This is a genomic window from Gordonia sputi NBRC 100414, assembly GCF_000248055.1.
Taxonomy (GTDB): domain Bacteria; phylum Actinomycetota; class Actinomycetes; order Mycobacteriales; family Mycobacteriaceae; genus Gordonia; species Gordonia sputi.
Genome location: NZ_BAFC01000022.1, coordinates 1 through 323,321, shown reverse-complemented (window position 1 = coordinate 323,321; position 323,321 = coordinate 1). Strand labels below are relative to the sequence as shown.

266 protein-coding genes, 1 tRNA gene, 6 pseudogenes and 2 riboswitches are annotated in these 323,321 nt (G+C 65.7%); of the genes and pseudogenes, 104 read left to right on the top strand and 169 right to left on the bottom strand.

Annotation, left to right across the window (positions count from 1 at the left end; translation table 11 throughout):
• Positions 1 to 212 (top strand): annotated as a pseudogene (locus GOSPT_RS23790) (hypothetical protein); the annotation flags it as partial.
• Positions 213 to 312: 100 nt separating this feature from the next.
• Here the strand turns inward: GOSPT_RS23790 and GOSPT_RS03800 are convergent.
• Both GOSPT_RS03800 and GOSPT_RS03795 read right to left on the bottom strand, forming a co-directional pair.
• Entirely contained in the window at positions 313 to 975 is a 663-nt protein-coding gene (locus GOSPT_RS03800) for a response regulator (RefSeq protein ID WP_005203110.1), read from the bottom strand.
• Positions 972 to 2,129 carry a sensor histidine kinase gene (locus GOSPT_RS03795; RefSeq protein WP_005203108.1) on the bottom strand — a complete coding sequence of 386 codons (1,158 nt, stop codon included), beginning with the start codon at positions 2,127 to 2,129 and terminating at the stop codon, positions 972 to 974. Before GOSPT_RS03795 ends, GOSPT_RS03800 begins: the two co-directional genes overlap by 4 nt.
• A gap of 92 nt (positions 2,130 to 2,221) precedes the next feature.
• Here GOSPT_RS03795 and GOSPT_RS03790 point away from each other — a divergent pair, with 92 nt between their 5' ends.
• Positions 2,222 to 3,106, top strand: coding sequence for a sterol desaturase family protein (locus GOSPT_RS03790; RefSeq protein ID WP_039854532.1), 885 nt, complete (start codon positions 2,222 to 2,224; stop codon positions 3,104 to 3,106).
• A gap of 125 nt (positions 3,107 to 3,231) precedes the next feature.
• Complete coding sequence (locus tag GOSPT_RS03785; RefSeq protein WP_168431270.1) at positions 3,232 to 3,585, top strand: phosphorylase family protein; 354 nt, start codon at positions 3,232 to 3,234, stop codon at positions 3,583 to 3,585.
• Between the two features lie 154 nt (positions 3,586 to 3,739).
• Here GOSPT_RS03785 and GOSPT_RS03780 read toward each other — a convergent pair whose 3' ends face one another.
• Positions 3,740 to 4,660, bottom strand: coding sequence for an AraC family transcriptional regulator (locus GOSPT_RS03780; RefSeq protein ID WP_231894746.1), 921 nt, complete (start codon positions 4,658 to 4,660; stop codon positions 3,740 to 3,742).
• An 82-nt stretch (positions 4,661 to 4,742) separates the two neighbouring features.
• Between GOSPT_RS03780 and GOSPT_RS03775 the strand changes: the two genes are divergently transcribed.
• On the top strand, positions 4,743 to 5,183 hold the full coding sequence (locus GOSPT_RS03775) for an anthrone oxygenase family protein (RefSeq protein ID WP_231894747.1): 441 nt from the start codon (positions 4,743 to 4,745) through the stop codon (positions 5,181 to 5,183).
• Positions 5,184 to 5,307: 124 nt separating this feature from the next.
• Here GOSPT_RS03775 and GOSPT_RS03770 read toward each other — a convergent pair whose 3' ends face one another.
• From GOSPT_RS03770 to mhpA, 4 genes and pseudogenes are all read right to left on the bottom strand, one after another.
• Positions 5,308 to 6,237, bottom strand: a complete 930-nt coding sequence (locus GOSPT_RS03770; protein ID WP_005203101.1) for an amidohydrolase family protein — start codon at positions 6,235 to 6,237, stop codon at positions 5,308 to 5,310.
• A 28-nt stretch (positions 6,238 to 6,265) separates the two neighbouring features.
• A complete protein-coding gene (locus GOSPT_RS03765) occupies positions 6,266 to 7,303 on the bottom strand; it encodes a VOC family protein (RefSeq protein ID WP_245548684.1) in 1,038 nt (345 codons plus the stop codon).
• Positions 7,300 to 8,166 carry an alpha/beta fold hydrolase gene (locus GOSPT_RS03760; protein WP_005203097.1) on the bottom strand — a complete coding sequence of 289 codons (867 nt, stop codon included), beginning with the start codon at positions 8,164 to 8,166 and terminating at the stop codon, positions 7,300 to 7,302. The genes GOSPT_RS03765 and GOSPT_RS03760 overlap by 4 nt, the downstream gene beginning before the upstream one ends.
• Positions 8,167 to 8,176: 10 nt before the next feature.
• Positions 8,177 to 9,739: pseudogene (mhpA, locus tag GOSPT_RS03755) on the bottom strand (bifunctional 3-(3-hydroxy-phenyl)propionate/3-hydroxycinnamic acid hydroxylase MhpA).
• 163 nt (positions 9,740 to 9,902) lie between these two features.
• Between mhpA and GOSPT_RS03750 the strand changes: the two are divergent.
• From GOSPT_RS03750 to GOSPT_RS03730, 5 genes are all read left to right on the top strand, one after another.
• Positions 9,903 to 10,532 carry a TetR/AcrR family transcriptional regulator gene (locus tag GOSPT_RS03750; protein WP_005203092.1) on the top strand — a complete coding sequence of 210 codons (630 nt, stop codon included), beginning with the start codon at positions 9,903 to 9,905 and terminating at the stop codon, positions 10,530 to 10,532.
• Positions 10,529 to 11,323: a 2-keto-4-pentenoate hydratase gene (locus GOSPT_RS03745; RefSeq protein ID WP_005203090.1), complete on the top strand. Its 795-nt coding sequence runs from the start codon at positions 10,529 to 10,531 to the stop codon at positions 11,321 to 11,323. Before GOSPT_RS03750 ends, GOSPT_RS03745 begins: the two co-directional genes overlap by 4 nt.
• A gap of 11 nt (positions 11,324 to 11,334) precedes the next feature.
• Positions 11,335 to 12,291, top strand: coding sequence for an acetaldehyde dehydrogenase (acetylating) (locus GOSPT_RS03740; protein ID WP_005203088.1), 957 nt, complete (start codon positions 11,335 to 11,337; stop codon positions 12,289 to 12,291).
• Entirely contained in the window at positions 12,288 to 13,328 is a 1,041-nt protein-coding gene (gene dmpG / locus GOSPT_RS03735) for a 4-hydroxy-2-oxovalerate aldolase (RefSeq protein ID WP_005203086.1), read from the top strand. The genes GOSPT_RS03740 and dmpG overlap by 4 nt, the downstream gene beginning before the upstream one ends.
• 86 nt (positions 13,329 to 13,414) lie before the next feature.
• The gene (locus tag GOSPT_RS03730) at positions 13,415 to 14,494 is read left to right on the top strand and encodes an amidohydrolase family protein (protein WP_141630795.1); all 1,080 of its coding nucleotides are present in this window, start codon (positions 13,415 to 13,417) and stop codon (positions 14,492 to 14,494) included.
• A gap of 124 nt (positions 14,495 to 14,618) precedes the next feature.
• On the opposite strand, the gene GOSPT_RS03725 is transcribed toward GOSPT_RS03730, so the two are convergent.
• Both GOSPT_RS03725 and GOSPT_RS03720 read right to left on the bottom strand, forming a co-directional pair.
• Complete coding sequence (locus GOSPT_RS03725; RefSeq protein ID WP_005203081.1) at positions 14,619 to 15,011, bottom strand: TIGR03618 family F420-dependent PPOX class oxidoreductase; 393 nt, start codon at positions 15,009 to 15,011, stop codon at positions 14,619 to 14,621.
• Positions 15,012 to 15,080: 69 nt separating this feature from the next.
• Positions 15,081 to 16,796 carry an acyl-CoA dehydrogenase family protein gene (locus GOSPT_RS03720; RefSeq protein ID WP_005203079.1) on the bottom strand — a complete coding sequence of 572 codons (1,716 nt, stop codon included), beginning with the start codon at positions 16,794 to 16,796 and terminating at the stop codon, positions 15,081 to 15,083.
• 187 nt (positions 16,797 to 16,983) lie between these two features.
• Here GOSPT_RS03720 and GOSPT_RS22770 point away from each other — a divergent pair, with 187 nt between their 5' ends.
• Entirely contained in the window at positions 16,984 to 17,514 is a 531-nt protein-coding gene (locus GOSPT_RS22770) for an LppP/LprE family lipoprotein (protein ID WP_005203077.1), read from the top strand.
• A gap of 54 nt (positions 17,515 to 17,568) precedes the next feature.
• Positions 17,569 to 18,111: a GNAT family N-acetyltransferase gene (locus tag GOSPT_RS03710; protein ID WP_141630789.1), complete on the top strand. Its 543-nt coding sequence runs from the start codon at positions 17,569 to 17,571 to the stop codon at positions 18,109 to 18,111.
• A gap of 4 nt (positions 18,112 to 18,115) precedes the next feature.
• On the opposite strand, the gene GOSPT_RS03705 is transcribed toward GOSPT_RS03710, so the two are convergent.
• Entirely contained in the window at positions 18,116 to 19,360 is a 1,245-nt protein-coding gene (locus GOSPT_RS03705) for an acyl-CoA dehydrogenase family protein (protein ID WP_005203073.1), read from the bottom strand.
• Between the two features lie 130 nt (positions 19,361 to 19,490).
• Between GOSPT_RS03705 and GOSPT_RS03700 the strand changes: the two genes are divergently transcribed.
• Positions 19,491 to 19,856, top strand: a complete 366-nt coding sequence (locus tag GOSPT_RS03700; RefSeq protein WP_005203071.1) for a TraR/DksA family transcriptional regulator — start codon at positions 19,491 to 19,493, stop codon at positions 19,854 to 19,856.
• Positions 19,857 to 19,971: 115 nt separating this feature from the next.
• The gene (locus GOSPT_RS03695) at positions 19,972 to 20,250 is read left to right on the top strand and encodes a hypothetical protein (protein WP_005203070.1); all 279 of its coding nucleotides are present in this window, start codon (positions 19,972 to 19,974) and stop codon (positions 20,248 to 20,250) included.
• Positions 20,251 to 20,349: 99 nt separating this feature from the next.
• Here GOSPT_RS03695 and GOSPT_RS23785 read toward each other — a convergent pair whose 3' ends face one another.
• Positions 20,350 to 20,607, bottom strand: a complete 258-nt coding sequence (locus GOSPT_RS23785; RefSeq protein ID WP_005203068.1) for a hypothetical protein — start codon at positions 20,605 to 20,607, stop codon at positions 20,350 to 20,352.
• A gap of 27 nt (positions 20,608 to 20,634) precedes the next feature.
• Here GOSPT_RS23785 and GOSPT_RS03690 point away from each other — a divergent pair, with 27 nt between their 5' ends.
• A complete protein-coding gene (locus GOSPT_RS03690; RefSeq protein ID WP_005203065.1) occupies positions 20,635 to 22,194 on the top strand; it encodes a serine hydrolase in 1,560 nt (519 codons plus the stop codon).
• Between the two features lie 27 nt (positions 22,195 to 22,221).
• Here the strand turns inward: GOSPT_RS03690 and GOSPT_RS03685 are convergent, their stop codons facing one another.
• From GOSPT_RS03685 to GOSPT_RS23005, 7 genes and pseudogenes are all read right to left on the bottom strand, one after another.
• Positions 22,222 to 23,310, bottom strand: a complete 1,089-nt coding sequence (locus GOSPT_RS03685; RefSeq protein WP_005203063.1) for a hypothetical protein — start codon at positions 23,308 to 23,310, stop codon at positions 22,222 to 22,224.
• Positions 23,311 to 23,413: 103 nt separating this feature from the next.
• Positions 23,414 to 24,058, bottom strand: a complete 645-nt coding sequence (locus tag GOSPT_RS03680; RefSeq protein ID WP_005203061.1) for a dihydrofolate reductase family protein — start codon at positions 24,056 to 24,058, stop codon at positions 23,414 to 23,416.
• Positions 24,059 to 24,160: 102 nt separating this feature from the next.
• The gene (locus GOSPT_RS03675) at positions 24,161 to 24,625 is read right to left on the bottom strand and encodes an SRPBCC family protein (protein ID WP_005203059.1); all 465 of its coding nucleotides are present in this window, start codon (positions 24,623 to 24,625) and stop codon (positions 24,161 to 24,163) included.
• Positions 24,626 to 24,742: 117 nt separating this feature from the next.
• On the bottom strand, positions 24,743 to 26,107 hold the full coding sequence (gene gdhA, locus GOSPT_RS03670) for an NADP-specific glutamate dehydrogenase (RefSeq protein ID WP_210734581.1): 1,365 nt from the start codon (positions 26,105 to 26,107) through the stop codon (positions 24,743 to 24,745).
• Between the two features lie 101 nt (positions 26,108 to 26,208).
• Positions 26,209 to 26,637: a type II toxin-antitoxin system Rv0910 family toxin gene (locus GOSPT_RS03665; protein ID WP_005203056.1), complete on the bottom strand. Its 429-nt coding sequence runs from the start codon at positions 26,635 to 26,637 to the stop codon at positions 26,209 to 26,211.
• Positions 26,638 to 26,692: 55 nt separating this feature from the next.
• Positions 26,693 to 27,577, bottom strand: coding sequence for an enoyl-CoA hydratase-related protein (locus GOSPT_RS03660; RefSeq protein WP_005203054.1), 885 nt, complete (start codon positions 27,575 to 27,577; stop codon positions 26,693 to 26,695).
• Positions 27,578 to 27,643: 66 nt separating this feature from the next.
• A pseudogene (locus GOSPT_RS23005) lies at positions 27,644 to 27,954 on the bottom strand (oleate hydratase); the annotation flags it as partial.
• A gap of 593 nt (positions 27,955 to 28,547) precedes the next feature.
• Between GOSPT_RS23005 and GOSPT_RS03650 the strand changes: the two are divergent.
• The 8 genes from GOSPT_RS03650 to GOSPT_RS03615 all read left to right on the top strand — a co-directional run bounded on the left by GOSPT_RS03650 (position 28,548) and on the right by GOSPT_RS03615 (position 36,553).
• On the top strand, positions 28,548 to 29,180 hold the full coding sequence (locus GOSPT_RS03650; protein ID WP_039854526.1) for an LGFP repeat-containing protein: 633 nt from the start codon (positions 28,548 to 28,550) through the stop codon (positions 29,178 to 29,180).
• A gap of 227 nt (positions 29,181 to 29,407) precedes the next feature.
• Complete coding sequence (locus GOSPT_RS03645; RefSeq protein WP_039854524.1) at positions 29,408 to 30,424, top strand: YihY/virulence factor BrkB family protein; 1,017 nt, start codon at positions 29,408 to 29,410, stop codon at positions 30,422 to 30,424.
• Between the two features lie 121 nt (positions 30,425 to 30,545).
• Positions 30,546 to 31,079, top strand: a complete 534-nt coding sequence (locus GOSPT_RS03640; protein ID WP_005203047.1) for a methylated-DNA--[protein]-cysteine S-methyltransferase — start codon at positions 30,546 to 30,548, stop codon at positions 31,077 to 31,079.
• Positions 31,080 to 31,137: 58 nt separating this feature from the next.
• Positions 31,138 to 31,635: an RNA polymerase sigma factor gene (locus GOSPT_RS03635; protein ID WP_141630788.1), complete on the top strand. Its 498-nt coding sequence runs from the start codon at positions 31,138 to 31,140 to the stop codon at positions 31,633 to 31,635.
• Complete coding sequence (locus tag GOSPT_RS03630; protein ID WP_005203043.1) at positions 31,632 to 32,237, top strand: methylated-DNA--[protein]-cysteine S-methyltransferase; 606 nt, start codon at positions 31,632 to 31,634, stop codon at positions 32,235 to 32,237. The genes GOSPT_RS03635 and GOSPT_RS03630 overlap by 4 nt, the downstream gene beginning before the upstream one ends.
• 101 nt (positions 32,238 to 32,338) lie before the next feature.
• Positions 32,339 to 33,115, top strand: coding sequence for a glycosyltransferase family 2 protein (locus tag GOSPT_RS23000; RefSeq protein ID WP_085941910.1), 777 nt, complete (start codon positions 32,339 to 32,341; stop codon positions 33,113 to 33,115).
• The gene (locus GOSPT_RS03620; protein WP_005203039.1) at positions 33,112 to 34,083 is read left to right on the top strand and encodes an acyl-CoA dehydrogenase family protein; all 972 of its coding nucleotides are present in this window, start codon (positions 33,112 to 33,114) and stop codon (positions 34,081 to 34,083) included. Before GOSPT_RS23000 ends, GOSPT_RS03620 begins: the two co-directional genes overlap by 4 nt.
• Positions 34,084 to 34,186: 103 nt before the next feature.
• Complete coding sequence (locus tag GOSPT_RS03615; RefSeq protein WP_005203037.1) at positions 34,187 to 36,553, top strand: lysylphosphatidylglycerol synthase transmembrane domain-containing protein; 2,367 nt, start codon at positions 34,187 to 34,189, stop codon at positions 36,551 to 36,553.
• 13 nt (positions 36,554 to 36,566) lie between these two features.
• Here the strand turns inward: GOSPT_RS03615 and GOSPT_RS03610 are convergent, their stop codons facing one another.
• Positions 36,567 to 37,982 (bottom strand): APC family permease, encoded by a 1,416-nt coding sequence (locus tag GOSPT_RS03610; protein ID WP_005203035.1) that lies wholly within the window; start codon positions 37,980 to 37,982, stop codon positions 36,567 to 36,569.
• 119 nt (positions 37,983 to 38,101) lie between these two features.
• Here GOSPT_RS03610 and GOSPT_RS03605 point away from each other — a divergent pair, with 119 nt between their 5' ends.
• From GOSPT_RS03605 to GOSPT_RS03595, 3 genes are all read left to right on the top strand, one after another.
• Positions 38,102 to 38,746: a TetR/AcrR family transcriptional regulator gene (locus GOSPT_RS03605; protein WP_005203033.1), complete on the top strand. Its 645-nt coding sequence runs from the start codon at positions 38,102 to 38,104 to the stop codon at positions 38,744 to 38,746.
• Complete coding sequence (locus GOSPT_RS03600) at positions 38,743 to 39,867, top strand: DmpA family aminopeptidase (RefSeq protein WP_005203031.1); 1,125 nt, start codon at positions 38,743 to 38,745, stop codon at positions 39,865 to 39,867. Before GOSPT_RS03605 ends, GOSPT_RS03600 begins: the two co-directional genes overlap by 4 nt.
• 99 nt (positions 39,868 to 39,966) lie before the next feature.
• Entirely contained in the window at positions 39,967 to 40,818 is an 852-nt protein-coding gene (locus tag GOSPT_RS03595) for a 3-hydroxybutyryl-CoA dehydrogenase (RefSeq protein ID WP_005203029.1), read from the top strand.
• Between the two features lie 78 nt (positions 40,819 to 40,896).
• On the opposite strand, the gene GOSPT_RS03590 is transcribed toward GOSPT_RS03595, so the two are convergent.
• From GOSPT_RS03590 to GOSPT_RS03580, 3 genes are all read right to left on the bottom strand, one after another.
• Positions 40,897 to 44,214, bottom strand: coding sequence for an ATP-binding protein (locus GOSPT_RS03590; protein ID WP_039854616.1), 3,318 nt, complete (start codon positions 44,212 to 44,214; stop codon positions 40,897 to 40,899).
• Between the two features lie 137 nt (positions 44,215 to 44,351).
• Positions 44,352 to 45,191 carry a DUF4194 domain-containing protein gene (locus GOSPT_RS03585; RefSeq protein ID WP_005203025.1) on the bottom strand — a complete coding sequence of 280 codons (840 nt, stop codon included), beginning with the start codon at positions 45,189 to 45,191 and terminating at the stop codon, positions 44,352 to 44,354.
• Positions 45,191 to 46,741 carry a DUF3375 domain-containing protein gene (locus GOSPT_RS03580; protein ID WP_005203024.1) on the bottom strand — a complete coding sequence of 517 codons (1,551 nt, stop codon included), beginning with the start codon at positions 46,739 to 46,741 and terminating at the stop codon, positions 45,191 to 45,193. The genes GOSPT_RS03585 and GOSPT_RS03580 overlap by 1 nt, the downstream gene beginning before the upstream one ends.
• A gap of 258 nt (positions 46,742 to 46,999) precedes the next feature.
• On the opposite strand from GOSPT_RS03580, the gene GOSPT_RS03575 reads away from it, so the two are divergent.
• The 4 genes from GOSPT_RS03575 (at position 47,000) to GOSPT_RS03560 (ending at position 52,046) form a co-directional block, all read left to right on the top strand.
• Entirely contained in the window at positions 47,000 to 49,237 is a 2,238-nt protein-coding gene (locus GOSPT_RS03575) for an NADP-dependent isocitrate dehydrogenase (RefSeq protein ID WP_005203021.1), read from the top strand.
• Positions 49,238 to 49,418: 181 nt separating this feature from the next.
• Positions 49,419 to 49,772 carry a VOC family protein gene (locus GOSPT_RS03570; RefSeq protein WP_005203020.1) on the top strand — a complete coding sequence of 118 codons (354 nt, stop codon included), beginning with the start codon at positions 49,419 to 49,421 and terminating at the stop codon, positions 49,770 to 49,772.
• 126 nt (positions 49,773 to 49,898) lie between these two features.
• Complete coding sequence (gene phoA, locus GOSPT_RS03565) at positions 49,899 to 51,401, top strand: alkaline phosphatase (RefSeq protein WP_005203019.1); 1,503 nt, start codon at positions 49,899 to 49,901, stop codon at positions 51,399 to 51,401.
• Between the two features lie 111 nt (positions 51,402 to 51,512).
• The gene (locus GOSPT_RS03560) at positions 51,513 to 52,046 is read left to right on the top strand and encodes an FKBP-type peptidyl-prolyl cis-trans isomerase (RefSeq protein ID WP_039854613.1); all 534 of its coding nucleotides are present in this window, start codon (positions 51,513 to 51,515) and stop codon (positions 52,044 to 52,046) included.
• Here GOSPT_RS03560 and GOSPT_RS03555 read toward each other — a convergent pair whose 3' ends face one another.
• Positions 52,047 to 52,790 carry a hypothetical protein gene (locus GOSPT_RS03555; RefSeq protein ID WP_005203016.1) on the bottom strand — a complete coding sequence of 248 codons (744 nt, stop codon included), beginning with the start codon at positions 52,788 to 52,790 and terminating at the stop codon, positions 52,047 to 52,049.
• Between the two features lie 170 nt (positions 52,791 to 52,960).
• Here GOSPT_RS03555 and GOSPT_RS03550 point away from each other — a divergent pair, with 170 nt between their 5' ends.
• The 3 genes from GOSPT_RS03550 to GOSPT_RS03540 are packed head-to-tail and all read left to right on the top strand — an operon-like array spanning position 52,961 to position 58,636.
• The gene (locus tag GOSPT_RS03550; RefSeq protein WP_005203013.1) at positions 52,961 to 54,844 is read left to right on the top strand and encodes a peroxidase family protein; all 1,884 of its coding nucleotides are present in this window, start codon (positions 52,961 to 52,963) and stop codon (positions 54,842 to 54,844) included.
• A gap of 21 nt (positions 54,845 to 54,865) precedes the next feature.
• Complete coding sequence (locus GOSPT_RS03545; RefSeq protein ID WP_005203011.1) at positions 54,866 to 55,972, top strand: catalase family protein; 1,107 nt, start codon at positions 54,866 to 54,868, stop codon at positions 55,970 to 55,972.
• Positions 55,973 to 56,032: 60 nt separating this feature from the next.
• Positions 56,033 to 58,636 carry a LuxR C-terminal-related transcriptional regulator gene (locus GOSPT_RS03540; protein WP_005203009.1) on the top strand — a complete coding sequence of 868 codons (2,604 nt, stop codon included), beginning with the start codon at positions 56,033 to 56,035 and terminating at the stop codon, positions 58,634 to 58,636.
• A 30-nt stretch (positions 58,637 to 58,666) separates the two neighbouring features.
• Here the strand turns inward: GOSPT_RS03540 and GOSPT_RS03535 are convergent, their stop codons facing one another.
• Positions 58,667 to 61,036 (bottom strand): ATP-binding cassette domain-containing protein, encoded by a 2,370-nt coding sequence (locus GOSPT_RS03535; RefSeq protein WP_005203007.1) that lies wholly within the window; start codon positions 61,034 to 61,036, stop codon positions 58,667 to 58,669.
• Entirely contained in the window at positions 61,033 to 61,668 is a 636-nt protein-coding gene (locus tag GOSPT_RS03530; protein ID WP_005203006.1) for a TetR/AcrR family transcriptional regulator, read from the bottom strand. The genes GOSPT_RS03535 and GOSPT_RS03530 overlap by 4 nt, the downstream gene beginning before the upstream one ends.
• Before the next feature lie 86 nt (positions 61,669 to 61,754).
• Here GOSPT_RS03530 and GOSPT_RS03525 point away from each other — a divergent pair, with 86 nt between their 5' ends.
• The 4 genes from GOSPT_RS03525 to GOSPT_RS03510 all read left to right on the top strand — a co-directional run bounded on the left by GOSPT_RS03525 (position 61,755) and on the right by GOSPT_RS03510 (position 66,300).
• Positions 61,755 to 62,828: an ABC transporter permease gene (locus GOSPT_RS03525; protein WP_005203004.1), complete on the top strand. Its 1,074-nt coding sequence runs from the start codon at positions 61,755 to 61,757 to the stop codon at positions 62,826 to 62,828.
• A gap of 73 nt (positions 62,829 to 62,901) precedes the next feature.
• Complete coding sequence (locus GOSPT_RS03520) at positions 62,902 to 64,176, top strand: esterase/lipase family protein (RefSeq protein WP_039854520.1); 1,275 nt, start codon at positions 62,902 to 62,904, stop codon at positions 64,174 to 64,176.
• Positions 64,177 to 64,189: 13 nt separating this feature from the next.
• Positions 64,190 to 65,107, top strand: a complete 918-nt coding sequence (locus tag GOSPT_RS03515) for a DUF1295 domain-containing protein (protein WP_039854518.1) — start codon at positions 64,190 to 64,192, stop codon at positions 65,105 to 65,107.
• Positions 65,104 to 66,300: an FAD-dependent oxidoreductase gene (locus tag GOSPT_RS03510; RefSeq protein ID WP_005202999.1), complete on the top strand. Its 1,197-nt coding sequence runs from the start codon at positions 65,104 to 65,106 to the stop codon at positions 66,298 to 66,300. Before GOSPT_RS03515 ends, GOSPT_RS03510 begins: the two co-directional genes overlap by 4 nt.
• Position 66,301: 1 nt before the next feature.
• Here the strand turns inward: GOSPT_RS03510 and GOSPT_RS03505 are convergent, their stop codons facing one another.
• The 4 genes from GOSPT_RS03505 to GOSPT_RS03490 are packed head-to-tail and all read right to left on the bottom strand — an operon-like array spanning position 66,302 to position 67,970.
• Entirely contained in the window at positions 66,302 to 66,685 is a 384-nt protein-coding gene (locus tag GOSPT_RS03505; RefSeq protein WP_005202996.1) for a hypothetical protein, read from the bottom strand.
• Positions 66,682 to 67,389 (bottom strand): VOC family protein, encoded by a 708-nt coding sequence (locus GOSPT_RS03500; RefSeq protein WP_005202992.1) that lies wholly within the window; start codon positions 67,387 to 67,389, stop codon positions 66,682 to 66,684. Before GOSPT_RS03500 ends, GOSPT_RS03505 begins: the two co-directional genes overlap by 4 nt.
• Positions 67,386 to 67,694: a hypothetical protein gene (locus GOSPT_RS03495; protein WP_005202990.1), complete on the bottom strand. Its 309-nt coding sequence runs from the start codon at positions 67,692 to 67,694 to the stop codon at positions 67,386 to 67,388. The genes GOSPT_RS03500 and GOSPT_RS03495 overlap by 4 nt, the downstream gene beginning before the upstream one ends.
• 54 nt (positions 67,695 to 67,748) lie before the next feature.
• A complete protein-coding gene (locus tag GOSPT_RS03490; protein ID WP_005202988.1) occupies positions 67,749 to 67,970 on the bottom strand; it encodes a DUF3263 domain-containing protein in 222 nt (73 codons plus the stop codon).
• A 267-nt stretch (positions 67,971 to 68,237) separates the two neighbouring features.
• On the opposite strand from GOSPT_RS03490, the gene GOSPT_RS03485 reads away from it, so the two are divergent.
• Entirely contained in the window at positions 68,238 to 68,873 is a 636-nt protein-coding gene (locus tag GOSPT_RS03485) for a hypothetical protein (protein ID WP_141630787.1), read from the top strand.
• On the opposite strand, the gene GOSPT_RS03480 is transcribed toward GOSPT_RS03485, so the two are convergent.
• A complete protein-coding gene (locus tag GOSPT_RS03480; RefSeq protein WP_005202985.1) occupies positions 68,874 to 69,959 on the bottom strand; it encodes a DUF475 domain-containing protein in 1,086 nt (361 codons plus the stop codon). It lies immediately after the preceding gene.
• Complete coding sequence (locus GOSPT_RS03475; RefSeq protein ID WP_197494493.1) at positions 69,956 to 70,315, bottom strand: hypothetical protein; 360 nt, start codon at positions 70,313 to 70,315, stop codon at positions 69,956 to 69,958. The genes GOSPT_RS03480 and GOSPT_RS03475 overlap by 4 nt, the downstream gene beginning before the upstream one ends.
• A 143-nt stretch (positions 70,316 to 70,458) precedes the next feature.
• Between GOSPT_RS03475 and GOSPT_RS03470 the strand changes: the two genes are divergently transcribed.
• On the top strand, positions 70,459 to 70,803 hold the full coding sequence (locus GOSPT_RS03470) for an RNA polymerase-binding protein RbpA (RefSeq protein WP_005173696.1): 345 nt from the start codon (positions 70,459 to 70,461) through the stop codon (positions 70,801 to 70,803).
• Between the two features lie 100 nt (positions 70,804 to 70,903).
• Here the strand turns inward: GOSPT_RS03470 and GOSPT_RS03465 are convergent, their stop codons facing one another.
• The 5 genes from GOSPT_RS03465 to GOSPT_RS03445 all read right to left on the bottom strand — a co-directional run bounded on the left by GOSPT_RS03465 (position 70,904) and on the right by GOSPT_RS03445 (position 76,285).
• Entirely contained in the window at positions 70,904 to 71,710 is an 807-nt protein-coding gene (locus GOSPT_RS03465) for a polyprenol monophosphomannose synthase (protein ID WP_005202981.1), read from the bottom strand.
• Entirely contained in the window at positions 71,694 to 73,391 is a 1,698-nt protein-coding gene (gene lnt / locus GOSPT_RS03460; RefSeq protein ID WP_051993729.1) for an apolipoprotein N-acyltransferase, read from the bottom strand. Before lnt ends, GOSPT_RS03465 begins: the two co-directional genes overlap by 17 nt.
• 87 nt (positions 73,392 to 73,478) lie before the next feature.
• Positions 73,479 to 75,104 carry an amidohydrolase gene (locus tag GOSPT_RS03455; protein WP_005202977.1) on the bottom strand — a complete coding sequence of 542 codons (1,626 nt, stop codon included), beginning with the start codon at positions 75,102 to 75,104 and terminating at the stop codon, positions 73,479 to 73,481.
• 36 nt (positions 75,105 to 75,140) lie between these two features.
• Positions 75,141 to 75,641: an FxsA family protein gene (locus GOSPT_RS03450; RefSeq protein WP_005202976.1), complete on the bottom strand. Its 501-nt coding sequence runs from the start codon at positions 75,639 to 75,641 to the stop codon at positions 75,141 to 75,143.
• A gap of 152 nt (positions 75,642 to 75,793) precedes the next feature.
• Positions 75,794 to 76,285 (bottom strand): MarR family winged helix-turn-helix transcriptional regulator, encoded by a 492-nt coding sequence (locus GOSPT_RS03445; protein WP_005202975.1) that lies wholly within the window; start codon positions 76,283 to 76,285, stop codon positions 75,794 to 75,796.
• A gap of 66 nt (positions 76,286 to 76,351) precedes the next feature.
• Between GOSPT_RS03445 and GOSPT_RS03440 the strand changes: the two genes are divergently transcribed.
• Positions 76,352 to 77,218, top strand: a complete 867-nt coding sequence (locus GOSPT_RS03440; RefSeq protein WP_005202974.1) for an alpha/beta fold hydrolase — start codon at positions 76,352 to 76,354, stop codon at positions 77,216 to 77,218.
• A gap of 25 nt (positions 77,219 to 77,243) precedes the next feature.
• Here the strand turns inward: GOSPT_RS03440 and cobN are convergent, their stop codons facing one another.
• The gene (gene cobN / locus GOSPT_RS03435) at positions 77,244 to 80,873 is read right to left on the bottom strand and encodes a cobaltochelatase subunit CobN (protein ID WP_005202972.1); all 3,630 of its coding nucleotides are present in this window, start codon (positions 80,871 to 80,873) and stop codon (positions 77,244 to 77,246) included.
• A gap of 12 nt (positions 80,874 to 80,885) precedes the next feature.
• A riboswitch (cobalamin riboswitch) is annotated at positions 80,886 to 81,004 on the bottom strand.
• 100 nt (positions 81,005 to 81,104) lie between these two features.
• On the opposite strand from cobN, the gene cobG reads away from it, so the two are divergent.
• From cobG to GOSPT_RS03420, 3 genes are read left to right on the top strand one after another with little or no spacing between them, the layout of a single operon-like run.
• Positions 81,105 to 82,316 carry a precorrin-3B synthase gene (gene cobG / locus GOSPT_RS03430; RefSeq protein WP_005202971.1) on the top strand — a complete coding sequence of 404 codons (1,212 nt, stop codon included), beginning with the start codon at positions 81,105 to 81,107 and terminating at the stop codon, positions 82,314 to 82,316.
• 41 nt (positions 82,317 to 82,357) lie between these two features.
• Entirely contained in the window at positions 82,358 to 82,981 is a 624-nt protein-coding gene (locus tag GOSPT_RS03425; protein ID WP_005202969.1) for a precorrin-8X methylmutase, read from the top strand.
• A 4-nt stretch (positions 82,982 to 82,985) separates the two neighbouring features.
• Positions 82,986 to 84,518 carry a precorrin-2 C(20)-methyltransferase gene (locus GOSPT_RS03420; protein ID WP_005202967.1) on the top strand — a complete coding sequence of 511 codons (1,533 nt, stop codon included), beginning with the start codon at positions 82,986 to 82,988 and terminating at the stop codon, positions 84,516 to 84,518.
• Positions 84,519 to 84,571: 53 nt separating this feature from the next.
• Here GOSPT_RS03420 and GOSPT_RS03415 read toward each other — a convergent pair whose 3' ends face one another.
• Genes GOSPT_RS03415 through dprE2 form a run of 4 tightly spaced genes read right to left on the bottom strand, consistent with a single transcriptional unit; the run spans position 84,572 to position 88,105 of the window.
• On the bottom strand, positions 84,572 to 85,327 hold the full coding sequence (locus GOSPT_RS03415; RefSeq protein ID WP_005202966.1) for a cobalt-precorrin-6A reductase: 756 nt from the start codon (positions 85,325 to 85,327) through the stop codon (positions 84,572 to 84,574).
• Positions 85,324 to 86,112: a precorrin-4 C(11)-methyltransferase gene (gene cobM / locus GOSPT_RS03410; protein WP_005202965.1), complete on the bottom strand. Its 789-nt coding sequence runs from the start codon at positions 86,110 to 86,112 to the stop codon at positions 85,324 to 85,326. Before cobM ends, GOSPT_RS03415 begins: the two co-directional genes overlap by 4 nt.
• On the bottom strand, positions 86,109 to 87,332 hold the full coding sequence (locus GOSPT_RS03405) for a bifunctional cobalt-precorrin-7 (C(5))-methyltransferase/cobalt-precorrin-6B (C(15))-methyltransferase (protein ID WP_005202963.1): 1,224 nt from the start codon (positions 87,330 to 87,332) through the stop codon (positions 86,109 to 86,111). The genes cobM and GOSPT_RS03405 overlap by 4 nt, the downstream gene beginning before the upstream one ends.
• Positions 87,329 to 88,105 carry a decaprenylphospho-beta-D-erythro-pentofuranosid-2-ulose 2-reductase gene (gene dprE2, locus GOSPT_RS03400; protein ID WP_005202961.1) on the bottom strand — a complete coding sequence of 259 codons (777 nt, stop codon included), beginning with the start codon at positions 88,103 to 88,105 and terminating at the stop codon, positions 87,329 to 87,331. The genes GOSPT_RS03405 and dprE2 overlap by 4 nt, the downstream gene beginning before the upstream one ends.
• A 69-nt stretch (positions 88,106 to 88,174) precedes the next feature.
• Between dprE2 and GOSPT_RS03395 the strand changes: the two genes are divergently transcribed.
• Positions 88,175 to 88,576, top strand: coding sequence for a pyridoxamine 5'-phosphate oxidase family protein (locus tag GOSPT_RS03395; protein WP_039854508.1), 402 nt, complete (start codon positions 88,175 to 88,177; stop codon positions 88,574 to 88,576).
• Between the two features lie 27 nt (positions 88,577 to 88,603).
• On the opposite strand, the gene GOSPT_RS03390 is transcribed toward GOSPT_RS03395, so the two are convergent.
• On the bottom strand, positions 88,604 to 89,764 hold the full coding sequence (locus GOSPT_RS03390; RefSeq protein WP_005202957.1) for a M24 family metallopeptidase: 1,161 nt from the start codon (positions 89,762 to 89,764) through the stop codon (positions 88,604 to 88,606).
• Between the two features lie 13 nt (positions 89,765 to 89,777).
• Here GOSPT_RS03390 and GOSPT_RS03385 point away from each other — a divergent pair, with 13 nt between their 5' ends.
• On the top strand, positions 89,778 to 90,743 hold the full coding sequence (locus tag GOSPT_RS03385) for a 5'-3' exonuclease (RefSeq protein ID WP_005202956.1): 966 nt from the start codon (positions 89,778 to 89,780) through the stop codon (positions 90,741 to 90,743).
• Here the strand turns inward: GOSPT_RS03385 and GOSPT_RS03380 are convergent, their stop codons facing one another.
• The 11 genes from GOSPT_RS03380 to dop form a co-directional block, all read right to left on the bottom strand.
• Complete coding sequence (locus GOSPT_RS03380) at positions 90,744 to 91,634, bottom strand: DUF4333 domain-containing protein (RefSeq protein WP_005202953.1); 891 nt, start codon at positions 91,632 to 91,634, stop codon at positions 90,744 to 90,746.
• A gap of 200 nt (positions 91,635 to 91,834) precedes the next feature.
• Positions 91,835 to 94,639, bottom strand: coding sequence for a DEAD/DEAH box helicase (locus tag GOSPT_RS03375; RefSeq protein ID WP_005202950.1), 2,805 nt, complete (start codon positions 94,637 to 94,639; stop codon positions 91,835 to 91,837).
• Between the two features lie 21 nt (positions 94,640 to 94,660).
• On the bottom strand, positions 94,661 to 95,644 hold the full coding sequence (tatC, locus tag GOSPT_RS03370) for a twin-arginine translocase subunit TatC (RefSeq protein WP_005202947.1): 984 nt from the start codon (positions 95,642 to 95,644) through the stop codon (positions 94,661 to 94,663).
• Between the two features lie 20 nt (positions 95,645 to 95,664).
• Positions 95,665 to 95,937 carry a Sec-independent protein translocase subunit TatA gene (gene tatA / locus GOSPT_RS03365; protein WP_005202946.1) on the bottom strand — a complete coding sequence of 91 codons (273 nt, stop codon included), beginning with the start codon at positions 95,935 to 95,937 and terminating at the stop codon, positions 95,665 to 95,667.
• 44 nt (positions 95,938 to 95,981) lie between these two features.
• Positions 95,982 to 96,944 carry a helix-turn-helix transcriptional regulator gene (locus GOSPT_RS03360; protein WP_005202943.1) on the bottom strand — a complete coding sequence of 321 codons (963 nt, stop codon included), beginning with the start codon at positions 96,942 to 96,944 and terminating at the stop codon, positions 95,982 to 95,984.
• Positions 96,944 to 97,930 (bottom strand): helix-turn-helix transcriptional regulator, encoded by a 987-nt coding sequence (locus GOSPT_RS03355; protein ID WP_005202942.1) that lies wholly within the window; start codon positions 97,928 to 97,930, stop codon positions 96,944 to 96,946. Before GOSPT_RS03355 ends, GOSPT_RS03360 begins: the two co-directional genes overlap by 1 nt.
• A 16-nt stretch (positions 97,931 to 97,946) precedes the next feature.
• Positions 97,947 to 99,305 (bottom strand): Pup--protein ligase, encoded by a 1,359-nt coding sequence (pafA, locus tag GOSPT_RS03350; protein WP_049697377.1) that lies wholly within the window; start codon positions 99,303 to 99,305, stop codon positions 97,947 to 97,949.
• Between the two features lie 44 nt (positions 99,306 to 99,349).
• Complete coding sequence (gene prcA, locus GOSPT_RS03345; RefSeq protein ID WP_005202938.1) at positions 99,350 to 100,150, bottom strand: proteasome subunit alpha; 801 nt, start codon at positions 100,148 to 100,150, stop codon at positions 99,350 to 99,352.
• Complete coding sequence (gene prcB / locus GOSPT_RS03340) at positions 100,147 to 101,028, bottom strand: proteasome subunit beta (RefSeq protein ID WP_005202936.1); 882 nt, start codon at positions 101,026 to 101,028, stop codon at positions 100,147 to 100,149. The genes prcA and prcB overlap by 4 nt, the downstream gene beginning before the upstream one ends.
• Positions 101,025 to 101,216, bottom strand: coding sequence for a ubiquitin-like protein Pup (locus tag GOSPT_RS03335; protein ID WP_005202935.1), 192 nt, complete (start codon positions 101,214 to 101,216; stop codon positions 101,025 to 101,027). Before GOSPT_RS03335 ends, prcB begins: the two co-directional genes overlap by 4 nt.
• Before the next feature lie 209 nt (positions 101,217 to 101,425).
• Positions 101,426 to 102,925, bottom strand: coding sequence for a depupylase/deamidase Dop (gene dop, locus GOSPT_RS03330; RefSeq protein ID WP_005202933.1), 1,500 nt, complete (start codon positions 102,923 to 102,925; stop codon positions 101,426 to 101,428).
• A 91-nt stretch (positions 102,926 to 103,016) separates the two neighbouring features.
• Here dop and glgP point away from each other — a divergent pair, with 91 nt between their 5' ends.
• On the top strand, positions 103,017 to 105,590 hold the full coding sequence (gene glgP, locus GOSPT_RS03325; protein ID WP_005202931.1) for an alpha-glucan family phosphorylase: 2,574 nt from the start codon (positions 103,017 to 103,019) through the stop codon (positions 105,588 to 105,590).
• Between the two features lie 84 nt (positions 105,591 to 105,674).
• On the opposite strand, the gene arc is transcribed toward glgP, so the two are convergent.
• Entirely contained in the window at positions 105,675 to 107,471 is a 1,797-nt protein-coding gene (gene arc, locus GOSPT_RS03320) for a proteasome ATPase (RefSeq protein WP_005202930.1), read from the bottom strand.
• A gap of 189 nt (positions 107,472 to 107,660) precedes the next feature.
• On the bottom strand, positions 107,661 to 108,491 hold the full coding sequence (locus GOSPT_RS03315) for a tRNA (adenine-N1)-methyltransferase (protein ID WP_005202929.1): 831 nt from the start codon (positions 108,489 to 108,491) through the stop codon (positions 107,661 to 107,663).
• Between the two features lie 119 nt (positions 108,492 to 108,610).
• Between GOSPT_RS03315 and GOSPT_RS03310 the strand changes: the two genes are divergently transcribed.
• On the top strand, positions 108,611 to 109,558 hold the full coding sequence (locus GOSPT_RS03310; RefSeq protein WP_005202928.1) for a RecB family exonuclease: 948 nt from the start codon (positions 108,611 to 108,613) through the stop codon (positions 109,556 to 109,558).
• Between the two features lie 40 nt (positions 109,559 to 109,598).
• On the opposite strand, the gene GOSPT_RS03305 is transcribed toward GOSPT_RS03310, so the two are convergent.
• A complete protein-coding gene (locus GOSPT_RS03305; RefSeq protein ID WP_231894549.1) occupies positions 109,599 to 111,143 on the bottom strand; it encodes an alpha/beta hydrolase family protein in 1,545 nt (514 codons plus the stop codon).
• A 289-nt stretch (positions 111,144 to 111,432) separates the two neighbouring features.
• On the opposite strand from GOSPT_RS03305, the gene GOSPT_RS03300 reads away from it, so the two are divergent.
• Positions 111,433 to 112,275: a thioesterase family protein gene (locus GOSPT_RS03300; RefSeq protein WP_005202926.1), complete on the top strand. Its 843-nt coding sequence runs from the start codon at positions 111,433 to 111,435 to the stop codon at positions 112,273 to 112,275.
• Between the two features lie 27 nt (positions 112,276 to 112,302).
• Here the strand turns inward: GOSPT_RS03300 and hisG are convergent, their stop codons facing one another.
• The 4 genes from hisG to GOSPT_RS03280 form a co-directional block, all read right to left on the bottom strand.
• Complete coding sequence (hisG, locus tag GOSPT_RS03295; protein ID WP_005202925.1) at positions 112,303 to 113,148, bottom strand: ATP phosphoribosyltransferase; 846 nt, start codon at positions 113,146 to 113,148, stop codon at positions 112,303 to 112,305.
• 74 nt (positions 113,149 to 113,222) lie between these two features.
• Positions 113,223 to 113,504, bottom strand: a complete 282-nt coding sequence (locus tag GOSPT_RS03290) for a phosphoribosyl-ATP diphosphatase (RefSeq protein WP_005202923.1) — start codon at positions 113,502 to 113,504, stop codon at positions 113,223 to 113,225.
• A gap of 38 nt (positions 113,505 to 113,542) precedes the next feature.
• Positions 113,543 to 114,217, bottom strand: coding sequence for an HAD family hydrolase (locus GOSPT_RS03285; protein WP_005202922.1), 675 nt, complete (start codon positions 114,215 to 114,217; stop codon positions 113,543 to 113,545).
• Positions 114,218 to 114,268: 51 nt separating this feature from the next.
• A complete protein-coding gene (locus tag GOSPT_RS03280; protein ID WP_005202921.1) occupies positions 114,269 to 115,903 on the bottom strand; it encodes a putative hexosyltransferase in 1,635 nt (544 codons plus the stop codon).
• Positions 115,904 to 116,083: 180 nt separating this feature from the next.
• Between GOSPT_RS03280 and GOSPT_RS03275 the strand changes: the two genes are divergently transcribed.
• Complete coding sequence (locus GOSPT_RS03275) at positions 116,084 to 117,022, top strand: manganese-dependent inorganic pyrophosphatase (RefSeq protein ID WP_005202920.1); 939 nt, start codon at positions 116,084 to 116,086, stop codon at positions 117,020 to 117,022.
• 9 nt (positions 117,023 to 117,031) lie between these two features.
• On the opposite strand, the gene metH is transcribed toward GOSPT_RS03275, so the two are convergent.
• Positions 117,032 to 120,616: a methionine synthase gene (gene metH, locus GOSPT_RS03270; protein WP_005202919.1), complete on the bottom strand. Its 3,585-nt coding sequence runs from the start codon at positions 120,614 to 120,616 to the stop codon at positions 117,032 to 117,034.
• 51 nt (positions 120,617 to 120,667) lie between these two features.
• On the opposite strand from metH, the gene GOSPT_RS03265 reads away from it, so the two are divergent.
• Positions 120,668 to 121,546: a PAC2 family protein gene (locus tag GOSPT_RS03265; RefSeq protein ID WP_005202918.1), complete on the top strand. Its 879-nt coding sequence runs from the start codon at positions 120,668 to 120,670 to the stop codon at positions 121,544 to 121,546.
• Positions 121,547 to 121,588: 42 nt separating this feature from the next.
• Here GOSPT_RS03265 and GOSPT_RS03260 read toward each other — a convergent pair whose 3' ends face one another.
• The 6 genes from GOSPT_RS03260 to GOSPT_RS03235 all read right to left on the bottom strand — a co-directional run bounded on the left by GOSPT_RS03260 (position 121,589) and on the right by GOSPT_RS03235 (position 126,537).
• The gene (locus GOSPT_RS03260; protein WP_005202917.1) at positions 121,589 to 121,897 is read right to left on the bottom strand and encodes a hypothetical protein; all 309 of its coding nucleotides are present in this window, start codon (positions 121,895 to 121,897) and stop codon (positions 121,589 to 121,591) included.
• Positions 121,898 to 121,945: 48 nt separating this feature from the next.
• Complete coding sequence (mshC, locus tag GOSPT_RS03255; RefSeq protein WP_005202916.1) at positions 121,946 to 123,199, bottom strand: cysteine--1-D-myo-inosityl 2-amino-2-deoxy-alpha-D-glucopyranoside ligase; 1,254 nt, start codon at positions 123,197 to 123,199, stop codon at positions 121,946 to 121,948.
• 66 nt (positions 123,200 to 123,265) lie between these two features.
• The gene (locus GOSPT_RS03250; protein WP_005202914.1) at positions 123,266 to 124,129 is read right to left on the bottom strand and encodes an SCO1664 family protein; all 864 of its coding nucleotides are present in this window, start codon (positions 124,127 to 124,129) and stop codon (positions 123,266 to 123,268) included.
• A 5-nt stretch (positions 124,130 to 124,134) separates the two neighbouring features.
• Positions 124,135 to 124,833 (bottom strand): DUF3090 domain-containing protein, encoded by a 699-nt coding sequence (locus tag GOSPT_RS03245; RefSeq protein ID WP_005202912.1) that lies wholly within the window; start codon positions 124,831 to 124,833, stop codon positions 124,135 to 124,137.
• A gap of 25 nt (positions 124,834 to 124,858) precedes the next feature.
• Positions 124,859 to 125,638, bottom strand: a complete 780-nt coding sequence (locus GOSPT_RS03240; RefSeq protein WP_005202910.1) for an MSMEG_4193 family putative phosphomutase — start codon at positions 125,636 to 125,638, stop codon at positions 124,859 to 124,861.
• 56 nt (positions 125,639 to 125,694) lie between these two features.
• Complete coding sequence (locus tag GOSPT_RS03235) at positions 125,695 to 126,537, bottom strand: undecaprenyl-diphosphate phosphatase (protein ID WP_005202909.1); 843 nt, start codon at positions 126,535 to 126,537, stop codon at positions 125,695 to 125,697.
• 116 nt (positions 126,538 to 126,653) lie between these two features.
• Here GOSPT_RS03235 and GOSPT_RS03230 point away from each other — a divergent pair, with 116 nt between their 5' ends.
• The 3 genes from GOSPT_RS03230 to GOSPT_RS03220 are packed head-to-tail and all read left to right on the top strand — an operon-like array spanning position 126,654 to position 129,174.
• A complete protein-coding gene (locus GOSPT_RS03230) occupies positions 126,654 to 127,772 on the top strand; it encodes a YncE family protein (protein WP_005202908.1) in 1,119 nt (372 codons plus the stop codon).
• A complete protein-coding gene (locus GOSPT_RS03225; RefSeq protein WP_005202907.1) occupies positions 127,772 to 128,077 on the top strand; it encodes a DUF5703 family protein in 306 nt (101 codons plus the stop codon). Before GOSPT_RS03230 ends, GOSPT_RS03225 begins: the two co-directional genes overlap by 1 nt.
• Entirely contained in the window at positions 128,071 to 129,174 is a 1,104-nt protein-coding gene (locus tag GOSPT_RS03220) for a quinone-dependent dihydroorotate dehydrogenase (RefSeq protein WP_005202904.1), read from the top strand. The genes GOSPT_RS03225 and GOSPT_RS03220 overlap by 7 nt, the downstream gene beginning before the upstream one ends.
• An 8-nt stretch (positions 129,175 to 129,182) precedes the next feature.
• Here the strand turns inward: GOSPT_RS03220 and GOSPT_RS03215 are convergent, their stop codons facing one another.
• On the bottom strand, positions 129,183 to 129,728 hold the full coding sequence (locus GOSPT_RS03215; protein WP_005202903.1) for a YbhB/YbcL family Raf kinase inhibitor-like protein: 546 nt from the start codon (positions 129,726 to 129,728) through the stop codon (positions 129,183 to 129,185).
• Between the two features lie 204 nt (positions 129,729 to 129,932).
• Between GOSPT_RS03215 and GOSPT_RS03210 the strand changes: the two genes are divergently transcribed.
• Together GOSPT_RS03210 and GOSPT_RS03205 are read left to right on the top strand one after the other, a co-directional pair.
• Complete coding sequence (locus tag GOSPT_RS03210; RefSeq protein WP_005202900.1) at positions 129,933 to 131,219, top strand: alanine racemase; 1,287 nt, start codon at positions 129,933 to 129,935, stop codon at positions 131,217 to 131,219.
• On the top strand, positions 131,216 to 132,526 hold the full coding sequence (locus tag GOSPT_RS03205; RefSeq protein WP_005202898.1) for a D-arabinono-1,4-lactone oxidase: 1,311 nt from the start codon (positions 131,216 to 131,218) through the stop codon (positions 132,524 to 132,526). Before GOSPT_RS03210 ends, GOSPT_RS03205 begins: the two co-directional genes overlap by 4 nt.
• Before the next feature lie 43 nt (positions 132,527 to 132,569).
• Here the strand turns inward: GOSPT_RS03205 and GOSPT_RS03200 are convergent, their stop codons facing one another.
• Complete coding sequence (locus tag GOSPT_RS03200; protein ID WP_005202897.1) at positions 132,570 to 133,928, bottom strand: M20/M25/M40 family metallo-hydrolase; 1,359 nt, start codon at positions 133,926 to 133,928, stop codon at positions 132,570 to 132,572.
• A gap of 98 nt (positions 133,929 to 134,026) precedes the next feature.
• Between GOSPT_RS03200 and GOSPT_RS03195 the strand changes: the two genes are divergently transcribed.
• Positions 134,027 to 134,112 (top strand) — tRNA-Leu (locus GOSPT_RS03195).
• A 307-nt stretch (positions 134,113 to 134,419) separates the two neighbouring features.
• A complete protein-coding gene (locus GOSPT_RS24715) occupies positions 134,420 to 134,638 on the top strand; it encodes a GlgC family sugar phosphate nucleotidyltransferase (RefSeq protein WP_064903620.1) in 219 nt (72 codons plus the stop codon).
• On the opposite strand, the gene GOSPT_RS03185 is transcribed toward GOSPT_RS24715, so the two are convergent.
• Both GOSPT_RS03185 and GOSPT_RS03180 read right to left on the bottom strand, forming a co-directional pair.
• Complete coding sequence (locus tag GOSPT_RS03185; RefSeq protein ID WP_005202895.1) at positions 134,632 to 135,183, bottom strand: SRPBCC family protein; 552 nt, start codon at positions 135,181 to 135,183, stop codon at positions 134,632 to 134,634. The two genes, GOSPT_RS24715 and GOSPT_RS03185, sit on opposite strands and share 7 nt — an antisense overlap.
• Positions 135,180 to 135,614 (bottom strand): ArsR/SmtB family transcription factor, encoded by a 435-nt coding sequence (locus GOSPT_RS03180; protein WP_005202886.1) that lies wholly within the window; start codon positions 135,612 to 135,614, stop codon positions 135,180 to 135,182. The genes GOSPT_RS03185 and GOSPT_RS03180 overlap by 4 nt, the downstream gene beginning before the upstream one ends.
• Before the next feature lie 312 nt (positions 135,615 to 135,926).
• On the opposite strand from GOSPT_RS03180, the gene GOSPT_RS03175 reads away from it, so the two are divergent.
• Positions 135,927 to 138,053 (top strand): HNH endonuclease signature motif containing protein, encoded by a 2,127-nt coding sequence (locus GOSPT_RS03175; protein WP_005202884.1) that lies wholly within the window; start codon positions 135,927 to 135,929, stop codon positions 138,051 to 138,053.
• Here GOSPT_RS03175 and GOSPT_RS03170 read toward each other — a convergent pair.
• On the bottom strand, positions 138,042 to 138,983 hold the full coding sequence (locus GOSPT_RS03170) for a mechanosensitive ion channel family protein (RefSeq protein ID WP_005202882.1): 942 nt from the start codon (positions 138,981 to 138,983) through the stop codon (positions 138,042 to 138,044). The genes GOSPT_RS03175 and GOSPT_RS03170 overlap by 12 nt on opposite strands.
• A gap of 45 nt (positions 138,984 to 139,028) precedes the next feature.
• Between GOSPT_RS03170 and GOSPT_RS03165 the strand changes: the two genes are divergently transcribed.
• Both GOSPT_RS03165 and GOSPT_RS03160 read left to right on the top strand, forming a co-directional pair.
• The gene (locus tag GOSPT_RS03165) at positions 139,029 to 140,063 is read left to right on the top strand and encodes a nucleoside hydrolase (protein ID WP_005202881.1); all 1,035 of its coding nucleotides are present in this window, start codon (positions 139,029 to 139,031) and stop codon (positions 140,061 to 140,063) included.
• Between the two features lie 10 nt (positions 140,064 to 140,073).
• Positions 140,074 to 141,024, top strand: a complete 951-nt coding sequence (locus GOSPT_RS03160; RefSeq protein ID WP_005202880.1) for an LLM class F420-dependent oxidoreductase — start codon at positions 140,074 to 140,076, stop codon at positions 141,022 to 141,024.
• A 68-nt stretch (positions 141,025 to 141,092) separates the two neighbouring features.
• Here the strand turns inward: GOSPT_RS03160 and GOSPT_RS03155 are convergent, their stop codons facing one another.
• Both GOSPT_RS03155 and GOSPT_RS03150 read right to left on the bottom strand, forming a co-directional pair.
• The gene (locus GOSPT_RS03155; protein WP_005202879.1) at positions 141,093 to 141,971 is read right to left on the bottom strand and encodes a siderophore-interacting protein; all 879 of its coding nucleotides are present in this window, start codon (positions 141,969 to 141,971) and stop codon (positions 141,093 to 141,095) included.
• An 11-nt stretch (positions 141,972 to 141,982) separates the two neighbouring features.
• Complete coding sequence (locus GOSPT_RS03150) at positions 141,983 to 143,317, bottom strand: lysine N(6)-hydroxylase/L-ornithine N(5)-oxygenase family protein (protein WP_005202878.1); 1,335 nt, start codon at positions 143,315 to 143,317, stop codon at positions 141,983 to 141,985.
• A gap of 176 nt (positions 143,318 to 143,493) precedes the next feature.
• Here GOSPT_RS03150 and GOSPT_RS03145 point away from each other — a divergent pair, with 176 nt between their 5' ends.
• Positions 143,494 to 144,738: an isochorismate synthase gene (locus tag GOSPT_RS03145; RefSeq protein ID WP_005202877.1), complete on the top strand. Its 1,245-nt coding sequence runs from the start codon at positions 143,494 to 143,496 to the stop codon at positions 144,736 to 144,738.
• On the opposite strand, the gene GOSPT_RS24495 is transcribed toward GOSPT_RS03145, so the two are convergent.
• From GOSPT_RS24495 to GOSPT_RS03130, 4 genes and pseudogenes are all read right to left on the bottom strand, one after another.
• Positions 144,697 to 145,197 (bottom strand): cation:proton antiporter, encoded by a 501-nt coding sequence (locus tag GOSPT_RS24495; RefSeq protein ID WP_005202876.1) that lies wholly within the window; start codon positions 145,195 to 145,197, stop codon positions 144,697 to 144,699. The two genes, GOSPT_RS03145 and GOSPT_RS24495, sit on opposite strands and share 42 nt — an antisense overlap.
• An 88-nt stretch (positions 145,198 to 145,285) precedes the next feature.
• Positions 145,286 to 145,885 (bottom strand): annotated as a pseudogene (locus GOSPT_RS24490) (cation:proton antiporter); the annotation flags it as partial.
• 94 nt (positions 145,886 to 145,979) lie between these two features.
• Positions 145,980 to 147,509 carry a tryptophan 7-halogenase gene (locus GOSPT_RS03135; RefSeq protein WP_005202874.1) on the bottom strand — a complete coding sequence of 510 codons (1,530 nt, stop codon included), beginning with the start codon at positions 147,507 to 147,509 and terminating at the stop codon, positions 145,980 to 145,982.
• Positions 147,506 to 147,781 (bottom strand): phosphopantetheine-binding protein, encoded by a 276-nt coding sequence (locus GOSPT_RS03130; protein ID WP_005202871.1) that lies wholly within the window; start codon positions 147,779 to 147,781, stop codon positions 147,506 to 147,508. The genes GOSPT_RS03135 and GOSPT_RS03130 overlap by 4 nt, the downstream gene beginning before the upstream one ends.
• Before the next feature lie 195 nt (positions 147,782 to 147,976).
• On the opposite strand from GOSPT_RS03130, the gene GOSPT_RS03125 reads away from it, so the two are divergent.
• The 4 genes from GOSPT_RS03125 to entS are packed head-to-tail and all read left to right on the top strand — an operon-like array spanning position 147,977 to position 173,728.
• The gene (locus GOSPT_RS03125; RefSeq protein WP_005202869.1) at positions 147,977 to 151,255 is read left to right on the top strand and encodes a non-ribosomal peptide synthetase; all 3,279 of its coding nucleotides are present in this window, start codon (positions 147,977 to 147,979) and stop codon (positions 151,253 to 151,255) included.
• A complete protein-coding gene (locus tag GOSPT_RS03120; RefSeq protein WP_005202867.1) occupies positions 151,252 to 158,868 on the top strand; it encodes a non-ribosomal peptide synthetase in 7,617 nt (2,538 codons plus the stop codon). Before GOSPT_RS03125 ends, GOSPT_RS03120 begins: the two co-directional genes overlap by 4 nt.
• Positions 158,865 to 172,418 carry a non-ribosomal peptide synthetase gene (locus GOSPT_RS03115; protein WP_005202866.1) on the top strand — a complete coding sequence of 4,518 codons (13,554 nt, stop codon included), beginning with the start codon at positions 158,865 to 158,867 and terminating at the stop codon, positions 172,416 to 172,418. Before GOSPT_RS03120 ends, GOSPT_RS03115 begins: the two co-directional genes overlap by 4 nt.
• A complete protein-coding gene (entS, locus tag GOSPT_RS03110) occupies positions 172,415 to 173,728 on the top strand; it encodes an enterobactin transporter EntS (protein WP_005202865.1) in 1,314 nt (437 codons plus the stop codon). Before GOSPT_RS03115 ends, entS begins: the two co-directional genes overlap by 4 nt.
• Positions 173,729 to 173,759: 31 nt before the next feature.
• Here entS and GOSPT_RS03105 read toward each other — a convergent pair whose 3' ends face one another.
• Positions 173,760 to 175,337 carry a (2,3-dihydroxybenzoyl)adenylate synthase gene (locus GOSPT_RS03105; protein WP_005202864.1) on the bottom strand — a complete coding sequence of 526 codons (1,578 nt, stop codon included), beginning with the start codon at positions 175,335 to 175,337 and terminating at the stop codon, positions 173,760 to 173,762.
• Between the two features lie 23 nt (positions 175,338 to 175,360).
• Here GOSPT_RS03105 and GOSPT_RS03100 point away from each other — a divergent pair, with 23 nt between their 5' ends.
• The 3 genes from GOSPT_RS03100 to GOSPT_RS03090 are packed head-to-tail and all read left to right on the top strand — an operon-like array spanning position 175,361 to position 177,832.
• Positions 175,361 to 176,041: an isochorismatase family protein gene (locus tag GOSPT_RS03100; RefSeq protein WP_005202863.1), complete on the top strand. Its 681-nt coding sequence runs from the start codon at positions 175,361 to 175,363 to the stop codon at positions 176,039 to 176,041.
• Complete coding sequence (locus GOSPT_RS03095) at positions 176,034 to 176,807, top strand: 2,3-dihydro-2,3-dihydroxybenzoate dehydrogenase (protein WP_005202862.1); 774 nt, start codon at positions 176,034 to 176,036, stop codon at positions 176,805 to 176,807. Before GOSPT_RS03100 ends, GOSPT_RS03095 begins: the two co-directional genes overlap by 8 nt.
• A gap of 53 nt (positions 176,808 to 176,860) precedes the next feature.
• On the top strand, positions 176,861 to 177,832 hold the full coding sequence (locus tag GOSPT_RS03090) for an iron-siderophore ABC transporter substrate-binding protein (RefSeq protein WP_039854583.1): 972 nt from the start codon (positions 176,861 to 176,863) through the stop codon (positions 177,830 to 177,832).
• A gap of 101 nt (positions 177,833 to 177,933) precedes the next feature.
• On the opposite strand, the gene GOSPT_RS03085 is transcribed toward GOSPT_RS03090, so the two are convergent.
• From GOSPT_RS03085 to GOSPT_RS03070, 4 genes are all read right to left on the bottom strand, one after another.
• Positions 177,934 to 179,127: a lipase family protein gene (locus GOSPT_RS03085; RefSeq protein WP_005202856.1), complete on the bottom strand. Its 1,194-nt coding sequence runs from the start codon at positions 179,125 to 179,127 to the stop codon at positions 177,934 to 177,936.
• A gap of 93 nt (positions 179,128 to 179,220) precedes the next feature.
• A complete protein-coding gene (gene meaB / locus GOSPT_RS03080; RefSeq protein ID WP_005202855.1) occupies positions 179,221 to 180,213 on the bottom strand; it encodes a methylmalonyl Co-A mutase-associated GTPase MeaB in 993 nt (330 codons plus the stop codon).
• Positions 180,213 to 182,507: a methylmalonyl-CoA mutase gene (gene scpA, locus GOSPT_RS03075; RefSeq protein ID WP_005202853.1), complete on the bottom strand. Its 2,295-nt coding sequence runs from the start codon at positions 182,505 to 182,507 to the stop codon at positions 180,213 to 180,215. Before scpA ends, meaB begins: the two co-directional genes overlap by 1 nt.
• A complete protein-coding gene (locus tag GOSPT_RS03070; protein WP_005202851.1) occupies positions 182,504 to 184,450 on the bottom strand; it encodes a methylmalonyl-CoA mutase family protein in 1,947 nt (648 codons plus the stop codon). The genes scpA and GOSPT_RS03070 overlap by 4 nt, the downstream gene beginning before the upstream one ends.
• Positions 184,451 to 184,576: 126 nt before the next feature.
• On the opposite strand from GOSPT_RS03070, the gene GOSPT_RS03065 reads away from it, so the two are divergent.
• Positions 184,577 to 185,287, top strand: coding sequence for a TVP38/TMEM64 family protein (locus GOSPT_RS03065; protein ID WP_005202850.1), 711 nt, complete (start codon positions 184,577 to 184,579; stop codon positions 185,285 to 185,287).
• Between the two features lie 3 nt (positions 185,288 to 185,290).
• Here GOSPT_RS03065 and GOSPT_RS03060 read toward each other — a convergent pair whose 3' ends face one another.
• From GOSPT_RS03060 to GOSPT_RS03050, 3 genes are all read right to left on the bottom strand, one after another.
• A complete protein-coding gene (locus tag GOSPT_RS03060; protein ID WP_005202847.1) occupies positions 185,291 to 186,511 on the bottom strand; it encodes an SPFH domain-containing protein in 1,221 nt (406 codons plus the stop codon).
• Positions 186,512 to 186,516: 5 nt separating this feature from the next.
• Positions 186,517 to 186,945: an NfeD family protein gene (locus GOSPT_RS03055; protein ID WP_005202845.1), complete on the bottom strand. Its 429-nt coding sequence runs from the start codon at positions 186,943 to 186,945 to the stop codon at positions 186,517 to 186,519.
• Positions 186,946 to 187,006: 61 nt separating this feature from the next.
• Positions 187,007 to 187,837 (bottom strand): DUF3097 domain-containing protein, encoded by an 831-nt coding sequence (locus GOSPT_RS03050; RefSeq protein WP_039854499.1) that lies wholly within the window; start codon positions 187,835 to 187,837, stop codon positions 187,007 to 187,009.
• A gap of 142 nt (positions 187,838 to 187,979) precedes the next feature.
• Here GOSPT_RS03050 and GOSPT_RS03045 point away from each other — a divergent pair, with 142 nt between their 5' ends.
• Complete coding sequence (locus GOSPT_RS03045; protein ID WP_039854497.1) at positions 187,980 to 188,780, top strand: Rv1486c family protein; 801 nt, start codon at positions 187,980 to 187,982, stop codon at positions 188,778 to 188,780.
• A gap of 33 nt (positions 188,781 to 188,813) precedes the next feature.
• Here the strand turns inward: GOSPT_RS03045 and GOSPT_RS03040 are convergent, their stop codons facing one another.
• The 8 genes from GOSPT_RS03040 to GOSPT_RS03005 all read right to left on the bottom strand — a co-directional run bounded on the left by GOSPT_RS03040 (position 188,814) and on the right by GOSPT_RS03005 (position 197,520).
• The gene (locus GOSPT_RS03040; RefSeq protein ID WP_005202838.1) at positions 188,814 to 189,962 is read right to left on the bottom strand and encodes a ferrochelatase; all 1,149 of its coding nucleotides are present in this window, start codon (positions 189,960 to 189,962) and stop codon (positions 188,814 to 188,816) included.
• The gene (gene inhA / locus GOSPT_RS03035; protein WP_005202835.1) at positions 189,959 to 190,795 is read right to left on the bottom strand and encodes an NADH-dependent enoyl-ACP reductase InhA; all 837 of its coding nucleotides are present in this window, start codon (positions 190,793 to 190,795) and stop codon (positions 189,959 to 189,961) included. Before inhA ends, GOSPT_RS03040 begins: the two co-directional genes overlap by 4 nt.
• An 80-nt stretch (positions 190,796 to 190,875) precedes the next feature.
• The gene (gene fabG1 / locus GOSPT_RS03030; protein WP_005202834.1) at positions 190,876 to 191,613 is read right to left on the bottom strand and encodes a 3-oxoacyl-ACP reductase FabG1; all 738 of its coding nucleotides are present in this window, start codon (positions 191,611 to 191,613) and stop codon (positions 190,876 to 190,878) included.
• A gap of 70 nt (positions 191,614 to 191,683) precedes the next feature.
• Positions 191,684 to 192,661 (bottom strand): VWA domain-containing protein, encoded by a 978-nt coding sequence (locus GOSPT_RS03025; RefSeq protein WP_005202832.1) that lies wholly within the window; start codon positions 192,659 to 192,661, stop codon positions 191,684 to 191,686.
• An 8-nt stretch (positions 192,662 to 192,669) separates the two neighbouring features.
• A complete protein-coding gene (locus tag GOSPT_RS03020; protein WP_005202831.1) occupies positions 192,670 to 193,608 on the bottom strand; it encodes a DUF58 domain-containing protein in 939 nt (312 codons plus the stop codon).
• Positions 193,598 to 194,839, bottom strand: coding sequence for an AAA family ATPase (locus GOSPT_RS03015; RefSeq protein WP_005202829.1), 1,242 nt, complete (start codon positions 194,837 to 194,839; stop codon positions 193,598 to 193,600). Before GOSPT_RS03015 ends, GOSPT_RS03020 begins: the two co-directional genes overlap by 11 nt.
• Before the next feature lie 165 nt (positions 194,840 to 195,004).
• Entirely contained in the window at positions 195,005 to 196,561 is a 1,557-nt protein-coding gene (locus GOSPT_RS03010) for an NlpC/P60 family protein (RefSeq protein ID WP_039854581.1), read from the bottom strand.
• A gap of 374 nt (positions 196,562 to 196,935) precedes the next feature.
• Positions 196,936 to 197,520: an Rv1476 family membrane protein gene (locus tag GOSPT_RS03005; RefSeq protein ID WP_005202823.1), complete on the bottom strand. Its 585-nt coding sequence runs from the start codon at positions 197,518 to 197,520 to the stop codon at positions 196,936 to 196,938.
• 498 nt (positions 197,521 to 198,018) lie between these two features.
• On the opposite strand from GOSPT_RS03005, the gene GOSPT_RS03000 reads away from it, so the two are divergent.
• The 7 genes from GOSPT_RS03000 to GOSPT_RS02960 all read left to right on the top strand — a co-directional run bounded on the left by GOSPT_RS03000 (position 198,019) and on the right by GOSPT_RS02960 (position 206,088).
• Entirely contained in the window at positions 198,019 to 200,853 is a 2,835-nt protein-coding gene (locus GOSPT_RS03000; protein ID WP_005202821.1) for an aconitate hydratase, read from the top strand.
• Between the two features lie 13 nt (positions 200,854 to 200,866).
• Positions 200,867 to 201,445: a TetR/AcrR family transcriptional regulator gene (locus GOSPT_RS02995; protein WP_005202820.1), complete on the top strand. Its 579-nt coding sequence runs from the start codon at positions 200,867 to 200,869 to the stop codon at positions 201,443 to 201,445.
• 120 nt (positions 201,446 to 201,565) lie between these two features.
• Positions 201,566 to 203,110 carry an acyl-CoA synthetase gene (locus tag GOSPT_RS02990; RefSeq protein WP_005202818.1) on the top strand — a complete coding sequence of 515 codons (1,545 nt, stop codon included), beginning with the start codon at positions 201,566 to 201,568 and terminating at the stop codon, positions 203,108 to 203,110.
• 430 nt (positions 203,111 to 203,540) lie between these two features.
• Complete coding sequence (locus GOSPT_RS02980) at positions 203,541 to 203,876, top strand: hypothetical protein (RefSeq protein ID WP_039854492.1); 336 nt, start codon at positions 203,541 to 203,543, stop codon at positions 203,874 to 203,876.
• Positions 203,877 to 204,008: 132 nt separating this feature from the next.
• The gene (locus tag GOSPT_RS24215) at positions 204,009 to 204,959 is read left to right on the top strand and encodes an MSCRAMM family protein (protein ID WP_245548681.1); all 951 of its coding nucleotides are present in this window, start codon (positions 204,009 to 204,011) and stop codon (positions 204,957 to 204,959) included.
• Positions 204,956 to 205,552 carry a class F sortase gene (locus GOSPT_RS02965; protein WP_005202809.1) on the top strand — a complete coding sequence of 199 codons (597 nt, stop codon included), beginning with the start codon at positions 204,956 to 204,958 and terminating at the stop codon, positions 205,550 to 205,552. Before GOSPT_RS24215 ends, GOSPT_RS02965 begins: the two co-directional genes overlap by 4 nt.
• Complete coding sequence (locus tag GOSPT_RS02960) at positions 205,534 to 206,088, top strand: MSCRAMM family protein (protein ID WP_245548680.1); 555 nt, start codon at positions 205,534 to 205,536, stop codon at positions 206,086 to 206,088. The genes GOSPT_RS02965 and GOSPT_RS02960 overlap by 19 nt, the downstream gene beginning before the upstream one ends.
• 17 nt (positions 206,089 to 206,105) lie before the next feature.
• Here the strand turns inward: GOSPT_RS02960 and GOSPT_RS02955 are convergent, their stop codons facing one another.
• A complete protein-coding gene (locus tag GOSPT_RS02955) occupies positions 206,106 to 207,866 on the bottom strand; it encodes a CocE/NonD family hydrolase (protein WP_005202806.1) in 1,761 nt (586 codons plus the stop codon).
• A 239-nt stretch (positions 207,867 to 208,105) separates the two neighbouring features.
• Complete coding sequence (locus tag GOSPT_RS02950; protein ID WP_005202799.1) at positions 208,106 to 209,734, bottom strand: ABC-F family ATP-binding cassette domain-containing protein; 1,629 nt, start codon at positions 209,732 to 209,734, stop codon at positions 208,106 to 208,108.
• A gap of 116 nt (positions 209,735 to 209,850) precedes the next feature.
• On the opposite strand from GOSPT_RS02950, the gene GOSPT_RS02945 reads away from it, so the two are divergent.
• Positions 209,851 to 210,627: an SDR family oxidoreductase gene (locus GOSPT_RS02945; protein ID WP_039854571.1), complete on the top strand. Its 777-nt coding sequence runs from the start codon at positions 209,851 to 209,853 to the stop codon at positions 210,625 to 210,627.
• Entirely contained in the window at positions 210,624 to 211,760 is a 1,137-nt protein-coding gene (locus GOSPT_RS02940; protein ID WP_141630785.1) for a lycopene cyclase family protein, read from the top strand. The genes GOSPT_RS02945 and GOSPT_RS02940 overlap by 4 nt, the downstream gene beginning before the upstream one ends.
• Before the next feature lie 4 nt (positions 211,761 to 211,764).
• Here GOSPT_RS02940 and GOSPT_RS02935 read toward each other — a convergent pair whose 3' ends face one another.
• The gene (locus tag GOSPT_RS02935) at positions 211,765 to 212,367 is read right to left on the bottom strand and encodes a TetR/AcrR family transcriptional regulator (RefSeq protein ID WP_005202793.1); all 603 of its coding nucleotides are present in this window, start codon (positions 212,365 to 212,367) and stop codon (positions 211,765 to 211,767) included.
• 93 nt (positions 212,368 to 212,460) lie between these two features.
• Here GOSPT_RS02935 and GOSPT_RS02930 point away from each other — a divergent pair, with 93 nt between their 5' ends.
• Both GOSPT_RS02930 and GOSPT_RS02925 read left to right on the top strand, forming a co-directional pair.
• Entirely contained in the window at positions 212,461 to 213,612 is a 1,152-nt protein-coding gene (locus GOSPT_RS02930; RefSeq protein WP_005202792.1) for an FAD-dependent monooxygenase, read from the top strand.
• 2 nt (positions 213,613 to 213,614) lie between these two features.
• Entirely contained in the window at positions 213,615 to 214,091 is a 477-nt protein-coding gene (locus GOSPT_RS02925) for a VOC family protein (RefSeq protein ID WP_039854566.1), read from the top strand.
• Here GOSPT_RS02925 and GOSPT_RS02920 read toward each other — a convergent pair.
• The 8 genes from GOSPT_RS02920 to GOSPT_RS02880 all read right to left on the bottom strand — a co-directional run bounded on the left by GOSPT_RS02920 (position 214,072) and on the right by GOSPT_RS02880 (position 221,109).
• Positions 214,072 to 214,440 (bottom strand): DnaJ family domain-containing protein, encoded by a 369-nt coding sequence (locus GOSPT_RS02920; protein ID WP_005202788.1) that lies wholly within the window; start codon positions 214,438 to 214,440, stop codon positions 214,072 to 214,074. The two genes, GOSPT_RS02925 and GOSPT_RS02920, sit on opposite strands and share 20 nt — an antisense overlap.
• Positions 214,441 to 214,558: 118 nt before the next feature.
• A complete protein-coding gene (locus tag GOSPT_RS02915; RefSeq protein WP_005202786.1) occupies positions 214,559 to 214,984 on the bottom strand; it encodes a metal-sulfur cluster assembly factor in 426 nt (141 codons plus the stop codon).
• Positions 214,981 to 215,451, bottom strand: coding sequence for a Fe-S cluster assembly sulfur transfer protein SufU (gene sufU / locus GOSPT_RS02910; protein ID WP_005202785.1), 471 nt, complete (start codon positions 215,449 to 215,451; stop codon positions 214,981 to 214,983). Before sufU ends, GOSPT_RS02915 begins: the two co-directional genes overlap by 4 nt.
• A gap of 1 nt (position 215,452) precedes the next feature.
• Positions 215,453 to 216,736 carry a cysteine desulfurase gene (locus tag GOSPT_RS02905; protein ID WP_005202783.1) on the bottom strand — a complete coding sequence of 428 codons (1,284 nt, stop codon included), beginning with the start codon at positions 216,734 to 216,736 and terminating at the stop codon, positions 215,453 to 215,455.
• Positions 216,737 to 216,739: 3 nt separating this feature from the next.
• Positions 216,740 to 217,513, bottom strand: coding sequence for a Fe-S cluster assembly ATPase SufC (sufC, locus tag GOSPT_RS02900; protein ID WP_005202779.1), 774 nt, complete (start codon positions 217,511 to 217,513; stop codon positions 216,740 to 216,742).
• 205 nt (positions 217,514 to 217,718) lie between these two features.
• Positions 217,719 to 218,906 (bottom strand): Fe-S cluster assembly protein SufD, encoded by a 1,188-nt coding sequence (gene sufD, locus GOSPT_RS02890; RefSeq protein WP_005202777.1) that lies wholly within the window; start codon positions 218,904 to 218,906, stop codon positions 217,719 to 217,721.
• Entirely contained in the window at positions 218,906 to 220,339 is a 1,434-nt protein-coding gene (gene sufB, locus GOSPT_RS02885) for a Fe-S cluster assembly protein SufB (RefSeq protein ID WP_005202775.1), read from the bottom strand. The genes sufD and sufB overlap by 1 nt, the downstream gene beginning before the upstream one ends.
• Positions 220,336 to 221,109 carry a helix-turn-helix transcriptional regulator gene (locus GOSPT_RS02880; RefSeq protein ID WP_051993727.1) on the bottom strand — a complete coding sequence of 258 codons (774 nt, stop codon included), beginning with the start codon at positions 221,107 to 221,109 and terminating at the stop codon, positions 220,336 to 220,338. Before GOSPT_RS02880 ends, sufB begins: the two co-directional genes overlap by 4 nt.
• Positions 221,110 to 221,226: 117 nt before the next feature.
• On the opposite strand from GOSPT_RS02880, the gene mptB reads away from it, so the two are divergent.
• The 4 genes from mptB to GOSPT_RS02860 all read left to right on the top strand — a co-directional run bounded on the left by mptB (position 221,227) and on the right by GOSPT_RS02860 (position 225,953).
• Positions 221,227 to 223,002 carry a polyprenol phosphomannose-dependent alpha 1,6 mannosyltransferase MptB gene (gene mptB / locus GOSPT_RS02875; RefSeq protein ID WP_005202772.1) on the top strand — a complete coding sequence of 592 codons (1,776 nt, stop codon included), beginning with the start codon at positions 221,227 to 221,229 and terminating at the stop codon, positions 223,000 to 223,002.
• A 118-nt stretch (positions 223,003 to 223,120) separates the two neighbouring features.
• Entirely contained in the window at positions 223,121 to 224,092 is a 972-nt protein-coding gene (locus tag GOSPT_RS02870) for an ABC transporter ATP-binding protein (RefSeq protein ID WP_005202764.1), read from the top strand.
• Positions 224,089 to 224,895, top strand: a complete 807-nt coding sequence (locus GOSPT_RS02865; protein WP_005202763.1) for an ABC transporter permease — start codon at positions 224,089 to 224,091, stop codon at positions 224,893 to 224,895. Before GOSPT_RS02870 ends, GOSPT_RS02865 begins: the two co-directional genes overlap by 4 nt.
• Positions 224,892 to 225,953: a COX15/CtaA family protein gene (locus tag GOSPT_RS02860; RefSeq protein WP_005202761.1), complete on the top strand. Its 1,062-nt coding sequence runs from the start codon at positions 224,892 to 224,894 to the stop codon at positions 225,951 to 225,953. Before GOSPT_RS02865 ends, GOSPT_RS02860 begins: the two co-directional genes overlap by 4 nt.
• A 19-nt stretch (positions 225,954 to 225,972) precedes the next feature.
• Here the strand turns inward: GOSPT_RS02860 and GOSPT_RS02855 are convergent, their stop codons facing one another.
• Positions 225,973 to 226,365 carry a hypothetical protein gene (locus GOSPT_RS02855; protein ID WP_005202760.1) on the bottom strand — a complete coding sequence of 131 codons (393 nt, stop codon included), beginning with the start codon at positions 226,363 to 226,365 and terminating at the stop codon, positions 225,973 to 225,975.
• An 80-nt stretch (positions 226,366 to 226,445) separates the two neighbouring features.
• On the opposite strand from GOSPT_RS02855, the gene GOSPT_RS02850 reads away from it, so the two are divergent.
• Complete coding sequence (locus GOSPT_RS02850; protein WP_005202757.1) at positions 226,446 to 226,964, top strand: phosphoribosyltransferase; 519 nt, start codon at positions 226,446 to 226,448, stop codon at positions 226,962 to 226,964.
• Positions 226,965 to 227,018: 54 nt separating this feature from the next.
• Positions 227,019 to 227,981: a quinone oxidoreductase family protein gene (locus GOSPT_RS02845; protein ID WP_005202755.1), complete on the top strand. Its 963-nt coding sequence runs from the start codon at positions 227,019 to 227,021 to the stop codon at positions 227,979 to 227,981.
• A gap of 27 nt (positions 227,982 to 228,008) precedes the next feature.
• On the opposite strand, the gene GOSPT_RS02840 is transcribed toward GOSPT_RS02845, so the two are convergent.
• Positions 228,009 to 229,004: a heme o synthase gene (locus tag GOSPT_RS02840; RefSeq protein ID WP_039854561.1), complete on the bottom strand. Its 996-nt coding sequence runs from the start codon at positions 229,002 to 229,004 to the stop codon at positions 228,009 to 228,011.
• Positions 229,005 to 229,333: 329 nt separating this feature from the next.
• Here GOSPT_RS02840 and tkt point away from each other — a divergent pair, with 329 nt between their 5' ends.
• The 5 genes from tkt (at position 229,334) to pgl (ending at position 235,900) form a co-directional block, all read left to right on the top strand.
• Complete coding sequence (gene tkt / locus GOSPT_RS02835; RefSeq protein ID WP_039854560.1) at positions 229,334 to 231,412, top strand: transketolase; 2,079 nt, start codon at positions 229,334 to 229,336, stop codon at positions 231,410 to 231,412.
• Between the two features lie 97 nt (positions 231,413 to 231,509).
• Complete coding sequence (gene tal, locus GOSPT_RS02830; RefSeq protein WP_005202750.1) at positions 231,510 to 232,631, top strand: transaldolase; 1,122 nt, start codon at positions 231,510 to 231,512, stop codon at positions 232,629 to 232,631.
• Between the two features lie 5 nt (positions 232,632 to 232,636).
• Positions 232,637 to 234,172, top strand: coding sequence for a glucose-6-phosphate dehydrogenase (gene zwf, locus GOSPT_RS02825; RefSeq protein WP_005202749.1), 1,536 nt, complete (start codon positions 232,637 to 232,639; stop codon positions 234,170 to 234,172).
• A gap of 61 nt (positions 234,173 to 234,233) precedes the next feature.
• Entirely contained in the window at positions 234,234 to 235,151 is a 918-nt protein-coding gene (locus GOSPT_RS02820) for a glucose-6-phosphate dehydrogenase assembly protein OpcA (RefSeq protein ID WP_005202747.1), read from the top strand.
• Positions 235,148 to 235,900, top strand: a complete 753-nt coding sequence (gene pgl / locus GOSPT_RS02815) for a 6-phosphogluconolactonase (RefSeq protein ID WP_005202746.1) — start codon at positions 235,148 to 235,150, stop codon at positions 235,898 to 235,900. Before GOSPT_RS02820 ends, pgl begins: the two co-directional genes overlap by 4 nt.
• A 33-nt stretch (positions 235,901 to 235,933) precedes the next feature.
• Here pgl and ppc read toward each other — a convergent pair whose 3' ends face one another.
• The 13 genes from ppc to GOSPT_RS02750 all read right to left on the bottom strand — a co-directional run bounded on the left by ppc (position 235,934) and on the right by GOSPT_RS02750 (position 250,567).
• Positions 235,934 to 238,768 (bottom strand): phosphoenolpyruvate carboxylase, encoded by a 2,835-nt coding sequence (gene ppc, locus GOSPT_RS02810; RefSeq protein WP_005202743.1) that lies wholly within the window; start codon positions 238,766 to 238,768, stop codon positions 235,934 to 235,936.
• 172 nt (positions 238,769 to 238,940) lie between these two features.
• Positions 238,941 to 239,174 (bottom strand): preprotein translocase subunit SecG, encoded by a 234-nt coding sequence (secG, locus tag GOSPT_RS02805; protein ID WP_005202741.1) that lies wholly within the window; start codon positions 239,172 to 239,174, stop codon positions 238,941 to 238,943.
• A gap of 149 nt (positions 239,175 to 239,323) precedes the next feature.
• Positions 239,324 to 240,112 (bottom strand): triose-phosphate isomerase, encoded by a 789-nt coding sequence (gene tpiA / locus GOSPT_RS02800; RefSeq protein WP_005202739.1) that lies wholly within the window; start codon positions 240,110 to 240,112, stop codon positions 239,324 to 239,326.
• Complete coding sequence (locus tag GOSPT_RS02795) at positions 240,112 to 241,323, bottom strand: phosphoglycerate kinase (protein ID WP_005202736.1); 1,212 nt, start codon at positions 241,321 to 241,323, stop codon at positions 240,112 to 240,114. Before GOSPT_RS02795 ends, tpiA begins: the two co-directional genes overlap by 1 nt.
• The gene (gene gap / locus GOSPT_RS02790; RefSeq protein ID WP_005202735.1) at positions 241,323 to 242,345 is read right to left on the bottom strand and encodes a type I glyceraldehyde-3-phosphate dehydrogenase; all 1,023 of its coding nucleotides are present in this window, start codon (positions 242,343 to 242,345) and stop codon (positions 241,323 to 241,325) included. The genes GOSPT_RS02795 and gap overlap by 1 nt, the downstream gene beginning before the upstream one ends.
• A 140-nt stretch (positions 242,346 to 242,485) precedes the next feature.
• The gene (gene whiA / locus GOSPT_RS02785) at positions 242,486 to 243,463 is read right to left on the bottom strand and encodes a DNA-binding protein WhiA (protein WP_039854557.1); all 978 of its coding nucleotides are present in this window, start codon (positions 243,461 to 243,463) and stop codon (positions 242,486 to 242,488) included.
• Positions 243,464 to 243,571: 108 nt separating this feature from the next.
• Entirely contained in the window at positions 243,572 to 244,582 is a 1,011-nt protein-coding gene (locus tag GOSPT_RS02780; protein ID WP_005202731.1) for a gluconeogenesis factor YvcK family protein, read from the bottom strand.
• Positions 244,579 to 245,481 (bottom strand): RNase adapter RapZ, encoded by a 903-nt coding sequence (gene rapZ / locus GOSPT_RS02775; protein WP_005202730.1) that lies wholly within the window; start codon positions 245,479 to 245,481, stop codon positions 244,579 to 244,581. Before rapZ ends, GOSPT_RS02780 begins: the two co-directional genes overlap by 4 nt.
• Positions 245,474 to 247,522: an excinuclease ABC subunit UvrC gene (gene uvrC / locus GOSPT_RS02770; RefSeq protein WP_005202729.1), complete on the bottom strand. Its 2,049-nt coding sequence runs from the start codon at positions 247,520 to 247,522 to the stop codon at positions 245,474 to 245,476. Before uvrC ends, rapZ begins: the two co-directional genes overlap by 8 nt.
• Before the next feature lie 48 nt (positions 247,523 to 247,570).
• Positions 247,571 to 248,056: a PH domain-containing protein gene (locus GOSPT_RS02765; protein ID WP_085941911.1), complete on the bottom strand. Its 486-nt coding sequence runs from the start codon at positions 248,054 to 248,056 to the stop codon at positions 247,571 to 247,573.
• 17 nt (positions 248,057 to 248,073) lie between these two features.
• Positions 248,074 to 248,562, bottom strand: coding sequence for a 6,7-dimethyl-8-ribityllumazine synthase (gene ribH, locus GOSPT_RS02760; RefSeq protein WP_005202726.1), 489 nt, complete (start codon positions 248,560 to 248,562; stop codon positions 248,074 to 248,076).
• Positions 248,559 to 249,911: a bifunctional 3,4-dihydroxy-2-butanone-4-phosphate synthase/GTP cyclohydrolase II gene (locus GOSPT_RS02755; protein ID WP_039854555.1), complete on the bottom strand. Its 1,353-nt coding sequence runs from the start codon at positions 249,909 to 249,911 to the stop codon at positions 248,559 to 248,561. Before GOSPT_RS02755 ends, ribH begins: the two co-directional genes overlap by 4 nt.
• A 5-nt stretch (positions 249,912 to 249,916) precedes the next feature.
• Positions 249,917 to 250,567, bottom strand: coding sequence for a riboflavin synthase (locus GOSPT_RS02750; RefSeq protein WP_005202721.1), 651 nt, complete (start codon positions 250,565 to 250,567; stop codon positions 249,917 to 249,919).
• 120 nt (positions 250,568 to 250,687) lie between these two features.
• Positions 250,688 to 250,845: riboswitch (FMN riboswitch) on the bottom strand.
• Positions 250,846 to 251,030: 185 nt separating this feature from the next.
• Here GOSPT_RS02750 and GOSPT_RS02745 point away from each other — a divergent pair.
• The gene (locus tag GOSPT_RS02745) at positions 251,031 to 251,288 is read left to right on the top strand and encodes a lipopolysaccharide assembly protein LapA domain-containing protein (RefSeq protein ID WP_005202719.1); all 258 of its coding nucleotides are present in this window, start codon (positions 251,031 to 251,033) and stop codon (positions 251,286 to 251,288) included.
• A gap of 3 nt (positions 251,289 to 251,291) precedes the next feature.
• Here GOSPT_RS02745 and ribD read toward each other — a convergent pair whose 3' ends face one another.
• The 12 genes and pseudogenes from ribD to mihF all read right to left on the bottom strand — a co-directional run bounded on the left by ribD (position 251,292) and on the right by mihF (position 263,381).
• Complete coding sequence (ribD, locus tag GOSPT_RS02740) at positions 251,292 to 252,275, bottom strand: bifunctional diaminohydroxyphosphoribosylaminopyrimidine deaminase/5-amino-6-(5-phosphoribosylamino)uracil reductase RibD (protein WP_005202717.1); 984 nt, start codon at positions 252,273 to 252,275, stop codon at positions 251,292 to 251,294.
• 19 nt (positions 252,276 to 252,294) lie between these two features.
• On the bottom strand, positions 252,295 to 252,993 hold the full coding sequence (rpe, locus tag GOSPT_RS02735; RefSeq protein WP_005202716.1) for a ribulose-phosphate 3-epimerase: 699 nt from the start codon (positions 252,991 to 252,993) through the stop codon (positions 252,295 to 252,297).
• 10 nt (positions 252,994 to 253,003) lie between these two features.
• A complete protein-coding gene (locus tag GOSPT_RS02730; protein WP_005202714.1) occupies positions 253,004 to 253,570 on the bottom strand; it encodes a GtrA family protein in 567 nt (188 codons plus the stop codon).
• Between the two features lie 232 nt (positions 253,571 to 253,802).
• Positions 253,803 to 255,062 (bottom strand): annotated as a pseudogene (locus GOSPT_RS02725) (HNH endonuclease).
• A gap of 161 nt (positions 255,063 to 255,223) precedes the next feature.
• Positions 255,224 to 256,597, bottom strand: a complete 1,374-nt coding sequence (locus GOSPT_RS02720; protein ID WP_005202704.1) for an RsmB/NOP family class I SAM-dependent RNA methyltransferase — start codon at positions 256,595 to 256,597, stop codon at positions 255,224 to 255,226.
• Complete coding sequence (fmt, locus tag GOSPT_RS02715) at positions 256,594 to 257,538, bottom strand: methionyl-tRNA formyltransferase (protein ID WP_005202703.1); 945 nt, start codon at positions 257,536 to 257,538, stop codon at positions 256,594 to 256,596. The genes GOSPT_RS02720 and fmt overlap by 4 nt, the downstream gene beginning before the upstream one ends.
• Positions 257,539 to 257,577: 39 nt before the next feature.
• Positions 257,578 to 259,509 (bottom strand): primosomal protein N', encoded by a 1,932-nt coding sequence (locus tag GOSPT_RS02710; RefSeq protein ID WP_005202701.1) that lies wholly within the window; start codon positions 259,507 to 259,509, stop codon positions 257,578 to 257,580.
• A gap of 64 nt (positions 259,510 to 259,573) precedes the next feature.
• Complete coding sequence (gene metK, locus GOSPT_RS02705) at positions 259,574 to 260,785, bottom strand: methionine adenosyltransferase (protein ID WP_005202699.1); 1,212 nt, start codon at positions 260,783 to 260,785, stop codon at positions 259,574 to 259,576.
• Positions 260,786 to 260,914: 129 nt separating this feature from the next.
• On the bottom strand, positions 260,915 to 262,159 hold the full coding sequence (gene coaBC, locus GOSPT_RS02700) for a bifunctional phosphopantothenoylcysteine decarboxylase/phosphopantothenate--cysteine ligase CoaBC (RefSeq protein ID WP_005202697.1): 1,245 nt from the start codon (positions 262,157 to 262,159) through the stop codon (positions 260,915 to 260,917).
• Positions 262,160 to 262,171: 12 nt separating this feature from the next.
• Complete coding sequence (rpoZ, locus tag GOSPT_RS02695; RefSeq protein ID WP_005202695.1) at positions 262,172 to 262,471, bottom strand: DNA-directed RNA polymerase subunit omega; 300 nt, start codon at positions 262,469 to 262,471, stop codon at positions 262,172 to 262,174.
• Positions 262,468 to 263,070 carry a guanylate kinase gene (gmk, locus tag GOSPT_RS02690; protein WP_174273019.1) on the bottom strand — a complete coding sequence of 201 codons (603 nt, stop codon included), beginning with the start codon at positions 263,068 to 263,070 and terminating at the stop codon, positions 262,468 to 262,470. Before gmk ends, rpoZ begins: the two co-directional genes overlap by 4 nt.
• Positions 263,067 to 263,381: an integration host factor, actinobacterial type gene (mihF, locus tag GOSPT_RS02685; protein WP_005202692.1), complete on the bottom strand. Its 315-nt coding sequence runs from the start codon at positions 263,379 to 263,381 to the stop codon at positions 263,067 to 263,069. Before mihF ends, gmk begins: the two co-directional genes overlap by 4 nt.
• A gap of 613 nt (positions 263,382 to 263,994) precedes the next feature.
• Between mihF and GOSPT_RS02680 the strand changes: the two genes are divergently transcribed.
• Positions 263,995 to 264,549 (top strand): hypothetical protein, encoded by a 555-nt coding sequence (locus GOSPT_RS02680; RefSeq protein ID WP_005202691.1) that lies wholly within the window; start codon positions 263,995 to 263,997, stop codon positions 264,547 to 264,549.
• A gap of 80 nt (positions 264,550 to 264,629) precedes the next feature.
• Here the strand turns inward: GOSPT_RS02680 and pyrF are convergent, their stop codons facing one another.
• The 11 genes from pyrF to GOSPT_RS02625 form a co-directional block, all read right to left on the bottom strand.
• Complete coding sequence (pyrF, locus tag GOSPT_RS02675; RefSeq protein WP_005202690.1) at positions 264,630 to 265,472, bottom strand: orotidine-5'-phosphate decarboxylase; 843 nt, start codon at positions 265,470 to 265,472, stop codon at positions 264,630 to 264,632.
• On the bottom strand, positions 265,472 to 268,807 hold the full coding sequence (carB, locus tag GOSPT_RS02670; protein ID WP_005202689.1) for a carbamoyl-phosphate synthase large subunit: 3,336 nt from the start codon (positions 268,805 to 268,807) through the stop codon (positions 265,472 to 265,474). Before carB ends, pyrF begins: the two co-directional genes overlap by 1 nt.
• Positions 268,807 to 269,976 carry a glutamine-hydrolyzing carbamoyl-phosphate synthase small subunit gene (gene carA, locus GOSPT_RS02665; RefSeq protein WP_005202688.1) on the bottom strand — a complete coding sequence of 390 codons (1,170 nt, stop codon included), beginning with the start codon at positions 269,974 to 269,976 and terminating at the stop codon, positions 268,807 to 268,809. Before carA ends, carB begins: the two co-directional genes overlap by 1 nt.
• Positions 269,973 to 270,494: a PH-like domain-containing protein gene (locus GOSPT_RS02660; protein WP_039854484.1), complete on the bottom strand. Its 522-nt coding sequence runs from the start codon at positions 270,492 to 270,494 to the stop codon at positions 269,973 to 269,975. Before GOSPT_RS02660 ends, carA begins: the two co-directional genes overlap by 4 nt.
• Entirely contained in the window at positions 270,491 to 271,858 is a 1,368-nt protein-coding gene (locus GOSPT_RS02655) for a dihydroorotase (RefSeq protein WP_039854483.1), read from the bottom strand. The genes GOSPT_RS02660 and GOSPT_RS02655 overlap by 4 nt, the downstream gene beginning before the upstream one ends.
• Positions 271,855 to 272,826, bottom strand: coding sequence for an aspartate carbamoyltransferase catalytic subunit (locus GOSPT_RS02650; RefSeq protein ID WP_005202679.1), 972 nt, complete (start codon positions 272,824 to 272,826; stop codon positions 271,855 to 271,857). The genes GOSPT_RS02655 and GOSPT_RS02650 overlap by 4 nt, the downstream gene beginning before the upstream one ends.
• Entirely contained in the window at positions 272,826 to 273,398 is a 573-nt protein-coding gene (gene pyrR, locus GOSPT_RS02645) for a bifunctional pyr operon transcriptional regulator/uracil phosphoribosyltransferase PyrR (protein WP_005202678.1), read from the bottom strand. Before pyrR ends, GOSPT_RS02650 begins: the two co-directional genes overlap by 1 nt.
• An 89-nt stretch (positions 273,399 to 273,487) precedes the next feature.
• Entirely contained in the window at positions 273,488 to 273,952 is a 465-nt protein-coding gene (nusB, locus tag GOSPT_RS02640; RefSeq protein WP_005202675.1) for a transcription antitermination factor NusB, read from the bottom strand.
• Between the two features lie 30 nt (positions 273,953 to 273,982).
• Positions 273,983 to 274,546 (bottom strand): elongation factor P, encoded by a 564-nt coding sequence (efp, locus tag GOSPT_RS02635; protein WP_005173212.1) that lies wholly within the window; start codon positions 274,544 to 274,546, stop codon positions 273,983 to 273,985.
• A gap of 66 nt (positions 274,547 to 274,612) precedes the next feature.
• Entirely contained in the window at positions 274,613 to 275,728 is a 1,116-nt protein-coding gene (locus GOSPT_RS02630; RefSeq protein ID WP_039854482.1) for a M24 family metallopeptidase, read from the bottom strand.
• A gap of 30 nt (positions 275,729 to 275,758) precedes the next feature.
• Positions 275,759 to 277,531, bottom strand: a complete 1,773-nt coding sequence (locus tag GOSPT_RS02625; protein WP_005202672.1) for a bifunctional sugar phosphate isomerase/epimerase/4-hydroxyphenylpyruvate dioxygenase family protein — start codon at positions 277,529 to 277,531, stop codon at positions 275,759 to 275,761.
• Between the two features lie 77 nt (positions 277,532 to 277,608).
• Between GOSPT_RS02625 and GOSPT_RS02620 the strand changes: the two genes are divergently transcribed.
• The 4 genes from GOSPT_RS02620 (at position 277,609) to GOSPT_RS02605 (ending at position 281,293) form a co-directional block, all read left to right on the top strand.
• Positions 277,609 to 278,253 (top strand): TetR/AcrR family transcriptional regulator, encoded by a 645-nt coding sequence (locus GOSPT_RS02620; RefSeq protein ID WP_005202670.1) that lies wholly within the window; start codon positions 277,609 to 277,611, stop codon positions 278,251 to 278,253.
• 142 nt (positions 278,254 to 278,395) lie between these two features.
• On the top strand, positions 278,396 to 279,268 hold the full coding sequence (locus GOSPT_RS02615) for a shikimate dehydrogenase (RefSeq protein WP_005202669.1): 873 nt from the start codon (positions 278,396 to 278,398) through the stop codon (positions 279,266 to 279,268).
• A 44-nt stretch (positions 279,269 to 279,312) separates the two neighbouring features.
• Positions 279,313 to 280,665 carry an MFS transporter gene (locus tag GOSPT_RS02610; RefSeq protein ID WP_005202668.1) on the top strand — a complete coding sequence of 451 codons (1,353 nt, stop codon included), beginning with the start codon at positions 279,313 to 279,315 and terminating at the stop codon, positions 280,663 to 280,665.
• A gap of 85 nt (positions 280,666 to 280,750) precedes the next feature.
• Entirely contained in the window at positions 280,751 to 281,293 is a 543-nt protein-coding gene (locus tag GOSPT_RS02605) for a B-4DMT family transporter (protein WP_005202667.1), read from the top strand.
• Between the two features lie 11 nt (positions 281,294 to 281,304).
• Here GOSPT_RS02605 and aroB read toward each other — a convergent pair whose 3' ends face one another.
• From aroB to alaS, 8 genes are all read right to left on the bottom strand, one after another.
• Positions 281,305 to 282,411 (bottom strand): 3-dehydroquinate synthase, encoded by a 1,107-nt coding sequence (gene aroB / locus GOSPT_RS02600; RefSeq protein ID WP_005202666.1) that lies wholly within the window; start codon positions 282,409 to 282,411, stop codon positions 281,305 to 281,307.
• Positions 282,408 to 282,971, bottom strand: a complete 564-nt coding sequence (locus GOSPT_RS02595; protein WP_373278526.1) for a shikimate kinase — start codon at positions 282,969 to 282,971, stop codon at positions 282,408 to 282,410. Before GOSPT_RS02595 ends, aroB begins: the two co-directional genes overlap by 4 nt.
• Positions 282,965 to 284,173 carry a chorismate synthase gene (gene aroC / locus GOSPT_RS02590; protein WP_005202664.1) on the bottom strand — a complete coding sequence of 403 codons (1,209 nt, stop codon included), beginning with the start codon at positions 284,171 to 284,173 and terminating at the stop codon, positions 282,965 to 282,967. The genes GOSPT_RS02595 and aroC overlap by 7 nt, the downstream gene beginning before the upstream one ends.
• A gap of 49 nt (positions 284,174 to 284,222) precedes the next feature.
• On the bottom strand, positions 284,223 to 284,606 hold the full coding sequence (locus GOSPT_RS02585) for a prepilin peptidase (RefSeq protein ID WP_005202663.1): 384 nt from the start codon (positions 284,604 to 284,606) through the stop codon (positions 284,223 to 284,225).
• A gap of 108 nt (positions 284,607 to 284,714) precedes the next feature.
• Positions 284,715 to 285,572, bottom strand: a complete 858-nt coding sequence (locus GOSPT_RS02580) for a shikimate dehydrogenase (protein ID WP_005202657.1) — start codon at positions 285,570 to 285,572, stop codon at positions 284,715 to 284,717.
• A gap of 4 nt (positions 285,573 to 285,576) precedes the next feature.
• Positions 285,577 to 287,058, bottom strand: coding sequence for an endolytic transglycosylase MltG (mltG, locus tag GOSPT_RS02575; RefSeq protein WP_005202655.1), 1,482 nt, complete (start codon positions 287,056 to 287,058; stop codon positions 285,577 to 285,579).
• Between the two features lie 433 nt (positions 287,059 to 287,491).
• Positions 287,492 to 287,920, bottom strand: coding sequence for a Holliday junction resolvase RuvX (ruvX, locus tag GOSPT_RS02570; protein ID WP_005202653.1), 429 nt, complete (start codon positions 287,918 to 287,920; stop codon positions 287,492 to 287,494).
• Positions 287,917 to 290,589, bottom strand: coding sequence for an alanine--tRNA ligase (gene alaS / locus GOSPT_RS02565; protein ID WP_005202652.1), 2,673 nt, complete (start codon positions 290,587 to 290,589; stop codon positions 287,917 to 287,919). Before alaS ends, ruvX begins: the two co-directional genes overlap by 4 nt.
• A 389-nt stretch (positions 290,590 to 290,978) precedes the next feature.
• Here alaS and GOSPT_RS24645 point away from each other — a divergent pair.
• From GOSPT_RS24645 to GOSPT_RS02555, 3 genes and pseudogenes are all read left to right on the top strand, one after another.
• Positions 290,979 to 291,035: pseudogene (locus GOSPT_RS24645) on the top strand (hypothetical protein); the annotation flags it as partial.
• 9 nt (positions 291,036 to 291,044) lie between these two features.
• On the top strand, positions 291,045 to 291,683 hold the full coding sequence (locus tag GOSPT_RS02560) for an MmyB family transcriptional regulator (RefSeq protein WP_005202651.1): 639 nt from the start codon (positions 291,045 to 291,047) through the stop codon (positions 291,681 to 291,683).
• A gap of 72 nt (positions 291,684 to 291,755) precedes the next feature.
• On the top strand, positions 291,756 to 292,949 hold the full coding sequence (locus GOSPT_RS02555) for an MFS transporter (RefSeq protein WP_005202650.1): 1,194 nt from the start codon (positions 291,756 to 291,758) through the stop codon (positions 292,947 to 292,949).
• Positions 292,950 to 292,955: 6 nt separating this feature from the next.
• Here the strand turns inward: GOSPT_RS02555 and GOSPT_RS02550 are convergent, their stop codons facing one another.
• The 6 genes from GOSPT_RS02550 to aspS form a co-directional block, all read right to left on the bottom strand.
• Entirely contained in the window at positions 292,956 to 294,374 is a 1,419-nt protein-coding gene (locus tag GOSPT_RS02550; RefSeq protein ID WP_039854540.1) for a replication-associated recombination protein A, read from the bottom strand.
• 5 nt (positions 294,375 to 294,379) lie between these two features.
• Positions 294,380 to 295,519, bottom strand: coding sequence for a protein kinase family protein (locus GOSPT_RS02545; protein ID WP_005202643.1), 1,140 nt, complete (start codon positions 295,517 to 295,519; stop codon positions 294,380 to 294,382).
• 207 nt (positions 295,520 to 295,726) lie between these two features.
• Positions 295,727 to 296,650: a transglutaminase family protein gene (locus GOSPT_RS02540; protein ID WP_005202642.1), complete on the bottom strand. Its 924-nt coding sequence runs from the start codon at positions 296,648 to 296,650 to the stop codon at positions 295,727 to 295,729.
• Positions 296,647 to 299,388 (bottom strand): circularly permuted type 2 ATP-grasp protein, encoded by a 2,742-nt coding sequence (locus GOSPT_RS02535; RefSeq protein ID WP_039854477.1) that lies wholly within the window; start codon positions 299,386 to 299,388, stop codon positions 296,647 to 296,649. Before GOSPT_RS02535 ends, GOSPT_RS02540 begins: the two co-directional genes overlap by 4 nt.
• Entirely contained in the window at positions 299,385 to 302,867 is a 3,483-nt protein-coding gene (locus tag GOSPT_RS02530; RefSeq protein WP_005202639.1) for a transglutaminase family protein, read from the bottom strand. The genes GOSPT_RS02535 and GOSPT_RS02530 overlap by 4 nt, the downstream gene beginning before the upstream one ends.
• 139 nt (positions 302,868 to 303,006) lie before the next feature.
• Complete coding sequence (aspS, locus tag GOSPT_RS02525) at positions 303,007 to 304,839, bottom strand: aspartate--tRNA ligase (RefSeq protein ID WP_005202638.1); 1,833 nt, start codon at positions 304,837 to 304,839, stop codon at positions 303,007 to 303,009.
• A 184-nt stretch (positions 304,840 to 305,023) separates the two neighbouring features.
• Here aspS and ypfJ point away from each other — a divergent pair, with 184 nt between their 5' ends.
• Both ypfJ and GOSPT_RS02515 read left to right on the top strand, forming a co-directional pair.
• A complete protein-coding gene (ypfJ, locus tag GOSPT_RS02520) occupies positions 305,024 to 305,902 on the top strand; it encodes a KPN_02809 family neutral zinc metallopeptidase (RefSeq protein WP_039854537.1) in 879 nt (292 codons plus the stop codon).
• The gene (locus GOSPT_RS02515) at positions 305,892 to 307,547 is read left to right on the top strand and encodes a DUF885 domain-containing protein (protein WP_005202634.1); all 1,656 of its coding nucleotides are present in this window, start codon (positions 305,892 to 305,894) and stop codon (positions 307,545 to 307,547) included. Before ypfJ ends, GOSPT_RS02515 begins: the two co-directional genes overlap by 11 nt.
• A gap of 5 nt (positions 307,548 to 307,552) precedes the next feature.
• Here the strand turns inward: GOSPT_RS02515 and nicT are convergent, their stop codons facing one another.
• The 3 genes from nicT to GOSPT_RS02500 form a co-directional block, all read right to left on the bottom strand.
• Complete coding sequence (gene nicT / locus GOSPT_RS02510) at positions 307,553 to 308,698, bottom strand: Nickel transporter NicT (protein ID WP_039854476.1); 1,146 nt, start codon at positions 308,696 to 308,698, stop codon at positions 307,553 to 307,555.
• A gap of 170 nt (positions 308,699 to 308,868) precedes the next feature.
• Entirely contained in the window at positions 308,869 to 310,134 is a 1,266-nt protein-coding gene (hisS, locus tag GOSPT_RS02505; protein WP_005202630.1) for a histidine--tRNA ligase, read from the bottom strand.
• Positions 310,131 to 310,850: an MBL fold metallo-hydrolase gene (locus GOSPT_RS02500; RefSeq protein WP_005202628.1), complete on the bottom strand. Its 720-nt coding sequence runs from the start codon at positions 310,848 to 310,850 to the stop codon at positions 310,131 to 310,133. Before GOSPT_RS02500 ends, hisS begins: the two co-directional genes overlap by 4 nt.
• A 216-nt stretch (positions 310,851 to 311,066) precedes the next feature.
• On the opposite strand from GOSPT_RS02500, the gene GOSPT_RS02495 reads away from it, so the two are divergent.
• Positions 311,067 to 312,011, top strand: a complete 945-nt coding sequence (locus GOSPT_RS02495; protein WP_005202626.1) for a peptidylprolyl isomerase — start codon at positions 311,067 to 311,069, stop codon at positions 312,009 to 312,011.
• A gap of 40 nt (positions 312,012 to 312,051) precedes the next feature.
• Here the strand turns inward: GOSPT_RS02495 and GOSPT_RS02490 are convergent, their stop codons facing one another.
• The 9 genes from GOSPT_RS02490 to ruvC form a co-directional block, all read right to left on the bottom strand.
• Positions 312,052 to 314,460: a RelA/SpoT family protein gene (locus GOSPT_RS02490; RefSeq protein ID WP_005202624.1), complete on the bottom strand. Its 2,409-nt coding sequence runs from the start codon at positions 314,458 to 314,460 to the stop codon at positions 312,052 to 312,054.
• 163 nt (positions 314,461 to 314,623) lie between these two features.
• The gene (locus GOSPT_RS02485) at positions 314,624 to 315,217 is read right to left on the bottom strand and encodes an adenine phosphoribosyltransferase (protein ID WP_039854534.1); all 594 of its coding nucleotides are present in this window, start codon (positions 315,215 to 315,217) and stop codon (positions 314,624 to 314,626) included.
• A 4-nt stretch (positions 315,218 to 315,221) separates the two neighbouring features.
• The gene (locus GOSPT_RS02480; protein ID WP_141630784.1) at positions 315,222 to 316,901 is read right to left on the bottom strand and encodes an ABC transporter substrate-binding protein; all 1,680 of its coding nucleotides are present in this window, start codon (positions 316,899 to 316,901) and stop codon (positions 315,222 to 315,224) included.
• Between the two features lie 7 nt (positions 316,902 to 316,908).
• Positions 316,909 to 318,105: a protein translocase subunit SecF gene (gene secF, locus GOSPT_RS02475; RefSeq protein WP_005202617.1), complete on the bottom strand. Its 1,197-nt coding sequence runs from the start codon at positions 318,103 to 318,105 to the stop codon at positions 316,909 to 316,911.
• Positions 318,102 to 319,823, bottom strand: a complete 1,722-nt coding sequence (secD, locus tag GOSPT_RS02470; protein ID WP_005202616.1) for a protein translocase subunit SecD — start codon at positions 319,821 to 319,823, stop codon at positions 318,102 to 318,104. Before secD ends, secF begins: the two co-directional genes overlap by 4 nt.
• A gap of 157 nt (positions 319,824 to 319,980) precedes the next feature.
• Positions 319,981 to 320,436 carry a preprotein translocase subunit YajC gene (yajC, locus tag GOSPT_RS02465; RefSeq protein ID WP_005202615.1) on the bottom strand — a complete coding sequence of 152 codons (456 nt, stop codon included), beginning with the start codon at positions 320,434 to 320,436 and terminating at the stop codon, positions 319,981 to 319,983.
• Positions 320,437 to 320,545: 109 nt separating this feature from the next.
• Positions 320,546 to 321,628, bottom strand: a complete 1,083-nt coding sequence (ruvB, locus tag GOSPT_RS02460) for a Holliday junction branch migration DNA helicase RuvB (RefSeq protein ID WP_005202614.1) — start codon at positions 321,626 to 321,628, stop codon at positions 320,546 to 320,548.
• A complete protein-coding gene (gene ruvA, locus GOSPT_RS02455) occupies positions 321,628 to 322,221 on the bottom strand; it encodes a Holliday junction branch migration protein RuvA (protein ID WP_005202613.1) in 594 nt (197 codons plus the stop codon). The genes ruvB and ruvA overlap by 1 nt, the downstream gene beginning before the upstream one ends.
• Positions 322,218 to 322,859 (bottom strand): crossover junction endodeoxyribonuclease RuvC, encoded by a 642-nt coding sequence (ruvC, locus tag GOSPT_RS02450; RefSeq protein ID WP_005202612.1) that lies wholly within the window; start codon positions 322,857 to 322,859, stop codon positions 322,218 to 322,220. Before ruvC ends, ruvA begins: the two co-directional genes overlap by 4 nt.
• A gap of 93 nt (positions 322,860 to 322,952) precedes the next feature.
• On the opposite strand from ruvC, the gene GOSPT_RS02445 reads away from it, so the two are divergent.
• On the top strand, positions 322,953 to 323,321 hold a 369-nt coding region (locus tag GOSPT_RS02445; RefSeq protein ID WP_005202611.1), incomplete at its 3' end, for a nucleoside/nucleotide kinase family protein.

Here is a 323,321-nt window from a genome sequence, read left to right as displayed (position 1 = left end):
CCCGCTCCCGCGTCGAGTTCCGTGACTTCTTCAAAGCACACTATGGACCGATCATCGCCGTCTACCGCTTTATCGCCGACGACGCGACGCGCACCGCCGAGCTCGACACGGCTGTATCAGCCCTGGCCGACGAGTACCTCATCGACGGCCGGATGGAGTGGAAGTACTTGCTGGCGGTAGGTCGGCGCGCCGCTCCGCTTGCGCTTTCGTAGTCGTCGATGGTGTGCGATGCGCGAATCCACCTCATCTGTCACTCGTCACCTTCGGCGCCGCTGAAGGTGAACCGCGACAGATGAGGTGCAGTCGTCGGCGTCAGGGACGCGTCACGGCAGACAGTCGGTGCCGGTGCACGTACACCACGGCCTGAATGCGGTCGCGCACGCCAAGTTTGGCCAGGATGTGGGATACGTGAGTCTTGACCGTCTGCTCCCCCAGGTACAGTTCGGCGGCGATCTCAGCGTTGCTGTGTGCCTCGGCCATGAGGAGCAGTACCTCGAATTCGCGTGCCGTCAGCGTCGCCACCTCCGGGGGCACCGGCACCTCGGTCAGAGTGTCGGCGACGCGGGCTGCCAAACGGCGCGTCATGGCGGGATCGATCACCGAATCACCGCGCGCCACAATGCGAATCGCGCCGACGATCTCTTCCGGAGGCGACGACTTGAGTAGAAAGCCTGAGGCCCCGGCACGCAGCGCGGTGGCGAGCACCTTCTCACTGTCGTAGGTCGTGAGCATCAGGATCTTGGCGTCGGTGGCGGCGATGATCGGCTCGATGGCGGCGACACCGTCGAGCCTGGGCATTCGCACATCGAGTACCACCACGGCTGGTTGGACCCGCTGAGCCGCCTCGATCGCGGCGCGGCCGTCGTCTGCTTCGGCAACGCACGAAGTATCAGGGCCGGCGTCGATGACGGCCTTGAGTCCCGCGCGGAACACGGCGTGGTCGTCGGCGACGAGAACGGTGATGGGTTCGGTCATCGTGTACTCACCGGGATCTCGACAAGGGTGCGCCATTGCCCCAATTCGTCGGCGCCGCATTCGACGCGGCCGTCGAACAACTCTGCGCGACGCCGCATACCGTCGAGTCCGCGGTGCAGCGAGTCGCCTGTGTAGACCTCGGCCGCAATGGGATTCGACTCGTCGATGACGATTCGCGATCGATCTCGGCGAACCTTGAGGCAGGCCGATCCGTCGCCGTGACGCAATGCATTGGTCAGCAATTCCTGGACGATTCGATACACGATGACGTCGAGCGATTTCGGCAACGTGACCAGTCCGCGCGGAAGGTTGATGTCCACACAGAGTCCGGCCCGACCGACAGACTCGACCAGCTCGGGGATGTTGGCGAGGCCGGGTTGCACCTCGCCCGCGTCGTCGCGACCGTGCAGGATGTCGAGTTGCAGACGAAGGTCTTTCATGGCCGCCTGGCTCGATGTCTCGACCGCCCGCAGTGATCGCTCCGACGCCTCGATGTTCGATCCGAGGGTCATTCGGGCCGCGCCTGCGTGGATGCCTATCGCACTGACGTGGTGGGAGATGACATCGTGCAGATCACGGGCGATGGCCTCGCGCTCGTCGGCGAGAGCTTTGGCCAGCGCTGCGTGGTCACTCTTCCGCTGCATCTCCAGTTTGGTGACGTAGGCGCCTCCGGCGGCGGTGTACCGGCCAACGAGCCACGGGATCAACGCATTCGAGACCGCGATGGCGGGAATCATCCACCACACATCGGCTGAGCCGTTGAGATATGCCGCCGTCGCGACTCCTGCCATCAGCACTGGCAACACGGTCGCCGAAGCCCGGGCGGGCAGCCATGCGCCGGCTCGGTAACCGGCGACCAGCACGCCGACGTTGCCGATACCGGCCGCGAGTGCGTAGTGGCTCAGCAGTAGGCACGCGAGGATACGTGTGATCACCTGAATGTAGGCAACCACGGCTGTGGTGCTGGGGCGTAGGGCAAGACAGAGGTCGGCGGCGACCAGCGTGATCGTCATCGTGAGCGCCGCAATCGGGGCGGCAGAGAAGATCCCCGAGGAAATGAAGAGCATCGCGTCGATCACGGCGGCGAACAGTGCCACCAGGAGTGACTGACGTTCGAGCGACTTTCGAACGGCGACGAGTCCTGGCTCCGGCATGTGTGAAGGCTAGTCGACTCCCCCGTGAGAGGGAGGGAAAATCAGTTCTTCGCGGGATGTTTGTGCAGGTCACCGTCAATAGAGTTCTGCACATGAACGCAACCAGTACTTTGCTCCTCGCGGCTGTACCTGCATTTATCTTGCTCTCGATCGTCGAATACGTTGACCACAGACGAGACCGCGACGCCACACATACGTTCTCCAAACGTTCTGTGCGCGACTACGTCGGAAACTGGGCCACGTACCTGATCAACACGGCCGCCAAGGCGCTTACTCAGTACATCCTGCCGTTCTCGACGATCGTCGTCGCCTCAGCGCTCACGCCGCTGCACTTGTCGGCCAAGCACTGGTGGGTGTGGGTGGCATGCCTGGTCGTCACCGACTTCTGCTACTACTGGGCGCACCGCGGCGACCACCGCATCCGGCTCCTCTGGGCCGCACACAGCGTGCACCACTCCAGCAACTACTTCAATCTGTCCACAAACCTGCGGCTGCCCTGGTTTCACCCTGTGTCCTACACACTGCGCAGCCTCGCCTGGCTCCCCGCGGCCCTACTGGGATTCCCGGTCTGGATGATTCTCCTACTCAACACAGCCGGTCTGCTCTTCCAGATCCCGTTCCATACCCAACGTATCGACAAGCTATGGGCGCCTTGGGAGTTCATTTTCAACAGCCCGTCCCACCACCGCGTTCACCATGGATCGAACCAGCCTTACATCGACAAGAACTATGGCGGTGTGTTCATCATCTGGGATCGCATTTTCGGTTCGTATGCCGAGGAGACCGAGCCGGTGCGGTACGGACTTCTCCACGACGTGGAGACCCAGAATCCCATCAAGTACAACTACGTCGAGACAGTGAACATGCTTCGCGACACAGCGCGCGCTCAGACGTGGCGCGGCCGCCTCGGCTACCTCTTCGGGCCTCCCGGATACGCCGAGAAGAACAAGTCCGACGACGAACTCATCACAGCCTGAAGTTCACGACGCCACGCCGCCTCCCCACACGGGGAGGCGGCGCCGCGCGTTGCCCCATACCGCGTATGGGGGGCTATCGAAATGTCATGGTGCTGCGCAGTCCGACGATGGTCGACGATGTAGACGTGACTGCACGTCGAACAATCCCGGCCACGATCGCGACGCACGCTGCGGAGATCCGGGGCAAGCCGATCGTCGCAGCGATGACAGGAGTCGGCATCGTCAATGCCACCCACGCCGCCAACGCATCGTTTGCAGACCTCACCTGCTCGCGGCACGGCCTTCGGATCGCCCGGATCGTCTTCTCCGGCACGGCAGGTGGTTTACCGCCGGCGGGCATCGGCGATGTCGCGGTTCCGGCAACGTGCAGGCCTCGCTCGTTGATTCGACGCCATTCCTGGCTGGGCGTTTCGCCGCCGTGCGGTAGGTCGCGGCGGCGCTGGGCCAACCGCCGTTACGCCGACCCTCGCGTGCGATGAGCGAACCCGCACCTCATCTGTCGCTCGGCACCTTCGGCAGTGCAGAAGGTAGATCGTCACAGATGAGGTGCGGTCTCGATGAGTGCCGGCTCTCGACCCACGACGACGTCGACCCGCGCGTTCGACGCGGCGCACCGCCGGCTGCGCCGCGCACTCATCGACGCTCGCGGCGGTAGTGCGAAGGGCTCGTCCCGTGCATCGTCTTGAACGCGTTGCTGAACGAGAACGCTGATCCGTAGCCGATCCGCCGGGCAATCGTCTCGAGGCCGTCGTCGGATGCGACGAGTGCGTCGGCAGCCAGGGTCATTCGCCAGCGCGTGAGATATCTCGCGGGCGTCTCCCCCACGCTGTCACGAAACTTGGCGGCCAAGCCGGACCTGGAAACGTGCAGCGCTGCGGCGAGTGCTGTTACCGTCCAAGGCTTCTCGGGTGAGTCGTGGATCAGGTCGAGCGCGCCGGCAACCGTCGGATCGAGTGTGCCGGACAGCCACCCGGGCCCCGCCAAGGGTCCGGCGGCGCGAATGGTGGAGGCCACCACAACGTCGAGCAGGCGGTCGATGACGAAGCTGTGTCCCGGTTTCGCGTCGGCGAGTTCCTGACGCAACAGAGCGAGTGTCGTTTCGTCGACGCCGCCGCGCGGAAGCACTGTGAAGTCGGGCAACTGCTCGGTGAGATGTCGCCCGACCTGGGATGCCGACGCATAGGTTCCGACGAGGAGCTGGTCGGCTCCGTCGCTGTGATTGCCCCACGTCAGCAGACCTCGGTGTACCGCAGACTGCATCGACTCGTGGAGCGCAATGCACTTGCCGCCCTCCACGATTCGAACGGTCGGGGCGCGGTCAGGCTCGTCGGCCACCACGTAGCGCGGCCCGTGCGCGACCAATGCGACCTGCCCCGCCGTCAGAAGCACTTCCTCTTCCGATCCCACGAGCCACGCCGATCCGCGGTCGACGGCGATCACGGTGAGTGGGGCGCCGTCGTCGATGTCGACCGACCACGGTGCGCTCATGGACAGTCGGAGTGAGAACAAGCCCTGTGCCCGAAGCCCGGACAGCATCCTGAACAGAGGGTCCACAACCTCAGATTAGACGTTTGCGTATGAATATCGGGCCTTTTCGGCATGGATAACGCCAAAGCGTCGACAGATGCTTGTAGTCATGACAATGAAATTGCTGATCGGGTCGGCCGTGCTCTGCAGCGCAGTGCTCGGAGGTTTCTATTTCGCCTACGCCACGGTGATGGCGGCCTTGAGCGGAGTCGACGGCGCTGACGCGATGCGCAGGATGAACTCCGCTGTGGAGCGTCCACCCTTCCTCGCGGTCTTCTTCCTCGCGCCTGTGCTGGCCGTGGCCGTCGTGGTCGGGATCGTTGCATTCGGTCCTCGCGACGTTCGCGGACTTGCCGGGGTGATCGGTGCGGTGCTCGTCGTCGTAGCGTTCGTGACGACGGTGGCGATCAACGTGCCTCTCAACCAACGGCTTGCCGCTGGAACGGTGGACTGGGCCACGTTCGTCAGTACCTGGGGGACGTGGAACGCGGTGCGCACCTGGCTTTCAGTGGTCGGCGCACTCGGGATGGGCGTGGCCGCGTTTCGCTGAGAATCGGACGTGGTGGGTTCCAGCCGCCGAGTCTGAATATGCGCGACGAACGCTCGCACCTCATCTGTCGCAATTCACCTTCGGCACCGCCGAAGGTGAATCGACACAGATGAGGTGCGCCCAGCTATGGCTGCCGGAACATCTGCGCCGCGTTGGACCATTCGATCGCGTCACGCTGCGCGGCGTCGAGGTCTGGGTAGTTCTCCAGGTTCGCGGTGAAGTAGGCGCCGGCGACCGTGGGCGCGAAGGGCCAGTCCGAGCCGTAGGTAATGTGTCCGCGCTGCGCGAACGCCAGCAGACTGGGCAACGATGCGTTGCTGGCGGTGAGTGCAAGGTCGAAATAGAAGCTGCGGAAGTCGTCGAGAATGTCAACAATGCTGCGGCCCGTGCTACCGGCTATTGCGATCGCCATGCGGTGCGCGGCGTAGGGTACGAATCCGCCTCCGTGGCTCAGGAGAAGGCGAATATTGGGGTACCGCTGCCGAATGTTGTTGCTGACGAGCAGATATGCGGCGCGCGTTGTGTCCAGGAGAAAGTCCGTTGCGAACGGTGGAATTCCCGCTACTGCCGGACTAGGGAGTTCAGCCGGATGAATGAACGCGACCGATCCGCGTGCATTGAGTTCTTCCCAGAGCGGCTCGAGTCCGTCCTCGCCCAGGTACCTTCCCGCCGAGTTGGCAAGTAAGACAACGCCGTCGGCGTTCAGATCGTCGAGCGCTCGGATCGCTTCGGTCGCGGCCAGTGTCGGGTGTGGTGTCGGCAGCGTCGCGAAGAACCCAAACCGGCTCGACGCACCACCGGCGAGTTCTGCGCAGTAGTCGTTGATCTGCGCCGCGAGACGGGCGGCGGCGCGTGGTTCGTCGAGGAAGGTTGTTCCCGGCGTCGACACCGAAAGAATGGCGGTGCTGACCGCCAACGCATCCATTGCTTCGAGCGATAGCTCGGGGGTCCAGGCGGGTAGGTCGCGTCCTCCGGCCGCGTCGATCCCCGCGGCTTGGAGCGCCGCTCGATAGAACGGAGGGATGACGTGGTGGTGGGTGTCTATGCGCGGCATGGTGATGGGTTCTCCGTAGTTCTTTCGGTCAGTTATCCGGAATCCCTACGCCTGCAAGCGCAGTGACGGGATCTTCGTCGTGCCGGAGCGAGAGCGCGCCGCGGCGGAACTGGTCGAGTTTCTCGATGATCGTCTGACCTTCTGGTGTGTGCCCCCAGATGCTGATCCCCTTGTGGGTAGTCGGTTCCCACGTCTTCTCGTCGACGGTGATCGGGTTCCAGCCGACCTCCCATTCGAAACCGGATGGGCTCTGTGCGTAGAACGAGAGCTCTTTGTCGTTGGTGTGCTGGCCGACGGAGAGCGCCATGTCGAAGCCGAGTTGCTTGACCCGCTGATATGCCTGGGTCATGTCGTCGAGGGATGCGACCTCGATGTTGAGGTGCTGAACGCGAGTCCTGATCGGATTGATCGGCAGGGCACGGACATTGGCGATGGCGATCGAGTGATGACGCTCGTTCACCCGCAGGAATCGGATCTTGAGCTTGGCGCCGCTGATCGTCTCGTCGATGTAGTCGGTGAGCCGGGCGTCGAAGACGGTGTTGTAGTAGCCGCGCATCTGCTGCGGTTTGGTAGACGTGATCGCCACGTGCCCCATTCCTGATGTGCCGGTGACGAATCCGTGTTGGTTGGTCATCGCCAGTGGTGCATCGGTCACTCGGGCACGGGTGAAGATCTCCTGGGCCAGACGGTTGGGACCGGGAAAGCGGATCAGGCGTTCCACTCCGCGGACTGCGGCATCTTCTTCGGTGCCGGCCACAGTCGGCACACCTCGGCCGGTGACCCGACCAACGATCTGGTCGAATGCCTCATGCTTGTCGAGTTCCCATCCGAGGGCGACGACGTCTTCGGCGGGGCCGCGCACGATGATGAACCGTGCTTGGTGATCGTCGAGACGGAACCGAATCACGTCTGGCGACAACTCATCGAGGTGCATTCCGATGGCGTCTTTCCCGAATCGTCGCCACTCACTGAACTTTTGGCTTTCGATGACGATGTAGCCGAGGTGTACGTTCCCGAACACCGACGGTGCGACGGTCGTCGAGGCGCTCAACATCGGGCCGCTCATGCGTAGGTGCCGTCGAGGAAGTCGGTCACAACCTTGTTGAACAGGTCGGCTCGTTCCCACTGAACCCAATGGCCGGTTCGCGCCGGCATCAGCAGGTCGGCGTTGGGCATGGCGTCGACGAGCATCTGTCCCCCGGCCGGCCGGTTGACCTTGTCGTTCTGGCCCCAGATGACCAACGTGCGGTTCGGGAGTGTCTGGAGGCGCGAGTCGCGGGTGAAGTCCATGCGCCACAGGGTTTTCAGCGCGCCGAGACCCGAGGGACGTCGCAGCGGCGGATGTGCGACGACGTCGGGGTCGATCGAGGCCCGATAGCGCTCCTCGATTGCGCTCTCCGGTACCGCTTCGGCGTCGTAGACGAGGTAAGTGCGGATGAAGGTTTCGAGCTTGTCGCGGCTGGGCCCGGAGCCCGTGTAGTAGCCGAGTAGTGCATTAAGTCCCTTGGTGGGCGCCCCGCGCGTGGTGCCGATCCCGCCCGGTCCCATGAGCACCAGCCGGTCGACGCGGTGCGGGGTGTCCAAGGCCAGCCGCAGCGCGCAGGCGCCGCCGTAGGAGTTGCCCACCAGGTGGGCGGTGTCGAGTCCGAGGTGATCGAGTAGGGCGCGGATCGCCTCGGCAAGCGCGCCGAACGGGTCGGTTTGCTCGAGGTTCTTGCTGCTACGACCGTAGCCGGGCAGGTCGGGCACGATCACACGGAATCGGCTGGCCAGGGCGTCGACGTTGCGCGCGTAGTTCGACATACCGGAGGCACCTGGTCCGCCTCCGTGTAGCAGAACGACTGGGTCGCCGGTACCGATCTCGGTGTAGAAGATCTCGGTATCGCCATTGACTGTGACGGTGTGGGATGCGTTGTGAGGGGCCAACATCAGGCTTCCTTCATCGTGAGGTGGCGGTCGCCGCACGCAATCCTGCGGGGGGCGTTGGGAGGGTGTGTCCGGAGTCGGCAGCGCAGTAGACGAAGCCGTCGGGGCGCAGTGCAACGGCCGAAGCATGGTGCGTGCTGAACCACGTCCGCAGTGTGCCGTCGGCGTCGACGATGGCGTCGGGGGCCGGCCGTGCACCAGCCGGCAGTACTCTCAGCACTTCGACGCCGCGCGAGTGCCACGCGGTGTGGTCGCGTTCGTCGAGACCGAGCACGACCCAGCGACCGTCGAGCACGTCGTCGAGGTGAATTCGCGTTCCGTGCTCGTCAAGCACCCACGGCTGAGGGATCTGCCATCCCCGGGCGGGGTGGGTCTGCTCGCTGAAGAGCCCGTCGGAATAGTGGGCATTGGGGATCCATTTGTTGTCCACCATCCAGCGCGTGTAGATGGAGAACCTGGATGCGAACCGAAAGACGTTGTTGCGCAGGCTTGCCGCCCATGGGCGACGTTCGGTGATCACCTTGCCGGCGAATACGGCATGATCGGTTGTCTCGCGCACGTGGGGCTCACGTTCGACCTGATAGCTGTCGAGTGCTGACTCCGGAAGACTTCCGTCGACAACTGCGGCGAGTTTCCAGCACAGGTTGGCAGCGTCGCGTACGCCCGACGCCATCCCCTGTCCGATCCATGGCGGCATCGCGTGCGCGGCGTCGCCTGCCAGGAATACCCGGCCCACACGCCAACGGTCGGCTACCCGGACATGGTGGCTGTAGACGACTGCGCGGAGGATCTCGACGTTCTCCTCGGTGATGCCCTGACTCTTCAGGATGTCCCAAATAGCTTGGTGTGTAGCGAGATACTTCTCGTCTTCGCCGTCGCGGACCGGGAACTCCCACCTGTGATGCCCGAGCGGCGTCGGACAGTCAACGGTGGGACGCGCCGGGTCGCAATGAAAACGTAAGCGCGAGCTACCTTCCCAGTCGCGGAGCACCTTTGTGTCGATGACAACCCATCGCTCGGTGTAGGTCGTGCCCTGGTAGCCGATGCCCAGTTGTCCCCGGGTCGCCGACGACCCTCCATCCGCGGCAATCACATACGACGCGCGAATCCGAACGAAGCTGTCGTCGGCCAGGTCGGCGGCCAGGATCTCGACGTCGTCGGCACCGCTGAGCACCTTGAGGCTTTCGTGCCTCGTCAGCACTGTGACATTGGCAAACCGTTCCACTCCGGCGCGCAGCGTCGTGTCGACGGCAGGTTGGTAGATGAACTGCTGCGGTGGGTGACCAGCGCCTCGTGATGCCGGCTGCACCTCCGAAAACGGCTTGCCCTCGGCGTCGACAAATGCGACGACGCCGCCGGGCAGCATGTCGCGCTGCAGGGTGTCGGCCAGGCCCACCTGCTGTTAGATACGCATGACCTCCTCGTCTGTTGAAATTGCGCGGGCGCGACCGTAGACGTCCGGATCACGTTCGAGCACAACCACATTCAGTCCTTGTTGACCGAGGAGGTTGGCCGCGGTGACCCCGGTGGGGCCATAGCCGATGATCGCCACGTCGTAGTGCGGAATGTCGGACACGGAAGTCTCCTAGAGCCTGACCTCGCCACCAGGGCGAGATGCCACATAAGCGAGCTGTAGTGATCACTACGCTAAGACCTTGACCACGGGCCGTCAAGGACTTACTGTAATGACCACTACGGCAATTGCGGCCACTCCCCGACCAATCGAGAAGGGTGATCCGATGGCAGAGACATCGCGGCGACGTCGAGCGAATGGCGAGACGTCGAGAGCCAAAATCCTCGACGCGGCAACAGAAATCGCCAGTGAGCGTGGCTACGAGGGAACGAGTATCAACCTCGTGAGCAAGCGGTGCGGGTTGCCTGCGAGTTCGATCTATTGGCATTTCACCGACAAGGACGACCTCATCGCGGCAGTCACCGAGCGAAGCTTCGGTCGATGGCTGTCGGCGTGGAGCATGCCCGACGACGGGACGGCTCGTGACCGGGTCGCGGAGATGACCATGCAGGTGGCCAAGGCGCTGCTGGAGTCACCCGACTTCCTGCGGCTCGGACTGATGCTCGCGTTGGAACGCCGACCAGTTGAGCCGCGCGCCCGCGAGATGTATCTGCAGGTGCGAGCTGAGGCTCAGGTCCGAATTCGCGAAGCAGCCAAGGAACTGTCTCCGGATCTCGACGAGGCCGCTGTCGATCAACTCGCCACCTACGCCATGGCGGGCGCCGACGGTCTGTTCATCGCCAAGGAGATCGGCGGTGACTCGGTCGATCTACCAGCGCTGTTCGAACTCCACGGACGCATGTTGATCGATGCCGCACTCCGACTCACCGAATCACCACGAGACGAGGACTCATGATCTCTCCCCTGCCACCGGCCGACCTTGACGACTGGGCTGACAGGTTGCACACCGCACTGCTCGACAGCGCACCGATTGCCCCGCTGAGCGAGAGCATTCCCGACTTCGAAGTGGCCGGCGCCTATGCGATTCAGCAGCGCAATCTCACGCGACTGCTCGACGACGGGGCTCGGCTGGTCGGCCGCAAGATCGGTCTGACGTCAGCGCCCATGCAACAGTTGCTCGGCGTCGACGAGCCCGATTACGGATTCATTCTCGACACCATGGTGTATCCCGACGGAGGCGCCATTCCAGTGTCGTCGCTCTGTGCGCCGCGCGTCGAGCCGGAGATCGCGTTCCGGCTCAGCCGTCCGCTGCAGGGACCAGGTATCAGCGTCGCCGATGTCCTTGATGCGACCGACGCAGTTGGTGCTGCCCTGGAGATCGTCGACAGCCGGATCGCTGACTGGCGAATCACTCTGTGCGACACCGTCGCCGACAACGCCAGCTCTGCCGCGGTGGTCCTCGGTCCGTGGGTGCCGATCAACGACGCACCCGACCTCGACGACATTTCTGCGTCCCTGTACGTCAACGATGAGCAGGTCGACACCGGAGTTGCCACCGCGGTTCTGGGTCACCCTGCCGAGGCGGTGGCGTGGTTGGTGAACGCCCTGGCCGCGTTCGACATCGGGCTGCGGGCCGGCGAGTTCGTCATGTCCGGATCGATCACCTCAGCCGTGTTCGTTCACTCCGGCGATACTGCGGCAGCGGATCTGTCCGGTCTTGGCCGCGTATCCATCGACTTCACCTGAGGGAGCCATCGATGACCACGACTCATCGCTACCCGGTTGCCATCATCGGCTCGGGAAATATCGGCACCGATCTCATGATCAAGATCCTCCGAAGCGACGGCCCACTCGAGGTGGTTGCAATGGTGGGGATCGATCCGAGCTCCGACGGCTTGGCGCGTGCCACACGACTCGGCGTCGCCACCACCGCCGAGGGCGTCGACGGACTGCTCGCCATGGACGAATTCGCCGATGTGCGACTGGTTTTCGACGCGACGTCTGCCGGGGCGCACCGCGCCAATTGGTCCACACTCAAGCCCACCGGGGTCCGGGTGCTCGACCTCACGCCTGCGTCGATCGGTCCGTTCTGTGTGCCCGTTGTCAACCTTGACGAGCATCTGGATGCGCCGAATCTGAACATGGTGACCTGTGGCGGTCAGGCGACCGTGCCGATCGCCGCTGCTGTCGGCGCAGTTGCTCCGGTCTCGTATGCCGAGATCATCTCGTCGATCTCGTCCAAATCAGCAGGGCCCGGAACGCGTGCGAACATCGATGAGTTCACCGAGACGACCGCCGCCGCGTTGCGTGACGTCGGGGGTGCGCAGCGCGCTAAGGCAGTGATGATCCTCAACCCGGCCGACCCGCCAATCCTTATGCGCAACACCGTGTATTGCCTTGTCGACGGCGACACCGAGCATACGGCGATCGAGGCGTCGATCACCGACATGGTCGAGCGCGTCAATGCCTATGTTCCCGGCTATCGGCTCAAGCAACGTGTGCAGTTCGAGACGTTCACCGCGGAGAATCCGCTCTACATCCCCGAGACCGGCAAGTTCAGCGGCACGCGGGTGACCACAATGCTCGAGGTGACGGGCGCAGCCCACTACTTGCCCGCCTACGCAGGCAATCTCGACATCATGACCTCGGCTGCGAAAGCCACCGCCGAACGCATTGCAGTTCATGCCGCGCAGACAACAGGAGCCACACGGTGAGCAAGGTGTATGTCAGCGACATCACGCTGCGAGACGGCATGCACGCGATCCGGCACCAGTACACAACCGATCAGGCGGTCACCATCGCCACGGCACTCGATGCGGCCGGTGTGGATTCGATTGAGGTGGCGCACGGCGACGGCCTTGCCGGCTCCAGTTGCATCTACGGCTTTGGTGCCCACACCGACCTGGAATGGATCGAAGCCGTTGCAGGCGTGGTGAAACGAGCGACTGTGGCTACTCTGCTCCTACCCGGGATCGGAACTGTGCAGAACCTCAAGGACGCTCATGGCGCCGGTGCGCGCACGGTGAGGGTCGCGACGCACTGCACCGAGGCAGACATCTCCGCCCAGCACATCGCCGCTGCCCGTGAACTCGACATGGACACCGTCGGCTTTCTGATGATGAGCCACATGGCCAGTCCGCAGGAGTTGGCGCGGCAAGCCGTGCTGATGGAGTCCTACGGCGCCACCTGTGTCTACGTCGTCGATTCCGGAGGCGCGATGACCATGCGTGACGTCGCCGAGCGCTGCGACGCGATGCGTGGAGTTCTGCACGGCGACACCGAGATCGGCATCCATGCACACCACAACCTCTCACTGGGCGTGGCCAACTCGCTCGTGGCTGTCGAGCATGGCGCGAATCGTGTCGACGCGTCGCTGGCGGGTATGGGCGCAGGCGCGGGCAACGCTCCGTTGGAGGTGTTCGTGGCGGCCGCGTCGAGAGCCGGAATCGAACACGGCTGTGACCTCAATGCGCTCGAAGACGCCGCCGACGACATCGTCCGCCCGTTGCAGGACCGGCCCGTGCGCGTCGATCGCGAAACGCTGACTCTCGGATACGCCGGTGTGTACTCGAGCTTTCTGCGTCACGCCGAGAGCATTGCCGAGCGCTACGACGTCGATGCCCGCAGCCTGCTGGTGGAAGCAGGCCGACGGGGCATGGTCGGCGGGCAAGAAGACATGCTCGTCGACATCGCGTTGGACTTGGTCGCCGGAAGCCGTTCTCAGACAGCCGTTCTCACCCATGACGCCTAAGCGTCCACACTCATTTCCCGAGAGGCCCACAACCGATGACTGCTGATATCAACCCGTCCTCGCCCAGCACTGGCGAGTCCTTCGGCATGAGCCGTCGGTCGCTGTTGATCGGTGCAGGCGCGGCGGCCGCAGGAGTCGCCGTCGCAACGAGCGCTGTGCCGGCGACCGCTTCGGCCGCACCGTCCGGAAGGTACCGGATCGATCTTCACGCCCATTTCCTGCCGCCTGAGTACCGTGCCGCACTGCTCGAACACGGCCATATCACCATTGGCGGATATCCCACCCCACAGTGGTCACCGGAAGCAGCGATCGACTTCATGGACCGCTGGGGGATCCAATCCCAGGCACTCTCGGTGTCTGACCCGGGTGTGTCGTTCCTGCGCGGCAAAGAGGCCCGCGATCTTGCCCGCTATTGCAATACGTACGCCGCCAGGCTCTTTCGCACACACCGCACCCGCTTCGGCGCATTCGCGGTACTGCCCATGCCCGACGTCGCGGCCTCGATCGCCGAACTCGAGTACGCACTCGACACTCTCCACCTCGACGGCGTCGTGTTGCTGTCTGCGTACGACGGCATCTACCTCGGCGATCCCCGTTTCGAGCCGCTCATTGAGGCACTCAACCGCCGCGAGGCGTTCGTCTTCGTCCATCCCGCCGCTATCCCCGACGACGCCAAACCCTCACTGCCACTGCCGGATTTCCTCGAAGAGTTCACGTTTGATACCACTCGAGCGGCGACCCTGATGCTCGCGGGCGGAACCCTGCGCCGCTACCCCGGTATCCGGTTTCAACTCGCCCACGCCGGCGGGACGCTGCCCTTCCTGTCCTGGCGCATCGGCGTGGTTGCGGAAACGCCTGTCGGCAACCATTGGCCCGTTGGTGCGCCTCGTCCCTCTGCCCTCGATGTGCAACAACTGATCCGCACCTTCTACTTCGACACCGCCCTCAGCGCGTCGGAAGCTGCGATGCGATCTGTGCTGGAGGTCGCGCCGCGCTCGCATATCGTCTTCGGCTCCGACTGGCCGTTCAGCCAGATGGTGTTCGTCGAGGGCTCAGGCGATCCCGCTCCCGGATTGAGCAAGGTCTTCACCACAGATGAGCGCTACGAGGTCGAACGCATCAACCCGCTGCAGCAACTCCCCCGGCTGCGGGCTTCCGTGAGCTGACGAACTCGGTTCTGCCGCAACATCGACGGACATATCGATTTTGCCCGCACCTCATCTGTCGCGATTTACCTTCTGTACTGCCGAAGGTAGCTGTGCACAGATGAGGTGCGGGGCCGGGCAGCCGTCACGGCACCCGCGATATCCGGTCGGCCTCGATCGTGACGATGATGCGGGTCTGCTCCTGCCCGCCGTACCAGGCGTACGGCCTGCCGGTGTACTTCTGCGCCAACTCGTTGATCGAGTCGACGCCTCCGTCGGTGGTCATCTCGACTACCCGACCGCGAATTTGAGTGAACAGCGCTGGATTCGCGGGATCAGAGACCGCGACCGCGACTCGCGGATCCCTTTCGAAATTGCGGGCCTTCTGCATGCCCGCGACGACGTTGATCACCACGTGCTTGCCATCGGTGTCGACCCAGGTCTGGGTCAACTGTGGTGATCCGTCCGGCATCACGGTTGCGACGTAGCAGAGTGCGGGCGTGCGCAGTAGTTCGACGACGTCATCAGGTAAGTCCATGTGGAGCTCCCTCGAGGTGGTTGACGCGGCTGGGCGTCGCGCACCGCCGACTGTACTGATCGCCGGCTGTCAGGCAGGCATCACGTAAGCGCCGTCGAGCTCCTTCACCTGCTGCCAGACCCTGTCGAAGGAGTCGGCATCGGCGACGGGTCGTCGGACGGCGTCGAGCGCCCACGACTGCTGTTCGGGTGTGGCCGTCGGCTTGCCGTACAGCGACACGGCGTAGCCGGAGAAGTCGCGGATCTGGAAGTCGAAGATCCGGTTGAGCAGATCGGCGTCGAGTCCGATGATCGCGGCTTGCTCGAGGATCAACTGTCCGTAGACGACCAGCGAGAACAGGTGTCCGATGGTGAGGACGAAGTCGAGGTCCTTTTGCTGCTCAGCGCTGGGCGCAGCGGTCTGCAAGAGATTCTGCAGTGCCTGCGCTTGTTCGTAGAACACCGCGACGTTCGGCACATCGGTACGCGCCGCGTACGGCGCGGTCCAATCGCCGAAGCGCACCTTGCCCGCACCGCCGACAGGCCCCTGCGCGAAGAAGAATGCGTCGTCGGTGGCGTCGAGTCGCGTCTCGATCTCTGGGTACTCGACCGGTCCGAACAGGTAGTTGGGCATGAACTTGAGGATCTGCCCGACGTTGACGTGCACGGTGCCCTCGAGCCGCGGCAGCCAACCGATGAAGCGGTTGGCCTGGTGGAAGTACGTATTCTTCTCGTAGCCCTTGGCGGCGATCGCGTCGAGTAGCAGGGTCATCACGGTTTCGCCCTCGGAGGTCACCTTCGACTTCGTCACCGGGTTGAACAGTAGGTAGCGGCGGTCGTCGAGGCTCGCCGAACGGAAGTAGTCGACGGCGCGGTCGCTGAACAGCTTCATTGCCGACAGTCGCGCGAACGCGTCGACAAAATTGCCTTGGACGTGCGAGAAGTCGGTGACCGGGTTGCCGTAGAGGATCCGGTTGTTGGCGTGGTCGATCGCCTCGTACAGCGAATGCGTACACATCCCGACCGAACCGTGACACAGGTTGAACTTTCCGACGTTGACCGTGTTCAACGCGGCGGCGAAGGCTTCGGGGCCGGTGTGCAGGATGTCGTCGGCGCTGACCGGATAGTTGTCGAGCTCGAAGGTCGACACGAACATCTGTCCGTGCACGACGTTGTCGATGAGACGGTAGTTCTCGTGTCTGCTGTCGACGGCGAAGAACACGTAGCCGTCGGGTCCCTCGATGTCGGCGCGGCGGCCGAATACCGACACCATGCCCGCGACGTTGCCGTTGCCGATGTAGTACTTGGTGCCCGACGCGGTGAATCCGCCCGCACCGTCGTCGGTCAGCACCATGTCGGTGCTGTACACGTCTGCGCCATGGGTTCGTTCCGACAACCCGAAGGCCATCACCTCGCCATCGAGAAGCTGCTGTGCCGCTTTGGTTTTGGCGACCTCGTTGCTCGACATCCAGATCGGCCCGAGACCCAGAATGGTGACCTGCTCGGCGTACCAGTACGACAGACCGTAGAAGCCGAAGATCTCGCTGAGCGCGGCATTGCGCGCGGCGTCCCAGCGTCGGTTCTCGTCGCCGTCGGCATATGCGGCGGGCGTGAGGAACGTCGCGAACAGCTTTTCCTTCTTCTCGAACTCGAGGAAGTCGCTGACCCACTCGGCGTTCAGATCGGCCTGCAGCAGGCGTTCCTTGCCGTAGGACTCGAAAAAGTCGATCGTCGCGCGCAGCAACCTGCGGGTTTCGGCGTCGAACTGCGAGTAGTCGTTGGTGGCAGGGTTCAGCAGCAGACTCATGGGGCCAAGCGTAGCCAGTCGGGCAATGCGCCCAGAGATCGACCATCCACCGTCAATGGGTCTGGTCCACTCGGTAACGATCGCGCGTCTGCCCTGCATCGAAAGGTACGGCGGCTAACGCGCCACGACGTCGAGCCGAAAGTCCCCACAGGGCCGGGAAACGTCCACTCGAACCTTGGAGTCATCAATGTCTCGTCGTCGCACACGTGTACTGAGTTTCCTCGCCGCATCCGCATTCCTGACGTCGCTGGCGGCAGCGCCCGCAGCAGCTGCCCCGCCGGGCGCCCAGGCTGCCGGTACCTCCGTTGGCGGAGCATGCCTGTCGGTCGCTTCGTCGGAAGTGCAGCGCGGACTCCGCCAGATAGGTCCGCCACTCGGCCGAAACGATCTGCACTGGGTGCTGCGCGCCAAGTCGAACGACCGCACCCCGTGGTGCCCGCCACTGATGTGGGCCGCGTTCGACACGTCGGGCGGCACGGGTTCGTCGCCCGTGGCCGTGCTGCTGTTCCGACCCGGAAAGTACCTCGGCTCCGCCGGGAAGCCCACCGGCTTCGTGTCGGTGACGGGTTCGACGCCGATCAGCGTCACGATTACCTACAAGTGGCTGAATCCGGGTGACGCGAACGCCAACCCGACGGGCGGTCCCGTCTCGTCAACCTATGTGGGACTGTGGGATTCGTTCTTCCGCTTCGGTGAGCTCCGGCCTCCCGGAAAGTGAGTTCGACGCCGCGCTCGTCGAGCATCGCCGCGCACGTTGGCTATGCTGCCGACCATGCACACCGAGATCGTCGACGCGGCGCGCCTAACCGGAGATCCGCAGGCGCGCCAGCGGTTTGCCCGCGAAGCGCACCAGATCTTGTTCGGCTTGGTCCGCGACGGCGCTGCGCTCGGATGGGTTGATCCGCCGGCAGAAGCCGAGGTGGCCGAGCTGATCGACGAGATCCTCAGCCATGTCGCAGTCGGCGACGCGTCGCTACGGGCTGCGTACGTCGACGATGTGCTTGTGGGCCTTGGCTACTGGAGTCGCTATGCCCGGCCGACGCATCGGCCGCACGCCGACATCGAGAAGATCGCCGTCAGCCCGAGTGCTCAGGGCATGGGGATCGGTCGCGCGCTGACGGCCGCCCTGATCAACGATGCCAGGGCAGCCGGCGTCGAAGTACTCACCTTGGATGCGCGCGGCGACAACATCACGGCGTTGTCCCTGTACGAATCCCTGGGTTTCACCGAGTACGGACGCCTACCGAGATTCGTCGCGTTCGGGGAACGCCGCTACGACAAGGTCTTCCTGATGATCGATCTGCGCTCGACGTGAGGCACTATGCCTTCGCGTCTCCGGCGCCCGCAGCGGTATCGGTGCGCACACCGGCACTCCAGGCATACGGTAGATCGGCTCCGTTGAGCAGGTAGTCGCCGATCGACCGCAGCTTCTGGTTGATCGGGTTGTGCACGGCAAGGGTACGTGCGTTGCGCCAATGCCTGTCCAGCGCAAGCTCTTCCGCCACGATCGACGCCCCGCCGACCTCGAAGAGTTCGTTCGTCGCCGCGAGTACCTGGGCCGCGATCGCGGCCTGCGCCTGTCCTGCGGCAAGCTCGACCCGCGTGATCGCCTCGGCGTCCTCGGGGTCGTTCGCGAGCAGTTCGTCGAGGAGATCCGCGACGGCAAGGACGCTCGATCGTGCCGAAAACGCGGTGGCCGAGAGGCGTCCGACGATCTCCTGAACCAGCGGGTCGTCACGCTGACGATCGGCGACGGAATGGGTGAATGTGCGCTCGCGCTTGGACACCCATTCGATCAGGTCGTCGGTCGCGCGTTGCGCGATACCCGCGAGGCCGGCCAACTGGAACAGTTGAAGGTAGGCGGTGGCATACGTGGGGCCGGCTGCTCCGTATCCGGGACCGAGGATCTCGTCGTCGTGGACGACGACATCGGTGAAAATGGTTGTGCCACTTGCGGTCAGACGCTGGCCGAAGCCGCGCCAGTCGTCGATACGCTTGACGCCCTCCCGTGTTGCCGGAACGAGGACGCTGACCCGTTCACCGTCGCGATCAGCGGCCACGAGGATGTGGTCGGCATACAACGAGCCTGTGCTGTAGAACTTCTCGCCGTTCAACCGCCACTCGTCGCCCGTTCGGGTCAGTACGGTGCGGTAGCCGTCGATGGCGCCCGCGCCTGGTTCGGTGATCGCGTTGCCCACCAGGATGCCGTCGGCGATGGCGGAAATCAGTCGGTCGTTACGTGCGATGAGCTGGTCTTCGACAAACGAGAAGTGGACGCGCAGCGCCTGTGTGATGTTGGAATCTGCTGCGGCGAGCGCGATCAATTCGGTGAACAGGTCGCGCACCGACGCGCCGGAGCCACCGAGTTCGACGGGCAGCCGCTGTGCGCCGAAACGACGCTCCCACAGCAGCGCGACCTCGGGGTGCGCAAGAGTGCGCGACCGCTCGCGCTCGACCGCACCCGCGGCGATGGTCGCGTACACGTCGTCGAACGTGGCGGGGTCGAAACTGGTGGGACGGTCGTCGACCTGTGCAGGACGATCCGGCGTCAAAGAAGTGGTCATGGGAAGTCAAGCTGTCATGTTCGTGCGTCGGTGGCACCCGTTGTGCTCACGGGGATGTTTACTCGGCGAGGATGTTGGTGCCCGTTCGCGCCTCGGACGTGGCAGATCCCCGACGTAGAATCTTGCTGACATGACCTCGCAGAACCAGTCCATCGATACGCTCGTGGCAGAGCGCAATCGAACGGTGGAATTGATCGAGTCACTGTCTGCACGGCTGGCCGCGGTGCTCGAGGCGACCTCCGACGAGGCGTCCGACGACGAGCACGACCCAGAGGGATCGACGCTCGCCGTCGAGCGCGGACACCTCGTCGCTCAACTCCAGCGTTCGCGCGACCGGCTGGTCGAGATCGATTCCGCAGTCGAGCGGGTCGAGCGTGGCTCGTACGGACGATGTGAGACGTGCGGCGAGCAGATCGATCCCGAACGGCTCGACGTCTTGCCCGCCGCACGCCAGTGCATCGACTGCGCCAGAAAGGGTTCGACGCGCCGGTGGTGATGCGCCGTTCACACAAGAGCACCGCGACGCTCGTTCAAGCAACCGACGCAACACTTTTCAAGGCCCCACCAACCTGCAAGAGTTGAGCCCCAGACCAGACGAGGGGGCAGATCTCATGGCACGCACTCCCAAGCGCTCGATCTTCTCCGACAAGGCACAACCTGCCTTGAATCCCGTGGAGGTCGATCGCGGTCGTCGAGCCGCACGAGCCGCCGTCAACACTGCACGAGGATCGTTGTGGCTCACCAAGAAGCGGCTCTACCGGCGGTACCGCGACAACGCAGGCGACCGCTTCCTCGACTGGCCGCGCTGGGAAGCCGCGTATCTCGCTGAGTACGGATCTTCGACGCCAGGGGTCGGCAACAAAGCCACCGATTACAGCGGCTACGCCTGACACGTCGTGGGCCAACCCGGCCTCCGACCGCAAGGTTCCAGACGTCTCCCGTTTTCAGTCAATCTCGGAGGTGCCTGACTGTAAAAGGCCAGGTCGGCTTTACGAAGACGGTTCAGAAATGACTGAAAACGGGAAGCCGAGCAGGCCTGGTGCGACCAACCGGGCGGTATCGCGGCTGATGAGGGAGTAATCTCCTCCGAAATGCAGGCTAGTGAACTGCATCACACCTGTGGAGGTGCGGCGATGACCGGTCCCGCTGAACGCGTTCTGCTGCGTCGACACCATCAAAGCCAACTCCATCAAAGTCGACTCCATCAAAGTCAAGACCGTCAAAGCCAACACCATGAGAAACCCCATCGTCGACGGCGCGTCCTGGGTGCGGTCGTGCTGGCGGTGGCTCTGCCGCTGGCCGCATGCTCGACCACCACGTCGAGCAGTAAGCCGTCGGAGTCATCTCAGCCGGCCGATCCCAATGCGGCCGTGGCCAATCCCCTGCCCGACAACGCGGTGGGCAACGCCGTGGGCAGGCTCGACGGTTTGGTATCGGACCTGATGTCGCGCACCAAGATTCCAGGTCTGGCTGTAGCAGTGGTGCAGGGCGGTGAAGTCAAGTACGCCAAGGGTTTCGGAGTCACCGACGTATCCACTCGCGCAAAGGTGAACGCAGACACGGTGTTCCAGCTGGCGTCGGTATCCAAATCGGTGGGTTCGACCGTGATCGCGAAGCTCGTCACCGACAAGGTCGTCGGTTGGGACACGCCGGTCGCGACGAACTATCCAGGTTTCGCGCTGTCCAATCCGTACGTCACCTCCAACGTCACGATCGCCGATATGTACGCCCACCGCTCCGGACTACCCGAGCATGCCGGCGACAAGATAGAAGATCTCGGGTACAACCGGGAGCAAGTGATCAGCCGACTGTCAGCGATGCCACTTTCCCCATTCCGGATCACCTACGACTACACTAACTTCGGCCTCACCGCAGCCGCGACGTCGGCAGCCAACAAAGCAGGCGCCGACTGGGCAACCCTCTCGCAGAACGAGATCTACGGCCCGCTGGGCATGTCGCGCACCAGTTCTCGCTACTCCGACTTCGCGGGCCGCGACAATCGCGCGGTCGGGCACATCAAGTCCAACGGGCAGTGGGTCGTGTCGCCGTATCCGCGGCAACCTGACGCGCAGTCGCCCGCGGGCGGGGTGTCGTCGTCGGTCAACGACATGGCGCACTGGATGTCGATGGTGCTCGCAGGCGGCACGACCAGTTCCGGGCAGCGAATCGTCGACGCCGACGCGCTGACGCCAGCGCTGACTCCACAGATCGTGTCGTCTCCCGCAGCGGCTCCCGACGATCGTGCCGGCTTCTACGGGTACGGCTTCAACTCATCGGTCACCGAGGCGGGGCGTACGCAGTTCAGTCACTCGGGTGCGTTCGCGAGCGGTGCGGGTACCACCTTCCTGATGATCCCCTCGGCCGACCTCGGCATCGTGGCGTTGACCAACGCCGCGCCCATCGGTGCCGCGGAGACGCTCACCGGCAAGTTTGCCGACATCGTGCAGTTCGGCGAGGTGAAGCACGACTGGGCAACGCTCTACGGCAACGCATTTGCCGACATGAGTAAGCCTGTGGGATCGTTGGTGGGGCAATCCCCGCCCGCCAATCCGACACCAGCGCAGCCGCTTTCGACATACGTTGGCGTCTACCAGAACCCGGTGTACGGGCAGGCCGAGGTTCGCGACAACGGTGGCAAGCTGATGCTCGACATGGGCCCCGGCGGCGTTACGAAGCGCGAACTGCGTCACTGGGACGGCAACACCTACACGTTCACGCTGCAGAACGAGAACGCCGAACCCGGGTCGATCTCCAAGGTCACCTTCGACGGCCCCGGCATGTCCATCGAGTACTACGACGACGCGTCCAACAACGGGGTGTTTGTGCGGTCGTGAGGGGCGACGTCGCGCATGCCGTCGGTCCTATTTCGCCAACACCGTCGCCGCGATCTTTGGCTGCCAGTTGTTGGTGAGCAGCGCACCGAAGTTGTCTTCCCGATTATTCGACGACGTTCCCTGGTCCCGAACCGAGTAGATGAACGCGGGGCCGCAATAGCCCGACTGTCCGGCCGCCCGCAGAACGTCGACGATCTGCGTCGCCTGCTCCTGCTGGGTCACCATGTCGGTTGCCCCGAATCCCAGTGAGCCAAGACCCAGGTTGCTGGAACCCGATGTCCCCGCAGCCGGTCGGGTCGGAGCACCCATTTCGGTAAGCCAGATCTTCTTGCCGGAGTCGCCATTCGACGTCATCACCGATCGGATCTGCTGAGTCTCGCTCCAGCCGTTGGGCGTTGAGTTTATGCCCTTCGGAAACACGTACGGGTGCATGGCAGTCGCATCGAAGTAGTTCTTGGCACCCGCGGCGTACATCTTGGTGACAAAGTCGACGGCGCCGGCGCCAGGGCTCATGCCCGCGGCAACGACAGTCGACGACGGCTGTACCTCTTTGATCGCGGTATACGACGCCTTCAGCAACGCCGTGTACTCGGTGGGATTCGCCGGATACAACCCCCAGAAGGCCGGCAGGTTCGGCTCGTTCCAGATCTCGTGACGCGTCACGTCGGGGTAGCGCTTGATGAAAGCCTTCAGGAACGGGGCAATGCTCGCGGGGTTTGACGGGGGTGCGTACATCCCCGCCAACGCACCCCCGCGTCGTGCCCATGCCGGAGTCGACAACACCAACGAGAGCACCTTCAGCTTGTGAGCACGTGCCGCTGAGATCACCCGGTCCGTCACCGCCCAGTTGTACGTGCCCTTCGTGCTCTCGATCGCCGACCAGTTGACGAGTACGCGCAACCACTGGCCGTTCGTCTTCGATACAGCGTCGAGTTCCCTGTTTAGATCCGCCGCACTCATGGTCAATTGCGGGGCGCCCTGGGCGAAGCCGTAGCCGGCGGCGGGCGCGATCACATCGGCACGGGCTGCCGAAGACCCGACCAGAATCGACCCGACGAACAGGGCGATCGTCGCGACGACGACCAACGAACGCGTTGCTGCACACTTCACTCGCATAGTCCGTACCTCGCAGGTCATCGACGCTGATCGAATGAGTCTAGCCAGCGAGAAGCAGATCGGGTCTTGCTTACGATTCCTTGTCCCTAATTTGTCCTGGTCCCTATTTGCGGTTCCAGAACTGATGGATCAGCCCGGTCGACGTCGGGACAGACTCGATATCGAAGCGTGTGTGAATCCCGCCGAGTCCTGACCACAGCGATACTCCCCCGCCGAGCACGATGGGGTTGATGGAGAGGTGCATGAAGTCGACGAGGTCGTCGCGGAGGAACTGATTCACCGTCGATGGTCCCCCGCCGATACGCACGTCTCCACCCTCCGCCAGGTCGAGGGCGAGTTCGAGCGCTTTCGCGGGCGAGGCGTCGACGAAATGGAAGACGGTTCCATTGTCGAACGTGATGGGTTCGCGCTCGTGGTGGGTCAACACGATCACCGGAGTCTGAAACGGGGGTTCGTCTTCCCACCACCCGCGCCATCCGTCGTCGGGCCACTCGCCCTGCTGTGGCCCGAACTTGCCGCGGCCCATGATCTCCACTCCGACACCCTGACCCCACACGCTGGAGAAGACGCGGTCGGCACTGATCGGCGCGTCCGCATTCTGGACGCCGGCGATCACGCGTCCGTCGAAGTTGCCGAACAGTTCGCCGGCGCCGCCGATCGGTTCGTCCAGCGTGATGTGATCGCCTGCGGCGTAGCCGTCGAGCGAGACGTTCATCAGGTCGACCCGTACCTGCGCCTTGCGTGCCATCGTCAGACTCCTTGTCCTCGTCGTCAGCGACTGCTGATCGCAGTCACCCTACGACTGACCATGCGCGAGCGCGGAACTCATCGGTGATGGCGCCGCCGGTTCTCAGCCGCTGACCGCCGCGGCCAAACGTCCCAGTGTGTCCTCGAGCTGTTCCTCGGTGACCAGCGGAAAGCTGACCTTCTTGAGGAGATCCTTGTCGGTGACCTTCGACCAGTCGTAGGTGTGACGCACGAGCGTCTTATCCGGGCCCTGGGCTTCGAGCTCCCACACCCACTCCCACCCGGGAGGCTCGGTGCCGGCAGGTGCGGTCTGCCACGCCAGGAGTTTGTCCTTGGCGTAGCCGGTGACATGGTTGTCGGTCTTGTACTCCCCGCCCATGTGCGCACCCTCCATGTTCATGGTGAATACGTCGCCGACCTCCTGAATCCGATCGGCATGGTCGACGCTGCGGACGAATCCCGAACCGTCGAGTTCCGGATGGCGCCGAGGATTGCTGAGCACGTCGAAGACCTGGTCGGCCGGTGCATCGATGACTCGTTCTACGGTGACACTCGTGTGTTCGCTCATACCTCCACCGTGCCGAAGGCACCGACGCTTGGCAACCATGCCGGCGAATCAGCAACGGTGGCGAACGGTCAGCTGGGGCTCACCGATCAACCGGGCGTGCGGCAATGGCGCGGCGCGTCAGATCACCCCGAGCGCCAGCATCGCGTCGGCGACGTGGGTGAACCCCGCGATGTTTGCGCCGAGCACGTAGTCGCCGGGCGCCCCGTATTCGTCGGCTGTCCGCAGGCAGTTCTCGTGGATGCCGCGCATGATCTGGGCCAGTCGTAGTTCGGTGTGCTCGAAGCTCCACGAGTCGCGAGAAGCGTTCTGCTGCATCTCGAGTGCGCTTGTCGCGACACCGCCGGCGTTGGCGGCCTTACCGGGAGCGAACAGGACACCCGACGACGAGAAGGCCTTGATCGCCTCCGGGGTGGACGGCATGTTGGCGCCTTCGGCGACGATGGTGCAGCCATGGGCGATGAGGTTCGCGGCGTCGTCGGCGTTCAGTTCGTTCTGCGTGGCGCAGGGAATCGCGATGTCTGTCGGCACATCCCAGATCGAGCCCGAGGACACGAAATATGCTGGTGCACCACGCTTCTCGGCGTAGTCGGAGACACGCCCGCGTTGAACGCCCTTGATCTGTTTGAGGAGCTCGAGGTCGATCCCGTCCTCATCGACGACGTAGCCACCGGAATCCGAGCAGGCCACAACCCGGCCGCCGAGCTGGTGGACCTTGTCGATCGCATACAGTGCGACGTTGCCGGAGCCGGAGACGACGACGCGCTTGCCGTCGAGGTCTTGTCCCCTGGCGTTGAGCATCTCGCGCACGAAGAAGACGACGCCATAGCCGGTGGCCTCGGTCCGCACCTGCGAGCCGCCCCACGACAATCCTTTGCCGGTGAGTACGCCGGACTCGTAGCGGTTGGTGATGCGCTTGTATTGCCCGAAGAGGTAGCCGATTTCCCGACCACCGACGCCGATATCACCCGCCGGGACGTCGGTGTGCTCGCCGATATGGCGGTACAGCTCGGTCATGAATGATTGGCAGAACCGCATGATCTCGCCGTCGGATCGACCCTTGGGATCGAAATCCGAGCCGCCCTTGCCCCCGCCGATGGGGAGGCCGGTGAGCGCGTTCTTGAAGATCTGCTCGAACCCGAGGAACTTGATCACTCCGAGGTAGACGCTCGGGTGGAACCGCAGGCCACCCTTGTACGGTCCGAGCGCGGAGTTGAACTCGACGCGGAAACCCCGATTGATCCGAACTGCTCCGGCGTCGTCGACCCACGGAACCCGGAAGATGATCTGACGTTCTGGCTCGCAGAGCCGCTCGATGATCCCGGAGTCGGCGTAGTGCGGGTGTTTGACGAGAACGGCGCCGAGGCTGTCGAACACCTCCCGTACCGCCTGATGGAACTCGACTTCGCCCGGATTGCGGGCCACCACCTCGTCGTAGAGATCCTGCACCTTCTCGTCGAAGAACGACACCTCACACACCTCCATACGCTCGCCGAAACGGCCGGTCAGGCCGCCGGACACCGTCTTGGAGCCTATCGCCCGATAGAAAAACCGCTCATGTCGGGCATCGCGGACGCCTTCTCCGGTCAGCGGAGCGCCGCGAGATTCTCGATGGAGCGTCGAACGTCTGAGGTGATGACCTTGGCGACGAGGCGGCCGATGGGTCCGCTCAGCAGGCCGCCGTCGAGAGTGGCGTTGAGGTGGAATCGAGAACCGTTCGTCGTCTTCGTCACCGTCATTCGAAGACCGATCCGAACCCCGCCGATGCCGTGGCCCGAGAGCGAAATCGTTTCTGGCTCAGAGTATTCGGTCACCGTCCAGTGGATGACGTTGCGAAATCCCTTGACTTTGATCAGCGACGAGACGTGGGTCCCGACGGTGATCTGGTCTGGCAGGTCACTGCGCCAACCGCCGAAGATCGTCATCCATTCGGGGAACCGCGACAGGTCGGACGCCAGATTCCACGCCTGTTCGGGTGAGAGATTCGATTCGACACTCACGTCGACGTCGGCCATGGGTACCTTCCGTTCGAGGATGTGGGACTCGCTGGTGGGTGGGTTGCGCCGACGATCAGAAAATCTCGGGCAGATCGCTCGACACCTTGTCGGTGAACACCGCTCGACGCTTCTCCAGGAACGCGGTCACGCCCTCGGCGACGTCGGTCATGGAACCCCTGACAAAGATGGCCTTCGAATCTGCCTCGTGTGCGTCGCGAGGGCTCGGCGCACCGGCCATTCGCCAGATCAACTGACGCGTGAGAGCAACCGACACGGGGGCACTGTCGGCGGTCATGTCGCGTGCCACGGCGATCGCGGTGTCGACAACCTGATCCTTGGGGACAACCTGCTGGACCAGGCCGGCGTCCAATGCCTCTGTGGCACCGACCATCTGGCCGCCATACGTCCATCGGAGCGCTATCGGGATGCCCACGAGGCGTGGCAGGAACCACGACGAGCACGCCTCGGGCACCAAGCCGCGACGGGTGAACACGAAGCCGAACTTGGCGTCGTCGGAGGCGATGCGGGCGTCGGCGGGCAGCGTCATCGTCACCCCGACACCGGCTGCGGGGCCGTTGATCGCCGCCACCACGGGCTTCAAAGAATCGAAGATCCGGAGCGACGTCTGCCCGCCGGAGTCGGGTGGAACGACCCCCGGGGTGGTCTCGCCGTGGACGAACGTGTCAGCACCGGACTCCAGGTCGGCGCCTGCGCAGAACGCCCGGCCGTTTCCGGTGATCACGACGGCGCGCACGGAATCGTCCGCGTCGGTGACCTCGAGTGCAGCCTTGATCTCTTCGCCCATCTCATGTGTGAAGGCGTTGAGCCGGTCCGGCCGATTGAGGCGCAGGATCACGATTTCGTCATCGCGATCGATCTGCACGGCTGTGGACGGACCAGCGGGGTGAGATGGACCAGCAGGTTCAGACGGACCAGCGGAGTCCTTCGACGACGGCATTCCGTCAATCTACGCGGATGGTCGCAGATTCAGACAAGCCGACGCCGCGACCTGGAGGGTCGCGGCGTCGGCGTGCTCGTCCTCGGGTGCCGTCAGTCCAGTTGCCGGGTTCGAGCTGGGATTGGTCTTGTGCAGCCAGTACATTTCGTCGAGCACCGACGCGTTGTCGATGGCGAGTGACGGGATCGATTTGAAGAGATCCCACAGGGCCGCGAAATGCGCCTCCATCTCGCGTCCACCGCGGCATCACGAATCAGGAACGCCGCGCCAGCCAGGCACGCGAGTCCGGAACCGACGAAGTAGGCACTCTTGCCGTCAACATCTGCCGGCTAATCCGGCCGTCCGAATGCCTCGAAATTTCCATTACTTCGGTACACGTGCGTCTCGCCTTTTGTCGTCGCACATCGTGCGCCCGCGTCAGGATCGAACTCGAACAACGTCGACGCTAGTTGGCTAAGTGCGGATCCTGTTCCGGATCGAGATGAGGTGTTGTCTTTCCGGACAGTGTGATCTGGCATTCTCTCCACTCGGCGCGGACTGGTACGCCACGGTTCGGCGGCAGCCCACCAAAAATCGTGAGCCGCGTCTGCGCGACCCCGACAGACAAGAAGCCGCCGACCGAGGCGGTCGACGGCTTCTGAAATGGACGGAATCGGTCATGCGCCTCTCGGCGAAAAATCCGCTCTAAGCGGTGAAGGGTGGGACCCGGGGCAATGAATCCGACGCCGTCGATGGTTCCAACTGTCGATGGACCCAACGTATTCCGCCGCCCCATAGCGGGTTTCTTGGACGTGGAACTCACGATTGGGACACGATCCTTGTCCGCTACGTCGGCTTCGCCAGACTGATGTTGCAACACTGCACCAGTCGGCGAGTTCTCGTCGAGTCTGGTCGTCGGATGTGGTTACGGTCCTGAACGCGGTCTTGACGACCGTGTACTACTTCAGTGTCTCGAACCGAAAGGGAACCAATGAAGCAGACAACTCGCCGCATCGCCGGTGTCGTTGCGGCGGCATCGGCAGTCACCCTCATCGCTGCCGGTTGCAGCGATGACAATGACTCCAGCTCGTCGGCATCGGCATCGGCGTCGGCATCGGCAAGCGAGTCCGGCATGGCGGGGATGTCGGGGATGTCAGGCTCGGCGGCTGCTGGTGCCTCTGTGGAGCTCAAAGCGGCTGACGGAAGCACGGTCACGCTGACCGGACCGATCGCGGCGAAGTATCAGGCGGCGACCGAGCAGCAGAAGACCGATCTCGGCGCACCGAGCACCGGTGCCGAGGCATCGGGCACGGGCTCGAACGGTGTTGTGTTCCAGCAGTTCGCCGGCGGCGTGATCACTGCGAAGAATGGCGAAGAGGCCACCCCGGCGTACATCACGTGGGGCAAGATTCGCGACGCGTGGAACGTCAAGCGCGATGCCGAGGGCAACCCGTCGGCGGAGGGCAAGGGCGGATCGCAGGGTCCGCTCGGCGCAGCAACGAGCGACGAGACCACCGAAGGTGACGTCAAGACGTCGACCTTCGAGCACGGCAAGATCACGTGGAACTCGTCGACCAACACCGTCGAGGTCACGGTGAATGGCAAGGTCGTACCGACGCAGTAACCGCGCCAGATCTGAGTTCGCGCTCAACGGCGGCTCTTACCCGCACATGCTGCAGGTGAGAGCCGCTTGTTGTTTCTACTTCTCTGGCGTCGGTTGCGCGTCTGCTCGGCGAGCCGTGCTGCCCGATCAGGATGCCTCCGAATAGGATTTGTCGAAGCGGTGGCCGTGGCAAGCGCACAACGTCGCCATTCTCAAGGCAAGGGAGGCGAGAGTTGTCATCTGGGCGATTGTCACTTGCCGAGCGAATCGACAACTTTCAGCACCGCCATCCATCAACCGGATACCCACTGGCTGTGCTCTACAAATTCTTCGACGACCAGGGCGGTTATCTCGCCGCACTGATCGCCTACTACGGGTTCGTCTCGTTGTTTCCGCTGCTTCTGGTTTTCACATCGATCCTGGGAATCGTGCTGCGCGACAACCCTCAACTCGAGCAACAAATCCTCGATTCCGCGTTATCGCAGATCCCGGTCATCGGCTCGCAGCTGCGTGAAACGGGCACGATCAGCGGTAGTGGTGTGACGGTGGCAATCGGCGTCATCGGCGCGATCTACGGCGGACTCGGAGTGGCCGTGGCTATTCAGAACGCCATGAACATCATCTGGAATGTACCGAGAAACGAGCGACCGAATCCGATCCAGGCACGCCTCAAAGGGGCAGTGCTGTTGCTGACAATCGGAGGATCGATCATCGGTCTGACCGTGTTGAACGGATTCGTCGCCGCGGTAGACCTCGGTACGGTGGGCAAGCCTCTGGCGATTCTCGCATCGGTGATCTTGTACACGACCGTATTCACCATCGCGTTCGTCATCGGAACCGCACGCTCGGTGAGCGTCCGCGACGTATTACCCGGAGCGATCGCCGCAGCGCTGTGCTGGCAGGCGCTTCAAACCTTCGGCAGCGTCTACGTGCAACGCGTGATCGTGAGGTCGAGTGCGACCAACGGCGTGTTCGCGGTGGTGTTGGGGCTCTTGGCTTTTCTGTACATCGCGGCGGTGCTCGTCATCTTCTGCGTCGAAAGCAATGCTGTCCGCGTCGACAAGCTCTACCCGCGTTCGGTATTGACGCCATTCACGGACAACGTCGTCCTCACTCCTGGCGACGAGGCCGCGTATACCGCGCAGGCACAGGCACAACGGAGCAAGGGATTCGAGGAAATCGAGGTCTCGTTCGACAATCCGGCCACCGCGGATGCCGACCCCGAGCGCACTGCTCCGAGTGGGCAACCAGACATCGAACGATGACGATTCAGCGGGCAGCCATTGCCGGTCGACGGGTCGATGTCCACACAGATCTCACGTTTGGAGGGCACTGTGCGACTGCGTGGCGATGAGCAATGTGGACGAGACAGGAAGCGTGAAGATGATGAATGGACACACGGAGGGCGCGGGGAGCACAGCGAGATGCGGCGCGGTCGTGACCCCGCTGGGTGCTGTGACAATCGTCGCGACAGGCGAAGCGATCACCGGGATCTACTTCTCCGATCAGCGACATCGTCCCAAGGACGCGGCGTTGGGTGACCACGTCGACGACGATGCGTTGGTCGACGCCGCGGCATCGCAACTTGTCGAGTACCTCGCGGGTGACCGAACCGACTTCGACCTACCGGTCCACACTCACGGCGACGCGTTCCACCAGGCGGTGTGGAATGCGTTGCGCGGCATTCCGTTTGGCACGACCACGACCTACGGTCAGGTGGCAGCGGAGATCGGGATGCCGCAGCAGGCGCAGCGCGTCGGGCAGGCTGTAGGGCGCAATCCTGTTGGCATAGTGATCCCGTGTCATCGGGTGATCGGGGCCGACGGCTCACTGACCGGTTACGCAGGTGGGCTGCAGCGCAAGCGGTGGCTTCTCGAACTCGAGGAGCCGAAGGAGATCCGAGCATCGAGGTTGTTCTGACTGCTACGAACGGCGATCTCACGTTCTCCGGTTCCGCGGCGTTTACCGTGTGATGGACATGAAAGAGCCTTTCGAGCGTGCTGTGTCGACGCACGGTGCAACGGTACTGAGAGTCTGCCGGGCCGCCCTTGGTAGCGGACCCGACGCCGATGACGCCTGGTCGGAGACCTTTCTGGCGGCGCTGCGCGCCTGGCCGGACCTCGCTGAGGATGTGAACGTCGAGGCGTGGTTGGTGCGAGTTGCCCAACGCAAGGCCATCGACATCATCCGGGGACGACAGCGTCGTCCGACCCCCACCGAAAACATCCCGGAGGCGGCAGACCTGCATTCTGCGGCCCCCGATCGTGCGGGAGTGTGGGACGCGGTGGCCCTACTCCCCGACCGTCAACGCCTCGCCATTGCCTACCACTACATCGGTGGTTTGCCCCACACCGAGACCGCTGAATTGCTCGGCAGTACCCCAGACGCTGTCCGGCGAGCTGCCGCCGACGGCATGAAAGCGCTACGACGCACCTACATAGATGCCGACGATCAACGAGGACACGAAAACCCATGAGTGACAATACAACTGAACTGGGAATCCAGTTCGCGGTCTCCGAGGACGATCTCACCGCCCTGCACGCGCGGCTGGAAATCGGTGCAGTGCAACAAGGACTTCTCGACGTCGGCTACCGAACCGTCGATACGCCCATCGGCACACTGTTGCTGGCGGCGACAGAGGCGGGACTCGTGCGCGTCGCCTTCGAGAACGAGGGATTCGACGCGGTCCTCGACGACCTGGCGACCAGGATCGGATCACGAATTCTTCGAGCGCCGGCAATGCTCGACGACGCGGCCGCCCAACTCCACGAGTACTTCGACGGACGCCGACACGAGTTCGGACTGGCTCTCGATCATCGTTTGTCCTCGGGTTTCCGCGAGCAGGTGCAGCGATACCTGCCGCAGATCGGGTACGGGCAGACCACGACGTACAAGCAACTCGCTCAGCGGGTCGGCAATCCCGCCGCGATTCGAGCTGTCGGAACGGCCTGTGCCACCAACCCGCTGCCCGTGGTGGTTCCCTGTCATCGGGTGTTGCGCACCGACGGGACGCTCGGCGGCTACCTCGGCGGGTTGGAGGTCAAGTCGGCCCTGCTCGCGCTCGAAAGTGCCGCGTGACCTCGCCGATCATGATTGTTCGCGCGCGTACGGGCTAGAGTTGGGTAACCACGCCTTCAGCCAATGGGCATCGCCATCATCCGACCCGTCCTGGGGGCCACGTGCGTGCATTTACTACCCCTGCCTCATCTACTGCCGCTGTCTCACCGACTGCAGTCAACCGGATTGCCGTCGTTGTGCCGGCGCACAATGAGGAAGATCTCGTCGCCGATTGTGTGACGAGCGTTCTCGTCGCGGCGCGCAACACCCCGCACGAGGTAGCTGTGACGGTCGTCCTCGACGATTGCACGGACGCGACCGCGCGTCGGATACCGCTTGGCGTGCAGGTGATCTCGTGTTCCTTCGGCTCCGTGGGGGCTGCACGACGCGAAGGCTTCGCGCGACACGGCACCGGGCGTGCCGTCGATGACGCTGCGACCTGGTTTGCCAGCACCGACGCCGATAGCCGGGTCCCGCCACACTGGTTCCAGCAGCAACTTCACTTCGCCGACCACGGTGCCGACTGTTACCTCGGCACCGTGACGCCCGACGGATGGACGGGGTGGACGCGAGACGTCGAGCGTCGCTACACCGAGTCGTATCGAAATAGGGAGGGCCACAGTCACATTCATGGCGCGAACCTCGGAATGCGCGCCGCCACCTATCACGCGGTGGGCGGGTTTGCGCCGATACCCCACGGCGAAGATGTCGAATTGGTGCATCGTGTCCGAGCTTTCGGTGCGCGGGTCGTCGCGTCGCACCATGCGCCGGTGATCACATCCACCCGTGCACAAGGTCGGGCAGAGCACGGATTCGCCGCGCACCTACGATCGCTGGATTCCGCCTCATGTCCCGCTCCATCATGTCCCGCCACCGCTCAGACGGGAGGCTACGCATGATCGACGACGCCTCGTCGCGAGCTCGCGATCTCCTTGACGACGGCCTTGCCGTCCCGCTTCCCGGCGCGGGCGAGACACGGACGCGATGGGGAACCCTTCGGGAGCTCTGTCACGTCGACATCGCCGTCGGAAGACTGGTGGAGGCGCACTTCGACGCCGATGCCATCCTCCACGAGCTGACCGGCCGTGGCACCGAACCCGGTGAGTTCTGGGGCGTGTGGGCCGCGGAGCCTCCCGTGCCGCGCGTGACCGCTGAGCTTCGGCGCGGAGGCACGTGGCTTCTCACCGGAGCAAAGCCGTGGTGTTCGGGAGTCTTGTCGTGTGACCACGCACTGATCACCGCGGACGTTCTCAACGGCGGTGGTGAGCGTCGAATGTTCGCCGTCGAACTCGGCGCGGAAGGTGTGCGCCGAGAGCCTGCCGACTGGACCAACTCGGGCATGAATCGCACCGAGACCGGAACGGTCGTCCTCGACGGCGTCGTCGGTCGACCGGTCGGTGAGCCTGGTGCCTACCTTGATCGCGCCGGGTTCTGGCACGGAGGAATCGGTGTGGCGGCCTGTTGGGTCGGCGGTACGCAGAAAGTTGCCGACGTGCTGTACGCCAAGGCGTCGTCGGCGCACAGTGGGCTGTCGGACATCCTCTTGATGCACCTCGGCGCCGTCGAAGCCGAGATCGCGACGGCAATCGCACTCCTCGACGCGGCTGCACGCGAGCTCGATGCCTGCCCGTCAGACATCGAGGCGGCCAGACGACGCGCTTTCAGCGTTCGCTGGTCGGTCGAACAACGGGCAAGCGCCGTGATCGACCGGGTTGGGCGCGCGCTCGGACCCGGCCCGCTGGTCCACGACGCCGAGCACGCTCAAGCCGTCGCCGACCTTCAGGTCTACGTAAGGCAATCACACGCCGACTCCGATCTCGTGAGCCTCGGCGCGCTGGTGGTCGAGAGAGCGCGAGCGGCTCGGTAACCCGTCGCCTCCCGGGTTGTGAGCGCATGTCCCGATATGTTGGGGTCTGACTACGCCCGGCACACCGTCGGCGCGCCGAAACGTGGGAAGACACGAGCAGCCGATGGATGTCGACGGACGCGAGATCACCGTCTCCGGTGACCTGCTGCAGCCGCTGACGCGGCGTACGTCGGACATACTTCGTCTCACCACCTCGGCGATCGTGCTCATTGTCGTCATCGTGAGTTCACTGATCACCCGGGGCGACTGGGTGGCACTGGAGAAGTCGATCTCCGACATCGTGGGAGTGTTGACGCCCACCCAGGCCGGGTTGGTCTATCTCGCGTACGGCATCGCGATTCTGGCACTCCCGTTCATGATCCTCGTCGGCCTGCTCGCCGCTCGACAATGGCGACTGCTCTGGGCGTACGCGACGGCAGCCGCGATCAGCTTTCTCGCGCTGTCGGTCAGCGAGAACGGTATCGCCGCCCCGACATGGCATTTCGATCGCAACGAACGGCTCGATTCGCTGCTGTCGCAATTCCTCGACGATCCGCGCTGGATCGCGATGCTTGCCGCAGTCCTGACGGTGTCGGGACCGTGGCTTCCCGCCCGCTGGCGACGCTGGTGGTGGATCCTGCTCCTGGCCTTCGTCCCCATCCACCTCGTGGTGAGCGCCGTCGTACCCGCGCGCGCCGTCCTGGGGCTCGCGACCGGCTGGTTCGTCGGCTCACTGGTTGTGTGGGTCGCGGGCACGCCCGCGCTGGTCGTGCCGCTCGAAGATGCGGTTCGGATGCTGGAACAACGGGGTGTGCGCGTGACCGCGCTCCGCGTGGTCCGGCCGGCCAGTCGCGGACCGCTCGAACTCGTCGCCCACGCCGACGACGACATCATCGTCGACATGTACGGACCCAATCAGCGCAGCGCAGGTCTGCTGCGCGAGTTCTGGCGCAAGATCCGCCTGCGCTCGGAAGAAACAGCACCGCTGCAGCTCTCCGCGCATCGAATGGTCGAGCACCGCGGACTCATGACATCCGTCGTCGACGACCTCGGTCTGTCGAACAGTCGTGTTGTCGCCGTTGCGCCCCTTGATCGGGATTGGATGATGTACGCCTGTACACCGCCCCGCGGTACGCCCCTCCATTCGTGCAGCGACGACGTCGCGGTGGCCGACATCTGGGCCGCATTACACACGCTGCACGCGGAGCGGATAGCCCACGGAGACCTTCGGGCGGCGCAGATCACCATCACCGATGGCCGCATCGTGTTCGGCGGTTTTCACTTCGCGGAGTTCGGTGCCACCGACGTCCAGCTCCAGTCCGACATTGCTCAATTGCTCGCCACCACAACCGACCTCTACGGTCCGGAGCCCGCCGTCACCTCGGCGATCAATGCGTTCGGAGCCGACGCGGTTCTGACCGCGTCACGACGGTTGAGCTCGTCGGCGTTGCCGAGGCGGATACGCGACCAGCTGAGCGACGCCAAGAAGGTGATGTCGTCGGCGCGCGATGAAATCCGTTCGCAGACAGGCGCAGACGAGATCCGCGCCGAGACCATCACGAGGTTCAGTCGCTCCCAGATCATCCAGTTGGTCCTGCTGGTGGCGCTGGTCTACGTGGCCTACCCGTTCATCAGCACGGTGCCGACCTTCTTCAGTGAATTGCGCACCCTCGACTGGGTGTGGGCATCGGCCGGTCTGGCGGCGTCGATGCTCACCTACGTCGGCGCGGCGGCCGCCCTATGGGCCTGCGCCGACGGTCTCACGAGTATGTGGAAGCTCACCGTCATGCAGTTCGCCAACACATTCGCCGCGACGACAACTCCGGCCGGCGTCGGCGGACTCGCGCTCAGCACGCGGTTTCTGCAGAAGGCCGGTCTCGGGGGTGTTCGGGCGACGACGGCTGTCGCACTGCAGCAGAGCGTGCAGGTGATCGTGCACGTGGTGCTGTTGTTGTTCTTCACTGCGATCGCAGGGACCTCGGCCGACCTGTCGCATTTCGTTCCCTCGGCGACGGTGCTCTACCTCGTCGCGGGAATCGTGCTCGGTGCGATCGGTCTGTTCTTGTTCATTCCGACGCTTCGCCACTGGCTCGGTGCCTCGTTGCGTCCACGACTGATCGAGGTATTCGTCGACCTGCGCGCGGTGGCGCGTGAACCCAAACGGCTCGGCATCATCACACTGGGTTGTGGCGCAACGACTCTCGGCGGTGCACTCGCGCTCTGGGCAAGCGTGCACGCGTTCGGCGGGCATGTCTCGTTCATCACCGTGACCGTGGTCACGATGGTCGGCGGGACGTTGGCCTCCGCCGCCCCGACGCCCGGCGGTGTCGGGGCCGTCGAGGCGGCACTGATCGGTGGCCTGGCGGCGTTTGGTGTTCCTTCGGCAGTGGCTGTCCCCGGTGTGCTGCTCTACCGCGTACTGACCTGTTGGCTTCCGGTGTTCATCGGGTGGCCGGTGATGCATTGGCTCACCCGGAAGAACATGATCTGAATCTGCACGCCACTCACACGTCCTCGTGTATCGGGTCGGGCAGAGTCCACCGATCGGCACGACGCGGGTAGAGATAGGCGATGTAGTACAGGGCACCCACGACCAGCGTGCCGACCGCGATCGCCAATTGGACCCATGTCTCCGGTGTGATGAGCTGATAGCAGACGTAGAGGCACACCGCGATCACGACGAGCGGGGCCAGAGGCCACAAGCGCATTCGGTAGCCACGGCTTGTCGGTGCTCCCCTGCGTCGCAGACGTAGCGCCGCACACGCGACCATCAGGTAGAGCACCACCGTCGTTGCTCCGGTTGCATTGACGAGCCAGTCGAGTGGCAGGAACGCGGCGGCGACGGCCGCCACCAAGCCAACCAGCACAGTGGCGGCAACGGGTGTGTGCAGGCGAGGATGCACGCGGCTGAGCACGTCGTCGACCGGCTTCGGCCACGATCGATCGCGGGCCGATGCGAATACCAGTCGCGCGATCTGCAGAATGATCGCGATGACCGCATTGATGATCGCGATCGCAATGCCGACGCTGATGACAACGTTGAGCGTCGGCCCTCCGCGTGCGATGAGAAAGTAGTTCATCGGTGACTCGGCCGAGAGAAGATCTTTCATCGATGGTGCCCCGACTACCACTGCCATCAGGGGAATGATCTCAACGGCGACGGTAACGGCGAGACAGACCATGATCACCCGCCCAATCATCTTGCCGGCGTTCTTCGTTTCCTCGACGTAGTACACGGCCGCTCCGTATCCGTTGTAGGCGAACAGCGCCACCGGTACGAGCGCGACAAGGGCCGAGAATCCAACAGGGGTCAGTGAGCCGTCGACGATGGCTTGTGCGTGGACGAACTCCCCCGGACCGCGCGACACATGCGCAAACCCCAGTATCGCCAGCACAGTCACGGCAGCTATCTCGATCACGAGAAAGAGTCCGGTGACCCAAGCATTGGTCCGGATGTTCAACGTGGCGACGACCGTCGTGACGACGATGACCCCCACCCCAATCCACTTGCCGGACAGCCCGGACCACGCAACCCCGAGGTATTCACCTGTACCCAACGCGATCACCGCGATGATGAAGATACCGCTGACGAGTGTGAGCAAGAACAATGCGAATCCCGCTGGACGACCCAGAAGTCTTGCCGCCCAGGTGTATTCACCACCCGTTACCGGATAGGTCGCTGCCAGCTCCGCGTAACACATGCCCACGAAGATGGCAGCTACCGCGGCGATGGCCATTGTCAGGACCGAAGCGCCGCCTGCCGCCAAGAGGATGGCCGGAACGATGATGAACACGCTCGACGCCGGAGTGACCGACGACAGGGTGATAAAGATGTTCTCCCGCATCGTGAGGCTCCGGGAGAGTTGCTGTTCGTATGCGACGCCTGCTGCCGGCGCGATGCGCGGGTTGATGTCGGTCATGCGCGCTCCTTCAAGTGACCGGGAAATTTCTTGACTGGTCAATCAAAGAATTATGTGTTTATGCTGTCAATGCGTAGAAAGGCGCGTAATCAGAAGTTAACTGGTGAAACAGGAGGGTCATGGCTCGGCGCAAAGACCAGGCCGCGGCGAGGGATGCGATAGTTACAGCGACGCTCGTCGCGATACGTGATCGCGGTCTGGCGGCCCTCCGTATCGCCGACATCGCGGCCATCGCCGATGTGTCGACAGGAACCATTCACTACTACTTCACCGATTTCGAGACGCTGCTGAAAGAAGTGCACAGGCTCGCAAGCGACAGGTTCTATGCGGCGCGCCTTCACGAGGTCTCGTCACTCGCAGATGCTCGCGACCGGCTGCGAGTGATGATCTCCGCGGGCCTTCCGCGATCAGGGGACGACGCATTGGTATCTGCTCTCTATCAACTCGATTCGCATCTCGGGTTGCGCGATGACCACGCGATCTTGGTCACCGCGCTCTTCGACAAACAGGTCGCCCTGTACATGGGAATTCTGGATGTCGGTGTTGCCCAAGGGCACTTCACGCTGACCGAGCCGTCAGTCGACATCGCGGCGAACCTGGTGACACTCGAGGACGGATACGGCTTGCACATAATCACCGCAAATGCGTCACTCTCCTATTCCCGTGCAGTGCAATTGATCTCGTCGTACGCGCGTACCGCAACGGGTTGTCCCGACATTGTCGGAGCGGACTGTGCCCCGATGAACCGAAACGAGACGTCATGAGTCGGCCACGCATTCGCGATCTCGGGGTCACGCTTCCCGGTACACCCGGACCGAAGAACGCGATCACCGACGTTGCAGGCGTCGAGGTCGGCTACACCACGCTCATCGAAGGGGCAGGCCCGCTCGAGGTCGGCCGCGGGCCGGTGCGCACAGGAGTGACGGCACTTCTCCCGCGTGGCAGAAACGGTGTGGGTAGGCCATGTTCGGCAGGCTTCTACTCGCTGAACGGAAACGGCGAGATGACGGGTGCCCACTGGATTAACGAGGTCGGAGAACTCTCACTGCCGATCACGATCTCCAATACGCACGCCGTTGGAACGTGCCATGCCGCAGTGATCGAGTGGATCAACGACTTAGATCCTGTGCTGGGCAGACAATGGCTGCTGCCGGTGTGCGCAGAGACATGGGACGGCTACCTCAACGACATCAATGGCGGCCATGTCACGGCGAACGCCGTGCGTGGTGCACTTGATTCCGCTTCGGCAGCGGCGCCAGCCGAAGGCAACGTGGGTGGCGGTACCGGGATGAACTGTTACGGCTTCAAGGGGGGTAGCGGCACAGCGTCACGCGCCGTCGAGATCGGGACGCACGAGTTCACCGTTGGGGCTTTCGTCCAGGCGAACTTCGGCTCGCGCAGCGAACTGACCATTGCGGGAATACCGGTGGGAACTCGGGTCGACGTCCCCAACCCGATGGAGACGGAGCCGTGGTTGGAGCACGACCTCTCTGTTCCGGGCGGTGCCGGGTCGGTCATCGTCATCGTGGCTACGGATGCTCCGACAACATCCGCACAGTGCACGGCTATGGCGCGAAGAGTCCCGATGGGACTAGCCAGAACCGGTACGACCGGATCACTGTTCTCCGGTGATCTGTTCCTCGCCTTCTCGACGGCAGATGATCGCTCCTCCACGACGGGATTTCCGCTATCGGACAGCGACGTCCTCCTCACCACCCAGACTGTGATGCCGTGGAATCGGATGGACGCGCTCTACGCGGCGACGGTGTATGCGGTCGAGGAAGCCGTGCTCAACGCGCTCGCGGGCGCCGAAGACATGACCGGACGAGATGGGCATCACTCCTATGCGCTGCCGCACAGTGCGATCACCGCGCTCACAGCCTGATCGGGTTGGTGGACCCCCGCCGCGACCTCGGGTTCATTTCGTGTGGCCCTTGCGCAGTAGGCTGACCTGCGACCACGTTTCACAATCTGGAGGAGCTCCATGACACAGCTCGGAGTAGTCGGCGGCGGCACGATGGGTGCCGGTATCGCCGAGATCGCGATCCGCGCGGGTGACGACGTCCTCGTTCTCGAGCGCGACCAGGCTGCGGCTGACGCGGCCCGCGCACGCATCGAGAAGTCGATCAACCGTGCGGTCTCGAAGTCGAAGATCAGCGCCGACGATGCCGAGCAGGCGTTGGCCCGTCTGACGCTGACCACCTCGGTGTCCGACTTCGCCGACCGCGAACTCGTCATCGAGGCCCTGCCCGAGATCGAGGCACTCAAGGTGGGTTTCTTCGCCGAACTCGACAAGATCACCGCTCCGACCGCGATCCTCGCCACCAACACGTCTTCGATCCCGATCATCCGTATCGCCAAGGACGTCGCAGACCCGAGTCGCGTTGTCGGTGTGCACTTCTTCAATCCGGTGCCGGTCATGCCGCTCGTGGAGATCATCTCCAGCTTGGCGACCTCGCCAGAGGCAGTGGCGACCGTCACCGAGTACGCGCGAGATCACCTCGGTAAGAAGACGATTCAGGCAGGCGACCGCGGCGGCTTCGTCGTGAACGCCTTGCTCATCCCCTACCTGGTCGACGCCATCCGCATGTACGAGAGCGGCTACGCCACCAAGGAAGACATCGACACCGGGATGGTGAACGGCTGCGGACACCCGATGGGCCCGTTGACGCTCAGCGACACCGTCGGACTCGACGTCGTTCTCGACGTCGCCGAATCGCTGTACGACGAGTTCCGCCAGCCCCACTACGCGCCGCCGCCCCTGTTGCGGCGCATGGTCGAGGCGGGCTACCTCGGCAAGAAGTCGGGCAAGGGTTTCTACGACTACTCGTCCTGACGCGACGCTCTGATCAACGAGGGCCTCGGCTGGTTGCTACCAGCCGAGGCCCTCGTTGGTCAGTGGTGGTCGGTGCGCTCAGACGGGCAGACGGCTCGTGCTCGTTCGACGTAGATCCGAGAACGTCTGGATCGACGTCGAGATCGCGGTGGCGATGGGACGGCTGTTGACGTCCTCGGTCTTCGACACCATGACGACGTTGTCGATGTAGGGCTGGATCGTGCTGGTGTTCTGCACCGTTGCGACGATGATCAACTGGAAGCCGAACTTGCGGAACGCCGCGAGTGCCTGCTGCGCGAACTGCGGGTCGGACTTCGAGAACGCCTCGTCGAGCATCAACTGCGCGAAGATGGGACGGTTTCCCTTGCCGTGCGGACTCGCCAGGTTGAAGCTCAGCGCGCCTGCCAGACAGAACGCCATCAACTTCTCTTGCTCACCACCCGAGTTGTCGCCCGCGTTGCTGTACGTGCGGATGGTCTCGCCGGTCTCGGCGTCGCGTTCCTCGCAGTAGAAGTCGAACCGGTTACGCACGTCGAGTGCGTCTCGCGTCCACTGACGGTCTTCGGGCGTTGCACCGGCGAGTCGTTCACGCAGAAGCAGTATGTCGGCATACTGCTCGAGGATGGCCTCCTCGTCGCCGAATCCGACGGCTGCGGTTCGCGACGAGATCTGCCGCGCCTTGTCGGTCAGTTCGGCGACTGCCGCGAGAGTCTTGCGACCGGGGCAGAGCCGTAGGCGGGTTCCGCGGTTGAAGGCCACCGAGCCGAGCCCGGAGTTGACCCGCTCGATCTGCTCGACGATCCGTCGCTCCTCGGCCTCGGCCGCCATGTGCAGACTCAGGATCGCGCCCGGCGCCTGCTCGGTGATGAGTCGTCGCATTCGCTCGTAGGCGGCAGGCAGCTCGCGCTCGTCGATGCGGCGGCACAGCGCGACATAGTCGTGGACGCGCTCGTCGAAATCGTCGCTGTCGTTCGGGATCGCGTCCGGGAACTCCTTGTCGTAGGCGTCGAGGACGCGACCCAATTCGTCGCGCGAACGTCGAGTGTCGGCGCGCGTCCGATCACGCTCGCGCCCAACGGCTTTGAGTAGATCCTGGCGGAACGGATCCGGTGCGAGCACGTCGAGCACCGCCGCGGACTCCTCGCGGAAGCGATCGAGCGTCGCCTCCGCGTGGGCAGAGACGGGTTCGATCTTCAACCTGTCGACCAGGTCGAGTAGTTGAGTACGACGCTTGTCGTGGGTGGCGATCTTGTCCCGCACGAGTGCGGCCTGCGAAATGGCGGCGCGGACCTGCTCCCAGATGTCCTCGGCCTTGCGTTGCAGCGCCTCGGTGTCGGGATTCTCCTCCATGAGGAGCTCGTACTGTTCGGTGAGCGCGTCGACGCGGTCGTCAGCGGTATCGAGGTCGATCTCGTTCCACGCGGCGAACTGTTCGCAGACCCGTCGGTAGGCGTCGCGTCGCTGCTCCTTGGCTGTGCGCTCTCGGTCGAGTTCGGCACTGCGAGCTCGCGCCTGCTCGTACAGCTCGTTCTCGGACTCGAGTTCTTCCTGCAGCGCAGCGATTTTCGCGCTCACGTTTCCGACGAAGATGTACTGGGACGGACGCAACTGCTGACGGTCGTCCTTGATGGCGAGCTTCGCCGAGTCCTTGCGAAGGCCACGGTCGGTCACGGCCTTGGTGTGTTCGACGAAATCCGCGGTGGAATCGACGCACACGTAATTGCCGAGTTTGGCAAGGATCGTGAGGGCCTCGTTGGTGCACGGGTGGTCGGGTTCGGCCGCCCGGAGCGTCGCCCCGAGCGTGCCCGGCTCCACCATCGGCGCGGGACGCGTCTCTGCGTGGTGGAGCTGAATCCGCCCGCGCATGTCGTGCTCGTTGACGAACTTGAGGGCAGCCGCAAAATGATTGTCCGGCACCAGGAGTCGCAGCCCGGCGTTACGCAGGACCTTCTCGACTGCCAGCCGCCACCTCTCGGCAGAGGGTTCGAGCTCGACGAGTTCGGCGACATACCGCAGTTCGGACTCGTCGAGTTGGAGTGCATTGGCGATGATTCGACGCATCTCGTGTTCGGCGCGAGGCAGCGCGGAGCCGGCGTGGCGCACGCGCTCGAGTTCGTCACGGGCAGCGTCGCGTTGGGAGCGCGCAGCGACCTCGGTGGCGAGGGTCTCGGCGAAATGTGGCTTGCCCGCCTCGAGTTGACCGTCGAGTCGGGTGGCCTCCTCCATCAGGTGCTCGCGTAACTCCCAGAACGCCTCACCGTCTTCCGGAATGTCGAATCCGAGCGCGGAGATCTTGTGTTCATAGGTGGCGCGACGGATCGACGCCTCGTTGCTCGCCTTCTGCGCCGTCGAGAGTTGTTCCTGCAGCGGCGCGAGATCGCCTGTCGACGTTGCGATCCGACCGAGAAGGTGGCTGTGATCCCGGCGGAGTTGATCGTGCTGCGAGTTGAGCGCGGCGAGGTCGGAATCGAGGCGGGCGATTTGATCGTCGAGGTCGGCGATCTCGGGTTCGGCATTGTGCAGCCGCAGGTTGGTGACGTACGAGCGGACGACCTCGGGCTCGATGGTGTCGAGAACCGTGAAGGTCGCCGACTCCGCCGCATAGCGCTCCTGCATCGCCTCGACGTTGTCGAGGATGGTGCGCTTGCGCCGGGATACGTCGAGGAGTTCACGCGCCTCGACCAGTGGATCGATCTGCTCGAGTGCGTCGGAGATGCCTGCGATGCTCGTGGGTTCGTCGAGCATGAACTCGCGTACGAACTGTGCGAGTCCGCCAACGCTCTTGAGCGACTTGGCCTTTCCGAGCAACTGCTGTGCGGCATCCGAGCCGCGGATACCGATCAACGAGTACAGGGTCGACAGATACTTGCCCTCTCCCGGACCGCCCTGCCAGCCGCGGTCGCGGAACCGGGCGGCGCTGTAGCCATTCGCGGCCCACTCGTTGCAGGCGTCGACGATGTCGACGTCACCGTCGTGGATGAAGTACGCGCTATGGGCATCGGTGAGTTTGCCTGCGCCAAGCCACTTCAGCACCAGTCCGGTGATGGCTGTGCCCGACGTCGAGGTGTAGGTGACGGCGATCGCCGCCCAGGCTGGGCCGCTTCCGCGGAGATACATGATCTCGCGGTGTGCTCCCGTTGCGTCGCGACGCTCGCCCCACGCACCACGCACGTACTTGCCGACGGTGCGTCGACCGCCGGACGAACCGGCCGCGGTGGTATCGCCAGAAGCATTGAAGTTGCGACGGTGATCCGGCAGGAAGGCCAGCGAAATCGCGTCCAGCAGTGACGATTTACCACTGCCCGACGAGCCCGTGATGAGTGCGCCGCCCGGGCTGAACCCGATGGAGTGGTAGCCGTCGAAGACTCCCCAGTTGATGAGCTGCAACCGGGACAGGTAGTACTGCTCGTCCCCCTCGCCGCGATCGGGCGTGCTCCGCTGATCGAGCGTGTCCCGCTGATCGAGCCTGTCCCGCTGATCGAGCCTGTCCCGCTGATCGAGCCTGTCCCGCTGATCGAGCCTGTCGAGATCACTCACCACTCGTCTCCTTCGTCGTCGGAGTATTCGTCGGTGGAATCCGACTGGTCGGCGGGCGTCGAGTTGCCTTCTGCGCCCGCCGAATCGGCGTCGACGGCGAGATCGTCACCGGTGTCGCCCGCGCCGATGAACTGCTCGAACTGATGCTGTAGGTCGGTGATCACCGAGGCGGTCATCACCGCCGTGATCACCGGGCTGACGGTGAACGTGTCGGGATCGTCGCGGTGTCTGCGTAAGAAGTCGAGCTCTTCGAGCTTGTCTATCGCGCGCTCGATCCGCTTGTCGAACAACGCGAGGTCGCGGTCGATCGTGTTGGTCACGCCCGCGAACATCTCGTGGATCTCCTCACGGGTGATGATCGCTGTCTCCTCGCGCGACGAACGCAGGAACTTGGCGAGGTGCAGGGCGAGGATAGCGTCGTAGGTCTGGATGGTCTCGCGCTTGAGAATCTTTCTGCCCCAACGTGACTCGTATCCGGCCTGCTCGACGAATGCCACCTGGAGCTCGTCGACAAGGCGCAGTCGGAGGTCGAGCTCCGACAGGCGGCTGCGCAGCACATCCTCATACTCGGTGACCCACGCCCACAATTGTGGGTTGCGGTCACCACTGACATGCCTGCGCGTGAGGAGATTCTGCAACGCCCAGCATGCGCGATCGGGCATCGCAGAGACATCACCGTCGAATCGGGGCGCGCCTGGTCCGTCGATCCTCCCGTGTGTCGCCGCGGTCGGCAGATCGTCGTATCCGGCGAACTCGTCGACGGGCGTGCCGGTGGAGACAGCGGCGTCCGTAGATGCCTCGGGAGTGTTCGGATCGGTGGTGTCGGTGCTGGTCATCAGGCGTCGGCTTCCGTGCTGAGAATCGAATCGGTATCGCTGTACTGGGACGGGATGGGCTCGCTGAACATCAGCGTCGGCACTTCGATCGCGCGGTCCTCGCCCTCCAGCGACCGGAACCGCACAAACGACGACCCCTCCCCAGGCTCGCGCTGCATTTCCCGAGGCTGGCGCTGTGCTTCCCGAGGCTGGCGCTGCGCTTCCCGAGGCTGGCGCAGGGCCCACGACCACAACACGATGACATGCGCGAGGTACGGCTCGTCGAGCGCGGCGATCGCGTCGCTCAACGACAGCGGTCCCGCGGTCAGCTTGTCGTTCACCACGTCGGCGAGTTCCACCGTGTCGACCTGCCCCGCGAGAGATGCGAATGATGCCAGGTTGGTGCGTCCGTCGGCGGGTCGTGCCTGCTCCGGCGGTGCCGGATTGCGGATTTCGAACGCGAGCCGACCGATGGATGTCACCTGCGGCGTTGCGACCGGCAGCTCGTAGCCGAGACGACGATCGGCGAGTGAATCCTTGAGCAACTCGTTGGCGGTGGCCAGTGCGTCGTTGAGCTGTCGGGCAACGCCACGGCTCTGCTCGAGAGTTCCTGATGCGACGAACCGTCGGATTCGACGGGCACAACGCTGCCTGATTCGCCCGACCTCGGCCATCTGCTCACTGACCAACGGGAAGAAGTTCTCCATCACTGCGCGCAGTCCGGTGTCGATACTCGGCAGCCTGTCGACGACGAGCTCGATGTCGGAGATGAGGCGGGCGCGCTGCACCGGATCCTGGATCATCTGGGTGAAGGCGTGATAGGACGCGCTTTGGGATGACTCGAGGAGGGACTCGTAGTCGTCGAACATCTGTCGCTGTCGATCGCGGTAGGCGAGGTCGGAGTCGTGCGGGTCGTCGAGCAGTGCTGTGGTGATGCGATCGAGCATCGCGCCGTACTGGCCGATGTCGGTGATGATCTGCTCCATCTGGTAGGCGATCGCCCGAGCCTCGTCCTCAGCTCCCCGCAGGTCGAATGGTCGACGGCGTCCCTCGTTGAGTTCGACGAGTTCGGCGTCGAGTTCGTCGATCTGGCTCTCGATGTCTTCGCGAATTCGTTCCGGATCGTCGGTCACCTGAGTCGCGACCCGGTGCAGACCGGCGGCCACGCCCATGATGGACCCGCCGGTGGCGACGCTGTCCTCGCGCCGCAACCGACGCATGTATGCGATCACCGAGCGCGCCTCGGTGCTCAGGAAGCACACGTTGGGCGCCGACGGCGATGCTGCGTCGGTGACGCGGTGCAGCCACCCCTGCTTGGCCCACGACTTGATGAGATCGAGGCCGGTGGGCTGGTCGGAGGTGCCGAGTGCGGCGATGTCGCGGTCGAGGCGAATCGCTAGCTCTGACTCGGAGTGGCGAATTCCGAAATCGAGATGACGCTCCATCAGCGTGACGTACATCGCGGAGTTCGAGGCCGCGAACAGTCGGACAGCTGCGGACCGCTGGATCGAGCGGTTCGCCTCGAACGTGTCGGTCAGCGTCAGAGCCCCATCCACGGCAGAGTTCACCATCGTCACCTCACGGTTGCACCTCGTTCACGGACCGCGGTCGAGTCTGCCATGGCCGGTCGGCCCTACCGCGAGCGCACCTCAGTGGCAGAGAACACGCTGTTAGCGAGACGCGACCCAGTTCATTTCGCGAGCACGTGCGGCACGGGTTTGGCTGACGGAATAGGGTTGACGCTGGACGCGCACACCCGCGCGTGGCCAGCGGTTGCGACACACGACCCAATTGTGTCGGGCGACCGCACTCGAGAGCGAAGGCAGGTTATGAGCGACAAGCAACCGACCATCATCTACACCCTGACCGACGAGGCGCCGATGCTGGCGACCTACGCCTTTCTGCCCGTTATCCGGGCGTTCGCCGACTCCGCCGACATCAACGTCGAGACTTCCGACATCTCCGTTGCGTCGCGCATCCTGTCCGAATTCCCCGACTATCTGACTGACGAGCAGAAGGTCGGCGACCACCTCGGCGAACTGGGACGTCTCACCCAGGACCCGGACACCAACATCATCAAACTTCCCAACATCAGCGCCTCGGTCCCGCAGTTGCTTGCTGCGATCAAGGAACTGCAGGCCAAGGGATACGCCATTCCCGACTATCCGGGCAATCCGAAGACCGACGAAGAGAAGGAGATCCGCGACCGGTATACGAAGTGCCTCGGTAGTGCTGTCAATCCTGTACTGCGAGAAGGTAATTCGGATCGTCGCGCGCCCAAGGCGGTTAAGGAGTATGCCCGCAAGCATCCACATTCGATGGGCGAATGGTCGATGGCGTCGCGTACCCACGTCGCTCACATGCGTGAAGGCGACTTCTACCACGGCGAGAAGTCGATGACGGTCGAGGGCGACCGCACGGTGAAAATGGAACTGGTCACCGCCGACGGCGAGTCCATTGTCCTCAAGCCCGAGGTCAAGCTTCTCGACGGCGACGTCGTCGACAGCATGTACATGAGCAAGAAGGCGCTGATCGAGTTCTACGAAAAGGAGATGGAGGACGCCTACAAAACGGGCGTCATGTTCTCGCTTCACGTCAAGGCGACGATGATGCGGGTCAGCCACCCGATCGTGTTCGGTCACGCGGTGCGCACCTTCTACAAGGAGGCGTTCGCCAAGCATGGCGACCTCTTCGACGAACTCGGCGTGAACGTCAACAACGGGCTGTCGGATCTGTACGCCAAGATCGAATCGCTGCCGGCGTCGAAGAAAGAAGAGATCATCGACGACCTGCACAAGTGCCACGAGCACCGGCCGGAGCTCGCCATGGTCGACTCCGCTCGGGGCATCTCCAACTTCCACTCTCCCAGCGATGTGATCGTCGATGCGTCGATGCCCGCGATGATCCGCGCCGGCGGCAAGATGTATGGCGCCGATGGTCGGCCCAAGGACACCAAGGCGGTCAACCCGGAGTCGACGTTCTCGCGGATCTATCAGGAGATGGTCAACTTCTGTAAGACCAATGGGCAGTTCGATCCGACGACGATGGGCACAGTGCCCAACGTCGGACTGATGGCCCAGAAGGCCGAGGAGTACGGCTCGCACGACAAGACCTTCGAGATCCCGGCCGACGGTGTCGCGAACTTCGTCGACCTCGACACCGGGGAGATCCTGCTGTCGCAGAACGTCGAGGAGGGCGATATCTGGCGCATGTGCATCGTGCGCGACGCGCCGATTCGCGACTGGGTGAAGCTGGCCGTGACGCGTGCGCGTGAGTCGGGCATGCCGGTGGTCTTCTGGCTCGACCCCTACCGCCCCCACGAGAACGAGCTGATCACCAAGGTCAACACCTACCTGAAGGATCACGACACCGAGGGCCTCGACATCCAGATCATGTCGCAGGTGCGTGCCATCCGCTACACGATGGAACGCCTGATCCGCGGCCTCGACACGATCTCGGCCACCGGCAACATCCTGCGCGATTACCTGACCGACTTGTTCCCGATCCTCGAGCTCGGCACCAGCGCCAAGATGCTGTCGATCGTCCCGCTGATGGCCGGCGGCGGTCTGTACGAGACAGGCGCGGGCGGTTCTGCCCCGAAGCACGTCAAGCAGCTCCTCGAGGAGAACCATCTCCGGTGGGATTCACTTGGTGAGTTCCTGGCGCTTGCGGTCAGCCTCGAGGATCTGGGCAAGAAGAACGACAACCCGAAGGCCAAGGTGCTCGCCAAGACACTCGACGCCGCGACGGGACGACTGCTCGAGAACAACAAGGGTCCATCGCGCAACACGGGCGAACTCGACAACCGTGGCAGCCAGTTCTATCTCGCGATGTACTGGGCGCAAGAGCTGGCCAAACAGACCGATGACGAGGAATTGGCCAAGCATTTTGAGCCGCTGGCGAAGACGCTTGCCGAAAACGAGGATGCGATCGTGGCCGAGCTGAACAAGGCGCAGGGCGAAGCCGTCGACATCGGCGGCTACTACGCCCCGGATTCGGACAAGTTGGCTGAGGTCATGCGTCCGAGCGCGACGTTCAACGAGGCGCTCGACTCCGTTCGCGGCTGACGCGCGGTACGACGACGACACTGGCTCCCGATCTGACACAGATCGGGAGCCTTTCGTAGGTGCGGGCTTCTGCGTGTGTGCGGACCGAAAGTCCCGTTCGTCGGGCTGTCGGGTGCACTAGCGTGAATTCCGGGGTTGGGGTTCACGCTGAGCAAGCTCGATTCGGCCAAAGGAGGCCCACGTGAGTGACCACGAAGTCCGCATGATCGTTCTGTCGACGGATGATCTCGACGATTCCATCAAGTTCTACAGCGAGACCTTGGGCATGGCGCTCAAGTTCCGTGACGGAGCGCATTTCGCCGCTCTCGACGGCGGGTCGTTGACGCTCGCGCTCGCCACAGACGTCGACCATCCGATACCGGGCAAGGTGGTGGTCGGCATCAAGACCGATGACGTCGACGGTGACGCGAAAGCTGTCGAGGAAAGCGGTGGCGCCATCATCAAGGGCCCCTACGACGACGCGCACGAGCGTCGAGCAGTCGTTTACGACAACAAGGGCAACGGACTGGTCTTCTACAGCCCGCTCAAGCGCTGAGGTCGCGCGGCCACCCGAGTCGTGGTCGGGTGGCCGCACCAGCGTCGACCCCACGACAACTTTTGTTCACATATCGCAACGACCATGTCCGAGTTCAGTGAAACGACGGATATGGGGAGAATGCGGATGCGACGACATCGGTACATGGCGGTCACGGCTCTGGCGTGCGCGACGACGGTGATGGCGGCGTGCGGCGGTGACGGAAGCAACGATGCGGCCGGACCACTGTTGAATCCCGTTGCCAAGGGCAAGCTTTCGGAACATGGCGGGGCGACGAGGGCCGGCGACGACCGCAGTTCGCTCATCGCCGACTCCATCCGAAACTCCGGGGCCAAGAACGTCATCCTGCTGATCGGTGACGGCATGGGAGATTCCGAGATCACCGTTGCTCGCGACTACGCGCAGGGCGCGGGCGGCGCCTTCAGTGGGATCGACGCCTTGCCGCTGACGGGTCAGTACACGCACTACTCGCTCGACAAGGACGGAAAGCCCACCTACGTCACCGATTCGGCGGCGAGCGGTTCGGCGTGGTCGACCGGCACGAAGACGTACAACGGGGCGATCTCCGTCGACATCGAGGGCCGCTCCCAGCAGACGCTGCTCGAACTCGCCAAGAAGGCAGGCAAGGCGACCGGTGATGTCACCACCGCTGAGATCCAGGACGCCACACCCGCGGTGCAGGTCGCGCACGTCACCAATCGCAAATGCTATGGGCCCGAGGAGACATCCGAGAAGTGTCCGACCGACGCCTTGGAAAAGGGTGGCAAGGGGTCGATCACCGAGCAGTTGCTGGGAACGCGAGCCGACGTCGTGCTCGGTGGTGGCGCCAAGTCATTCCAGCAAACCGCCACCGCAGGCGAATACCAGGGCAAGACGCTCGAGGTCCAGGCGAAAGAGCGGGGCTACCGTATGGTGCGCAGCGCCGACGAACTCAACGGGGTGACGATGGCCAACCAGGACTCCCCCGTCCTCGGACTCTTCGCCGACGGCAACATGCCTGTCCGCTGGAACGGACCTGTCGCGACCAAGGGCGGTTACCTCGAACCAGCCGCGACGTGCACCGACAACCCCGAACGTGGCGCATCCACGCCGAAGCTCGCCGACATGACGAAGAAGTCCATCGACCTCCTCAAGGGCAACGACAAGGGCTTCTTCCTGCAGGTGGAAGGCGCGTCGATCGACAAGCAGGATCACGCCGCAAACCCGTGCGGTCAGATCGGCGAGACCGTCGACCTCGACGAAGCGACGAAGGTGGCGCTCGACTACGCCAAGGACAACCGCGACACGCTGGTGATCGTGACCGCCGATCACGCGCACAGCAGCCAGATCGTCGAGTCGATGACTGCCGAGGACGTACAGAAGGCCGCCGACGACGCGAAGCTGCCCCTGCAGGTGGAGAAGGACGCCATCTACCCCGGACTGACCCGCGTGTTGACCGGCAAGGACGGCCAGCCGCTCACGGTGTCGTACGGAACGTCGGACAATCTGGACGCGATGGATCAGGGCCACACCGGTACGCAGGTGCGGATCGCCGCATACGGCCCCAGCGCGGCGAATGTCGTCGGCTTGACCGATCAGACGGACCTGTTCTTCACCATCTCCCGCGCACTGGGACTCCAGGGTTCGTGACGTCGGCGATGTGGTTCGATGCGGTTCGCGGTCTGGGGTAAGCCGTTCGGTAGCGTGACGCCCGTGAACATCCGCCGTGTCGTACTTCCCGTAGCCGTTGCCTCGCTGACGATCGGACTTGCCGCGTGCGGCTCCGATTCCGGATCCGACGCTGCCGCGTCGTCATCGACTTCCGCGACGTCGCCCTCCTGCCCGTCTGCGGCACCGGCCGCGGATGCCAAGCCGGACTGGACCCTTCGTGGCACGACGGGAAGTGTCGACGTCGTCGCCTCGACCTCGACGACGGCACCGGCAGTCACGGTGACCACTCCGTTCGCGGTCGAGCAGACGCAGGTTCACACCCTGCGGGAGGGCAGCGGCGAGGTTGTCCCCGACACGGCGACCGTCAGCGTCTGTTACGTCGGCGTCGATGGCCGTGACGGTAAGACCTTCGACAGCAGCTACTCGGGGGGTACTCCCGTTCAGTTCTCGCTCGACAGGGTCGTGGTCGGTTTCAAGAAGGCCATCGCGGGTCAGAAGGTGGGTTCGTCGGTTGCGGTCGCGATGAACCCTGAGGACGGATACCCGAATGGCAATCCTGCCGCGGGCATCAACAAGGGTGACAGTCTGGTCTTCGAGCTGACGATCGTCTCCGTCGACGGGTAATCACGGGGTCGCCCCTGCGAGCACACGAAGCGCCAGAACGGTTTTGCTCGTCAGCGGGCTGGTCTGACACCCGGCGTCGTGGAGGCTGTCGCGGAGATCGCTCGCGACCGCCGAGGCCCGCGCCGCGAGGTCGTGCGACGACTCGCCGGGGCGGACACCGATGCACGTGGAGACCCCAACCACGTCGATGTCATCGGACAGCCACCTCGCCACCCGAACCTGTCGGACGTCGCGCACCGACGTATCCCAGACCTGCGACGTGATCGGCCCACGCAGTACGAGGTGGTCGATCGGCGGCCCCGACGACGCGCACGCGACCAGAAAGCGTCGTTGCGCCGTGTCGAGGAGGTGGGTGGGATCGGCGCCGTTCTCGATCGCCTCGGACATGCTCCCGGACGGATGACGGGTACGTGCCGACGCCCTGAGCCTTCGATCGCCACCACACCACTGATCTGAAATGCGATATTCGAACTGGTCACGGTCGAACGAGTTGGCCCAATCACCGGTCAGCCACTCGCTTCGCTCGGGATGCATGGTGACCGTGAGGTCGTCGAAGGCACCCGTGCGCAACCTGATCGCCACTCTGTTGTCGTAGAGGGGTGTCGGGGTGTCGATCGATGCATGACGTGCCTCCGCGAACCAGAATCGACTGTGCCGCGCGTCGCCCACGCGGCACCCCAGCGCCGACACCGCGTCGTCGAGTTCCGTCTCGATGTTGAGCGTGATGCCGATCGGGACGATCACGAATCACCTGCCATTCTCCCGTAGTGCACGACATCGTTGATCGTGCCGATTGACCCTGCGTCGGACATGCGTGAACCGACTGGGTTTCCAGCCTTCGCGACATGGATGGCGGTCGCACGAGTACCGGGGTACTCGAATCAGCGTTCTCCCGATGAGGTAGTCCGGTACGCATGCACCCGAACGCCGCCGTCGGGGATACTGATCGCGTCACATCGGTCAGGGCGGGCGACACGGGTACGGAAGAGGAATCGGTGGTCGATCAGAGAAGTACCGTTGAGCGGGTCCTCGCAGTGACCGCGGAGCAGCTCGACCGGGTGGTCGGCTGGTCGCGACTACCGAAACCGCTGGGGCTGGCGGTGCTGGTCGGCATCCGCAGCCAGCTCCGGGCGCTCAACCTCGTCGACACCGATCCCGATCCTGCCCCGCCGCTCGACCCACCGTTACCGGCGTCGGACCATCGCAAGCGCACGATCGACGGGCGCTTCGACAACCTCGCGCACCCCGACATGGGGTCCGTCGGCACTCGATTCGGGCGTAACGTGCCACTCGACGCGACTTGGCCCGAGCTCGGGGACAGATTTCGTGAGCCGAGTCCGCGCGTCGTCAGCGAGAAGCTGCTCGCGCGCACCGAGTTTCAGCCCGCTGAGACGCTCAACCTGCTCGCCGCCGCGTGGATCCAGTTTCAGGTGCATGACTGGGTGAGTCATCTCACTCCTCCCGATCCCGAGCCGTGGCTCATCGAGCTCGACGCCGACGACCAATGGCCGCACTCCCGGCCGATGCAGGTTCCACGAACGCCGACACTCGACGGCCCGGCCGACGCCCCGCCGACGTACGCCAACCGTGACACGCACTGGTGGGACGCGTCGCAGATCTACGGCGACACCGAGGAGTACGCGGCCGCGATCCGCGACCGAGATGCCGACGGCAATCTGCTCGCCACCATCGAACTCGCTGATGACGGACTCCCCACGTTGGCAGCGGAACAACTGCTGGACAAGAACGGACCCAAGGCGAATTCGTGGCTGGGACTCGCGCTGATGCAGTCGTTGTTCCTGCGGGAACACAACGCGATATGTCGACGACTCACGGTCGCACACCCTGAATTCACAGCTGATCAAGAGCGGCTGTACAACGTTGCGCGACTGGTCAACTCGGCACTGATGGCAAAGATCCACACTGTCGACTGGACACCTGCGATCATCGCGCACCCCACAACCGTGACCGGCATGCACGCGAACTGGTTCGGATTACTGGGTGAGAAGTTCACCTCGAAGTTCGGGCGGCTTGTCGACAGCGAGATACTCTTCGGGATTCCAGGCGGCGGAACTCATCTCGACGGGGTGCCGTTCTCGTTGACCGAAGAATTCGTGGCGGTGTATCGCATGCATCCCCTGCTACCCGACCACCTCGATGTACGGAGCCTGGCCACGGGCCAGACCAGGCATACTCACCCGCTCGGAGATCTTCTGGCCGACAAGGTGCACCAGCGAATGGCGGAATGGTCGATGGACGATTTGCTGTACTCGTTCGGAAGGGCATTTCCGGGAGCTCTGACGCTCCACAATTTCCCGGAAGCTCTCCGTGATCTCCCGCGGCCGGACGCTGAGTCGATTGACCTCGCCACTATCGATGTCCTCCGAAGCCGAGAGCGTGGCGTGCCACGCTACAACGAATTCCGGCGACATTTCCGACTCCCGCCCGCCAAGAGCTTCGCAGATTTGACGAACAACGCCGAGTGGGCGAAGCAACTCGAGCAGATGTACCGCGACATCGATGACGTTGATCTCATGATCGGTCTCTACGCAGAACGCAAACCCCGAGGCTTCGGATTCTCCGACACCGCGTTTCGGGTGTTCATCTTGATGGCATCACGCAGGATCGCCGCTGATCGATTCCTGACGACGGACTTCACCGCCGACGTTTACACCGAAGCGGGCATGGCGTGGATCCGCGACAACACGATGCGCACAGTGTTGCTCCGCCACTTCCCCACGCTCACCCCGGTGCTCGCACATGCCACCAACCCTTTCGCACCCTGGCCCGCACCCTGATGCGCCGAGAGGACCGTGACGATGAGTCGTGAGTACGTGTTGTGGGAGCCGGAGATGGAGGACACCCCGCCTGGTGAGGCGGAGGTGGTGGCGAAGATGGTGCAGATCCTGCACACGAACAACGAGCACGCGTACGCCAAATACAAGCGCGGCATCCGAGACGCCCACGCCAAGAGTCACGCTGTCCTACGCGGTGAACTCGAGGTGCACGCCGACCTGCCGGAAGAACTCGCCCAGGGGCTGTTCGCGGAACCACGGACCTACCCGATCATCGCCCGCTTATCGAGCACGTCGGGAGCCATACGTACCGATCAGATGCGAGGCGTGCGCGGCCTGGGGATCAAGGTCGTCGGCGTCGATCCGACCGCCGAACGTGCCCTGCCCGACGACACCGCGGTCACCCAGGACTTCATCATGGTGACCCATCGGGAGTTCCTGTTCGCGGACGCGAAGGAGTATCTCCTCAAGGGCATGCCGACGGCGGTGCTGCTCGCCCGTGTTTCCGATCCCGTTCTCGGGTTCGGCGAACGCTTGTTGGCCGCAGTCGACGCCAGGATTCTGACAAAGATCGGGCGCCCGCTTCCGGACACCCTGAGAGTTTTCATCAGGGAGAACACGCACATTCTCGGGGACACCTTCTATACGTCAGCGCCGCTGCGCTACGGCAAATATGTCGCGAAGATGCTGTACGCGCCGTCGTCGGCGGAGGTTCGTGCGCTCGCCGGTCAACCGACACCCGACTATCGCGGAGTAAATGCGCTGCAAGACATGACCGTCGATTTCTTCGAGTCGCATCCGGCCGAATATGAACTGCGGGTGCAACTGTGCACGAATGTCGACCGGATGCCGATCGACGATGCGACAAAGGCGTGGTCGGAGGAGGAGTCACCGCACCGGACAGTTGCCACGATCAGATTCCCGACGCAGAATCCCTACACACCGGAGCGACGCGCATACGGCGACGACGTCCTGTCGTTCAATTCCTGGCGTGGCCTGAAGGTACATACCCCGCTCGGATCGATTAACCGCCTCAAGCGCAACGTGTACGATGCGTCGAGTCGATTCCGGCATCAAAAGAACAATGCGCCGATGTGTGAGCCGACGAGCGTGGACGAACTCCCCGAGTGAGTTTCCTTGCTCGAACCTTCACGACTCAATTTCTGGCAATTCGCCCTATACTGCTCAACCATGGAAGGGCGCTGGCAACTCCTCGGCCGGCCCGCCGAGCAACAGTTCATCCGCTCCGCGCTCTTGCGACCAAGCGATCGCTGTGGAGTGGTACTTGTCGGGCCCGCGGGCGTCGGCAAAACCACGCTCGCCCGGATGGTCACCGATTCTCTCGGTAGGCCTGTCCGATGGGCTGCATGTACCGAGTCGTCGCGCGCCATACCGCTCGGAGCCTTCGCGCCGTGGGTAGCTCCTACCGCGTCGCGCGATCCGATAGCGGCGTTGGTCTCCGCGCGCGAGACCCTCGTCGCCGAGCCCGGAACGGTCATCGGAATAGACGACGCCCATATGCTTGATCAGCTTTCGGCGACGCTGCTGCATCAGATCGCGATTGATCGCAGTGCGCGAATCATCGCCACAGTCCGCACGGGCGAACCTGTGCCCGATGCGGTGACCTCGTTGTGGAAGGACGGCTACCTCCACCGACTCGAACTGCAGAACCTCACGAAAGAACAGTGCGCTGAACTGGTCGAACGTGTTCTCGGCGGATCGTTGGAGGGGTTGAGCGCCGACGTCATCTGGGATTCGTCCGGCGGAAATCCACTGTTCCTACGAAACATGATCGAGGGGGCCGTCGAATCGGGTGCGTTGTCGGAGGTGTCGGGCGTCTGGCAATTGCGGGGCCCGACGGCGGTTCCGTCCGGCCTGGTGTCATTGCTCGACGACCGTCTCGACCGTGCCGGTCCGCACGTTGTCGATGCGCTCAAGGTGTTGTCGCTGTACGAGCCGATCGACATCGATCTCCTGATCGGGCTGATCGGCGAGGAACCGGTCGACGACGCCGAGACACTGGGTTTCATCACGACAACTCGCGACGGCGACACGACCAACGTCCGATTCACCCACCCGCTCTACGGAGACGTGGTTCGCCGACGCATCAGCAGCGTCGCGGCCCGACGGCTACGCGCCGAACTCGTCGACGCATTGCGCGACCACGCAACCGACACCGCCGCCGAGCGTATCCGCCTCGCACAGTTGAGCGTCGACGCGCACCGTGACGTCGACGTCGCGCTGCTCATCGCAGCGGCGAAGGATGCGATCTTCCTGGCCAATCTCCCGCTCGGTGAGCGGCTCGCCCGCGTCGCCTTCGAGCACGACGGCAGTCTGACCGCGGGAGAGCTGCTCTCCCGCGCGATCATGTGGCAGGGGCGAGTCGTCGAGGCCGACGCTGTATTCACCGAGTTCGAGCCCGAGTCGTTCAATGAGTTCGAGCTCGTGGTGTGGGCGGTATCGCGCATGAGCCTGATCTTCTGGATGCTCGGCGACGTCGATGAGAGTTATCGCATGCTCGAACTGCTCAACGAGAAGGTCGAGCATCCGTCGCTACGACTCGTCGTCGACGCGGTTGCCGCGGCGATGGCCGTTCACGAGAACCGGCTCGACGAGGGAATCGCGCTCGCCGAGCACGTTCTCGAGAGTCCGAACGCACCGTCGCAGGCCATCGATTTCGCGGCCTTCGGTGCCGGGCTGGCCATGTCGATTGCCGGGCGCGGACGCGACTACGCCCCCTACGCAGAGCGCACCCGTGCGAAGAAAAAGGCGACGGACGGGATGATCAGCGTCATGGTGCGCTACTGCGACGTCCTGGCGCTCACGATGGTCGGCGACCTCAAGGAGGCGCGAAACCGCGCCACCGAGTACACGCAGTTCTCCTCCTCGGGTCAGTTCCTCGGGTGGGCGATCGCCAAGATCGCGGCAGGTGTTGCGGCGACGTACAGCGGTTCGTTTCGTGAGGCGATCAGCGAGTTCGAACAGGCACTGGCCGCTCTGAACGCCAAGCAGCCACTCCCGTGGCGTTTGCCCGGCCGGTTGATTCTGGTACGGGCGTACGCGGCGCTCAACGACGTCGACGAAGCCGAACGGGTGCTACGAGACGCAGATGAGCACCGCGGTCCGCACCTGGCGATCCACGACTCGCAGCGGGTGCTCGCGCAAGCCTGGATCTGCGCTGTACAGGGCGCCGAACGCGCGGCAATCGATCACGCGCATCGCGCGGCCGCAATCGCTCACGACTCCGGGCAACTCGCACTCGAGGCCGAGTCCCTGCATCACGCGACCCGCTTCGGCGACAAGACCACGGCTCCGCGTCTCGCCGAGCTCGCAGGACTCATCCAAGGCGAGCTCGGTCACGTCTACGCACGCCACGCAGCGGCCTACGCAGCGGGCGATCCGGACGAATTGGCAGCGGCATCACATGATTTCGAGGATGCGGGAGTGCTGCTGTCGGCCGCCGACGCTGCGGCGCAGGCGGCACAGTTGTACGACCGTGCCGGCCGGCGTGGAGACGCCACCGCCTGCTCTGCGAGAGTTCTCGCGCTGTCGAAGGCGTGCGATGGCGCGACGACTCCCGCCATCAGGGCGACAGCACGACCGCTGCCGATCACGGCCAGGGAGCGGGAGATCGCGGTTCTCATCGGTCGCGGCCTGACCAACCGCGAGATCGCCGAACGCCTGACCGTCTCGGTACGGACTGTCGAGGGTCACATCTATCGCGCCTGCATCAAACTCGACGTCGCCGACCGCGACTCGCTGGCCGGAGTCGTCAACGACGCCCCGGGTGGATGAGACACCGTAGCGCCGGGTGAGTCGGGCGGTTCAGTTCTTCACGTAGTCGGCGAGATGCTGGGCGGTCAGCGTCGAACGTGCTGAGACGAGATCGGCCGGCGTGCCCTCGAATACCACCCGCCCGCCGTCGTGACCGGCGCCCGGACCGAGGTCGACGATCCAATCGGCATGAGCCATCACCGCCTGGTGATGCTCGATCACGATTACCGATCTACCACCGTCGACGAGGCTGTCGAGGAGCCCCAGCAGTTGCTCGACGTCGGCAAGATGCAGACCCGACGTCGGCTCGTCGAGGACGAAGATCCCGCCCTTGTCCCCGAGGTGTGTCGCGAGTTTCAGCCGTTGTCTCTCCCCGCCGGAGAGCGTGGTGAGCGGTTGTCCTATCGTGAGGTAGCCGAGTCCGACGTCGGCGAGCCGTTCCAGGATCTTCTGTGCCGCAGCCACTTTCGATTCACCTGCGGAGAAGAATTCGAGCGCCGCATCGACCGACATGTGGAGGACCTCGGAGATGTCGCGACCGCCGAACGTGTAGTCGAGTACCCCGGGCTGGAATCGTTTACCCTCGCACACCTCGCACGTGACGGCGACTCCCGCCATGATCGCGAGATCGGTGTAGATGACACCCGCTCCCTTGCAGTTCGGACACGCACCCTCCGAATTGGCGCTGAACAGAGCAGGTTTCACTCCGTTTGCCTTCGCGAACGCCTTCCGGATCGGCTCGAGGAGGCCCGTGTACGTCGCCGGGCTGCTACGCCGCGAACCCTTGATGGCGGATTGGTCGACGGTGATCACGTCGTCTCGGCCCGATAGCGATCCGTCGACAAGAGAGCTCTTCCCGGAGCCGGCGACGCCCGTGACCACACACAGGACCCCGAGCGGGAAGTCGACGTCGACGTCCTTCAGGTTGTGCGAACGCGCGCCGCGAATCTCCAACGCTCCATTGGGCTCCCGCACCTGCGGTTTGAGGGTGGCGCGGTCGTCGAGGTGGCGTCCGGTCAACGTGTCGCTTGCGCGCAGGTCGTCGACACCGCCTTCGAAGACGACGTTGCCCCCACCGGTCCCCGCGCGTGGTCCGAGGTCGACGATGTGGTCGGCGATGGCAATGACCTCGGGTTTGTGTTCGACGACCAGCACCGTATTGCCCTTGTCCCGCAGTTGCAGGAGAAGCCGATTCATACGGTCGATGTCGTGTGGATGCAGCCCGACCGTCGGCTCGTCGAAGACGTAGGTGATGTCGGTCAGCGCCGACCCGAGATGGCGAATCATCTTGGTACGCTGCGCCTCTCCACCCGACAGCGTCCCGGACGGGCGGTCGAGCGAGAGATATCCGAGACCGATGTCGACGAACGAATCGAGCGTGGCGCGCAGGGATTCGAGCAGCGGTGCGAGTGTCGGCTCGTCGAGCGAGCCGACCCAGTCGGCGAGATCGGTGATCTGCATCGCGCACGCATCGGCGATGCTGACACCGCCGATCGTCGAACTTCGTGCCTTCTCCGACAGTCGCGTCCCCTGGCAGTCCGGACAGATCGAGAAGGTGATCGCCCTGTCGACGAATGCCCGTATGTGGGGTTGCAGCGCGTCTTTGTCCTTGGCCAGGAACGACTTTCCGATCTTGGTGATGAGGCCCTCGTAGGTGACGTTGATGCCGTCGATCTTGATGCGTGTCGGTTCCTTGTACAGCAGGGCGTCGAGTTGGCGGGCAGTGAACTTGTCGATCGGTGTGTCCGGATCGAAGAAGCCGCAGCCGCGGAAGATGCGCCCGTACCACCCATCCATGCTGTAGCCGGGGATCGTGATCGCGCCTTCGTTGATGGACTTGGAGGCGTAATAGAGCGCAGTCAGGTCGAAATCCGAGATCGATCCCCTGCCCTCACATCGAGGGCACATTCCGCCGACGACCTCGAAAGTCCGCTGCTCCTTGACTTTTCGGCCCGCCTTCTCTGTCGTGACGGAGCCCCCGCCACTGACAGAAGCGACGTTGAACGAGAACGCCTGCGCCGAACCGATGTGTGGAGTCCCGAGTCGGCTGAAGAGGATGCGGAGCATCGCGTTCGCGTCCGTCGCCGTTCCGACAGTCGAGCGCGGGTCGGTACCGAGACGCTCCTGGTCGACGATGATTGCGGTCGTCAGTCCGTCGAGGACGTCGACATCCGGCCGATTCAACGAAGGCATGAATCCCTGAACGAATGCGCTGTAGGTCTCGTTGATCAATCTTTGCGACTCGGCGGCCACCGTGCCGAAGACGAGTGAACTCTTGCCGGAACCGGACACGCCGGTGAAGACGGTGAGGCGTCGCTTGGGAAGGACGACGGTCACGTCGTTGAGATTGTTGACCCGTGCGCCGACGACACGTATCTCGTCGTGACGATCGGCGGCGGCCGGCGGTGCTGACGAACTCATGTGTGGGTCATCCCTCTCGACGAAGTCATGTGGCGGTCGATCTCGGGAGTATCGGACTCGGGAGTATTTGTCCAGGTCGTCCAGAGCGGGATCACGCACACCGAGATGATCTGGTCGATGGTGTCCTCGGACATGTTGCCGGTGATGAAGACCTCGTGCCGGGCGAGATCGAAAGGGAGAGACGCGGCGCGAGGCGGAAGCGCGTGCGGACCGAGTTCGCCCCGTCGGCGAGCGCGCTCGAGCACGGGAGCCATGACCTCGTCGACATGCGTGGTGATGAGTCCGATGACAGAACCCGTGGAACCCTCGGGCAGATCCGCGAGCAGCGAGCGGATCGTCCGGGGACCCACCTCGGCCAACCGCACCCGCATGCGGGCAAGGACCATCCGGAGGTCGTCGGCGAGCGATCCGGTGTCCGGGACGGTCAGAACCTCGCGGGCGACGTCCACCATCGCTGCCATGACCATCTCGACCTTGGTGTCCCAGCGTCGGTACAGGACGGTCTTGCTCGTTCCGGCGGCAGCCGCGACCCCCTCATAGGTGAGGCCGGCGTATCCGCGTTCGGTGATCTCGGCACGGACGGCCTCGAAGATGTCTGCTTCGAGTTCTGTGCCACGGCGACGTCTGGTCACATAATCTCCTTCCGATACGTTGCGTATCTTATCGGATCGTCCTACTCTGCTAAGAAACGAACCGTATCTAATTCGAGGGAGGTGCCATGAGTGCCGATGAAACCACCACGACGTCCGGTGCGACGAGTGCGACCGACATCCCCGTGACCGATACCCCTGCAAAGAAGGGTCCACCGGCGCCCGTCAAAGTGATTGCGGTCGTGCTCGGAACCGCAGTCCTGTTGTCGGTGATGGTCACGATGTTCGCGCTTCCCGCTGCGCGGTCGGCGCCTCATCACGTTCCGATCGGGGTCGTCGGGTCTGAGCAGGTGGTCAGTCAGGTCGATCGCCTCACCGGTGACTCGTTCGACGTCACGGCATACTCCGACGAGGTGGCTGCGCGCGACGCGATCGAGACGCGCGCAATTTACGGCGCGCTGGTCGTCAAGCCCGGCGCGGACCTCACTGTGCTCGTCGCCTCTGCGGCGAGTCCAACGGTGGCAACGATGATCGAAACGATGGGACAAGGTGTCGCCGACGCCACTCGCGCACAAACTCAGGTCGTCGATGTGCGTAGTTTCCCGGCGAAGGACCCGCGCGGTGCCGGATTGGCGGCAGGCGCTCTTCCCCTGGCTCTCGGGGGCTGGATCAGTGCGATGGTGATCATGCTCGTGATCAGTTCGGCGGGTGGTCGGATTATCGCGGCGCTGGGTGTGTCGGTCGTCGGCGGCTTCGCGCTGATCGCGATTCTGCAGTTCCTTGTCGGGACGTTCGACGGAAACTACTGGCTGACGTCGCTGGCGGCGATGCTCGGAATCGCGGCCACGTGCTTCGCGGTGCTCGGCCTTCGTGAAGCGCTCGGGGGTCCGGGTCTGGTCGTCGCGGCCATTGCACTGATACTCCTCGGCAACCCGCTGTCCGGACTCTCGAGCGCCCCTGAACTACTGCCCACCCCGTGGGGCGCGATCGGCCAGCTCCTGCCGCCGGGCGCAACGGGATCGCTCCTGCGGGATGTCGTATTCTTCAACGGCAACGCCATTGCACATCCGCTCATCGTGCTCGGGTGCTGGCTTCTCGGTGGTCTGGTGCTCTACGGCCTTGGCCTGAGGCGTGAGCGCCGCACGCACGTCTCTGACGTCGATGTCGTCGAGTTCGGCTACCGCGAGACCGTCGACGCGTGAGCTGCCTGTGTGCTCGGCTGGCGGTTGCTTCGAGGGCTCCCGCAAGTGAGTGAACAGTTGTACTCTGTGGGTTGTGACCACAGCCGAGAAAGTCGCCCCCACCGAACTGGCGGCGCTGGCGCAATTGGGGTGCAGTGAACTGGCGGGAGCTATCCGCGGTGTCGCGAAAGTGCATCGTGCGGTAACCGATCGTGTGTTTGCGGTGACCGATCGACTCGGCGGATCGTCGAGTCGATCGGCACATCTGGTCCACGACGCAATAGCCGACACGACCTACGAGTCGTTGTCCGCAATGTTGGAAGCCATCGCCGAGGTGGGTGCCACACTCCCGGAACCACGCCACTCGCCATCGGAGGGTTCACGGGGCGCGCTGGTGCTCGCCATTCTCGACGGGCTGATCGGCGACTCGCTCGCCGACCAGCGCTCGCCGCTCGCGCAGCCGATGTCGATCCGTGTCGACGGTATGCCGGTGGCGGTCGAGGCCGAAGCGCTCCGCGCGGCTTTTCCGGAGGCTACCGGGCACATCGTCGTCTTTCTGCACGGCCTCATGGAGTCCGAGCACGCGTGGCGCAGAGGTAACCGCCCGACGTATGGCGAGCGGCTCGCTACCGATATCGGCGCGACCGAGGTGCGGCTGCGATTCAACACCGGGCGCCACATCAGCGACAACGGGCGCGAACTCGCCGCACTACTCAATGACCTGACGCTCCAATGGCCGGTGCCTGTGTCGCGACTGACCCTGATCGGACATTCGATGGGCGGGTTGATCATCCGAAGCGCCTGCCACAGCGCCGCCACCCAGGACGCGTACTGGTGCGGATTGGTCACGGAGACAGTGAGTTTGGGGACGCCACATTTCGGGGCTCCGCTGGCTCGGACTGTGCACTTTGCGGCCGGAGCGCTCAGGTCGGTTTCGGTGACCGCCCCGTTCGGCAACCTGCTCGGACGACGCAGCGCAGGAGTGCGCGACCTTTTTCACGGAAGTCTTGTCGACGACGACTGGAGTGGGAGGGATCCGGATGCCTTCCGGCAGCATCCCGCCACCGCGGTACCGCTGCTGCCACAGGCGCGACATTTGTTCGTCACCGCATCGTTGACGCGCGATCCCAACCATCCCCTGGGCAGGTTCATCGGCGACGGATTGGTGCTGACGCCCAGCGGTCGCGGCGAAAGTCGCGCTCGCAGCGTCGGATTCACTACCGAGCACGGACTGCATCTGGGTGGGGCGAGCCATTTCACCCTCCTCAACGACGACGACGTCTACCGCTGGCTGCTCGAGCACCTGCGACCCCGACGCGCGCTGCCGCCCGGTCGCAGCCAAAACGCCGCGAAGTGGGGCGTCGCCTGACACCATCCCTCTTATGGGGAGACGAGCGTCGTTGGTGGTGATCACCGCCGCGTACGTCGTTGCCCTGGCGGTGGCGTTGCTGTGGTTGACATGGGGACCCAGTGTCGGGCAACTGTGGGCGGACACGCTCATTGCCGATGTACTCGCCACGCTCGTCATCTTCGTGGTGAGCCGGGCGGTCGGTAATTCGAGTTGCTACGACGCCTACTGGAGTGTCGTCCCGGTATTTCTGGCCCTGTACTGGTGGTTCGCGGGCGACGCCATACATGGTGGCTCCCAAGCGAAGTGGCGTTGCGCACTCCTCGGCATCGTTCTCGTGGTCTGGGCCGTGCGGCTGACGGCGAACTGGGTCAGGTCGTTTCCCGGGCTGGTCCACGAGGATTGGCGTTACGAGCTGGTGCGGGGACGTGCCGGGAAGTTCTCCTTCCTCGCCGACCTCTTCGCCATTCACCTCATCCCCACGTTGCAGGTGTTTCTCGCGATGATCCCGGCGTACGTCGCGCTCACCAGGGCCGACGCCGGGCTGATGTGGTTGAGCGTTGTCGCGTTCGTCGTCGGTCTCGCGGCGATCGCACTCGAGTCGATCGCCGACCGACAGTTGAGACTGTTCCGGCGGTCGAGCGAGCCCGGTCAGACCGTCGACATCGGTCTCTGGGCGTGGTCGCGGCACCCGAACTACTTTGGCGAGTTCATGTTCTGGGTGTCGATCCTGCTGTTCGGCATTGCCGCTGCGCCCGCGGACGCGTGGTGGCTGTGGGTGGGTGCGGGCGCGATGCTCGCCATGTTCCTCGGGGCGAGCATTCCGATGATGGAAGAGCGCAGTCTTGAACGACGTCCGTCCTACGCCGACGTCATCGATCGTGTGCCAAAATTTCTGCCGCTTCCCCGGCTCAGTTCCCGGACCGCCGACGGTGCGGGGCGACCCGGGTGAGTGCAGCAGTGCCGCTCGCCCACAACCGGGGGACGCGGAGTGTCGTCGTCGCAGGTATGGGCGATTCCGGCGTGCTCACCGCGATGCACCTCGCCCGCCGCAGCAGCGTCGTCGGAGTCTCGATGCGGCCCGCGCTGGTGAGCGGCCAGGAAGTCGGGCTGCGGATCGCCTACCCGGAGCGGTGGGCTCGCGACTATCGCGTCGAGTTCGGTCGGATGCGTCGACTCGATCCGGTGGACATCCGTCATGGTGAGATCATCGACCTCGATCACGATCGTCGAACGCTGCGCCTGCGCACGCCGTCGGGAACGGTTGAGGCAATCACCTACGACGCGCTCGTCATCGCGACGGGCGTCGCCAACGGATTCTGGCGCCAGCCAGTCCTCGAAGACGGCGACGACGTCGACATCGGTCTACACGGCGTGCACGAGCGCTTGGCGCACTCTCAGACCATAGCGATAGTCGGTGGGGGTGCCGCGGCATGCAGTTCTGCCGCCCAACTGCGTCGACGCTGGCCTCAGAAGGAGGTCGCTCTCTACCATCCCGGTGAGCTACCCCTCCCCCGACACCACGACCGCACGCGCCACAAGGTGGCCAGACGACTGGAGTCCCTGGGTGTCGACAGACACGGTGGACATAGGGCGGTCCTGCCAACCGACGCCGATCTCGGAGAGATCGGCACCGGCTCGATCACCTGCCTCACCGGACAAGCGGCGGTCGACGCGGATGCGATCGTGTGGGCCGTCGGCCGAGTGTCACCGAATACAGCCTGGCTGCCCTCGGACATGCTGACCGACCGAGGATTCGTCCGCGTCGACGCCGACCTCGGAGTGCCCGGGTACCGGGGAGTGTTCGCCGTCGGGGATGTCGCCGACACGGATCCCCTGCGTGGCTCGGCTCGCAACCGCGCCGACCGTCTGGTGGCGCGCAACGTTCTCGCTCATCTCGACGGCTGCGAGACTCGCCGATATCACCCGGCCGAGCACCGGTGGGGATCAGTGTTCGGGCCAAGCGACAATGGATTGGACGTCTTCTCCCCCAACGGAATTCGCTTCCGATTTCCGCGATGGACCGTCGACACGCTGTTACAGCCGCTCATCGTGAGGCGCGGCATCTACGGTGGCGTGCGGCGGAGCGGAAGCGTGCGGCGGAGCGGGAGCGCGCTGAGAAACAACGATGTGCGGCGGAGCTGACTCAGTGCGAATCGTTGTGGTCGAGGGAGACCTTGACCCGCACCGATCCGTTGCTGTCCTTTGACGCGACGGCGTGCCCGGTTCGGCGCTCGCCGTCGAGGGTCAGCGTGATCGGTGCGCCGTCGCCGGTGAAGTTGCGCCACCAGGTCTTTTTGTCGGGCATGGCGACGCCGATCGTGACCGAGTCGCCGGATCGGACGTAGTTCACCGGAAAGGTCACGTGCTTGCCCGTCTTGCGGCCCGTGTACGACACCTCGGTGAACGCACGACCGAGCACACCATTGAGTAGAGGAATCTGCAGGAGTGGGAGGACGACCGTCCTGTTGACCACGCCGGCCACCCGTTGAAACCGGTTTGGCCCGTCTGGTCGGCTCGTCTGGCTCACGACGACTCCTTAGCTGCGACTGATCGAGTGGGTTCGATGATCAAGGTGCGCGTGGCGAGAGCCGGAGACCGCACCGTCGCGACCCGCGTATTGGGTTTGCGTCCCGTGCGAACCTGCGACACGGTGAAACCCGCGCAGGTGAGTCGGGCTTGCGTTGCTTCGATATCGGTTGTCGCCCAGGCGATCCCCCACAGCGAGAGGGGCGGGGATGTCCTCGGAACGCCATCGGGCGTGACGAGAACTTCGACGATCAGGTCGTCCGCGCGAAAGAACAACTGCCGAAGGCCATCGGCGACGGGTCTGTCGAGACGGAAGTCGAGGCCGAGACTCGAGCCGAACAATGCCACCGCGTGGTCGCGGCCCGCAGCCTGGAACACGATGTGGTCAATGCCCTCGATGTCGCATGCGTTCGGTGCGGCCTCGGCTCCGGAAGCGCGGTGCTCGGTCACCCCGACCGGAAGGCCATCGACTTGGACAGCGGTGGCGTCGTTGCGGGTGGCCAGACCGCGTCGCTCCAGCAGCGTCTGCCACGACGACACGTCTGCGACGTCGAACAGTACGCGGTGCCCGAGGTGTCTGCGGTCGAGTCGCAGGGTGGCGTTCGACGTGGCGTACTCGGCTGCGCTGTCGTTGCGAGCCAGAAGGCGCCGGTATGCGTCGGTGGTTGCGGTGAGATCGTCTACCGCCAGTTCGACGAGGGTCACGACCGTTTCCGCTTACGCCGTGTGTCCGGAATGTCCACTGCTCTGCTTGTGAGATGCCAAGAGCCGCAGATGCATTCGTAGGACCGCAGCACCGGGGCCGTGCGTCCGGCCGCACGGATGCGGCTCACCGCGGCGTCGACCTCATGGACGTCACGGTAGGCGTCCTTCTCCGGTGTCGGACAGGCGGGCGTCCTCGATGTCCGAGAAGACTGAGTGGGCGACGAACGCTTACGGCTGGGCTGCTGGGTGCCCGCCTCGATACGCCGGTAGAACTCGTCGAGTTCGTCGTCGGCGAACGGCGGCACCACAACTCCTTTCGTCGGACGTGACCCCACGAATGCGTAAGCGGGCCGTCGACCTCAGCGAGCCATCCAGATTCTGCTGCGGACGACCTCGCGCATCCGAGCGAGTTGACCCTTCGAAAGGGTAGCCGGTGGTTCGGCATTCAGCAGGTGCTGGACCTGCGTGAAGAAGTCACGGTCGGACAGCCCGAACTGCGAGCTGATCTCGCGCGACGAACCCCCACCGAGTGCGTACCAATTCTGCTCGAAGTCGAGCATCTGACGCTGCGTCGGATCCATAAAACTACCACTCTTGTGCTGTGACCTGTGTCGATCATTGGATGTGAAGGATGCGGAACGGCTTCGGTGAAATACCGTTGTCCCTGATCTGGAAAGCGAGCCCACCGCTGTCAACGTCCTTTCTACACTCGGCCCGCCGCCATGGACACCCATTTCGCCATCCGGCGCAAAAACGCTGGGCCACCGCAAGGTAACGAGTTGTAATCGGACGCGCCAGAGGGTCGAGACCCCCTCGGATCCGAGTGTCGTCGCCCTATGCTGAGAACCATGGCTGAGCACTCGGCAAACAAAGCTTCTGTCTCGTCGACGCCCGAACCGGGGCGCGACACAGACGTGACCGTCAGTTCGACGTCGGCGCAGACTCAGCCGACATTCTCCGACCGTCTCGCCAAGGGGGCGCGCAAGTTCCTCTTCGTCGCGATCGCCATAGCCATCGCGGTGGTCATCTACTTCATACTCGCGGCGTTCCTGCCGCGCTGGTGGGCTGAGCAGATCGGCAGCAACGTCGACGGATCGATGGGGCGCGGAATCGGCAGCGGGCTGTCGATCGGGTTCGTCTGCACGTTCATCCCGATATCGATGCTCGTGCTTGCGGTCTCGTTGCGGGGCCGGATGAAGAACCTCCTCTCGATCCTGTGCGTGGTGATCGGCGTCGTGGTCGCGATCCCCAATCTGCTGACACTGAGCATCCATCTCGGCAACAACAACGCGGCCGAAGTGGGCAAACAGATCCTCAATGTCCGGGCGCCGGGATTCCGCGCGGCCAGTGCGTGGGGTGTCGTCATCGCCGTGGTCGTGGCCATCCTGCTCACCATTTTCGTCGTGATGTACCAACGCCGAGGAAAGAAGCTGCGCGCGGCAAATGGCGACGACGTCTCACAAGGCGGCAAGAAGAAGAAGTGATCAGCGACGTGCGGCAAGTGCACGGCGTTGGTCGCGGCGGTTCGCGACGACGCTGCTGAACAATGCGGCGCCGATGAACACGACGCCGATGAGTCCGGTCACGACGTCGTTGATGTGGAACTCGATGCTCAGCAGCAGGATCACGGCCAGAGCGCCGATAGCCCAGTGGGCGCCGTGCTCGAGATAGCGATACGAGGCCAGCGTTCCGGTACGGACCAGGTAGATCGTGATCGACCGCACGAATAGCGCGCCGATGAATCCGAGTCCCAAGGCGATGATGATCGGATCCGCGGTGATCGCGAACGCGCCGATGACACCGTCGAACGAGAACGATGCGTCGAGGACCTCGAGGTAGAGAAAGAGGAAGAATCCCGCCTTGCCCGTCGCTTTCGCCGCGCCGGACGGACCACTGTCGCGCAGGTCGGGATCGGATTGGAAGAGTGCGCTCAACCCGTCGACCATCAGATACGTGACCATGCCGAGGATTCCGGCGATGAGGACGGTGGAGCGGATCTCGTCGGGCGCGAGGAACTCGGCGACCAGCACAAGGGTCACACTGGCGAGGACGACCGGAAGCGCGCTGAGTCGTCCGATCTTCGACAGCGGACGCTCGAGCCACGTCAACCACGTCAGATCGCGATTGCTCAGGATGAAGTTGAGGAAGAGCATGAACAGGAACATTCCGCCGAACGCGGCGATCTGTGGATGTGCGTCGGTGAGGATCGTCTCGTAACTCGGACTTCCGTCGGCGAACTGCTCGGCGCCATCGGGTGGTGGGTTCATCGCGAGTCGGAACGCCTCGACAGGATTGAGGCCCGCGGTCACCCAGACGATCAAGAGTGGGAAGAGCAGGCGCATCCCGAAGACGGCGATGATCATGCCGACGGTGAGAAACATGCGCTGCCAGAACGCACTCATCCGTTCCAACACGGTCGCGTTGATGACTGCGTTGTCGAAGGACAAGGAAATCTCGAGAACACCGAGTATCGCGGCGAGTGCCACCGCCTCCCACCCGCCGTAGACGAACGCGACGACGAGCGCGAGGACCGTGACGACTATCGACAGCCCGAAGATGCGACCTATCAACGCAGTCGCTCGGCGTCCTTGGCCAGGGTCACGACTTCTTCCGCCAACTCGGCGACGGTACTCGTGTCAGCGTTCTCGTCCACCGCCGTCGCGAGGTCCTCCGCAGCGCAGCGCAGCGCGAAGAGTCGATCACCGAAGTCGCTCACCTCGGCCTGAGTCAGAATCACGGCGTCGGAGGGAATAGAAGTGCCCTCGGTGAGCGCTCTTTGTTCGTAGGCGCGTTGACGGCACGACCGCTTGCAGTACTTGCGCCGACGTCCATGCTCCGAGTCGACCATCGACTGGCCGCACCAGGCACAGGCGTACGGGCGACGCCGTGATCGGGTGGTACCGCTCGTCGTGTGCTCCACGCTCATGACCGTACCCAAGTCTGGTCGTCGAGGTTCAGGTGGCGGCACGCGGCCGGGAGTCACCGGTGGTGCGGATGTGGCGCCGTCGGCGCGTAGAATAGGAGTGTTGAGCGTTCGACAACGCTCGAGAAACGAGAGGACACCGCCAAATGGCAGATCGAGTACTTCGGGGCAGCCGCCTCGGCGCGGTGAGCTATGAGACCGATCGTGATCACGATCTCGCTCCGCGACGAATCGTCCAGTACCGGACCGACAACGGAGAGATCTTCGACGTCCCCTTCGCCGACGACGCCGAGGTTCCGTCGAAGTGGCCGTGCAAGAACGGCATGGAGGGCACGATCCTCGAGGGTGCAGAGCCCGAGGAGAAGAAGGTCAAGCCCCCGCGCACGCACTGGGACATGCTGCTCGAGCGCCGCAGCGAAGAGGAGCTCGAAGTGCTGCTCAATGAGCGGCTCGACCTTCTCAAGCAGCGTCGTCGCGGAGTCACCAACTGACGTTCGCGTCCTGAACCAGACATCAGCCGGGTGGAGTCACATGACTCCACCCGGCTGATGTGTTTCGTGCTTCAGTTGTCGCTGTGCACCGTTGGGGCCATCAGCCTCGCTTGTGCAGCCCGATCTTGTGCAGGCGGTTCTCGATGCCCCAGCGTGCGACGCTGGTGAATGCCTCGGCCATAACACCACCGCTCATCTTCGACGAACCGACTTCGCGCTCGGTGAAGGTGATCGGAACCTCACGAACGTCGTATCCGGCCTGGATCGTGCGCCACGCCAGGTCGATCTGGAAGCAGTAGCCCGCCGACTCGACCGTATCGAGGTCGATGGTCTCGAGCACTTTGCGGCGGTACGCGCGATAGCCGGCGGTGATGTCGTGCACGTTGGCGCCGAGCGCCAGGCGCGCATACGTGTTGGCACCTCGTGAGAGGACTTCGCGATACTTGGGCCAGTTCACGAGTTTGCCGCCGGGAACGTAGCGCGACCCGATCGCGAGGTCGGCGCCCTCGTTCACCGCGTCGAACAAGCGATACAGCTGCTCAGGTGCGTGGCTGCCGTCGGCATCCATTTCGACGATGACCGCGTAATCGCGGTGCAGGCCCCATGCGAAACCTGCGAGATAAGCCTTGCCGAGGCCGTCCTTCTCCACGCGGTGCATCACATGGATACGGCCGCTGTCGTCGCCGGCGGCGAGTTCGTCTGCGACATCGCCGGTGCCGTCGGGACTCGAATCATCGACGACCAGTACGTGGACGCCAGGCATGGCTGCCTGGACCCTCGACACGATTCGGGGAAGGTTCTCGCGCTCGTTGTACGTGGGGATGACGACCAGTGCGCGTGAGCCGTCGGATGCGACGATTCCGCCCTCGTCTTGGCTGGTCGCACCTTCGCTACCCGTTGTCACCACGCTCCTCCGACTCCCTTACATCACCCTGTGCTGCCGGTGTGCCACCGACGCCGACCTTGCGAGGCCCGAGAGTGAACCTATAACGACGCGACAGCACGACCAAAAGCCCACCCACCGTCACCACGACGATGATCCACTGTGGCCACGCCCCGAGAACGGTCGCGACGGTCTTGGCCGAGTGCAACGGTAAGCGATCTGAGAGCACCGCCGGGGTGAACACGCCCGACTCGTGTGAGATGGATCCGTCGGGTTCGATGATCGCGCTCACGCCGCTGGTCGCTGCGACGACGACCGCCCTGCCGTGTTCGACGGCGCGGAACTGCGACATCGCGAGTTGCTGGTAGGTCATGTCCGTCCTGCCGAAGGTGGCGTTGTTGGTCGGGACGTAGAGAATGCGCGCGCCATCGTCGACGGCGGCCCGAGCCGACCTGTCGAATGCGATCTCCCAGCAGGTGGAGACACCGACCTCTACGTTCCCGGAGCGCCCGGGCACGGTGATCGCCGACGGGCCGGTGCCCGGACGGAAGTTGCCCGCCATGGACGCGTACGACGAGAACATGCTGAAGAACGATCGCCAGGGCAGATACTCACCGAACGGCTGAACGATGTGCTTGTCGTAGCGCGCAACGGGACCTTTTGCGCCGTCCCACACCAGGACGGAGTTCGTGGGCCGACCGTCGGAGTTCATCACGAGAGTCCCGACGAGAATCGGCGCACCAACGGAGATGGATGCGTCGGTGATCTCCTGTGCCGCGTCGGCGTTGGTGAGTGGCGAGATGTCAGACGCATTCTCGGGCCACGCGACGAAATCGGGCTGTTCGGCGGTTCCGGCGCGCACCGCGTCGGCAAGCCGCATGGTCTCCCGAACGTGATTGTCGAGGACAGCTCTGCGCTGAGCGTTGAAGTCGAGGCCGAGTCGGGGCACGTTCCCCTGCACCGCTGCCACCTGAACCGACGACGACGCGACGTTGCGGTCGAGGGTGTCGGGTGTCAGGGCTATCGCGGCGATCGGCCCGACAAGGGCAAGCACCACCGCCAACGCCGCGGCTCGTGCGACCGATCCGCTGCCGTTGACGACTCGGGTGACGAGAACGACGACAAGCCAGGCGATCGATGCGCCGAGTAATGCGACGGCGGCCGAGACTCCCGGCGCCCCGAGGATCGACGCGAGCGGGAGCAGCGGACCGTCGACCTGACTGAACGCGGCTCTCCCCCAAGGAAATCCGCCAAACGGAACAGACGAACGCAGAGCTTCGACGCTGACCCACGACAGCGCAAACCACAACGGTGGACACGGGAGTCTCATGGTCCACACTGCGCACACACCGAAGAGTGCCGAGAACACCGCAAGCACGACGGACAAGGCGATCCACGGAAGAGGGCCGACGTACACCCCGATCCACGGCAGCAGCGGGATGTAGAACGCCAGCCCATAGATGAATCCGACGAGTGCACCGACGCGGGCGCGGATGGGTCCGGAGAGCGCGAGGAAAAGAAGGCCCATCGAGATGACGGCCATGAACCACCAGTTGCGTGGCGGGAACGCCGACCACATTGCCACGCCCGCCACGATGGCCAGGGCCGCACGCACGAGAAATGTGGTCCAGCGGCCACCGGCCAGCCTCGACCATCGTCGATTCGAGTGCTCGGGCAAGTCTGCCCGGGTGTCGGATGAATCCATGGGAGTCGCCGAGTCGTGGCGGCGCGTCGCCGTGTCGGCTACCGCCGTGTTGTCTACTGGGTTGTCGGCTACTGGGTCGCTCACTGGTCAGTGACCCTCGGCGCGGTAGATGTCACGACCTCGGTGCACAGTCCGCACACACCGTGGCAGCGGGCTGCCCGGCGAGACGTCGGGAAGTGCGGGCACACGGGACCGAGGGTCCAGCGACCAGCGCTGAACGCTCTCGTGCGATCCGGCAACGACGAGTTCGTCGACCTCCCAGACCGCGTAGCTCGCCGGTGCGCCGACCGCCAATGTGCCGGTGAGTCCGTCATTGGTTCCTCCCGCGCGCCAGCCTCCTCGCGTCGAGGCTGCGAACGCACCGCGAGCCGAGATCGCGTTCCGTTGCTGATGGTGGTGGACGGCCGCACGTATCGTCGCCCACGGATCCATCGCGGTGACGGGTGAATCCGACGAAAATGCCAGTGCCACGCCAGCTTTGGCGAGCGTGGCGAAATCGTTCATGCGGGAGGCACGTTCGTCGCCGAGGCGCTGCGCGTAGAGGCCGCCCGGCGCACCCCACCCTGCGTCGAACTGCGGTTGCATGCTCGCGACGACACCACACGCGGCCAAGGTCTGAGCCTGGGCGGCGTCGACCATCTCCGCATGCTCGACGCGATGAGCGCGCGACGCGAGCGCAGGCGTGCCGAACTCGGCAGCTAGTGCGTCGAGCGCATCAACCACTGTCGCTGTCGCCGCATCGCCGATCACGTGAAAGCCGGCTTGCAGCCCGGCCTCTGTGCATGCGCGTAGGTGGTCGAGAACCGTGTCCGGCGAGAGGTAGTCGATACCGGTGACGTCGGGGGCGTCGTGGTAGGGCTCGAGGAGCCATGCCGTCCGTGAGCCGATCGCACCGTCGATGAAGAGATCGCCGCCGAGCGCGTCGGCGCCGGTGATCGCAACGAGTTCGCGCGCGTGGTCGGCGTTCTCGGCCGCCTGCCCCCAGTAGCGTCGGACCTCGACGGGATGATCGAGTCCGCCGATGGCGAGAAAGTCGTCGAGACCGCTGATATCCGGCCCGCCGTTCTCGTGGATGGCCACGATCCCCATCGATGCGACCGCGTCGAGTGCGCGCAGTTGTGCGCGGGTGCGCGACGCGGGGCTCCCCAACGATCGTGCGGCTCCTCGCACGAGGTGGTGCGCCTCGGCGATCAGCGGCTCGTCGGGATGATAGCCCTGTGCGTCCTCCAAGCCGACGACCAAGCGGCGCAGCGCCGTCGAGGCCACGGCGGAGTGTTCGTCGACTCGAGCCAGATAGACCGGGCGGTTGCCGACGATCGCGTCGAGGTCGGCAGTTGTCGGGAACCGGCCGTCGAAGGCCTCGGCGCCCGACCATGTCGAGCTGTCCCAGCCGCGGCCCCAGATCAGGTCGCCCTCGCCGACGGTCGACACCGCGTCCGCGATCATGCGAAGACAATCGGTGCGCGACACGGCATCGTTGAGAGTGAGCCCGGTGAGCGCGAGTCCGGTCGACGTCAGATGCACATGTGAGTCGACGAATGCGGGTGCGACGAAAAGCCCTTCCAGATCGGTCACGGAAGCATCGGGGTGCAGGGCCTTCCCCACGTCGTCGGTACCCACCCAGGTCACTACGCCGTCGGTGACCGCAAGGGCAGTCGCGTCAGGAATAGCGGAGGAATAGACGGTCCCACCAAGGAGCAGTTCGGTTGCCACGATTGTTCAGTGTGCCCCTGTGGGGACCCTGGTGTGTCAGTGGCCCCGCGGGAGCTGCGGCTGCTCGGCCGATGTCGAGGAGTTCGGTGTCGAGTAGGTCGGATCGTCGACGACGGTGCCGTCGATGACCGTTCCTCGCCTGACCCCGGCTTGGCCGTATGCGCCTGCCCGGTCCATTGCCGACATCATCGTGCGCGCGCCGACTGCAGCCAGCACCGGACGCAGGGCACGTCGTGTCGGCGGAAGGAGTGCGACGGTTCCGACAACCGTGGACACCAGGCCCGGGGCGATCAGCAGGATCGACGAGGCGCCGACCACGGCGGTGTCGGCGAGCGGGGCTCGTGCGTCGACTTCGTTGCGTGAGGCGCGGCGGAGTTCACCGAACACCTTGCGACCCTGCCAACGGAGGATGACGAATCCGACGAAGGAAGCCAGCAATGTGATCAAAACCGCCCAGGCGAAGCCGAGTGTCATGACCATGGCCACGAACACGGCGATCTCGATCACCAGGTAGACGAGGAAGTACGGGAAGCGCATGGGTGTGCCCTTCTGGTCCGATGCAGGTGGGTTTCGACACCCGACGCCGCCCCGGATATATGCCATTCACTCCGTCCAACGAACGAGCACCCGATTTTGCTCCCGCGCCGGGGCCACGTAACCGCTTGCGTTCAGCGCCCAACCCGGATCGGCTACGTAGTGCCCAGTTCGTCGTCCGTGCTCCGGTCAGACGCACTGCGCATTGCTTCGAGGAACCGTCCGATGACGTCGAGTTCGTGGGAGTCGAACTCGCTGAGTGCTGTCAGCGCGTCGTCGATGAGTGTCCCGAAGAACTCTCGACCCGTGTCACGTGCGCGCTGGGTAACGGAGAGCAGAACTTTGCGTCTATCCCCGGGGTCGCCGGTGCGCTCGACGAGGCCGGCTCGTTCGAGTCGGTCGAGCAACGACGTGATGGTTGCCGAGTTCACTCCCCCGAGCTTCCTTCCCAGCCAGGCGGGGGTCGCAGGCACTGCGTCGCGTTCGGCGTCGAGGAGCGCAATAAGCGCGCGCAGATCGGTTGGATGAAGATCCACCGTTCTCGCGAACCGCGCTCCTCGAATGTCCAGCTCGGTCATCAGTGTGCGCAACTGGCGGATCAGCAGATAGCGCGGTCCGCTCTCATCCGCGCGCTCACGGGAAGTCACGGTTCTCGACCTTAGCCCCGGCTTGATATAGCTTGATGAGCAAGTAACTAGATCATCGAGGTAAATATGAGCGAGACCGCTACCTTCCTGGCCTCTCCCACAGGCCGACGGTTTTCCGAGGCCTACGACGCGCTGGTGAATCGTTGGCCGCCGGGCACCCGGCGGTTCGATCTCGCGTCGCCTTACGGCAACACGCACGTCGTCGCCTCGGGACCTGACTCAGGTCGACCACTCGTTCTGCTTTCGGGTTCAGGGGCAACGCTGACGGAGTGGTACTCGGTGATCGGACAACTCAGTCGGCGACACCGTGTCTACGCAGTCGACATTCCAGGCCAGGTCGGTGCGTCAATACCTTCGAGCACGCCGATCTCGTCGGTCCCCGACCTCCTGGATTGGCTTGCCGTCACGGTGGCGACGCTCGGTGTCGACGAACCGACGTTGATCGGCCACTCGTATGGGGCGATGATCGCTCTCGCATTCGCCGGTGGTGGGTTCCCGACGGACGGGCTGATCCTGGTTGAACCCAACTCGGTCTTCGGTGGCATGCGCCCCGAGTACCTCGCCCATGCATTGCCTATTCTCCTGTCTCCCAACGAGAACCGTGAACGCAGGTTTCTCGAATGGGAAACCGGATCTAGACCGCTCGACGAGCAGTGGTCAGATGTCGCCGCACTCGGCGCGACGATGCCGACGACGAAGCTCGTCATACCTCGGCGTCTGCGGTCCGTGCGACCGGAGGTCAGGCGCCGCACTGTGATCCTCGCCGAGCAGAGTCGGGTGCACGATGTCGCTCGAATCGCTGAGAACGTCCACTCCACGTGGCCGGGTACGCAGGTCGAGATCGTTGCCGATGCAACACACCACAGCCTGCCGATGTACCCGGACGTCTTCGGCGACGTGCTCGAGGCGGCGCTCGACGAATCCGGGTGCTAGCACAGGTCCCGGGGCCGGCCGGCGGCTATTCCGACCGGCCCTCGATCTCGCCCTCGGCCTGCAGGTACACGGCCCGCAACTGGTCGAGCATGTCGGCGGGCGGCGCCTCCCACATGTCGCGGTCGACGGCTTCGAGGAGACGCTCAGCGATACCGTGCAGTGCCCACGGATTCGACTGATTCATGAACTCCTGATTGCGCTCGTCGAGCACGTAGGACTCGGTGAGCTTCTCGTACATCCAGTCGGCGACGACGCCGGTCGTGGCGTCGTACCCGAACAGGTAGTCGACGGTGGCCGCCATCTCGAAGGCGCCCTTGTATCCGTGCCGCTGCATCGCGGAGATCCACCGGGGATTGACGACCCGTGCACGGAAAACCCGACTGGTCTCCTCCGAAAGCGTGCGCGTTCGGACGGCGTCGGGTCGCGTCGAGTCGCCGATGTATGCCTCCGGGGATGTGCCGGTCAGTGCTCGGACCGTCGCCACCATTCCGCCGTGGTACTGGAAGTAGTCGTCGGAGTCGGCGATGTCGTGCTCACGGGTGTCGGTGTTCTTCGCGGCTACCTTGATCCTGCGATAGGCCGAACGCATGTCGTCGACTGCGGCGACGCCGTCGAGTTCGCGGCCGTACGCGTAGCCGCCCCACTCGGTGTAGACGCGTGCGAGGTCCTCGTCGCTGCGCCAGTCACGAGAATCGATGAGTTGCAACAGCCCCGCCCCGTAGGTTCCGGGTTTGGAGCCGAAGATCCTGGTCGTCGCGCGGCGTTGATCGCCGTGCTCGGCGAGTGCCGCGCGGGCGTGCGCCGCGACGAAGTTCTGGTCATCCGGTTCATCGGCCGACGCCGCGAGTGCGACGGCGTCGTCGAGCATGGTCACGACGTGCGGGAACGCGTCACGGAAGAATCCGGAGATCCTGACGGTGACGTCGATGCGCGGGCGACCGAGCTCGTCGAGTTCGATCAGTTCGAGATCGCGGACCCGCCGCGACGCCTCGTCCCAGATCGGCATGACGCCGAGCAGTGCGAGGATCTCGGCGACGTCGTCGCCCGAGGTACGCATCGCGCTGGTGCCCCACGCCGAAAGCCCCACGGAGGCAGGGTATTCACCGTGGTCGGTGAGGTACCGCTCCAGCAGGCTGTCGGCCATCGCCCGGCCCGTTTCCCATGCGAGACGCGAAGGAACAGCCTTGGGGTCGACGGAGTAGAAGTTGCGGCCCGTCGGTAACACGTTGATCAGTCCGCGCAGCGGCGAACCGCTCGGGCCTGCGGGAATGAAGCCGCCGTCGAGTGCGTGCAGAATGCGCGGAATCTCCCCTGCGGTCTGCCGCAGCCGCGGAACCACTTCGGTTGCCGCGAAACGCAATACGTCGCCGACAGCGGCGGGGTGGCCTGCCGCCGCATCCTCGACGGCCGAGGTCGACCACTCCCCTTTCGCGCACGCTGCCACGAGGTCGCGGGCGGTGGCTTCGACGGTGTCGACGTCGTTACGTACGGAGTCTGCGCCCTCGTCGAGTCCGAGCGCTTCACGCAAACCGGGCAAAGCCTCTGTGCCGCCCCACAATTGGCGTGCGCGCAGCATCGCGAGAACGAGATCGACCTCGGCGTCGTCGACCGGGGGTTCGCCGAGGACATGCAGTCCGTCGCGGATCTGAACATCCTTGATCTCGCACAGCCAGCCGTCGACGTGCAACAGCATGTCGTCGAAGACCTCTTCGTCGGGCCGCTCGGTGAGGCCGAGGTCGTGATCCATCTTCGCGGCGGTGAGCAGCGTCCAGATCTGCTGGCGAATCGCGGGGAGTTTCGCGGGATCGAGAGTCGAGATGTTCGCGTGCTCGTCGAGGAGTTGTTCGAGTCGTGCGATGTCGCCGTAGGATTCGGCCCGCGCCATGGGCGGGATCAGGTGGTCGACGAGCACCGCGTGCGCTCGACGCTTGGCCTGGGTGCCCTCGCCCGGGTCGTTGACCAGGAACGGATAGATCAGCGGGACGTCGCCGAGCGCGGCATCGGTGCCGCACTGTGCCGACATTCCCAGCGTCTTGCCCGGCAGCCACTCGAGGTTGCCGTGTTTGCCGATGTGCACGATCGCGTCGGCGCCGAAGCCCGGGATGTCCTGTGCAGCACCGGCTCTACCGGCGAGCCAGCGATAGGAGGCGAGGTAGTGATGCGAGGGCGGAAGGTCGGGGTCGTGATAGATCGCGACAGGATTCTCACCGAACCCGCGCGGCGGCTGCACCATGATCGCCACATTGCCGAATGTCAGTGCTGCGACGACGATCTCGCCGTCGGAGCTCTGCGATCGGTCGACGAAGAGGTCGCCCGGCGCAGGCCCCCAGTGCTGTTCGACGCCGTGCCGCAGTTCCTCCGGCAGCGTCGCGAACCACCTCTCGTAGTCGGTGGCGCTGACGCGAATCGGGTTGGCAGCCAAGGCCTCCTCGGTCAGCCAGTCGGAGTCCTGGCCGCCACGGTCGATGACCGCGTGGATCAGTGCGTCCGAATCATCCTCAGCCAGACCGGGAATCGCGTCCGGCCCCGATTCCGGGCCGATGTCGTAGCCTGCCGCGCGCAACGCATCCAGCAGACGTAGGAGGCTGCGGGGTGTGTCGAGGCCGACAGCGTTACCGATGCGCGCGTGCTTGGTGGGATACGCCGACAACATCAGTGCAATACGACGATCCGCGGGTGCGATATGCCGTAACCGGGCGTGCGACACCGCGATTCCCGCAACCCGGGCACATCGCTCGGTGTCGGGTTGGTACCAGGGCAGACCGTTCTCGTCGAACTCCTTGAAGGAGAACGGCACGGTGATGATGCGGCCGTCGAATTCCGGAACAGCCACCTGAGTCGCGACGTCGAGCGGCGAGAGCCCGTCGTCGTTGGCCTCCCAGTCGGCTCGTGGCCCGGTGAGGCACAGTCCCTGCAGGATGGGGATGTCGAGCGCGGCGAGGCGCTCGATGTTCCACGCCTCGTCGTCGCCTCCGGCCGACGCTGTGGCAGGTGTCGCGCCACCGGCGGCGAGGACGGTGACCACCAGCGCATCCGCGGTCGCCAGCAACTCGATGAGGTCGTCGGGCGCGGTACGCAACGAGGCGCAGAAGATCGGGATCGGCCGCGCGCCCCGCTCCTCGATCGCCGCGCATAGTGCTTCGATGTACCGCGTGTTCCCTGCGAGGTGCTGTGCTCGGTAATAGAGGACACCGATCACCGGCGCGGTGTCGGGAACAGCTCTGGTCGGCTGCCGCTCGAGAACTCCCCAGCCGGGAGTCTGTTCGGGAGGTTCGAACCCGTACCCGGACAGCAACACCGTGTCGGACAGGAAGTTGTGGAGGTTGGTGATGTTGGGCACCCCGCCGAAGGCGAGGTAGTTGTGGGCGTCTGCGGCCACCCCGGCGGGCACCGTCGACAGCGCCATCAGGTCGGGATCGGGTTGCTGCTCGCCGGAGAGGACGACTACCGGTTTCCCGACGGCGAGGACGGCGTCGAGCCCCTCCTCCCAGGCGCGGCGGCCACCGAGGATGCGAACGACCGTGAGGTCGGCGTCGGCGACCATGCCGGGAACGTCGTCGAGCAGGATTCGTGACGGGTTCGCGACGCGATACTCCGCGTCGCTGGCGTCAGCGGTGATGAGATCGGTGTCCGATGTGGACAGCAGCAGGATCATCGCAACTCCTCGGACTCCGACTCGCGCGGAGACATGTGGAACACAGGTCCGAGGTCGCAGGTCTGGCTTCGCAGGAGCCCGCTGCTCTCGCGTCACAGTGGCGCGACCGCGCCGGAATCGCACCGGCTTCCGCGCACCTCGTGCGGCTCAGCCTAGTGGAGAGCGTTCCGTGACGGTCGGACACGTCCCGCGCAGGTTCGCACCCGTCCGCCGACGCCTACGCTGGATACCGTGCGTGACCCCGCCTCCCCTTCGTCACACGGCCAGTCCCGTGAGCCCACCGGTGAGTCGTCGACGGGGCGAACAGCGTCGGACCGATGCCCCGGAGTCTTCACCCCGCACCCGTCCACCGACGGCGCACTGGCGCGTGTTCGTCTGCTCGGTGGATCGATCACGCCCGAGCAACTCGCGGTGCTCGCGCATGTCGCCGCACAGTACGGCGACGGTTTCGTCGATCTGACGGGGCGCGCCAACGTGCAGATACGCGGCATCGCCGATGTCGACGCCGTCGCCGACGCGCTCGTCGATGCCGGACTGGTGCCGAGCACCACGCACGAGAAGGTACGCAACATCGAGGTCAGTCCCTTCACCGGGCGCGTCGGCGGCCTTGCCGATCTACGTCCCCTGGCGCACGAACTCGACGACGCACTCCGCTCCGATCACAGCCTCGCGGCGCTATCCGGCCGGTTCCTCTTCGGCCTCGACGACGGACACACCGACATCGCGGGTGGCGGCACCGACGTGTGCGCCGTCGCGCGCAGCCGTACCGACGGATCGGTCGGTTTCGACATCGTCGTCGACGGCGAGATCGCAGGCTCGGTCGCCGACGACTCTGCCGTGACACAGGCGCTGCTGGGTGTTGCGCACGATTTCCTCGAGGTGGCGGGCAGTGCGTGGCGGATCGCGGATCTACCCGAGTCCGCGCGTGGCGACCTGATGGCGGTGACCCGGGACCGACTCGACCCGCCGCTCGAGCCAGGAGCTCTCGCACCGACGGCCGGCGATCCGCGAGTGGGGTGGTTCGACCAGGATGACGGCCGCGTGCTGCTCGGCGCAGTCGTCGAACTCGGGCGCCTGCCCGCGCGTCTCGCCGAATTCATCGCAGCCGTCGAAGCGCCGGTGGTGTTCACGCCAGACCGCGAAATCCTCGTCTGCGATCTCGGCGAGGGTGTTGCCGAGACCGTGGTGCGCGTCCTCGCTCCGATGGGACTCATCTTCGACGCCGCGTCACCGTGGGCACAGGTCAGCAGTTGTGCCGGCGCACCCGGCTGCTCGCGCGGGCTTGCCGAGGTCCGCGCCGACGTGAGTGAACGAGTCGAATCGGGGCCGCCCGTCACCGAGCGTGAACACTGGGTGGGCTGCGACCGTGGATGTGGGTCGCCGCGCGAACCGCACCTGCGGGTCGAGGCAACCAGCGCAGGATATCGACGCACACACGAGTGAGGATCAGGTCCTCTCGACCACCCCGATAGGGTTGAACAACTATGCCCGAATACCTACGCGACGCCGCCGAGATCTACCGGCAGTCTTTTGCCACCATCCGAGCCGAAGCTGATCTGTCCGGATTCGCCCCGGATGTCTCCGGGGTCGTCGTACGCATGATCCACGCGTGCGGCGAAACGGATCTGACGACGAACGTCGTCGCGACAGACGGCGTCGTATCCGCGGCACGGTCGGCTCTCGAGGCAGGTGCGCCGATCCTGTGCGACTCGACGATGGTCGCCAGCGGGGTGACGCGCAAGCGGTTGCCCGCCGACAACGAGGTGCTGTGCTACCTCGCGGAACCCGGCTTGCCTGCGCTCGCCGAGCAGTTGTCGACCACACGGACCGCCGCGGCCGTCGAGTATTGGCGTGACCGACTCGACGGCGCGGTCGTCGCGATCGGCAACGCACCGACCGCGTTGTTCGCGCTCCTCGACATCATCGATGCCGGCGCACCACGTCCGGCAGCGATAGTCGGTGCGCCCGTGGGATTCATCGGGGCCGCGGAATCCTGTGCGGCACTGGCGAACCGCGACGATCTCGAGTTCATCACCGTCACCGGACGTCGGGGTGGATCGGCGATCGTCGCCGCGGCGATCAACGCGCTGGCGAGTGCACAGGAATGACGTCATGAGCACATCACCCGACGCGGGGAACACATCGCGCAAGGCGGGCACCGGAAAACTCTGGGGCGTCGGACTCGGTCCCGGTGACAGCGAGTTGGTCACGGTCAAGGCCGCACGTGTCATCGCTGCGGCCGATGTCATCGCGTATCACAGTGCGCGCCACGGAAACAGCATCGCCCGAGGTGTCGCCGAGCCGTATCTGCGTGGCGATCAGATCGAAGAGCGGCTGATGTATCCGATCACGGTCGAGACCACCGATCACCCGGGCGGCTACCGTGGCGCCTTGAATGACTTCTACACCGACAGTGCCGAAACTCTCGCGGCGCATCTGCGGGCAGGACGGGATGTCTGTCTGCTGGCCGAGGGCGATCCGCTCTTCTTCAGTTCGTACATGCACATGCACAAGCGCCTCGCCGACGACTTCGACGCCGAGATCGTGCCCGGGGTGACGTCGGTGAGCGGGGCCTCCGCCGCGCTGGGCATCCCGCTCGTCGAAGGTGAGGAGACGCTGACCGTTGTGCCGGGAACACTCCCGGTCGACGAGCTGACCGCGGAGTTCGCCGGCGCCGACGCCTTCGCGGTGCTCAAGCTGGGTCGGACCTTCTCGACGGTGCGCACAGCCCTCGAACGCGTCGGACGGCTCGACGAGGCGTGGTACGTGGAACGGGCGTCAACCCCGGCACAACGTGTCCTGCCCGTCAGCGAGGTCGATCCGTCGGACGTCCCGTACTTCTCGATGGTCGTCGTGCCGGGCCGACGCAACAATCCGCGTTTCGATCCGACGGAGCTCGGGACCGGCGAAGTCGTGGTGGTCGGCCTCGGGCCGGGGGCCGCGTCGCAGACAACGCCGCAGGTGCGCGCCGAATTGTCTTCTGCCACTGACCTTGTCGGCTATCGAACCTATCTCGCGCGCGTCACGCCTCGGCCAGGGCAGCGGGTGCATGCCAGCGACAACCGTGTCGAGGCAGAGCGCGCAGAATTCGCGCTCGACCTCGCCTCCCGGGGTGCCCGCGTGGCCGTCGTGTCCTCCGGTGACCCGGGTGTGTTCGCCATGGCGGCTGCCGTCGCCGAGGTCGCGGCGCAATCGCGCTGGGCGGACGTACCCGTCCGCGTGGTACCGGGGGTGACGGCGGCAACCGCGGTCGCCGCGGTTGCCGGTGCCCCGCTGGGGCACGACTTCGCGGTCATCTCACTGTCGGACAGACTCAAGCCGTGGGAGCTGATCGAGGCGAGGATTCGGCATGCGGTTCAGGCCGATCTGGTGATCGCCGTCTACAACCCCGGCTCACAGAGCAGGACGTGGCAGGTGCCGCGCCTGCATGATCTGTTGCGCGAGATGGTCCCCGACGACCGTGTGCTCATCGTCGGGCGCGATGTCGGCGGACCGGAAGAGGCTCTGTCGGTGACGACTGTCGGCGCGTTCGATCCGTCGATCGTCGACATGCGCACGATGCTCATCATCGGATCGTCGGCGACGACGATTGCCGAGCGCAGCGGCGGTCGTCTGGTCTTCACACCGCGCCATCACAGCGTCTGATTGTCTCAGCGTCTGATTGTCACAGCGCCTGACTATCTCAGCGCCTCATTGACTCAGCGCTGACCGGCGAGCAGATCACACACGAGTCCGACGGCGACTTCTGCGTCCTCGACGGCGCGCGTCGCGGGTTCGCTCGGACGGTCGACCATCACGACCTCGATACCGAGAGTCCTTGCGGCGTCGAGCTTTGCGCGAGTCATGTCGCCGCCACTGTTCTTCGTGACGAGCACGTCGATGCCGTGCTCACGCATCAGGGCCGTTTCGTCGGATAGACGATACGGGCCACGCGACCGGATCACCGTGTGGTGCATCGGCATAGCGGTCTGCGGTGGGTCGACGACCCGGATGAGAAACCACGCTGACGTGTTCTCGGCGAAGGCGTCGACGTCCTGCCTTCCTGTGGTCAGGAATACGCGGGCTTGTCGACCGTCGAGATGCCTTGCGGCGCTGTGTATGTCCGGAACCCGAACCCAGGTATCTCCGTCACCCGGCGACCACGATGCGCGGCATAGCCGGACGAGAGGTAGTGCGAGGTCGTGGGTTGCCGCAGCGGCGTTGGCACTGATGCCACTCGCGAAGGGGTGTGTCGCATCCACGACGACGCGAATGGCGTTGTCGCGCAGCCATGTCCGTAGACCGGCCGCTCCCCCGAAACCTCCGATGCGTACGGCGCCGACGGGCAGTCGCGGCTCGGCAACCCGGCCGGCAAGTGAACTGATCACGGGAATGTTCTCGGCGACGAGTCCGGCGGCCAGCGCGCGAGCTTCGCCGGTGCCCCCGAGCACCAGCACAACCGGTGTATCGGTCATGTCGTCGATGAATTGTCGTCGTGGGCGCCGCTGCGAAGTTTTGTCATCCGTGCCTGCGAGTAGAGATAACTGTCTGTGGGGGTCGAGGTTCCCGGGTCGAGCACCTTGCCCACGAAGATGACTGCGGTGCGTCGGATCCCGTGGTCGTCGAGCTGCTGCGGCAGGTCCGACAGCGGGCACCTGATCACCACCTGATCGCTGCGGGACGCGAAGGCGACTGTAGCCGTAGGGCATTGCGGCCCGTAGTGTTCGGCGAGTGCTTCGACGATCTGTGGCGCGCGGTGCGCAGCGAGGTGCAACGCGAGGGTGACACCCGACTGCGCCAGGCGCGCGAGTTCTTCACCTGGCGGCATGTCCGTCGACAGCGTCGACACGCGGGTGATGAGAAGACTCTGGCCGACGCCGGGCACGGTGAGTTCGGTATCGAGGGCCGCCGCTGCCGCGGCGAAGGCCGGTACCCCCGGCACGATTTCGGTATCGATACCCAGGCGTCTGAGCTCACGGTGTTGCTCGGTGAACGCCGAGTACAGCGAGATGTCGCCGGAATGCAGGCGTGCGACGTCGCCACCGGACGCGTGTGCCTCGACGATGTGCCCGATGATCTCGTCGAGCGGCGTCCGAGCGGTGTCGATCAGGGTGGCGTCGGCCGGACACAGGTCGAGAAGTTCCTGCGGGACAAGCGATCCGGCATAGAGACAGGTGGTGCATTCACCCAGGATGCGGGCGCCACGCAGGGTGATGAGGTCGGGTGCGCCCGGACCCGCACCGATGAAATAGACGGTCACGACTCATCGTCCGTCCGTGTGACCACCCACTGCACGATCGGGAGTGCGGGGCGCCATGTGGTCATGGAACCGAGCGGTTCGACGGTTTCGATGGAGAATCGTCGAAGAGTTCCACCGACGCGGCGGTGCCAGTCGACGAGCAGTGACTGGGTTTCGACCGTGACAGCGTTCGCGACGAGGCGCCCACCCGGGAGCAGCGCGTGCCACGAAGCGGTCAGGACCTCGTCGTCGAGTCCTCCCCCGATGAAGATCGCATCCGGATCCGGTGCGCGGCGCAGTGATTCGGGCGCGGCGCCCAGCAGGGTCAGCGCGCCCGCCACACCGTGACGGACGGCGTTGCGTCCGAGTCGCGCGGCACGAACCTGGTCGCGTTCGAATGCGATGGCGGTCCCGTCGGAGTCTGCGCGCAACCACTCGATCGCCACGCTCCCCGACCCGGATCCGATATCCCACAGGATAGCTCGCCCACCCGGTGCGAGGGCCGCGACGGTCAGCGCTCGTACCGCCGACTTGGTGAGTTGGCCATCATGCTCGTAGGCGTCGTCGGGTAGCCCCGGTAGTCGGGTCGTGCTGGGTCCGACACAATCGATGGCGACGATGTTGAGCGCATCGTGGGGTTGAGGTCGGTACGAGCGCGCAACGGACTCGACGGTCCGTTCTTGTGGACCACCGAGTTGTTCGAGAATCGTCATCGTCGACCAGCCGAACCCGTTGCGCACCAGCACCTCGGCGATCGCGGCGGGTGTCTGCGATCCCCTGCTGAGCACGAGGATCCGACGGCCGTCGGTCAACGCGGGCACCACGACGTCGGCGTCGTCGCGCAGCGTGCTGATCACCTGTGTGCGGGACAGGTCCCACCCGAGTTCGGCGCAGGCGAGACTCGCCGATGACACGGTGGGGAGCACTCGAACCCGGTTGCGCCCCACGGCATTGACGATCGTGGACCCGACACCGTGGAACATCGGATCGCCGCTGGCCAGTACGTGCACCGGGGAGTGAGAAGTGGCGGACAGCACCTGCTGTAGGTGCTCGGACATCGGCGAATGCCATGCCACCGTCGTCGCGTCGAGGTCGGGAAGGAGTTCGAGTTGGCGTGTCGACCCGTATACGACTGTGGCGCTGCGTAATTCGTCGCGTGCACGATCGGTCAGTCCTGCCCACCCGTCGGCGCCGATCCCGACGACGACGAACTCCGATGTGTCCGTCGCCGCGGCCGTCATCGGGGCAACCTGCGCCAGATCGCGCGCGGTACGAACTGCATCGCGAATCCGACGAAGCGCAGTGGTCCGGGAATCCACACCTCCCAACGACCGCGGTGGTACGCCCGTGCCACCGCGTCGGCCACCTGTTCGGCGTCGACCGACATGGGCGCGGGCTTGGTGCCCGAAGCCATGAGTTCTGCTGTCATGTTGCCGACCACGAAACCCGGTCGGGCGAGCAGTAACCGGACGCCCGATCCATGGAGTGCGTCCGACAACCCACTGGCGAAGCCGTCGAGTCCCGCTTTCGCCGACCCGTACACGTAGTTGCCGCGACGTACCCGCACACCGGCGATCGACGAGAAGACGATCATGGTGCCCGACCCCTGCCGCCGCAGTGCGTTGGCCAGCGGCGTCAGCACACTGATCTGGCCGACGTAGTCGGTCTGGGCGATCTGTAGCGCGTGCGCGACGTCGGTTTCGGCGCGATGCTGATCGCCGAGAATGCCGAACGCGATGATCGCCGCGCTGATCGGTCCGTGATCGGCTGTGATCGTCTCGATGAGCGACGAGTGCGTCTGCGTGGCATCGGCGTCGAACTCGACGGCGATGACGTTGTCGGCGCCCGCCGCGCGCATCGCGGCGATCTCCTCGTCGAGGTCGTCGGACCGGCGCGCGGCAAGGACGACGCTGCGGCCTGCGACGAGCCTCTTCGCGAGGGCGATCCCGATCTCGCTGCGTCCACCGAAGAGGACAACGGTTCCCTGGTCGTCGTGTGAGTTGCTACGCGCCATGACAGGCAGTATTCCACCGGCCGACAGGCAGCCGACAGCGGCGCCACCGCGGTGGCTATCGTTGGCGCCATGCCGCGTACTCCGGAGAACCTCGGTTCCGCTGCGCTCGACTTCTTGGGCGAGCGACACCTTGCGTCACTCGCGACGCTCCGACCCGACGGCACACCACACGTCGTTGCCGTCGGATTCACGTACGACCCCGACAGCGGATTGGCTCGGGTGATCACTCGTGAGGGCAGCCAGAAGGTGCGCAACGCCGAGCGCGGCGGCTATGCCGCGGTGACCAACGTCGACGGTCCGCGGTGGCTGACGCTGGAGGGCCCCGCGACCGTTCATCGCGATCGCGACCGCGTTGCGGAGGCCGAACGGCGCTACGCCCAGCGATATCGCGAGCCGAAACCGAATCCCGAGCGCGTCGTCATCGAGATCGACGTGCAGCGTGTGCTCGGTTCGCACTCGCTGCTCGATTGATCGTCACCCCTCCCGTGGGGCGTGGGTCTACAACACCACCAACTCGTGCGGGCGCACATTGACCGGTTCGCATCCGTCGTCGGTCACGATGACGATGTCTTCGATCCGCGCGCCCCACTGCCCCGGGAAGTACACGCCCGGTTCGATCGAGAACGCCATCCCGGCCTCGAGGACGAGATCGTTGCCACTGACGATGTAGGGCTCCTCATGAACAGAGAGGCCGATGCCGTGGCCGGTTCGGTGGATGAAGTTCTCGCCGAATCCTGCGTCGACGAGTACCTCGCGCGCTGCGGCGTCGACCTTTTCGGCGGTCACTCCCGGACGTACGGCGGCAACCGCGGTCCGCTGAGCGAGCTCGAGCGCGGCATACGCACGTGCCCTGTCGTCGTTCGGCTGGGCGAAGCAGTATGTCCGCGTGGAATCGGAGTTGTAGCCCGGTTCGACAGGTCCCCCGATGTCGATCACGACGATGTCGTCGGGTTGAATCACTCGCTCTGACTGCTCGTGGTGCGGGTCGGCGCCGTTCGGTCCCGACCCGACGATGATGAATTCCGGCGCGGTGTGCCCCTCGGCCACGATCGCCTCGCCGATGTCGGCGGCGACGTCGGCTTCCGTGCGTCCCGGACGCAGCCACTCACCCATGCGTGCGTGTACCCGGTCGATCGCGGCGCCTGCGCGTCGAAGGGCCTCGACCTCGTTGTCGTCCTTGATCATTCGCATCTGGCGAAGTACCGGCGTCGCGAGGACGGGGGTGGCTCCCAGACGATCTGCGATCGGCACCAGATGCAGCGCAGGCATCGACTCGGAGACCGCAACCGCAGCGGGAGTCGGCAATCCGGCAACCGCCAGCGCGTGTGCGTCATCGCCGTCGACCCAGTCGACGACGTCGATGTCGAGTTCGCTGACCGCGGAGTCGCGCACGGAGGCGAGCTCGAGTCGAGCAATCACCAGCCGAGGGGTGCCGGCGGCGGGGATCACCAGGGCCGTCAGACGCTCGAAGGTGTCGGCCCGCGAACCGGTGAGATAGCGCAGGTCGGGGCCGGGAGAAACGATGAGGGCGTCGAGTCCGGCTTTGCCGGTCAGCACGGCGGCCCGTGCAAGGCGACGGCGGTACACCTCGGCGTCGAAACGCTCTTCTGCAGTGGCGGTCACGAGTCGAAGCCTACGCGGATGGCAGAGTTGAGACATGCCAGGATCCGTGATGTTGCTCGACGGCGCAAGCCTGTGGTTCCGCTCGTTTCACGCACTGCCCGAGAAGCTCACCGCGGCCGACGGACGGCCCGTGAACGCGGTCCGTGGATTCGTCGACACGATCGCCTCTCTGGTGTCCCAACACCATCCGACGCGTCTCGTCGTCTGCCTCGACCTCGATTGGCGGCCCGCGTTCCGCACGGATTTGTTGCCGTCCTACAAGGCCCACCGGGTGGCGCAAGAGGCACCGCATTCCGGCGATGCAGGTCGAGAAGAACCCGACATCGAGGAGGTTCCCGACACCCTCACGCCGCAGGTCGACATGATCCTCGACGTGCTGGCCGCCGCGGGACTCACGACATCGGGAGCGGTCGGGTGCGAAGCCGACGACGTCATCGGCACACTCGCAGCGACCGAGGCCGACGACGACGTGATCGTGGTCAGCGGCGACCGCGATCTGCTCCAGGTCGTGGCCGACGACCCGGTGCCGGTGCGCGTGCTCTACGTCGGACGCGGGCTGGCGAAAGCCGAGCTGATGGGGCCTGCAGAGGTTTCCGACCGATACGGGGTGCCCGTCGAGCGCGCGGGTACCGCCTACGCGGAGATGTCGATGCTGCGCGGCGACCCGTCGGATGGTCTGCCCGGCGTCGCGGGGATCGGCGACAAGACCGCCGCGAAACTGATCACCACCTACGGCGACCTCGACGCACTCGAGGCTGCCGCCGACGACCCCTCGTCGACGCTCACCCCGCGCGTGCGGTCAGCACTGCGTGACTCCGCGGACTACCTCCGTGCCGCGCGCACCGTGGTCACTGTCCGCACCGACGCACCGACGGTGGAGAGCATCGATGACGATCACCTGCCGTCGGCGCCCGCCGACCCCGAGCGACTCGCCGACCTCATCGACGAACTGCGTATCGGTACGTCGGTGGGAAGGCTCGCCGATGCGCTCGGGTGGGAGTTGGTCTCGCGCTGATCAGCTCGTGGGACGCGACACCGCGTACTTGCCGTCGTCGTCGAGAATTGTGACCTTGACCTGCTGTTTCTGGCCTCCAACGGTGACAGAGCAGCTGAACGAATTGCCCTTCTTCACGCTCTGACCCGACGGGCACGAGACGTTCGAGACATCGGTCGCCTGGTAGTCCTTGGTCAGCACCTGCTTCACGCCGTCCTGAACCGCATTCTGATCGAGCGACTTCGGTGCCCACCCCGGCCAGGCGAACGCGGTGATGAGCAGGATCGCGGCAATGACGACCACCGCTCCGATACCGCCGAAGAGGGCCACGCGCTTGTTCTTCGACGACCCCGACGCGACCGACATCGCCGAGAACTGGTCACCCTGCTGGCCGGGCTGACCGAACTGACCCGGCTGGGTTGCCGTCTCACCCGCGGCTCCTGCCTGCCCGTACTGCCCCGGCTGGCCGTACTGACCGGGCTGACTGGTCTGACCGGGCTGTCCGTACTGGGGCGGCTGACCGTACTGGCCCGGCTGCTGTGGCTGGCCGTACTGAGGAGGTTGCCCGTACTGGGGCTGGCCTGCCTGGCCGTACTGGGGCGGCTGTCCGTACTGGCCCGGCTGCTGTGGCTGGCCATACTGGGGAGGTTGCCCGTACTGGGGCTGGCCTGCCTGGCCGTACTGGGGCGGCTGACCGTACTGGCCCGGCTGCTGTGGCTGGCCATACTGGGGCGGCTGCCCATACTGACCCGGCTGCTGAGGTTGGCCATACTGGGGAGGTTGCCCATACTGGGGCGGCTGTCCGTACTCGGGCGGTTGCTGGGAGTTCTGCCCCTGCTGGCTGTCCTCGCGCGGCTGATCACCGGTCGAGGACTGGTCACCGGCGTTGTTGGGATCGTACGGATGGCTCATGCGTCTCTCTCTCGATCGGCCCGGCAGTGGCGCACCGGTGTGCAATGTCGAACGGTCACGGTATCGCGGCGTGACGCACTCTCCCCTGCCGTCGTCGCCGACCGATATGCGAAGTGAAGGTTACCCCAGCGAACTGGGGTCGTCGGTCAAGCGGTACACGACTCCCGATCACGTCAACCCGGCCGCGTACGCCCACTACGTCAACCGAGTTCGGCAGCGACAACACCGCGTCTGATCGCTCCGACCGCCGCGCGCGCCGAACGGGCGAGCGGAGCTTCGTCGCCGACGCCGAGTCGGACCTGTTCGAGCAGGTCGACGACCTGCCGGTTCCAGCGAACGAAGTCGCCGGGCGAGAGCAGGGTGCCGCGTTCGCCCGCAGCGGCCAACGACTCGGTCAGTGATCGACCCGACGCCCAGAGCGACACCGCGACAGAGAAACCCGTGTCCGGCTCGCGTGTCGGCGACACCCCGTGACGGCGCTCGACGTCGGTGACCTGACACCAGATGTCGAGGGTCGCGGCGATCGCGGTCCGCAGCTCGACGTTTCCGGGCATCGCGTCGGCGCCTGCATGACTGTCACGACGCGACTCGAACACCATCGCGGCGATCACCGCAGCAAGTTGCGGCGGTCCGAGCCTGTCCCAGATTCCGGCGCGAATGCACTCGGTCACGAGGAGATCGCTCTCGCTGTAGATGCGACTGAGGAGCTGACCGGTGGGTGTCACCACCACCTCGCCACGCTCCTTCTCGACGTACCCGAGTTCGGTGAGCACGCCGACGATCCTGTCGAAGGTCACGCCGAGTGTCGATGTGCGCTCGCTGATCGAGCGTTCCGCCGACACGATGTCCCGCACGAGCCGGTTTCGTTGCTCGGCCAGTCGGAACAGGTCGTCGCCGTTGTCGAGCTGATGAGCGGGGTGGGCGCGCAGTTGATGGCGCATCCGTGCCAGCTCTGTATCGTCTGCCGCCAGCGCCCGCTTCTTCTGACGGCCCCGCGGCATTTCTATCCCGGTCGACCGCAGTGCCGATGCCAGGTCGCGTCGACCGCGTCCTGTCCTGCGGTCGGGGTTCTTGGGTAGCCGCATATGACCGAGAACCTCGGGCGGATTCACGAAATCCCGTGTACCCACGCGGCCACACCAGGCGTCCTCGCTGAGAACGAGCGGCTTGGGATCTGCAGGCTGACTCGCGGCCTCGAGCACCACGGCGAGTCCGCGGTGGCGCCCCGATGACACACCGATGACATGTCCGCGTTTGAGTCCGGCGAGGTCGGCGACCGTCGACTCCTGCGTCGCCACCCGGCTGCGGAACTTGAGATCACGCTCCCGTCTGCGAATCTCCTCGCGCAGGGTCACGTAACCGAGGAAGCCTCGATACGAGTCGGATCCGTCGGCCGGATCGTCGTCGTCGAGTGCGGTGATGGTGCCGGGTTCGATGCCGCGTTTGTCGGCGGCTCCCGCGAGCTCGACGTCGAGTTTGCGCAGTCGGCGGTACATGTCGTCGACCTTGCGGGATTGTCCGACGACGGAGCGGTCGGCCTGGAACTGCGCGAACGACCTGTTCAGCAGCTCACGTGATCCCGCGAGTCCTCGACGGCCGATCAGGTTGACCGCCATGTTGTACTCGGGCGCGAAGGAGCTGCGCAGCGGGAACGTACGCGCCCCCGCCAGGCCCGCAACTTGTTCGGGAACCAGCTCGGGCGTCCACACGACAACGGCGTGGCCCTCGACGTCGATGCCCCTACGACCGGCGCGTCCGGTGAGCTGGGTGAACTCGCCGGGTGTCAGATCGACGTGTGACTCTCCGTTGAACTTCACCAGGCGTTCGAGAACCACCGAGCGAGCAGGCATGTTGATACCGAGCGCAAGGGTTTCGGTGGCGAACACCATCCGCACGAGCCCTCGGACGAACAGTTCCTCCACCGTGTGACGGAACGTCGGGAGGAGGCCCGCGTGATGAGCCGCGAACCCACGCTGCAATCCCGCACGCCACTCGTCGACGCCGAGTACGTCGGCATCTCCTGGGGCGATCTCGGTGAGATGGCGGTCGATGACTTCGTCGACGGCACTCGACTCCTCGGGCGTCAGCAACGACAGTCCCGATCGCAGACATTGGGCCAAGGCGGCGTCGCACCCCACGCGCGAGAAGATGAAGCCGATTGCGGGCAGCAGGCCCTCGCGATCGAGGCGAGCAACGAGTTGCGGACGCGAGAGGGCGCCCGGTCCCCTGCCGCGCGTCGACCGCGGTCGTCCACGACCGGAACGTCGATCGTGCCCACGACCGCTGTCGCGCTCGTCGGCCAATAGCATCCGGTGTCGGATGTAGCGTTTGAGTTCGGGGTTGACCTGGGGTTTGCCACCGTCGCGGTGAGAATCGAACAGGTCGAACAGGCGCGAACCGACGAGCATGTGCTGCTGGAGAGGCACCGGTCGATGTTCGTCGACGATGACGGTGACCTCGCCCCGTACGGTCTGAATCCAGTCGCCGAACTCTTCGGCATTACTGACCGTCGCCGACAAGCTCACCACCCGCACCGACGGATCGAGTCCGAGAATGACCTCCTCCCAGACCGCGCCGCGAAAACGATCGGCGAGGAAGTGAACCTCATCCATCACCACATGCGAGAGCCCCTGTAGTGCAGGTGAATTCGCATAGATCATGTTGCGGACGACCTCGGTGGTCATCACCACCACCGGGGCGTCGGAGTTGATCGAGCTGTCGCCGGTGAGGAGCCCCACATTCTGTCTGCCGTGAACAGCGACGAGATCGGCGTACTTCTGGTTGCTCAGCGCCTTGATCGGGGTCGTGTAGAAGCACTTTGTCCCGGCAGCCAACGCCAGATGCACCGCGAACTCACCGACGATCGTCTTTCCTGCACCGGTCGGCGCACACACCAGCACTCCCTGGCCGTCCTCGAGTGCGCGGCAGGCCAGACGTTGGAACTCGTCGAGCTCGAAGGAGAGGCTCGCCGCGAAGCGGTCGAATTCCGCGTGGTCAGTTGACATCGGTCTCAGCGGACATCGGGGTCAGAGAACATCGTCGAAGGTCGAGGCGTCGCGCACGGAGGCGCGGCCCTGCGGGGCCATTCCCGACGACACCGACGTGGGCGCTCCGACCGTCGACGGTCGCGGACGCGGCGATACATCGGGCAGAGGGCTCGCCTGGTCGTCTGGGATCGACGCCCAGTCGGGTGTGTTCCGATCGCGGCGCCGGTCGTTGAAGCGCGAGAACTGAATGGCCACCTCGAGCAGCACGGTCAGGGCGAGCGCAAGGGCGAGCATGGTGAACGGATCCTGGCCAGGGGTCACGATGGCCGCGAACACGAACAGGGCGAAGATCAATCCGCGACGCCAGGCCTTGAGCCGCGGATAATGCAGTACACCCACAGTGTTCAACGCGACGATCAGCAGAGGCAGCTCGAAGCTCACGCCGAAGATGATGAGCAGGTGGATCATGAACCCGAAGTACTGATCGCCCGCCAGCGCGGTCACCTGCACGTTGTTGCCGACGGTCAGCAGGAAGTGGAAGGCCTTTGCAACGACGAGGTAAGCCAGCACAGCGCCGGCCACGAAGAGCACCGCGGCTGCCGTCACGAACGAGATCGCGTACTTGCGTTCCTTCTCCAGCAGACCGGGAGTGACGAACTGCCAGATCTGGTAGAGCCACACCGGGCACGCGAGCACGACGCCCGCGGTCAGTGCGACCTTGAGGCGCAGCATGAACTGATCGAATGGCCCTGTCGCCAGGAGGCGGCAGGAGTCGTCCGCGGTCAGGGTCGCGCGGGATGACGCGGGTAGCGAACAGTAGGGCTCACGGAGCAGATCGCCGAGCGTCGGGAGTCCGAATATCCCGTAGGAGTACCAGACGAAGCCGAGGATCGTCGTGACGACGATCGCGGCCATCGAGATGAGCAGACGGGTACGCAGCTCGAACAGATGCTCCACCAACGGCATCGTGCCGTCGGGGTTGAGTTTGCGCTTGCGGTACCTCGGGTCGAATGGAATCCGCACTCAGGTGTCCCAGTGCGCGGCTACGCCGACTTCTTGGTCTGATCCGGGGTGGATTGCGCAGTGGTGCTCGCGTCGGAGGACGGGAGTTCACGCTGCGGTGTGGCTTCGTCGGGGGATGCTGTGGTCTTGGGAGGGGTCGAATCGCCCTCGCGCTGCATCTCCTGGACCTCGCTCTTGAAGATCCGCAGCGACTGACCGAGGCCACGCGCCGCGTCGGGAAGCTTCTTTGAGCCGAACAGCAGTAGCACGACCACCAGCACGATCAGCCAGTGCCACCACGACATTGCACCCATCAGGATTACCTTCCGCTTGTCTTCACACGATCCTACCGCGACACTCAGCGATAGCGCGCTCGCGCTGCGCGTGCGGCATTGGTCACAGCGTCGTCGATATCTCGATCGTCGACGACCCGCACGGTGCCGCCGAACCCCAGGAGGAATCGCGTCAACCACTCCGGTGAGCCGTACGCGAGTCGACCCCTGATCGGCGCATCGCTCTCCTTGGCGACGACCACGTCGTCGAGCGGATCGATCCGGTAGTAGTCGAGAACCCAGGCCTGCTCGGGATCGATCTCGATCTCGACCGAGCGGTGGTCGGGGTCGTCGCCGAGAAGCACGGACTGCTGCGTGCCCGCCACGGATGCGGGCGGAGTCGACGGCTCGTCGCGTAGCTGTGCGGCCTCGATCCGGTCGAACCGGAACAGGCGCACGCCCTCGCTGCCTCGGCACCAGGCTTCGAGGTAGGTGTTGGAGTTCAGTCCCTGCAGGCGTATCGGATCGACGACCCGCTGACTGACCGAATCGCGCGTCGCCGAATAGTACGTGAGGTCGAGTGCGCGGCCTTCGGTCACCGCACGCCGCACGGTCGCGTAGGTCGGGTTCTTCTCGTCGTCGTCGACCGACACCGTCGCGACCGCCGGAAGTGATTTTCCGACGGCTTGTTCGATCTTGGCGATGGCTCGCCGCGCGGCCTGCTGGTCGAGAACACCTGCCATATCGACCAGTGCTTGCAGGGCCACCAGCAGCACGCTGGCCTCGGCGCCGGTCAACCTCAGCGGGCGGTCCATGCCCGCCGTGAACCCGACATCGACATAGCCTTCGGAGAACTCGAGCTCGATGAGGTCGTCCGGGTAATAACCCGGCAGTCCGCAGACGAAGAGCTGCTCCAGATCTTTGCGGAGTTGTGCAGGTGTGACCCCGAGGTCACTCGCGGCCTTCTCCATGGAGATGCCGCCGCGCGTCGAAAAGTAAGGGACGAGCGCGAGAAGTCGGCTCAAGCGCCGCGATTGTGCGGTCGACATCAGGCGTTCACCCCGCCGATCCGGTCGAGACCCGCGACCACGAGGTCACGTAGTTCGGCCGGTTCTCGAACCACCGCGTCGGGGCCGACGGCCAGGATCATGCGGGCCAGCGTGCTCAGTGACCTGATCTCGATGACGAGATCGTCACCGTCCTCACCGTCGAAGACAGCAGGTGTGCTCGACGTCGCCAGACGTCGAAGCCCTGCCGCCCGGCCGCTCGCCACCCAGACACGTGCCGCGCGACCATCCGAACCGGTCGCGGAATCGACTGCGTCGGCGACGATCTGCTGCAGGTCGGTGTGCTCCGGACGGTGTACGACCCCGGCCGACCCGGTGGCGGTGACATCAGAAAGCCTGCTCAGCCGGAAGGTCCGTGTTGCCTCGCGACCACGGTCGTGGCCGACGACGTACCACCGACCCCGATGAGTCACCACGCCCCACGGTTCGAGCGTCCTCGTCTCTCCCGACGACGTCGCGCCCGCGCGGTAGGTGAACGTGATGGCCTGGCCACCGTCGATCGCTGCCAGCGTTGGCGCGAGAGACTGCTCACCACCGAGGGAACGCTGCGATACCGCCGCAACACCGATCTCGTCGTCGGCACGGACGTCGATTCCCGCTGCCTGGAGTTTGAGGACGGCGGTCTGCGAGATGGTCGAGACGTCGGAGTTGTCCCAGAGCGCTGCGGCCATCGCGATGGCCGCAGCCTCCTGCTCATCGAGCGTGATGTCGGGCAGTGAGTACGAGTCTGGATCGATGCGATATCCTTCGATCCCGCTCTCCGGCGAAGGACCGGTGACCAGCGGCACCCCGAGATCGCGCAGATCGTTCTTGTCACGCTCGAACATCCGATTGAACGCCTCGTCGGAACGCTCCTGGTCGTGGTAGCCGGACACGTTGCGGTGGATGTACTCAGCGGTGACGTATTGCTTGGTCGAGAGCAGACAGATCACCAGGTTGATCTGACGCTCGACTTTCGACGTAACCACGCCATGCAGCTTACGGCTACATGGATGCGATCAAGCGATCGACGCGCTCGTCGACGCTGCGGAACGGGTCCTTGCACAACACCGTGCGCTGAGCTTGGTCGTTGAGCTTCAGGTGGACCCAGTCGACAGTGAAATCGCGACCGGCCTTCTGCGCCGCGGAGATGAAATCACCGCGCAACTTGGCCCTCGTCGTCTGGGGCGGCTCGTTGACAGCGGTCTTGATCGCCTCGTCCGTCGTCGCGCGCGTGACCAAACCCTTGCGCGAGAGGAGGTCGAAGACACCTCGTCCGCGTTTGATGTCGTGATAGGCGAGGTCGAGTTGCGCGATCTTCGGATCCGACAACTCCATCGAGTACTTGTCCTGATAGCGCTGGAACAGCTTGCGCTTGATGACCCAGTCGATCTCGGTGTCGACCTTCGAGAAGTCGTCGGCCTCGACGGCGTCGAGCATCCGTCCCCACAGATCGACCACCATGTCCATCTCCGGATCCGGCGCGCGATTGACCAGATGCTCGACGGCACGTGCGTGGTACTCGCGCTGGATCTCCAGTGCTGTGGCCTGCCGTCCACCCGCGAGGCGGACCGGGCGCGTGCCCGTCGTGTCGTGGCTGACCTCACGAATCGCGCGGATCGGGTTGTCGAGAGCGAAGTCGCGGAAAGCGACCCCTGCCTCGATCATCTCCAGCACGAGTGCCGCGGAGCCGACCTTGAGCAGAGTGGTCATCTCCGACATGTTGGAGTCGCCGACGATGACGTGGAGTCTGCGGTATTTCTCGGCGTCGGCGTGGGGCTCGTCGCGCGTATTGATGATCGGACGCGACCGCGTCGTCGCCGACGACACGCCCTCCCAGATGTGCTCGGCACGCTGCGAGAGACAGAAGGTGGCGGCCTTTGGCGTTGCGAGCACCTTGCCCGCACCACAGATCAGCTGGCGGGTGACGAGAAACGGTAGCAGGACGTCGGAGATCCGGGAGAACTCCCCCGCTCGGACGACGAGATAGTTCTCGTGGCATCCGTACGAGTTGCCCGCCGAGTCGGTGTTGTTCTTGAACAGGTAAATATCGCCGCCGATACCTTCATCGGCGAGTCGCTGTTCGGCGTCGACCAGGAGATCCTCGAGTACCAGCTCACCGGCGCGATCGTGGTTGATCAGCTGGATGAGGCTGTCGCACTCGGCCGTCGCGTACTCGGGGTGCGACCCCACATCGAGGTAGAGTCGCGCGCCGTTCTGCAGGAACACATTCGATGAGCGCCCCCACGACACGACCCGTCGGAAGAGGTACCGCGCGACCTCGTCTGGACTCAGTCGGCGATGGCCGTGGAAGGTGCAGGTGACACCGAATTCCGTCTCGATGCCCATGATTCGACGTTGCACTCTTCAACCCTACCCGCGGAATCCGGCGTCGACCGGTTGCACGATCAGGACGCGCCCGAATCGCTCGGGGCGTCGCCCGCCGCATCGCCGCTGCCGTCGGACGGTGTCGATTCGCTCGACTCTGCGGCAGGTGCGGGCAGCAGATCGGCCACCGCCGTAGCGGTCAGTCGTCGGAACGCGCGCCTGGGGCGATTGCGGTCGAGGATCGCGACCTCGAGATCGCCAGGGCTCAGTTCGCGTGGCGCAGTTGGGGTTCCGTTCGACGCCTCAGTCGGAGTCGAGAGCGCGTCCACCGCGATCTTCAGGGCATCTGCCAGTTGCAGATCGGGCTCGTAGCTGTCCTTCAGCGCCGCCGAAATAGCTTCGGTGGCGCCGCCCATGACGATGAACCGCGTCTCGTCGGCGATCGAGCCGTCGTAGCTGATGCGGAACAACTGCGAGCGCTTGGGCTTTCCGAAACGGGCGACCTCGGCCACGCACAACTCGACTTCGTACGGCTTGGGCTGCTCGGTGAACACAGAACCCAACGCGTTTGCGTACGTGTTGGCCAACGAGAGCGCCGACACGTCGGCCCGATCGTACGAATAGCCACGCATGTCTGCGAGCTGGATACCTGCTTTGCGCAGACTTTCAAACTCGTTGTATTTGCCGACTGCGGCGAAGCCGATCCGATCGTAGATCTCACTCGTCTTGCGCAGGGTGTTCGACGGATTCTCCGCGACGAAGAGCACGCCGTCGGCGTAGGTCAGGATGACCACGCTGCGCCCACGGGCGATTCCCTTGCGCGCGAGATCCGAGCGATCGCGCATGATCTGCTCGGCACTTGCGTAATACGGGAAGGTCATCGCGGCGCCTCCTCATGCTCTGCAGCTCTGCGCTCGATGATCGCCCGGGCTGCCGCCTCGATGTCGGCGGGTGGAACCTCTTGCGCGCCTTCGGCACTCACGACGACGGCGGTCGGGAAGATCTTGCGGACGATGTCGGGACCACCTGTCGCCGAATCGTCGTCGGCCGCGTCGTACAGCGATTCGACGGCGATTGCGAGCGCCGAGCCGGCGTCGAGATCGTGACGGTAGAGCTTCTTCAACGACGACTTCGCGAACACCGAACCGGAGCCGATGGCCTGGTAGCCGCCGAACTCCTCGTGGCGGTCGCCGGCGACGTCGAACGAGAAGATACGACCCCGCTCGGTCGGGCTGTCGTGGTCGATGTCGTAGCCGACGAGGAGCGGGATTGCGGCCAGCCCCTGCATAGCAGCACCGAGGTTGCCGCGCACCATCGAGGCAAGCCTGCTGACCTTGCCGTCGAGGGTCAGCGGAACACCCTCGATCTTCTCGTAGTGCTCGAGCTCGACGGTGAACAGTCGGACCATCTCGATGGCGATACCGGCCGTGCCCGCGATGCCCGCCGCCGAGTATTCGTCGGTGACGTAGACCTTCTGCACGTCGCGAGTCGCGATGATGTTGCCCATCGTGGCGCGTCGATCACCCGCGAGCACCACACCGCCGGGGAAACTCACGGCAACGATCGTGGTGCCGTGCGGGATCTCGGAGGTGTCGGTGGTCGAGGTGAAGGTGCCCATGCGTTCAGCTCTCGCCTGTGGCAACTGGTCGGGTGCGTTGACCCGCAGATAGTCGGTGAACGACGAGATGTCGGCGCCGAATGTGGGGTGGGAACTTCTGGTGGGACCGGACGGGGACAGTGAACCGAACGTCTCGCTCACTGGCCGCCCTTCTGCACGTACGCGCGCACGAAGTCTTCAGCGTTCTCTTCGAGCACGTCATCGATCTCGTCGAGGAGGTCATCGGTGTCCTCGGCGAGCTTCTCACGCCGTTCCTGCCCCGCACTGCCGTCGGAGCCGAGTTCGCCGTCGTCTCCACCGCCGCCGCGAGTGGTCTGTTCCTGCGCCATGTGCACTCCCTCGTTTCTGCCGAGGCTCCGCCTCGACGATGCCTGCACCCGTGGTCACCGCTCTTCGTCGTCGGCGACGAGGAGAGCTTCACCCCGCTCGTCGCTTCCTGCTGCATCGCGGTGCGGCGCAGACACTTCCAGCTCGTGAATCCACACTACCTGTGACGTGTGCGAAAGGGCGGTTGAAACCAAGACGCGTCGAGAACCGATCAGGTGGTGAGTTGATCGACCAGCTCGGATGCCGAGTGCACGGAGTCGAGGAGTTTGCCGACGTGTGCCCTGCTTCCGCGCAGCGGTTCCAGCGTCGGAATCCGCACCAGCGAATCGCCGCCGAGGTCGAAGATCACCGAGTCCCAGCTCGCTGCGGCGACGTCGGCGCCGAACCGGCGCAGGCATTCGCCACGGAAGTATGCGCGAGTGTTCTCCGGGGGTTCGGTGATCGCGCGCGTCACATCGGCTTCGTCGACGAGTCGCTTCATCGAGCCGCGCGCCACCAGACGGTTATAGAGGCCCTTGTCGAGTCGGACGTCGGAGTACTGGAGGTCGATCAACTGCAGTCGCGGGGCCGACCAGCCGAGTCCCTCGCGCTGCCGGAACCCTTCCAGAATGCGGAGCTTTGCTGGCCAGTCGAGGATGTCGGCGCATTCCATCGGGTCGCGCTCGAGCCGGTCGAGCACATCGGCCCAGGTGCTCAGCACGTCCATCGCTCGCGCGTCGTCGGAGTTCTCCCGCTCGTGGAACTTCGTGCATCGCTCGAGGTACTCGCGCTGGAGTGCGAGGGCGGTGAGTTCGCGGCCGTCGGTCAACGCCACCGTCGCCTGCAGCGTCGGATCATGGCTGATCGTGTGTACCGCCGAGACCGGGCGCGCGAGTTCGATGTCCGAGAAGTCGACGCCTGCCTCGATGAGGTCGAGCACCAGCGACGTCGTGCCGACTTTGAGGTATGTCGCGGTCTCGGCGAGATTGGCGTCGCCGATGATCACGTGGAGTCTGCGGTAGCGCTCGGGATCGGCGTGCGGTTCGTCGCGGGTGTTGATGATCCCGCGCTTGAGCGTGGTCTCGAGTCCGACTTCGACCTCGATGTAGTCCGAGCGCTGGGAGAGCTGGTAGCCGGCTTCATCGCCGGATTGCCCGATGCCGACGCGACCCGCGCCGGTGATGACCTGACGCGAGGCGAAGAAGGTCGTGAGGCCTCCGATGACCGCGGTGAATGGCGTGTCGCGACTCATCAGGTAGTTCTCGTGGGTGCCGTACGACGCACCCTTTCCGTCGATGTTGTTCTTGTACAACTGCAGACGCGGCGCGCCGGGCACACTCGCGACGTGGCGGGCCGCCGCCTCCATGACCCGCTCGCCCGCCTTGTCCCAGATCACCGCATCGAGAGGATCGGTGACCTCGGGGGCCGAGTACTCGGGATGCGCGTGGTCGACGTAGAGACGCGCCCCGTTGGTGAGGATCATGTTCGCGGCGCCGATCTCGTCGGCGTCGATGATGGGTGCTGGTCCGGTACCTCGCCCCAGATCGAATCCGCGGGCATCGCGCAGCGGTGATTCGACCTCGTAGTCCCAGCGCGTGCGCTTGGCGCGCGGCACCCCCGCTGCTGCCGCGTACGCGAGCACCGCCTGTGTCGACGTCATGATCGGATTCGCGGTCGGGTCGCCTGGCGCGGAGATCCCGTACTCGACCTCGGTGCCGATGATTCGCTGCATGGTATTGAGACTAGATGTCGGTCGGATGAAAGGTCGGACCCACCACCTCGCATCGGTCGCACCGGCGACGCTCGTGTGGGAAGTTCTACACGTGAAAGCATTCCGCCGGTTCACCGTTCGGGTTCCGTTGCCCGCTCCCCTGTCCGATCTCGCCGTTCTCGCTCACAATCTCCGCTGGGTCTGGCATGCACCGACCCAGGATTTGTTTGCCACCGTCGACCCCGTCAGGTGGGAAGCGACCGGTGATCCGCTGCGGTTGCTCGCGGAGGTGTCGCCCGAGAGACTCACCGAGTTGTCCTCCGACACCGAGTTCCTCACGCGACTCACCGCGCTGCGTGCTGACCTCGACGAGTACTGCACATCGCCCCAGTGGTACGGCGATCGCGCGGCGTCGGGAGACCCCATGCCCGACGGAATCGCCTACTTCTCGATGGAATTCGGCATCTCCGAAGTGCTCCCGATCTACTCCGGCGGTCTCGGCATCCTCGCGGGCGACCACCTCAAGGCGGCGTCGGATCTCGGTCTTCCGCTGATCGGCGTCGGGCTCTTCTATCGGTGCGGCTACTTCCGGCAGAGTCTTTCGCACGACGGGTGGCAGATCGAGCGGTACCCGGTGAACGATCCGGGTGCGCTACCGCTGGCGTTGCTGACCGACGCCGCGGAGAAGCCCGTGATCATCGAGATCTCGATGCCCGGCGGACGCACGCTGCACGCACAGGTGTGGGTGGCCACCGTCGGTCGAATCCCGTTGCTGCTCCTCGATTCCGACATCGCTGCCAACGACGACGAGCTGCGCGGCATCACCGACCGGCTCTACGGCGGCGATCAGGATCACCGCATCAAGCAGGAGATCCTGCTCGGCATCGGTGGGGTGCGTGCACTGCGTGAGTACGTCCGCATCGCGGAACGCGCACAGCCCACCGTCTTTCACATGAACGAGGGCCATGCAGGCTTCCTCGGCGTCGAGCGGGTTCGCGAGCTCGTCGACTCCGCTGGACTCGACTTCGATTCGGCGGAGTCGGTCGTTCGCGCGTCGACGATCTTCACGACGCACACACCTGTCCCCGCCGGAATCGACCGCTTCCCCGACGATCTCGTGCGCTTCTACCTCGATCCGGGACCCGACGGAACGTCGCATCTGTTGCCGGGGCTGTCGGCGAGCACGGTTCTCGAACTCGGCGACGAATCCAATCCGGGCGTGTTCAACATGGCGCACATGGGTTTTCGCCTCGGTCAGCGATCCAATGGGGTGTCGCAACTGCACGGCGCGGTCAGTCGCGAGATGTTCTCCGACCTGTGGCCCGGGTTCGACGCCGACGAGGTGCCGATCGGTGCGGTCACCAACGGCGTGCACGGACCGACGTGGGTTGCGCGCAAATGGCAGGACGTCAGCGGGGGCAACGAAGACGCGGCGCCCGCGGTCTACGAGGCCCTGCCCGCCGCAGACCTCTGGGCGATCCGCTCGGAGTTGCGCGCGGGACTCGTCGACGAGGTCCGACGTCGCGCCTATGCGAGTGGCCGCGACCGCGACTTCACCGACGCCGAACTCGGTTGGACCGCAGATCTTTTCGACCCCAATTCGTTGACCATCGGCTTCGCGCGACGGGCGGCCACCTACAAGCGACTGACGCTGATGCTGCGTGACCCCGACCGGATGCGCCGGATCCTCACCGATCCGGAACGGCCGGTGCAGCTCGTCGTCGCGGGTAAGGCACATCCGGCCGACGACGGCGGCAAGGCGCTCATCCAGCAGATCGTGAAGTTCACCGAGGATCCCGAACTGCGCGACCGCATTGTTTTCCTCCCCGATTACGACATCTCGATGGCGCGACACATCTACGCGGGCTGCGACGTGTGGCTCAACAATCCGGTACGTCCCATGGAGGCTTGCGGAACGTCGGGGATGAAGTCGGCGCTCAACGGCGGGCTCAACCTGTCGATCCTCGACGGGTGGTGGGACGAGATGGCCGACGGCGAGAACGGTTGGGCGATTCCGTCGGCCGAAGGCGTGAACGATGAGAATCGTCGCGACGACCTCGAGGCCGAGGCCTTGTACTCGCTGCTCGAGGAGACCGTCGTGCCGCTGTACTACGCACGCGAGAACGGCGTGCCGACGCGCTGGGTGGAGATGGTCCGCCACACTCTCGCGGTGCTCGGTCCCAAGGTGCTCGCGTCGCGCATGGTCCGCGACTACACCCTCGAACTCTATGTGCCCGCGGGGATTTCGTACCAGCAGGCCTGCGCCGACGGGTACGCCTTGGCCACGTCGCTCGCCTCGTACCGTTCGACGCTCGCGTCGTCGTGGAAGTCGGTGGCGATCGCCGGGATCGACGAGTCGACGACGCCCGACGACGAGCTCGACCTGACGGCGCACGTCTCGCTCGGCGAACTCGCGCCCGACGAGGTGACCGTGCAGGCCGTGCTCGGTCGGGTGACCGACGACGGCGACATCTACGACGCGGTGCACTCGCCGATGGAACCGGTTCCCGGGACAGATGCCTCCGGCCGAACGCGCTTCCGCGCGGCGGTCGCACCGTATCGATCGGGGGTGCTCGGCTACACCGCGCGTGTGCTGCCGCGGCATCCGCTGCTCACCGACGACGCCGAACTGGGGTTGGTGCGCTACCCGGCGTCGGCGGGTGAACCGCCCGCGATGCCGTCGTAAGCCCGAAACGCAACGGGGATAAACACAACTGCGGCCGACCCAGAACGGGTCGGCCGCAGTTGTCTGTACCGAAGGTTGTCAGTTCTACAAGTACTGACCGGTGTTGGTCTCGGTATCGATCGCACGGCTTGCGCCGGAGCTCTTGCCGGTGACCAGCGTGCGGATGTAGACGATCCGCTCGCCCTTCTTGCCCGAGATACGCGCCCAGTCGTCGGGGTTGGTGGTGTTCGGCAAATCCTCGTTCTCGGCGAACTCGTCGAGGATCGAATCGAACAGGTGCTGCACCCGCAAACCGGGGGCGCCGGTCTCCAACTGCGACTTGATCGCGTACTTCTTCGCACGGTCGACGACGTTCTGGATCATCGCTCCGGAGTTGAAGTCCTTGAAGTACATGATCTCCTTGTCGCCGTTGGCGTAGGTGACCTCCAAGAACCTGTTCTCGTCACTCTCGGCGTACATCCGCTCGACGACCTTCTCGATCATCGTGTTGATGCATGCGGTGCGATCGCCGCCGAACTCGTTGAGATCGTCGGCGTGTACCGGTAGTTCCTCGACGAGGTACTTCGAGAAGATGTCGATCGCCGACTCTGCGTCGGGTCGTTCGATCTTGATCTTCACGTCGAGACGTCCTGGCCGCAGGATTGCCGGGTCGATCATGTCCTCGCGGTTGGACGCACCGATCACGATGACGTTCTCGAGGCCCTCCACACCGTCGATCTCGCTGAGCAGCTGTGGCACGACAGTGGTTTCGACGTCGGACGAAACGCCCGACCCGCGCGTACGGAAGATCGAGTCCATCTCGTCGAAGAAGACGATGACGGGCGTGCCCTCCGACGCCTTCTCACGTGCACGCTGGAAGATCAATCGGATGTGGCGCTCGGTCTCGCCGACGAACTTGTTGAGCAGCTCGGGACCCTTGATGTTCAGGAAGTACGACTTCGCTTCCTTGGCATCGTCGCCGCGCGCAGTCGCGATCTTCTTGGCAAGGGAGTTGGCGACGGCCTTGGCGATGAGCGTCTTACCGCAACCGGGAGGCCCGTAGAGCAGCACGCCCTTGGGCGGACGCAATGCGTAATCGCGGAACAGATCCTTGTGCAGGAACGGCAGTTCGACGGCGTCGCGGATCTGCTCGATCTGCCTGCCGAGACCACCGATGTCCTCGTACCCGACGTCGGGCACCTCTTCGAGGACGAGATCCTCGACCTCGGCCTTGGGGACTCGCTCGAACGCGAAGCCCGCCTTGGTGTCGATCAGCAGCGAATCGCCGGGGCGCAGCTTGCGACGCTTACCGTCCTCACCGTCGACATCGCCGAGCAGTGGTTCGGCGAGCCACACGACCCGCTCCTCGTCGGCATGGCCGACGACCAGTGCGCGTTGACCGTCGCCGAGAACCTCGCGCAACGTGCTGATCTCACCAACCGAATCGAACTCGCACGCCTCGACAATGGTCAGCGCCTCGTTGAGACGCAGCGTCTGACCCTTGCTCAACGAGTCGAGATCGATGTTGGGCGAGCAGGTCAGCCGCATCTTGCGGCCTGACGTGAAGACATCGACGGTCTGGTCGGGGTAGATCTCGAGGAGTACGCCGTATCCACTCGGTGGCTGTCCGAGGCGGTCGACCTCCTCGCGGAGGGCAACGAGTTGCTGTCGCGCTTCTTTGAGGGTCTCGAGGAGCTTGGCATTGCGTGTCGTCAGGTTGTCGACCCGCTCCTGGAGGTCCGAAGCGTCTGCTTGACGTCCGAAGGACGGACGGCCGGCCTCTGCGCGCAACGGGGGCGTGTAAGCAGGAGTGAATTGTTCCTCGGCGGAATTGCTCGAATGGCTCGCGGTCTCGTCTGCCACATTCTCACCGGAGGCTTCATGGCGATCAGATTCGGTCATTGCTGACTCCTCTCCCCGGCAACGACCCCAGTGGGTTGCGCCGTAACACCACGCTACCGGGAGGCAGCAAATATCGCCGCGCACCGCGCGATACGCGGTGTTGACGGCGTGTTAAATGTGAGTCTTCGCAACGTATTCGCGGTGTTTCTCCGACGGAACCGCGCTTTGTTCATACCTGCTGCGCTGTGCTCATCCCTTTGTCGGCCGACGCTGCGGGCGCAGCGTCGTGACGCCGTCGGCCAGGCGTCGCGCGGTGATGAGAAAGGCCGTGTGTCCTTGCATTTTGTGCTCGGGGCGCACCGCGAGACCCACAGCGCTCCAGTCACGGACGAGCGATTCCCACGCGTGCGGCTCGGTCCAGCACTCTTGTTCGCGAAGCGCTTCGACGACCCGCGAGAGTTGCGTGACCGTTGCCACATACACGGTCAAAACCCCGCCTGGTTTCAATACCGTTCGAACGACATCAAGGGTTTCCCACGGCGCGAGCATGTCGAGGATGACGCGATCGAATCGTTCGTCGGTATCGATCTCGACGAGGTCGGCGACGGTCAGCGACCAGTTGGCGGGCGTCCCGCCGAAGAACGTCTCGACATTGCGACGGGCGTAGTCGGCGTGATCCTCGCGGATCTCGTACGACACGACTTCGCCCTCTGACCCGACGGCCCGCAGCAGCGAGCAGGTCAGGGCGCCGGAGCCGGCGCCCGCCTCGAGAACCCGTGCACCCGGGAAGATGTCGCCCTCACTGACGATCTGGGCGGAATCCTTGGGATAGATCACCTGCGCACCGCGCGGCATCGACAGGACGAAGTCGACGAGCAGTGGTCGTAGAGCGAGGTACTCGGTGCCGCTGGTGGCGGAGACGATGCTGCCCTCGGGCGACCCGATCAGATCGTCGTGCGAGATGGCGCCACGGTGGGTGTGGAATTGTTTGCCCTCTTCGAGATTGACCGTGAACTTGCGACCCTTGGCGTCGGTGAGTTGGACCCTGTCGCCCACGACGAACACGCCACTCGACGCCATGTGTGTTTCCTCTCGAGACTGATGTGACGCATGTGACCGATGAGAAACATCGGAGGTCAGGGTGCGCATGTCGGGCGGCAGCAATGTCACTGCCGCGACCTACCCTGCCAAATGTGAGCATGACTGCGTACCCCGGGTCCTCCGCCGACACCATCGCCCAGAAGGACGGCGCGGCCGAACACCCTGCGACCTCGCCGGCCCAGGCCCCCGCAGGATCGTCGGCGCCGAGTACCGAAGCGAGCGGGCAGGGACATGGGCGGGGACTCGTCGGCCGGCCGCTTGCCCTGTCACCGTCGAGGGCCGCCGATTTCAAACAGTGCCCCTTGCTCTACCGCTATCGCGCCATCGACCGGTTTCCGGAAACGCCGACGCAGGCGCAGACGCGCGGCACGGTCGTCCACGCGGCGCTGGAGAATCTGTTCGATCTGCCCGCCGAGCTCCGTACCCGCGAGTCTGCCGAATTCCTCGTCGAGGGCGCGTGGGCGGCGATGTGCGAAGCCGACCCGTCGCTGGGGGCGATCCTCGACGGCGACGACGACAAGTTCGTCGAGAAGGCGATCAAGCTGATCGGCAACTACTACCGCCTCGAGAATCCCACAGCGTTCACGCCAGAGTCCGTCGAAGAACATGTGGAGATCGAAAGCGACGACGTCCTGATGCGTGGATTCATCGACAGAATCGACGTCGCGCCGACCGGCGAGATCCGGATCGTCGACTACAAGACGGGCCGCGCGCCCGGTGAAGGGTATGAGGCCAAAGCGCTCTTCCAGATGAAGTTCTATGCGCTGGCGATCCTGCGGATCCGGGGTGTGGTGCCCCATCGGCTCCAACTCATGTATCTCTCCGACGGCCAGGTGCTCAGCTACACGCCCGACCGCGACGAGCTCGAACGGTTCGGTCGTACCCTCTCGGCCATCTGGCAGGCGATTCGCGAAGCAGTTGCCTCCGGTGACTTCCGGCCTCGCCGGTCAGCCCTGTGTCGGATGTGTGAACACAAGTCTCGGTGTCCTGAGTTCGGTGGCGAGATACCGGAGTACCCCGGTCCCCCGCCCGGATTTGTCGCCTGATCGCGCGACCTGTCAGGCCATTTCGTCCGAATCCTGTTGCCTAAGCGGCATTTTCGGCCGCATGCCGACCGGGTCCGGTCAACGCATGCTTGCCGCCTTCCGGCGACCCGCCTCCCGACACCCCTTCACGGGGCGCGTCGGGCTGTGAATCGGCCGCGTGCCGGGGCCCGCCTGACTGGGGTCCGCCTGACTGGGGTCCGTCTGACTGCATCTGCGGCACCGTCGGTGACTGCGACCCTGCCGATGAGTGCTGCTCGGGTGGGCTCGCGCCTTCGGCCGGCTTGGTCAGCGGCAACGGGTTGGTGGTGTTCGAATCGAGAGCGGGTGCCGACGCTGCGGGCGGCGGCGTGGTAACCCGCTCGGGCGCGCGGTGGCGGCCCTTCGTTGGCGGCTGGGTATCGGCGAGATGTCGGTCGCCTACGGCTTCGTCGGTGTTCGTCGACAACGCGGCGGGAGCAGGCGTTGGGGTGTTCTCGACGGCGGCACGCGACGCCGAACCCGGCTCGTCCGTCGGTGCCGTGCGTGCGGCGGTCGGGTCGACGACGTCGACGGCCGCGTTCTGCACTCCCGGCGCCTGGAGCGGGTAGAAGGCGTTGTTCACGTTGTCCCAGCGGGCCACGTCATCGTCGTCGAACGGGATGCCGAGGCGTGTGTTGATCAGTACCGCAAGCGCTGTCAGCGGATGGTGTTTCGGTGTGTAGACGAGGTAGGTCGTGTTGCCGTCCGCACTGTGCAGAACTGTCGGCTCCTGGCTGTAGTCGATGAGGTTGCCGTAGTTCTGTTCGCCGAGTCCGGTGTGGACCGTGAGGAAACCGGCAGCGTCGACGAGGAGTGAACTCACCGGTCGATTCCAGACCCATTGGAAGTTGGCGACGGGATCACCCACCACGATCACCGACGTGACCGGTAGATCGCCTGTCGCCTGCGGGTCGCGCGCCCCGTTGGACTCGGCACCCACCAGCTCCATCAGCCCGGCCACTGCCGGGTGGTCGGCAGCCCATGCTTTCAGCCCCCAAGGGCTGCGCGGATCCGAGATGAGCAGGACGTAGGACTTGTCGACGTCGATCGCCGTACCGTCTGCGTTGTTGGCGACGGCCTGTTCGGCCGCGTTGCCGAGGGCTTCGGCGCCCTGCGAAAAGCCGGTATAGACGACGGTCGGGTTCTCGCCCTGTTGCGTCGCGAAGGCGTGCATGGCCTTGAGGTTCTGCGCGACGGCGATGTCGCGCGACTCGTCGTAGGACGGCGCGAAGATCGGCAGTGAAGCTCCCGATCGTCCGCTGATGATGGGGCCGATCGCCTCGGGGTAGTCGATGATGTACGTCGGTCGATCCCCGGCACGGAAGTCCCTGATCCGTGGATACAGAGTTCCGTCGTCGGTACCCGGGGTGACGACGATCAGAACATCGCCATTGTGCGCTCCGATCGCCGTACTCAACCAGTCCGGACCTGTGCCGTCGTCGGGGTCGGCCGGGCGGAACACGCCATCGGCTGCGAGGCCGTTGACGGTGTCCTGAGTTGCCGCAACGGAAGGTACGCCCGCGTGCGCGGTTGTCGACGAGAGGGCGAGGGGAACAACGGTTCCCACACAGAGCGCGCAACCGACGGCAGCACCGCCGAACGATTTCCGGAGTCGGTACACAGGCAACCTCGTGAGTCGGTGCCGCCGTGCAGTTGGCAGCAGGGGACGTCCGTGACCGAATATTGCGATCTCAATAGTCGACATAACTGTCGCGAACAGACCTGAGTCTGGTCGTTTGACCAGATCGACGCCGTGCACACGTCGAGAATTAGTCTGAACGCAGTAATGAAAGCGTCTGATCGGATGACACTGACCTGGTCGGGTACGTGGGGTTCACGTCATTTAGGGTCGGGTCGTGGAGAGTTGCTACTACGAGCGCGTCGACGACATTCCGAACTCCGACGACGATGCTGACGATTTCGAGTACTTCTCGCCGACGGCCGCCACCCTGAGTGTGTGGGCCTCAGACATCCAGCACGGAGGACCCCCTGCGGGGCTGTTGATGCGCAGTCTTCTGCGCTGTGCGCCGGATCCCACACAGGAGTTCACGCGGGTGACCACCGAGATCCTCGGGCCTATCGGTCTGGGGCTCAACCGGGTGCGGGCCAGGGTGGTTCGTCCCGGACAGCAGATCGCGCTCATCGAAGCCGATCTGGAGGTCAGGCAACCCGACGGTAGGTACCGACTGGCAGCGCAAAGTGTCGGGTGGCGCATGCGCACAACGGATTCGACCACGATCACACGCGCACCGCGCGAACCGCTGCCGTCCCCGGAGACGCTGCCCGTGGTTCGCGGTGTCACCGGTGACGGTGACCTGGGCGTCGACTGGGGCACCGTCGGGTTCATCGGCACGACCGACACCGCAGCGACGCCGGGATTGCACGGCCAGACACCCGCGGTATGGATCAAGCCGTCGATTGACCTGGTAGAAGGCGAGACCATGTCGAATCTGGAGTCCGTCTTCACCGTTCTCGACGTGGCGAACGGGCTCGGCACGACGCTGCGACCGGACGAGTGGACGTGGATGAACACGGACACCACGGTTCACCTCGTCGGCCAGCCGACGACACCCTGGTTGGGCATCGACGCCGACATGGCCGCAGGCAGGCACGGCTACGGCGCCACGTTCGCCGATCTCTACGACGTCGACGGGTTCTTGGGCCGCTCCGCCCAAACCGTTCTGCTCGGTCCGCGCTGACCGTCCCGCGAGCCGGTTCGACCAACGTCAGAAGCGGCAGGAACGGATGTCCGACGCGAGGATCGCGCGCGCACCCAGCTCCGAGAGCTCGTCCATCAGGTTCTGGTGATCGCGACGCGGCACCATTGCGCGCACGGCCGCCCACTCGGGGTCGGCCATCGGAGCGACCGTCGGCGACTCGAGGCCGGGAGTGATGGCGGTCGCCTGCTCCAACAGCGATCGAGGGCAGTCGTAGTCGATCATCACGTACTGCTGTCCGAACACGACGCCCTGCACTCGTTTGATGAACTGCGTTGCGCGCTTGTCGGGGTCGACGCCAGCACGGCTGATCAGGACCCCTTCGGAGTCGCAGAGCGATTCGCCGAACGCCGCCAGGCCGTGCTGGCGCAGGGTCCGTCCGGAGCCGACGACGTCGGCGATCGCGTCGGCGACCCCGAGCTGGATCGAGATCTCGACCGCGCCGTCGAGGCGGATGATCTCGGCAGTCATCCCCCGCGACGCGAGGTCGTCGCGCACCAGGTTCGGATACGACGTCGCGATGCGCTTACCGCCCAGATCGTCGACGCTCCACTTCTGACCTGCGGGAGCTGCATAGCGGAAGGTCGAGGACCCGAAGCCCATCGCGAGCTCCTCGTCGACCTGAGCACCCGAGTCACGAGCGAGATCACGCCCGGTGATGCCGAGATCGAGCGTGCCCGCGCCGACGTAGATGGCGACGTCTTTGGGTCGCAGGAAGAAGAACTCGACGTCGTTGTTGATGTCGAGGACGGTGAGATCCTTCGAGTCGGATCGTTTGCGGTAGCCCGCCTCGGCCAGCACAGCGGCTGCCGACTCGGAGAGGGCACCTTTGTTGGGGACTGCAACGCGCAGCATGGTCACTCCAGGGGATGTCGATGAATCGTCTGTGGTCTGTAGGTCGGGCGGGCCGGGACCGAATCGGTCGCGGCCTACAGATGGCGGTAGACGTCCTCGAGTGAGAGGCCCCGTTTGATCATCATCACCTGCAGCCAGTAGAGAAGCTGGGAGATCTCCTCGCCGAGCGACTCGTCGGATTCGTATTCGGCGGCCAACCACACCTCGCCGGCCTCTTCGATGATCTTCTTACCCAGTGTGTGCACGCCGGAGTCGAGTGCGGCGGCGGTGCCACTACCTGCAGGACGCGTCGCCGCCTTGTCGGTCAGCTCCGCGAACAACTCATCGAAGGTCTTCACGGGTGTCGATTGTCCCATGCGCGCACATCGGATCGACTCACGGGATCGCCGAACGACTAGTCGTGCCGTGCGAGGTCGATGATCGTCAGTCCGTCGAGGCTGCGCCGAAAGCGGCGTCGCGGACCCGCCGGGACGTCGGCGGCCGACGGCACGACGATCGTCGTGCAGCCGGCGGAGACCGCCGACTGCGTTCCGGTAGGCGAATCCTCAACGGCGACACACTGACTGGCTTCGACGCCGAGCAGGGTCGCCGCCCGCAAATAGGGATCGGGCGCCGGTTTCCCGTATTCCACTTCATCGCCGCACACGGTGACCGCGAAGAAGTGCGGGCCGATCGTGCCGAGTGCCTGATCGGTCAGCTCGCGCACCGTATTGGTCACCAGCGCCATGGGGATACCCGCGTCGAAGATTGTCGTCAGCGCCTCGAATGCGCCTGGTCGCCACGGCAGATCGACGGAGAACAGCTGAGCAACCCGATCGAGCAGCCACCGCTCGTCGGCGGCGTAGTCACGCTCGTCGACCGGCACGCCGGAAGCGTCGAAGACCTTGGTCAGGGCGTCGCTCATGGAGTTGCCGAGTGTCGACTCACGAAGCTCCGGCGTCATCACGTAGCCGTGACGTTCGGAGAGTTCGGCGACTGCGATGTCCCACAGTTTCTCGGAGTCGAGCAGCGTGCCGTCCATATCCCAGAGGACCGCGGCCGGACGGGCTAATTCTGTCGAGGTCGTCACCCGAGCATCATCGCCGATACGGACAACGCGCAGCGAATCCGGTGATTCGGCTCACGTGGCGGCGTCGTCCTGCGCGGGCCGCGGGGCCGGGCGCCTGACGGTGTCGACGACGCTGATCACCAGTCCCAGCGCCGCCGCGGCCATCAGGGAGGCGTAGACGGTCAGCGTGATATCGCCCCGGCCCGATGTGTAGCCACCGCTTCCGCCATGTCCATCCGGTCGACCCGGCCCGTGTTGTCCGCCGCGGCCACCCTGTCCACCCGGTCCGCCGGGACCAGCTTGTTGGCCGGTAGGTGGCTGCCCCGCCGGTTGTTCGGACGACTGTCCCCCGGGTTGTCCGGAGGGCTGTCCGGCGCCACCGCTGTTGCCGTGGAACTGCCTTGTCATGCCGTGGCCCTGATCGCCGGACAGTGACGAGTGGTAGACGCCGATCGCCGACGCCTGGATCAGGACCGGCACCGCGATGAACCACAGCGGGAGGTAGAACGCGGCGATCACGCTGAGGATCTCGACGGCGTAGAAGTATCGGTCGTGCATCGCGGGCAAGAGGAACGGTACGGTGGCAGCACTTGCCGTTGCCACGACGAGTATCGAGGCAGGTGTGACGGCCGGCTTCTTCCACAGCGACCAGGCCAGGAACACCACGATCACCAGCGCGGCCAGCCCGATACCGAGATGTGCCAACCAGGTGGCGTCCCCCGAGATCGGAATGAGCTGATACAGGGTCGCCGCGCCGAGCGTGAGCTGCTTGTACGAGTCGGTCTGGTTCAGATACACCGAGAGTGCCGTCGACCACGACGCGCCTGCCAACACCGCGGGAATGTCGAGCAGCACGTAGACGGCGGGTATCGCCAGCAGGGCATACCAGGGGATGCGACGGCGAACGAACAACCACAACACCACCGGCAACACGAAGATCGCCTGCAGTTTGAAGCTGATCGCCAGGCCGAAGAACACACACGCGATCACGGAGTTCGACACGTACGGATTCCACGCACGCACATCCCACATACGCACATTCCACGCAGACCGATTCCAGACGTGCGCCTGTCGCCCAGAATCGCCTTCACAAGTATCGCTGCCTTGAGCGCGCAGCAGGAAGTAGATCCCGGCGACAACACACGCGGTGTAGATGGCGTCGGCCTGACCCCACCAGGCGCTGTTCATGATCACCGACGGCAGGAGGAACACGACGCCAAAGGCCAACGCGCGCAACCAGAATCGATCTGTGCGAATTGCGACGATCCGGTACGCCAAGCTCGCCAGCGCCACGTCGAAGATGATCGACAGCGCCTTGATGCCGATCAGTGACGGCACGTGCAGCACGGTGAGGAGCCAGATCAGATAGAGGTAGGGGTAGTTGTAGTCGGCGAACTGCTCACGGAACGCGCTGAATCCCTGCTGGTCGAGGGTGTCGTACCAGCGGCTCAAGAAGTTCTGGTAGTCCATCGTCTGACGATCGAGGAAGTACCACCGCACGCCAAGCCCTACCGCCAGCACGACGCCGAGGATGCACCAGCGCAGCCACCGGGGCACAGCGTCGTGCCGGGCCGGGTGGTGCGGGATCGGGGCGGGCTGCGCGGTTCCGGAGACGAGGATGCTCGAGTTTTCGGGCAGGTCTGCGGGAGTGAGAGTCGACGACACGGTGTCCACTGTGATCGGCGAGCCTGGGAAGTGGATGGACATAAGCTGTCCGGTTCTTCCCAGGTTCATCCACCCGGCGGGCTTCACCCCGCTTGATTCACCGCGTTTGATCCACCGCGTTTGATCCACCCCGGGCCGACTCGTCCATGGCCAGATCGCCCCGCGCACAATCGTCGTAGTGTCGAGGGAGCACGGACATAGTCGAGCAGTCTCGGAGGATCCATGTCGAAGGTCTTCGTCTTCGGTCACCGCAACCCGGACACCGATGCCATCGCGTCGGCGCTCGCGATGGCTCACCTCGAGCGCACGCTCGACCCCTCACTCGACGTCGAAGCCGTCGCCCTGGGCGAACCCTGCGTCGAAACCCGTTATGCGCTTGATCATTTCGATGTCGACGCGCCTCGTGTCATCGAGCACGCGCGACCGGAGGCCGACGGGGTGATTCTCGTCGACCACAACGAACGTCAGCAGAGCGTCGCCGATATCGCCGACGTGACCGTTCACAAGGTGGTCGATCATCATCGGATCGCCAACTTCGAGACCGCTGCACCACTGTGGTTTCGCGCTGAGCCCGTCGGCTGCACCTGCACCATCCTTCACCGGATGTTCGGCGAGAACGACCTCACCCCACCGGCAGACCTCGCGGGGATGATGGTGTCGGCAATCATCTCCGACACGCTGCTGTTGCACTCGCCGACCGCCACCGACCTGGACCGAACAGCTGCACAGGCACTTGCCGAGCGCGCCGGCATCGACCTCGACCACTACGGCACCGACCTGCTCCGCGCGGGCTCCGACGTCGGCGACGCATCTGCGGCCGAACTCATCGACCGTGACGCCAAGAGCTACACCATGGGATCGACGACGGTCCGCGTTGCACAGATCAACACCGTCGACGTCGACAGTCTGCTCGCACGCCGCGACGAGTTCCTCGCCGCGATGAACGCCGAAGCGCGACAACAGGGGTACGACCTGTTCGTGCTACTGCTCACCGACGTGCTGAAGGTCGACTCCGACCTCCTCGTCGTCGGGTCACCCGTCGAGGCCGTCGAAAAGGCGCTCGGCGTGACCGTCCGCGACGGCCACGCCAAGGCGCCCGGGATCGTCTCCAGGAAGAAGCAGATCGTCCCGCAGTTGACCGAGGTACTGCGCGCCACGTGACGCGCATGCTCAGACGTTGAAGTACTTGGCCTCCGGGTGGTGCAGAACGAAGGCGTCCGTCGACTGCTCGGGATGAAGCTGCAACTCCTCCGAGAGCTCGACGCCGATGCGCTCTGGTTCGAGGAGCTTCATCATCGTGACGCGGTCCTCGAGGTTCGGGCACGCGCCATAGCCGAAGGAGAAACGCGCACCGCGGTACTCGAGGTCGAAGAAGCCCTGGGCAGCGTCGGGATCCTCAGAGCCGAATGACTTGTCCCCCACCGTCAGTTCGCTGCGCACCCGCTGGTGCCAGTACTCGGCCAACGCCTCCGTCAACTGCACTCCGATGCCGTGGACCTCGAGGTAGTCGCGGTACGCGTCGTCGGCGAAGAGCTTGTTGGCGAAGTCGGCGATGGGCTGACCCATCGTGACGAGTTGGAACGGCAGCACGTCGACCTGTCCGGTGGCTACGGCGTCGTCGCGCGAGCGGATGAAGTCGGCGATGCACAGGAACTTCGGCCGCTGCTGGCGTGGGAACGAGAAGCTGTACCGCACAGGGGCATCCGGGCGAGGCTCGGTCAACACATGCACGGTGTCGCCCTCGCTGACCGCAGGGAAGTACCCGTACACAACGGACGCGTGCTGCAGGATGCCCTCGGTCGACAACCGGTCGATCCAGTAGCGAAGCCGCGGACGACCCTCGGTTTCGACCAACTCTTCGTACGACGGCCCGTCGCCGCCGCGCGCTCCCCGCAGCCCCCACTGACCCAGGAAGAGGGCGCGCTCGTCGAGTAGTTGGCGGTACTCGGCAACGGGTACGCCCTTGATGATCCGAGTCCCCCAGAACGGCGGTGTCGGAACGTCGTTGTCGGCGGCCACATCCGAGCGTGCAGGCACCTCGATCGGAGTCTCCGCGGCCTTGCGCTTGGCGGCGATGCGCTTCGATCGTTCGTGGCGTGCCTTGCGCTCGGCAGCCTTCTGGGCGGCAGCGATAGAGTCGGCGCTCTCCGGCACCGATCCCCCGCCACGTTTGAGCGCCATGATGTCGTCCATCAGTCGCAGACCCTCGAAGGCGTCGCGCGCGTAATGCACGTCGCCCTCGTAGGCTTCCGAGAGGTCGTTCTCGACGTACGACCGCGTGAGCGCCGCTCCGCCGAGCAGGACGGGATAGTTGTCCGCCAACCCTCGGGCGTTGATCTCCTCGAGGTTCTCCTTCATGACGACCGTCGACTTCACCAGCAGCCCCGACATGCCGATCACGTCGGCGCGCTTGTCCTCGGCCACCTCGAGGATCGTCGAGATCGGTTGCTTGATACCGATGTTCACGACCTCGTAGCCGTTGTTGCTCAGGATGATGTCGACGAGGTTCTTGCCGATGTCGTGGACGTCGCCCTTCACAGTGGCAAGGACGATGCGTCCCTTGCCGTCCTCGCCGGTCGCCTCCATATGCGGTTCGAGATGTGCCACAGCGGTTTTCATGACCTCGGCCGACTGCAACACGAATGGCAGCTGCATCTGGCCGGAGCCGAAGAGCTCGCCGACGGTCTTCATGCCGGACAGGAGTGTCTCGTTGATGATCTCCAGCGGCGGCTTCTGCGTCATGGCCTCGTCGAGGTCGGCCTCGAGCCCGTTGCGCTCGCCGTCGACGATGCGACGCTCGAGTCGCTCGAACAGCGGAAGCCGATTCAGTTCTGCCGCACGGGTTTCGCGGGCCGACGCCGCCGAGACGCCCTCGAACAGCTCCATGAGCTTTTGCAGCGGATCGTATCCGTCACGTCGACGGTCGTAGATCAGGTCGAGCGCCACGTCGCGCTGCTCGTCGGGGATGCGAGCCATCGGCAGGATCTTCGACGCGTGGACGATCGCGGTGTCGAGACCCGCCTGCACGCATTCGTGGAGGAACACCGAGTTGAGCACCTGGCGCGCAGCGGGATTCAGGCCGAACGAGATGTTGGAAATACCCAGGGTGAAGTGCACCTCGGGATGAGCCTCGTGTAACCGCCGGATGGCCTCGATGGTCTCGATGCCGTCCTTGCGGACCTCCTCCTGACCCGTCGAGATCGGGAACGTCAGGGTGTCGAGGATGATGTCCTCTTCGGCGAGGCCCCAGTTCCCGGTGATATCGGCGATGAGCCGCTCTGCCACACGGACTTTCCAGTCAGCGGTACGCGCCTGGCCTTCCTCGTCGATCGTCAGCGCCACCACAGCGGCACCGTGTTCGACGGCGAGCCGCATGATGCGTGCGAATCGCGAATCGGGTCCGTCGCCGTCCTCATAGTTGACGGAGTTGACCGCACACCGACCGCCGAGCGCCTCGAGTCCTGCGCGGATCACCTCGGGCTCGGTGGAGTCGAGCATGATCGGCAGCGTCGACGACGTCGCGAAACGGCCGGCGAGCGCAGTCATGTCCGCAGCTCCGTCGCGGCCGACATAGTCGACGTTGAGGTCGAGCATGTGCGCACCGTCGCGGGTCTGGTCCTTGGCGATGTCGAGGCACTTCTGGTAGTCCTCGGCGAGCATCGCCTCGCGGAATGCCTTGGAGCCGTTGGAGTTGGTGCGCTCGCCGATCACCAAGAAGCTGGCGTCCTGGTCGAAGGGGACCGCGGTGTACAGCGACGACGTCTCCGACTCGTGCTGCGGATTCCGCTGCGCCTTGGTCACGTCGGCGACCGCCGCCGCGACCTCACGGATGTGGTCGGGCGTCGTGCCGCAACAGCCACCGACGAAGGACAGGCCGAATTCACCGACGAACGTCGCCAGTGAGGACGCGAGCTCGTCGGGCTGCAACGGGTATACGGCGCCGTTGGGCCCGAGCTCGGGAAGACCGGCGTTGGGCATGACCGAGACCGGGATGGTGGCGTGCCGCGACAGGTAGCGCAGATGCTCACTCATCTCGGCGGGCCCGGTGGCGCAGTTGAGTCCGATCATGTCGACGCCGAGCGGCTCGATGGCGGTCAGCGCCGCCCCGATCTCGGAACCGAGCAACATGGTGCCCGTGGTCTCGACCGTGACGTGGGAGATGATCGGGATCCGACGCCCGAGCTGGGCCATCGCCCGCTTGGCAGCAAGAACGGCAGCCTTCACCTGCAGCAGATCCTGCGAGGTCTCCACGAGGATCGCGTCGGCGCCTCCGTCGAGCATGCCTGCGACGCATTCGAAGTAGGCGTCGCGGATGGCCTCGAACGTGGTGTGGCCGAGGCTGGGCAGCTTGGTGCCGGGGCCGATGGACCCGAGGACGTAACGTCCGGTGCCATCACTCGACGGCCCCATCTCGTCGGCGACACCACGGGCGATGGAGGTGCCCTTGAAGGACAGTTCGCGGATGCGGTCGGCGATGTCGTAGTCGCCGAGGTTCGAGAGGTTGCAGCCGAATGTGTTCGTCTCCACGGCATCGGCGCCGGCCTCGAAGTAGGCGCGGTGGATGTCGGCGAGTACGTCGGGGCGGGTGTCATTGAGGATCTCGTTGCAACCCTCGAGGTTGTTGAAATCGTCGAGCGTCAGATCCGCAGCCTGCAACATGGTGCCCATCGCCCCATCGCCGATCAATACTCGACGCGACATGTCCGTCAGGAACGTCGTGTCGAGGTCGGTTGCGGTACGGGAGGGGTTGGACATGGTTCTCAGCGTAGTTCGCTCTCTTTTGTGATCAGGTCGTAGGCTGGTTCAGTGAACGCAGAGCAGTTGTCGAATCTTCCCCGGTTGCGCCGGCCGATCCTGCTGGCTGCCTTCGAGGGCTGGAACGACGCCGGAGACGCGGCCAGTAGCGCCGTCGAGCATCTCGCGCTGACCTGGGACGCGCAGCCCCTCGTCGACATCGACGCCGACGACTATTACGACTTCCAGGTCAATCGGCCCACGGTGAAGCAAATCGACGGAGTCACCCGCCGAATCGACTGGCCGACGACGTCGATCTCCTACTGCAGCCCCGAGGGAGCCGACCGTGACATCGTACTGGTGCGCGGAATCGAACCCAACATGCGCTGGCGTGCGTTCTGCGCCGAGATCGTCGACCTCGCGCATGAGTTGGGCGTCGAGACGACAGTGATGCTCGGCGCGCTACTCGCCGACACCCCTCACACCCGTCCGGTGCCCGTGACCGGGAGCGCCTACAGCAGTGAAGCGGCCGAGCGCTACAACCTCGCAGAGAATCGCTACGAGGGCCCGACCGGCATCACCGGCGTGCTGCAGGATCTGTTCGTGCAGGCAGGGCTGCCCGCGGTGTCGTTCTGGGCCGCGGTCCCGCATTACGTGTCGACGCCGCCCAACCCCAAGGCGACGGTCGCGCTGCTCAACAGGGTCGAGGAGGTCCTCGACATCGAGGTACCGCTCGGCACGCTGCCCGAGCAGGCCGAGGAATGGGAGCAGGCGGTCACCGAGATGACCGAGGACGACGAGGAGATCGCCGACTACGTCCGAGGCCTCGAAGAGCGTGGCGACGCCGAACTCGACACCGACGAGGCGATGGCGAAGATCGACGGCGACGCGTTGGCGGCGGAATTCGAGCGCTATCTCAAGCGGCGTCGACCCGGTCCGTTCGGAAGCTGAGCCGCACCGACCGCTCGCCGTGTCAGCTACTGATGTCGGGGTTCAGTCGATGCGTTCGATGGAGACGACCGGCGTCGTGATGCGCCAGGTCCGTACGTCCGGGTCGTCGGCGGCGCGAACCCAGAACTGCGCTGATTCGCCCACGCGGCATGACTTCACACCGAGAAGCGGGATGTCTTCGGAGTCGCGTCGCAGTCTGCTGACCGCCCATTCCTCGCTGTCGGTGCCACCCACCCCCGGAGCCCGCAGCAGAGTCATGTCGTTGAAGTCAAGCAGATACGTCGAGGTCCGTGTGATCACGGTGTACACGCCGGATTCGGTGTTGGGTCGGATCTCCTGAACGCGGGCCACCCGGAGAACTCTACTAAGCTGCGCCGCCTGCGTACGAATCGAGTCGGATCATCGTGTCGCGTGGCTCAATTCGACGCCGAGCAGTGCTTCGACGGCCGAAGCGAGATCGCCGGGAGCCGTCGTCGACTGTCCGATTCCCTGCTCGACGTCCCGGCACCACCCATCGATTGCCGCGAGGGCCTTGGGTGTGTCGAGGTCGTCGGCGAGATGCTCCCGCACGCGGGCGATGACGGGTGCGGCGTCGGGGCCGGTCGTCGCCGACGTGGCGGCCCGCCAGCGCTCGAGACGTGCGCGACCTTCGTCGAGAACGGCGTCACTCCACATGCGGTCGGCACGGTAGTGCTCGGCGAGCAGCGCCAGCCTGATGGCCGCGGGATCCTCACCCGCGCGGCGCAGCACCGACACGAAGACCAGGTTTCCGCGGCTCTTCGACATCTTCTCGCCGTCGAGTCCGACCATGCCGGTGTGGACGTAGTGGCGGGCAAAGCGACGGGCACCCGTGTACGCCTCGCCATGCGCTGCGGAGAACTCGTGATGGGGAAAGATCAGGTCGTTTCCGCCGCCCTGGATGTCGAATTCGACGCCGAGCCGGTTCAGCGCGATCGCCGAACATTCGACGTGCCAACCGGGACGTCCCGGTCCGAACGGCGACTCCCACGACGGTTCGTCGGGGCGGCGGGCGCGCCACAGGATGGGATCGAGGCGGTCACGCTTGCCCTGACGGTCGGGGTCGCCGCCCCGCTCGGCGAAGAAGCGTTCCATCGTCGCCCGGTCATACCCGGATTCGTAGCCGAACTGCTCGGTGGCGTCCGCGCGGTAGTAGACGTCGGGATATTCGGGATCGTCGACGACGTACGCCGCGCCAGACGCGAGGAGTTTGCCCACCATCTCGATGACCTCGTCGACCGACTCCATCGCACCGATGTAGTCGCGCGGCGGCAGGACGCGCAGCGCCGTCATGTCGTCGCGGAAGAGCTGGATCTGCTCGGAGCCGAGCGCACGCCAGTCGACACCGTCGCGTGCGGCACGCTCGAACAGCGGATCGTCGACGTCGGTGATGTTCTGCACGTAGTGCACCTCGTGCCCCTGGTCGCGCAGCACCCGGTTGACGATGTCGAAGGTGAGATACGTTGCCGCGTGGCCGAGATGCGTTGCGTCGTAGGGCGTGATGCCACAGACGTACATGGTCGCGGTCGCGCCGGGCGAGACGGGGCGCACGGAGCGGCTCGACGTGTCGTACAGGCGGAGCGCGGGTCCGGATCCACCGACAGTGGGCACAGCCGGTTCAGGCCACGATTGCATATCCCCCACTGTATTGGCCGCTGCAGAGCGGAACTGAACAGGGCTGTCAGAACGAGCAGGGACGCCTCAGAAGGGCGGCCAGGGAATGGGGCGGTGAGGCGGCGGCATGGGAAGCCTGCCGGATTCGGCGAGGATGATGGCGCGCAGGGTGAGTGCGTCGATCTCGTCGTCGGTGATGTGTGGGACCAGTGCCGCGCGGAGCTGCGAGTCGTCGGACTCCAGGGCCTCGGCGAGCGTCGCGATATCGGCGATCAGGTGGCCGGGGATCTGATCGCCCGCCCAGCCCCACAGCACTGTGCGCAGCTTGTCTTCGGCGTGTAGGCAGATGCCGTGGTCGACGCCGTAGACGTTGCCGTCGAGACCTTCGAGTACGTGTCCGCCCTTACGGTCTGCGTTGTTGAGGATGACGTCGAGCACCGCCATCCGCAGTAGGCGCGGATCGTCGGCGTGGACGAGAACGACCTGCTCTCCGAGTGGATCGAGCGCCCGCAGGATCGGCCGATAGTTGTCGGGGACCGTGCCAGGTGGGCACAGGTCCACGAGGTCGATGCGGGCCGCCGGGAGGTCGCCGGAGTCGGGATCGGGGGTGTCGATCCAGCGCTGGACCATTCCGGGGCCGAGCGGACCGTCGCGCATCACCGTCGTCGGGATCGTGTGCCAGCCGAGTGCCTCGGAGATCAGGTACGACCCGACCTCGCGCCCGGCAAGCGTGCCGTCGGGGAAGTCCCACAGCGGCACTTCTCCACGAATCGGTTTGTATACGCACCGAACGCTGCCGCCTGTTGACGGTGTTGCCTCGCAGACGAGGGTCGCGTTGCTCGCCGTCGGGATTCGGCCGACGATGACCAGTTCTCCCTCACGGAGCGAATCATCGGAGGTGATGGAGCCCGTGCCGGGCTCGGGCTCGTCGGCGGCCTCCCCCGGCTGCATCGGTGTCAATCCCGCCCCGGGCCCTCGGCGTCGGGTCCATCCCCTGAGTCGTCGCCCTCGTCGTCGGTGTCGTAGAGACCCGAGTCGTCGCCGAGTGACAGGTCGCGGAACACCTCAGGGTCGACGAATTCGATCGATTTGCTCAGCTCTGCGTCGCGTTTAAAGCCGTTCGTGCGGACACAGAGGTGGCCGGCAGGATCGAGGGGCTCGGCACACAGCGGGCATGGCGGCCGACCGGCGGAGATGACCCGCGATGATCGCGCGGCGAACTCGCGGGCGGCCTGCGTGGTGAGGAACACGCGGACGGCGTCGGGACCCTCGTCGGTGTCGTCGAGTACGACGCTCTCGTCGAACTCACCCTCGGTGATGGCGAGCAACTCGACGACGACGGCTTCCGACTCGGCATCCCAGCCGAGGCCCATGGTGCCGACCCGGAACTCGGCGTCGACCGGCATCACCAGGGGGCTGAGATCTCCGACGCGGTCGGACGGCGGTGGAATCGGGGTGCCGAACCTGCGATGGATCTCGTCGAGCAGAGCGCCGATCCGATCAGCGAGGATCTGAACCTGCTGCTTTTCGAGCATCACACTGATGATGCGCGCCTCGTGGACAGCCTGGAGGTAGAACGTCCGGTCGCCCGGTTGTCCGACGGTACCGGCGACAAACCGGTCCGGGCTGCGGAAGACATGGATCGCTCGAGACATCACACCTCCTTTTCTCGTGTGTTCATTATCCGCGCCCGGCGGGAGCCTGTGCAGAAGTTGCCGGTCGCGGAGTGTTGTCGGTACCGGTCTCGCCACCGATGGTCGCGTCGTCCTCGGCTGTGGCGATGTGGGAGGGGGCGTCGTGACTCTTCTTCGGCGGGGGCGACGGTATCGAGATCACGGCGGTGTTGTTGACGGTCTGCACGTACGGGCGCGTCGCGCCGTAGCGCACGATGCTGATCGACGCCGGTTCGATGACTATCCGCTGGAACGTATCGAGGTGGGCGCCCATCGCGTCGGAGATCACCGATTTGATCACGTCCCCGTGCGAGCACGCGATCCAGACGCCGGAGCCGTCCTCACCACCGAGTTCGCGATCGAGCCTTCGGATCGCGGCAACGGCACGGGCCTGTACCTGAGAGAGTCCCTCCCCCTCGGGGAAGACGGCAGCGGACGGGTGTTGCTGCACCACCTTCCACAGGGGCTCGGCGAGAAGGTCTTTGATCGGTCGGTTGGTCCAAGTGCCGTAGTCGACCTCGGCGAGATCGTCGACGACCACCTCGGGAACCTGACGACCGGTCTGCTCGGCAATGGCTGCGAGCAACGGGGCAACGGTCTCACCACAGCGTTGCAGCGGTGAGCGAGCCACCGCCGTGATCTGCTCGACGCACGGGCCGAGTCGATTCACCAGTTCCGCTGCCTGCGAGCGTCCCTTGTCGTCGAGGGCGACACCCGGCGTGCGGCCGGCGAGTACGCCCGAGGTATTGGCAACCGACCGGCCATGGCGAACCAGGATCACGGTCATCCCTCAACCATAGGCACTTGCGCCGGCCGCGGCACAGACAGCCGTCGCGGCGCGGTTCAGGTCGCGCTGATGACCCCTGCGGAGAGCATCCCGATCACGACGAGGCCGAGGGCGACGCGGTAGACGCCGAACCAGTTCAGCGAGTGACCGCTGACGAAGCGCAACAGCCAGGCGATGGAGATGTAGCCGACGACGAACGAGATCAGCGTGGCCACCGCGAGTTGTGCGCCGGTGGCCTCCATACCGTCGCCGGAGGGGTGGAAGGCGTCGGGAAGACTGAACAGTCCGGATGCGAGCACCGCGGGAATCGCAAGCAGGAACGAGAAGCGGAACGCGGCCTCGCGCTCGAGTCCGAGGAACAGACCGGCGCTGGCCGTCGCACCCGACCGTGACACGCCAGGGACAAGGGCGAGGCATTGCGCGAGACCCATGACCAGGCCGTCGCGCAGGGTGAGCTGCTCGATCGACCGGGACTGCGTTGCGACACGTTCGGCGAGCCAGAACACTCCCGAGAACACGATCAGGACGATCGCGGTGATCCAGAGGTTGCGTGCTGCGGTGCGGATCTCGTCCTTCAGCAGGAAGCCGATGATGCCGATCGGGATGGTCGCGAAGATCACGTACCAGCCGATCCGGTAGTCGAGGTTGCGTTCGTGTTCGTTGAACAGTCCGCGGAACCAGGCGGTGATGATCCGCCCGATGTCGCGGGCGAAGAACACGAGCACCGCGGCCTCGGTGCCGAGTTGGATCACAGCGGTGAACGACGCACCGGCGTCGCCGCCGAACATCAGTTCCGAAGCGATACGCAGGTGGGCCGACGATGAGATGGGCAGAAACTCGGTGAGGCCCTGGATGATTCCCAGCACGATCGCCTGGGCCCAGGTCATGGTCTCGGTCACGGGCGACGATGCTACCGGTCGCATGCGGCGCACGAGCGGTGCACCGGATGTGATCCGGCGAACGGCGACGCCGACCTGTCGACGGGCGTTCGATGTGCGTCGCGCAAGATGGTCACATGCGCTCACCCAGGCTTGTCGACACCCCTGCCACTGCCCGCCGACGTTCGGCGTGGGTCTGCGGTGTCGCAGCGATCGTGGCCGCGACGATGGTGCTGGCCGGGTGTGGATCGTCGAACGACAGCGGAGACAAGAAGGAGACCGTGGCGCCCGCGACCGCGAGTGCCGCGCCTTCCGGACCCGCCGCCACACCCGCGGGAACGGTGGTACCCACCCCGCCGGGCAGCACGGTGCTCGCTCATTCGGGCAACGCGCTCGGCGTTCTCGGCCGCGACGGAACGTCGGTGCTGCGATTGTCGACCGAGGCGATCACCACTGCGCCGACCACCACCGCGGTACCCCGCCTCACACGACTGATCGGGGTCGGTGACGCCGCATTCGTGGGCGCCGGCCCGGAAATCCTGGTGCGCATCGGCGCCGACGGTGCCGTGACGTCGGCACGAACCTCAGTCTCGGAGCCCACCGCGCTGGCTCGCACGGCGTCAGGACAGATCCTCGTCGGCACGGCCAACGGTCACCTCGTCGTCTTCGACGCCGCGCTGAAGCAGATCCGCGATATCGGCGGGTTCGTCGGCGTGGATCAGATCACGGTCTCCCCCGCCGGTGCCGACCTGCCCGACGAGCAGGTCGTCGTGCTCGACAAAGCGCAGTCGTCTGTCACACCGGTCAACATCTCCACCGGCGAGTTCGGTGCGGCGCTACGCGCAGGCAACGGCGCCACCGAGGCGACGGTCGACCACTACGGGCGAATCCTCGTAAGCAACACACGCGACGACGAGATCATCGGATTCTTCGGATCACCGCTGGTGATGCGGTTCCGCTATCCCGTGCCGAACGGGCCCTACGCCGTAGACTACGACGACACCCGCAATCTCCTATGGGTGTCGACGACGGCGAACAACGAGGTGGTGGCGTATGACCTTGCCGGTGGTGAACCCGTCGAGAAGCATCGCTTCGCCGCGGTTGCCCAGCCCGACGCACTCACCGTCGACGACGCGTCCGGCACCGTCTACGTCTTGTCCGCCCGCGACGGCGGCGTGCAGGTCGTCACTCCGCCGTACGGCCAAGGGGCGCCCGTGAGCAGTTCGACTGCCGCGCCGAGCGAGGCGGGACGCTGATGTCAACACCTGGTCAGCACCGGCTCCCCCAGCATCACCGCACCAGCGCACGAATCGGTGCGCGCTATCCCCGCGGATGGGAAGTGACGTCCGAGGACTACGAGACGATGTTGATCAAGCTCCCGCCGGACATCACCAGGGTGACCGCGTCGATGCGTCTGTCCCTCGAAGCCGAGTTCGGCGGCTGGGAACTGTCGCGGGTCCGGCTGTATACCGATGGCACCCGAAAAGTGTTGCTACGACGCAAAAAACCGCCACGGGGCAGGGGTGGCGAGCAGTTCGGCGGAAGCGCCGAGGCATGCTGACCCGCGTCAACCGGGTCCTGTACCCGGTCGCGCTGAAGGCGATGTTCCTCCTCGCGCCCGAGCGCATTCACTCGATCATCATGGCGTCGATCCGCACCACCAGCAGGCTGGGCATCGCGCGGACCCTCCTCGCGCGACTGTTCACCGTTCCCGACCCGGTGCTCCGCCAAGAGGTCTTCGGTGTCACCTTCCCGGCACCCCTGGGTCTGGCAGCAGGTTTCGACAAGTCAGCGGCAGCGGCCGACGCCTGGGGGCTTCTCGGCTTCGGGTACGCCGAGGTCGGCACAGTCACCGGCCAGGCCCAGCCGGGCAACCCGCCACCGCGGCTGTTCCGTTTGCCCGCCGACCGCGCGCTCATCAACCGCATGGGATTCAACAATCCCGGCGCACCGGCGGCCGCTGACAATCTGACGGCGGCCCGCGGGCGCGGGATCCCTGTTCCGATCGGCGCGAACATCGGCAAGACCAAGGTCGTGCCGCTCGACGGCGCCGTGGACGACTATCGGGTCTCGGCGCGCCTGCTGGGTCCGCATGCCGATTTCGTGGTGGTCAACGTGAGCTCACCGAACACTCCCGGTCTCCGCGATCTCCAGGCCGTTGACTCACTGCGGCCGATTCTTACCGCGGTACTCGACGAGGTGTCGGTACCGGTCCTCGTGAAAATCGCTCCCGACCTCGCCGACGCCGACGTCGACGCGGTGGCCGATCTGGCCGTCGAACTCGGTCTGGCGGGCATCGTCGCCACCAATACGACGATCTCGCGCGACGGACTCACCACTCCGGCAGACGAGGTCGAGGCAATGGGACCGGGCGGACTCTCGGGAGCACCGCTCGCCGACCGCTCGCTGGAAGTTTTGCGCCGCTTGTACTCTCGCGTCGGCGGCAAGCTCGCCTTGATCAGCGTCGGCGGTATCGAGACACCTGAGCAGGCCTGGGAGCGCATCTGCGCGGGCGCCGATCTGTTGCAGACCTACACCGGCTTCATCTATGGAGGGCCGATGAGCTTGCGCGAGATCCACGAGGGACTCGCAGCCCGCGTGCGCGCCGCCGGATGGAACAACATCTCCGAGGCGGTCGGCAGCGCGACACGCGGCTGATCGTCGACTCAGACGTTCTCGGCGGGCTGCTCGTAGGTACCGATGATCCGCGCGCGTCCGATCGCATGCGAGAACAGGTTGAATCCGAGGTAGGCGGGCGTCGCGTTCTCGGGTAGTTCGAGCGACTCGACGTCGACGGCGTGCACGACGATCATGTACCGGTGCGGTCCGTGTCCGGGCGGTGGCGCAGCGCCGACGAACCGCTTGAGCGAGGCATCGTTGGCCAGCGTGACCGCCCCGGCCGGAAGATCACTGCCGTTCTCGTCGCCTGCATCCTCGGCGAGACTCGTCACCGATGCAGGGATGTCGGCGACCGCCCAGTGCCAGAAGCCTGCGGCGGTCGGGGCGTCGGGGTCGTAGACCGTGACAGCGAAACTCTTTGTCTCCGAGGGAAATCCAGACCACGAGAGCTGCGGCGAGGCGTCGGCGCCGCCCGCTCCCATGATCCCGCTGACCTGCGGAGTTGCCAGCGGTGCGCCGTCGGCCACGCTCTCCGACGTCAGCGTGAACGTCGGCAGGTTCGGCAGGTCTGCGTAGGGGTCGTACGAGGTCATCGAACACCTTTCTCTCGCGAGTACGGCCGGTGTGGCCGAGCGTGCGTGGACTCGTTCGCGAGTCTAATCCGCAGCGCGCGGAGCCCGAGATGCACTTTCACGTCCCGCCATCGAAAGTTGTGTAGTAACTTTCAGTTGACCACTTGGTCAACTTTGGGAGCCGGGTACTCCGCCCTTCCCACGACACGTCCGGGAGCAGCACATATGGGCCGTCTCGAGGCCGCGACAACCCGATCGGGCACAGTCGCATCGTCACAGCCGTGGTCGACCGACCCCGACGCGTACTACGCGGGAATTGACGCGGCGGTGCGCGATGCGGGACTCGACGCGCCGACGCTCGCACTCGATCTCACCGCGCTCGAACACAACATCGCCGACCTGACCGCCCGGGCGGGCGGTGTGCCGATTCGGTTGGCCAGCAAGTCGCTTCGTGTGCGATCGATCATCGACGACGTCGTCGCGCGCGATGGATTTGCGGGAGTCCTCGCCTTCGACGTCGCTGAAGCGCAGTGGTTGGCCACCGAGTCGAACATCGAAGATGTGCTCCTCGGGTATCCGTCGGTTCGACGGGCCGCTCTCGCCGATCTACTCGCCGACGAGGTCGCACTCACGCGCGTCACGCTGCTCGTCGACGACGTCGCGCAGCTCGACGTCGTCGACTCCGTCGTCTCACCAGAGCACCGTTCGGTGGTTCGGGTGGCCATCGACCTCGACGCCTCGTTGCGGCTGTTCTCCGGTCGCGTCCATCTCGGTGTCCGACGCTCCCCTGTGCACGATGCAGACGCGGCCCTGACGCTGGCCCGCGCGATCGTCGCACGTCCCGGGTTCGCGCTCGTCGGCGTGATGTCGTACGAGGCTCAGGTCGCGGGAGTCGCCGACGACGTCGACGGCAAACCACTGATGAACCGGGCAACTCGTGCCATGCAGCGCGTGTCCATGCTCGAATTACGACGCCGAAGAGGCGCGATCATCTCCTCGCTGCGCGAACTCGCCGACATCGAGATCGTCAACGCGGGCGGAACCGGCTCGCTCGAAGAGACCGCGCGCGACGGTTCCGTCACCGACATCGCTGCGGGCAGTGGACTTTTCGGCGGCCATCTGTTCGATGGGTACCGACGCTTTCAGCCCGCTCCAGCGTTGATGTTCGGTCTCGACGTGACGCGCAGACCCGCGCCAAAGATCATCACGTGCGCGGGTGGCGGATGGATCGCGTCCGGCCCACCCGCGCCCGACAGACTCCCGCGTCCGGTGTGGCCCGCAGGTTTGTCCTACATCGGCACCGAGGCCGCGGGCGAGGTGCAGACGCCGCTGACCGGCGACGCGGCGTCGAACCTGGTGCCGGGTGATCGAGTGTGGTTCCGCCACACCAAGTCCGGCGAGGTGTGCGAGCGCGCCAGGACAGTCGCTCTGATCGGACGTGACCAGACCGGACAGGCACGAGTCGACGATCTCGTTCCGACCTACCGAGGGGAAGAAAAGTGCTACCTGTGACAACGCAGACGCGCACGCAGTGGCGCAATTGGAGTGGAAACCAGTCGGCCACAACGGCAGTCGCGACACCCGACAGCGTCGCCGCCGTCGCGGAGCTCGTCGCGACAGCAGCGGCCGACGGGACACGCATCAAGCCGATCGGCTCCGGGCACAGCTTCACCGCCATCGGCGTGCCAGAGGGCATTCAGCTCGACATGTCCGCGCTCCGCGGGGTGGTCGGCGTCGACGGGAAACGGGTGACGTTGCGTGCGGGCACCCGCCTGCACGAGATCCCTGCTCTGCTCGCCCCTTACGGGCTCGGAATGCGCAATCTCGGTGACATCGACCGCCAGACGATCACCGGGGCCACGTCGACGGGTACACACGGAACCGGTCTGAACTTCGGTGGGATCTCGACGCAGATCGTCGACGCGAAGATCGTCACCGGTACCGGTGAGGTCGTCACTCTCACGTCCGACGACGACGAATTGCGCGCTGTCGCCTTGGGATTGGGTGCACTTGGCGTCATCGTCGAGCTGACCATCGAATGTGTCGACGCGTTCAGTCTCCGCGCCCACGACGAGCCTCTCGACCTCGACGATGCGGTCGGAGGCTTTCTCGACCGCGTCGAATCCTTCGACCACCACGAGTTCTACTGGTTCCCGCACACTCGTCGCGCGTTGGCCAAAACCAATACAAGGCTTCCCGCGGATGCCACGCCAAGCGGACCGGGCGCGGTCCGCAGGTATATCGACGACGACCTGATCAGCAACAAGATCTACGGCGTGGTCTGCGAACTCGGACGACGGGCGCCCGCAGTTGTTCCGACGCTGAATCGGGTTGCCAGTCATGCACTTTCGGAGCGCACGTACGTCGCGCCGTCGGCTGAGGTCTTTGCGTCGATCCGCGACGTTCGCTTCCGTGAAATGGAGTACGCGGTCGAACTGCCCGCCGTCGCGGAGGTACTCAACGACATCGAGAAGCTCATCGCGCGCAAGGGATACCGCATCAGTTTCCCGGTGGAGGTGCGCGCGGCCGCCGCGGACAATCTGATGCTCTCGACAGCCTCGGGACGTACCACCGGTTACATCGCGGTCCACCGCTACCACCGTGACGATCCCGCGGACATCTCGGCGTTCTTCGCCGACGTCGAGGAGATCATGGTTGCCCACCACGGCAGGCCACACTGGGGCAAGCTACACACTCGCGACGCGGAGTACTTCCGCGACGTGTACCCGCAATTCGACGACTTCCTCGCGGTTCGGGACAAGTACGACCCCTCGCGCGTCTTCAGCAACGACTACTTGCGGCGAGTGCTAGGAGACTGATCGCGTTGACGCGTCGCAGCTGAACCGTAGGTCGGGGGACCGCTCAGCTGTGACGCAGGAAGTGCTCGAACACTTGCGTGCCGAACAGGACCGAGTCCACCGGGACTCGTTCGTCGACGCCGTGGAAGAGCGCGGCGAAGTCGAGTTCGGGCGGCAGGCGCAGCGGCGCGAAGCCGAAGCACCTGATTCCGAGCTTGGCGAACGCCTTGGCGTCGGTGCCGCCCGACATCATGTACGGGACGGTTCGGCCGTCCTCGTCGTAGGCGAGGATCGCGTCGTTCATCGCGTCGACGAGGTTGCCGTCGAATGTCGTCTCGTAGGAGTCGAGGTGGGTGATCCATTCGCGTCGGACGTTGGGGCCGATCAACTCGTCGATCTCAGCCTCAAACGCCTTCTGGCGTCCGGGAAGAACACGGCAGTCGACGACGGCCTCGGCCTTCTGCGGGATCACGTTGGCCTTGTAGCCGGCCTTGAGCATGGTCGGGTTGGCGGTGTCACGGAGTGTGGCACCGAGGATCCGGGCGAGGCTGCCCAACTTGAACAGGGCGGTCTCGAGATCAGGTGTGTCGGGACCGAGATCCCAACCGGTCTCCTCGGACACCGCCTGCAGGAACTCGGCCACCGAATCGCTGATCACGAGGGGGAATTCGTGATTTCCGATACGCGCGACTGCGGAGGCGATCTCCGTGACAGCGTTGTCGGAGTGCAGGAACGACCCGTGGCCCGCAGTGGCTTCGGCGGTGAGCCGCATCCACGAGAGCCCCTTCTCGGCCGTCTCCACCAGATAGAGACGACGCTGCGTGCCGTCCGGGCGGTCGACGGTCAGTGAGTAGCCGCCGACCTCACCAACTGCCTCAGTGATGCCTTCGAACAGATCCGGCCGATGCTCCACCAGCCAGTGAGAACCCCACGTCCCGCCGGCCTCTTCGTCGGCGAGAAAGGCGAAGACCAGTTCGCGTGGCGGCACGGTGCCGTCACGCTTGAACTGTCGGGCAAGTGCCAGTGCCATCCCCGCCATGTCCTTCATGTCGACGGCGCCGCGGCCCCAGATGTAGCCGTCGGACACCGACCCCGAAAACGGGTGGACACTCCAGTCGGCGGGCTCTGCGGGCACGACGTCGAGATGCGCGTGCACCAGGAGCGCACCACGGTCGGAATCAGGCGGACCGGCGAGCCGCGCGAACACGTTGCCGCGTCCCGGGCGGCCAGACTCGACGTACTGAGTGGTGTACCCCACCTCTTCGAGCATCCCCGCCACCCACTTGGCGCAGTCCTCCTCGCCCTTCGTCGTCTCGGGCTCTCCCGTATTGGAGGTGTCGAAGCGGATCAGTTTGCTGACGATATCGACCACTTCGTCGACGGCTTTGATGGTCCCGGCGGTGGTCTCAGGCTCCGAAGTCACCCCTCACTCCTACGGGATTTGGGATACGGGGGCAACCTCGGTTAGTGTTATCCGGCCCGGTGCGGAACGGAGAAATCCGCGAGACACCGAAGCATCGAGTCCGAGTGGCGGAATGGCAGACGCGCTAGCTTGAGGTGCTAGTGCCCTATTAACGGGCGTGGGGGTTCAAGTCCCCCCTCGGACACCGCGAGAATCCCGGAGAGCATTGCTCTCCGGGATTTTTTCGTTGGGCGGCTGGGCGGCCCGATCGGAAACCTGTGGATCGTGTCGGGCCGATAGCGAGTTCTGATCCTCAAGTCATCCCCCGGCCGGACGGCGACAGCATCTTCACGGCCGGACCAGTGCGCCACGTCGGCAGCCTCCCTGTCAGCGCCGTCGTGCACTCCTGTGGCGTAGGCACAACGGCCGCCGGACTCCGCGCAGGCGTTCCCACAGCCCCGTCGCCAGGGCCGCACTTAGAGGGCGCCAGCCCCGTGTGGGCCAGTCGGCTCATGAGTGGTGCGCGGGTGGCGGGCACGGTGCGGCGCAGCGTCTTGGGCCCGGGTGTCATCATCGAGCGGGGTGCCGAAGTTCTCGATTCGATCGTGTTCTCCGACACCATTGTTCGCGCCAACGCTCGGGTCGGCATCGGCGAGAGACTCGCGCCCGCTTCCCGCCGCACCGCCGGTCATTACTCAACCGGCGGGCGTCGACACCGCCGACGTCAGTAGCCGGAGTCCGGTGACCGGTTCGCGCTCGCGTTCACCCGGTCCCGCACCGTGAGGTAGTACTCCCGTTGCGCCGGGTAGTAGTCATCGAAGTCGAGGTCGGCCGGGTCCGTTCCGGTCACTACCGCCGAGAGACGATCGAGGTAGTACTCCCACCCCGGGCCGGTGCTTTCGATCACCTCCGGATCGTGGACGATCTGACTGAGCCTCAGCGTCGTGATGCCACTGTTCTCGTCCAGCTCAAGGATCAGATCCCACGTACCGGCATCGTCGGTCGTGTGCACCTGAAGGACATGTGGCGGCTCGCAGCGTCGAATGTCGTAGCGCACCGGGGTCATGTTCTCCTCCCCCTCGGCGTTCATCGTGAAGGCGACGTGACCCTCGTCGGGGTCGCCGTCGAAGAAACCTATCCAGCGGGCGAGCCGATCGGACTCGGTCACGGCGGCCCACACGTCGTCGACGGCGGCGCGGTAGGTACGGGTGAACTCGACCACGTCGCCGTCTCGGCGGACGCGGTGCCGGCCGCTGGGTATGGGTGCATTCGTCATCCTGGCTCCTGTATCTGGTGGGATGTGACGTCGGGTTCGGCAGCGTGTCGGCTGGACCTGTCTGGGCTTGCGGCCCTGCGTCTTTCGCGTCGGGTTCGGTACACCTCGGTGTTCAGGGCGTCGAGTGCCGACTCCGCGATCGGCACGCGGGAAGCGTCCGCGGCGTCCCCGGATCCGAGGTCGGACAACAACTTCCGCACCTCGAGCAGTGGTGTCGGGTCGAGTCGGTAGTGACGTTCCCGGCCCGTCGTGGCGGCCTCGACCAGGCCGGCCTCGGCGAGCACCCGCAAGTGTCGACTCACCGCGGGCCGCGAGATCGGGTGACGGGCGGCGAGCAACCGTTGGATGTCGACGACTCGTTGCGGGCCGTCGACCAGGATCCGCAGGATCCCGCGACGCACCGGGTCGGCGATTGCGACGAAGACGGACACTCATAAATGGTAACTGACTAATTACCAATTATCAGGGTGTCTTTGCGGAAGGGGCAGCGAGCGGCGACTGCCATGTTTTGGCAACCATCGCCACGGAGAACCTTGCCGCCGTCGCGTTTTCGGCGATCACGAGCATCCTTGACACCTCGAGTGTTCAACGCCGCAATGCTGGACCGAAAATGGGTGGTCGGGACTCGGCGAAACGCGTGTCCACGAGGTCGAAAAATTGTTCGAGAATTCCTCGACGTTGTCCGTATTGTCGGGTAGTATAGAACACATATTCGATACGACGTGGGGCGGGGGTGGCGGCACGTGAACAGCAAACGCAACAGCAGCGACGGCGGAAGCGGTGGCGTGCCTTCGGCTTTGGGGTCGTCTGTATTGGCCTCTGCGGCGGTGGGGTCTGCGGATGCGGTGGTGGCGGAGAAACTGTCACGGCTTGCTGCGGTGTTGGATGAGTTGGCGACGGTGGATGTGTCGTTGGTGTCCGATGACGTGCTGGTGGAAGCCACCGTCGAGGCCGAACGCCTGGCGTTGCGGACGGCGGGCGCGGTCACGGATCGCTTGGTCGTGGAGGCCTCTGACCGGGATCTGCCCCACTCGTTGGGTTTCCGCGATATTCGGAATTTCATGGGACAACGTCTGCATATTGGCGATCCGGCAGCCCGATATCAGGTGATCGCGGCGACCGGCTCATTCACCACAATCTGCGGCGACCGCCTGCCACCCGCATGTCCGACGTTGGCCGGCTACGTCGTGGAAGGACGCGTCGCCGGAGCACACGTCCGCGCGGTACTGGAAGTGCTCGAAGCGATCCCCGGTGAGGTGTCGGCCGAGACCAAAGCGGCCGCCGAAGCACAGATGGCCGGGTATGCGGTCCAGTTCACGCCCGCCGAAATCACTAATTTGGGTTCACGATTGTTGGCGCATCTGGATCCGGATGGGACGCTGACCAACCCGAAAGACCGCAAACGTCGACGCCGCTTGTGGGTGAACCGGCAAAACGCACAACTCATGTCGCGGTTGACTGCTGATTTGGATCCGATCGCCCGTGCCCGGCTGGATGCGGTGTTGGACTCGTGGGCCAAACCCGGCATGAACAACCCCGACGACCCCGACTCACCTGTCGGTCCGATCACCACCGCGAACGCCGAACAGGTCGCGGCGGCGGCGCTGCGTGATCAACGCTCACCCGCCCAACGCAATCACGACGCGTTCTCCGCCCTACTCGGCCAGGTGTTGGAATCCGGCATGTTGGGTAATACGCATCGGGGTTTGCCGATCCAGGTGATCGTCACCACCAGCCTGCACGAGTTGGAAGCACAAGCAGGGATCGCACAGACCACCTCCGGAACACTCCTGCCGATCGGCGATGTGATCGAGATGGCCGCCTCCGCCGGTGCCAGTCAGTATTTGGCGGTGTTCGGTGAGCACACCAGCATCCCGCTGTATTTGGGTCGGTCGAAGCGGATCGCCACGCTGGGGCAACGACTCGCCTCCTTCGCCTCACCCGGCGGCAAAATGTGTTCCGCACCCGGCTGCAACCAACCCGCGAGCAGAGTCCAGATGCATCACGCCGCGAAAGACTGGGCCGACGGCGGCTTGACCGACATCGACCAGTCGGTGCCGGCGTGTGATGTGCACAATCGGCGGGTCGGGCCGAAACCCGGCCAATTCACCACCCGCATGATCACCGAAGGCCCTGATACCGGACGCGTTGCGTGGCGACTCAACGCCAAACCCGGCATGCCGGAGAATCCCGAACGCATCAACCGCATCGCCGACGTCAAAGCCGACTTCCACGACTACCTCACCGCCGAACACATCAGCAACGAAGCCGCAGCCGCAGCACGCGCGGCCGCTGCCGGGATCGGGACCGCAAGGACACAGCCGATACCGAGACCGTCGCCGACACAGCCGACACTGAGATCTGCGCGCGGGGCTCGGGTACAGCCGACGCGAAGATCGTGGCGGATGCGGTGGGTGCCTGGATGGTGTCGCCGCCCTCGATGGCAGACCCGCCCAGCGGGCGCGTCGAGCTCGCACTCGTGGGCGCGATGCCCTCCGGCGATACACCGCGCCTCAGCAGGCGGGTCGACATCCAATGGAACCTCACTGATCCACCCGACCCCGACCCGTCCACAGACCCGGACGCACCAACAGGCCCGGCCCCACCAGCTAGCCCCTGGTGGCTCGACGACGTCGACCCACCAGGAGGAGTCGACCCACCGCTGGCCGACGCCGCCTGACCAACGGTCACCCGACCACCGCGCCAACCCGGCCGACACGCTAGCCCAACTAGCCGGGCGAGCCGTCGAATCAGGTTGTGCCGCAACCCGTCCACACCCCGCCACCACACCCCGGTGGCGGGGCAGACGTGGTCGCTCGATCGGTCGCCCAGCCTCGAGTGCCAAGCCCCTGCTGCCGCTAGTTCGGTGACGCGGTGAGCAATTGGCCCCGCGGATACGGCAATTCGATTCCATGCTCGTCGTAGGCCCGCAGGATCTCGCGGCGCAGTGTCCGCTGAACTTTCCACTGCGAGTTGGGCTTTGTGGTGACCGTCATTCGCAGGATCAGTTGATCGGCAGAGAGTTCCTGCACGCCGAGCATGTCGGGTTCGCCGGTCACATGCTCGGAGAGCGCATCCGACTCCACTGCGGCGTGCGCAGCGGTGAGTGCCACTTCCTGTGCCCTGTCGACATCCGCGGTGAGCGCGACAGGCAGTTCGACGCGGGCAACCGCATACTCCTGGCTCATGTTGCCGACGCGCGCAATCTCCCCGTTGCGCACAAACCAGAGCGTGCCGTCGACGTCGCGCACCGTGGTGATCCGAAGACCGACCGATTCGACCTCCCCCACGGCCTCGCCGAGATCGACAACGTCACCGACCCCGTACTGATCCTCGAGCAGCATGAAAATCCCCGTCACGAAGTCGCGCACGAGATTCTGAGCGCCGAATCCAATGGCGAGGCCGATCACACCTGCGGAGGCGATGAACGGCGCGATATTCACACCCAGAACGGACAGTATCGCCAGCGCCGCCCAGGTGAGAAGCACGATCGACACAACCGACTTCAACACCGAACCGATGGTGCGGGCCCGTTGCGAGCGTCGCTGGTTGATCACTGCCCTGCTGGCTCCAGAAGGTGCGCGGTCACGCAGGTGGCGCAGCAGCAGCGGCGTCGAACCCTTCCCTCCGCGTTCGGCCCTCTCCCCTGGTGGACGCCGTGTGACGCGGTCGATGAGCCGGTTACATACGAACCGCACCACCAGCGCAACGATCACGTACCCCACGATCCTGATCGGGTTCTCGATCAGCCATTCCCGATTTGTCTCCGTCCATTCGAAAGCCGTTGTGTACGTTGCCATGAACCCGACCGTACGTATCCGTCGTGAATCCATCAGAATTGTGTCGTGACCCAGCGACTGTTCTTCGACTGCGACACCGGTATCGACGATTCGGTCGCACTGCTGTACCTACTTGCCCGCACCGATGTCGACATCGTGGGGATCGCGAGTACCGCGGGCAACGTCCCGGTCGACGTGGTCGCCGCCAACAACCTGGCCTGGTTGTCGCTGTGCGAGCGAGGCGAGATTCCGGTACATCGCGGACCCGACGGTCCGCTCGTCGCACCACTGATGACCACCGAGGACACACACGGACCGCTGGGCGTCGGATACGCAGAGTTGCCCACATCCGATCTCGTCGTCGCCGACACGGACGCAGCAGACGCCTGGCTCGACGCCGCTCAGGCACACGACGGAGAATTGGTCGGGCTGGTCACCGGACCACTCACGTCGCTTGCCACCGCGATACGACGCGACCCGAGCCTGCCACGACGACTGCGTCGGCTGGTCATCATGGGTGGCGCGTTTCATGTCCACGGCAACACCACGCCTGTCGCCGAGTGGAACATCGCCGTCGACCCGGAGGCCGCCGCCGAGGTCTTCGCCGCGTTCGGCGTCGACGGTGCGCCCGCCCCGATCGTCTGTCCTCTCGATCTCACCGAGACCGTCGCACTTCTCCCCGATCATCTGGTTCGCCTCGCGGCCGCGGCAGGCAGCAGTCCCGTCGAGTATCTCGATCCGACAGACGAAGCCGGCATCCGATCGGTTGCCGACAATGCGGTCGTGCGTCACCTCGTCGACGCGATGCGTTTCTACCTGGAGTTCCACGAAGCCCACGACGAGGGCTACCTCGCTCATCTGCACGATCCGTTCGCCGCTATGGTCGCGCTCGACCCCGCGATCGCCGACACTGTGCCCGCCCAGGTCGGTGTCGAGCTCACCGGAGCCCTGACCCGCGGGATGACCGTTGCCGACGAGCGCGGCATGTGGGGCGGAACCCCGAATGCGCGAATCGCAACAGCAACCGACGTCGATGCCGTGTTCGATCACCTCATCGAGACGATCGCCTCGCTCGCCCGCCAGGTCGGTGGTTCGGCGTAGCGTCGACGAGGTGACGACACTCGGCTACCAGATCCCGAACTTCACCTACCCCGACACTGCACCCGACCAGCTCTTCCCCACCATCGTCGCGCAGGCCCTCGAAGCGGAGAACTCAGGCTTCGACACCGTCCTCGTGATGGACCACTTCTACCAACTGCCCATCCTCGGCGCCCCGGACGAGCCGATGATCGAGTGCTACACACTGCTCTCGGCACTCGCCCAGCACACCTCGCGGGTGCGTCTGTCCTCGCTGGTCACCGGCAACACCTACCGGAACCCGACGCTGCTGGCGAAAAGCGTCACCGCGGTCGACGTCGTATCGGGTGGTCGTGCTCAACTCGGGATCGGAGCCGGGTGGTTCGAGTTCGAGCATCAGTCGCTGGGCTTCGAATTCGGTACCTTCACCGATCGATTCGAGAAGCTCGAAGAAGCACTGCAGATCATCCTGCCGATGTTGCGCGGCGAGCGGCCCTCACTCGACGGCAAGTGGTATCAGGTCGAAGAGGCAATCAATTCCCCTGCGCCACTTGGCCGTATCCCGGTGATGATCGGTGGCGGTGGCGAGAAGAAGACGTTGCGGATGGTCGCTCAGTACGCCGACGAGTCCAACCTCATCGCCGCGCCGGAGGATCTCCCGAGAAAGCTCGACGTTCTTGCCGCTCACTGCGAACGGCTTGGTCGCGATCGGTCGGAGATCACGGTGACCGCGCAGACCTCGGCCTGCATTGCGCCCACAGAGGAGCAGGCCACCGCTGAATTCGAGGCGTATCTCGCACGCAATCCGGCGGCAGAGGTACGTCGAGCATCGACAATCGTCGGTAGTCCCGAACAGGTTGCAGAGCGCTACTCGACACTCCTGGAGAGCGGAATCGACGGCGTGACGGTCAACTCTCCCGCCAACGGACACGTCCCCGGCCGCGTGACACTCCTCGGCCAGACCCTGGCGCCCCTCATCGGTTGATCGGAGGGTCCGGACGAACCCCTCTCGCCCGAGCGGGGTTTACTCCCGTGCCTCGTACCCCGCTGCAGCTACTCCGACGCCTCGTCGTCCTCGACGTGGTGGTCGAGGTTGACGGTTCCGGTGCGCCAGTATCCGTCGACCTTGACGCAGTCCTTGGGCCGACCGAGCTCGCGGCGCAGATGACGTCGAATCGGCTTGAGCGACAACGCTTCACCCGCGAACCAGCTGTAGAAGTTGCCTTCGGGGAGGTCCAATTCCTCCACCGCGCGCAGGAGGTTCGTGCCCCTGCCCGACTGATCTGCGCCACGATGGACGAAGCGCACCCGGGCGTTCGGCCGTTGCGGAAGGTCGATCTCCGTCTCGGATCCGGTGACCTCGGCGAAGGCGATGACCGGCTTGTCGTCGGGTAGTTCTTCCAACCAGCGTGCGAGAGCAGGTAGCGCCGTGTCGTCGGCACCGAGCAGGTACCAGTCGTAGCCGGTCGGGTAAATGTGGGAGCCGCGCGGACCCAGCATTCCGAGTCGATCGCCCGCAACCGCGGTTCCCGCCCATTTTCCGGCGACACCGTGATCGTGCAGCACGAAATCGATGTCGAGTACGCCGCTCTCACGGTCGAAGGCCCGAATGGTGTAGTCACGGTAGATCGGGAACTTACCCTCGGTGGGCAGTCGCATACCCTCGGCGCCGACGCCCGGCATGACTATCTCGCCGCTCTCCGGATCCGGGAAGAACAGTTTGATGTGGTCGTCGGGTGCCATGTGCACCACGATGAAGCTCTCGGGTGCGCTGATGGAGAACCGCACTCGACGCATGTCCGGACTCGAGTCGATGGTTTCGACCACCTCGACCGTACGTGGCAGCAGGTCGTACATGGTCAACTTGATCTCGGTCGGATGGGGACTCAAATCCTGCCCCTGCGCGGCGTCGATGCCGGTCACGTTGCTCACCTCTCGAAAACTCAAGCGCCAGAAGCGCTATGGCCAACGGGTACGGCCGTCGGGAGCGGTTGGTTCGATCCGCGACCCACGACGGCGTCGAGGATCTCCCCCGATCGGATGGCCACATTCGACAGTAGCGTCGACGTGAGCCCGTGTGTGTGTTCTGAGTTGCCCTGTACGAAGATCTGCCCGGTGATCTCCGGGGAGGTCTGCAGCCGGTACGCGCGGTCGAGTACGGGTCGGCCGTGTTGATCGGCCGCACAGTGCGCAGCCAGATCGCCGAGCATGTCCGCGACAGGCGTCGGCTCGAATCCGGTCGCGAACACGACGGCGTCGCAGTCGAGGTCGATGACCTCACCCGTCGTGCGGTGCGCGATGCGCAGCCGTGCGACGTCGTCGGTCTCGTCGAGGTCAGTGACCTCGGTCGCGCCGTGTACAAAGAGGCGGCGATTGCCCGATACGCGCTCGGTGTACTCGCGTCCGTACAGGTCCTGGATCAGGACCGGATCGACCGCCGAGTAGTTCGTGCTGCGGTGGTACTGGAGCAGACGGTCGCGCCACGCCGGCTCAGCCGTGAAGTACTCGTCGACGGCCTCGGCGTCGAAGATGCGATTGGCATAGGGACTGTCGTCGGCCGGCGTGTAGCCGTACTTGGAGAAAACGGCGTGCACTTCGGCGCCGGTCGTTTCGTGCAGAAAGGCAGCAACCTCCGCGGCACTCTGACCCGCGCCGATCACGGCGAACCTGCGGTGCGTCAGGGGCGGGAGCTTGGCCAGGTTGGGAAGCACGTGATGGTTGTGAAATACCCGCGGGCCTGCGACGACACCTGCGGGCAGCTTCGCCCGCAACCCTCCGCCGAGGACCAGGTTTCGCGCCCGCACGCTCTCGCCCGACGTCGAGGCGATGTCGAACGCGCCGTCGGCGAACGTGACCGAGCTGATCTCCGAGCCGTAGTCGACCGGTACCGACACGCGTTCCGCCGCCCACCGGAGGTAGTCGTGGAATTCGACGCGCAGTGGGAAGAAATCCTGACGATTGATGAAGTGGCCCAGACGATCGTGCTCGTTGAGGTAGCTCAGAAACGAGTACGAACTCGACGTATTACGTTGCGTCACCAAATCTTTGAGAAACGACACCTGCATCGTCGCTCCGGGCAGGAGCATGCCGGGATGCCACCCGAACTGGGACTTCCTCTCGAAGAACCGGGCCTGGATGCCACCATCGCGTGCCGTGCCGTTGTCGTTGCGTACCGCGCACTTGTCGTTGTACTCCTCGACCGCGATGGCCAAAGCCAGGTTCGACGGTCCGAATCCGATGCCAGCGATATCGAGTTCGGAGTTCCGCTCACTACACACGCGCCACTCCCTAGATCGTCGTGATTTCCGTGGGCCAATGCCGCACGCAATGCTAGGTGAGTCTAACCTAATCATCAGCTTGCGTTCATGTACCCCCCGCGACGCGAAACCTCGCACACATCAGCAGGCATCAGCACACACCGAGTCCGCATCGAACGAGGAGGACGACCGGCACCATGACACTTTCGACCTCGCCAGGGCCCGTGGACGGTTCCGACGCGCATTCGGCGCTCATCGACGAATCAACCGCCGCCGCAGACCATTTCGAGGTCTACGGACTCGACTATCACTGTTCTGCCAGCGGTGCTGTGGCTTCGTTCGACGATCCCTCGCGCGCAGCCGAGTCACTCGCACGGGGCGAGCACTCAGCGATCGTCGGTGCTCTCGCATTCAACACAGACGCACCGAGCGCGCTGACCGCCCCCGCACACATCCGCTTCGACGTGCCGCCGAACTCCTGGCCCGCACCAAGGCCAGCCACGGCAGCGGGCCCGATCACTGAAGCCCGCGTGGTCGCGGCGGAACCGCTCCGCGAAGAACACCGTGCCAGGGTCGCAGCAGCGGTCACAGTGCTCGCCGACTCGACCACTCCGCTGGCCAAGGTGGTGCTCGCACGAAAGCTGTTGTTGCACACCACGCCAAGGTTGACACCGGAGGTGTTCCTGGCCGCCCTCGCCGCACAGAACCCGCATTCGGGACTCTTCCGCACAGAGCTCACTCCCGCGGGAGACGCCTACCGAGGCCGACATCTCGTGGGCGCGAGTCCCGAGGTACTCGTACGACGACGCGGACGTCAGGTGAGCGCTCACCCGCTCGCCGGTTCCACGCCACGGCATCACGACCCCAGCGTCGACGCCGAGCGCGCCGCGACGCTGAACTCATCGGCGAAGGATCTCGACGAGCACCGTTTCGTTATCGATGCTCTGCGCAGCGCGCTCGCACCGCTGTGCACCCGACTCGACGTACCCGATGCGCCAAGCATCGTGGGCACGTCGTCGATGTGGCACCTGGGGACGCCGATCGTCGGCGAGCTCGCCGACCCGTCGACAACGGCTCTCGACCTCGCGATCGCCGTGCATCCCACACCTGCGGTGTGCGGAACTCCCACCGGCGCAGCCAGGGAGTACATCCTCGCGACGGAGGGCGACCGCGGTTTCTACGGCGGCGCAGTCGGCTGGTGCGTCGGAAGTCTCTCTCCTGACGACCGCCCGGGAGTACTGCGCGGGCCCGACGGCCTGACCCCCGGGGACGGCGAGTGGCTCGTGGCTATCCGATGCGGCGAAATCGACTCGCGCACAGGAGCTCTGGCGACCTGGGCGGGTGGCGGGATCGTTGCCGACTCCGATCCCGACGCGGAAGTGGCGGAGACCACGGCCAAGCTACGTACCGTGCTGCGCGCTCTCGGCACCGACGAGGTCTGACCTGCCGGCGTCCGGGCGGCATCGTCGTGCTGCGGCCGCGACCATCGGTCCGGCCATCACCGACGTGACCACCGCCATGACGACGACGATCATGTAGGTCTCCTCGCTGAAGATTCCGAGACTCAATCCTGTTGTTGCGATGATGATCTCGACGACCCCGCGAGCGTTGAGTCCGCTTCCGACCGCCATCGACTCCCACCGGGACAATCGCGCGAGGCGAGCCCCGAGGTAGCCGCCAAGCAGCTTGGCGACGACGGCGACGGCGATCACGCCGACCGCCACTCCGGCTACACCCGGAGAAGCGAGAGCCCTCAGGTCGACGTGTAGGCCGGCCGAGGCGAGGAACACCGGCGCAAGCACAGCCGTGGTGACCAAGCGGAGCGGCGCCACGACGCGCTCGGGACGTCGACCACAGGCGATCCCGGCGAGCAGTGCGCCGAGAACAGCCTCGAGATGCATCGCGTCGGTCGCCGCGGCCGGCGACCATCGTGATCACCATCACCGCTGCCGACTGCGCATCGTGGCCACCGGATTCCAAGCGGGTCAGCAGACGTCCGATCACCGGTCGCGCGACAAGCGCCACGGCAATCGAACCGATCATCGCCACCAGCGTCAACGGCAGGTGCCAGCCGCGCAACCCCACGGTGACCATGGCTGACACCGCCGCGAGCGCCACCCAGGCGGCAAGGTCGGTGAGAGTGCCCGCCGACAGGATGAGCCGACCGAGCCTCGTCCGCAGCAGGTCCAGATCTCCGAGGATCCGGGCGATCACGGGAATCGCACTGACCGACATCGCGACACCGAGCAGAACCGCGAATTCTGTTGTGCTCGTGCCGTCACCCGTGTTCGTACCGTCGCCGAGATATCGGGCAGGCAGCACCAGTCCGAGTCCGATGCCTGCGACGAGCGGAATCACGAAGGAGACACCGCTGATGACGCCGATCTTGCGCGCGTTCCCGCGCAGGAACGGACCGTCGAGTTCCGTCGCTGCGAGTCCGACGAGCAACACCACGGCGAGCGTGCCGACCGCGGATATCGCCGTGGTCGGCGTGCCGTCTGCGTTGACGACCACTCCCGTGACGTGCGGTGCCATCATGCCGAGGACCGACGGACCGAGCAGCACGCCCGCGACCAATTCGCCTGCCATCGAGGGGAATCCGAGTCGACGCGCGATCGCTCCGCACACGAGTGCCGTTCCGAGAAGCAGCGCCAACGCTGTCAGCATGGCGGGCGTTGGCCGATCAGACGGTAGCCGGGGCGGGTTCGGCCCAGCTCAGGCCGTCGGCCGATGGAACAAGCCCACCGTCGAGTAGTGGCGGTTCGGTCCCGTCGGTACCGACTGCCCCGCGTGCCTGGAACGCGTTCATCTCCTCCATGACGTCACGCACGACCTGCGTACCGAAGAGATGCCCCATCCGCTGGCCGGAGTCGGTGTCCATGCCGCCGGTTCGCTCGGCAGCCTCGGTGAGAGCTGCCGTCGATGCCGAGAACCGCTCGATGATCTGTTCCGGGTCGGTGAGGGCCTGTTCGCCGGAGTAGGCGCCCGCGACCAGCGACACGAATGCGGTCATGTCGTTGCGGTCGAAATTGGTGACCTTGCGCGCCTTCCAGAAGTACGAGTCCTCGGACTGTTCCATGTCATAGAAGGCCGACAAGAACTCATAGAAGACCGCGTACTCGCGACGGTACCGACCCTCGAACTCGGTGAACGCCCGCTCCTCGGTCATCGCACCTGCCAGCACACTGTTGATCGACCGCGCCGCCAGCACACCCGAGTAGGTCGCGAGATGAACTCCGGTGGAGAACACCGGATCGATGAAGCACGCGGCATCGCCGACGAGCACCATGCCGTTGCCCCAGAAGCGGGTATTGGCATACGAATAGTCCTTGCGGATTCGGATCTCACCGTAGGTGCCCTCGGTGACGCGTGTGGCGTCGGACAGCATGTCCTTCACGATTTCGCAGCGATCGACGTAGTGCAGCAGCGTCTCTTCCTGCGCGTTGAGCACGTGCTCGGCCTTGTCGCGCGAGATCACGGCTCCGACGCTGGTCAGCGTGTCCGACAGCGGGATGTACCACATCCATCCCTCGTCGAACGCTGCGCACAGGATGTTGCCGCTGTCCGGCGCGGGGAAGCGCTTGCCGTTCTCGAAGTATCCGAACACCGCGACGTTCTGGAAGAAGTCGGAGTAAATCCGTTCTCCACCTGCATGTTTCGACAATCGCGTCGTGTTACCCGACGCATCGACGACGAACTTCGCGTCGATCCGGTGCTCGACCCGCTCGGCGTCGACGTACCGGACACCCGTGACGCGGCCGGTCTCGTCGGTGATGGTCCCGTTGACCCTGCTGCGCTGCCGCACGTCGACTCCCTGCTCCGCGGCGTTCTCGAGCAGAATCTGGTCGAATTTCATGCGCTCGACCTGGTACGCGTATGACCCCTCACCCGCGAACTCCGGCGAGATGGCAAACAGGAAGTTCCACGGCACCGGATTCTTGCCCCAGCGGAAGCTGCCGCCACGTTTGTGCATGAATCCCGCGTTCTTGATCTTCTCGTCGACGCCGAGTAGTCGGCATACGCCGTGAATCGTTGAGGGAAGCAGTGATTCGCCGATCTGGTACCGGGGAAACGACTCCTTCTCCAACTGCACCACGCGGTGGCCGCTGCGAGCCAGCAGTGTCGCGACCGTCGACCCTCCCGGTCCGCCGCCGACCACGACGACGTCGGCTGTCTCACTGATCAGTCGCCCGCTACGGGTGGCGTCGCTCATCGGAGCCCTCCCTCGTTGGCGCCGGAAACGCTCTCCGCGGTGAGCTCACGAACCCAGGAGCCGACGACCGGATCGGCGGCCATACTCACCAGATCAGCCCTGTGGGCACCTGCGGCACGCCAACGCTCGATCAGTGACATCAGCCGAACCGAGTCCAGACCGACGTCGAGAACGTTTGTGTCATCGGTGATTTCGCTCTCGTCCACACCCAGGATGCCGGCAATGTCGGCGATGATCCGTTCTCGGGTGAGTACCGTATTCGTTGTGGCCATGCCGTCCTCTCTGATGACGTGCAGTGAATCGCGAGCATCGAGGCTCGTTCTCTGGTAAGCATAGGCTTACCAAATATAGAGAAGAGGCCCGCCCCTACGCTTCCCTAAGGCTAGGGTAAGCTAACTGTTCATGGTTGGCTGCTGTCGTCGATTGCCTGAGATCGCCGCATTACGGACTGCCCGGGTGGGGTGTTGATGCGCGCCACGTCGGCGCAGCAGGGATTGTGGTTCGCTCATCGAGTCGCGCCGAACCCCGATGTGTTCACCATTGGTCAGCTCGTCGACTTCGACGCTCAGCCCGAACCTGGTCGCCTCTCCGCCGCTGTCCGCCAAGCGGTCGCTGAAGCCGACGGATTGCACTCGATCTTCTCCGAACAGGGCGGGGTGTTCTCCGAACAGGACGGCGACGTGACTGTCGAGCTCGGCGCACCGATCGAGGTCGCCGATCGTGATCTCGGCGACGACGCCGACGCAATCGATGAATATGCGCAAGCCGCGGTCCAGCTGGCGATAGACCCCGCATCCGGCCCGTGCGCAGTCGTCGAGATCTTGCATGCGGGCGGACGCACGGCACTACTCCTTGTCGCACATCACATCGTGATCGATGCCTACGGCCTCGGTCTGCTCGTTCGACGCATCGGCCGCCTCTACGCGGATCCGGATGATCGCCGACGCCTCGGGAGCGTCGTCGACCTTCCGCCGGAACCCGATGCCGGTGCGAGCGCAGAATTCTGGAGCCGCGAGCTCACGGGGATCAGTGGTCCCCTGACCTTGGGCGACGCGCCGCGTAGCCATCGAATCGCAGCCGCTGTGCACACGACTCGTGCCGTAGTCGGCGGTGCGGGCGGGGCCGCGATGTCTCCGGATCGTCTCGTCGCCGCAGTTGCGGCCTTCTGCGCGCGCGTGACCGGCAGCGACGACGTCTTGATCGGCTTCCCGATGATGAACCGATTCGGCTCTCCCACAGCCAATGTCGTGTGCACGACGGTCAACGTCGTCCCGCTGCGCGTTGCGGTCGCACCTGCGGTGACGGCCGACGAGCTCGCCGCCGACGCCGCCGCGGGGATTCGCCGGATCGCTCCCCATGCGCGTTATCGCGGCGAGGACATCCTCCGCGACGCACGACGCCGCGCTGTCGACGGTGTCGTGGGACCGACGGTGAACGTCAAGCCGTTCGGCTCCACCGTCACCTTCGATTCCGGGACCCAGGGCTCCGCAGAAGCCGACTCAGCCGACTCAATTACCGCAACGGTCCGCTCGCTGCGTCGTGGTCCGGTCGTCGATCTCTCGATCACCGCACTCGACCTCGGATCGACGGAGTCCGACCGCTCCGACCTGGAACTCACACTCGACGCCGACGCCGCCATCTACAGCCGAGCACACGCCGCTCGGATCGCCGAGTCGCTTGCGGCGTTCGTCGGCGAATTCCTGCGTGAGCCAACACGTCCCGTCGGCGCCATGCGGATCGTCGACCACGTATCCGATGTGCGTGAAGCCGATGTGCCAGAACCCGGTGCGCCGGCAACCGACCGGGCACGCGTCGACGTTCTCCGGTCCGGCACGACAGCACCGATCGACCCGACCCCGCTCGATGCCCGCATCGCGACCGCCGAACCCGATGCGATCGCGGTGCGATTCGGCGACGACGCCATTGATTTCCGCGAACTCAATCGTCGCGCAGACGAACTCGTCGCACGGCTGGGGCCGGTTGCTCCCGACTCGGTCATCGCGATCGCACTCCCCCGTGGCATCGACCTCATCGTCGCGTTGGTCGCTGTGATGCGTAGTGGCGCAGCCTTTCTCCCGCTCGATCCGGGATTTCCCGCCGACCGCAGAGAAGCCAGCATCGCCGACGCCGCACCTGTCGCCGTCATCGAACCCGCCATCACCGAACTCGCCGTCGTGGCATCCGGAAACCGCGATGTTCAGATCCGGCGCCTATCCGATCCGCGCCAGCTGCCGGTCACGACCATGTCGGACGACCCTGTTGGCAACTCTGACGACCCAACCGGCGACGCCGCCGCCTACCTGATCTACACGTCGGGTTCGACAGGCACACCGAAGGGTGTGGTGATCCCGAACCGTGCCCTGCGGAACTTCACCGATCACATGGTCAGTGGACTAGGCCTGGGGCCGAGCAGGTCTCTGCTGGCGGTGACGACGATCTCGTTCGACATCGCACTCTTGGAGACACTCGTGCCGCTGTCGGCGGGAGCATGTGTGGTTCTTGCCGACAACGACGACATCCACGATCCGGCGCGACTCGCGGCGCTCATCTCGCGACACCGGCCGGACGTCGTCCAGGCCACGCCGTCGTTGTGGTCGGCATTTCTCGGTGCGGGATGGGGGTCCGCACTGGCGGATGTCGACGTCCTCGTCGGCGGCGAGCAGTTGCCGTCCGACGTCGCTCGCGGTCTCGTCGCTTCCGCGCGGTCGGTGCGCAACATGTACGGACCGACCGAGACGACGATCTGGTCGACGACGGCTGAGGTCGACGACGACACCGACGTCACCATCGGCACACCGATCGCCAATACCGTTGTCCGCGTGCTGGATTCGACGTTGCACCCGGTGCCCGTCGGACGCGTCGGCGAGCTCTATCTCAGCGGCGACGGACTCGCTCGCGGATACCGCGGTCTGCCCGGCATGACCGCCGCCCGATTCGTCGCCGACCCGTTCACCGACGGCGCGCGCATGTATCGCACCGGAGATCTGGCGCGCATCCGCCAGGACGGACGGCTCGACTGCCTGGGCCGCACCGACCACCAGGTCAAGGTTCGCGGGTTCCGTGTCGAACTCGGCGATATCGAGACCGCCCTCTCCGCGCTCCCCGCCGTCGCAGGCGCGGTGGTGACCTCCGTGGACGGGCGACTCGTCGGCTACGTCACCACGCACTCCGACAGCAGCTCGGCTGACAACACAGACTCTGCTGACAACACAGCGCTGGCACAGTCGTGGCGGAGCGAGATAGCCAAGGTCCTCCCCGACTACATGGTGCCGTCAGCACTCATCGTGCTCGATGAGTTTCCCCTCACGCCCAACGGCAAGATCGATCGACGAGCACTTCCCGCCCCCGACTATGCCGCGCAGGCCGCGCGATCGCGGCCGCCGTCGGGTCCTGTCGAGACCGCGCTCGCCGACGTATTCGCCTCGGTGCTCGGACTTCCCGCGGTCGGTGCGGAGGACAACTTCTTTACGCTCGGCGGCGACAGCATCGTCGCCGTGCGAGTGGTCAGCGCCGCGGCATCGGCCGGCTGGGAGGTCACACCACTGGAAATCTTCGACCACCCCACCGTCGAGGGCCTGGCCGCGGTCGCGCGCAGCCTCACCAACGCAGAACGCGGCCACCAGCGATTATCGACAGACCCGCAATTCCCGACAGACCAACAGTTCTCTGCAGACCGGGCGGGCGCCACTACCGCGGGGATTGACGACGACGAACTCAACGAACTGATGGAGGGTGACCTGCTGTGAGCGCAGCGCTCGAAGACGTCCTACCCCTCACCGGTCTGCAGGAAGCGATCGTCTACCGATCGACGGCACCCCGTGGCGCCGATGACGTCGATCCGTATCTGATCCTCGCCGACCTCGATCTCACGACCGTCCTCCCGCAGGAGGTCGACGTCGACCGCCTTCGTGAGGCAATCGCCACTGTCACCTCTCGACACGCGACGCTGCGGACCTCGTACACACGTCGACGGACCGGCGAACCCGTCGCGCGCGTGCACACCGCGGTCGAGGTGCAGCTGCCCGTCGTCGACATCGCCACGCTCGACGACGGACTCGACACACTGCGATCAGATGCCCGAACGACCGGCATCGCACTGAGTTCTCCTCCGCCACTGCGCTTTACACTCGTGACCGAGTCCGGCCGCCCTCGCTGGCTGTTCGTCGTGGCACACCACGTGGCCTTGGACGGGTGGTCGCTGCACCTGATGTTCAGCGAGATCGTGCGCGCGTACCGTGGCGACGCGCTCGCGCCGGTACGCCCGATCAGCGACTACGCACGCTGGATTGCCTCACGGGGTCGCGATGTCGGTCCGTGGGTCGAGGTCCTCGCGGATGTCGAGGCGTCGACGATCATCGACATCGTCGAGCCGACCACGCCAAGCGTGCCGTTACGCGCACACCTGAGCGTCGACGTATCGGCCGCGTTGCGTGACGTGGCGACGCAGTCGTCGGCGACGCTCAACACCGTCATCCAACTGGCGTGGGCGCTTGTCCTCGCTGACCGAAACGACAGCGACGACGTCGTGTTCGCAACGGTTGTCTCGGGACGGGATCCCTCGGTGCCCGGCGTCGACGAGATGGTCGGCATGCTCATCAACACGATCCCGGTTCGGGTGCGCATCGATCCGACCGAGACCGTCGGCAGCGCGCTGACACGACTGCAGCGCGAGCAACTCGCCCTACTCGGCAGCCACCACGTGCCGCCGGCCGACATCATCTCGGCAGTCGACCTCGGCGGCCCGATCTCGTCGCTCGTCGTGTTCGAGAGCTTCCCTCGCGGAGATGTGCGCCCCCACATCGAGGACGACAACGACTTCACCGCAACGCTTCTCGTCGAGGACGACCCCTCGATCGGGCTGGTACTCGAACGCCGTGGAGCCGACCCGCATCTGCTCGACGAGGTTGTCGCCTGGCTGACTATGCTCGCGCACTCGCGTGAGGAACTCCTGGGTCGCCTCACGGTGAACCCGCCCGCCACGACGCCGCCCGCCACAACCACGCCGTCAGAATCGCTCCCCTCAGAATCGCTGCCATATGTTCCCGTGGCCCAGCAGATCTCGGATGCCGCGCAGCGTCGTGCACGACGAACCGCACTCGTCTCGGGTGACCGACGCGTCGGCTACCGCGAGCTGGATGTGCTCGCGGCGCGAACCGCTCACGTACTGAGCGCCCGCGGTATCGAACCCGAATCCGTTGTCGCAGTGGCATTACCGCGTGGCATCGACATGGTCGTCGCGATCCTTGCCGTTGCCCGTCTCGGTGCGGTCGTCGCACCGATCGACCCGACCTACCCTCCGGCTCGTATTCGATTCATGCTCGACGACGCCGCTCCCGCACTCGTGCTCGACGAGCAGACCTTCGCCGAGATACGCGCCGACGCCGTCGATTCGCCCGAACGAGCCCCGCACACGCCGCATCCCGAGTCCGCCGCGTATCTGATCTACACGTCAGGATCGACCGGAACGCCGAAAGGCGTGGTGGGTACCGCTGCGGCGCTGGCGAATCGCATCGCGTGGGCCGCGCAGCGGTGGGACGGATCCGTCGTGCTCGCCAAGAGCGCCATCGCGTTCATCGACGGCATCACGGAGATCCTCGGCGCACTGGCGGCAGGCGCAACGGTCGCCATCGCGGACGACGCGTCCGCGCGCGACCCGATGGCACTCGTCGAGCTGGTCGACCGTCACGCCGTCGACCAGGTCACGGCCGTGCCGTCGTTGGCGAGAGCAATCGTCGACCTGGCCCCCGACAGCCCAGCCTCTGAAAAACCAGCGCGACCCGAACCGACCGCGTCGATACGCCGCTGGATCGTCTCCGGTGAGCCGCTTCCCGACACCACTGCTGCTCGACTCGCCTGCGCTGCAGAAGAAGTCGTGAACTCGTACGGGTCGTCGGAGGTCGCGGGAGACGTCAGGACCGCGACGATCCGCTTCGACTCGAGCGACATCTCCAGCACCCCTGGCGACACCGCCCCCACAGATGTCACTGCCGGGGTCGGCACGATCACCGTCGGCACGCAGGTTCCGGGCGCAGGTGTCGTCCTACTCGACCGCCACCTGCATCCGGTGTCAGTCGGACGTCCCGGCGAGGTGTACATCACCGGCGTCCAACTCGCACGGGGCTACCACCGCCATTCCGACTGGACGGCAACGCGATTCGTCGCCAACCCGGCAGGGTCCGGCGACCGGATGTATCGCACCGGCGATCGTGGGCTGATCACTCCGGACGGCAGCCTGCAACTGCTCGGTCGAGCCGACTCACAGGTCAAGATCCGCGGCACCCGCGTCGAACTCGGCGAGGTGGAACAGGCCGTCCTCGCACTCGACGGCGTCGACGACACCGTGGCGGTGGCCGGCCAGGATCATGACGGACACACTCGCCTCGACGTCTACGTTGCCGGAGCTCAGGCCCCCGACGCCGTCCCGGCCGAACTCGTCGCTGCGTTGCCCGCAGCGATGATCCCGGCCACGTGGACACGACTCAACTCGCTGCCCCGCACACCGGGTGGAAAGACCGACCGCAGGGCGCTTCCCGCTCCGACCTCGCCGCGCACAGCCTCTCGACGTGAGCCGAGCACCGACCTCGAGCGGCTCGTTGTCGACACCGTCGCCGACGTCCTCGGCCTCGACGCCGCGGACACCGCACGGCCGAGCGTCGACGATAACTTCTTCGACCTCGGTGGCCACTCTTTGTCGGCGACACGTGTGCTGACCAGGCTGCGCGTGGCAACCGGACGCGTGGTCGGCGTTGCCGAGGTCTTCGCCCACCCGCGACTCGCCGACCTCGCGGCCCTGTTCGCGGACGACAGCGCCGAAATCACGACTACCGGCGTCACTGACAATGCGGCAGCGGTGCCAACGCAACGCCCCGAACGCATTCCGCTCTCGCCGGCACAGCGCCGACTTGCCTTCCAGAGCGGGATCGGCGACGCCGCGTACACGATTCCGTTCGCCGTCCGTTTCGATGGACCAATCGATGCGGCGCAACTGCAACGCGCTCTCGACGGCATCGTGGAACGCCACGAGACGCTGCGCACTCGGATCGTCGACGACGCTCAGGTCGTCGACCGGATCGACGGCGCGAGGGTGCTGATCGACGACCATCACATCGAACCCGAGGATCTCGACGGGACGATCGACAGTCTCATCGGGCGCCCCTTCGAGTTGTCGGCGGATCTGCCCCTGCGCGCCGATCTCCTACGCATCTCCGACGCTTCGGCGGTGCTACTCCTCACGGTGCATCACATCGCCGCGGACGAATGGTCGGCAGCAACACTTTTCGACGAGCTCGCCGCCGGGTACAACGGCACGCCGGTTGCCGCGCCGCAGCTCCAGTACGCCGATCACACCCTTGCCGAGATCGAGCGACTGGGCACCGTCGACGATCCCCGATCACTTGTGCGCCGCCAGCTCGACTACTGGCGAGACCAACTAGCCGACGCACCAGCCGAACTCGACCTGCCCTACGACCGTCCGCGGCCGACCGACCCGGATCCCGTTGGCGGCCAAGTCGAGATCGTCATCGACGCCGACGTTCTCGGCGGGCTCCGCTCGGCCGTCCGGGCACTCGACGCGACCGTATTCATGGCAGCGCATGCCGCGGTGGCACTCGCGCTCAACGCGTCCGGAGCAGGCAACGACATCGTGGTCGGTACCCCGGTGGCCGGCCGGTCGTCGGCGTCCGTGGAGTCGCTGATCGGCATGTTCGTCAACACGCTGCCGCTGCGCACCGACCTCTCCGGTGATCCGACACTCCTCGAGGTACTGCTCCGCGTCAGGGAGACCGACGTCGCGGCCCTCGCCGCGCAGGATGTGCCGTTCGACGAGATCGTCACGGCACTCGCACCCGAACGGGCACTGAGCCGACACCCGGTGTTCCAGACGATGGTCCAGTACCGCGACCCGATCGTCGCCCCCGAATTCACCGGCGTGCGTGCAGAACCCGTCTTCCCGCACTCCCGCACCGCCAAGTTCGACCTGACCTTCGAGTTCGTCGAGCTTGCTCGCTCCGCGGGCATCCGACTGCGCGTCGAGTACGCCGCGGCGCTCTTCGACGAACCGACTGTCACTGATCTGGCAGAACGCGTGAGTTCCATCCTGCGTGCGCTCGTCGACGCCCCGAGCAGTCACGTCGCACAGTTGCGTCTGGACCGATCCACTGACCTTCCGGCGCTGCCCGCACCCGACGTCGCACCTCCTTGGCGATCCCTTGTCGACTTCTTCGCCGCCACCGCCCGCACCTTTGCCGACCGTCCCGCCGTATCCGACGGAACGCGCACACTCACCTACCGCGAACTGGACGCGCACAGTGCGTCGATCGCCGCACGCCTGCAGCGCGACGGCGTACGACGCGGCCACTCGGTTGCGCTGATCCTGGAGCGCTCGACGGACCTCGTCGCAGCGATCATCGGAGTACTGCGCTGCGGAGCCGCCTACGTTCCGATCGACCCCGCGTATCCGGCTGAGCGCATAGCGTCGACGATCGCCGACGCCGCCCCGACGGTCATCGTCGACACCGGCTACCTCGAGCGAGCAGATGACTCCCTCACTGACACAACGGCTTTCGATCCGGAACTCGCCCCGGCCGACCCGGCCTATGTGATCTTCACCTCCGGGTCGACCGGAAAGCCCAAGGGTGTCACCGTGACGCACGGCAACGTCGTCGCGCTGATCGACGCCACGACGGAACTGTTCGATGTCGACGAGAACGACGTGTGGACGCTCTTCCACTCCTACGCATTCGACTTCTCGGTGTGGGAACTGTGGGGTCCGCTCTCGACCGGCGCCCACCTCGTCGTGCCCGATCACGCCACCACGCGCTCACCCGCCGACTTCGCCGCCCTCATCGGCGAGCGGGGCGTGACCGTACTCAACCAGACGCCGTCGGCGTTCTTCGCCCTCGATGCCGCGGACCTCGCAGACACCGAACATCGTGAGACTTCTGGGGCCGTATCGGCGCTGGAGTCGCTTCGCTACGTGATCTTCGGTGGCGAGGCGCTCGCCCTGCCGCGCCTACGATCATTCGCCCGGCGGTATCCGCGGACCACGTTGGTCAATATGTACGGCATCACCGAGATCACTGTCCACGCAACGTATCTGGTGCTCGATCAGCAGATCATCGATGCAACGACGGGCAGTGATGTGGGTGCGTTGCTACCAGGTTTCACCGGCCACCTGCTCGACGGATACCTGCGCCGGGTACCCGTTGGCGCCGTGGGCGAGTTGTACCTCGCAGGCCCCCAGGTCGCAGCCTGCTACCTGCAGCGTCCGGCGTTGCATGCGACGCGTTTCGTCGCCGACCCCTCGGGCACCGGTCAGGTGCTCTATCGCACGGGCGATCTGTTCCGTCAGACCAGACAGGGCGCGTTGATCTATGTCGGTCGCGCGGACACGCAGGTCAAGATCCGTGGTTTCCGTATCGAACTCGGGGAGATCCGGGCCGCACTCGCAGCTCTGCCCGGTGTGCGCGACGCCGCCGTCCTGACCCGGCCCGGACCGAGCGGTGCCGACCGAATCCTGGCCTACGCCGTCGGGGACAACGTCACTCCTGAATCCCTGCACGCTGAATCGCTCCACGCAGCGCTGCGCGACGCACTCCCCGAGCACGAGGTCCCGTCGGCCGTGCTGATCGTCGACTCGATCCCGTTGACCGTCAACGGAAAGACCGATGCCGCAGCACTTCCGGAGCCGGAGGTCGGCACCGCGGAGGGTCGTACACCGACGACCGAGATCGAGTCCGCGCTCGCCGACATCTTCGCCGACACCCTCGGACTCGCCGACCCGCCGAGCGTCGACGACGACTTCTTCGCTCTCGGCGGCGACAGCATCGTCTCGACGACCCTGGTCAATCGTGCACGGCGACGTGGTATCCGATTCACGCCGAGGGATGTCTTCACCCACCGCACCGTCGCCGGACTGGGCTCGGTCGCCGAGTGGATCGACGACACCATTCCTGCCGCTCCGTCGAACAGCGACGACGCATCGGCCACCCGGCCGACACCCATTCCGCTCCTGCCGATCGTCCAACGACTCCGTGAGATCGGTGGCACGATCGACCGGTTCAATCAGTCGCTCGTCGTCGACACCCCGGCGCAACTCGACGCCGATACTCTCCGCGCGATGGTCTGTGCACTGCTCGATTCCCATGAGGCGCTGCGGAGTTCGTTGCAGACCGTCGCAGGTGTGCTCTGGACCATGCAGAGTGCGCCCCCCGGATCGGTCGACGTCGACGACATCCTTCGGATCGTCACGCTCGACAGATCGATCTTCGACGACCCGGACGCGCTCGCCGCAGCGGTGTCGGCCGAATCCGCCGGGGCTGCAGGCAGATTGTCGCCCGCCACGGGACTGATGATCGCCGCGACCTGGTTGACGACCGACTCGCCCGACGATCCGATCGCGGGACGACTGATACTCGTCATTCACCACCTCGCCGTCGACGGCGTCTCCCGGCGCATCCTGCTCGAGGATCTCCGAACCCTCTGGGAGACGGCAGCCACCGGTGTTGAGCTGCAACCGATTCCGACACCAACACCCCTACATACGTTCGCCGCCGCGGTGACCGAGCGAGCCGCCGATCCGGCACTGCTCGACGAGGCTACCCATTGGGCGCAGGTGCTGGCACCGGGCGGCGAACTGGTGCCCGGTCGGCTCCCCACGTCGGGCACCGTTTCCGACCAACGGCGCCACGTCGTCACGTTGTCTCCGGAAACCTCGGCGTCGCTCGTCTCCGATCTACCCACCCGCCGCGGTGTGGGGATCACGTCGCTGCTCCTCGGGGCGTTGCGTGTCGCCGCAACACGCGCTCTCGACACCGGGGACCTCATCGTCGACACCGAGCGTCATGGTCGCGATGCACATGAGTTCGGTATCGACGCGGATCTGTCACACACGGTGGGTTGGTTCACGACCGTCGCACCGATCCGGTTATCCGCCACCGACGACATCGGCGACGCGATCGCCGACGCTGAGAACTTGTGGACGGCAATGCCCTCTGCCGGAGCAGGATTCGGCATGTTGCGCTACCTCAACCCGCAGTTGTCGGCCGCACTCGCCACCATGTCGCGTCCGTCGGTGCTGCTCAACTACCTCGGGCGATTCACCGTCGGCGGCGGGTCGCCATGGCAACCCTCGGCGGAATCGACAGCGCTCGCAGCAGATCCAGACCCCGGACTCGGCGTCGCGTACCCACTCGAGATCGACATCGTCTGTCGTGACGAATCGTCGGGTCCCGTCGTCGCCGCAACGTTCAGCTACCTACCAGACCACCTCGACGACGCCGCTGTGCGTGAGCTCGCCGATGCACTATGTGCGGCGCTCGATTCGCTTGCGGCGCCTGCAGAATCCGGAGTCAATCAGTGACCTCGACACGCCCCGACGGCAACGCCCCGACAGACGCAGATGCTCCTGTCCGCACACACGGCGACTCGCACGACGTCACACTGCCTGTCCTCGCGGGCCAACGCGACATCTACCTGTCGATGCAGGCATCCGGCGACCCTGCCCTCTACGTCACCGGGCTCTACGTGGAGGTCGACGCACGGACCGACGTCGAACGACTCAGAGCATCTGTCCTCGCGGTTCTCGAGAAGGCCGAAGCGATGCGCGCCGTGTTCGTCGAAGAGGGCGGCGACGTGGGGCAGCGAATCCTGCCTACTGCCGACTTCGACGTCGACGTCCGCGAGATGCCTCTCTCCGATGCGCGCGAGTGGATGGCTTCGCACCTCGCGCAGCCGATGGATGTCAGGCACGGACCACTCACCGAATGCACGATCCTGCGCACCGCCAGTACCGTGACCGACCAGGGAACCGCGCAGCCCGACCCGACACTGGTGTTTCTGAAGGTCCACCACCTCGTCTGCGACGGCATGGGGCTCGGCTTCTTCACCCAGGCGGTCCAGGAACAGTACGACGCAACGGAAGCATCTGGCGCCGCGGAACCTTCTGGGGCCTCGGATGCTTTTGGGGCTTCGGAAGGCTTTGGGGCATCCGACAACGCCCGGCCGTCACGACCCAGGGATTGGCGACTACTCCCTGTGGTCGACGCCGAGCGCGAATACCGTGAAGGCGCCGACTTCGCCGCCGATGCCGACTACTGGTTGGCGCGGATGGGCGACCGACCGCAGCCGGTGCGACTCCTCGACGACGATGTGGTGCCCGGCCGCGGAATCATCGCGTCGCGCTTCGACATTCCCCTCGAGGTCCTCGACCCGTTGCGCGCGCTGGCGCGTGATGCCGGGGTCCGACCGACCGTCCTGCTCATCGCCGCGGTCGCGGCGTTTGCCCACGTGCGTACGGGCCGCACCGACCTGGTACTCGCGCTGCCCGTGACCGGGCGCCTTGACCGCAGGGCGCGCACAACACCGTCGATGGTGACGAGCGTGCTGCCCCTGCGCGTCGACGCGGATCCGCGCGACAACCTCGCCGACCTCGCCGCTCGTACCGAACGCGCGGTTTTCGCGCTCCTCGCCCACAGTCGTTTCCGCGGTGAGGATCTCGGCCGTGCTCTCGCAGCGCAGGCCAGGAACTCGGGTACTCCGGCATCATCCGACGGCCCGTACCGCATGTTCGGTCTCGGCGTGAACGTCATGGCGAACACGTCGCGGCAGACCATTGGTGGCCAACCACTCTCGCTCCACGCCCTCGCGTCCGGGCCGGTGTCTGATGTCGAGATCCAGATCCAGGTGAGGCGTCGCGACAGGCCCGCCGAAGTCGTCGTGCGCACTGTCGCCGACGCGGCTGAGCAGGCGCACGGTGTCGGCGAGGATTTCGCCGCCTTCCTGCGGGCACTCGCCGCCGCCCCCTCCGAACGCCTCCGCGCGTTCACCCCCGACGGGCAACTCGACGATGCGATTCGATCGGTCCACACCGAAACGCACGGAGCTGCGGGCGCAGTATCGCTCACGCCTGCGTTGGCGCGACTTCGCGAACGCCAGATCGACCCGGACACATTGCCGCCCCGCATTGTTCGCGCCTGGGCGTCGTCGACCGTGACTCCGGACGCCGTCCGCGAGATCGCCTCTGCACTTGTTGCGACTCATCCTGCGCTGCGTACCACGGTGAATCGGCCCGCGCCGATCCTGTGGACGCTGACGACCGCATCCGCGCAGGACAGCACCATTCCCGTCTCGATTGCCGACAGCGCGCCGGCCGAACCGCTCGAGCGCGGCTTGACCTTTGTGCCTGCTACCGGCGAGGTGATCGCCGCGTTCGACGCAGCACTCATCGATCCCACGTCCGCGGAGATCCTCCGTACCGATCTCCAGACCGCCCTCGACGACGCCGCGGCGAGTCGGCACATCGAGGTCGACGCCCCGGACACCGAACTCAGCACTGTGGCAACGGGATTGGCGGGACGAGCGGCCGATGTCGGGGCCCTGGCGCATTATCTCGAAACGCTCGCACCGGGAGCGACGCTACCGCGCGTCGACGGCGCGACCAGCACACCGCGGGTCGATCACACGACACACACGTCTCGGGTCGACGTGGACGATCCCAACGTTGAACGTCCCACCCAGCACGGTCTCGTCGCGGCGCTGGCAGGCGCTGTCGCAGACGTCTTCGGTGCCGCCGCGCCGAAGGAGCTCCTGATCGACCTGGCTGTCGACTTGCGAGCTGTCGACTTGCGAGCCGTCGACGGTACACACGTCGGCGCACGCACTGTCGGCCCGCTGCAGGCACTCGAGCCGCTTCGCGTCGACCTGACGAATCCCTCACTCCCCGATGGCCCGAACCCGATTCTCGGCAGCGGACCGGGTCTCGACGTGCTGCGCTACCTCTCACCACAGGTGGGCGCGGCGTTGGCCGGTGCCACTGCTGCCGGGCAGATCGTCGAACCCGACGTGCTGGTCGGCGACCACGGACTGCCGACCGCGCACCCCGTCTCAATCAGGCTGTTGCGCAACGACTCTCCCGACCACACCGGCTGGTCGGTCATCGTCGACGTCGATGCGGAAGTCATCCCACATGCCGACGCCCTGGCGCACGCGATCACCGACCGGGTGATCGCAGACGCCGATCGACGTCTGGTGGCGCTCGACGACGCGACCGTCGAACGACTCACCCGCGAACACGGAACCATCGACGACATCTGGCCGCTGACACCCCTGCAGGAGGGTTTGTTCTTCCAGTCACAGGTCGACGCGTCCGACGACATCTACACCGCACAGTTCTGGCTCGACCTCGGCCACCGAATCGACGTCGAGGCGCTGCGGCGCGCCGCACGTGCGCTACTCGACGAGAATCCCGAATTGCGGGCCGCGTTCGTCGAGGTCGACGGCTCCCCAGTCCAGATCATCCGCAACGCGGTCGATCCCATCATCGCGGAGGTCGACCTCACGGCGGCGTCGGCCGACGTCGTCGACTTCGAGCTCGACGCGGTTCTCGACGCCGACCGCGTCCGCGAGATCCCGATCGGCACCGCACCACTCTGGCGTATCACGCTGATCCACCTGCCGAATGAGCACGACCGCATCGTCGTCAATCGTCGATTCCTGCTGTGGGACGGCTGGTCTGGCGGGCTCGTGGTGTCCCGGTTGCTCGCCCATCTCGAGGGCACCCCGGCCACGACTCCCGAAGCGTCGCTGCGCGACTACCTCGCCTGGATCGCTGACACGTCCGACGCCGACGCACTCGCGGCATGGCAGGCGCATCTCGACGGCTATACCGAGCCTGCGCTCGTCGCGCCGCGGGCGGTGGGGTCGACGCCTCGCGCGCCGCGTCGGATCGAGGTCGATCTCGGTGTCGCAGCGTCGGAGTCACTCCGCGCCGACGCGAGAAGTGCTGGCGTCACACTCAACACCGTTATCTCGGCAGCGTTGTCCCTCACGCTGTCTCGCGTCCTCGGAGTCACCGACGTCGCGTTCGGCTCGACCGTCGCGGGCCGCCCGACCGAGGTGCCCGGCCTCGACACCGTGATCGGACTGTTCCTGAACACCGTCCCCGTCCGAACGGTGTTGCATCCGCAGGAATCGGTGCGAGACTTCCTGCGCCGCAGTCAGGATGCCCGGGTGGCGCTAATGGCCTACGACCACATCGGGTTGGCGCGATTGCAGCAGGAGACCGGGCATCCGGTGCTGTTCGACGTCCTCTACGTGTTGCAGAACTTCCGCACCGAAGAAGAGGAGCGCGAGCAGTCGGCGCTGCACGATGTCATCGGCGAGGGCAGTCTCGACCACACCCACTACCCGTTGGCGCTCGTCGTGACGCCCGGCGCTTCGATTCGCTTTCGACTCGAGTATCGCGACGATCTGATCGACCATCGGTACGCCGACGGATTCGTGACACGATTCCGCCGCGCACTGGAGTCGATCGGTCGCGACCTCGACACCGCGGTTGCCGCCCTCGACCTCTCACTCGACTCGGACGTTGCGCTCGTCGGCCCACTCCATCGACTACCCGACACCACGGTGTCGGGATTGCTCGCCGAGCGCGCTGCGATGATCCCCGACGCCGACGCACTCAGCTACGGCGACTCGCGTCTCACCTATGCACAGCTCGACGGCGAGGTCGACCGTGTCGCGCAGGTTCTCGCAGAGCACGGCGTCGGAGCAGAAACGGTTGTTGCACTGGCGATCCCGCGATCCATCGAGACCGTGGTCGCGCTCTTCGCGATCCTGCGGGCCGGCGGAGCGTATCTACCCCTCGAACTCGATCACCCCGACGGCAGACTCCACGGCATCATCGACGACGCCGCGCCGTTGCTGATCATGACCCACAGCTCGGTGGCGCACCGATTCGACACGGTGGGCCTGCCGACGCTCACGGCCGACGACCTGCCGAACCCCACAACGCCGGAATGGGTTGCCCCCCACGTCAACCCGGATCAACCCGCCTATGTGATCTACACGTCGGGTTCGACGGGTAAACCCAAGGGTGTCATCACGCCCTACCGCGGCCTGACCAACATGCAGCTCAACCACCGCGAGAAGGTCTTCGAACCCGCCATCGCGCTCGCTCATGAGGCCGGCGTCAGCGGGAGACTCCGCATCGCGCATACGGTCTCATTCGCGTTCGACATGTCGTGGGAAGAACTGCTGTGGCTCATCGAGGGCCACGAGGTCCACGTCGCCGACGAGCAACTCCGTGCCGATTCGACAGCGCTCGTCGCCTACTGCGCGACCCACCGCATCGACGTCATCAACGTGACGCCCACGTATGCCGCACAGTTGTTCGCCGACGGCCTTCTCGCAGGCGACCACGTGCCCGCGCTCGTCCTGCTCGGTGGCGAGGCCGTCTCCGAACCCGTGTGGACCGCGCTTCGTCGACACCCGCACACCCTCGGCTACAACCTCTACGGCCCGACCGAGTACACGATCAACACCCTCGGGGTGGGCACCGACGAGACACCGACATCGTCGGTCGGTACCCCGATCTGGAACACCACCGCGCACCTCCTCGACCCGTGGCTGCGGCCGGTGCCCGCCGGGGTGCCGGGCGAGTTGTACATCAGCGGCGCGGGACTGGCACGCGGATACCTCGGACGGCCCGATCTGACGGCCGAGCGGTTCGTCGCGGATCCCTTCTCCGACGGAGGCCGTCTGTATCGCACCGGTGACGCGATGAAGATACGTCCCGACGGCAATCTCGACTTCCTCGGACGCACCGACGATCAGGTGAAGGTCCGCGGCTATCGGGTCGAGCTCGCCGAGATCGATGCCGCGGTGACCGCGCTGCCACAGATCGCGTCGTCGGCAGTCGTCGCGACCGCCGATCCGGCAGCACCCGACGTCAAACGTCTGGTGGCGTACGTGATTCCCACCGACGCGGGCTCGGAGCTCGACTACGCGCAACTGCGACGCGAGTTGAGCGCGAACCTCCCCGACTACATGGTCCCCACCCTGTTCGCCACGGTCACCGAGTTCCCGATGACCGTCAACGGCAAGCTCGACGTGAAGGCGCTGCCCGTCCCCGAGGTCGGCGGTACGCGACGCGCACCACGCACCGAGCTCGAACGTCGGCTGTGCGAGGTCTTCGCCGAGGTCCTCGGCCTCCCGGACACCGATGAGGGATGCGCGGTCGGTATCGACGACGACTTCTTCGCGCTTGGCGGTCATTCGATGGCAGCGATGCGCCTCGTCTCCACGCTGCGCGCCGAACTCGGCGCCGAATTGGCGATCCGAGATCTCTTCGATGCCAGGACTCCCGCCGACATCGCCGCGCGCACCGAACTGACCGGATCGACCACCGACATCACGACCGGCGTTCGGCCGGACCGCATCCCGCTCTCGCCCGCCCAGGAAAGACTCTGGGTGCTCTACGAGATGGATCCCGACGACATCTCGTATCACTACGGCCACGTCGTGCGCGTGCACGAACCCCTTGACACCGACGCGCTGTCGGCGGCGATGAGAGATGTACTGGCACGCCACGAGAGCCTGCGCACCGTCTTCGAGACCACCGCGGACGGCGAGGTGCACCAACGTGTTCTCGATCCCGCAGAGGTACCCGATGTGGTCGAGGTGCGCACCGCCGGCGCCGATGTCACCGAGGCCACACGCGAGTTCCTCACGCGCGCTTTCGATTTGCGTTCGGCGCCACCGATCCGCGTACAGGTGGCGCAGGTCGACGCACCCGACGAGTCGTCGACCGTTGCGGTCCTGACCATCGCGATGCACCACATCGCCACCGATGAATGGTCGGATCGACCACTGCTCACCGACCTCACCACTGCCTACGCCGCACGGGCGACCGGTGCGGTACCCGAGTTCTCACCACTGCCCGTCCAGTACGCCGATTACGCACTGTGGCAACGTGATCGGATCAGCGAGCGAGGGCAGCAACAGCTCGATTTCTGGACCGACACACTCGCCGACCTCCCCGAGGAGCTCGCACTCCCCCGCGACCGCCCACGACGTCCCGGTGCGCCAGGCTCCGCGGCAACGGAGTCGACCATCGTCGACTCCGACACGCGTTCGTCACTCGCGCGCATCGCCGCCGACCACGGAGCCAGCATGTTCATGGTCGCCCAGGCGGCCGTGGCCACACTGCTGTACCGGGTGGGCGCCGGGGCCGACATCCCGCTCGGATCGCCGGTGTCCGGCCGCAACGATCCCGCGCTCGACGACCTCGTCGGATTCTTCGTCGACACCCAGGTGCTGCGCACCGACGTCGGCGGCCACCCACGTTTCGACGAACTCATCGACCGTGTCCGCGCAGTGGATCTCGCAGCATTCGACAATCAGGACATCCCCTTCCAGCAGATCGTCGAACACCTTGCACCGCAGCGCGTTCCCGGACGCAATCCGTTGTTCTGTGTCAGCGTCGGATACCTGCCGTTCGGCGCGATGCCCGATCGCTTCCTCGGTGTCCCGGCGACGTTCGATCACCTGACGTCCGTGTCGGCCAAGTTCGATCTCGCGTTCACCGTCGTCGACAACACCGAGACCGGCGAACTGACGCTCGCACTCGAGTACGCGACCGCGATGTTCGACGCCGCAACCGCTCGGGACCTACTCGCACGCCTTGCCCGCATCCTGCGCGCCGTCAGTGCGACGCCCGAGATCGTCGTCGATCAGATCGAACTTCTCAGCGCTGACGATGACGCGTCCGTCCGCGACGCCGAGCGCGGCGCGCTGGCGCTCGTCGATCACGCCGACACGGTGACAGATGTCATCGACGACGCCACCCGTCGGCATTCGTCGCGAATAGCGTTGTCCGACACCGATGGCGGATCGGTCGACTACGCCCAGCTCGCAGCGGCAACCAGAGGCTTGGCTGCCCGACTCGTCGACCTCGGCGTGCGACCCGGCGACGTGGTTGCTGTCCTCGTGCCACGAGGCATGGCGCAACTGGCGGCCCTACAGGGTGTGCTGCGCGCGGGTGCGGCATACCTTCCGATCGACACCGACACACCTGCCGATCGAGTAGCGACCATCCTCGACGACGCGCGCCCCGCCGCCGTCATCGTCGGAAGCGGCAGCTCGGCACCGATCGGCAACAGTGCGCGAAACAACCACAGTGTCCCGACGATCAGCGTCGACGGTCGGCTCTTCGAAGAGGACTCAGAGGCATCGATCACCAACTCTGAGCTGCCTCACGTACGCGCCGACGACGCCGCATATGTCGTCTACACGTCGGGTTCGTCGGGCAGGCCGAAGGGCGTGGTAGTCACCCACCGCAGTGTGGTGAACCTACTGCGGTGGCGCGTGCAGACGATGCCCGGCGGCGGTATCGGACACGCCGACACCGTTCTCGCCAAGACGCCTGTCGGTTTCGACGGTGCCGTGTGGGAGTTGTTGCTGCCCTTCATCGTCGGCGCGCGTGTTCTGGTCGCAGAGCAGGGCGCTCAGCGCGACCCCCGCAGACTCGCCAACATCATCGGCGCCCACGGCGTCACGACGACGGTCTTCGTTCCGTCGCTGCTCGAGCTGTTCGTCCCCCACCTACCGGGCCTCGACTCACTGCGTCACATGATCGTTGGCGGCGAGGCGCTACGCACCGAACTCGTCGACGAGGTACTCGCCGCGGCGCCGTCGCTGGCACTGATCAACGCCTATGGTCCGACCGAGACCACCGTCGTCGTCACCGATCACACCGCGGTTCCACACGCGACCACCCGCACAGCACCCATCGGACGTCCGATCGCGGGCACCGATCTCCTCGTCCTCGATACGTCGCTGCGGCGTGTTCCCGACGGCGCGGTGGGTGAACTGTACGTGCGCGGAACACCGCTCGCGCGTGGGTATCTCGGCCGCCCAGCCCGCACCGCGGGTTCCTTCGTCGCCGATCCAACCGGTGATCTGCCGGGCGCGCGGGTGTATCGGACGGGCGATCTGGTCCGACGTCGGGCGGGCGTCCTCGAATACCTCGGCCGCATCGACAGCCAGGTGAAGGTACGCGGCAACCGCGTCGAACTCGGAGAGATCGAAGCGGCGCTGCGTTCGCTCCCTCAGGTCGCCGACGCCGCGGTCGCCGTCGACTCTGACCGGGTCGTCGGCTGGATTGTGCCCGCGGGTGATTCATCGGCCGCTGTCTCGGAGAATGGCTCGTCCGTTGTCGAGTCCGTGACACGTCAACTCTCGACGGTGTTGCCGGACTACATGATTCCGTCACCCCTGGTGGTGCTCGACGCGTTTCCGCTGAATCAAACCGGCAAGCTCGACCGCCGTGCGCTGCCGACACCGACCGTCGACGGTTCGCAGGGCACCAGTCCGCGGACGTCGCTGGAATCCGATCTCGCCGAGATCTTCTCGGCGGTGCTCGGCACCGAGGTTGCCGATATCCACGCGAGCTTCTTCAGCCTGGGCGGCCATTCGCTCGCCGCCATCAAGCTGGTCAACCTGATTCGCGGCTCACTCGGGTACGACATCGGGGTCCGGACAGTGTTCGACGAGCCGAGCATCGCTCAACTGGCCGAGTGGCTCGTCGCCAACGGCGAGTCCACCTCGGCGCAATCGCATGCGGACACAACGAGTTTGCGTCGTCGTGCCGACGCCGAGCCGGTGCTCTCCTTCGGTCAGGCCCAGATGCTGACACTCGCGGGAGTGTCGGGACCCACCAGCACCTACAACGTGCCGCTGCTGTGGCGTCCGGGCGGACCCGAGGGGACAACTCCCATCGACCCCGACGTGCTGCGCGCAGCAGTCCGTGACGTCGTCGACCGTCACGAGATCCTCCGAACGCGGTACCCGGACGACCGCCCCGACGTCGTCGTCGCACCGGAGATTCCGGTCCGTGTGGTCTCCGACATCGCCGAGCTGCACGCAGACGCGGCACACGCCTTCGACCTCGCCACCGAGATACCGATTCGCGTGGCTACAACGTCCGAGTTCGCGGTGGTCACGATTCACCACATCGCCACCGACGAATGGTCGGCAGCACCGCTGCGTGCCGACCTCGATACCGCGTATCATGCACGCGCACAACAGATTGCACCCGAATGGGACGATCTCGCTCTGCAGTACTCCGACTTCGCCGCATGGCAGCGGGATCTGCTCGCCGACGACCGGGGACGACGCGAGCTGGACTTCTGGCGCCGCGCCCTCGACGGTTCGCCAGAGGAACTGTCACTTCCCTACGACCGGGCCCGACCTCCGCGTCCGTCGGGTCGTGGTGACGGAGTCCTGGTCGGCGTTCGCCCGGACACCGTCGTGGCGCTCAAGGAACTCGCCGCATCGACCGGAACGTCGATGTTCATGGTGTTCCAGGCGGCCGTGGCGGTCCTGCTGTCGCGACTGGGTGCAGGCACTGACATCCCGCTCGGATCGCCGGTCACCGTGCGCGACGACGCACGCCTCGACCAACTCGTCGGCTTCTTCCTGAACACCCTCCTGCTGCGCACCGATGTGTCGGGAGACCCGACGGTGGCCGAGCTCCTCTCCCGGGTCCGCGCAGACGATCTGTCGGCGTTCGAGAACAAGGACGTCCCGTTCGAGCAGGTCGTCGAAGCGGTGGCGCAGTCACGCTCGTCGGCGCTCAACCCGCTGTTCCAGACGATGGTGGTCTACGTCGACGGGCGACTGACCGAGTCACCAACCGACGGAAACACGGGAACCGACAAGGGTGAAGGCACCGCGCCGCCGCTGCCGACGACAGCGAAGTTCGATCTGTCGTTCGACTTCACCGAGGACGCCACCGGCGTGACGCCGCGGGTGGGTGGAGTGATCGAGTACAGCACCGACCTGTTCGACCGGGTCACCGTCGAATCGATGGCTCAGCGGCTCGTGATGATCCTGGAATTCATGGCGGCACAACAGGATCGCCCCCTGCGCGACCTCGACATCCGGATCACGACGGAACTGCGTGACCTCCATCGTCCTGCCGCTCCAGCGTCGACCTTCCCCGAATTATTCGACGCCGCGGTGGCTCGAGATCGATCTGCACCTGCGCTTCGAGGCCATGACGGCACTCGTACGTTCGGCGAACTCGATCTGCGCGTGAAGACTATCGCGGCCAGGCTCGCGGCCGAGGGCATCGGTCCCGAGGACGTGGTCGTGGTCTCGCTGCCACGCGGTGTGGTCGCACTCGAAGCGATCTTCGGCGTACTCGTCGCGGGTGCCGCCTACCTCCCCATCGAGCCGGGCACACCATCCGAGCGAGTTGCCGCGATGACCCGCGTCGCGGCGCCGCGGCGCGTGATCGACGACCTCGACGACCCCATTCTCGCTGCAGCACAGGCCGATTCGGTGCCTGTGCTGAGGCGAGCCGCAACAGTGCTACCCGACCACCCCGCCTACGTGATCTTCACCTCCGGGTCCACGGGCACACCCAAGGGTGTCGTGGTGCCCCATCGCGGTCTTGCGAACCTCTTTGCGAGTCATCGGCGCATGCTCCATGAGCCCGCACGTCGCCGTGCCGGGCGTGACCGACTGCGCGTGGGCCACGCATGGTCGCTGGCCTTCGACGCCTCGTGGCAACCACAGCTGTGGCTGCTCGACGGCCACGAGGTGAGCATCGTCGACGCCGATACCCAGCACGACGCGCAGGCGCTAGCCGGACAGTTGCGTGCCGAAAACTGGGACTTCCTCGAGCTGACACCATCACACCTGCGTCAACTCGACGGTGCCGAAGAATCCATGTGCGCCATCGGTTTCGGTGGCGAAGCGGTTCCGGACGCACAGTGGCAGCGCTATCGCGAACTCACCGGCACCGACGCCTACAACCTGTACGGACCCACCGAGGCGACGGTCGACGCTCTCGTCGCACGCGCGGCCGACGCCGAGCATCCGGTGGTCGGCCGACCCGTCGACGGAGCGCGAGCCTACGTCCTCGACCCCGCACTCATGCCGGTTCCCGACGGCGTCGACGGTGAGTTGTACCTCGCCGGAGCAGGATTGGCACGCGGCTATCTCGGTCGCGGTGACCTGACTGCCGAACGCTTTGTCGCCGATCCGTTCGCTGCCGACGGGTCGCGGATGTATCGCACGGGCGACACGGTTCGCTGGACGCGCGACGGCCAACTCGACTTCCGCGGCCGTGCCGACGATCAGGTGAAGATCCGCGGCTTCCGCGTCGAGCTCGGTGATGTCGAGTCGGCGCTGACGTCGATGCCGGGTGTGGCGACGGCGCTCGTCGTCGCGCGAGCAGGCAGGCTCGTCGGCTATGTCGTGACCGATCGTTCACCGGAGGAGAACTGGGCAGGCGAGCAGCAGGCTCCGGTGGAGCCCCCGGTGGAGCCTGCAGCCCTGCGTGCTGCCGTACGCGCGATGCTGCCCGACTACATGGTTCCCGCGACGGTTGTCGTCCTCGACGCGCTGCCCACCCTGCCGAACGGCAAGATCAATCGCCGCGCGCTGCCGGAGCCGACTTTCGAGCACGAGGTGCGTGCCCCGGAGACAGACGTGCAGCGGCGAGTGTGTCACGCCGTGGCCGACGTGCTCGAACTGCCGGCCGACCAGGTGGGACTCGACGACGACTTCGCCGAGCTCGGTGGCGACAGCATTGTGGCGATGCAACTCGTCGCCCGGTTGCGCGCCGAGGGCTTCACACTCAGTCCGCGTGACGTGATGGTCAACCGCACCATCGTCGGACTCGCAGAGACACTTCAACGCGCAGCGACCACACCGGAACTCCCCCGGGTGGCCGCTGGCGTTGTGCCTGCGACACCGATCGTCGGCTGGCTCGACGAACTCACGAGCGGCAACGCCGAGCACATCGGCGGCTTCCACCAGTCGGCGCTGCTCACTGTTCCCGCGGGTCTCGACGTCGACGCACTCACGCGGGCGCTGGGCGTTCTCGTGTCGCGCCACCACATGTTGCGTGCACGGCTCGTCGACACCGCGTCGCCGTGGCACTTCGAGATCCCCGAGATCCGCGAGGACACAACCGAATCCGGCGTCGTGCCCGAGGTGCTCGTCGTCGACGGTCGTGACGGCACTGACTGCACTGGCGGCGACCTGACCGCGCTCGCGCATACTGTCCGGACTCGACTGGATCCCGTGGCAGGACGCATGATCGCGGCCGCGTGGAGCGATCGGGGCAGCGAGCCGGGCCGCCTGCTGGTAGCCATCCACCACCTCGTCGTCGACGGTGTGTCGTGGCGCGTGCTCGTCCCGGAACTGATTGCCGCGTACACGCAGCTGACCGAAGGGGTTGCACCGGAAGACATCTCGCTCGCGCAGGTATCGACCGACTTCGGTGCATGGGCGCGCGAGTTGGCGGTATTGGACCGCAGCGGTGAGGCCGACCTCTGGCGTCAGATCGCCACCGATGTCGATCCGCTGGCCGTCTTCTCACGTCCCCTCGACCCGGCTCGCGACCGTCAGGGCACCGTGCTCCGACATCGCGTCGAGGTCGACACCGACGTCGCGCGGGAGATCCTCGGTCCGGTCGGGGCGCGGCTGGGTGTCGGCGTCGACGAGGTGCTGTTGGGCGCATTCGGTGCGGCGATCAGCACCCCGACGCTCGTCGACTCCGAGGGACACGGCCGCGTCGAACATCTGGTTCCCGGTGCCGATCTCACCGGCACCGTCGGCTGGTTCACTGCCGTCCATCCGATCCGGGTCGGCGGTACCGACGACGCGGCGACACAGGCGAGGAGCCTCGCGGCGCAACGGGCGACGATCCCGGATGGTGGCGTGGGGTACGGTCTGCTCCGGTACGGTTCTGCGGGCGAAGACGGAAGCACCGCTCGGGCGGTCACCGACCTGCCGAGTGCGGCCATCGAGTTCAATTATGTTGGCCGATATCGCGATTTCGCGTTCGACGGGTGGTCGATGGCGCCCGAGTCGGTCGACATCGGACCCGACGACGAGATGTCCGCAGGCTACGGACTCATCGTCGACGTCGCGACGGTCGACGGTCCTGACGGGCCACGACTGTCGGCAACGTGGAGCTATCAGCCGGGAATGATCGACGCGCACGCCATTGCGCGTCTGGCAGAACGATGGCTGGCTGCCCTCGCTGAGTTGGCGAAAATTGACACTGCAGAACTGGCGAGCGTGCATACCGGCGAGACGGAAGGTGGTCGATGAGCGGCAAGGTAACTGGGGTCCTGATCGATATCAGTCCCCTGCGCGAGAGCGCGGCCTTCCGCCGCATCTTCTGCGCCCGACTCATCTCGATCATCGGCATCGGACTCCTCATGGTGTCGGCGCCGATCCAGATGTACGACCTCACCGGGTCGTCGGCACAGGTCGGCGCGGCGACAGCCGTCACGGGCATCACGACGTTCGTCGGCATGCTGGTTGGTGGCGTTCTCGCCGACCGGTTCGATCGCAAGAAGCTCATTCTTCTCGGACGCACGGGCGCGGCACTGAGCTTCGCAGGCCTCGCGCTGAACGCCTTCGGTGTATTCGGCACGACGTCGGTGGTGGCTCTCTACGTTCTTGCGGGCGTCGACGGGCTGATCGGTTCGCTCTCGACGTCGGCGCTGATGGCTGCGGTGCCGACGCTGATCCCACGAGACAAGCTCGTGGCCGTCGGCGCACTCAGTTCACTGACCGTGCGGGTGGGGACCGCGATCTCGCCTGCCATCGCCGGATTGATCATCGCGGCTGCCGGCGTCGAGTGGGCCTACACCATCGCCGCGATCCTGGCGACGCTCACCGTACTGATCCTGCTGGGTCTCCCGTCGATGCCACCGACCGCGGCAACCCTTGGCGCAGAGTCGGAGTCGGCCTCCGGAGGAGCTCAGGTCAACGCCGCGGACGCGGCACACAGCGAGTCGCCGCAATCACTCCTCGAATTCCTCACCTCGCAACGCGTCGTGCTCGGCGTGATGATCGTCGGCGTCCTGGCGATGTTGGGCGCTGGCCTCGTCGCACTCCTTCCCGCGCTTGTGGCGCAGCGGTTCGGTGGCGACGCCAGGGCCACCGGTCTGCTGTATGCGGCCGTCGCGTGCGGTGCGATGCTCGGTGCCCTCACCAGTGGCTGGTTGGCAGGCGTGCGGCGTCCGGGCGTCGTGATGCTCGGCGCACTCGCCGGCGCGTCGCTCGTCCAGGTCCTCTTCGGATTCGCACCGGTGGCTTGGCTGGCGATTGTCCTGCTGTGCATCGTCGGATATCTCGAGGCGACGCAGGAGGTGCTGCGGTACTCCCTCATCCAGCACGACACTCCCGGTCCGCTGTTGGGACGGGTGAACGGCATCTGGATGGCCCAAGAGGTCGGCGGCGTGACGATCGGTGCGCTCGTCGCAGGCGTCTTCGGCACGATCTGGACCGCATCGGATGCCATCGTCTACTACGGACTGGCGCTGCTCGTCCTGTCGATCATCGCGGCCTTCGCGCTGCGGGCGGTCGTCGCGGTGCGTAACGATCACCCGGTGGAGAGCACGCTGTCCTGAGCGGCCTGAGCGGCCTGCGCGGTCAGAAGGTTCAGCCCGCGAGGATCTCGCGAAGCTTCTTGCGGCTCACCTTGCCGACGCCGGTCTCGGGGAACTCGTCGATGATCTTGACGACGTCGGGGAGCTTCCACTCGGCGAGGCCGTTCTCGCGGACAAAGCGTCGGATACCAGCGAGATTCGGCGGATTGTCGGCGTCGTCGGGGATCAGATAGGCGCAGGTGCGCTCACCGAGATAGGGGTCGGCTACCGCCACCACGATGGCGTCGCGCACCGCAGGGTGTGTCAGCAACTGTTCTTCGAGTTGCTCGGCAGACACCTTCTCGCCACCGCGATTGACACGATCGCCGCCACGACCCCGCACCACGACGTTGCCGTCCGCCGTCAGCTCGACGACGTCGCCCGTGCGGTACCAGCCGTCGGACGCGAATGACGACGCACTCGCGTTCTGCCAATACGAACGTATCGTGTACGGCCCCTGCGTCTCCAGAAAGCCCGGCCCGGAACCGACGTCGACGCCGTCCTCGTCGACGAGTCTGATCTGGTCGTCGGCCGACATCGGACGGCCCTGCGTCGTGGTGATCACGTCGATCGGGTCGTCGAGTCGCGTGTAGCAGACCAGGCCCTCAGCCATGCCGAACACCTGCTGCAAGCGCACGCCGAGTGCCGGGCCGATGCGGCGTGCGAGTTCGTCCGGGCAGCGCGCACCTCCTACCTGGATGACGTCGAGAGACGAGAGGTCGAAAGATGTTCCGGCCTCGGCGGTTTCGGTCCACAGCCGCGCAAGGGGCGGCACGAGGCCGGTCATCGTCACGCCCTCGCGCGCCACCATCTCCCATGCGACGGACGGCGCGGGCGACGCGGTGAGGGCGATCGTCCCGCCGGCACACATCGCGCCGAGAATGCCTGGCGAACTCATCGGGAAGTTGTGTGCGACGGGCAGCGTCGCGAGATAGACCGTGTCGGCGGTGACTCCGCAGAGTTCGTTACTGCGACGCACGCTGTAGAGGTAGTCGTCATGTGTGCGCGGAATGAGCTTGGGGATGCCCGTACTTCCACCCGAGAGCTGTAGGAAGGCGAGCTCGGCGGGGTTCGCGCGGTCGTGCTCGATTGGTTCCGTAGACAAGGCGTCGAGGTCGTCGGCGTCGATCCACCGGGTGATCGAATCAACCTGTGCCGCAATGGTGTCGGCGAGTCCGCGATAGTCGAACCCCGAGTCCTCGCGTGGCGAGATGATTGTGGTGACGCCGGCAGCGCGCGCGATACCCACGAGTTCGCCCGCTCGATGAGCGGGAAGGGTGAAAACCGGAATCGCACGGAGTCGGAACAGCGCAAAAACGGCTTCGACGTAGCAGACCCGGTTCGGGATCTGGACCAACACTCGGTCATCGGGTGCGATACCGAGTTCGACCATGCCCGCCGCGACCCGGCCGACGCGATCGTCCAGCTCCGCGTAACTGAGCCTTCGGTGGATGTCGACGACAGCGGTATGGTCGGCGGACGCCGGGTCGGCGGCACGAGAGCGCAGGACGTCGTCGAACGTCTCCCCCACCCACAGTCCGTCGGCTCGATATTTCGCTTCCAGTTCCGGGGGCCATGGAGACACGAGCATAAAGGTGAGGCTACCCTAATGGCGTGGCTATCCCGACGATCACCCCGTACCAGATTCCCGACGGACCGTTCCCGCAGCGCGTCGACTGGAAGTTGGAACCCTCGCGCGCCGCACTGCTGATCCACGACATGCAGAACTACTTCATCGACGCCTACGCCACGCAGGCCGAACCGATGGCTACCGCGCTCCCGAACATGGTCGCCATCCGCGCGGCCGCCACCGCCGCGGGCATACCGGTCGTCTACACGGCCCAGCCCGGCGACCAGCATCCCTCACGTCGAGGAATCCTCGCCGATTTCTGGGGCCGTGGACTAGATTCCGGCCGCGACGAGAACATCATCCCCGCACTGGCGCCGCGCAGCGGCGACATCACCGTCACCAAGTGGCGGTACTCCGGATTCCAGCGCACCGATCTGAGACACCTGCTGGCACGCCACGGGCGTGATCAGCTCATCGTGATCGGCGTGTATGCCCACATGGGCTGCATGATCAGCGCCACGGAGGCGTTCATGATGGACGTCGAACCGTTCTTCGTTGCCGACGCCGTCGCCGACTTCACCCGTGACGAACACACGATGGCGTGCGAGTACGTCGGCAAGCGTGCGGGCCGGGTCCTCACCACCGACGACGTTGTCGAGGCGCTGCGGAAAGGCGCAACGTCAGAATCGGACACCCCCGCGCGCGGGGCGCGCAGCCATGCCTGATCCTGACCTGCCTGATCCTGACCTGCCTGAGCCCGCCTTCCCTGAACCCGTCCTACCTGAACCCGGCTCGCTCGCGGGAACGCGTGCGGTGGTCACCGGTGCCGCGGGGGGTATCGGGGCAGCCGTCGCCGCGTTGCTACGCGCGCATGGGGCATCGGTTGACGCGTGGGATCTGATGCACGACACCGGTATTCGTAGTGTCGACGTCACCGATCGGCAGGCGGTCGGCGATGCATGGAAGGCGGCGACGCAGGCGGGCCCCGTCGACATCGTCGTCTCGGCCGCGGGCGTGATGGCCGACGACTGGGATACCTGCATGGCCGTGAACGCGGGCGGGGTGCGCAATCTGCTCGACGTCTCACTCGACGACCTCACCGCGCGACGAAGCGGATCCGTCGTGGTCGTCTCGAGCAACGCCGGAGCCACACCGCGATCGGGACTGGCGGCATACGCCGCATCGAAAGCCGCCGCGACGTCGTACGCACGCAGCCTCGGACTCCGGGTCGCGCCATACGGTGTCCGCGTCAACATCGTCTCCCCCGGTTCCACCGACACGCCGATGCTGCGGGGCATGTGGACCGACGACGCTGATCGAGACCGGGTACTGGCCGGAGATCCGGACGCGTATCGACTCGGAATACCGTTGGGACGCATAGCAAGTCCCGAAGATGTCGCCTCGACAGTGGTGTTCCTCGCGTCGAGCGCCGCACGCCACATCACCATGCACGACCTTCGTGTCGACGGAGGTGCGACGTTGGACATGTGATGTGCGATGTACCGTCCGAAACTGACATAACCGACACCGACGATTGGATTGAAGTGAAGAAAACGCGCGCGACGCGGGCACTCGCGGTTCTGCTGACAGCAGGACTCATCGGTTTCCTGGCCGCTTGCTCGTCCTCAGAAGACGACGCATCGTCGTCGTCCTCGGAATCGTTCGCCCCCGTGACGATCGACCACGAGTACGGCAGCACCAAGATCGACAAGAAGCCGACCAAGGTCGTCAGCTTGCTCACCGACTGGACCGACACCCTTGCGGCGCTGAATATCCCGATCACCGCTGAGTTCGTTCCGCAGGGCACCCCGAGCTTCGAGTGGACTCCGAAGCACGACTCCGAGGTGGTGCAGGTCGCAGACATCTCGCAGGTCAGCGTCGGCGAGATTGCCAAGTACCAGCCGGATCTGATCCTGGCGGGCTACGTCGGCGACAAGAGTCGCTACGACAAGCTGTCCGAGATCGCACCGACCATTCCCGTCCTGACCAAGGGTGCGACGGTCGACACCTGGGAGAAGATCACCACCACCACCGGGCAGATCTTCGGCAAGCAGCAGCAGGCATCCGAACTCGTCGACTCGACGAACAAGAAGATCGCTGACTTCAAGGCAAAGTACCCTGCGGCCGTTGGCAAGACGTTCACCTTCGCACAGGTTGGCCCGACCGGTCAGGTCGGCGCTATCAACACCACCGACGACGCCGCCGCAGGGCTGATCGCCCAGCTCGGATTCACCCTGAACCCGAAGGTCGCCGCCGAGCACAAGGAGGGTTCGACGCGCTCACTGATCTCTGCCGAGCGAATCGACCTGCTCGACTCGGATCTACTCGTGGTCTACACGCCGGGCGGCGACCCTGCTGTCGCAGAACGCGTTCCGGGTTGGTCGTCGCTCCCCGCGGTCAAGAAGGGCACCGTGGTGTTCCTCGACGACAAGACGCAGCCCGCCTTCAGCGTGCCCAGCGCACCGTCGGTCGGATTCGTGATCAACACTCTCGACCCCGTGGCTGCCAAGTTCTGAGTCAGCCAAGTTCTCACGGCGCCAGTTCCAGGGAGAACACCCCATAACGACTGCGTCCCGCTCACCGAGCAATCGGTGAGCGGGACGCAGTTCTTGTGGTATCAGGCCGTCGGCCAGCGTTGCTTTTCAGACCAGGCCAGCGCGTTGGTCTCGGCGTAGACGCCGACGCCGTGGCCCGCCTGGTAGGTGCGAAGATCGACATCGACGCCGTTGGCCTTCGCGCGATCGACCCACTGCGTCGTCAGTGGCGCGAACGCCACCGGATCGAGTGCGCCCTGCTGGAGCAGAATCGGTGCGGGGTAACCCTTTTCGGGCACGTAGGTCACCGAACGCAAAGCCGGGATCAGCGGCCCCTCGTTGAATGGCTTCGCAACGAGTTGCCCGACGGTCATGCCCTTTGTCGCGCGACCCTGATTCGGGTAGCACAGCGTCTGGGCATCCTTCACAACCTTGCGCCCCCGCGGGGTCAGGTACGAATCGACGTCCACATCGGGACGCGCGACCTTGAGTCCTGCGAGCACATACGAGAAGTAGGTGACGTAGTCAGGCACCTCGACCGGGGGAACGCCCGGTCGGATCGCCGAGAAGTAGTCGGCGATGTCGACGGGCGGTGAGGTCGCGGCGACACCGACATTGGTCAGCTCGGGCGCGTACGACGGCGTGAGGTGACCGGCCCACAGCGCAGCGTGTCCACCCTGCGAACCGCCCGTGGACACAAAGCCCTTCGACGTCTGCGCGCCGGCGAACTGTGGGGTCACCACACGCGCCGCGCGAACGGAATCGAGGATGTTCTTCCCGGCGACGTCGCCGTCGAGGTAGGCGTGCACGCCGGGGCCGCCGATACCTGCGTACTCGGTCGCCGCGATGACGTAGCCCTTCTTGAGCCACGGACCAAGCCAGGAGTCGTAGCGCCCCTGATGCCCCATGCGATCGGTGACGGTGCAGTCGTCGCCGAGCCCCGCGGTGCCATGACCGTAAGCCAGTACGCGATAGCCATCCTTCGGTGCGGCGACGGCGGGAATCATGATCGTGGCACGCACGGGCACGAGCGTGCCGTCACTCTGCGGCGAAAGGTAGGTAACGGCAACGACTTTGCCCGCTCCCGCCACTTTCGCGTCGGGCCTGTCCGTGATGTCTTCAGCGCTGAGTACGGTGCCTGCCTTGGCGGGCGCTGCCGCGGCGGGAGTCGCGGTGAGTGTGGGCACCAACCCGATCACCACCGCCAGGAGTATCGATACCACCGACCCAAGCATCACGGCGAAACGACGCCGCGGGATCCTGGCCAGAGAACGCATGAGACCGCCTTCCTTACAGACACGGCGCCCGACATTAGGCGACCCTAAGCAACCTAGCAGGCCATCGGGGTCTCACGGTCGGTGCCCCGTCGGTCACCGACGATCGAAGGAGGCGAGGATTTCCTGGGCAGCCAGGGCAGGCGTCAGGTCGCCGGAGCCGACACGCGCTTCGACGTCGCCGCGGATCCCGGCGACCTCGGGGCTGGCGGCCAGACGGCTGAGCAACTCGTCGCGCACCATCGTCCATGTCCAGTCGATCTGCTGGCGGCTGCGCCTGGCGTCGAACTCGCCTGCGTCGACCAGCACGGAATGATGGCGCTCGACGGCCCGCCAGAAGTCGTCGACGCCGGTGTTCTCGAGCGCGCTCATCGTCAGGACGGGCGGCACCCACAGCGCGTCGTGTGGATAGATCAGCTTCAGCGCATTCTTCAGTTCGCGCGCAGCACCTTTGGCCTCGGTGAGATGCGAGCCGTCTGCCTTGTTCACGACGATGACGTCGGCAAGCTCGAGCACACCCTTTTTGATGCCCTGCAGTGAATCGCCGGTCCGCGCGAGGGTGAGGAACGTGAACGTGTCGACCATGTTGGCGACGGTCACCTCCGACTGACCGACGCCAACCGTTTCGACGAGCACCACGTCGAACCCGGCGGCCTCGACGAGCACGATGCTCTCGCGGGTTGCCTTCGCGACGCCACCGAGCGTGCCCGACGTCGGAGACGGCCGGATGTAGGCGTCGGGATGCACGGCCAGGGTGCCCATGCGTGTCTTGTCGCCGAGTATCGAACCACCCGTGCGCGTCGACGACGGGTCGACAGCCAGCACCGCCACGCGGTGACCCTGCTCGATCAGATGCATCCCGAGCGCTTCGATCGTCGTCGACTTGCCGACGCCGGGCACGCCGGTGATCCCCACGCGAAACGACTTTCCGGCATGCGGGGTGAGCGCCAACAGCAACTCCTGAGCCGCCGCACGGTGATCCGGTCGCGTCGACTCGACCAGGGTGATCGCCCTCGCGAGATCGGCGCGGCGATCACCGAGCACACCGTCGGTCAGCGCCTGAACATCAACCCGACGTTGCACACCCATTAACCGGCAGCCACCTCTGGCAACTCGATCTCGAGACTGTCTGCGAGCTTGGAGATCAACTCGACGGCGGAATCGGCGATCACGCTGCCGGGCGGGAAGATCGCCGCGGCGCCTGCCTCGTAGAGCTCGTCGAAATCACCCGGTGGGATGACGCCGCCGACGACGATCATGATGTCCTCGCGGCCGACGTCAGCCAGCGCCTGACGCAGTGCCGGTACCAGCGTGAGGTGACCGGCTGCCAACGATGACACCCCGACGACGTGGACGTCGTTGTCGGCCGCCTGCGCGGCGACCTCCTCCGGCGTGGCGAACAGTGGGCCGACGTCGACGTCGAATCCGAGGTCGGCGAATGCGGTCGCGATCACCTTCTGGCCGCGATCGTGGCCGTCCTGACCCATTTTCGCCACGAGCACGCGGGGTCGTCGACCCTCCGCCTCCGCGAAACGTCGAACGATGTCGGTCGCCGCGTCGATGTTGCTCACGTCGCCTGCCTCATGCCGGTACACCCCGCTGATGGTCTTGATCTGCGCCTGGTGGCGACCATAGACCTTTTCCAGCGCGGCCGAGATCTCGCCGACTGTCGCCTGATGACGTGCCGCCTCGATCGCAAGCGCCATCAGGTTGTTGTCCAGGCCACCCGAGGTGTCGGTCGACGCGGCGGCGCGGGTGAGATCGGCCAGTGCCGCATCGACGGCCGCCTGATCACGTTGTGCCCGAAGCCTTTCGAGCTTCTCGAGTTGTTCGGCCCGCACCTTGGAGTTCTCGACCTTGAGAACCTCGATCTCTTCGTCGTCGTCGACTCGGTACTTGTTCACGCCGATGAGTGGTTGCTGGCCCGAGTCGATGCGCGCCTGGGTGCGGGCGGCAGCCTCCTCGATGCGGAGTTTCGGCAAACCCTCGTTGATGGCCTGCGTCATGCCGCCGGTCTCCTCGACCTCCGCAATGTGGCGACGAGCCTTCTCGGCGAGTTGCGCGGTGAGCCACTCGACGTAGTTCGACCCCGCCCACGGATCGATGGGACGCGTGGTGCCCGACTCCTGTTGGAGCAGTAGCTGCGTGTTGCGGGCGATTCTTGCCGAGAAGTCGGTCGGCAGAGCGATGGCCTCATCGAGCGCGTTGGTGTGCAGCGACTGCGTGTGCCCCTGCGTCGCAGCCATTGCCTCGACGCAGGTGCGTGCCACGTTGTTGAAGACGTCCTGCGCCGTCAGTGACCATCCGGACGTCTGCGAATGTGTGCGCAGCGACAGCGATTTCGGGTTCTTCGGGCTGAACTGTGCGACCAGTTCACTCCACAGCAGCCGTGCGGCACGGAGCTTGGCGACCTCCATGAAGAAGTTCATGCCGATACCCCAGAAGAAGGAAAGTCGGGGGGCGAACTTGTCGATGTCGAGGCCCGCCTCAATACCGGCGCGGATGTACTCGACGCCGTCGGCGAGCGTGTAGGCCAGCTCGAGATCGGCGGTCGCTCCGGCCTCCTGGATGTGATAGCCGGAGATCGATATCGAGTTGAACTTCGGCATCTTCGCGCTGGTGTAGGCAAAGATGTCGGAGATGATCCGCATGGAGGGCTTGGGCGGATAGATGTAGGTGTTGCGGACCATGAACTCTTTGAGTATGTCGTTCTGGATGGTCCCGGCCAGCTTCTCGGGCGGCACGCCCTGCTCTTCGGCGGCAACGACATACAACGCCAGGATGGGCAACACGGCGCCGTTCATCGTCATCGACACCGAGACGGCGCCCAGGTCGATACCGTCGAAGAGCTGACGCATGTCGAGGATCGAGTCGATCGCGACGCCCGCCATACCGACGTCACCTGCGACGCGCGGATGGTCGGAGTCGTAGCCGCGGTGGGTTGCGAGATCGAAGGCGACCGACAGGCCCTTCTGCCCGGCCGCCAGATTGCGTCGGTAGAAGGCGTTCGACTCCGCAGCCGTCGAGAAGCCCGCGTACTGACGAATTGTCCACGGCTGGTTCACATACATCGTCGGGTATGGACCGCGGATGAAGGGGGCGGCGCCGGGGATCGAGTCGAGCGGATAGGGGTGCTCGGCGTCGCGGGTGACGGCGTCACGGTCGGCGCGCGTGTAGATGGGCTTGACGTCGATCTGCTCGGGTGTGCTCCAGACGACCTGCTCGGTCGAATAGCCGTTCGCCGAGGCGAGCGCATCGATCGCGTCGGCGGCATCCGACGATGCTGCGGTGGCGGCGAAATCGCCTGCGCCGTCGAGGTCGACGTCGGCGAAACTCCCGATCGTTCCCGTCTGCTGTGTGCCCGCCTGGTGCGTATCAGTCATGCCGAGGCTCCCGAGGTATCCGCCCCGACCGGGGTCGATGTGGTCAGCGTGTCAAAAAGATCCTGCAGGGTGGCGACCGCGTCGATGCCGACACGCAGCGAGCCGTCGGGCTTCGCCTGACCGTCGGATTCCGTTGCAGGCCATTCTCTTTCGGGTCCGGCGAGGAGCACGGTGCCGAGTCCGGCCGCACGTGCCGCCGCCAGCGCGGCGGGCCCGTCGTCGGCGTATCGCTGTTTAGTTCCGCAGATGACCGCAATCGGGGTGTCGGCCGCGGTTGCGAGGTCGGCGATGTCGTCGGCGGTCACCGGTCCGGGGTTGATGACCGCGATTCCGCCTGCGGCAAGGAGATTCGCCACGAAAGTGGTACGTCCGTTGTGTTCTGCGACGCTCCCGAGCGGCAGCAGCAGTACCGTCGGGCGTCGTCCGGTATCGGCGAGGACGGCGTCGGATCGATCGCGCAATGCCTCGAATGCGCGCCCGACCCGTGCGAGCCGCGGACCTCCGGTAGCGAGGCCGGTCGTGTCGGCAGTGTCCTGGCCGAGCGGCTTCTCGTCGAGGTTGGGGAATTCACTGACCCCGGTGACCGGCTTACGACGATGCGCCACCTCGACGTCGCGTCGAGCCAGCGATTCGCCGATACGGTCGGCGACCCACCCCGACGAGAGCGCGGCCCGGTAGCCACCGGCGGCCTCGATGTCGGTGAAGACCGCCCACGCGTTGGATGCGAGGTCGTCGGTGAGGCTTTCGACAAACCACGAACCGCCTGCGGGGTCGAGGACGCGGCCGACGTTGGATTCCTCGAGGAGTAGCAGCTGGGTGTTGCGGGCGATGCGTCGGGTGAACGTCGGCCCCGACGTGCGCTTCGACGCCGGCAGCGCGGCATCGTAGGGCAGGACGCTCACCTGGTCGGCTCCGCCGACACCCGCACCGAAAGCAGCAACCGTGCTGCGCAGCATGTTCACCCAGGGGTCTCGCTGCGAGTACATCGAGAGCGCGGTGACCGCGTGGGTGAGCGCACCACCGACCTCCGGCGCGTCGAGGACACCGGCGACACGCGCCCAGATCTTGCGCAGCGCACGCAGTTTCGCGATGGATGCGAACTGGTCATCGTCGACCGACACACCGAACGACACCTGGGTCAACGCCTGCGCCGGAGACAACCCGGCGTCGGTGAGATCACGCAGATGTGTGAGGGCCGCGCCCACGACGAGCGCGATCTCGAGCCCGTTGTCGGCACCGGCGGTCGCGAAGTCGGCACCGTCGACGCGGAACGTCCGTAGGGCGGGATCGGGATTCGCGACGGCTAGCGCAGTCGCCTCTGCGGCGTCGACGGTCGGTCGGCCGCTGAATGCCGCCGTCAGCGGCGAGAGTCCCAGCGAATGGGTCGTGCCAACTGTGGGCGCAATGGTCACAGGTGGCTCGGGCGCACCTGCACGGATCGCGGCGAACGCCTCTGCCGCAGCGATCCCGTTTTCCCCGACGTCGAGTGTCACCGGCGCGAGATCGAGGTAGACGCCGTCGAGCACCGTGGCGAGGTCGTCAGCCGACACTGCCCCACCGACCGCGATCCACAGGCCGCTGGTGCCGTTGTTCATGGCCTCGAGGATCTCGGTGTTGACCGCCGCCGCGCCGACGGCCGGATCGTCGCCGAACCGCTCGGTGACTCGCCACCCGGCCGTCACGTCGCGCGCGGGATCCGCACCACGAACGTAGGGAAACGCCCCAGGCAGGCCGGGCTCGGGGGTTTCGTCCTTGCGGGTGTAGAGCGGCCGAACCGTGAGGCCATCGGCCGTCGAGGTCGACAGCAGGGCTTCTGGAGCATCGGGAAGGTCGGCGACGTCAACCCGCCGCGACTTGGCTAGTACTGCAGCCGCCGACTCCGACCACCGTTGGTAGGCCTCGTCGAGTGCTGCAAGGTCTGACTGCACAGGCTGATCATTCATGTGGTCTGGCTAACCTCCGTGATGCTCCTGTTGGGCGCGTAACCGAACCTTAGCCGATCGTTCGCTCGGTCGAGTAAGTGCTCCACGGAAGCAGTTCGCACATGAGATGACGAGTAGAGTTACCCGGTGCCTTCCGAGACCGCGACCCCGACGCCTCCACGTCAGGTCGGGGACCGTGTGGCACGCAGACGGGTCATCCGAAACGCGGTCATCGCATTCGTCGCGGGCTGCATTGTCCTGTTGGTGTCGTACCTGGTCCCCGTCCCGACGGTCGCAAGTGTGCGTAGTTGGGGCCAAGACCTGGGGCCAGGGTTCGTCTGGGTCTTCTTCCTCGCGTACGCGCTGCTGACCGTGTTTCCCATCCCCCGGACCGTGTTCACGGTGTCCGCGGGCGTGCTGTTCGGACCAGTCGTGGGTCTTGCCGGTGCACTGGTCGCGACGGCGGTGGCCGCCACGCTCGGATTTCTCCTCGCGCGGTGGGCAGGGCGTGACCGGGTCACGCCGTTCCTACGCCGTCCGGTCGTCATGACGATCGACAGGAGGCTTGCTGCGCGCGGGTGGTTGGCGATCGGATCGTTGCGGTTGATCCCGATCTGTCCGTTCTGGCTGCTGAACTGGTGCGCCGGACTCTCGTCGGTGCGACTGCTCCCCTATCTGGTCGCAACGATCGTCGCCTCGGCGCCGGGCACCGTCGCGGTGGTCCTGCTCGGCAACGCCCTGACCGGCGAACGCAATCCGATGCTGATGCTCTTGAGCGCCACGTTCTTCGCCGTCGGCGTCATCGGGCTGATCGTCGACGTCCGACTACCGGTACGCGAGCAGTCGACAGCTGCGTAGACCTCACTCGGTGCGCGACGCGTCGTCGTCTGCCTGCGCTGCAGGAGACGCGGCGTCGGCCAACTCGCCCGCGGCGGGTTGCGCGGCGGCGTAGGGCAGCGACGATCGCGCGGGCCGTGTGCTCACCTCGGGGGCGACGGGCGTACGCGCAACGGCCTCGGCCTCCGCAACCGCCTGCGCGACCTTGGGGTCTGATGCGAGGGAGAACCAGTCCTCGGTCTCGGCGTCGTCGACCTCCGGGGCCGATTCGTCATGGTTGGGCTCGTACCGGAACACGCCGTCATCGCCCTGCTGAGCGAATGACCGAGCGAATCCCTGCAGCGCCGACCCGAAATCGGTGGGCAGCACCCAGACCTTGTTCGCCTCGCCCTTGGCCATCTCCGGAATCTGCTGCAGATATTGATAGGCGAGAACCTCGGGCGTCGGCTTGCTCGACTTCACCGCCGCGAAAGTCTTCTCGATGGCCTTCGCCTCGCCCTGCGCCTGCAGGTAGACCGCCGCGCGATCGCCCTGGGCACGCAGAATGCGCGACTGGCGATCAGCCTCGGCGCCGAGGATCGCCGCTTGCTTGGCGCCTTCCGCCGCGAGGATCTGGCTCTGCTTGTTGCCCTCTGCCGTCTTGATCGCCGACTCGCGCTGGCCCTCTGCCGCGAGGATTGTCGCGCGCTTCTCCCGGTCGGCCTTCATCTGCTTCTCCATCGACTCCTGGATCGACGGTGGCGGCATGATCGACTTCAGCTCGACACGGGCCACCCGCAGACCCCACCTGCCGGTCGCCTCGTCGAGAACCCCGCGCAACTGCCCGTTGATCGAGTCGCGCGAGGTCAGCGTCTCCTCCAACGTCATGCCGCCGACGACGTTGCGCAACGTGGTGATGGTCAGCTGCTCGACACCCGCGATGTAGTCATCGATTTCATACACCGCCGAGCGGGGATTGGTGACCTGGAAGTACACGACCGTGTCGATGGAGAGGGTCAGGTTGTCCTCGGTGATCACCGGCTGCGGAGGAAACGACACGACACGTTCACGGATGTCGACCCGTGCTCGGATCCGGTCGATGAACGGCAGCAGGAGCGTCAGCTGACCTGAGACGGTCCGCGTGTAGCGACCGAGCCGCTCGATCACCGCTGCTTCGGCCTGCGGGATGAGCGCCACCGATTTCGCGAGGACCACCACGACGAAGAGAACCAGGAGGATCACTACAGCCAGGCCAATGTATTCCATGGAACTCACCCTCTCCAGACGACGGCGGTCGCGCCGTCGATCTGCACGATTGTCACGTGCTCGCCCGGCTCGATGGTCTCGGCCGGATCCATCGAGCGCGCCGACCAGATCTCGCCGCCGATCTTGACCCGGCCGTCGCTGCCGTCGACCTGCTCGGTCACGACGCCGCGCTTGCCCTCGAGCGCCTCGGTATTGGTCAGCACCCGTGGGCGACTCAACATGTGGCGCTTGGCAATCGGCCGTACCAGAGCCACGAGGAGGATCGACACCACGGCGAAGACCACGCCGTCGACCCATATCGGCGGGTCGAACGCGGCGTCGACTCCCGCGGTCGCAAGAGCCCCGCCGCCGAGCATGAGAAGGACGAGATCGCCACTGAAGATCTCTCCGATCAGCAGCACGACCGCGGCGGCAAGCCAGATCAGTGCGCTCATATATTCATTGTGCCAGAACGAATCCGACAAACCGGACGTCGAGCAGAACTGCGTAGTCCGATCAGTCGTCGTCAGGCGCGAGTGTCACGAAGTCGATCAGCTCTTCCACCGACCGCAGCAACGGGACCTCGAGATCGCGAAAGTCGTTGACGCCGGCCAGGACTCGACGCCAACCATCCTGCGGAGTTCCCCACCGCAGGCGGGCGCAGATGCCGGTTTTCCAGTCTTCGCCGCGCGGGACATCGGGCCACGCGGCGATGCGTACCGACGACGGTTTCACCGCCTGCCAGACGTCGATGTAGGGATGTCCGCACACCAGCACGTTGTCACCGACTTCTGCCGTCAGCCGTTCTTCTTTGGAGCCAGCGACGAGGTGGTCGACGAGGACACCGACGCGTCGATGCGGTGCCGGCCCGAACTCCGACAGCGCGGTTTCGAGATTGTCGAGTCCGTCGAGGCTCTCCACGACGACGCCTTCGGCGCGGAGGTCGGCGCCCCATACACGCTCGATGAGCGTGGCGTCGTGAACACCCTCGACGAAGAGTCGACTCGCCCTGGCTTGCCGCGCACGTTGTTGCGGCAGCGCCCGCGATCCGGACGCGGTGCGTGACGGGGCCTGCGGCCCGCGGGTCCGTGGGCGCACGAGCGTCACCGGTTTGCCGTCGATGAGAAACGCACCCGGCAGCATCAGGAACACGCGCGACTGTCCGTGACGATCCTCGAGTCGCACGAGATCGCCGGAGTAGCTCTTCTCCAGTCCGATGACGGCACCGCAGAAGCCGGTTGCGGCATCCTCGACAACCAGGTCACGTTGGGCCGCCACCTCGGGTGGTCGCGGCTTGGCCCGCCGCGGCGTCGCCAGCACGTCTCGTCCATATCGATCGTCGCTCATCCCGGACACGCTAGGGGCAGACCGGACCCGCCACGTGTCGCCACGCCGGGCATGCCGCGGACGTGTCGGAGTCGATGCGCGCTACGCGCGTGGGGTCGGTGCGCGCAGCGCGCGTGAGCAGCCATCGGTATCGTGATTCCTCGTGACCAGTACCGACCACACCGTGACGCGAGCGTGGCCCGCATGCGCGCTCGGTGGCTGGGCCGCGGCGTGGCTGGCGGGCCGATGCTCACCCGACGATGTGGCCGACACGCTTGCGATCTTCGCCGACCGCCATGTGGTCGATGACCACACCGACCACCCACGCGTCGGCGACGACGGCGTTCTCGGACTCCTCGCTCTCCTCCGTGATGCCACGGCGATGTCGGTGCGCCTGCCGTCGGCGGGCGACCCGCACGGCCTGCCCCCGGGACCTGCCACGTCTGCGTCTTTCGCAGCGGGTGAAGTGTTGCTGGTCGACGATGAGATCGGAGAGCGCGCCGGTCCCCTTGCGCTCGTCCCCCACCTCGACGCCGACGTCTGCCGCTGGTCTGTCCACCGCTACGCCGGACCGCTGCCCGCAGATCCGTCCGCGCCCGTCGGAGAAGTGGAATATCAACTGCGGCAATCGGTCTCGGAGGCAGCAGCCCTGGCGACCAGAGTCGGATCGCGTGCAGGCAACCCGCCCGCCGATCTCCGTGGCTCCGTCCGCGCGCTGACGCTGCGCAATCAGGTCGACCTCCCGCCCCACGACGACGCCCGCGCCAGCAGAGTGATCGATACGGCCGCGCAGATCGAGGCCATCGTCACCGTCGCCGGTCGAGGTGACGTCACGTTCGGCGCAACGTCGAACGAATTGCTCTCCGGCGACGGCGAATTGCGTCGACTGGTCTCGCTTGCCCGCGCCGCACGCGGCGCAGCGGTGAACCGGGTGATCTCGGAATACGTGCCGACGATCCCCTGAACTCAGCGACTCGTGGCCGTCTCGCCCTGATCGCTAAGCGCGCTGCGGTCGGCGCGCGGGGACGCAACAGTTCGGGCGGCACGTCGCGCCATTGTCGGCGCACCCGAGAGCCCGCAGATCACCGCCGCCGTCGGCATACCGGTCGATGAGATCGGCGATCAGCGTGATGAAGCGTGGATCGGTGCCCACGCTGTCGGCACGCACGTATTCCATCCCGAGTTTCTCGGCGACTTCCGCGGCCTCGTTGTCGAGGTCCCACACCACCTCGAGGTGGTCGGAGATGAATCCAATGGGACTCACCACCACTCTGGATATGCCTGCCGCGGAGAGAGATTCGAGGTGGTCGCAGATGTCGGGCTCGAGCCACGGGATCTGCGGTGGGCCCGACCTCGACTGCCAGACCTGATCGACATCTGACGGTGCAGGGCCCCCGACCGCCTCGGCCACGGCGTTCGACGCCGCGCGCACCTGCCGTGAGTACAGCCGACCACCGCCGGCCGCGATACCCTCGCCGTTCGTGGTGTCGCCGGTGCGTTCGGCGGTCTCGTCGACCGGCCCCGACGCCGCGTCGGCAGTCATCGGTACGGAGTGCGCGGTGAAGACGAGATGAGCCGGCGTATCCGAAGCGGGCAGCGCAGACACAGCGCGTCGCACGGCATCTGCGCCGGCGTCGACGAAAGAAGGCTCGGCCCAGTACTGCGGAAGTTTGCGGAGCAACAACGGGTCGTCGGCGGAATCGGCGACGCGTTCGGCGAGAGCGTCGAGGGCACGGGCGATGTCCTCGTGGTACTGGCGGCATCCCGAGTAGCCACCCCAGGCGGAGGTCGGGAACACGAGCACACGCCGGTGACCGTCGGCGTACATCTGCTCGACGGTGTCCTCGACCATCGGCTCCCAGTTGCGGTTTCCGAAGTAGACCGGAAGGTCGCGCCCCCGTCGCGCGAGCTCGGCACGCAACGACTCGATCATGTCGAGATTGAGCCGGTTGATCGGCGACACCCCACCAAAGTGGTAGTAGTGCTCGGCGACGGCCTCCAGTCGCTCGCGCGGGATGCCTCGACCGCGCGTGACGTTCTCGAGAAACGGCATCACCTCGTCGGGCCCGTTGGGTCCGCCGAACGAGAGGAACAGCACGGCGTCGAATGCCGTGCTGTTCTGCGTGCTCGAGCTCTGCGATGTCACTCGCTGAGGAAGTTCTCCGGGAACCAGGTGTTGTGGCTGGCTCCGCCGTCGACGTACACGATCGAGCCGGTAGTGCCGGGCAGCCAGTCGCTGAGCAGGGTGCACACGCTCTTGCCGACCACGACCGGGTCGTTGACGTCCCAACCGATGGGCGACGCGCCGTCCCAGTAGGTGTTGAGCATGGTGAGCTTCTTGGCATCGTCGGTTGCCGTACCCGAAATAGCCTTGGCTGCAAGGGTTTTGATCGGACCCGCGGCGACGAGGTTCGAGCGGATCTTCTTCGCGTAACCCACTTCGCGTGCCACGTAGCGGTTGACCGACTCGAGTGCGGCCTTGGCCACGCCCATCCAGTTGTAGTCCGGCAGTGCCGTGCGCGGGTCGAAGTCCATGCCGACGATCGATCCGCCCTCGTTCATCACGGGCAGCGCCGCGCGAGCGAGCGAGGCGTAACTCCATGCCGAGATCTCGAACGACTTCGCGACGTCGGGACCAGGACCGTCGAGGAAGGGCACGGCGTCGGGGCCCATCAGCGTCTTCGGCGCGAACGCGATCGAGTGGACGAGGCCGTCGACACCCTCAGGCGCGAGTTCGCGCACCTTGTCGGCGAGCTCGCCGAGGCTCTGCTCGTCGGTGACGTCGAGCGGAATCGCGGGCGGCACCTCCTGCGGAAGTCGCTTGGCGATGCGGTCGATCAGCCGCAGTCGTTCGGGGATGCCGGTGATGATCACCTTCGCACCCTGCTCCTGCGCGACCTTTGCCGTGCTGAACGCGATCGACGCGTCGGTGATGATGCCGGTGATGAGGACGGTCTTTCCGTCCAGGATTCCGCTCACAGTGCTGGGCTCCTCTGCGGGTAGGCGTGTCTGTGGATGGTGTCTGTCGGTGTGCGGCTGGGGGTGTGCGGCTGATACGGCTAGTGGCCCATACCGAGGCCGCCGTCGACGTTGATGACGTTTCCGGTGACATAGGCCGAGTCGTCGGACGCGAGGAAGCTGACCACAGCGGCGACTTCTTCTGGCTGTCCCATGCGCTTGGCGGGGATCGCCTGGTCGACGGCTGTCTTGGTGTACTCCTCGGGCAGCGACCGGGTCATGTCGGTATCGATGAGGCCGGGCGCGACGACATTCGCGGTGATGTTGCGTCCGCCGAGCTCGCGTGTGACCGAGCGGGCGAGGCCAACCAATCCGGCCTTCGACGCCGCGTAGTTGGCCTGCCCCGGGGTACCCATCAGCGCAACGACCGAACCGAGGTAGATGAATCGACCCCACCGCTTGCGCAGCATGTCGCGCGTCGCGGCCTTGGTCACGCGGAATGCGCCCGTCAGGTTGGCATCGACGACGTCCTCGAAGCTGTCGACGCTCATCCGCATCAAGAGAGTGTCTGCGGTGATGCCCGCATTCGACACGACCACCTCGACCGGACCCTGGTGCTCGGCGACCTCTTTGAACGCGGCGTCGACGGACGCGGTGTCGGTGACGTCGCACGTGACGCCGAACAGCCCCTCGGGAGCGCCGGAGCCACGGTGGGTGACCGCAACCTTGTGGCCGTCCGCGGAGAGACGACGAGCAACCGCGAGACCGATGCCGCGGTTGCCGCCGGTCACGAGAACCGAACGCGAGACACGGCTGGGAGATTCATTGCTCTGCGACATGGGTAACAAACCTATCCGTTGCGGGTACGTGTGCCGTCGGCAGGGTCGATGCCGGGATGCTCGGCGCCGATCAGGGTAATCGCTGGTTGATGAGCATCGCCCCACCCGCGGCGAGGATGACGAAAATCGTGCCGGCGAGCAGCCAGGGCCACGAATCGTCACCCTTGCGGTACTCGTAGCCGATCTCCTCCTGCAGGGTGCTGTAGACCTTGTTCAGCTCATCGAGACTCGACGCCGTGAAGAACCGGCCACCGCTGAGGTTGGCGATCTTGCGCAGCGACTCGTCGTCGACGGGAACCGGAACCTGATCGCCCTCGAGATCGACGGTTCCTGTCGAGGTACCGAACGAGATCGTGGACACCGGGATCTTCTCCTCTTTCGCCTTGCGGGCGGCGGTGAAGGCTCCGCGCGGATCGTCCGGGTCGTCTGGCACGGTCTCTTTACCGTCGGAGAGCAGCACGATGCGCGCGGGTGGCGCGCCCTCGTCTCCGCCGAGCACCGCGTTGAGCGTCTGGATCTGCTGCAGAGCGGCGAAGATTCCCTCACCGGTCGCCGTCTTGTCGGCGAGCTGCAACTTGTCGACCGCCTGCTTGGTGGCATCGTGGTTGGGCGTCGGGGTCACCAGGGTCGACACCGTACCCGCGAAGGAGATCAGTCCGAGGTTGATGCCGTCGGTGAGGTTGTCGGCAAACTGTTTCGCCGCCGCCTGTGCCGCCTTGATTCTCGACGGTGCGACGTCGGTGGCGTTCATCGAGCGCGACACGTCCATCACCAGGATCACCGTCGCCTTGTTCCGCGGGATCTTGCGGTTGGCCTGCGGTCCGGCGACTGCGACGACGAGCAGCACCAACGCCAGGAGCAGCGCGACCATAGGTGCGTGGCGCAGCCAACGCTTCCACCGCGGCTCTGCGGGCACGATGCGGTCGAGCATCTCGGTGTTGGCGAACTGCAACGCCCGCTGACGCCGCATGCGGAGCATGTACCAGTAGCCTGCGCCGAGAGCGGCGACGAGGACGAGCGCGAGCAACCACCAGGGGTGCGAGAACACTGTCGTCCTCACCCCACCCCGGCGGCGAGTCCGCGGCGACGACGCCCCACGAACTTGACCATGTCGTTGATCCAGTCCCGATCGGTACGCAGCGACAACACGGGTCCGCCACAGCCACGGATGGTGCGATGCACCTTCTGCTGGTGAGCTCGGGCGGCGTCGGCGAAGTCGCGTCGCAGCGACTCGGTGATCGTGACCTGTCTGATCTCGCCGGACTCGGCGTCGGCGAGTGTGACGTCACCGATGGGTGGCAACTCGAGATCGCGGGGATCGAGGACCTCGATCGCCAGGAGTTCGTGATGCGCGCCGATGGCGCGCAACGAACGTTCCCAGTCGATCGGACCGAGGAAGTCGCTGATCACGACCGCAAGGCCACGGCGGCGCTGCGGTCGACGCAACGCTTCGAGCCCGGCCTTCAGATCGCCACGCACGCCGGGTGCTGCGCGACGGGTGGTCGCGATCGTCTTCAGCAGGCTCAGATCGTGGGCACGCCCGGCGTGGGCGGGTACGCGGACGATCTTGTCGCCGGTACAGACCACCGCCCCGTGGCGATTACCGCCACCCGAGGTGAGATGCACGATGGCCGACGACGCCGCCACCGCGAGTTCTCGTTTCGTGTGGGCGACGGTGCCGAAGTCGAGGCTCGCGGATGCGTCGACGACGAGCCAGGTCTCCAGCTCACGGTCGGCGATCATCTGACGGACGTGAGGTTGGGTCGTGCGCGCGGTGACCGACCACTCCATCCGCCGGATGTCGTCGCCGGGCTGGTAGGGCCGTGCTTCTCCGGGTTCGGAGCCCGGTCCCGGAATCAGTCCCTGGTGTTCGCCCTGCAGCACGCCGTCGAGCTTGCGGCGCACCGTCAGTTCGAGCGACTTCAGCGCTGCCGAGAGCTGAGGTTCGTCGAGCAGGCCTGATTCGAGCGATGGCAGTGTGCTGTTAGCCGCCATACCGCGCTGACGTCTGGTTGGCCGGTCCCGCCGGGTAGCGGCCCTGCGCCCCGTTCACCGGCTGTACCTGTTGCGGCTGCTGCGGGTTCTGACCGGGTGCACCGTTCACGCCCGGGGCCTGGGGCCCTGCGGGCTGACCCGGCATCGGCTGACCGGGCACTGCCTGGACCGGCGGCCCCTGCTGCTGCACCGGCTGGGTACCCACCTGCGGCAGTCCGATGGTCTGCAGGATGCGGTTGATGATCTGATCGGCGGTGACCTCGTCGGCGAGAGCGTCGTAGCTCAGCACCAGACGGTGACGCAGGACGTCGGGGATCAGCTCGACAATGTCGGCGGGGATCACGTAGTCACGGCCGCGGACCAGTGCCAGCGCGCGCGCAGCTGCGACGATGCCGAGCGTCGCGCGCGGCGAGGCTCCGTAGGACAACCAGGAGTCGACATCGTGGAGGCCGAGCTCAGCGGGACGTCGGGTCGCGTTGATGACACGGACGACGTAGTCGACGAGCGCGTGGTGGACGAACACGTTGGCCGCGGTCTCCTGCAGCCGGATCGTCGTCTCCGGATCGAGGATCTGCGACGCACTCGGTGGGACATTGCCCATCCGGTAGACGATCTCGCGCTCCTCCTCGACCGACGGGTAGTCGACGAGGATCTTGAACAGGAAGCGATCGCGCTGCGCCTCCGGCAGCGGATAGACGCCCTCGTTCTCGATGGGGTTCTGCGTCGCCATGACGAGGAACGGACTCGGCATCGGGTAGGTGGTGCCACCGATCGAGACGTGCCGCTCGGCCATGACCTCGAGGAGCGCCGACTGGACCTTTGCAGGCGCGCGGTTGATCTCGTCGGCGAGGAGGAAGTTCGCGACGACGGGGCCGAGCTCGGTGTCGAACTCTTCGCGACCCTGCCGATAGATGCGGGTTCCCAGGAGGTCGGTGGGCACGAGATCCGGCGTGAACTGAACTCGGGAGAAGCTGCCGCCGATGACCTTGGCGAACGTCTCGACCGCGAGCGTCTTGGCGACACCGGGGACACCCTCGAGAAGGATGTGCCCGCGAGCCAGCAGTCCGACGAGGATGCGCTCGACGAGCTGATCCTGGCCGACGATCACACGCTTGACCTCATAGATCGCGCGTTCCACGAGCTTCACGTCGTCGTCGCTGAGCGTCACCGCTCCCCCGGCTGAGTTCGACGCAGCCTGCGCCTGCTCAGTGTTCGGATGCGAAGAGGTCAACCCGTACTCCTAAGGTTCGTCCGGATCCCGGCCCGGCCGGGTTATGTCCGCGCAGAATCGGTTGCCGACATGATTGCAAGCCAGCGTAGCCGTGCGTCCTGAAAACGCGCCAAGAAGGTCGTTCGGATGGCGTGGCACACCGTTGTCAGCTCAGTACCGGGACGGTCAGAGCAGCCGCACCACGTTGGGCATCGCACCAGCCGTGCGCAGCGGAGACACCTTCACGACGTCGCCGGACTGCGGCGCCTCGACCATCTTGTTGTCGCCGAGGTAGAGCGCGACGTGCTCACTCGCATTGGGTCCGTAGAAGATCATGTCGCCACGCTGCATCTGCGCCAGCGGCACCTGGGGACCCGATGTGTACTGGTAGCCCGTGTAGTGCGGGAGCTGGATGCCGACGCCGCCGAACGCGTACATCATGAGACCCGAGCAATCGAAGCCGACCTTGTTGTAGTCGCCGTAACTGTCGGCGACACCGCCGTCGCGAATACCGAGGGTGGGGCCGTTGGCGTCGCCGCCACCCCACGCATAGGGCACGTTGAGCTGCGAGAGCGCACGGTTCACGACGATCTCCACGGCCTGCGGGCCACGCAGGCCCGGACGTACCGGCCCGCCGCCGCCACCCGACGAACTGCCGAACAAAGTGCCGAGGCTGCCGGAACCGAGCCTGCTGGCGATGCTGTCCGCACCGGACGATCCCAGCGAGGCTCCCCCGAGTCCGAGTTCATCCAAGAGCTCCGAGTGCGGGATCTGCGCCTGACCGACCATCGCCGCGAGCGCCTTCTGTCCCAGGTCTCCCGCGAGTCGAGCGGCGGCCTCCGCGGCTACCTGCAGTGCCTGGTTGTCACTCGTCCCGTCGACCTGAGTTGCGCCGGGCGCGCTCGGACGAGGTCCCGGCAGTCCCGGGATTCCGGGGAAAAGCCCCGACAACAGATCGGTCGGCGCGGGAGCGTCTACCTTCTTGGGCGTCGTGACCGTGCCGCGCAGCTTGTCGAGCTGCTGCTGGACCGTATCGCGTTGCGCCACGAGCGAGTTGCGACGCTGCTGCTCGTCGACCATCGCCGACCGCGCTTCGCGTACCGCGGCGAGCGCGTCGTTCTTGCGTTGCTCCGCGCCGGACGTGGCAAGCGCTGCCTGACGTTTGAGAGCCTGCAGCGCAGAGACCCTGTTGGCCTGTTGGTTGCGGGCCACCTGCAGACGACGGATCGTGTCCTGCTGGTTGCGGGCGACACGGTCGAGAGTCGACATCCGCTCGAGCACCCGATCGGGGTTATCCGAGGACACGTACTTGGTCATCGAGCTCGACGTGGTGCCGTTCCGATAGACGTCGCGGATCAGTGCGTCGAAGGACTTCTGCGCATCTTTGGCAGCACCGTTGGCCTTTGTGAGCGAGTTCTCGGCGCCGGACGCGGCCTGTGTGGCCAACTGCTGTGCGGCGATCGAGTTCTGGTAGTCGGCAAGCGACCTGTTGGCGTTCTCCTGGCGAACGGCCACCGCACCGTCGAGATCCTTGATGTTCTGGTTGGCCGTCGCGATCTGATTGATCAACGTCGACACCGCGCTCGTCGGCTTCTTCGGCGCGGTCGCGCCCGGGGCGGCCAGTGCCTGTCCCGCACCCATTCCGCTGAGCATCGCGACCGCAAGTACGGCCCCTAGACGTGCAAATCGCGGTGTGCCCCGCCTGGGGGTACCACGAGCCACACCGGTGGTCACTCGCCTCACGTGAAACTCCTCGCCCTCGCCGGCGATGTCATGCCTCAAGTCGCGCTGCCTCGAGTCGCACGCATCTCCATGTCCGAACACAGGGTGCACGTCTTCCCCAACCATCCAACGTGCATCACCTACCACATGTGGTGCATTGGATACCAACAGCAACACAAGTGACATGAGAACCGTACGTCACATCGGACACACGAGAAAACCGCTGCAACGAATTACATACAGGTGATTACCTGGGAAAATGCCGTGAACAGCCCAAAGGGCGAGATGACTCGCCAGGTATCGAATTGGCAACAGAGCGTCGAACGACGACGAGACCCGGTTGTGCCCTACGAGCGGGGGTCGGCGGTTGGCGACGTGAGATTTTCAGACGGGTGTCAATGAGTGGACGACGACGTCGCCGACGCCACGTCCTCGCCCGACGCAGATGCAGCCGATGGCGACGACTGTGTGACCGGTTGTGCGACCTCGCCGCGCCGTCGACGTGCACGTATGGTGCGCGCCCGCGCGAGTACGGCTCCGATGATCGTGACGACGATCAGCAGAATGGTGACGAGCGTCCAGTCGATCTGCGGTGACGTCAGTTCTTCGTACATCTGTGTGGCGGCGACGGACGGATTCTGCAGCGTCAGGTCGTCCATGGCCTGCTCCTGCACCACACGACTGAAGTCGGCCGAGGAGCTACCGACCGAGTTGGGGCCGATGACGAGGACGGTCCCGCCGACCTCGGACTGCAATTGGGTGGCGATGTCGCGGTAGTAGGTGAAGTTCGGCTGTGGCTCGGTCAGGACGACCACGTTGAGGTCGTGCCCGTCGGACTGTGCGCGGGCCACCAGGGCGCGAAGCGCGGGTTCCTGATCGGCGGGTGCGGCAACGTGGTCGGCGAGCAGTTCCTGCCGCAGGCCTGTCATGTCGACGTTCGCAGGGATGATCGCGGGGTAGCCCTGTGGACCTGGACTCATCAGCTGTACCCAACTTTCTGCTCTGCAGTAGAACCCCATACCCGGAAGGCATGCGCGCTGCCACGCCAATCCTGCCCAATGGCCGATCGCGGTCGGGGACCCACCCCCGCGTGTCACCTAAGAAGGTTTCGCAGCCATTAAATGTCGCCGACGCGCACACGACCGCGTGACCCTCGCCTCGTGGCATGCGCCAGAATGGAGGATGCTGGAGGTAGGCGGTAAGCGGGCGTGTCGCGTGTTGTAAACAGTACAGCCGTACTGTTAAGATGACATGGTGACCACGGCGGCCCCGTGGCCGCCCCGCGAGGGCAGGGAGGCATCGGTACCACCCACCGGCGCCACCGACAGCACTCGAACACCCGGCGCAGCCCGTCGGGTCACGGTCGGAGTCGACGAGCGGCGTTCGTCGACGAGCCGGCCACGCAGTCCACGTGCGCACACGTGAGACGTCGAACGACGCCGACGCAGCCCGTCGGCACGAGGAGAGTGGATTAAGTCGTGAGTATCAATTCCTTTGGCGCCCAAGGCACCCTCGAGGTGGGCGACAAGTCGTATGAGATCTACCGGCTGAGCGCTGTTGAGGGAACCCAGAAGCTTCCCTACGCACTCAAGGTCCTCGCCGAGAACCTGCTTCGCACCGAGGACGGCGCGAACGTCACCAAGGACCACATCAACGCCATCGCCAACTGGGATCCGTCGGCCGAGCCGAGCATCGAGATCCAGTTCACGCCCGCACGCGTCATCATGCAGGACTTCACCGGCGTCCCGTGTGTGGTCGACCTGACCACCATGCGCGACGCGGTCAAGGAACTCGGCGGCGACCCCGACAAGGTCAATCCGCTCGCTCCCGCCGAGATGGTCATCGACCACTCCGTCATCATCGAGGCGTTCGGCAACGCACAGGCCTTCGAGCGCAACGTCGAGATCGAGTACCAGCGCAACGAGGAGCGCTACAAGTTCCTTCGCTGGGGCCAGGGCGCATTCGACGACTTCCGCGTCGTGCCACCGGGCACCGGAATCGTCCACCAGGTCAACATCGAGCACCTCGCACGCTCGGTCATGGTCCGCCCGAACGCCGAGGGCACCGACGTCGCCTACCCCGACACCTGCATCGGCACCGACTCGCACACCACTATGCAGAACGGTCTCGGCGTGCTCGGCTGGGGCGTCGGCGGTATCGAGGCCGAGGCGGCAATGCTCGGACAGCCCGTCTCGATGTTGATCCCGCGCGTCGTCGGCTTCAAGCTGACGGGTGCGACCAAGCCCGGCGTCACCGCGACCGACGTCGTGCTGACCATCACCGACATGCTGCGCAAGCACGGCGTCGTCGGCAAGTTCGTCGAGTTCTACGGCAACGGTGTCGCCGAGGTCCCGCTGGCCAACCGCGCCACCATCGGCAACATGAGCCCCGAGTTCGGCTCGACCTGTGCGATCTTCCCGATCGACAGCGAGACCATCAACTACCTGAAGCTCACCGGCCGCAGCGCGGAGACGCTGGCCCTCGTCGAGGCATACGCCAAGGAACAGGGCATGTGGCTGGAGAAGGACGCCACCGAGCCGCAGTACTCCGAGTACATGGAGCTCGATCTCTCGACGGTCGTCCCGTCGATCGCCGGCCCGAAGCGTCCGCAGGACCGCATCGAGCTCTGGGACGCCAAGAACGCGTTCCGCAAGGACATCCACAACTACGTCGAAGAGGGCAACACCCCCGCCTACAACGGCGTCGACGAGTCGATCGCCGAGAGCTTCCCGGCGTCGGATGCGCCCGCACTCGACCCGAACGGCGCGAAGCTGTCGTTCGCCGACGACGACTACGAGCCCGCCCACAACGCGAGCAAGGGCGCAGAGGGACGGCCGTCGAAGCCGGTCAAGATCTCCTCGCCCGAACGCGGTGACATGATTCTCGACCACGGCATCGTCACCATCGCGTCGATCACGAGTTGCACCAACACCTCGAACCCGTCGGTCATGCTCGGCGCGGGTCTGCTCGCGAAGAAGGCTGTCGAGAAGGGCCTCACGCAGAAGCCGTGGGTGAAGACCTCGATGGCCCCCGGGTCACAGGTTGTCACCGGCTACTACGAGAAGGCCGGTCTGTGGCCGTACCTCGAGAAGCTGGGCTTCTACCTGGTCGGTTACGGCTGCACCACCTGCATCGGCAACTCGGGACCGCTGCCCGAGGAGATCTCGAAGGCGATCAACGACAACGATCTGACCGCCACCGCGGTGCTCTCGGGTAACCGCAACTTCGAGGGTCGTATCAACCCCGACGTGAAGATGAACTACCTCGCGTCGCCGCCGCTGGTCATCGCCTACGCACTCGCGGGCACGATGGACTTCGACTTCGAGAACGACCCGCTCGGCCAGGACCAGGACGGCAACGACGTCTTCCTGAAGGACATCTGGCCGTCGAACGAGGAGATCGCGCAGACCATCGCCAGCTCGATCAGCCCCGAGCAGTACGCGGCGGACTACGCCGACGTGTTCAAGGGTGACGAGCGGTGGCGGAGCCTGCCCACCCCCGAGGGCAAGACCTTCGACTGGGACGACGAATCGACCTACGTGCGCAAGCCTCCGTACTTCGAGGGCATGAAGCTCGAGGCGGACCCGGTCTCCGACATCAAGGGTGCCCGTGTACTCGCGAAGCTCGGCGACTCGGTCACGACCGACCACATCTCCCCCGCGTCGACGATCAAGCCCGGCACCCCTGCCGCGCAGTACCTCGACGCACACGGTGTGGCCCGCAAGGACTACAACTCGCTGGGCGCCCGTCGCGGCAACCACGAGGTGATGATCCGGTCGACCTTCGGCAACATCCGTCTGGCCAACCAGCTCGTCGACGTCACCGGTGGCTACACCCGCGACTTCACACAGGAGGGTGCTCCGCAGTCGTTCATCTACGACGCCGCGCAGAACTACGCGAAGGAGGGCACCCCGCTGGTCGTGCTCGGCGGCAAGGAGTACGGCACCGGTAGCTCGCGTGACTGGGCCGCCAAGGGCACCAGCCTGCTGGGCGTCAAGGCCGTCATCACCGAGAGCTTCGAGCGCATCCACCGCTCGAACCTCATCGGCATGGGCGTCATCCCGCTGCAGTTCCCCGAGGGCGAGTCGCACAAGTCGCTGGGCCTCGACGGCACGGAGACCTTCGACATCACCGGCATCGAGGAGCTGAACAACGGCACCACGCCGAAGACGGTGCACGTCACCGCCACCAAGGAAGACGGCTCGAAGGTCGAGTTCGACGCCAAGGTGCGCATCGACACACCCGGTGAAGCCGACTACTACCGCAACGGCGGCATCCTGCAGTACGTGCTCCGCAACATGATCAAGAGCTGACAGGGCGATAGCAGTGCCCAAGGTCAGTGATGACCGCCTTGCCGCGCGTCGTCGGGAAATTCTCGACGGCGCGCGGCATTGCTTCGCCGAGTACGGCTACGACGGAGCAACGGTCAAACGCATCGAGGAGTCGACAGGACTCTCTCGCGGTGCGATCTTTCATCATTTCCGCGACAAGGAGGCGCTCTTCCTCGCCCTCGCGCGAGAAGACGCCGAGCGTATGGCCGACGTCGCGGCAGAGCAGGGTCTCGTTCAGGTCATGCGCGACATGCTCGCGCGCCCACAGGATTTCGATTGGTTGGGCACGCGGCTGGAAATCGCGCGGAAGCTCCGCACCGATCCGACGTTCCGGTCGGCCTGGCTGGAACGCTCGGCTGAGCTCGAGAAGGCCACTCTCGATCGACTCGAACGCGGCCGTGAGACCGGCCGACTGCGAGACGACGTCCCCACCGACGTTCTGCTCGACTACCTCGACCTCGTCCTCGACGGGCTGATCACGCGATTGGCATCGGGACGACCTACCGACGACCTGTCGGCCGTCCTCGACCTCGTGGAGGCGTCGGTGCGCTCGCGCGCCACGGCGGAGTCATGAGGTAGGCATCTGCCATTGTGGCAATCTCGGCCCACCGAACTATCGCTCGGTCTACGATCTCGCATGAGATGCCGATCACACTCGGCATCGTTCGCACCCCGCGTCATCGAGGAGATCGTCGTGTTCCCAGGAACCATCGCCGCAAGCACCCCTGACAAAGCCGCCGTCGTCGACGCCGCGACCGGAACCACCCTGACGTACCGCGAACTCGATGACAACTCCGCGCGGTTGGCGAACCATCTCGACGAACTCGGCCTACGCCCGGGCGACACCATCGCGATGGTGTCGCGCAACAACCTTCACATGTTCGAGGTGTATTGGGCAGCGCTGCGCAGTGGGCTCTACGTCACCGCGATCAATCACCACCTGACCGCTGACGAAACCAGCTACATCCTCACCGATAGCGCGGCGAAGGTACTGTTCGCCGATGCCGCTGTGGCAGAAGCGGTCTCGACGAGCGGCACCATCGAAGCACTTGCCGAGCCAGGTCATCGCATCGCCTGGGGTGGGGTTATCAACGGCTTCGATGACTACGACGACGTGCTTGCAGCAGCACCGGACACACCGCGCACCGACGAACCCCGAGGGACCGACATGCTCTATTCGTCGGGAACCACGGGACGCCCCAGGGGGATTCGCACACCACTACCGGACGGGTTGGTCGCGGAGATCCCCGATGCGTACACCGCAGTCTTCGGCCCGCTGTACGGATTCGACGCCGAGAGCGTCTACCTATCCCCTGCGCCGCTGTATCACGCTGCGCCACTGCGCTTTTGCGGCGTCACCAATTCTGTCGGGGGCACGGTGGTGTTCATGGACCACTCCGAGCCGGAGGAAGCGCTGAGACTCGTCGAGGAGTATCGCGCGACGCACAGCCAATGGGTGCCGACGATGTTCATCCGGATGCTCAAGCTGCCCACGGATATTCGCGACAAGTACGACGTGTCGAGCCTGAAGGTGGCGATCCACGCCGCAGCTCCGTGCCCCGCCGAGGTCAAGCGCGCAATGATCGAATGGTGGGGTCCGGTGATCCACGAATACTACGCATCGACCGAAGCCGCGGGCGCGACGTTCATCGGCCCCGAGGACGCGTTGACACATCCCGGTTCCGTCGGGCGAGCAGGTATGGGCGTGATCAGAATCTGCGACGACGCCGGCGACGAGGTGCCCGTCGGCGATGTCGGCCTCGTGTACTTCGAGCGCGAGACGCCTGCGTTCGAGTATCACAACGACCCGGGAAAGACAGCGTCGGCTTATCACCCACAGCACCCGACCTGGGCCACGACAGGCGACATGGGCTACGTCGACGACGAGGGATTTCTGTATCTCACCGACCGCAAGGCGTTCATGATCATCTCCGGTGGCGTCAACATCTATCCGCAAGAGGCGGAGAACGTTCTCATCAACCACCCGGCCGTCTACGACGTCGCAGTGATCGGTGTACCCGACGAGGATCTCGGCGAGGTCGCCAAGGCGCTCGTGCAACTCGATCCGGCCTACGAGGCCTCACAGGCGCTTGCCGACGACCTGCTCGACTTCGCGGGCGAATCGCTTGCACGGTACAAGGTTCCACGCTCGGTCGATTTCGTTGCAGATCTACCTCGCACACCCACGGGCAAGCTGGTGAAGGGTGAACTCACCAAGCGGTATGCGGCGTCGAGGTGAGCAGTGCTCACCGTCGAATACGTGAATGACACCGGGTAACGCGTCGATAACGGTTCTTCACGTGTGCTAACAATCCCCCTCCCGATTCGGACTCATCAGACATCGGGGGTCACACAGTGATCCGAACCGGGTCGGGGAGAACACGAGTCCGCTCATGCGTACCGTCACGTATTTCCGTTCATTCTCGAGTACGGTCGCCGTCGTCGCGGCGTGCCTGTCTCTCGGGGTGGGTGGTGCCCACGCCGACGTCGGCACGTCCGCGCCGTCGGTAACCACCCCATCCACCACAGCACCGACGACAACAACGCCGCCGACGACACCGCCAACAACAACACCGCCGACGACCACCCCACCTTCGTCCTCAACACCCCCGAGTACACCCGCGAGCACCGAAACCTCCGCGCCCACAAGCCCTGTCGCTTACGGGTCCGTGACGATCAACGCTGTGCTCGACGGCGCCCACGACGGGGTCAACGGTGTGTCGGTGCGTCTGGTCGCGGTCAATCCGTACGTCACGACCCTGCCCGCGACCGTGCAGTCCCCGACCGGGACGGTGAGTGTTCTTGTGCTGCAGGTGCCTGCGGGACTGACGCTCGTCGGGCCGTCGTCGTTCGATATCGCGCTCGAGCGCGGTCGGGACACGATCTACACGATTCACCTCACCGCAACGGGAACGTCGGGTCCGGGAACCGTGGCTCCCGGCCGTGATCCGGGCGCACGCACTCCGCTGAGCTCGATTCCCTCAGGGCCAGTCGACCGGCCCTGAGCCACACGTTCTCAGGCCGTACGACACATGAATGATTTCCGCCCTCCGCGGGCCCCTCGCGATAACGAATCGATTGGCCTACCCGACTTCACGGGTGTCGGGGCCGTCCACCCCACCGAAAGGCTCACTCCCATGTCGAATCGATCACCCAAGCACCACACCAGGTTCCGCACTCCGCGGACACGCACCGCAGCCCTCGCAACGGGGATGCTTCTCAGCCTTGCGATGGCTCCCGCGGTCGGCTGGGCGGATACCCCGTCAACGTCGTCGACCACCGTGGCACCCGCCACGACCGCTGACCAGCCGACGACGCAGGCGCCCCCAACCACGACACCCGCCACCACCGATCCGTCACTCCCGAGTTCGTCGGCACCGAGCACCTCCGCGCCCGGGCCGTCGACGACCGTCGAAGCGCCGACATCGACAACCCCGAGTTCTCCGACCACTCCTCCGGAGTCCGGGACCGCACATCTCTATGTCACATCGTTCATCCCATATCCCGGCGGGATCACGCCGGTGCAGGGCGCTCGGGTACGTCTCACCAACAACGAAACCGGCGCGGTGACGATGGTGACCGCCCCCGCCGATCTGACCCTGAACGTGGGAACCTACAGCTACGAGACGATCAGCTGGCCCGACGGGTTGAGGCTGATTTCGGGAAGCGGCACAGTCGAACTCGGACTGCTCGGCAACCACATCCAGATTTCCTTCGCACGCATCGACGACGGCGGAGATCGCACCGGAACCCTGCAGGTGGTCAAGGCCGACAGAGTCACCGGCGCCAAGCTGCCGGGGGCGAGCTTCATCGTGTCCACATGCTCCGGAGACGTGCTGGGGTGGGAAACCACCGGCGAAGGCGGCGTGGTCAACCGTGAGGTGGCACCGGGCTGCTACCGCGTCAAGGAGACGGCGGCACCGAAAGGCTATGTGCCCGAGGGTCGCTCGTACACCGTCGACGTGTCCACCGACAAGGTGTCGACGGTGACGGTCTACAACACCCCCGTCGACCACGTGACCGACCGCAATCCGTCGGGCAGGACATCGCTGTCGTCGATTCCGTCGGGACCGGTGGATCGACCATGAAGACCACGCCGATACGCACACTGTTCTGCCTGCTGGCTCTGAGTCTGACGCTTCTCGTCGGCTGCTCGACACGCACGAGCGAATCGTCCGTGGCAACACCGTCTGCGCAGACCCAGCTACCCGCACCCGTTGCCGCACGCACCGACGAGCCGGCCGCACCGAAAAGTATTGAGGTCGGCGGTGATTCCGCTGTCACCGATGCGGTTGCGACGGATACGACCGGTGCGCTCCTGCCGCCACAGGACGTCCATCGTCTCGGCTGGTGGGTCGATTCGGCGTTACCCGGATCGGGCAAGGGCACAATCGTCGTGACCGGGCACGTCGACGAGGCCTCGCAGGGGCGTGGCTTCGCCGCCCGGTTCAGTTCTCTCGCACCGGGAACCGATGTCGCGGTCACCACAGCGAAGGGTGAGACCGTCCACTACCGGGTGCGTAACGTCCAGAAGGCCGATAAGGAGAAGGGCTTTCCCGCAGAGGAACTCAACCGCCTCGACGGTCCGGAAACCCTCGCCCTCGTCACGTGTGGCGGGGCGTTCGTCGGTCCCCCGCTCGGTTACGCCGACAACATCATCGCGTGGGCGACGCGAGCATGAACGGCCGATTCGTCCGTGTGACAACGACTCTCACGGTTGTCGGCGCAATGGCGCTCGCCGGAATCGTCGGAGCGTCGGCGGCCGCCTCGGCCGCACCCGGTTCGGGAACGTTCACCGTGACGACGCGAGACCAGGAACCGAGTCGGTCCATCGGAACCGGGGTCGAACGCAACGGCGGATTCGACGACGGCTCAGGCCAACTGCGAATCGCTGTTCGCGACCGCATCGACGGCCACCCGCTGCCGGGCGCGCGATTCGCGATCACGACGTGTGCCGGGCACCCACGCGGGTCGGGAGCGACCGATGCACGGGGCCTGCTGATTCGTACCCTCCCGACAGGCTGCTACCGCGCCCGTGAGGTGGCGGCCCCGAGCGGATACGTTGAGAACGGAGCGGCGGGGACGATTCACGTCGAGTCCGACGCCACCGATCACCACGAGATCCTGGCCACTCCCGTCGGTCACGTCAGCACGCGGGACGTCGGCAAGCGCGTGCAGTTGTCGGGCATCGTGGCTGGACCGACGGAGCGGCCCTGATGCTGCCGAGGCCTCGCCTACTTGATCACCCACTGATCCGTCGGTGTGCCAGCGGGCAGCGTGTAGCGGCCCGCCCCGGCCAGGTAGTCGTCGAGGAACACCGATCGGCCACCCGCGGTTGGTGGCCACCTGTGGGCATCGATGGGCAGAGACAACGTTCCACCGGTCACCGTGACCGTCGCACTGCTGCCCGACGGCAGATAGAGCTCGGAGTTGGTGTTCACGATGCGGATGCCGAGTCGGTGCCCGGGCGCCAACACCCAGTCGTTGGGGAGCAACCGGAATGTCGTCGTCGCGGCGCCGCGTTCGAGAACCGATGCGGCACGGGTGATCCGAGTTGCCTGCCCGGATGGGGGGAGATCGTAGAGGTCGACAACCAGATGCGCGCCCGCCTGAGCAGTCGTTGTGCGCACCGACACCTGCGGCGCACCCGAGATGCGGACGGCCCTGCTGACCGGCGCGCTGACCCGCCACAGTCCCCGGTTGCGATCGAGTCCCGACGGCGCCGAGATCGCTGAAGCCTGGGTTCCGTATGAGCCGACTGCTGTGACGCCGTCACGATAGCTTCCGGTCGGAAGTGCGACCGTCTGCGTGGACGTCTGCATCGGCCACGACGGCTGCGCACGCCACGACCCGGTGTTGTCCTCCACGACGATGGACGGATCGCTTGCGACGTCAGTGCCCTTGAGATACCTGTCGTACCAGCGCATCACCTCGGCGAACCATCCGGGTCGCCCCATCGCCAGTCGCCCGTCGGCGGCGGTCTCGTTGCCGCGCACGTGGTCCCACATGCCCAGCCACGCCCTCGTCGGAGCCTTGCGCCCGGCGATCGTCTCGTACAACCCGTCGGGCCACGTGTTGTTCTCGATCAGGCCCTGGGTGAGAAACAGCGGCACCGGCGAGTCGTGGGCGGCCTCGGCGAAGCCCCGCTCCCGCCAGTACGACGAGTTGTGATCCGAATCGGCCATCTGCGCTGATGCGTTGCGCGACAAGCACTCCGGATGCTGGAGCTCATACAGCGAGGACTTCATGTAGCGCGCGTCGTCGCCGAACGGCACCCCCGACGCCGAGGCAATCTGGTCGTACCAGATCCCCATGTAGAGCGAGTTCAGGTAGCGCACACCGTTTTGATACAGGTAGCGATAGCCGTCGTACATCGGCTCTTGCGCGACCACCGCACGCAGCCCCTTCGGGGCCAGTGCCGTTCCCATAATCCCGGTGTTGCCATCGTAGGACTTGCCGTACATGCCCACAGCGCCGGTCGACCACGGCTGACTCGCTGCCCACTCCACCGCTGCGCGCACGTCGGCCTGCTCACCCGGCCCGTCATAATCCAGGCATCCCGTACTCCCTCCGAATCCTCGGAGGTCGACCATCACGTAGGTATACCCCTTGCGCATGAGGTCACCCTGGGTGACCAGATCGGAGAATCTGTCGTTCGGCTGTGCGGGCGGAAGGGGCTTATAGGTGAATCCGTCAAGCGCACCGGCGACGCCACCGGAGCCCGAATGATTGAAATACGGACTGACACTGAGGATTACGGGCGTCTTCGCGCTTGCGGACAGGTGCGCGGGCCGCAAGATGTCGGCGTGAAGGACGGTGCCGTCCTTCTCGGGGATGTAGGCCTGCGACCAATGCGCCCCCGGCGCCCAGGCGACATTCTCGGACTGCATTGGGGCCGCCTGGGCGGCTCCGGTCGGCACCACGAACCCTGCGGACACAGTCAGCGCGGCGATCGCCGCGACGAGCCACGAACGGCGACGATGCGCCGCCGTCACCGGACCTCCCCGAACCGTGCAGCGAGGAAAAGGATGAGCGATCGCAAAGGTTGCCGCACGGACGCAGTACTCCTAGGTGAGGTGGATGCCGGGCGCTCACATGAATGATTCGTGACGCTCAGACAAACCTCGCACGGCTAATGAAGATTGGCAGTGCGTCCACGCCGCTTGGGCAGCGATTCACCTCACAGCAGAGATGGGAGCGCAATCACGACGAGCAAGAGGAAGTGATCTGCGCGTCACGCGAGCTCGATGAGCTCCTGGTACTCGTCGCTCCAGTGGTCTTCGGTGCCGTCGGGCAGCAGAATCACGCGTTGCGGATCGAGCGCCGCCGCGGCACCGGGGTCGTGAGTAACGAGGACCACGGCGCCGGTGTAGCTGCGCAGGGCGTCGAGCACCTGCTCGCGCGAGATCGGGTCGAGGTTGTTGGTCGGCTCGTCGAGCAGCAGCACGTTGGCCGCCGACGACACGAGTCCTGCCAGCGACAGTCGCGTCTTCTCGCCACCGGACAGCGTGCCTGCGGGTTGGTCGAGCTGAGGTCCGGTGAACATGAAGGCACCGAGCAGGCTACGAAGATCCTGTTCGCCTGCGTCGGGCGCGGCGTGCCGAATGTTCTCCCACACCGTCGCCATGTCGTCGAGGGTGTCGTGCTCCTGCGCGAAGTAGCCGATCTTGAGTCCGTAGCCGGGCTCCAGCGAACCCGTATCCGACGCCTCGACACCGGCGAGCACCTTGAGCAGGGTGGTCTTACCCGCACCGTTGAGTCCGAGCACGACCACACGACTGCCCTTGTCGATCGCGAGGTCGACGCCGGTGAAGATCTCGAGCGAGCCGTAGGACTTGCTCAGTCCCGACGCCATCAGCGGAGTCTTGCCACACGCCGCAGGCTCCGGGAAGCGAATCCGGGCGGTGCGGTCGGCCACCTGCTCCTCGTCGAGGGAATCGATCATCCGATCGGCACGCTTGAGCATCTGTTGTGCCGCAGTGGCTTTCGTGGCCTTGGCGCCGAGCTTTGCAGCCTGTGCGCGCAGCGCGGACGCCTTCTTCTCCGCATTGGCGCGCTCACGCTTACGACGCTGCTCGTCGGTTGCGCGTGCGTCGAGGTAGCGCTTCCAGCCCATGTTGTAGACGTCGGCCTCGCCGCGGACGGCGTCGAGGAACCACACCTTGTTGACCACGTCGGCCAGCAGGTCGACGTCGTGGCTGATCACCACGAGTCCACCCTCGTGGTTCTGCAGGAAGCTGCGCAGCCAGGTGATCGAGTCGGCGTCGAGGTGGTTGGTCGGCTCGTCGAGGAGCAGCGTCGTCGCAGATTTGCCCGAACCGTCGGAGGCTGCGAACAGGATGCGGGCGAGCTCGATGCGACGGCGCTGTCCGCCCGAGAGCGTGCGCAGCGGCTGGCCGAGTACGCGATCGGGCAATCCGAGGCTGTTACAGATGCGCGCGGCCTCGGACTCGGCGACGTAGCCGCCGAGGTCGGAGAAGCGCTCTTCCAGACGCCCGTAGCGTGCGACAGCCTTGTCGCGCACCTTGTCGTCGGCGGCCTCGGCCATCAACGCCTGCTGCTTCTCCATCTGATGCATGATGTCGTCGAGGCCACGCGCCGACAGCACTCGATCGCGGGCGACGACGTCGAGGTCGCCTTCTTTGGGGTCCTGCGGCAGATAGCCGAGATCGCCGGTCCTGGTCACCGTCCCGGCGTAGGGTTCGGTCTCGCCCGCGAGAATGCGCAGCGAGGTCGTCTTACCTGCACCATTGCGGCCGACGAGGCCGATCCGGTCGCCGGGTTGAATACGCAGAGCTGAGCCGGGCGCCGACAGCAGGGTCCGAGCGCCCGCTCGAACTTCCAGGTCGGTCGCGGTGATCACGACGGTCCAGTCTACTGTGCGCCGGCCCGTGGTTTTTCCTCCCCGGGCGGCCGCGACTTCCTCACGTCGCTCGATACGGTGGCAGGGTGACCGAACGCACAGCTGAACCCACCGGAATGTTGCCGACACCCGATCTCACCGGGCGATCCGCACTCGTCACCGGCGCGAGCCGCGGCATTGGATTGGCCATCGCCACCGAACTCGCCCGTCGAGGCGCCACGGTGGTCATCACCGGCCGTAAACCCGAACCGCTGCAGCAGGCAGCCGAGTCGATCCGGACTGCGGTTGACGGGGCGAAGGTCGACATCTGTCCCGGCAACACCGGCGACGCCGCTCATCGGGCCGACGCCGTTGCGACCGCGGTGCGGCTCGGGGGCGGAATCGACATACTGGTCAACAACACGGGAATCAACCCGACGTATGGGCCGCTCGTCGACGCCGATCTCGACGCGGTACGCAAGATCTTCGACACGAACGTGGTCGCCGCCCTCGGGTTCGTGCAGGAGGCCTATCGGGCGGGCATGGCCGAATCAGGAGGAGCTGTGCTCAACATCGCCTCGGTCGCCGGAATCCGCTCCACCGGGGTCATCGCCGCCTACGGCGCGTCGAAAGCCGCGTTGATCCGCCTGACCGCGGAGCTCGCGTGGGAACTCGGACCCAAGCAGATCCGCGTCAACGCGATCGCGCCTGCCATCGTCAAGACGAAGTTCGCCGACGCACTCATCGCGGGCGACAACGAAGAGCGCGCGATTGCCGGCTATCCGCTGCGGCGACTCGGTAACCCGGAAGACATCGCGCAGGCTGCCGCCTTCCTCGTCAGCGACAACGCGTCGTGGATCACCGGTCAGACCTTGCAGGTCGACGGCGGACTGTTGGCCACCGGATCGATGTGACCGTGTCCCGTTCGGCGGTGGTCGTGGGTGGCGGTCCGGCGGGCAGAGGCCTGGCCCATCGCCTGCGCCACCACGGGGTGGATACCACTCTCGTCGATCCCCACCCGGACAGGGCGTGGCACGCCACCTATGCGGCATGGACCGACGAACTGCCGAACTGGTTGAGCGACAACGCCATAGCAGCGCAGACCGACGCCGTGCAGGTGTCTGCGCGGACCCGTCACCACATCGCGCGCGGATACACAGTTCTCGACAATGTCGCTCTCGCAACCGAATTGGACCTCGGCGGGATATCTCTCGTGACATCGGCAGCGACGTCGGTGTCCGCTGATCGGGTGGTGTGCGCTGACGGCTCGGTCGTGCAGGCCGATCAGATCATCGACTGTCGCGGTGCGCTGCCGCATGACGCCCCGTACCAAACCGCGTTCGGAATCGTCGTCGACGCGAAGGACGCGGCGGCGGTACTCGACGGCGCCGACACGCTACTGATGGAGTGGGCGAGTCCCCGCCGACTCGGTGCCGCAGGCTCACCACTTCCGTCGTTTCTCTACGCCGTGCCGCTCGCTGATGGGACTGTGCTGCTCGAAGAGACCTGTCTCGCAGGGCATCCCGCGCTGTCGATCCCAGAGCTCGAACATCGTCTCCGGGTGCGGTTGGGCGACCATGAGCCGACCGCGCTCCGCACCGAGGTGGTGAACTTCCCGCTCGTCGGCGCGTCGACGACGCCGTGGAGAGACTCGGTTTTCCGGTTCGGCGCGGCGGGCGGGATGAAGAATCCGACGACGGGCTACAGCGTCGCCACCTCGCTGGCCTGTGCCGACGACGTCGCGACCGCGATTGCGGACGGCGCCGACCCCGCAGCGGCCCTGTGGCCGACGTCGGCACGTTCGGTGCACGAACTCCGAATCCGCGGTCTGTCGGCGCTGCTGGATCTCTCGGCCGAGCAGACCCTCGACTTCTTCGACGCCTTCTTCACCATGCCGATCGACGCCCAACGCAGTTACCTCAGCGAGCGTGACAACCTCCCGGGCACACTCGAGGCGATGGGCCGCGTGGTGAAGGGCGTCGGTATGCGAACCGGGATGGCCATCGCGCGCGGTGCGGCGACCGGCCACAGCTGGTCCGACGTCTGAGCTGTCAGTCGAGCGGTGCCGTCAGGTACTGCTGAATCGTCGCTCCGACGCTGTTCACCAGGACCTGCGCGGGAATGTCTGTGGTCAGTGGAAGCTCGAGAACCTTGCGGCTCAACGCCAAACCGAGGACCTGACCGGCAATCAAACCCGTGCGTGTCGGCGCCTCGTCCTCATCGGAAACCACGGCAGTAACCATGGGCAGCATATGCGCCTCGACGATCTCCACCACCCGATCCCGCGCCACCGGGTCCGTCATTGCACTGCGGAGCAACACGCTGAGCAGATCGCTCGAAGCACCGTCGTCCCAGATGCGCAGGAAGTGTTCGACAACTGCTCGACCGCGTTGCTCTTCGGGCAACACCGATAGGTCCGGGACCTCGACGTCGACGGTGGTCGCGGCGGTGAACAGGCCCCGCTTGTCGCCGAAATAACGAATCACCATGGACGGGTCTATGTCTGCATCCTGCGCGATGGCCCGCACGGTGGCACCGGCAAATCCGCTGCGCGCGAAGTGTTCTTGTGCCGAGGCGAGAATCGCGGCACGGGAGCGCTGCGCTCGCTCCTTCTTGGTCGGCCGCTCCCTGTTGGTCGCCGTCGGGGGTTGCATGATCCCCAGTCTAGCGAGTTATGATCAACACGTGTTGGCCAACAGGTGTTGACCAGCTCTCGCACAGATCCTCACACCATCAAGGAGAAGGTCATGTTGCCCGAGAACATCGACGTGCTGATCGTGGGCGGAGGCCCGACCGGACTTGTCGCCTCGACAGTCCTGACACGCGCGGGACGCGACGTACTCACCCTCGACGAACAACCCGAAGGGCACAACGCCTCCCGGGCCGCGGCCATTCAGGCACGGACAATGGAGATCCTGCAGGAGCTCGGCGTCGCCGACACTCTCGTGGACGAGGGCGTCGTGGTCCCCTACTTCACGTTCCGCAACCGCGAGAAGCTGCTCAACGGACTGCGATTCGCCGATCTCGACACGCGGTATCCGCACGTGACCACGATCCAGCAGTGGCGGACCGAAGAAGTACTCACCGAGAACCTGCACCGACTCGGTGGTCACATCACCCGCGGATACAGGGTCACCGGACTCGACGAGACAGCGTCCGGCATCGACGTCCATGTCGATGGACCTGACGGCCTCGAGACCGTACGAGCCCGGTTCGTCGTCGGAGCCGACGGCACGCATTCGGTGGTCCGCGAATCGGCTGGCATCGAGTTCGTCGGAGGCGACTATCCACAGTCTTTCGTACTCGCCGACGCCGAGTTCGACGAGTGGCCGCTGCGCTTCGACGAGGTGCAGAACTTCTTCTCCCCCAACGGAATCGTCGTGAGTGGTCCTTTGCCCGAGGGCCGCCGTAGGGTGCTGTTCACGTGGCCGGAGGAGGTCGACGACGTCGACGTTGCCCTCGTGCAGAACGTGCTCGACACTCGCGGTCCACGGGGAGCGAGAGTCTCGCGCATCGCTTGGGGATCCCAATTCCACGTTCATCACCGCATCGCCGAGCACTTCCGGAAGGGCCACATCTTCCTCGCGGGTGACGCCGCACATGTGCACAGCCCTGCCGGCGGACAGGGCATGAACCTCGGCATCCAGGATGCCTACGAACTCGGCCTGGTGCTCGCGGCAGCGCTCTCGCCCACTCCCACAGTGCATCTCGACACGTACGAACACCGGAGGCGTCCGATCGCTGCGTCGACCGTGCTGCTGACCAACCTGATGACGACCGCATCGGTTGCCGAGAATCCGGTGGCGATGAAGATCCGAGACCTCGCCATGAATGCGATCGGGCATCTGCCACCCGCCCGAAAGCAGATGGCGTTGCACATGGCAGAGCTCGTGGCGTGATCATGGCGACGACACTCACCGGACTGCACCACCTCAAGTTCCCGGTCACCAACCTCGAGCTGAGTATCGACTGGTACACAAGGGTTTTCGACGCCACCCACATCACGAGATTCGACCATTACGATAGGACCGGTCATCGCTACGCCGTCGTGATCTCGATTCCCGGTATCGCGGAACTAATCGAACTGCGACTTGATCCCGCTGCGGCGCAGGGAATCGCGGGCTTCGATCCGGTCACCTTCGGCGTGGTCGACAATGCCGCGCTGCAGCAATGGATCGAACACCTCGACCGACTCGGAGTGCCGCACAGCCCACCGATCACCGGCTACATCGGGCAGGTCGTTCGCCTCTCCACACCGGATGGCATGACGATTCAGATCTACACGGATCCGGCAGACGGATTCGAGTCGGCCATGTTCGACCGCTCCATCATCGTGCAGCCGGTCGCCGGGCACCGAATCACCGACTCCCCCGCCTGAGCGACCGCCACTGCTCGACGATCTCGTCAACGTCGACGACGTGGGCAGTGACGACCGACGGCAGCCCCGCCCGCGTGGTCAGATGTGCTTCGCGCACACGGCGATTGAAGTCGGCCAGGATCTCGCGCACTGCTGATTCGTCGGCGATGTCGGCCAGGGAATCGGGAAAGCCTTGCGCCTCCTTGCGGAGTTGCAGCGAAGCGGGCAGCAGGGCCGTCGAATCGAGTCCTTCGTCGCGGATCTTGCGCTTGACCCACCAGTCGGGGTCGTCGGTATCGGAGAGGTCGAGCGGCTTGCCCATGCCCGGCAGGTTGTCGAACTCGCCGCGCTCGGTGGCCTCGCGGATCATCTTCTCCACGCGCGTTTCGTACGTGGGCGGCTTCCAGCGGCGGACACGACGAAACCGTCCTTCGGGTTCGTCCATATGTCCAGTCACCGTGTCCCCGCGTCTCCGTGTCTCCGACGGCTCAGACAGTGAATCCCAACGCGCGCAGCTGCTCGCGGCCGTCGTCGGTGATCTTGTCGGGGCCCCACGGCGGCAGCCACACCCAGTTGATCTCCAACTCGGTGCACAAGCCGCTGCCGATGAGCGCTGCGCGTGACTGGTCCTCGATGACGTCGGTCAGCGGACACGCCGCCGACGTCAGTGTCATGTCGATCTTGGCGACGGCGTCGTCGGTGATCTCGATGCCGTAGACGAGTCCGAGATCGACGACGTTGATACCGAGCTCCGGGTCGACGACGTCGCGCATCGCCTCCTCGACGTCCTCGAGTTGGGGCAGCGAGGTGCTCGGTGCACTCACGGGTGACTGAGCTACGGGTGTCTGAGCTGCGGGGGTCTCGACCGGGGGCGTCTCGACTGCCGGAGTCTCTGCCAAAGGCTGTTCGGTCATGGGGCTTCCACCTGTTCTGATTCACGTTCTTCCACCGACTGCGCCAGGGCGTCCTTGAACGCCATCCAGCCCAGCAGTGCACATTTGACGCGTGCCGGATACTTGCTCACTCCGGCAAACGCGATGCCGTCGCCGATGACGTCTTCGTCGCCCTCGTCGGAGCCGCGGGAGGTCATCATCGCGTTGAACGATGCGACCGTCGCCAAGGCGTCGTCGACGCTGGCGCCCTCGAGCTGGTCGAACAGCACCGATGTCGACGCCTGCGAGATCGAGCAACCCTGCCCGTCGTAGGAGATGTCGGTGACGGTATTGCCGTCGTCGGAGAGCGCGACGCGCAGGGTCACCTCGTCACCACACGTCGGGTTGACGTGATGGACCTCGGCGCCGAACGGCTCGCGCAGCCCGCGCCCGTGCGGGTGCTTGTAGTGATCGAGGATCACGTCCTGATACATCTGCTCCATACGCATGTCAGGCGACTCCGAAGAACTTCTGCGCCTTGACGATTGCCGCGGCGAGAGCGTCGACCTCGTCATGCGTGTTGTAGACCGCGAACGACGCACGGGCCGTCGCCGCAACATCGAAACGTCGGTGCAGCGGCCATGCGCAATGATGTCCGACGCGGATCGCGACACCCTCGTCGTCGAGGATCTGCCCGAGGTCGTGTGCGTGAATGCCGTCGACGACGAACGAGACTGCACCACCGCGGTTTTCGGTCGTCGTGGGTCCGACGATGCGCAGTCCCTCGATCTCTCCGAGCGAATGCAGTGCGTGCTCGACGAGCGAATGCTCATGCGCGGCAACAGCATCCATCCCGATTGCCGACAGATAGTCGACGGCCGCACCCAATCCGACGACCTGCGAGGTCATCGGCACGCCTGCTTCGAACCGCTGAGGCGGATCGGCGTAGGTGGTTGCCTCCATCGTGACGGTCTCGATCATCGATCCGCCGGTGATGAACGGAGGCAGCGCAGCAAGAAGCTCTGCCTTGCCGTACAGCACACCGACACCCGACGGTCCGAGCATCTTGTGCCCGGAGAACGCCGCGAAATCGACGTCGAGCGCACGGAAATCGACTGGCATGTGCGGAACCGACTGGCAGGCGTCGAGCACGACGAGCGCACCGACAGCACGAGCTCGGCGAACCAACTCGTCGACGTCGGCCACGGCACCGGTCACGTTGGACTGGTGCGTGAACGCGACGACCTTCACGGTGTCGTCGAGCTCGAGTGAATCGAGGTCGATGCGGCCGTCGTCGGTCACGCCGTACCAGCGCAGGGTCGCGCCGGTACGTCGGCATAGCTCCTGCCACGGAACGAGATTCGCGTGATGCTCGAGTTCGGTGATGACGACTGTGTCGCCCTCGCCGAGTTGTCGACCACCGAACAGCGGTGCGCTGCGGTCGTCGCCGAGCGTGTAGGTGACCAGGTTCAGCGACTCGGTCGCGTTCTTGGTGAACACCGTCTCGGGTGCGGTGACACCCACGAAGGCGGCGATCTTCTCGCGGGCGCCCTCGTAGTCGTCGGTGGCCTCCTCTGCGAGCTGATGCGCGCCACGATGCACCGCGGCGTTGTGGGTCGTCAGGAACTCACGCTCGGCATCGAGCACCTGGACCGGACGCTGCGAGGTCGCACCGGAATCGAGGTAGACCAACGGCTTTCCGTCGCGCACCGTGCGGGACAGAATCGGGAAATCGGCACGGATGGCGTCGACGTCGAGCGTCGAAGCCTTGTCGGCCACGGTCTCCGTCGACATGGCTCAGCCCGCCGCAGCAGCCGTCGTGAAGCGGACGTAACCGTTCTCTTCGAGCTCGTCGGCCAGCTCGGGCCCACCGGATTCGACGACCCGACCGTTGACGAACACGTGCACGAAGTCCGGCTTGATGTAGCGCAGGATTCGCGTGTAGTGCGTGATCAGCAGGATGCCGCCGTTTTCCTCGGCCTTGTACGTGTTCACGCCCTCGCTGACGACGCGCAGAGCGTCGACGTCGAGGCCGGAGTCGGTCTCGTCGAGGATTGCGAACTTCGGCTTGAGCAGGTCTAGCTGCAGGATCTCGTGACGCTTCTTCTCGCCACCGGAGAAGCCCTCGTTGACCGAGCGCTCGGCGAACGACGGATCGATCTCGAGTGCGGTCATCGCCTCCTTGGTCTCCTTGACCCAGTGGCGCAGCTTGGGAGCCTCGCCACGGACGGCGGTCGCCGCGGTGCGCAGGAAGTTCGACATCGAGACGCCGGGAACCTCGACGGGGTACTGCATCGCGAGGAACAGACCTGCGCGGGCGCGCTCGTCGACGCTCATCTCCAGCACGTCCTCGCCGTCGAGGGTGATGGTGCCGCTGGTGACCTTGTACTTCGGGTGGCCTGCGATCGCGTAGGAGAGCGTCGACTTGCCGGAGCCGTTGGGGCCCATCAGTGCGTGGGTCTCCCCCGACTTCACCGTCAGGTCGACGCCTTTGAGGATGTGGATCGGCTCGGCGTCGGTGTCGGACTGCGCGACGTCGACGTGCAGGTCACGGATTTCGAGTGTGCTCATGTGGCTTTCTTTCTGGGGCTGGGTGATCTCGACAAGCTCGATCAGCGGGTTCGGGGCTCGATCGGCGGGTTCGGTGATCTCGACAAGCTCGATCAGCGGGTTCGGTCTCGATCAGCGGGTTCGGTCTCGATCAGCGGGTTCGGTCTCGATCGGCGGGTTCGGTCTCGATCAGCGGGTTGAAGCTCGATCAGCGGTCCACGCGCGATCAGGCGCCGGAGATCTCGAGTTCGTGTTCGATGGCGGCGGAGAGACGTTCGCGCAGTTCGGGCACCGTGATCTTGGCGATGACCTCGCCGAAGAATCCACGGATGACGAGGCGTCGGGCCTGGTCTTCCGGGATGCCGCGGGCCTGCAGGTAGAACAGCTGCTCGTCGTCGAATCGGCCGGTGGCGCTGGCGTGGCCTGCGCCGACGATCTCGCCGGTCTCGATCTCGAGGTTCGGCACCGAGTCGGCACGCGCGTTGTCGGTGAGCAGCAGGTTGCGGTTGAGCTCGAACGTGTCGGTGCCCTCGGCTTCCGGACGGATCAGCACGTCGCCGATCCAGACCGTGTGCGCCTCACGACTGCGGTCGCCGGACGGATCTCCTTGCAGCGCACCCTTGTACACCACGTTGGAGCGGCAGTTCGGCTGGTTGTGGTCGATGAGGAGTCGCTGTTCGAGATGCTGTCCGGCATCGGCGAAGTACAGACCCCAGAGTTCGACGTCGCCGCCCGGCGCCGCGTAGCGGACCAGCGGTGAGAGGCGGACGAGGTCGCCGCCGAGGCTGATCGCGAAGTGACGCAGCACGGCATCGCGACCCACCTTGATGTGGTGCGTTGCGACATGCACGGCGTCGTCGGCCCAGTCGTGGACGTTGACGACGGTCAACGCTGCCTGGTCGTCGACGATGAATTCGACGTTCTCCGCGTAGGTTCCGCTGCCCTTCTGGTCGAGGACGACGACCGCACGCGCGAAGGGCTCGAGGCGGATCTGCACGTGACCGAACGCCGTCTTGTCGACGCCGGGGCCCTCGAGTGTGATCACGATCGGCTCGCCGACCTCGACCTCGCGGGCGACGGTGATGACCGTAGCCTCGGTGAACGACGAATACGCCTGCGCCGCAATGCGATCGAACGGCACTCCACCCTGACCGAGTCGCTTGTCGTCGCGTCCGACGGTCTCGACGGTGACGCCGTCACCTGCGCCGGTGACCGAGACAGTTGCCTGTCCGTCGGCCGTCGCGCTGCCGTCGTGCAGACCGCGCAAGCGTCGGAACGGGGTGAATCGCCACGCCTCTTCACGTGAGCTGGGAACCTCGAACGCCTCGACGTCGAATGAGGTGAACAACTCACCCTTGTTGACGGGCGCGACTGTGCTGCCCGGAACCGAGACCGGGATTGTCGGATCAGCCATCAGCCGACGGCTCCTTCCATCTGGAGTTCGATGAGGCGGTTGAGTTCGAGCGCGTACTCCATCGGGAGTTCCTTCGCGATGGGCTCGACGAATCCGCGCACGACCATGGCCATCGCCTCGTCCTCGGTCAGTCCGCGACTCATCAGGTAGAAGAGCTGATCGTCGCTGACCTTGGAGACGGTGGCCTCGTGACCCATCGTGACGTCGTCCTCGCGGATGTCGACGTACGGGTAGGTGTCGCTACGACTGATGGTGTCGACGAGCAGTGCGTCGCACTTCACCGTCGAACGGCTGCCGTGCGCACCGTTGTTGACCTTGATCAGACCGCGGTACGACGCTCGTCCGCCGCCGCGTGCCACCGACTTGGAGACGATGTTGCTCGAGGTGTGCGGCGCGAGGTGGACCATCTTCGATCCGGTGTCCTGATGCTGACCCTCACCGGCGAATGCGACGGAGAGCACCTCGCCCTTGGCGTACTCGCCCGTCAGCCAGACTGCCGGGTACTTCATCGTGACCTTCGAGCCGATGTTGCCGTCGATCCACTCCATCGTGGCGCCCGCCTCGGCCTTGGCACGCTTGGTGACCAGGTTGTAGACGTTGTTCGACCAGTTCTGGATGGTGGTGTAGCGGCAGCGTCCACCCTTCTTCACGATGATCTCGACGACGGCGGAGTGCAGTGAGTCGGTCTTGTAGATCGGTGCGGTGCAGCCCTCGACGTAGTGCACGTAGGCACCCTCGTCGACGATGATCAGCGTGCGCTCGAACTGGCCCATGTTCTCGGTGTTGATCCGGAAGTAGGCCTGCAGCGGGATGTCGACGTGCACGCCCGGGGGCACGTAGATGAACGAACCGCCCGACCAGACCGCGGTGTTCAGCGCGGAGAACTTGTTGTCGCCCGCCGGGATGACCGATCCGAAGTACTCGCGGAAGAGCTCGGGATGCTCCTTGAGACCGGTGTCGGTGTCGAGGAAGATCACGCCCTGCTGCTCGAGGTCCTCACGGATCTGGTGATAGACCACCTCGGACTCGTACTGCGCCGCGACGCCTGCGACGAGACGCTGCTTCTCGGCTTCGGGGATGCCGAGCCTGTCGTAGGTGTTCTTGATGTCTTCGGGCAGGTCGTCCCAGGAAGCGGCCTGCTTCTCGGTCGAGCGCACGAAGTACTTGATGTTGTCGAAGTCGATGCCGTCGAGCTCGGCACCCCAGTGCGGCATGGGCTTGCGGTCGAAGATGCGCAGCGCCTTGAGGCGGTTCTCGAGCATCCAGTCCGGTTCGCTCTTTTTCGACGAGATGTCGGCGACCACGGCGTCTGAGAGTCCACGCTGCGCGCTCGCTCCTGCGACGTCGGAATCGGCCCACCCGTATCCGTACGTGCCGAGTGAGGCGATGGTCTCCTCTTGGGTCAATGGAGCCTGTCCATCTGTAACTGTCATCGCTGGGCCTTTCGACTCGTCTGCTTCGGGTCGGCGACGGCGTCATTGCCGGGCTGGTTGTCGCCGATCATCAGGGGGACATGCGTTGTACACGCGCAATCGCCGTTGGCGATCGTCGCGAGACGTTGTACGTGCGTACCGAGAAGCTCGGTGAACGCCGCGGTTTCTGCCTCACAGAGTTCGGGGAACTCAGCCGCGACATGTGCCACGGGGCAGTGATGTTGGCAAATCTGGACGCCGGAGCCGACCAATCTGGTGTTGGCGGCGTAACCGGCGCTGGTGAGAGCGTCGGCGATCTCTTCGACGGTGTCGGCGACCGAGCCGGACTCCGCTACGGGACGTACCCCGTCGACGATGCCCTCGATCCGGTCACGTGCGAACTCGCCGATCGCTTCCTCACCGGCGATCTCGCGGAGCTTGCGCATGGCTGCCCCGGCGAGGTCGTCGTATGCGTGTTGAAGCTTTCCGCGACCGGTCGCCGTCAATTGGAACCACTTCGCAGGCCTGCCCCGACCGCGCTCACCGCCCCGGCCGAAACCGGGCGAGGCGTGTTCGGCATCACCGGCATCGACGAGCGCGTCGAGATGACGACGCACGCCTGCTGGACTGATACCCAACCGCTCGGCGATCTCTCCCGCGGTCAGTGGCCCGTCTTCGACGAGCAGCGACACCACGGCAGCACGCGTCTGCCCGTCGGCGTGCATGGCTCCTGGATCGGCGACCACACCGGGACGGGCGCTGTCGGCAGACAGCACTGCATCACTCCGCATGGTTTTCACAACGCCAGTGTGACGTAATTACTTCCCCGCTTCCAGCAAGGGTGACCTAAGCGGTGACTCGGGTGCGGCGTCGGAAGGACACGACGAGGCAACCATTACAGTCGTCTCGTGTCAGAAACCAGTGTCCTGCGTCGTGCTGCGACGTACCTCGGGCTGAAGTCTGCGCGAGAAGCCGACACGGACTCGGACACGACGGGCGACTACGGCCGGTCGGTCGCGACACTGCACGAGACCGAACAGGAAGTCGGCCCACTCAACGCGGAGGAGAATCGGCGACTCTTCCGGATCAAGATCTTCGGAGCCACCGGATCGGTGCTGCTGCTGATCGGTTCGCTGGGTACCGGCCAGATCCCCGTGCTGCAGAATCCCGTCGCGGGAATGCGCCTCCTGTCGCTGCCGTCCCGGATGTGGAGCACGGCACTGACGATGTCGATCGGCGGAACGCTGATGCTCGTCGTCGCGTGGCTGATGATCGGACGCTTCGCGGTCGGCCGGTTCAGCGTCGAGGTGCTGGAGGGTCGAAGCCCGCAGCGGCGCATGACCCGACGCCAGGCCGACAGCACGCTGCTGCTCTGGATCGCCCCGATCCTCGTCGCTCCACCGCTGCTCAGCAAGGACATTTACTCCTATCTGGCACAGAGCGCCATCGCCGAACGCGGCATGGATCCCTACTCGGTGAGTCCTGTTCGCGGACTCGGCGTCGACGACGTCCTCACGCGATCCGTGCCCAATCTCTGGCGAGACACCCCCGCGCCGTATGGTCCGTTCTTCATCTGGATCGGTGAGGGCATCACCAAGATCACCGGGGACAACATCCCCGCGGCGATCTTCCTGCATCGACTCGTGGCACTGCTCGGGGTTGGCTTGATCGTCTGGGCGCTGCCCCGCCTCGCACGGCGCTGCGGGGTGTCGGGCGTTGCGGCTCTGTGGCTCGGCGCGATGAATCCGCTCGTGATCCTGCACCTCGTCGGAGGCATCCACAACGAGGCACTCATGCTCGGCCTGATGCTCGTCGGACTGGAGCTGTGTTTCGCGGGGATCTACAGCAGCGGGAGGCTGCGAGGCTCCGGATTCTGGCCAAGCCAGGCGGGTTGGTTGCTCATCGCGGGCACGGCGGTGATCGCTGCGTCGTCCATGGTGAAGGTCACATCGATGCTCGCCCTCGGATTCGTCGGCGTCGCCCTCGCAAGACGGTGGGGCGCCACGCTGCCCGCGCTTCGTCATGCTCCGGTGAGTACGTGGTGGTCGCGGTCGCGGGATTCGGTGCGTGCGCTCGCGGCGTCGGCAGGCTTCCTCTTCGTGATTCTCGCCATAGTCGTGGTGGGTATTTGTGCCGGGACAGGACTCGGTTTCGGGTGGACGACGACGCTGTCGACGGGCGAGATCGTGCGGTCCTGGATGTCGATGCCGACGTTGATGTCGGTGAGTACCGGCAGGGTCGGCGTGTGGCTCGGCCTCGGCGATCAGACGCAGGCCATCCTCGACGTCGCGCGCCCCATCGGGCAGCTCATCGCCGCGATTTTCGTCGTCCGCTGGATGCTGGCGACCCTCGCCGGACGACTCCACCCGCTCGGCGGGCTCGGGATCGCGATGGCCACCGTCGTCTTGTTCTTCCCGTTCGTGCAGGCCTGGTACCTGTTGTGGGCCGTCATCCCCCTCGCCGCGTGGGCGACCGGCCCGTGGTTCCGCGTGTTGAGCATCGCGGCGTCGGCGATCATTGCGATCGTTGTCATGCCGACGAGTTCCAACACGAGCGGCGTCGTGCTCGCGCAGGGCCTGCTCGCCGGTGTGATCATGGTCGCGATACTGACGGCGCTGTTCTTCGAGGATCTGCCGTTCACCCGGCATAGACGCAGCCGCTCGACGTCGAACCCCGACACGTGACGACGTCGGGCACAGGGGCGTCGGGAGCAGCACCGTTTTCTCTCCAGCACCCCTCACCGCATAGTCTTGGCGTGTGCGCAGCACGGCTTCACCTTCACCATCGCCGGCAGACGATCCGATGACCGATCGTCGCTCTCGCGGATCCGTCTCGACGGACTCGACGACAAAACCCGACGCCGCGGTGTGCGTACGCGGACTGGTGAAGCGCTACGACGACCGGGCCGCCGTCGATGGGCTCGACCTCGACCTGGAGTCCGGAACCGTCCTCGCGCTCCTCGGCCCCAATGGCGCGGGCAAGACCACGACGGTGGAGATCTGTGAGGGGTTCCTGCACGCCGATGAGGGCAGCGTGTCAGTGCTCGGCCTCGACCCCTGGCGCGACAACGACAGACTCCGCACCCGGATCGGCGTCATGCTGCAGGGTGGCGGCGCATATCCCGGTGCTCGCGCCGAGGAAATGCTGCGGCTGTGCGCCGCGTACTCGGCCGACCCCATCGATCCCGATTGGCTGCTCGACGCTCTCGGTCTCGAATCGGCCGCGCGTACCCCGTTCCGACGCCTCTCCGGTGGTCAGCAGCAGCGGCTCTCGCTCGCGTGCGCCATCGTCGGCCGACCCGAACTGGTCTTCCTCGACGAACCCACCGCCGGACTCGACGCCCAGGCACGCCTGGTGGTCTGGGAGATCATCGACCGTCTGCGCGGCGACGGCGTCTCGGTGTTGCTCACCACCCACCTCATGGACGAAGCAGAAGAACTCGCCGACCAGGTCGTGATCATCGACCACGGCAAGGTCGTGGCGAACGGCACCCCGGCGGAGCTGACGAGTCGCGGGGCCGAGAACGAACTGCGGTTCACCGCACCGCGCGGGCTCGACCTGACGATGCTCGAGCTCGCGCTGCCCGAGGACTATCGCTGTACCGAACCGCTGCCGGGCAATTACCTGGTCAGCGGCGACGTGACACCACAGGTGTTGGCGACGGTGACCGCGTGGTGCGCCAAGATCAACGTTCTCGCCACCGATCTGCGCGTCGAGACCCGCAGCCTCGAGGACGTCTTCCTCGACCTCACCGGACGGGAGTTGCGTCGATGACCGCCGCACGCACTCGGTCGACGTCGCAGTTCCCGCCGGGAACCTTCGCCCCGCACCCGCAACCCGCGTCGCTTCCCGCGATGCTCGCCGCGCAGACGCGGCTCGAGTTGACCCTGCTGCTCCGCAATGGCGAGCAGTTGCTGCTGACGATGTTCATCCCGATCACCCTGCTGATCGGATTGTGTCTGCTACCCCTCGACACCGACCTCGGCACGACCAACGCCGAACGCGCGGCGACCTTCGTGCCCGCCATCCTGACCGTCGCGGTCATGTCGACCGCATTCACCGGACAGGCCATCGCCGTCGGGTTCGACCGACGATACGGCGCACTGAAAAGGCTTGGGGCGACGCCGATTCCGCGGTGGGGCATCATCGCGGGCAAAGCGATGGCGGTCGTCATCGTCGTCATCGCACAGGCGATCCTGCTCGGAGCTATCGGCGTCGCATTCGGATGGCGTCCCGAACCCGTCGGTCTGCTGATCGGCGCGCTGATCATCGCGCTGGGCACGGCTGCGTTCTCCGCTCTCGGTTTACTGCTCGGCGGAACACTCAAGGCAGAGATCGTCCTGGCGCTGGCCAATCTCCTGTGGTTCGCGATGCTGGGCATCGGCAGTCTCGTCGTGATGTCGTCGCGTGTACCCGACTCGGTCTGGTGGGTGGCTCGCGTGGTGCCGTCTGGTGCGTTGACCGAAGCGCTGCAACAAGCTGCCGATGGGCGTGTCGACGTCTTCGGCGTAGTGGTTTTGCTGGCCTGGGCCGCGATAGGCTCTGCGCTGGCGGTGAGGTGGTTTCGATTCCAATGACGACGTCAGATACGCGTACCGAGCGCTCCCCCGAATCCCCCGATGCCGCATCGCGCGACACCACGACCCGACGTCGTGGCCTGTTCGGCCGCGTCCCTGGATTCGCAGACCCGACGGCGCGTTTCGTATATGGCTGGGCCATCTCACAGTTGGTCGTCAATGTCGGCATCGTCGTCACCGGCGGCGCAGTGCGCCTCACCGGTTCGGGTCTCGGCTGCCCGACATGGCCTCAGTGCACCGACGGTTCCTTCGTTCCGCATCAGGCGCTGGGGATGCACGGAGCCATCGAGTTCGGCAACCGGATGCTCACCTGGGTCCTCGTCGTTGTGGCCATCGGGACGTGGCTCGCGGTGTTCCGTCGACGCGGCTCGACGCGCGGCGACCGCTGGTTGGCAACACTCATCGCGCTCGGCATCCCGTTCCAGGCAATCATCGGCGGCATCTCGGTGCTCACCGATCTGAATCCGTGGGTCGTCTCGCTGCACTTTGTGTTGTCGATGGCGTTGGTGTCGTTGGCAACCGTTCTGGTGTTCCGGACCTCGCCGCGCGAGCGTGACAAGACGACGAACATCGTGGCGGCCCGCCTCGGCAGCGCCCTGTCGTGGCTGATTTATCTCCTCACCTGGGCGACCATCTACGTCGGGACCGTCGTCACGGGATCGGGGCCTCACGCGGGTGACGCAGACGCGCCACGCAACGGACTCGACCCGGGCGCGATGACACAGCTGCACGCCGACTTCGTGTTCGTGCTGGTGGGTCTGGCACTGGCGGTGGCCGTCACAGCACGGGTTCTCCACATGCCGCAGACCCGAGCCGCGCTCATCTACGTGGGGCTGCTTGCACTGCAGGGCGTGATCGGCGGCATCCAGTACGCCACCAACCTTCCGATGGCGTTGGTCATCGCGCACATGCTCGGTAGCGCGCTGCTGATGATCGGCGCCACCTGGCTGGTGCTGTGGTTCGGCAGTGATCAGCGGTCGGGCAGTGATCAATCCTCGGGCAGGGAGCACACTGACGAGGTCGGCCAGCGCGAACGCGGCGACGCACCCGTCAACTGACCGGGCGCCCACCTAACCGTCAGATGATCGCGCTGTTGCGCGCCTTGGGGAAATGCTCGGAATGGGCAACCCAGCCGGCCATCTTGCGATAGTGCTCGGGCGACACGGTCGCCTTCGACGTCAGTTCCCGATCCCACTCCCCGATTTCGAGGCCGGGCACGGCGTCGACGACGGCATGCGCGGTCGCGACGTCGTCGACGACCCGGTCGCCGAGGTATCCGTTGGACTCCCCGACGAGCGTGATGCGCACCCCGGCGGTGCCGATGGGCTGCAGGACGGCTTTCGCGGCCCCACCTTCGGTGGCGACGAACTTCTTGATCGACGCGACGACCGCGGCAGGCGCCTTAACCGGCGCTGCCGAGCTCTCGACGCTGTCACTCTCGGCGGTTTCGGTGTTCTGCTCGTCGCTCATGGTCTGTAGAGCATACCGACCGGCGGCCGGTGGCCCATCCGAGGTGTGCGGCAGCCGCAGACTTGGCAGAGTTGTCATCTATGAACTCGCCCGCGCAGGAGCGCGAAATCCTCACCTGGGAACTCAACGGCGTCGCCTGCCGCGAGCTTGCTCAGATGGTCGCCGACGACGGCTACGTCCCCGACATCATCATCGGGATAGCCCGCGGCGGTCTCATCCCCGCCGGAGCAATGGCATATGCCCTCGACTGCAAGCTGATGCTCTCGCTCAACGTCGAGTTCTACACCGGCATCGGTGAGACGCTGTCCGAGCCCGTGATGCTCCCCTCGCTGCTCGAGAGCAGCGGCCTGCACGATCAGCGGGTGCTGGTCGTCGACGACGTCGCAGACACCGGAAAGACGCTCAAACTTGTCGACGACTTCTGCGAGCAGCAGGGTCGCGTCGCCGAGGTCCGCAATGCGGTGATCTACCAGAAGCCGCACACCATCACGACTCCCGACTATTGCTGGCGCACCACGGACAAGTGGATCAACTTCCCGTGGTCGGTCGACCCGCCGGTCGTCGGCACGCGGAACTCCAGCAGCGAATCAAACCCCTAGCGCGGCGTTCGGTACCGGCGACGGCCAGAATTCGGCGCCGTGTAGAAACGACTCATGCGCGCAATTCAGGTGACACATCATGGCGGTCCCGAGGTGCTCAACTACGGGACGGTCGACGACCCCATCCCCGCTCCCGACGAGGTGATCGCGCGGACCAGCGCGATCGGGGTCAACTTCATCGATACCTATCTACGACGCGGCATGTACCCGTCGACCCCGCCCTACGTCCCGGGCACCGAGGGTGCGGGAGAGATTATCGCGGTCGGCAGCGAGGTCACCGACCTCGAGCCGGGCCAACGAATCGCGTGGGTCGACGCGCCCGGTTCGTACGCCGAACTCGTCGCGGTGCGCGCCGCCCGCGCGATCCCGGTCCCCGACGGCGTTCCCGACGTCGTTGCAGGCTCGACGATGCTGCGCGGCCTCACCGCCCACTATCTGCTCGACGGCAGCGCACACCCGGTTTCCGGTGACACGATCCTGCTCCACGCGGGCGCCGGCGGCGTCGGCCTGATCCTGACGCAGCTCGCCAAGCGTCGCGGCATCACGGTGATCACCACGGTGTCGACAGACGAGAAGGCAGCGTTGTCGACGCAGGCAGGCGCCGACCACGTCCTGCGATACGGTGACGACCTCGTCGGACAGGTCCGTGAACTCACCGACGGCAAGGGCGTGCCGGTGGTGTACGACGGCGTCGGAGCCGACACCTTCGAACAGTCACTGGCCTCGACCGCGGTGCGCGGGATCGTCGTCGTGTTCGGGGCGGCGAGCGGACCTGTCCCGCCGTTCGATATCCAGCGGCTCAACCCGGCGGGCTCACTGTCGGTGACGCGCCCGACGCTCGGCCATTTCATCGCGAACACGGACGAATTGCGGTGGCGTTCGGGTGAATATTTCGACGCCGTTCTCGACGGCCTCGATGCCCGAGTCGGCCAGGAATATCGCCTTGCCGACGCCGCGCAGGCCCAAACCGACCTGGAGAACCGGATCACCACGGGAGCAACCGCACTCATTCCGTGAGGCGGTCACGAAACCTGCGGCCACTCGTCAGAAGTAGCTGGCGATGGTCGGCAGGTTGACGACGGCGTCGATGGCGAGTCCGCAGAACAGCGCCGCGAGGTATTCGTTCGACTGCAGGAACACCTTCAACGGTGCCACCTCGACGCCGCGTCGAGTGTCGCGGTAGAGCTTGTGCACACGGTTGAGGAACCACACGCCTGCCAACACCGCGACGCCGGCGTAGATCCAGCTCGCAGCTCCGATGAGCAGGAACGAGCAGATCACGGTGAGCCACGTGTAGATGAAGATCTGGCGGGTGACGTGCTCCTCGGTGGCGATCACCGGCAGCATCGGCACGCCTGCGGCCTTGTAATCCTCGCGGTAGCGCATCGCCAGTGCCCAGGTATGCGGCGGCGTCCAGAAGAAGATCACACCGAACAGCACGATCGGCTGCCAACTGAGCGAACCCGTGACCGCCGCCCAGCCGACCAGCGTCGGCATGCATCCGGCTGCACCGCCCCACACCACGTTCTGCCAGGTGCGGCGCTTGAGGATCAGGGTGTAGACCCCGACGTAGAAGATGATCGTGGCGGATACGAGAAGCGCACTCAGAAGGTTCGCCGACCACCACAGGACAGCGAACGACGCCACCCAGAGCAGCAATCCGAAGATCAACGCATTGGTTCTCGTCACCGCGTGACGGGCGAGCGGACGCTTGGCGGTGCGTCGCATCTTCTTGTCGATGTCGGCGTCGACGACCATGTTGAGCGTATTGGCGCTCGCCGCACCCAACCAACCACCGAGCAGCGTGAACGCGATGATTCTGAGGTCGACGTGTCCACGATCTGCCTGCAGCATGACCGGGATGGTCGCCACCAGCAGCAATTCGATGACACGAGGCTTGGTGAGCGCGATGTACGCCATCACCGTGCCGCGTACGCGAGCAACGAAACTCGTGTCGGCGGTCGTGTTCGATTCGCTGACGGGGCGGTCAGAATCCACCTCGGACGTGCCGCGAGAAGTGGCGGAACCATCTCCGCTCACACGCTCACCGATCCTCACGTCAACTCCCCTGCCCCGCCGACGATTCGGCTCGCGGGCATTTCCGACTACTACTCAGCATGGTAGACGCTGGGGTGTTCGATCAAAGAATTGAGGCTCCGCGCCGTAGCCGACCTGCGAAGACCGGCTGACATGACGATCGTTACCGGCCACCCCCCACACCGACGGCACCGGCCGATTACTCTGGTCATCGTGGGTCGAAAGGCCCTGCATCAGCACTCGGACGTAACGCCCGCGAGTTGGCGTTCGCCCGACGCACCAGCACCACACGCATCACGCAGGCACCCCAACACGTACAGGAGACGGCACACGTGGCTGATACCGACGAGATCCGCGAACGCACCGAGGCGGCCTACCCCGAGGACTGGTCCGACGTGGACACGCGCGCGGTCAACACGGCTCGCATTCTTGCTGCCGACGCCGTCCAGAAGGTCGGCAACGGACACCCCGGCACCGCGATGAGTCTCGCTCCACTGGCTTACACGCTCTACCAGCGCGTCATGCGTCACGACCCGGTCGACACCACCTGGGTCGGTCGTGACCGCTTCGTCCTGTCGTGTGGACACTCGAGCCTCACGCAGTACATCCAGCTCTACCTCGGCGGATTCGGACTCGAACTCGGCGACCTCGAAGCGCTCCGCACCTGGGATTCGCTGACGCCGGGACACCCCGAGTTCCGTCACACCAAGGGCATCGAGATCACGACGGGTCCGCTGGGTCAGGGACTCGCGTCAGCCGTGGGCATGAGCATGGCGTCGCGCTACGAGCGTGGCCTCTTCGACCCCGACGCCGCGCCAGGAGCCAGCCCCTTCGATCACTTCATCTACGTCATCGCCTCCGACGGCGACATCGAAGAGGGCGTGACGTCCGAGGCGTCGTCGCTCGCGGGCACCCAGGAGCTGGGCAACCTGATCGTGTTCTACGACCAGAACCAGATCTCGATCGAGGACGACACCACCATCGCGCTCGGCGAGAACACCGCGCTGCGCTACGAGGCATACGGCTGGCACGTGCAGACGGTCGAGAGCGGCGAGGACGTCGTCGCGATCGAGGCGGCAATCGAGGCGGCCAAGAAGGTCACCGACAAGCCGTCGCTGATCTGCGTGCGCACCATCATCGGCTACCCCGCTCCCGACAAGATGAACACGGGCGCCGTCCACGGCTCGGCTCTCGGCGCCGACGAGGTCGCCAAGACCAAGGAAGCTCTCGGATTCGATCCGGACAAGAACTTCGACGTCTCCGAAGAGGTCATCAGCCACACCCGCAAACTCGTCGAGCGCGGGATCGAGGCCAAGGAATCGTGGACCAAGGCGTTCGACGCCTGGGCAGGCGCCAACCCCGAGAACAAGAAGCTGTTCGACCGCCTGTATGCACATGAGCTGCCCGAGGGCTGGCGCGATGTGATCCCGACGTGGGCTCCCGGCGACAAAGACCTCGCGACCCGCGCGGCGTCGGGCAAGGTGCTCTCAGCACTCGGCGGCATCCTGCCCGAGCTGTGGGGCGGTTCGGCCGACCTCGCAGGCTCGAACAACACCACCATGGACGGGGCGGCGTCGTTCGGCCCGACCGCGATCTCCACGAAGAAATGGTCGGCCAATCCGTACGGCCGCACACTGCACTTCGGCATTCGCGAGCATGCGATGGGCGCCGTGCTCTCCGGGATCGTGCTCCACGGACCGACACGGGCATACGGCGGTACGTTCCTCCAGTTCGCCGACTACATGCGTCCGTCGGTCCGGCTGGCGTCACTCATGGAGATCGATCCGATTTACGTGTGGACGCACGATTCGATCGGACTCGGCGAAGACGGCCCGACCCATCAGCCCGTCGAACATCTCGCCGCGCTGCGTGCCATCCCCCACCTCGACGTCGTACGTCCCGCTGATGCCAACGAGACCGCAGCGGCATGGGCGCATCTCCTGACGCGTCGAAACCATCCCGTCGGCCTGGTGCTCACCCGACAGAACGTCCCGGTCCTCGAGGGAACGTCGGTCGAGGGAGTCGCCGCGGGCGCCTACGTGCTCAGCGACTCCGACGACGACCCGCAGGTCGTCATCATCGGCACCGGCTCCGAGGTGCAGTTGGCACTCGAGGCACAGAAGACTTTGGCCGAGAAGGGAATCGCGGCCCGCGTGGTGTCCATGCCGAGCATGGAGTGGTTCGACGAACAGCCACAGGGTTACCGCGACTCGGTGCTGCCTCCCGCAGTGCCACGGGTATCGGTCGAGGCTGGTATCGCGATGCCGTGGTACCGCTGGGTGGGCAACGGCGATCAGATCGTGTCGCTCGAGCACTACGGCGCATCGGCCGACTACAAGGTCCTCTACGAGAAGTTCGGCATCACCGCCGAAGCCGTCGTCGCGGCGTCGCTACGCGCAGTGGCGGGCTGATCACCGGACGAGATCCACAACTGAACATCGAAATCCCAACCGAGGCACACCCACTAGAGGCGCTCCCACAAGGAACGCACTGCCGGAGGAGAGAACCGTGACACAGAACGAGAAGCTCGCAGAATTGTCCGCAGCCGGGGTTTCGGTGTGGCTGGACGACCTGTCCCGAGATCTGATCAGCTCGGGACAGCTCCAGGAACTGATCGACACCAAGTCGGTGGTCGGTGTGACGACCAACCCGTCGATCTTCCAGGCCGCATTGTCGAAGGGCACCGCGTACGACGACCAGATCAACGAACTGGCCGCGCGCGACACCGACGTCGACAGTGCGGTCCGGACGCTGACCACCGACGACGTCCGTAACGCCTGCGACGTCCTCAAGCCCGTCTTCGACAGCACGAACGGACTCGACGGTCGGGTGTCGATCGAGGTCGATCCGCGTCTTGCACACGACACCGACAACACCGCCGCGCAGGCCGTGGAGTTGTGGAAGATCGTCGACCGTCCCAACGCGCTGATCAAGATCCCGGCGACCAAGGAGGGCCTGCCCGCGATCTCCCGCACCCTCGCGGAGGGCATCAGCGTGAACGTCACCCTGATCTTCTCGGTCGAGCGCTACCAGGAGGTCATCGACGCTTACCTGAACGGACTCGACGCCGCACTCGCTGCGGGACACGACATCTCGAAGATCCACTCGGTTGCGTCGTTCTTCGTCTCCCGCGTCGACACCGAGGTCGACAAGCGCCTCGACGCGATCGGCACGCCACAGGCCGTGCAGCTCAAGGGCTCTGCCGCACTCGCGAACGCTCGCCTGGCCTACCACGCCTACCAGCAGGCGTTCGAGATCGACTCCCGCTTCCCCGCTCTGCGAGAGCAGGGCGCGTTGCCGCAACGCGCACTCTGGGCATCGACCGGTACCAAGAACCCCGACTACGCCGACACGCTCTATGTCAGCGAACTCGTCGCTCCCAACACGGTCAACACCATGCCGAGAAAGACGATGGACGCGTTTGCCGACCACGGCTGGGTCGACACCAAGTCGATCGTGGGTCGCGCCAAGGAGTCGCGTGAGGTCTTCGACGCCATTTCGGCTGTCGGCGTCGACTTCTCGGACGTGTTCAAGGTGCTCGAGGACGAGGGCGTGACCAAGTTCGTCGACGCGTGGACCGACCTCCTCGGCGCAACCGAGGAGCAGCTCTCCGCTGCGAAGAAGAGCTGACGTAGGTGGCAGACACCGCGGGATGGAAGAACCCGCTGCGCGACCCACGTGACAAACGTCTCCCTCGTATCGCAGGCCCGTGCAGCCTCGTCATCTTCGGCGTCACCGGAGATCTCGCACGCAAGAAGTTGATGCCGGCGGTGTACGACCTCGCCAATCGGGGGTTGTTGCCGCCGTGGTTCGCGCTCGTCGGTTTCGCCCGACGGGATTGGGACGACGAGGATTTCGCGAAAGTCGTCCACGACGCCGTTCGCGAGCACGCAAGGACAGGCTTCCGCGAGGAGGTCTGGGAACGTTTGTCGGAGGGATTTCGGTTCGTCCAGGGTTCCTTCGACGACGATGCAGCATTCGACCGCCTGCACGAGACGCTCCTGCGGCTCGACAAGGAGCGCGGCACGGACGGTAATCACGCCTTCTATCTCTCGATTCCGCCCAACGCGTTCCCCACGGTCTGCGAGCAACTCGAACGCAGTGGGCTGGCCGCCGAGGAAGGCGACAACTGGCGTCGCGTGGTGATCGAGAAACCCTTCGGGCACGATCTGCAGTCGGCCAAGGAACTCAATGCCATCGTCAATGCCGTGTTCCCGGAGTCGTCGGTGTTCCGCATCGACCACTACCTCGGCAAGGAGACGGTGCAGAACATTCTCGCGCTGCGCTTCGCGAACCAACTGTTCGATCCGCTGTGGAGTTCGCACTACGTCGACCACGTCCAGATCACCATGGCCGAGGACATCGGCCTCGGCGGACGTGCCGGCTATTACGACGGCATCGGTGCCGCGCGCGATGTGATCCAGAACCATTTGCTCCAACTCATGGCACTGGTCGCGATGGAGGAGCCGATCTCGTTCGAGCCCAAGCAATTACAGGCCGAGAAGATCAAGGTGCTCTCGGCGACGAGCAACATCCTGCCTCTCGACGAGAACACTGCGCGCGGCCAGTACGGGCCGGGCTGGCAGGGCAGCCAGAAGGTCCCGGGACTCCTGGAGGAGGAAGGGTTCAGCGCCGACTCCATCACCGAGACCTACGCGGCGATCGCGCTCGAGGTGGATTCACGACGCTGGGCGGGCGTGCCCTTCTACCTGCGCACGGGAAAACGCTTGGGCCGCAGGGTGACCGAGATTGCACTGGTCTTCAAGCGTGCACCGCACCTTCCGTTCGACAAGACGATGACCGAGGAGCTGTCGCAGAACGCACTCGTGATCAGAGTGCAGCCGGACGAGGGCATCAGACTGCGGTTCGGGTCGAAGGTGCCCGCGTCGAGCATGGAGGTCCGCGACGTCAACATGGACTTCAGTTACCGCACGGCGTTCACCGAAGCATCTCCCGAGGCCTACGAGCGGCTGATCCTCGACGTGCTGCTCGGTGAGCCGTCGCTGTTCCCGGTCAACGACGAGGTCGAATTGTCGTGGAAGATCCTCGATCCCGTCCTCGACCACTGGGCGCAGTCCGGGCGTCCCGACACCTACGAGTCGGGCACCTGGGGACCCGACTCCGCCGACGAAATGATGGCCCGCACCGGACGAACGTGGCGTCGACCCTGACCCGGCCGAGCCCGATCGTCCGGTTTTTGCCGCATCCCCCGCCCGCGCCGAGGAGGCACTGATGATCGTCACCCTGCCCGACACGACGACCAACGAGGTCGCCAAGAAGATCGTCATGGTCCGCGAGTCCGGAGGCGCCATCAGCCTCGGACGCGTGCTGACCCTGGTGGTCGTCGCCGAACACGGCGAACCGACCGAGGCGGCCATTGAAGCGGCCATCGGTGCCAGTAGCGAACACCCGAGCCGGGTGATCGTGATCTCGTGCGATCCGCGCGGCGAACAGTCACGACTCGACGCGGAGATCCGTGTCGGTGGTGATGCGGGTGCGTCGGAGGTCGTGCTCCTGACGCTTCACGGTGAGCTGGCGAATCATCCACGCAGCGTCGTGACGCCGTTCCTGCTGCCCGATACCCCCATCGTGACGTGGTGGCCCGGTGCCGCGCCCGAGGATCCCGCCAAGGACACGATGGGCAAGATCGGGCGTCGGCGGATTCTCGACGCGACGAAGTCGGCGAACCCGGAGACGGTCCTCGAACGCAGGTTGGCCACGTACGCTCCCGGCGACACCGACCTCGCGTGGACGCAGATCACCGGGTGGCGAGCCCTGCTCGCGTCGGCTGTCGAGCGGCCTCCGCACACCCCCATCACTGCTGCGGAGGTGACCGGACCCGCGACCTCCCCGAGCGTCGATCTGCTTGCGGGATGGCTTCTTTCGACGCTCGGCGTTCCGACACGGCGGTACATCGGCAGCTTCGAGGTACGTCTTCACCGTGACGAGGGCACCACGGTCATGTCGATCGACCAGAACGGCAACGCCGTACTGAGTGCCCCGGGCAAACCCGACGGCCGTGTGGCGATGATGCACCGCGACCTGCCGATCTGCCTGGCAGAGGAATTACGCCGACTCGACACCGATGACATGTACGAACTCGCCCTGCGCGGCGCGGTGGAGCTACAGGCACAGGGAGCGCCGGTATGACGACGGAAACCCTCGTGTTCGACGACCGCGACATGCTGACCACCACGGCGGCAGCACGATTCGTCGACATAGTGTCACGTGCGCAGAAGGAGCGTGGCGTCGCGTCGGTGGTGCTGACCGGAGGAAGCAACGGGATCGGCATTCTGCGCGCTCTGGCACCGGGAGGCGAGGTCGACACGAGCCCGCTGGACTGGTCGCGGATCGACTTCTACTGGGGTGACGAACGTTTCGTTCCGAACGACGACCCCGAACGCAACGTCGGACAGGCCACCGAGGCCCTTCTCGCGCATGTGCCGGTCGACCCGGCCCGAGTGCATCCGGTGGCGGCGTCGGACGGACCGTTCGGCGACGACATCGAGGCTGCCGCACAGGATTACGCGGCCGTCCTCGCGGCCAACGCGGATAACGGCATCTCCCCAGCGTTCGATCTGCACCTACTCGGGATGGGCGGCGAAGGTCACATCAACTCGCTCTTCCCCCACACCGACGCGACCGCAGAGAACGTGCGGACAGTTGTTCCGGTCGAGAACTCGCCGAAGCCACCGCCGCGTCGGATCACGTTGACCTTCCCCGCGCTGAATCGGTCGTCGGCGGTGTGGTTCCTGGTGTCCGGCGCCGACAAGGCCGACGCTGTGGCCGCCGCACATTCGGGGGCGTCGCGCGACGACTGGCCGTGTGCGGGTGCGCACGGAACGTCGGAGACCGTGTGGTTCCTCGACGACGCCGCCGCCGGAAAACTCTCGGTATAGTTCCCCGGTCGGCGGCGGCTGCCGTCGGCCGCGCTAGCCGCTGTTACGCAGCGCCGTCGCCAGACCGTTCATCGTGAGCTGGATGCCACGTCGGACCCGCGGGCTGTCGTCGCCTGCACGGAACCGCCGCAGCAGTTCCACCTGCAGCAGATTCAACGGCTCGAGATACGGGAATCGGTTGTACACCGAACGCTTCAGTGCGGCGTTGTCGGCGAGAAGATCATCGGTGCCGGTGATCTTCGCGTACATCGCGAGGGTGCGCTCGTGCTCGTCGACGATCATCCCGAATACCTTGTCGCGCAACGCTTCATCCGGAACGAGCTGGGCGTACCGGTGCGCGAGACCCATGTCCGACTTGGCGAGCACCTGCGCCATGTTCGACATCACCGTGCGGAAGAACGGCCACTTCTCGTAGTACCGATGGAGGGTCTCGAGTCGCTGCGGGTCGTCGCCGACCCACTGCTCGAAGGCCGTGCCGGTGCCGTACCACCCCGGCAGCATCACACGGGACTGCGTCCACGACAGCACCCACGGAATGGCGCGCAGGTCCGAGATCTTCTCGGTCTGCTTGCGCGACGCGGGCCTGCTGCCGATGTTGAGTGCGCCGATTTCCGACAGCGGTGTCGACGTGGTGAAGTACTCGACGAACCCGGACGTCTCGTGCACGAGCTTCGAGTACGCGGCACGGGCAAGGGCCGCTACCTCGTCCATATTCTGGTACGCCTGTTCCGATTCATCACCGAGACCCTCGACGTCGAGCAACGACGACTCGATGGTTGCCGCGAGTAGCGTTTCCAGATTGCGTTCGGCGACAACGGGTTCCGCGTACTTGGCCGCGATGATCTCGCCCTGCTCGGTGATACGCAGCGAACCCTGCACCGCCCCCGGCGGTTGGGCCAGGATCGCGTCGTAGCTCGGGCCGCCACCGCGACCGACCGTGCCACCGCGACCGTGGAACAGACGCAGGCGGATACCCGCCTTCTTGGCCGCCTCGACGAGGTCGAGCTCACCGCGATAGAGCGCCCAGTTGGCGGCCATGTACCCGCCGTCCTTGTTCGAATCCGAGTATCCGAGCATGACCTCCTGCATCCCGGCCTGCGAATCGACGAGATCGCGGTAGAACGGCAAATCGAGCGCAGCGAGCAGCGTTTCGGCGCCCTGCTGGAGATCTTCGATCGTCTCGAACAGCGGGACGATCCGCACCGTCGAGACCAGCTTGCCGTCGTCGTCGATGTCGATGAGGCCTGCTTCTTTGAGGAGGATCATCGGCTCCAACATGTCGCTGACCGACGTACACATGGAGATGACGTAGTTCGGTACGGACTGCGGGCCGAATGCCGCGACGGCGGCGGCAGCAGCGCGAACGATGTCGAGTTCCTTGCGTGCGAGCTCCGAGAGGTCCGAATCGGGCCTGGTGAGCGGACGGCGGGCCTGCAGCTCCGCCGACAGCACCGCAACGCGATCCTCCTCGGACAACGACAAGTAGTCGGGTGTGGCGCCCGCCCACGCCAGCAGCTCGGCGATGACCTCTTCGTGCATGTCGGAGTTCTGCCGCATGTCCAGACCCGACAGATTGAATCCGAACGTCCGGACGCCCTCACGCAGGCGCAGCAGCCGATCGTCGGCGATGGCCTCATCACGATTCTCGCGGAGCGCTTCGTCGACGACGTCGAGATCGGCGAGGAGTTCGGCCGAATCGGCATACGGCGGCTTGCCGTCGATGAGGTCGAGATCCTCCTTCTGCAGCACGTCCGGGCCGAACAACGCTTCAGCCGTCGCGACGAGTCGCGCACGAATGTGCTTGAGTGCCAACCGGAATGGCTCGTCGGTCGCCGGGTCGTCTGCGTCGACACCCGCGAGTTGGACGAGCCGCCCGCTGGTTTCGATCAACCGCGCCGACATGCTCAGCTCCTGACGGAGCAGCCGAAGTTCGGACAGGTGGTGTCCGATCGCGGTGCGCGCCGCGAGGGACGTCGCCAACGCGACCACATCGCCGGTCACATACGGGTTGCCGTCACGGTCGCCGCCGATCCACGAACCCATCCGCAGGATCGGCTCGTCGGACAGGCCGGCGTCGGGGTACGCCGCCTGCAGTGTCGACCGCACCGACGTGTTGATCTTCGGTACGACGTCGAAGAACGAGGCGTCGTAGTAGCGGAGGCCGGACCGGATCTCGTCCTGGATGGTGAGACGTTCGAGACGGATGAGTGCCGTCTGCCACAGTGTCAGGATCTGGCGCTCGATCGCCTCGATGACCTCGGCGTCCTCGTCGGAGGTGAGGTTGGTGCGTCCGCGAAAGCGCATGAGCTCGGTGATGCGGTTCTGCGCGTCGAAGACCGTGCGGCGTCGGGTCTCGGTCGGATGGGCGGTGATCACCGGGACGACCGTCGCGTCGGCGAGCGCCGCTCCCACCTGGGCGTCGGACAGGTCGGCGGCCGCGAGCTTCGCGTAGGTGGCGGCGAGGCTGCTGTCCTGCGGAGGATCGCCCGCGCGCACGTGAATGGCACGACGACGCTCGCGGTGGATGTCCTCGGCGAGATTCGCCAACAGCGCGAAGTTGCCGAATGCACGGATGACCGGCATCGCGGTGTCGATGTCGAGATCGGTGAACATGTCGGCGAGCTCGTCGCGGTCGATCTCCGCACGTCGGATTCGGAAAGCAGCGACGCGCGCAGCTTCGACCAGATCGAAGACCTCGTCACCCGCGTGCTCTCTGATCGCATCGCCGAGTAGGCCGCCGAGCAACCGGATGTCCTCACGCAACGGTTCGGTGAGGGCTCGCCCCTCGTCGTCAACGGAGATCAGATCATCGATGGACGTCGATGGACGCCAGGCCGGGGCACCGTGGGACGGATCGGTTGAGGTCATGTCCTCAAGTATTCAGGTATTCAGCGAACGGGGCATCTCGACGCGAACCGAACACGACAGACCAGACACAGCACAAGAAGGGGCCGACAGCACAACTTGGGCAGACACAGCACGGGGGCCGCGCACTGTGCGCGGCCCCCGTGCTGAAAGTGTCAGAAGTACGTGATCTTGGTCAGGAGTACTTGATGTCGAGTTCGACGCCGATGATGAGGATGAACCACACCAGGCCGACGAAGACCGTCAACCGGTCGAGATTGCGCTCGACAACGCTCGAACCCGACAGACTCGACTGCACGCCGCCGCCGAACAGCGAGGACAGGCCACCGCCCTTGCCGCGATGCAGCAGCACGAGGACGACCAGCAGAACACTGGTCACGATCAGACCGATTTCGAGCGCGAGCTTCATCCGGTGAGCATTCCTGTTTCGTCGTGTACGGCAGAGGGCAGGTTGGCCTCGTTGCACACATGAGCGCGCATGACGAAACCAACCTGCCACAGTCTACGCGTCGGGAGCTATGACCCCGCGAGCGACCCACGGCGTGTGGGCACCACCCCTCAGGGCAGTGGACCACCTGCCGCGATGGCCGAGAGCGTTGCGAAATCGTCGGCCTTCAGCGATGCACCGCCGACAAGTGCGCCGTCGACGTCGGGCTGTGCCCCGAGGTCGCCGACATTCTTGGCGTTGACGGAGCCGCCGTAGAGCACACGGACCGTCGCCGCGGTGGCCTCGTCGGCCAGTTCCGCAAGCGCACCGCGAACCGCGCCACACACCTCTTGGGCGTCCTGCGCACTGGCAACACGGCCGGTGCCGATCGCCCAGACCGGTTCGTAGGCGACGACGACCTTGCCGATCTCCTCGGCCGAGAGACCTGCCAACGACGCCTTGAGCTGTTCGACGTTGTGCGAGACCTGGTTTCCGGCCTCACGGACGTCGAGGTGCTCGCCGATGCACACGATGGGGGTCAGCCCGTGACGCAGCGCCGCCTTGGTCTTGGCCAACACCACCTCGTCGGTCTCACCGTGCAGGGTCCGACGCTCGGAGTGCCCGACGATGACGAAGGTGCAGCCGAGCTTCGCGAGGAACGCTCCGCTGATCTCGCCGGTGTAGGCACCCGAATCGTGCTCAGACAGATCCTGCGCACCGTAGGTGAGCAGCAACTTGTCGCCGTCGACGACGGTCTGCACGCTGCGGATGTCGGTGAACGGTGGGATCACCGTCACGTCGACCTTCTCGAAGTACTTCGCCGGCAGCGCGAACGCGATCTTCTGCACCAGGGCGATCGCCTCGAGATGGTTGAGATTCATCTTCCAGTTGCCCGCGATGAGCGGTTTACGAGCAGCCATCAGTCCTCCAGCACCTTCAGACCCGGAAGCTCCTTGCCTTCGAGGAACTCCAACGACGCGCCGCCACCCGTCGAGATGTGCGAGAAGCCCTCTTCCGGCAGCCCGAGCGTGCGCACGGCAGCAGCCGAGTCGCCACCGCCGACGACGCTGAACGCGCCGTTGTTGGTCGCGGTGATGATCGCCTCGGCCACACCCTTGGTGCCCGCGGCGAACTTCGGGAACTCGAACACGCCCATCGGGCCGTTCCAGAAGATGGTCTTGGCCCCGGTCAGCACCGCGGCGAAGCGGTTGACCGACTCAGGCCCGATGTCGAGGCCCATCCACTCGTCGGGGATGTCCTCGACCGAGACGGTGTCGGACTCGGCATCGGCGGCGAACTTGTCGCCGACGACGACGTCGACCGGAAGGTGGATGACGTCGGCGAACCGGTCGAGCAGGTCTTTGCAGACGTCGATCTGATCTTCCTGCAGCAGCGACTTACCGACCGAATGTCCTTGCGCGGCAAGGAAAGTGAACGCCATACCGCCGCCGATGACCAGGGTGTCGACCTTGGGGGCCAGCGATTCGATCACGCCGAGCTTGTCCGACACCTTCGAGCCACCGAGCACGACGGCATAGGGCCGCGCCGGATCGGTCGTCAGCGTCGTCAACACGTCGACCTCACGCTCGACGAGCTGACCCGCGTAGTGCGGCAGCAGCTTGGCGACGTCGTACACCGACGCCTGCTTGCGGTGGACCACACCGAAACCATCGGAGACGAACGCGCCGTCGTCGCCCACGAGCTCGGCGAGCTGGGCGGCCATCGACTCGCGCTCGGCATTGACCTTCGACGTCTCGCGGGCATCGAATCGAACATTCTCGAGCAGCAGCACGTCGCCGTCGGTCAATCCCTCGGCGCGCGCGAGCGCATCGGGTCCGACGACGTCGGCGGCGAGCTGGACGTTGCGTCCGAGTTCTTCACCGAGGCGCTCTGCGACCGGCGCCAACGAGTACTTCGGGTCCGGTTCGCCCTTGGGACGACCGAGGTGGGCGGCGATGACAACCTTGGCGCCCGCGTCGATCAGTGCGTTGAGCGTCGGCAGCGACGCGATGATGCGGCCCGGATCGGTGATCTTCGTTCCGTCGAGCGGAACGTTGAAATCCGACCGGACCAGCACCGCGCGCCCTGAAACGCCTTCGGCCAGAAGGTCTTTCAGAGTCTTCACACTCATTACAGCGACTTACCCACCAGATCGGAGAGGTCGACGAGGCGGTTGGAGTAGCCCCACTCGTTGTCGTACCAGGAGCTGACCTTGGCGAGGTTGCCCTCGATGACCTTGGTCAGGCCCGCGTCGAAGATCGACGAGTGCGGGTCGCCCACGATGTCCGAGGAGACGATCGGTGCGTCGTAGTAACGCAGGATGCCCTTGAGCGGTCCGTCGGCGGCAGCCTTCATCGCGGCGTTGATCTCGTCGACCGACACGCCCTTCTCGAGTTCGACGGTGAGGTCGGTGATCGAGCCGGTCGGGATCGGCACACGCAGCGCGAAGCCGTCGAGCTTGCCCTTCAACTCGGGGAGCACGAGTCCGATGGCCTTGGCGGCACCGGTCGAGGTCGGCACGATGTTGATCGCCGCCGCGCGTGCGCGACGCAGGTCCTTGTGCGGACCGTCCTGCAGGTTCTGGTCTGCGGTGTAGGCGTGGACCGTGGTCATCAGGCCCTTGATGATGCCGAACTCGTCGTTGATCACCTTCGCGAACGGGCCGAGGCAGTTGGTGGTGCACGACGCGTTGGAGATGATGTTCTGGCTGCCGTCGTACTTGTCGTCGTTGACGCCCATGACGATGGTGATGTCCTCACCGGTCGCGGGTGCCGAGATGACGACCTTCTTCGCGCCGGCTTCGAGGTGTCCCTTCGCCTTCTCCGCGTTGGTGAAGATGCCCGTCGATTCGACGACGACGTCGACGCCGAGATCGCCCCACGGAAGCGCTGCCGGACCCTCGCGGACCTCGAGCGCCTTGATCTTCTGGTTGCCGACGACGATGGTGTCCTCACCCTCGAGCGACACGTCCTCGTCGAGGATGCCGCCGACGGAGTCGAACTTCAGCAGGTGTGCGAGGGACTTGTTGTCGGCCAGGTCGTTGACCGCGACGATCTCGATGTCGGTCTGGCCCAGCTTCTTTTGTGCCTCAACGGCACGGAAGAAATTGCGGCCGATTCGGCCGAATCCGTTGACGCCTACCCGAACAGTCACTGTGTGCTCCTTAAGCGGTTTCATCGGTCTCGGGCCTCACGGCCCGGGTCATGGGGCGGAGCCAAAGCGCCTCCGCGAACCCAGTCACCGTCCAGCCTAGTGGTCTCGAACACCTCCGGCACCCATTAGGGTCGCTAGCGTCAGGCGTCGTCGAGAAGATCCGACGTGACCGCCGACTCGGTATCGGGAATCCCCTCGGTGCGAGCCTTCTTGTCGGCCATCGACAACAGGCGTCGGATCCGTCCCGCAACGGCGTCCTTGGTCATCGGCGGATCGGCGAGTTGACCGAGCTCCTCCAGCGACGCCTGCCTGTGCGTGACACGCAGTTGCCCTGCCGCGATGAGGTGATCGGGGACTTCGTCGCCGAGGATCTCCAATGCCCGTTCGACACGAGCGGCCGCGGCGACGGCGGCACGCGCGGACCGTCGCAGGTTGGCGTCGTCGAAGTTCGCGAGGCGGTTCGCGGTCGCGCGCACCTCGCGTCGCATCCGTCGTTCCTCCCACACCAATCGCGTGTCATGTGCGCCCATGCGGGTGAGCAGCGCACCGATGGCCTCGCCGTCGCGGATCACCACGCGGTCGGCACCGCGCACCTCGCGAGCCTTGGCCGACACACCGAGCCGACGCGCGGCGCCGACGAGCGCGAGGGCCGCTTCCGGCCCGGGACAACTGACCTCGAGGGCCGACGAACGACCGGGTTCGGTGAGTGATCCGTGCGCGAGAAATGCTCCGCGCCAAGCGGCTTCGGCGTCGGCGACGCTGCCACCGACCACCTGCGCGGGCAGTCCGCGGACCGGGCGGCCACGCAGGTCGAGAAGGCCGGTCTGACGCGCGAGTCCCTCGCCGTCCTTGGTGACCCGCACGATGTAGCGAGCGCTCTTGCGGATGCCCCCGCTACGGAGCACGTGGACTTCTGAGGCATAGCCGTAGAGGTCGTGGATGTCGCGCCTAAGGCGGCGCGCAACATTGCCCATGTCGACTTCGGCCTCGACCACCACGCGACCCGCGACGATGTGCAGGCCCCCTGCGAACCTCAACAGCGCAGACACCTCGGCCTTGCGGCAACTCACCTGTGTCACCGTGAGCCGGCTCAACTCGTCCTTCACGGCCGCGGTCATTGCCACCGGTCCCTTGCCTCCTGTCACCTGGTTCCCACACCCCTCGCTCGGGCGATACTTCAGACACCCGAGTCTCGCAACGTCCGCGCCTCAGACAATGGACCCAGCCTAGTCGGTGCCTTCACCTTCGCACAGTTGCTTCACCAGCGACGCAACCTTGACGGGGTCGTGCACATGCTGACCGGGGACGGCCAGATCCCCGACGCGCAGTTGTGCGCCGAAATTCTTCGCCGCCCGCACCAGGTGATCACGCTCGGCACCCGACGGTACAGATGCCGAGTCGACGACGACGTCGTCGATCGACAACGTGTCGTCGTGCGCGTGCAGGACATGGAGGTGACGCTCGACCGAGAAGCCCGGCGTCTCCCCTGGTTCGGGCGCCAGATTGACGAACAGCATCTTGCGGGCTGCGCTCTGCCGCAACGCCTTTCGCTGCGCGGGCACGAGCACGTGTGGGATGACGCTCGAGAACCACGAGCCGGGTCCCAGTACGACGAGGTCGGCAGCGGCGATGGCGTCGAGAGCATCGTCACAGGCAGGCGGGTCGGGCGGCAGCAGACGCACGCGACGCACCTTGCCCGGCGTCGTCGCGACCGCGACCTGTCCCCGGATGACCCGACTGATCCGTGGATCGGATTCGAGACCGGACACATCCGCTTCGATCTCCAACGGCCCGGTCGACATCGGAAGCACCCGGCCGTCGACGTCGAAAAGTCTGCCCAATTCATCAAGGGCCGCGACCGGGTCGCCGAGAACTTCGGACAGGCCCGCGAGGAGCAGGTTGCCGATGGGATGCCCTGCGAGTGCGCCGTATCCACCGAAACGATGCTGCAGCGTGCGTGCCCACAGCTCGTGACGCGAGCGTTCCATCGCGCCCGGTTCGGGGTTGTCGCCTCGATCGTCGAGCGCGGCGGGTGCGCTCATCAGCGCGACCATCGCCATCCGTAGATCGCCGGGAGGGATGATGTCGAGTTCGCTTCGGAGCCTGCCGGACGAACCGCCGTCGTCGGCAACCGTCACCACCGCCGTGACGTTCGGGCTGAGGTACCTCATCGCCGTCAACGTCGCGTACAGGCCGTGGCCTCCGCCGAGCGCGACGATGCGGTCCGGGCTGCTCATTCGCGCCCCAGATCGCGGTGCATCACACGCACGTCGTATCGCGTCGAACCGGCGTCGTCTCCCGCAGCTTTCAACCGCGACGCGAGTTCTTCGGCGATCGCGACACTGCGATGCTTGCCGCCGGTGCAGCCGACGCTGATCGTCATGTACCGCTTGCCCTCGCGCAGGTAGCCCTTTCCGACGACCCCAACGAGATCGGTGTAGAGGCCGAGGAAGTGCCCCGCTTCGTCGTGCCCGAGTACGTAGTCGCGAACCGGTGCGTCGCGTCCGTTCTTCTCGCGCAGTTCCGACACCCAGTAGGGGTTGGGCAGGAATCGAACGTCGGCCACCATGTCGGAGTCGATGGGCAACCCGTACTTGAACCCGAACGACTGCACCGCGACGGACAGTCGTGGCTCGCCGTCGTGCGGATAAACCTCCTCGACGAGCTCACGCAGCTTCGACACCGTCAACGACGACGTCTCGACGACGAGGTCGGCGGAGTTCTTGATCGGGGCGAGGATGACACGTTCGCGAGCGATACCTTCAACGAGAGTCTCTTTGCCCTGCAACGGATGTCGACGACGAACCTGCTCGAATCTGCGAACCAGGACAGGATCGGTCGCATCGAGGAACAACACCTTGGTGGCGATCCCCGCGAGTTCGAGTTCGGTGCGCAGGGACTCCAACTGCGCACCGATCGACGGATCGGAAGCCCGCAGCACCACCGCCAGCCGGGTGACCGGCGGGTCGGACTCGCGCACGGTCTCGACCAGCGTCGAGAGCAACGGGGCGGGAACGTTGTCGGCGACGTACCAACCGTCATCCTCCAGGATGTTGGCGACGGTCGATCGGCCCGCACCCGACATGCCTGCCACGAACAGCACGACGAGTTGATCGTCGTCGGCGATCTCAGCCACTCTCTGCTCCCGTCTGGGTTGGAACACTTGGGACACCGTTCTGCTCTGACACACCGTTCTGATCTGACACACCGTTCTGGGCCGGAGCACCCGCGTTGACCGGTTCCAGCGCCTCGTGAACGGCGCGCGCCGTCGCCTCACCGATGCCGGGGACCTGTGCGATCTCGTCGATCGACGCCTCGCGCAGTCGGGCAACCGAACCGAAATGGGTGACCAGAGCGGTGCGGCGTGCGCGCCCGAGACCGGCGACACCGTCGAGCACCGATTCGGTCATCCGCTTGCTGCGCTTGCTGCGGTGGAAGGTGATCGCGAACCGGTGGGCTTCGTCGCGTACGCGTTGCAGCAGGAACAGCGCCTCGCTGTTGCGCGGCAGGATGACCGGGTCGTCGTCGCCGGGCACCCACACCTCTTCGAGGCGTTTGGCGAGGCCGATGACGGAGACGTCGTTGACGCCGAGCTCGTCGAGAACGGCTGCCGCCGCATGGACCTGAGGAGCGCCGCCGTCGACGACGTAGAGGTTGGGCGGATACGCGAACTTCTTCGGCGGCGGTGGCGCGGAATCGACCGCACGCGCGGAGATCTCGCCGGACGTCACGTGCACCGTGGTCGCCGCGGCAGCGTCCTGGTCGGCGCGGTGCCGCAGAAACCGCCTGCGGGTCACCTCCGCGATGGATGCCACGTCGTCGGAGTGTCCGTCGCCCGCCGCCTGCCGAATCGAATAGTGCCGGTAGTCGGACTTGCGGGGCAGTCCGTCCTCGAAGACGACGAGCGATGCGACGACGTCGGTTCCCTGGACGTGCGAGATGTCGACGCATTCGATGCGCAGGGGGGCCTGGTCGAGTCCGAGCGCCTCCTGCAATTCTGTCAGTGCGGCCGACCTGGTGGTGAGATCGCCTGCGCGCCTGAGCTTGTGCTGGGCGAGCGCCTCGCCCGCATTACGCTCGACGGTCTCGAAGAGTGCGCGCTTGTCGCCACGCTGCGGCACGCGCAGACTGACCTTCGACCCGCGCAACCCCGACAGCCACGCGGTGAGTTGCTCCTCGTCTGGCGGCAGCTCAGGGACCAGTACTTCTCGCGGGATCGCCTCGCTGCCGTCGAGATCGTCCTGCCGACCGTAGAACTGTGTGAGGAACTGCGCGACCTGCTCGGCGGGTGACTCGTCGTCGGGTTTCTCGACGACCCACCCTCGCTGCCCGCGCACACGACCGTCGCGGACGTGAAAGATCTGCACGGAGACCTCGAGGTCGTCGCCGACCATCGCGACGACGTCGGCGTCGGTGCCGTCACCGAGCACAACGGCTTGTTTCTCCATCGCGCGTCGCATCGCACCGACGTCGTCGCGCAGCCGTGCCGCACGTTCGAAGTCGAGTTGCTCTGCCGCCGTGTTCATCTCGCGTTCGAGGCGTCGAATCATCTGGTCGGTACGTCCGGCGAGGAAGTCGCAGAAGTCGTTGACGATTGCACGGTGCTCGTCGGCACTCACACGACCGATGCACGGTGCAGCGCACTTGTCGATGTAGCCGAGCAGACACGGACGATCGATCTGGCGGTGGCGTTTGAACACGCCTGCCGAGCAGGTTCTGGCCGGGAAGACGCGGGTGAGGAGGTCGACGGTCTCGCGGATCGCCCAGGCGTGGGAGTAGGGACCGAAGTACCGGACGCCCTTCTTACGTGGACCCCGGTAGACGAACAGCCGCGGATACTCCTCGTTCATGGTGACCGCGAGCATCGGGTAGGTCTTGTCGTCGCGATAGCGGACATTGAACCGAGGATCGAATTCCTTGATCCAGTTGTACTCGAGCTGAAGCGCCTCGACCTCGGTGCCGACGACCGTCCATTCGACCGACGCCGCGGTGGTGACCATCCGGCGCGTACGTGGATGCAGCGACGCGACGTCGACGAAGTACGACGTCAGACGCGAGCGGAGGTTCTTGGCCTTGCCGACGTAGATGACGCGGCCATGTGCATCGCGGAAACGGTAGACCCCGGGGTCGGTCGGAATCGTCCCCGGTGCGGGACGGTAGGTAGTCGGGTCTGCCACGGATTCCAGGCTAGTACGCGGCACCGACCAGAGCGGTGCACCCGCCGGTCAGGTCGGTGTCGAACCGCTCTGGTACCGCGCCGCGAGTTCGCGATAGCGATCCATCGCCTCGACGGCTCTGTCCCCGTCGCCCGCCTGGACCGCGAGCACAGGGATGTGCTCGTCCGCAGGCAGGAGCAACTGCGCACCGAACCCGCGGTCGGGGTAGGTCAAACCGCGCACTCGATCCCACTCGAACAGTCTGTCTCCCCACAGGTTGCGCACCGATACGCCCTGCTTTCCGACGCGTAGCCGCGGTCGGGTGAACAGCAGAATGGCGGCCGCGATGATCAGTCCGATGATGATGATCGCCGCCTGGTCCGACGCCCCGATGTTCTCCGGGCCGGTGTCGGAGATCGTCAGCAGCACACCGAAGACGATGTGGATGGCCAGCACGACGACGGCGACGACGACGGCGATCCGCGCGAGTCGGCGTGGTCGGTAGACCATGTCCCACTCGGCATCGCCGCGCTCGGACGTGTCGGTCGACGCCATGTGCTGACGGCTCTCGGTCACGTGGGCGATCCGGCGGTGCTCAACGCACGCAGCGTGAGCGCCGACGCCAACGCCGCGGCCGTTGCCTGTGCACCCTTGTCCTCTTTGGAGTCGGGCAGACCGGCACGGTCGAGTGCCTGTTGCTCGTTGAGCGTGGTCAGGACGCCGTTGCCGACCGGCGTCGACTCGTCGAGCGAGACACGGGTCAGTCCCGCGGTCACGGCGTCGCAGACGTATTCGAAATGTGGCGTCTCGCCTTTGATCACGACCCCGAGCGCCACCACGGCGTCGTGGGTCCGGGCCAGCGCCTGCACGATGACCGGCAGCTCGATGGCCCCGGCGACCTGGACGATGGTCGGGTCATCGACGCCGCGCTTGGCTGCCTCCCGCACGGCACCGTCGAGGAGCGCGGTACAGATCGTTGCGTGCCACTGCGACGACACGATGGCGAGCGAGATATCGCCTGCATCGCCGAGGTCGAGTTCGGGTTCGCCCGGGCCGCTCATGCCTGTCCTGCCTCACCTGCGACCGCTGCGCCGTCGGCTAGCGGTTCGTCGAGTCCGATGATGTCGTGGCCCATGCGGTCGCGCTTGGTGCGCAGATACCGCAGGTTCTCCTTGTTCGCGCGCACCGGCATCGGCACGCGTTCGACGATCTGCAGACCGTATCCGTCGAGACCGACCCGCTTCGCGGGGTTGTTGGTGAGCAACCGCATCGAGGTGACGCCGAGGTCGGCGAGGATCTGTGCGCCGAGTCCGTAGTCGCGCGAGTCGGCGGGCAGCCCGAGCTGAAGGTTGGCATCGACGGTGTCAGAACCCGCGTCCTGCAGCTGATAGGCCTGCAGCTTGTGCATCAGCCCGATGCCGCGGCCCTCGTGGCCACGCATGTAGAGCACCACACCGCGGCCCTCCGCGGCGACCATCTCCATCGCGGCGTCGAGTTGCGGACCGCAGTCACAGCGAAGTGATCCGAACACGTCACCGGTCAGACATTCGGAGTGCACGCGGACCAGCACGTCGCTGCCGGTTCCGTCGTCTCCCGCGATGTCGCCCATCACCAACGCGACGTGCTCGACGTCGTCGTGGATGCTCGTGTAGCCGACCGCGCGGAACTCTCCGTGCCGGGTCGGGATGCGTGCGTCGGCGACGCGCACGACGTGCTTCTCGTGCCGACGACGCCACGCGATGAGGTCGGCGATCGAGATGAGTGCGAGGTCGTGTTCGTCGGCGAAGACCCGCAGTTCGGGAGTCTGCGCCATCGAACCCTCGTCCTTCTGCGAGACGATCTCGCAGATCACGCCCGCCGGGGTGAAGCCTGCGAGGCGCGCGAGGTCGACAGCGGCTTCGGTGTGTCCGGGGCGTCGAAGGACTCCCCCGTCCTTGGCGCGAAGCGGCACGACGTGGCCCGGTCGGGTGAAGTCGTTGGCCGTGCTGGCCGGGTCGGAGAGCTTGCGCATAGTCGTCGCGCGGTCGGACGCGCTGATGCCTGTGCCGATGCCCTCACGCGCGTCGACCGTCACGGTGTAGGCGGTGCCGTGCTTGTCCTGGTTGACCGAGTACATCGGGGGTAGGCCGAGTCGGTCGCAGGTGTCGCCGTCGAGCGGCACACACAGGTAGCCCGACGTGTAGCGCACCATGAAGGCAACGAGCTCCGGAGTTGCCTTCTCGGCGGCGAAGATCAGGTCGCCCTCGTTCTCGCGGTCCTCGTCGTCGACCACAACGACTGCCTTGCCGGCAGCGATGTCGGCGATGGCGCGCTCGACGGTGTCGAAGTCGACCGTCGTGTGCGTGGCCGTGCTGTCGGTGACGGTGTGGTCGGCGACGGTGTGGTCGGCAACGGTGTTTTCGGTACTCATCTGTGTCACTTCACTCCTGCTGCGTCCGCGGGTGTTGCGGTGGTGTTTGCCGACGCAAGACGTTCGACGTACTTGGCGATGACGTCGACTTCGAGGTTGACCACGGCACCCACCTGCGCCGTACCCAAGTTCGTCTCGTTCAACGTGGTGGGGATCAGGGAAATTTCGAACCAGCTCTGCCCCTGCCCAGCGGGGTCGCCACCGATGGCGGACACGGTGAGGGACACACCGTCGACGGTGATCGATCCCTTCTCGACGAGGTAGCGCGACAGTGTGTCGGGAACGGCGATCCGCACGACGGTCCAGTGCTCGGAGGGCGTCACCGCGGTCACCGTGCCGGTTCCGTCGACGTGACCCTGGACGATGTGCCCACCGAAGCGGCCGTCTGCGGCCATGGCGCGTTCGAGGTTGACGCGGCTGCCGGTCGCGAGGACGTCGAGCGAGCTGCGATTGAGGGATTCGGCCATCACATCGACCGTGAACGCGCCGTCGGACGACAACTCCACTACGGTCAGGCACACACCGTTGACCGCGATCGAGTCTCCGTGTGAGGCGTCAGAGGTGACCAGCGGTCCGGAAATGGTGAATCGGGCCGAATCCGAAAGGTCGTCGCGCGCGACGATCGTGCCGAGTTCTTCGACGATGCCGGTGAACAATATGCGCTCCTGTCCTGCCCTCGTTGCGGGCGACCCACTGCGTTCCGGATAACCCGCCGTGTTCTGCGCGAACACAATGGGCAACCCGCGTGGGGCGGACAGGGCGGCACACCTGTGCCGTCTTGTTCTCTCGCATCCGGACTATGACCGTCGGCTCCGGAATCACACCGGATCTGCTGACCCCGACCTGGCGGCCGGGCGCTCGCGGGCTTGTCGACGCGACCTGATCGCGACCACTCACCGCCGGTGGGGACTTTCACCCCGCCCCGAGAACGTCTGCATTCGACGCTAGCACGCAGGTGAAGCGGTGCGACACTCACCCGAAACCCGCAATCCGCCACCGGTGCCCCTCACCGGGTGATAATTCCGATCAGCGGGCGTTCATCGCCCACCGCAGAGTCAGTACAACCGCAAAGTTCAGTACAGCCGCTTTGGTTCAAACTCATGGGAAGGCGGTGTCGCAATGACCGCGAACACCGAGGGCAGTTCAACAGGGCAGACGACGTCGTCGAAGTTGCTCGGACTCGCCGCACGCAACTGGATTCCACTCGTGCTCATCGTTGTGGGCGTCATCTTCATCGCGCAGAACACGCAGCACGTGCGCATCAATTTCTTGTTCATCCACGTCGGAGCGTCGTTGTGGCTCGTCCTCACGATCATCGCGCTCGCGGGCGTGATCGCGGGATGGTTCATCGGCCGGAACCGCTTGAAGCGAAAGTAGGGTTCAGTCGCGCGCCATGCGGATGAGGACGTCGTCACCGAGTCGCTCGACGTCGGTGGTGACAAATCGCTGCGCTTGCGCGAGGGTCGTGAGCGCTGGCCGATCGACCGAAGCAGCACCTGCGCCGAGCACCGTCGGCGCGACGTAGGCCTCGATCTCGTCGACGAGACCCGCGTCGATGAAGGCGCCGATGATCGCCGGTCCGCCCTCGACGAGCACCCAGGTGGCCTCGGGTAGCGCGGCGAGGACATCTGCCGGATCGTGGCTGCGCACCTGCAGAAACGGCGCGGCGTCGTCGCGGATGCGGGCCGAGGTCTCGACGTCGCGCAACCCCATCGCCACCCGGACCGGTTGGTGTGGCGCGAGAGTGTCGTCGGGCAGGCGTGCGGTGAGCGAGGGATCGTCGGCGAGCACGGTTCCGGTGCCGACGACGATGGCGTCGATCTGTCCGCGCTGGCGGTGTGCGCGCGCCCGTGACTGTGGGCCGGTGATCCAACGACTCGTGCCGTCGGGTGCGGCCACCCGACCGTCGACGGTCGACGCGATCTTCGCGGTGACGAACGGCCTGCCGTGCTCCTGCGTGAACAGCCAGTGGCGCAGTGGGCCGGTGCGCGCCTCAACGTCGAGGCGACCGGATTCGACGTCGACGCCCGCGTCGCGCAGCCGCCCTGCTCCCCCGCTGGCGGTGGGGTTGGGGTCGGCAACCGCGAACACCACGCGCGCGATCCCCGCGTCGATCAGGGCTTGCGAACACGGGCCGGTGCGGCCGGTGTGATTGCACGGTTCGAGTGTCACCACCGCGGTTGCGCCGCGCGCGGCGTCTCCCGCAGCACGCAGCGCCATGATCTCGGCATGCGGCCCGCCAGGCGGCTGCGTGTGGCCCCGCGCGATGATCTCGCCATCGGGCGACACGATCACCGCCCCGACGGGCGGGTTGGGAGAGCTGAGCCCCAGTGCGCCGACCGATTCCTCGATGGCTGACCGCATCGAGGAATCGAGGGGTTTGTCAGTCGACACAAGCCCTGGCCGTGGCGGCCTGCTCGCGCAACGCTGCGACAGCCTTACCGGGATCGTCGGCACCGTAGACAGCCGAACCCGCGACGAAGCAGTCGACGCCCGCTTCGGCGGCCTGCTCGATGGTGTCGGCGTTGATTCCGCCGTCGATCTCGACGAGCAGTCGCAGATCCGACGAGTCGACGATTGTGCGCACGATCTTGACCTTCTCCAGCACCTCTGCGATGAACTTCTGTCCGCCGAAGCCCGGCTCGACACTCATCACGAGCAGCGTGTCGATGTCGCGCAGGATCTCCAGATACGGCTCGAGCGGCGTGTTCGGCTTGATCGCGAGGCCGGCCTTTGCCCCTGCCGCGCGGATGTCGCGCGCAACGTCGACGGGATCCGAGGTCGCCTCCGCGTGGAAGGTGACGTTGTAGGCCCCGGCCTCGGCGTACGGCGGCGCCCAGCGCTTGGGGTCGTCGATCATCAGGTGGCAGTCGAGGGGGATGTCGGTTGCCTTGAGCAGGCTCTCGACGACCGGGAGCCCGAGCGTGAGGTTGGGGACGAAATGTGCGTCCATCACGTCGACGTGCAGCCAGTCGGCGCGAGTGCTGCCCGGATGCGCGACCGCAGCAGATTCGGCTGCGAGATTGGCGAAATCGGCGGAGAGAATCGACGGCGCGATCATCGGCGTGTTGGCGTCAGTCATGGCAGTCAATCTAACTGTCCACCGGGCCCGACGATGTGGCAGGTTCCGCGGAGGCAGCCGGCGGCACCTGCTCTTCACGCGCGGCGATCGGTGTCCGCACCGCGCGGAACGTCCACAGCTTGTTGACGGCGAAGTTGATGGGCATCGTGATCACGATCGTGATGATCTGGGCCCAGTACTCGCGCGAATGCAGGCCTGCACCCTCGTGGAAGAACGACGACGAGAGGTAGATCGGCGACGTCGGATTGGTGAAGCCGACCTTCAGGAACATGCCGACGATCGCAGCGACGCTGCCGACGGCGAGAAATGGCCAAAACTCCGACCACCAGCTCGCATGCTTGGCACTTTTGAACGTCCACGTGCGGTTCAGCTGGAAATTCACGCAATTCGCCACGAGAAATCCGACGATCCAGACGATAACCGTAAAGCGAAGGTTGAAGTCGGTGCCGCTGACGTGCCACACCACGTCGTTCGCCTTCGTGGTACCACCGTGGGCCTTGTTCAGCAGGATCGCGACGACCATATTGACGACGACTCCGCACGCCCCGACAATGCCGAAACGGACAAACTGGCCCATGCTACGTATGTGTTCGGCGTACCGGGCTGCGCGAAGATCGTTCACGTATGGGCAATATACGTGGTCAACGCTCAAACTCCCGCACCGAGAATCAGCGCGCCGTCGGAAATGACGATAATTGTGTGCTCTGAATGCGGTGAATTTCGCCCATCTGCCATAGGTGATGTGCGCTCGTCGTCGTCGACGACGAGGTCGGCGGAACCCCTCGTCATCGTCGGCTACGCAACCGACGTCACGCTGCGTTGATCAGCGCCGCCAGTTCGGTCTCGAGCGCGCTCTCCCCCGCCGGCCGGAAGCCGACAGCGGGCGGCGACGTGCTTCGGTGCTCGCGCCCCGAGGGTGTGATGACGTCGATCACGGTGATGTCGCCGAACTCGGTGCGCCGACGGTACTTCCAACCGGGCAGTTCCTTGACCAGATTGTGAAGACGGCACAGCCCCTCCCCGTTCTCGGCTGTCGTTGCTCCACCGCTGCGGTGGGCGAGGATGTGGTCGATGTGTTCGACGTGGCCGTTGCAGTAGGCAACCCTGCATCGTCTGTCGCGCCGGGCGACGAAGAGCGCCAGCGCCGCGGGAAAGCACCGCGACTTGGCATCCATCGAGACCAAGGTGCCGTCGGACGGCCTTGCGTAGAGGCGTCTCAGGGTCGAGGTGGTCTCACTGTCGGGATCGAAGCCCTCGGAGACGAGCCTGCGCGCAACAGACGCCGGAATCGGCCCGTATCCCGGAACCTCCGCCGCCTTCTCACCCCCGAGCATCGTGTCGGCCGACATGACGAGGTTGACCGCGACGGGCACGGCGCCGGCTGATGCCTGTCCCGTGACCCGCTCGACGAGCGTGTCGGCCATGATCTGCGCGTGGCTGCGGTCGTCTGCACCGACGACCGAGTCGGCGTACCGCTTGAGTGCCGCGTAGACCGAGATTCCCTGCTTCATCGGCAGCAGCGCGGACAACTGAGTCATCAGATCGGGCGCCGGACGTACCGATACTCGACGATCCTTCTCGGCCTTCGCTTTTCGATCCACCACGGCCCGGGGTTCCAACTCGTACGCGTGCTGCTTCGCGAGTGCCTCCAGTTGACAGTCGCCGACGCCGTCGAGCGTCGTCGGATCCGCGCAGACCCGTCGGTCGATCTCCTCGCGCGTTTCGCGGGTGAGGTAGGCAGTCTAGCGAACCAGGATTGTGGCACGCCATTCCGTCAGCCGACCCGACGCCAGCGCGTCGCGTGTGTGGGGCATCTCGTGCTCGATCGCCCGCGCGAACCCGAGATACTGAGACCCCTTCTGCGGAGAGGCTTTTCGCGCAATTCCGATCTCAGCCGACAGTCCCCGGCCTTGCCTGGTTTTCGGTACTCCACGCTGCTGTTCATCGGCGCGACGGAGTTCATCCAACCGCGCCGCCTCACGCGCTTGTGCTGCGGCACAGGCGGATTTGATCTCTTCCAGAACGGTGAGCCGAGCGGCGGCATCGGCTTCGGACTCGGCGGCAGGCATCTCACCGAGCGCAGAAACCAGCGATTCCAGATCGCTGGTTTCTGCGAACACGAGACCCCCGGACGCCGTCGAATGTTTGTTCTAGACTACCTCGAATCAGGCGGCGTCGCAGGCATTTTCGATCGGGAAGGCGACGGTGCGAGCACGTCGAGGAGCAGTGATCACTCCTTCGTCAGCGCGGCCAGGAACATCGCGTCGGTGCCCTGCCGATGGGGCCAGAGTTGTACGTGTGGGCCGTCGCCGATCTCCTCGGTGCCGACGAGTGGTCGGGCGTCGAGTTGGCGAGCCTCCGGGACGTCGTCGAGAACAGAGGCGACGAGCTCGGTCGTCTCCGCGGGGTGCGGCGAGCACGTCGAATAGACGACGACGCCGCCGGGGCGGACCATTCGCAAAGCCTCCGTGAGCAATTCACGCTGCAGACCCACGAGTTCGGTGACGTCGTCGGGAGTTCGCCGCCAGCGGGCCTCCGGTCGACGACGAAGCGAGCCGAGTCCCGAGCACGGGGCGTCGAGCAGAATTCTGTCGTAGCCGGGGGCCAAGCCAGTCTCGGGCGTCAGATTGCGCGCGTCGCCGACGTGGACGTCGACAGGCATGTCGCGGGTGACACCCCGGATCAGGTCGGCGCGGTGTTCGCTCACCTCGACGGCGTCGAGATGCGCACCGTCGATGTCGGCGATCGCGCCGATCAACGCAGCCTTACCGCCGGGGCCTGCGCACATGTCCAGCCATCGACCGCCGTCCTCACCGATGTCGGCGGCGGTGACGGCTCGCGCAACGAGCTGACTCCCCTCGTCCTGAACTCCCGCATAGCCCCGTCGCACGGCCTCTATGTCGCCCGGGTCGCCACCCGGCAGGTACACGGCGTACGGCGAGTAACGACCGACCTCGCCACCGCTCGTCAGCGCCAATTCCTCTGCGGTGATGAGTCCCGGGCGGGCGACGAGATGTACGGGTGGCCGGTCGTCGTCGGCGGCGAGCGCGGCCTGCAGTTCGCCCGCGGAGCCACCGAGAGCGTCGGAGAACACCTCCGCGATCCAGCGCGGGTGCGCGTATCGGAACGCCAGGTTCCCGACGAGGTCGTCCCAGATCGGCGGTGCCAACTCGTCGACCCACAGGTCCTCATCGCGCTGAGAGATCTTGCGCAGCACGGCGTTCACGAAACCCGAAGGGCCCATGCCCTTTTCGCTACGAACAAGATCGACGGACGTCGAGACCGCCGCGTGTGCGCCGATGCGGGTACGCAGCAACTGGTAGGCACCGAGACGTAGTACGTCGAGAACGTCGCCGTCGATCTCGGACACCGGACGATTCGCGGCCGCGGCGATGATCGCGTCGAGAGTGCCGAGTGCACGCGCGGTGCCGTAAGTCAGTTCCGTGGCCAGCGCGGCGTCGCGTCCGGTGATCTTGCGCTCTCGCAACAGCTTCGGGAGTACGAGGTTGGCGTAGGCGTCGCGCTCACGGACCGCGCGCAGGACGTCGCGTGCGACCTCGCGTACCGGATCGGCGGCCTTCTTCCGCAGTTTCGGATCACTCATGACAGCACCGTCTCGTCGTCGAGTCGCGCACCACGCGCCCAATCCGTGGCGGGCATCTGCTTCTTGCCCGGCGGCTGCACCCACCCGAGCCGCACGGGATCTGTGGCCGTACCGACGAACACCACCTTCTTGGTGACGACGACGCGCCCGGGAGCCAGATCCTTCGGCGCGGACGGGTCGTCGGAGCCGACGAGGCCGACCGGGCCGAGCTTCACGCGCGCGTCGCCGAGTGTCGTCCACGCGCCAGGTGCGGGAGTGTGGGCACGGATACGTCGATCGAGCAGGTGCGCGGGCAGATCCCACCGGACCCGCGCGTCGTCGACCTCGACCTTGGGTGCGTGGCTGACTCCCTCTGCAGGCTGCGGCACCGGCGACAACGCACCCGCGGCGATCCCGTCGAGAGTGGACTGAAGGAGCGTCGACCCTGCGTCGGACAGCCTTTCCAGCAGCTCTCCGCTGGTGTCGGTCGGCCGGATCGTCTCGGTCAGCACGCCGTAGACGGGGCCGGTGTCGAGGCCCTTCTCCAACAGGAAGGTGCTGGCGCCCGTGGTCTCGTCACCGGCGGCGATCGCGGCCTGTACCGGTGCGGCCCCGCGCCATGCGGGCAACACCGAGAAGTGCAGATTGATCCACCCGTGCGGTGGGATCTCGAGAACGTCGGGCGGAATCAGCCCGCCATAGGCGACCACGGCTCCGACGTCGGGTTGCCACCGCGCGAGTGCGTCGGCGACCTCCGCGTCGGACATCCGACGCGGAGTGATGACCTCGATGCCGTTCACATCGGCGAGTTCGGCGATCGGTGACCGCGACACCTTACGACCACGCCCCGCGACCGCATCGGGTCGCGAGATCACACCGACGACCTCATGGTCGGCCGACTCGAGCAGTCGCTGCAATGAGGGCACCGCGACCTCGGGTGTTCCGGCGAACACGATCCGCACGTCAGACTCCTTCGGCGTCGTTGGGCGCAGACATTGCGCTCATCCGATGGTAGGTGGATCGACCTGCACACGGATCGGCCCGGTCTCGTGATGTGTGTTGCGGCGCACCTGCGCCTCGGTCAGCGCCGCCGTCAGTTCTCGCCCGTGTCGGCGATCGGTCCGCACCAGAATGCGTTCGATCTCGGCGCCGTCGGGAACACCAGCGGGGGGCCGGACGCCCGGTGGCAGTGGCACAGGACCGAGAACGTCTGCGCCGGCGGGCAATTCGATCAGATCGGTGAACGCGTTGATCGACGCGGTGTCGCCGTCGATCGAGGCCATCGTCACCGCGGGCGGAAAACCCAACTCGACCCGATTGCCGAGTTCGTGCGCGGCGAAACCCACCGGATCCCACCGGATGACCGCTTGCACCGGGCTCAGCGACGCGTCGGCAACGATCACCATCGCACCGCCCTCGTGGCGCGCACGGATCAGCGCACCGATCGCCATCCAGCGGCGGACCGCGTTCTCGTCGACACGCAGGTCGAATCGGTCGAGCTGCGCCCACGTGTCGAGGACGATCGCCGCTCCGTAACCGCCGTCGGCAACCGGCTCTGCACCCGGCGTCGACACGACGACGCGCGCCCCACCGTCGACTCGGTCGTGGATCGACGAGCCGCCGCTGGTGAGCACCGGGACACCCGCAAACGCGCGTCCCAACTCCTCGGCAGTACGGCGTGCGCCCGTCGTGAGCGCCCTGACCTGGGTACCGCCACATTCGACGCAGCGGAAACGCAGCTCGATCCGGCCACACCATCGGCAGGTGAGCTGCTGGTCGGCGCCCATCTGCACCGGCCCATGACACGACCTGCAGCGCACGTGGGTACGACACCGGGCGCACGCGAGCGACGGGATGTATCCGCGCCGAGGCACGCTGAACAGGACCGGGGTGTCGGCGGCGATGGCTTTTCGCGCGGCGTCGAACGCCACCTCGGGTATGCGTGCGCTGTGCGCCAACGGATCACGTGCCACGCGCGCATCCTCGTCGCTGATCGCGTCGATCCTGGGGCTGCGGTCGCGGACCGTCGTTCGCGCGGCAACGAGGTCGTGGGCCCAGCCGGCCTCGGCGAGCACCTGCGCCTCGGCGGTTCGTGCGAAACCACCGATCACGAGTCCGGCGCGCTCGATGTGCGCCCGCAACACCGCGACCTCGCGTGGATGCGGATACGGCGCTCGCGGCTCATCGAGGCTGTCGTCGCCGTCGTCCCAGATGACCATCAGCCCCAGATCGTGCACGGGGGCGAACACCGCACTGCGGGTTCCGAGTACGACGTCGACCGCGCCTCGACGCACAGACAACCATCGCCGATACCTGGCGGTCGGGCCGAGTCCTGCGGCGAGGGTCACGCACCGGTCGCCGAGCAGCGGCTCGCACGCCGCCGACAATCGGTCGAGGTCACGTTGATCGGGTACCACGACGACCACACCGCGCCCCGCCGCGGCGACCTGCGCCGCGAGCTCGGCGAGTCGTGCCGGCCAGTCCTCCCCCGGCGTCGCCTGCCACAACGCCCGCGGAGCACCCTCGGCGAGCGAGTCGAGGAACGAGTCGGCGTTGAGATACGCACGCCACCCGTCAGGTTCGGGAACGACGACGTCCGACGTCGGTGCAGGCGTCTCCTCCTTTTCGGTGCGCGCGTGTCGAGGCGGCACCGCAAGTCGGATCACGTCGGACATCGTGCCCGCGTAGCGCTCGGCCACCGCACGACAGACGAGCATCATCTCGGGTGAGAGCACCGGCTCGGGCGAGACGATCCGTTCGAGCCACCCCAGCTTGCCGGGATGCTCGGATTCTTCGACGCGGTCGAGAAGAAATCCGTCGACGAGTCGGCCGGAGAACCGAACCCGCACCCGGACCCCCGGGGCGGCATCGGCATCTTGCTCGGCGTCGATCAGATAGTCGAAAGGCCGGTCGAGATGGGCCAGCCCGAGCATGGGCAGGACCTTCGCGACCGGCTTCGACGCTGCACGTTCTTTCTGCAGAACTTCGGCTTATGTCTTAGAGACCCGCTGCCGAGCGCAGCTTGTCGGCCCGGTCGGTGTTCTCCCAGGGCAGGTCCAGATCGGTGCGTCCGAAGTGGCCGTAGGCCGCGGTCGGGCCGTAGATGGGGCGCAACAGGTCGAGGTCGCGGATGATCGCGAGCGGACGCAGATCGAACGTCTCGGAGATCGCCTTGCGGATTACCTCGGGATCGGTTTTCTCGGTGCCGAAGGTCTCGACGAAGAGTCCGACGGGAGCTGCCTTGCCGATGGCGTAGGCGACCTGCACCTCGATGCGGCTGGCAAGACCGGCAGCGACAGCGTTCTTGGCGACCCACCGCATCGCGTACGCCGCGCTGCGGTCGACCTTCGACGGATCCTTACCCGAGAACGCACCGCCGCCGTGGCGAGCCATGCCGCCGTAGGTGTCGACGATGATCTTGCGTCCGGTCAGGCCTGCGTCGCCCATCGGACCGCCGAGCACGAACTTGCCCGTGGGGTTGACCAGCAGTCGGTAGCCCTCGGTGGTGAAGCCGGGCAGATCCAGCTCGGCGAGGACCGGATCGATCACCTGCGACTTGATGTCAGGGGTGAGCATCTTCTCGAGGTCGATGTCGGCTGCGTGCTGGGTCGAGACGACGACCGTGTCGAGTCGGACCGGCTTGTCGCCGTCGTATTCGATGGTGACCTGGGTCTTGCCGTCGGGTCGCAGGTACGGCAGCGTGCCGTTCTTACGAACCTCGGTCAGCCGACGTGACAACCGATGAGCGAGCGCGATCGGAACCGGCATCAGCTCGGGGGTCTCGTCGGTGGCGTACCCGAACATGAGTCCCTGGTCGCCCGCGCCCTGCGCGTCGATCTCGTCCTCGGAAATGCCGCTGCGGCTCTCGTGCGAATTGAAGACACCACCCGCGATATCGGGCGACTGCGCACCGATCGCTACGTTCACACCGCATGACGCGCCGTCGAAGCCCTTGGTCGACGAGTCGTAGCCGATCTCGAGAATCTTGCTGCGGACGATGCCGGGGATGTCGACGTAGGCGGTGGTCGTGACTTCTCCCGCCACATGAACCTGCCCTGTGGTGACGAGGGTCTCCACGGCAACGCGGGCCTTCGGGTCGTCGGTGAGGATGGCGTCGAGCACCGAATCGCTGATCGCGTCGCAGATCTTGTCCGGATGGCCCTCCGTGACCGACTCACTGGTGAACAGGCGTGACGCAGAGCTGGTCATCTGATCCTCTCAAACTCGTGTCCCCCAGTGGGAGCACACGGCAAACTCGAATGGTCGCCGTTGGTGGTCTCGTGGATTACAAACCTACACACTCGCCCCGACATTCGATTGACGAGGTGGAGGGCGAACCTAATCAGGCAGCAAAGCGCGAACTTCGTCTAGTATTCGGCTCGCCATGAGTGTTTTCGAACCGTAGGGAAGCGACGTCTCGTTGCCGTTCGCCGCGAGCAACCAGCCCGTATTGTCCTCGGTGCCGAACGCCTTGCCGTCGCCGACCGCGTTCACGACGAGCAGGTCGCAGCCCTTCCGACGCAGCTTCGCGCGGCCGTGGTCGAGCACACCACCCTGGTCGTCGCCCGTCTCCGCGGCGAAGCCGACGATCACGACCTCGGACGGGATGGCACCGGACTCCCTGGACTGCACGAGTCCCCGCAGGATGTCGGGATTGGTCGTCAGCTCGATGGGTGCGGGGCCATCGTCGTTCTTCTTGATCTTGGTGTCGTTGACGGTGACCGGACGGAAGTCGGCGACAGCAGCGGCCATGATCACCGCGTCGGCGTCTGCGGCACGCTTGGTCATCTCGTCGGCGAGTTGGCGCGCGTCCTCGATATGGACCACCTCGACGCCTGCCGGCTCGCCTGCCTCATTGGTCGAACCCGCGACGACGGTGACATGAGCGCCACGCTGTGCCGCTGCGCGTGCGAGTGCGAAGCCCTGTTTACCGGAACTGCGGTTGCCGAGGTAGCGCACGGGGTCGAGCGGCTCACGGGTACCTCCCGCGCTGATCACGATGCGCGCACCCGCGAGGTCGTAGGGCAGCGCGCCGGAGCGGTCGAGCAGCAACTCGCCGAGCAGTGCGATCTCCTGCGGCTCGGGGAGGCGCCCAGCGCCGGTATCGCGACCGGTCAGCCGACCGGACGCCGGCGTCACGACAGTGGCGCCGCGCTCACGCAACGTGGCGACGTTGGCCTGCGTTGCGGGGTGCTCCCACATCTCCGTGTGCATGGCGGGGACGAACATCACCGGACAGATGACCGTCAGTAGCGACGCGGTGAGGAGGTCGTCGGCCCGTCCCATCGCGGCACGGGCCATCAGGTCTGCTGTGGCCGGTGCGACGATCACCAGGTCGGCAGCCTGACCCAATCGCACGTGCGGCACTTCGTCGACGTGGTCGAAGACCTCGGTCGAGACGGGATGACCCGACAGCGCTTCCAGGGTTGCCTTGCCGACGAACTCGAGTGCTGCACGGGTCGGGATGACCCGCACCTCGTGTCCGGCCTCGGTGAAGTGTCGGATGACCGAGCACACCTTGTATGCGGCGATCCCGCCGCCGACACCGACCAGAATGCGCCGCTTGGCGTCCGGAGTGGACATCTCCTGTGAGTGCTACTCGCCCTCGGTGTGCTGCAGCAGATCCGAGTGGATCTCGCGCATGGCGATCGACAGTGGCTTCTCCTGCATACCCGGCTCGACCAGCGGACCGACGTACTCGAGGATGCCGTCGCCGAGCTGGTTGTAGTAATCGTTGATCTGACGTGCGCGCTTGGCTGCGTAGATCACCAGGGCGTACTTCGACGACGCGCGCTCGAGCAGATCGTCGATCGGAGGGTTGGTGATACCGAGTGGGGTGTCGTACGACGGTGCGTCGACGATCTCGGGGGTGTCGAAATTGGTCTGCGTGCTCACGCGAACTCCTGCTTTGTATTGTCGGATCCAACCAGCAAGGATACCAACTGGCGGGCGGCTGAGTCGACTTCGTTGTTTACCACCACGTGGTCGAACTCGCCCTGCGCGTCCATTTCGGTTCTGGCGGTTTCGAGACGACGCTGCGCCGCCTCGGGTGTTTCGGTGCCGCGACCTGCGAGTCGTTCGACGAGATCGTCCCAACTCGGCGGCGCGAGGAAGACGGTGATGGCCTCGGAAAGTCGGCGTACCGCGTTGCGTGCGCCAGCCAGGTCGACCTCCAACAGTACCGGCTGACCGGTCGCGAGGGCGTTTTCGACAGGCTTCGCCGGCGTGCCCGATCGCTGGAGTCCGCCGTGGATCTCTGCCCACTCGAGGAATTCGTCTTCGGCGATCATGCGATCGAACTCGGCGTCGGACACGAAGAAGTAGTCACGCCCGTCGACCTCGCCGGGGCGCGGGGCGCGGGTCGTGGCGGAGACACTGAAGAACAGAGTGGGCACGAGCTCGCGGACTCGCCTCACGACGGTCGACTTACCCACGGCCGAGGGGCCGACCAGAATAACCAGTCGGCCCCTCGTGTGTGTGTTCTGCCCGCTCAGGACGGGAACTTCTCGAGCAGCGCCTTGCGCTGACGATCGCCGAGGCCGCGCAGGCGGCGCGTCGGGGCGATCTCGAGTTCGGTCATGATTTCCTGCGCCTTGACCTTGCCAACCTTCGGCAACGCCTCGAGCAGAGCCGAGACCTTCATCTTGCCGAGGATCTCATCGGTCTCGGCATCCTTGAGCACCTGCGTGAGATCGGTGCCGCCGCGCTTGAGACGCTCCTTGAGCTCGGCGCGTACTCGGCGAGCGGCAGCTGCCTTCTCCAACGCAGCGGCGCGCTGCTCGTCTGTCAACTGGGGAAGCGCCACGGGTTCCTCCGTCTTTCGTTCTAGAACTGACTACACCGGCGCCCGGGGCAGGCTCCGGTGGCGTGTGGCCGCGTGTCTCGACGTGTACTCGCCCGATCAGGGGCGCCATCACGTCGAATGACTGCAGCGAAAGCGACCGTACCCATCTGAACAGGCATTTGCGAGAGGCACCCCCGCGTTTTCGGTCGGCCTCGGTGATGTAGAGGGTTGGGAAACTCCCTGCTCACCGACGACTCGGCAGAGCCTACGCGTTCGCTGTGACAGACCACGAATCCACACAAAACCGCAGGTCACAGAGTCGACTCCGCGACACGTGTGTCTCGGACGCCTCGACGTCGTCGATGCTCATCGAATCTCGCCTGGTACTGCTGTGACAGCAGTTGCGACCGACAAACTCCGCGAATTGATGCACAGCTTGAGCGTGTCGCGCGGCCGCGTCCTCGACGCTCCCCTGTGCTGACGCCCACATCCACCGATCGGGGGATGCGCTGATCATCCTGCTGATCAGCCCGTCGGCGGAGGTTGCGAAGGGCTTCTGAGCGGCAAAGTCATTGGTGTCAGAAACAGCGACCACGCCCCCCAAGGACGCGGCCCCGTCGCAAGGAGAAACACCATGAACGCCAACACCACCACCCCCGAGACCAACACCGCCGCCGCAAGCACCGAGACCGCCAACACCGCAAGCACCGAGCAGACCAAGCCGCGTCACCGGAAGACCTTCGCGATCCGCACCGCGGCGGTTGTCGCAGGACTCGGCATCGCCGGCACGCTGGCTGCCGCCGGAGTCGGCGCTGCACACGCGGGCACCTTGCCGGTGAACCACCCGGGAGAGCCGACCGTCGCCATGACCATCACCAACCACACCAATCACACCGAGTTCTACGCGGGCGGTACGCCTGGCTCCGGTCAGTGGATCAACGCACCTCAGTTCGCCCTGGCCCCGGGGGCCAGCGAGGTCGTCACCGCGAGCGCACCGAACGCACCGTCGGAGACGGTGTTCGTCAACTACCAGGTCGGTGCCTTCGGCCCGCGTGCGATCTACGAGCTGGAGAACGTCCGCGGCGCTGTGAACACCAACATGACCGGCACCACCGGTGGTCACTACTTCGTCAATGCCTCGGTCGCGAGCGGATTCCCCAACGCGAACGCCGTCTACGACCTGTGGTGATAGGAACAAGCAGGCGCCCGTCCGGCACAGACAGTGTCGGGCGGGCGTTTCGTCGTCGGAGTCCTCGGAACGTCCGACGATCAGCGCAGAGCGGCCTCTACCTCGTCGCGAGCAAGCGCGAACGCCGTCCGCAGCGCAGCGACATCGGGACCGACGCGCAGCACTCCGCGGGAACTCGCGGGCAGCACCCAGGCCGGGTCGGCGCCGGAGAAGACCTCGGGGAGGTCGGCGGCCGTCGCACCCTGCGCCCCGAGACCGGGAGCCAGGATGGGGCCGTTCAGTGCGCTCAGATCGAGCCCGTGCGCACGGGTCGCTCCGACGACAAGCCCGACCGTCGCCGATCCGTCAGCGTTCTGTTCAGCGGCGTCGTCGACGATCGTCTGTCCGACTGCCCGGTCGCCCGTCGTGGCGAGTTGCACTCCTGCCCCCTCGGGGTTGGATGTGCGTGCGAGCACGAAGACTCCGCGCCCCCCGTGCCGCGCGGCGTCGATCGCAGGCGACAGTGAGCCGAATCCCAGATACGGCGAGACGGTGACGGCGTCGGCGCACAGTGGTGACCGTTCGTCGAGCCACGCGTGGGCGTACGCCTGCATCGTCGAGCCGATGTCGCCGCGTTTGGCATCGGCGAGTACGACGGCACCCGCCGCGCGGCACCCCGCGATGACAGACTCCAACACCGCGAATCCCGCTGCGCCGAACGCCTCGAAGAACGCCACCTGCGGTTTGATCACGGCTGCGACCGGGCCGAGCGCGTCGACGCAGACGTCGGCGAACTGCCGCAGCCCAGTGGTGTCGACGGGCAACCCCCACTGCTCGAGTAACTCGACGTGGGGATCGATCCCGGCGCACAGCCTGCCACGTTCGGCAACAGCAGATCGGTAGTGAACCGCGAAACCTGTTGTGTCCGAACGTGTCACACTCATCACCCCTCGTTGACCAGCGTCGCGTGCCGACGCTGCAGCGATTCGACGCCTATCTCTTTTCGCATCGCGGCCTCGATGCCCTGCACCGCGGCGCTGGCTCCCTGCACGGTGGTGATGCACGGGATTCCGGCGGTGACGGCGGCACTGCGGATCTCGTAGCCGTCGACGCGCGGCCCCGACTGGCCGTAGGGCGTGTTGATCACCATCGCGACCTCACCGGCGAGAATCGCGTCGACGATCGTGCGCTCCCCCGGCTTGGCCTCGAAGTGCTTGGGCACCGTCGTCGCGACGATTCCGTTGCGTCGCAAAACCTCTGCGGTGCCCTCGGTGGCCAGGATGGTGAACCCGAGGTCGGCGAGGTGTTTGACCGGGAACAGCAGCGCGCGCTTGTCCTTGTTGGCCACCGACACGAAGACGGCGCCCTGCGTGGGCAGTGAGCCGTATGCCGCGGTCTGCGACTTGGCAAAGGCCCGCCCGAAATCGGCGTCGATTCCCATGACCTCGCCCGTCGACTTCATCTCCGGGCTCAGCAGCGCGTCGACTCCCGTGCCGTCGAAGCGGCGGAAGCGGTTGAACGGCAACACTGCTTCCTTGACCGCGATGGGAGCGTCGATCGGCGCGGTGCCGCCGTCTCCCGTGGCGGGCAGCAGTTCCTGCTCACGCAGTTCGGCGATGGTTTCGCCGAGCATGACGCGCGCGCACGCCTTTGCGAGCGGGACGGACGTCGCCTTCGACACGAACGGCACGGTGCGGCTTGCACGCGGATTCGCTTCCAGGACATACAGGATGTCGTCCTTGAGCGCGTACTGCACGTTCATGAGTCCACGCACGCCGATGCCCTTGGCCAATGCCTCGGTGGAGCGTCGGACCATCTCGAGATCCGATCGGCCGAGCGTGATCGGCGGCAGTGCGCACGCCGAATCGCCGGAGTGGATGCCGGCCTCTTCGATGTGCTCCATGACGCCACCGATGTACACCTCGGTGCCGTCGCACAGGGCGTCGACGTCGATCTCGACCGCGTCTTCGAGGAAGCGGTCGACGAGCACCGGATGGTCGGGCGTCAATTCTGTTGCGCGCGAGATGTAGTCGGCGAGCGATGCCTCGTCGTACACGATCTCCATGCCGCGACCGCCGAGCACGTAGGACGGGCGCACCAGCACCGGATAGCCGATCCGGGCGGCGGTATCGCGTGCCTCCTCGAACGAGGTGGCCGTGCCGAACGCTGGCGCGGGCAGTCCGGCTGCGGTGAGCACCTTGCCGAACTCACCGCGATCCTCCGCGAGATCGATTGCCGCAGGGCTGGTTCCGACGATCGGTACCCCGGCCGCCTCGAGACGGTCGGCGAGTCCGAGCGGTGTCTGCCCACCGAGCTGGACGATCACTCCCGCGACGGTGCCCGACTGCGACTCCGCGTGGTACACCTCGAGCACATCCTCGAAGGTCAGCGGCTCGAAGTAGAGGCGGTCGGCGGTGTCGTAGTCGGTCGAGACCGTCTCCGGATTGCAGTTGACCATGACCGTCTCGTAGCCGGCCTCCGACAGGGTCAGCGCCGCGTGCACACACGAGTAGTCGAACTCGATGCCCTGGCCGATGCGGTTGGGGCCCGAACCGAGGATCAGCACCTTGGGCCGCTCGGTCTGCGGAGCGATCTCGCTGGTCGCCGCGGGATCGAGCTCGTAGGTCGAGTAGTGGTAGGGCGTCTTCGCCTCGAACTCGGCGGCACAGGTGTCGACGGTCTTGTAGACGGGCCGGACGCCGAGCTCGTGGCGACGGGCGCGAACGGCATTCTCGTCGGCGACATCGTCACGCAGAGCGGCGATCTGACGATCGGAGAAGCCATTCGACTTCGCATCGCGGAGCAGATCCTCGGTGAGCTCGTCGGCGTCGCGGATCTGCGCGCCGAGCGCTCCGATCCCCGCGATCTCGGCGAGGAACCACGGGTCGATGGCAGTGGCGTCGTAGACCTGCTCGATCGTGGCTCCGGCGTCGAACGCGAGCATCACCTTGTAGATGCGACCGTCCTTGGGGGTCGCGATCTCCTCCAGCAGGGCGTCGAGGTCGACGGTCGCCGGATCGGGCCGGTTCGGCTCGGTCCAGAATCCGGCCGCCTTGGTCTCGAGCGAACGCATCACCTTGCCGAATGCCTCGGCGAAGCTGCGGCCGAGGCTCATCGCCTCGCCCACCGACTTCATCGTGGTGGTCAGCGTGTCGTCGGCGCCGGGGAACTTCTCGAACGCGAAGCGCGGCGCCTTGACCACGACGTAGTCGAGCGTCGGCTCGAAGCAGGCCGGGGTCTCTTTCGTGATGTCGTTGGTGATCTCGTCGAGGCTGTAGCCGATGGCGAGCTTCGCGGCGATCTTCGCGATCGGGAAACCCGTTGCCTTGGAAGCCAATGCCGACGAGCGGGACACCCGAGGATTCATCTCGATGACGATGAGCCGTCCGTCGCGCGGGTCCTGCGCGAACTGGATGTTGCAGCCGCCGGTGTCGACGCCGACCTCACGCAGAATGTCGATCGAGAGATCGCGCATCTTCTGGTATTCACGGTCGGTCAGGGTCATCGCCGGTGCGACGGTGATCGAATCGCCGGTGTGCACTCCGACCGGGTCGACGTTCTCGATCGAACACACGACGACCACGTTGTCGCGGTTGTCGCGCATCAGCTCGAGCTCGTATTCCTTCCACCCGAGGATCGACTCCTCGATGAGCACGTTGGCGGTCGGCGACGCCGCGAGGCCTCCACCTGCGATGCGGTCGAGGTCGTCTTCGTTGTAGGCCATACCCGAACCGAGGCCACCCATCGTGAACGACGGGCGCACGACCACGGGATACCCGAGGTCGGCGACGGTCTCGCGCACTTCTTCCATGGTGTGGCAGACGCGCGACCGCGCGCTCTCGCCCCCGACCTTGGCGACGATGTCCTTGAACATCTGCCTGTCCTCGCCACGCTGGATGGCGTCGAAGTCGGCACCGATGAGTTCGATGTCGTATTTCTCGAGAGACCCCCGATCATGCAGGGCCACAGCGGTGTTCAGCGCGGTCTGCCCGCCGAGGGTGGCGAGCACCGCGTCAATCGGATGACCGGAGTCACGCTCGGCCTCGATGACCTTCTCGACATACTCGGCCGTGATCGGCTCGATGTAGGTGGCGTCGGCGAACTCCGGATCGGTCATGATCGTCGCCGGGTTCGAGTTGACCAGGCTCACGCGCAGACCCTCGGCCTTGAGCACGCGGCATGCCTGGGTGCCCGAGTAGTCGAACTCGCAGGCCTGTCCGATGACGATCGGGCCGGAGCCGATCACCAGGACGTGATTGATGTCGTCGCGGCGCGGCATTAGGACCTCGTTCCGTGTGCGCGATCTGCCTCCAGCAGGGAGACGAATCTGTCGAACAGATAGGCGGCGTCGTGTGGGCCGGCCGCCGCTTCTGGGTGGTATTGGACCGAAAACGCTCGGCCGGAGAGCAATTCGACGCCCTCGACGGTTCCGTCATTGGCGCACACGTGGCTGACGCGGGCACGGCCGAAGTCGGTGTCGAATTCTTCGCCCGCTTCGCCCTCGAGCGCGAAGCCGTGATTCTGTGCGGTGATCGACACCTTGCCGGTCGCCGCGTCGATCACCGGGATGTTGATGCCGCGGTGACCGAACTTCATCTTGTAGGTGTTCCGGCCAAACGCGCGGCCGAGGATCTGGTTACCGAAGCAGATGCCGAACAGCGGCAGATCGGCGCCGAGGACCCGCCGGGTCAACTCGACGGCATCGTCGGCGGTCGCCGGGTCGCCCGGACCGTTCGACAGGAACACGCCGTCGGGCTTCAACTCGGCGATCGCGTCGAAGCCGGCGTCCGCGGGCAGCACGTGCACGGCGACGCCGCGCTCGGCGAACATGCGCGGGGTGTTGGTCTTGATGCCGAGATCGATTGCGGCGACGGTGAATCGTGGGTCGGAAGCCGGTTCGACGAGGTAACCGGTGTCGGTGCTGACCTCACCCGCGAGGTTCGCGCCCTTCATCGACGGCTGGCTGCGCACCCGGGCGATGAGTTCGTCGTCGTCGGCGAGCGCACCACCGGAGAAGACCCCGGCTCGCATCGATCCGTGGTCGCGCAGCACGCGCACGACGGTCCGCGTGTCGATACCCGAGATGCCGACGATGCCCTGGCGCTCGAGTTCGTCCTCCAGGGACGTTGTCGCGCGCCAATTCGACACGCGCCGTGTGGGATTGCGCACCGCGTACCCGGCGACCCAGATCTTGCCCGAGTCGCCGACCTCGCCCTCGCTGCCCGCACTGCCGGTCGATTCGCCGTCCTCGTTGTTCCAACCGGTGTTACCGATCTGCGGAGCGGTGGCGACGACGATCTGTCGGTGGTAGCTGGGGTCGGTCAGTGTCTCCTGGTAGCCGGTCATCGCGGTGCAGAACACCGCTTCGCCGAGCGTCTCGCCGACGGCGCCGTATTCCCGGCCGCGGAACACCTGGCCGTTTTCGAGCACCAGAACCGCTGCGGTCATTGGTCTTTCCTCTGTTCTGTATCGGGCTGTGTGTCGAATGCGGCCACCCATCCCGGGTAGACGGTCTTGTCGTCCGCGCGCATTCCTGAATCGATCTCGGTTCCGGTGGGCAGCACCCAGCGGATCACCAGCAGTCCGTCGGCCGTCATGACCTTGCCCGCGAGCCCTCGCTCGGTACGGACGGCGGTGATCGACGAGCGCGGAATCCAGATGTCGCTGGCCCCACGCCGTTCGAGCAGCACACCGTCGGGGTAGGCCGAGATGGTCGCGGTGGCGCGATCGCCGACGTCGCCGACTGCCACTCGGTTCTGCCAACTCGGCGCGAGCGTCGAGCCGACGTACACACCGGAGTCGGGGCCGAGCTGCGGCTCGCCGAGTTCGGTTGGGGCAACGGGCATCTCGCCGATCAACTCCGCCTGGCGACGACCCCGGTTACGCCATCCGCGCAGGACCAGCGAGATGAGTCCGAGCCACACCAGCACGACGACGATCACGATGATGATCTCCGACGCACTCACCGTGTCACCTCGCCGTCGCGTGCCGTGACCACGCCGCGCAGCAGCGTCGCCACCACGGTCGCGGGCATCGACATCGACTCGTAGGGGGTGTTGTCGGAAAGGCTCGCGAGCTCGCGCCCGTGCACCACCCACGACGTCTCCGGATCGACCAGCGTCAGATTCGCGGGTTCTCCGACGGCGATCGGGCGGCCCTGATCGGTGAGCCCGACGATCTGCGCGGGGCGTTCGCTCATGACGCGGGCGACGCCACGCCAGTCGAGCAGACCCGGAGCGACCATGGTCTCGACGATGATCGGGAGCGCGGTCTGTAAGCCGAGCATTCCGGGCTTGGCCTGCGCGAACTCGCAGCACTTCTCCTGCGCGGCGTGCGGCGCGTGATCGGTCGCCACGCAGTCGACGATCCCGTCGGCCAGCGCCTGACGCAGCGCCACCTTGTCGCGCTCCTCACGCAGCGGCGGATTCACCTTGTTGATGGCGTCGTAGGCTCCCAAACCTGGCCCGCTCGCTTCGCTCCCGGAGCCCAGCAGCCGCGAGTCGTCGAGCAGCAGGTGATGCGGGGTGACCTCTGCGGTCACGGCGATTCCCTGCTCCTTTGCCCAGCGCAGCAGTGCGACGGTGCCCTCGGTCGACGCGTGGCAGATATGCACCCGCGCCCCGGCGTCGCGAGCCAGCAGTGCGTCGCGGACGACGATCGACTCCTCGGCCGCGCGGGGCCAGCCCGCGAGTCCGAGCCGTGCCGCTGTAGGACCCTCATGCGCGACGGCCCCGACCGTCAGACGCGGCTCTTCTGCGTGCTGCGCGATGAGCACGCCGAGCCCCTTGGCGTATTCGAGTGCCCTACGCATGAGCAGCGGGTCGGAGACGCATTTTCCGTCGTCACTGAACATCCGGACGCCCGCGGCCCCCGACGCCATCATGCCCATCTCGGCGAGTTGCTTGCCCTCGAGTCCGACGGTGACAGCCCCGACCGGGTAGACGTCGACGAGTCCGACTTCGCGTCCGGAACGCCAGACGTTGTCGGTCACCGTCGAGTTATCGGCGACGGGTGCGGTGTTGGCCATCGCGAACACGGCCGTGTATCCGCCGAGAGCCGCTGCGGCAGAACCACTTCGGATCGTCTCGGTGTCTTCGCGGCCGGGTTCGCGCAGATGCGTGTGCATGTCGACGAAGCCGGGAAGCACGATCGCGCCGGCACCGTCGACGACCTCGATGTCGTCCGGGGCGTCGATCGACGTTCCGATCTCCGCGATCTCGCCGTCGGTGACCAGTACGTCGACCGGGTCGCCCTCGCCGTACGGGCGGACCGAGCGGATCAGCACCGATCCCGTGGCAACCGATCCTGCTGCCGAGCTGGGGCCGGTCACAGCGCACCTCCTGATTCTGTGCCCGCGAGCAGCCGGAAGAGCACCGCCATGCGGACATGCACGCCGTTGCGCACCTGTTCGAGAATGGTCGCGCGCGGCGAGTCGGCCACCGAGTAGCCGATCTCCATGCCGCGCAGCATCGGACCCGGATGCAGCACGACGGCGTCGTCGGACAGCAACCCCATCCGACGCTCGTTGAGCCCGTAGCGCACCGAGTATTCGCGTGCGGACGGGAAGAAGCCACCGTTCATGCGCTCCGCCTGCACCCGCAGCATCATCACGGCGTCGGCGCCCGGTAGTTCGGCGTCGAGGTTGCCCGACGTCTCGACCGGCCACTCGTCGACGCCCACCGGAAGCAGCGTCGGCGGCGCGACCAACACGACGTCGGCGCCGAGGGTGGAAAGTAGATGCGCATTCGACCGCGCGACGCGCGAGTGCAGCACATCGCCGACGATCGCAATCCGACGTCCCTCGATACTGCCGAGTCGCTGACGAAGCGTGAGGGCGTCGAGCAGCGCCTGCGTCGGATGCTCATGGGTGCCGTCACCCGCGTTGATCACCGCGGGTCCGGTGCCCTCCGCATCCGGGCCGTCCGGGCCGAATCCGCCGGAGGTCCAGGCGGCGATCTGATGTGCCGCGCCCGACGCGGGATGCCGCACGATGAGCGCATCGGCTCCCGCAGCCCGCAGCGTCTTCGCGGTGTCGCGCAGCGATTCGCCCTTGTTGACCGACGAGCTCGACGCGCTCACGTTGATGACGTCGGCGCTCATCCACTTGCCCGCGACCTCGAAAGAAACCCTTGTGCGGGTGGAGTTCTCGTAGAACACGGTCATGACGGTGCGTCCGCGCAGCGTCGGGAGTTTGCGGATCTCGCGGCCGGTCAGCGCCTGTTCAAAGCGCTCGGCCTCGTCGAGAAGATCGGTGGCGTCGTCGCGGGTCAGGTCGGCAGTCGAGAGTAGGTGGCGCATCACTGATCCGCCTGCTCGTCGCTCGACCCCTTCGAGCCGAGCACGACCTCGTCGACGCCGTCGTGCTCGGTCAGGTGTACCGACACGGTCTCGTCGCGCGAGGTGGGGATGTTCTTTCCGACGTAGTCGGCGCGTAGCGGTAGTTCGCGGTGCCCACGGTCGACGAGGACAGCGAGCTGGACTGCCGCCGGACGGCCGAGGTCGCGGAGCGCGTCGAGTGCCGCGCGGACGGTTCGGCCCGAGTAGAGCACGTCGTCGACGAGGACGACGACGGCGTTGTCGACGCCACCGGCGGGCACCATCGTGCGTTCGAGGGGGCGGTGCGGCTTGGCACGGAGATCATCACGATAGAGCGTGATGTCGAGGTATCCGACGGGAACGTCGACGCCGGAGAACTCTTTGATCCTCGCGGCCAGCCGATCGGCGAGAGTTGTTCCACGCGTCGGGATTCCGATGATTACCACGCGGGGTGCATCGGGTGAGCCCAGAGCCGTCTTCTCGATGACCTGGTGCGCGACGCGCGCGATGGTGCGGGACACATCCGCGGCGTCGAGCAGAACACGTTCGCCCATGTATGGACCTCCTTCTCCGCCTCACGGGACGGATCGTTAAAGGATGTCTGTCGCCGAATACTTTACACGCCGGTAGGCATAGGGCTGTTCTAGCCCTGCCCGTCGGACCCGGCCGCCTGCGCCGCCCGTACCTGCGGGGCGAGCTCGGCGATCTTTGCCAACACACCGTTGACGAACGCGGGTGAGTCGTCGGTGGACAGTTCCTTGGCCAATTCGACGGCCTCGTCGACGATCACGATCGGATCGACGTCGGTCGAGTTGAACAGCTCCCACGTCGCGAGACGGAGAATCGCACGGTCGACGGCGGGAAGCCGCTCGAGCGTCCAGCCCTTCAGATGCGACGCCACGACGGAATCGATCTGTGCCTGGTCGTCGGCGAGCCCCTCGATGACCGTCGCGGTGTAGTCGTGGATCTCGCCGACGCTCTCGTCGTCGCGCACGAATTCGCGCCGTTCCGCGACGAGCTGCGCGGGGCTGACCTGCTTGGCTTCAGCCTCGAACAACAGGTCCACCGCGCGGCGGCGGGCCTTGTGCCGGGTTCCGGGTTGCTTCACTGATCTACCTTCGCTGACGGAGCCGGGCGGTCAGCTGTTGACGCGGCCGAGGTAGCTGCCGTCGCGCGAGTCGACCTTCAGCTTGTCGCCGGTGTTGATGAACAGCGGCACCTGGATCTCGGTGCCGGTCTCGACCGTTGCGGGCTTGGTGCCGCCGGTCGACCGATCACCCTGCAGACCCGGGTCGGTGTGCGTGACGACGAGCTCGACCGTGACCGGGAGCTCGACGAACAGCGGCTGACCCTCGTTGAGGGAGACCTGGACGGTCATGTTCTCGAGCAGGAAGCGTGCGCCGTCGCCGACGGTCTCCGGCGCGATCGGGTACTGCTCGTAGTCCTGTGCGTCCATGAAGACGTAGTCGGTGCCGTCGTTGTACAGGAACTGCATGTCGCGACGATCGACGGTCGCGGTCTCGACCTTCACGCCTGCGTTGAAGGTCTTGTCGACCGTCTTACCGCTGAGCACGTTCTTGATCTTGGTACGCACGAACGCGGGTCCCTTGCCGGGCTTGACGTGCTGGAACTCCAGGATCTGCCAAAGCTGATCGTCCATGCGGAGTACGAGACCATTCTTGAAATCGGCGGTGGTCGCCATGAATCAGTTCCTCAATCTTCTACGTCGGTATGTGTGCATCTCCTGCGCATCGGCGTGCGCGGGCCGTCAGATGACGGTGAAGGTCTTGTCGGTGGTGGTCAGCAGGTCGGGCTCGCCATCTGTCACGATGAGCGTGTCCTCGATCCGGACGCCACCTCTTCCGGGGAGGTAGACACCGGGCTCCACAGTCACCGCTGCGCCGGAAGGTAGTGTACCCGTCGCCAGTTTTCCGATGCCCGGCGCTTCGTGGATCTCGAGTCCGACGCCGTGGCCGAGGCCGTGCACGTACTGGTCCCCGTAGCCGGCGTCGGCGATGATCGACCGCGCCGCGGCGTCGATCGACCTGAGGTCGGCGCCCGCTTTCAGCGCCTCACGGCCCGCAGTCTGTGCCGTCAACACCAGGTCGTAGATCTCGCGCTGCCAGTCCGCTGCGCGCGCGAGCACATAGGTGCGGGTCATGTCCGAGTGATAGCCGCCCGCGACGGCCCCGAAGTCGATCTTCACGAAGTCACCGTCTGCGAGGACCGTCGACGTCGGGCGGTGGTGCGGGATCGCCGAGTTGGCACCCGCCGCGACGATGGTCTCGAAGGAGATCTCGTCGGCACCGTGGCGGAACATCGCGTTCTCGAGCGCACGTGCCACCTCGCGTTCGGTGGCCCCGGCACGGATCACACCGTCGGAGATGATCTCGGCGAGTGCGACGTCGCCGATGGCACACGCACGCCGCAGCAGTTCGACCTCTGCGTCGTCTTTGACCTCACGCAACTCGGCAACGAGTCCGGTCCGTCCGACGAGTTCACTCCCCTGCCCGAGACCGCCCGTCAGATTGGCATGTGCGGCAACCGTGAGTACATCCGACTCGAAGCCGACCCGCGAGGCACCCGCGGCGATCGCGGCGCCGATGAGCTCATCGGTGCAATTGCGCGCGATGATAGCGACGAGGTCGCCCGACTGTTCGGCGACCTGCGTCAGGTAGCGCCCGTCCGTGCAGATCCGGTCGCCGTCGCTTCCCGCGGCGGAGATCGACAGCGCGGCGTTCGAGCCCGTGAACCCGCTCAGGTAACGAATGTTGGTGAGGTCGGAGACCACGAAGGCGTCGACGGGCGCCGGGCCGGTCGAGATCAGTGCACGAAACCGCTCGCGACGACGCGCGAATTCATCGGGAAACGGAGCTGTGAGCATGCCACTCACGCTACTCGGAGGGCTGCTGAGCTACTGCTGCGCGGCGAGTCGCACGGGTGCGTTGTCGATGGCGTACCCGTCGTAGCCGTCGAACCGCTGGACGAACTCGAAGAAGACCCGGCCGACCGTGCGGGTGTAGAAGTGCAGCAGGTACCCGCCCGCCGGATCGGAGCTGCGGTCGTAGAGCACGCCCAGCTCACGCAGCTGCGCGAGCAGTTCCTCGTCGATGCCGAAGCGTCCACGAACGTAGTCGTAGTAGTTGTCCGGGACGCGCAGGAACTGCGGGCCTGCCTCGTGCGCGCGACGCGCGAGTCCGAGCACGTCGTCGCACGCGAATGCGACGTGCTGCGCGATGGCCTCGGAGTCGAGGACGTGCGGGGCGACGTTGAGTGGAATCCGCACGCCACCGTCGACAGAACGCAGCACCTCGCTGCGGATCAGCCCGCGTGGCCCCGGCACTTCGACCGGGTCGTCGGCGTCGAGACCGAACACGCTCATCAGGAATAGCCGTGCGTCGTCGGCGGTCTCCCACTGCTGGGTGAGATTGACGTGGTCGATCGCGCGAATCGCCGTGGGCGTCGTCGGCAGCCCGTCGTCGAACTCGTCGACCCAAGCGGGTTGGTCGGGCGTGGCTCCCGTCCAGAAGACCTCGGTGCCGCCGGGCACGATTGTCGTGCCGAACGCGTGCTCCGACGCGTGTGTGCGGCGGTTGACGGCGGGTGCACCGAGGATCGCGGAGCGCCTGCTCACCGCGTCCGGGTCGGATACCTGGAGTCCGATGGCCGCGATGTGCGGCGACTCGTCACGCGCCTGTTGCTCGTTGAGAACCACTCGCGGCTGACCTGCTGTCCACAACGTGACCGGTTTGCTCCGATGTCGGCCGCGCCCGACGAAGCCCAACTGGTGCAGCATGGCCTCGACCTCACGGGTGTCCTCGGCCTTGATCTCGACAAAGTCGAATCCTGTCGGGGACTTGGGGTCGGGGATGTCGATCAGGTCGAGCCGGTCCTGCAACCACAGCAGTGACCGATGCGCGTGTACCGCCGTCGGCACCGGGTCGGTCTGCCGGAATGTGTCGTTGAACACCTCCAACGACAACGGGCCGGTGTAGCCGGCAGCCAGAACATGACCGACGAAGCCCTCCAGATCGAATGCGCCCTCGCCAGGGAACAAGCGATGGTGCCTGCTCCACGACAAGACGTCCATGGAGAGCGCCGGGGCGTCGGCGAGCTGGAGAAAGAAGATCTTCTCCCCCGGGATCGCTCGGATCTCCGACGGGTCGTGCCCACGGGAAAGCACGTGAAAACTGTCGAGGCACAGACCCACTGCCGGATGGTCGGCGAGTTCGACGATCCGCCACGAACGTCGGTAGTCGTCGACGAACCGTCCCCAGGCGAGGGCCTCGAAGGCGATGCGCAGGCCGTGTGCGGCGGCGAGGTCACCGACGCGTCGGAGCTGATCGGCGGACACCGCGTCGTCGTCGATGGTCGCGGTGGCGACATTGCTGCAGACGAGGACCGTGTCGATACCCAGTCGCGCAGCGGTGGCGAATGTCGCGTCCGCGCGTCGCAGGTTGTCGGCGAATCTCGCCTCGCTGACACCTTCGATGTCGCGCAGCGGCTGATACAGGTACAGCGCCAGACCAAGCCTTTGTGCGAGGGCTCGAATCTCCTCAGGGGACTGATCGGCGGCGATGAGATCGGGCTCGAAGATCTCCACACCGGCGAAGCCCGCTGCGGCGCACGCGTGCAGTTTCTCGACGAGTGAGCCAGACACCGAGACGGTAGCGATCGAGGTCTTCATCACATCAATGTACCAATTAGTACATAGTGGTGGCAATGGTTCGCCGTGGCCAGATGCCTCGCAAGTAAGCTCCCATCGTGGCCGCCAAGCCGAAATCCGAACTCCAGCGCGATCCCGAGCGCACGCGTGCAGAACTGCTCGACGTTGCCACCGAGGTCTTCGCCGAATCGGGATATTCGGGCGCCAGAGTCGACGAGATCGCCGAACGCACGCGCACCACCAAGCGCATGATCTACTACTACTTCGGCGGTAAAGAGGGCCTCTACCTGGCAGTTCTGGACCGGGCGTACCGCGGAATCCGTCAGGCGGAACAGAAGCTGCGCGTCGACCACGCCGATCCGATCGAGGCGATCCGACGACTCGCCGAGGTCACCTTCGACCACCACATCGACAACGACGACTTCATCCGTCTGGTCTCGATCGAGAACATCCATCGCGGTGACTTCATCCGACGACTCACCGACCTCCCCCAGTTGAGCGCCCCCGCGACGTCGCTCCTCGACGACATCCTCGCCGACGGTCGGACGGCCGGCTTGTTCCGAACCGACGTCAGCGCGCTCGACGTCCACCTGGTGATCAGCTCGTACTGCGTGTTCCAGGTGGCCAATCGCTACACCTTCGGCTACCTCTTCGACCTCGATCTGACCGAGACGTCGAACCGCGCTCACCTGCGCAGAATGATCGGCGACGTCGTCGTCGGGTGGCTCACCACCACCGCCTGAACACACCCCGCGACTGAGGCCCCAACGGGAGTCTCTGCGTCTTCTTGTGCGATTCCAATCACACGAAACTGTTGACGAGACGCGGAGCACAGTGCTCTACTCGATTGCGAACGTACTAGTTCGTACATTACGGAGACAGCTCATGAACACTTCCGAGACCAGCTATCTGGTCGGACTCATCGGCACCGGCGTCGGGCCGTCGTTGACCCCGGCGATGCACATGGCCGAGGGCCGCGCGTTCGGCCTCGACTACAGCTACCGCCCGATCGACCTCACCGCGGCGGGCATCTCCCCCGACCGCATCGGCGAGGTGCTGTCCTGGGCGCGCGCGCTCGGATTCGACGCCGTCAACGCCACCCACCCGTGCAAGCAGTTGGTCATGGCGCACCTCGACCATGTCGATCCCGTCGCGGCCACGCTCGGCGCGGTGAACACGGTTCTGTTCACCGACGACGGCGACGTCGGATACAACACCGACACAACGGGATTCGCACACGGCTTCACCGAGGGGCTGCCCGACGCCGACCTCGCCGACGTCGTGCTGGTCGGCGCGGGCGGCGCGGGAACGGCGGTCGCGGACGCGCTGTTGCGACTCGGTGCCGCCCATCTCACCGTCGTCGACCTCGACGTCGACCGTGCCGGCGCCCTCGCGCACGACCTGGCCACCCGCCACCCACTGCAGCGTGTCGACGCCGCGGCGTTCGACAAACTCCCCGCACTGCTTCCGGAGAGTTCCGGCGTCGTCCACGCGACACCAACCGGCATGGCCGAACATCCCGGCATCGCGTTCGACGCCTCACTGCTACGGCCCGACCTCTGGGTGGCCGACATCGTCTATCGCCCCCTCGACACCGCGCTGCTGCAGGCCGCGCGCGCAGCGGGCGCCCCGACCCTCGACGGAGGCCACATGGCCGTCTACCAGGCCGTCGACGCATTCGCGCTGATCACCGGGCTGCACCCGGATGCCGATCGAATGACCCGTCACTTCCGACAACTCGTCGCAAACGAGTCCTGAACCGCCCTGCCACCAGGCACAATCGCACCAGAGGAGTACCCCCAATGACCACAACCGAATCCGACGGCACCGGAGCCGTCGGGAAACGCACACCACGACACGCCGCACTCGCGGGATTCATGGGCAGTGCCGTCGAGTACTACGACTTCTTCCTGTTCGGCTCCGCGGCAGCACTGATCTTCCCGCACGTCTTCTTCCCGTCCGACGACAACGCGGCACTGGTGATGTCGTTCGCGACGTTCGGTGTCGCCTACATCGCGCGCCCGATCGGAGCGTTGATCCTCGGCCACTTCGGTGATCGCATCGGTCGCCAGCGGGTACTGATGTTCACGCTCGTGCTGATGGGTCTGTCGACGTTCGTCATCGGTTGCCTGCCGACCTTCGATCAGATCGGCTGGCTGGCTCCCGTACTGCTCGTGATCTGCCGTCTGCTCCAGGGTTTCTCAGCCGCCGGTGAACAGGCAGGCGCCAGTTCGCTGGCACTCGAGCACGCGCCCGACCATCGTCGTGCGTTCTTCACCTCGTGGACGCTGACCGGAACCCAGGGCGGACTCATCCTGGCCTCGCTCGTGCTGATCCCCTTCATGGCACTTCCCGACGACGCGAAGTATTCATGGGGCTGGCGCGTGCCGTTCTGGCTGTCGGCCGTCGTCGTTCTCGTCGCCTTCTTCATCCGACGTCGACTGCACGAGACCCCGCAATTCACCGAGGCTCGCGAATCCGGCGAGATCGCACGCCTGCCGCTGGTGCCCCTGATGCGCGACCATTGGCGCGATGTCACACGGGTTGTGTTGTGCGCCTTCATCGCCGCGGTCTCGACGGTCTTCGCCAATCTCGCTCTCGCCTACGGCAAGCACGTCGGGCTCGACGCCGGCCTCACCCTCTGGCTCGTGGTCGTCGCCAATATCGGCGCGCTGATCACCCAGCCGCTTTTCGGTGCCCTTGCCGACCGCATCGGACGCAAGCCCGTCTTCATCTATGGCGCACTCGCATCGGCCGTCCTGATGCCCTTCTACATGCTCTCGATGAGCCAGAGCAATCACCTGCTGACCTTCGTGCTCGCCGTGCTCACCTTCTCGTTCGGCTATGCAGCGGCCAACGCCGTGTGGCCCGCCTTCTACGGCGAGATGTTCTCCACCCGGGTCCGTTTCTCCGGCCTCGCGATCGGTACCCAGCTCGGATTCCTGATGGCGGGCTTCGCGCCGTCGATCGTGACCGCGCTGGGAGGCGTCGGAGATGGCGGCTGGGTGGTGATCAGCATCTTCACCGCGACGATCTGCCTGATCGCGGCCGCGGCGGCCCTCACCGCCCGGGAGACCAAGGATGTCGCGACCGAGGACCTCGGAATCGAACCGGTGACGGTGACGACCCGCAGCGCCACAGCGCTCGCGGCCTGACATCGCATCGAACTCCGACGCGGGAGTGGGGTGGCGAATGACGCCACCCCACTCCCGCGTGTTCGAGATCACGTCACCCATGAGTATGCTGTCGGCCATGGTGTCCTGGTTGCTGCGCGGTGTCGTCATGACCGCGGTCCACGTCGTCGCTCGTGTCTTGCTCGGCATCGCCGTGGTGCAGTCGCCACTGCACTCGACGGCATGGAAGACCATCGCGGTCGCAGCCGTTGTCTTCATCGCGCTGGTCTGGGGCGGGTTCGACGGTATCCGCGACGCCCGGGCACATCCGGACCCCGACGACTACGACGACCTCACGATCCGTTGGCTCAAGGCAGGCGTCTTCGCCGGCCTCGTGTCGTGCCTGATCTGCTGGATCCTCGGCACCATCGGTGTTCAGGGCATCAGCGAATCGAGCTTCTTCATCGAGATCATCGCGGGTGGCTCGTTCATCGCGCTTCTCATCTTCTTCCCGGCGTTCATCGGGGCGTCCCTCGGCCGCTGGCTCACCCGCCGCGACCAGCGCAAAGAACAGCGACGTCTCGACGAATCCAACCGCGACGACGACACCGCCGTCATCGAGCGCACCGACGACCGCACGGTCGCGAAGTCGGGCGCCGACCCCGCCTGATCAGAGCGTGATCAGAGCAGCGTGGTGCCTGCGGTCGGACGCTCGGAGGCGATAGCCGAATAGGCCGCGACAAGCAGGCCGGGATCGGGGCCCTCGAGCCTGCCCGGCTTGGCCAGTCCGTCGAGTACGACGAACCGCAGAACGCCCGAACGGTTCTTCTTGTCGCCCGACATCCCCTCCAACAGATCGGGGAACGCGTCGGCGTCGTATGTGGTCGGCAAGCCGACCAGTTCGAGGATGCTCCGATGCCGGTCCGCCGTCTCGTCGTCGAGTCGTCCTGCGAGCCGCGCCAATTCGGCCGCATAGACCAATCCGACGGCCACGGCGGCACCGTGGCGCCACCGGTAGCGTTCACGACGCTCAATCGCATGCCCCATCGTGTGTCCGTAGTTCAAGATCTCGCGCAGTGACGATTCCTTGAGGTCGGCGGAGACGACGTCGGCCTTGACCTGGACCGAACGTCGGATCAGCTCCGGCAGCACCGGACCGGTCGGGTCGGTGGCGGCGGCGGGATCGGCTTCGATGATGTCGAGGATGGTGGGATCGGCGATGAATCCGGTCTTGATGACCTCGGCCAGACCCGCGATGATCTCGTTGCGCGGCACCGTCTCCAACGTGGCGATGTCGATGAGCACGGCGTCGGGTTCGTGGAACGAGCCGACGAGATTCTTGCCGGCGTCGGTGTTGATGCCGGTCTTGCCGCCGACAGCGGCGTCGACCATGGCGAGCAGCGTCGTCGGTATGTGGATGACACCGATCCCGCGCATCCAGGTGGCCGCGACGAAGCCGGCGAGGTCGGTTGCAGCTCCCCCGCCGAGCGCGATGACCTTGTCGTTGCGCTTGAGACCGATACGCCCGAAGACATCCCAGCAGAACGCGGCAACCGACAGGTCCTTACCGGCCTCCGCATCGGGAATCTCCACGCGATGCGCATCGAATCCCTTGTCCGCCAAGAACTCTCGCACCTGCTCTGCCGTCTGCGCGAGAGTCGGCTGGTACAGCACGGCGATCCTGTCGGCGCCGACCGCTGCCTGCGCCACCTCGTCGAGCAGCCCGCGCCCGATGACGACGTCGTAGGGCGACGCCCCGTCGACCCGGATGGAGATCGGCTCGGTCATGAGGTTCTCCCTGCTGTGAGTTCGTCGGCCAACGCCAGAATGATCAGATCGGCGACGGCGTCGGGATCGCCATGCGCGTCGACTTCGACGCGCGCGACCGCCGAATAGGTTTCTTCGCGTTCGGCGAGCAACGAGCGGTAGCGCTCTGCCGGATCGTCGGAGGCCAGTAGCGGGCGATCGGACTCGCGCACCCGGGCGAATCCCGACTCCGCACTGACGCGCAGGTAGAAGACACGATGCGCATCGAGAGCCATACGCACGTCCGCCGTGGTGACAGCGCCACCGCCGAGCGCGACGATCCCGCTGTGCGTTGCGAGCACGTCGGCGACGACCTCCGCTTCGAGTTCCCTGAACTTCTCGGGACCATCGGCGACGAAGATGTCGGGGATGGACCGTCCGGTTCGTCGCACGATCTCGTGATCGGTATCGATGAAGTCGACGCCGAGCCTGTCGGCGAGCAACCTACCGACGGTCGACTTGCCCGCACCCATGAACCCGACGAGCACAGCGGCGGGTCTACTCGTCGATGTCACGCCCGCTGCCGCAGGTGTGTTCACGATCGCGCTCCGCGCTGCGCGACACGCTTGAGGTATCCGGCCAGATTGTCGGAGGTCTCGGTCGCCGAATCGCCACCGAACTTCTCCAGGGCAGCCTGTGCGACGACGAGCGCCACCATCGACTCGGCGACGACGCCCGCAGCGGGCACGGCAACGACGTCGGAACGCTGATGGATGGCCTGCGCCTGCTCACCGGTCGCCATGTCGATCGTCGAGAGTGCGCGCGGCACCGTCGAGATCGGCTTCATGGCGACACGGACACGGATGTCCTCACCGTTCGTCATGCCGCCCTCGAGGCCGCCCGCGCGGTTGGTCGACCGCAGTACGCCGTCGGATCCGGGAACCATCTCGTCGTGCGCGGCGCTGCCACGACGACGTGCGGTCTCGAAGCCGTCGCCGACCTCGACACCCTTGATCGCCTGGATACCCATGAGCGCGCCCGCCAGGCGCGAATCGAGGCGGGTCTCTCCGCTGACATGCGAACCGAGCCCGACCGGGACGCCGGTCGCGACGATCTCGACGACGCCGCCGAGCGTGTCGCCTTCCTTCTTCGCGGTCTCGATCTCGGCGATCATCGATTCCTCGGCAGCCTTGTCGAACGCACGCACCGGGCTCTCGTCGATCGCGGCGAGGTCGGAGATCGTCGGCGGCGGACCGACATACGGAGTGCTGCCACCGATCGAGATCACGTGCGAGATCACCTCGATCCCGAACACCTGACGCAGGAAGTTGCGCGCGACGGTACCTGCCGCGACGCGCGCGGCAGTCTCGCGGGCGCTCGCGCGTTCGAGCACCGGCCGAGCGTCGTCGAATCCGTACTTGAGCATGCCGGAGTAGTCGGCATGCCCCGGCCGGGGTCGGGTCAGTGCGGCGTTACGCGCGCTGCCCTCGAGCTCAGCGGGGTCGACGGGATCGGCCGCCATCACGGTCTCCCACTTGGGCCACTCGCTGTTGGCGATCTCGATCGCGACGGGCCCACCGAGGGTCAGCCCGTGCCGCACGCCCCCGAGCACGCTCACCTTGTCGGCCTCGAACTTCATGCGCGCACCACGCCCGTAGCCGAGCCTGCGGCGTGCGAGTTGTTCGGCGATGTCGGTCGAGGTGATCTCCACCCCGGCGACCATGCCTTCGACAATGGCAACAAGGGCCGGGCCATGAGACTCTCCGGCAGTTATCCAGCGCAACACAAGGATCAATTGTTCCATGTGACGGCGGCGACACCCCAACCACGTCGTGCCACCCCGCGTCTTCTCCTCACGAGCCGGCCACGAGCAGCGCCACACCCGAGGCGATCATCGGCGGCCCATGTGGCCAGCGCTGCCGCCCTCGTCGCATCAGCAACCCGATCACCTGAGCGACGAGCACCATCAGCAACGCCGACGCCGGGTCGGCGAGCATGCCTCCGAGCGCGAACGCCAACTTCACGTCGCCACCACCGCAGAGACCGGTGAGCCACCCCACGAGGTACGGGCCCGCGGCAGCGACAGCGGCAAGCGCGATGCACGGTCGCACACACGACGAGACCCCGACTGCGACGCAACCGGGCCACAGCAGAACGGTCGGCAACCGCGAGGTGCGACGGTCGATGTCGGCGAGCGCGGCCAGCCACAGCGCGACCAGGCAGCCAACGGGTTCCATGCACGACAGTCTCGACGACGCGGCGCGATCCGACTCCCCGCCGCCGACATGCGCGGCGCACCTGTGGATCGGGCCGTGTCTGGGGATGGAACAGGGTGTGTGGAGGGATCAGTCGAGCGCGGCGGCCATCGCCTCACGCGGTGCGACACGTCCCGTGAACTGCTCCACCTGGCTGTACGCCTGGTTCAGCAACATCACCAAACCCCCGACAACGCGCCCTCCGCCGGCCGACACGGCGTCGGCAAGCGGCGTCGGCCACGGGTTGTAGATCACGTCGACGAGCGCGCGCGTCTGCGTGAGCGAGTCGATGATCGGCTCGACCGCCGCCGCGGGGACCGTCGATACGACGACGCCTGCGTCGGCGCTCGCCTCGAGGAGTTCTCGCGACGGACGGAACGGAAGGAAGCGCACGTCGAGATCGAGTCGCCGCGCGAGCTCGACCACGTCGGACGCGCGTCCCTCGTCGCGCGCGACCACCGTCAGTTCAGCGAATCCGGCTTCCGCGATCGCGGCCACGCTCGGCAGCGCGGTTCCACCCGCCCCCACGAGGACGGCGTGCGGACGCTCGGCCACCGCAACGTCGACCTCCCGCAGGGCACCGATCATGCCGTCGATGTCGGTACAGTCGGCGCGCCAGCCGTTCTCGGTGCGCACCAGGGTGTTTGCCGAACCCACGAGGACTGCCCGCTCGGTGCGTTCGTCTGCGACCTCGAGTGCGACACGCTTGCCGGGCATGGTGACCGACAGGCCCACCCATTCGGGCGAGAGCGCGCCCACCAGTTCGGGAAGCCGACGCTCGTCGCACTCGATCCGCTCGTAGGTCCAGTCATCCAATCCCAGGGCACGGTAGGCCGCGAGATGCAGGTCGGGTGAGCGCGAATGCGAGACCGGCGAGCCGAGGACCGCGGCACGGCGGCCCACCGTGCCACCGACGGGAGCGTGCCGTGGCGGAGGTGTCAGATCCATCGACTCAACTACACCCCGTGGTCAGGAGCTTGTTGTCGCACGCCTTCTCGCGGTTGCGTTTGTGTTCGTCGAAGGTGTCGGCGAACAGCGTCGTACCCTCGCGGTCGACGGTGACGAAGTACAGCCAGTTGCCGCTCTCCGGATGTTCGGTCGCCTCCAGCGCACGCTCGCCGACCGCGCCGATCGGCGTAGCCGGGAGCCCCTTCATCTGATAGGTGTTCCACGCGTTGTCGGACTTGTACGCCTCACCGTCGAGGTCGATGTTGGTCACCGTCGCGGTGTAGTTGGCGGTCGAGTCCATCTCGAGGCGCTGGTCCTTGTCGAGACGGTTGAGGATCACCCGCGCGACCTTGGCGTAGTCGTCCGGCTTGGTGACCTCGCGTTCGACTACAGAGGCCGACACCAAGGTCTGATACGGCGTCAGACCCGAGTCGTTGGAACCCTCTGAACTCAAACCCCACTGCGCGAAACGCTGCCCGCTCTGCGAGATCAACTGCTGCAGGATCTGCGTCGCCGACATATGCGGGTCGATCGTCTCCCAGGTACCCGGAGCTATCAGTCCCTCGATCCGCCGGTGATCACCATTGAGCTTCTCGACGTCGGCGACCGCCCAATCGGGCACTCCGAGTTGCTGCGCGGGGGTGCCTGCCGCCGCCTTCTGCAGGTCGTCGACCGACACCCCGATCTTCTGTCCGTTGACGGTGACGGATGTGGCATCGGAGATCTTCTGGAAGATTCCCGGCGTCGTCTTGCCGTCGACACCCTTCTTCGTGTCGAGCTGCAGGCCCTCCGGAACCACGACCCGACCGACCCGGTGCGTCGTCCCGTCGGTGAGCATCTGCACGGCTGTCGATGCGGGAATCTCGGTGCGCAACTTGTAGTAACCGCCCGAAATGGCTTGTCCGTCAGCGGCATTGATGAATGCGCGCTGACTGCCGACGACGTTGTCGTCTGTGAGGATGCGTCCGAAATCCTTCAACGTGGAGTTCTGCGGAATGTCGACGATCACGTCGCCGGTACCCGCGGCGTTGGTGTAGTCCTTGCGCGAGTCCAGCATGCCCGCCGCACGCAACCCGTAGTAGCCGACACCGACAACCGCGATCAGCATGATCGCGATGACGGCCGCGAGCACAGTTCGTCGCTTGCGTCGTCTGCGTCGCGATTCGGGTGTATGAGTGCGAACTCTCCCCCTGCGCGTCGGCGAGATCGGTTGGTCGTGGTCGATGGAGTCGTACGACTCGTCGGGCTCGATCGACTCGAGTGCGACAGGGGCTTCCTGGTAGTCGTGGGCTTCCTGGTAGTCGTGGGCCCCCTGGTAGTCGTGGGCTTCGTAGGCCTCCGGTGCGACTGTCGCGCGCGACGTCACCGGGGCGTCGGCCTGTGCCGTCTCAACCGGCGCCGGATCGACCGGGGTTGTATCGAGTTGATGGTCGACGGGCGGCGTCGGCGAGATGCGTTGCGGGCGGGCACGACGCGGTGTGGCCATGTGGAAGGTATCCACCGACTCGCCGTCTGCGGACGGTTCCGGTCGGCGAACGGGCCGATCGGTCGGCTGGGGCCGGGTAGCGCGAGCCTCTGGCCCACTCTGGGCCGGGCGCGCGACACGACCCTGCGGAACGTCTCGCGCCGGCTGGGGCGACTGCGCGCCGTCGGTGCGCGGGCGTTGGGGCCTGGGAGTGTCGGTGCGGACTACCGGTATCTGCCCCGTAGTCCCGGTGCGTCGACGCCGATGCCGGTTGTGCGGCTTGCCGTCGGCCGGTTGTGTGAAGTACCGGAGTCGCTCGAGATCGAGTCCTTCGGTAGGATGATCAGAGAGTTCACGATGACGATTCCGATGCCGTTCGTCGGTCACCGAACGTCCCCTCCCTCATATCTGACGACTCGCATGGCGAGATGGTCCGTGGACAGCGTTGAACCACTCATCGTCGCGAATCCAGCCACCCCTGAAGAATAGCGACCGCAGCCGCCTGATCAATCACCCCGCGCGACGCCTTCACGCTGCGTCCACTGGCGTGCAGCGCCTGCTGCGCAGCTACGGTGGTGAGTCGCTCGTCAGAAAACACTACTGAAATCCCCTCAAGTCCTTCGGCGAGTCGGGCCCCGAAGGCGCGTGCCTTCTCGGCTGCCGGACCGTCCGTGTTGCGCAGCGTCTTGGGCAACCCGACGATCACCTCGACGGCGTCGTACTCCTCGACCAGTGCACGTAGTCGCGCCACCGCGGCGTCGACGTCGGCTCCCGCGACCGTCTCGACGGGAGTCGCGAGGATGCCGTCGGGATCGCTCACGGCCACCCCGATCCGCACGCTCCCCACGTCGACGCCGAGACGACGCCCCCGAGTCAGACTCATCGGCCGACGATCTCCCGAATGCGGGTTCGCGCGGCGTCGATCCCCGCGGCGTCGGTGCCCGATCCCTGCGCGAGGTCGGGTTTGCCACCGCCGCGTCCACCCACGAGTGGCGCGATCTCCTTGACCAGGTCGCCCGCTTTGATGCCCGCCCCCCGCGCGGCGTCCGTGGTGGCGATGACGAACGGCACCTTGGTGTCGTCGCCCTCACCGGTCGTCGAGAACAACGCGATCACGGCCTGCCGGTCACCGACGCGGCCGCGCAGATCGGTCGCGATACCGCGAAGGTCGTTCGCCCCGACTCCCGGGACAACCCCGCCGACCACGAACGTCGAACCGACGGTGTCGGCGGAATCGAGCAGGTCGCCTGCCGCCGAGCGAGCAGCGTCGGCACGCACCTTCTCGAGCTGCTTCTCCGCATCACGCAGGCGTGTGACGAGCTGCTCGACGCGGCCGGGAACCTCGGCGGAGGGCACCTTGAGTGACGACGCCAGTCCCGCGAGCAACGCACGCTCCTTGGACAGGTAGCGGAACGAGTCCATTCCGACGTACGCCTCGACGCGACGCACGCCTGATCCGACGGAGGATTCGCCGATCAACGTGACCGGTCCGATCTGCGCCGACGACGCCACATGCGTTCCGCCGCAGAGCTCCATCGAGAAGGGTCCGCCGATCTCGACGACGCGTACGACGTCGCCGTAGTTCTCGCCGAAGAGCGCCATCGCGCCCATCGCCTTCGCCTCGCTCAGACCGGTCTCGAACGTGTGCACCGGGTAGTTGGACTCGACGGCGGCGTTCGAGATCTCCTCGATCTGCTGCCGCTGATCCTCACTCAGCGCCGAGCCGGAGTGGAAGTCGAATCGCAGATAGCCGGGCCGGTTGAGCGATCCGGCCTGAGTCGCGCTGGGGCCGAGCACCTCGCGCAGCGCGGCATGGACCATGTGCGTACCCGAATGTCCTTGTGTCGCACCGTGTCTCCACGACTGATCTACTGAAGCGATGACCTCGTCGCCGTCGTGGATCTCGCCTGCGTCGACGGTGGCCTTGTGCAGCCACACCGATTTGCCGACCTTCTGCACGTCGCTGACGGTGAGTCGGGTGCCATCGCTGGTGGTGATCGTGCCGACGTCGGCCATCTGACCGCCCGACTCCGCGTAGAGCGGCGTGCGGTCGAGGATCACCGTGGTCTGCTCGCCGGGGCCTGCCGACCGCACGCGCGTGCCGTCGGTGATGAGACCGAGCACTCGTGCCTCGGACACCAACTCGTCGAAGCCGGTGAACTCGGTGGGGCCACGGTCGAGGAACTCGCGGTACACCGCGGCGTCGGTGTGTCCGGTCTTGCGGGCCACCGCGTCGTCCTTGGCGCGCTGCTTCTGCTCCGCCATCAGTTCGGTGAATCCCTGCTGATCGACGTCGAGGCCTGCCTCCGCGGCCATCTCGAGCGTGAGATCGATCGGGAAACCGTACGTGTCGTGCAGGGTGAACGCGTCGTTGCCGCTGATCGTCTTCTTGTGCGCCGCCTTGGTGGCCTGCGCGGCGTCGGCGAACAGCTTGGACCCGGCCTCGAGCGTCTTGGCGAACGACGTCTCCTCGCCGACCGCGACGGTGACGATGTGGGCGCGCTGCTCGGCGAGTTCGGGGTACGACGGCGACATGACGTCGATCACCGTGTTCACGATGATCTCCATGGTCGGCTTGGCATCGCCGAGCAACCGCATGGAGCGGACCACGCGGCGCAGGAGTCGCCGCAGCACGTAGCCGCGTCCGTCGTTACCTGGGAGCACGCCGTCGCCGATGAGCATCACCGCGGTGCGGGCGTGGTCGGCGATGACGCGGAATCTCACGTCGTCGTCGTGATTGCCCGCGCCGTAGCCCCGACCGGTCAACTCCGACGCCAGGTCGATGAGCGGCTTGAGCAAGTCGGTCTCGTAGACGTTGTCGACATTCTGCAGCAGGCAGGCCACGCGCTCGACGCCCATACCGGTGTCGATGTTCTTCTTCGGCAGCGGGCCGAGGATCTCGTAACCTTCCTTGGCTCCACCGGGGCCTCGCTCGTTCTGCATGAACACGAGATTCCAGATCTCGATGTAGCGATCCTCGTCGGCTTCGGGTCCGCCTTCGACGCCGTAGGCGGGGCCACGGTCGTAGAAGATCTCCGAACACGGACCGCACGGGCCGGGCACGCCCATCGACCAGTAGTTGTCCTTCATCCCGCGCCGCTGGATGCGCTCTGCGGGAACACCGATCTCGTCGCGCCAGATCGCGAACGCCTCGTCGTCGTCGAGGTAGACCGTCGGCCACAGCTTCTGCGGGTCGATGCCGTATCCGCCGTCGTCCACCGACGAGGTGAGCAGATCCCACGCGAAGCGGATGGCCTCACGCTTGAAGTAGTCGCCGAACGAGAAGTTGCCCGCCATCTGGAAGAAGGTGTTGTGGCGGGTGGTGATGCCGACCTCTTCGATGTCGAGTGTGCGGACACACTTCTGCACGCTGGTGGCACGGTCGAACGGCGGGGTCTGTTCACCGAGGAAGTAGGGCTTGAACGGCACCATGCCGGCGTTGACGAACAGCAGGTTGGGGTCGTCGAGGATCAGCGAGGCGCTGGGCACCTCGGTGTGTCCGGCCTTGATGAAGTGATCCAGGAATCGCTGCCGGATCTCATGCGTCTGCACTGGGTTCTCGTCCTCGGTCGTCGTGGTGCGTCTGGAAGGTCTGCGTCGGACTGACTCGGGGCGTGCGCGAATCCGACGATCTGCGACATACCAGCCTACCGCCGCGCCAGCGCGACTCCTTACTGGCGTCGTCACCAGCACGAGAAGGCCGTGCGTGGCGGCGTCGCGTGACCGCGTTGGTGGCTGTCACCGACAGGGACAGGCACGCGACGGCCGATCGCGCGACCATGGACCGGTGACCAACGGATACACGGCCGCCGAGCAACTCGCCGACTTTCTGCGCAGCCGCCGAGCAGCACTGGTACCCGCCGACCTCGGCGTCGTCACCACGGGGCTTCGTCGGGTGCCCGGGCTGCGTCGAGAAGAACTCGCAGAACTCGCAGGCGTCGCTGACCTACTACACCCGTCTGGAACAGGGCGCGGCGTCGAATCCGTCGACACAGGTCATCGACGCGTTGGCACGCGCGTTGCGGCTCGACGAGGTCGAACGTGCACATCTTTATCACCTTGCGGGCTCGGCGACTCCCCCGCCGGTCCGAGCGCGGCTGCGTCCCGGTCTCGCGACGCTGCTCGACGCGATGCCCGACGTCGACGCGATCGCACTGTCGCCCGTCCAGGACATCGTCGGGTGGAATCGCCTGGGACACGCGGTGCTGGCGAGCCACCTCGACCCTGCCGCCCCGACGTCGGAGACACCACCGAACAAGGTGTCGATGTTGTTCACCGACCCGGCCACGCGTGCGCTGCACCGTGACTGGGAGTTCGAGGCAAGGCTGGCAGTCGCCTCGTTGCGATACGTCACGGCACCCCTGGTCACGACGACCTCGCGCACCCACGACATCGACCTTCTCGTCGCAGACCTCGCTTCCCGCAGCGCCGACTTCGCCCGGATCTGGGCGCAGCACCCCGTCGAATCCTGTTCGAGCGGCACCAAGCGCTTCCGGCATCGGATCGTCGGCGATCTCGACCTCACCTACGAAATGCTCCATCTCCCCGAAGAGGACGGGCATCGGTTGATGCTCATGCACGCCACACCCGGTTCGTCACACGACGACGCGCTCCGTCTGCTCGCGAGCACGACTCTTTCCGGCTGAACCCCCGCCACCTGTTCACCCTTTCCACGCCGGTCACCGACCGCTGCGTCATCTCGTCGTGAAGGACACACCATGAATGAGACGACAACTCCCGCAACAGATTCCACGATGAACCAGGCGACTGCCCGGACGCACGCCCGAGCGGGTCTGACCGCGCTGGCCGTCGGCGGATTCGGGATCGGCCTGACCGAGTTCATCATCTCCGGACTGCTTTCCGACGTCGCGGAGTCGCTGCGCGTATCGGTACCCACCGCGGGTGCGCTGATCTGGGGATATGCGCTCGCCGTCGCTGTCGGAGCTTTCACCGTCACCGCACTCCTCAGCAGGCGACCACCCAGGCGCGCGCTGGTGGTGCTGCTGTGCCTGTTCATCGTCGGCAACGTGCTCACTGCCCTCGCACCCACATTCGACGTGGCGCTGCTGGGCCGCGTGATCACCGCGATGTGCCACGGCGGCTACTTCGGCATCGGCGCCGTGCTGGCTGCCGACCTCGTGGCGCCGCACCGCAGGGCCGGCGCGATCGCGGTGATGTTCACCGGCCTGACTGCGGCGAACGTGATCGGAGTTCCCTTCGGAACCGTTGTGGGCCAACACTTCGGCTGGCGGGCGGCGTTCTGGATGGTCAGCGTCGTCGGCGTTGTCGCGCTGGTCGGGATCGTTGCACTGGTCCCGTCACGACCCGCGCCGACGTCGAGCGGCGGATCGGCCTACCGTGTCCTGCTCCGACCGCAGGTGCTGATCTCGATCGTCCTGACAATGGTGCTCTTCGGCGGAGTGTTCGGCGCGTTCATCTACGTCGAGCCCCTCGTCACGCACGTCACGGGCTACCCCGAGTCCGCGGTGGCCTGGCTGCTGATCATCTTCGGGCTCGGATTGTGCGTCGGCTACGTCGCGGGCGGCTGGGCAGCCGACCGCAACCTCACACTCACACTGCGCACTCTGCCCGTGCTGCTGACCCTCACCCTCGTCGCCTACGCACTGCTCGCACACGTGCCGGTCGCCGTCGCGATCCTGCTTTTCGTCATGGGCCTCGTCGGGTTCGCGACCAGCCCGCCGCTGCAACTGCGGGTGATGCACTTCGCGGGCGACACCCCGACCATGGCGTCGGCAGCCAACATCGCCGCGTTCAACGTGGGCAACGCGATCGGCACGTTTCTCGGCGGACTGACGATCGGCGCAGGGCTCGGTTGGGTGTCGCCGGTGTGGGTGGGTGTCGGAATGGCCGCGGCAGCAACGGCTCTGGCGTTCTCGACACGCCACCGCTGAGCGGCGTCACGACTTCTTCGGCCGGCGCGTCGCCCGGCGCACGATCGATCGCAGTTTGGCCACCCGCGGCCCGATCTCGCGCTCGAAACCGTGATCGGTGGGCACGTAGTAGTCGACGCCGACGAGCTCGTCGGGTGGATACTGTTGCGGCACAACACCGTCGGGATCGTCGTGGGGGTACTGATATCCGACGCCGCTGCCCAACTTCTTGGCGCCGCTGTAGTGCGCATCGCGCAGTCCGGGCGGCACAGCGCCGGCCTTGCCTGCTTCGACGTCGGCGAGCGCAGCGCCGATAGCGCTGACGACACCTGCGGATTTCGGGGCGGTCGCGAGGTGGATTGTCGCCTGCGTGAGCGCCAGCTTGGCCTCCGGCATCCCCACGAGAGCCACCACCTGCGCCGCGGCGACGGCGGTCTGCAACGCCATCGGATCGGCCATCCCGATGTCTTCGCTCGCGTGGATCATCAGTCGCCGGGCGATGAAGCGGGGATCCTCGCCCGCGGCGATCATCCGGGCGAGGTAGTGCACCGCGGCGTCGACGTCGGAGCCGCGGATCGACTTGATGAACGCGCTGGTCACGTCGTAGTGCTGATCGCCGTCGCGGTCGTATCGGACGGCCGCGCGGTCGATGGCCGCCTCGACGTCGGCCACGCCGATCTCGGGGATCTCGCGGCGCTCGCCGGCCCCCTCACCACTGCCGTCGTTGTCGGTTGTCGGCTCGCGCAGTGCGGCGTCGGCGCTGGCCTCGAGTGCGGTCAGTGCTCGGCGCGCGTCGCCGCCCGCGACCGCCACGAGGTGGTCGTACGCGTCGTCGGTGACGGTGACGGCACCGCCGAGTCCTCGTTCGTCGGCGACGGCGCGGCGCAGCACCGTGCGAATGTCGTCGTCGGTGAGCGAACGCAACTGCAGCACAAGCGATCTCGACAACAGTGGGGACACGACGGAGAACGACGGATTCTCGGTGGTCGCGGCGACGAGGAGGACGATCCGGTTCTCGACGGCGTCGAGCAACGCATCCTGCTGGGTCTTGGAGAACCTGTGGACCTCATCGATGAACAAGACGGTCTGCTCACCGGCCGCCAGTCGACGCCGCGCGACCTCGATGACCGCGCGCACCTCCTTCACGCCCGCGGACAGCGCCGAGAGCGCTTCGAATCGTCCGCCTGCCGCGCTCGAGATGAGCGAGGCCATCGTCGTTTTCCCGGTACCCGGTGGCCCGTAGAGCATTACCGACGCCGCGCCCGATCCGCTGATCAGACGACGCAGTGGTGACCCCTCGCCGAGGAGGTGTTGCTGGCCGACGATGTCGTCGAGAGTCTGCGGACGCATCCGCACCGCCAGCGGTGCGCTCGGTGACGGCGGCGATGTCAGCGATGTGGCGCCGCTCGTCGAACTCTGAGGCGGCGGGTCGAACAATCCCCCCACCGCGGTCAGTCCAGCCACGCACGCTGCAGCGCGAGGCCCACTTCGGTTGCGAACTCAGAGATCTCGGCGTTGCTCGTCGCCGCGGCGGCGAGATCGGACCAGCGCGCCACGAGGACACGGGGATCGTTGGTGTGCAGCGCCCAGTCGTGGGCGTAGTGCGTCATCGGAACGGTGTCGGTCGACGAATCGGGCAGCATCCACACCGTCGACAACCACACCCACAGCAGCCGCGCCGTGAGCAACTGCCGTGCCATGTAGCGATCGCGCTCGAGTGCGGGCCAGATCGGCACCACTTCCGAGCGCCAGGCGTCGACCATCGACACCTCGAGGTCGAGGCGGTGAGCGACGCCTGCCGGCCCGAGTTGCGGGGCAAAGGTGACCAATCCGTAGGCGATGTCGAGTGTGGCGTCGCGGAATCCGCCCCACTCGTAATCCATGAACTGCACGCCGTCGTCGTTGAGAAGGATGTTCTCGGGGCCGACGTCGGAGGGGCTGAATGCGCGGTGGTCGCCCTCGTCGAAGAGCGCGCACGCCGACGTCAGTGCCTCGGCGACTGCGTCTGGAAGCGTCAGCCCGAGGTCGGCGACGCGTGCCGATGCAGCGGACACGGCACGGATGGCTTCGTCGCGGAGGATGTCCCTGCCCGCGGTGCCTGCAGCACCGTGGCGTACGAGGGCGTCGAAGTCGCCTTCTCCGCCGACCGTTGCCGCATGCATCCGACCGAGCGCCTGGCCCCACGCGCTCACCGCACGGCTCATCTCGACCACGTCGGCGTCGGCGAGCAGCACTGTCAACGGATGCCCGCGGCCGAGGTCGGAGAGCACCATCAACCGGTTGTCGGGATCGGAGGCAATCAGTTGCGGACCGGGCCGCGACTCCGTCGGCAGCGCCGTCGCGTATTTGTACGACGCGATCTCGCGGTGAAAGGCCTGCGGGTCCTCGTGGCTCGGGAGCGCCTTGATGACCAGGGTGCGGTCCATCGACAGAGGGTTCTGCGCCACGCGTACCCTTACGACCGTGGTTCGGCCGCTTCCTCCGAGATCCTCGGGATCGGCGAGAACCACCGGCGACCCCGCTCGGCGGGACAACATTGTTTCTGCGGCACGCACCACGCTGGTGACGCGGCTTTCTGTGATGACCGTCATGGCACCAACCAACCTACTCGTCGGCGCCGACACGCGTCACCGGATTATGCGACTGAACACGGGAGCACCCTGCACGGCACGGCCTCGACCTGCAGTTTTCGTTCACCTGATCCTTTTGTGTCGCAAAAGACAACAATTCGGTTCGCCGACGGCTTTTCGACCGACACTGTCCCGAATCAGGTCGGGTTCGAATGCGGCCCGCAGCGCTCACGTCCTCGCCTCCGACTTGTCTGACAAGGGACTGACGTCGACGGAGACCTCGATCTCGCTCTTGGACGCATCGGTGTAGATCACGCCACGCAGCGGCGGGACGTCGTCGTAATCACGACCCCACGCCACGGTGACGTGACGTTCGTCGACGAGCTTGTTGTTCGTCGGATCGAAGGCCAGCCACCGATCACCGGGCAGCCAAACCGCGGCCCACGCATGGCTGGCATCGGCGCCGAAGATGCGCTCGGTGCCCGGCGGCGGGTCGGTCGCGAGGTAGCCGGACTCGTAGCGCGCCGCGAGTCCCACCGACCGCAGACAGGCGATGGCCACCCGGGCGAAGTCCTGACACACGCCCATCCGACGTTCGAGCACCGTGTCGACGCGCGTGCTGATCGCCGTCGATCCGGAACGGTAGGTGAAGTCGGAGAAGATGCGCGCCGTCAGGTCGATGATCGCGTCGACGAGCGGACGGCCGGGGGTGAACACCGCCGCGGCGTAGTCGCGCACGGCAGGCGTGATCTCCGGTGGGTCGAGGTCGAGTACGAACTCGTCGACCAGAACCGCCCCGGTGGCAGCTGGGCGGGCGTCCTCCCAGGGTGCGCGAGCGGCGACGCTGTGTACGAGTCCCTGGTCGATGGGGTCAACCTCGACGATCGACGTCGTGGTCACCTCCAGTACGCGGTGAGCGGTACGGACGTGGAAGTAGGCGTCGATGTTGCCGTAGACGTCGACGCCGACGGACCGGTCAGCGGGCTCGGGCGAGATCACCGTCTCGGTGTCGTGGACACGCTGGTACGGCAGGTCGCGCGGCGTCAGATAGCACCTGCCATACGACGACGACACCTCGTCGTCGTAGGTGTAGCAGGTGCGGTGGAAGACTCGGTACTTGCGCGTTGCCGGCGCATCGGCGGGTGTCGTCACAGCTGACCTCCCCAGATCGGTTGCGCGGTGCGCGGCGGAGCGAATCGCGTCCGGTTCAGCAGGTCGGACAGCGCGCGTGCACGGTCGCGCAGTGTGCTCGTCAATTCGACGAGCTCAGCGCGCTGACCGTTTCCGTCGACGCTGCTGAGATCGGCCGGGCCGCAGCGACGCAGTTCGGCCGTCATCTCCTCGACCGCTCGCTCGGCGGCGGCAGAGCGCAGCGCCTCGGGCAGCGATGCCAGGTCGTCGTGCATCTTGGTGAGTTGGTAGATCATCGCGCGCGGGTTGGTCTCGTCGAACATCAACAGCTCGGCGACGGCCTCTGCACGGTAGAGACCGCGGTTGCGTCTGCGGTAGATGACCGACGACTCGGTGGCGCTGAGGTACGACTCCAGGAGTGCCTGTTCCATGTCGAGCGGATGCTCGTACTCGAACAGCTTCCGGGTGAGGTCGGCGAGCGTGATCACCCGCTCGATACGCCTGCCGAGATCCATGAGCAGCCAGGCGGCGTCGTGGACCATCGATTCGGCTTGCAGACCGGACAGTGCGAGAGCGCCGTGCAGGATGTGCTCGTGCGTGCGGGCGAGATCGGGTCCGAGGTCGAGTGCTGCGTCGCCGAACACCCCGGTGCCCGCACCGACGTCATCGCGGGCGCGTTCGATCTGGCGCGTCATCGACTCGAGCGCGCGCTCCATCGGGGTCAACACCATCCACGTACTCGTCGACATCTGGTCGCGGACGGCCCTGGCTGTGGCGACGAGGCGTTCGGTCGAGTGTGCGATGGTGCCCTGGGTGTGGCGATTGACGGTCAGTTCGGCGATCTTCACGATCGCGGTATTGACCTGCTCTATCGACGAGAGTGATGAATCGTCGTCGAGCAACGTCTCCCCCGTGCCGAGCAGGCCGGTGGTCCCGGTCACCTCGGCGACCGCATGCAAGAACAGCGGCACCGCAGCGGTTCCCGACATCCACGGCCGGTACTGGAAGTCCTGGTAGCGCTCGCGGGCGACCTTCGCCAGCCGTGTGACCGACTCGGTGCGCTCGCCGTACCGGCCGAACCAGAACATGTCGGCGAGTACGCGCGGACTCGCGGCGGCTGCGATGTCGGAATAGCCGGTCGACGCCGGGCGCGTGATGATGGCGACCTCGTCGTCGGGTTCGCCTCGCAACTCCGTACGCCGCGAAACATGTCCTCCCACATCGGGATTGGTCACCCAGATGTCCTTGGCGGCAACAGATGCCAGTGACGCGCCGACGACGCCGTCGGCGAGGACCGACCCGAGACCGCCCGGCATCACCGCGTAGGTGGGTCCCTGCGCGACCGAGAACGCGCGCACGGAGACGGGTGCGGCACGCAGCGTGCCGCGTCCCTGCGCGGGCAACGCCGCGTCGGTCAGGCTCGGCGCCACCGAGTATGCCTCGACCTCGCGGCCCACCCACTGCCAGGCGTCGAAGTCGATCCGCGAACGCAATACTTCCCTGGTCGCGGAATTCGTTGCGGGACCGACGAATTCCTCGCCGGTACGGAAGTTCGTGAGGACGAGTGAGTCGAGCGACGACAGGATCTTCGATTTCGCCGACTCCTCGCCTGCCCAATATGTCGGCACCGATTCGAGAGCGAGTTCCTCGTCGATGAGCATCGGCGCGACCTTGGCCAGGACGGTGTTCAACGCCGGATTCTCCAGCACGCCACTGCCGAGCGTGTTGACGACGGTGATGTTTCCACGGGAGATGGCCTCGACGAGTCCCGCGACGCCCAGACGGGAGTGGGTGCGCAGGTCGAGCGGGTCGCAGTAGGAGGCGTCGACGCGGCGCAGCAGCACATCGACACGTTTGTACTTGCCGAGCGACCGCATGTAGACCGCGCCGTCACGCACCGTCAGATCGGCGCCCTCGACCAGCGGGAAACCCAGCACGGACGCCAGATACGCCTGGTCGAAGAAGGTCTCTGACATGCTGCCGGGGCTGAACACCGCAACGGTCGGGTCGTCGACCCCCGGCGGGGCGTAGTCGGTCAGCGCCAGTCGCAGCGTGCCGGCGAACGTCGCCATCGGGCGTGGTGCACAGCGCTGGAACAGTTGCGGGAACGTACGGGAGATCAGTCGGCGGTCGGCGATGGCGAACCCGACGCCCGACGGCGCCTGCGTCCGATCGGCGTAGACGGCGAAGGTGCCGTCGGACAGGCGTCCGAGGTCGAGTGCGTGCAGGAACAGCGCGTGCGGCCCCGCAACCTCGAGCCGGGCGGCTTTGCGCACGTAGCCGGGATGCCCGAAGACCATCTCCGGAGGTATCAGCCCTGCGTTGATGGTCTTCTGGTCGCGGTAGATGTCGCGCAGGATGAGATCGAGCAGCATCGACCGCTGGGTGATCGCCTTCTCCAGCTCGGCCCACTCGACACCGTCGAGGATCAGCGGGACAGCGTCGAGCAGCCAGGGTCGCGGAATGGTCGAGGTGCCGTCGACCTGGTTGTAGACGACGCCCTCATCTGATACCGCCGAGGCAAGCCGCGCCGCCGACGCCCGCAGTCGGTCGTCGCCACGCAGCGCGTAGCCCGCGACGAGTTCGTCCCATGCGGGACGGATCGCGCCCGCGGAATCGAGCACTTCGTCGTAATGGTTGCGTGCGGCAGCCGGTGCGGAACCGCCCGAATTGAGCTGTCCGAGATCGAACAGCGTGTAACCGTCGGATCGGTACCTGTCGAACACCGCGGGGACACCGCCGCCCGCTGAAACAGTCACCGAAGAACTGTACGTGCCCGACGCAGATCGAGGATCGCCGGGACCCCACTGTCGGTGGCCATGCGGGCGACCCGCTCCCGGAGCAGTCCGACGTCGACGGAGCCGCTGGTGTGCCCGGCCGCCTCGAACCGACCGTTCCTGCGCGACTCCGCCTCGACGGCATTGACCGGTGGGCGGTCGTAGGCCCGTCCGCCCGGATGCACGATGTGGTAGGTCGCGCCGCCGACGGATCGGCCCGCGAGGGTGTCGACGAGGTCGAAGGTCAACGGGGTGTCGATGCTGATGGTCGGGTGCAGCGCGCTAGGCGGCTGCCATGCCCGGAACCGGATGCCTGCCACGCGCTCACCCGGCCTGCCGGTGCCCGTCAGCGGGATCGGATATCCGTTGCAGGTCAACACGAACCGGTCGTCTTCGGCACCCTGCACACGCACCTGCACCCGCTCGATCGACGAGTCGACGTAGCGCGCGGTTCCGGTACCCGTCGACTCCTCGCCGAGCGTGTTCCACGGTTCGATTGCCCCGCGCAGTTCGACCTCGTACTCGCGGATCGCGACGGTCCCCAGGCGCGGGAACCGGAACTCCGTGAACGGGTCGAGCCAGGCGGTGTCGAACGGATAACCCGCCTCGCGCAGTTCCTCGGCGACCTGCGCGATGTCGGCGATGACGTACTGCGGCAGCAGGTACTTGCCGTGCAGGTCGGCGCCGTGGTGGATGAGCCTGCTGCGGTAGGGTTTCTCCCAGAACCACGAGACCAGGGAGCGGACGAGGAGCGACTGCACCATCGCCATCCGCTGATGCGGCGGCATCTCGAAACCGCGGAGTTCGAGCAGCCCGAGCCTGCCGCGCGCGGAATCGGGGCTGTAGAGCTTGTCGATGCAGAACTCGGCCCGGTGGGTATTGCCGGTGATGTCGGTGAGCAGGTGCCGCAGCGCCCGGTCGGTGACCCACGGATTCGGTGGTGCCCCGTCGCCGTTCTCGCCGGCACCGCGCGCCGGTTCGCCCTTCACCGCGAGCCTGTCGATCTCGGCGAACGCGATCTCCATCTCGTAGAGCGCGGAATCGCGGCCCTCGTCGGCGCGGGGCGCCTGCGACGTCGTTCCGATGAACTTGCCGCTGAACAGGTACGACAGCGACGGATGGCGCTGCCAGTAGGTCAACATCGACACCAGCAGATCCGGTCGACGCAACAGTGGTGAATCCGCGGGCGTCGATCCGCCGAGGGTGATGTGGTTGCCGCCGCCGGTTCCTCCGTGGCTGCCGTCGAGATCGAACGTCTCCGTACCCAGCCTGGCGCGGCGTGCGTGCTCGTAGAGCGAGTCGAGCAACTCTGTCTGCTCGGCGAAACTGCTCGTCGGCTGAACGTTGACCTCGATGACGCCGGGGTCCGGTGTGACGGTCAACGTGGTGAGGCGGGCGTCCGCGGGTGGGCCGTAGCCCTCGATGACCACCGGGGTGTCGATTTCCGCGGCCGCGTTCTCGATCATCTCGACGATCGCGAGATACTCCTCGAGCTCTGCGGTCGGCGGTAGGAACACGTACAGGGTGTCGCCACGCTTCTCCGCGACCAGTGCGGTGCGCGGCACGAAGGCGGTTGGGTCGACGTCGGTAACGGTGCGGCCCAACGAATCTGCGACGTCGTCGGGCAACGGATCGGCGCGGACCGACGGGTCGGCTTCGTACAGGACCGGTGCGGGGCCCCACGACAATGAGTTCAGCGGAAGACGCAGGCCCGCGGGAGAGGTGCCCGGCGTCAGCACCAGACGCCCACGTCGCGTCGTCCACCGCGCGCTCTGCCACGCCGTCTCGTCCTCGGAACGGCTCAGCGGCAGGACGAACGCCGTCGGATCGGTGATCGATGCGTCGAGCGACGCGAGCAGTTCACGCCGCGCCTTCGTCGAATCGTCGGCGGGCTCGATGTCGGCGTCGGCGTCGGCGACCTCGGCGGCGGCAGCTGCCCATGCCGCGGCGCGCGCGGCGGGCAGCGTCGGGTCGGCCCCGGGATCGCCGGGCGGGAGTGCCGACAACTCGCGCATCCGCACCAGCGGGTCCTCGAACGCGGGCATCACCTGCGTGGCGGGCAGGCCCAACGCGGATGCGAACGCCGACAACAACTTTTCGGCGGCGGGATCGCCTCCAGAGCCCGGTTTCGGTCCCGACGCCTCGAGCGCCATCGCCCCGGCGGCCTGCGCGCGCGTCTGCCACGGGTCGGCCAGGAGGTCGCGTCGACGCCAGATCGGCTGGCCGTCGGCTCGCCACATGATGGCGATCTGCCAGCGTGGCAGCGGCTCTCCCGGGTACCACTTGCCCTGACTGCGCTGCACGAGGCCGGTCGGTGCGTAGTCGTCGGCGAGGCGCGCGGCGAGCTTCGACGCCAACTCACGCTTGTGCGGGCCGTCGGCGTCGGTCGTCCATTCCGGATCACTCTGGTTGTCCAGCGAGACGAACGTCGGCTCACCACCCATCGTGAGTCGGACGTCGTTGTCTGCCATCTTCTTGTCGACCGCGGCACCGAGTTCGACGACCCGCTCCCACTGCGACTCCGTATAGGGCAGGGTGACCCGCGGATCCTCGTGGAAGCGGGTGACCGTGTTGGAGAAGTCGAGGGTCGCGTGGCACGGACCGGTTGCGCCGCTGATCGGCGCAGCACCGCCGGGGGTCGGCGTCGCGGCGAGCGGGATGTGGCCCTCCCCCGCGAACAGACCCGACGTCGGGTCCATGCCCACCCAACCAGCGCCCGGCAGATAGACCTCTGTCCATGCGTGTAGATCGGTGAAATCGGCGCTTGGTCCCGACGGACCGTCGAGCGACTTGATGTCGGACGTGAGCTGCACCAGGTAGCCGGAGACAAAGCGCGCCGCCAATCCCAGCTCGCGCAGGAGCGCCACCAGGAGCCACGCGGAGTCGCGGCACGAGCCGATGGCGCTGGCGAGTGTGTACTCCGGCGTCTGCACGCCTTGCTCGAGTCGGACGGTGTACCCGACGGCGTCGCGGACGGCCTGATTGAGCGCGACGAGGAAGTCGATGATGCGTGTCGGCGATGTCGGCTTGTGCTCGGCCGCGAACTCCGCGATGGCGGGATGCACCGGCGCCCCGGCGAACTCCCCCTCGGTGACCCCAACCGGTCGGAGATATATCTCGAGGTCTTCGCGCAGTTCGTCGGGGTAGTCGAAGCCGTAGTCCTCGGCCCAGTCCTCGATGAAGAAATCGAAGGGATTGATCGCCGTGAGGTCGGCGACAAGACTCACCGTGATCGACAGAGTCGTCGAGGGTTCCGGAAACACAAGGCGCGCTTGGTAATTGCTGAACGCGTCCTGCTGCCAGTTCAAGAAGTGTCCCGCGGGTTCCACCGCAAGCGAATACGCCTCGATCGGAGTACGCGAGTGCGGCGCAGGACGCAGCCGCACCACGTGCGGGTAGATCTTGACAGGCCGATCGAACGCGTACGCAGTGCGGTGTTCGAGCGCCACCTTGATTGTCACCGGTCATCCTCCCGGAGGTCGTCGAGCAGATACGTCCCCATGGGTAGAAATCTCAGCACAGATAGCGCCCGTGCGCCCGACGTGCGGTCCCCCTCGCACCCGTGTGCGACATGTGTCACGCGGGACCGTCGCCAACCGTTCAGCTCGCCGGTTTCGCTGCACCCTGGTCGGACTCGCCGCCCTTGGGCTTCGGCTTGGCGTCGATGCCCGACTCCTTGCGCTGCGCGGCGGTGATCGGTGCGGGCGCGTCGGTGAGCGGATCGACGCCACCGCCCGACTTCGGGAAGGCGATGACCTCACGGATCGAACTCTCACCCGCGAGCAGTGCCGTGATGCGATCCCATCCGAATGCGATCCCGCCGTGCGGCGGCGCACCGTAGGCGAAGGCGTCGAGCAGGAAGCCGAACTTCTCCTGCGCCTCGTCGTGGTCGATACCCATGATCGCGAACACGCGTTCCTGGATGTCGCGACGATGGATACGGATCGACCCGCCGCCGATCTCGTTGCCGTTGCAGACGATGTCGTAGGCATAGGCCAGCGCGTTGCCCGGATCGGATTCGAGGCCGTCGAGCGACTCCGGCTTGGGCGAGGTGAACGCATGGTGCACCGCGGTCCACGCGCCCGAGCCAACGGCGACATCGCCCGACGCCGTCGCGTCGTCTGCCGGCTCGAACAGCGGAGCGTCGACGATCCAGGTGAACGCCCAGGCGGCGGTCGACGGGTCGACGGGCTCGCCCGGTGCCGGGATCAGTCCGAGGCGGACGGCGATCTCGCTGCGTGCGGCACCGAGCAGTGCGCGCTGCGCCTTGGCCGGGCCCGCCGCGAAGAAGACGCAGTCGCCGGGCTTGGCGCCGACATGTGCGGCAAGACCGTCCCGCTCGGCGTCGGAGAGGTTCTTGGCGACCGGACCACCGAGGGTCCCGTCCTCGCCGACGAGCACGTATGCCAGGCCCTTGGCGCCGCGCTGCTTGGCCCACTCCTGCCAGGCGTCGAGGGTACGACGCGGCTGCGACGCCCCGCCCTCCATGACCACCGCGCCGACGTAGGGCGCCTGGAACACGCGGAACGGCGTGTTGGCGAAGTACTCCGTGCACTCGACGAGCTCGATCCCGAAACGCAGATCCGGCTTGTCCGAACCGAACCGACGCATCGCGTCGGCGTAGGTCATCCGCGGGATCGGTGTGGAGACCTCGACGCCGATGAGCCGCCACAGCGCCACGAGGATCTCTTCGGCGAGCGCGATGACGTCGTCCTCGTCGACGAAGCTCATCTCGATGTCGAGCTGAGTGAACTCCGGCTGGCGGTCGGCGCGGAAATCTTCGTCCCGGTAGGCGCGAGCGATCTGGTAGTAGCGCTCCATACCGGCCACCATGAGGAGCTGTTTGAACAGCTGCGGACTCTGCGGCAGGGCGTAGAACGTTCCCGGCTGCAGCCGCGCGGGCACGAGGAAGTCGCGTGCACCCTCCGGCGTCGAGCGGGTCAGCGTCGGCGTCTCGATCTCAACGAAGTCGTGAGCGGCGAGCACACCGCGAGCGGCAGCATTCGCCTTCGAGCGCAGGCGGATTGCCGCAGCGGGCCCTTCGCGACGAAGATCGATGTAGCGGTAGCGCAGCCGCGCTTCCTCGCCGGGGCTCTCGTCGAGCTGGAACGGCAGCGGCGCCGACTCGTTGAGCACCTCGAGGTCGGTGGCGTTGATCTCGATCTCACCCGACGGCAGGTTCGGGTTCTCGCTGCCGGCGGGTCGTTCCTCGACGACGCCGGTGACCTTCACGACGTACTCCGCGCGCAGCCGGTGTGCCTTCTCGGCCACCGCCTCCTCGCGGAAGACGACCTGCACCAGCCCGGAGCTGTCACGCAGATCGATGAACACGACGCCGCCGTGGTCGCGTCGACGCGCAACCCACCCGGCGACTGTGACGGTCTGCGACGCGTCGGCGCGGCGCAGCGAACCGGCGAAATGCGTGCGGAGCACTGGAGTCCTTCCTGGTGGACGTATGAGCGAGGAAATCTCGCGCTCAATCCTACGGAGGGCGCGCCCGACGTCGCCGAGTGGTATCCCGCCCGCGTCGAACCCGCCGATCTGACACCACCCCGAGACGTGACCGTTGGGCGTGGTTCACCCGTATCCGGACGTCCTCGCCGGTAGCCTGACCTGCATGACGTTCCAAGGCAGCGGGGGGCTGGACAACAGCAACGTGTCCGGCGGCGGGGGTGGCGGCGGTTTCGGCGGTGGCGGAGGCGGCCGTATCGCGCTCGGCGGCGGTGCCGGACTGATCGTCACGCTGGTCGCACTGTTCCTCGGCATCAATCCCGGCCAGATCCTCGGATCGTCGTCGACGACCGGGGGTTCGACGAGCAACTCGGCGAGCCAGATCGACGAGCACCTCGCCCAGTGCACCATCGAGAAGGCCAATACCGACGACATCTGCCGCATCAAGGCCACCACCATCAGCATCAACCGGGTGTGGTCGGACCTGATGAAGGGCTACACGCCGCCGAAAACCGTCATCTTCAGCAACTCGGTCGACACCGGCTGCGGCACCGCCACCTCGGCGACCGGCCCGTTCTACTGCCCCGTCGACAAGACCGCCTACTTCGACCCGTCGTTCTTCGCAGAGCTCAAGCAGATGGGTGGCAGCGACGGTCCGCTGGCGCAGGAGTACGTCGTCGCCCACGAGTACGGCCACCACGTGCAGAACCTGACGGGCGCGCTGCAGAAGGGCCAGCAGCTCGGCTCCAAGGGACCCAAGTCGGGTTCGGTCCGCGCCGAATTGCAGGCGGACTGCTACGCGGGCGTGTGGGCGTATCACGCCGACAAGGGCACCGACGCGATGCTCGAACCGCTCACCACCGATCAGATCAACTCGGTCATCCAGACCGCCAAGGCGATCGGCGACGACACGATCCAGGGTGCAAACTCCAATCCCGAGGGCTGGACGCACGGCTCGGCCGATCAGCGAGTCCGCTGGTTCTCGACCGGATACAAGAACGGCGACCCACGCCAGTGCGACACGTTCTCCACCAATGATCTCTGAGAACACCGCGCGCATACCGACCCCCGTCGACGCGATCGCCGACGACCATCTGGCTCGTAGCGCCGCCCTCGACCCGATCCTCGCCACCGAGTACGGCCTCGCCGGCCACGACCGTCTGCTGACGGACTTCTCCCCCGACGCCGTCGACGAACGGGCAGCCCTGGTGCGCTCGACGCTGGCACGACTCGACGCCGCGTCACCCGCCGACCACGTCGACAGGGTCACCGTCGCCACGATGCGAGCCGGGCTGAATCGTGAACTCGCGCTCACCGACGCCGGTGAACTGACCGGTGAGTGCAACGTGATCGCCTCACCGCTGCAGGCGATTCGCGACATCTTCTACCTCATGCCCACCGACACCGCCGAACAGCGCGCCGACATGGTGGCGCGGATCAACGCGATCCCTGCGGCGATAGACAGCGTCATCGTCGGACTCGAGCACCGGCGCGACGTCGGACCCGCGCTCGCACGACGACAGGTCGAACTGGTTGCGGCACAAGCCGATGGGGCGCGCACGGCCATCGCGCAGAACACCACGCCGATCGCCTCCGACGACGCACTCTCCGTCGACCTGGCCTCCGCCCTCGACAGCGCCGGTGCCGCATTCGACGCTCTGGCCGCACTGTTGCGGTCGACGGTCCTCGACTCCGCCGACCCCGACGACGCCATCGGACGCGACCGGTACCTCCTCCGGCTGCCGTACTACCTCGGCACCGATGTCGATCCCGACGAGGCCTACGACTGGGCGCTTGATCGCCTCGACGCCATCACCGCCGAACAGCAGGCGATCGCCTCGGACCTGGTGCCCGGCGCGAGCGTCGCCGAGGCACTCGAATTCCTCGACGCCGCGCCGCAGTACCAGATCTTCGATCGCGCGTCGTTCCTCGCGTGGATGCAGCAGACCTCCGACGCGGCGGTCGACGGCCTCGCCGGCACACACTTCGACATTCCCGACCGACTCACCCGACTCGAATGTCGGCTGGCGCCGTCGTCGACCGGCATCATCTACTACACGCAGCCGAGCGCCGACCTCTCCCGCCCCGGGCGGATGTGGTGGGCGGTACCGCCGGAACAGACCGTCTTCCACACCTGGCAGGAGAAGACGACCGTCTACCACGAGGGCGTGCCGGGCCATCACCTGCAGCTCGGGGCCGCGATCGTCGATCCCGACCTCAACACCTGGCGCAAACTCGCGTCCTTCACCTCGGGACACGGTGAGGGCTGGGCGCTCTATGCCGAACGGTTGATGAGCGAGCTCGGTTGGCTCGACGACCCCGGCGACAGGATGGGCATGCTCGACTCGCAGCGCCTACGCGCGGCGCGGGTCGTCGTCGACATCGGTGTCCACTGCCGCAAGGCGGCACCCGCATCCGTCGGTGGTGGCACGTGGGATGCCGAGAAGGCGTGGCGGTTTCTCACCGCGTCGGTCGCGATGGATCGGGCGGTGCTGCGCTTCGAGCTCGACCGTTACCTCGGGTGGGCCGGACAGGCGCCGAGTTATGCGCTGGGACAACGTGTCTGGGAGCAGTGCCGGACGCAGGCGCTGACCCGACATCCCGGGTGGACGCTCAAGGACTTCCACACCAACGCCCTCGCGCTCGGCGGGGTGAGCCTCGACGTCCTGCGCGAGGAGATGACGCGCTAGCGCGCTCAGTCCGAGGTCGGTCCGTCGACAACCGGCCGCGCCAGCGCGGTACCCCACCGTTCCTCGATCCGTCCGAAGCGCCACACCACCAGCGACACGATCCAGGTGGCGACGAACAATCCGACGATCACGAAACCGAGCACGTTGAGGTCGATGCCGGAGACGTCGTCCCAGAATCTGCCCGTCCATCCGAACTCGTCGGCGAGCAGCCCGAGCACCTCGATGGTGCCGATCACGAGCGCGACCGCGATGGACAATCCCGTGATGATGAGGTTGTAGTACACCTTCCTCACCGGATTGGCGAGTGCCCACCCGTAGGCGAAGTTCATGAACGACCCGTCGATGCTGTCGAACAGACTCATACCGGCGGCGAAGATGACCGGCAGACACAGGATCGCGTACCAGGGCAGACCCGCCGCAGCACTCGATCCGGCCAGGATCAGTAGTGCCACCTCGGTCGCGGTGTCGAATCCGAGTCCGAAGAGCACGCCGATCGGATACATCTGCCACGGCTTGCTGACGACCTTCATCACGCGACCGAGAATGCGATTCATGAAGCCCCTGTTGTTGAGGTGCTCCTCGAGTTGCGCCTCGTCGTACACGCCTCGCCGCATGTCCCGGAAGACACGAAGGATCCCGAGCAGGACGACGATGTTGATCGCGGCGATCAGGTAGAGGAATCCGCCCGACACGCTCGTTCCGATCAGCCCCGTCACCTGATGCAACGTCGACGAGTCGTCCTCGACCGAGCCCGCGAGAGCCTTGATCCCGAACGCCAGCAGCACGGAGAGGCCGAAGACGACGCTCGAATGTCCGAGCGAGAACCAGAAGCCGACTGTCAGCGGCCGCTGACCCTCACCCATCAACTTGCGGGTCGTGTTGTCGATCGCCGAGATGTGGTCGGCGTCGAACGCGTGTCGCATCCCCAGCGTGTACGCCGTGAGTCCGATGCCGATCCCGAGCGTCTTCTGACCGACGGTGAAATGCTCCGGCGCCACCAGGAACACCAACGTCCCCCACCCGATCACGTGCAGCGCGGCGACGGCCGCGACCATTCCGCCGATGCTCGCCCACTCCCCACGTGAGAGGCGGGACGACAGCGATGACAGACGTCGCGAGGACCTGGCGGCGACGGTGACTGACGAACTCATGACACGACGATAGGACGATCACCGCTCATCTGAACATCTGCTCAGATCGAAACCCGTCGATCGGACCCACACACCTATCCGATCGGATAGTGCAGTGCCGCAACGGATTTCATGCCCGATACAGGGGCATTGCCGGATTGATGCGGTTCGCGCGGATCCCGGGATCGCACTCAGGCCAGCAGGCCGCGCACCTCGTCGACGACGCCTTCCAGCGACGTCTTGTGCTGCTCCCCGTTGGTCAGGTTCTTGACCTCGATGGTCCCCTCGGCGAGTTCACGGTCGCCGAGTACCAGCGCCAGCTTCGCGCCGGACCGATCCGCGGCCTTCATCGCGCCTTTGAGTCCGCGGTCGCCGTAGGCGAGGTCGACGCTGACGCCCGCAGCACGCAACTGCCCTGCGACACTGACCAATTCGGCTTTGGCGTCGGTGCCCAGTGGCACCCCGAACACCTGACACCGCGCGGCGTCGACGTGCGCGATGCCCTCGGCCTCGAGGGCCAGCATCGTACGGTCGACGCCGAGCCCGTAGCCGATACCCGAAAGGTCCTGCTTGCTGCCGAGCTGACGCATCAGGCCGTCGTAGCGACCGCCGCCACCGATACCCGACTGCGCGCCGAGTCCGTCGTGGACGAATTCGAACGTCGTCTTGGTGTAGTAGTCCAGGCCGCGGACCAGGCGGGGATTGATCACATACGGCACGCCGAGCTGGCGCAGATGCGACAGCACACTCTCGAAGTGGCCGCGCGCGTCGTCGGACAGATAGTCGAGCATGAGCGGTGCGTCGGCGGTGGCCTCGCGGATATCGGGCCGCTTGTCGTCGAGCACGCGCAGCGGATTGATCTGTGCGCGTTGACGTGTCGCCTCGTCGAGGTCGAGTCCGCTCAGGAACTCCTGCAGCGCGTCGCGGTATGCCGGGCGGCAGGAGTCGTCGCCGAGGGAGGTGATCTCCAGGCGGAATCCCGACAATCCGAGCCGTCGGTACCCCTCGTCGGCGATCGCGATGACCTCGGCGTCGAGCGCGGGGTCGTCGACGCCGATCGCCTCCACCCCGACCTGCTGCAATTGGCGGTAGCGGCCGGCCTGTGGGCGTTCGTAGCGGAAGAACGGACCCGCGTAGCAGAGCTTGACGGGGAGCTGTCCACGGTCGAGGCCGTGCTCGATGACCGCGCGGACAACTCCGGCGGTGCCTTCGGGACGAAGCGTGACCGACCGGCCGCCGCGGTCTTCGAAGGTGTACATCTCCTTGCTGACCACGTCGGTCGACTCGCCGACGCCCCTGGCGAAGAGGCCGGTGTCCTCGAAGATCGGCAGTTCGATGTGTCCGTAGCCGGCGCGCCGAGCGGCGTCGGTGAACGTGTCACGGACGCGGCGGAAATCAGCCGACGCGGGCGGGTAGTAGTCGGGGATGCCCTTCGGTGCGACGAAGTCGGCGCTCACAGTCTCCTGCTTCCCTTCTGTCGGCTCGACTCCCCCAATTCAGTGAGGAACGGGTTCGTCGCGCGTTCCTGCCCGATCGAGGTCTGCGGCCCGTGGCCGGGCAACACCTGGGTCTGGTCGGGCAACCCGAGGAGCTTCGACTCGATCGATTCGAGCAGTTGCCGGTGGTTGCCGCCGGGCAGATCGGTGCGTCCGATGGACCCCGCAAAGAGTACGTCACCGGAGAAGCAGACTCCGACACTGGTCTCCTGACCTGCATCGTCGAGGACCGGAACGTCGGTGCGCAACAGTACGGACCCCTGGGTGTGGCCGGGCGCGAGATCGACGTCGAACCGGATGCCCGCCACCTCGATCGGCTCACCGTCGACGAACTCGATGACCTTCTCCGGCTCGCGGAACGTCAACGGCCCGATCATCGCGCCGAGTGCGCTGCCGAGGCCGACCGCCGGGTCGGCGAGCATCGGGCGATCAGCCGGGTGGATATAGGCGGGAATCCCGTATGCGTCGCAGACATCAGCGGCGTTCCAGGTGTGATCGAGGTGGCCGTGGGTGAGCAGCACCGCAACCGGGGTCAGGTCGTGCTCGGCGAGAATCTCGGCGACCTTGCCCGCCGCTTCCTGCCCCGGGTCGACGACGACCGCCTCACCGCCCGGCTCGGGCGCCACGATGTAGCAGTTGGTCTGGAACATCCCGGCGGGGAATCCGGTGATCAGCATGTGCTCTCCTCGGCTTCGACATGACGCGGGCGCCGATGACGCGTCGCTCCTGACCCTCCATTCTGGCGCATGTCCGAACACCACTCGACGACACTCCGGCACACCTGCCTGGAGAACTCTCAGGGTGTCCTGGCACACTTGCGTGTCGATACAGCCGTGATTCATACGCGCCGTGTTTGATACGCACCGACAGACGTCTCAGGAGGGTTCACCAGCGTGACCACCAACGAGGAACGCCGCGAAGCCGCCAAGCGGAAGCTTGAGGACAGACTCGAACGCGAGCGCCAGGATCGCAAGCGTCGGCGGATCCTCATCGCGTCGATCTCGACAGTGGTGGTGGTAGCAGTCGTCGCCACCGCGACCACGCTCATCGTGAAGAAGGTCCTCGACGACCGCGAAGCCGCTCGATGGACGTCGTGTCAGTATCAGGATCAGCCCGACCGCCTCAAGCCGATCCCCACCGATCCGCCGCAGGGTGTGCCCGCTGAGCAGCACGACGAGTACCGCAAGTACGCGGCCGAGATGAACAAGATGATCAACGAGGGCATCCCGAAGAAGCGGACAGCCCCCAAGCCCGGTGACCGGCAACTGAAGTCCGGCGACGTCTCGGCGGTGTTCGACACGTCCCAGGGCGCGATTCCGATCACGCTGACCCGGGCGTCGGCACCGTGCAACACGGGCGCGATCATCTCGCTCATCAGCGACAAGTACTACAACGACACCCCGTGCCACCGCATGACCACGAGCGAGGCACTCAAGGTGCTGCAGTGTGGCGATCCCACCGGAACCGGTGCAGGCGGCCCGGGCTGGAGCAGCCCCGACGAGCCGCCGACCGATCTCAAGCCCGCAGGACAGGCGAACCAGATGACCGGACAGCAGTCGGTGATCTACCCCCGCGGCACCATCGCGATCGCCAACAGCAACCAGGGCGGCCAGAGCAGCAACACCGGCTCGAGCCAGTTCTTCCTCGTGATCTCCGACAGTCAGCTCCCGGCCGACTACTCGGTAGTCGGCAAGGTCGACCCCGAGGGCCTGAAGGTGCTCGACAAGGTCGCCGCAGGCGGCGTGACCGCCGGACCGTCGGGCGAGGCCAACGACGGCAAGCCCAAGCTTCCAGTGCAGATCACCACGGCCAAGATCACCGGCGGAGACCTGGACTAAACGCACACTGGGCGCCCGAGACCGTTGAGCGGGCGCGCAGCTACGCCGCGGAGGTCACGCGGTAGACGTCGTAGACGCCCTCGACGTTGCGCACGACGTTCAGAACGTGGCCGAGGTGTTTGGGGTCGCCCATCTCGAAGGTGAACTTGCTGACCGCGACGCGGTCGCGGCTCGTGGTCACCGACGCCGAGAGGATGTTCACCTTTTCGTCGGCGAGTACCTTGGTCACGTCCGACAGCAGCCGGTGACGGTCGAGGGCCTCCACCTGGATGGCGACCAGGAACACCGACTCGGCCGACGGCGCCCAGGTCACAGGGATGATTCGTTCGTCCTGGCGGCGCAGTTCACCCGCGTTGGTGCAGTCGGTGCGGTGGACGCTGACACCCCCGCCGCGCGTGATGAAGCCGAGGATGTCGTCGCCGGGAACCGGCGTACAACACTTCGCGAGCTTGATGAGGACGTTGTCGACACCCTCGATGACGACCCCGGCATCGCCGCCTGCCCTGGTCCGCGACGGCATCGTCGACAGTGTCGATCGCTCGGCGATCTCCTCTGCGGCGTCGTCGATGCCACCGAGGGACGAGACGAGCCGATTCACGACGTGCCGTGCGGACACATGGTTCTCGCCGACAGCCGTGTACAGCGCGCTGACGTCGGCGTAGCGCAGTTCCTTGGCGATCGCGGCCATCGACTCGGCGCTCATCAGACGCTGCAGTGGCAATCCGCCTCGTCGAACCTCTTTGGCGATCGCGTCCTTGCCGGTCTCCAGAGCCTCTTCACGACGCTCCTTGGCGAACCACTGGCGGATCTTGGCCTTCGCTCGGGGCGAGACGACGAAGTTCTGCCAGTCCTTGCTCGGCCCGGCGTTGGGAGCCTTCGACGTGAACACCTCGACGACTTCGCCGTTCTCGAGTTCGCGTTCGAGCGCGACGAGTCGGCCGTTGACGCGGGCACCGATACATCGGTGCCCCACCTCGGTGTGCACCGCGTAGGCGAAGTCGACGGGCGTCGAGCCCGCGGGCAGCGTGATCACGTCGCCCTTCGGCGTGAAGACGAAGATCTCCTTGACGGCGAGGTCGTAGCGCAGCGACTCGAGAAACTCGCCGGGGTCGGCGGCTTCTCGTTGCCAATCGAGGAGTTGACGCATCCACGCCATGTCGTCGATCTCGGCCGTATCGGTCTTGCGTCCCTTGCGATCCCGGTAGCCACCCTCCTTGTATCGCCAATGCGCGGCGATACCGAATTCGGCGGTGCGGTGCATGTCGTTGGTGCGGATCTGAATCTCGAGGGGCTTGCCCTCCGGCCCGATGACCGTGGTGTGCAACGACTGGTACACGCCGAACCTCGGCTGAGCGATGTAGTCCTTGAAACGTCCGGCCATCGGCTGCCACAGCGAATGCACGACGCCGACCGCCGCGTAGCAGTCACGCACGTCGTCGCACAGGATGCGCATGCCGACGAGATCGTGGATGTCGTCGAAGTCGCGACCCTTGACGATCATCTTCTGATAGATCGACCAGTAGTGCTTGGGCCTACCCTCGACCGTCGCGGTGATCTTGGCCGACGACAGCGCGTTGTTGATGTCGGCGCGCACACGGGCGAGATAGGTGTCGCGCGAGGGCGCGCGGTCGGCAACGAGCCGCACGATCTCCTCGTAGCGCTTGGGGTGCAGAATCGCGAAAGAGAGGTCTTCGAGTTCCCACTTGACCGTTGCCATGCCGAGCCGATGGGCAAGTGGCGCAATCACTTCCAGCGTTTCACGAGCCTTGCGCGCCTGCTTCTCCGGCGGGAGGAAGCGCATCGTGCGCATGTTGTGGAGGCGGTCGGCGACCTTGATGACGAGAACCCGCGGATCGCGTGCCATCGCGATGATCATCTTGCGGATCGTCTCGGCTTCGGCGGCGCTGCCGAGGGCCACCTTGTCGAGCTTGGTCACGCCGTCGACGAGATGGGCGACCTCGGCACCGAATTCACTCTCGAGCGCCTCGAGGGTGTAGCCGGTGTCCTCGACGGTGTCGTGCAACAGCGCGGCGACGAGCGTGGTGGTGTCCATCCCGAGATCGGCGAGAATCGTCGCGACCGCGAGCGGATGGGTGATGTACGGATCGCCCGACTTCCGGTTCTGACCACGATGGCGTTCGTCGGCGACGTCGTAGGCGTGCTGCAGAAGCGCGATGTCGGCCTTGGGATAGATCTCCCGATGCAGGGTGACCAGGGGTTCGAGCACCGGGCGCACCGAGCTGCGGGTCGCGGTCATCCGACGTGCGAGTCGAGCGCGAACGCGCCGCGACGCCGAGGCATGCGTGGTGTCGGCGGGAGCAGCGGGCTCGGTGGCCCCAGTGCCATCGGGCGCACTCACCGGGGCGGGAGCAGCGGGACGGGCCTGCTCTGCGGGGGCGGTCGGCGTGACCCGCTCACGAGCGACGGCCGCCTCGGTCTCGTTCGCCATGCTGCCTCCTTCTCGTGGTGCGTCTTCTCAGGACGTCAGGCCGCCGTACCGACACGCGGACGTCGACCGATGAGAACTGATCCCGGAAGATTTCAACACCGTATGTGACGAGTCTAATCCGGCGCCGACGCCGGGCGCGGCGTGCGCTGCGGACCGACCGGGCTCAGCGGTCGTCGGTGATCGCGTGCAGGCCCACTTCCGGCCCGAGTTCGGCAGCGATCTTCGCGCGCCCGCCGAGATCGGCGAGCTCCATGATCACCGCGACCCCGACAACCGAGGCACCCGCCAGACCCATGAGTTTCGACGCCGCGACAGCGGTTCCACCCGTTGCGAGGACGTCGTCGACGATCAGCACGCGCCGACCGGTGATGTCGATGCCGCTCGCCGGGATCTCCAGCCGAGCTGTGCCGTACTCGAGGTCGTAGTCGACGCCGTAGACCGGCGGGGGCAGTTTTCCGCCCTTACGGACCGCCAGGATGCCGACCTCCAGCTCTTGTGCGACGGCACCGCCGACCAAGAAGCCGCGCGCGTCGATTCCCGCCACGAGGTCGACGCCCGAACACCCGTGTGTCAGCGCCGTCACGATCGACGAGAATCCCTCCGTGTCGGCGAGGACCGGGGTCAGATCACGAAAGAGGATGCCCGGCTTCGGAAAGTCGGGAACCGTGCGTTGATGCTCGGCGATCGCCGCCCGGGCCCGGGGGACCGCCTCGCGCGTGACCTCGTCGGAACCGCCGGTCGCGCGCCCGCTGCTCACGCGCTCACTCACCGCTCACCCACCGATCCATGTTCCATCCCGTTCCATTGCGGCCGAGTCCGGCAACCACGTTGTCGACTCGATCATTCCATCGTCGAACCCGCGGAGCAGCGAACAACGGAATCGACGGGACATCCGACCACGCCGCGCCCTCGATCGTCCGGACAAGACTCAAGTGTTCGCTTCCGAGCGCGCCGACGCTGCGGGCGGCGATAGCGTCGGAGACTGCTTGATCGTCAAAGTCGTTGATGTCCAACGGATCTCCGTCGAACAGCTGATACGCGTCTCGGCTCGGATCGGCTGCGCCCGCCGCGGCGAACGACGTTCCGTTGACCACCAACACCGCGTCGGCGGTCTTTCCGAGGTCGCTGATACCGAACTGAGGCGACGACACGTCAGTGACCGAGATGCCGGCCGCGCGACAGGAGTCGGCGATCGCTGCGACCATCTGCCGTTGTCGGTCACCTGGCGCGAGGTAGCCGATGCGGACCCGGATGCCCGACTCCTCACCCGCTCCAGCAAGGAGTTCTCGCGACTTGGCGATGTTCGCACGCAGGTATCCCTGACCGAACTCGCCGTTGATCGCTGCCGCGAGGCGGTCCGCGGGCGCAAGCGTCCGGAGATTCCACAACTGCGCACCCTGGCCGAACGTGCGCGTCAGCGCATCCCGGGGTACACAACTGGCGAACGCCCGTCGAACGGCGACGTCGGCGAAGACCCCACGACGCGAGAGCACCACTTCTTCGACGCCCAGCGCCCGGCCGGGCGCGTCGGGGGCTTGCACCTGCCCCGCGGAGTTCTGGTCGCTGCGTTTGGCATCGCCGTCTGTCAGTCCTGCAGTCACGTCGGCGACGCTGTACGAGTTGCCAGTGATGAGGCGTGCCGCGTCGGACCTGCCATGCACGAGGATCCTCGACACCTTCGGTGCGTCTCCCCACCACTTCGGGTTGGGGACGAGCAGCACGCCTGCGTCGGTCACCTCGGAGATCTCGTAGGGACCCGACGACGGTACGTTGTCGGCATCGCCGCCCGCTCGCAGCTCGAACGCCGATGTCCAGGCCTTCGCGATCTTGCGGATCGCGGCCCGGTCGGACGACCTGATCGACGTCAGTACGTCGGCGACGCCCGCGACACGGCCGACCACCTGCGCGGGCATGAGGGTGCCCGCGCCGAACAGCGAAAGCCAGTCACGGTAGTCGCGACCGCGCTTGAAGGTCACTGTCGCCGACTTGGAGCCCGCATTGCAGTCGACGGCGTCGATGTCGCGGTACCCGGCGGTGGTCGCGGCCCCGAACTCCGGAAACCGTCCGCTCATCGCCGTCCACGCGAGGACCAGATCGTCGCAGTCGAGCGGCGTGCCGTCGGAGAACGCGGCGTCGGGCGTGAACTGGTAGGTCAGCGTCTGTACCGGACCCGCCTGCACGCTCACGGTGCCGATGTCACGGTCGGGCGTCACCTGACCCGACGCCCCGAGATAACTGAACCCGGGGAACACTCGGCCGGTCAGCATCAACGCGCCGTCGGCGTTGCCGGCGGCGGTGTTCGCGTTGGCCGTGCTCAGGCGCGCGTCGGTGAGGTAGTCGAGCGTCGGCGGTGGGTCGTCGCCGCACGCGGCGACCACCCCGACCATGACGAGGCCCGCCAACACCATCGCGAGCACTTTCGTGCTGCGCACTGAGGTCACGGCGCGCCTATCGGGAACGCCGACGCTTGCCGGTGGGAGCCTGCGGCTCCTCCCCCGCATCCTTTGCAGCGCGAGCACTCCGTGTGCTCGACGCCGCGCGACCACGAACCGGCCGGTCTGCCGCGCTGACGTCTTCACCGGCCTCGATCGCGTCGCGACGCGCCAGCACACGCGCGGTGTGCTTTTTGATGTCGGAACGACGTTCCTTGAGCGTGACGAGTAGCGGGGCCGCGAGGAAGATCGACGAGTAGGTACCGACGACGACGCCGACCAACTGGATCAGTGCGAGGTCCTTGAGCGTGCCGACACCGAGCAACCACACGGCGATCACCATCAGCGCGATGATCGGAAGCACGGAGATGACCGTCGTGTTGATCGACCGCATCAGGGTCTGGTTGATCGCGAGGTTGGCCTGCTCGGCGTACGTCCGACGCGTCGTCTGCAAGACCGACCGGGTGTTCTCACCGACCTTGTCGAACACGACGACGGTGTCGTAGATCGAGAAGCCCAGGATGGTGAGCAGACCGATCACCGTTGCCGGAGTGACCTCGAAACCGACGAGCGAATAGATGCCCGCCGTCACGACGATGTCGAACAACAGCGAGGCGAGTGCCGCAACCGACATCTCCCTGTCGAAGCGGATGGCGATGTAGACGAAGACGATCACGAGGAACACCGCAAGGGCGATGAGCATCTTCTCGGTGATCTCTTTGCCCCAGGTCGAACTCACCTCGGAGATGCTCACGTCGCGGTTGGTGAGTTCTGGCCCGAAGCGGTCGGTCAACGCCTGGGTGAGTGTCGACGCCTGCTGCACCGTCAGCGTCTCGGTACGCACCTGCACGGTCTGCGCAGCACCGGAACCCGCGGTCTGGACCGCTTCCGGCGCGCTGCCCAGCGCCTTGGTCGTGACGTCTTCGACGGATTGGCTCGTCACACCCTGTGTGACGGGGATGGAGACCTGTGTTCCGCCTTCGAACTCGATACCGAAGGAGAACCCTCGGATTGCGATGGAAGCGATGCAGATGACGACGATCGCCAAGCTCACCAGGTACCACATGCGCCTGCGTCCGACGATCTCGAATGCACCGGTGCCGGTATAGAGCCGCGACAGGAACGACCTGTTGGTGTCGGCGACGAAGTCGGCGTCGCTTCCGGCAGACGGAGTCGGCGCCGAGCCGTCGCGTGTGTCGTTGGTGGTTGTCATTTCGACGTTCCTTCTGCGACGGTCTGCTCGTTGTCGGTGCGTTCTGCGGCCGCCCGGTCTGTCCTGCTGGTGCGCTGGCGACGCTGTCGCGCCACCTCACTCACCGCGCCGAGGCCGTTGATCTTCGGCCGCGAGAGGAAGTCGCTCCTACTGGCCAGCACAACAAGCGGATGGGTGACGAGGAAGACCACGACGACGTCGATGATGGTTGTGAGACCCAACGTGAACGCGAACCCACGGACCTCTCCGATCGCGAGGATGTAGATCACGGCTGCGGCGATGAAGCTGACAGCATTGCCCGACCAGATGGTCCGGCGGGCGCTGGCCCAGCCACGCGGCACCGCCGACCGGAAACTTCGTCCCTCGCGCATCTCGTCCTTGATGCGTTCGAAGTAGACGACGAACGAGTCGGCCGTCATACCGATACCGATGATCAGACCCGCGATACCCGCGAGGTCGAGCGTGAATCCGATCCATCGGCCGAGCAACACGATGATGCCGTAGACCGCGGCGCCGGCGAGGATCAGCGAGAGGATCGTGAGGAAGCCGAGCGCACGGTAGTAGGCGAGGGCGTAGATGAAGACCGCGATCAGACCGATCAGGCCTGCGATCAGACCCGCACGCAACGATTGCAGACCCAGCGTTGCCGAGACCGTCTCAGCGTCGGACGTCTTGAACGAAAGCGGCAGCGAGCCGTACTTCAGCACATTGGCGAGGTCGCTGGCCTCTGTCTCGTTGAACGATCCGGTGATCTGTGTCTTGCCGCCGGAGATCTGCGAATTGATCGTCGCGGCCGACACGACACGGCTGTCGAGGACGAACGCGGTGGTGTTGCCGATGTTCTTGGCGGTGAACTCGCTCCAGGTCTGCGCCGCGTTCGGCTTGAAGTCGAGGTAGACCGTCCACGCACCCGTCTGCTGATCGGATCCCGAACTCGCAGAGCTGATATCGCGACCGTCGATGATCTGAGGCGCGAGCAGGTAGACCTGCTTGCCGTCCTCCGAACACGCCACGAGGTACTGATCGGAGATGTCGTTACCGAGAAGTGGATCGTTCGCGCCGGTCGAGCAGTCCATCTTGGACATGTAGGCCTTGAGCCCGTCGGTGTTGGCGCCCGCGGGAACCTGTCGCAGCTTGCGCTGCTCCTCGATTGCCTTGGCCGCCTGGTCGGCGGGCTGCTCGTCGGTCGGTTTCGCCGCGTCGTCCTTCTTCGGCTGCGGCGTGGCGGCCTGCACCTCGACGACGGGACGTACGAACAGGCGAGCGGTCTGGCCGAGCGTTTTGGCCTGGGCGCCATCTTGACCGGGAACCGTGATGATCAGATTGCTGCCGTTGACGACGACCTCTGACCCGGAGACGCCGAGGCCATTGACGCGCTGCTCGATGATCTGCTTGGCCTGATCGAGTTGTTCACGCGTTGGCGGATTGCCCGACTCCGTACGCGCAGTCAACGTAACTCGGGTGCCACCCTGCAGGTCGATGCCGAGCTTCGGCTCCGGTGATCCGCCACCGGTGAAGAAGATGAGCGCGTAGATCGCCGCAAGCAGCACGAAGAACAGGGTCAGCGGGCGCCAGGGCGGGATCTCACGCGCTGGCGACCGCCGCTTCTTCGCTGGCTTTGTGGTCGACGACCCTCGTGTCTTGGTCGACGATCCTCGTGTGTTGGTCGACGCCCGTTTGTTGGTCGACGTCTCTGTCGCCCGGCGAGGGGTGGTCACGTTGTACTCGATCTCCTTCAGCGCGCGTCAGATGGCCGCAGGCCACTGTACTGATAGGCCACACGGCCGCACGCCACTCTACTGATCAGCGCTGACGCGTTCACACACCCCCACCTGGCAGTGTGACGCGCCAGCAGTGCTGCACAGACCAGACGCGTTACTTGTCCGAATCGGAGCTGTTTCCGCCCTGATCCTTACGCAGGTTGATCTCTGTGTCGTCGGCGTCGCGGTCGTCGTCGCCACCCGAGAGGGAGTCGTAGCTCACGGTGCCGTCGATGGTCGAGAACTCGTCACCGTCTGCGGTGAGGGGTGCGCTCGGCGGGACGTAACCGGCGTAGGTCGCCGCGGCATCCTCGGTGGGTACGACCTTCATAATTGCCAGGCGATTCCAGCGCGTGACCACTCCGGTCGCGATCTCGACGTCGATGTAGTCCGCCGACGAGGCGTCGATGATGGTGCCGAACAGGCCCGAGGTGAGCTGGATGCGCGTGCCGGTCTGAATCGAATTCTGCATGTCCTGCTGCTCGGCAGCGCGCTTCTTCTGCTTGCGCATGGAGAAGAACATGAAGCCGGCGAGGAGCACGAGCAGAAGCGGAAAGAGCAGAGATTCCATGAGAGAGCGATCAGTCCTTCGTTGAATGTTGAGGTTGCACGCCGTAGCAGTGCACTCCCTCTAGTGTGCCATGCCGCGAATTCGGACATTTGGCTCACTACCTGGGTGCTCAGAGGTCGTCGAACAGCGATTCACCGTCGACGTCGCGCGGACGAACACCGAATGTCGCGTTCAGCGCACCCGCAGGCGGTGTCAATCCGAGGTGGTGCCACGCCGCGGCCGTCGCCACTCGACCGCGTGGAGTCCGCGCGATCATCCCCGCACGCACGAGAAAGGGTTCGCAGACCTCTTCGACGGTTGCGGGCTCTTCGCCGACGGCAACGGCCAGAGTCGACACACCCACCGGTCCACCGCCGAAAGCCCTGATCAGCGCATTGAGCACGGCGCGGTCGAGCCGGTCGAAGCCGAGTTCGTCGACGTCGTAGACGGCCAGCGCAGCCCGTGCGGTGTCGACAGTGACGGTTCCGTCACCGCGCACCTCCGCATAGTCGCGTACACGCCGCAGCAGCCGATTCGCGATACGCGGTGTCCCGCGTGACCGACTCGCGATCTCCGACGCCGCGTCGCCGCCGAGATCGATGCCGAGAATGCCCGCAGAACGGCGGAGGACTCGCACCAACTCGTCGGTCTCGTAGAACTCCATGTGGGCGGTGAACCCGAATCTGTCGCGCAGCGGGCCGGTCAGCGACCCCGACCGCGTGGTCGCTCCGACGAGCGTGAACGGTGCGACGTCGAGTGGAATCGACGTCGCGCCCGGCCCCTTGCCCACCACGACGTCGACTCGGAAGTCCTCCATGGCGAGATACAGCATCTCCTCTGCGGGGCGGGCGATTCGGTGAATCTCGTCTATGAAGAGCACGTCTCCCTCGACCAGATTCGACAGCATCGCCGCGAGATCGCCTGCCCTCTCGAGCGCCGGACCAGACGTGACCCTGATCGCGGCCCCCATCTCGGCGGCGATGATCATCGCCAACGACGTCTTGCCCAGCCCAGGAGGTCCGGACAACAGGATGTGGTCGGGTGTTCCTCCCCGACCACGCGCTCCGTGCAGAACGAGTTCGAGCTGTTCACACACCCGCGGTTGCCCGATGAAGTCGGCCAGTGAACGCGGACGCAGGCCCGCGTCGAGGTCGCCATCGGACCGCACGGGCGTCGCGTTGACCTCGCGCTCGATCGGCTCGTCGGAACTCATCACGACTTACCCAGCACCGCAAGGGATTTCCGCAAGGCGGCGGACGCGTCGGCATCAGGTGTCTCCGCGAGAATCGCGACGACGGCCTTCTCCGCGGGCGCCGCGGTGAAGCCGAGCCCGATGAGCGCCTCGATAACCTGAGCCCGCACTCCACCGCCGGTGACGCTTACGCCTACCGATCCGTCTACCGCCGGGCGGTCGACCTTGTCACGAAGCTCGACGACGAGCCGCTCGGCGACCCGCTTGCCGATCCCGGGGACGGAGGTGAGCGCTGTGACGTCGGAGTCGGCCAGAGCCCTGCGCAGCGCCTCGGGTTCGAGGACGGCCAGCGTGGCCATCGCGAGCCGCGGCCCGACACCGGTCACGGTCTGCAACAGCGCGAACAACGCTCTGGCGTCGGGCTCGGTGAACCCGTACAGGGTCATCGAGTCCTCGCGCACGATCATCGAGGTGAGCAGCGTCGACTCCTCACCCCGATGCATCCGCGACAACGTCGACGGCGTGGCGAGAACGCGGTATCCGACACCGGCGCAATCGATCACCACATGGTCGAGCGCGACGTCGACAACCGGCCCACGAACAGATGCGATCATGATCCGCTCCTCCCCTGTGCTGCGCTGGCGGCGCGCTCGCGCGCGGTATCGGCGGCGCGCTCGCGCGCGGTATCGGCGGCGCGCTCGCGCGCGGCGGCGATCTTCTCACGATGTCGGACGGCCGCGGCCTCGGCCTGCCGCTGCGCAGCCAGCATCCGCTCGGCCATCGGGCCTCGCCAACAGTGGCAGATCGCGAGAGCCAACGCGTCGGCGGCGTCGGCGGGGCGCGGCTTGGTCTGCATGCCGAGAATGCGGGTGACCATTGCGGTGACCTGCGCTTTGTCGGCACGTCCGCTGCCGGTCACCGCGGCTTTGACCTCAGATGGGGTGTGGAAGCGTACGGGTATCTCGCGCTGACCTGCGGCGAGCGCGATGACGCCACCTGCCTGCGCGGTGCCCATCGCCGTGGAGACCTGGTTCTGGGCGAACACCCGCTCGATCGCGACGACGTCGGGGTGGTGCGTGTCGAGCCAATGAGAGGCCGCGGTGTACACCGCGAGCAGTCGTCGTTCGAGGTCCATGTCGGTCGGTGTGCGGACAACGTCGACGTCGAGCGCAGTCACCTGGCGACCAGCACCCGACTCGACGAGGGCGATACCGCATCGCGTCAGCCCCGGGTCGACGCCCATCACTCGCACACGTACTCCTCGGATTGCAGCGAACAGTTGTTCGAGATATTACCGAGGGGGCCCGACAATGCGGGTGATCGACACGGCGTAAGAGTGGACTCGATGACGCGATTCGAACCGTTTACTCCGCAGGGCCTGGCGCAGCTGTGCATCGACCGCTGCGCCGACCTTCCCGGCATCGCCGTCGTCGGAGTCGACGGCGCGCCCGCCGCCACGCCAGAGATACTCGCCTCCGAGATCGTCGACGGTCTGCGAGCGCGCGGCCGAGCGGCGGCCGTTGTCCACACGTCGGACTATCTGCGCCCGGCATCGCTGCGGCTGGAGTACGGCAGATCCGATCCCGAGTCATACCGGGAGAACTGGTTCGACTTCGCCGCGATCGGCCGGGAGGTGATCGACGCCGTCCAGACGCATCGACGATGGCTGCCACGGTTATGGGACCCGGTGCGCGACAGATCATTTCGCGACGAA

Excerpts from the sequence above, each read along its gene's own strand:
- GOSPT_RS03800 (WP_005203110.1), bottom strand. The coding sequence starts at position 975 with ATGACCGAACCCATCACCGTTCTCGTCGCCGACGACCACGCCGTGTTC.
- GOSPT_RS03795 (WP_005203108.1), bottom strand. The coding sequence starts at position 2,129 with ATGCCGGAGCCAGGACTCGTCGCCGTTCGAAAGTCGCTCGAACGTCAG.
- GOSPT_RS03790 (WP_039854532.1), top strand. The coding sequence starts at position 2,222 with ATGAACGCAACCAGTACTTTGCTCCTCGCGGCTGTACCTGCATTTATC.
- GOSPT_RS03775 (WP_231894747.1), top strand. The coding sequence starts at position 4,743 with ATGACAATGAAATTGCTGATCGGGTCGGCCGTGCTCTGCAGCGCAGTG.
- GOSPT_RS03770 (WP_005203101.1), bottom strand. The coding sequence starts at position 6,237 with ATGCCGCGCATAGACACCCACCACCACGTCATCCCTCCGTTCTATCGA.
- GOSPT_RS03765 (WP_245548684.1), bottom strand. The coding sequence starts at position 7,303 with ATGAGCGGCCCGATGTTGAGCGCCTCGACGACCGTCGCACCGTCGGTG.
- GOSPT_RS03760 (WP_005203097.1), bottom strand. The coding sequence starts at position 8,166 with ATGTTGGCCCCTCACAACGCATCCCACACCGTCACAGTCAATGGCGAT.
- GOSPT_RS03750 (WP_005203092.1), top strand. The coding sequence starts at position 9,903 with ATGGCAGAGACATCGCGGCGACGTCGAGCGAATGGCGAGACGTCGAGA.
- GOSPT_RS03745 (WP_005203090.1), top strand. The coding sequence starts at position 10,529 with ATGATCTCTCCCCTGCCACCGGCCGACCTTGACGACTGGGCTGACAGG.
- GOSPT_RS03740 (WP_005203088.1), top strand. The coding sequence starts at position 11,335 with ATGACCACGACTCATCGCTACCCGGTTGCCATCATCGGCTCGGGAAAT.
- GOSPT_RS03730 (WP_141630795.1), top strand. The coding sequence starts at position 13,415 with ATGAGCCGTCGGTCGCTGTTGATCGGTGCAGGCGCGGCGGCCGCAGGA.
- GOSPT_RS03725 (WP_005203081.1), bottom strand. The coding sequence starts at position 15,011 with ATGGACTTACCTGATGACGTCGTCGAACTACTGCGCACGCCCGCACTC.
- GOSPT_RS03720 (WP_005203079.1), bottom strand. The coding sequence starts at position 16,796 with ATGAGTCTGCTGCTGAACCCTGCCACCAACGACTACTCGCAGTTCGAC.
- GOSPT_RS22770 (WP_005203077.1), top strand. The coding sequence starts at position 16,984 with ATGTCTCGTCGTCGCACACGTGTACTGAGTTTCCTCGCCGCATCCGCA.
- GOSPT_RS03710 (WP_141630789.1), top strand. The coding sequence starts at position 17,569 with ATGCACACCGAGATCGTCGACGCGGCGCGCCTAACCGGAGATCCGCAG.
- GOSPT_RS03705 (WP_005203073.1), bottom strand. The coding sequence starts at position 19,360 with ATGACCACTTCTTTGACGCCGGATCGTCCTGCACAGGTCGACGACCGT.
- GOSPT_RS03700 (WP_005203071.1), top strand. The coding sequence starts at position 19,491 with ATGACCTCGCAGAACCAGTCCATCGATACGCTCGTGGCAGAGCGCAAT.
- GOSPT_RS03695 (WP_005203070.1), top strand. The coding sequence starts at position 19,972 with ATGGCACGCACTCCCAAGCGCTCGATCTTCTCCGACAAGGCACAACCT.
- GOSPT_RS23785 (WP_005203068.1), bottom strand. The coding sequence starts at position 20,607 with ATGGGGTTTCTCATGGTGTTGGCTTTGACGGTCTTGACTTTGATGGAG.
- GOSPT_RS03685 (WP_005203063.1), bottom strand. The coding sequence starts at position 23,310 with ATGCGAGTGAAGTGTGCAGCAACGCGTTCGTTGGTCGTCGTCGCGACG.
- GOSPT_RS03680 (WP_005203061.1), bottom strand. The coding sequence starts at position 24,058 with ATGGCACGCAAGGCGCAGGTACGGGTCGACCTGATGAACGTCTCGCTC.
- GOSPT_RS03675 (WP_005203059.1), bottom strand. The coding sequence starts at position 24,625 with ATGAGCGAACACACGAGTGTCACCGTAGAACGAGTCATCGATGCACCG.
- gdhA (WP_210734581.1), bottom strand. The coding sequence starts at position 26,107 with ATGGAGGTGTGTGAGGTGTCGTTCTTCGACGAGAAGGTGCAGGATCTC.
- GOSPT_RS03665 (WP_005203056.1), bottom strand. The coding sequence starts at position 26,637 with ATGGCCGACGTCGACGTGAGTGTCGAATCGAATCTCTCACCCGAACAG.
- GOSPT_RS03660 (WP_005203054.1), bottom strand. The coding sequence starts at position 27,577 with ATGCCGTCGTCGAAGGACTCCGCTGGTCCGTCTGAACCTGCTGGTCCA.
- GOSPT_RS03650 (WP_039854526.1), top strand. The coding sequence starts at position 28,548 with ATGAAGCAGACAACTCGCCGCATCGCCGGTGTCGTTGCGGCGGCATCG.
- GOSPT_RS03640 (WP_005203047.1), top strand. The coding sequence starts at position 30,546 with ATGAATGGACACACGGAGGGCGCGGGGAGCACAGCGAGATGCGGCGCG.
- GOSPT_RS03635 (WP_141630788.1), top strand. The coding sequence starts at position 31,138 with ATGAAAGAGCCTTTCGAGCGTGCTGTGTCGACGCACGGTGCAACGGTA.
- GOSPT_RS03630 (WP_005203043.1), top strand. The coding sequence starts at position 31,632 with ATGAGTGACAATACAACTGAACTGGGAATCCAGTTCGCGGTCTCCGAG.
- GOSPT_RS03620 (WP_005203039.1), top strand. The coding sequence starts at position 33,112 with ATGATCGACGACGCCTCGTCGCGAGCTCGCGATCTCCTTGACGACGGC.
- GOSPT_RS03615 (WP_005203037.1), top strand. The coding sequence starts at position 34,187 with ATGGATGTCGACGGACGCGAGATCACCGTCTCCGGTGACCTGCTGCAG.
- GOSPT_RS03610 (WP_005203035.1), bottom strand. The coding sequence starts at position 37,982 with ATGACCGACATCAACCCGCGCATCGCGCCGGCAGCAGGCGTCGCATAC.
- GOSPT_RS03605 (WP_005203033.1), top strand. The coding sequence starts at position 38,102 with ATGGCTCGGCGCAAAGACCAGGCCGCGGCGAGGGATGCGATAGTTACA.
- GOSPT_RS03600 (WP_005203031.1), top strand. The coding sequence starts at position 38,743 with ATGAGTCGGCCACGCATTCGCGATCTCGGGGTCACGCTTCCCGGTACA.
- GOSPT_RS03595 (WP_005203029.1), top strand. The coding sequence starts at position 39,967 with ATGACACAGCTCGGAGTAGTCGGCGGCGGCACGATGGGTGCCGGTATC.
- GOSPT_RS03585 (WP_005203025.1), bottom strand. The coding sequence starts at position 45,191 with ATGACCAGCACCGACACCACCGATCCGAACACTCCCGAGGCATCTACG.
- GOSPT_RS03580 (WP_005203024.1), bottom strand. The coding sequence starts at position 46,741 with ATGGTGAACTCTGCCGTGGATGGGGCTCTGACGCTGACCGACACGTTC.
- GOSPT_RS03575 (WP_005203021.1), top strand. The coding sequence starts at position 47,000 with ATGAGCGACAAGCAACCGACCATCATCTACACCCTGACCGACGAGGCG.
- phoA (WP_005203019.1), top strand. The coding sequence starts at position 49,899 with ATGCGACGACATCGGTACATGGCGGTCACGGCTCTGGCGTGCGCGACG.
- GOSPT_RS03550 (WP_005203013.1), top strand. The coding sequence starts at position 52,961 with ATGCACCCGAACGCCGCCGTCGGGGATACTGATCGCGTCACATCGGTC.
- GOSPT_RS03545 (WP_005203011.1), top strand. The coding sequence starts at position 54,866 with ATGAGTCGTGAGTACGTGTTGTGGGAGCCGGAGATGGAGGACACCCCG.
- GOSPT_RS03540 (WP_005203009.1), top strand. The coding sequence starts at position 56,033 with ATGGAAGGGCGCTGGCAACTCCTCGGCCGGCCCGCCGAGCAACAGTTC.
- GOSPT_RS03535 (WP_005203007.1), bottom strand. The coding sequence starts at position 61,036 with ATGAGTTCGTCAGCACCGCCGGCCGCCGCCGATCGTCACGACGAGATA.
- GOSPT_RS03525 (WP_005203004.1), top strand. The coding sequence starts at position 61,755 with ATGAGTGCCGATGAAACCACCACGACGTCCGGTGCGACGAGTGCGACC.
- GOSPT_RS03515 (WP_039854518.1), top strand. The coding sequence starts at position 64,190 with ATGGGGAGACGAGCGTCGTTGGTGGTGATCACCGCCGCGTACGTCGTT.
- GOSPT_RS03490 (WP_005202988.1), bottom strand. The coding sequence starts at position 67,970 with ATGGATCCGACGCAGCGTCAGATGCTCGACTTCGAGCAGAATTGGTAC.
- GOSPT_RS03485 (WP_141630787.1), top strand. The coding sequence starts at position 68,238 with ATGGCTGAGCACTCGGCAAACAAAGCTTCTGTCTCGTCGACGCCCGAA.
- GOSPT_RS03475 (WP_197494493.1), bottom strand. The coding sequence starts at position 70,315 with ATGAGCGTGGAGCACACGACGAGCGGTACCACCCGATCACGGCGTCGC.
- GOSPT_RS03470 (WP_005173696.1), top strand. The coding sequence starts at position 70,459 with ATGGCAGATCGAGTACTTCGGGGCAGCCGCCTCGGCGCGGTGAGCTAT.
- lnt (WP_051993729.1), bottom strand. The coding sequence starts at position 73,391 with ATGGATTCATCCGACACCCGGGCAGACTTGCCCGAGCACTCGAATCGA.
- GOSPT_RS03450 (WP_005202976.1), bottom strand. The coding sequence starts at position 75,641 with ATGCGCTTCCCGTACTTCCTCGTCTACCTGGTGATCGAGATCGCCGTG.
- GOSPT_RS03440 (WP_005202974.1), top strand. The coding sequence starts at position 76,352 with ATGAGCGAGACCGCTACCTTCCTGGCCTCTCCCACAGGCCGACGGTTT.
- cobN (WP_005202972.1), bottom strand. The coding sequence starts at position 80,873 with ATGATCCTGCTGCTGTCCACATCGGACACCGATCTCATCACCGCTGAC.
- GOSPT_RS03425 (WP_005202969.1), top strand. The coding sequence starts at position 82,358 with ATGCCCGAATACCTACGCGACGCCGCCGAGATCTACCGGCAGTCTTTT.
- GOSPT_RS03420 (WP_005202967.1), top strand. The coding sequence starts at position 82,986 with ATGAGCACATCACCCGACGCGGGGAACACATCGCGCAAGGCGGGCACC.
- GOSPT_RS03415 (WP_005202966.1), bottom strand. The coding sequence starts at position 85,327 with ATGACCGATACACCGGTTGTGCTGGTGCTCGGGGGCACCGGCGAAGCT.
- GOSPT_RS03405 (WP_005202963.1), bottom strand. The coding sequence starts at position 87,332 with ATGACGGCCGCGGCGACGGACACATCGGAGTTCGTCGTCGTCGGGATC.
- dprE2 (WP_005202961.1), bottom strand. The coding sequence starts at position 88,105 with ATGGCGCGTAGCAACTCACACGACGACCAGGGAACCGTTGTCCTCTTC.
- GOSPT_RS03395 (WP_039854508.1), top strand. The coding sequence starts at position 88,175 with ATGCCGCGTACTCCGGAGAACCTCGGTTCCGCTGCGCTCGACTTCTTG.
- GOSPT_RS03390 (WP_005202957.1), bottom strand. The coding sequence starts at position 89,764 with ATGTCTCAACTCTGCCATCCGCGTAGGCTTCGACTCGTGACCGCCACT.
- GOSPT_RS03385 (WP_005202956.1), top strand. The coding sequence starts at position 89,778 with ATGTTGCTCGACGGCGCAAGCCTGTGGTTCCGCTCGTTTCACGCACTG.
- GOSPT_RS03380 (WP_005202953.1), bottom strand. The coding sequence starts at position 91,634 with ATGAGCCATCCGTACGATCCCAACAACGCCGGTGACCAGTCCTCGACC.
- GOSPT_RS03375 (WP_005202950.1), bottom strand. The coding sequence starts at position 94,639 with ATGTCAACTGACCACGCGGAATTCGACCGCTTCGCGGCGAGCCTCTCC.
- tatA (WP_005202946.1), bottom strand. The coding sequence starts at position 95,937 with ATGGGTGCAATGTCGTGGTGGCACTGGCTGATCGTGCTGGTGGTCGTG.
- GOSPT_RS03360 (WP_005202943.1), bottom strand. The coding sequence starts at position 96,944 with ATGTCGACCGCACAATCGCGGCGCTTGAGCCGACTTCTCGCGCTCGTC.
- prcA (WP_005202938.1), bottom strand. The coding sequence starts at position 100,150 with ATGACCTTCCCGTATTACGCAAGTGCCGAGCAGATCATGCGCGATCGC.
- GOSPT_RS03335 (WP_005202935.1), bottom strand. The coding sequence starts at position 101,216 with ATGGCGCAGGAACAGACCACTCGCGGCGGCGGTGGAGACGACGGCGAA.
- dop (WP_005202933.1), bottom strand. The coding sequence starts at position 102,925 with ATGCAGCGAATCATCGGCACCGAGGTCGAGTACGGGATCTCCGCGCCA.
- arc (WP_005202930.1), bottom strand. The coding sequence starts at position 107,471 with ATGACCGAATCTGATCGCCATGAAGCCTCCGGTGAGAATGTGGCAGAC.
- GOSPT_RS03315 (WP_005202929.1), bottom strand. The coding sequence starts at position 108,491 with ATGGCGTCGAGTGGCGTGTTCGTCGTGGGCGACAGGGTCCAACTCACC.
- GOSPT_RS03310 (WP_005202928.1), top strand. The coding sequence starts at position 108,611 with ATGACTGCGTACCCCGGGTCCTCCGCCGACACCATCGCCCAGAAGGAC.
- hisG (WP_005202925.1), bottom strand. The coding sequence starts at position 113,148 with ATGCTGCGCGTTGCAGTCCCCAACAAAGGTGCCCTCTCCGAGTCGGCA.
- GOSPT_RS03290 (WP_005202923.1), bottom strand. The coding sequence starts at position 113,504 with ATGGGACAATCGACACCCGTGAAGACCTTCGATGAGTTGTTCGCGGAG.
- GOSPT_RS03280 (WP_005202921.1), bottom strand. The coding sequence starts at position 115,903 with ATGTCCATCCACTTCCCAGGCTCGCCGATCACAGTGGACACCGTGTCG.
- GOSPT_RS03275 (WP_005202920.1), top strand. The coding sequence starts at position 116,084 with ATGTCGAAGGTCTTCGTCTTCGGTCACCGCAACCCGGACACCGATGCC.
- metH (WP_005202919.1), bottom strand. The coding sequence starts at position 120,616 with ATGTCCAACCCCTCCCGTACCGCAACCGACCTCGACACGACGTTCCTG.
- mshC (WP_005202916.1), bottom strand. The coding sequence starts at position 123,199 with ATGCAATCGTGGCCTGAACCGGCTGTGCCCACTGTCGGTGGATCCGGA.
- GOSPT_RS03250 (WP_005202914.1), bottom strand. The coding sequence starts at position 124,129 with ATGCAGCCGGGGGAGGCCGCCGACGAGCCCGAGCCCGGCACGGGCTCC.
- GOSPT_RS03245 (WP_005202912.1), bottom strand. The coding sequence starts at position 124,833 with ATGTCTCGAGCGATCCATGTCTTCCGCAGCCCGGACCGGTTTGTCGCC.
- GOSPT_RS03240 (WP_005202910.1), bottom strand. The coding sequence starts at position 125,638 with ATGACCGTGATCCTGGTTCGCCATGGCCGGTCGGTTGCCAATACCTCG.
- GOSPT_RS03230 (WP_005202908.1), top strand. The coding sequence starts at position 126,654 with ATGCGCTCACCCAGGCTTGTCGACACCCCTGCCACTGCCCGCCGACGT.
- GOSPT_RS03225 (WP_005202907.1), top strand. The coding sequence starts at position 127,772 with ATGTCAACACCTGGTCAGCACCGGCTCCCCCAGCATCACCGCACCAGC.
- GOSPT_RS03220 (WP_005202904.1), top strand. The coding sequence starts at position 128,071 with ATGCTGACCCGCGTCAACCGGGTCCTGTACCCGGTCGCGCTGAAGGCG.
- GOSPT_RS03215 (WP_005202903.1), bottom strand. The coding sequence starts at position 129,728 with ATGACCTCGTACGACCCCTACGCAGACCTGCCGAACCTGCCGACGTTC.
- GOSPT_RS03210 (WP_005202900.1), top strand. The coding sequence starts at position 129,933 with ATGGGCCGTCTCGAGGCCGCGACAACCCGATCGGGCACAGTCGCATCG.
- GOSPT_RS24715 (WP_064903620.1), top strand. The coding sequence starts at position 134,420 with ATGAGTGGTGCGCGGGTGGCGGGCACGGTGCGGCGCAGCGTCTTGGGC.
- GOSPT_RS03185 (WP_005202895.1), bottom strand. The coding sequence starts at position 135,183 with ATGACGAATGCACCCATACCCAGCGGCCGGCACCGCGTCCGCCGAGAC.
- GOSPT_RS03170 (WP_005202882.1), bottom strand. The coding sequence starts at position 138,983 with ATGGCAACGTACACAACGGCTTTCGAATGGACGGAGACAAATCGGGAA.
- GOSPT_RS03145 (WP_005202877.1), top strand. The coding sequence starts at position 143,494 with ATGACACTTTCGACCTCGCCAGGGCCCGTGGACGGTTCCGACGCGCAT.
- GOSPT_RS24495 (WP_005202876.1), bottom strand. The coding sequence starts at position 145,197 with ATGCATCTCGAGGCTGTTCTCGGCGCACTGCTCGCCGGGATCGCCTGT.
- GOSPT_RS03135 (WP_005202874.1), bottom strand. The coding sequence starts at position 147,509 with ATGAGCGACGCCACCCGTAGCGGGCGACTGATCAGTGAGACAGCCGAC.
- GOSPT_RS03130 (WP_005202871.1), bottom strand. The coding sequence starts at position 147,781 with ATGGCCACAACGAATACGGTACTCACCCGAGAACGGATCATCGCCGAC.
- GOSPT_RS03125 (WP_005202869.1), top strand. The coding sequence starts at position 147,977 with ATGCGCGCCACGTCGGCGCAGCAGGGATTGTGGTTCGCTCATCGAGTC.
- entS (WP_005202865.1), top strand. The coding sequence starts at position 172,415 with ATGAGCGGCAAGGTAACTGGGGTCCTGATCGATATCAGTCCCCTGCGC.
- GOSPT_RS03105 (WP_005202864.1), bottom strand. The coding sequence starts at position 175,337 with ATGCTCGTGTCTCCATGGCCCCCGGAACTGGAAGCGAAATATCGAGCC.
- GOSPT_RS03095 (WP_005202862.1), top strand. The coding sequence starts at position 176,034 with ATGCCTGATCCTGACCTGCCTGATCCTGACCTGCCTGAGCCCGCCTTC.
- GOSPT_RS03085 (WP_005202856.1), bottom strand. The coding sequence starts at position 179,127 with ATGCGTTCTCTGGCCAGGATCCCGCGGCGTCGTTTCGCCGTGATGCTT.
- meaB (WP_005202855.1), bottom strand. The coding sequence starts at position 180,213 with ATGGGTGTGCAACGTCGGGTTGATGTTCAGGCGCTGACCGACGGTGTG.
- scpA (WP_005202853.1), bottom strand. The coding sequence starts at position 182,507 with ATGACTGATACGCACCAGGCGGGCACACAGCAGACGGGAACGATCGGG.
- GOSPT_RS03070 (WP_005202851.1), bottom strand. The coding sequence starts at position 184,450 with ATGAATGATCAGCCTGTGCAGTCAGACCTTGCAGCACTCGACGAGGCC.
- GOSPT_RS03060 (WP_005202847.1), bottom strand. The coding sequence starts at position 186,511 with ATGGAATACATTGGCCTGGCTGTAGTGATCCTCCTGGTTCTCTTCGTC.
- GOSPT_RS03055 (WP_005202845.1), bottom strand. The coding sequence starts at position 186,945 with ATGAGCGCACTGATCTGGCTTGCCGCCGCGGTCGTGCTGCTGATCGGA.
- GOSPT_RS03050 (WP_039854499.1), bottom strand. The coding sequence starts at position 187,837 with ATGAGCGACGATCGATATGGACGAGACGTGCTGGCGACGCCGCGGCGG.
- fabG1 (WP_005202834.1), bottom strand. The coding sequence starts at position 191,613 with ATGTCGCAGAGCAATGAATCTCCCAGCCGTGTCTCGCGTTCGGTTCTC.
- GOSPT_RS03020 (WP_005202831.1), bottom strand. The coding sequence starts at position 193,608 with ATGGCGGCTAACAGCACACTGCCATCGCTCGAATCAGGCCTGCTCGAC.
- GOSPT_RS03005 (WP_005202823.1), bottom strand. The coding sequence starts at position 197,520 with ATGAGTCCAGGTCCACAGGGCTACCCCGCGATCATCCCTGCGAACGTC.
- GOSPT_RS24215 (WP_245548681.1), top strand. The coding sequence starts at position 204,009 with ATGTCGAATCGATCACCCAAGCACCACACCAGGTTCCGCACTCCGCGG.
- GOSPT_RS02965 (WP_005202809.1), top strand. The coding sequence starts at position 204,956 with ATGAAGACCACGCCGATACGCACACTGTTCTGCCTGCTGGCTCTGAGT.
- GOSPT_RS02945 (WP_039854571.1), top strand. The coding sequence starts at position 209,851 with ATGTTGCCGACACCCGATCTCACCGGGCGATCCGCACTCGTCACCGGC.
- GOSPT_RS02935 (WP_005202793.1), bottom strand. The coding sequence starts at position 212,367 with ATGCAACCCCCGACGGCGACCAACAGGGAGCGGCCGACCAAGAAGGAG.
- GOSPT_RS02930 (WP_005202792.1), top strand. The coding sequence starts at position 212,461 with ATGTTGCCCGAGAACATCGACGTGCTGATCGTGGGCGGAGGCCCGACC.
- GOSPT_RS02925 (WP_039854566.1), top strand. The coding sequence starts at position 213,615 with ATGGCGACGACACTCACCGGACTGCACCACCTCAAGTTCCCGGTCACC.
- GOSPT_RS02920 (WP_005202788.1), bottom strand. The coding sequence starts at position 214,440 with ATGATCCGCGAGGCCACCGAGCGCGGCGAGTTCGACAACCTGCCGGGC.
- GOSPT_RS02915 (WP_005202786.1), bottom strand. The coding sequence starts at position 214,984 with ATGACCGAACAGCCTTTGGCAGAGACTCCGGCAGTCGAGACGCCCCCG.
- sufU (WP_005202785.1), bottom strand. The coding sequence starts at position 215,451 with ATGCGTATGGAGCAGATGTATCAGGACGTGATCCTCGATCACTACAAG.
- GOSPT_RS02905 (WP_005202783.1), bottom strand. The coding sequence starts at position 216,736 with ATGTCGACGGAGACCGTGGCCGACAAGGCTTCGACGCTCGACGTCGAC.
- sufC (WP_005202779.1), bottom strand. The coding sequence starts at position 217,513 with ATGAGCACACTCGAAATCCGTGACCTGCACGTCGACGTCGCGCAGTCC.
- sufD (WP_005202777.1), bottom strand. The coding sequence starts at position 218,906 with ATGGCTGATCCGACAATCCCGGTCTCGGTTCCGGGCAGCACAGTCGCG.
- sufB (WP_005202775.1), bottom strand. The coding sequence starts at position 220,339 with ATGACAGTTACAGATGGACAGGCTCCATTGACCCAAGAGGAGACCATC.
- GOSPT_RS02880 (WP_051993727.1), bottom strand. The coding sequence starts at position 221,109 with ATGCGGAGTGATGCAGTGCTGTCTGCCGACAGCGCCCGTCCCGGTGTG.
- GOSPT_RS02870 (WP_005202764.1), top strand. The coding sequence starts at position 223,121 with ATGACCGATCGTCGCTCTCGCGGATCCGTCTCGACGGACTCGACGACA.
- GOSPT_RS02865 (WP_005202763.1), top strand. The coding sequence starts at position 224,089 with ATGACCGCCGCACGCACTCGGTCGACGTCGCAGTTCCCGCCGGGAACC.
- GOSPT_RS02860 (WP_005202761.1), top strand. The coding sequence starts at position 224,892 with ATGACGACGTCAGATACGCGTACCGAGCGCTCCCCCGAATCCCCCGAT.
- GOSPT_RS02855 (WP_005202760.1), bottom strand. The coding sequence starts at position 226,365 with ATGAGCGACGAGCAGAACACCGAAACCGCCGAGAGTGACAGCGTCGAG.
- GOSPT_RS02850 (WP_005202757.1), top strand. The coding sequence starts at position 226,446 with ATGAACTCGCCCGCGCAGGAGCGCGAAATCCTCACCTGGGAACTCAAC.
- GOSPT_RS02845 (WP_005202755.1), top strand. The coding sequence starts at position 227,019 with ATGCGCGCAATTCAGGTGACACATCATGGCGGTCCCGAGGTGCTCAAC.
- GOSPT_RS02820 (WP_005202747.1), top strand. The coding sequence starts at position 234,234 with ATGATCGTCACCCTGCCCGACACGACGACCAACGAGGTCGCCAAGAAG.
- pgl (WP_005202746.1), top strand. The coding sequence starts at position 235,148 with ATGACGACGGAAACCCTCGTGTTCGACGACCGCGACATGCTGACCACC.
- ppc (WP_005202743.1), bottom strand. The coding sequence starts at position 238,768 with ATGACCTCAACCGATCCGTCCCACGGTGCCCCGGCCTGGCGTCCATCG.
- secG (WP_005202741.1), bottom strand. The coding sequence starts at position 239,174 with ATGAAGCTCGCGCTCGAAATCGGTCTGATCGTGACCAGTGTTCTGCTG.
- tpiA (WP_005202739.1), bottom strand. The coding sequence starts at position 240,112 with ATGGCTGCTCGTAAACCGCTCATCGCGGGCAACTGGAAGATGAATCTC.
- GOSPT_RS02795 (WP_005202736.1), bottom strand. The coding sequence starts at position 241,323 with ATGAGTGTGAAGACTCTGAAAGACCTTCTGGCCGAAGGCGTTTCAGGG.
- whiA (WP_039854557.1), bottom strand. The coding sequence starts at position 243,463 with ATGACCGCGGCCGTGAAGGACGAGTTGAGCCGGCTCACGGTGACACAG.
- GOSPT_RS02780 (WP_005202731.1), bottom strand. The coding sequence starts at position 244,582 with ATGAGCAGCCCGGACCGCATCGTCGCGCTCGGCGGAGGCCACGGCCTG.
- GOSPT_RS02765 (WP_085941911.1), bottom strand. The coding sequence starts at position 248,056 with ATGGCGTCGACCGACACGTCCGAGCGCGGCGATGCCGAGTGGGACATG.
- ribH (WP_005202726.1), bottom strand. The coding sequence starts at position 248,562 with ATGAGCGGCCCGGGCGAACCCGAACTCGACCTCGGCGATGCAGGCGAT.
- GOSPT_RS02755 (WP_039854555.1), bottom strand. The coding sequence starts at position 249,911 with ATGAGTACCGAAAACACCGTTGCCGACCACACCGTCGCCGACCACACC.
- GOSPT_RS02745 (WP_005202719.1), top strand. The coding sequence starts at position 251,031 with ATGACCGCGAACACCGAGGGCAGTTCAACAGGGCAGACGACGTCGTCG.
- ribD (WP_005202717.1), bottom strand. The coding sequence starts at position 252,275 with ATGCGGTCAGCCATCGAGGAATCGGTCGGCGCACTGGGGCTCAGCTCT.
- rpe (WP_005202716.1), bottom strand. The coding sequence starts at position 252,993 with ATGACTGACGCCAACACGCCGATGATCGCGCCGTCGATTCTCTCCGCC.
- GOSPT_RS02730 (WP_005202714.1), bottom strand. The coding sequence starts at position 253,570 with ATGGGCCAGTTTGTCCGTTTCGGCATTGTCGGGGCGTGCGGAGTCGTC.
- GOSPT_RS02720 (WP_005202704.1), bottom strand. The coding sequence starts at position 256,597 with ATGAGTGATCCGAAACTGCGGAAGAAGGCCGCCGATCCGGTACGCGAG.
- GOSPT_RS02710 (WP_005202701.1), bottom strand. The coding sequence starts at position 259,509 with ATGCTCGGGCTGGCCCATCTCGACCGGCCTTTCGACTATCTGATCGAC.
- metK (WP_005202699.1), bottom strand. The coding sequence starts at position 260,785 with ATGACCAGCTCTGCGTCACGCCTGTTCACCAGTGAGTCGGTCACGGAG.
- coaBC (WP_005202697.1), bottom strand. The coding sequence starts at position 262,159 with ATGTCCACTCCGGACGCCAAGCGGCGCATTCTGGTCGGTGTCGGCGGC.
- GOSPT_RS02680 (WP_005202691.1), top strand. The coding sequence starts at position 263,995 with ATGAACGCCAACACCACCACCCCCGAGACCAACACCGCCGCCGCAAGC.
- pyrF (WP_005202690.1), bottom strand. The coding sequence starts at position 265,472 with ATGAGTGTGACACGTTCGGACACAACAGGTTTCGCGGTTCACTACCGA.
- carB (WP_005202689.1), bottom strand. The coding sequence starts at position 268,807 with ATGCCGCGCCGCGACGACATCAATCACGTCCTGGTGATCGGCTCCGGC.
- carA (WP_005202688.1), bottom strand. The coding sequence starts at position 269,976 with ATGACCGCAGCGGTTCTGGTGCTCGAAAACGGCCAGGTGTTCCGCGGC.
- GOSPT_RS02650 (WP_005202679.1), bottom strand. The coding sequence starts at position 272,826 with ATGCGCCACCTACTCTCGACTGCCGACCTGACCCGCGACGACGCCACC.
- pyrR (WP_005202678.1), bottom strand. The coding sequence starts at position 273,398 with ATGGGCGAACGTGTTCTGCTCGACGCCGCGGATGTGTCCCGCACCATC.
- efp (WP_005173212.1), bottom strand. The coding sequence starts at position 274,546 with ATGGCGACCACCGCCGATTTCAAGAATGGTCTCGTACTCCGCATGGAC.
- GOSPT_RS02630 (WP_039854482.1), bottom strand. The coding sequence starts at position 275,728 with ATGCTCACAGCTCCGTTTCCCGATGAATTCGCGCGTCGTCGCGAGCGG.
- GOSPT_RS02625 (WP_005202672.1), bottom strand. The coding sequence starts at position 277,531 with ATGAAGACCTCGATCGCTACCGTCTCGGTGTCTGGCTCACTCGTCGAG.
- GOSPT_RS02615 (WP_005202669.1), top strand. The coding sequence starts at position 278,396 with ATGAACACTTCCGAGACCAGCTATCTGGTCGGACTCATCGGCACCGGC.
- GOSPT_RS02610 (WP_005202668.1), top strand. The coding sequence starts at position 279,313 with ATGACCACAACCGAATCCGACGGCACCGGAGCCGTCGGGAAACGCACA.
- GOSPT_RS02605 (WP_005202667.1), top strand. The coding sequence starts at position 280,751 with ATGCTGTCGGCCATGGTGTCCTGGTTGCTGCGCGGTGTCGTCATGACC.
- aroB (WP_005202666.1), bottom strand. The coding sequence starts at position 282,411 with ATGACCGAGCCGATCTCCATCCGGGTCGACGGGGCGTCGCCCTACGAC.
- aroC (WP_005202664.1), bottom strand. The coding sequence starts at position 284,173 with ATGGAACAATTGATCCTTGTGTTGCGCTGGATAACTGCCGGAGAGTCT.
- GOSPT_RS02585 (WP_005202663.1), bottom strand. The coding sequence starts at position 284,606 with ATGGAACCCGTTGGCTGCCTGGTCGCGCTGTGGCTGGCCGCGCTCGCC.
- GOSPT_RS02580 (WP_005202657.1), bottom strand. The coding sequence starts at position 285,572 with ATGGATCTGACACCTCCGCCACGGCACGCTCCCGTCGGTGGCACGGTG.
- mltG (WP_005202655.1), bottom strand. The coding sequence starts at position 287,058 with ATGGCCACACCGCGTCGTGCCCGCCCGCAACGCATCTCGCCGACGCCG.
- ruvX (WP_005202653.1), bottom strand. The coding sequence starts at position 287,920 with ATGAGTCTGACTCGGGGGCGTCGTCTCGGCGTCGACGTGGGGAGCGTG.
- GOSPT_RS02555 (WP_005202650.1), top strand. The coding sequence starts at position 291,756 with ATGAATGAGACGACAACTCCCGCAACAGATTCCACGATGAACCAGGCG.
- GOSPT_RS02545 (WP_005202643.1), bottom strand. The coding sequence starts at position 295,519 with ATGACGGTCATCACAGAAAGCCGCGTCACCAGCGTGGTGCGTGCCGCA.
- ypfJ (WP_039854537.1), top strand. The coding sequence starts at position 305,024 with ATGACGTTCCAAGGCAGCGGGGGGCTGGACAACAGCAACGTGTCCGGC.
- GOSPT_RS02515 (WP_005202634.1), top strand. The coding sequence starts at position 305,892 with ATGATCTCTGAGAACACCGCGCGCATACCGACCCCCGTCGACGCGATC.
- nicT (WP_039854476.1), bottom strand. The coding sequence starts at position 308,698 with ATGAGTTCGTCAGTCACCGTCGCCGCCAGGTCCTCGCGACGTCTGTCA.
- GOSPT_RS02500 (WP_005202628.1), bottom strand. The coding sequence starts at position 310,850 with ATGCTGATCACCGGATTCCCCGCCGGGATGTTCCAGACCAACTGCTAC.
- GOSPT_RS02490 (WP_005202624.1), bottom strand. The coding sequence starts at position 314,460 with ATGGCGAACGAGACCGAGGCGGCCGTCGCTCGTGAGCGGGTCACGCCG.
- secF (WP_005202617.1), bottom strand. The coding sequence starts at position 318,105 with ATGACAACCACCAACGACACACGCGACGGCTCGGCGCCGACTCCGTCT.
- yajC (WP_005202615.1), bottom strand. The coding sequence starts at position 320,436 with ATGGAATCTCTGCTCTTTCCGCTTCTGCTCGTGCTCCTCGCCGGCTTC.
- ruvB (WP_005202614.1), bottom strand. The coding sequence starts at position 321,628 with ATGAGTTCCGACGAGCCGATCGAGCGCGAGGTCAACGCGACGCCCGTG.
- ruvA (WP_005202613.1), bottom strand. The coding sequence starts at position 322,221 with ATGATCGCATCTGTTCGTGGGCCGGTTGTCGACGTCGCGCTCGACCAT.